The organism is Paenibacillus sp. FSL R10-2796 (assembly GCF_037965315.1).
Taxonomy (GTDB): Bacteria; Bacillota; Bacilli; order Paenibacillales; family Paenibacillaceae; genus Paenibacillus_AQ; species Paenibacillus_AQ odorifer.
This window is the reverse complement of sequence record NZ_CP150178.1, coordinates 1899490-2360862: the sequence shown is the minus strand read 5'-3', so window position 1 is coordinate 2360862 and position 461373 is coordinate 1899490. Positions and strand designations below refer to the sequence as shown.

General features: G+C 45.0%; 368 protein-coding genes, 2 tRNA genes, 3 pseudogenes, 2 riboswitches and 1 other annotated feature (2 of these 376 cut by a window edge). Of the genes and pseudogenes, 92 read left to right on the top strand and 281 right to left on the bottom strand.

Going from position 1 to position 461373, the window contains the following annotated elements; genetic code table 11:
• Both NST58_RS10510 and NST58_RS10505 read right to left on the bottom strand, forming a co-directional pair.
• Positions 1-354 carry the beginning of a transposase gene (locus tag NST58_RS10510; protein ID WP_339244447.1) on the bottom strand. 840 nt of this gene lie to the left of the window's left edge, so only the first 354 of its 1194 coding nucleotides appear in the window; the start codon lies at positions 352-354; the stop codon falls past the left edge of the window.
• A gap of 337 nt (positions 355-691) precedes the next feature.
• Positions 692-1474: a helix-turn-helix transcriptional regulator gene (locus NST58_RS10505; protein WP_339247647.1), complete on the bottom strand. Its 783-nt coding sequence runs from the start codon at positions 1472-1474 to the stop codon at positions 692-694.
• 209 nt (positions 1475-1683) lie between these two features.
• On the opposite strand from NST58_RS10505, the gene NST58_RS10500 reads away from it, so the two are divergent.
• The gene (locus NST58_RS10500) at positions 1684-2049 is read left to right on the top strand and encodes a VOC family protein (RefSeq protein WP_051491055.1); all 366 of its coding nucleotides are present in this window, start codon (positions 1684-1686) and stop codon (positions 2047-2049) included.
• Between the two features lie 101 nt (positions 2050-2150).
• Here NST58_RS10500 and NST58_RS10495 read toward each other — a convergent pair whose 3' ends face one another.
• Positions 2151-3356 (bottom strand): MFS transporter, encoded by a 1206-nt coding sequence (locus NST58_RS10495; RefSeq protein ID WP_339247645.1) that lies wholly within the window; start codon positions 3354-3356, stop codon positions 2151-2153.
• Between the two features lie 192 nt (positions 3357-3548).
• On the opposite strand from NST58_RS10495, the gene NST58_RS10490 reads away from it, so the two are divergent.
• Positions 3549-4121, top strand: coding sequence for a TetR/AcrR family transcriptional regulator (locus tag NST58_RS10490; protein WP_076184291.1), 573 nt, complete (start codon positions 3549-3551; stop codon positions 4119-4121).
• Positions 4122-4399: 278 nt separating this feature from the next.
• Here the strand turns inward: NST58_RS10490 and NST58_RS10485 are convergent, their stop codons facing one another.
• The 5 genes and pseudogenes from NST58_RS10485 to NST58_RS10465 form a co-directional block, all read right to left on the bottom strand.
• On the bottom strand, positions 4400-4681 hold the full coding sequence (locus tag NST58_RS10485) for a hypothetical protein (protein ID WP_256718965.1): 282 nt from the start codon (positions 4679-4681) through the stop codon (positions 4400-4402).
• A gap of 75 nt (positions 4682-4756) precedes the next feature.
• Positions 4757-4996 (bottom strand): annotated as a pseudogene (locus tag NST58_RS10480) (IS1595 family transposase); the annotation flags it as partial.
• 45 nt (positions 4997-5041) lie between these two features.
• Entirely contained in the window at positions 5042-6994 is a 1953-nt protein-coding gene (locus NST58_RS10475; protein ID WP_076276410.1) for an insertion element protein, read from the bottom strand.
• Positions 6981-7238 (bottom strand): hypothetical protein, encoded by a 258-nt coding sequence (locus NST58_RS10470; RefSeq protein WP_076220685.1) that lies wholly within the window; start codon positions 7236-7238, stop codon positions 6981-6983. The genes NST58_RS10475 and NST58_RS10470 overlap by 14 nt, the downstream gene beginning before the upstream one ends.
• Before the next feature lie 619 nt (positions 7239-7857).
• Positions 7858-8736, bottom strand: a complete 879-nt coding sequence (locus NST58_RS10465; RefSeq protein ID WP_076276411.1) for an SDR family NAD(P)-dependent oxidoreductase — start codon at positions 8734-8736, stop codon at positions 7858-7860.
• Between the two features lie 165 nt (positions 8737-8901).
• Here NST58_RS10465 and NST58_RS10460 point away from each other — a divergent pair, with 165 nt between their 5' ends.
• The gene (locus NST58_RS10460) at positions 8902-9360 is read left to right on the top strand and encodes a MarR family transcriptional regulator (RefSeq protein ID WP_076191189.1); all 459 of its coding nucleotides are present in this window, start codon (positions 8902-8904) and stop codon (positions 9358-9360) included.
• A gap of 354 nt (positions 9361-9714) precedes the next feature.
• Here the strand turns inward: NST58_RS10460 and NST58_RS10455 are convergent.
• The 3 genes from NST58_RS10455 to nrdR form a co-directional block, all read right to left on the bottom strand.
• Positions 9715-9787: transfer RNA gene (locus NST58_RS10455), tRNA-Lys, on the bottom strand.
• Positions 9788-9797: 10 nt separating this feature from the next.
• Positions 9798-9873, bottom strand: a tRNA-Ala gene (locus tag NST58_RS10450).
• Positions 9874-10125: 252 nt separating this feature from the next.
• Positions 10126-10602 carry a transcriptional regulator NrdR gene (nrdR, locus tag NST58_RS10445; protein ID WP_036678976.1) on the bottom strand — a complete coding sequence of 159 codons (477 nt, stop codon included), beginning with the start codon at positions 10600-10602 and terminating at the stop codon, positions 10126-10128.
• A 163-nt stretch (positions 10603-10765) separates the two neighbouring features.
• On the opposite strand from nrdR, the gene NST58_RS10440 reads away from it, so the two are divergent.
• Positions 10766-10984 carry an alpha/beta-type small acid-soluble spore protein gene (locus NST58_RS10440; RefSeq protein WP_036678974.1) on the top strand — a complete coding sequence of 73 codons (219 nt, stop codon included), beginning with the start codon at positions 10766-10768 and terminating at the stop codon, positions 10982-10984.
• Between the two features lie 84 nt (positions 10985-11068).
• On the opposite strand, the gene NST58_RS10435 is transcribed toward NST58_RS10440, so the two are convergent.
• The 11 genes from NST58_RS10435 to NST58_RS10385 all read right to left on the bottom strand — a co-directional run bounded on the left by NST58_RS10435 (position 11069) and on the right by NST58_RS10385 (position 23465).
• On the bottom strand, positions 11069-11632 hold the full coding sequence (locus NST58_RS10435) for a lytic transglycosylase domain-containing protein (RefSeq protein WP_076124928.1): 564 nt from the start codon (positions 11630-11632) through the stop codon (positions 11069-11071).
• The gene (gene coaE, locus NST58_RS10430; RefSeq protein ID WP_076124927.1) at positions 11629-12225 is read right to left on the bottom strand and encodes a dephospho-CoA kinase; all 597 of its coding nucleotides are present in this window, start codon (positions 12223-12225) and stop codon (positions 11629-11631) included. The genes NST58_RS10435 and coaE overlap by 4 nt, the downstream gene beginning before the upstream one ends.
• A 9-nt stretch (positions 12226-12234) precedes the next feature.
• Complete coding sequence (locus NST58_RS10425; RefSeq protein ID WP_076124925.1) at positions 12235-12981, bottom strand: manganese efflux pump; 747 nt, start codon at positions 12979-12981, stop codon at positions 12235-12237.
• Between the two features lie 131 nt (positions 12982-13112).
• Complete coding sequence (mutM, locus tag NST58_RS10420; RefSeq protein ID WP_076124923.1) at positions 13113-13949, bottom strand: DNA-formamidopyrimidine glycosylase; 837 nt, start codon at positions 13947-13949, stop codon at positions 13113-13115.
• Positions 13950-14001: 52 nt separating this feature from the next.
• Positions 14002-16671 carry a DNA polymerase I gene (gene polA / locus NST58_RS10415; protein ID WP_339247632.1) on the bottom strand — a complete coding sequence of 890 codons (2670 nt, stop codon included), beginning with the start codon at positions 16669-16671 and terminating at the stop codon, positions 14002-14004.
• Positions 16672-16860: 189 nt separating this feature from the next.
• Positions 16861-17520, bottom strand: coding sequence for a phosphate signaling complex protein PhoU (gene phoU, locus NST58_RS10410; RefSeq protein ID WP_036678957.1), 660 nt, complete (start codon positions 17518-17520; stop codon positions 16861-16863).
• 73 nt (positions 17521-17593) lie between these two features.
• The gene (pstB, locus tag NST58_RS10405; RefSeq protein WP_036678954.1) at positions 17594-18349 is read right to left on the bottom strand and encodes a phosphate ABC transporter ATP-binding protein PstB; all 756 of its coding nucleotides are present in this window, start codon (positions 18347-18349) and stop codon (positions 17594-17596) included.
• A gap of 198 nt (positions 18350-18547) precedes the next feature.
• A complete protein-coding gene (locus tag NST58_RS10400; protein WP_036678951.1) occupies positions 18548-19276 on the bottom strand; it encodes a response regulator transcription factor in 729 nt (242 codons plus the stop codon).
• Positions 19277-19385: 109 nt separating this feature from the next.
• The gene (locus tag NST58_RS10395) at positions 19386-21182 is read right to left on the bottom strand and encodes an ATP-binding protein (RefSeq protein ID WP_076124920.1); all 1797 of its coding nucleotides are present in this window, start codon (positions 21180-21182) and stop codon (positions 19386-19388) included.
• A gap of 178 nt (positions 21183-21360) precedes the next feature.
• Positions 21361-21747 (bottom strand): VOC family protein, encoded by a 387-nt coding sequence (locus NST58_RS10390; protein WP_076124919.1) that lies wholly within the window; start codon positions 21745-21747, stop codon positions 21361-21363.
• Between the two features lie 158 nt (positions 21748-21905).
• Positions 21906-23465: a fumarate hydratase gene (locus tag NST58_RS10385; protein WP_076125145.1), complete on the bottom strand. Its 1560-nt coding sequence runs from the start codon at positions 23463-23465 to the stop codon at positions 21906-21908.
• A 102-nt stretch (positions 23466-23567) separates the two neighbouring features.
• On the opposite strand from NST58_RS10385, the gene yfbR reads away from it, so the two are divergent.
• Complete coding sequence (gene yfbR / locus NST58_RS10380; RefSeq protein ID WP_139330047.1) at positions 23568-24173, top strand: 5'-deoxynucleotidase; 606 nt, start codon at positions 23568-23570, stop codon at positions 24171-24173.
• Positions 24174-24256: 83 nt separating this feature from the next.
• On the opposite strand, the gene thiH is transcribed toward yfbR, so the two are convergent.
• The 6 genes from thiH to NST58_RS10350 form a co-directional block, all read right to left on the bottom strand.
• A complete protein-coding gene (gene thiH / locus NST58_RS10375) occupies positions 24257-25372 on the bottom strand; it encodes a 2-iminoacetate synthase ThiH (RefSeq protein ID WP_339247627.1) in 1116 nt (371 codons plus the stop codon).
• Between the two features lie 33 nt (positions 25373-25405).
• Entirely contained in the window at positions 25406-26173 is a 768-nt protein-coding gene (locus NST58_RS10370) for a thiazole synthase (RefSeq protein ID WP_339247624.1), read from the bottom strand.
• 55 nt (positions 26174-26228) lie between these two features.
• A complete protein-coding gene (thiS, locus tag NST58_RS10365) occupies positions 26229-26432 on the bottom strand; it encodes a sulfur carrier protein ThiS (protein ID WP_339247622.1) in 204 nt (67 codons plus the stop codon).
• Between the two features lie 38 nt (positions 26433-26470).
• Positions 26471-27076, bottom strand: a complete 606-nt coding sequence (locus NST58_RS10360) for a thiamine phosphate synthase (protein ID WP_339247619.1) — start codon at positions 27074-27076, stop codon at positions 26471-26473.
• A 113-nt stretch (positions 27077-27189) separates the two neighbouring features.
• Positions 27190-27291, bottom strand: a riboswitch (TPP riboswitch).
• Positions 27292-27378: 87 nt separating this feature from the next.
• Positions 27379-28251, bottom strand: coding sequence for an SDR family oxidoreductase (locus NST58_RS10355; protein WP_038569678.1), 873 nt, complete (start codon positions 28249-28251; stop codon positions 27379-27381).
• Between the two features lie 237 nt (positions 28252-28488).
• The gene (locus tag NST58_RS10350; protein ID WP_339247617.1) at positions 28489-30600 is read right to left on the bottom strand and encodes a GDSL-type esterase/lipase family protein; all 2112 of its coding nucleotides are present in this window, start codon (positions 30598-30600) and stop codon (positions 28489-28491) included.
• A gap of 194 nt (positions 30601-30794) precedes the next feature.
• Here NST58_RS10350 and NST58_RS10345 point away from each other — a divergent pair, with 194 nt between their 5' ends.
• The gene (locus NST58_RS10345) at positions 30795-31733 is read left to right on the top strand and encodes an AraC family transcriptional regulator (protein ID WP_076191158.1); all 939 of its coding nucleotides are present in this window, start codon (positions 30795-30797) and stop codon (positions 31731-31733) included.
• Between the two features lie 77 nt (positions 31734-31810).
• Here NST58_RS10345 and NST58_RS10340 read toward each other — a convergent pair whose 3' ends face one another.
• From NST58_RS10340 to citZ, 4 genes are all read right to left on the bottom strand, one after another.
• Positions 31811-32239 carry a hypothetical protein gene (locus NST58_RS10340; protein WP_036678923.1) on the bottom strand — a complete coding sequence of 143 codons (429 nt, stop codon included), beginning with the start codon at positions 32237-32239 and terminating at the stop codon, positions 31811-31813.
• A gap of 127 nt (positions 32240-32366) precedes the next feature.
• Entirely contained in the window at positions 32367-33308 is a 942-nt protein-coding gene (gene mdh / locus NST58_RS10335) for a malate dehydrogenase (RefSeq protein ID WP_339247614.1), read from the bottom strand.
• An 80-nt stretch (positions 33309-33388) separates the two neighbouring features.
• Entirely contained in the window at positions 33389-34684 is a 1296-nt protein-coding gene (icd, locus tag NST58_RS10330) for an NADP-dependent isocitrate dehydrogenase (protein ID WP_036678918.1), read from the bottom strand.
• A 147-nt stretch (positions 34685-34831) separates the two neighbouring features.
• On the bottom strand, positions 34832-35944 hold the full coding sequence (gene citZ / locus NST58_RS10325; RefSeq protein ID WP_036678915.1) for a citrate synthase: 1113 nt from the start codon (positions 35942-35944) through the stop codon (positions 34832-34834).
• Positions 35945-36341: 397 nt separating this feature from the next.
• Between citZ and ytvI the strand changes: the two genes are divergently transcribed.
• Complete coding sequence (ytvI, locus tag NST58_RS10320; RefSeq protein ID WP_339172757.1) at positions 36342-37457, top strand: sporulation integral membrane protein YtvI; 1116 nt, start codon at positions 36342-36344, stop codon at positions 37455-37457.
• Between the two features lie 89 nt (positions 37458-37546).
• Here ytvI and NST58_RS10315 read toward each other — a convergent pair whose 3' ends face one another.
• The 3 genes from NST58_RS10315 to NST58_RS10305 are packed head-to-tail and all read right to left on the bottom strand — an operon-like array spanning position 37547 to position 39693.
• A complete protein-coding gene (locus tag NST58_RS10315) occupies positions 37547-37945 on the bottom strand; it encodes an FxsA family protein (RefSeq protein ID WP_076124906.1) in 399 nt (132 codons plus the stop codon).
• Positions 37942-38469: a thioesterase family protein gene (locus NST58_RS10310; protein WP_038569667.1), complete on the bottom strand. Its 528-nt coding sequence runs from the start codon at positions 38467-38469 to the stop codon at positions 37942-37944. The genes NST58_RS10315 and NST58_RS10310 overlap by 4 nt, the downstream gene beginning before the upstream one ends.
• A gap of 39 nt (positions 38470-38508) precedes the next feature.
• A complete protein-coding gene (locus tag NST58_RS10305; protein ID WP_036678905.1) occupies positions 38509-39693 on the bottom strand; it encodes an MFS transporter in 1185 nt (394 codons plus the stop codon).
• Between the two features lie 127 nt (positions 39694-39820).
• Here NST58_RS10305 and NST58_RS10300 point away from each other — a divergent pair, with 127 nt between their 5' ends.
• The gene (locus NST58_RS10300; protein WP_076124905.1) at positions 39821-40522 is read left to right on the top strand and encodes a G1 family glutamic endopeptidase; all 702 of its coding nucleotides are present in this window, start codon (positions 39821-39823) and stop codon (positions 40520-40522) included.
• 186 nt (positions 40523-40708) lie between these two features.
• Here NST58_RS10300 and pyk read toward each other — a convergent pair whose 3' ends face one another.
• From pyk to NST58_RS10270, 6 genes are all read right to left on the bottom strand, one after another.
• A complete protein-coding gene (gene pyk, locus NST58_RS10295) occupies positions 40709-42127 on the bottom strand; it encodes a pyruvate kinase (protein ID WP_038569666.1) in 1419 nt (472 codons plus the stop codon).
• A gap of 330 nt (positions 42128-42457) precedes the next feature.
• Positions 42458-43459 carry an acetyl-CoA carboxylase carboxyltransferase subunit alpha gene (locus NST58_RS10290; protein WP_036678900.1) on the bottom strand — a complete coding sequence of 334 codons (1002 nt, stop codon included), beginning with the start codon at positions 43457-43459 and terminating at the stop codon, positions 42458-42460.
• A gap of 1 nt (position 43460) precedes the next feature.
• Entirely contained in the window at positions 43461-44354 is an 894-nt protein-coding gene (accD, locus tag NST58_RS10285; RefSeq protein ID WP_076124903.1) for an acetyl-CoA carboxylase, carboxyltransferase subunit beta, read from the bottom strand.
• 72 nt (positions 44355-44426) lie between these two features.
• On the bottom strand, positions 44427-44615 hold the full coding sequence (locus NST58_RS10280; RefSeq protein ID WP_036678895.1) for a hypothetical protein: 189 nt from the start codon (positions 44613-44615) through the stop codon (positions 44427-44429).
• A gap of 146 nt (positions 44616-44761) precedes the next feature.
• Positions 44762-45262 (bottom strand): phosphatidylglycerophosphatase A, encoded by a 501-nt coding sequence (locus NST58_RS10275; RefSeq protein ID WP_036678892.1) that lies wholly within the window; start codon positions 45260-45262, stop codon positions 44762-44764.
• Between the two features lie 74 nt (positions 45263-45336).
• On the bottom strand, positions 45337-48978 hold the full coding sequence (locus tag NST58_RS10270) for a DNA polymerase III subunit alpha (RefSeq protein ID WP_339247609.1): 3642 nt from the start codon (positions 48976-48978) through the stop codon (positions 45337-45339).
• A 141-nt stretch (positions 48979-49119) separates the two neighbouring features.
• Between NST58_RS10270 and NST58_RS10265 the strand changes: the two genes are divergently transcribed.
• From NST58_RS10265 to NST58_RS10255, 3 genes are all read left to right on the top strand, one after another.
• Positions 49120-49443, top strand: a complete 324-nt coding sequence (locus NST58_RS10265) for a YtrH family sporulation protein (RefSeq protein ID WP_036678886.1) — start codon at positions 49120-49122, stop codon at positions 49441-49443.
• 5 nt (positions 49444-49448) lie between these two features.
• A complete protein-coding gene (locus NST58_RS10260) occupies positions 49449-49949 on the top strand; it encodes a DUF4044 domain-containing protein (RefSeq protein ID WP_038569663.1) in 501 nt (166 codons plus the stop codon).
• Between the two features lie 83 nt (positions 49950-50032).
• Positions 50033-50347: a YtpI family protein gene (locus tag NST58_RS10255; protein ID WP_076124899.1), complete on the top strand. Its 315-nt coding sequence runs from the start codon at positions 50033-50035 to the stop codon at positions 50345-50347.
• 133 nt (positions 50348-50480) lie between these two features.
• On the opposite strand, the gene NST58_RS10250 is transcribed toward NST58_RS10255, so the two are convergent.
• On the bottom strand, positions 50481-51815 hold the full coding sequence (locus tag NST58_RS10250; protein ID WP_076124897.1) for a DRTGG domain-containing protein: 1335 nt from the start codon (positions 51813-51815) through the stop codon (positions 50481-50483).
• A 442-nt stretch (positions 51816-52257) separates the two neighbouring features.
• On the opposite strand from NST58_RS10250, the gene NST58_RS10245 reads away from it, so the two are divergent.
• Positions 52258-52854 (top strand): hypothetical protein, encoded by a 597-nt coding sequence (locus tag NST58_RS10245; protein ID WP_339247606.1) that lies wholly within the window; start codon positions 52258-52260, stop codon positions 52852-52854.
• A 564-nt stretch (positions 52855-53418) separates the two neighbouring features.
• Here NST58_RS10245 and NST58_RS10240 read toward each other — a convergent pair.
• Positions 53419-53700 (bottom strand): hypothetical protein, encoded by a 282-nt coding sequence (locus tag NST58_RS10240; RefSeq protein ID WP_036683968.1) that lies wholly within the window; start codon positions 53698-53700, stop codon positions 53419-53421.
• A gap of 196 nt (positions 53701-53896) precedes the next feature.
• On the opposite strand from NST58_RS10240, the gene NST58_RS10235 reads away from it, so the two are divergent.
• The gene (locus NST58_RS10235) at positions 53897-54472 is read left to right on the top strand and encodes a hypothetical protein (RefSeq protein ID WP_076124891.1); all 576 of its coding nucleotides are present in this window, start codon (positions 53897-53899) and stop codon (positions 54470-54472) included.
• Positions 54473-54591: 119 nt separating this feature from the next.
• Here NST58_RS10235 and NST58_RS10230 read toward each other — a convergent pair whose 3' ends face one another.
• Positions 54592-54930 carry a YlbF family regulator gene (locus NST58_RS10230; RefSeq protein WP_339247604.1) on the bottom strand — a complete coding sequence of 113 codons (339 nt, stop codon included), beginning with the start codon at positions 54928-54930 and terminating at the stop codon, positions 54592-54594.
• A 305-nt stretch (positions 54931-55235) separates the two neighbouring features.
• Here NST58_RS10230 and NST58_RS10225 point away from each other — a divergent pair, with 305 nt between their 5' ends.
• The 6 genes from NST58_RS10225 to NST58_RS10200 are packed head-to-tail and all read left to right on the top strand — an operon-like array spanning position 55236 to position 61920.
• Positions 55236-56603, top strand: coding sequence for a YheC/YheD family protein (locus NST58_RS10225; protein ID WP_076124889.1), 1368 nt, complete (start codon positions 55236-55238; stop codon positions 56601-56603).
• A gap of 10 nt (positions 56604-56613) precedes the next feature.
• Positions 56614-57780, top strand: a complete 1167-nt coding sequence (locus NST58_RS10220; protein WP_339247601.1) for a YheC/YheD family protein — start codon at positions 56614-56616, stop codon at positions 57778-57780.
• Entirely contained in the window at positions 57781-59154 is a 1374-nt protein-coding gene (locus NST58_RS10215) for a YheC/YheD family protein (RefSeq protein WP_036683976.1), read from the top strand.
• Positions 59151-60263 (top strand): YheC/YheD family protein, encoded by a 1113-nt coding sequence (locus NST58_RS10210; RefSeq protein ID WP_076124884.1) that lies wholly within the window; start codon positions 59151-59153, stop codon positions 60261-60263. Before NST58_RS10215 ends, NST58_RS10210 begins: the two co-directional genes overlap by 4 nt.
• Positions 60264-60289: 26 nt before the next feature.
• A complete protein-coding gene (locus tag NST58_RS10205) occupies positions 60290-60808 on the top strand; it encodes a GNAT family N-acetyltransferase (RefSeq protein ID WP_076124882.1) in 519 nt (172 codons plus the stop codon).
• Positions 60790-61920 carry a YheC/YheD family protein gene (locus tag NST58_RS10200; RefSeq protein WP_076184268.1) on the top strand — a complete coding sequence of 377 codons (1131 nt, stop codon included), beginning with the start codon at positions 60790-60792 and terminating at the stop codon, positions 61918-61920. Before NST58_RS10205 ends, NST58_RS10200 begins: the two co-directional genes overlap by 19 nt.
• A gap of 78 nt (positions 61921-61998) precedes the next feature.
• On the opposite strand, the gene NST58_RS10195 is transcribed toward NST58_RS10200, so the two are convergent.
• The 5 genes from NST58_RS10195 to NST58_RS10175 all read right to left on the bottom strand — a co-directional run bounded on the left by NST58_RS10195 (position 61999) and on the right by NST58_RS10175 (position 68722).
• Complete coding sequence (locus NST58_RS10195; RefSeq protein WP_038569657.1) at positions 61999-63384, bottom strand: sugar ABC transporter substrate-binding protein; 1386 nt, start codon at positions 63382-63384, stop codon at positions 61999-62001.
• 93 nt (positions 63385-63477) lie between these two features.
• Entirely contained in the window at positions 63478-65094 is a 1617-nt protein-coding gene (locus tag NST58_RS10190) for a response regulator (RefSeq protein WP_256720944.1), read from the bottom strand.
• A gap of 7 nt (positions 65095-65101) precedes the next feature.
• Positions 65102-66871, bottom strand: a complete 1770-nt coding sequence (locus NST58_RS10185) for a sensor histidine kinase (RefSeq protein WP_339247597.1) — start codon at positions 66869-66871, stop codon at positions 65102-65104.
• A gap of 45 nt (positions 66872-66916) precedes the next feature.
• On the bottom strand, positions 66917-67738 hold the full coding sequence (locus NST58_RS10180; RefSeq protein WP_254847647.1) for a carbohydrate ABC transporter permease: 822 nt from the start codon (positions 67736-67738) through the stop codon (positions 66917-66919).
• 87 nt (positions 67739-67825) lie between these two features.
• Positions 67826-68722 carry a sugar ABC transporter permease gene (locus NST58_RS10175; protein ID WP_036683990.1) on the bottom strand — a complete coding sequence of 299 codons (897 nt, stop codon included), beginning with the start codon at positions 68720-68722 and terminating at the stop codon, positions 67826-67828.
• 236 nt (positions 68723-68958) lie between these two features.
• Here NST58_RS10175 and NST58_RS10170 point away from each other — a divergent pair, with 236 nt between their 5' ends.
• Entirely contained in the window at positions 68959-71499 is a 2541-nt protein-coding gene (locus tag NST58_RS10170) for a heparinase II/III family protein (protein WP_339247594.1), read from the top strand.
• A gap of 26 nt (positions 71500-71525) precedes the next feature.
• Complete coding sequence (locus NST58_RS10165; protein WP_036683993.1) at positions 71526-71846, top strand: cupin domain-containing protein; 321 nt, start codon at positions 71526-71528, stop codon at positions 71844-71846.
• Between the two features lie 67 nt (positions 71847-71913).
• On the opposite strand, the gene NST58_RS10160 is transcribed toward NST58_RS10165, so the two are convergent.
• From NST58_RS10160 to NST58_RS10150, 3 genes are read right to left on the bottom strand one after another with little or no spacing between them, the layout of a single operon-like run.
• Positions 71914-73041: a glycoside hydrolase family 88 protein gene (locus NST58_RS10160; protein WP_339247591.1), complete on the bottom strand. Its 1128-nt coding sequence runs from the start codon at positions 73039-73041 to the stop codon at positions 71914-71916.
• Positions 73042-73088: 47 nt separating this feature from the next.
• Positions 73089-74153: an alpha/beta hydrolase family protein gene (locus NST58_RS10155; protein ID WP_256716517.1), complete on the bottom strand. Its 1065-nt coding sequence runs from the start codon at positions 74151-74153 to the stop codon at positions 73089-73091.
• A complete protein-coding gene (locus NST58_RS10150) occupies positions 74128-75018 on the bottom strand; it encodes a pectinesterase family protein (protein ID WP_076304374.1) in 891 nt (296 codons plus the stop codon). Before NST58_RS10150 ends, NST58_RS10155 begins: the two co-directional genes overlap by 26 nt.
• A gap of 73 nt (positions 75019-75091) precedes the next feature.
• On the opposite strand from NST58_RS10150, the gene NST58_RS10145 reads away from it, so the two are divergent.
• The gene (locus tag NST58_RS10145) at positions 75092-75973 is read left to right on the top strand and encodes an AraC family transcriptional regulator (protein ID WP_076124866.1); all 882 of its coding nucleotides are present in this window, start codon (positions 75092-75094) and stop codon (positions 75971-75973) included.
• A gap of 7 nt (positions 75974-75980) precedes the next feature.
• Here NST58_RS10145 and NST58_RS10140 read toward each other — a convergent pair whose 3' ends face one another.
• Both NST58_RS10140 and NST58_RS10135 read right to left on the bottom strand, forming a co-directional pair.
• Positions 75981-77435, bottom strand: coding sequence for a glycoside hydrolase family 28 protein (locus tag NST58_RS10140; protein WP_076304372.1), 1455 nt, complete (start codon positions 77433-77435; stop codon positions 75981-75983).
• 19 nt (positions 77436-77454) lie between these two features.
• Positions 77455-79020 carry a glycoside hydrolase family 43 protein gene (locus tag NST58_RS10135; RefSeq protein WP_076304371.1) on the bottom strand — a complete coding sequence of 522 codons (1566 nt, stop codon included), beginning with the start codon at positions 79018-79020 and terminating at the stop codon, positions 77455-77457.
• Between the two features lie 202 nt (positions 79021-79222).
• Between NST58_RS10135 and NST58_RS10130 the strand changes: the two genes are divergently transcribed.
• From NST58_RS10130 to NST58_RS10110, 5 genes and pseudogenes are all read left to right on the top strand, one after another.
• Complete coding sequence (locus tag NST58_RS10130) at positions 79223-81466, top strand: helix-turn-helix domain-containing protein (protein ID WP_248547634.1); 2244 nt, start codon at positions 79223-79225, stop codon at positions 81464-81466.
• 320 nt (positions 81467-81786) lie between these two features.
• On the top strand, positions 81787-82767 hold the full coding sequence (locus NST58_RS10125; RefSeq protein WP_081383729.1) for an ABC transporter permease subunit: 981 nt from the start codon (positions 81787-81789) through the stop codon (positions 82765-82767).
• Positions 82768-82779: 12 nt separating this feature from the next.
• Positions 82780-83664 (top strand): carbohydrate ABC transporter permease, encoded by an 885-nt coding sequence (locus NST58_RS10120; protein WP_339247585.1) that lies wholly within the window; start codon positions 82780-82782, stop codon positions 83662-83664.
• Positions 83665-83805: 141 nt separating this feature from the next.
• Entirely contained in the window at positions 83806-85338 is a 1533-nt protein-coding gene (locus NST58_RS10115; RefSeq protein WP_076184258.1) for a DUF3502 domain-containing protein, read from the top strand.
• 368 nt (positions 85339-85706) lie between these two features.
• Positions 85707-86153 (top strand): annotated as a pseudogene (locus tag NST58_RS10110) (glutathione peroxidase); the annotation flags it as partial.
• Between the two features lie 218 nt (positions 86154-86371).
• Here NST58_RS10110 and NST58_RS10105 read toward each other — a convergent pair.
• Together NST58_RS10105 and NST58_RS10100 are read right to left on the bottom strand one after the other, a co-directional pair.
• Entirely contained in the window at positions 86372-86701 is a 330-nt protein-coding gene (locus NST58_RS10105) for a hypothetical protein (protein ID WP_076191118.1), read from the bottom strand.
• 166 nt (positions 86702-86867) lie between these two features.
• Positions 86868-87572 carry an HAD hydrolase-like protein gene (locus NST58_RS10100; RefSeq protein WP_076191417.1) on the bottom strand — a complete coding sequence of 235 codons (705 nt, stop codon included), beginning with the start codon at positions 87570-87572 and terminating at the stop codon, positions 86868-86870.
• A 214-nt stretch (positions 87573-87786) separates the two neighbouring features.
• Between NST58_RS10100 and NST58_RS10095 the strand changes: the two genes are divergently transcribed.
• Both NST58_RS10095 and NST58_RS10090 read left to right on the top strand, forming a co-directional pair.
• A complete protein-coding gene (locus NST58_RS10095) occupies positions 87787-88950 on the top strand; it encodes an ABC transporter permease (protein ID WP_076191116.1) in 1164 nt (387 codons plus the stop codon).
• Between the two features lie 96 nt (positions 88951-89046).
• The gene (locus NST58_RS10090; protein ID WP_036684013.1) at positions 89047-89556 is read left to right on the top strand and encodes a PadR family transcriptional regulator; all 510 of its coding nucleotides are present in this window, start codon (positions 89047-89049) and stop codon (positions 89554-89556) included.
• 104 nt (positions 89557-89660) lie between these two features.
• On the opposite strand, the gene NST58_RS10085 is transcribed toward NST58_RS10090, so the two are convergent.
• The 6 genes from NST58_RS10085 to NST58_RS10060 form a co-directional block, all read right to left on the bottom strand.
• Positions 89661-89918: an AbrB/MazE/SpoVT family DNA-binding domain-containing protein gene (locus NST58_RS10085; protein ID WP_036684015.1), complete on the bottom strand. Its 258-nt coding sequence runs from the start codon at positions 89916-89918 to the stop codon at positions 89661-89663.
• A 506-nt stretch (positions 89919-90424) separates the two neighbouring features.
• Positions 90425-91063 carry a DUF6033 family protein gene (locus tag NST58_RS10080; protein ID WP_339247583.1) on the bottom strand — a complete coding sequence of 213 codons (639 nt, stop codon included), beginning with the start codon at positions 91061-91063 and terminating at the stop codon, positions 90425-90427.
• 190 nt (positions 91064-91253) lie between these two features.
• Positions 91254-93335 carry a glycoside hydrolase family 36 protein gene (locus tag NST58_RS10075; RefSeq protein WP_076304431.1) on the bottom strand — a complete coding sequence of 694 codons (2082 nt, stop codon included), beginning with the start codon at positions 93333-93335 and terminating at the stop codon, positions 91254-91256.
• A 130-nt stretch (positions 93336-93465) separates the two neighbouring features.
• The gene (locus NST58_RS10070) at positions 93466-94776 is read right to left on the bottom strand and encodes an extracellular solute-binding protein (RefSeq protein ID WP_076304366.1); all 1311 of its coding nucleotides are present in this window, start codon (positions 94774-94776) and stop codon (positions 93466-93468) included.
• Between the two features lie 122 nt (positions 94777-94898).
• Positions 94899-96545 carry a response regulator gene (locus NST58_RS10065; protein WP_076124842.1) on the bottom strand — a complete coding sequence of 549 codons (1647 nt, stop codon included), beginning with the start codon at positions 96543-96545 and terminating at the stop codon, positions 94899-94901.
• Complete coding sequence (locus tag NST58_RS10060) at positions 96538-98400, bottom strand: histidine kinase (RefSeq protein WP_339248760.1); 1863 nt, start codon at positions 98398-98400, stop codon at positions 96538-96540. The genes NST58_RS10065 and NST58_RS10060 overlap by 8 nt, the downstream gene beginning before the upstream one ends.
• A 197-nt stretch (positions 98401-98597) precedes the next feature.
• On the opposite strand from NST58_RS10060, the gene NST58_RS10055 reads away from it, so the two are divergent.
• Positions 98598-99488, top strand: a complete 891-nt coding sequence (locus NST58_RS10055) for a sugar ABC transporter permease (RefSeq protein ID WP_036684044.1) — start codon at positions 98598-98600, stop codon at positions 99486-99488.
• The gene (locus NST58_RS10050; protein ID WP_339247578.1) at positions 99488-100321 is read left to right on the top strand and encodes a carbohydrate ABC transporter permease; all 834 of its coding nucleotides are present in this window, start codon (positions 99488-99490) and stop codon (positions 100319-100321) included. Before NST58_RS10055 ends, NST58_RS10050 begins: the two co-directional genes overlap by 1 nt.
• Before the next feature lie 935 nt (positions 100322-101256).
• On the opposite strand, the gene NST58_RS10045 is transcribed toward NST58_RS10050, so the two are convergent.
• From NST58_RS10045 to NST58_RS10025, 5 genes are all read right to left on the bottom strand, one after another.
• Positions 101257-102309: a CapA family protein gene (locus NST58_RS10045; protein ID WP_339247575.1), complete on the bottom strand. Its 1053-nt coding sequence runs from the start codon at positions 102307-102309 to the stop codon at positions 101257-101259.
• 83 nt (positions 102310-102392) lie between these two features.
• On the bottom strand, positions 102393-103052 hold the full coding sequence (locus NST58_RS10040; protein ID WP_076124835.1) for a class I SAM-dependent methyltransferase: 660 nt from the start codon (positions 103050-103052) through the stop codon (positions 102393-102395).
• Between the two features lie 152 nt (positions 103053-103204).
• The gene (locus NST58_RS10035; protein WP_076191108.1) at positions 103205-104227 is read right to left on the bottom strand and encodes an SDR family oxidoreductase; all 1023 of its coding nucleotides are present in this window, start codon (positions 104225-104227) and stop codon (positions 103205-103207) included.
• Between the two features lie 35 nt (positions 104228-104262).
• Positions 104263-105111, bottom strand: a complete 849-nt coding sequence (locus NST58_RS10030; protein WP_076191106.1) for an NAD(P)-dependent oxidoreductase — start codon at positions 105109-105111, stop codon at positions 104263-104265.
• A gap of 31 nt (positions 105112-105142) precedes the next feature.
• A complete protein-coding gene (locus NST58_RS10025) occupies positions 105143-106075 on the bottom strand; it encodes an aldo/keto reductase family protein (RefSeq protein WP_038569620.1) in 933 nt (310 codons plus the stop codon).
• A 174-nt stretch (positions 106076-106249) separates the two neighbouring features.
• Here NST58_RS10025 and NST58_RS10020 point away from each other — a divergent pair, with 174 nt between their 5' ends.
• Entirely contained in the window at positions 106250-106594 is a 345-nt protein-coding gene (locus tag NST58_RS10020; protein ID WP_036684053.1) for a helix-turn-helix domain-containing protein, read from the top strand.
• Positions 106595-107272: 678 nt separating this feature from the next.
• Here the strand turns inward: NST58_RS10020 and NST58_RS10015 are convergent.
• From NST58_RS10015 to NST58_RS09985, 7 genes are all read right to left on the bottom strand, one after another.
• A complete protein-coding gene (locus NST58_RS10015) occupies positions 107273-108274 on the bottom strand; it encodes an anti sigma factor C-terminal domain-containing protein (RefSeq protein WP_076191104.1) in 1002 nt (333 codons plus the stop codon).
• Positions 108271-108762, bottom strand: coding sequence for an RNA polymerase sigma factor (locus tag NST58_RS10010; RefSeq protein ID WP_036684055.1), 492 nt, complete (start codon positions 108760-108762; stop codon positions 108271-108273). Before NST58_RS10010 ends, NST58_RS10015 begins: the two co-directional genes overlap by 4 nt.
• Before the next feature lie 143 nt (positions 108763-108905).
• On the bottom strand, positions 108906-110120 hold the full coding sequence (locus NST58_RS10005) for an S-layer homology domain-containing protein (RefSeq protein ID WP_339248759.1): 1215 nt from the start codon (positions 110118-110120) through the stop codon (positions 108906-108908).
• 200 nt (positions 110121-110320) lie between these two features.
• Complete coding sequence (locus NST58_RS10000; protein WP_339247569.1) at positions 110321-111457, bottom strand: hypothetical protein; 1137 nt, start codon at positions 111455-111457, stop codon at positions 110321-110323.
• Positions 111458-111462: 5 nt separating this feature from the next.
• Entirely contained in the window at positions 111463-112326 is an 864-nt protein-coding gene (locus NST58_RS09995; protein ID WP_339247566.1) for an ABC transporter ATP-binding protein, read from the bottom strand.
• Positions 112316-113140 carry a hypothetical protein gene (locus tag NST58_RS09990; protein ID WP_076187116.1) on the bottom strand — a complete coding sequence of 275 codons (825 nt, stop codon included), beginning with the start codon at positions 113138-113140 and terminating at the stop codon, positions 112316-112318. The genes NST58_RS09995 and NST58_RS09990 overlap by 11 nt, the downstream gene beginning before the upstream one ends.
• The gene (locus NST58_RS09985; protein ID WP_339247563.1) at positions 113137-113667 is read right to left on the bottom strand and encodes an RNA polymerase sigma factor; all 531 of its coding nucleotides are present in this window, start codon (positions 113665-113667) and stop codon (positions 113137-113139) included. The genes NST58_RS09990 and NST58_RS09985 overlap by 4 nt, the downstream gene beginning before the upstream one ends.
• A 611-nt stretch (positions 113668-114278) precedes the next feature.
• Between NST58_RS09985 and NST58_RS09980 the strand changes: the two genes are divergently transcribed.
• The 3 genes from NST58_RS09980 (at position 114279) to NST58_RS09970 (ending at position 117107) form a co-directional block, all read left to right on the top strand.
• Complete coding sequence (locus NST58_RS09980) at positions 114279-115187, top strand: ROK family protein (RefSeq protein WP_339248758.1); 909 nt, start codon at positions 114279-114281, stop codon at positions 115185-115187.
• Positions 115188-115223: 36 nt separating this feature from the next.
• Complete coding sequence (locus NST58_RS09975) at positions 115224-115841, top strand: sugar O-acetyltransferase (protein WP_076124819.1); 618 nt, start codon at positions 115224-115226, stop codon at positions 115839-115841.
• Positions 115842-115907: 66 nt separating this feature from the next.
• The gene (locus NST58_RS09970; protein ID WP_076125131.1) at positions 115908-117107 is read left to right on the top strand and encodes an MFS transporter; all 1200 of its coding nucleotides are present in this window, start codon (positions 115908-115910) and stop codon (positions 117105-117107) included.
• Positions 117108-117418: 311 nt separating this feature from the next.
• Here the strand turns inward: NST58_RS09970 and NST58_RS09965 are convergent, their stop codons facing one another.
• Positions 117419-118171 carry an HAD-IIB family hydrolase gene (locus tag NST58_RS09965; protein ID WP_339247559.1) on the bottom strand — a complete coding sequence of 251 codons (753 nt, stop codon included), beginning with the start codon at positions 118169-118171 and terminating at the stop codon, positions 117419-117421.
• An 80-nt stretch (positions 118172-118251) separates the two neighbouring features.
• Here NST58_RS09965 and NST58_RS09960 point away from each other — a divergent pair, with 80 nt between their 5' ends.
• Positions 118252-118941, top strand: coding sequence for a Crp/Fnr family transcriptional regulator (locus NST58_RS09960; protein ID WP_339247557.1), 690 nt, complete (start codon positions 118252-118254; stop codon positions 118939-118941).
• Between the two features lie 16 nt (positions 118942-118957).
• Here the strand turns inward: NST58_RS09960 and NST58_RS09955 are convergent, their stop codons facing one another.
• The 9 genes and pseudogenes from NST58_RS09955 to NST58_RS09915 all read right to left on the bottom strand — a co-directional run bounded on the left by NST58_RS09955 (position 118958) and on the right by NST58_RS09915 (position 126116).
• Positions 118958-119296: a hypothetical protein gene (locus NST58_RS09955; RefSeq protein ID WP_076191088.1), complete on the bottom strand. Its 339-nt coding sequence runs from the start codon at positions 119294-119296 to the stop codon at positions 118958-118960.
• Positions 119297-119690: 394 nt separating this feature from the next.
• A complete protein-coding gene (locus tag NST58_RS09950; RefSeq protein ID WP_081388431.1) occupies positions 119691-120044 on the bottom strand; it encodes a hypothetical protein in 354 nt (117 codons plus the stop codon).
• Positions 120044-120423 (bottom strand): annotated as a pseudogene (locus NST58_RS09945) (zincin-like metallopeptidase toxin domain-containing protein). The gene NST58_RS09950 and the pseudogene NST58_RS09945 overlap by 1 nt, the downstream one beginning before the upstream one ends.
• Positions 120424-120471: 48 nt before the next feature.
• Positions 120472-121176, bottom strand: coding sequence for a hypothetical protein (locus NST58_RS09940; protein ID WP_339247553.1), 705 nt, complete (start codon positions 121174-121176; stop codon positions 120472-120474).
• A 332-nt stretch (positions 121177-121508) separates the two neighbouring features.
• Positions 121509-121787 (bottom strand): hypothetical protein, encoded by a 279-nt coding sequence (locus tag NST58_RS09935; protein ID WP_076305698.1) that lies wholly within the window; start codon positions 121785-121787, stop codon positions 121509-121511.
• Between the two features lie 1214 nt (positions 121788-123001).
• Positions 123002-123415, bottom strand: coding sequence for a hypothetical protein (locus tag NST58_RS09930; RefSeq protein WP_076305700.1), 414 nt, complete (start codon positions 123413-123415; stop codon positions 123002-123004).
• A 29-nt stretch (positions 123416-123444) separates the two neighbouring features.
• Positions 123445-123864: an EndoU domain-containing protein gene (locus NST58_RS09925; protein ID WP_076301170.1), complete on the bottom strand. Its 420-nt coding sequence runs from the start codon at positions 123862-123864 to the stop codon at positions 123445-123447.
• Between the two features lie 107 nt (positions 123865-123971).
• Positions 123972-125216: an IS110 family transposase gene (locus NST58_RS09920; protein WP_339247551.1), complete on the bottom strand. Its 1245-nt coding sequence runs from the start codon at positions 125214-125216 to the stop codon at positions 123972-123974.
• 123 nt (positions 125217-125339) lie between these two features.
• A complete protein-coding gene (locus tag NST58_RS09915) occupies positions 125340-126116 on the bottom strand; it encodes a recombinase family protein (protein WP_076305701.1) in 777 nt (258 codons plus the stop codon).
• Positions 126117-126291: 175 nt separating this feature from the next.
• Between NST58_RS09915 and NST58_RS09910 the strand changes: the two genes are divergently transcribed.
• Positions 126292-126498, top strand: a complete 207-nt coding sequence (locus tag NST58_RS09910; RefSeq protein WP_076220189.1) for a helix-turn-helix transcriptional regulator — start codon at positions 126292-126294, stop codon at positions 126496-126498.
• On the opposite strand, the gene NST58_RS09905 is transcribed toward NST58_RS09910, so the two are convergent.
• The 30 genes from NST58_RS09905 to essC all read right to left on the bottom strand — a co-directional run bounded on the left by NST58_RS09905 (position 126461) and on the right by essC (position 159623).
• Positions 126461-127321: a replication initiation factor family protein gene (locus tag NST58_RS09905; RefSeq protein WP_339247548.1), complete on the bottom strand. Its 861-nt coding sequence runs from the start codon at positions 127319-127321 to the stop codon at positions 126461-126463. The two genes, NST58_RS09910 and NST58_RS09905, sit on opposite strands and share 38 nt — an antisense overlap.
• Positions 127322-127888: 567 nt before the next feature.
• Complete coding sequence (locus NST58_RS09900; protein ID WP_179087561.1) at positions 127889-128404, bottom strand: SecY-interacting protein Syd; 516 nt, start codon at positions 128402-128404, stop codon at positions 127889-127891.
• A gap of 30 nt (positions 128405-128434) precedes the next feature.
• A complete protein-coding gene (locus NST58_RS09895) occupies positions 128435-130552 on the bottom strand; it encodes a hypothetical protein (protein ID WP_339247545.1) in 2118 nt (705 codons plus the stop codon).
• A 415-nt stretch (positions 130553-130967) separates the two neighbouring features.
• Positions 130968-131156, bottom strand: coding sequence for an SMI1/KNR4 family protein (locus tag NST58_RS09890; RefSeq protein WP_305953719.1), 189 nt, complete (start codon positions 131154-131156; stop codon positions 130968-130970).
• Between the two features lie 41 nt (positions 131157-131197).
• Entirely contained in the window at positions 131198-131431 is a 234-nt protein-coding gene (locus tag NST58_RS09885) for an SMI1/KNR4 family protein (protein WP_305953720.1), read from the bottom strand.
• Between the two features lie 667 nt (positions 131432-132098).
• Positions 132099-132587 (bottom strand): SitI3 family protein, encoded by a 489-nt coding sequence (locus NST58_RS09880; protein WP_076220186.1) that lies wholly within the window; start codon positions 132585-132587, stop codon positions 132099-132101.
• Positions 132588-132602: 15 nt separating this feature from the next.
• Positions 132603-133613: a hypothetical protein gene (locus tag NST58_RS09875; protein ID WP_339190291.1), complete on the bottom strand. Its 1011-nt coding sequence runs from the start codon at positions 133611-133613 to the stop codon at positions 132603-132605.
• Positions 133614-134233: 620 nt separating this feature from the next.
• Positions 134234-134419 (bottom strand): hypothetical protein, encoded by a 186-nt coding sequence (locus tag NST58_RS09870; protein ID WP_076305736.1) that lies wholly within the window; start codon positions 134417-134419, stop codon positions 134234-134236.
• Between the two features lie 283 nt (positions 134420-134702).
• Entirely contained in the window at positions 134703-135059 is a 357-nt protein-coding gene (locus tag NST58_RS09865) for a hypothetical protein (protein ID WP_076305735.1), read from the bottom strand.
• 264 nt (positions 135060-135323) lie between these two features.
• Positions 135324-135575 (bottom strand): hypothetical protein, encoded by a 252-nt coding sequence (locus NST58_RS09860; RefSeq protein WP_076305734.1) that lies wholly within the window; start codon positions 135573-135575, stop codon positions 135324-135326.
• A gap of 2 nt (positions 135576-135577) precedes the next feature.
• Positions 135578-137635, bottom strand: a complete 2058-nt coding sequence (locus tag NST58_RS09855) for a hypothetical protein (RefSeq protein ID WP_339247537.1) — start codon at positions 137633-137635, stop codon at positions 135578-135580.
• 108 nt (positions 137636-137743) lie between these two features.
• Complete coding sequence (locus NST58_RS09850; protein WP_076104587.1) at positions 137744-138040, bottom strand: WXG100 family type VII secretion target; 297 nt, start codon at positions 138038-138040, stop codon at positions 137744-137746.
• Between the two features lie 196 nt (positions 138041-138236).
• Positions 138237-141257: a DUF5704 domain-containing protein gene (locus tag NST58_RS09845; RefSeq protein ID WP_339247535.1), complete on the bottom strand. Its 3021-nt coding sequence runs from the start codon at positions 141255-141257 to the stop codon at positions 138237-138239.
• Positions 141258-141560: 303 nt separating this feature from the next.
• On the bottom strand, positions 141561-142730 hold the full coding sequence (locus NST58_RS09840) for a copper amine oxidase N-terminal domain-containing protein (RefSeq protein WP_312150954.1): 1170 nt from the start codon (positions 142728-142730) through the stop codon (positions 141561-141563).
• An 81-nt stretch (positions 142731-142811) separates the two neighbouring features.
• Complete coding sequence (locus NST58_RS09835; RefSeq protein ID WP_339247530.1) at positions 142812-143792, bottom strand: hypothetical protein; 981 nt, start codon at positions 143790-143792, stop codon at positions 142812-142814.
• Positions 143779-144330, bottom strand: a complete 552-nt coding sequence (locus tag NST58_RS09830; RefSeq protein ID WP_076279374.1) for a hypothetical protein — start codon at positions 144328-144330, stop codon at positions 143779-143781. Before NST58_RS09830 ends, NST58_RS09835 begins: the two co-directional genes overlap by 14 nt.
• A 14-nt stretch (positions 144331-144344) precedes the next feature.
• On the bottom strand, positions 144345-144707 hold the full coding sequence (locus NST58_RS09825; protein WP_076279375.1) for a hypothetical protein: 363 nt from the start codon (positions 144705-144707) through the stop codon (positions 144345-144347).
• Positions 144704-145246, bottom strand: a complete 543-nt coding sequence (locus NST58_RS09820; protein ID WP_076279376.1) for a hypothetical protein — start codon at positions 145244-145246, stop codon at positions 144704-144706. The genes NST58_RS09825 and NST58_RS09820 overlap by 4 nt, the downstream gene beginning before the upstream one ends.
• Positions 145247-145273: 27 nt before the next feature.
• Positions 145274-145795: a hypothetical protein gene (locus tag NST58_RS09815; protein WP_076279377.1), complete on the bottom strand. Its 522-nt coding sequence runs from the start codon at positions 145793-145795 to the stop codon at positions 145274-145276.
• A 57-nt stretch (positions 145796-145852) separates the two neighbouring features.
• Positions 145853-146356, bottom strand: coding sequence for a hypothetical protein (locus NST58_RS09810; protein WP_339247527.1), 504 nt, complete (start codon positions 146354-146356; stop codon positions 145853-145855).
• A gap of 13 nt (positions 146357-146369) precedes the next feature.
• A complete protein-coding gene (locus NST58_RS09805) occupies positions 146370-148451 on the bottom strand; it encodes a hypothetical protein (RefSeq protein WP_076279378.1) in 2082 nt (693 codons plus the stop codon).
• Positions 148448-150295 (bottom strand): ATPase, T2SS/T4P/T4SS family, encoded by a 1848-nt coding sequence (locus tag NST58_RS09800; protein WP_081387195.1) that lies wholly within the window; start codon positions 150293-150295, stop codon positions 148448-148450. The genes NST58_RS09805 and NST58_RS09800 overlap by 4 nt, the downstream gene beginning before the upstream one ends.
• Positions 150288-151121: a hypothetical protein gene (locus NST58_RS09795; RefSeq protein ID WP_076219077.1), complete on the bottom strand. Its 834-nt coding sequence runs from the start codon at positions 151119-151121 to the stop codon at positions 150288-150290. The genes NST58_RS09800 and NST58_RS09795 overlap by 8 nt, the downstream gene beginning before the upstream one ends.
• Positions 151122-151127: 6 nt before the next feature.
• Positions 151128-151697 carry a hypothetical protein gene (locus tag NST58_RS09790; protein ID WP_339247526.1) on the bottom strand — a complete coding sequence of 190 codons (570 nt, stop codon included), beginning with the start codon at positions 151695-151697 and terminating at the stop codon, positions 151128-151130.
• A gap of 5 nt (positions 151698-151702) precedes the next feature.
• The gene (locus tag NST58_RS09785; RefSeq protein WP_076219075.1) at positions 151703-152752 is read right to left on the bottom strand and encodes an SAF domain-containing protein; all 1050 of its coding nucleotides are present in this window, start codon (positions 152750-152752) and stop codon (positions 151703-151705) included.
• A gap of 21 nt (positions 152753-152773) precedes the next feature.
• On the bottom strand, positions 152774-153127 hold the full coding sequence (locus NST58_RS09780) for a hypothetical protein (RefSeq protein ID WP_076279382.1): 354 nt from the start codon (positions 153125-153127) through the stop codon (positions 152774-152776).
• Between the two features lie 21 nt (positions 153128-153148).
• Entirely contained in the window at positions 153149-154609 is a 1461-nt protein-coding gene (locus NST58_RS09775; protein WP_076279383.1) for a hypothetical protein, read from the bottom strand.
• Positions 154610-154636: 27 nt separating this feature from the next.
• Positions 154637-154888: a hypothetical protein gene (locus NST58_RS09770; protein ID WP_076104573.1), complete on the bottom strand. Its 252-nt coding sequence runs from the start codon at positions 154886-154888 to the stop codon at positions 154637-154639.
• 20 nt (positions 154889-154908) lie between these two features.
• Positions 154909-155616, bottom strand: a complete 708-nt coding sequence (locus NST58_RS09765; RefSeq protein WP_076279384.1) for a hypothetical protein — start codon at positions 155614-155616, stop codon at positions 154909-154911.
• A 20-nt stretch (positions 155617-155636) separates the two neighbouring features.
• Entirely contained in the window at positions 155637-159623 is a 3987-nt protein-coding gene (gene essC / locus NST58_RS09760; RefSeq protein WP_339247519.1) for a type VII secretion protein EssC, read from the bottom strand.
• A 582-nt stretch (positions 159624-160205) separates the two neighbouring features.
• Between essC and NST58_RS09755 the strand changes: the two genes are divergently transcribed.
• The gene (locus NST58_RS09755; protein ID WP_076124810.1) at positions 160206-160541 is read left to right on the top strand and encodes a potassium channel family protein; all 336 of its coding nucleotides are present in this window, start codon (positions 160206-160208) and stop codon (positions 160539-160541) included.
• A 353-nt stretch (positions 160542-160894) separates the two neighbouring features.
• The gene (locus NST58_RS09750) at positions 160895-161524 is read left to right on the top strand and encodes a LysE family transporter (protein WP_339247517.1); all 630 of its coding nucleotides are present in this window, start codon (positions 160895-160897) and stop codon (positions 161522-161524) included.
• A gap of 61 nt (positions 161525-161585) precedes the next feature.
• Here the strand turns inward: NST58_RS09750 and NST58_RS09745 are convergent, their stop codons facing one another.
• The 13 genes from NST58_RS09745 to NST58_RS09685 all read right to left on the bottom strand — a co-directional run bounded on the left by NST58_RS09745 (position 161586) and on the right by NST58_RS09685 (position 173975).
• Positions 161586-162155 carry a manganese catalase family protein gene (locus tag NST58_RS09745; RefSeq protein WP_036684067.1) on the bottom strand — a complete coding sequence of 190 codons (570 nt, stop codon included), beginning with the start codon at positions 162153-162155 and terminating at the stop codon, positions 161586-161588.
• A gap of 50 nt (positions 162156-162205) precedes the next feature.
• A complete protein-coding gene (locus NST58_RS09740; RefSeq protein WP_036684069.1) occupies positions 162206-162472 on the bottom strand; it encodes a spore coat protein CotJB in 267 nt (88 codons plus the stop codon).
• Between the two features lie 3 nt (positions 162473-162475).
• Complete coding sequence (locus NST58_RS09735) at positions 162476-162694, bottom strand: spore coat associated protein CotJA (RefSeq protein ID WP_036684070.1); 219 nt, start codon at positions 162692-162694, stop codon at positions 162476-162478.
• Between the two features lie 208 nt (positions 162695-162902).
• The gene (locus NST58_RS09730; protein WP_076124805.1) at positions 162903-163928 is read right to left on the bottom strand and encodes an AI-2E family transporter; all 1026 of its coding nucleotides are present in this window, start codon (positions 163926-163928) and stop codon (positions 162903-162905) included.
• Between the two features lie 47 nt (positions 163929-163975).
• Positions 163976-164470, bottom strand: a complete 495-nt coding sequence (locus NST58_RS09725; RefSeq protein WP_076100017.1) for a DedA family protein — start codon at positions 164468-164470, stop codon at positions 163976-163978.
• Positions 164471-164477: 7 nt separating this feature from the next.
• Positions 164478-165002 (bottom strand): CDP-diacylglycerol--serine O-phosphatidyltransferase, encoded by a 525-nt coding sequence (gene pssA / locus NST58_RS09720; protein WP_339247515.1) that lies wholly within the window; start codon positions 165000-165002, stop codon positions 164478-164480.
• A 42-nt stretch (positions 165003-165044) separates the two neighbouring features.
• Positions 165045-166799, bottom strand: coding sequence for a HAMP domain-containing sensor histidine kinase (locus tag NST58_RS09715; RefSeq protein ID WP_076124801.1), 1755 nt, complete (start codon positions 166797-166799; stop codon positions 165045-165047).
• Positions 166796-167476 (bottom strand): response regulator transcription factor, encoded by a 681-nt coding sequence (locus tag NST58_RS09710; protein WP_339247513.1) that lies wholly within the window; start codon positions 167474-167476, stop codon positions 166796-166798. The genes NST58_RS09715 and NST58_RS09710 overlap by 4 nt, the downstream gene beginning before the upstream one ends.
• A 164-nt stretch (positions 167477-167640) precedes the next feature.
• Positions 167641-168999: a hemolysin family protein gene (locus NST58_RS09705; RefSeq protein WP_076125129.1), complete on the bottom strand. Its 1359-nt coding sequence runs from the start codon at positions 168997-168999 to the stop codon at positions 167641-167643.
• Positions 169000-169019: 20 nt separating this feature from the next.
• Positions 169020-170156, bottom strand: a complete 1137-nt coding sequence (gene yfkAB / locus NST58_RS09700) for a radical SAM/CxCxxxxC motif protein YfkAB (protein ID WP_036684078.1) — start codon at positions 170154-170156, stop codon at positions 169020-169022.
• 221 nt (positions 170157-170377) lie between these two features.
• Positions 170378-171490: an HD-GYP domain-containing protein gene (locus NST58_RS09695; RefSeq protein ID WP_076187093.1), complete on the bottom strand. Its 1113-nt coding sequence runs from the start codon at positions 171488-171490 to the stop codon at positions 170378-170380.
• 144 nt (positions 171491-171634) lie between these two features.
• Positions 171635-172462, bottom strand: coding sequence for an undecaprenyl-diphosphate phosphatase (locus NST58_RS09690; RefSeq protein ID WP_339247510.1), 828 nt, complete (start codon positions 172460-172462; stop codon positions 171635-171637).
• Between the two features lie 73 nt (positions 172463-172535).
• The gene (locus NST58_RS09685) at positions 172536-173975 is read right to left on the bottom strand and encodes a bifunctional UDP-sugar hydrolase/5'-nucleotidase (RefSeq protein WP_339172671.1); all 1440 of its coding nucleotides are present in this window, start codon (positions 173973-173975) and stop codon (positions 172536-172538) included.
• A gap of 137 nt (positions 173976-174112) precedes the next feature.
• On the opposite strand from NST58_RS09685, the gene NST58_RS09680 reads away from it, so the two are divergent.
• The 3 genes from NST58_RS09680 to NST58_RS09670 all read left to right on the top strand — a co-directional run bounded on the left by NST58_RS09680 (position 174113) and on the right by NST58_RS09670 (position 176940).
• Positions 174113-174826: a molybdenum cofactor biosynthesis protein MoaE gene (locus tag NST58_RS09680; protein WP_076187089.1), complete on the top strand. Its 714-nt coding sequence runs from the start codon at positions 174113-174115 to the stop codon at positions 174824-174826.
• Positions 174827-174903: 77 nt separating this feature from the next.
• Positions 174904-175944 carry an HD-GYP domain-containing protein gene (locus NST58_RS09675; RefSeq protein ID WP_076219643.1) on the top strand — a complete coding sequence of 347 codons (1041 nt, stop codon included), beginning with the start codon at positions 174904-174906 and terminating at the stop codon, positions 175942-175944.
• A gap of 747 nt (positions 175945-176691) precedes the next feature.
• Complete coding sequence (locus NST58_RS09670) at positions 176692-176940, top strand: hypothetical protein (protein WP_076124783.1); 249 nt, start codon at positions 176692-176694, stop codon at positions 176938-176940.
• A gap of 13 nt (positions 176941-176953) precedes the next feature.
• Here the strand turns inward: NST58_RS09670 and NST58_RS09665 are convergent, their stop codons facing one another.
• The 3 genes from NST58_RS09665 to NST58_RS09655 all read right to left on the bottom strand — a co-directional run bounded on the left by NST58_RS09665 (position 176954) and on the right by NST58_RS09655 (position 181022).
• A complete protein-coding gene (locus NST58_RS09665; protein ID WP_339247506.1) occupies positions 176954-177274 on the bottom strand; it encodes a hypothetical protein in 321 nt (106 codons plus the stop codon).
• A 122-nt stretch (positions 177275-177396) separates the two neighbouring features.
• A complete protein-coding gene (locus NST58_RS09660) occupies positions 177397-179235 on the bottom strand; it encodes an ABC transporter ATP-binding protein (protein ID WP_036684176.1) in 1839 nt (612 codons plus the stop codon).
• A gap of 26 nt (positions 179236-179261) precedes the next feature.
• On the bottom strand, positions 179262-181022 hold the full coding sequence (locus NST58_RS09655; protein WP_036684103.1) for an ABC transporter ATP-binding protein: 1761 nt from the start codon (positions 181020-181022) through the stop codon (positions 179262-179264).
• A 452-nt stretch (positions 181023-181474) separates the two neighbouring features.
• Here NST58_RS09655 and NST58_RS09650 point away from each other — a divergent pair, with 452 nt between their 5' ends.
• Together NST58_RS09650 and NST58_RS09645 are read left to right on the top strand one after the other, a co-directional pair.
• Entirely contained in the window at positions 181475-182020 is a 546-nt protein-coding gene (locus NST58_RS09650) for a hypothetical protein (RefSeq protein ID WP_076124778.1), read from the top strand.
• 99 nt (positions 182021-182119) lie between these two features.
• On the top strand, positions 182120-182560 hold the full coding sequence (locus NST58_RS09645; protein ID WP_076124776.1) for a hypothetical protein: 441 nt from the start codon (positions 182120-182122) through the stop codon (positions 182558-182560).
• Between the two features lie 145 nt (positions 182561-182705).
• Here NST58_RS09645 and sufB read toward each other — a convergent pair whose 3' ends face one another.
• From sufB to NST58_RS09610, 7 genes are all read right to left on the bottom strand, one after another.
• Positions 182706-184103, bottom strand: a complete 1398-nt coding sequence (gene sufB, locus NST58_RS09640) for a Fe-S cluster assembly protein SufB (RefSeq protein ID WP_036684335.1) — start codon at positions 184101-184103, stop codon at positions 182706-182708.
• Positions 184104-184127: 24 nt separating this feature from the next.
• Positions 184128-184559, bottom strand: a complete 432-nt coding sequence (sufU, locus tag NST58_RS09635; protein ID WP_036684339.1) for a Fe-S cluster assembly sulfur transfer protein SufU — start codon at positions 184557-184559, stop codon at positions 184128-184130.
• Complete coding sequence (locus NST58_RS09630) at positions 184546-185772, bottom strand: cysteine desulfurase (RefSeq protein WP_076219340.1); 1227 nt, start codon at positions 185770-185772, stop codon at positions 184546-184548. The genes sufU and NST58_RS09630 overlap by 14 nt, the downstream gene beginning before the upstream one ends.
• On the bottom strand, positions 185769-187070 hold the full coding sequence (gene sufD / locus NST58_RS09625) for a Fe-S cluster assembly protein SufD (RefSeq protein ID WP_036684344.1): 1302 nt from the start codon (positions 187068-187070) through the stop codon (positions 185769-185771). Before sufD ends, NST58_RS09630 begins: the two co-directional genes overlap by 4 nt.
• A gap of 26 nt (positions 187071-187096) precedes the next feature.
• The gene (sufC, locus tag NST58_RS09620; protein WP_036684347.1) at positions 187097-187879 is read right to left on the bottom strand and encodes a Fe-S cluster assembly ATPase SufC; all 783 of its coding nucleotides are present in this window, start codon (positions 187877-187879) and stop codon (positions 187097-187099) included.
• A 280-nt stretch (positions 187880-188159) separates the two neighbouring features.
• Positions 188160-188621 carry a Dps family protein gene (locus NST58_RS09615; protein ID WP_036684350.1) on the bottom strand — a complete coding sequence of 154 codons (462 nt, stop codon included), beginning with the start codon at positions 188619-188621 and terminating at the stop codon, positions 188160-188162.
• Between the two features lie 239 nt (positions 188622-188860).
• Positions 188861-189163, bottom strand: a complete 303-nt coding sequence (locus tag NST58_RS09610) for a DUF1805 domain-containing protein (protein ID WP_036684352.1) — start codon at positions 189161-189163, stop codon at positions 188861-188863.
• Between the two features lie 214 nt (positions 189164-189377).
• Here NST58_RS09610 and NST58_RS09605 point away from each other — a divergent pair, with 214 nt between their 5' ends.
• Positions 189378-189905: a hypothetical protein gene (locus NST58_RS09605; RefSeq protein WP_036684355.1), complete on the top strand. Its 528-nt coding sequence runs from the start codon at positions 189378-189380 to the stop codon at positions 189903-189905.
• Positions 189906-189984: 79 nt separating this feature from the next.
• Here the strand turns inward: NST58_RS09605 and NST58_RS09600 are convergent, their stop codons facing one another.
• Positions 189985-190368 carry a DUF423 domain-containing protein gene (locus tag NST58_RS09600; RefSeq protein ID WP_076124773.1) on the bottom strand — a complete coding sequence of 128 codons (384 nt, stop codon included), beginning with the start codon at positions 190366-190368 and terminating at the stop codon, positions 189985-189987.
• A 170-nt stretch (positions 190369-190538) separates the two neighbouring features.
• Between NST58_RS09600 and NST58_RS09595 the strand changes: the two genes are divergently transcribed.
• Positions 190539-191000 carry a hypothetical protein gene (locus NST58_RS09595; RefSeq protein WP_076124771.1) on the top strand — a complete coding sequence of 154 codons (462 nt, stop codon included), beginning with the start codon at positions 190539-190541 and terminating at the stop codon, positions 190998-191000.
• 1267 nt (positions 191001-192267) lie between these two features.
• Here NST58_RS09595 and NST58_RS09590 read toward each other — a convergent pair.
• Positions 192268-192756 carry a hypothetical protein gene (locus NST58_RS09590; RefSeq protein WP_036684361.1) on the bottom strand — a complete coding sequence of 163 codons (489 nt, stop codon included), beginning with the start codon at positions 192754-192756 and terminating at the stop codon, positions 192268-192270.
• 200 nt (positions 192757-192956) lie between these two features.
• On the opposite strand from NST58_RS09590, the gene NST58_RS09585 reads away from it, so the two are divergent.
• The 4 genes from NST58_RS09585 to yhbH all read left to right on the top strand — a co-directional run bounded on the left by NST58_RS09585 (position 192957) and on the right by yhbH (position 203477).
• Positions 192957-193601 carry a methyltransferase domain-containing protein gene (locus tag NST58_RS09585; protein ID WP_339247502.1) on the top strand — a complete coding sequence of 215 codons (645 nt, stop codon included), beginning with the start codon at positions 192957-192959 and terminating at the stop codon, positions 193599-193601.
• Between the two features lie 118 nt (positions 193602-193719).
• Complete coding sequence (locus tag NST58_RS09580) at positions 193720-200457, top strand: hypothetical protein (protein ID WP_339247500.1); 6738 nt, start codon at positions 193720-193722, stop codon at positions 200455-200457.
• Positions 200454-202139 carry a hypothetical protein gene (locus NST58_RS09575; protein ID WP_339247497.1) on the top strand — a complete coding sequence of 562 codons (1686 nt, stop codon included), beginning with the start codon at positions 200454-200456 and terminating at the stop codon, positions 202137-202139. Before NST58_RS09580 ends, NST58_RS09575 begins: the two co-directional genes overlap by 4 nt.
• Positions 202140-202313: 174 nt before the next feature.
• Positions 202314-203477 carry a sporulation protein YhbH gene (gene yhbH, locus NST58_RS09570; protein WP_036684553.1) on the top strand — a complete coding sequence of 388 codons (1164 nt, stop codon included), beginning with the start codon at positions 202314-202316 and terminating at the stop codon, positions 203475-203477.
• Positions 203478-205210: 1733 nt separating this feature from the next.
• Here the strand turns inward: yhbH and NST58_RS09565 are convergent.
• The 6 genes from NST58_RS09565 to NST58_RS09540 form a co-directional block, all read right to left on the bottom strand.
• The gene (locus NST58_RS09565) at positions 205211-206716 is read right to left on the bottom strand and encodes an alpha-glucosidase/alpha-galactosidase (RefSeq protein ID WP_076126474.1); all 1506 of its coding nucleotides are present in this window, start codon (positions 206714-206716) and stop codon (positions 205211-205213) included.
• A gap of 118 nt (positions 206717-206834) precedes the next feature.
• A complete protein-coding gene (locus tag NST58_RS09560; protein WP_076195100.1) occupies positions 206835-207752 on the bottom strand; it encodes an AraC family transcriptional regulator in 918 nt (305 codons plus the stop codon).
• Between the two features lie 167 nt (positions 207753-207919).
• Positions 207920-209974, bottom strand: a complete 2055-nt coding sequence (locus NST58_RS09555) for a methyl-accepting chemotaxis protein (RefSeq protein WP_339247494.1) — start codon at positions 209972-209974, stop codon at positions 207920-207922.
• Between the two features lie 97 nt (positions 209975-210071).
• A complete protein-coding gene (locus NST58_RS09550) occupies positions 210072-210914 on the bottom strand; it encodes a sugar ABC transporter permease (protein ID WP_076126471.1) in 843 nt (280 codons plus the stop codon).
• Positions 210911-212224, bottom strand: a complete 1314-nt coding sequence (locus tag NST58_RS09545; protein WP_036684375.1) for a sugar ABC transporter permease — start codon at positions 212222-212224, stop codon at positions 210911-210913. Before NST58_RS09545 ends, NST58_RS09550 begins: the two co-directional genes overlap by 4 nt.
• Before the next feature lie 107 nt (positions 212225-212331).
• On the bottom strand, positions 212332-213663 hold the full coding sequence (locus tag NST58_RS09540; protein WP_076126469.1) for a maltose ABC transporter substrate-binding protein: 1332 nt from the start codon (positions 213661-213663) through the stop codon (positions 212332-212334).
• Positions 213664-214482: 819 nt separating this feature from the next.
• Between NST58_RS09540 and NST58_RS09535 the strand changes: the two genes are divergently transcribed.
• Positions 214483-216228 (top strand): alpha-glycosidase, encoded by a 1746-nt coding sequence (locus NST58_RS09535; RefSeq protein ID WP_076126468.1) that lies wholly within the window; start codon positions 214483-214485, stop codon positions 216226-216228.
• A 163-nt stretch (positions 216229-216391) separates the two neighbouring features.
• Here the strand turns inward: NST58_RS09535 and NST58_RS09530 are convergent, their stop codons facing one another.
• On the bottom strand, positions 216392-224272 hold the full coding sequence (locus tag NST58_RS09530) for a pullulanase (protein WP_339247491.1): 7881 nt from the start codon (positions 224270-224272) through the stop codon (positions 216392-216394).
• 688 nt (positions 224273-224960) lie between these two features.
• On the opposite strand from NST58_RS09530, the gene NST58_RS09525 reads away from it, so the two are divergent.
• The 6 genes from NST58_RS09525 (at position 224961) to NST58_RS09500 (ending at position 233308) form a co-directional block, all read left to right on the top strand.
• Positions 224961-226007 carry a LacI family DNA-binding transcriptional regulator gene (locus tag NST58_RS09525; protein WP_076195090.1) on the top strand — a complete coding sequence of 349 codons (1047 nt, stop codon included), beginning with the start codon at positions 224961-224963 and terminating at the stop codon, positions 226005-226007.
• Between the two features lie 222 nt (positions 226008-226229).
• Entirely contained in the window at positions 226230-226886 is a 657-nt protein-coding gene (gene pgmB, locus NST58_RS09520) for a beta-phosphoglucomutase (protein WP_076279393.1), read from the top strand.
• 319 nt (positions 226887-227205) lie between these two features.
• Entirely contained in the window at positions 227206-229524 is a 2319-nt protein-coding gene (locus tag NST58_RS09515; RefSeq protein WP_076184663.1) for a glycoside hydrolase family 65 protein, read from the top strand.
• Positions 229525-229612: 88 nt separating this feature from the next.
• Positions 229613-231295: an alpha-glucosidase gene (locus NST58_RS09510; protein ID WP_339247487.1), complete on the top strand. Its 1683-nt coding sequence runs from the start codon at positions 229613-229615 to the stop codon at positions 231293-231295.
• Between the two features lie 145 nt (positions 231296-231440).
• The gene (locus NST58_RS09505) at positions 231441-232304 is read left to right on the top strand and encodes an AraC family transcriptional regulator (protein WP_339247484.1); all 864 of its coding nucleotides are present in this window, start codon (positions 231441-231443) and stop codon (positions 232302-232304) included.
• Between the two features lie 152 nt (positions 232305-232456).
• Positions 232457-233308, top strand: coding sequence for a DegV family protein (locus tag NST58_RS09500; protein ID WP_076126458.1), 852 nt, complete (start codon positions 232457-232459; stop codon positions 233306-233308).
• A 64-nt stretch (positions 233309-233372) separates the two neighbouring features.
• Here NST58_RS09500 and NST58_RS09495 read toward each other — a convergent pair whose 3' ends face one another.
• From NST58_RS09495 to NST58_RS09475, 5 genes are all read right to left on the bottom strand, one after another.
• Positions 233373-235010, bottom strand: a complete 1638-nt coding sequence (locus tag NST58_RS09495) for an ATP-binding protein (protein ID WP_339247481.1) — start codon at positions 235008-235010, stop codon at positions 233373-233375.
• A 208-nt stretch (positions 235011-235218) separates the two neighbouring features.
• Positions 235219-235920 (bottom strand): ABC transporter permease, encoded by a 702-nt coding sequence (locus NST58_RS09490; protein WP_232061220.1) that lies wholly within the window; start codon positions 235918-235920, stop codon positions 235219-235221.
• Positions 235904-236824, bottom strand: coding sequence for an ABC transporter ATP-binding protein (locus tag NST58_RS09485; protein ID WP_076126453.1), 921 nt, complete (start codon positions 236822-236824; stop codon positions 235904-235906). Before NST58_RS09485 ends, NST58_RS09490 begins: the two co-directional genes overlap by 17 nt.
• A 117-nt stretch (positions 236825-236941) precedes the next feature.
• Positions 236942-237877, bottom strand: coding sequence for a sensor histidine kinase (locus tag NST58_RS09480; protein ID WP_076277543.1), 936 nt, complete (start codon positions 237875-237877; stop codon positions 236942-236944).
• Positions 237877-238593 carry a response regulator transcription factor gene (locus tag NST58_RS09475; RefSeq protein ID WP_339247476.1) on the bottom strand — a complete coding sequence of 239 codons (717 nt, stop codon included), beginning with the start codon at positions 238591-238593 and terminating at the stop codon, positions 237877-237879. Before NST58_RS09475 ends, NST58_RS09480 begins: the two co-directional genes overlap by 1 nt.
• 158 nt (positions 238594-238751) lie before the next feature.
• On the opposite strand from NST58_RS09475, the gene NST58_RS09470 reads away from it, so the two are divergent.
• The 3 genes from NST58_RS09470 (at position 238752) to NST58_RS09460 (ending at position 242740) form a co-directional block, all read left to right on the top strand.
• Positions 238752-239723: a phosphodiester glycosidase family protein gene (locus NST58_RS09470; RefSeq protein ID WP_339247473.1), complete on the top strand. Its 972-nt coding sequence runs from the start codon at positions 238752-238754 to the stop codon at positions 239721-239723.
• A complete protein-coding gene (locus tag NST58_RS09465; RefSeq protein ID WP_312151137.1) occupies positions 239720-240733 on the top strand; it encodes a bifunctional glycosyltransferase family 2/GtrA family protein in 1014 nt (337 codons plus the stop codon). The genes NST58_RS09470 and NST58_RS09465 overlap by 4 nt, the downstream gene beginning before the upstream one ends.
• Before the next feature lie 615 nt (positions 240734-241348).
• On the top strand, positions 241349-242740 hold the full coding sequence (locus NST58_RS09460; protein ID WP_076184671.1) for a SpoVR family protein: 1392 nt from the start codon (positions 241349-241351) through the stop codon (positions 242738-242740).
• Between the two features lie 62 nt (positions 242741-242802).
• On the opposite strand, the gene NST58_RS09455 is transcribed toward NST58_RS09460, so the two are convergent.
• The 3 genes from NST58_RS09455 to NST58_RS09445 form a co-directional block, all read right to left on the bottom strand.
• The gene (locus tag NST58_RS09455; protein WP_248547663.1) at positions 242803-243243 is read right to left on the bottom strand and encodes a GNAT family N-acetyltransferase; all 441 of its coding nucleotides are present in this window, start codon (positions 243241-243243) and stop codon (positions 242803-242805) included.
• Positions 243244-243583: 340 nt separating this feature from the next.
• Entirely contained in the window at positions 243584-244510 is a 927-nt protein-coding gene (locus tag NST58_RS09450; RefSeq protein ID WP_254857052.1) for an AraC family transcriptional regulator, read from the bottom strand.
• Between the two features lie 554 nt (positions 244511-245064).
• On the bottom strand, positions 245065-246960 hold the full coding sequence (locus NST58_RS09445) for a PrkA family serine protein kinase (RefSeq protein WP_036684429.1): 1896 nt from the start codon (positions 246958-246960) through the stop codon (positions 245065-245067).
• Positions 246961-247154: 194 nt separating this feature from the next.
• Between NST58_RS09445 and NST58_RS09440 the strand changes: the two genes are divergently transcribed.
• On the top strand, positions 247155-248129 hold the full coding sequence (locus NST58_RS09440) for a DUF2161 family putative PD-(D/E)XK-type phosphodiesterase (protein WP_339247467.1): 975 nt from the start codon (positions 247155-247157) through the stop codon (positions 248127-248129).
• Positions 248130-249077: 948 nt separating this feature from the next.
• Here the strand turns inward: NST58_RS09440 and NST58_RS09435 are convergent.
• Positions 249078-250295: a PLP-dependent aminotransferase family protein gene (locus NST58_RS09435; protein WP_076103987.1), complete on the bottom strand. Its 1218-nt coding sequence runs from the start codon at positions 250293-250295 to the stop codon at positions 249078-249080.
• Positions 250296-250439: 144 nt separating this feature from the next.
• Positions 250440-251096 (bottom strand): response regulator transcription factor, encoded by a 657-nt coding sequence (locus NST58_RS09430; RefSeq protein ID WP_036684433.1) that lies wholly within the window; start codon positions 251094-251096, stop codon positions 250440-250442.
• A gap of 284 nt (positions 251097-251380) precedes the next feature.
• Here NST58_RS09430 and NST58_RS09425 point away from each other — a divergent pair, with 284 nt between their 5' ends.
• Together NST58_RS09425 and NST58_RS09420 are read left to right on the top strand one after the other, a co-directional pair.
• Positions 251381-251788: a hypothetical protein gene (locus NST58_RS09425; protein WP_036684435.1), complete on the top strand. Its 408-nt coding sequence runs from the start codon at positions 251381-251383 to the stop codon at positions 251786-251788.
• Positions 251785-252849 (top strand): phosphodiester glycosidase family protein, encoded by a 1065-nt coding sequence (locus NST58_RS09420; protein ID WP_143766386.1) that lies wholly within the window; start codon positions 251785-251787, stop codon positions 252847-252849. The genes NST58_RS09425 and NST58_RS09420 overlap by 4 nt, the downstream gene beginning before the upstream one ends.
• Positions 252850-253196: 347 nt before the next feature.
• Here the strand turns inward: NST58_RS09420 and NST58_RS09415 are convergent, their stop codons facing one another.
• The 8 genes from NST58_RS09415 to NST58_RS09380 all read right to left on the bottom strand — a co-directional run bounded on the left by NST58_RS09415 (position 253197) and on the right by NST58_RS09380 (position 262356).
• Positions 253197-253451, bottom strand: a complete 255-nt coding sequence (locus NST58_RS09415) for an AbrB/MazE/SpoVT family DNA-binding domain-containing protein (protein ID WP_036684437.1) — start codon at positions 253449-253451, stop codon at positions 253197-253199.
• A 126-nt stretch (positions 253452-253577) separates the two neighbouring features.
• On the bottom strand, positions 253578-254042 hold the full coding sequence (gene trmL, locus NST58_RS09410) for a tRNA (uridine(34)/cytosine(34)/5-carboxymethylaminomethyluridine(34)-2'-O)-methyltransferase TrmL (RefSeq protein ID WP_076218323.1): 465 nt from the start codon (positions 254040-254042) through the stop codon (positions 253578-253580).
• Positions 254043-254166: 124 nt separating this feature from the next.
• The gene (gene serC, locus NST58_RS09405; RefSeq protein ID WP_076141387.1) at positions 254167-255255 is read right to left on the bottom strand and encodes a 3-phosphoserine/phosphohydroxythreonine transaminase; all 1089 of its coding nucleotides are present in this window, start codon (positions 255253-255255) and stop codon (positions 254167-254169) included.
• Between the two features lie 106 nt (positions 255256-255361).
• Positions 255362-256249: a hypothetical protein gene (locus NST58_RS09400; RefSeq protein WP_339247464.1), complete on the bottom strand. Its 888-nt coding sequence runs from the start codon at positions 256247-256249 to the stop codon at positions 255362-255364.
• A gap of 111 nt (positions 256250-256360) precedes the next feature.
• On the bottom strand, positions 256361-259099 hold the full coding sequence (locus tag NST58_RS09395; RefSeq protein ID WP_339247461.1) for a cellobiose phosphorylase: 2739 nt from the start codon (positions 259097-259099) through the stop codon (positions 256361-256363).
• A 29-nt stretch (positions 259100-259128) separates the two neighbouring features.
• Positions 259129-259965, bottom strand: coding sequence for a carbohydrate ABC transporter permease (locus tag NST58_RS09390; protein ID WP_036684447.1), 837 nt, complete (start codon positions 259963-259965; stop codon positions 259129-259131).
• Positions 259965-260858: a sugar ABC transporter permease gene (locus tag NST58_RS09385; protein WP_076126435.1), complete on the bottom strand. Its 894-nt coding sequence runs from the start codon at positions 260856-260858 to the stop codon at positions 259965-259967. The genes NST58_RS09390 and NST58_RS09385 overlap by 1 nt, the downstream gene beginning before the upstream one ends.
• Positions 260859-260985: 127 nt before the next feature.
• A complete protein-coding gene (locus tag NST58_RS09380; RefSeq protein ID WP_076126433.1) occupies positions 260986-262356 on the bottom strand; it encodes an extracellular solute-binding protein in 1371 nt (456 codons plus the stop codon).
• A 376-nt stretch (positions 262357-262732) separates the two neighbouring features.
• On the opposite strand from NST58_RS09380, the gene NST58_RS09375 reads away from it, so the two are divergent.
• The gene (locus NST58_RS09375) at positions 262733-263767 is read left to right on the top strand and encodes a LacI family DNA-binding transcriptional regulator (protein WP_076101584.1); all 1035 of its coding nucleotides are present in this window, start codon (positions 262733-262735) and stop codon (positions 263765-263767) included.
• A 135-nt stretch (positions 263768-263902) separates the two neighbouring features.
• On the opposite strand, the gene glnA is transcribed toward NST58_RS09375, so the two are convergent.
• The 17 genes from glnA to metA all read right to left on the bottom strand — a co-directional run bounded on the left by glnA (position 263903) and on the right by metA (position 284329).
• Positions 263903-265327: a type I glutamate--ammonia ligase gene (gene glnA / locus NST58_RS09370; protein ID WP_036684454.1), complete on the bottom strand. Its 1425-nt coding sequence runs from the start codon at positions 265325-265327 to the stop codon at positions 263903-263905.
• 283 nt (positions 265328-265610) lie between these two features.
• Positions 265611-266657, bottom strand: coding sequence for a 3-deoxy-7-phosphoheptulonate synthase (gene aroF / locus NST58_RS09365; protein ID WP_339247457.1), 1047 nt, complete (start codon positions 266655-266657; stop codon positions 265611-265613).
• A 264-nt stretch (positions 266658-266921) separates the two neighbouring features.
• Entirely contained in the window at positions 266922-267878 is a 957-nt protein-coding gene (locus NST58_RS09360) for a 4-hydroxy-3-methylbut-2-enyl diphosphate reductase (protein WP_076126427.1), read from the bottom strand.
• A gap of 59 nt (positions 267879-267937) precedes the next feature.
• Positions 267938-269404, bottom strand: coding sequence for a HAMP domain-containing sensor histidine kinase (locus NST58_RS09355; protein ID WP_076126425.1), 1467 nt, complete (start codon positions 269402-269404; stop codon positions 267938-267940).
• A gap of 1 nt (position 269405) precedes the next feature.
• Positions 269406-270095, bottom strand: coding sequence for a response regulator transcription factor (locus NST58_RS09350; RefSeq protein ID WP_076126423.1), 690 nt, complete (start codon positions 270093-270095; stop codon positions 269406-269408).
• A gap of 105 nt (positions 270096-270200) precedes the next feature.
• Positions 270201-271874 (bottom strand): trypsin-like peptidase domain-containing protein, encoded by a 1674-nt coding sequence (locus NST58_RS09345; protein WP_339247456.1) that lies wholly within the window; start codon positions 271872-271874, stop codon positions 270201-270203.
• 236 nt (positions 271875-272110) lie between these two features.
• Positions 272111-272764: a response regulator transcription factor gene (locus NST58_RS09340; protein WP_036684464.1), complete on the bottom strand. Its 654-nt coding sequence runs from the start codon at positions 272762-272764 to the stop codon at positions 272111-272113.
• A gap of 3 nt (positions 272765-272767) precedes the next feature.
• Positions 272768-273844 (bottom strand): sensor histidine kinase, encoded by a 1077-nt coding sequence (locus tag NST58_RS09335; RefSeq protein ID WP_076126420.1) that lies wholly within the window; start codon positions 273842-273844, stop codon positions 272768-272770.
• On the bottom strand, positions 273845-274921 hold the full coding sequence (liaF, locus tag NST58_RS09330; protein WP_305953552.1) for a cell wall-active antibiotics response protein LiaF: 1077 nt from the start codon (positions 274919-274921) through the stop codon (positions 273845-273847). It abuts the gene before it with no gap.
• Between the two features lie 236 nt (positions 274922-275157).
• The gene (locus NST58_RS09325) at positions 275158-275301 is read right to left on the bottom strand and encodes a hypothetical protein (RefSeq protein ID WP_156113077.1); all 144 of its coding nucleotides are present in this window, start codon (positions 275299-275301) and stop codon (positions 275158-275160) included.
• A 146-nt stretch (positions 275302-275447) separates the two neighbouring features.
• Positions 275448-276296: a 3D domain-containing protein gene (locus tag NST58_RS09320; protein WP_254857054.1), complete on the bottom strand. Its 849-nt coding sequence runs from the start codon at positions 276294-276296 to the stop codon at positions 275448-275450.
• Between the two features lie 136 nt (positions 276297-276432).
• Positions 276433-278373 carry a threonine--tRNA ligase gene (gene thrS, locus NST58_RS09315; RefSeq protein ID WP_076135889.1) on the bottom strand — a complete coding sequence of 647 codons (1941 nt, stop codon included), beginning with the start codon at positions 278371-278373 and terminating at the stop codon, positions 276433-276435.
• A gap of 506 nt (positions 278374-278879) precedes the next feature.
• A complete protein-coding gene (locus tag NST58_RS09310) occupies positions 278880-279050 on the bottom strand; it encodes a toxin-antitoxin system HicB family antitoxin (RefSeq protein ID WP_036684471.1) in 171 nt (56 codons plus the stop codon).
• Between the two features lie 11 nt (positions 279051-279061).
• On the bottom strand, positions 279062-279904 hold the full coding sequence (locus NST58_RS09305) for an SPFH domain-containing protein (RefSeq protein ID WP_036684473.1): 843 nt from the start codon (positions 279902-279904) through the stop codon (positions 279062-279064).
• Positions 279905-280435: 531 nt separating this feature from the next.
• Positions 280436-281572: a cyclic dehypoxanthinyl futalosine synthase gene (gene mqnC / locus NST58_RS09300; RefSeq protein WP_076184682.1), complete on the bottom strand. Its 1137-nt coding sequence runs from the start codon at positions 281570-281572 to the stop codon at positions 280436-280438.
• A 627-nt stretch (positions 281573-282199) separates the two neighbouring features.
• Positions 282200-283372: a PLP-dependent transferase gene (locus tag NST58_RS09295; RefSeq protein WP_339247454.1), complete on the bottom strand. Its 1173-nt coding sequence runs from the start codon at positions 283370-283372 to the stop codon at positions 282200-282202.
• Between the two features lie 36 nt (positions 283373-283408).
• Complete coding sequence (metA, locus tag NST58_RS09290; protein WP_076126410.1) at positions 283409-284329, bottom strand: homoserine O-succinyltransferase; 921 nt, start codon at positions 284327-284329, stop codon at positions 283409-283411.
• Between the two features lie 115 nt (positions 284330-284444).
• A riboswitch (SAM riboswitch) is annotated at positions 284445-284574 on the bottom strand.
• Positions 284575-284970: 396 nt separating this feature from the next.
• Between metA and corA the strand changes: the two genes are divergently transcribed.
• Positions 284971-285906, top strand: a complete 936-nt coding sequence (gene corA / locus NST58_RS09285; protein WP_036684479.1) for a magnesium/cobalt transporter CorA — start codon at positions 284971-284973, stop codon at positions 285904-285906.
• 86 nt (positions 285907-285992) lie between these two features.
• Here corA and NST58_RS09280 read toward each other — a convergent pair whose 3' ends face one another.
• From NST58_RS09280 to NST58_RS09230, 11 genes are all read right to left on the bottom strand, one after another.
• On the bottom strand, positions 285993-287009 hold the full coding sequence (locus NST58_RS09280) for an HRDC domain-containing protein (protein ID WP_076279404.1): 1017 nt from the start codon (positions 287007-287009) through the stop codon (positions 285993-285995).
• A gap of 209 nt (positions 287010-287218) precedes the next feature.
• Positions 287219-288100, bottom strand: a complete 882-nt coding sequence (locus tag NST58_RS09275) for an ROK family protein (protein ID WP_051491338.1) — start codon at positions 288098-288100, stop codon at positions 287219-287221.
• 163 nt (positions 288101-288263) lie between these two features.
• Positions 288264-289163: a 5'-3' exonuclease H3TH domain-containing protein gene (locus tag NST58_RS09270; protein WP_076126491.1), complete on the bottom strand. Its 900-nt coding sequence runs from the start codon at positions 289161-289163 to the stop codon at positions 288264-288266.
• 60 nt (positions 289164-289223) lie between these two features.
• Positions 289224-289589 (bottom strand): arsenate reductase family protein, encoded by a 366-nt coding sequence (locus NST58_RS09265; protein ID WP_076126405.1) that lies wholly within the window; start codon positions 289587-289589, stop codon positions 289224-289226.
• Between the two features lie 193 nt (positions 289590-289782).
• The gene (locus NST58_RS09260) at positions 289783-290769 is read right to left on the bottom strand and encodes an RluA family pseudouridine synthase (RefSeq protein ID WP_339247451.1); all 987 of its coding nucleotides are present in this window, start codon (positions 290767-290769) and stop codon (positions 289783-289785) included.
• A 1-nt stretch (position 290770) separates the two neighbouring features.
• On the bottom strand, positions 290771-291337 hold the full coding sequence (locus NST58_RS09255; RefSeq protein WP_076126402.1) for a cob(I)yrinic acid a,c-diamide adenosyltransferase: 567 nt from the start codon (positions 291335-291337) through the stop codon (positions 290771-290773).
• 171 nt (positions 291338-291508) lie between these two features.
• Positions 291509-291697, bottom strand: coding sequence for an aspartyl-phosphate phosphatase Spo0E family protein (locus NST58_RS09250; protein ID WP_232061510.1), 189 nt, complete (start codon positions 291695-291697; stop codon positions 291509-291511).
• A 251-nt stretch (positions 291698-291948) separates the two neighbouring features.
• Positions 291949-293169 (bottom strand): aminotransferase class I/II-fold pyridoxal phosphate-dependent enzyme, encoded by a 1221-nt coding sequence (locus NST58_RS09245; protein WP_036683526.1) that lies wholly within the window; start codon positions 293167-293169, stop codon positions 291949-291951.
• A 13-nt stretch (positions 293170-293182) separates the two neighbouring features.
• Positions 293183-293683, bottom strand: coding sequence for an Lrp/AsnC family transcriptional regulator (locus NST58_RS09240; RefSeq protein ID WP_036683529.1), 501 nt, complete (start codon positions 293681-293683; stop codon positions 293183-293185).
• A 259-nt stretch (positions 293684-293942) separates the two neighbouring features.
• Entirely contained in the window at positions 293943-294326 is a 384-nt protein-coding gene (locus NST58_RS09235; RefSeq protein ID WP_076126401.1) for a spore coat protein, read from the bottom strand.
• Positions 294327-294356: 30 nt separating this feature from the next.
• Positions 294357-294590 carry a spore coat protein gene (locus tag NST58_RS09230; protein WP_036683535.1) on the bottom strand — a complete coding sequence of 78 codons (234 nt, stop codon included), beginning with the start codon at positions 294588-294590 and terminating at the stop codon, positions 294357-294359.
• A 176-nt stretch (positions 294591-294766) separates the two neighbouring features.
• On the opposite strand from NST58_RS09230, the gene NST58_RS09225 reads away from it, so the two are divergent.
• Positions 294767-296017 carry an FAD-dependent oxidoreductase gene (locus NST58_RS09225; protein ID WP_339247446.1) on the top strand — a complete coding sequence of 417 codons (1251 nt, stop codon included), beginning with the start codon at positions 294767-294769 and terminating at the stop codon, positions 296015-296017.
• A 433-nt stretch (positions 296018-296450) separates the two neighbouring features.
• Here the strand turns inward: NST58_RS09225 and NST58_RS09220 are convergent, their stop codons facing one another.
• The 3 genes from NST58_RS09220 to NST58_RS09210 form a co-directional block, all read right to left on the bottom strand.
• The gene (locus NST58_RS09220; RefSeq protein ID WP_081387621.1) at positions 296451-296996 is read right to left on the bottom strand and encodes a hypothetical protein; all 546 of its coding nucleotides are present in this window, start codon (positions 296994-296996) and stop codon (positions 296451-296453) included.
• A gap of 212 nt (positions 296997-297208) precedes the next feature.
• Positions 297209-297628 (bottom strand): DUF350 domain-containing protein, encoded by a 420-nt coding sequence (locus NST58_RS09215; RefSeq protein ID WP_036683543.1) that lies wholly within the window; start codon positions 297626-297628, stop codon positions 297209-297211.
• Between the two features lie 31 nt (positions 297629-297659).
• The gene (locus NST58_RS09210; RefSeq protein WP_339247442.1) at positions 297660-300026 is read right to left on the bottom strand and encodes an endonuclease MutS2; all 2367 of its coding nucleotides are present in this window, start codon (positions 300024-300026) and stop codon (positions 297660-297662) included.
• 152 nt (positions 300027-300178) lie between these two features.
• Between NST58_RS09210 and NST58_RS09205 the strand changes: the two genes are divergently transcribed.
• Positions 300179-300526 carry a phage holin family protein gene (locus NST58_RS09205; RefSeq protein WP_036683548.1) on the top strand — a complete coding sequence of 116 codons (348 nt, stop codon included), beginning with the start codon at positions 300179-300181 and terminating at the stop codon, positions 300524-300526.
• Positions 300527-300596: 70 nt separating this feature from the next.
• Here the strand turns inward: NST58_RS09205 and NST58_RS09200 are convergent, their stop codons facing one another.
• Positions 300597-301664 (bottom strand): GGDEF domain-containing protein, encoded by a 1068-nt coding sequence (locus NST58_RS09200; RefSeq protein ID WP_076126393.1) that lies wholly within the window; start codon positions 301662-301664, stop codon positions 300597-300599.
• 240 nt (positions 301665-301904) lie between these two features.
• On the opposite strand from NST58_RS09200, the gene NST58_RS09195 reads away from it, so the two are divergent.
• Positions 301905-302333: a cupredoxin domain-containing protein gene (locus NST58_RS09195; protein WP_339247440.1), complete on the top strand. Its 429-nt coding sequence runs from the start codon at positions 301905-301907 to the stop codon at positions 302331-302333.
• A gap of 137 nt (positions 302334-302470) precedes the next feature.
• On the opposite strand, the gene NST58_RS09190 is transcribed toward NST58_RS09195, so the two are convergent.
• From NST58_RS09190 to pheS, 3 genes are all read right to left on the bottom strand, one after another.
• Entirely contained in the window at positions 302471-304594 is a 2124-nt protein-coding gene (locus NST58_RS09190; RefSeq protein ID WP_339247437.1) for a hypothetical protein, read from the bottom strand.
• A gap of 199 nt (positions 304595-304793) precedes the next feature.
• The gene (pheT, locus tag NST58_RS09185; protein WP_076126389.1) at positions 304794-307238 is read right to left on the bottom strand and encodes a phenylalanine--tRNA ligase subunit beta; all 2445 of its coding nucleotides are present in this window, start codon (positions 307236-307238) and stop codon (positions 304794-304796) included.
• Between the two features lie 118 nt (positions 307239-307356).
• Positions 307357-308391: a phenylalanine--tRNA ligase subunit alpha gene (pheS, locus tag NST58_RS09180; RefSeq protein WP_076126387.1), complete on the bottom strand. Its 1035-nt coding sequence runs from the start codon at positions 308389-308391 to the stop codon at positions 307357-307359.
• Between the two features lie 60 nt (positions 308392-308451).
• Positions 308452-308737, bottom strand: a binding site (T-box leader).
• A gap of 265 nt (positions 308738-309002) precedes the next feature.
• Between pheS and NST58_RS09175 the strand changes: the two genes are divergently transcribed.
• From NST58_RS09175 to NST58_RS09155, 5 genes are all read left to right on the top strand, one after another.
• Complete coding sequence (locus NST58_RS09175) at positions 309003-311564, top strand: hypothetical protein (RefSeq protein ID WP_339247433.1); 2562 nt, start codon at positions 309003-309005, stop codon at positions 311562-311564.
• 24 nt (positions 311565-311588) lie between these two features.
• Entirely contained in the window at positions 311589-313085 is a 1497-nt protein-coding gene (locus NST58_RS09170) for an efflux RND transporter periplasmic adaptor subunit (protein WP_339247432.1), read from the top strand.
• Positions 313082-313780, top strand: a complete 699-nt coding sequence (locus tag NST58_RS09165) for an ABC transporter ATP-binding protein (protein ID WP_076126381.1) — start codon at positions 313082-313084, stop codon at positions 313778-313780. Before NST58_RS09170 ends, NST58_RS09165 begins: the two co-directional genes overlap by 4 nt.
• Positions 313777-314949: an ABC transporter permease gene (locus NST58_RS09160; RefSeq protein WP_339247430.1), complete on the top strand. Its 1173-nt coding sequence runs from the start codon at positions 313777-313779 to the stop codon at positions 314947-314949. The genes NST58_RS09165 and NST58_RS09160 overlap by 4 nt, the downstream gene beginning before the upstream one ends.
• A gap of 413 nt (positions 314950-315362) precedes the next feature.
• A complete protein-coding gene (locus NST58_RS09155; protein WP_339247429.1) occupies positions 315363-316976 on the top strand; it encodes a sensor domain-containing diguanylate cyclase in 1614 nt (537 codons plus the stop codon).
• A 61-nt stretch (positions 316977-317037) separates the two neighbouring features.
• Here NST58_RS09155 and pulA read toward each other — a convergent pair whose 3' ends face one another.
• From pulA to NST58_RS09100, 11 genes are all read right to left on the bottom strand, one after another.
• Positions 317038-319425 (bottom strand): type I pullulanase, encoded by a 2388-nt coding sequence (gene pulA, locus NST58_RS09150; protein WP_339247427.1) that lies wholly within the window; start codon positions 319423-319425, stop codon positions 317038-317040.
• Between the two features lie 380 nt (positions 319426-319805).
• Positions 319806-321518 carry a phosphoenolpyruvate--protein phosphotransferase gene (gene ptsP / locus NST58_RS09145; protein ID WP_076126376.1) on the bottom strand — a complete coding sequence of 571 codons (1713 nt, stop codon included), beginning with the start codon at positions 321516-321518 and terminating at the stop codon, positions 319806-319808.
• On the bottom strand, positions 321511-321786 hold the full coding sequence (locus NST58_RS09140; RefSeq protein ID WP_076126374.1) for an HPr family phosphocarrier protein: 276 nt from the start codon (positions 321784-321786) through the stop codon (positions 321511-321513). The genes ptsP and NST58_RS09140 overlap by 8 nt, the downstream gene beginning before the upstream one ends.
• A gap of 98 nt (positions 321787-321884) precedes the next feature.
• Positions 321885-323951 (bottom strand): glucose-specific PTS transporter subunit IIBC, encoded by a 2067-nt coding sequence (gene ptsG / locus NST58_RS09135; RefSeq protein WP_339247424.1) that lies wholly within the window; start codon positions 323949-323951, stop codon positions 321885-321887.
• A gap of 265 nt (positions 323952-324216) precedes the next feature.
• A complete protein-coding gene (locus NST58_RS09130; protein WP_076126370.1) occupies positions 324217-325095 on the bottom strand; it encodes a PRD domain-containing protein in 879 nt (292 codons plus the stop codon).
• Positions 325096-325506: 411 nt separating this feature from the next.
• A complete protein-coding gene (locus NST58_RS09125; RefSeq protein ID WP_081392480.1) occupies positions 325507-327099 on the bottom strand; it encodes a flotillin family protein in 1593 nt (530 codons plus the stop codon).
• Positions 327099-327635, bottom strand: coding sequence for a protease (locus NST58_RS09120; RefSeq protein ID WP_076184696.1), 537 nt, complete (start codon positions 327633-327635; stop codon positions 327099-327101). The genes NST58_RS09125 and NST58_RS09120 overlap by 1 nt, the downstream gene beginning before the upstream one ends.
• A gap of 1584 nt (positions 327636-329219) precedes the next feature.
• Positions 329220-330383 carry an iron-containing alcohol dehydrogenase gene (locus NST58_RS09115; protein ID WP_076184697.1) on the bottom strand — a complete coding sequence of 388 codons (1164 nt, stop codon included), beginning with the start codon at positions 330381-330383 and terminating at the stop codon, positions 329220-329222.
• A 163-nt stretch (positions 330384-330546) separates the two neighbouring features.
• Positions 330547-332127: a UDP-glucose--hexose-1-phosphate uridylyltransferase gene (locus NST58_RS09110; protein ID WP_076192848.1), complete on the bottom strand. Its 1581-nt coding sequence runs from the start codon at positions 332125-332127 to the stop codon at positions 330547-330549.
• Between the two features lie 54 nt (positions 332128-332181).
• Positions 332182-333168: a UDP-glucose 4-epimerase GalE gene (gene galE, locus NST58_RS09105; protein WP_036680993.1), complete on the bottom strand. Its 987-nt coding sequence runs from the start codon at positions 333166-333168 to the stop codon at positions 332182-332184.
• A gap of 4 nt (positions 333169-333172) precedes the next feature.
• Entirely contained in the window at positions 333173-334348 is a 1176-nt protein-coding gene (locus tag NST58_RS09100; protein ID WP_076126360.1) for a galactokinase, read from the bottom strand.
• A gap of 218 nt (positions 334349-334566) precedes the next feature.
• Here NST58_RS09100 and NST58_RS09095 point away from each other — a divergent pair, with 218 nt between their 5' ends.
• Positions 334567-335433 carry an AraC family transcriptional regulator gene (locus NST58_RS09095; RefSeq protein WP_076126358.1) on the top strand — a complete coding sequence of 289 codons (867 nt, stop codon included), beginning with the start codon at positions 334567-334569 and terminating at the stop codon, positions 335431-335433.
• Between the two features lie 102 nt (positions 335434-335535).
• Here NST58_RS09095 and mgrA read toward each other — a convergent pair whose 3' ends face one another.
• From mgrA to NST58_RS09075, 4 genes are all read right to left on the bottom strand, one after another.
• Positions 335536-336534 (bottom strand): L-glyceraldehyde 3-phosphate reductase, encoded by a 999-nt coding sequence (gene mgrA / locus NST58_RS09090; RefSeq protein ID WP_076126356.1) that lies wholly within the window; start codon positions 336532-336534, stop codon positions 335536-335538.
• Between the two features lie 107 nt (positions 336535-336641).
• Entirely contained in the window at positions 336642-337382 is a 741-nt protein-coding gene (locus NST58_RS09085) for an NAD-dependent protein deacylase (RefSeq protein WP_076192851.1), read from the bottom strand.
• 34 nt (positions 337383-337416) lie between these two features.
• A complete protein-coding gene (locus NST58_RS09080; protein WP_339247417.1) occupies positions 337417-338181 on the bottom strand; it encodes an HAD-IA family hydrolase in 765 nt (254 codons plus the stop codon).
• Positions 338182-338215: 34 nt separating this feature from the next.
• The gene (locus NST58_RS09075; RefSeq protein ID WP_076126350.1) at positions 338216-338959 is read right to left on the bottom strand and encodes an alpha/beta hydrolase; all 744 of its coding nucleotides are present in this window, start codon (positions 338957-338959) and stop codon (positions 338216-338218) included.
• Between the two features lie 193 nt (positions 338960-339152).
• Between NST58_RS09075 and NST58_RS09070 the strand changes: the two genes are divergently transcribed.
• On the top strand, positions 339153-340193 hold the full coding sequence (locus tag NST58_RS09070) for a fucose 4-O-acetylase (RefSeq protein WP_076141373.1): 1041 nt from the start codon (positions 339153-339155) through the stop codon (positions 340191-340193).
• Between the two features lie 89 nt (positions 340194-340282).
• Here NST58_RS09070 and NST58_RS09065 read toward each other — a convergent pair whose 3' ends face one another.
• The 8 genes from NST58_RS09065 to NST58_RS09030 form a co-directional block, all read right to left on the bottom strand.
• Entirely contained in the window at positions 340283-341230 is a 948-nt protein-coding gene (locus NST58_RS09065; RefSeq protein ID WP_076126345.1) for an ArsR family transcriptional regulator, read from the bottom strand.
• Between the two features lie 145 nt (positions 341231-341375).
• On the bottom strand, positions 341376-342770 hold the full coding sequence (locus NST58_RS09060; protein WP_339247413.1) for a family 43 glycosylhydrolase: 1395 nt from the start codon (positions 342768-342770) through the stop codon (positions 341376-341378).
• 42 nt (positions 342771-342812) lie between these two features.
• Positions 342813-344561, bottom strand: coding sequence for a sugar-binding domain-containing protein (locus tag NST58_RS09055; RefSeq protein ID WP_076308700.1), 1749 nt, complete (start codon positions 344559-344561; stop codon positions 342813-342815).
• 27 nt (positions 344562-344588) lie between these two features.
• The gene (locus NST58_RS09050) at positions 344589-346370 is read right to left on the bottom strand and encodes a sugar-binding domain-containing protein (RefSeq protein WP_339247411.1); all 1782 of its coding nucleotides are present in this window, start codon (positions 346368-346370) and stop codon (positions 344589-344591) included.
• 58 nt (positions 346371-346428) lie between these two features.
• Positions 346429-347364: a carbohydrate ABC transporter permease gene (locus NST58_RS09045; RefSeq protein WP_076126337.1), complete on the bottom strand. Its 936-nt coding sequence runs from the start codon at positions 347362-347364 to the stop codon at positions 346429-346431.
• A gap of 15 nt (positions 347365-347379) precedes the next feature.
• Positions 347380-348351, bottom strand: a complete 972-nt coding sequence (locus tag NST58_RS09040; protein ID WP_036680973.1) for an ABC transporter permease subunit — start codon at positions 348349-348351, stop codon at positions 347380-347382.
• 11 nt (positions 348352-348362) lie between these two features.
• Complete coding sequence (locus tag NST58_RS09035; RefSeq protein ID WP_076126335.1) at positions 348363-350108, bottom strand: extracellular solute-binding protein; 1746 nt, start codon at positions 350106-350108, stop codon at positions 348363-348365.
• A gap of 405 nt (positions 350109-350513) precedes the next feature.
• Positions 350514-351467: a glycoside hydrolase family 43 protein gene (locus tag NST58_RS09030; protein WP_339247408.1), complete on the bottom strand. Its 954-nt coding sequence runs from the start codon at positions 351465-351467 to the stop codon at positions 350514-350516.
• 493 nt (positions 351468-351960) lie between these two features.
• Between NST58_RS09030 and ilvD the strand changes: the two genes are divergently transcribed.
• A complete protein-coding gene (gene ilvD / locus NST58_RS09025) occupies positions 351961-353646 on the top strand; it encodes a dihydroxy-acid dehydratase (RefSeq protein ID WP_339247407.1) in 1686 nt (561 codons plus the stop codon).
• 177 nt (positions 353647-353823) lie between these two features.
• Here the strand turns inward: ilvD and NST58_RS09020 are convergent, their stop codons facing one another.
• Positions 353824-355224: a polysaccharide deacetylase family protein gene (locus NST58_RS09020; RefSeq protein WP_076192865.1), complete on the bottom strand. Its 1401-nt coding sequence runs from the start codon at positions 355222-355224 to the stop codon at positions 353824-353826.
• A gap of 208 nt (positions 355225-355432) precedes the next feature.
• Here NST58_RS09020 and NST58_RS09015 point away from each other — a divergent pair, with 208 nt between their 5' ends.
• Positions 355433-356626, top strand: a complete 1194-nt coding sequence (locus NST58_RS09015; RefSeq protein ID WP_339247405.1) for an AI-2E family transporter — start codon at positions 355433-355435, stop codon at positions 356624-356626.
• Here NST58_RS09015 and NST58_RS09010 read toward each other — a convergent pair.
• From NST58_RS09010 to NST58_RS08975, 8 genes are all read right to left on the bottom strand, one after another.
• Positions 356584-358401: a penicillin-binding protein 2 gene (locus NST58_RS09010; protein ID WP_339247403.1), complete on the bottom strand. Its 1818-nt coding sequence runs from the start codon at positions 358399-358401 to the stop codon at positions 356584-356586. The genes NST58_RS09015 and NST58_RS09010 overlap by 43 nt on opposite strands.
• 164 nt (positions 358402-358565) lie before the next feature.
• On the bottom strand, positions 358566-360638 hold the full coding sequence (locus tag NST58_RS09005) for a methyl-accepting chemotaxis protein (RefSeq protein ID WP_339247401.1): 2073 nt from the start codon (positions 360636-360638) through the stop codon (positions 358566-358568).
• 47 nt (positions 360639-360685) lie between these two features.
• Positions 360686-361648, bottom strand: coding sequence for an alpha/beta fold hydrolase (locus NST58_RS09000; RefSeq protein WP_143762377.1), 963 nt, complete (start codon positions 361646-361648; stop codon positions 360686-360688).
• A 1456-nt stretch (positions 361649-363104) separates the two neighbouring features.
• Positions 363105-364136: a glycoside hydrolase family 130 protein gene (locus tag NST58_RS08995; protein ID WP_036675546.1), complete on the bottom strand. Its 1032-nt coding sequence runs from the start codon at positions 364134-364136 to the stop codon at positions 363105-363107.
• 76 nt (positions 364137-364212) lie between these two features.
• On the bottom strand, positions 364213-365046 hold the full coding sequence (locus tag NST58_RS08990) for a carbohydrate ABC transporter permease (RefSeq protein ID WP_076126321.1): 834 nt from the start codon (positions 365044-365046) through the stop codon (positions 364213-364215).
• A gap of 3 nt (positions 365047-365049) precedes the next feature.
• Positions 365050-365931, bottom strand: a complete 882-nt coding sequence (locus tag NST58_RS08985; RefSeq protein WP_036675555.1) for a sugar ABC transporter permease — start codon at positions 365929-365931, stop codon at positions 365050-365052.
• Positions 365932-366067: 136 nt separating this feature from the next.
• Complete coding sequence (locus NST58_RS08980) at positions 366068-367435, bottom strand: extracellular solute-binding protein (protein WP_076134055.1); 1368 nt, start codon at positions 367433-367435, stop codon at positions 366068-366070.
• A 319-nt stretch (positions 367436-367754) separates the two neighbouring features.
• A complete protein-coding gene (locus NST58_RS08975) occupies positions 367755-368534 on the bottom strand; it encodes a response regulator (protein ID WP_076126317.1) in 780 nt (259 codons plus the stop codon).
• Between the two features lie 296 nt (positions 368535-368830).
• Here NST58_RS08975 and NST58_RS08970 point away from each other — a divergent pair, with 296 nt between their 5' ends.
• The 4 genes from NST58_RS08970 (at position 368831) to NST58_RS08955 (ending at position 373597) form a co-directional block, all read left to right on the top strand.
• Positions 368831-369781: a 1,4-beta-xylanase gene (locus NST58_RS08970; RefSeq protein WP_076184711.1), complete on the top strand. Its 951-nt coding sequence runs from the start codon at positions 368831-368833 to the stop codon at positions 369779-369781.
• Between the two features lie 21 nt (positions 369782-369802).
• Positions 369803-371017, top strand: a complete 1215-nt coding sequence (locus NST58_RS08965; protein WP_339247396.1) for an AGE family epimerase/isomerase — start codon at positions 369803-369805, stop codon at positions 371015-371017.
• Positions 371017-372189 carry a glycosidase gene (locus NST58_RS08960; protein ID WP_339247393.1) on the top strand — a complete coding sequence of 391 codons (1173 nt, stop codon included), beginning with the start codon at positions 371017-371019 and terminating at the stop codon, positions 372187-372189. The genes NST58_RS08965 and NST58_RS08960 overlap by 1 nt, the downstream gene beginning before the upstream one ends.
• 505 nt (positions 372190-372694) lie before the next feature.
• Positions 372695-373597: a manganese catalase family protein gene (locus NST58_RS08955; protein WP_036675571.1), complete on the top strand. Its 903-nt coding sequence runs from the start codon at positions 372695-372697 to the stop codon at positions 373595-373597.
• Between the two features lie 62 nt (positions 373598-373659).
• On the opposite strand, the gene NST58_RS08950 is transcribed toward NST58_RS08955, so the two are convergent.
• The 13 genes from NST58_RS08950 to alaS form a co-directional block, all read right to left on the bottom strand.
• Positions 373660-374220, bottom strand: coding sequence for a GNAT family protein (locus NST58_RS08950; protein ID WP_339247391.1), 561 nt, complete (start codon positions 374218-374220; stop codon positions 373660-373662).
• Between the two features lie 71 nt (positions 374221-374291).
• Complete coding sequence (locus NST58_RS08945) at positions 374292-375356, bottom strand: LacI family DNA-binding transcriptional regulator (protein ID WP_076184715.1); 1065 nt, start codon at positions 375354-375356, stop codon at positions 374292-374294.
• 45 nt (positions 375357-375401) lie between these two features.
• Positions 375402-376712: an ABC transporter substrate-binding protein gene (locus NST58_RS08940; protein WP_339247389.1), complete on the bottom strand. Its 1311-nt coding sequence runs from the start codon at positions 376710-376712 to the stop codon at positions 375402-375404.
• 22 nt (positions 376713-376734) lie between these two features.
• Positions 376735-378615, bottom strand: a complete 1881-nt coding sequence (locus tag NST58_RS08935) for a sensor histidine kinase (RefSeq protein ID WP_339247386.1) — start codon at positions 378613-378615, stop codon at positions 376735-376737.
• 169 nt (positions 378616-378784) lie between these two features.
• Positions 378785-380971, bottom strand: a complete 2187-nt coding sequence (locus NST58_RS08930) for a methyl-accepting chemotaxis protein (protein ID WP_248547696.1) — start codon at positions 380969-380971, stop codon at positions 378785-378787.
• 319 nt (positions 380972-381290) lie between these two features.
• Positions 381291-382622, bottom strand: a complete 1332-nt coding sequence (locus NST58_RS08925; protein WP_036675585.1) for a U32 family peptidase — start codon at positions 382620-382622, stop codon at positions 381291-381293.
• Between the two features lie 99 nt (positions 382623-382721).
• A complete protein-coding gene (locus tag NST58_RS08920) occupies positions 382722-383654 on the bottom strand; it encodes a peptidase U32 family protein (protein ID WP_076126299.1) in 933 nt (310 codons plus the stop codon).
• 56 nt (positions 383655-383710) lie between these two features.
• Positions 383711-384760 (bottom strand): endolytic transglycosylase MltG, encoded by a 1050-nt coding sequence (mltG, locus tag NST58_RS08915; RefSeq protein WP_339247381.1) that lies wholly within the window; start codon positions 384758-384760, stop codon positions 383711-383713.
• Between the two features lie 172 nt (positions 384761-384932).
• On the bottom strand, positions 384933-385241 hold the full coding sequence (locus NST58_RS08910) for a DUF1292 domain-containing protein (protein WP_076104918.1): 309 nt from the start codon (positions 385239-385241) through the stop codon (positions 384933-384935).
• The gene (locus tag NST58_RS08905; RefSeq protein ID WP_038569507.1) at positions 385234-385542 is read right to left on the bottom strand and encodes a DUF1292 domain-containing protein; all 309 of its coding nucleotides are present in this window, start codon (positions 385540-385542) and stop codon (positions 385234-385236) included. The genes NST58_RS08910 and NST58_RS08905 overlap by 8 nt, the downstream gene beginning before the upstream one ends.
• A 13-nt stretch (positions 385543-385555) precedes the next feature.
• A complete protein-coding gene (gene ruvX / locus NST58_RS08900; protein WP_036675598.1) occupies positions 385556-385975 on the bottom strand; it encodes a Holliday junction resolvase RuvX in 420 nt (139 codons plus the stop codon).
• Positions 385972-386247, bottom strand: a complete 276-nt coding sequence (locus NST58_RS08895; RefSeq protein ID WP_036675601.1) for an IreB family regulatory phosphoprotein — start codon at positions 386245-386247, stop codon at positions 385972-385974. Before NST58_RS08895 ends, ruvX begins: the two co-directional genes overlap by 4 nt.
• A 314-nt stretch (positions 386248-386561) precedes the next feature.
• Entirely contained in the window at positions 386562-389195 is a 2634-nt protein-coding gene (gene alaS / locus NST58_RS08890; protein ID WP_076126297.1) for an alanine--tRNA ligase, read from the bottom strand.
• 521 nt (positions 389196-389716) lie between these two features.
• Between alaS and NST58_RS08885 the strand changes: the two genes are divergently transcribed.
• Positions 389717-390577 carry a type II CAAX endopeptidase family protein gene (locus NST58_RS08885; RefSeq protein WP_339247379.1) on the top strand — a complete coding sequence of 287 codons (861 nt, stop codon included), beginning with the start codon at positions 389717-389719 and terminating at the stop codon, positions 390575-390577.
• 84 nt (positions 390578-390661) lie between these two features.
• Here the strand turns inward: NST58_RS08885 and NST58_RS08880 are convergent, their stop codons facing one another.
• The 5 genes from NST58_RS08880 to NST58_RS08860 all read right to left on the bottom strand — a co-directional run bounded on the left by NST58_RS08880 (position 390662) and on the right by NST58_RS08860 (position 395595).
• On the bottom strand, positions 390662-391579 hold the full coding sequence (locus NST58_RS08880; protein WP_076126294.1) for a DUF5692 family protein: 918 nt from the start codon (positions 391577-391579) through the stop codon (positions 390662-390664).
• Between the two features lie 294 nt (positions 391580-391873).
• Entirely contained in the window at positions 391874-393136 is a 1263-nt protein-coding gene (locus NST58_RS08875; protein WP_076184718.1) for an FAD-dependent oxidoreductase, read from the bottom strand.
• 3 nt (positions 393137-393139) lie between these two features.
• Positions 393140-394177: a helix-turn-helix domain-containing protein gene (locus NST58_RS08870; RefSeq protein ID WP_339247375.1), complete on the bottom strand. Its 1038-nt coding sequence runs from the start codon at positions 394175-394177 to the stop codon at positions 393140-393142.
• 80 nt (positions 394178-394257) lie between these two features.
• Positions 394258-395004: a metallophosphoesterase family protein gene (locus NST58_RS08865; protein ID WP_305953954.1), complete on the bottom strand. Its 747-nt coding sequence runs from the start codon at positions 395002-395004 to the stop codon at positions 394258-394260.
• A gap of 69 nt (positions 395005-395073) precedes the next feature.
• The gene (locus NST58_RS08860; protein ID WP_076126288.1) at positions 395074-395595 is read right to left on the bottom strand and encodes a MarR family transcriptional regulator; all 522 of its coding nucleotides are present in this window, start codon (positions 395593-395595) and stop codon (positions 395074-395076) included.
• A gap of 219 nt (positions 395596-395814) precedes the next feature.
• Between NST58_RS08860 and NST58_RS08855 the strand changes: the two genes are divergently transcribed.
• Positions 395815-397446, top strand: coding sequence for an MDR family MFS transporter (locus tag NST58_RS08855; protein ID WP_076192880.1), 1632 nt, complete (start codon positions 395815-395817; stop codon positions 397444-397446).
• A 74-nt stretch (positions 397447-397520) separates the two neighbouring features.
• Here NST58_RS08855 and NST58_RS08850 read toward each other — a convergent pair whose 3' ends face one another.
• Complete coding sequence (locus NST58_RS08850) at positions 397521-397988, bottom strand: MarR family transcriptional regulator (RefSeq protein WP_339247370.1); 468 nt, start codon at positions 397986-397988, stop codon at positions 397521-397523.
• A 148-nt stretch (positions 397989-398136) separates the two neighbouring features.
• On the opposite strand from NST58_RS08850, the gene NST58_RS08845 reads away from it, so the two are divergent.
• Positions 398137-399633 carry an amidase gene (locus tag NST58_RS08845; RefSeq protein WP_339247368.1) on the top strand — a complete coding sequence of 499 codons (1497 nt, stop codon included), beginning with the start codon at positions 398137-398139 and terminating at the stop codon, positions 399631-399633.
• Positions 399634-399670: 37 nt separating this feature from the next.
• On the opposite strand, the gene NST58_RS08840 is transcribed toward NST58_RS08845, so the two are convergent.
• Entirely contained in the window at positions 399671-400264 is a 594-nt protein-coding gene (locus tag NST58_RS08840) for a TetR/AcrR family transcriptional regulator (protein ID WP_339247366.1), read from the bottom strand.
• 165 nt (positions 400265-400429) lie between these two features.
• On the opposite strand from NST58_RS08840, the gene NST58_RS08835 reads away from it, so the two are divergent.
• Together NST58_RS08835 and NST58_RS08830 are read left to right on the top strand one after the other, a co-directional pair.
• Positions 400430-401317 carry an ABC transporter ATP-binding protein gene (locus tag NST58_RS08835; protein ID WP_076184722.1) on the top strand — a complete coding sequence of 296 codons (888 nt, stop codon included), beginning with the start codon at positions 400430-400432 and terminating at the stop codon, positions 401315-401317.
• Entirely contained in the window at positions 401314-402126 is an 813-nt protein-coding gene (locus NST58_RS08830; RefSeq protein ID WP_339247364.1) for an ABC transporter permease subunit, read from the top strand. The genes NST58_RS08835 and NST58_RS08830 overlap by 4 nt, the downstream gene beginning before the upstream one ends.
• 334 nt (positions 402127-402460) lie before the next feature.
• Here the strand turns inward: NST58_RS08830 and NST58_RS08825 are convergent, their stop codons facing one another.
• The 4 genes from NST58_RS08825 to NST58_RS08810 all read right to left on the bottom strand — a co-directional run bounded on the left by NST58_RS08825 (position 402461) and on the right by NST58_RS08810 (position 406678).
• Positions 402461-403420 (bottom strand): family 43 glycosylhydrolase, encoded by a 960-nt coding sequence (locus tag NST58_RS08825; protein ID WP_076184723.1) that lies wholly within the window; start codon positions 403418-403420, stop codon positions 402461-402463.
• Between the two features lie 105 nt (positions 403421-403525).
• Positions 403526-404422, bottom strand: coding sequence for a carbohydrate ABC transporter permease (locus tag NST58_RS08820; protein WP_036675639.1), 897 nt, complete (start codon positions 404420-404422; stop codon positions 403526-403528).
• 53 nt (positions 404423-404475) lie between these two features.
• Positions 404476-405354 (bottom strand): sugar ABC transporter permease, encoded by an 879-nt coding sequence (locus tag NST58_RS08815; RefSeq protein WP_076138280.1) that lies wholly within the window; start codon positions 405352-405354, stop codon positions 404476-404478.
• Between the two features lie 79 nt (positions 405355-405433).
• The gene (locus tag NST58_RS08810) at positions 405434-406678 is read right to left on the bottom strand and encodes an extracellular solute-binding protein (protein WP_076101554.1); all 1245 of its coding nucleotides are present in this window, start codon (positions 406676-406678) and stop codon (positions 405434-405436) included.
• A 276-nt stretch (positions 406679-406954) separates the two neighbouring features.
• On the opposite strand from NST58_RS08810, the gene NST58_RS08805 reads away from it, so the two are divergent.
• The 3 genes from NST58_RS08805 (at position 406955) to NST58_RS08795 (ending at position 414319) form a co-directional block, all read left to right on the top strand.
• The gene (locus NST58_RS08805; RefSeq protein ID WP_076126270.1) at positions 406955-407860 is read left to right on the top strand and encodes an ArsR family transcriptional regulator; all 906 of its coding nucleotides are present in this window, start codon (positions 406955-406957) and stop codon (positions 407858-407860) included.
• Between the two features lie 480 nt (positions 407861-408340).
• Positions 408341-413212, top strand: coding sequence for a LamG-like jellyroll fold domain-containing protein (locus tag NST58_RS08800; protein ID WP_339247361.1), 4872 nt, complete (start codon positions 408341-408343; stop codon positions 413210-413212).
• A gap of 192 nt (positions 413213-413404) precedes the next feature.
• A complete protein-coding gene (locus NST58_RS08795; RefSeq protein ID WP_339247358.1) occupies positions 413405-414319 on the top strand; it encodes an ArsR family transcriptional regulator in 915 nt (304 codons plus the stop codon).
• A 49-nt stretch (positions 414320-414368) separates the two neighbouring features.
• Here NST58_RS08795 and NST58_RS08790 read toward each other — a convergent pair whose 3' ends face one another.
• From NST58_RS08790 to NST58_RS08730, 13 genes are all read right to left on the bottom strand, one after another.
• Positions 414369-414650 carry a DUF6171 family protein gene (locus tag NST58_RS08790; RefSeq protein ID WP_076100542.1) on the bottom strand — a complete coding sequence of 94 codons (282 nt, stop codon included), beginning with the start codon at positions 414648-414650 and terminating at the stop codon, positions 414369-414371.
• A 12-nt stretch (positions 414651-414662) separates the two neighbouring features.
• A complete protein-coding gene (locus NST58_RS08785) occupies positions 414663-416159 on the bottom strand; it encodes an alpha-N-arabinofuranosidase (RefSeq protein WP_076104908.1) in 1497 nt (498 codons plus the stop codon).
• Positions 416160-416267: 108 nt separating this feature from the next.
• On the bottom strand, positions 416268-416975 hold the full coding sequence (locus NST58_RS08780; protein WP_076184726.1) for a DUF421 domain-containing protein: 708 nt from the start codon (positions 416973-416975) through the stop codon (positions 416268-416270).
• A 162-nt stretch (positions 416976-417137) separates the two neighbouring features.
• Positions 417138-425105 carry a polysaccharide lyase family 8 super-sandwich domain-containing protein gene (locus NST58_RS08775; RefSeq protein WP_339247355.1) on the bottom strand — a complete coding sequence of 2656 codons (7968 nt, stop codon included), beginning with the start codon at positions 425103-425105 and terminating at the stop codon, positions 417138-417140.
• A gap of 41 nt (positions 425106-425146) precedes the next feature.
• On the bottom strand, positions 425147-426979 hold the full coding sequence (locus NST58_RS08770; protein WP_339247352.1) for a beta-galactosidase family protein: 1833 nt from the start codon (positions 426977-426979) through the stop codon (positions 425147-425149).
• Positions 426980-427004: 25 nt separating this feature from the next.
• On the bottom strand, positions 427005-428279 hold the full coding sequence (locus NST58_RS08765; protein WP_339247350.1) for an alpha-L-fucosidase: 1275 nt from the start codon (positions 428277-428279) through the stop codon (positions 427005-427007).
• Between the two features lie 115 nt (positions 428280-428394).
• Positions 428395-429792, bottom strand: coding sequence for an extracellular solute-binding protein (locus NST58_RS08760; RefSeq protein ID WP_076100552.1), 1398 nt, complete (start codon positions 429790-429792; stop codon positions 428395-428397).
• A 141-nt stretch (positions 429793-429933) separates the two neighbouring features.
• Complete coding sequence (locus NST58_RS08755; protein WP_036675652.1) at positions 429934-430770, bottom strand: carbohydrate ABC transporter permease; 837 nt, start codon at positions 430768-430770, stop codon at positions 429934-429936.
• A gap of 15 nt (positions 430771-430785) precedes the next feature.
• Positions 430786-431715: a sugar ABC transporter permease gene (locus tag NST58_RS08750; protein WP_051490863.1), complete on the bottom strand. Its 930-nt coding sequence runs from the start codon at positions 431713-431715 to the stop codon at positions 430786-430788.
• 169 nt (positions 431716-431884) lie between these two features.
• Complete coding sequence (locus tag NST58_RS08745) at positions 431885-433468, bottom strand: response regulator (protein ID WP_076126255.1); 1584 nt, start codon at positions 433466-433468, stop codon at positions 431885-431887.
• Entirely contained in the window at positions 433468-435189 is a 1722-nt protein-coding gene (locus tag NST58_RS08740; RefSeq protein ID WP_339247347.1) for a histidine kinase, read from the bottom strand. The genes NST58_RS08745 and NST58_RS08740 overlap by 1 nt, the downstream gene beginning before the upstream one ends.
• A gap of 67 nt (positions 435190-435256) precedes the next feature.
• The gene (locus NST58_RS08735) at positions 435257-437416 is read right to left on the bottom strand and encodes an alginate lyase family protein (RefSeq protein ID WP_339247344.1); all 2160 of its coding nucleotides are present in this window, start codon (positions 437414-437416) and stop codon (positions 435257-435259) included.
• Positions 437406-438527 carry a glycoside hydrolase family 88 protein gene (locus NST58_RS08730; protein WP_339247342.1) on the bottom strand — a complete coding sequence of 374 codons (1122 nt, stop codon included), beginning with the start codon at positions 438525-438527 and terminating at the stop codon, positions 437406-437408. The genes NST58_RS08735 and NST58_RS08730 overlap by 11 nt, the downstream gene beginning before the upstream one ends.
• 259 nt (positions 438528-438786) lie before the next feature.
• Between NST58_RS08730 and NST58_RS08725 the strand changes: the two genes are divergently transcribed.
• The gene (locus NST58_RS08725) at positions 438787-440049 is read left to right on the top strand and encodes a TraB/GumN family protein (protein WP_339247339.1); all 1263 of its coding nucleotides are present in this window, start codon (positions 438787-438789) and stop codon (positions 440047-440049) included.
• A 196-nt stretch (positions 440050-440245) separates the two neighbouring features.
• On the opposite strand, the gene NST58_RS08720 is transcribed toward NST58_RS08725, so the two are convergent.
• A complete protein-coding gene (locus NST58_RS08720; RefSeq protein ID WP_076100559.1) occupies positions 440246-441532 on the bottom strand; it encodes a Gfo/Idh/MocA family oxidoreductase in 1287 nt (428 codons plus the stop codon).
• A 147-nt stretch (positions 441533-441679) separates the two neighbouring features.
• Here NST58_RS08720 and NST58_RS08715 point away from each other — a divergent pair, with 147 nt between their 5' ends.
• Positions 441680-442507 carry an AraC family transcriptional regulator gene (locus NST58_RS08715; RefSeq protein WP_339247335.1) on the top strand — a complete coding sequence of 276 codons (828 nt, stop codon included), beginning with the start codon at positions 441680-441682 and terminating at the stop codon, positions 442505-442507.
• Positions 442508-443086: 579 nt separating this feature from the next.
• On the opposite strand, the gene NST58_RS08710 is transcribed toward NST58_RS08715, so the two are convergent.
• From NST58_RS08710 to NST58_RS08670, 9 genes are read right to left on the bottom strand one after another with little or no spacing between them, the layout of a single operon-like run.
• Positions 443087-445306: a glycoside hydrolase family 88 protein gene (locus tag NST58_RS08710; RefSeq protein WP_339247334.1), complete on the bottom strand. Its 2220-nt coding sequence runs from the start codon at positions 445304-445306 to the stop codon at positions 443087-443089.
• Positions 445307-445321: 15 nt separating this feature from the next.
• Positions 445322-446593, bottom strand: a complete 1272-nt coding sequence (locus tag NST58_RS08705) for a hypothetical protein (RefSeq protein ID WP_339247331.1) — start codon at positions 446591-446593, stop codon at positions 445322-445324.
• Positions 446594-446620: 27 nt separating this feature from the next.
• Positions 446621-447430 carry a polysaccharide deacetylase family protein gene (locus NST58_RS08700; protein ID WP_076130715.1) on the bottom strand — a complete coding sequence of 270 codons (810 nt, stop codon included), beginning with the start codon at positions 447428-447430 and terminating at the stop codon, positions 446621-446623.
• A gap of 21 nt (positions 447431-447451) precedes the next feature.
• Positions 447452-448159 (bottom strand): DUF1961 family protein, encoded by a 708-nt coding sequence (locus tag NST58_RS08695; RefSeq protein WP_179086343.1) that lies wholly within the window; start codon positions 448157-448159, stop codon positions 447452-447454.
• A 27-nt stretch (positions 448160-448186) separates the two neighbouring features.
• Positions 448187-450814 (bottom strand): hypothetical protein, encoded by a 2628-nt coding sequence (locus NST58_RS08690; RefSeq protein ID WP_339248757.1) that lies wholly within the window; start codon positions 450812-450814, stop codon positions 448187-448189.
• A 38-nt stretch (positions 450815-450852) separates the two neighbouring features.
• Positions 450853-453267, bottom strand: a complete 2415-nt coding sequence (locus tag NST58_RS08685) for a helix-turn-helix domain-containing protein (RefSeq protein ID WP_339247328.1) — start codon at positions 453265-453267, stop codon at positions 450853-450855.
• 51 nt (positions 453268-453318) lie between these two features.
• Complete coding sequence (locus NST58_RS08680; protein ID WP_076130714.1) at positions 453319-454905, bottom strand: extracellular solute-binding protein; 1587 nt, start codon at positions 454903-454905, stop codon at positions 453319-453321.
• 34 nt (positions 454906-454939) lie between these two features.
• A complete protein-coding gene (locus tag NST58_RS08675) occupies positions 454940-455824 on the bottom strand; it encodes a carbohydrate ABC transporter permease (protein ID WP_076220262.1) in 885 nt (294 codons plus the stop codon).
• Between the two features lie 17 nt (positions 455825-455841).
• Positions 455842-456813, bottom strand: coding sequence for a sugar ABC transporter permease (locus NST58_RS08670; RefSeq protein WP_076142502.1), 972 nt, complete (start codon positions 456811-456813; stop codon positions 455842-455844).
• Positions 456814-457077: 264 nt separating this feature from the next.
• Between NST58_RS08670 and NST58_RS08665 the strand changes: the two genes are divergently transcribed.
• Positions 457078-459069 carry a beta-galactosidase gene (locus NST58_RS08665; protein WP_339247322.1) on the top strand — a complete coding sequence of 664 codons (1992 nt, stop codon included), beginning with the start codon at positions 457078-457080 and terminating at the stop codon, positions 459067-459069.
• A 75-nt stretch (positions 459070-459144) separates the two neighbouring features.
• On the opposite strand, the gene fucU is transcribed toward NST58_RS08665, so the two are convergent.
• The 3 genes in view from fucU to NST58_RS08650 are tightly spaced (at most 20 nt apart) and all read right to left on the bottom strand, a layout consistent with a single transcriptional unit that may run on beyond the window.
• The gene (gene fucU / locus NST58_RS08660) at positions 459145-459573 is read right to left on the bottom strand and encodes an L-fucose mutarotase (RefSeq protein ID WP_076277110.1); all 429 of its coding nucleotides are present in this window, start codon (positions 459571-459573) and stop codon (positions 459145-459147) included.
• An 11-nt stretch (positions 459574-459584) separates the two neighbouring features.
• Entirely contained in the window at positions 459585-460235 is a 651-nt protein-coding gene (locus tag NST58_RS08655; protein ID WP_038569477.1) for a class II aldolase/adducin family protein, read from the bottom strand.
• Between the two features lie 20 nt (positions 460236-460255).
• A protein-coding gene (locus NST58_RS08650; protein WP_076220128.1) for a rhamnulokinase family protein crosses the window boundary here: on the bottom strand, positions 460256-461373 show its 3' portion. The gene runs 328 nt beyond the window's last position; the window shows 1118 of its 1446 coding nt (coding positions 329-1446); the start codon falls outside the window, past its right edge — the gene reads right to left on this strand; it ends in the stop codon at positions 460256-460258.

Here is a 461373-nt window from a genome sequence, read left to right as displayed (position 1 = left end):
AAACAACTGCTGGGCAAGGCTTTTCTGAGTCAACTCGGTAAAAACCCGGCTTAGAGTGGAAATCGAAGGGGCAGGGATGTCTAGCCGAAGTCCACATTGGTAACGGAAACGAAGGTCAAACTCCAGTCTGCGTGCGAGGCCAGTGAACGTATCGATGTTCTCCAAGGGAGCCGCGAGTAAGGCACGAAGAATGCCTTGCCGACAGTGCCCCTCCGCTCCTCGGGGTGAAGGTTTTCTCAATTCTCTCGCATAAGGACGCAGGTCGAGAGCGCTGAAAAAGATGGGAAGACGTTCTTTGGAATCCATTTTTTGAAGCTCTTCAAAGGAAAATAGACTTTCTTGGAGAATATACAAAGGGGGCTTCCTCCTCTTGAGTGTTTTGGTTTCGTCACCAAAAAACTTCTCCAAGTTGGGGTGAAGTCCTTTTTTATATCCAAAATTCCTTTGTGTAGCAAGGACTTAGATTAATGCAAAATGCTCAAATAAATACTCCTCTGTAAAAATTTCGGTTTTCAGCAAAAAATCTAATATCAGGTTTTATATTTTCACAAATATCCAACACAAAATCAAAATACTTGTTGCTGAGCAACAAGTATTTTTGCCGGATCAATATATGACAAACGCCAATCGTTTATTACCCAAATTATATCCATATGAAACAACCGTAAAGAAATTTCCGCAAATTAATCAGCTATTTGAAGATTGAAATAATTCCCTGCACAATGGGTTTCCAAAGATGTGGATATTCTTGCTCAATTAACTTTCTTACCTCCTCCCCCTTGATGTCGTTGAAATTATTATCTTGAGTAATAAAGGTATAAGCACCTTTTACGGTATCCCCTATAGCTATATGCCCGCTTGCATATCCACCCATTGCAATATGGGAAGCGATAGAGAGACCACCCAAGGAGAACATACCTACAGCTAAACCTCCAACAGCAAATATCCCCAATGCTATTCCACCAACGGCCATTGTACCCGCCGCAATGCCCCCAACGGCTAACAAAAGCCCTAGAGCCAGACCTGCAAAACTGATGAGTCCTAAAGCAAGCGCACCTAAACATAATCCGCCCAAAGCAACAATACCAATGGATACCGCACCAATCGCAACATTACCTATGGCAATAACCCCTTTGGCAACGTATAGCCCCCGCCCGATATGGATATGAACCAGAGGAATTCCAAAGCATGTTCTCTTACTTTTGTACTCATAATGAAACAAGGAATTCAGATCTACATATACGGGGCTTGCGACATGCTCTGCTTTGGTATCGCTTGAAGCATCCTTCACCAGATGATCCAAACTTACGTGAAATAATTCACTTAAACTAATCATCTTATCCATTTCGGGATAGGATTGACCTGATTCCCACTTAGACACGGCTTGCCGCGAAACACCAATCACCTCCGCTAAGTTCTCCTGGGACATTCCTCTCTGTTTCCTATAGCTTTGCAATTTATTTGCAAAGTCCATTCGCCATCACCTCATGCTCATCATATTATAACGTTCTGTAATTGACTACCTATCTACCCTTACATACTGTCAACCACTGGTTGCACAGCTGATTTTGCGGGCTTTTATCCTCATTAAACGTTCTTGATTTCCTATTCTCCCTGTTTCCGGGCAAGATGATAGCGTATAATATACGATATAGAATATTCATCAGAGGAGACTATAAAACCATGAAATTGAGTATGAATTGGATTACGCTTCGGGTCCGCGATCTGGAGGCTTCCCTTCATTTTTATAACCGGATACTGGGGCTACCCATTGAGCGTAGATTTGAGAGCAGTGGAAAACAGATCGTCATGTTAGGTCTGGAGGGGCAACCCAAGATCGAGCTTATTCAGGGAAGTGACCCGGCTTTGAAGCCGGAATGTGGCGTTTCTGTGGGTTTCGAAGTGGAGTCACTTGATGAAGCGATGGAGAGTTTAAAAAGCCAAGGTATCCCAGTAGCGCGCGGACCAATCGCACCCAATCCCCACCTGCGGTTCTTTTATATCCTGGACCCGGACGGGTTTGAGGTGCAGTTAGCGGAGCATAACTAACGTTTATCAAGCGTTATTACCTCAAAAAGAAATAGACCGCCCTAACCAAAGGTAGCGGTCTATTCTGCCGTAAGCCTAACCCCCACTCTTAAAGCAAGGCTTTATTCAACAGCTTTAGTTGATCTTTTTTCAGTGAAAAAGTAAACCAAAGCCAATAGCGGCAGGATCACTCCGATGAGTGAGGCGAAGGTCCATCCCCCATAGGCATAAGCCCAACCACCCAAAGATGATCCAACGGCTCCACCCACGAAGAAAATCGCCATAAAGATCCCATTAAGACGTCCCCTCGCTTCACTTCCCAATGAATAAATCACACGCTGTCCGAGTACAAGATTTCCGGATACGGCCATATCCAATGTAATCGCGGAAATAAAGAGCAGGATGAGAGCAAAAGTTGAGTGGCTATGGAAAAGATGAATTAGTAAAAAAGACAAGGTGGCAATGATCATGGCCAGCCCGGTTAACCATTTACTCCAACCTTTATCTGCCAGTCTTCCAGCAATCGGCGCGGCTACAGCCCCACCAACACCTACTAAAGCAAACCATGCGATCCCTTGCTGCGACATTCCAAAATCATCCGCCAACCGCAACGGAACCACCGTCCAAAAGAGACTAAAAGCTCCAAATAAACAAGCTTGATATAAGGCACGTCGGCGCAATATAGGCGTTTGTTTTAAAAGGGTGCCTAAAGAGACAATTAATTTACTATAGCTTACCGAAGGTGCAGGTTTACGTTCAGGAAGAAATCGCGACAGAAGAATGGCTAACAACGTGATAACGACCGCTGAAAAAATAAACACGGCTTGCCATCCCCAGATGCTGGTGATAAAGCTTGCCACGGGCCGGGCAAACATAATACCTAATAAGAGTCCACTCATAACATTACCAACCACACAGCCACGCTGCTCTTCAGACGCTAAATAGGTGGCATAAGGCACCAGGATTTGAGCTACCACAGAACCGGTTCCTATAAACAAAGATGCTGTCAGGAACAAAGGCGCATTAGCTGCGAAAGCTGCAACCAGCAATGCACCCACTGCAACCATTAACGTGATTATCGTGAGACGCCGATTCTCAACAATGTCACTCAGCGGCACGATAAATAACAAACCTACAACATAACCGATTTGAGTTAAAGTGACGATCAAGCCTGCGGCTGTAGAAGAAAGTCCTGTCGAGACACTGATAGGTCCGACAAGGGTTTGAGCATAATAAAGATTGGCCACGATAAGCCCGCATGCCGCTGCTAACATAAACATCATCCAACTTGATATGTGGTTCTCTTTCGCCGCTTGTTCTTTTTGCATGTGAATCCTCCTCAGATGATCATAATAATTTAAATACTATACGTTCAGTTCACTAATTCATGTTTAAATAATATACTGAACGTATCGTTTTGTAAATAGGCGATGGTCATTTGTTTTTCCGGATTTTTTTAGTATACTGAACGTATAGTTTATATTTTGATTGGAGACAGATTAACGAAAGGGTGATTTCAGATGGAGAGTAAACGAGGACGTCCGCGTAATGTTGAGACGGAGAAGTCTATTCTTTCCGCTTCCTATGATTTGTTATTGGAAAATGGTTTTGGAGCAGTTACGGTGGAAAAAATAGCGGATCGTGCCAAGGTCAGCAAAGCTACGATATATAAATGGTGGCCTAACAAGGCTGCCGTGGTGATGGATGGATTCCTATCCTCGGCTGCGGACAGACTGCCCGTACCTGACACAGGTTCAGTATTCGATGATATTCTCATGCATGCAACGAACTTATCCCGGTTCCTGATTAGTCGAGAGGGTAAAATCATTACGGAGATCATTGGCGAAGGACAGATGGATTCAGGCTTGGCGGAAGCTTATCGGACCCGATATTTCCAGCCTCGTCGGCTTGAGGCACGGCTGCTTATGGAACGAGGTGTTCAGCGCGGGGAATTGAAGGATAATCTCGATATTGAAGTTGTTACCGATCTTATTTACGGGCCGATATTCTACCGCTTGCTGGTGACCGGCCAACCCATAGACGATGCTTATGTGCAGCAGTTGGTGAGATACGCTTTTGAAGGAATACGGTAACTAACGGTAACGGTAAAATAGACCGCCCTCTCTCACAAGTAACCCGTTCCGTTTTGAGGTGCAAAAACCGATTTGACAGGTCAAATGACTAATAAAGTGACAGCTTAAATACAATAAAACGTCGTGAAGAGCGGTAACATTCCCCGTTCAAATCGACGTCTTTTTGTATCTTTTGATTAGGCTACGTTAAAGTTTATTGTTGATTTTCGACAAAAAGAAAACCGCCTCCTAATAAAGCGGTTTACCAATTTATCGCACCTAATTATTGGCTATTGTAATTATTGTTTGGAGGATTTTAAAATAGAATTCTGTTTTTCCCAGTCAGAGGAACCAACTTTTTGCCAATAATCACCAGTTTGCTTATCGAAAATGATAAAGTAATCACTTACTATCGTGATGAATTCATATCTGTTTTGTACGTCTTGTGTTGAAGTTTGCTTACTCGGCGTATCAACATATTCAACGTGTTTTGTTTCTAAAGATTGTGATATAAACCATGAGCTTAAAAGAAGACATATACCTAAAAATATTATTGATAAAAATTGAAAATTTTTACTCACAACACACCTCCCTAATAATGCTATACGTAATTCAAGAACAAAAAGATGTTTCCCTAAGTGTGGTATTTGTCTCATTTACAGTAAACAAGCACGAGATAACGAGCATATTATTCTTATTCGACGTTGTGTTTTCATATTCCTTGTTATCTAAATAACGAAACCAAGCCAAGTAATGTTGCATATACTTGGTTGATATACCATTAAAATAGTCAAGCCAACGATTTAAACGTCTATGATAGTTATTAACATTTTGAATGTGTTAACCCCTTTAACACGTTGGTTTCCATCCCGCTTGAAGCGGTAATGGGATAAGCCTCAAATATATCAATTATCAACAATAAGTTTTAACAGAGTTTTTGATTACGAAAAGTAGATAATATCCTTGATTTCATACTTTCGTCCAGCAATACCGAGACGCTGTGCTGGCGTTAAGGGGACTTTGTCCTTCGTTTTGTATGGCATACAAAAATTGTAGAAGGTGCGAAGGATCGTAATTGCCATTTGAGCATATTTGGGATTGAAATTGGCGTAGATATAACTTTTTCCGTCGCCTCTGGTGGTCACCAAAGGACGTTCTAAAATGCTGAGACGCCTGCGCGCCATTTGAATAAAGGCATTCGTGGCATGGTCGCTAACTTGCAGTACCATCTGTACGAGTTGCTCAGGTTCATATGCCGACAAATCGGTCAAAGCATCCACTGTAAACCAGCCTTTATCTCTCGTCGGCAACGGATGTGGAAACGAGCGCTTCGCCCACCTGCGGTAGAGATTCCCTTCGACAACGATTTCTTCATCAAAACGGTGGACTTCAAATTTTTCTTTTAAGTACAGATAGGCCAATTGGCTAATGGTATCTGCTGAGACTCCGCTGCTTAGCGCCCATGCCTGTAAATCCGCCTTCCCCTCTTGAAACTCCCGAAAGGCTTGCGCTCTGGTTTTGGTCCGATCCATCTTGCATAGAAAATGATGTGCTTCGCCGATTCGCACTTCCCTTTGAAAAGCGCGGTATAATGCGGTGGAAATCGAAGAATCTTCATCGGTCACAAAACGCCATTCTTTGGCGTTAATCTTCTGTTTGAGCAGCCAAAACTGCGCAAATGTCGTATAGGTGGAATTGACATGAAGTCCGTCAATGTAGGCTTTCCGACGTTCAAACGTTTTGAATTCGTTCACATACTCTTCGGTGGTTTGTAAATCCAGGGATGTAGGGGGCTGCGGAGCAAAGGAAAATCGCAGGCGTGCATTTTTACGTGAAGATTCATCCAGATGATCATCTTTATACAACAAGGTGTCTCTTTCGATGTCGGTTAACGAAATGTCCCAGTCATAGGCTAAATCCGAAGCAAACACGTAGTGGGAATGTACATCTGCGCTTACGACAATATGAGTTTGCATGAGGTTATCTTCGAGGTTATCGTAGCGATACTTGCCATGTCCTTTTTTTCGAACGTTGTTCAAGTGATACAGAATTTTATCAGTGTTGATCCAGATCCTTTTAAAGGTCTTATCCTGCAATGGCTTCGCTTCATGCTTCTCTAGAAATTCTAGACACCGTTTATAGAGCAGTTCCAACTTTGCGTAGTAGGTACTGGAGCCGATTTCTAAAATCTCGCAGGTGCGCTTTACAGGCGTTCTAGCGGTTAAGTTTTTAGCAAACATATACAGCACTTCGTTTCGCTGCTGGTGGTAGTTAAATGATCTCCGTTGATCGGGAAGAACGTTCGTTAACTTCAGACAGGTCTTGCATTGCCACTTCTGCGAGTTACTACTGCTTGTCCCCCGTTTATAAAAGGACTTTGGTTGTTTGAGTGGGGTTAGCGCTGCATTTAAGCATGCTTCGCGATGAAAAACATACGTCTCGTCGATGTTTTGTACGCTGTTTTGGGTCACCAAACGTTTGATTTCTTCTACGGCTGCCCAGTTTGACAAGGTCACGCTGTTACACCCCCACGTCAAATAGCCCGTACGTGGCAGTGGTTCTTCTGCATTACAAACGATTCGCTGGTCTTTTTCTTTGGGATTTCCTTTTAAACGATAACGATAAATCGGTTTTCTTGTTGATTTTCCAATGATGGTTTGCGGCATGCCAAACCACCGACAAAAAGGGTTGGTGCATGTATTGAGTTGAATGGAAAAGGTCTTTCCCTTCCACACAAAAGAAGTGGGATCGTACAGTCTGCGATACTTTTTAGCAAATTGCATGGGCGCTAACTGAGGGTAGTCGCTTTTTCGCTGTTCCAATTCTTCCACACTAGGTAAAGGAACATCCACCAAGTTGTCCCTAAGCGTAGCCAATCGCTTAATTTTCCCCACTTGCGCTCTCCTTTACGGCTTCTTCTGGAAAGAGCTGCTTTGCAATTCGAGTGTTCCGCCGCTTCTTCTGAATCCATGCGATAAAGTCGGGATCATCCAAAATATTCAGTAAAAAGGTATCGACCACCTCGTCTTCACTGAAGCCTGTATATTCGGCATAAAATTTGACGGTGTGTTTGGTTCGATCGGATACCTCCCAGATGGTTTTATTGACCGTTTTTTCTTTCGGTTTAATAAATTTCATTTGCCTTATCCCTCCAAACACTGATATTATGATTTTAATAATATTAAACCGATAATGAAAATAAAACAATAACAATTGACACAGAAATTGACAGCTTTATTGACTTATGAATTGACACAGAAATTGACGTCATTTTTAAATTGTAATGAATTCATTACAATTAAATATCCCTTACCTATTTATTAGCCAATTTTCGAGAAATATTCACTACAAACGTTGATATAACAACAAAAATGGAGTGCCAAAACTGTTGCCAGTTTGCACTCCATTTGCTATGTCATTTCTATGTTTTTCACCTCAAAATGGAACGGGATACTCTCACAAGGGATCGGTCTATTTCTGATCGTAGTACTATAAAATGTCGGACTGGCGGAATGTTGAGATACAACGGACCGAGGTGCTCTTATTTTCTCATTATGGGGCGTTTTCCCAAGCTATCGGACTCCTACGCACTTATTTAGTCTTTTCAAAACAAAATACTGCTACTGGAGAGGAAATAAGTGCGCTACGGTCCGATCACTCGACTAATTTCACTAAATAAAGAAAATAAGAGCTATACAGTCCGCAGGATCATGAATGGGTGATTCGAACGGACATGAGGTTAGTTTCACTAATTAAATCAGTTTCCAAAGAAACCTTTCTGCTGCAAAATGTCTTGCGTATCGTTCCATAATTTATTTTCCATTACCTTATCTCCTCCCGGTTGTACGGGTACAATGGGATTGCCTGTCCCAACGTTAAAATATCCCCCACTGCTCTCTTGATACTTAGGATCGGTCATTAAACGAATAATGATCTCCGCTCCTTTACGAGGATCGCCAATACGAAAGAAATTCAATAAGTGCTTAAGCATCGAAGAAAACCAAAGTTCACGCCCGAGACCTGTAACGTTAAAGCCCGGATTCAATGCATGAACGCGAATTCCCGTTCCCGCCCAGCGGCGTGCAAGCTCACTGGTAAACATAATGTTTAGCAGTTTGGTTTTCCCATAAATCTCAGAAGATCCTCTGGAAGTAAAAGAAGCTGTATTGAGCAAATCTTCTGGCAACTTTAGTACTCCATGCCGGCGTGAAGCTTCCGAAGCAACATTTATAATTTTTGCATTTCCTGCTGCTCTCAAAGAACGTTCTAAGGTTTGCGTCAATAACCATGGTGCAAAATAGTTCACAGCCATCATTTCTGAGAATCCATCGGCAGTTATCCGCTGTTCAAACCCATGAAGCCCTGCGTTATTTATTAACACGTCTATCTTCGGAAAAACACTAGATATTTCTTGTCCTAACCTAGTGACATCCCTCATTGAAGATAAATCTCCGTAGAAAAAACTAATTTCGGCTGCTGGTACGCTCTCCTTTATCATTTTTTCAGTTACTTCCGAACGGGTTTTACTCCTTGCAGTTAGAACAAGATGGGCACCCTGCTTTGCCATTTCAAGTGCAACGAGTTGTCCCAAACCGCTTGTAGCTCCAGTAATTACAATAATCGGCTTTGTCATCATCTACATTCTCCTTTATATCAGGAATTCATCAGGGGCAATTTCATTTTGACAGCGTATTGTCCAAATCATATAATTGATATATATCAACTATATGTTGATGATTGACATATGTCAACTAAATAGATGTATGACAACTTTAAAATACAAGGGTAGGTGGTTAAAACAATGAATACTGAACGTAAAGACACGTTGAGAGGACAATTAGAACTGAAGCTAGGTGGACAAATTAGTGCTCTCATTAGCGCTTCGCATGCCCTAAATGTCAGAACTGCTGCCGCTTTCGATTCATCTATACAGCCTGCTGCTTTCCATATAGTCCGTTGGCTGTACTCTTATGGACCAACAAGCGCCTCTGTGTTGGCAGAATCAACGGCTATGGATCGTAGTTCAGTCAGCCGTCTCATCAAGCAACTCGAAAATTTGGGTTATGTTAGAAGAGAAGACTCTCCTAATGATCGTCGAGCCATCCTTCTTACACTCACTGAACTTGGACGACAAAAAACCTTTGATGCGCTGCAGGATAAGGAATTCATATTTTATGAGCGCATAGCTCAATGGGATAATCAACAGCTTGAAACCTTTATTCAAATGCTTCAGGAGTTTAATGGATTTAATGATAATTAATAAATGGGAACAAAAAAAGAAACAGCATCTTGCTGTTTCTTTAGATATGGATTGTCTGTAATTGGAGCCAGCAATTGTCATTGATGTTCATGTTCGGCATGTTCATTATTGCACTGCTCAACTACCTCAAAAAGAAATAGACCGCCCTCTCGCAAAGGAATGCGGTCTATTTCCTGACTAAACTTCCGAAGCCGCCGCCCTTAAAAGCGGCTATTGCACTGGGAGTCGTGTTTCCGCACGACTCTCTTTGCATTGTACGTTTTATCTACCCAAACTATACCACGATCAAAACCAAATAAAAAGTCACTCTTCCCCAAACAACAAAGAAACGGCATTTCTGCCGTTTCTTTAGGATGGACTCTCAGGGGCTCGAACCCTGGACAAATAGATTAAGAGTCTACTGCTCTACCAACTGAGCTAAGAGTCCATATGATGTTTGGTGGAGCCAAGGGGGATCGAACCCCTGACCTCATCGCTGCCAGCGATGCGCTCTCCCAGCTGAGCTATGGCCCCAAACTGAAATTTCAGATGTATGTAATCATACATTTTTTAATTTTAGTTTGGTCGTAATTGAGTTGTTCCGATAAACTCAAGCGTCGTAGGCGACTTCTATATAATATAAAAAATCGCCCTCTATGTCAACACTTTTTTTTAAAATTCATTTTTCCACTCAAATTCCCCGCTCAAAACTCAGAGGAAACAAACCAGTACAAGCACTCCTAACAGACTCTAGGATTGGCTGTAACGCCCTAACTGGACAAAAACCTATAATCCCTCTAATTCTCCCGTACTCTTGGATAGCAGCCCCTTGAGTTCCTTCATGAACATATTAATATCCTTGAACTGGCGATATACGGACGCAAAACGAACGTAAGCCACTTCATCTACTGGGTAGAGCTGCTCCATCACGAATTCACCAATCTGTTGGCTTTCCACTTCCGCAACGGCGATGCCGCGCAGAGATTTCTCAACCTCGGACACGATCTTTTCTAGACGTTCCACAGAAACCGGCCGTTTCTCACAAGCACGGATGAGACCACGGAGTATTTTATCACGACTGAATTCCTCACGGCTGCCGTCTTTTTTAATTACAATGAGTGGCGTTTCTTCAATCATTTCAAAAGTAGTGAAACGTTTGCTGCAACGCTCACATTCACGCCTACGACGGATTGACTTATTTTCATTCGCTGGTCGCGAGTCCAGCACTTTAGTATTTGTGTGATCACAGTAAGGGCATTTCATAAGCTTCATCACTTCCTAATACATAATGGTTTGGTCCCGGAACGTTATAAATCCGGCTTTTGAACGGCTTTTTTATTATTTCCAGAAATCACCGTTTTTTTCTTGTAATGATAATGGCAAGTCCGGCACATAATACAGTTACCAACAGAGGAGGTGAACAGCAATGAGCCAAAGCAACAACTCCAATAACCTTGTAGCTCCAAATTCCCGCGGTGCCTTGGAACAACTTAAATACGAAGTTGCCCAAGAACTAGGAATCACGCTTTCCCCAGATGGTTACCAAGGCAATAAAACTTCTTATGAAAATGGTTCGATCGGTGGTTACATCACTAAACGTCTTGTAACCCTGGCAGAACAACAACTGGCAGGTCAATACAAATAACCTGACCAACATAAGCTTTTTGAAGAAGTATTAAACGACCTACAGGTCGTTTAATACTTCTTTTTATACATAACACGGTAGAAATTAAAATTCTTTGTAAATGTCCGTGTACTGATCATAGTAATAATTAACGCGCTGTACATAATGCCTGGTTTCACCAATGGGAATATCTTTAATGGTTGCATCTGTCCCATCCCAGACCCCTTCGTCCAACCAGCGTTGAACTTTTCCGGGCCCAGCATTATAGGCTGCGATAATTGCTGTACGTTTACCTTCGAACTGACGGGATAAAGTTGAAAGATACCATGTACCCAGTTCAATATTAGCCGAAGGCTCATGCTTGAGTTCTTCCATAGATACGTTTGGAAGCTTGGCCTTTTCCAGCGCCCACTTCGCGGTATCCGGCATAAGCTGCATCAGCCCTAGTGCGCCTTTTTTGGATTCTCGTCCAGTTTTGAAGTTCGTTTCTACACGAATAATCGCGGTTACAAGAAACGGGTCTATCTCATAAGTGATGCTGTGCTTGCGAATCTCATCTTTAAAATGGATGGGATAAAACCACGACATCCAGTTAGTGCTCAGAAACAATATTGCCGTAAAACCCACAAATAGCAGAAGCAGTACTCTTTTTTTACGTAGCCATTTCATGATAAACCCAGCCTGTCCCAAAAAACAGCAACCTGTTGCTCAGTGTACGCAAGATCGCCACTGTTGTCGATGATGTAGTCCGCTTTATTACGTTTCTGTTCAATATCCATCTGTGCATTCAATCGCGCTTCTGCTTCTTCTAAAGAGAGCCTATTACGTTCCATTAATCGAGCAATTTGCATATCACGGGGAACGTACACTACTACAATCTCATGGAACAGGGTCTCAAGCCCTGATTCAAAAAGAAGCGGAATATCCACAATAATAAGCCGCTTCGGCTCTTCCTGCTCCATGCTGTACATACGGTCTTTGATTTCCTGCCGGATGGCAGGATGCGTCAAATTGTTCAAGGTTTGCAGGGCCACAGGATCTTGAAAGACGATTTCACCTAATTTGGCCCTATTCAGTGTTCCATCCGTAAAAAGGATCTCTTTTCCGAATTGCTTAGCAGCAGCAGCCAACACTTCATGCCCGGGAAGCATAACTTCTCTGGCGATCACATCGGCATCAACCAGCCTCGCTCCCTTGTTCACAAGCAGTGCAGACACTGTGCTTTTTCCGGATGCGATTCCTCCGGTTAAGCCTATAATCATGTACTCACCTCATAATAGCTTCAGTATTCCCATTGCAATTAATAATAACGCTGGTAATGCGGCAGCATGCTTCATCCAGTAGTTCCCGGCAAATCTAAGTCCAGTCTTCATACCCAGCAATAGAAATGTACCACTAAACAAAGCTATTGTAAGTGATGTCCATATCGGATTGAAGCCAAGCAGCGCTGCGCCAAGTCCAGCCCCAAAAGCATCCAGAGAGAGCGCAATCCCCAGTATCATCGCTTCCATCGAAGAGATGCTTCCTGAGGCATCCATATCCGCAGAAGACGGGGTACGCAAGATCTGTACTACGATCCCCAAACGGCGAAGCTCAAGTGAAAAAACAGCTGATTTCAACGGTTCATCATTCATAACAGGTTCTGTACCCGCTTCAGAATCAGCAGCTACCTCTGCCCAAGCCTGCTCGGAAAATGAGCCCTTATCTACCGTTTCAGCTTTACGTCCGCCATCTGCATCTTTCTCTTTCTGCATCAGCATCTGAACAAGCGACCAGCACCCCATTAGCACAAGTATAACTGCACCAACTATAGAAGCTGCATTCGGAGACACTACCTTGGCAAGCAAAACCCCAACCTGCATCGATACACAGATAACTACCCCCGAACAGAGCGAGATAATCAGAACGGAGAGCAGTGGTATTTTCATTTTACGCAGCCCATATGTAATTCCTACACCAAAACCATCCAAACTCAAGGCAAACGCTAGCAATAGCAGTGAAAATAATGGGCTGAGCACCCGCAATCCCTCCTGTGAAGAACCGGAAAACTGAAATTTTATCGTTTCAGCTTCCGTTCTCTATTAAGCATTCTTCACACAGTATATGGGCGGGACAAGTAGTGGGTGCCAACCTTATTATTTCAACAAATTCAGTGAACAGTCGGACGCTGGCAATTTGGACAATAATGCGTGCCACGACCGCCTACAACCGTCTTCTCAATCATCGTTCCGCAGTTACTACACGGCTGATCCTTACGACCGTAAATCAATAGCTGCTGCTGATACGTACCGCTCTCACCTTGGCCATTAACATATGACTTAACAGATGAACCTCCGGCGTTAACCGCTTCGGCCAGCGTGCTTACAATAGCATGATGCAGCTTGTCCAATTGATTGTCCGTGAGCGCTTTGGCGCTGTCTTCAGGATGGATACCCGCACGGTGCAACGACTCATCTACATAAATATTGCCGATGCCGACGATATATTCCTGATTAAGCAGCAGCGATTTAATTTTGGTGCTTTTACCGGACACGATCTGCTTAAACCTCTCCGGTGTAAAAGAAGGCTCCAGCGGCTCCTGCCCCAGCTTATTTAAAGGCGGCAGCTGAAGATCTTCTCCCATCTGAAAAAGATGCATTGTCCCGAATTGGCGAACATCCGTGTAACGCAGCTCAGTTCCATCCGTAAAATGAAAAATCACATGTGTATGCTTGTCCAGTGGGTCATCATTTGAAAAAAGTCCGTAACGGCCTTCCATCCGTAAATGTGACACAAGCACCAGACCATCCAGCACAATACGCAAAAACTTTCCTCTTCGTTCAACTTTTACAATGCTATGACCTGCCAGCAGGTGGGCAAAAGCCTGAATATCATCCGGACGCTGAATAATCCGCGCCAACCGGACGGTTACATTCTCTATCTGCTTTCCATTAACTAACTCATTAAGTGTTCTCTTGACTGTCTCTACTTCCGGTAATTCCGGCATGATGTCTTCACCTCAACTACATTATAGCTGATATGCACACCTTAAAGGGAGTCTATTTCGCCTCGTACCAGTTACTTCCAAAGCTGACCTCTGCCTTAAGCGGCACAGATAACTTTAGGGCTCCACCCATTACTTCCGGCAAAAGCGTCTTCATAAGCTCCATTTCATCCTCTGGCACCTCGAATACAAGCTCATCGTGTACTTGAAGCAGCATACGGCTCTTAAGCCCACGATCAAATAACGCCTTGTCCATATGCACCATCGCCAGCTTGATTATATCCGCTGCTGTTCCCTGTATAGGTGTATTCATTGCTGTCCGCTCCGCAAAAGAGCGCAGATTAAAGTTCTTCGCATTAATCTCCGGCAGATAACGGCGACGTTCGAGCAATGTGGTCACATAACCATACTTTCGTGCCTCCACTACAATATCGTCCATATAGCGGCGCACACCCTGATAAACCTCAAAATACTGTTCAATAAATTGCGCGGCTTCCTTACGCGGAATATTCAGATTCTGCGAGAGACCGTAATCACTGATCCCGTAGACGATCCCAAAGTTAACGGCTTTTGCGGCACGGCGCATATTACTGTCCACCTGTTCTGCGGTCACACCGAACACATCCATCGCTGTCTTCGTGTGAATATCCATATCATGCAGAAAGGCTTCCTTCATCCGCTCATCACCGGAAATATGTGCCAGCACACGCAGTTCGATCTGCGAATAGTCGGCTGCTAAGATGGACCAGCCCGGTTCGGACGGAACGAATACCTTGCGGATTTTGCGTCCTTCCTCTAGACGAATCGGGATATTTTGCAAGTTCGGGAATTGGCTGCTAAGCCGTCCTGTAGCGGCAATTGTCTGCCGATAGAATGTATGCACCTTCCCTGTGTTCGGGGAAATTTCTTTAAGCAGCCCCTCTACGTAGGTAGATTGCAGCTTTGCAATTGTGCGATATTGCAGAATCAAACGCACCACATCGTGGTATGGCGCCAGTTTCTCAAGCACTTCGGCATCCGTGGAATAACCCGTCTTCGTCTTCTTGACGACAGGCAGACCTAGCTTTACAAACAAGATTTCACCCAGCTGCTTTGGTGAGTTCAAATTAAACTCAGTGCCACAAATCTCGTATATTTCACTGACCAATTTGGAAATTTGCGCCTCGAATTCTTTTCCAAGCTCTTTAAGATCACCAGCATTGACTGCAATCCCCTGTTTCTCCATATCCGCCAAAATCCGTGACAAAGGCATTTCCAGATCCTCGAATAGCCCTGTCATTGCGGTCTCCACCAGCTCCTGCTGTTGCTTCTGTGCGATTCCAAGAACCGTTGCACTCTTTCGTGCAACGTGATTTCCTAAAACTTCAAGCTCAGGGATTTTGTATTTGGCACCTTTACCAAATACCTCTTCATCAGGAGAGAGCCGCGGCAAGCCGTATTTAGCAGTGAGATCATTTAGATTCTGATTAGCCTCCGTAGGATCAAGCAAATAAGCCGCCAGCTGCACATCATGGGCTGCACCTGCAAAAGCAATTCCCTGCCAGTGTAGAGCCAAATCAGCGCGGTGAAGATCATATCCACTTTTCGGAGCCTTTTCATCTCCTAGCCAATCACGCAGCTTCGCAGCGGCCGGTTTATGCAGTAATTCAAACGGCACATAGTAATGCCGCTCCAGAGAGGACAATCCTATTCCGATTACCTCGGCACGATGCGGATTATCTCCATTCGATTCCACATGCAGCGCCGAAATACCAGCCAGGGCTTCACTAAGCTCCTTAAGTTCTTCTTCACTTACGATCGTAATATCAAGTGCCGCAGCTTCTACTTCAGCTGCACTCTCCTCACCCTCGGTAACAGGAGCATAAGCACTAAGCGACAAACGGTCCAACAATGATTTAAATTCCAGCTTAGCAAGCGCTGGTCCGGCTGTATCCGCTGAAATTCCATTGAAGACCATGTCTTCCCACGAATGCTCAAGCGGTACTTCACGATAGATGGTCGCTAATTTTTTACTCATCACCGCATCTTCCGCATGGGTTTCCAGTTTCTCTTTCATTTTACCCTTTAGCTCACCGGTTCCAGCTAAGACACCTTCCACTGATCCAAATTGATGCAGCAGCTTCAAAGCTGTCTTCTCACCTACGCCGGGTACTCCCGGGATGTTATCACTTGCATCGCCCATCAGCCCTTTAAGATCAATGATCTGCTCAGGGGTTAGGTCATATTTCTCCCGGATTTGTTCCGGCCCATAAAGCTCAACTTCGGTGACCCCTTTGCGGATTAAGGCAACGGTCGTATGTTCAGAGGCCAGCTGCAACATATCCTTGTCTCCCGACACGATCATAACCTGCCGTCCCGCTTCATCCGCCTGGCGTGAAATGGTGCCAATAATATCATCAGCCTCATAATTGCCAATTTCAAACTGCGGTACACCTAAATTAGTCAGCAATTCCTTCAACAAAGGGAACTGCTCGGAGAGTTCCGGCGGTGTTTTTTGCCGGCCGCCCTTATAATCTTGATAACCTTCATGCCGAAAAGTAACTTTCCCTGCATCGAAAGCGACAATCATATGTGTCGGTTTATGTTCTTCGATTAAACGAAGCAGCATCGTTGTAAATCCGTACACCGCATTTGTCTGTTGCCCTGCTGTATTCGTCAGCGGGGGCATCGCAAAAAAAGCACGGTAAATAATATTGTTTCCATCTATAAGTATCAACTTGTCCATAGTGCACCTCGCCTTTTTCATGCTTACTCCTTACATCTTACCATATGCCCTGTACAAGTAGAAACGGCTTTACCAACCTAAACAGTGGGATAAGCTGATATGTTAAGGATATACAACAAGTAGCCGCCCTTTTAAAAGGGCGGCTACTTAGTTTAACTAAAGATATAACAAAAGCTGTGTAAGTGCAAATTACTGATTCAAGTCCGGACGGCTGCCTGTGACCAGATAAACAACACTCTCACCTATGTTAGTCGCATGATCGGCAATCCGTTCAATATAACGGCCTACCAGCGTTAATAACATAGCTTGGGATACAGAATCCGGTTTTGCCACCATATAACTATATAGCTCATTGATCATCGAACCATATAATTGATCGACCTGATCATCATCTTGTGCCATTCTATAAGCCAGATCCGTGTTCTCATCCAGATAAGACTGGATAGCCTCATCAATCATGGTCGTCACAATTTCCGCCATACGTGGAATGTCTACAAGCGGCTTGATCAGCTGCTGTCCATGGATGCGCATAGTTGCTTTCGCAACATCAATAGCCAAGTCACCCATACGTTCCAAATCGCTAGATATTTTGAAAGCAACGATAATGCGGCGCAAATCTTTTGCTACAGGCTGCTGTGTAATAATTAGCCGTGAGCCAATTTCCATGATTTTATCTTCCATGGCATTCAGCTGCAAATCTGCTTTAATGATTTCCTGAGCGCGCACAGTATCAAGATTCTGTAAAGCAACAATTGCTCCACCAAGAGCATCTATTACATGTTCACCCATCTGCTGCAGCAGACTGCGCAGCTCTTCCAAATCTTTATCAAATTCTTTTCTGCGAATCATAGTAAGAGCGATCCTCCTCATTAATGTATGGTCAGCTTGCCATTTCCAAGGACGAGCGCCCTTGTAGCCCGTATCAGCCGAAACGTCCAGAAATATAATCTTCGGTGCGGGAATCCTTAGGAGTAGAGAACAACACCTCTGTATCCGCCGCCTCTACAATTACACCATTCAAGAAAAACACGGTTCGACCAGATACACGTGCCGCCTGATGCATGTTATGAGTAACCATAACGATTGTATACTTACTTCTTAATTCCTGTACAAGCTCCTCTATCTTGAGCGTAGACACAGGATCAAGTGCAGACGTTGCCTCATCCATGAGCAGAATATCCGGCTGCACTGCCAAAGCTCGGGCGATACACAGCCGTTGCTGCTGTCCGCCGGACAAGCTAAGGGCAGATTTTTTCAGAAAATCTTTAACTTCCTCCCACAGCGCGGAATGACGCAGACTTTGCTCTACAATCTCATCCAGTTCGCTCTTTGAACGAATGCCGTGCAGGCGAGGACCATAAGCTACATTGTCGTAAATCGACTTTGGAAAAGGATTGGGCTGTTGGAATACCATGCCCACCTGCTTACGCAGGCTTTCTACCTCTACCTCGTCACTATAAATATTTTTGCCGCCGATGTTTACAGTTCCTTCAATACGTGTACCAGGAATCATATCATTCATACGATTCAGCGTGCGCAACAGAGTGGATTTTCCGCAACCGGAAGGTCCAATAAAAGCAGTAACCTGTTTCTCCGGAATTTGCAGATTCACATTCTTCAGTGCGTGAAATGACTCATAGTAGAGATCAAGTTTCTCTATGTCAATGATGGATTTCATTAGTATTTACGTCTCCTTCTCATCATCTTCGTTCTCCATAATAAGCTTTTAATGTAAATACAGTTGGAGAGAAATGTTAACGCAATGTAAAATTGGTGAAGATGAATTAGTCCACGTGATAGTATTCCCTACAATTCGGCGTGTAATCTCACCTGAATCTTGTTTATGAACGGGATAAAGAAGAAAACTCCAGTCATGCTAAATGACCGGAGCTCTCTTTTTGTTAACAACTAATTTATAACCTACACCTCGAATGGAATCGATATGGACGGATTCTGGATCTAGCTCAAGCTTTTTACGAAGTGAACTTACGTGCACATCAACGGTGCGCTGTCCACCAATATAATCAAAGCCCCATACAGCGTTCATAAGATCATCTCTTGTCAGCACTACCCCCGGTTTACGAGCCAAATATAACAATACCTCGAACTCTTTAGGTCGCAGGTTAATGCTATGTCCACCTAGGGAAACTTCATACCGCTCAGGATAGATTTCTAGTTGTCCCAGAATGATCGTAGAAGCAGATATAGGTGTCTCTTGTGGAGCCTCCTCAGCAAGACCGGAAATCCGCCGCAATACAGCGCTCACTCTTGCAAGCAATTCGGATACCCCAAAAGGTTTGGTTATATAATCATCAGCACCGGATTTCAGCCCTCTAACCACATCTTCTTCAGCATTTTTAGCAGTTAATACGATAATAGGTGTGCGGATACCTTGTCCACGCAATTTATCAAGGATGTCAATGCCATTCATTCCTGGCAGCATCAGATCCAATACGATCAAGTCAAAAGGTTCCCTCGTCGCACGATCATATCCTGCCGTTCCATGATCCTCTACCGTCACCTCGTAACCTTCCTGCGTTAAGTTATAGGACAGCAGCCGGGCTAGTGTCGGTTCGTCTTCAATGACAAGCAATCGTTGAGCCATAGGTTCCCCCGTCTTCCATATAGTTTGATTTTTACAAAACAGCAACAAAACCATCATATCACCGTAATGTTAACTTAGTGTAAAATTGAAAAAGTGAATTTACAAAAATCTAATCGGTCTTTTCTTCCTGCAGCAAAGGCAATTCAATCACAAAGGAACTGCCGATTCCCAAATCACTTTCAACTGAAATCACTCCATGGTGCATATCTACCAAATGCTTCACAATAGACAGCCCCAATCCCGTTCCGCCGGAGCTTCTGGATCTTGCCTTATCCACCCGGTAAAAACGTTCAAAAATACGCGGCAGATCTTTTTTAGGAATCCCCATACCTGTATCGCTAACAGTAAATTGAACATTTTCGGAGCCGTCTGGTTTCAGTAGACTCTTAACGTAGACCTTTACGTTTCCGCCTTCATGTGTGTAATTAATCGCATTAGAGAAAAGATTCATAAAGATTTGACGCAGCTTATCCTCATCCGCCTCAATGAATAGCTCCTCAGGAACCTCTACATTAAGACTAATGTTTTTCTTCTCAGCGACTTTACTGATGGTTCCCAGCACGGAATCAAAGAATTCAATGATATGAACCGGTGAGCAATCGAGCTGCACCCGTTTAGATTCGATTTTAGATAATTCCAGAATATCTCCAATCAAGCGATTTAAACGCTCGTTCTCATCATAAATAATTTGCAGGAAGGATCTCGCCGTCTTTTCATCTTTAACTCCGCCACCCAGTAAGGTCTCGGCAAACCCTTTGACCGCTGCAACCGGAGTCTTGAGTTCATGCGATACATTAGCTACAAACTCACTACGCATCCGCTCCAAACGGCGAATTTCCGTAACCTCTTGCAATAGGAAAAGCATACCTCTGTACGTACCATCCTGGATCATCGGAACCGCGTCCATCCGTACAATTCGCTCTCTTGGGTTATAAATACTTCGTTCTTCATGAATCGGCTCCCGGCTTAACACCCCTTCTTCAAGCAGACGGGTTAGCTCATAATGCCGTTTTAACTCTTTGTACGAATGACCCGCCATTTCACCGTTACTGACATCAAGCATTCGCTCTGAAGCCCGATTAAGCAGCGCAATCTCTTCTTCCGCATTGATCATTATGATGCCGCCCGTCATATTATCCAGCACGCTTTGCAGCAGATCCTCATTATCACGAATCGTCTTAAGCTGGTCTTGAAGACTGTCTGCCATCGCATTAATCGCTGTAGCCAGCTGTCCAACTTCATCTTTACGCTTCAAATGAACTCTGGCATCATAATCCAGATCGGTAATCCGCCGGGCGACTCTTGTGATTTGCTCCAGCGGGGAAGTCATGCTTGAAGCTACTTTATAGCTCACAATAGTAGCTGACAAGAACAAGATAATTAGACCTGCAGCCATGATCATCCAAGCATGCTTAAGACCTTGCGTTACAGCATCAAGTCCCATTGAGACCCGAATATAGCCGTCAAATCCCTGATCAGAAGTTACCTTTCCAGCCACATATAACATCTCATGCTTTAGAGTTTCGCTGTAACGGATTGCCCGTCCAGTTCCCTCTTTCGCAGCCCCTATCTCTTCTTCACGATTGGAGTGGTTGTCCATTTCCAAGGGGTTTTTCTCAGAATCGCCAATTACTTTACCCGACTTTGTAATAAACGTTATCCGAGAATCTAAAAGTTTAGAAATATGCTCCGCCTGTTCAGTGTAATACGGGATCGCATTTGAAGAATTCATATCTACAAATTCCAGTGTTCCTGAGAGCAAACTTATTTCCCGGGACATATTCTCTTCCAGAGCAGTTATATGGGAGCTCTTAAACAGATGAGCCATCGTAAATCCAGTACCAATCATGGAAATACCGATTAAGGCCATAAGTATAAACGTAAGACGAGCGCGAAACGGTTTCATCTGAAATTTGCCTCTCCCTTTATCATTGTATCTTTTATCCTAACTTCATTTTCTTCAAAATACCAGTACGACTATGACCGTGACATAAGCCCCCCAGAGTAGATTATATAAAAATAACAGCCCGAGTTGATTAACTCTGGACTGTTACTTTGTATTACTTTTGTAAAAACACATGAGTTTATTCTGTACGGGTGGCAAGAAACCACTGATTACCCTGACGGTCTCTAACCCCTGCTCCTCTTTCTCCATAGGATTTATCCAGTGGTTCTTCAATAATAGAAGCCCCGGCATCCAGGCACTTGCGGTAGGTCTCATCAACATTTCTTACATAAAGATGAATGGCAAGCTGTACCGGTGAATACTTTTCATTCGCTTCGGAAATCTCAATGATGGAATCACCGATTCTGACCTCGGCATGCCTAATCCTTCCCTCATCATTTCGCAGCATATCAATAATTTTGGCATCAAAGCAGTGCACAACAAAATCTATCAATTGGTCTGCATCTTCCGCAATAAAATACGGCGTAACGTTAAGAAACCCATTTCTAATATAATGTGGTGCCATTCATTGTCCTCCTTTAGACAGGTAAAAACGCCTTCGGCGTTCCTTAAGGATCATTTATAGTCTGGACATATAAATCCTTATAATTTGATTAAAACCCATGGAAAAGCCATTCAGAGAATCTGCCCTCCTCATGACTTATCCACCGGTTGTAACCCCATTTATTTAAACACTGGCTCCTTGAATTGAGTCAATTTAGCTGCAGAATCTTTTTCCACATCCGCATGCAGACTGTTGCCGTGAGCATCCATCGTCACAATCGCTGCAAAACCCTCCACATCGAGATGCCACATCGCCTCAGGAATACCAAATTCCATAAAATCAACAGCGTTGACCTTCTTAATGCACTCTGCATAATACTGGGCGGCTCCACCAATCGCATTGAGGTATACCCCGCCGTGCTCCTGTAACGCTTTTAACGTTTTTGGACCCATACCACCTTTTCCGATGACTGCACGGATTCCAAATTTTTTGATAATATCGCCTTGATAAGGCTCTTCACGAATGCTCGTAGTTGGTCCCGCAGCTTTTACATGCCAGCCTTCCTCATCTTTCATCATCACAGGACCACAATGATAAATCACAGCCCCTTCCAGATCTACCGGAGACTCATGATCCATTAAATATTTGTGCAAAGCATCACGGCCTGTATGCATTTCACCGGATAAAATAACCACGTCTCCAACACGCAGACTACGGATATCCTCTTCACTTATCGGCGTTGTAAGACGTACTTCCCGCGATTCAGAGGCTGGGCTGTTAGCTCCCTCAGCAATTACTGCTTCAGATTCATGTGCCCCTTCATCATCTACAGATATCCCTGTACCACTCTCATACAACCAATCCTCTATATTGCCTGTGGATGGATCAACCAGCACCCCTTGGCGGCGGAAGGCCCAACAGTTATAAGCAACGGATACGAAAAAGCTAGCTGGCAGACGATTCATTACGCCAACCTTACAGCCCAGCAGCGATACTTCACCACCAAAGCCCATCGTGCCAATTCCAAGCTTGTTAGCATTCTCCATAATATAGTCTTCCAGCTTACTAAGGTCTTCTATTGGATTAACATCCTCCACTTTGCGGAACAGCTGCTTCTTAGCCAGCTCGTAGCCAGTCGTACGGTCACCGCCGATACCCACGCCAATAAAACCGGCACTGCAGCCTTGTCCCTGCGCCTGATATACCGCGTGTAAAATACATTTACGGATTCCGTCCAGATCCCGACCCGCTTTGCCGAGTCCTTCTAATTCTGCCGGGAGACTGTATTGAATATTTTTATTCTCGCAGCCTCCACCCTTCAGAATAAGTCTAACGTCTATTTTATCCTCTTCCCATTGTTCGAAATGAATGACTGGTGTGCCTGCACCCAAGTTATCTCCGCTATTCTCACCTGTTAATGAATCTACAGAATTGGGACGAAGTTTACCATTCTTGGTCGCTCGTACAATGGCATTATGAATATCTTTTTTCATCTCAATCTGATTGATTCCCACAGGGGTGTGAATGATAAATGTAGGCATTCCCGTATCCTGACAGATCGGAGACACTTGCTGCTCAGCCATTCCGATATTTTGCGCAATCGTGGTTAAAGCAAGACCGGACCGGGTAGCCCTGTCTTCCAGCGCGCGACCTTTTGCAACTGCCCGGCGTACATCTCCCGGCAAATTCGTGGAAGTTTCTACGATAAGGTTATAAATACTGTCTTCAAAATGCTGCATCTTCATTCAAGCTCCTCTCGGCAGTTCCAGGTTATCTAAAGTTTGATACAATTAGTATAATAATATCATACCTAGCACCGCATGAAAGGGGTTACTTTAAAATTGAGCTACCATTTTTCTGCCTATCTATATCGTCTTCAGTATATTCAGCGCTGGAGCTTGATGCGCAGCACCGCACCGGAGAACGTCGCTGAGCATTCTTTTCATGTTGCATTGCTCACACATATGCTCTGTTCCATCGGTAATGTTCATTTTGGACGTTCACTAAACGCGGAACGAGCAGCAACCCTAGCTCTGTTCCATGATGCCAGCGAAGTGTTCACAGGTGACATCGCCACGCCGGTAAAATACAACAATCCTCGCTTGCTCACCAGCTTCCGCGAAATGGAGAAAGTTGCGGCTGATCGCTTAACTGGAATGATTCCATCAGAGCTGAAAAGCATCTACACTCAGCTTATACGACCGGAAGACAGCCCTCCCGATTCGGAGGACATTCTGCTGCACAGCTATGTGAAAGCCGCTGATCGGCTGGATGCTTATTTGAAATGCGTATGGGAAGTTGCTGCAGGAAACCGAGAATTCGCCGCCGCGAAGGAGCAGACAGCAGCAAAACTTCGTGGGCTTGACCTGCAGGAAGTGGATTATTTTCTGACTCATATGGCACCGAGTTTCGAAATGTCTCTCGATGAGCTCTCTGCCGGAAACTAAACACCCTCTATACAATAAAAAATGGACCTCCGCATGAATCTCGCAGGGGTCCATTTAGTGATTAATAATTGATAATACAAGCGTTACGTTGTTGATTCGGTCAGGATATCCCAGTCTTTAAAAATGGGCTGCAAACCCTTCGTATATAGCATTTCCGTAATCTCCTGCACACTACGGCTATCGGATATTTCGAATTGCGGAGTTCCCCCTGCATTAGTGTGACCGCCCACCTCAGTAGTGACCCCGGCTGACATCTTAGTTATTCCTAGATGAATTAAATGATCGCGTAGAGAGGCAGGCTCTCTTGTAGATAAAGTAATGCCCGAACGGGGTAAAAATAACCGGTATGCCAAAATAATCTGCACTAGCGATCGGTCGGTAACATCACACTCCGGGTTAAATTCCCCTAAATAAGGCCGAAACCGTGGAGGTGACAGACTGATCTCGCAATCTGGATACCGATCCTGCAAATAACGGGCATGCATGGCACTTTGGAATGCCTCTTGCCGCCAATCATACATCCCGAGCAACGTACCAATATTCACAGAACGAAAACCTGCCTGACAGCCGCGTTCAGGTGCATCCAGGCGATTCCGGTAGTTTCTTTTAGGCCCTTTAACATGCAGCTTTCTGTAAGTCTCCTGGTGGTACACCTCTTGGTACAGTGTTAATCCATCCACCCCTGCTTGAAGAAGCTCTTTATATTCTGCAGTTGATAGAGGATTTATCTCAATACTGACAGAGGAAAAAAATTCCCTGAGTACATCTACGCAATCCTTAATATATGAGACAGGATTCTCCCGGCGCGATTCACCAGTCAAAATGAGGATATGCCGCAGACCTGTAGCTGCAATCTTCTCAGCCTCCCTGCGAACCTCCTCCAAGGACAGCTTTTTGCGCGGAAAATCATAAATGGAGCTGAAGCTGCAGTAGGTACAATGATTCACACAAAAATCCGCAAGATACATCGGTGTGAACAGCTGCATCGAATAACCAAAATGTGCACGGGTCAGTCGCTGTGCAGCCAACGCCATCTCCTCTAGCAGCGGCGTTGCTGCCGGAGAGAGCAATGCCAGCAAATCATTTTCGTTCAGCTTGTCTTTTCCAAGCGCCCGCTTAACGTCATCCTCCCGGAACTCCTTCCACAGCTGCTCATAAGGATACTGCTCCAAGCGGGCCAGTGTGTCAAAAAAGCTCATGCTAATCTTCCCTCCTTTCGTGACCTATCAAATTCAGTTCAAAAATCCAGTCAACGGTGACGAAGCAAAAGCAACTTCTTCTACAGGACCGAGTCCTGCCAAATAAGCTTTGCGGCCAGCGGATATCGCCTCGCGGAACGCTTCCGCCATGACGAGCGGATTACGTGCCGTTGCAATAGCCGTATTAAGCAGAACAGCAGCGGCCCCCATCTCCATTGCTTCCGCCGCTTCCGAGGGCTTGCCAATTCCGGCGTCTACAATAATCGGCAAATTCACTTCTTGAATAAGAATACGCACAAGCTCCTTGGTGCGCAGGCCGCGATTCGTTCCGATCGGCGCACCAAGCGGCATCACAGCAGCAGCACCGGCATCTCTCAGACGTAAAGCAGCCGAAAGGTCCGGACTCATATAAGGCAGTACTACAAAACCCTCCGCTGCTAAAATCTCTGTAGCTCGTATGGTCTCCAGATTATCTGGAAGCAGGTATTTCTGATCATTGATCACTTCGATCTTGACCCAGTTCCCCAGTCCCGCAGCTCTTGCTAATCTTGCAATACGGACTGCCTCTTCCGCTGAACGCGCTCCTGAGGTATTAGGCAGAAGAGTCATGTGGCCGGGAATGTGGTTCATGATATTTTCTGCTCCACCTTGCGGGTCCACTCGGCGAAGCGCTACAGTAATCACCTGAGAACCAGAGCTTGCGATCACTTCGGGGATCAACGTATTCCGGCTATATTTTCCGGTTCCGATAAATAATCTACTGGTTAATTCGATGCCGCCAATATGTAACGGGTCATGCATGAAATTACCTCCCTTTGGTTCTTATAAATTTCTCAAAATTCTATACCGCTCCATCTCAACCCCCACCAACAAAGTGCACCAGTTCCAAACGATCATCCTCGCTCAGAGCAGTACTTTCATAATTCTCCTTACTGACAAATTCTCCATTCAGCTCAATGATCATCAAACGACCCGACCACTCAGGAAGACTGATCAAATCAGCTATAGTTTGAATACCACCAGAACACTCTGCGGATTTCCCGTTAATCAACAGCTTCATTCTGAATCACCCCCTTCGCCCATGCTGTTACCTCCAGGCTATGAATGAACCGCCTTATGAATAGCTTTGGCGGCCTCATAAGGATCATCCGCTCCGCAAATACCGGACATCACAGCAACTCCTGCCGCACCTTTCCTGATGATCTGCGCCGCATTAGCGGGGCTAATTCCGCCAATCGCAATTACAGGAATAGAGCTGGTCTTCACCGTTTCTGCAAGCAGCTCTAACCCACGTGCGGGCAGCCCTAACTTGCTATCCGAGGGAAATACATGACCAAACAAGCAATAATCAGCTCCCTGCTCTGAGGCATTCGCCGCTTCTTCCGGAGAATGAACCGATCTCCCCAGCCGAAGCTGAGGTGCAATTCGCCGGGCTGTAACCGGACTCAGACTGTGCCAAGCCAACTGAACCCCCGCGGCACCAGCTGCCAAGGCTACATCGATCCGGTCGTTGATTATCAGTTTGGTAGCGGGCATACCGGCAGCCAACAGCTTCTGTGCCGCAGCGAGCAGTTCGCATGCAGGACATTGCTTATCTCTCAGGTGAATATAATCGACCCATGTCTGCACCGTGACAGCTAGTTCAACAAAATGTCTCAGCTGTAGCTTGCCGTCTGATATTAGATGGATCTCAGCTTGCAACATCACGATCTCCTCTCTCACTTCCCTGTAGGTCAGTAAAAAACAAAAAAACTGCCCCCCGTAAGGAAGGCAGTCAGAATCTGTATATAGACGGCACTACAAATAGCCCGACAACAGAAATTCGTTCTCCACTTCCCTACGCTGGTCTTAACCAGATCAGGTTCAAAGGGTCCGGAAATCCATTCCGTCTCAGCCAATCGGCACCCCTAGTGACATAAATATACAATTTTAAAATGCTAACGTGGTTTATAGTAACATATTTTTTTATTGAAATACACCCATTTATTCACATTAGCTGTACTGATCTAACCGTTTACTACCTCGCCACCATTTACATGAATAACCTGTCCAGTCACATAACTGGAATCGTCAGAGGCCAGATATACATAGGCTGGTGCCAGCTCTTCTGGTTGTCCAGGCCGTTTCATAGGCTGTGTACCTCCAAACTCGCTAACCTGTTTTGCATCAAAGGTAGAGGGAATCAGCGGTGTCCAGATTGGACCTGGTGCAACACCGTTTACCCGTATGCCCTTCTCTGCCAGATTCGTGGACAAGGATCGTGTGAAGCTAAGAATAGCTCCTTTAGTTGATGAATAGTCCAGCAGCTGCGGGCTTCCGCGATAAGCGGTAATTGAAGTTGTATTTATAATGGTAGATCCTGCTTTTAAATGAGGCATAGCTGCTTTTGTTAAATAGAACATCGCAAATATATTCGTACGGAAAGTACGCTCAAGCTGCTCGGAAGTAATATCCTCGATCTTAGCTTGCGGATGTTGCTCTGCCGCGTTATTGATGAGAATATCAAGCTTTCCTAAGCCCTCCACCGTCTGTTTAATAAGATCCTTACAGAATTTCTCGTCACCGATATCACCTGGAATTAGGATACATTTGCGGCCTTCCTGCTCGACCTGACGTTTAGTTTCCTCTGCATCTGAGTGTTCATTAAGATATGAAATGACCACATCAGCGCCTTCTTTAGCAAAAAGCACAGCAACTGCACGCCCAATTCCGCTGTCTCCACCGGTAATTAACGCCGCCTTGTCTTGCAGTTTACCTGCTGCTTTATAATTTGCCGGCTCGTATTTGGGCAGCGGCGTCATTTCACTCTCAATCCCTGGCTGATGATGCTGCTCCTGTGGGGGTAAGGTTTTTGTAGCTTGTTTATTGTTGCCTGACATCTTCCCTATCTCCTCTCGTTAAGCAAATTGATAGTTAACTGATCGTCTTAGGATGGCACAACTATGCACGTTTATACGCTGGGTTTGTCATTTTCTTAAATCGCTTTACGAATCTTACTTACCACAATGAAAGTAGATATAAACAACCGTGAGAGATATACTGCTGTAAGTGGAGAGGAATTCACTGCATACAAATAGACACAGCATCGCTGCTGTGCCTTGAATTGTTCACCCTGACTATTTTAGAGAAGAAACATGATTTTCTGCATTCACTTCATGTTCCAGCACCCACATAAAGTACAGAGCTTTGGCCGCTTTCTCCCGGGTCACTATAGCTTTAGGTTCTAGTTCTGTCCCATTGACCATTTCGCCTCTGGCAATCCCCATTTCAGATCTAAAGAGTCCTAATTCATATGCACTTTTTACTTTTGAAATTAAATAAGGAGAAATGTCCGCTGTATCAACAAGCTGCGTCCAGGATACAAGAGGATAGTACATCGCACCTCTAGCTCCTGGCTCCAAATTCGAATCATAGCCAGGATCTCCTGGCACTACTGCTGTGCCGTTATAATCAGTCATGTACTTAGGTTTATTAGCAAACTTTACTTGGTAAACATCATAGAGAATAGCACCCATCGATTCACGTGACAGCTTACCTTTCGGATAATAGGCAACATCAGATCTTTCCACTTTCATTAACTTAGAAATACTGCGTGTGAATTCAGCAACTGTCATCTCCGTATCCGGATTAAAATTCCCTTGACGGTCTTTGCCCATTACTCCCAGCTGGATTAATTTTTCAATTTGATTACGGTAATAAGCAGCTTCCCCAGTCGTCGTATCATTCGTTATTTCCGGAAAAATCTTACCCCAGTTCCCTGTTAGTGCCGCATGCTTAACGTTCCCTTTAAGGTAAGGAGTAATGGAGGCAGCAGTAGAATCGCCAGTAGCACCTTTCTCTACAAGCTCCGTGACAATCATCCGTGAAAATTGTTTGGCGAGCGCTTCTTTAAAATGAGTCCCATCGACTTTCTTTGAAGGATGCCCGTTAGCGTAACTTCCGTCATTTGTTTTGCCTGGCGTTTCTCCGGCTTCAATAGACATGAAGAGGGCTGTTATTGCTTCTACACCGATCTCGTTATAATATTTCAGACTTTCCGAGTTAAGGTCAATAAGTGTAACTCCAGATTCATCTGCGACCCGTTTAAGAATATCTACAAACTTTCTTGATTTAAAAGAATTTTCATAGATATATCCCGGACTTGCATTCCCTTTAATTCTGGACATTGGGGTTACCAGTACTGGTATCATACCCCGGGCTTGAATCGCAGGGAGATAGACTTCTTTAAGGTAATTTTCATACATTGCTTCTGTCGAACCTCTGCCGTAACGTCTGAACTCATCTGCGCTCTCATCATTGTGTCCGAATTGAATAAACACATAATCCCCAATGCTGCCATTCAGTAAAATGCCGTTCAGTCGACCTTCTGTATAGGCATTTTTAAACGAGCGTCCCCCCATGGAATAGTTAGTTACACTCAATTTATGTTGATTAAACATACTGCCAATAATCTGGCCCCAACCACTCATTGGTGCTTCGTCGAAGGTGTAGGACTTGACAGTAGAATCTCCAAGTATAAATAAATTCGGAAGAGCTCCAGCCGCTCTATGCTGAGTCAAAATCGGTTCCAGTATGATCTCCTCAATCCCCACAGCTGTGTTCACTTTGTTCGGTTCGATCTCAATATCTATATGGTCACGGCCGTTTACATACGTATAAGTCCACTCTTTCCCTTTGGCTACAGCCGTATGCTTGACGGGTACAAGCTTTGCAGCGTCCCAATGTCCACTTTTCAACAAGCGGCTGGTCTGCATTCCTGATACTGACACGATCCCATCCTCTGCGTCAGAAGTCGTTTTTACATATACGTTGTAGGTTCCAGGGGGAGCATCCATTCGAAACGCCATTCCGTAGTTGTTATAATTATCTTTCTCAGATTTAGGTTCAGCAAAAAAAATAGGTTCTGTGATGAAAAAACCTGTTCCATCGGATGTAATTGAGTCGGTGTGCACTTCTCTGGCGGGTAAAGCGTTGGTCTCTTGAACAAAACCATAACCTAAAGATGAGTCATACAATTGTGCACCGCGATTAGGATCATACCTAACGGATTGATATCCTGTTTTAACTTGGTTTGTAAAATTAAACTTGTATACGCTTGCAATTTGGGTTGGAGGTTGCCTCTCTGCCCCATCTTTTAATAGGGATGCCTCTGTTTTACCGTGAGTAAGAGTCAATGAAGCCATAAGTAAAGAAGATAAGATTAGTATATTCCTACACAGCTTTCTCACTTCATTACACTTCCTTCCGTTTCTCGAAATACTTCCCTAGGTCCCTTCATTATCCCTGTTCTCTAAAGTGATTCAAATGATGATTTCATTCTTTTTTTTGACCTTTTGTAACGAAAACCATGGAATGATCAACGGCTCACACTGCAAAATGGTCATATGTATAGGTATCCTTGATATAATTAAGAACATCCCTATTGATCCTAAGGAGGAGAACTCCTATCGCTTACAAAGTCAGCTTTCCGAACATTATAAGTACACTGCAGCTGATCGGTGTTCATTATCGTGTAGCAGAACCTGGGTGGACATACCCTGATCATCATCACAAAATCTTCGAACTATTGTATTGCTACGACGGCAACTCCCATCAATATGTAGAAGGAAGTTCCATTGCCTTTGGTAAAGGAGATTGGTTAATTATTCCGCCTGGCTTACGTCATTATGTAGTTAATTCTGGCCTGAGCAACTATATCTACCTCTCCTTTCATTTCGATATTGACGATTTAAAGTTTCGTGAATGGTTTCAGTCTCAGGCTGTACAGAAATGGAATAACCAGCAAATGCAGCATTCGGGATTAAATCACCAACTGGAACATTTGGATGAATTTATTAAGAACAATATTCTCGCCACGACGGCCTCCACTGGATTTCCCGAGGAAATTGAAGAAATGATTCTTGTAAAAGAAAGGCTTCGTTTGCAAGCGATCATCCTGATGATTTTGACTGAACTCATTGATGTACAGCTCTCGAATTCGGAGAATTCCAACACAGCGCGACAAGCAAACTCTTTGTACGAGGTGGAAACTGCTCATCAGATCGAAAAATATATTGCAGCCAATATTCATTTGCCGGAGCTCACGGTTAATTTGATTGCTGAGCAGCTTTGCTTAAGTCGGGTGCAGTGCCATAAGTTGTTTACAAAGATATATAAGATATCTCCTAGGCAGTACATAACTAACCTAAGATTAAAGAAGTCAAAACATTTGCTGCTTCATACCGATTTAAAAATACAGAGGATTTCTGAACAACTCGGGTTTGCTTCCCAGAGCCACTTCAGCCGACAATTCAAACGATGGACGGGTGTTTCTCCGTTAAATTACCGGCCGAAATCTTATACGAATCCTATCAGGGATTAACGTTTTATGAAGATAAATTACCGGAACATACGAAAAACCCGCTCTCCATTACGGAGGCGGGTATAATTCGCTATAGATTAAACTATATCGTTAAACACCATGAAGAATACCATTAGTAGCAATGACACCGTAAGCAGTGCACTAAGTGTGCGCAATTTTCCAGTCTCTGCGCTAACGTCGCGGTTCTCACGAATTCCAGCTGCTGCAAGACGCAAAGGCTTGCTCATAATACCGCCAAGTGCAAACATCGCTAGCAATAACACAACAACAATAATCATCCACGCTACTGAATAATCACCTTTGGTCATCATATAACCGCCTGTAAGGAGTTGGATCACCAATCCATACTGCGCAAAACGATTAAATCCGGTTACTGCACTTAACGTTCCTTCTTTAGCCCCAGACGACAGTTTCTCTGCACGTCCTAGGATGAAGGGTAGCACAAGGTAGAAGCCAAGTGCCAAGGTTCCGATCATATGTAAGAAAAACAACACGTTCCAATCCATAACATATCTCCTCCGTTTTAACTGTGATAATAGTTACATTTAATTATACCCATTATTGCTTGAGAAGAAAAGGAAACCCCCATTTTAAGTGAACAAAATGGGGGTTTCTTCATACCTCTGTCACAATCTATACAGTTAGCACAGCTGTTACGCTACGCACGGATTCAGCAGACTTATCTAAAGCCGCTTTTTCCTCAGCTGTAAGCTCCAGTTCAAAAATCTTCTCGATACCATTGGCACCAAGTAACGCCGGAACACCCATGAACAGGTTATCGTAGCCATATTCTCCTTCGAGCAAAGCGATAACCGGAATGATCCGTTTTTTGTCCTTCAAGATAGCTTCCGCCATCTGAACTAAAGAAGCCGCTGGAGCATAATAAGCACTACCATTTCCTAAGAGGTTAACAATCTCTCCGCCACCTACACGTGTACGTTGCACAATCTCATCAATACGATCCGCAGCTATCAATGTATCAATTGGAATGCCACCGACACTGGAATACCTTACGAGCGGTACCATATCATCGCCGTGTCCGCCTAATACGAAACCACGTACATCTTCAACAGATACCTTCAGCTCTTGTGCAATAAACGTGTTATAACGGGCTGTATCCAGCACTCCGGATTGTCCAATTACGCGACTCTTCGGAAAACCCAGCGCATTAAATGCCGCATAGGTCATAGCGTCAACTGGATTACTCAGAATGATTACGATGGAATCTGGTGCTACACGTTTTATGTTCTCGCATACCGACTTCACAATACCTGCATTGGTGTTCACGAGATCATCGCGACTCATTCCAGGTTTACGGGCAATCCCTGCAGTGATGATTACAATATCTGAATCCGCAGCATCTTCATAGCTTGAGGTTCCTGTAATTTGACTGTCAAATTTCTGTACAGGACCTGCTTCCAGCATATCTAGTGCCTTCCCCTTGGTTGTGTTCTCCATTTGTGGGATATCAAGCAGCACAACGTCACCAAGCTCCTTTTGAGCAAGCATAAGAGCTGTAGTAGCCCCAGTAAAACCGGCACCTACAACTGTAATTTTATAACGTTTGATTGCCAAGGATTCTCCTCCTAGAACGGTGTCGGTATAGCTTGTATTAGCTAAACTTCAATATATTCAGTTGGTTGAGCCAGCCTATCTTAGAGGTGATTAATAATCTCGTCGGCAAATGCAGAGCATTTCAGTTCAGTTGCGCCTTCCATCAGGCGGGCAAAGTCATAAGTCACGGTTTTGTTATTAATAGCTGTTTCCATACCTTTATAAATCAGATCTGCTGCTTCCTGCCAACCCAGATGCTCCAGCAACATTACGCCGGACAGAATCACGGAACCAGGGTTCACAACATCTTTGTCTGCATATTTAGGTGCGGTGCCATGAGTGGCTTCAAAAATCGCATGTCCAGAAATATAGTTAATGTTCGCTCCAGGAGCGATACCGATACCGCCGATTTGCGCAGCAAGCGCGTCAGACAGGTAATCCCCGTTCAGGTTCAAGGTAGCAATAACATCAAAATCAGTCGGACGAGTCAGAACTTGTTGCAATGCGATATCCGCAATGGCATCCTTGATGATAATTTTGCCCGCAGCTTCAGCATCCTTCTGAGCAGCATTGGCAGCAGCTTCACCTTCACGTTCTTTAATCACATCGTATTGATTCCAAGTGAAGACCTTATCTCCGAACTCTTGCTCAGCAACTTCATAACCCCAGTTTTTGAAGGCACCTTCAGTGAACTTCATGATGTTTCCTTTGTGCACAAGCGTTACGCTCTTGCGTCCGTGTTTGATCGCATATTCAATAGCAGCGCGTACCAAACGTTTCGAACCTTCGGAGGATACTGGTTTGATACCAATACCAGAAGTTTCAGGGAAACGGATTTTGTTAACTCCCATCTCTTTTTGCAGGAATTCGATGACTTTCTTCACTTCAGCAGAACCTTCTTGATATTCAATCCCTGCATAAATATCCTCCGTATTCTCACGGAAAATAACCATATCCACCAGCTCAGGACGTTTAACAGGAGAAGGAACCCCTTCGAAATAACGAACTGGACGCAGACATACGTACAAATCCAACTCTTGACGCAAAGCTACGTTCAATGAACGAATACCGCCTCCGATTGGAGTCGTAAGTGGACCTTTAATAGCTACAAAATATTCACGGATTGCCTCCAAAGTATCATTTGGCAGCCATTCGCCATATGTATTGAAGGCTTTTTCGCCAGCAAAAACTTCGTACCAAGCGATTTGCTTTGTGCCGCCATAAGCTTTAGTTACTGCTGCATCAAGTACGCGTTTGGAAGCCTTCCAAATATCACGGCCTGTGCCGTCACCCTCGATAAAAGGAATGATTGGATGATTAGGAACCTGCAGTTTACCATCTTTAATTGTGATTTGTTCGCCTTCTGTTGGCAGATCGAATTTTTCTAGTTTCAACATTTGAGTGTATTCCTCCTAAAGTTTTGTGGGATTTAATTTCTCATGGACAAGCCTCGAACAAAACTCTCTACGTATGAATATGCATTATTGCATATATTCTAGGGTTCATTCTACTAAACTTTAGGAGCAGCCCGCAAGGCTGCCCTTCTATCTTTCGTCTACTGGAACGTATTTCTGTTCAATCATACCTGTGTATTCTGCACGTGGCCGAATAATACGGTTATCTGTATATTGCTCCAGAATATGTGCAGTCCAGCCTGAAGTCCGGCTAATTGCAAAGATAGGAGTGAACAGCTCACGTTCAATACCCAGCTGTGTATAAACTGATGCCGAATAGAAATCAACATTCGGTTTAAGTCCCTTTTGTCCGGTAATCAATTCCTCGATATTTACGGACATATCATACAGCGTAGTATCATTTTTCATTGTGCCAAGTTCAAGTGACATTTTCATCAGGTGTTTAGCACGTGGATCACCATTTTTGTATACTCTATGGCCGAAGCCCATGATCTTCTCGCGGTTATCCAGCTTCTTACGAATATAAGGTTCAACCGCTTCCAAACTTCCGATCTCTTCAAGCATCTTCATAACGGCTTCATTCGCCCCACCGTGAAGTGGACCCTTGAGTGCACCGATAGCGGAGGTTACGCCGGAATAAATATCGGACAAGGTTGCAACCGTAACCCGGCCTGCAAAAGTCGAAGCATTCAGCTCATGGTCCGCATGAAGCACAAGTGCGGTATCAAGCGCTTTAACAGATACACTGTCAGGCTCTTTTCCCCATAACATATACAGGAAGTTCTCGGCAATCGAGACGCCTTCTTTAGGAGCCACAGGTTCCAGACCTTTGCGAATACGCGATAGGGCTGCCACAACCGTCGGGAGCTGTGCCTGTAGTTTTACTGCTTTAATCTCGTTAGCTTCTCTACTCATATCGTCAGCCGCTTCATCATAGAGAGCAAGGCTTGATACAGCAGTCCGCAATGCTGCCATGGTGTTGGTGTCTTTTGGATAGAGCTTCATTTGCTCGATCACTGGCTCAGGAATCCGTGCGAAAGCACTGAAATCCCGTTTGAGCGCTTCCAGCTCTGGTGTTGTTGGTAGACTGCCAAACCACAATAAATAAGCGGTTTCTTCGAAGGTAGCATTTTCTGCGAGATCATCAATATCATAACCACGGTAAGTGAGTACCCCATCCACAATAGAGCTAATGGATGAAGTTGTTGCAACGATACCTTCCAAGCCTTTGGTAGCTGTCATAGCATATCTCTCCTTTGCCAACAAGGTATAAAAAGCATTCTCGGTTTCATGTAAACATTTCCAATTTAAAGCATTGAAAAATCTAAGGAGTGCAGTTCAAGGACATATCCGGCGAGGATGTTGTCTGACTTTCGTAATCGAATCTTTATTCATCATACTGGATTTTGTCGGTTATGTGAACAATGTGGAAGCTTTGCAGCGCATCAAATGATTTTATCACAGAGATAGAAAAAAACTTCTAAACCCTTGATTCACAGTTGAGATTTTAGTTTATAGCATCCGGTTCAGCCCAATATTTATCCCGTTTCCTAGTCTTTAAATAGGTTCTATGAATATATATGAAGACGAGCTTTTATTCCCCTGCATCCGCAGGAATGAAGGAGGTGTAGATCTTCGTATGGACCGATTAGCATTTAAAAGACTGCTGCGCGGCCTGTGGGTCGTTCTGGCTACCTCTATCCTCCTGCTGGCAATCTATTTATTGCTTCCGCTGTTATACCCCCTCCTGCTCGCTTGGTTGCTCGCTTATATCATGCATCCACTAGTGTTGATTCTTAAAGGCCTTAAGCTCCCAGCGTGGCTGGCGGTGTCGCTCTCGCTGCTATTTTACATAGGCGGAACCGCACTAGTACTGACCGCGATGATTACAAGGCTAGTGAAAGAATTGATCGTGCTGCTGCAGACCTTTAATCTTCATACGGACCAATGGAGAGAGCTTCTGCTGTCCTTGAGCCAGAATGCAAGCATACAGAATATCATTAACCAGATAAATCAGTTCTACCGCGACAATCCTGACTATCACGCCACCATTGACAGCAATATCAGCAGAACAACGGAAACCGTTGGTTACGCAGTTACGCAAGTGGTGACCGGATTTTTTAATGTGATCTTAAAGCTGATCTCCGCTCTACCCAGTATGGGTACAATTCTTATCGTGGTCGTTCTCGCTGCCTTTTTTATTAGTACTAGCTGGGAAAGACATAATGCCAAACTCACAGGCTGGCTGCCAGCCCCATTCTTAAAGCCGGTATCGGGTATCTGGCGGGATCTGCGAAAAGCTCTCTTCGGCTATCTCCGGGCTCAGCTAATCCTGATCTCCATTACAGCGGTCATTGTCGTGATCGGGTTGCTGCTCTTGGGTGTAAAATCTGCTTTCGCTATTGGCTTAATGATTGGTTTTGTGGATCTGTTGCCTTATTTAGGGGTTGGAATCGTAATGATTCCTTGGGCGTTATACTCTTACATGACAGACAATCTGGCACTGGGGATCGGACTTACTATCCTATATGCCGTTATCCTTGTAACCCGCCAAGTGCTTGAGCCGAAAGTGCTCGCCAGCAGCATTGGGCTTGATCCCCTTGCTATGCTGGTCGGTATGTTTGCAGGTTTGCAGCTGTTCGGTATGCTTGGGCTGATCATCGGTCCCGTTATTCTAGTTATTCTTGTAGCCTTTAACCGAGCAGGTGTATTTCACGCATTACACAGCTATATTGTCAGCGGAAGACTAAGATAATAAACAATACCCTACAATTCTTGGAATAGCAAAACAGAGCGGGCTCCTATCAATGACAGGGGCCCGCTCTGTTTTTGTTTTGATTATGACTAGCGGCGGTAAAAGGTGAAGGTGCCGTTTTTCATCTTTTTCTCAATCCACTTCAGCAAAAATATACGATACAAAGGCCGAGTTAACGGAAACACCAAGGAGAAACCTACAATATCCGTTATGAAGCCAGGTAAGATCAGCAGTAAGCCACCGAAAAAAATGCATAGGCCATCCAGCATCGTCCGGCCAGGAACGCGTCCCTCCTGCATATGTGTTCTGCTGTCTTGCAGCACTTTATTCCCTTCGAAACGCATCATCAATAGTCCGATAACCGAGGTCGTCAACATAAGCAGCAGCGTTTTGAATGCTCCAAGTTGATCTGCTACAAAGATAAAGCCGAATAATTCCACGGCAGGAATGATAAATAATGCAGCCCACAACCATTTGCTTCTAATCATACAGAACCCCTTTCTTCCCGCAGCGCTCCTTTAATCGCGTGAAACAGCTCCGGAAGGGCTCTATCCAGCCTGGCAGGCTTCCATTCTCGATTCACCCAAACATGATTTGTCGAGCCGGTAACCAGCAGTTCCCCGGGGAGGTCCATCGACCGCAATTGTCCCAAAGTAGCCGCTGAACCCTCTAAATTCCTACCTTCTGCTTCCGAGAGCCTCCGCACCTGATACTCAAATGCGACTCTTAACGCCGAAAAGGTAGTCATTCGCGCATACACGGAGATAAGATCATCATATCGCGCCGGACTTTTAAATTGCAAATCGGCTGAGGTAACAGGCAGCAGCACTCCCTGATTCTCAAGCTCACGATAAGTAAAGCCAAGCTGACGTAACAACTCCGTACGGCCAGACTCAAACCAGTTCAAATAATTCGCATGATACACTACGCCCATCTGATCACTTTCCTGGTATCGAACACGCAGGGTAGACTCATACCACCGGCTTCGCAAGCCGTCTTGCTGTAATTCCATTTATAAATACTCCTTTCGGCATAGGCAGCAGGGAGAGCTTTAGGCCCGGGCCCCGTCTGAAGATAGCTTTGTCGTCGATAGTTTGCTTCGGGAGCTTCTGGCGACATAAAATAGCAGCATCGCTCCTGCAATTGAACTCAACATACAAGACAGGTTCATCACTTCTACGCCGCCTTGATTGAGCAAGAATCCATTTAATAAATTGCCTACAACACCGGCAAAACCCGAGAACACCATATTAAAAACACTTTGCCCAGTCGCCTGCATCTCATTAGAGGTGATCTGAGATACATATTCAACGGCAGCAATATAAAAGAACCCGAATGACAGACCATGCAGTACCTGCACTCCAATCATTACGGATGGATAAGGGAAAGCCACCTGAATACCCCACCGCAAGACATAAATAAGTGCGCCAAGGAGCAGCGTCCGCTCGCGCCCCAGCTTTTTGATTACCTTGGAAGCAAACAGCATGGAGGGCACGTTCGTTACAGATGCGAGGAAAAGCGCAATTCCTGCATAACGAGTTGAACCTCCAACCGACTGAAACGCAATGACGAAGTAGGTTCCAAAAGCAGTCATCGTCTGGTTCACAAGAAAACTGCCACCCAAAAACGCTAGGAACACCCGATTCCCCAGCAGCTTTTTAACCCCCTGAGAAAACGATTGCCGCATCATATGATTCTCTTCTGCCTGCTTCGGCAGCGTCAATGCAATAAGAACCGCAATCAGATTAAACATAAGAAAGGGCAACCATATCGTGGATACAGAGAAGGACGATACATACAATCCGCCTAAATAGGCTCCCACAGCCGCTCCAATGCTCATCATAAGCCTTATACTGCCATAAGTAGCCCCAGCCCTCTTCGCCGCTGAAATCGCGTAAGAATCGGCTATAGGCGCCTGTGTCGAGGAAAAGATTGTAGAGAGGGTATACACCAGCAGTAACACTATAAAATATTCCGAACGGTAAAAGACGGCTAATAAAGCCGGTATCGCCACACTTAGGATTAGTACCAAACGCGTCTGATTATACCGATCCGAGACAATTCCCCATATTGGCTGAATCGTGATCGCAATTAGCGTGCCTGTTGCCATTAGTATACCTATCTGCCCGCTATCAAGTCCATTGTGGACAAGCAGCAGCGTTAGATATGAGCCAAATGAACCGCCGGCCAATCCTAAAAACAGATAAAAGCCACGCAGCTTCGATAATTTTTCCATTTTAAGCTACAAATCCTCTCCAGCTTCTTAATCAAGCATTGCACTCTCTTATATTTTAGCAGAACACCCGTACTTCCTATGTAATCACCGCATTTAATATAGCAGTACTATAAAGGCGGTGGACAAGTTGAATGATAAGCAAAATTCTAATCGGGTCAATCATCCATGTCTAAAAGACAAATCTAATTCGAACAAATTTCAAAGCTCCGGCTTCGGCTGGTCTTCAACAAACTGGAGCGGATATACGATCACTGGAAAAAAGGGGGCTTTTAACCGCATTGCCGGTGAATGGATCGTTCCATATGTAAAACCAACCTCTAAACCTTCCTATTCCTCTGCTTGGATTGGTATTGACGGTTTCAAGAACAGCAGCCTGATCCAAACGGGTACAGGCCATGAATTCGTAAATGGCCGTGCCCGGTATTACGCTTGGTGGGAAATCCTTCCTGATGTCGAAACGGTAATTCCCCTTCCAGTGAGCCCTGGAGACCATATAAAAGCGAACATCACGAAGGTAGGCCGCAACAAATGGACGATTACGCTCCGCAATTTGAGCCGAAATTGGATTTTTCGAACATTACAGCGATATACCGGACCACAAACCTCTGGTGAATGGATTATGGAGGCTCCCGAGGTAGACGGCTCGATCGCAAAGCTGGCGCGTGTCTCCCCTACTTGCTTCTATTGCTGTCGAATTAATGGCAAAAGTCCGAGGCTCACTCTCAATATGGGAGGAATCATGGTGCAAAATAACGCTACTATCGCCGTTCCTTCTTGTCCAAACCATCGTGGGGATTCTTTTACTGTCAAACGAACATACCCCAAATAAAAATACTCGAACCTATCATTCAAGATTTGTTACTAACAGCATAAATGGATTTAACATAATCTTCAATCGAATATGTTGATAAACACGAAAAAAAGGGCTGCCTCGCTTGTAGATTTTCACTACAGTTGAGACAACCCTTTAATTAAGCTTTATGGAACCTGTTAAACAGGTGAAGCCAATCGAGAACTACTCGATTGTGCTTACTTTTACCAAGTTAGTGGAACCAGAACGTCCAAGTGGAATTCCTGCAGTAATCACAACTAGGTCACCAGTTTGAACCAGACCGGAATCCTTACCACCTTTGATTGCTGTTTCCAGCAGCTCATCTGTGGAAGATGCAACTTGTCCGAACACTGGCGTTACGCCCCAAACGAGGGACAATTGACGCATAGTTCTTTCTTGTGTTGTAACGGCAATGATTGGTGCTTTAGGACGGTACTTAGAAACAACGCGTGCAGTATGACCTGTTACAGTCGAAGAAATGATAGCCTTAGCGTTCAGATCCAAAGCAGAAATTGCAACGGATTGGCTGATTGCTTCTGTAACTGTAGTTTCTTGTGCAGTTTGTTGTTTCATGAAGATTTCATGGTGGTTCAGAGCGGATTCCGCTTTCTCAGCAATGCGGGACATTGTAAGTACGGATTCTACTGGATATTTACCAGCAGCAGTTTCTCCGGAAAGCATGATTGCATCTGTACCATCTAAAATAGCGTTTGCTACGTCACTTGCTTCAGCGCGAGTAGGACGTGGGTTGCGTTGCATGGAATCCAACATTTGTGTAGCTGTGATTACTGGTTTACCAGCAACGTTACATTTTTGAATCATCAATTTTTGAGCCAAAGGTACATCTTCAGCTGGGATTTCAACACCAAGGTCACCACGAGCAACCATCAGGCCGTCAGAAGCTTCTAAAATTTCATCAAGGTTGTCAACACCTTGTTGGTTTTCGATTTTGGAAATGATTTGGATGTGAGAAGCGTTGTTTTTCTCAAGCAGCTCACGAATTTCCTGAACGTCGCTAGCTTTGCGAACGAAGGAAGCGGCGATAAAATCGATGTCCTGTTCGATACCAAAAAGAATATCGTTGGTGTCTTTTTCCGTAATACCCGGCAAGGAGATGTTTACTCCTGGTACGTTAACGCCTTTCTTGCTCTTAATCGTACCACCGTTTACAATACGGGTCTTGATTTCTGTACCTTGAATGTCGACAACTGTCAAACCAATCAGACCGTCATCAATAAGGATTGTGGATCCTACTTGAACATCGTTAGGAAGTTCGCTGTACGTGATGGAAATACGATCTTGATTACCAAGGATCTCTTCCGTAGTCAGTGTCAGGTACTCGTCCTGAACAAGTTCAATCGGTTCTACTTCCAGCTTGCCTGTGCGAATCTCCGGTCCTTTAGTATCGAGCAGGATAGCAACTGTTTTGTTCAGTTCCTTAGATGCTTGACGGATCGTATTGATCCGAGCACCGTGCTCTTCGAAATCGCCGTGGGAGAAATTCAGACGGGCCACATTCATACCAGCCAAAATCAATTTTTTGATATTCTCCAACGATTCACTCGCAGGTCCGATCGTACATACAATTTTACTTTTCCGCATTAGGTTTTCCTCCGTTTTTTCGTTCTCTCTGTCTCACTTTTTCCAACTACAAAATCTACTACAAGGCTAACTAATAAAATAGGAACTTTGTCACATGTGCCTTTAAGTACGCCCTTATGAATATTACTGCAAACCAGACACAAAATCAATGTTGTAGGCACTTTTGGGTGTAACTTTAAGTCGAATTTTCTGTAAACATAAAAAAAATTAAAATAATCCCGTTAGTGGATCGAGATTATTTTAATTCCAATAAATTGTATATTTTACACTATATCCAAAAGACCCACTAAGTATAGCTATATGTCTTAAAGTGCAAATGATTTTGCACTTTTACACTTCTGACTTCACTTCTTCTTCAATAAAAATTTGTTCCTGCTGAGCCTCTGCAAACTCACCAATTTTACGGAATTTACGGTATCGATCATCCTTCAATTCCACTGAGTTCATCTGGGTAAGCTCCTGCAGATGCCGCCATAATGCATCCTTAATCGCCGCTGCCGTTGCTTCGTAATCCCGATGAGCGCCGCCTTTAGGCTCTGGTACGATCTCTTCTATAACTTCCATCTCAAGCAGATCAGCAGCCGTTATCTTCATGGCTTCTGCCGCTTGATCAGCCTTCGAAGCATCCTTCCACAGAATAGAGGCCGCTCCGTTAGGAGATATCGCCGAATAAATGGCATGTTCCAGCATGAGCACTCTATTTCCAACCGCCAATGCCAGGGCGCCACCGCTTCCGCCTTCACCGATGACCACACAGATTACAGGGACACCAAACTGAGACATCTCGCGTAAATTGCGGGCAATCGCTTCGGATTGACCTCTTTCCTCGGCTGTGTTGCCTGGGTATGCACCTTTCGTATCCACGAAGGTAATAATGGGACGTTTGAACTTGTCCGCTTGCTGCATCAGACGCAGCGCTTTACGGAAGCCCTCAGGGTGTGCACTGCCGAAGAATCGTAAAATATTCTCTTTGGTGTCTTTACCGCGCTGCTGGCCAATAACTGTAACCGGCAACCCATTTAGTTTACCGATGCCGCCTACAATAGCAAGATCATCCCCAAACATCCGATCACCGTGGAGTTCAATAAAATCAGTGAAGATCTGCCCCATAAGATCAAGGGAAGTCGGACGTCCTTGATGTCTAGCCAAATGCATTTTTTGCGAAGGAGAAATATTAGAATATATCTCTTCCTCCAGCACACGGTATCGTTCTTCCAGCCTAGCTACCTCGTCCGTAAAATCAATACCCTTCTCTTCGCCAAACTGCTTCAGTTCAGCAATCTTCTTGCGCATTTCTACCAGAGGCATTTCAAAAGGCAACTCTCCTGCCAACCTAAAATCCCCCTTTCACGTCATGCAGCTCCAAAATTTTAGTCAATGTAGCGCGCATTTCTTTGCGGTGCACGACCATATCAAGCAACCCATGCTGAAGATTAAATTCAGCGGTCTGGAAATCATCCGGAAGCTTCTGGCGAATGGTCTGCTCAATGACTATACGTCCTGCGAAACCAAATACCGCTCCAGGCTCTGCAATAATTATATCACCAAGGCTGGCAAAACTCGCAGATACTCCACCGGTAGTAGGATCCGTAATTATCGAGATGTAAAGACCTCCAACCTCGTTAAAACGAGCCAGCGCAGCGCTGGTCTTCGCCATTTGCATTAGACTAAGAATACTCTCCTGCATTCTCGCTCCACCTGAAGTAGAGAAAATAAGGAGTGGAAGCTGTTGCTCTGTGGCCTCTTCTATCGCACGGGTGATCTTCTCCCCTACTACAGAGCCCATGCTGCCTGAGAAAAATTCAAAATTCATCACAGCTACGATGACTGGATGGCCACCAATGGAACCCTGACCCGTAATTACGGCTTCAGTTTGTCCAGATTTCAGCTGCTGTTGCTCCACTTTGGAAGCGTAACCCGGAAATTTCAGCGGGTCGATAGAATACATTTCACTGTCAAACTCAATAAAGCCCTCAGGGTCTAATGTCATTGCAATGCGCTCCACAGCATTTAGGCGCAAGTGGTGACCACAATTAGGACATACCTTTAGGTTCTTCTCTAATTCCTTACTATACTGGATCGTTCCGCATTTATTACATTTGCTCATTAATCCTTCAGGGATTTCACGTTTGGGGCGTTCGCCTTCCGCAGGCCCGCCGCTCCGCTCCAGACGTTCTGAAGGAATAGTCGCGTACTTCCGTTTCTTCTGAAATAAATCTTTGAACACACCCGCACCTCTTCAGCCGTTTATTTGCGTTATGCAGCTTGCCGCTGTCATGACTTTTGTCTTGTAAGAAACTCAGGGATGCAGAATAAGATTAAGGACTTCCTGTACTTCCTCCAGCTCACCTGAAGGAACCAATATCTCAAACTGCTGCTTGGACATATTGATTGGACGGCATTCTACCAAAAAACCTTCTTCTGTCAGCTTACTCTTAATCATATCCGCCACTCTGGCGGTCGGCGCGATATATATTACCGTCCACATGCCCTGCAAGGCCTCCCCAATCTTAATTCCCAGCCGTATCCCGTATAATGGAATTATGATAACACAGTTTTCTTTTTTCCCGCAACAGGAGTAGGGCATAGGAAGCAAGACTGAGGAACTTGTTCAAACGAAATAAAGGGGCTCAATTATTCCTTGTCCGTGCCTAAAGGATATACTTTTGCCCCTTCATGCCGATGAGCAATTCTGGCGGAAGCGGCGGCAGCAATACCGGCAACAAGGTCATCCAAGAATACATGAATCCTACCTTTATCATCGTTCAGTTCACCAATGATTCCAAGCTTTATTTTGTCCAAATACCCAAAACCTGTCAGTCCGATCATCCCATATACCCCTGTAATACCAAGTGCCAGAGTCTCGTCCGCTCCGTAGAGGGATTCATCAGCCTCCATTACCGCCTGCAGCGGCTGTGGAAGCAGTTTTTTCTCGGCTAATTCATCAAGAGCAACACCTGTCATTAAAGTATACTGCACTTCTCTTTTGCCCAAAACAGACTTGACGCTGGACAGACATTCATCCTTGGTTAAACCAGGATAATAAACCGATTGTAAAATATATACGATTTCAGCAATGGAGGAAAGTGATACACCTCTGCGTTCCAACAGATCTACTGCCATTTGATAGGACATGCTGCGACTCCCCTTTCCGTACAGGGATGTGCCCTGTGGTTTCCTAATGTATGCGGAAAAGGGGAGAATTGTTCTTATTTTATTCTTACCGTACCTGCACCCAGCATAACCTCGATCGCCGCGAAAAGTTCCTCGGACGGCTTAATTCGATAATTATCGCTAAGAGCTAGGAGCTTCTGATCCTGTTCATAGAACAGAAGCGTCGCAGCAGGACCGGGATGATTCTGCAGCAGCTCTTTCAGGCGCGACAGCAACGCTGCATTCTCTGAGGCCGGCGTGATCTTGATAAAGACACGCTGGCCTGAGGTCGCCGCTGTTGCTGGCGCGGCCTGTGCAGGTGTTGCAGGCGGCGTTGTGCCGCCTGCTGGCCTGGCAGCCGGACCAGTGGCGGCACCGCTGGTCCGGGAAGCAGGAGCTGCGCCGCGTGGCGGCGCTCCTGCCGAGGCCGAGCGTCCCGCGCTGTACGAGCGGGACGCGGCGGCACTGCGGCGCTGCAACAGCCCGCGGAGAGCCTCCGCAGACAGCAGCGCCACTTCCTCGGCCAGCAGCTTGAAGCCTTCGTCTTCCTGCTGAACCTTAGCGCGCAAGGCCAGCAGCGCGCCCTTGGCAATCAAGCTGCGGCTTCGCTTCCACACCTCAGGGAAGAGTACGACCTCGCAGCGCTCGATCTGATCTTCCCATTCGACGAAGGCCATCGATTTTCCTTGCTTCGTCGTAATTTCCTTAACGGATACTACCATTCCGGCCGTAACCGTCTGGCTCTCATCCGCGGCTTCACCAAGATCCATCAGCCGCTGCATGCCGGGCTCCTCAAGCAGTTCCGCGCTATCATCAAGCGGATGGCCCGAAAGATATAACCCCAGCAGCTCACGTTCCATCTCCAGTTGCTGGCCAATGGTGAACTTAGGGATATCCGGATAGCGGATTTCCCAGTTCGGTGTCTCCACCAAATCGTCGAACAGCTGGATTTGCAGTTCATCCCGCTCCTTGCGCCATTTCAGCGCAGCGTCAACCGTCTCGTCCAGCATAGCCAGCAGCTGGGCGCGGTGACCTGGCAGACAGTCAAAAGCTCCCGCCTGCAGCAAAGATTCCACTACCCGCTTATTGCAGACCCGCAGGTCCACACGTCGACAGAAATCTAGCAGACTGTCGAACGGCCGCTCCTTGCGGACTGCCATAATGTTCTCCACTGCCAGCGTGCCGACGTTCTTAATGGCTGCAAGTCCAAAGCGGATATGCCCGGTTCCGGTTCCTTCGCCAGGAACCGGAGTAAACAATACGCCGCTCTCGTTCACATCCGGCGGCAACACGCCGATGCCTGTGCGGCGGCAGTCCAGCACATACTCCGCTACCTTGCGGTGAGTGCCCATTACAGCGGTCAACATAGACGCCATAAACTGCACCGGATAATGTGCCTTGAGATAGGCTGTCTGGAAAGCCAGTACTCCATAAGCCGCGGCATGAGCACGCGGGAAGCCGTAATCAGCAAAGCGCACGATCATGTCATAAACAGCATTTGCATCCGTTTCATTATACCCCTGCTGTAAGCTGCCTTGAACAAAATGGCTCCGTTCCTTATCCAGCGTCTCACGTTTTTTCTTTGAGACCGCTCGACGGAGCAGATCCGCTTCTCCTAACGAGAAGCCCGCCATCAGAGAAGCAATCTGCATGATCTGTTCCTGATACACAATGATCCCATAGGTGTCCGCTAAAATAGCCTTCAAATCAGAATGTGGATACTCTACTTCAATCTCACCGTGTTTGCCTGCTATATATTTCGGGATAAATTCCATCGGACCGGGACGATACAGCGCTAGAACCGATACAATATCTTCAAAGCCGTTAGGCTTCAGATCTTTAAGTACTCGTCTAACGCCCGCCGACTCCAGCTGGAAGACCCCTGTTGTCTCACCAGCCCCAAGCATTTCATACGTAGCTGGATCATGATCTGGGATAACACGGAAATCCGGAACACTTCCGCTCATTTCTTTAATCGAATTCATGCAGCGTTCGATAATCGACAACGTGCGCAAACCCAGAAAATCCATTTTCAACAGCCCGACACTCTCCAAATGCTCCATAGAGTATTGGGTTAACGCCGTACTTTCGTTACCTTCCTGAAGTGGGACTGCATCGGTCAACGGACCTTTCGAGATAACAACCCCAGCAGCATGTGTCGAAGCATGGCGGGGCATGCCCTCCACCTTCATAGCCATATCCAGCAACCCTTTAATCTTTGGATTGCTATCATACAGTGCTTTAAGATCTGGTGTACTCTCCAGCGCTCTGGCAAGGCTGATCCCTAGTTGACCAGGTATAAGCTTGGCAGCTTTGTCTACCTCGTTATAAGGCAAGTTCAGCACCCTGCCTACATCACGAACGGCAGCCCGTGCAGCCATAGTTCCGAAAGTAATAATTTGCGCCACATGTTCTTTGCCGTATTTCTCCACTACATAACCAATAACCTCATCACGCCGTTCATCACTAAAATCGATATCAATATCCGGCATGGTGATCCGTTCTGGATTTAGAAAACGTTCAAAGAGCAAGTTATATTTCAATGGGTCCACGTCAGTTATTCGCAAAGAGTATGCGGTGAGACTACCCGCGGAGGATCCCCGTCCGGGTCCCGTAGCAATTCCCTGACGATGACAATAAGCAATAAAATCCCACACAATTAGAAAATAATCGCTGAAGCCCATACTCTCGATAACACCCAGCTCATAGGTGAGACGCTTCTCAGCCGTCTCTCTTTGCTCAGGTGTAGTCCATTGCGGTGTATCTATATATCGTTCCTCCATCCCCTTCCAGCACAGCTCACGCAAATAAGCAGCGGAATCCATGCCTTCAGGGAGCGGAGAATAGGCAGGCAGAATATGATTGCCGAAGGTAAGCTCCAAATTACATTTTTCTGCGATCAATAAGGTATTGGCGATAGCCTGCGGCACATGCGGAAACAATGCCGCCATTTGCTCGCTGCTTTTTAGAAACAGCTGATCTGTTCCGATCTTGAGACGTTCCTCATCATCCACCGTTTTGCCTGTTCCGATGCAGATCAGCACATCCTGAACCTCAGCATCTTCCTTCGCTAAATAATGGACATCATTCGTCACCACAAGTGGAATTTCACAGTCCTCGGCAAGGGCGATCAGCTTGGGATTGACTCTCTTTTGCTCGGAGATCCCGTGGTCTTGCAGCTCCAGATAGAAATCTTCGCCAAAAATCGCCTTATATCGCAGCGCAGCCTTGCGCGCCTCCTCATCACGTCCATGCAGCAGATGCTGCGGCACTTCTCCGCCCAGACAAGCACTTAGGCAGATAATCCCCTCTGAATGAGCTGCCAGCACTTCCATATCAATTCGTGGTTTATAATGATGGCCTTCCAGATGGCCGATAGAGATCAGCTTCATCAGGTTCTTGTAGCCGGTTTCATTCTTGACGAGCAGAATCAAGTGGTAGATCGGTTGATCTTTTCGACTGCCCCGCTCACGGCGTGAACCCGCGGTTAAATAAGCTTCACAGCCAATAATCGGCTTGATTCCATTCTCTTTACACGCTTTATAAAAGGGGATGGCCCCGTACATCACTCCATGATCCGTAAGCGCCAGCGACTTCATGCCGTATTCGCCGGCCCGGTGCACGAGATCGGTAATGCGCGCCGCCCCATCCAGTAAACTGTATTCGCTGTGCACATGCAAATGCACGAAAGGGCTCATAACCCCACTTCCTCTCTACTGCAAAAATCAAACATAAGATGAAACTATTTTATCATATTAAAGGGGGACCCGCCCATAGAATGGATTAAGAGCATAAGGACAGGCAAAGCTTGTAAATGCCTCGTCCGGGAAGGGGCCTGTATGAGCATTTTTATGAGCAAAGCTATCCTCGACTTCTTTATCGCCTTCGGCATCGTGCTTGGCGGAGCTATGCTCGGCGGAATCGGCGCCGTTGTATCCCTGCAACCGCCGACGCAAACGATGCTGGATGTGGCAGATCGGATTAAAATATGGGCACTAGCAGCCGCTGTAGGAGGTACTATGGACCCCTTACGGGTCATTGAAAGCAACATGATTGGAGGCAACCTCTCCCCCGCCATCAAACAAATCATGTATCTTGCCTTCGCTTTTCTAGGAGCCCATATGGGCAGTGAGCTAGTAAAATGGGTGTGCGGCAGGGGGTAACGCCAGTGAGAGTTCCACCATTCAGTCGTTTTCGCAGATTCACCCAGATCTCCGCTATATTCATGCTAGGGATCGTCGTAGGAGCTGTCATATACAATGCTATTTACCATGTAGGATATAACGTATTATGGCTGCATAATCAAGATCTGCGTGTACAGATCGAGCAATATCAAAAAGATATTCAGACACTCAAAAAATACAATAATACCTCAACCGTGATCAGAGAAATCAAAATTCGATCGGAGGAAAGCAAATCCAAAGAAGATACCCCACTTGACCCCGTAACTGTAAAATTAATCATAAGCCAAATGGGCTCAGATCTGGAACCGATGCGCGGCCGCAGCATGTTCGATATTGATACAGACAGCAAACTGGTTAGACTGCTGTTGGATGGTAAGCTATACATTGTGCGTGACAAGGAATACTCTGTCAAAATCCGAACCATGCTCGTCATGGAAGGCGTCCTGCAAATCTGGGTAGAAATCAGTCCTTTTAAGCGCAGCTGACAGCCATCGTGTGATACAATAATGGACAGACGTGGAAATTACTTCTTGGCTACTGCAAGACACGATAAAGGAGCTGGCTGTCCATGGTTTTATTTATCAAGTATTTATTGTTTATCCTGCTGGTGATCTTTGTAATCGGTGCCGCTGTGTTCAGCATATCCTCCCGCCGTGCCTTAAATCCCCAAGATAAAGGGCTGAAACGCTCCGTCATGAATGTGATGCTCGGTGCTATGCTCGTAACGCTGTCCTTGATATCCATGTTTTTGTTTCGCGGCTCTACCGTTAATATCATTGTTGAAGCTGCCTTTCTGCTGATTGGTGCGTTCAACATCTTCTCGGGGCTACGCAGCTATAGTTTTTACAGCCGTAGTCGCAGCCGTAGCCAGGAACAACACTAGTCGAAAGCTTAGCTGCTGTTCTGACGGAATAGAAAGAATAAAATAGACTCCCCTCTCTTTCAATGATGAGGGCAGTCTATTTAGCATGTATACGATCCTATTTACCGTATGCTATCCAGCTAGCAAACCATTTTTAGCCATGATCAATGGATTGCAGCATCAGAACAGCTTTGGCTACCAGAGTATCCGAGTGGCTGATCTCAATTTCAAGCTTACAGGTACGGCGGCTGATTTCGAGCAGTCTCGGCATTACAATGATCGCATGTTCGATCTGTACCGGTCGGATAAAATAAGTGGACATATTATCTAGTACATAATCATTTCCTGTGATGTCCTTAGCTGCTTTAAATGCCGAGAGCGTCATAAGCGTAGACAATATTCCTTCAGAAATCGTCCCAAGATCCGTGGCCATCTGCGGCGTAATAAAGCCATGGAAGAACAATCGTCCCTCTTCGTCCCGCTCATCCGCAAAACCATTCCAAATGAGATGATCAAAAGTCTCTCCCAGCTGAGGTTGATTCCGGACATCGCGTAAGCTTTGCAGCACTTCTTTACGGGTTAGGGAGCCTACCAGTTTACGGTTACGGTCCACTATGGGCAGAAAATCCACGCCTTCCCACATCATGATCTGGGCCGCGGAGGCTAGTGAGGTTTGCAGTGCAGCCGTAACCGGACTGCGGATCATCGCTTTTTCAATGATCTGGCCTTCCGTCAATTCCTCTACATCGCGGCGACCGATAATGCCGATGACTCGGTTCCATTCATCCGTAACGGGAAAGCGCTGCTCTCCAGTTTCCTCAGAAACCTGTCGTAGCTCGCCGACGGTACTAGAGATTTTTAACGTATTCAGGCGCGGTTTGCTGTCGATAATATCCTCTACCAGCATAATTTTTTTCTTAATCAATCTATCAAAAATAGCACGGTTAATCATTGAAGCGACGGTAAACGTGTCATGTCTCGAAGAAATAATGGGAAGATCCAGCTCGTCTGCCAAGGCCTTCACTTCACGGCTCGTCCCAAAGCCCCCTGTCACCAGAACCCCCGCACCCTGCTCCAGCGCTAGAGAGTGAACATCATCACGGTTACCTACAATCAACAGACTGTCAGCGTCTATATAACGGATCATCGCATCGACCTTCATCGCCCCGATCACGTATTTATGCAGATGTTTATTTAGTCCACTTGCTCCGCCGAGCACATGCCCTTCAACAATATCAACTACATCGCCAAACGTCAGCTGTTCTGAAATGTTCCGAGGTTTCTTTTCTACACGAACTGTACCAATCCGTTCCTTCGTGATGACTATCCCGAGATTCTCAGCTTCCTTCACTGCACGGTAAGCAGTCCCTTCGCTGACTAACATTTCTTTGGCGAGCTTGCGAACAGATATTTTGGTGCCTACCTTAAGACCTTCAATATGCTGCAGCAGTTGCTCGTGTTTAGTAATCGCATCGCCTTGACCTTCCAACTGTTACACCCCCATGCTCCGATCTGTACTATACTGTACCTATTATACACGGATAGAATGGCTCAGTACAACCGATTCATAAGCTTCGAATTCGAATTTCACTCTCCTTACACAATCTACGATTAAGGTAGGTATTGCCACATAGTAAGTTTGAAAACCACCTTAAAATCGAATTTTTTGAAACTGAATATCTCTGATGCGTTTTAAGCTGACCTTAAACATTCGCTGCCTTTTTTATCAACCTTTTCCTCTTTTTTATAGTCTGAGAATTAAAGAATGTGTAAAGGAGCATTGAAGAGATGAACAAGACCGCTTTATTACTACTTACTATTACTTTGCTTTTTATAGGACTGGTCGGCTGTGGAAATACGGGAAACGAAGTAAAACAAGCAGGCCAGATTGAGTTGGATGCAAATAATATAGTTTTGAAAAAAAACAGCCCATGGCCACTATTTCGGATCCATCCTCGTTTGAACGTTTCGTTCAAGCCATAACTACTGCTGAATATGATAGAGGACAACTAGATATTGCTCCCAGCGATTACAGCACCACTGTGAACATGAAGGATGGCATAAGTTATGAGTTCTCTTTTTGGATCGGCGGAAGTAACAGTGGGTTACTCATTAAATCCGGACAAATGGGCCACTATCGTCTGTCAGATACCAGCAAAAAAGATCTATTGGACTTGTTTCAATCAACTTTTAAAGATAAGATTTCATCAGAAGACACTGCTAACCCACAGCCCCCAAGCGTTCAAGTTACTGTTGGCGGTGAGCGGTTCGAGGCTATTCAAGGCTCTTATTGCTGGAACGACAATGGCAAAGGCGTATGTGTGGATATGGCTTCTTACGATGAATTGGTTTCCAAACAAAAGGTACATCCTAAAGCCATCAGCGGTGATCGGGTAGAACTCGAGTTCTCATATGCACCCAAAGAGATAGAGGTTATGGCTTCATTTCCCCGTGAGGAACGACCGGACGAAGCCCTTTCCGTGGACAAAAATAGTTTTCAACTCGCAGCAGGTAGCGGCAGACAATAACATTTAGCCCCCTGCAAGCAATGCAGGGGGCATATTAAAGCCCACTGGCTTAGGCTAGTGGGCTTTTTCGTATGAGTGTGTCTCTCTGCGCGACTTCTGCGCTTTTCGCAGCATTCCGAGGCACTTATGCCTCTCTTTTCGCTACTTCTTCGCTTTTCGCAGCATTCTGAGGCACTTATGCCTCTCTTTTGGCTAGTTGTGCGTTTTGCGCGACATTCTACGGTATTTATACCTTTCTTTTGGCTACTTTGGTGTTTTGCGCGGCATTCTACGGTATTTATACCTTTCTTTTGGCTACTTTGGTGTTTTGCATGGCATTCTACGGTATTTATACCTTTCTTTTGGCTACTTTGGTGTTTTGTGCGGCATTCTACGGTATTTATACTTCTCTTTTCCCCACTTTTGCGCTTTCCGCGGCATTCTGAGGCACTTATGCCTCTCTTTGCGCCACTTCTACGCTTTGCGCAATATTCTAAGGCATTTTTGCCCCTCTTTGCACGACTGCCGCGCTTATTCGAGAAACCTGAAGCTAATCTAGCTTTTTAGTATCCGATGCCAACTCTATTATCTTTGCGAAACTCTAGTTTCTTCATTCCACTTTGTCTGCCATTGCTCCAGCTTTGCTTTTCGCACAGCTTCCAAACGTTTGGTCTTTTCTTCATCAACCCCGATAATAAAATGCAAATGTGCCGCAATGACCATAAACGCAAAAAGTGACCAGACGACTCCAAAACCAAACACCCAGCTCGGTCCATTCGCAAGCGAAAGCTTCGGCAGTGCATACAAAAGCATGGCCAACGCCAGCAACAGATAGACACCGTGTTTGAACTTGTTTCTTTTTCTCATTAATAACAGCTCCTTCGTAGACAGGATATTCGATTGAATCTATATCTCTACTCTATGAACATGAGGCCCGTAATATGAGACAAGTCCATTAAAAAATATATACCTTTTCAAAATTATGTATAAAAGGTTAGCATTTATATAGCAAGAGACGCTTATATATGAGATGATGATTTCATTTGGGGGAGGCGTTTTTGAATTGAATGCAGCTTATAATCATACCGAATACATAATTCGAAAAAAAGTATTTTCGATCATGGGTGCGAAACTTCATATTTTTGATAGCTCTGAGCAGCTTGTGCTCTATTCGCAAATGAAAGCGTTCAAGCTTAAAGAAGACATTGCACTTTATACGGATGAGTCCATGCAGAAGGAGCTTCTGCGCATAAAAGCCCGCAACGTGGTCGATTTTAGTGCTACTTATGATGTACACGATACAGAGTCCGGTGAGCATATTGGTGCTTTTCGACGTAAGGGTCTCAAATCTATTTTGAAGGATGAATGGATTATTCTTGACCGTCATGATCAGGAAATCGGAAAAATCAAGGAAGACAGCACCGCGATGGCTCTACTGCGCCGCTTCATCGCTATTATTCCGCAGAAATATAATATCGAGATGGATGATACTACGATCCCTGCATTCAAGCAAAATTTCAATCCATTTGTCACCAAAATTATGGCTGACTTCTCGGAGGATCGAAAAGGCAAGCTTGATCGCCGCTTAGGTTTGGCAGCTGGTATTCTTCTCTGCGCAGTCGAAGGTAAACAAGATTAGGTTGAGGTTGAGGTTGAGGTTGAACTTAGGCTAGCCCTATAGTCACAGCCACAAGAAAGAGGGTGTTTCCAGAGCCACCGGCTTCGGGAACACCCTCTTTTGATTTTCATTGCTGAAATTTATACACCGTACAATTGGGACAAACTCTCAGTGATAATTTTATTTACATCCTCGATTACAACGCTCAGACGGCGTTCCGCATCAAACAGACGACGAATGCCAAGATTCAAGTTAAGCACCTCGAACAACTTCTCCATCTTTTCCATTTCTTCCTGTGGAGGCATTTCTCCGCTCATCATCCGTTGTTGCAGCTCCATCTGACCTTGGCGGAAATTGTCCAGCATCGCTTTCGCTTCAGGATCTGTTTCTACGACCTTCATGGCATTTCTGATATCCGATACCTCGCTGCTCTCTTTAATGGCTTTCGCCAATTCATGTGCTTTGTCGTGAATGCTCATTATGATTCCTCCTAAAAGTTTTGTTAGCGTACACTCCTCAGATCGTCTTCGTACAAAACTCACTTCGAAAGCTTACGCTTAAGTTTTGTTAGCAGCCGCTTCCTGAATTCACGCTGCTTTAGTTTCCAATATTCGCTCATTCCATACTTGTTTCGCTTCTTGGGCCGAGCTTATGAAATGACTGGGCAAGGTTTTTAGCGGTTAGGTCAATCACCAAGGGTCATCTGTCTCCATATGATGAATGATATGTAACCCTTAGCTACCAAATTGCCGGCATCATGCTGCCTACCGGAAGGAGATCCACGATGTCCCAATTCAAGATCCCGGTCCATACGGTCAACTCGGGCATCCTGCAGGAAAACGCTATAATGCTTGGCGAAAAATCCATGAAAAGACTCAAAATCCCGTCTCACGGAACACTCCAGCTGGCATTCGGCTCTTTCCGGCAGGAGGTTACCATTATCTCGGCTCCCAAATCCGACATCCTGCGTGTAAGCGAAGGACTGGCGCAGCGGACCGGATGGAAACACCGACAAACCCTCAACGTTTCTTACAGCTCTGTAAGCCGCACCTTGCGGCTTGGACCGTTGATCGGCGTGCTCGTCAGTCGTGACCATCCAGATAATCTCGACAGGTTGTTTGGACCCATTACCATGTTCTGCCGGGAATTGACAAATGCCTGCCACACACAAGGCGCCTATGTATATTTCTTTACCCCGGAAGCGCTGGAAACACGCAGTTCTTCCATTCAGGGCTGGGTATACAACGAGGGTTGGAGAAAAATGAGTCTGCCCATTGCCGATGTAATCAACAATCGGTTAACGACGCGAAAGGTGGAGAATAAACCTAGCGTACAGCATTTTTTGGCGGATGTAAAATCACGATATGGAACGCATTTCTTCAACGAAAAATTTCTTGACAAGACAGAGGTATTTGAAGCTTTAGCGCAAGACCCTTCCCTGCAGCGGTATTTACCTGAGTCGCATGCGTTGAACGGCTTTGCCGTAATGAAGAAGATGTGCAGCCATTACCCAAGTGTATTTTTGAAACCTGTACGAGGCAGTCTCGGCAAAGGCATACTTCGTATCTCTAAAGAAGAAGGCGGAGGTTACCGTCTGTTGTCTACTACCTCCATAGGTACACGCAAGCAAAGCTACACCACTCTCGCTAAATTGTACCAGTCCATCGCTCCCAAAATGAAGACTACTCGATACCAGATTCAGCAGGGATTGCCTTTGATGGAGCTAGGAAGGCGGCCTGTAGATTTCCGGGCACTTGTTCAGAAGAATGGCAGCGGAAAATGGGGGGTTACCTCCATTGTCGCCCGCACCGCCGGAAGCAATCACTTCGTGTCTAATTTAGCTAGAGGTGGCAGTCTCAGCACTGTAAAAGAAGCGGTTAGCAAGAGCAGTCTTCCTCCGGGCGCAAAAGAAAACGTTCAGCTTCAGCTGCCCAGAGCAGCACTTGCCATTGCAAGAGGGGTCGAAACCTTTATCCCCGCTCATTTCGGAGAGCTCGGAATCGATCTGGCACTGGATCAATCAGGACGAATATGGCTCTTAGAGGTTAACTCCAAGCCCTCCAAGAACGATAATACACCGTTAAACGATCAAAAAATAAGACCGTCCGTCAAGCAAATGATTTTATATTGCCGCTACTTGGCCGGTTTATAAGGAGGACACGATGACTGAAACAGAAGTGGGGTTCCTCGGCATTATGACAGGCCGCCGCAACGGGAATCCACCGATCGCCGAGCCAGAGTTTTGCAGTCATTTATGCCGGGCAGCTCCTCTATACAGCCTAAAAGTCCTCGTATTTCATCCAGACGGAGTAGCGGCAGACGGTTCCTCCATTACCGGCTATACCTGGAAAGATGGAAGCTGGCAGAATACTACTTCTCCACCGCCAGATATTGTCTATAATCGCTGCTTTTACGAAGGTCCTAAAGAAAGAAAAGAAGCTTCCGCTGCTCTCTCTACTCTTCATCGTTCCCTGCCTTGGTCTCGAGGTTTGCCAGATAAATGGGGTGTACATGAGATATTGAAGCGCGACCGGAGAGCAGCGGCAATACTGCCGGAAACTGTACTCTATACCGGTACCCGCAGGTTAAGTACAATGCTTGCTGAAAGAGAATATGGAGTCTTTCTAAAGCCCAAGGCCGGCACCCATGGCAAACGTACATTACATGCCATACTGCAGAACAGAGGCATGAGAGTACGAGGGCGTGACGGTACAAATACACCTTTTCAATATGTTTTCGACTCACAGGCTGAAGGACTGAACTGGATTCATGAATTTATCGGCTCACGCCGCTATATTATACAGCCTTTCCTGCACCTAACGAATAGTAAGGGGCAACCGTTCGATGTGCGTGTATTGATGCAAAAGAATGGCCTTGGCCGCTGGACTCTTACCGGCATGGCCGTACGGCTGGGTAACCAAGGTTCGCTGACTTCGAACCTGCATGGCGGCGGAACAGCTGTTTCTCCCCTGCCTTTTTTGCTTGCTGAATATGGTCAGGGTGGAAAAGACATCATGCGTGAGCTTGCTGCAGAAGGTGCATACTTGCCTCCCCTACTGGAGGCTGCATGCGGCAGGCTTGGAGAACTCGGCCTTGATTTCGGTATTGATTCGAGCGGTCGGATTCATTTACTAGAAGCAAATTCCAAGCCAGGGCGCACGGTATTCCGGCTGACGGGCGACCGCCGGGCTGCTAAGCTCGCCGCCGAGAATCCACTGTCTTATGCGCGCCATCTACTGCTCACACAACGACGGATACCATCCCTATCTACGGGCAGCTCCGTTACAAACGGGAGAATGATAACAATGGTTCCTAAGGAGGATTCATAAATGAGTCTCACTTTTTGCAATGTGCATTTCACTAAGCAGCCCCAAAGAGTTGTATATGTATCAGGTGCACTGATGAAAAGCTTGAAGTTAACGGGGAAAAAAAATATACGCTTAAGGCTCGGTAAAGATGCCACCCCGACCATGATCAAGCCCATCAAGCGCGCCGGAAATCACCTATATCTCGCCTCAGGCGTAAAAAGCGCTATCAAGGTTCCGAAATCAGGTGGTGTCTATTTACGCAATCTACAGAATGACGAGGTGCAGCTAGGACCTTTAGTTGGCATATTATCCGATGGTCCTGCTTCCTCGTCTCAGCCCTTCGGTTCTCGCACAGGGTTCATCAAGCAATTACTGCGGGAAGGCAGTAACAAATGTTATATATTTGCCTTTATGCCGCGTGACATCAACTGGCAACAGGAACAGGTCTATGGATATTTTTTGACTTCAAGCGGTAAGTTTGAACGAAAAATGGTCCCTCTGCCTGATGTTGTCTATAATCGATTGCCCAGTCGGAGAGCTGAGACCTCACCCTATATCAACCAACTTCGCGAACGATTTATGCGGAAAAGAATTCCATACTTTAACTGGAGCTTTTTCAATAAATCCGATATCTATAAGCTTTTAGAAAATGATGGGGCGGCAAATCGATATGTACCTGAAACCCACAGCAATCCGTCCACGGAAAAAATGAGAGAAATGCTGGATCACCATCATTTTGTATACTATAAACCTTCTGCGGGAAGTCTGGGTCACGGCATTTATCGGCTTACCTATCTCCCGAAAAAGGGGTATTTTGCCCGCTACCGCCGCGGTGGAAAAAACGTTCTTTTACGCTTTACCACCTTTGAAGCCCTTATGCGTATGCTTCGTTCGCGTCACGGTCAAAATCTGCAAAATTATATAGTTCAGCAGGGAATACGTCTCATTGAAATAGATGGCTGCCCGATTGATTTCCGGTTCCATATGCATAAAAACGGCAGTAATCAGTGGATTGTAGTCGGCATAGGCGCTAAAAAAGCCGGCCGTGGCAGTGTCACCACTCACCTTAAAAATGGAGGAGCATTGCTCACACCTCAGCAAGCACTCGGACGTGTATTCGGCGCAAGAGCTGATGAAGTACTGCAGCGTGCAAAGACTACAGCCATCAAGCTGGCAGAATCACTAGAAGTCCAGCATCGTCATTTGCTCGGTGAAATTGGCTTTGATCTCGGAATTGATCAGGATGAAGACATCTGGATGTTCGAGGCCAACGCCAAACCAGGTCGTTCCATCTTCCGTCACCCTTCCCTGCGCGCTGAGGGCAAAGCTTCCATCGAGCACATTCTGGAGCATTGTCTATACCTCAGCAAATTCCGCAGGAGGGATGAGATGTGAGCACCCATAATCCGGAAGATACAAAACCTGTTATTGCCATACTGACAACCAGCGATAAAGTACGGCAATTTAATGGCAACCGCAGCAACTTCCGGGACATTATTCGCACAGGCAAAGAAATGGGATTTCTTGTCTACGTCATCACTGTCCGTGACCTCAAGCTTGAGGAACGGATGGTGAACGGATATGTCCCATCGTCCAGCGGTAAAATCTGGTACAGCATTCCTGTACCTCTTCCACAAATCATTTATAACCGAATTCCCACCCGTGAGGATGAGGAAAAACCTGCTGTGGTACGTAAAATAGCTCAATGCCTGGAACATCCAGGCATTAAGCTATATAATCCATATTTTTTCAATAAATGGAGTCTGTTCGAATGGTTAAGGGGTTCGCACTCCACCTCAAAGCATGTTCCAAAAACGAGACGATTACGCAGTGCAAACACCCTTACTGCCATGCTGAACCAGCATACCAGCCTCTACCTTAAACCAGAGAATGGCAAAGCAGGAAAAGGAATTATGCGCCTAAAATATCGTGCAGATACCGCTTTGCCTTACCGGCTCCAAATTCAAAGCGGCAAAAAAAATGTGACGTACAAAGCAGCTTCCATGGACCGGCTCTGGGCAAGAATCGGAAAAGAAAAAGGAATCTCTCGTTATATTGTGCAGCAGGCTATTGAACTGGCGACTCATCGGGGAAGACCGTTTGATCTGAGGGTGCTTCTGCAAAAAAACAGCAGAGGCGGCTGGGGAGTCACTGGCATAGGTGCACGCCTCGCCGGTGCCCGAAGTATAACGACACATGTACCACGCGGCGGTAGTATTGAAGAGCCTGCCAGCATGCTGGAAAGTACATTTGGAACCGAAAGAGCAGCCATGATCCTGAAGAGTGTGCCTACAACCGCCCTTCTTATCGCTAGACAAATTGAAAGAGCTTCTGATTCTATGCTCGGAGAGATGTCGATGGATCTGGGTGTAGATGAGAATGGGGGACTCTGGTTCTTTGAGGCCAACTCCCGGCCGATGAAATTTGATGAACCCGCGATCCGCAAGCTGTCCCTAGAGCGAATCTTTCACTACGGCCAGCATTTAGCGCGCCAGTTTAAATAGAAATCATTAAAAGGATGTGACACAGCATGCAGATATCCTCCATCTATGACACAAATGCCAAACAGTGGAAATCACGGCTGGCTGGACTGCTTGAGTTTATAAGAGCGCATGGGGAGAAGCGAATCACAAACCAAGCTTGCAAAGTACTGGCCCGATTAACACCGGATCAGTTGTCAGAGCCGGGTATCTCGCTGCTTGTCGCCACCGTACGCGGTCAGAATGGGCGCCAGCTCGCAGGAGTCAGCTTCGTATCCGGATTCGGTGCAGAAGCCTGTCTTGTCGCTGTGCACCCCTTCTACCGGAATAGACATACCGGCACTGCCTTAATGGCTGCCCAGCTGAAACGCCTCGGGCATCTGCAATGCAGTGTTGCCTGCGACAATACTGCTAGCCTAAAGATGTGCTTCAATATCGGCCTTGCTGCCGACACACTTACCACTGGTCCTACCGGCAAGCCAACATTACTGCTCCGGTCACCCCATCATACCGGCAGCACTACTATTTCTCCACAAGAAGGTGAACTCCTGTGCCAGAGCCCGTCTTAGGCATTCTTACTTTATATATTAACGAAGCTAAGCAGCTTGAAGAAAAGGCCGTGTACCGGAGAATGATCGTCGAGGGCAAACGAATTGGCTTGGATGTCTTTGTGTTTACCCCCATGGATGTTCATCCCAGCAAAGAGCAGATCCATGCCCTTGTCTTTGATCCCAAGAGCGGAAAATGGTCACGCAAATGGCGTTCTTTTCCGAATATGATTTATGACCGTTGCCGTATTCAGCGCAGCTCACGCTTTCAGCAACTGCTTCGTTTCCGAGAACGCTACAATCATCTGTTATTTCTGAATCGTCCACTGCGCAACAAATGGACCATTCACCAAACATTTTCACAAAAAAGCCGTTTCCGGCAGCATATGCCAGAAACTTTACTCTATCAGTCCTCTGCCGACCTGCGCCGGATGCTGAAAACCAATTCAGTAGTCTATATCAAGCCGGCAAACGGCACAGGCGGACGTGGCATCCTCAGAATTGAGAGAATGAAGGATGGGCGTGGGGTATATGATATTCAAGGCCGTCGCCAGGATCGCCGAATCATTCCCACCCGTAAAGTCTCTTCTACTCGGCTGGATTCCATCGTACGGCAATGGTGTATCGGCGGACGTTTCCTTATCCAACAGGGGATCCCATTACGTCTGCCGGGCGGACGTTTCCATGATTACCGGATGCTCGTTCAAAAGAATGGGCAAGGTGTCTGGGAACTGACAGGTATGGCAGCACGGGTCGGTGCAGCGCGGAGTGTAACCTCCAATCTTCATGGCGGTGGTCATGCCGTTCGAGCGGAAACGCTGCTGAAGGAATGGCTGGGCAGTCAGGATAAAACCGATAAGGTCATGAAGACTGCCGAGAGGTTGGGCCTTGATGCCGCAGCCTTCTTGGAAGAAAGTTACGGAGCCTTATGTGAGCTTGCATTGGACCTCGCCATTGATCGCGAAGGTAAAATTTACGTGCTGGAGGTTAATCCCAAGCCCGCCCGTGAAGTGTTCGCAAGATCAGGTGACGGAACCACATACCGCAAAGCCCTGATTCGCCCTCTAGAATACGCGCTGTGGCTCTACAATAACAAAGGAACCCCGAGCACAGCTAAAACGACTGAGGAATAAAAATTTATCATAGTAGTCATCAAAAAAAGACGCCACTAGCTCGTATTAATACGGAGCCTAAGAGGCGTCTTTTTCGATTTATTTGGCCAATGATCCCTGCAGGGAACCTGCATCGAAGTCCGGCTGTGCTTCGATATCGGTGTCACCTGCAGCTTTGGCTTTTTCAAGCGCCGCATTATAGCGAGTATTCAAGTCCTGAAGCTCTTTATCTAAATCTCCACCACCAAAAATATATCTATTGAAGACATCAACCTTCTTTAGTCCTTCCAGACGTCCTTCACTGATGACCATCGGAGTCGCTGGATAAATCCCGTCTAACTTCGTAGGCAGAAAATCTTCAATCCCTGCAATGTCTGGTGCCTTGGCAACTGTAGCAACCGATGGAATAACCGAAACCCCATACCCTGCTTCCTGGTAAGCAATCTGCACATCATCACTGTACATCCATTCAATAAACTTCCAAGCTTCTTCCTTATGCTTAGAATCCTTGCTCATAGCCAAATAACTTCCTGCAATAACTTGGCTGACACCCTTCTGCTCCCCGTCAATGGTTGGAGGAATCGCAGCTGCCCAGCGAATTTCAGTTGGGAATTGGGTTTTGTAGACCGTCGGCTCAACGGAATGGTTGAAATACATGCCGATCTTGCCTTGAGCGAATTGCGCACGAAGCGGGTCGATATCAAGCGATTCCGATCCTGGCATCATACTTCCATCCACCTTAATCTGCCGTAGCGCCTCAGCAACCTCTTTATAGACGCTAAAATCAAATTGCCCCGTCTGGAAGTCGAAGCCCTCTGTACCCTTAGTCTTGCTAAGTGTTGTTATTGGATAAGCGATACGCTCAAATCCGCTGGTACTTTTGAAATTACCCGCGAAGCCGTAAGCGCCTATGTCTTTTCCTGCTGCCGTAATTTTCTTGGCATCCTCGACCATCTCTGCGAGTGTGGTAGGCGGCTCTGTAATGCCAGCCTTCTCGAACAAATCTACGTTATAAATGAGGCGCCAGAACTGACCGATATTGGGAAGGCTATATATTTTGCCGTCAACGGTATTTTTCTCGTTGATAAGTACGTTCTCGAACCGGCTCTTCATCTCTGGTGAAATGTAGCTATCAAAAGATTCCAGATACCCTCTTTTGACCCATGTTGGCACGTTATAAGTATCCACCCGGAGAATATCAGGCGCCTGCATGCTGGAGAAGGCAATATCCACCGACTGCGTATAGTTCTCTGCCATAACCTTCATTTCAATCTCGATATTGGGATTAAGACCTTCATACTCACTGATCTTTTGCTCAATAAAATCAGAATCATGACGATCAATGGTCCAGTAGACCAATTTTGTTTTTTCGGAGTTTGTATTGCTGCTGCTTACCTCCGTATTAGATTCGGATGATGAACAGGCGGCCAACGAGCCAGCCAGCATCAGCGAAACCCCAGCTAATATCCATTTATTTCTTTTCATCTAAAATGCCTCCCTTTTCTTTTGAAATCGCATTCATTTCTTAAGAAAATTATAATTCCACTGCCCTTTTATCAGTGAAGGAGAAAACAACTGTCAATGGGAGACGAAATCACTGTTTCCCTCCACTTTGGGCAAGGTATATTTTGCACGAAAGTCAGTCGGCGTCATTCCGGTATATTTTTTGAACTGCTCTGTAAAATAGGGTCGATCCTCATAGCCCAAAGAGATGGCAATATCCTGAACCTGTATGCCTTCCAGCACCAGCTCCTTGGCTTTGTCCATTCGTCTCCCGATAATATATTGGGCGAGTGTCATTCCCGTCTCCTTTTTAAAAAGATTGGAGAAGTAGCTAGGACTAAGATGCACCTCCCGTGCACAGTCCGCGACGGATAGATTTCGATGCAGATTTCCATTGATATGAGTGATGGCCCGATCCACAAGCATACGCGCGTCACTGCATTGGCGTTGTTGCAAATACGTACAGCCCAAACGGCAAAATTCCCGAATCTGGCGGCTAAGATCTTCAAAAGAGACTGCACTGCTCATGTCTGCAAGCTTATTTTCCAGAGTTTTAACTTCCGAATCCGTTGCTTTTTCCGAGAAAATCCGATGGATAGAATGAGCCAGTTCAAGACATAACGTCTTAACGATGGACGGATTAGGCGTTGCCGGTGCAGTAATCCAATCATGCCAAATATGATCCAGCTGCTCCTCTGCTTTGGGTAAATTCGCCGAACGCAGACAATAAAGCAATTCTTTCTCCTTGTCATATGAGTATCTGGGTAGCGCGGCATTCACGACTGCATCTTCAACATAGGTGTACACGCTGTTCCCACCGTTCAGAAAGGTGTTCGCAAGTGCAGACAGCGCCTGCGCATAGGAAGCAGAAAGCTGCCCTACCTCCTCCACCTCTCCACCCAGTCCAATGGATACCGTCTGGTACGTATACCGATGTACATTTTCCCGGCATTTCTCTGCAAGTTGCTCCATATTCGGCTCCGCCAGAGGGTTCATCACAATAACGAACTGATTCACATTTTCCCGGAACACAATACCCCGAGTGTATTCGGATATTGTATTTTCCAAAATATTCTGTACGGCAAAGCGGATTAATTCCACCTCGGAAACCGTAAGTTCTGATGTACGTTCCACAAAAAAATCCACTTCCGCTACCATCACGCAAAAATTATAGTTATTCATCTCGATATTGTAAAAATCCCACTGCTGGCTCAAGTGCTGCTGTCTAGTTCCATAACGGATGAGCAGACGCATATATTCCTGACGCAAATAAGGTAAGCTCTCGCGCAGCTTTTGTTCCATGCCCATCATCTGCTCAGCTTGACTGCGTTCCCGCTCCAACACTTCTTTGGCCTTCAACACAGATTCAAGCACTTGAACCTTGGTATACGGTTTTACAATCAGATCAAAGGCACCCAGCTTAACTGCTTCCTGGGCATAGGTGAAATCAGAATAACCCGTCAAAAAAATCAGTTTGATGCCTGGCTGCTCGGCTTGGATGCTCCGCATCATCTCTAAACCATCCTTAAAAGGCATTCGGATATCCGTCAATACGATGTCAGGACGATGCTTGCGGATCTGCTCCAGACCTTCTTCCCCGTCTGCCGCGGTGGCCGCGATCACAATCCCATGTTCCTCCCAAGGAATCCGCTGCGACAATCCGCGGACCACTGCAGGAATATCATCAACAATACATATTTTAATTGAATGGGCGTTCAGGATTTATTCCCCCTTCCACAGGAATGGATAGAACAGCTTCGGTTTCAACACGCGGACTGCTTCGAAAGACCAATCCGGCTTCTTTGCCGTAGTACAGCTGCAGTCGGCTACATATATTAGACAGAGCATAACCTCCACTGCCGTTCGGCTCCTTCAGCCAGGCATTGAGTTTCTCCGCATTCATGCCGGTTCCGTTATCGGTAACCCGGATGAGCAGTGTGTTTTTGGCTACTTCTACAGAGATCCGGATCGCTCCCCCTCCCCTTAATTCCTTAAGGCCGTGCAGGATTGAGTTCTCCACCAAGGGCTGAATAATAATTTTCAATACAGGAAGCTCCAGCAGTTCCACTCCGACATCAATTGTATAGTCAAACAACCCTTCATAACATTGCTGCTGAAGGTTTAGATACTGGCGGACATGTTCCAGTTCCTTGCCTAAGGTCGTAATTTCCTGCCCGTTGTTCAGTCCCAGCTGAAACAGTGCAGACAGCGAAATGACCATCTGTTTCACATCTTCATATTCATCCATCTCACATTTCCAGAAAATCGTGTTTAATGTGTTATATAAAAAATGAGGCTCGATCTGCGCCTGAAGCGCCTTGATCTCCGCTTTTCTCTTTTCTTTTTCTGTATCCTTGACTTCAGCAATCAACTCACCAATCCGGTCCAACATCTGGTTAAATTTGCGTCCCGCCTCCCCAATCTCATCCTGGAAAGGACTCTGGAAGCGTGCACTGAGATCCTCTTGCTCAACACGAGACATCGTCCGTTGCAGTTTCAGCAGCGGTCCCAGTAGCAAAGCGGACAGATACCTTGCAAGGAAAAGCGCGATGACGATACATGCCGCCATGATCATCAACACCAGCCATTGAATACTCCGAACAGGTTGCAGCAGTTCCTTTTTGGACAGGTAGCTGACCAACACCCAGTCTTTTGCGTACCCTGAACTGGCATAGCTGAGCAGCATTGGCCCATCCCCAGCAGAATATTCAAAATTACCCCGGTCTGCTTCCCTCAGTTTGTCCAAAAACACAGAGTCCCGAGACCATTCCGGACGTCTCCCGTCTCCGAAGACGCTTGTTCCCTCTTTATTGATCAGTAAAAAACGCGCGGAGCCAAGACTCCCGCCTCCACTTACAGTATCTTCAAGAATGTCCTCTTTTACATTAACGATCAAAAATAGATCAGGGACATAATTGTCTGTAAGCGGCTGCAAGACTAGGGAAATAACATGGTGTTTCCCGGCAAATAGCTCGTCCCGATGACTCTCCACCCAATTGGTTTCAGGTTTCTCCTTAATCCGTTGATACAGCGAAGATTCTAGAAATGGGGTCAAGGTTCTGCGCTGATTGCTGGTAGAGTAGAAATCCCCGTCCGGCGTACTGATCAAGATAGATTCAATGGAGTTTTCCGTCAACTCTACCTGCGTGAAGGGCGCTTGCAGCATAGAAAAATTGGCAAAAAAACGTTCCATATTATGAGCTTTAATATCCCGGATGGTCTGCTGATAAGCTTCGCTCAACATCATCGTGGAGGAAGCCACAATGATTTGCTTTAACTTCTGGTCCAGGACATTGATTGACTGAGTCAGCACATTTTGATTTAACTCGACAGAGTTACGCTCCATCGCCCGAGAAGCGATGGAGTAAGCCAATAAACCGGTGACAGAAATACAGAATACCGTCAGTGCGGTAAAAGATAGCCATATTCTTTTCTTCAAAGAGGTACGATAAACCCAGGCCTTCAGCATGTATTCACATCCTTCTTGAATAACTGTCCGAAGCCCGCCCCGAATTTAGCCCTTTACAGAGCCAGCTGTCATCTGCATGAACGATTTATTAGCGAAAATATAGACAACAATCATTGGCAACATGGACAGACATGCACCCGCGAGCATCAATTGAGGTTGCGCCGCATCGCCGATACCATATTTTAGCCCCGCCAATCCTACGGTGAGTGTCTGTAATTTTGGCTGTGTCATGGTAAAAACCAGCGGCAGAATATATTCGTTCCATGCTCCGCGGAAGGTCCAAAGCGCCGTGACTCCAAGGGCGGGTGTCAGAAGCGGTAAGATAACTCGAAAGTATACGCTATAGAAATTACAGCCGTCAATAAAAGCAGCCTCATCCAGATCCTTCGGAATCGCTCGTACAAAACCAATCAACATAAAAAATGCCGTGGCATGCGCACTAATCAGAATAATAATGACACCCCATAACGATTTCTGTAGATTAAGCGCTACCATAAGGTCAAATTGCGGCCGAAGCACCACAGCACCGATCGAGATAAACAGCGTGCAGGACTGAATTACAACATATATACGTTTCCCGTAAAAATCGACTCTCGCTACCGCATATGCGGCCATCGTTCCAATGAATAGAGTGCCTAAGGTGGTAAAGATACTGATAAACACACTGTTCCATGTAAAGCGGGCAAAGTTAGCCGAATTCCAAGCCTGCGCGTAGTTTCCAATCTGCCATGACTTAGGCAGCAAGGTGGTTCCTGTCGTCAACTCCAGATTGGTCTTAAGGGATCCGAAAAAAGCCAGAATAATCGGAAACAACGCAAAAGCCGCCACTATAAGTAGAAAAATCCACAGCAAGGTCCGGGACAGCACCGCTCGGGTCTTGAAGGACCGGACAGGCTGGACCGAAGTGTTCTTCGTCTCCGCATGTAATGTACTCACTGTTCATTCTCCTCTCTTTTAATAGATATCATTTAGCTTTTTAGATACATAAAAGTAGACTAAGGTAATCAGACCTACAATAACTGCTGTGGCAAAACCAACCGCACTACCGTAGCCAAATTGCTGAATGCTTGTACCTCCACTGGATACAGGGAAGAACAGCTTATACAGGTACAGGTACATAACTTCCGTCTTGCCATAAGGACCGCCTTCGGTAAGCACCATAATACTCTCGTAGCCTTTTAGGGAGGCGGTAATAGCGAGCATAATGATCATTTGCAATACAGGTCCGAGCATGGGAACGGTGATGTTCCACATTTTTCTGAAAGGTCCAGCTCCATCTATAGATGCCGCCTCATAGAGATCCTCAGGAATGTTCTGTAAACCAGCGATAAAAAGCAGCATATAGTTACCGATAGCCCCCCATATCGCAATCATAATAGCGGTTAGTAAGGCATATTTCGGCCCTAGCCAATCTATCGGAGCGGAAATAATTCCAGAGCCGACCAATAGCTGGTTAACCATCCCATTGTATGAATTAAAGATAACGTAGAATACGATGGCCATAACCGAAGCACTGATTACGGTCGGCATAAAGTAAATCGCTCTTAGCAGCTGCCGCCCTTTCAAAGCACGATTGAGGACAACCGCCAGTAAAAATGATAATGGCAAGGTGATGAGCAGCTTGCCTCCAGCGTAGATAAAGGTGTTGACCACTGACTTCCAGAATTCCTTATCCCTTAATAAGCGCTCGAAATTCTCCAGCCCGATAAACAGGGGTTCGCCGAAACCCTGGTAATCATAGAACATGTACTTCAGAGCCCAAAAGATCGGATATACTCCAAAAACCAGCGTCAGAATCAAACTGGGAGCAACGAAGGTCCAGGCGTTAATTTGACGTTTTGATAAATTCATTTATTGTTCCTCCTGTCCATTGGACTAAGCTTATGTCCTTAATGATAATTCTATCCGTTCGTAACGGTTAGGGAGAAAGCGACTGCGCTTGGGGGAGAATTTCACTTTTTCAGTTGCTTTGTCCCCTTTCCTTCATTTGTTTATCTATCCCGTCCTTCGTAAAGCCACGTTTATACTAATTAAGAGAAAGCTCACCCACGAACCATGACTACTTTACAAGGAGGTTAGAACTACCGATGATTTCAGCATATGGTGGCGGTACACGCCCCTTCGGATGTTATACCGAAGGAGAGCTGGAGGGCATACGCCTTAGAATCGAACAGCTTCCCAAGGTCCGGCAAGAGTACGAAAGACAACAACAGCTGTCTGAACAATTTGCCAGCCGAGAAGCTGCTGCGCCCCTCCATAAACTCGGGGTGTTCCGGGTAGAACCCTTTGTTTTTAAAACCCCTCCCAGAACGGCCTTCCTCAAGCTTTCTGTACAGATTCGGGGAAAGGGCACGGCGCGCATCGGGGGCTTGCGTCTGACTCATTCGCAGCTTGGCTTGCCGGTTGAACTAGCGAATGGCGGTCTAGAATCTGGGATGCTGGGGTGGAGTCAAGACCGAGAAAACGGAAGCACAGTATATCTAGAGAAATTGGCCAGCTGGCAGCAGGGTCTCCAGCCATCTGGTGTAACCCCATCTGGCGCTAGTCTGGCAGACGATTTGCAATGTATCTGCATCAGTAATGAGGAAGTGAAAGGATTGACAATCCTTCATTATGGAGAGACCATACCTGTATACGAAGGTGATCATTACAGCGTGCAGACGGTGCTCAGTCTGGAAGCTCCTCTAGGCGAAGGAATCTGCATCGGGGTCCATTTTCTAAATGCTGCGGGGCAGCCATTGGGAACTGAGCTGCTCTCCCCGCTTTTTAATCGGCCGACACTTACCAATTGGGCCTTCCTGCTGGAGGCTACGGGAGCGGACGCCAATATGTATATGACCACGGGTGAAAGTAAATTTGCGGTTCGAGCCAAGCAAAAGCTCCAGTACATGCTTGCCGATATGCGGGTAGGCATGGATATTTTCCGTAGAGACGGCTGGCATGACGATGATACTTACGGCGCGGTGCATATCGGGAGGGGGCTCGCTGCTGCTTCGGTAATCTACGATCAGATTGCTGGCAGCAGTGTATTCCTCACTGGAGAAGAAACCGAACTTCTCGCTCATTTCCGCTATATCGCAGACATGATGATGGATACCCACTACTACCGGTTTGATCTGGAGACCTTCCCAGATGAAAAGGGGGGAAAACGCAGTAATTGGAATGCCGACCGGGCAACCGGACTGGGTGTATATGCCCTCCTCTTTCCCAATGAAAAACAAAGTGAGGCATATCTTGATCATGCCCTCTCAGTCATCAACTGGCAGCTGGCAGAAGTGGTGGATTCAGACGGCGCATGGCCAGAAAATATTCGCTACCATGGCGCAGTATTGCATCGCTATTTTCTCTTCTTCCTCCTATTAAAGCGTTTGAAGGGCATTGATTATTTCAAGCATGAGAAGGTAAAGGGCATGTACCATTTCCTAATCGGAACAGTGACTGCACCAGATATTATTCAAGGCGGCTCTTCTGGCTCCCCCGTCCTGCTTACACCAGCGGTCGGCGATGCCAATGTGCAGGAAAAATGGTTTCGCCTGCTTGGATATGCGGCCCCATTCTATATGGACGAAGACCCCCAGCTTGCCGGGGAAATGCTCTGGACGTGGAAGCACGGCGGAGAACCGATTGAGGATAGTGGCGCATTTCCTCTGCCTCTGGTCGCGCTGTTATATCCACAGCCCGACTTAACAGAACAAAGGCCTGCACTCGACTCCGTACATTATCCCGATATCGGTTATGTCATCTTCCGCAACGGAGAACAGAACCTTCAGCATTATGCAATCTACGAGGCGTCTCCGCTGACTTATCACGCTCATCATGATGAAGGGCACTTCTCCATCTGGGCAGATGGTGTTCCAGTAACCCTTGATTCTGGAACGGGAGGTTACTATAACGGAGATCGGCATTGGTATGTGTCCAGCGCAGCTCATAATGTTGTTCAATTTACCGATTCATTCGGAAATTTTGCCAATGGCCCACTGCAAAGCACATGCAAGGAAGTGCGCTTTTCAGAAGAGTTAGATCATGCCAGCAGTCTTATTCCAGAGGCTAACGCCAGGGAATATGAGCGGAATTTCTTGTTTATTAAAGCAGGCTTTAACGTCTACTTGATATGGGATCGAATCGAGGGAGCATCGAACAGCGTCTGGAATCTGCATACACTCAGTACTGATGCAAGTATAATGGAGCAATCCATTGATGCAGCTTGCCTGAACGGCAAGCACCTAAGCGCTTATATCGCCGAACCAGAACTTCCAGTGATTACAATGGGAGAAGGCGCTGTAGCCGGGAATTATCCGCTGGCAGAGCAGCAACATTTTCGTGTTTATGGTGGTACAAGCGATTACGTCATTCTGCTTCATCCCCGGACAGAAGATGCTTCTTCACTACAGCTTGAACAGCTTGATTATGAAGAGGCTGTCGAAGGAGTACGCTTGTACAGGATATCCCGTACGGATGGAAAATGGTTTATCGCCGCCATCAACGGCACCAAGGAAGAACACCTTGTTACTGTTCCGGGTCTCGGACCGCTTAGGCTGCTCGGAGAATCTGAGTCAACATCCGGGCAACCTGAAGCAACCCAATTAAGAATTGAGGCAGGCAGAATTCACATCGCCATGCCCCGATAACTATATACAAGGAGGAAGATTAGAACATGAGCAATCTTGGAGTATGGGAACCAGCAGAACCGGGAGTTAAACGCTGTATCTTGAACGCTGCAGCCAGTCTGATGATGATGGAGGTTCATTTCGAAAAGGGAGCCGAGGGCTATGAGCATAGCCATCCTCACGAGCAGATGAGCTACTGTCTGCGTGGAAGCTTTGAATTTCGTATTGACGGCGAGAAGCATAAGGTAACCGCGGGGCAAAGTATTGCCATACCGCCAGATGCAAAGCACGGTGTAACCGCATTAGAAGCAGACTCTGCGCTGCTCGATGTCTTCACACCTATCCGCGAGGATCTGCTGAAACGCTAATAAATATATATCTGGCAGCAAAAAAAGGCCCAATCATTCCATTTCAGAGGGAATGATTGGGCTTCTGTTATTTTTCAGCTTGGTACCGTTCCACCTCAAGTGATGCTAATAACAATGGAGCGACGCCCATAGGCACATCCGACAATACGTCCTCAGAGATATAGTAATCGTATGAGCCATTACGGTCTTTGCTCAGACCCGCTCCATGACAGATCTGGTGCAGGTGCACACCTTGTTCATCCTCTTCAGTCAAATGCGTCAAAATGCCTTCATACCCTTGCAACATCGCCTCTATAAAAGAGGATTCCAGATAACCTAATCTTAGTCCCTTAGCCATCGCATAAACAAACATGCACGAGCCGGAAGCTTCAAGATAATTGCCTTTTCTCCCCGCTTGATCTAACACCTGGTACCAGAGGCCAGTCTCCTTGTCTTGAACCTCCAGAAGCGCGCCGCACATCCGCTGGAAAATGCCAATGATCGTCCCCCGCTGCGGATGAGTGAGCGGAAAATGCTCCAGGCAATCAGCCACAGCCATCGCATACCAGCCCATCGCCCGGCTCCAAAAATGAGAGGACAATCCGGTAGACGAGTCAGCCCATTCCTGCTCTTTGGATTCATCCCAGCCATGATAGAGCAAACCGGTCCGTGGATCACGGGTCCGCCGCTCAACCAGCAGCAGCTGATGCGCCGCTTCGTCAATCAGTTCAGGTCGTTGAAAAACCTTGCCGTATTCCGCTAGGAATGGCGATGCCATGTACAGCCCGTCCAGCCACATCTGGAAAGGGTATACCTTCTTATGCCAGAATCCCCCTTCGGAGGTGCGGGGATGTCCAATAAGCTGTGCGGCCAGCAAATGGGCTGCTTCAGCATACCGTTCTTCTCCGGTTTTCTGGTATAGCAAGAACAGGTTTTTCCCCTCGTTAATCTGGTCCAGATTGTATTCTTCCAGCCTGTAGGTACGGATGGAACCATCCTCTCCAATAAATGTGTCCATATGCCGCTCCATAAAGGAGACATACTCAGGCTGGTCGAGCTGAACACCCGCCCGGGCCATTGCCATCAGCAGCATGCCCGGAACATAAGCCCATCTTTCCAGCACATATTCATGCTCTCCCTGCTTGTTGCACCCTCCAAGAATCGTACTCGCGATTTTACTGGACAAGCGAACGGTTGTTGCTTCAGTTATAGACATCCTTATTCCTCCTTCGTTTGTCATCCATATGAAGTCTAATCTTATGCTCAGGTGAGCTGCTTGCGCAGCCAGGCAAAGGCTGGTTCACCATGAATCTCATGACCTCCGGTGAAGAAGTCCGCTTCTACCTGTCCGATATGATTCGCCGACCTGTAAATCGTCTGCAACTGGGTTAAAGCTAATTTTGTTCCGCGTGGGCCAAACAGATGATCGGTATCTCCCGATTCGAGGAACAGGCCACGAGGGGCAATGAGGCCCAGTAGGTCAGGCATCTCCGCTTCCAGCAAAATCCCTGGAATATAATTATCAAGGCAATGATTGCGTGTCAGAATACTGTCTGCGAAAGTATTGGCATACCCGCTTACGACCGCACAAGCGATTCGTTCGTCAAGTGCAGCTGTGAAGCCAGCCACCAGTCCCCCGCCGGAAATACCCATAATTCCAATTCGTTCATCCTTAACTTCTTTTCTTGTCTGCAAATAATCCAGTGCCCGCATGGTTTCGTAGATACGGTAGCCGGCCATCGTCTTCCCAACCATCAACAATGCGGATGACAGGCGGAAGCAGGAATTACGTCCAGGCTCCCCGCTTGTTAGGTCTTCTTCCAATCGTCTGTCCCCAAAGCCGAGCAGCTCTGGGGCTGCCACTACAAAGCCCTGTTTTACCAGTGAAACAGCGAAGTCTTTGTGCAGCCCGGGATCTCCCTGCCGATCCGATCCGTCCGGGTTCAAGCCTACGATCTCCCGGCTTCCATAGCCATGTCCATGAATGGCAAGAACGGCAGGAACAGGGGTAGAGAACGGCTGATCCGGGATCAAAAGATACAGCGGCATGCGCAACCCTTCATAGGTAGTTATCTCTATACGTTCACGGGTATACCCGGAGCAGACGGTTCGTTCCAGCAGAACCGGTTGCAGCTCCTCAGCTATTTCTGGAAAGCCACCTAACCGCTTCGTAAATGCTGTGCTAAGCTCATCACGCCATTGCTGAAAGGGTATGTCTTTGCTGAAAGCCGAGTTGCGTTGAGCTGAACCAGCTAGTTCTTTCATGTATTGTTCCAGAGGCTCCATCCGAAGTGCTCCTTCCTTAATATCCTTCAGGATGCCAGCCATCAAGCACGGTCAGCACCCTATACTCCGCAGCTTCCTGTGGAATCAGCTGCCGCGACCATGCAGCTCTGGCTTCGGGATTGGCTCCCGGTCCACTGCTGCCATATTCTTCATAGCGGCTAGTTTCCTCCCTGTCCGGCTGCCCCCAATTATGCCAGCCTTCGCCGATAATCGAACTGTCTATGACCGTGCGGATAAAAGCCACATGTGCATAAGGGCGCCAAGGTCGGCCAAGATACACTTCACTTACACCTTGACCGCCAGTAATTTCACAATCGAGGAATACATAACCAAACGGTGCGTCTTCAGGCGTTGATGCGGCTGTTATATATCCTCTGGAACGCTTGTTATGCAGCCGGCAACGTTCAAACAAAGCCGTAGCCGCGCCAAAAATATAATCCACATCGCCTTCAATGTAACATTCGTTATAATATTGCTTTCCTTGCCCTGTATACAAAGTATCCTGATCACCCAGCAGGCGTACACGCCGGAATACAGCATGACCAGCATCAACAAAAGCAGCCACCGCCTGGCCAGTGCCGGGACCTGATGCATTTCGAATGGTCAGATTTTCAGCGGTGAAATGCTCAGCGAATACATTCAGGGTACCGGATTTGAATGTGCCAATCGGCTCTCCGTCCGGACCTAAAGTGTGCGCGTTGTCTGACCACGTAATGATGGTGGAATTCGTGTCTTCCCCCAGTAGCAGAACCGGAGGCGTTCCCTGTTTCACTGTAATTTTTTCCTCGTAAATGCCGGGTTTGATCCGAATCGTCACTTCTTCCTTGTGTTCCTGTGGAATTGAATCCAATGCTGCCTGTAGACTACTGAATCCTTCGTCGACACTCTTAGAGACTGTAATTAACATCTGCGGCTCCTTTCCTATCAACCTGAGTTTATTCTATAATAACCGTAACGCTTCGTAAGAGAAGAGGAGAATTATGACTACCCTGACTAGCCCCAATCACAAATATCATATTGAAGAAGACCGCTACAGCATCCAGCATATGAAACGTAAAGGCATCACTGCTATGCCACGTCCCCACAGCCATGACTTAGCCGAGCTGTACTATCTGATACAAGGGGAGCGGGTATACTTTGTGGACGACCGAGTCATTACGGTTCATAAGGGTGAGCTTATTCTTATCTCCGGAAGGGAGCTTCATTCCACAGCAAGCTCGGAAGTAGCCGAATTCGAGCGGATTCTGATCAACTATGATCCTGCTCTTCTACCGCCATCCCTGCAGAATGAAGCCATCTGGTTTCATGACCGCGGGTACCGCTTGTTCAAGCTGACCCTGCGCGAGCAGGACGAAGCGGAAATTCTAATGAACCGGATGCTGGAAGAATGCCGGTTGCAGCGCCCGTATTACGAAACCAGCGTAATCGCTTTATTCTCCGAGCTGATGATTCTCCTCCAGCGTTCAGAGAGTATCTCACAAGCTGGAGGGACGAAACATCCGCTCCATCATCTAGTAACGGATGTAGCCACCTATATCCGTGATCACTACCGTGAGGCCCTTACTCTGGAAGAGACTGCGAGTAATTTTTACATTAGTCCTTCATACTTGAGCCGTGTATTTCACCGATTGACGGGTTTTCACTTTCGGGAATACATCGTTCATGTCCGCGTAAGGGAAGCCGAACGGCTGCTTGTCGGATCTACAGGCAAAATCCAGGAGATCGCCTCCGCTGTCGGATTTGAACATCTTTCCCATTTCAATAAAACATTCAAAAAATCAACCGGTCTGACCCCGCTCCAATACCGAAAAGAAGCAAGGTCACACCCACGGAAGTTCAAGACGGATTTCCATCATCCATAGAATTTTTTTATCTCTCTGTGATCGTCAAATCTTCGGAATGAGTGAGCGTGACGTGGCTGCATCTATGCGCTGTTATCTTCGGCATTTGCGAAGTCTGCAACCGGATACGATCCAGCGTGAGCCCCGTAGCATGCCGCAGCACAATTCCCCGGTCACTCACTGCGTGGAATTTTTCAATGGTTAGATCAGCAAGCGGCATCTCCGGCAGTCCGTTCACTAATAGTGCGGTTGCTGCACCATGGCACACGATGTTCTTCAGGGTAATCTTCCGAAATTGCGGAGTTTCCTCTGTAACCGAAAATAACTGCTCGTCATACCCTTCCGATCCTTCAACCCCTGCATAGAACATATGAAAGGATACAGCCTCGTGGATGATGCCAGTCATGTTGATATTCTCCATTACAATATCCTCCACCACACCGCCTCTTCCCCGGGTGCTTTTGAACCGCAGGCCAATGTCCGTGCCGATGAACAGGCAGTCGCTAACTCGAACTGCATGGACACCTCCGGACATCTCGCTGCCGATCACAACGCCTCCATGTCCGTGATATACCGTGCAATTCCGGATGGTAATATACTGACAGGGCATTCCCCACTTACGGCCTTCCTCATCCTTGCCTGACTTGAGACAGATGGCGTCATCACCCACATCAAAGCTGCTGTGCTCAACTAGAGCATGCGTGCAGGATTCCAAATCAAGGCCATCCCCGTTCTGCGAATACCAAGGATTACGTACCTGAACATTTCGTACGGTAATCTGCTCGCAGCCAATGGGATGAAGACACCAAGCAGGTGAATTCTGGAAGCTCGGCCCTTCCAGCAGCACCCGCCGGCAATTGCGCAGGCTAAGCAACGTCGGACGAAGATACGTACGAGCAGGCAGATAAGCCTCCATACTAGTTTCTCCCTTGTCCCACAGCTTCCGGCAGAAGTCCTCACCTTCCATGGCTTCCCGGGAAGGCCACCATACTTCGCCCTGCGGATCAAGCACTCCTCCAGATTCGATCAAACGCTCCCATTGCTTCTCGGTCATCTTAAACCGCTTCACTGGGCGCCAGCCTTCGCCACTGCCGTCGAATATCCCCTCACCGGTTATTGCCACATCGCTTAAAGCTTCTCCATCGAGCGGAGCCTGACAGCGCCAGCCGGCATTCCCCTCATAATGGGAAGAAAGTAACGGATACAAGGTATGATCAGGGTCAAACTGCACCAACGCCCCCTTGTCTACATACAGATTAATTCGACTACGTAAAGTAAGGGGTCCTGTGCGCCAGATGCCAGCGGGAATAACAACCTTTCCGCCTCCCGCCGAAGCGCAGGCATCCAGTGCAGCCTGAATAGCAGAGGTACATAGCGTTAATCCCCCCTCTTCTGCCCCATAATCCGTGATTGCAAAAGTCCGTTCGGGAATCTGGGGAAGCTCGGGAATCGGATACGTGTTAGTTACAAGATTGCTGCTCATTGAATTTCACCTCCTCCTATTACTCAAGTCCTTCATAGCTAAACCAGTCGAAATCGGCATAGCTTTCGCTCTTTGCACCTTGAGAGCTTGTGTACATCCCGAGGTATGCTCCTGTGAATCCTCCGGCCAGATCGGTGCTGAGCACTCTGCCATCCGTCCGTTCACAGAAGGCTGTCCACTTGGCGGCTTCAGAAGCTCTGTAATAGAAGCTATACTCTTGTCCTCTGGCTTCCACCTTAAGCTGTACCTGATCCTGTAGATATGGCACTGACGCCAGCAGCTGCTCGCTGCCACCCATCCGATGAATCAGCTGTAATACACGTTCGCCTGCCTCTAGCCCCAGTTCATAACGGAAGTGGTGATCCGCATTTTGGAGGAGAACAAGACCAGCTACTTCCCCTTCTGCAGCGGGACTAAACGTCATGTCAGTCGCCGCTCTGAAGCTCAAATGCTGCTGGCGTCTACCGATATAAGATGGATTGGCAATCTCCGAGAGCCGTTCTGGCTTCAGGCGAAGCCGCAGAACTCCAGGCTTGTCGGTAAGACTCCAGAATTCACCCCGCGGTGTCCGCAGGAAATTCCAGATCGGTGCCAGCTCATTACCTATAAACTCATCGCGCGCAGGCAATTCCGGCCATTTTGTCTCTGGCAAATCCGGAGCCTCCGTCTCAAATTCCAGCACTCCTTTGCCAGGATTGACCACAGGCCATTCATTCTCCCAGATTACCGGTGTCAGGAAGGTTTCACGTCCCAGATTGCGGTAATAACCACCGCTGGTTCGTGAAGCCAAGCAGAACATCCACCAGTCACCATGCTGAGTCTCCACTAGCTCTCCATGACCCACATTAACAATAGGATACGCTCTGCCAAGATGGCGATGCGTCAGAATCGGATTGGCTTTATGGCCCTCATAAGGACCGGTCACACTCTTGCTTCTGGCAATCGTAATCGCATGAGTATGCCCGGTTCCGCCCTCGGCAATCAGCACGTAATACCAAGCGCCGATCTTATAAATATGCGGTCCCTCTTGCGCATGAGCTACCTTGAGTGCGCCTTGCCAAATACTCTGCTTCGGACCGATTAGCTTCCCTTGGCTGAGATCAATCTCCTGCAGCCAGATATCCATATGCTTCGGATAAGCCTGCCCTTCCGGCGGAACACGGTTGCCGGTATAATACACCTTGCCGTCTTCATCGAAGAACAAAGAGGAGTCAATACCGGGTGCATCCTCCAACCATACAGGGTCAGACCAGTCTCCGGCCGGATCGGTTGTTGTTACATAAAAATTATGCTGGTTCTTGTCATTGTCAATAAAAGTGGTAATCATATAAAAAACTCCCTCATGATAGCGGAGCGTCGGTGCCCAAATACCCATGGAGGGAATCGAGTGATCCAGATTGAGCTGGGACGGGCGGTCCAGTACATGGCCAAGCTGGCGCCAATTGACCAGATCCTTGCTGTGGAAGATAGGAACGCCTGGGAAAAATTCAAAGCTTGAAGTCACAAGATAATAATCTTCACCAACACGGATAGCGGAAGGGTCAGGATAAAATCCCGGCAGCACTGGATTGTGGAATGTTCTCATTAAAAGTAATCCTCCTCAAAACAATTCAAATGTAAGCACCACCAATTATAGTTCGTATAAGTTTAACTTTCTTGTATTTTCTATGTTCTATTTCTTCATTTTTATACTTTCATGCTATATTGCCCATATTTCACTCCTTGTCAGCGAATGGCTTTTCCCTCTAGAATGGGTGTAATAGGATTTACCTGAAGGGGTGAGCAGCTTGGGAAAAAGAAAGAAATTGTACTCCCGCTTTTTTATGAGCCTAACCGCGATTTCAGTTTGCTGTATTCTAGTACTGGCTGTAGTGATCTTTTATTGGTACCGGAATATTACGATAGATAATGTCAACAAGGCGAACCAAAATGTACTGGTGAATACTGAAACCGTTTTTACAAACTATGAAGAGATCGTCCAGAACTACGCTATGGACTTCTATAGGAATCCAAACATCAACGCGCTCATGATGAATGGCGATACCAGCTGGAGCGACCAGTTGTACAGTGCCTTAAGCCAAATCCGCGGAGCATTGGTTGTGAACCAATATATGGAGAACGCCTACATCATGGGAGTGGATGAGCCTGTTGCCATGTTCGAAAACCTTCCGCTAAGCCCTGAATCCAAGCTGGAGCTATTCTCGAGAATGCGGGATAACATCATTGTTGAATCACCGTTTCTGTGGGAGGCAACCTTGAATAACGGTACCCCCATTACCCTGCTCACCGTGTTTTATAATGACCGGGCGTTTGCGGATAGCGAATATAATGGTGCGGTAGCACTGACCGTCAATTTGGGAAAGCTGCAGAATAATCTGTTTACACAAAAAGAAGGCGAAGCCACCCGTTACGCTGTGCTTGACGGAAAAGCATCTGTGCTCATGCACAGTGCATTATCTGACATCCCTCTGGAAGAGGGCATGTTAAAGCAGGTGGTGTCCTCCACCTCAGAAAGAGGCTCTTTTGTCTATAAGGGAGGTGAAGAGCCACAGCTGATTACCTATGTATATTCTGCAGCGGACAAGCTGTGGTTTGTGTCGGAGACTTCCTACAAGGATAGCATCCGTGATATCTCCAATGCCCGTAATCTGATGACTGGCCTGTGCTTGGCCTTGATTGCCGCCGCATCTATAACCGCCAACCTGATCTCGCGGCGGATGTATAAGCCAATCGGCCGGCTCTTCGGCAATATCGCTCATCTATCTGGCAATGAAGAAGCGCTGAAAACCGGTGGCGATTTCGATACCGTAAGCCAGGAGCTCGAACAGATTGGCGTTAAGCTGGAGCAGCTAAAAAAAGAAAGCGATGATAGCGCCTTGATGCGGTGGCTGCTTTCCCCGCAGAGAACACCGGAGAACAGCGGGACACCCCTGATGAGCATAGCCGCTTCTGGGGGAGCATATTGTGTATGCGTGCTGACCGCTCTGGAGCCCGAACAACCTGAAGACTCCGACTTCCGGCATACTTTTGAGGAAAACATACAACAGATTGAACATGCCTTCAGTGAACTTGCAGCCATTCAATCCTTCAGCCCGCATCAGGGCACTGCTGTACTTATTCTGAGCGAGCTTCACAGCGGCAGCTTCGGCGATTACGCTTTGTACCGCGGTAAATGGGAAGAAACCGCCGCTCAGCTACAGCTTTCCGGAGCCTGCTGCGCCTTCGGAATCAGCGGGCTGACGGATGATTTAAACCTACTGAGGGCTAAATACAATGAGGCTGCGGACAGTCTGCAATATATTAAATTTCATGTGCAGCAGAACATCATCTTTGCCGATGATACGATCCACCTGAACAGCAGCCCAATGCCCGACAGTGCCCTTGAACCGGTACTGCAAGCCGTTAAGCAGACGGAACTCTCGAACCATATTCCGCAGGCAGTGGAGAGATTGCTGGCAGTAGCCTGCAGTTACCGCGTCGAGCCTGCCACCATCGCTTTATCGAGACTGGTCTTTGAGCTCAGTCGCACGGCTGAGCTTAATGCAGACGTCCAGCATTCCGGCTTTCTAGATAATTACCAGCATATCTGGCAGATCCAAAGCTATGACAAGCTATGGAATTGGATTGTAGACAGCTGTTATACCGCCCACGAGCGTATTGCCAGCATGAGCGCTGTACAGACCAAGAGCATTGCTGGTGAAGCCATTTGTTATATCAGAGATCATTATGATGACTCCAGGCTCTCCCTTAATGCCCTTGCTGACAAGCTATCGCTAAGTCCCGCTTATCTCAGTAGACTTATTGCCGACGAAGTAAACTGCAGCTTTCCCGATTTCGTTAACCTGCTGCGTCTGGAGCAGGCGCAGATGTTATTAGTCACTGAGCTTGGCTTGGATATCCGGGAAATTGCCGAGAAAGTGGGCTACAACAGCAGCACCTATTTTACAACCCAGTTCAAAAAGCGTTATGGGGTTACACCTTCTAAATGGAGAATGAATCATATTTTGCAGAAACAGAATCTTCCTGATTGACCCGCTAAAAGTAAGGAACAAAGGGGATGTCCCGGCAGCATTTTCATAGCCGGAGACATCCCCTTTTTGACTTTCAATGAATAACCCTCGCGCCGGCCTTACTATGAAATCCCCCTTTAAATCAGGCTTTTGAGCACCCTAAAAACAAAAAAGTTCTGTCTTTTTCGTTTTTTTAAGCTGCCCTTTTCCGCTTTTTTTAACTTTTTTCCGTTTATTATGATAGCGTTTACATTCCGGGTGGATTTATGATTTTCATGTAAAGCGTTCTCCTAAAACAAGGGACGGAAATGACAACGCTAGTATAAAGGAGTGGACTGTTAATGATGCAAGAAGCTACATCGGAGACACAAGGAATGCCAAGTCCGGGAATCAGGACGGCCAAAGCCAAGAGCTTCCGTAAATCCCTAAGGAAGGACAGCTCGCTTTATTTGCTCGCTCTTCCGGGAATCATCATTCTAATTCTTTTTGCTTATCTGCCGATGAGTGGTCTGATTCTCGTCTTTAAAAATTACAACTTCAACGACGGAATCTTCGGCAGCCCGTGGGCCGGCTTCTCTAATTTCGAGTTTTTCTTCTCTAGTATGGAAGATTCTCTTAGGGCTACACGCAACACGGTGATGTTAAATGCGCTGTATATGCTAACCGGCACGTTTTTTTCAGTGGCCATCGCCATTATTCTAAATGAGCTGCGCAGCAAATGGTTTATCAAAATCACGCAGAGCGTCATGTTTTTCCCGTATTTTATTTCCTGGATTATTATCGGAGCCATTCTGTTCTCCCTGCTGGATTACGACAAAGGCATTATGAACCAGTTGCTCCAGACATTCGGCTTCTCCCAGGTTGACTGGTATTCCAGCCCTTGGCTGTTCGTAATCATTCTCGTGCTAGCGAATATCTGGAAAAGCGCTGGTTACGGCGCCATCATCTATTATGCGGTGCTGCAAGGCATCGACACTTCCTATTATGAAGCTGCAAGAATCGATGGTGCCTCCAGATGGCAGATTATCACCAAAATTACGGTGCCAATGCTGATTCCGTCGATCATTCTGATGACGCTGCTGGGCATCGGGGGCATGCTGAAAGGCGACCTCAGTATGATTATGGGGGTAACGTTCCTGAATCCGTTGCTTCTGCCGACTACCGACATTATCGATGTGTATGTATACCGCACAGCCATCCGTTCCGGAGAATTCGGCTTTGCTTCAGCCATCACGCTCTATCAATCCGTCTTTGGTTTCATTCTGGTGCTGGTGGCCAACAAATTAGCCGGCTGGTATGACAAAGACAGCAAACTATTTTAGGAGACTGATAAGATGCAATCTACCGAAAACAAAGGCCTGCTCATTTTCTTTTACATCTGTATTGCCGTATTTTCAGTAATCTGTCTAGCGCCGTTTATTCTGGCAGTATCCGGCTCATTATCTACCGAATCCAGAATCGCCGCGGAAGGCTATTCGTTCTGGCCCAGAGGCTTTACCTTTGAAACCTACGAATTCCTGTTTGGCTCGAAGGCACAGCAGATTCTGCGGGCGTATTCCATGTCGGTGATCGTTACGGTGCTGGGTACCGTATCGGCCGTATTGGTGACCACCGCTTACGCTTATGTCATTTCCGTTAAAAGCTTCCGGCTCAAAAATTTCATCGCCTTCTTCGCCTATTTTACAATGCTGTTCAGCGGAGGAACGCTGCCATGGTATCTGCTTAGCACCAAATACTATCATTTGGGCGATACGCTCATCGGCCTGTTCATCCCTTATGTGCTAAGCGTCTTTCTGATGTTTCTCATGGCTAACTATTTCCGCAGCATCCCGCATGAAATCGTGGAATCTGCGCAAATCGATGGTGCCGGACATCTGCGGATCTTCTTCAGCATTATGATTCCGCTGGGCCGCGTCGGACTGGTCACCATTTCGCTCTTTTACGCACTGCAATTCTGGAATGACTTCTATTTGCCACTAATGCTGGTAACCGATCAGGATCTCTATACGATCCAATATTTGATGTACAACATGATGGCGAACATTCAGTTCCTGGCTTCCGGCAATGCTGCTCAAGTTGGTGGAGCTATCATCGCACCGCCACTGGAGACAGCCAAAATGGCAATGACCTGTCTGACCGTTTTGCCAATCGCCATATTATATCCTTTTCTCCAGCGCTTTTTTGTCAAAGGCATTATCGTAGGTTCAGTCAAAGGCTAATTTCCAGCAAAGATGCCATATTATGTTCGGTTGCACCGGGTTTATGCTCCCCTACTTCTTGATGTACAATGGGACTTAAGGGAGCACGGCCTTTGCAATAGATGCCTCAAACATTATGATTCTATTTCAGGAGGGTTCATCATGAAAAAGAAAAAAGGTTGGTTAAGTTTGCTCCTCGCTGCGGTGTTCTTGGTAAGTGGCTGTGCTCAGGGCAACAATGAAAGCGCTCCCCCTAGTTCTGGAACTGGAAATGAAGGTACCTCTTCCTCTACGGATAGCGGTAGTAAAGACGGCAGCGCCTTGGCTCCTGCCAAATTGAAAATTGTGCTGTACGGGGATGAGTCCAACCGGATGAAGGAACTAGCGAAGACATCGTTCTACGACACTATTAAGAAAGAAATCAATGCTGAGGTTGAATTTCAGTTTCTTCCTTGGACCGAATATGGCGGCGGTAAAACTGATTTAATGCTGTCTACGGGAGAAGACTTCGCAACTTATACAGATGCCAATTACATGGTAAAATCTGTGGCAAAGGGGCTTTATGCCGACCTCACTCCGTATGCCGATGCAGCCGCTGATTTGAGTAAAAATGTGGACGAGGCCTCCTTCAAAGCCTTTCAGCTGGAAGGCAAGCAGTATGCGATCCCCGTCGGCAACAAACCGAATTCTGCGGAATTCTACAGTGCGCTAGTTAGACAGGATTTGCTTGAAGAAGCCGGCATGACACAGGTCACTTCACTGGGAGAACTAGAGCAGTTCTATGATAAGGTCCATGCCATTCATCCCGAACTGATCGGGTACGCCAACACCGATGCGCGCAGACTCCTACAATATGATTACACGGACAAAAACCTCTATTGGCAAAATGATTTTATTGCCCTGGATGAGTCTGTGAAGGATGATCAAATTATTAGCTGGTTTGAAACCGAAGAGTTCAAGAGTTATGCGAACCTTATGCACGGCTGGTATGAAAAAGGAATCATTCCAAAATATGCCGCCACCAATGTCCCACAGCTGCAGTCTGACTGGAACTCCGGAAAAGCGATGTTCTGGGCCGGCACAGCAGCACGCCCATTCGAAGGTGCGGCAACCATCTCACAAGCAGTGCCTGATGCCAAACTGGTCAACTATTTCCTCGGCAGCGGCCGTCCAAAAATCAGCCGCGGCACTTACAGCACCGCCTTTTTTGTCTCCACCGCAGCTAAAGACCCTGAACGTTATATTATGTTCTTCAATCTGCTGCAAAAAAACCAGGAGCTGTACGACTTGTTCGCCTACGGGATAGAAGGAACAGACTATACGCTGGATGAAAACGGGCGTTTGACCAAAATAACCACTGATTCGCTGATCCCTGACTGGCTGCTGATGAACAAAAACTTCATGCGTTTCGACAACACGGTACCGGACGAGTTTATTGCAGAATATAAAGCTTGGGACGATGGAGCCATCATTTCCAAAGGTGCCGGCTTCAACTTTGACAATACACCCGTCAAGAATGAAGAAACGAAGCTGAACGGCGTATTCACTGAATACCTCGCTCCGATCGGCAGCGGCTTCAGTGATTATGACACCGCCTTTCCCAAAGCGCTAGACAGACTAAAAGCAGCGGGAATAGACAAATATATCGCTGAATACCAGAAACAATTTTCCGAATGGTACGCTAAGCAGCAGTAAGCACCGCCGCGGCAATTATCATACCGGTCAAGAAGCGTGTCTCCATTAAGGAGCACGCTTCTTTTGGCCTTCGAACACCGTGATGAAAGCGGTATAATGGCCAACCTTGAATCAATACGACGGCGAGCAGGATAATTCAATCAAAATGATTACGTTTGGGGAATTTTCGTTGCTGATACTCTTAGAATTATTTTCAAAGTAACTTGAAGGATAAGAGGGAAACTGCTCATTGGTTAAAAGCGCAAAAATAAAAATTTAAGCGGCATTTTATAGTGGAGATATACTCGTTATAGGTTAATACTATAAATATTATTTCTATTATATATTAGACCAATAAACGCCTATAGCGCTATTATGTTATTTATAATAATTACTCTCGCCAATTACCTGATCTTCAAAAACTTTACGAAATCCACCATGAGCAAGGGTTTGAAATACTTGGTTTTCCTTGTAACCAATTCAACGAGAAGGAGCCAGAAAGCAACTCAGAAGTACATGAATATTGTGAGAGCAACTTTGGAGTTAAGTTTCCATTATTTGAGAAAGTTGAGGTTAGGGGACCGTCTGCCCATCCTTTATTTCAATATCTAACACAGCAAGCACCATTTCAAGGATTCGATACTGAGACATCAGGCGGTAAATGGATGCAGGATTTTCTGCAGGAAAAGTATCCGGACATATATGCCGGCGATGGGATGAAGTGGAATCTCTCGAAGTTTTTAATCGATAGAAACGGTCATGTATACGGTAGATACGAAACAACGACTGAACCTTTTGACATAGAGCCATTTATTGAGTCACTTCTTTTAAATTAAATGAATCCGATTGGTAATTTAACCAACAGAGAACGATAGTTTAACTTAAAGGGTTTACATATTAGGCATGCAAAACATTTAGAACCCTTTATGTTATTTAAATTTCATTTCTTACTTTGATTAAATAATATAAAGTCAGAATAAATTGTATTAATAAGATAAGATATAAGCCAATAACCAGTAGTACATTAAGAATTGCCTGTCCTCCCCCCCTATGATTAGTTAAGCCAACCTGTAAGGAAAAAAAAGAGCATTGTGGTACCCACACAGATAAGGAGCAATAGCTCCAAATTTTTTTCAAATAGATGTTTTATAAACCATAGATAACTTACAATGCACAACAAAAGAACAGCACTATAAAAAAACAAGGAATCATAATGAGTTACAAATAGGCTCCCTCCACCAATAGAAAAGACTATACCTATAACTAAAAACCACATCCCCACTCCAATAGCAGCACTTAAAGCAATAAAAAAGAAACTCATTATCATATTTATGCTCCCTTGGCCCACTTCTCGCTTCTCGGTTTCTACATTTTTCCTCTCCATTTTTTATCGGATTACTCCCTTTATTTATGTATATCTTTGACATTAGACTGACCGCTCCTGCACCTGCATTTGGAGTATTGAAAATAAAAAGGCACCCTTCTTCAAGGATGCCTTTTTTTGATCAAGCGCTTGCTTGTAAGCTAAGCAAACTCCCCATCGTAAGTTCTTATTCACTAATCGTTGCGTTGTCGTATAAGTCAACCAATTCGTCGAAGGAGGTAATAATGACATCAGAGCCCTTCAGCTCATCCTGACGTCCGAAGCCTGCATAGGCGCAGCCGATTACGGTCTGGCCATTTCCTTTACCTGCCTGAACATCAGAAGAACGATCCCCAACCATCCAGGCACTGCTGATACCATGATTATCCAAAAGAATGCGTAGCAGCTCGGTCTTAGTCGCAGTGCCTTGACCTCCCGCACTATACAAGCCTTCGAACAACGCCTTAAGCTCATGCACCACAACGATGCTGTGAATATAATCCTCCAGCCCGTTGCTAGCCACAAACAGCTTCACTCCGCGCTCTTTAAGCGCTGTCAGTGTCTCAACCACCTGTGGATACAGTAGCGTGCCTCCGGCTTCAAGCCCTTCAATCTCCAGCTGCAGGAGCAATTCATCCGCCCGGCGGTGCACGGCTTCATCTGCTTCAGGCATAACATTCTTCCAAATGTCTGCCAGCAACATCCCTAAGCAGCCTAGAATACGTTCTTCTGGTGGTGTAGGTCCTACGTATAGTCCCTCTTTCCGCAAAATATCGAACATTTTATGATATGCAGGCAATAAAAGACTTTCAGTCTGGAACAATGTTCCATCCATATCAAATACAATCGCTTCTGGCTTGTTCAGTTTCGCATGAACCACGTTTTGTTCCATTCCATGTACTTCGTTACTCATCTGTTGTTCCTCCCCATTCTGTTCAGCTTCAGGTAAGACATTCATCTGTGCGATATTTCCAGTACAAGCCCTATGATATATGAAATCGCTTTGTAATGTCCATGCTCTTAACTTTTTCTGTTGCAGTTTATATTTCGTTATGATATATTTCAATCTGTAATATTACAACTTGAAATATAAAGGAGAAATAACCATGTCAAATCAATTAATCATGCGCTTCCTCAAGCAGCCTGCTACCATCATTGGAATTATAACTGCACTGTTGTTCCAAGTTTTTTTCAGCTTAATTTGGATTACAGGGTACGATCATGTAACGGATCGGGTAGATCAGCTGCCCATTGCTATTGTTAATGAGGATGGTACAAATGCCCAGCCTATAGTCGATGGGATTGCAGGATCACTTCAGTTCGTAACCAGACAGGATCTCCAACTAGAAAATGCAAAAGAAGCACTTGAGCATAGAGAAATCCGCATGATTATCAATATTCCCCAAGGGTTCACTGGACAGATCAGTAATCCATCTGCAAAGACTGAACTCCACTACTTCTTAAATGAATCTAATCCACAGATGGTCAGCAATGTGATGCAGTCGGTAGCACTTAAAGTCACGGCTGCAATGAACACTCAAAACAGTAATTCAGCACTAAGCCACACCTTGGATGCTATGAATCTGCCGCAGGCACAAGCGGAGATCATCAAAAGTGCTGCAAGCAGCCGCATTTCCGCCAACGTCGAAATCATTAACCCTACAACTAATTTTGCACAAACTATGGTTCCCTTAATGATCGTTACCGCCTCATTTACCGGTGCTATGTTACTCGCGATGAATCTCCATAAAGCTTCCTCCAACTTGTCTGGACAATTTAGTAAATGGAATCGCTTTGCAGCCCGATTTGTCATAATGGGTGGAACGGCTGTGCTTATCTCACTAGTGGGAACTATCATGGTTAACTCACTCGGTATCCACTCTAATCGTGGCTTTCTGCTTATGTGGCTGTTCGAGTTCACGGTAATTCTCTCCTGTATGATCCTTGCTCAGTTTAGTCTGCTGCTCCTCGGGGATGCTGGCGGCTGGCTAAATATTGCGCTTCTCTCCATGCAAATGTTAGCGTCCGGAGCAACTATTCCACGCGATGTGCTTTCACCTTTTTATAACTGGATCGGTCCCTTTTCGCCCGCTTACTATGCAGTTAATGGTATGCTCGACCTGGTTATCGGGGGTAACGGGGTATGGAAGGATATGTTCTATTTACTCTGTATTGGGGCAACAATTGCTGTATTAAGCGTACTTGTCACTTTCCTCCGTAAAGAAACTCGGATCTCACGAGAACAAGAGCCTGTGCCAGTAAATGCGTAATTATACAGTTTGCCACTCCGGCTATGCCATTTCAAATTGAGAGCGATATGCAGTTGTGATATGGTAGGAAGTGAAAGAAAGGAGCGGCAATGATTTATGAACATACAAGATGTTATTCTGGGGATTTTAAGCGAAAAACCTCATTCTGGTTACGAGATAAAACGACATTTCGAGGAATACTTCTCATTTTTCTTCGATGCCAGCTATGGCACGATCTATCCTACCCTAAGCAAGATGGAAAAGCTGAATCTGATCACTAAAGAATCTGTGCGACAGGAAGGCAAACCCGACAAAAATGTATTCACCATTACCTCTGCCGGCTTGGATCAGTTCCACGCTTATCTACAATCACCAGCCGAAAAAGATGTTCTGCGTTCTGACTTTTTTATGCACCTGTATTTTGGGGAAAAGACGGACAAAGAGAACATAGATAATCTGCTTCGGCAAGCATTGATAGAAAAGCAGGCAATGTACGACGATCTGGAACAGAAGTTGAACCAGCTAGATTACAAGTTATCTTCCTACCAGAAGTTGTGCATGGAGCTAGGCCTCGTACAATATGATGCTTTTATCAAAAAAATCCAAAGTGTGCTAGAGTCTAAATAAAACCGGCTTTCGAAAGTACACCATAAAAAAAGAACCGGTATTACATGCACATCTTGTGCTTGTAATAGCGGTTCTTTTTTTTGAAATCATATGTGGTATATGGATTATGCTCTATCGAAGCTTGCAATAAGTTCATCAAGAACATCTTTGCTTACCATTTTACCTTTGAAATTGATCAGGTTTTCTGAGCTTCCGGAGAAGATACAAGTTGGCTCATATTTTCTAAGGATAATCTTTTCAGCGTCTACAAAAATCTCGAGCGGGTCTTTTATGTCGATTCCCATTGTTCTACGCAGTTCAATAGGAATTACGATACGTCCCAATTCATCCACTTTTCTTACTATGCCTGTTGCTTTCATCATCGTACATCCTCCCTTGAAGTCACATTTATAATCATTCTTGCTAAAAGCTATGTACGCTTCTATATGATAGTAATGATTACGCTACTACCTAATTCTAAAGTTCTATTCATTTCCTGTCAATTATTTTTCTACATTATATGATATTATTCGACAAAATTTCGACAATGTATGATATCTGTTGAGCACCAAGATTTGAAGCCATGTCAGAACACAAAAAAATAGGGGCTTCTCTGGAATGTCGAAATTCACCCAGAATGTAACCCTACTTGATGACAATTCTACCCTAAAATACCTTCGTTAATCTATTTGTAAATCTTGTCACTCCGCTTATCCGCAATCACAGTAAGTAGGAAATTGTCGAAAACTAGCAAGAACGCTACTCCGTCATTTACCCAGATGTTTAGTAAGTCAAACTTAAATGTGGACTTTTGGTGAAAAAAAACAAAACCGCCTAAGAGGTCACAAACGCATTGACCCAGGCGGTAATTATGATAAAAAGTTCTTAATCATTTAATTAACAGGTTCTTTTTTCGCAGCATTGAATCTAGACTAGCTTGACGGATATTATTTAAATTCATGCTATCTTCTTCGCTGCCACTGGATATTTCTGTGGGTAACCCAAATTGTGATATGGGATCATTACTGCTTACTTTATTTAACGAGTCCAATTGGTCTGCAAGTTTCTTTTTGTCTGCCTCTACTTCTTTTTGAATCTTTTCCCGCTCGGCAGGTGTCAAGTAATCACCAATCACCCAAAATGTAGCTGTTCCATCCGGATGTATAACGACACCACTGACATCACCGGGTTTATCATTCGCACTGGAAGTAAAATGATCCTGTATGATCGCTTCTACTTTGTTTTGCAGTTGTGGATCTGTTGCCGACTGATTCAGTATATTTGGAGCAATGGTTACATTTCCTTTGCCTGCACAATTGGAGTAAACACCCTTTACCGCTTCTTTGCTCTTGGGTATAGCTTGCACGTTGATCTTAATGTCGAATTTTTCTTCCAAATGTGTCAAAACCGCTTCTGCATGGGTTGTCGATAAGACATCTTGAAAAGAAATCTCTGAATTCTGATTTTTTGGGCTTACTTTTGTTGTTTCCACACGATTCAGGCTACTGAGTGAAGCTACATTCAACAACTTAAACCAACTCCCTTATTCTTTTTTCCTGTAGAATGCGGCAAATTGTATTAGTTCGATCTAGGCGGTTAAAGCATCCATTTAATATATCGGATTCCTGAATTTGTATTTACAGTGTTTTCTCCAATTGAAATACAAAGAAGCCTGCTCCCAAGTATTAGATACTAGGGGAGCAGGCCTGCTGCAAGCTTTACGAAGTAATCTCAAACAATCTCGCTGTTTTTCCTGGTGGGAGCGCCACCGTCAAAACCCCTGCCGATTTATCCCAATTCCAGGTTGAGCTATGCTGCTGAGGATAGGCACAGGTGATCGCCGGATCAAGTCCCTTCAGCTCTACCATCGGCAATTGGACATTCGCAGCTTCTCCGGCAATCCGCCATACCGCGACATACCGTCGTTCGCCGCGCCGCAGGCCAAGGCTGACCCATTCGCCCTCACTGTCCGGCAGGCCGAGTGGCCAGAAAGGTGTGGCGTGTGGGATATCACTGCGAATGGTTTTGTAATAATCCAGCGCTTCTTTAACTAGACTTCTGCGGTGGGGTTCAAGCTCCGCCAAATGACCGCTCTGGTGTACACGAAGCAACAACGCATTAACCATATTGAAGATGACTTCCTCATCGTCCCCCTCGCGCAGCGGATAAGACCAAACTGCGGACTGCTCCGGTGTCAGTGCTGCCGGAGAACCTGCGGCAATGGCCGCATACTGTACATAATCCTCCTGGTCGCTAGTAGACTGGATGCTGTGTCGGCTGAGCATCGCATAATCCATGCGCATTCCCCCGCTGGAACAGTTCTCGATAACAAGCTTCGGATAACGAACAAAGATACTGTCCAACCAAGCCAGATAAGCGCGGTTATGCTGTAGCAGCCCATCTCCGAAGCTGTCCGCATTCGTTTCTGTCCCAATGCCTGCATTGATGTTGTAATCCATTTTAATGTATCCTACACCGTACTGCTCAACCAGACGCGCAATAACACCGTTTGCATGATCAATGACTTTCGGGTTGCGGTAATCTAGCTGATAGCGGCTACGGTCCTTAACCCTTTTACCATGCCGCATGAAAAACCAGCTGTCATCAGTCTCCGCAAGCTTCGGGCTGTTGATGCCCATAACCTCCAGCTCAAGCCATAGTCCGGGAATCATCCCTTTGCTGCGGATATAGTCGAGCACATATTTAATTCCTTCCGGAAACCGTTCGCTGGAAGGCTCCCACTGGCCTACACCATCCCACCACTCTCCGGGTGCATACCAGCCAGCATCAATACAGAAATATTCACAACCTACTTCTGCGGCAGCATCAATTAAAGGCAGTAGCTTCTCAGTCGTTGGGCTTCCCCATAGGCAATTCATATAGTCATTAAAAATAATCCGCAACAGCTCATTATCCTCATTAGGTCTGCGGATCATCCGGCGATATGACGTAAGCTGTTCAGCCGCGCCCTGGAATCCCCCCTGCACAGCACCCACGGCTACCGGCACCGAGGTAAACTCTTCACCGGGAGCTAGCTTCAGCCACCAATGGTTGTCATGTTCTGTAGGTCCGCTGACCAGCAGGGTAAGCTGATCGTATTGATCCGTCAGCTCCCAATGCCAGGAGCCGTTATGCTCAATCTGCCAGAACAGGCTTGTCCCGCTCTCCTTATTATGCAAAACCGCCATCGGCAGAAGTTCCGCTGCTGACCAAGAGCCTGTATTGCTTGAGGCAATTCGTTTGGAGCCACGGTCTGCCAAATGATACATTCCGAGCTCAGGCAGGCGGTAGGTCCGCCACTGAAGTTCACTCTGCCATCCGCTGTGAGCAAGGGATACTTCAATCTTATCATTGCGCTCCCCGCCCCCCTCTTTGTCTACACCTGTAAGAGCAAAGGAGGAGATGTATTCCACTGCCACCTCAGCTTCTCCAGCATTCTTTAGCACTGTCCAGCTTCGAACGATTTGCACACCCTTGTAGAACTGGAAATGCTGCACTGCCTGGATTTCCGAAATCGGATCAGCCAAGCTAAACTCCAGTTTACGTCCGAGCGCATTCACTGTATCGCTGTGCCCCGCATATACCATCCGAAGACCCGGATAGGATGCTCGGTGTGTGCGCCCGTGATATTCGGCGCGGTCTTCGCCCGATAATTGCAGCTCCAGCAGCCGGAAGCCTTGCTTGTTCTTATCTGCTATGGCTGCTTCCAAAGGTGCCGCTCCAAAATGCAACAGCCGTACATCCTGATCTTCCGTAACTTCAATCGTAAGATATAGTCCATTTTCAATGATTTCAATCATTTGGCTATTCACAATAATGTACCTCCTGACTTTGTCTCAGTATCTTCTTATGATTATATAACATGTAAAAAAAGGACGGTTCTCCAGTAAGTGAATCTTACCTTGGAGCCCGCCCCTGATCTGAACCTAATTATTCTGCCGATCCGAATTGAATCCAAGCTTTTTGAATTTCATCGATGGCTTGATCCTTAGTTTTGCTGCCGCCGATGTAAGCCTGCATGAGTTCACCAAATTTTTGGTGGAAGGTATCCAGAGAGTAGTTCACGGACAGGTCGCCGGATTTCTCTGTTTTGAGGATTTCTTCCATTTCTTTTGGCATTTGCAGGTCAGGCATAGGAGCATCCTTAATTGGAGGAATAACCTTAGCTACTGTAGAGAACCAGTTCTTACCGTATTCAGAAGTATACAGCCAGTTGAAGAATTCAATAGTCTCAGCAGCTACAGCAGAATCCTTATTGATACGCAGGGCTTGATCCGCACCAGTAATGATCTGGGACTGTTCAGCCTTGTCGCTGACTGGGTAACCCATAATACCCAGGTCGAAGTCCGGTGTAATTTTCTTAATGGCTTCTTCATCCCATGCGCCTTTACCCGTCATGAACGCTGTTTTGCCGGATGCAAAGTCGCTGACTTCAGCATTGCTGTCCCGTTCAAGCGGTTTGTCTGTGCCATGTTTAACAGTGGTATCAACGAAGCTGAAGAAGTTATTGTACAGCACCGGGTGATCCTTGATCGTGGTTTTTCCGGCAATAAAATCGTTTACTAGTGTCTTAGCATCCGTACCCGCATCTTGGGCTGCCACATCTACGAAGTGTTGGAAGATGTGTTTCCATACCCACCACTCTTTATAAGCGTTGGCAAAAGGAGTAATGCCTTTAGCTTCAAGCTTAGTAATCGCATCGTCCATTTGGGCTGTTGTCTTAGGAACTTCTGTAATCCCAGCATCAGCCAACAGTTTCTTGTTGTACATCAGGACGAATAGATTTCCTTTTACCGGAAGACCGAGCACTTTACCGTCCGAAGAACTCATGTTAGAACGCACTGCATCGGTCATCGCCGCAGCCAGTGGCTCATTAGTTAGGTCAGCACTATACTCCGCAAAGGTATCAATATCTCCGCCCGCTGTGGTCTGGAATACGTCAGGTGTACTTCCCGCAGCAATCTTCGATTTGAGCACCGTATTGTAGTCAGCCTGCATAATCTCCAGATTAATCGTCACATTCGGTTTAACTTTCTTGTACTCGGCAATATAAGCGTTAAAAGCATCAGTGTACTCGGGTGATGCGGTGAACATATTAATCGTGACCGGCTTGCCAGAATCTGTGGCAGGAGTATTCCCTGTTCCGCTATTGTTAGCGGCATTGTTGTTTCCGCCGCAGCCCGCCAGTAATCCGCCGACGAGCAGCAGACTCGCAGATAAAGCCATAAATCTTTTTAACATGATGTTGCCCCCTTTTCCTCATGCATCTAGTGGTCTTGAGACAATTCTAAAGAAAAAGAAAAAGGATAAGAATGTACATAAGTGAACTTATTAGGGTAAAAAAGTGTGTTCATGTAACCGCTTCACTCCTCCCCGTTCAATAGCAGAACCCGATATTCAGAAGGTGAACAGTCATAATAATTCCGGAACGCCTTGCTGAAATAATTTTTGTCCTTGTACCCCAACATCTCGGAAATGTCTTGGATTTTCAAGTCGGGGGTGGATAGCAGCTCCTTTGCCTTGTCCATTCTTACCTTTTGTACATACTCATGTATGCCATAACCATATTGCCCTTTAAAAAGTTTCATCAAGTATTCTCTGCTCAGGAAATATTTATCCGTGAACATCGATATTTTAATATTCTCAAAATAGTGATTATCAATGTATGCTTTAATATTTTCCAGTACGCTGGGGCGATTGCCAGCAAGGCTTTTGCTGATTTCATTGCCATAGCAATCTAGAATTCCGCTCAGCACCCGCTCAAATTCGCCAAAGGAAGCAAAATCGCTTCCGATGCCTAGCCCGCGCAATCCTTTATCTTTACCGCCACGGATACGTTCGGGGATCGCATCCAGCTCCGTCGCAATATCGTTCAGCAGAATAATAAATTCCTCTATCTGCCGGTCAGCCTCGCCCAGATTAAAACGTCCGGAAGCCTCCCATTTCTTCGTGAATTCGCTTAAAATACTTTTGGCATGATTGATATTTCCGCTCTCCAGTGCGTTGCGAATCAAGGGCATGCGCCCTGTCAAGGAAGGATTATCTTTCCCCTGGGAAGTATCGTTGCTGCTATTTGTGACAATCGCACCCTTCAGCGTCAGGAGGTCAATCCCGTCGAGAGAGGCTTTGGCAGTCTCATAGGATTGAGCAAGCGCCATAATGTCACCATAGGGCTGTCCGATTCCTCCGGCAACAACAATTCCGAACAGCTCTTTCAGCGTCGAGACTAACTTCTTCATATGATGTAAAGAGCGGAAAGTTGCGTCCTCCTCATAGCCGCCTTTCATCGTGAAGATGGCGATAAACTCGCGTTCTCCCTTATGGCTGGCGAAGCTGAAAGCCTGAAAATGCTCATCGCTATTCTCATTAATCACATTTGTGACGGCAAAATGCAGCAAATCCCGGTCCTCATGGAAGCGATTACGACGCACTTGTTCCAAATTGAGCACCCGCAGTACACCCGCAGCAAAATAATTCCCAGCTGTATCGGCGCCGATCAACGGCAGAAAAGCCTCGTTGGACTGATTTTTGAAGCTCCGCTCAATGATCGACAGATAGATTTTCTCCTTTAGCTTCGGCAGAGACATGTTGAGCGTAATGTTCCTGTTGATGAACTCGCTTTCTTTCTTGCGTTTAGCCTCCAGCACATCGATAGCTTTACGTAAGGCCGCATTCAAATCCCCCCGGTTGACCGGCTTTAATAGATAATCAACTACCTTAGAACGGATAGCCTGGCGGGTATATTCAAAATCATTGTAGCCGCTGATTACAATCGTCAGCAGTTCCGGGAACTCCTTCTCCACGATCTGCAGCAGCTCACTTCCGTTCAGCTCCGGCATCTTCATGTCGACCAATACGAGATCGATCTTTTGCTCCCGCAGCATGGCTAGGCCCATACTTCCATCCGTAGCCTCCAGTACCTGATCGACACCTAGTCCTTTCCAGTCTCCCAGGATGTTGATCGCCTCACGCAACGGTTCCTCATCATCTATAATCAGTACTTTATACATGGTTAATCCCTCCCCGCGGTAACCGCATGTCCATCTTTGTTCCGCCAGCATCACTGGTAATGGCCAAACCCGCAGCCTCACCATACAAAAGCTTCAGCCGCGTGTTCAAATTTTTCAGTCCGATGCTTTCCGTGTCACTTTCAGCAGCGTTCTCTCCGCCTTGATCTTCCCACTGGATTTGAAGAGAACTTCTCACTTGCTCCAGCCGCTCCCCGCTAAACCCCGGCCCATCATCCGTCACTGAAATAACAGTATGGCTAGGCGTCACATGCGCTTCAATGGTAATTGTGATCGTTGTGGATACTTTTTCCAGCGCATGCTTGATGCAATTTTCTACCAAGGTCTGAATGGACAGTTTCGGAATCTCCAGCTCCAGCAAAGGGTCTTCCCACTGGTAGGCCACCTGCATTCTGTTTCCGAAACGGGCCTTCTGCAGCGCTAAATAACGTTCAATATGCTTTAATTCCTCTCTGGCATGGACCACCTCTTTACCGCTAATGCAGTATCTCAGCGTCATAGCAAGATTATCGACCATATCGACAATATCATCATTGTTGTTTTTCAGCGCCTTGGTGGAAATGGCTTGCAGGGCATTATATAAGAAATGCGGATTGATCTCAGCTTCCAGTGCTTTGAGTACAGCATTTTTCTCGACAATTTTCATTTTGTACCGTTCATTGATCAGCTCATTCGTCTTTTCCACCATCTTATTGAAGTGGCGAGACAGATAGGCAATTTCATCCTTTCCTTCAACCTGTGCTTCAGCGTCAAAGCTGCCTGTACTGAACCGTTTCATCTGCAGCGACAGATTCTTTAGCGGGTTTGTTATTTTGTTCGAAATAAAGCTGACCAAGATGACCGAAACGATTAAAAATAACAGTCCTATGAAATAGTTCAATTTGCGTGTTGTCGTGGCCGCTTCATAAATTTCTTTGTAGGGAATCGGCTTAATCAGCTTCCAGCCTTCTTTTTTGCTGATGTCATAAATCACTAGATACTTCTCTTCTTTATCCGACCACGTCACGCGTCCTCCTGAGGCTGGTGTCAGCTCCTTAAGCAGTCCCGCTTGTTCACTCTGTTGATAAAACCCGGGGTCATCCACCACAAAAGGTTCATTATCGGGACTGACGTACATTAGGTGCTGCCCTTTACTGAAGGGAATATCCTTCATAATCTCGTCCGTAACCGAGGAGTTGAAATAAAGGGAGAGCACCGCCTGCGGCTCCCTGGAGACTATGGAGCGCAGCAATCGATGGTAGCCCATGAAACTTTTATCCTTATTTATGGGGTAGTCGGAGCTATTGATCATCGAGGATTGGTTTTTTACAAAAGACTGGTAAGAACGGTTAAACGGGCTGGCCAGCGCTTTTTTATACCAGGAAAGATTCTCAATCGACGGATGCTCGGCGACCCGCACGGTAATATTGTAGTTCTCTTTGGTGACATAATAATACTTGTGCTCCTTGATCACATACAGGTAGATAGCTTCCAGATCATTGCGGGAGAAGTACAGGTTCTTCAAGTAGTCCTCCACATACATCTTCGAGGCATAATCCTCCGATTCATGCAAAATCGCATAGGTGATCTCGTCATACGATATTTGCGGCAGGGATAATTGCTCGATGCCGTCCAAATAACTCTCCAGATTCCGGCCGACAAGCAACAGATTGTTGCTCGTACTGGCGATGCTGTTATCCACCGATTCTTTTCGCAGCATGCCGTATGAAATGAATGTCAGTGAGGTCACCACCAACACAATGATAATTGTAAACAGCAAAATAAGCTTGTTCGCCAACCTGCGTGAGACAAGCTCCAGCACGGGTTCAAACCGCTTTATGATCCACTTTTTAATAATGACCGGCAACCTCCCCCACGATTTACAGGCTTAATTATAAATATTTCAGTTCACCTTTTTACCCCTAACTGTACTCTTAAATCCATTTTTGAGTATAGGGTACTGCTCTATAATACACAATATAGACTAACCGGAATGGTTATGTGTGGCAAGCCTAGTCGATATTACCACCCAACAAATCAAGAAGAGGTGCATCCATGTTAAAATCACTCGGCAAAAGATGGCGCGAGAAAACAGAATTCGGATTATTCACTCTCCCAGTCCTAATCTGTATCGCTGTAGCATTCTACATTCCGTTTGCCATGACTATCCGCTATTCGATGACCAAATGGAACGGAATTTCGAAACACCCTAAGTTTGTCGGACTTGATAATTTCAAACAAATCTTTATGGGCGACACCAACTTCGCCAATTCAGCCTGGTTCACCATAAAGTATGCGATTCTGTACATCGTTCTCGTTAACGTGCTGGCCATTCTGCTCGCACTGGTTCTGGACATGAAGCTGAAGAGCACACCTTGGCTGAGAGCCGCTTTCTTTATTCCTTATATCCTCAGTCTTGTCATTGTCGGTTTTATCTGGAAATTTATCTTTATGCAAGGTTTCAACTCACTGGGAGAAAGTACAGGCTGGTCCATATTTGGTCTAAGCTGGCTAGGGACGCCGGGACTTGCTTTCGTCTCCATACTGGCCGTCTCCATCTGGCAGTCGATTGGTTTTTATCTGGTCATTTATATTGCTGGTCTGCAATCTGTACCTGAGGATCTCAAAGAAGCAGCCACAGTTGATGGCGCTGGGCCCATGAGAAAATTCTTCAGTATTACACTGCCGCTGCTCGCTCCATCCATTACGATTTCTGTGTTCATGGCACTGACCAATTCGATCAAGGTGTTCGATGTCATTCTGTCATTAACCGGGGGCGGACCTGGCGGAACTACCTACAGTATCGCTTACGATATCTACCGGGATACCTTCCAGAACAATCTGTATGGATACGGTACAGCGAAAGCGCTTATCCTGTTCCTAGCCGTCTTGGTGGTAACCATTCTCCAGTTAGCATTCTTCAAACGAAGAGAGGTTGAGGCATAATGAATACAAACCGCAAAGCAGGCCGAATTATTCTAGAGGTTGTTATGGTCATCCTCTCTCTTCTGTTTCTATATCCGCTATTTCTGACGATTATCAACTCGTTAAAAAGCTTTAGCGAAGTCATGACGGATGTCATCGCCCTGCCGAAACATCTGGTCTTCGGCAACTATTCCTACGTGTGGAAGTTTATCAACTATCCGAAGCTGTTCCTGAACAACTTTGTCATTACCGGTGTAGGTCTTCTGGGTATTGTGTTCATTTCATCCATAGCAGCCTACAAGCTGGCACGGACGAAATCCAGACTGAGCGGGGTGATTTATTTCCTCTGCATTATGCCGATGCTGATTCCGTTCCAATCGATCATGCTGACCGTTCTGCAAACCGCTAAAACCTTAAATCTCTCTGAGAGTACTTGGGGACTTGGGTTGTTATATTGGGGTTTCGGTGCTCCACTCGCCGTGTTTATCTACCATGGATTCGTCAAGGGTATTCCGATTGAAATTGATGAGAGTGCCACGATTGATGGAGCATCCGGCTTCCGCCTGTTCTTCAGTGTCATCTTCCCACTGCTGAAATCGGTCACAACAACCATTGTCATTATCGACGTAATGTGGATCTGGAATGACTTCCTGCTCCCGCTGCTCATGGTCAACGGCTCCCCAGATACCAAAACGTTGACACTGGCTGCCTACACCTTCGTGGGCCAATATACCTCAGATTGGCAATATGCGATGACAGCTATGGTCATGGCGGTGCTGCCATCAATCGTAGTATTCATCTTCTTGCAAAAGTATATCGTTAAGGGTGTTGTTGCGGGGGCGGTGAAGGGCTGATTATCTGATTCCAAACTTAGCTTCTGCATAAAAAGGGGGAGATCCATATGGATCTCCCCCTTTTTGCAAGCGTTCCAATACTCTACATACTGCTGCAGTCTGCTTTTGATGCAGACATTCCAATACTCTACATACTGCTGCAGTCTGCTTTTGATGCAGACGTTCCAATACTCTACATATTGCTGCAGTCTGCTTTTGATGCAGACATTCCAATACTAACTAGTAGTTTAACTGTATTTTGTACAACTATAATTCTGCAACTCGCTCGGCTGATGGATATAACTGTATTTCGTGCAACTATTCTGTTGATATATTGCCCTCTAGGTCGATTCTCTAGTTTTTAGTTGTATAGAATACACTTAAAAGCAGAATGGTCCGTTTTACATATAAAATAGGTGTATAGAATACAGTTATTTCACAAACACAACGGTGATACTTTATAGGCACTCCATACGGACTCCATAAATACTCACTGCACACTGCTGCAGTCTGCTTTTGATGCAGACGTTCCAATACTAACTAGTAGTTTAACTGTATTTTGTACAACTATAATTCTGCAACTCGCTCGGCTGATGGATATAACTGTATTTCGTGCAACTATTCTGTTGATATATTGCCCTCTAGGTCGATTCTCTAGTTTTTAGTTGTATAGAATACACTTAAAAGCAGAATGGTCCGTTTTACATATAAAATAGGTGTATAGAATACAGTTATTTCACAAACACAACGGTGATACTTTATAGGCACTCCATAGGTATTCCATACGCCACATCATGCCACCCCATACGGACTCCATAGGTACTCCATACGCCACATCATACGTACATCATACGTACTTCATCCCACCCCATACGGACTCCACAGTTACTCCACACATTTCGTATTCAAACGAGATCGAGCGCGATCCATGAATAGCTAATCAGAGTTTGTATTTATTAAAGCTGCTTTTCCGTGACCCTGCCGTTAGCATCTATATTGGCATTAAAAGATAGGGTGTTCAGGAGCTTAATCGTTTTCCTATTGTAGGAATCATCCATAAAATTGGGCTGTCCGCCAATGATTTTGACAGGGGTAATCTTGCTGGTCATCTTGGAGTCCTTAATCTCAACGTTCAATAGCATAGAATTAAGTGTTTTTTCCCCACCACGTGTGGAGCGATTAAACACAAAATTCCCAAGTGAATAATAAATGGGCTTGTGCTTATAGTATTCGATGCCCATAAGGCAGTGACTGTGAGCGCCAAGGATTAAATCCGCCCCGCTATCAATCATCTGTTTAGCTAGTGTGCGAGCGTACTTTTCAGGGAAATCCTTAAACTCTTCATTCCAGTGAATATATACGATCGTGTAATCATTCTCCTTGGACATCTTCTGAATGGCGCTAAGCATAGGCTGCGAGGTGTAAGCTGAAGCGGCTCCCGGTTTGTTTTTGCCGGCATACCATGAAGGATTTGAAAGCACACGGCTAACACCAAGGATGGCGATCTTTTTCCCTTTTACCGTCTTAGTATAAGGCTTGAACGCTTCGTCTTCATCTTTGCCAGCGCCTGTATGGCCAATCTTGTTTCGATCCAAATGGATCAGCGTGTCGAGCATAGCGTCTTTTCCATAATCCAAAATATGATTATTCGCCAAGGACACTCCATCAATCCCGGCATAGGTTAGGCCGCCTAACGTTGCTGGTTTGGATCTGAAGGCAAAGGTTTTCTCTGCCGCTTTCCCTCGGATAGACACAGGCGTCTCCAGATTGGCGAAGGCGATGTCAGCCTTTTGCAGCGTAGGTGCGACCTTTACAAACGGAAAGTTCACCCCATATTTAGCAATCTGATCGCCAACAAAACCGTCCAAAAGGATATCACCCGCAAAAGCAAGCTTTATAGGATCTGAAGATAGTGAAGCTGCACTGGAAGCAGATGTCACAGGAACTATTAGTGATAACAAAAGTGTAATGAGTGCTATTCTACGTAAAACCTTCGATCCTAATCTCAAAAAATACAGCCTCCTCTCATCTTTTGTTAGCATGATCCTAGCATACTGGAAAGAGGTTACTAAATTAAGAGTAGAAAGACCTGTTATTCCTTTGCTTTTTTCAGAACGGCTCTAAAACAATTTAATCCACCCCATGCATCCGTATGCACAGCATCCGCAGGTAATTCAAAATCTGTCTCCCCCCAATACTGAAATCCAGTTTGTAGCAGCAGGTCATTCATAAGACTCAGATTTACCGTTGGATAATCAAATGTCAATACCAATAATCCTTCTTCGTTCAACGTCCGGTGAAATTCCCGTAAAGTACCCACCGTATCCTCAAAGCTCAAATGCTCCAATACCGATATGCAAAAAACAGTGTCAAAGCTTTCATCCTCATAAGGCAGATCCGTCAGATTAGCTTGAGCGAAATGCAGGTTGTTTGTTCTTCTAGCGATAACCTGCTTCGCCGCTTTTTCCCCAATCTCATTCTCAATACATTCTTGGATAGCTTTTGGGTAAATAACCCTACTGTCCATATCGCAGGCATAGACCTCTGCACAAACCCCTGCTAAATAAAACTTCAAGGGATGAGGAATCCCACAGGCTGCATCCAGCACAACACCATGCGGAGAAATAAAGTTAATACACCACTCATATTCAAAGGGACGGCTCCACCATGATTCCGGCAGATCATAAATTAACTTCTCACGACGTGCATCTGAATTTACGAAAAAACGCGAGACAAAGGGATGGGTTGGCATGGCCAGGACTCCTTTTTCAACGGAATTTTAGGTAGTGAGAGTATATTCATGATTTGCTGATTCATTCCATAACCTTACATTGAACGAGACAAACCCAAAAAAACGGCTGCTCCCTTAGGAACAGACCGTCTTTAAATATAACTGTATAAACCTTATGCGTAGAATGAAAGAGGTTTGGCCTCAATTCCATGTCTCTCGATCAACTTATCAAGTAACGCAGACCATTCCGCATCGACCGTACATTGCTCAGGATGAGCCTCGAACCAAGCAACCGACTGCTTGATCCCTTCGGAGAAAGGCACAGTAGCCTGGAAGTCAGGCACGAAACGTTTGATTTTGCTATTATCAAAAACACTGCTTACCGCTTGATCACCGATCAAGCCATCCGCTGTCCCTGGAGGGGAAAAGGCTGTGATAAAGTCTGTGGAGATATGCACCACTTTAGGTTCCACACCTGCCGCTTGTCCGATGGCAGCATAGATCTGATTCCAATTTAATACCTCGTCGGAAGTTATATGAATGGCCTCGCCTATCGCTTCCGGATGTCCAAGCAATCCAACGAAACCTTTGGCAAAATCCGAATTATGTGTCAGTGTCCACAAAGAGGTTCCATCTCCATGTATGACTAAAGGTAAGCCGCGGCGGATACGATCGATCAGTGACCAAGGATGCTGGCCACTTGTGAGTGCCGCAGGGATGGCTGTATTTCCATAGGTATGGGAAGGACGAACAATCGTAACCGGGAATCCGTTCGCCTTGTAAGCTTCCATCAACAGCTGCTCACACGCAATTTTATTCCTCGAATACTCCCAATAAGGATTCTCCAGCGGTGTCTCTTCTGTGATTACATAATTACGCTGCGGTTTCTGATAAGCAGAGGCTGAGCTGATAAAAATGTACTGCTTCGTTTTACCTGTGAACAGGTCAATGTCTGCCTGCACATGTTCCGGTGTAAAAGCAATCCAGTCTACCACTACATCAAATTCGTAATCTCGTAATACTAATGCGGCTTCTGCCGGATTACGAATGTCTCCTTTAATTACTTTTGCACCTTCTGGAACGAATTCATCCCGCTGTCCTCTGTTGAACAAATACAGCTCGATTCCTTGATCTACAGCCAACGGGGATACAGCCTGACTAATTAATCCCGTACCTCCGATAAATAAGACCTTCATTTTGCACGCTCCTTATAGTGAATCCGGCTCGTTATTTACTGGTTAACATAATCTCGCCATACGTGCTTCGGCTGCCAATTTAGCAGCTTTTTGGCCTTCTCATTACTGAGTAGCGACTCGTGACCCTCCAGCGGCTGGCGGAAATCCGTCACCTCTGGATAACGTGCGGCCATTAGCTCTCTGCTAGGAACAGCCATGCTGGTCTCATCTGCACATATATTAAGAGCAACCGCTTCCAATCCATCCGTTTCGATTGCCAATTGGCAAGCTGTTGCTACATCCCGTGTATCAATATAACTCCATAGAATACGATCGCGCTGCGCTGGATCATGAATGAAGGAAGGGAAACGTTCATACGCCGATGGATCAATAACATTTCCGATTCTTAGGGAAACGACCTGTATACCCTTTCTGCGATAGAACATCTCAGCGGTTTGCTCATTCACAACCTTAGACAGACCGTAGCTGTCTTCAGGTAACTGTGGATGCTCCTCATCCATAGGCACATACTTCGGCCCCAAAGGATTAACCGCAAAACAGATTCCGTAAGAGGATTCACTGGAAGCAATCACTGCTTTCCGAATCCCGAGACCCGCTGCAGCCTCCAAAATGTTATAGGTAGATACTACATTATTTTGAAAGGTAACCTCACTTGTCTTTATATTTGCAGCTGGGATTGCAGCCAAATGTACAACTGCATCAGCGCCTGCGAGCACACCATATACTTCACCCAAATTATTCAAATCAGCAATCATCGTTTGGCACAAAGAATCTGCGGATTTTTGCGTATCTACATTCACAACCTCATACCCTTGCTCTACAAAATGCCGGACCACCCATCTGCCCAACATTCCACTGCCGCCTGTAACAACTACTTTCGCCATGAGTATGTCTCCTTTTTTATGAAGCTAACAACTACTCCAGAATCTCCTCAATCTGCTTCAAAATCTCTTCCGAAAGCTCAATACCTGAAGCCTTAACATTCTCTTCGACCTGCTGCGGACGGCTGGCACCCACCAGCGCACTAGCTACATTAGGTTGACGCAAAATCCAAGCCAAAGCCAAATTCCCAACAGAAATATTCAGTTCCGTGGCGATCCCACTCAATTGGCGGACTTTTTCAATCTTTTCTTCTGTAATCGAATCTTTTAATCGATCCAGCTTAGCAGCACGGCTATCCTCAGGGATGTCCGTGTTATACTTTCCAGTTAACAGCCCTTGAGCCAGTGGAGAAAATACTACCTGTCCAATCCCACGGCGCTCGCCAAGCGGAATAATCTCTTTCTCAATATAACGGTTAAACATATTATAAATCGGCTGATTAACAACAATATGATCTAGCAAATAGCGGTCTGCTACAGCTAACGCATCGGTCATTTGCGCCGCCGTCCACTCACTAACACCGACATAATATACCTTGCCTTGCCGAACCAGATCATCTAGCGCACGTAAGGTCTCTTCAATTGGAGTTTCCGGATCAAAACGGTGACAATACATAATATCCACGTATTCTACTCCGAGACGTTTCAAGCTAGCATGACACTGTTCCGTGATATGTTTGCGGGATAGTCCACGGTCGTTAGGTCCCGAGCCCATTTCCCCGTATACTTTAGTAGCTAATACATAGGACTCACGAGAGTAGTTACGTAAAGTCTCACCTAGTACTTTCTCGGCAGCACCTTTTTCATAAACATTTGCAGTATCAAAAAAATTTACGCCTAAGTCGTAAGCGGTTTCAATGGCATTAACAGCATTATCTCTTTCCACATAGCCTCCGTATGTCAGCCAGCTTCCCAAACTAATCTCACTGACTTTTAAACCGGTTCCACCTAATCTGCGATATTTCATAATAACTGCTCCTCTCCATAGTTCCGTGTTTGATTTTGGCAGGTTGCTTAGCACTCATATTCATTCTAGAATAGTTTGTATATAATAGAAAGAAGTGAAAATTAGTTTATTATATGATCTCTAGTGTAGTTACTATACTAGAGTATAGTAGCTTCACAAACAGGAGGAGATACCTTGAAGACAGCTAAATCTACTAATAATTATATCCCCAAAACCCCTGTTACTATTGAATGTAATGTTGAAAAAACACTTGAAGTATTAGGTGGAAAATGGGCCTTTCTTGTCCTCAGAGAGCTATTCGACGGCACGCAGCGTTTTGGGGCACTGCAACGAAAAATCACTAATGTTTCTCCCCGCGCACTAACCACTACGTTGCGCCATCTGGAGGAGCATGGTGTGCTTGAACGTCACGTATTTCCGACTGTTCCTGTTACGGTAGAATATTCGCTTACTCCCAAAGGTGAGGATTTACATCAAATTTTGAAGGAAATGAAGCTGTGGTCCGCGAAATGGACTTAGCTTGAGCAGATTGTGACTGATGAAAAAAGAAGCTGTCCAAAAAGTAGAGAATTCTACTTATAGGGCAGCTTCTTTTTTATAAATAGGCTATACAATGGATGGATTGTTACTTTAACCCATGGGATATGTGCGGCGTGCGATGTGCGGTGTGCGGTGTGCGATGTGCGATGTGCGGTGTGCGATGTATGATGTACGCTTTAGTGTAATTGGGGAAATACTCCCTAAAAATAGCCGAAATTCGCTAAAAAAGAGCATAATGAGGGGATTTCTCCCTAAAAATCGAGGTGATTCCTTTATTTTTCACCAAATCAGGTAAATTACAGGGAGGTTTTCCCTAATTATAAGTTAGATGACCATATATCTAAGAATTATAGGGAGAAATCCCCTAATTATAGAGTCGGAAGCGTATTTGGACATCTGAAAACAATCGAAGATACCAGCGATTTCTGCGATCACGTCATACACAAATTACCACTTGAGGTCAGCAGGCTTTGCCTTGCCTTCAATCTATTACTGAAGCAGATCGCGGATAATCAAAAACGCAGAGCAGCGAAGATCCAATAGGAGGATGAATCGCTGCTCTTTCCCTTGCATTTTTGAAAATGAAGGAGAGATCGTCTCTTTTCGTAGAAAATCCACATATAGAATAACCCCTCCAGCATTTTTTACTATATTGATCTAATATTTATCCACAATCACGCCGAGAACTGCCGTATTTACATAGGGTTTTCCTTTGAGGCTTTGCAGCTCTTTCGCAGTTCCAGTAACGACAACTCCCAATAGCTGTACATCACTGGCGTCCGGCGCCGCTTTATCCTTTTTCAAGTAATTCGAGATTCGCTCAAACTCTCCGTAATGCTTGCCCTTCATCTGAAGCCCATAGGTTAAGGATTGTAAAAAATCCTCTGGTTTCGGCTTAAATAACCCTTCCCATTCCCCACCGTAGCCATATACTTGTCTAGCAGATTCCGGTAAGGCATATTTATTCGGGCTGCTGTCATTCCTAATAAACTCAAGGTTCTTTTTATTGTCATACGTATCTACCCAATACCAAGTCTGTGACAAACCCGCCGGCAGCATCTTCTCTACCTCTACCTGAGTGTAGCTTTTATCAAAAGAAACAGCCATTTCTACGAGCTTGCCAGGTTCCATTTGTTCGAGTGAAGGCAGGTCATTCAGCACTTTTTCGTTATAATTCACTCCAGGCACATAAAACATCATTTCCCGCTGACCATTTTGACTGTTATATCCTCGGTAGTATTCATAATTTTGCTGTGTCATTACCGGGTCAGGAACATTTATACTAGAGTATCCCCTATTAAGCAGAGAAAACCGGCTGCCCATATCGAAATACAGTTTTTTAGTATCCCATACGATGGGCACACCCTCAACAACTTTGTAAGTGCTCAGTTCAACTTTACCCGATAGAAAACCTAAATCAAGCTCAGTTCTCAACTCCTGAAGGTTAGGACTGCTAATCTTCATCATGATCCTCTCTTCATCCAAACCACGCATCGCCAACCAGCTTGTCAGATGGGCGTTACCCAGCATCCCGCCGAATAATACTAGAACCGTCACCACTAGAGAAATGATTGTGTTTCGAATCATTGTTTTTCGTTTTGCCTTCTTAATTACTTTTGAAAGGTTCTGATCATCCTTTTGTTCCCATGGAGCTGTCATTCCGCTTCACCTCTATACTTTTTTTGAAATTGCTTGCGGGCACGAAACAATGCCGATTTCACTGTATCTGTCGTAATTCCCAGAAGCTCAGCTATCTCCTGATAGGACAGCTCCAGCTCATACTTCATAATAATGAGTTGTTTATGGAGCGGTAGAAGCTCATCCAACACTCTTTCGATGTCTTCCCGTTTCTCTTTTAACAGCACATGATCCTCTGGCAATTCCATATCCGGCACATCTACATAGTCAATAGGAATGACTATCCGCTTGCGGCGGCGGCACAGATCATAGTAGCGATTGATCGCTACTTTATATAACCATGCACTGAATTTGTTCTCATCAATGGAATCAATATACAAAAGAGCCTTATACACCGTATCCTGTACGATATCTTCAGCGTCGGCTGCAGGTGCCCCGAGACGAATCAAGTATTTTTGAATTTCTAACATTTTAGGTTGAAGTATCTGATGTAGCTGCCCGGGCTTCATCCTGCACCTCCCTTCGTATGTATAACGATAAAGTTCTCGGAATGTTAGCTTATGAGGTGAAAAAAATTATAAAACAAAAGACGGCTGCCTCAGAAAGACATGCCGTCACATTTTAAAGAATGAATAAGGTTCCAGTACAATTCCTATATATCCGTAGGATTCATTGCCTGCTGAGCTGTAGAAATGAGTATGGTTTGAACTTTCAGAGATTGTTTGTCAATAATGAAGCCTATATAGAACCCACCCTCCATATTATCCATTTCAAAAGGTGACAATCGGGGCTCATACACTCCACCCTTGTTCTCAAACCAGTAACTCACTATAATCCCGTATTCGTTATCCACTGCAACGTATGTACCGTATGCCTTTAGCACATCTTCCAATGTACTTATCCCAGGTCGAATATTGTTCAATGTACCTATGTGGATTGGATCAATGCGCTCATTATCTTTGTCTATTTTCCAAGCGTTCAGCCGACCTTCGGTATCATAATGTACAGATACTTCTTTATACATTTCATTATTGAATACATCTTGACCTGTTGAATCCCCGTAATGTTCCTCTATTAACATTCTTGAACTCCCAAAATCTATAAAAAGATTACGCCCACTATCCGCTATTCCGAAATCACGATCAGTTACAGGAACCGCTATAAAATCCTTCAAGCCTGTACCCTGTTCCGGTAATGACGGTAATAGACTCCGATCCGATCGTTCTTCTGGACGAGAAATTACAGTATATATTCCCTTAAGCTTGAGCATTCTCATCCATTGTATAGCCTCTGCTCTTGTAAGCGGGAGATTTCCTTTGAAACCTACTAGCGTTGGCTCTCCGGGAAGTGGAAGTAGAGAGTTACCCAGCAAATAAACCACGGAATCCGTGTCGTTGTAATTCATCCCTAGACCAGATACAACTAACCTTGCGGCGGCCATTCTGGTGATTGGAGCCGATCTTGCCACTGGATATTGTAGTCCAGTAACTGGATGATTCCACCACTTAGCCATTCTATACGGTGCTGCTGTCCATTCTTCGCCTATGCTAGTAGCCTTTGGATAGCCGAAAGAAAGATAAAATAATTTCAAAAATTCTGCTTCCGTAATCGGCTGATCCGGTCGAAAGCTCCCATCATCATAACCAACCATCAATTGGTTGCCCAACGCCCAGCGCACCCAAGGCTCGGACCAGTGACCTTGAATGTCAGTGAACAGTGAATATGCCGGATCCTCCTCACCGTCCTCTTCCACTTCTTCATATGTCCCTGTATTCTCGTACGTTGTCGTGTCAGCATGAACTCTATAACTCACGTTGCCGCATGTTACAATTGTCCCTGAGATAAGACCTAGTACCAATAGCTTCATTATCTTCAATTTAATAATCCCTTTCGTTCTTATCGGTAAGGGGTTCCTGCTCTCTTTGTCAGGTTTATCGTGATTAACCCTTTATCTTAACTATCGGGTAAAAAGTCTGATTCGTAAATATACTGCTCTCCTTTTTCACAAGAAAAGCCAAAAAAGATCGCTCCCCTTCATAGTGGGAACGATCTTAACCTACCTACTACTTAGACCTTTAATCGACGTTCGAAAGCTTTGGGGATAAGCATTATAGCAATTATACCTATAATTATCACCGAAAGGATTGACAAGGGTAGATGTAATATAGGGATGCCAAAAATGTTATAGGATACATATTTTTCGATTAAGGATCTGCTAACCATTACACCTGACGGCAAAAAAGAGATTATTTTGCCCAACATTCCAGGCAAAGAGAAAAGGGGAAGAATAACTAAGAATGCTGCCAGTCCAAGACTGCTTAAGCTACTCCGACACAAAGCGGATATCAGCGCTGTCAATAACAAAAGACCACATGCAGCCAGCAAGGTTACAGCATATTTCACGGCAAATCCCTGCAGCTGGGTTAAGGCATATGGAGTCTCATCAAAATAAAAGTAACTATTCAGCGGGGCATTCCAACCCACGAAGCCGAACGGTAAACAGGCCAGCAATGTGCAAATCCCGTAAAAAAGAGTAACCCAGCTAAACGTAACTATAAATCCAGCTAATAGTTTTGCCGCAACAATCTTCAACCTTCCGTATTTACTAGATAGAATAAGTGCATCCATTCTATAGTTTTCCTCGCCGGAGAACAGGGAGGCCAGTGCAAATACTAGAATAAGACCGATCAAAAGATCCCCGACGCCAGGCGAGCTCGAAAAAAATATATGTAATAAGTCCCAGTCCTCAGTTACATAAAACCCCCGTGGTTTTCCCTCCTCCAGCATGGAGAGCTTTTTAGTAACATCTCTTAGCGCATAAGATCCTGGTTCTTGCCTCTCCATTAAAACCTTCTGCTCTCTCAGCTCTGTTAAATTTTTGTTGAATTGATCTATCATATAAGCTGTACCAGCATAGTGTTGCTCCAGAATTCGTTTCATCTTCTCCTCTTTGGGCCAAGCGCTGTCTTCAGCATATTCTTCTTTGAGTCTAGGTGCGTATTTCAAAGCTAAATCTGGTTGAATCGGTCCTAGATGAGCGGCGATAGCTTCAGGCTTTTCCTTGTTTACAACCAATAGACTATCCGTACCGGATGGGTAGAAACTAACAAAACAAAAAATGGCTAATGCAATACTTCCAGCTATAGAAATCCAGACTCTGGGAATCATAATTTTACGTAATTCAAACATCACCAGACGTTTCATGTGTGTCATCCCCTCCGAAAATAATGCATATATACATCTTCTAATGAAGGATTCACCATCAGTGCATTCTCAACTGGCAAAGTCTTGCTGACTACCCGAACCACTAGTCCAGTATCTGTCTGCTGCACATTCACTACAGTTCCATTCTCTTCGATTTGAGCCAGCAACCGCCCGGGGACATGTGCCTCCCAAACCTCTCCTTGCAATTCATTGATCAACTCCTTAATTGTTCCTTGACGAAGTAACTCTCCTCGCCCCATCAGTAGCACCTGTTTAGCTATATGATCAACATCAGAAACGATATGAGTAGACAAAATAACGATGCGCTCATTTGATATTTCAGAAATTAAATTTCGAAATCTTACGCGTTCCGAGGGGTCAAGTCCTGCTGTGGGCTCATCCAGAATGAGGATGCCCGGATTATTAAGCAATGCTTGAGCGATACCGAGTCTACGTTTCATCCCGCCGGAATACTTACCACATTTTTTATCCATTTCTCCGGATAGATTAACCATTTGAGCAAGAACCTCTATACGATCACTCGCCTCCTTCTTGGTCAACCCCTTTAGGGCAGCAACATAATACAAGAAATCGCGAGCTGAAAAATGATTGTACATCCCCAGTTCCTGCGGTAAATAACCTATCTGAGCCCGGTACTGATCCCCCATATCATCCTTGTTTTGTCCATCTAAAAGTACATTTCCACGAGTCGGATACAGAATATCTGCAACAATACGCATCAATGTCGTTTTTCCTGTTCCGTTAGGTCCTAGAAGACCATACACACCAGGTGACATAGAAAGGTTGATCGTATTTAAAATTCGCTTTTTGCCGAAATCATGTACAATATTACATAGTTTAAGCTCCAATCAGAAACCCTCCCCTGCTCAATATTCTGGATTGAAACCTCATGGCTAGGCTAAATACCACTGCCGACAGAACGCCCAGTCCCATTAACCAAAATAACTCGACCGACATCGTCCATCTCACTGCAAATTCTCCGGAAAATAAAATCATCCAAAAGAGAGGCAACATGAAGAGTACGGTCGTTAATTGTCTAAAATTACGTATCAGCGTGGATAATACTAACGCTACCGCCGCATTGTTTAGGATCGGGATGCACCATAGCAGGGTCATACGCAGCATAAACTCCGTTCCCCCTACCGGGGTTACCATAGCAGTTACACTAACGTTAATCAGTAGTGAGATCACCCCTGCCATAAGGAACCGAGCTTGCACATACCGATGCAACGGAATTCTAAAACTACGTGCGAGTTCTCCCATTCCACAGAGCGTATTCCGAGCCGTATGAGAGACGACCACCAGTAAAGGAATACAACCCACGATGGACAGAATGAACATAGGGCTAACAATCTCCATAACACTCAGCACCAAATATCCTACTACAAACAAGATCACACCAAGCACAACCTCTTTCCACCATCCCTGTGAAAAAAGAATCCTCAGCTGTTGCCGTGCAAATAGAGGAACGGGTGGTACTGGCGCAGGTAAAGCCCGCTTGGATTTTCTCCACCTGCTCATGGCTTCTTCTGCAAAACCGTCAAGGCGTGGCGGTTCAGGAATGCACCTGATATAATTCACGATCTCCTCTACAGACTCTGCTGTCATCTCATCCTGTAAATTCAGATTGAGGTAATCTTGATGGTTACGTTTAACCCTCATTTTCCTGCTCCTTTCTTTAGGGGTTGGGATATGTCCTCTTGCTTGGAATAGCTTAGTAAATCACGTAATTTAATCAGCGATCGGCTTACCCTTGACTTCACAGTAGATTCAGGTTCATCAGTTACGGCAGCTATTTCTGTAAACGTAAATTCATATTTATACCTTAACAAGAGCGCATCCCTCTGTTCCTCTGGCAGTGAGTAAATCGCGGCGTATACCTGCTTAACCTCTTCACGAAGTAATATTCCTTCAAGAAAATCTCCTTCGACTGTGATTTCATCAGATAAGCTTTGATTCAACTCTGCTTGCCGAGCACCTTTGCTGCGAAAATAGTCAATGCAGACATTTCGCGCGATCGCCATCAACCAAGCTCGGAAACTCCCCTGTTTATTTTGATAGCTGTCAAGCTTGGCCCATGCTTTTTCATACACTGTCTGTGCAAGATCCCAGGCCAATTCGTCATTATGTATTTTCCATCTGATGAATCGATAAATATCACTATAGGTATGCCGAATTAATAATTCCACCGCTGCCTCATTGCCCTGCTGCGCTTCTGTGACCCATTTGTCCTCCCCGATTTAATTCCCCTCCAATCTACCAATCTACCAATCTACTAAATATAACGAAATCGCCTACGAAGTAGACGCATCACATTAAAAAGACCAACCAGAAGGTTCTGGCTGGCCGAATATAAATTTTCCCTAGATTATGTCCCCGGTTCAAATTGTGAGTGAACATTTTTAGCTTGTATCTTAGTGAATTATATAACATTAATTCTATTAATTTCCATAGTGTACACTCTTTACAAGTGGTCTTTTTGTGAAAATCTTCGTAAATGGTGAACCTCCTCTTGACCTTACCTTTAATTAGACACCGCAGGTTGATTGAAAGCCACATGTTCGTTCAAAAAAATCCATAATAAAAAACTGTCGATTGCTAGACAATTATATAGAGCCAAGTTATAGTATTGATAATACTTTTAATAACCATTTTCAAAAGTCTAGAGGTGAATAAAATAAACCAAATCGCAAACAATTCTATTCGTGTTAAAAAGATAAATCAGGAGCTTATCAAGCAGGCCTTGAAATCGATGAAGGAAGGAACCAAATCCACGATTGCAAGTGCCACCGGATTAAGTATTGCTACCTGCGGAAATATCCTGAATGAACTTCTCGAGACTGGTGAAGTCATTGAGACTGAACTGGAGGCTTCAAATGGAGGCCGACCGGCCAGACGATTTATATATAACGCTGATTTTTCCTATATTGCATGTATCTATGCCAAAATTGAGGATGGCCAGAAATCCATAACCTATGCGGTGACCAATTCAGTTGGTGATCGTGTGGATCATGGATGGATGGAATTAGAGTACATAGATACTGCAGCCATCGACCATCTGCTGGATACGCTTATCCAACAATATAACAACATCAAGGCAGTAGGGATTGGGATTCCCGGCCTTGCTCACCAAGGTGTCATTAATATCTGTGACATTAAAGAGTTAATTAATGCTCCCTTAGAATCACTACTCAGAGAAAAATACGAGCTTGAAGTCACGATTGAAAATGATATGAATCTGACCGTTTACGGGTTCTATAAACAGCAGGATTATGAAGAGGATAAAACCATTGTCGTGGTAACCTTTATCAAAGGAGCTTTTCCAGGCGCCGGGATTATGATCGACGGGCATATCCACAAAGGTAATACCAGATTTGCTGGTGAAGTCTCTTTTTTACCGTTTGGAATCTCGCGTGAACAGCAATTGAGTAGCTTGGACCACACGGATACCTTCATCCCTTTGGCGGCTCACACTATATCGTCCCTGATTGCAATTATTAATCCAGAGACCATAGCTCTCACAGGAGAGCAAGTCAAACAAGAGAATGTACGGCCGATTTATCAACGTTGTCTGGAAGTGATTCCAGAGGAGCATATGCCTCACTTAATTGTGCTGGATCAACCTGATGATCATTACATGAACGGATTAATTGCGATCACACTGGAAAGCTTAACCTATTCGTTGCAGCTGGTTGAGAAGCGCCGGTAAACATAAAACTAACATATACTTCAGGAGGAACTACAAATGGCAACAAACAAAGAAAACATGATTGCAGGAAAGCTATATATGGCAGGCGGTAAAGAATTAGCAAAGGATAACAAAAGATCCAGAATGCTCACTCGTTTATTTAACAATACGACGGAAGAACAAGGTGAATATAGAGTAGAACTACTCAAGCAATTATTTGAGTCTACAGGAGAGTCATTATATGTTGAACCTCCTTTCCGTTGTGATTACGGCAGTAATATTACCGTTGGCAATAACTTCTACGCTAATTTTGACTGCATTATCCTTGATGTAGCTAAAGTAACGATTGGTAACAATGTTCTCTTTGGACCTAGAGTAGGTGTATATACTGCTGGTCACCCCATAGATGCGGACGTGCGTATTAGTATGCTTGAATTCGGTACACCGATTACCATAGGAAACAACGTGTGGGTTGGTGGAAACGCAGTAATTAATCCTGGGGTAAAAATCGGCAACAATGTAATCATCGGTGCAGGTTCAGTCGTGACTAAGGATATCCCTGACAATGTAATTGCGGTGGGTAACCCATGCAAGGTATTAAGAGCAATCACCGACGACGATAAGCAACACTGGGAAAAACTTAAAGAAGAGTATTACAGAGACATTGAGCAATAAAGTAACCCGTTCTGGGAGGATCTCAATTTGAAAAAGCGCTTCGGGGGATTTAACAAGATTTACGCCATGCAGTTGGCAACCATCTTTTTAGGATTTATAGTGTTTGGCATATCGGAAAATATTAAAGGACCTGCCATTCCGCGAATCCAATTCGACTTTAATCTGGACGAGAAACAGCTCGGCACCCTTTTATCCCTAAATGCATTAGGTTATTTGATCGCCTGCTCCTTTACAGCTGTATTGGTTCGGAAGTGGGGGATCAAGGCTGTCAGTATTATTGCTTTTGCATCCATGATATTCTCAGGAGTGTTAATCTATATCTCCCACAGCTATCCCTTCTTCTCAGCTTCTTATTTCCTGATGTACATCGGAAACGGAATGCTCGAGATTGGTCTTGCCATTTTGGGAGCACGCATCTTCGTAAAAAATACCGGGACGATGATGAACTTATCCCATTTTTTCTACGGATTTAGTTCAACCTTAGCTCCACTGCTGGCAACAGGACTCATGTCGGTAAGTATATTTGGCCATCCACTCGACTGGCGCGGAATGTATCTGATTATGCTAAGCTTATCTTTACTGCCTATTCTATCTGCCTTGCGCAGTACATTTCCGGGTGATGATCTTCCGCAAGAGGACCGGATCTCTTTAAAAACGTTGGTCCGCGATCCCGCTTTATGGCTGATGGTGCTTATTCTTTCTTTCGGTGTAGTGTCAGAGCTTGCAGTAGGTGGATGGCTAGTGAATTTTTTGGAAAAAGCATACTTGTGGGATACAGTTACAGCTTCTGGTATGTTGTCCACCTTTTTTCTCTGCTTCTCGCTAGCAAGGCTCCTGCTGGGGCCGGTTACAGATAAGATTGGTTTCAATCTATCGCTTATTATCTTTTCAGCCTTCTCTGCCTTATGTACGTTTGCTGCTATTTTAGGTGGGGAACAGCTCGCGTTTCTATTCGCAGCAGCAGGCATAGGTATCGCTATGATTTATCCGACCGTTATGGCGTTTATCGCAAAAAGGTATCCGCATGGCAGTGACACTGCCATCACCTTTACAGTTACACTAATGGGAGTCGGTAGCGTGATTGGCAACTATGCCATAGGTGCAGTGATCGAAGGTGTAAAGAGGCTTTACGGAGCAGAAACACAAACTGGCTTGCTACGTGGTCTTCAAGCTGGGTATGGTTTTATCGGCTTATGTGCAGCTATATGCGCGATATCCGGTTGTGTTTTATATCGTTATTTAAATCACCGCCAAGAACTTATCTAGAATAGTTATCACACTTATTTCTGCTCATCCATGCAAAAAACCTGCTGATTTTATGGCAGGTTTTTTGTTGCAAATAGCGACCAACCTCCTACCATCGGACTCAAATGACCTTATTGGCTTCGAAATAGACAGAAATGAGGTTATTCGAACCCCCGAGTCGTTATTGAGTTGTTTTTGTGCAAAAACCGCTGTCTTCTGACTAGATAACGCCTCCTGAGTCCGAACACTCCGCCTAATGAAGCTAAATCCTGAAATAGCGACTATACAGTCCACAACAATGACCTCTGAGCTGGTGATCACCATCCCAACAATTATCGCAGACCTCGCACCAGCTCCATTATTTTTCTAACAATCTGCTCTTCACCGCTACTAACCTTTTCCGTTGCAACTTCTCCCAAGGTTATATGATCGCCAACACAAACCGAATGTGCGGAATGTCTAAACATTTCTATATCATTAGCATCGTTACCAAAAGCAATAAATTGCTGCGGTTCTATGCCTAATCTCTTTAGTCCTGTCCATTTGTTCACACCTTGTGGACTTATATCCATAATATCTTCTTGTCCATGCTGGTAGATCACAATCGGCAGATTTTGCAGCTTATGTATAAGTTGTTCCCCGTTCAGACTGCTCAAAATAACTACCTTCACAATCTCATCCAGCTCTGATGGAGTTACATTTTTGGCGCGTTGTTCTGGATCTACATTTCTCCGGATGGGATGGTTCGCAGAACCCGAATATGCATAGTCCCAATGACTATCAATCAAATAAGTTGCATCAAATTCTTCAATCAAATTCAGGATGTTATCCGCAGTCTGTGGGTCAAAATGTATCGTCGAAATAACCTCTCCACCCTTTGCAATAAACGCGCCATTCCCGCCAACCATAGAAAAATGATGCATACGAGCAGGCAACACAGGCAATAAATCACGAATAGGCCGGGCTGACGCAAAAATAACCTCATGTCCTTTTTCAATTAGAGAATCCAAGGCTTGTACAATAAATTCACTCAAAGGTTTGCCGTTAAAACAAATCGTCCCATCTAAATCAAAAATAAATTTCACAGTTAATAACCTCCCCTTTTTCTCTATATTAACGAGTTCAGATATAATGGAAAGGACCGATGTCCAAAAAGGAGTAAACGATGAAATCTATTCACGATCCAAATCTGATATCACATTACATTACACAATTTAATCTAGACCAAGTATTCACAACGTCAACACATGCTTTAATCCAGTTACTTGTCTATGAGCAGGATGAAATCATTTTGCGTGAGGGGGATGAGCTGGACGGAATTTATTTTCAAGTGGAGGGGCGTACCAAGGTTTCTTCTAGTGTGGGGACGGGAAAATCCTTGTTATTACGTTTCTGCTCACCCTTGTCATTATTCGGGGATATTGAATACGTGCAGGAAGTTGTGATCCAATCCCAAGTTGAAGCGGTACAACAAACCAGCCTCTTATTTATCCCGAAACAAAAGGTTGAGTCTGACCTAATGGATAACCACAGGTTTAAAGACTTGTTGCTGAAACATCTCTCCTACAAGCTTCTAACCTGCACATCCGCATCCCGAACGAACTTGCTGGGCTCTGTAGAAGAAAGGTTTGCAAGTTATTTATTGACCATTCAACTCCAACGTGAGTTTGGAAAAGAAATTCAGACACCCTATATCCCAGATATAGCTTCGTTAATTGGGACTACTCCCCGCCATTTAAACCGTGTCATTCAGCGGCTCACCGACATGGAAATTTTAAATAAAGTTAAGCAAGAAATTGTTGTACTCGACTGGGAGCGTCTGGATGAATTATCTAACGGAATAAGATTTGAATAGCCTAAAAACCCCTCATTTAATTGAGGATAAAATGATCGATGTCATCATAACGGATATCGATCTTTTCTCCGTTTCTTTTGACAAGATTTATATACAGAGGAGCTGCATCAACACTTCCCCCACCCACCAGCACATGGTAGTTTTCATTAATTTCATATTTACGGATGTACAAGCCTGAACCGACATCTTCAAAGGGATAACCTTCAAAATCCTTCCACGACAACGCCTCGCCTTGCTGAGCTAGATCTCGTATTTCATCCATGGATAATATCGCAGCTTTTTTATCATTACATGCTGAAAGTATAATCGTCAAAGCAAACAATAACAGCATTATCAATTTACGCTTACTTCTCATTCATAAACCTCCAAACTCTATAATTTGTTATTTATAGGAAAATATAAGGTAATAATAACATAGCTTAGACTAAATGTTAAAAAGGAGTAAAGCCTTTTAGGGGTGCTTTACTCCTTTGAAATCTTTATTTGTGAGGGATATTGGATGGACCCGCAAGCTACGACACCGGAAAATGAATATAAAAAAACAAGCCAATCATGGTGGTATCTGACCATAATCGACCTGTTCTATGTAACGCTTTAGTGTTAATTAGGTTATAAAATCTCAAGCATTATTGTGCGTACACACGAAATAGTAAAAATCTTTATATAGGTAATATATGAGATATATGTGTCATTGTTCGAATGATGGATTGAGTCGGCAAATGATTGATTCCCCTCGAGTTTAGACTCTTTTACTCATCATGATCTTCATCAAAGATAGCTTCAAACTCTTCATTGCTATAATTTCTATCGCTTGGTATATGATAACGTTGAGGTATCCCATTATGATCTAGCACATGATCAACAGCACTGTCTTCATCAGAAACCACGAAAGTAATTTCGTCATCACCTTCATAATCTTTAGGAGTTATATCCGCCAAAACAAGCCACACACAACCCTTAATTCTATAAAACTCATTATAAAATCTAACAGACTTTTCTATATCATCATGTATAACTCCATACAGTTTAAACTTATCCTTATAATCTCGAGCTATCTCCAAAGCTTGGTTAGCTGTTAGATTAGTATTTATTCTTTCTTGCATTATTCATCAAATCCTTTCCAATTCGATAAAGGCCATTGTCCGTTCCTTAGTTTGAATATATATCTTTGTGCTTCATATATTTCTTCAATACTAAATTCACCTTTATTTTTCATAATTTCTCTATAAACATACTCTTCCTTTATCAAAGTCGATAATTTCATATAATTTTCTTTTCCAAGTTCTCCAAAGTGCTTAGCGTGATAAGATTCATGAACTACACATAAGTAAGAAGCCTCAGGTCTTAATACGATCTGTCCAGTATTTGGATTGAAACCTCCCACAGCCTTTTCAGGTAGAAAGTTCCCTTCTTATCCATAATAACTTTTATATTATTTAAATTCATTTCGCTTTTAAACTTCTTTATGTCTCTGATACTCATAATTCTTAATCCATCAGTGGTTAATTTATTTTGTCCACTAACATGAATTTATTCCCATAATTTAAAATCAATAGTCTCTTGCACTAGATCTATTTCTTTTGGAAGCTTTGGCTTTAGCAATCCGCCTTCTGTGGATAATAAAGATTTTTCTGCCGGACCATACAACAACGTTACCATTCCCAGACTATTGAGCCAATGATCCGCTGACCATGCTTCGTCTGGATTAAATGCTCCTTTCGCCATCTCCACTGTCCCCAGTGTTAACCAATCCGCAAACTTCTCCTTTGAATCAAACATATGCTCTGATCGATCTTTGGCTGCTTCATATATCCCGACCGGAATATCTCCTGTTATCCCTAATGTTAACCAGTTGAAAAAGTCATAGGGGGAGTCTGTCGCTTTATCCGCACGAGTTCTTAATGTCCCTACAAAACCCGTTCCAATCTCTTTAAAACTGTCTATCGATTTATAAAAGGCATTTTTAGAATCCTCGGGTTTTGCTTGTTCCTCCGTTTTATTCTTTCTAAACAGATTATAGGAATCCAGTTGGGCGACTGATGAAGTCAATTTCATAACATCTCCCCAAGCCTTTCCACCTTGGTTTGTCATCACATGTACACCCAAACTTACTCCAGTAGCAATCATCTGTTCCATGGTGGTTTGAATGCCTTCCAGTTGGCCTTTTGCCCAGGCTCCCTTCTCCCCTTTTTCCATTGCCGTCCGTAGTAGCAACTTATACGTTTCATTCTGCACTAGTGGTATGCTTCTACTGGTAATCGACGGATCATAATCACATGCCTTAATGGTTCCTAAAATACTTTGCGGACGGTTAAGGCTTGTCTTTCATCCACTTGGATGTACTTCTGACGTTTCTTTGCCTTGTAGCCAAAGGTGGCTCTCCTTCCGGTATAGCCGCCCTGCTCCGCCTTCTTGTACCAGATATGCCGTAACTTAATATCAGCTTGAACGAACTTCTTGTATTGGAAGTTGACTAACCTTAGCGGATAAAATGGCACAGGGGAGAGTTATCGCTTCCTGCCATTTCTCTGACGCTACTTCATTCAGGTCAATAACATCCTGAGTTTTCATTTGTCCCTGAATTTGCTTACGGTAATAAGGGATCGTATTCTGCGGCAGAGATTAACCTTGCTGAATCTCCTGAACAAGTTACCCACCTTCGGGGTGAACTGGGACAAGTTCGTCAGCACAGCACATAGATACTTGCTGTTAAACTTAGGTGGATATTGAACCAATGAAGCAAGCGATTCCTTCCCCTTCGGAGCATATACAATCTCCATCCTCATTTGCTCCCCCTTGATTCCCTGCCGCCCAGTCTCCATCAACTGACGCTTCTTGTCATACACCCGACAATAGCCATCCTCCTGTCGCTGATGCTTGCCGTTATAATATCGGGTTCCTTTGAACAGTGTAGCTTGGGTTTTAGTTGTTCAGTACAAGTCAAATGAGCACACAGGTAAAGTCTGTTGAATTGGGGTGGAAATTGTACGATAGCTTCAAGTGGTCTCTTCTCGTCTGGTACATAAACAATTTCAAACCTCGTTAACTCTCCCTCTATAACCTTTCCATACCGTTGTATCAGTTGACGTTTCTTGTCGTAAACTCGACTGTATCCAGCCACTTGCCTTTGATGCTTCTTGTTAGAGTATCGAGTTCCTTTCCATTGATGTATATTCCTCCCTGTAAGCGATAAAGTAAACAATTCTGATATGGGTAACGGTATGTCAAAGGCTACATCACATCGAACAAACAAGATGGCCGTGGCGCAGTCCTTTAATGGCTTAAGCCAAGAATAGAAATGAATCAGACTATCAGGGTGACACTCGATTCTTAACGTGTTCTTTCTTGACTTTGGAACGAAGGTCAATTGATACGAGATATGCAGGTAATGCTCATCATCTCTTACATGTAAATGATACTTGAATCCCTTCTCCATTAATCGAAGTTTAGCATTCAAATACTCACAAAGACGTAATAGAAAAGGATTAAAGAAATCCCAGTATACATCTGTAAACTCTACTACAATACGGTCAATTGAAACTTGTACTCCTTCCATGTTCAGCCCCCAAACCGAAATTATTTAACGAATTTCGGACTATATTAGAGGGCAAGGTGGCTAGCCTAAAACATATCCTCACCTGCATATGTTGACTGGTCGTCACCAGATTGTATTTACAAGATAGCTATCGTAACGACGATCAGTAAAGTTGCGGTCAACATCCTACTTTTTACTGCCCCCTCACTATCAGTAGTCATTCTATCTATCGTGCTCGTTGCGATCTATGTTTCACCACCCATTAGCAAAGTAATCAGATGTAATTGATTTGGAAAACCGAGAGAAAACGAAGATAACAAAAAACAGGTCAATCATGGTGGTATCTGACCATAATCGACCTGTTCAATGTAACGCAATAGCGTTATTTAGGTTATACTTTTAAAGCATCTGATGTGCGTACAAATAAAGTGGTGAAATCTTTATACGGGTATTACATGGGTTAAATGTGTTATTGATTAAATAATGGATTCTTTCGGCACTGGGTAGCCCCCACCAATAATATCGTCAGCTTTGTATCTTCTCCAGAAAAGCTTCAAATACTTTTTTTGTCGCGTCCCCCGAATTTGGGATTAACTCATAAATCCTCTGTAGAATTGAAGGATTTTTTAATATCCGTTTTTTGCTTTCAGTACTAGTAAAACTTCTTAGTGCATCAATACATATTTCGAATAACTCTTCATCTTCAGTACTTAGCAGTTTTAACAACATATTCAATTCATCCATGCTAGATTCATTATGCAAACAATATGCTAATTTTCTTTGCCACTCTATTGGCTTATTTAACACTCCGTTTGATAATTCTTCCCAATCCCGTGGGGAGAATTTTAACAGCATCGCCTGTGCAATTGAAAAACCTTCATCATACCAATAATCATCTGAGAAATATCCTGAAAGATAGTCATCAAATTCTGTAAACATTAAAAAACTCCTTTGGATCAGATTACAAGTTAAGGTGCTGTAAAACCACTTAGAAGTTGTGTAGCTCCCCCACCTGTTGGATAGCCCGATACAACATTGTCACCTATTTTAATAACTTCAACTTGAACACCATTAACAGTTCCTCTATGAAGAGTTGCACCATCCGAGGCACGAACTCCAATGGATGCTGTATTACCAGTATCTTTTATACCATTAATAATTTGCGAATCACTCCATGAATCCGGGAATAAAGTGCTCGTTTTAATATTAGATAAATTACCATCAGGAAATTGAGTAGTAAACTTAACTTTTCTTGTTCCATCTGCATTAACTGTTATTTCTTGAACTGCATAATTAGGATTTACATTGTTGATTTGCGGAGAATGACCACCGATCAACTCATTCTTCGTAGGAAGTTTTCTTTGCCCATCTAATATTTTCTTTTCCATTTCTGAACTAATTACAGAAGAACGAACATTTCCCGTCCCCTAAGTAGTAATCTTAAACTCTACAAAAGGAAAAGATGATAACTGCTTTACCAATTACCACCATTATATCATCCTGCTTTTAGTTCCGTTAGAGGACTCGCCGCCCTGTATTCGGTTTTGTTCTTCATCATGCTGTATATGATGTTCACAAGCCTTCTCATAACGCATATGAGGGCTTGTTTCTTCGTCTTACCTTCTGCTAGCTTCCGTTGATAGAACTCGTAGAACAAGGGATTACGCTGTCTCTTGTTCTTCCCTTTGGCTACTTGTATTTGCTGTACGGCAAGGTTGTGGAAGATACTGTTCAGAACTCTATTACCTTGACCGCTTGCTTGGTCTTTGCCTTTGCCGCCCGAACTAAAGCGAATTGGAGCGATTCCGGCAAATCGGGCTAGCTTATCAGCATTGGAGAAGCGGTGAATGTCTCCAATCTCAGCGACTAGTTCTGCCGCTGTAACCACATTAATACCATCCATCGACTCTAGCTTGTAGTCGGTTTGAGCTAATACATGACAAAGCTGTTCCTCTGTCTGCTTGATTAGTTCTCTGCTTCTCCGCATGTCATGAACCATGTTAACGACTAGGAAGTCTCTGTATTCTTGAAAATTCCTCTTCGTCTCCCCATCCTGCCTAACCAGTTCAAGTATTTCTTCTGCCTTACGGGTAGAACAAGTATTGTTACTCGCTTTACGTAAATGCTCCGCTAGTTCTTCGACCCCCACCGTTAATGCTTGATGAGGTGCAAGATACTTCTCCCAGAAAGCAAGGGTGGCTTTACCATCTATGTCACAGAAGAACTTCTTATAAGACGGATAGTGATAGCTTAGTTGTAGGTGCATTTGATTCTTTAAGCCACTGGCATGCTTAACGATAGAATTACGTCTTGCAACCATTTGCCCGATTGTCCAATAAATGTCCTGTGGATTTGCATCTGGTAATTCATCTAGCCTTGCAAGCAACACTTTGGCGATGCAGAACGCATCCCAACTATCTCTCTTTTGAGTAGTCGCATTGCTCATTCGTTCATTGTAGGATAAAGCAGAATTGACTTCTTTAACGACTTGCTTGTTTTCGACTAAGTGAACGGCTAAGGATCTACCATTGCCGCCCGTATCTTCTAACCCATACACAGGGGTCAAGCCTTTTGTACATTGCTTCTTAACGAACTTCATCAATTCATCGAAGGCTGTTGGCTTGTTCTCAATCTGGATTTCGCCTAGTTTATCGTTCCAACAATTGACGATAACCGCTGTATGGTGAGCTTTATGTAAATCCAAACCAACATAAATATGTTTCTGCTTGTAATGTGTCAAAAGGATTCACCTCTGTATACGGATTCTGTCGTGACTTGGGTAAAGAATAGGGGCAACCTCAATGTGAGCGTTAACCTTTCGGTTCGCAATGGGACGCAAGCCTCTCTATTCCATGCCTAATTGTCACAATATAGCTTCATGTAAACCAATGGCTTCTATATCTCCATAGCGGTATGTTCCGCTATAAAAATCTCGTTTGTCTAAGATTCGTTTCACTTGTACTTTCGTAAATAAACTGCCTTGTTGAGTTGTAAAGCCTTCTTCATTCAATGATTCTGCTATTCGAGTCAAAGTCCATGTTGGATGCTGTTCTTTTAATTCAAACACTCTACGGACAATTTGTGCTTGCTTCTCATCTATTTGGATGCACTTCTGACCTTTCTTTGCCTTGTAGCCAAATGTTGCTCTTCCACCTGCATAGCCACCCTCTTGGGCTTTCTGGTTACGACCTCTGCCTAGTTTCAACGCAATCTCCAATCGTTGGTACTGGTCAAGCAATTCCATCAGACCATTTATCAGAAAGTCATTCGGGTCTTTCTTGTGGATACTGTATGTCGGTTGTTCAATACTCCGAACATCAACTCCATGCTTCTTAAACTCTCGATGTACCAATACTTTCACGATGTCAGACCGCCATAAACGGCTTGTGTTGAGAACGATAACTGTATCAATAGATTGAGTGGATAGGGCATTCAACATGCTCTGAAAGCCAATTCTATCCACCTCAAGCGCATCTTCATTGACTTTAGCCCCACTGATACCTTCATCGCTATATATGTTCTTCAAGTTCCATCCTTGCTCCTGACAATAAGAGCGGATTTCATCTTGTTGGTACGCTAAACTGTAGCCATCTTTGGCTTGACCTTGTGTAGAAACTCTTACATAACCGATGACATTCATGCTGTTTCCTCCCCCACCGTTACAGAAATCAGGATTATTGTAACGCTAATACGATACAATCACATTATATATCGCATTACCGTTGCAGTAAATAGGGTTACAATGATATATTCAAAGAAATACTTAGAATAACATCGTAACGGTAATGCGATGCATATTGGTGGAGGGAAAATAAATGCCTATTCGAGTACGATTACAAGCCATATTGGATGAACGGGGGATGTCTCAACGGGAATTAGCTCGTTTAATGAACATCCGCCCAAACACGATAAGTCATCTCTGCTCCGATAATGTTAACTCGGCTTACTTCGATACATTGGAACAGATATGCCGAACTCTTAACATCAACCTGCATGACTTACTTGTACTGGAAGATGATTAATCTGACCACATAGAACCGCACATGGAAGTGTTATGGCTTCCTTCCACTGTGCCGCTGCTACCTCATCGAAATTCAATGTAGGTCGCTCTCGCATTTCCTCTACAATCAACCTTCGGTAATAGCCCAACACATCCTTTTGTTGCAGTTCTCCGCTCATTAGCCCACTCACTCTTTCCCGTTGTTTGGGCTTTAAATGTTCTGGATGAGTCAGATGGGTGCACAGATAAAACCTGTTGAACTTGGGCGGAAACTGTATGATAGCTTCAAGTGGTATCTTCTCATCAGGTGCATATACAATTTCGAACCTCGTTAACTCCCCCTCGATGACCTTTCTATGCCGACTCATCAACTGACACTTCTTATCGTAAACTCTGCTATAACCTGCTACTTGTCTTTGATGCTTTTTATTGGAGTAGCGAGTACCTTGCCAAGTGTGCATATTCCGCCCTGTAAGTGATAAAGTGAACAACTCTGATATAGGTAACGGAATGTCAAACGCCACATCACATCGTACAAAAAGGATTTCTCTGGCGTAATCCTTTATTGGCTTTAGCCATGAATAGAAATGAACTAAACTATCGGGATGGCACTCAATTCTTAGCGTATTCTTTCTTGACTTAGGAACAAAGGTAAGTTGATAGGAGATGTGTAGGTAATGCCCACTATCTCTGACATGTAAATGATACTTAAACCCCTTTTCTTTCAAACGAAGGTTAGCATTTAAATACTCTCGAAGACGTAATTGAAAAGGATTAAAGAAATCCCAATATACATCCGTAAACTCTACTACAATACGGTCAATTGAAACTTGTACCCCTTCCATGTTCAGCCCCCAACCGAAATTTTTTAACGAATTTCGGACTATATTAGAGGGCAAGGTGGCTAGCCTTACAACGTTGCCTTACCTGTATATGTTGACTGGTCGTCACCAGATTTCTTTCCTGTACCGTAATCATCGTTGCAAGTGTCAGTTACGTTGCGGACAGCGTCCTATTTTTTTCATAACACCTTTACTATAGTTGTCGTGCTATCCATCTTGAAAGTTGTGATTCATGTCTTTCTCACCCTCACTATCGTTATATGGTAATCTACAGTTGCTAGTAAATTTTGAAAAAACCGCAAGATAACAAAGGTAACAAAAAACAGGTCAATCATGGTGGTATCTGACCATAATCGACCTGTTTTTTGTAACGCTTTAGCGATAATTAGGTTATACTTTTCGAGCATTACTGTGCGTACAAGCGAATTGAAGAAATCTTTATTGTGGTATTACAAGGGTTAAGTATGTTACTGGTTGAATAAAGAATTCATTCGGCACTGGGTAGTCCCCACATGATACATTAGAGGAATGGAAATTCTACGTCATCACAAAGAGTTCTATCCAATGATATTATCTTTTTAGCCGTAAACTAGTAATTAATAGCTCAATACTCTCTGAAATCACTTCGAATGAATTTCTTTCGAAGTCCTCGAGTTTCACAGAACCATCTTCGTTGTCAACCACTACGTTAAGCCCGTTGCCTTCTATCCCTAATGGAATATTCTCAAGTTTGTTGTCGTGGTTATTCTTGTATCCTTTAAGCGTGTTACTATAAGAATCAATATCTGCCTTTTGTAGTACCGATTCTAGTTTTATATAATGGTCTTTAATAAATCCATCTAAATCGGCAAAATAATATGAATTAAAATATTCTATAACAGACGGATGAATCCTGACACCTAAGTCCTCTTCTAGTGAATTGAAATCATAAAAGTCTTTTTCGACAGGTTGCCATGAGATGTACTCATCCTCGTCAACCTCCCCAATGTAAATAAGAGATTCAACATCTTCATCGAATGGTGTTTTAAATAAAAAGTCCAATCCTTCCTCAGCAATTTCTTTCCTTAATGAAAAATATTGATTCATAGCTTCCTTTATAGACAAACATATCACCCTCTACTTGTTTAAGAATTTTTCTAGTAATTCAGCATATTGGCTATCACTACCCCAAATTCCTGCTTCTTTTTCAGCATTGTGTATTCCACCTGACCCAGGATGTAATTTTGATGGTACTGCAACAGCTTGACCACCGCCCCCAATATGATGGTGAATAAGAGTGTCATTATTCAGTTCTTTAATATTAAACTGTGGGAAGTGTTCTCTGAACTGCTTATCATTAATTGGTGAAAAACCTAATTCAATTTTTTGTTTATTGGCTTTACTTATACTTTCAGGATATTTTTCCATTACCTCTTTCCAGTAATAATCTTTATCTCGTAACCATCCTTCTGAATTTGTACCATTCTTTCCCTTACCTACATATGGCATTTCCACTGTCAATTTAGGGTCAGCGGCATATTTAGCCTCGAGTTTACTTAGATCAGCATTCCGATATGTTCTAATTGGATGGTCAACATTACCCATCCCCTCAACCGCCTTCACTTCTACATCCTTTATTGAATGGTTACTGTCACCCTTCCCTTCCATCTTCTCTCTTAAAATCCGGTCCATTTCATTCTTAAAATTGATTTGCATCGGGGTCTGTGGAAGTGCCGGCGTATCTATATCTAGATTATTTATCTTGAATTGAAAACCTTCATTTGTGCTAAATGCCGGCAACGGTTTTTGTACCTCAATACCTTTTACAGAATCTAACCCTTTTGGAGGCTTTAGACCTCCGCCTCCTGTAGGAAGCAAAGATTTTTCTGCCGGACCATACAACAACGTTACCATTCCCAGACTATTGAGCCAATGATCCGCTGACCATGCTTCGTCTGGATTAAATGCTCCTTTCGCCATCTCCACTGTTCCCAGTGTTAACCAATCCGCAAACTTCTCCTTTGAATCAAACATATGCTCTGATCGATCTTTGGCTGCTTCATATATCCCGACCGGAATATCTCCTGTTATCCCTAATGTTAACCAGTTAAAAAAGTCATAGGGGGAGTCTGTCGCCTTATCCGCACGAGTTCTTAATGTCCCTACAAAACCCGTTCCAATCTCTTTAAAACTGTCTATCGATTTATAAAAGGCATTTTTAGAATCCTCGGGTTTTGCTTGTTCCTCCGTTTTATTCTTTCTAAACAGATTATAGGAATCCAGTTGGGCGACTGATGAAGTCAATTTTATAACATCTCCCCAAGCCTTTCCACCTTGGTTTGTCATCACGTGTACACCCAAACTTACTCCAGTAGCAATCATCTGTTCCATGGTGGTTTGAACGCCTTCCAGTTGCCCTTTTGCCCAGGCTCCCTTCTCCCCTTTTTCCATTGCCGTCCGTAGTAGCAACTGATACGTTTCATTCTGCACTAGTGGTATGCTTCTACTGGTAATCGACGGATCATAATCACATGCCTTAACCGCTGGTTTCTTAAAATAAGTGCTTAGATCCTTACCCGCCTGGTACTGGACCTCGTCTATACCCAAGGATTTCAGCTTCTTGCGTGCGTCTTCCGCTAGCTTATGCATTGCGTCCATTTGAGTCTGATTTCCAAACGCCTGATATACCTCATAGGCTGTCTGCGCCTTCGCGATCTGATCCCGCGCCAGGTAGATATCCTTCAGTTTACTTTGCGCGGCTATAGAGTCGATCGTTCCCAATCCTGACTTTTTAACAGTTGCCTCGAGCTTCTGCACCATAGGATCACTATTCAACTCATCCCAACCCATCAGAGTAGCAATTGAGGTGATCAGATTCGTGACCGCTTTCTGAGCCGTCGTCGGAATAGAAGACTGCCCAATTGCACTTCCGCTCCCAAACCTTTCGAACATCCCCCCAAGAACACCGAGCTGCTGAAAAAGTTGATTTGCCTGCCGCTTATTCTCATCCTGTGCGCCTTGAACACCTTTTATCGCGCCTCGAATGATGTCTTCCAATTTTTCCGCTTCTACCGTCAGTTCGTTGATAAGCGTCTGAGCTCGTATCAAATCTGAACCCAGCGGAATCCCACCCCAGTTATTGGTCTGACCTCTCAGCTGCAAGTACAGCCGGTTAGTATCTTGGCTTACCAGTCTTATTTTCGTCTGCAGGCGCTCGACTTCATCTTCTTTAAATACCATTTTGTCCAATGCCATTTATGACCTCCAGTTCTTACACTTAGACCATCCAATGCACTACTTTTTTCGACCCCTCAGGTCTTTATGTACTACTTCATATTTAAAAACTTAAGTATTTGGAGCGCACACCTAACCTATATATCGGCGTAACTTCCCATTATTTTACTTTAAATCCTTTCTTTTTTATTTTTTAATTCTAATCACTGCTGTACGAATAAGTAGACAGCAAAAAAACAGGTTGATTATAGTAGTAGCTCCCTATAATCACCTGTTAACTGAACGCTATAGCGTTATTTACGTTATACTTTTCGAGCATTACTGCACGAACAAACGAAATGCCTAAATCTTTATAGAAGTATTACATGGGTTTTATGTGTTGTTACTGGTTAAATCATAGGTTTATTCGACACTTCTTGATAGCCCTTCATGCTTTCTATTCAGATAACATTGTTAGAAATCCCTCGAAACTGTCTGCCACATGATAGCTGATTGGATCAAGTTCACCAGAATTTTCATGATCCCACACACAAACCTTTGGATTATTTCTAGATTCACAAAAATCTAAACATAGAAAATCACCAGCAAATAGAATCGCTATTGGTAAAATATCAACTCCAATCAAATCCTCATTATCGGTAAGCCTATCTTCAATTTGAGTTAGTGTTACATCAATATCATATGATTATCTCTGGGTGTTTTTAATAAGCATAGAAATCTGTCTATAGCATAGTCATGATTATTACATTTAAAACTACTATTTATTGGTCTACCACCGTTATTCACTTCTAAAAATGAAACAAAATCATTTGGTAACTTAATTCTCCAGAATCCTTCTTTTCTTCTAAACAGATCTTCCGTTGGTAAGGGTAGTATTATTGTGTTTGGATCAACCTTCATTTTATCCCCCCTCAATTTTCACTTTATGATTATGATTGAAATAAAGGTTTTAATTCAATTAAAAGATTCACTTGTCTTTGGGTATCCTCAGCCCGAAACGTCTCCTTACCTGTCTATGTCAACTGGTCGTCACCAGATTTGTTTATTCACGACAACCATCCCGGCAAGTAGTCCATTCGTTGTTCGTTGTGGACAATATGCAGATAAGTCCTGACAACATTAATAGTCGGGCTAACTACTCCAAAAGATGCTTTGCCTTTTCATCCTCTCTATCGGGGCGGCGCATTTTACAGTTGCGTAAATTTTGAAAAACCGCAAGAAAACGAAGACAACAAAAAACAGGCCAATCATGGTGGTATCTGACCATAATCGACCTGTTTTATGTAACGGAATAGCGTTATTTGGGTGATAAAATTAAAGCATTTATGTGCGTACAAACGAAATGGCGAAATCTTTATACGGGTATTATATGGGTTATATGTGTTATTGGTTGAATGATGGGTTCATTCGGCAATGGGTGGGGTCTGTACCAAATAGCCGCCGCGACAGTGCCATGAGCAAAAAACTGCCACAACACGGGCGGCTAGCTCGCATTGTGGCAGTTTACATGGGTTATAAGTGTTATTGGTTGATTGATGAATTCATTCGGTAAGGGGTAGTGCCTTCTTTATTCTAAAAAGCTCCCCTCATAATAACTATATCTATGTCCCTTAAGAATTTCAGTAAAACAACCATTATCCCAGACATGTGATGAATTATCCAAATATACATGTCCTTTGGTAAAGAAAGATAATTCATTATCACCATTCGATAAAAATAAAGCATTTAAATTATTGTTTTTCATCAAATTGAACACTAGAGATAGCACAAACTTAATGGATTCATCATTGTATAAATTGTTTATAAAGCGAATACTTAATGTACTTTCATACACAAACTCACTTCTCAAAAACTGAGTGTCATAAGCGTTATACGGATATTCGCCAGACTCCGTTAAGTAAACAGTCAAACCAAGTGATTTTTCAAATTGACTAATTCTAATTCCTTTTGGAAAGTCTATTGCATCAATATCTGTATAGCCCATTGATACAAGTTCTTGCAATAAACAGGATTCAGATATTTTTTGTTCTGTTTTGAGAGAATACTCAATAGCCACTTGACCACTCCTTTATTATGGTAATAGATGAATAGCATTACCGCTACCATCAATTGCAATTAATTCTTTTAGTCCAGTAATCGGCCAATCTGCTAATTGTTTCTTCAATGCGTTCATATCACCTGTCCAATCAGAGAGATTTAAAACAACTCTATCTGTCTGACCTGCTTCTACCTTAGCTTGTATACTTGAACCTATATTTCTTGGAGAGGTTTTTGGTTTTGGAGAGTAACAGTCAAAAATTTCTCCCTCAATCCTATAGTCTGGATTTTTTATTGTACTCGGTACATTCGGATTTTGCTCTACGTGGTATCCATTTTTAGCCAAAATCTCTGCGGCTTCATTTTCACGTTCCAAAGCTCGTATGTTATCTGGGTCTGGATCGTTGTAATTCACCTTAGTTTTAGTACCAGAGGGACTCGCATTGGGATCAAGAATACCACTAGGATTTGTTCTACCACCCGAACCTCCATTACCCGTCCCCTCAACCGCCTTCACTTCTACATCCTTTATTGAATGATTACTGTCACCCTTCCCTTCCATCTTCTCTCTTAAAATCCGGTCCATTTCATTCTTAAAATTGATTTGCATCGGGGTCTGTGGAAGTGCCGGCGTATCTATATCTAGATTATTTATCTTGAATTGAAAACCTTCATTTGTGCTAAATGCCGGCAACGGTTTTTGTACCTCAATACCTTTTACAGAATCTAACCCTTTTGGAGGCTTTAGACCTCCGCCTCCTGTAGGAAGCAAAGATTTTTCTACCGGACCATACAACAACGTTACCATTCCCAGACTATTGAGCCAATGATCCGCTGACCATGCTTCGTCTGGATTAAATGCTCCTTTCGCCATTTCCACTGTTCCCAGTGTTAACCAATCCGCAAACTTCTCTTTTGAATCAAACATATGCTCTGATCGATCTTTGGCTGCTTCATATATCCCGACCGGAATATCTCCTGTTATCCCTAATGTTAACCAGTTAAAAAAGTCATAGGGGGAGTCTGTCGCCTTATCCGCATCCAAGAACACCGAACTGCTGATTGCTCCTTTCTAATTTCTACTCTCTGCCCCTCTGCTGCTGCTGCAACTGAAATACTTCCTATTTGAGTGATAACGATTAGTTATCACAGGTTATCAGTATTAGCTCTGCTATAGTTTCGATCTCGTAAATCACCAGTTCCCATAAGAACTCTTCATGTTTCGTCATTATGCTATTTTCTCCTGTGGCTTTCGTATTTGTTTGCTCTCGTGGTTCCGTCCTACTGCGGTAAAATCTCTTTGGTTGTATGAACTCATTTGCCGCCTGTTCCGAACTCTCTTTCTTACTTATGGCTTGCTTCTAATGCTTTCGGGTTTAGTTGCGCCATTCGTCTAGCCCTCCATCTTTAAATCCATCTTCGTTTACCGGCTTAATAATTTCCTCTAATGGTTCAATTTCTTTTATAAACTTCCTACTCAACTCTATTCTCCTCCAATTCTGTCAACTTTGTTCGTTATCATTCCAATACTGTTCCGTTTCCCGTATTTTCCCCTTTGCTCGGGTTACCATTAATACAGCTTCTCGTTCTGTTTCTTCCAGTTCCATTTATTGACGAGCTAACACATTTTTCATTTTGCTGGACATTCCCCCATAATCTAGATTCTTAACTTTCCAAGCTAACTATGCGATGAAGAATTTCCAATCTGGGCTGTTCGTCCTTCTGATCTGCTAGATGGTTATAATAATTAGCCTGTTCCAGTAGCTTACTTATTTCTGTTGCTACTTGCGGATCGGAACTGCTAGAGTATCTCAACTCACCTGATGCCGTAACTCTCGTGCTTTCTGGCATTAACCTCTCATTTCCTTTACGATTGCCTGATACACTGCTTGTGCCTGAGTAATAAAACGCAGTTTTGTTTTGTTTCCTACTGCCTGTACTTGTTTTGCCATTTTCTCATTTCTCCTTTGATTTTGATTTTGAGCATGTAAAAAAGCTCATTCCTACTCATAAAACAAGTTGGAAAGAGCTTTGAAAGTTTATCAAGTGTTTGAATCAGTTAGTGTTTGGTTTGTATTGTACGATCTGGTTGTTGGAATTGTAAACTCCAATCTTACAATTCTAAACATATTCCCTAAGCTTTATAAGATTCTGATTTAATAAAATTATCCACTAAAAATTTATCAGACTCACTAAGTCCCTCAAAAAGCTCGTTAAACTTAATCTTTGCATCCTTATGACTTAAAAGGGATAGTGTAGCTATTGCAATATGTCCGAATTGCCATGGTCCAATAAACTTACTATCTGTTAGGAGTTTTCCTAGTTCAGCAAGCCTCTCTACAATTCCTATATCACAGTAATTTCTCTCAATCAATTTAAACGTTGCCATAGCAACAACCCTTAAATTCTTAGCTTCCAAGCATACTATTAAATCTTCATTTTTTATTGTATCAGCCTTAATTTCTTCTGCTAATTCAACTATTGAGGCCATAATATATTCCCTTCATAAAATTTATTCGTCTATAGGACCATATCTATCAATAATATATTGCTGCTCAGCTTCAAAGTTCTTTTGAAGTTTTTCTGCAACATTATCCAGTCCTAACCTTTTAGCCTCTTCAATTTCAATAGTGTATGCTTTAATCTCATCGGCGATTCTCGCTTCCCAATTCTGGTTACTGGTTTAATAAAGAATTCACTCGGCACTGGGTAGCCCCCACAACTTGTAAAACCCTTCACTTGAAGACTAGGATAATCATGATTCAAATGCAGTTCTTTCTGGGAACTCCCCCCCCTCTCTAACCAAGCAAACCACCAGTCTTTGAGCAGCTCTATCAAAATAAAATTTGCTAGGAATACTAGGGTCAGGTATAGACTCTAACTCAGAAAACATCTTAGTTATCTTATTCAATTCAATTTTACCCATAACATCTTCATTTGGTCCAAATCTGTAAACAACTGATTCATCATCTTCTTGTTCTTTTAGAAGCAATACGTACGAAGCCAAATTTACTCCTCCTCAGGTGGATACCACGGACGACCAGAATCAACTGTTTTATCGTGTGCAGTCCTATAGTCTGTTTTAAAAATACCTTCAAATTTAGATTCAAAAAGTTCATGATTCAATAAGTCAATATCTTGTTGTTTAAATCTCCCTTTTTGAAGTCTATCCCATGCTTGTGCAATTTCATAATCTGCTTCAAAGCGTCCAACACCATGTTCTTTAATATGTTCTTTAAAAAATAAATGGTCTTTTATTCTTTGAATTCTATTCTCGGACATACCTGTATTTTTCGCAATACTCTGAACATCTACATTCGATTTCCTAAAGGATTCATACATTGCATCAGAAATATCAAGACGCTTTAGATATTCATCAACTGAAAGTTCTCTCCCACCTGTCTGAGCATTACCCGTCCCCTCAACCGCCTTCACTTCTACATCCTTTATTGAATGATTACTGTCACTTTTCCCTTCCATCTTCTCTCTTAAAATCCGGTCCATTTCATTCTTAAAATTGATTTGCATCGGGGTCTGTGGAAGTGCCGGCGTATCTATATCTAGATTATTTATCTTGAATTGAAAACCTTCATTTGTGCTAAATGCCGGCAACGGTTTTTGTACCTCAATACCTTTTACAGAATCTAACCCTTTTGGAGGCTTTAGACCTCCGCCTCCTGTAGGAAGCAAAGATTTTTCTACCGGACCATACAACAACGTTACCATTCCCAGACTATTGAGCCAATGATCCGCTGACCATGCTTCGTCTGGATCAAATGCTCCTTTCGCCATCTCCACTGTTCCCAGTGTTAACCAATCCGCAAACTTCTCCTTTGAATCAAACATATGCTCTGATCGATCTTTGGCTGCTTCATATATCCCGACCGGAATATCTCCTGTTATGCCTAATGTTAACCAGTTGAAAAAGTCATAGGGGGAGTCTGTCGCCTTATCCGCACGAGTTCTTAATGTCCCTACAAAACCCTTTCCAATTTCTTTAAAACTGTCTATTGATTTATAAAAGGCATTTTTAGAATCCTCGGGTTTTGCTTGTTCCTCCGTTTTATTCTTTCTAAACAGATTATAGGAATCCAGTTGGGCGACTGATGAAGTCAATTTTATAACATCTCCCCAAGCCTTTCCACCTTGGTTTGTCATCACGTGTACACCCAAACTTACTCCAGTAGCAATCATCTGTTCCATGGTGGTTTGAACGCCTTCCAGTTGCCCTTTTGCCCAGGCTCCCTTCTCCCCTTTTTCCATTGCCGTCCGTAGTAGCAACTGATACGTTTCATTCTGCACTAGTGGTATGCTTCTACTGGTAATCGACGGATCATAATCACATGCCTTAACCGCTGGTTTCTTAAAATAAGTGCTTAGATCCTTACCCGCCTGGTACTGGACCTCGTCTATACCCAAGGATTTCAGCTTCTTGCGTGCGTCTTCCGCTAACTTATGCATTGCGTCCATTTGAGTCTGATTTCCAAACGCCTGATATACCTCATAGGCTGTCTGCGCCTTCGCGATCTGATCCCGCGCCAGGTAGATATCCTTCAGTTTACTTTGCGCGGCTATGGAGTCGATCGTTTCCAATCCTGACTTTTTAACAGTTGCCTGGAGCTTCTGCACCATAGGATCACTATTCAACTCATCCCAACCCATCAGAGTAGCAATTGTGGTGATCAGATTCGTGACCGCTTTCTGAGCCGTCGTCGGAATTGAAGACTGCCCAATTGCACTTCCGCTCCCAAACCTTTCGAACATCCCCTCAAGAACACCGAGCTGCTGAAAAAGTTGATTTGCCTGCCGCTTATTCTCATCCTGTGCGCCTTGAACACCTTTTATCGCGCCTCGAATGATGTCTTCCAATTTTTCCGCTTCTACCGTCAGTTCGTTGATGATTATCTGCGCCTGCACCTGGTTTGATCCTAATGGGACGCCACTCCAGTTACTAGCTTGACCTTTGAACTGGAGGTACAGCCGGTTGGTGTCCTGGCTTACCTGTCTTATTTTCGTCTGCAGGCGCTCGACTTCATCTACGTTAAATGTAAGCTTCGTTGACGCCATGTGATTCCCCCTGCTTGCTTCTAATAAAATTAGCTATGCAGCACTCTGCATAGCTAATTGAATTCTTATGTATTAGAGCTCTTGCTGTCTAAATCATATTAAAGATTCCTAGAAACCTTTTTGAGAAGTCTTAATATCTCTAGATAATTGCGAATAACTCTTAGATACATTATTCATATGAGTTCCAATATCCTCAAGCGCTTTACCAAATGCATCGAAAGTTTTCTGCATACTTTTTACCTTTTCAGCAAAGTCTCTAGCTGCTGCATCCTCCCAAATACTATTCAGATTCGTTGCAGTCGTCATAATCTTTTTCATTAATGCATCGTACTCTAGTTTTTGTTTCAAAACTGTACTTGCCTGCCCTGCTAATCCTTCGTAACTCAATGTAACTTTTTCTGCCATTATTAACCTCTCCTTTAAATGATTTTTTATATAAAAATGAACTTAAAAAATACTTTTTAACACCCCAAAAGATCTTTCAAATTCATTATTATAGCTCCGGTTTCCTTTATATAATTATCGGTCTTCAATGATATAAAGTTTATATTTAAATCCATTTAAAGATAAATAAAACATTTAAGTTATTTTTTTCTAAAGTTTATTTTGCCTGCCCCTGATAATCATTTCGTACAGAGTAATCTGATTCAAACAGAATGATATCCCCAGAGGAAAAAGAGAACGTTTGCCCCATTTCATCTGTGCTCCCAGTCATCTGACCTTCAATCGCCCACATGTTAGCAATAGGTGCCTTGTAGCCTAAAATACGAGTGTCGGCATCCCCATTTTTAACCGTATAAATTTCGAAATTTACCAGGATATAGCCGCCAGTGATAAACTCCTGCTCATGCCCATCTAGTGCCCCTCCATAATGATTCGCCAGGGTGACAATGTCTGTTCCTTTAGGCAGGATGTAAGGGGCTATCGGCAGGTTGTATTCTCCGTACCAGTGTTGAACGCTCCGAACCGCCGCTATCGGATTCACTCCATTAGGGATATCGGTCGGACCTACTAAGGTTCTCGATTTATAAGGTAGAAGCTCTAGGTTATAGCCTGTAGCGATTTTAGTTTTGCGCTTTGTATATTGCTGATAGAACTTCAGCCAAGAGGTCTTTTCCCGCTCCGCCTCGGACAGTATGTAATTGTACTCATAGCTTGCTGCCGTCGATAATTCACCACTCGATATATTTCGCAAGCCATCCGCCAAGCGGTAGGTCCGAGAATAACTCAGCTTATCCTTGGAAGAGCCGACTCCGATCATTTTATTATTCGAACCGGAGATATCATAGTACAGATCGACAGGTGTCGCTGTACCTCCGTTTTTCGGAATAAAATAGAAGCTTGGCTCGATCCGGATACCCTCGCCCGGCTGCCACAGGTTCCCGATGGTCCGGAAGTCAAACAAGAAGGAATAGCCGTTATGCGGTACCGTCCGTTGCTCCGTAGGATGAGAACCCTTGCGGATCGGCAGCTGCCACTGTAGTTGTCCGCTTAAAGCGGTCGGTATGCCATTCTCATCATTCCCTCCCGTATAGTACATCGTGTTGCTATGCTCAAGTGTCCCCACGCCAGTTCGAAACACCTTTTCAAACCGAAAATCACCGATGTCCCAAATCCGAAAATCGAACAGTCGACCGACGACCCCAATATTAAAACTCTCCGAAGCGCAGTAATTCGTCAAATTACCGTTCAAGTTCTCCTCACAAAGATCCAATCCATCTGACGGGGCGTTTATAGCCCAAGACTGCGTATAAATGGTATAGTCGCCTTCATTCACCCAGGTTGGCATAGTAAAGGTCATGGACGGTGTTCCAACAGGGATGTAGATCCAGGTATTCTCTGGGTAATACTGGCTGCCTTGAAACACACCAAACGGAAATTGAATCCGCTTGTTTTTCGTGTATTTGGCATAATCCCGGTTGCCGTACCCAGGGATATTGAGATGCTGGCCACTCTCCGTAAAATGTATGGTGAACGGCCGATCCAAGATCAGCACCGCCCTAGTCATATCCAGTGTCATACGTTGATCGAATGGGCGGTTATCGTCTGGAAGTAGCGAGTAGTTGACGACCGGTGTGTGCACGGTAACGGAGTTAATCGGAGAGATCAAAAATTCCTGATCTCCGTTTCCCTCTACGTTCTCCGACAGCATTGTATAATAAATGGTACCCGTGCTGGTTGTATTCTGCCGATTGAGTAAACCGCTATTGATCATCAACTGGCCCTCGTAAAGCACCTCGTCTCCGATGATTTGCGGATCAGGAATCCTCCCTGGGGTAGGCCCGGTCTTGTTAGCAACGGTATCATCCATAATCGTTTCCCCGTTAAATACTAGTCGGTCATTCTGCACCTCAGGATCTTTGGTCTGCATTTCCGCAAGGTCTGTGAGCACGTCTGTATCCTCAACATCTTCAGGACCCGGTTCGTGGTCTCCACCATCTACCACTTCTGGCTTGAATTCTATCCCTCCCGTATCTTGGGGAACAACATGGTCTTCTACTTCTGTACTATTGGTAAGCTCAAGCGTCGGCGAACCATAATTATTAGGATATAGAGTGACTTCTCCTCCAGGCAGCGCATAGTTCTCCATCTGGGCACGATCGATTTGATAAACAGCTAACTGATCTACCTGCCAGTACGCATATTCTTTTGGAGTCAAGTCAAAGGTATAGGTCTTATCAAATTTCCCTGTTTTAGGAAGCGGAGCTTGAGGAATCGATGTTCCATTTGGTCCTGGAAGATTCGGCTGCGCTTCCTCCCACTTCGTCGGATATGTAACTTTAACACTGCAGGAATAACGAATCTGACCTGCCATATTGGCGAAGGTATGTTCAAACAAATAGTTCTTTCCCCACACATTGGAAAATAAATTCTCAGAGGTGGGGATTCCCACCGGTGCATCAAAATGGCGTCCATTTGCTGTATCATCACCTAGAATTGCCCCGTTCGCATCCGGTTCCATAAATGACGTTTGCGGAGCAGCGATCTTGTTTGGAGGATCAATAGTATACTTACATTCGCCTGAGCCTTCTCCCTCGGTGGGAGGGCTACCAACTTTTTTGTAACTGGCCACCATTTTGACTCCACCTACATAAACCTTAAAATTACGCTGAACTAAGCTGGGATCATTCGAAGCTTTGCTTTGAATATATAATTGATCGCTTGGCCTCAGAATCGGAGAAAGCCAAGATTGGTTAATTTGATATTCCTCTCCCTCGTATTGAACGGTCAGGGGAAAAGACTTTACAATGTTATAACCAGCCTTATAATTACCAATTAATTGATCGCTCACCACGATTCCGTTCGAAAGTTTAAGAATCATATTAACCGGATAATTTTCCCCCTGAAAGGGAACTGTGACATCGAAATATTGTCTCAAATCTTCTGGATGAGCCCAACTCTCTGCGTGTTTAATATCATACAACGTATGATAGGGTCCGGAAACTTGGATTGGGTTCGTTCTGGACCCCGTCACTACTCGCATTATGGCGCTAGCGTATAATGGAGTGCCTTCAGAGATGACTTGTTCCGCCTTAGCTTGTCCAATAGCAGCGAGCACTTCTGCTTTAGTCCATTCGAAGTTTGTAGTCACTATCCCATCTACAATAGTTTCTGATTTCACATGCCCTCCGCCATTATCTTGTAATTTAATACGTTGATTAGAAGGCAATGAGGTAGGGTCGCATTGCACTTCACCTCCATAGGCTCCAGAGGATGCACACGTTGGTTGGGTATGAATATACCAACCTACCGTCTGGAATCTTATACTCGAAGAGGCTTCATTGGAAGTTGTTGTATAAAGAAATGCCCCGTCTTCAAACCTGGCCAAAAAAGAAGCGTCTACAACACCTACAAAAGGTGAAAGTAATAAAGAATTTATAAATATGACCATTAGACAATATAGACATTTACACCGCATCTTTCATCACTTCATTTCATGCAAGGTAGCATTTTCAAACAAACTTGAGAGTGAATCTAAATTCTTAGTTTCGCCTGGAGTACCATTATAGTAGTTCGTAGAAACAGATATATCAGCATAACCCTCATACCAGACTCCTTTTTTCAATTCACCAGAACGTCTGAAGTGAGCTATAAAGTACTCATCGAGTAATATGTCTCTATACTCTATAAAATTATTAATTTTGAAACGAAACTTGGATCGAATGCGGTAATCACCAGTGCCCGGATAATAGAGAACAGACGGTTCAGGATCAATCGCCCCTTCAATTTGAATTTTATTTTTCTTCACCCATTCAGCGTATTCTTTAATTTCATTCTCCCGGATGGATACCGATTGATTCTCCAAATTAAAAACTTCTTTTGCATAACTTGCCGGGTCAATCGTTTTGTAATCTACATTCAACCGTAGATCATACCCAATCTTCATACGTTTGATGATTTTGGCCATATCTTCACTAGTTACCTTAGTAATAAACATCTGTGCTCCGGTCTTAGCATCCCCAGCATAGTAGTTTATGGTATGCCTCATTTCGTACATTTCATTCGGGATGTCTTCCAGAATGTATGGATAATCTTTATAGTTCTTAGGTAGGTTTGTCGTACGTATTTTCCTTCCAAAATAATCAAGTTCCCCTAAATCTTTACCCGGCGTGTGAATGTGCACACTTTGAGAAAATTCGTCCACCTCCACTTCTGCGGATAACAGATCAGAGACAACGGTTAATGGAATCATCGTCATTCCATCTTTTTGTACAACCATAGCACCAAGCGCTACTGGTTGCCCGTTCACTTTCGCAAAAGAAGAACCTACTGTCAGTACAATTTTGTTTTCTTTTTGCTGCAGAGTTAACGTTTTGTTTGCTGCATTCCAGTTAGCTTGTGTGCCGAGTTTTCCTGAAATCATGCGGAATGGGATCATTGTCGTCCCATTTTCTGAATAAGGATGTCCCTTTGTCAGTGGATATTTAATGCCGTCCATGATGACGTTCACTGCTTTGGCAGCTGTTCCTGCCGCTCCCGCTGTAGTAATTAACAACACTAAGCTTGCGAACACACAAATGACTATAGTCATGCCTCTTCTTGCCTTCTTTGATCTAATAATTGCTGATAGACTATTAAACTTAAAATTCCTCATGTTCTCACTCCTCCACAATGAAACTTTTTTTTAATCCGATGACCCTATTTCTCCATACCAAATCTTTTACTCCCACATCTATCACCTAACCGCACAATCCTCAATAAAATACCCTTTTCGCGCAGCCTCCTCTGGATCGAACAGACTTTCTATAACAGTAACCCCCGGGGGTACACAGCTTTCTCCATAAGCAATATGTCTCCCTGCTGAATTCCGGGTACCTATCAGAACCTTTCGTCGCATTACTGCCCCACTACCTAAGGAATATGCATCCAGCAGTTCTCCCCCAGGAAGTGGATAACCTTGAATAAAAGCCATAATCCCTACATCCTGTATGGATTGCTCCTGCAAGCCGCGGGGAAGGGTGAACTGAATCGACAAGCCCATTCGTTTCACTAGCTCCAAATGTCTGTTAATGGCTGTTGCCAAGTCTTTTTCAACGAGTGATGTGATCGTACTCTGCCGGATTTCGTGAAATAGTTCTATAGAGGTCAGAGGATTAAGATTGGTCTCAGCCGCTAGGGTTGTATACTCCCCCTCATAGAATTCATTAGAGGTAGTATCAAACACCCGCGCATTATCGTCCAAAGTGAAATAAAGCAAATTGCCGTTCTGAAGCTTGTAATAATATGGACGCTCAGGCCAACTCACAGGCTTAAGTTCATCCTTCCCGCTATTACTAGCCGTGTCGTCCAAAGTAACCAACGTATAGCCGCTATATCCAAACATCACCAGTGCGGGTATATGCATTTTTAAATTGTTCATTTCAGTCTGGTTGTTCTCCAGCCCAAATTTCAAAGCTAAATCACTGTAAAAAACACTTAGCACATCCTGATCCAGTTGCAGTTGGCGTTCCCGCCCATAGTGCACTGCTGTGGTAGTAGGCTGCTGTTCCAGTCGTGACAGATAATCACCAGCATCATCCACTGCGGCTTGAAAATCATCCGAATAGCGTTTATACATGTCCTGATTGAAGACCTGAAGATCTTCTCGAGTGTCGCCCATAAGAACAAGAGGAATGACCAGAATTAGAAAAACAAGCACAACACTAAGGGGCTTCACTTCGGACCATCCCCCCATACTTCAAATTGACCGGAATCATTTCACTATGAAACAAGAGCGATCGCATCCGTGAGGCAAGTGTCGTCCCTTCAGATTCTAACCGGACATTGAACAGATCGCCTACATGCATGGTAAACCTTCTACCTGGATCATCTGCAGCCAGTAAAGTTCCTGAATGCGGATATAAGATTTCCAAAATATCCTTGCTGAAATATCCGTCATATCGGACACTAAAGCTGTTCTGGAATGTAGAATAATCATCAGGATTCGTATATAAGGGCTGTAAATTCTTTTTGTAATACTCCATTTGCACTTTGAAAACACCATATGAAGCATCCAACGAATGAAGAAACAGCTCATAATCGGAAGTATCCAAGTATCCTTTAGCACGAACGGTATCCACGAATTCCACCACAGCCGCATTGGCGGCGAGCTTAGTATTCCTTTCTACAACTTCGGATTGACGGAATGCCGGATAGACTCCGAACACAAATGCCAGCAAAATAATAATAATTACACCTTTCAGCGCGTCTGCCATGCGGCTCCTCCTTTCTAGCGGGTGGCGGAGATTTGCGTAATCATCTCATCGGTTCGCGTGACTCTTAACTGATAAGCAGCATCAGGCACTCCACGCAAATCCACTGCTGTAAGGTCCGTTTCCTCATTAATTGCAATGCCATCGATATATAAAATATATTCCCCCTCCAGTGCTGGAGAGATCATACCAATGACCTGCTCACCGCTAATTTTGTTCAAATCACCTATCCCTTTGTAAGGTGCCGATGCAACTGTCGGCAGCTCATAGTGCCTGTTTGGAACAGAACTCTCCATCTCCAACCGCAAAAACGTAAATCCGCCGACAGCAAACAAGATCCAAGCAAAGAGGGTTAGTAGAAATTGAGTGCTAGTTTTCATTTATGATCCGGATTCTGATTAAATTCAATAATTCGAACCTCATCATTTTTGTCCTTATGTAAGGTAGCTCTAAAAATAGAAAGCGTATTGACATTACAGTTTTTACTGTTATCTTGGTTAGAGCTCTGGTCGAGCATTGCTGATACACTAAAGTTATCAGCACCACTGTTCTTGTCTCCAAGATCAAGCTCTGATGCCGGGTTTCCGCCACTGGCCGCTTTCGCAGGCTCATAATAAGTTTCATATGTGTTTTTCGCATAAAAACCAGTTTTATTTACTCCAGTCTTTATCAGAATGGAAAATTGCGGACGTCCCTTATATCTCATTGCCGCGTTAATAACATCCTGACCAGATACATCCTTGTTATCATAAGAATTGAACTCCGCTTGATTGATCATCTGAGTCTGGGCCAAGGTCTGCTCCTGGGCACGGATGAAATAATTATTAATGACAAGATATATACTGACACCTGCGGCAATAATCAGAATGGTGACAATAATGCCAATCACCCATTTAAGTCCCGTAGAAATATTCTCCATCTATACCCACCCTTTTCTATATCGTTTTTATTTCTGGGTAAAAACTATTAAACGAACCTCCTCATTGCTGTCCTTATAAACAACCGCTTTAAAGACGGAGAGTGTATTTACTAAATAATTATCACTGTTATATGAATCTGAATTTGTCTGATCAAGCATCGTCGAAACACTGACATCACCTTGAAGATTACTAGTAGTAGATAAATCAACTACCGGATTAGTAGTGTCTTTAGGTTCTTCGTAGCTAGCCCCATAAGTATTCTGCGCGTAGAACCCTTCTGTATTTTCCCCTGTTTTAATCTTAATCGCGAACTGCGGACGTCCCTTATACCGCATTGCCGCATTAATCACATCCTGGCCGGATACATCCTTGTTATCATAGCTGTTGAATTCCGCTTGATTAATCATCTGGGTCTGGGCCAGAGTCTGTTCCTGTGCGCGGATGAAGTAGTTGTTGATAACCAGATAAATACTTACACCTGCGGCAATAATCAGAATGGTAACAATAATGCCAATCACCCATTTAAGTCCGGTCGAGATATTCTCCATGATGTTTCCTCCTCACCTTATTTGGAGCTAATTTTTATTTTATTGCTCTTAACGCATCTACTCCGCTACGAAAAAAATAGCTGCAATGCGCTCATTATTATCTTTTATCAGCCTCGCCCTATATTTAGCTTGTGGACTGATATAATATTGTCCTGAAGCATTCGAGATTTCTTCTTCATCTACACCACTTTCGCTTCCCTCCTTGAACTTCGCTCCGGAATAATCAAACGCACGGCAATAACCTTCTCCACTTGGATTCATGCTAAATCTTCTTTCTGCCTCATTCTGACCATTAGCATATGGTTTCTCAACGTATAGGCAGAAGCCTTGCTGCGACTCGTACCTCCGATAAGCTGTGAGAATCTGGGAGCCGCTGACAATCTGATTGTCAAATGCGGAATATTGCTGCTCCGAAAGCTCCCTGGCCTGTGCCGCCGCCTGGCTATTCGCCAATTCGACAACTGGCTGTGTCTTCCCCCACAAGAACAGACCGGATGATATAATGGCCAGTGTGATCAGAATCGATATTGTTGTTTTCAAAAAGCTTGCTATATTCTCCATGCCTGTATCTCCTTCACATTTTGCCAGTTACAACAGTCAGGTCACCCAGCTGCTGGAAGGCCATATAGACGAAGGGAAGCAGTAAATATAAGGTGAACGTTGCCTGCATCGGCAAGAACCCAAACATTTTACCCAGTGTACTTTTCCTGCTGATGACCTTCTCATAGTGCTCCTTGCGTTGATCCATCGCGAATGCCCTCTCCGCATCCATATCATCAAACGCCTTCTTCACCGGGATCAGATCGGCTGCAACCTGCAAGCGGTCTGCGAGCCGTTCGAGGGGAACGAAACGTGCGTCCTCCTTCAGATTCTCAATGGCACTCCAGCCTCCAGCCTCATAATCCAGCATGCAGCGCAGCAGCTGCCGCTCAAAAATATAGCTGTAACGATGCAGCCACTCTATCATTTCGTACACGCTGATATTCGGAAATTGAGACAGCATCATGGAAAGTGTATTGAAGCCATCCACCTCATTCTGCATTTCCCACTTTCGCAGCTGAGTACGAATGATTAAGTAAGCATCCGGAAGATAAAACCCTGCCACCGCCAGCCCAAAAGCCAGCAAAAGTTCATACCATTTGTAGTACTCCTCATGATATTGCTCTACCCTGTTCATTAACTGTGCAGCATAGGCATTCTGGTTCAGATTGTTCTGAAGGAAAGACTTATTCTCCGCTTTCTCCTGAATGTAGGGCAACATCTGATCCGGTGTAATATCCTTCGCTACCAGTTCTCCAATTAAAGTCTGCTCAAAAGCGTAACGTTCCTCGCTCAGCAGCTTCTGAGATTCTGTCTGATTGCCCCCTGTTGTAATCTGCTTATTGGGGTGCAAAATGTTGTGCTTGATATTGGCATGGATGGAAAATTGAAGCGATACGATCAGCATAAAGATAACTACTGCCGCTAATGTTTTCTGCAAAAAGAAGGCCTGTTGCGACAATCCGGAGTTAGCATCCTTCAATTTGCCGGCTACCTTGAAATGAAGAGGCTCATGTTCTGCCGGCGTGATTCGATCCACCAATTTAAAGATCCATTTTTTCTTCAGAATCCGTTTTAACCACTTACCCTCATCTTTGATAGATTGTGTATCTTCATCCACACCCTTGAGAATCCGCAAGGCAATAAACGATATTATGAACGTGATATAAAGTAAGATTAAAGAATATAACCCCCAGGCCGAATTGTAGTAATTAGATACAATAGGAAACATTCCCTCCGCCCAATTGCGGATTGGATCCAGCATGAATACGGGTGAAATGGCTACAAAAACGATACCATATAACAAACGATCGATTCGTTCACGCCGATTAATATCCATATGAATCTCTTCTCTGATATTGCCAAGCATCGATAGATAAATCGAACGCTCCCCTTTATGGATATCCGCATCGCCATATTCACCTATTTTGTAACTCACCCCAGCTAGTTGCTTCATATAACGGTTAGGTGCAATCTCATAATATTTCTGTAGTTCATCTTCCGGGTCCACCGCTGCCAGAATCCCGGCAATCTGCCGGGCATGCACGGCTACCATTGGTTTCGAACGTTCCGCAGAATTCTCCAAGCTGACTTGCACCATATGTGTCTGATGATATTCATGGCGAATATCCAGAATCATGGACGATTGGTCATATAACATCTGCTTTACTAAACGCCCAATGAAGAGATCACTAAGGACACCTCCAAGATAAACTGAGACTAGCATAATAGTCGCACGGCTTACCCACGATGAAGTCCAGAGGAATGAACTCAACGAAATGATCAGAATACAAGCAACAATCATTAGCGTCAGCGCAGCCGCGCGACTTCTGATCATGATTTCATTGCCTGCATGAACCAAGGTCAGACGCGAGCGCATCCGGTGAAGAAGTTTCTTCACTAATGGCAGTTCATCAAGTACCGGATAAGTTTTATGGGCCTGCTCCAACCATCTTTTTTCCTTTGTTCTCGTTGGCAGGAGAGCCTTTAGCCGCCTTTGCTCTTGATATTGTGTTCCCTTCAATTTACGCTGCACTATGTTAAGCAGCACAAGCAGGACAACCAGTAGCACTCCCGAGGTTCCCAAAATAATCAATAATAGGTTTTGCAGATTCATGCGGATTGCCCCCAATACTTCTCAAGAAATGCAGCGAATTCTAGTGCATCCTCTTCATCCATATTTTTGCGCATTTCATCGATTTTACGGCTGCTGATCGGATGTTTGGTCACGTATTCTCCGGCTTCCCACACAATGACATCCTTATAATCATAGGAACGCCGATCTGTCATCCGGCCAAAATATTCGGTCACGGTATCCATAAAAGCATCCAGCTTGTCCGTAATATTCTCAGGATCCTTGTAGTTCTGAGGATATTCGAACTGGGGATCTGCCGGAATAATCTCTGTAATCCGTTCGATATATCTTTTCCCAGCACGTAGTACCAGATGAACGTTGAAACCAAGCGCCTCAACAACCTGAACCTCAGCAATTTTCTCATTACTGAAAGCTCCCGATGCAATAAGACTGTTGCGCAAAGCGCTGACCAAATTGGGCAGTGTTTTGCCGTGGTGTGTAAACAATGTATATTCAGAAGCTACCTGGGCTGCCTGAATCACATAACTGACCACACTATGAGTAGCCGCCTCACCGACGATATTCACAGCGCCATCCGTTTTTTTCTGCACATCCAGCCCATCCTGCCCACTAACGGAGGGGGTTTCTCTAAAGGATAAAATATTTTTACCCGGATACATTTTTCTCGCCCAGATCTCGAAGGAAGTCTCCTGAATCCGGATATTCTTCGCATCAATATATTTGATCAGTGCCTTAAGCAGCGTTGTTTTCCCCGAGCCCTGTCTGCCAGTGATGGCGGTGACCTGATGGCCCAAGATGAGAAAAATAAGCATATCAATCGCAAGCTGTGCCCCTTGATCTTGGATCTGCTGATCCAATTCCACGAGCGAATCGTTAAATTTGCGGACAAAAAAAGCCCAGCTTTCAGCCATTTTGGGCCGCACAACCACGACCCGGCTGCCATCAGCCATATCGTTGATGATATAACCCTTGGATTCATTTAATTGCCCAGGATTACCAAACCCATAGATATTTTGGCAAACCCGCTTAAGCTCCTTCTCAGAACCAAAACTTAAGAATTCCAGGTGAAGCGACTTTCCGCGGTAGAACGTCCATACCGCATCATAGGATTGTGGAATAAAATGCTGCTGCTTCGTATATTCCAGAAAATCTGTAGTCTGCACGACATCAGGAGGCATGCCACTTGTTCCTCCATTAACTCCGTCAATGTTCTGATCTCGAAGCTCATCAATAACGCCGAGCCCCTTATAAATTTGATAAGCTCTCTGAACAATAATTTCAATCTTGTCCTGGATGGACAATCTCGGCTGCTCTGACTGATAGATATGGCGAATCTGTTCTTCGGTGATCTTATACCCCTTAGATCCATCAGGCAGCTTTTGCAATGTGTCCAGGCTATATTTGCTTACTATTACATTAAATGCATTCTGACCATGATCTTTTTTGAAAACATAAAGCAAGATATCGAAGCAATCCTGTGAAGTCAATCGATTCGTATGGCCGAAGCTGATAATCTTATCTACATTTCCTTCATCCAGACCGTAGGTCTGAACTAATAGATCCTTCATATAAAGCTTCACATATTTCTTAGCGGAAAGATCACCGTGCATGCAACTTCGGAGCGCTTTCTGCAATTCCCTTCTCCGCGCCTTCCGACGGTTGTATTCCTCCTCACTTGGGCTACCTTCATAAAGAGACGCCGCTATAATCTCCTCAAAAGCCCTTCTCAGAAACTGCACGATTTCATTCATATCATATTTCAGTTGGACGGAAGGTGGAGCAGCATCCTTACGTCTGCCCAGCCATAAGTACAGGAACACTCCAATAGCTATCAGGACTACAAAGATCAGAATCAGATTAATCATTCGCAGCATCCACTTCCGATACTGGAGAAATCTCCAGCATCCGGAGAATAAGCTGTCCCATATGTCGTACCGCCTCAGTGAAGTTTCCGTCCTCACTAAACTCCAGAAAACGGGATTTAGCTTCTCTTGCCTTCAATAGAAACTGAACAAAACGCCGTTCATTTTGAGCATCCATATAACCAATATGATGTGGGATAACACCTACTGCTTTTTTCTTCAATTCATACAGCTTAATAATTCTCTCTTTATTGAACCTGGAGCTGCGCTCATAAGCCCCAATACAATAGAGGACTGACTTATGACTCGGCACAGGAGCTTTGTTTTTGTTCAAAAAATAGGAATCCAGACTTACCTGATTCTGATTTAGGTTAACCACAATCAAATCTGCCTGTTCCATAACCAGAGATACGACCTCCGGATCATCTTCGGAGGAGAGGTCCACAAATAACAAATCATAAAACCTGCGATAATCCTTGAAGATATGCGGAAGCAAGAGCTTTGTCTCATGTTTCTCAGCACTCATAGATCCACTAAGCAGTTCCAACCGATCTTTAAGAATGGACTCCGCATGATCTCTAATTCCTTCAGGTGTAAGCATTCCACACTGCACTAATCTCTCAATCGCATCCATTCCACCTGTGGTCTTCGCAGATTGAAGCGTTGTTCTTGTCTGTGAGAACAAATGCTCAAGCACACCTTGCTCCAAATGCGTATGTGTCATTAACACGCGGATATGATGATCTAGCGCTATGGTAGCCGCAACAGCTGCCATATTCGAAGTTGTTCTCCCCTGCCCTTGAGCAGGTCCCCAGAAAGCCACTAGCACAATTACCTACCCCCGTTTCCTTGCATACTGCCACAGCTTCTTGATGTCTTGCTTTGGAACATCGCAAATTTCAATCAAAAAGTCATTTACAGCTTCGGCAAAATCCTTATCTACCTTAAGATCCACCCTTCCATCATGGACCCAATTAATTCTTCGCTCCGGACTACTGATGTAACTGATTTTCGAAGTAATCACTGGATAATATTTATCCACATACTTCAGCCCAAGTCCGCATTCTTCTTCTATGACAAGCAGTACAGTAGGCATCCGTTTCTGATCCAGCAACTTATCTACGTTCTCCATAGACTGACGGTCATAGGTAGTCGCGAAGACAATAATCTCCTCCTTAAGACCCTCAGGATACCCATGATGCCAGTCATACAGAACGATATCCGGTTTGTCAGCTACGGTTGAATCTGCAATCTTTATACCAGACACTTCGCCTTCAAAATACTGATAATTCCTGCTGTTATCCGAAATAATCATGACATCGTTGTTGAAATAATTTCTCAACAGAATAGCCGCTGCCAGTATGAAATCATGCTTCTCGCAATCCCCTGCAACAACAATGTGCAAATCGGTCACTCTCCTTCCAGCAGACTGTCATCTGTGGCTGCTTCTTTATTCGTCACACCCGTTGAACTCTGGTCTGCACTTGAATCGATCGGCGCTTGATTGGTCCGATCTATCACTCCGTTCACGGATTGGCTGTCATCAACTTTTGCAGCCTCCTCTGCTGCCGCCGCTCCCTGCACAGCCTTTCTCTGGATCACACCACTGCCGCTTGGTGCCTGTGCTCCCACACGAATTCTATCTTCATCCTCCATAACTTCGAGACGTTTCTCCAGTTCCTTACGAAGATTGGCAGCAAGACTCCACTTGGCCTGATCTATAATGAAAGGATTATCCTTAATTACTCCAAGTACATCCAGATTAGGGACATAATTGACTACAGGTTCAGGCTGAAGCTCCGGTTCTACGTACTGTTTCATATACAGCTCTGCGTTATTTATGTATGCATCCACCAGGGCAGCTTGCAGGAGCTGTGCTTCTTCTTCATTGTCATTAAAAAATGTATATTGATTCGCTAAATCTACGTCCTTCAGCGACTTCTTTCCTACTACTATGTAATCCTCGCCATTTGGAAAAACTATCCGAATATCTACGACATCTTTTTTCGTTAACCGAAGCGGCAGTTTAATATATTCAGTCTCTTCTTTTCGTTCTGAAGGCTCCAATCTCGCTTCATCACGTATCATTTCAGTAGTTACCGCTGTGCCTGATAATGCATCAATCTTCAAGTACTTACCAACAATTGCTTTAGACTCGCTGATCAGATTATCCGGTGAGGAGAATTTGGGTAGCTTCTCTTCCATTACATCCTCAGCAGTAATCACCTCTCCAGCTAGCTTTGGAGATATCAATACATAGGCTGTCTGGGATTGGTCCATATAGCGCTGCAAGACTTCATCTTTATCATTCAGCTGTTCTTCGTAAGCTGCCCGCTCATCGATCAGCTTAGCGTTATAATGGCGATAAGTTGCAAACCATACCCCGGATGTGGCAACGGCAACAAGACAACCTGATAGGATCGTATATCTCAGTATTTTTTTCCGCTTACGTATTGCCACTTCAAGACCTCATTTCCATTCCTATTTAATTTTCCCTGTAGATTTTGCGGCTGCGGCCGCCGCTGCCGCTGCTGCCCGTTCGGAGGCTTGTCTTTCGGCTTCCTTAATCCTGGCTGCCTCTGCTCTCTCTTCCTCCACCTGCAATTTATCTGCATAGTTCATCATATTTGCTTCAATTTGGGCTATGGCAGCTTTAAATTCGTTCATTTTCTTAATCCATTCCTCACAATGCTGCTTAAACTCTTCCCCACCCAAATCTACCCAATAACCAGACACTCCTGTGATTGCCGCTCTCATCTTATCGCTGCACTCCTGGGCAGGGGAGAGAAGTCGATGGCAATCAAAAGCAATGCCCCTAACCATACCTGAATTCATACCCAGCCTCCTGATTTATAATTACCGACTCTCCGGAACGAATGAAAATCCTATGCCTATTAATAACAAGGTCACAAACAAGACCATCCCAACAATTCCCCAGAGCAACGTTTGCTTGCGAAAGAGCTTTTTCTGAACGGTCAGCAGCTTCATTACCCATTCAACAGCCGCTTTATCTGGATACAAAGGATCTTGATGTGCAGGCATCAGAGTCGTTTGAATTTCTGAAAAATCCTTTTTCAACATTTGTAATACTTCCTGATGTCCATTTTCCAGCAGTAACCTGCACCGCTTGCGCTCGTAAGGATTAAGGGTGTTCAGCTTCTCTTTCAGCAGTTCATACTTCCACATAGCCCCGTTGCCTATCAAAATAGGAATTTGCGAGTTCCACCACAGCTCGAGTCCGCTGGTGCCCTTCCGCTCCCGATGGATATCCACCCATAGAATGATATGCGTGAACTCACTGGCCAAAAGCTCCGAAATATCCCACGAATACCCTCTGCGGTAGAAAGTGACTCCTTCATATTCGAACATGGTAGAAACCGAATCTTCTTTCTCCCCCTTAAAAACAATCTGTTCAAGCGAACTGATTTCGGGCCTGTCATCTCCGCATACCAGAGGCTTCCAGCCCAGTTCTGCCAGACCCGCAGCCAGCAGAAATGCCGCCGCACCTACATCTTCTTCCCCTCCGACACCACAAACTCCGATGACAAGTGGTACATTGCTGCCCAGAATTCTCGTACTTGCTGCTGGCATCGACTCTTCTTCTACCGGAATAGATTGTTCCAGACTCTCCAGCGTTTCCTCTTCGGCTAATGACAGGGTCTCCTTTCTGGCCGGAGGCCCCAGTCTAGGCGGGGTTGATCCTGCTGAAGAGCGAGGAGCAACGGAAGGTCTCCTGTTGGCGGAATCTGCTACAGTTCTGGAACCGGCCGCCACTGGCTGTGGACGGGTAAGCGACTCCACCGGTCTCGGAGGAGCAGACGGTGCCTCTTCCACTGCCGCGTCAGAAGCTGCTCTTGATGATGAGCCTTTAAACGATGCAAAAAGGCCTTTCTTTTTACCCAGGATATGATAATAATCCCTTGTAGTTTTTTTCTCTTTGATCCAATTCAGAAGATCATCGCCCTGGAATTCCGTAGTGAACTGAAGATCATGTATGTTCATATTTACAAGGGTCCGTATAAATTCAATATCCGTTTGCAGCACCGGGTCTAACTGAACAATCAGCCGCGTATGTTTAAGATATTTGCGGATCAGTGTCATGAAACTGATAATATCCGCAGCCTTGACCGGTGTGCCCAGACCCGCGCCGCCCTCCATAATTACAATGGATGAAGGATCGACTTCCTTGCTACTGAAACCACTTATAAAACTATGTAATGTAGAATGTTTACCGGAAATTACATAACCCTCATGCTCCAGTGACCTGGATAGCAGCATTATAAGTTCAGGCGAGCAGACTAAGTGTACGCTTTTCATAGGAATCCTCCTTTACGATCTCCCAGCTCAATAGGGTAAAATACGAACTATGGCTCCGTCCCCTTGTATAATCTCTGCGAGAACAGCATGCGGCCCCAACTCCATCCATTCTTCGCCCGTACGGCTGGCTTCACATTTAAATTCCCAGTTATCCGGAAGCCAGTTGGCTTGCTTAAGTAGCTCGATACATTGCCCTGTAGAAATAGAAAGAGAGACTTCCAAATCCAAATACTTCTCTCTTTCACCTTTAAATACAAAAGTAGTCAGTGCAGTTGACATAGTCTGATCCCCCAGATTTGTTAAGCTTCTTGCAGCCAATTACATAACTCATTAACTACTGCAGGCAAGGATTGCGTGGTTTGACTGACGTCTTCTTCCACCCCACGCAGCAGCCACATTTGTTCTTCATGAATCAACAGGTTCAGTTCGCGAATCACCTGTGCCTCCTCAGTAATGCATTGGATTTCTGCCAAGGAAGTTATGAATGCACCTGCTTGAAGAGATTTCCCCATCCACGTTTCAAGATCTACTTCTTTATTTATCGCTTTTTGTAATTTTTCTTTATCGCTCAATTCCCACACTAAAGGGATTCTTTCAATGACCTGATACATCAGCTCATGTAGTGCATAAATCTCCTGAAGCTTATAGGTGTTACTTTCCGGCTGATGCTCAAGTTCAAACCATACTTCATCCTGAACAAAATAGAAGACCTTGCAAGTCTGCTGATTTGTATGCATAAGCTGGCAACAATAAGATTTGCAACTGGATGCAACAGCGATACCTCTATGAAGCACTTCATTCACTTTGGCGAGCCCCACAAAATCAACCTCTAAATATCCCTTTACTTCCAGCGACCTCATCTGTGTATCCATTAGGGAGCGTAAATTGCGCTCCGATTCGCCTTTAAGATCGATTTCCAGACCTGGAAAACTGGTTCCTCCTATTAAAGCAGTTAAATAGATAATTTCTAAAGGATGCAATTCAAATATTTCACGAGCCGGCTTCATCGCTTTCTTCACCTGCTTATCTATAGTTCTGTAATCATTTTGAGGCGTGAAATGGATCCCTCTGTTAACAGCATCGCTTCAGTATTGTCCAACACCTCGTTCAGCTCATGGTATTCCAATCCCTCGAGTAGTGGAGCATAAGACAAATGATCGTTGGGTCTTCCATCGGACAACAATGCATGTCCACTGTTAATCAGTTCACCGGCAAAATCAGTGACCAATTGCATTTGACTCAGTTCAAACGAATCGCTGCCGACCAGCAGCATTACACCAAGTCCACCGCCAAACCTCGCTATCCGCTCCAAATGATCCAGTGAATCATTCTCCATCAGATCAAAAGCAGACTTAAGATGAGGCATTACAATGACAAGAAGCGGGTACTTAGACAGAATATACTCAGCCTCGTCAAATTCTTCACGGTTTTGGACATCTGCAAAAGCTTGCCGGGCATCATTTTTCCTTAGTTGCAGCTGATTCACTAAGGATTGTGTGAGCTGTAAAAACTCCTCAGCTGTACTCATATAGCGGGTAATCGTTGAACTAGCTTTCAGGCTTGGTATACTGACAACACCACTGTCAAACAGATGGAATTCCATGTTTATTTCGCCTGCCGATTTATCAAGAACTTGTATTAAGGCGTTAAATCTAAAGTCCACATACTTTTGAGTGGTGTAAGACACTACAAAATTGCTAACCTGCTTTACATTAATCTCTACCGGAAGTGTAGTATCCCAATCCAGCCCAAGCGGTACCAGATAATTCCCTTGCGGTTGTTCCTTATGCACACGTTCCAAAAGCTCTGCCAGTGAAAGCTTGTCCGGGATCACTGAAATTCCTACAGGATTATTCACACCTGCCACTGCTTTCATCTCCGAACTAATCCGGCGGAGAGAGGCAGCAATCTGATCATCCGAGCTGCCATCCACAGGAAGCGCGGTATGAAATTCCAAAATCCGGTTATCTTTGAGCAGTCCGCGGCCTACGGTATTCGTTGGCTCCATCCCTTCTGTTCTGCCCAGAATACTGGAATAATCCAATCTATCAGACATTTGATATACTAGAGCCTGCTTAATATTCTGGCTGATTCGGTAAGGATAAGAGGTTACAGCATTGGCAGCGAACACGAAGTATATCCCGTAATTACCACCTTCACGCACCAACTTGGAAAGCTCTAAGATAAAGTCATCATATGCTTCTGAGAATCCTGTGTAATTATCGAGCAGAATAACAATGTAAGGAACCTTCTCTCCAGTGGCCGCACTGTAAGAGACCAAATTGCTGATTCCAAGCTGAGAAAACTTACGTTTGCGTTCATCCAGTTGGGACAACAACCAACTGATCAGTTTTCCAAGCTTTTGTTCGTCCTCTGGAAAAATAATATCCCCTACATGTGGAAGCTCGTGGAATACTCCCAAGGTACGTGTACCAAAATCCAATATATAGAAATGAACGTAATCAGGTTCATATTTCAAGGCGAGGGACATGATAATTGTCTTTAACAGTGTTGTCTTACCACTGCTCGGTGCTCCATAAACCAGTAAATGTCCGTCCTGATTAAAATTAATATCCAGATTGTATTGCTCCTGATCTGACGGATTATCAATTCGTCCAACGGTGGCAATAAGATTCTGATCTGGCTGCTTCCATGATTGCCCATCCCAGATCTGATTCTGATCCATAACATCTGCTAAAGTCATGGTCTCCGGAAGTGGAGGCAGCCACAGCTGAAAGGCCTCTCCGATCGATTGCTCAGCAGAAATGGCAGCTATATGATTAACCACAGCCTGCAGCTCACTCAGTTTCGAGACATCATCACTGTTTTTCCCCTTCGGAATCAGGGCTCTGCGTTCACCACTTAGTGAAACGATATCCATCTTGGGACTTCCACCCTGATCTGTCTCCCCAGCTTGATAAGGCGCTCCGCTCCAGGAGGATTGGAACAAAGTGAATACTTCATTATTACCAACTTGCAAATACCCACGGCCTTTTTCTTTGATCTCTGCTGCCTCCGTGCGTTTTAGCATCTCCTGACTATCCGAAGGTGTCTGGACCTTCAGACATAATTTGAATCTGGAGTTACTCCAGATCTGGTCATCGACTACGCCAGAAGGTTTTTGTGTTGCCAATATTAAGTGAATCCCCAAGCTTCTTCCGACCCGTGCCGCACTGACCAGCTCTTTCATAAATTCCGGTTGATCTGATTTAAGTTCTGCGAACTCATCCACCACTATGATCAAATGCGGCAAGGGAAGGTTAACTTCCTTATTGCGGTAAAGAACGATGTAATTATCAATGCTGGTCACTCCGGCTTCACTGAACAGTCGCTGTCTCCGCAAAAGCTCACTTTTGATGGAGGCAAGAGCCCGATTGATCTGATTACCACCAAGATTGGTGATTGTTCCCACCAGATGTGGAAGCCCAAGAAAAGCGTTAGCCATCCCTCCACCCTTATAGTCAATCAGTACAAAAGCAATCTCATGCGGATGATAATTTACCGCCAGACCCAAAAGTAGGGACTGAAGCAGCTCACTTTTCCCCGATCCGGTGGTGCCGGCTACTAGACCATGTGGGCCATAGCTTTTTTCGTGCATATCGAACAAAAGAAATTTACCACCTGCCCCGAGCCCCAGAGGAATGGACATGGTACGGTTAGCCTGGTTTTTTGACCAGCGTTCCATTACGTTTAGAGACTCTACCTGCTCAACCTCAAAGCTCTCTAGAAAAGTAACCATTGGCGGGATATAGCTGTTATTTTGACCTTCTTTAATTCTGAGCGGAGACAAAGAACGGGCAAAAAACTCCGAATTTTTTTTATCCAGAGAATCGGCAGAAAAATAATCAGCTAAATGACTTAACAGCTGATTAGTATCTTTGCGAACCATCCCCTTACCGCCCTTAATTTCCAGAATAGCCTGGCAATTCAGCGGCAGCGCAACATCAATCTTCTCTGATGTAAAAATGCTGGTCACTCCAAGTGAAGCATTGCCCGAGAGCAAATACTTCATCATATCCGTGCTGTCCCACAGTTCAGGAGCAAAAACCAGAAAAACATAATGTGGGGCCTGCATTGGCTGTAGTCCATAACCATTCTTGCTGTTTTCTTCTCTTTTCCTAAGCTCCGGAAGTAATTCATCCGCAATATTAGAGGCATCAAAGGATGTTGTAGCCAAACTTCTCTGGCTTCGATCTTTATTCCATGTATGGGGCAGCCATTTTAACCATTCCCAGTGTTCCAGATCATCAGGCTGCATCACGCATATTACCCTTACATCATCGTAGCCTTGGTGTGTTGTTAAATGAACCAGGACAGCATTGAGGAAATCACGAACCTCCTGCTGTTTGCCGTATATTCCGAGCGTATTAATATTCCTTAACGGTATGTAGACTGGAATGTCTCGTACAAAATACATCTCTTCGCATATTTTACTGGCGATTTCTTCAAGTGGGTTGTCGTCATCAATTGCTTTCGCTTTTGAGCTATATGTTGGCACCAGAGCAATCGGCTGGATTCCAGCACCAACCCGGAGATTCAGAAAATCATCTTCAATTCCTGTTTTTTCCCATAGCTGCTTGCTTCTCCCCCGTACGATTTCAACACAAGATTGAATACTTGGATGGATATATGTATAGGCTTCTCGCTGCGTACTCGCGGCACTTTGTAAATCATTACGAACCTGAAATAAGTAGTTGAGATATTTCTTTTCAAGTTTTTTGTTCTGTTCATGATGTTTTTTCACACTAGATTTATAATTTAAAATTGAAACCATGACCGTCAGAAGAGTCATACCCATGGTTGATATCAGCATGGTAAATGACCTGGTCAATGTTGACATAAATATAGAGATGACTAACATCCCGATGGGGGGGACTATAATCGTCAACCATGAGAAGGTTGGTTTTCCCGATGGCCGGGCAGGATCCTCCAAAACCATTTCACCTTCCGGGTAATTTGGTTTAATTCGAGGGGTTCTTTGTACCTGATTGGTTAGCATTTCTTGAGCACTCATCTTTTTCATCACCACTGGATAGGAATTTTGGATTAACAAGAATCATTAGTGTAAATTTTAAATAAAATATAAATTTTTTTCCATTTTAGGATATACATACTGCATTATCGGTTTGAAGACTAAATAGTTTATATTTTCCATAACATTTTTTGCTAAAATGGTTCAAAGATCCCCAATAAATAACCATTATTTTCATAATAGTAAAATTACTAGTGTATATAGATCCAGTTCTAAGGTCACCTCATCATACTTTTCTTTTAGTTCAATTTAAGACATTTGGCACATTTACTTTTTCAAAGTTATTCATTACTCCTATCCGCTTCCATTGCCAAATAGAAGAATTCAAAGCTTTACTTTGAAATCAACATTCTATAATAGATCCTATGAATCAGAATATTTCTATCAAATTGAAGGAAACTTATGCTCTAAGAAGGAATTTAACTTGGGAGAGAACCAGGAAGTTACTGCTGACTCTAACTATTTCTCAAAACAAATAAGCAACCTCATAAGAGGCTGCTTAGTTTCAATAGTTTGACTACGATTTGTTATGTATGCTCTAATATAAATGAAGGGTGGAGCTGCATGTTATCATTTTTACTAACTTTAAAACGTTTATTCTCGGGCTTATGGAAAGCGCTCAAACGTAAAAATTTCCAAGCATTATTCTTATTAGTTTTGATGACGTTGTTGTCTGGAACCATTTTTTATGTCAAACAGGAAGGTTTGTCTGTCCTGGATGCTATTTATTTCTGCGTTGCAACGCTTAGTACATTAGGTCATCCAACATTTGTTCCCCAGACAGCACTCGGAAAAATATTTACGATCGTTTACATTATTGCAGGCACAGGGTTGTTCTTGGGAATGATCGGGTATATCGCTTATGAACTGATCAAGCAAACCGATAAAGATAACAATTAAATAATGAAATCCAAACTCATGACAGTATTAAGAGCCTTGTTAGCTGAAGCTAATGAGGCTCTTTTTTTTCAAATAATCGCTTAAATACTAACTTTCACCTAACTAAATCACATTTTTCATCTCATGTCACCCTTTAATTTTCGAGCAATAATTCATCGGTAAAGAAAATCGAGACCATTAATATTCATCTCTGGCGATCCTCAAATAAATAAAAAAGACCGTCTCTATTAGAGCGGTCGAAAATTTTAGAGCAAATTTGTAATAGATAAATTCACTCAAAAGAATTGCCCCCTATTAATTCATGGTGTAAAATATACTTTCGTTTAATTTGATAAAGGGGGCTTTTAATTTTAATGGCTTTATTTCTTACATACGTTTTGCTCGGCTTTTCCATCGCTCTCCCCGTAGGTACCATTACCATTGAAATGACCAAACAAGGCTTGAAAAATGGCTTTATGCATGGTTGGATTGTTGGCCTCGGGGGAATGACTATCGACCTCTTCCTAATTCTAGGCTTATACTTGGGTCTAGCTTCTATTCTTTCCATGCCTATCATACAAGTAATCATGTGGTTAGTTGGGGCTCTCTTCCTATGCTACGTTGGATATGACAGCATCAAGAATGCAGATCATGATATTTCCCTTGGAGGAGAGAAGACGTCCAAATCGCTGTTCTCTTCTTACAAAAATGGTTTGCTAGTGGCGATCTCACCAGGAAACCTGGTATTTTGGGTTAGTATCTTTGGTACCGTATTGTCCGACTCCTTTGACCGTACTAATACGGGCAGCTTTTTGCTCGTAGGATTAGGTATCCTGATTGGTATCCTGCTCCATGATATTGGCCTGATGACGATTGTATCCACCACACGAAAAGCAATGAACCGGACGGCTATTAAATGGGTGACTATCAGCGCAGGTGTTGTATTAATCGGCTTTGGCGGGTATTTCTTCTATCAATTCCTGCGGAGCCTCCATATTTTTTAACGTAAAAAAGCCGTTCTCTTTTAAAAGAGAACGGCTTTAAATGTCTTTTTCACAGAAATCCTTAGAACACCCGCTTCTGATTCCGATCATCAATAATAATCTGCACCGCTTCCTTAAACCGTAATGCATGCACAATCTCCCGCTCCCGCAGGAACTTAAGGCTATCCTGCAGATCCACGTCATCCGTCATGTCAATCAGCCACTGATATGTAGCCCGGGCTTTTTCCTCAGCCGCAATGTCTTCATAAAGGTCTGCCAGCGGGTCTCCCTTAGCTTGAATATAGGCTGCGGTGAATGGAACTCCGCTAGCATCCGTGTAGAACAGGGCATGATCATGCGCTACAAAATGTGGCCCTAATCCCGCTTCCTCTAATTCACATACCGAAGCATCCTTCGTCAGCTTGTAGATCATCGTGGCAATCATCTCAAGGTGAGCGAACTCTTCTGTAGAAATATCGTTCAACACGCCAATAACTTTATCTGGAATCGTGTATCTTTGATTCATATAGCGTAGTGCAGCGGCGAGCTCGCCATCTGCGCCTCCGTATTGCTCACTCAAATAACGCGCCATCCGGACATCACATTTACCCACCCGTACCGGATATTGCAGTTTTTTTTCGTATATCCACATTCGGGAACTTCCCTCCTCTAGAAAAATAGTTCCTTACGGTTATACTCCTCTTACACCTGCCAAGGCCAAGGGGGTTGATTCCATTCCCATGGACATTTAGAATATGCGCGGCCAAAATTCTGCAGCGGACCATATAACTCCTGAAAATGATTCGCTAGCTTAGTTCGTTCCAGCGTAAGCTGATTAAATTGTTCAATACTTCTCAGATCGTCAGGATGCGTATTTAGGTATAAGTTCAACTCCACTAAGGCAAAATCAAGGGTCTGCAACTGTTCAAGCAATTCATAATAACGTTGGTCGCAAGGATTTGCCTCCATAGTCTATTTCCCTCCTCCTTTGCACTTGGATTCATACGGACTAAATAGTGCTGGCCAGAGCGTTCCATACTTCAGAGCCTCCTGCAAACTAAACTGTGGTAAATCGGGTGGCTGAAAGGTGATAAATTGATTGGGTGGAACTACATACGTCTTGAACGGCACCGGTGGGCAAGGATCAAACGGGCCCCTAAAGGGGGTATACCTCCGCAGCTGTGATTCCATCTTTTTTGTACCTCCTTTGTTCCTGTTCCTTCTTTAAAGACTCTGAACATTACTCCCTTAGCTAACTTATGACAGCAGGACACAATATAAAACGTTATTCACAAAAAAAGCCCATTAGCAATTTTTTTTGTGCAATGTGCATGACAAATAAGCTGTCTCCGGAAAAGTACCGAAAACAGCTTATAACTTGGGTTTTTTAGTATTCAGCTTAGGGCTTCGCTCTTTTGAACGAATCTTCGTGGGTAATCTCAAGGATATCCAACATAAATACAAAGATAGGAATACCAAGAATAAGTCCCCAGACACCCATATAATGCTCAGAGAACAACAACACGCTAAAGGTGAAAAACATCGGCAAATTCATTTTTGTGGACATCAACTTAGGATTCAAGAAATAGCCTTCGATAAAATGCAACACCGCAATAATCGCCAGCACATATGTAACTGTTATCAGACCGCCGATGTTGTAACCAATAATTAAAAGCGGAATGAGCGAAATCAAAAAACCAACTACCGGAATGAGACTGAGCAGAAAAATCAAAATCGCTAGGGCAAATAAATACGGGAAGTTAAGCAACCACAAGCCAATAACAGTAAGACAGGTATTGAACATGGCAATGAGAATTTGCGCTTCAATTACTTTCCCAAAGGAAACGATGAATTTTCGGCTGAAATACTCCAGATCTATATAAAACCAGGCAATCCTGCTCTCTCTCATCCTAGAAGTGAAACTGACGACCCGGTTCTTCTCCAGAATAAACACAAAGCTTAAAATGGTTGATAGAACGAAAGTTGCACCCCAGTTGCTAACCTGCAGCACATAATCGATGCCTCTTTTGATATAGGACTGATAGTTAAGGTCCCTGAGCATATCATACAAATATAATGTAATCTTGTTCTGCGGAAGGTCCTCTGATTTGAGATTGGTGAGGAAGATGGCTAATTGCTTAATCTGCTCCAATACTTTAGGAAGATATCTTGCAAGGGCCAGTACAATCAATGCGATTAAAGCAAGGTATAAAATGACAATAATCACCTTACTGTTGACCTTCATGAATTTACCAATTCGTTTACTGAGCACAATCTGAAAGCTGTTCATGACAAAAGCAATCAGAAACGTCAGCAGTACCAGATTAAGCATCCCTCGAACCATGTACAGCAGCAACCCGATAAGTGCGAGAATAAAAAAGCGTCTGGTAGTACTATTCGCGTAGAATCGCTTGAATACATTCATTGATCTTGCTCCATTCAATTGCGATTAATAATGTTAAGCTTCAATGGCTATAAAAAGGAAAACTTAGCCCCCACAAAAAAGCCGATGGAAACAAAAAGGAGTGACCAGGTTAGCGCTCCTGCAGTCGTTATGAGTATATACTTTTTGAAAGACATAGCACTGATTCCAGAGATATAGCTCGATACATGCCTCAGACCTGGAATAAAATAAGCAATGAAAATCGCCCAGTTTCCGAACCGCAAAAACCATCTTTTCATACTGGCAAAACGCTTGGGTGTAAGGCCAACCCACTTGCCGAATTTAGCTACCACAGGTTGTCCTAGCCTTAAACCAATGGTATAGCTGATAAGCATTCCTGTGATGGATCCCATAAAACAAACCAATACGGAAAGTGAAAAATCCAAAACCATAACGGAGGATAAATAGCCTACAAACAGCATTAACACCTCATCAGGCACAGGAAGTCCGATAATCCCAAGTGCCATAAGGCCAAATATGGCTAAATATCCGTATTGTGAAATGAACTCTATAATCCAAGGCATGGGTGTATCACTTCCTGTTGAAGGATTTTTTAAGGGACGGAAATGGGATACGGCTGATCATCATTACGGACAGCAATGCCATTAATCCGATGACCAGTCCTGGTTTCATCCGTTCATCTAGTAAAGAAATCATCGACAGAATGACTCCAGCAGCAGTAATGGGCATCCCCACGAACCCTTTGGAAGGCGCCGACAGATTAAATCTGGCCAAACGAAGTGCGCCACAGATCAAAAAGAAAACTGTAGCTGCAGGTCCAATCCAGTGGGCATCTTCTAACCTATACAACAAGATAAGGAAGGTAGGCGCTAAACCAAATGATATAATATCCGCCAATGAGTCCAATTGTTTACCGAATTCACTAGTACATTGCAATATTCTTGCCAGTAATCCATCCAGTACATCACATATTGCCGCGAGCAATATCATTAATAAAGCTAGGCTATATCGTTCTTGAATCGTAAAATACAAGGATAGTGATCCTAGTCCCAAGTTTCCGAGTGTGCACGTTGAAGGCAACCAGTTCAATTTCATACAATTTCACCCCTTTCATAGCAGTATTTCTGTTGATTCGGTTTAACCTTCAAAGGTCACAGTAAAGCTGACACCGTTCTCCGTATTTTTCACTGTATAAAGACAAGCGTGCATATCTAGTATTCGCTTTGCAATGGAAAGCCCCAGACCCGTACCGCCTGTCATTCGACTGCGGGATGGCTCCGACCGATAGAACCGTTCCCAGATCTGCTCCAGCTGATCTTCAGGGATTGATTCTCCTATATTTTGAATTGTGAATACAATAGTCTGGGCATGACTCTCAATATTGACAGTGATAGAACTTCTTTCTTCCGCATGCCTGATAGCATTGGTCATAAAATTTAGCATAACTTGTTCGATCCAGTTCACATCCGCATAGACCGGTAATTCATTCGCAGGAATAATGATGACCTCCAAATGTTTTTCACTCAGCAAGTGGACCAGCTTGTCTGTCACCTTTTCCGTCAGTTCACTTAACATAAAGGAAGATTTCCGTAGTTTAATCGTGCCCGACTCCAACCGCGCTAGATCTAGCATATTTTTAACAAGAAACTCCATTTTATCGGCTTCCTCAATAATCACCTTAATGTAGTGATCCTGCTTGCCGGCACTAACGCCGTCTTCCAAACCTTCAGCAAACCCTTTGATAATACTGAGGGGTGTCTTCAATTCATGGGAGGCGTTGGCAAAAAAGTCCTGCTGCATGATCTCCATTCTTTGCTTCTGCTCCATATCCTCAACTAGCTGCTGATTGGCCTCTCTTAACTCCCCTAAAGCAGAGTCCAGACTTAGTGATAAGGTGAACATGCTGTTAGAAAGGCTGCCTAGCTCATCCTTCTGCCGAATCGATGTGTCCCCTGTAAAGTCCAGAGAAACCATCCGTTTTGCTATCTTGTTTAACTTAATTAGCGGACGCGTTACCATTTTCGAGAAAAAGAGAGAAAGCACCAGAATCAGGACAAAGCCACCCATTCCCAGATATAAAAAGAACCAACGTAAGGCATCGTTCGAATCCTTAACTTCCTGTAATGAAGTGACTGTGAATAGTAATTCAATTTCTCCGTTACTTTGCTTCAGGGGCAGAATAACCACAGAATTGCGACTCCCACTCCAGGGAGCAACCCAGTCTTGCTTCTGTATTTTCAAATTTTTAAAGTCTTCTATCTGCGCTGGTGTCAAAGGAAACCATTCCTCAAGAGCCTCAAACAATATTCCCTGGCGGGGATTCCATATTTTTAAATCAGGCAGTACAACTTCTGCAACAGTACCAGATGCATGAATCGTCCCAGTCTCTCCCGTCTCCCCTATGGTTCCGCCCCCTTTTTTTGTAATGCTTATGGGGTAGAGTATAACGGGTGAAGCACTGTCTTCATCCAGAAGTTCGCCTTCCACGCTCAACTGATCATCTACTTTAATGTTAGCTGCTCTCAGTGAATCTCCGTACTGATTCATGAATAGGGATAAAGAAACAACCATACTCTTCCCGTCATCATCGATTAGCTTTATATGAAATGGATCTTCTGAATTCATCCTTCCATCCAGCTTCAAAATAACCATTTGTGTTTTATTCCGCAGCATAAACCGGACAAGCTCCTGAGAGGTTCTAGTGCTTCCCCATGGTTCGCTAATATATCTTGCCGCAAAACTCTTAAGGTGTTTCTCCACACGGTGCTCTTTTTGCTTCTGATAGAAATTGTCAAACAACAGCAATTGGCTTAGAATCACCATGCCATAGAAGCAAAGGAAAAAGATAACGGTCATCACAAACAGTTTAAAAGTAATTCCCCGTCTTCTCATGCCTCTTCCTCGAACATGTATCCTGTGCCAATTACCGTACGAATAAAACGTGATTCATAACCCAATTTACTTCGCAGCTTTTTGATATGACTGTCCACAACTCTGGAATCTCCTTCAAATTCAATTCCCCAGATCCGACTGAGGATCGTATCCCTTGAAATAACAATCCCTTTATTTCGTATTAAAAGCCATAAAAGATCATATTCCTTAGGGGTAAGCTCCACTTCCGCATCTTCTACCTCCAACCGATGAGCCAAGGGATTGAACATCGCGGAACCAAATTTTATTATGCTAGACTCAGGCTGATGGGTGCCTTCAACCCGTTTCATAAGTGCATTTGCCCGGGCTACTAGCACCTTTGGACTAAATGGTTTTGTAACATAATCATCGGCTCCTAATTCAAAACCGTAGATTTTGTCGTCATCTGTAGACTTGGCCGTTAACAAAATGATGGGTACCGCTGATTTCTCACGAACTTCACGGCACACTTCGAAGCCATTCATAGCAGGCATCATGATATCCATAATCAGCAGATCCGGCAGCAGTGAATCAAACCAAACCAATGCATCTTTTCCATTATCCGCTTCAAGTACCTCCCAATCATTCTGTAAGAAATAATCAGATACCAGTTCACGAATACGAATTTCATCCTCAACGAGAAGAAGTTTCTTTTTCAATCTAGACCCCGCTTTCAAACAATTAATAAACATTAGCATAGACGAGCGTTATGTCCTTTATGTGTCCACAAAAAACTCCCCCTGTCATGAGCCATACAGCTCTTGCAGGAGGAGTTCATTATATCCCTGATCAACCGGAACAATACGTTATAATTTTCAATAGGTTATTCTTTATCCTCATTCAGTTCTGCTGAGGTTTCTTCGTCCTCGACTCGTGGTTCCCGGTGGATATTAATTCTAGTGATACGCAATCTTGTTGATTCCTCGACTTCAAAAATAACATCTTCTACTTTGACACGTTTTCCTTTGGTTGGATTACCCTCCAGCTCCTTAAACAACCAGCCGCCGATGGAATCCACCTCATCGTCTTCAATCACAACACCCGTAAGATCGTTGACATCCTCAATCAGCATCCGGCCCTCAACAGAGATGTACTCCCCGTTATGTTCCACACTTGGACGCTCATCTTCGAACTCGTCATGCAGATCGCCTACGATTTCTTCCAGAATCTCTTCTGCTGTCAGCAAACCTGCTGTGCCGCCATATTCATCGACAACTAACGTCAGCTGAGCCTTATTCTTCTGCATAAAACGAAGAGTGTGGCTGATTTCCATCGATTCCGGAACGTTAAGGATAGGCCGAACCAGAGTTGTAAGATCATTCTGCTGCTCCGGGGGTGCAAACAACAGGTCGGTAATATGAATAAAACCGATAATACGGTCCTTATCTTCCAGAGCAACCGGATAACGCGAATGTCTCGTTTCGGTAATAATCTTCATATTTTCTTCTAACGAAAGATTGCTGTAAAGCACATCCATATCTGTACGAGGCAGCATGACTTCACGTGCAAGCAGATCTGAGAATTCAAAGATATTATCCATTAGTTTCATTTCATCTTTGTCAATGACACCACTCTTGGCGCTCTGATTCATCAGAATACGTATTTCCTCTTCCGAGTGTGCTGCTTCACTTTCATTTGCAGGCTCCACACCGACCAACCGAAGCAACGCGTTGGCTGAAGCGTTCAGCACCCAGATAAAAGGCATGAACACATTATAGAAGAACATCAGGGGTGCAGATAACAACAGTGCCGAACCTTCTGTTCTTTGAATCGCGAGCGATTTAGGAGCAAGCTCCCCAAGTACAATATGTAAAAATGTAATGATCGAAAATCCAATAATCACAGATACGGTAGAAATCAGGGTATGATCGGTGATCCCCATCTGGTACATTAAAGGTTCGACCAACAGCTCAGAAATCGCGGGCTCTCCAACCCAACCTAAGCCCAGCGACGCAAGTGTTATCCCAAACTGAGTGGCGGATAAATAGGAATCCAGTCTCTTATTTACTTTCAGAGCATATCCAGCCATTTTATTACCTTCACTGACAAGTTGGGTCAGGCGGGACTGCCTGACCTTAACTAATGAAAATTCCGCTGCTACAAAAATACCGTTCAATAATACGAGCACCAGAACCAGCAAAAGATTAAGCAATAATCTCCCTACTTCAAATTCCGTATGCACCACTTAACAACGCCTCATTTCTACAGATTGATCGCTTTTCTAGTTTTGAAGTCAACTTCCGGATAATACATATCAGCCACTAACAGATTAGGTCCGCAGCAGCCTGCTGCATCGCAGTGGCAGTTCACCTTTTGGTTCAGCGGGTGTTTAGTCTGCCAATCGATAAATATATCATCCAGCTTTTGGTTCTCGATGTTGCCAAAGGCTGCGATATCAGCGAAATCTGTAACAAAAACATCGCCAGTAAACATGTTTACGTTCACTCGATTCCGGCCATCCGGATCATTGCGAAGGGTAACATTCTTCTCGGCGCGCATTCTGCTTATCAGCTTCTGATCTTCTTCCAGGAAGCTGCAAGCAAAAAACGGAAGGGTCCCAAACAGCATCCAAATCTCCGGATCACGGGTATCCAGTAGTTTATGGATTGCCGTCCGCATTTCATTCAAGGACAACACTGGCAAAGCCGAAGCAAAACTGGAGTTGTACATAGGATGTACCTCATGCCGTTTGGCGCCCATATCGAGAATCAACTTATGAATTTCAGGCAGCTTAGTATGTGTACGGTAATTAATCATAGTTTCCGCAGAAATTAGCATACCATCCTCACTTAGCCGTCGAGAATTCTCAATCATTGCATTATATAACCGATATGCACTTTCTTTTGAAACTGCATGCCCGCTGTTGGCAAAACCAACTTCATGAAAATCGTCTCCGTTCACATAATTAAAAGAAATATGCATAACGTCCAAATACGGAAGCAGCTTTTCATATCGAGCATACGGCATCGTCAGATTAGAATTAATTTGCGATCTAATCCCCCGCTCTTTGGCATACTTTAAGAGCGGCACTATGATATTATCCACCGTTCCAGCCAAGAACATAGGCTCTCCGCCGGTAATACTAATCGTCTCCAGATGCTCTACTTCATCTAAACGGTCCAACATATTTTTAAGCGGCAGCATATCCCCTTCTCTAGAGGTTAAACTATCACCTACCGCACAGTGTTCACACCGCATATTACATAAATTGGTTACTGTGAATTCCACACTCGTTAGCACATGGCGTCCATGCTTACGTAAAGAAGTAATGGGATCCCACGGATCGTAGCTTGGCGACAGCTCCTTCGGTGAAGATGTTAATGGTCTTAAAACATTCATTTGTACTAGCTCCTTTAAATCTTATTCCTATTATTAACCCATAATCATGAAGATTGAACGGTGTCTTATCCTATATCATACCACGTTAGTCAGAAAAACTGCACTTCGGATGTCTTTCAGACTGTCCTTACAAGCTTTTTCACTGTAAAAAATAATAGCAGCGAGACGAAAAATAGGCTTCCGCGAGTTATGCGGACAAGCCTAATCTTCTCTCTTCGCTGCTATGATAAATATTTTGGCGTTCCCACAGAATCGCCTTGATCTGCGACGTCAACGATAACAACGGAGAGGGCTTTTCCTAGATCCCTTTCGAACGGTACGACTTTCTCTCCTTCAGGCCCTGTAAGCACACGTACAATCGGTCTGTGAGGCGTACTTGGGTCTATTTTGACAACAACTCCACTTTCACCCGTACTGAGCTTCACCGTAAGACCAAGAGGATAGATAGCCACACGATCTCTAAATAACTCTAGCTGCTTCTGCTCATACAATGTACCAGAACCTACATAAAGCGCCTCAACGGCTTGATGTGGCAGCATAGCCTTTTTGTAGACCCGGTTGGAGGTCATGGCATCGTAGGAATCAGCCACGCCCAACCATTTGGCATATTCATGAATTTGAGGCCCTTTTAATCCCCGCGGATATCCGGATCCGTCAATGCGTTCATGATGCTGAAGCGCACAATGAGCCGCGAGCAGCGGGATATTCGGTTCTTCCTTGAGAATCTGATACCCGATCTCGGTGTGTGCCTGCATATGGCGAAATTCATCTTCACTGAGCTTACCGGGTTTTTGAATGATTTTTATCGGGACTTGGGTCTTGCCAATATCATGCAGCAGCGCACCCAGACCAATCACTCGAAGCTCCTCTTTGCTGTACCCATGCGCAATGCCAAGCACCAAAGTGTACAAGCAGACATTCAGGGAATGGACGTACAAGTAGTTATCAGCGGTGTGCATATCAAGCAGCATGATCATCGGATCTTCTTGTAAAGACAAATCATCCAGGATGCTATCCATGATCTTTGAGAATTTTTTATCCAGATGGTAGAATCCCTTGCTTATTCCTGAAGCGCCTGTCATTTGCTGAAACTGATTACGAATCACCTTCAGTGCCTGATTACGTGTCTCATCTTGAAGCATACCTATAATCTCAACATCGTCCGTGACAGAGTCCTCTATGTAAATATAACCGATGTCAATTCTTGAAAGCCTCTTGATCAATGCATCAGTAAGCTCCACCCCATCCGCGAGGAGAGTTAGACCTTCATCATTATATATTTTTTTACCTAATTTCATGCCTGCTTGAAGCTGATTCACGGATACTAAACGCACTTAGCTCACTCCTGCCTTTAACGGTAAAATGCTATTCTGTTTTGAAATCCTTGGGTCACACGCTTTGTCTATACCGTTTATGTAGAGATCAGACAGGTGCACCATGAAGAACATCGGGTGTGTCTAGGTCTTTGCCTATGGGCATTAACGCATAATAAACAACCAGAATATAGCAGCAAGAATAAATCTGTAGATCGCGAAATGCGTCAATCTAATCTTTTGAATCAATTTCATAAACAAAATAACCACTACATAAGCCACTACAAAAGAAATCAGAAATCCAATTACAAAATAGCCAATCGTCTCACTAGTGAAGTTCTTATAAGAATCCAACATTTCATATCCGGAAGCCGCACACATAATAGGAATGGCTATAAGGAAGGAGAAATCCGCAGACGCTTTATAACTAACCCCACTTAACATCCCTCCGGAGATCGTAGATCCCGAACGGGAAAATCCTGGCCACAGCACTGAAATAATCTGATACATCCCGATAGCCAGCGCCTGTCCGTAAGAAAGATCGTCCAGCTCATGCGCTGTAATTCTAATTTTGCGTCTGTTTACCCATTCTGCGATAATCATTAGAATCCCGCCGGCGACAAGCGCCCAAAGAACAGTCGTGGCTCCAAAGAGACTTTTTATAAAATCGCGGGCAAAAAATGCCACAGCTAGTGCTGGGGCAATCCCAAGTATTACATGGATTAAGTTCAAACGAGACGCCGGCATCACACCGCCTCTTCCTGAGTTCTTACGCCCAATGCCCAGCAAATTAAGCACACGCTCGCGGTAAACAAGCGCAATCGCCAATATTGCCCCTAGCTGAATAACGATTTCATAAGTCTTCATAATCGAATCCTGCTCCTCAAAGCCCAGAAGCTTCGAGGTCAAGATCATGTGTCCTGTAGAAGAAACAGGAATAAATTCAGTGATCCCTTCGACAATTGCTAAAATAATAGCTGTAATCGTGTCCATAATCTCCTCCTATTTTTCGGGAATCTAGCACTGTTTAAATGGAATCAAAAAGTATATCTTGTGAGCTGCAGGTTTACTCAGACTTGATCTCCCACCGAGTGAGCATACATTCATCAAGACTGTCCGGACGCTGCAATTCCATCCCAAGCAGGTCGCGTAAAAAATGAGGCAGCAAAAATACAGGATCCTTCCCATTGGCGATCGTCTCATAGCCTGCACGGAAAGTAAACATGTCCAGCGTACCAACATTATACTCTTTATCATCCTCCAGCGGGTTTCCTTCGACAAAAACTGCAATATTGTTATCATACGGTATCTTCTGCGGATCGTACAAGATTTTTATCCCATCTACTGCTAAGCTGCCCAGATAATTCCCGCGAAAGCCATACCCAAAAATCACCTTATTATAAAATTCTTCAGTAAGACTCTGCTCCAAAGCTATGCGAATATCTAGGCCTTTCAGCTTGATTACGCAGGTGTTAATGGGAGAAGGACATAGGGCGTGCAGCATTCCCGCTGTAACCTCCCCTTCAGGCAAAGGTCCTAGAAGCTGACCTGTGTTAACTATCGACAAACTAGTGCCTGTAAATCTACGTACAGCTTGGGCTAAAAGATTGCCAAAAGGGGATTCTCCCTGCAAATTCAAAGGAAGCTCACGATCTGTGATCGCAACGGTCTGCTGAAGAGCCTCACGACCACGCTCCAAATGAATAGTAGCGGCAGGACCTACAATCTCTTCCTTCAGTCCTGGGTCAATCGGAATACATTCACCCGCCACCAGGCTAAATCCAGGTTGTCCCTCTCTCCGCTCAAATTGAAGCCGCCCGAGGTAACGCCCGAATTTCCCGGCTCCACATACAGCTGTTCCGTTAATCATGAGCGGTTCTTCCAGCATATGATGTGTATGTCCACCTAGAATAGCATGCACACCTTCCAGCCGCTCTGCCAGAATTCGATCTGCGGGAAGCCCCAAATGAGAAAGGATGATTAGAATGTCCACCTGAGGAGCTAGAAGAAGGCATTGTTCCCGAAGGGTTGTCTCGGGATCCAGAGCATCCCAGCCCAGCAAGGAATAAAACGAAGTAAATGCCGCTGTCGCTCCAGTCACTCCTATTCTGATTCCGTCCTTCTCCAAGATGGCATGACGCTTCATCCAGTGGGGAGGTTCCCCTGTTGCAGTCTCCACAAAATTACAGCATACCACTGGACACTGTAACCCGGAGAAAATAGAGGATAACATCTCCTGTGAGAATGTTAACCCCTCATTATTACCGATGGTTACAGCATCATATCCTGTTAAGTTAAGTACATCGATGTTAGCCTGACCCATAGTTCCTTCTGTCTCGACGGCTGCACGATCCATATGATCGCCAATATCCAGCAGCAGCACAGGCTCTTCTCCCGCTGCAGCTCTTTGTCTCTCGATTTCTGCTGCCAATGGACTCACCATTTCGAAATGGCTATGTATATCATTGGTATGAAGTATGGTCAGTCTTTGCGGCACATGCCCCATTAGCAACATTCCTCCTACCTGTTGAGCCGCTCTTTAATGAAGCAGCCGATGCATGATCTTATAGAGCCTAGCATAACATTTTCAGGCTCATTATGGTATATTGTAGACATTACAACATATTTCAGAGGTGAATAAGTATGCATATCACAATCCGCCTGTTCGCGGGTTTGGCTGAGATTATCGGTTCATCTTCTCTGACCTTTCATGCGACGGAGAATCCCTTAACCGCTGGGAAGTTAAAAGAACTCCTTTCAACCTCTTATCCGGATGCAGCATCCCTAATTGGAACTTCTTTGGTCGCTATTGACCGGGAATATGCACCTGATGAAGCCCTCATCACCGAGTCTGCCGAAGTTGCATTAATCCCTCCCGTTTCCGGGGGAGAGAATGGTTCTTTATATGAGAGCACTCCTGACGGCCTCTATAGCATAACGGATCTGCCATTAAATGCTGAGAAGCTTCTGGATGCCGTCCTCGATGCCAATCATGGAGCATCCCTATTATTTGTAGGAACTACACGCGAAATGACCGGAGAACAACGCACAACAGCATTAGACTATGAAGCCTATATTCCTATGGCCTTAAATAAGCTGAAAGAAATTGGTGATGAGGTACAGAATCGCTGGAATGCACGCTGCGCGATTTCCCACCGCATTGGGCTTGTTGGTCTTAAGGAAGCAAGCGTTATCATTGCTGTCTCCACCCCTCATCGCGATACCTGTTACGAGGCTAGTCGTCGGGCCATTGAACTGCTGAAACAGACCGTCCCTATCTGGAAAAAAGACATCAATGAATCAGGCCAGCACTGGGTAGGCTCTGAACAAAAGGCTGCCGATTCCCTCCACAATTAATCTTCACTCCTTTTTCATTGAAAAATCTGCACTTTGTTGATATTCTGGATAAAATCGGATAAAAGGTGGCATAGGCATTGAGAGTACACGTCTCGGATCTAAAACCTGGTAATCACCTCAACTCAGACGCTTATAGTTCAAGAGGTCTGCATGTATTACCAAAGGGATCGCTGCTCCAGATAGATGATATCGCCAAGCTGATGCAGCATGGAGTTGATTATGTTGATATCCAGACGTTAGTGGAAGAACCTGCCCCATTAAGCAGACCTTCAATTATTCAGACGGTGACCACTAGTTTTGATACCATGATTGACGGCTTTGAGAATCTTTATATGGAAGCACTATTAAAAGGAAGCTTTAACCAATCCGTGGTTAACGACATTCTTCAGCCTTCACTTCAATCGTTGGACAAGCAAAAGGATGTAGTCTCCCTGCTGCTTCTGCTCGATCGCGAAGATAATTATACCTACAACCACTCTTTGCAGGTAGGTATGCTCTCTTATTATATTGCAATCTGGCTTGGGTATTCCAAACAAGAATGCTATGAGATTGGACGAGCTGGATATTTAATTGATATTGGAAAATGTAGAATCTCACCTGCTCTATTAAATAAACCTGGGAAATTAACCGCGGAAGAATTCGAAGAAGTTAAACTACATACTAAGTACGGCTACGAAATTATCCGCAATTCGATGGATGACTCACATACAGCTTTGGCAGCCCTACAGCATCATGAACGTGAGGACGGCTCTGGCTATCCTAATAAGCTAACCAAATCCGAGATTCATCCTTATGCGCAAATTGCTGCTGTAGCTGACATCTATAGTGCGATGACTTCTAAACGCGTCTATCAGTCCAAGCAAGAGCTTATTTCTGTCCTACGTGAACTAAATGACCTCAGCTTTGGTAAGCTGAACGGCAGAACGGTTCAAGCCTTTATACAACATTTAATGCCCAACTTTATCGGCAAGCGTGTGTTACTGAACACGGGGGATACAGGTGTGATTATCATGAACAATCCAGTTGATATTTTCCGTCCGCTGGTAAAGATCGATGGATTATTTGTCGATCTAGCCCGCGAACGTAACGTTACGATTGTGGAAATCTACATGGACTAGGGCGTTTCTTGAGGTCCTGCGTTGCTTAGCAGAAGGTTAAGAGCTGCCGATCCCCCGGTTTAACTATGGGGGATTTTTTAGTTGTACTTTGTGCAACAGAACCCACGTCTACCAGGCTGAATTGTGATTTAGTTGTACTTTGTGCAACAGTATCCACGTCTTGCGAGCTGAATTGTGATTTAGTTGTACTTTGTGCAACTAATCCACGTCTTGCGAGCTGAATTGTGATTTAGTTGTACTTTGTGCAACTAAATCCACGTCTTGCGAGCTGAATTGTGATTTAGTTGTACTTTGTGCAACTAAATCCACGTCTAGCGAGCTGAATTGTGATTTAGTTGTACTTTGTGCAACTAAATCCACGTCTAGCGAGCTGAATTGTGATTTAGTTGTACTTTGTGCAACTAGAATTAAGGAAAATGCTCTTTATAAGCACATTTCTCGAAAATAGCTGCACAAAGTGCAATTAACAGTATTTTTATAACGAGAATGATGGTTTCTATTGTACAAACTGCAACTAAAGATTGGTTTCCAGATTACTCCTAAACATTCCTCGATTTTCACCTCTCTCACCTCTCTCACCTCTCTCACCTCTCTCACCTCTATTGTTTCCTTCTGACTTCGAAGATAGTTCCTTCTACCCTCAACATAGTAAGGCCCCTCAATTTCATTATCTGACGTAACGTTTGAATTTCTCTTCTCATGGCGAGACTAATATGTGGTTTTAAAATGCTGTAGGAGGAAAAAAGCATGCTTCCTGTCCATGAACGCCTTGCCGAGTTGTTCACCCTAAGCCGTAGACGGCAGCTTACTGCTGCTGAGGAAACGGAGCAACAGCAGTGCCTGCAAATTAACGCTACCTACTGCTATGAGATGGCCCGATTACAAAATGAAATCCTATTAGCGGAACAGACAGCTGATCTACAATGGCATCAAGATATTTGTGCACAAATGTTTGAGCTGCGTGTGACGGGCAGGGTATCCAAACGCCCTAAGTAACTGAATAGAAATCTTACCCTGCTATATTATTTTCTGCCGTCCTGCTGTTCTGCCGTTCTTCCGTTCTTCCGTTCTTCCATTCTGCCATTCTGCTGTTCTGCTGTTCTTCCGTTCTGACATTCTGCCGTTCTGCTGTTCTGCTGTTCTTCCGTTCTGACATTCTGCCGTTCTGCTGTTCTGCCGTTCTGCTGTTCTGCCGTTCTTCCGTTCTTCCGTTCTTTCGTTCTTCCGTTCTTCCGTTCTTCCGTTCTTCCGTTCTTCCGTTCTTCCGTTCTTCCGTTCTTCCGTTCTTCCGTTCTTCCGTTCTTCCGTTCTTCTCTGATCTACCAACCATTATTTTCTACATCCTATATCCCTATAAAAACAGCTCACCCCCATTTGCCTAAGCAAAGGGAATGAGCTGTTGTTGTGTTCTGTCGTGTTCTCTTCTGTTCTGTTCTGTTCTGTTCTGTCGGTCTATAGGAAGCGGAATTGCGCTTCGATCAGACCGTTGTATACCCCATCACGGGATGTCAACTCATGATGGTTTCCTTCTTCTTTAATCTCTCCGTGATCGAGGACGACTATTTTATCCGCATGACGGATGGTAGAGAGTCTGTGCGCTACGATAAAGGAGGTTCGGCCTTGAAGCAGGATTTTGAGTGCCTCCTGGATCTTCAGCTCCGTCTCCGTATCAATGCTGGCAGTTGCCTCATCCAGGATTAGTATCCGCGGATTTGCCAAAAGCGCCCGGGCGAAGGAGAGCAGCTGACGTTGTCCCATCGACAACGCGCTGCCGCGCTCTTCCACCTCAGTCTCATACCCTCCGGGCAGCTTCATGATAAAGTCATGGGCATCCACGGCTTTTGCGGCATTTTCCACTTCTTCATCTGTAGCCTCCAGACGGCCAAAACGGATATTATCCCGAATCGTTCCCGAGAAAATAAAGGTATCTTGCAGCACGATTCCGATCTGCCTTCGCAGGCTGTCTAACGTAACCCCGCGGATATCTTCACCGTCTATCGTGATTCGGCCGCTCTTAATATCATAGAACCGGCCAATCAGGTTAATGATCGTACTTTTACCAGAACCTGTATGACCTACGAGCGCGATCGACTGTCCTGCTTTTACATCCAGATCAATACCTTTTAGTGCAGCCCGGCCTTTTTCATATTCAAAAATGACCTTTTCAAAGTTAATATCCCCACGAATCGTTCCCATTGGCTTAGCACCAGGATTATCTTGCACCGCCGGTTGCTCATCCAAATATTCAAAGATCCGTTCCGAGGAAGCCATTGCCACAAGCAGCTGATTGTACATCTGCCCAAGGCGATTAATCGGGTCCCAGAAGTTGCTGACATAAGAACTGAATGCTACCAGCATACCTACTGTGAGTTCTCCAGATTGGATCAGATAAGCCCCCAGCCAAAAGAGGATCATTGTTCCAAAACCACCTGTGACCTCAATAATCGGACCGAACGCCTGGTTCATCGCAGAGGCTTTGTTCCAGGATTTTTTGCTGTCGGTATTCATAACATCGAAATAATTCATATTTTCTTGTTCTTGGGTGTAGGCTTGTGTGACTCTGATTCCCTGAATCGATTCATTTAAATGAGAATTAATTCTGGAGTTCTTCATCCGCACATCCTGCCAAGCGATCCGAATCTTTTGGCGCAGCTTAGTTGAAACAAAGAACATAATCGGAACCGTAACCATTACTGCAAGACCTAGCTTCCAGTTAATCACTAGCAGAATAATGGTAATCCCCATAAGCTGCACGCAGTCAATCATCAGATTGACAACCCCGTTTGTGAACAGATCCTGCAGAGAGTTGATATCATTGGTTACCCGTACTAATACCGAGCCTGCCGGACGTTTATCAAAGAAGTTAAAGGAGAGCTTCTGAATATGCTTGAACAAATCTGAGCGCAAATCATAAATCACTCTTTGGCCTATGATGTTCGTATATTTAATCCGGTACACTCCCGCAATCCATTGAATCAGATATAAGACGATTACCCCTGCTGTAAGCGAATAAAGCAGTGATAAGCTGGGATTCCCCACCTTTGGCGCAATCGCACGGTCAATCGCTAAACTTGTTAGGAACGGGACGGTCAACTTCGTGATGGTTCCCAGAATCATCATGATGGACACCAATGGAAGCATCTGCTTTGCATAAGGCTTCATGTACCCGAACAGTCTGGTGAATTGCTTCCAGTCAAAAGCCTTATCGATGACATCATCATCTTTGTATACAAAACGTTCATCCAGCTCTTGCTGCTCGGCTGCTTTATTTTTTGCTCCCGTAGCGGTCATTGGTTTGGCTTCAAGTTTCATATGCCTCACTCCTCCCCTCTTCCGGTCGCTCTGGCCAGATAATCAGCATACTGTATCCGGTATACATCCTGATAAGGACCCGGCACTTCAATTAGCTCTTTATGGGTACCACGCTGCTGTACATGACCTTCGTTCATGACGATAATTTGATCCGCATGGCGCAAGGAGGAGATCCGATGGGCAATAATAAGTGTAGTGCGCCCCTTCATGACCTCTTGGAATCCGGCTTGAATCTCGTGCTCCGTCTCCATATCGACAGCGCTGGTCGCATCATCGAGGATAAGAATCCGCGGATTCTTAAGCAGGGCTCTAGCGATGGCAATCCGTTGCTTTTGTCCACCGGAAAGACCCATTCCGCGCTCACCCACCACAGTGTCATAACCGTCTTCCATCTCCATGATGAAATCATGGGCTTTGGCAAGTTGTGCAGCTCGGATAATTTCTTCCATGCTTACATTCTTCAACCCATAGGAGATGTTGTTGCGAATTGAGGAGGAGAACAGGAAGGTCTCCTGAAAGACCGTCGCGATCTGTGAACGCAAGCTGCGAACATTGTATTCTCTGATGTCCATCCCATCCAGTGTGATGCTGCCTTCATTAACGTCATAAGCACGCATCATCAGCTGTGTAATGGTCGATTTACCAGAGCCCGTACCTCCAAGGAACCCTATAACCGCACCAGATTTGGCCTCAAAATCAATGTCTGTAACCGCAGGCATTTTGTTCCCATAAGCAAATGTGACGTGATTAAACGCTACATCTCCTTTAACCTCAGAAGGTACCAGTTCACGGGCGTTCTCTTTATCCTTCACATCAATATTCTGATTAAGTACTTCCAATACACGTTCTCCCGATGCTTTGGACTGTGTATAGTTATTAATATGGAATCCAAGACCCCAAATCGGTCCAATGATGTACCAAATTAAGCTGAAAAAAGCAACCAGTTCGCCTAGTGACATTTTCCCCTTAATAACTAACGTTCCGCCTACTCCAAGCAGAATAGCTGCACTGATCGATGCTAAAAACTCCATCGCCGGAAAAAACTTACTCCAGAGCTCAGCGGCAAAAATCTGGTTATTCTTATAACGTTCGTTGCGGTGTGAGAATTTCTCTACTTCATGAGCCTCTCTCGCAAATGATTTGACGGTGCGCACACCCGTGATATTCTCCTGTACAGCCGTTGTCAGAGAACTGAGTGCAAGACGCATCTCTTGAAAGGCCGGGTGAATCTTAGACTCGAATTTTAGCGCAATAAACGCCAGGATGGGCATCGTAATCAAAGTTACTAGAGTAAGCTGCCAATTGAGTGAGAACATCATAATCGAACCAAAAATGACCATAAAAAAGACATTCAGCAGCTGAGCAAAACCGAAACCGATAAAGTTACGAATCGCTTCCAAATCTCCGGTTAGCCGGGACATCAAATCTCCCGTTTTCGCGGTATCATAATAACGGAAAGATAGGAATTGCAGCTTCTCATAACAAGCATTACGCAGCCGGTATGCAAGAAAGTTACCTAGCCGTCCTCCAAAAAATCCATGTGCAAACTGCAGGCATGCTTTTACTATTACTACAGCTAACACGCTCAATGCGAGCACTGGCACCTCTGTAAACTTAAGTGGCACAATAACATCATCGATCAGCTTTCTTAACAAATTGGGGGTAATCAGCCCCACTGCAGTTGCAGCGGCCAAACATATAATCGAAAGAATCAGAAAATGCAGCTTCTCCCGATAATAACCGCGCAGTTGCCTGAGAACATCCATATCTCTCCTCCTTAAGGCTTACTTAGTAAGCATTTTTTTGTATAAAGCAAATGTTACATCGTAAGCTAGCTTTTTTTAGCGCTTACAATTTAGTGACTTTAAGCAGTGTATCATCCATAATTTAATGCGGCAAAGGGGAGAATTGCGCGTTTTTGCGGTTATTTCGGAAAAAAGCAGCATCTACATGATATAAAGGACCCTCGTTATCTTAAAATGCTCGTGTTTCCTCCTTAATCCTGATGAATTAAGAATCTACATGATTATTGTAATCATCGTGTAATATTAGGAGGACCTTTATTCGGTTTTTTGCATAATTATTGGAATTTATTCCGGGTTACGAAGAGTTCACTTTTTCGCCGTCTTAAATTTGCTTCAGATGTAAAACTTTTACCACAATTTACCGTAATATAGTAATACAACACTTTTTACTTATATTATGGAGGGGAACTATATTGAAAAAGCAGCTTGTTTTATCTTGTATTATCGCCATTATCCTTCTTTCAGGGTGTAGCAATACAAATAACATTAACCCTACGGACGCAAACACTGCGATCAACGAATCTAAAAACTTGTTTAATTTCGGAGAAATCTCCTCAAAAACTGATACAGCACCCTCACCTGAAAAAATGCTAAGAGAAATAAGCAATTTTGTTATTGCTGACATTTGGAATGTGGGGTTTGTAGATGTTATCTCATACACTAGAAGTGGTACAAGCAGTACAGGAGCGAGCATGGACATTGACTTTACGATCGAACAGCTTGGCAAAGCCATAGAAGAGAAAAAAGAATACGATACATATATGAATGAGTTAGATACAAAGTATGATTCTATAAAAAAAATATGGGCCAAGCTTTCCCCAGAAATTGATCTTTTATATAAACAGATCCAGGAGACACCTCCAAAAGCAAACGATAACAGCTTAAAACTTGATGCAGGTAAATTCAATCAATATTCAGAGGCTTTTAGTAAAGAAGTGAATGATCTGGTAAAACAGTAGCCTTTACTATATATATAAAAAAACCGCCAATGATTTGGCGCCATTCTATTCTTTCTCTCATAAAATGTAAAATCAACAATGAGAGGTTAGGTGAATTGGATGAGTATACAGTTTCTTGATATGCGGATCTCACAGGACAGTACTATGGATTCACAAAGTCTTAATTTAGTTCGTTCAAGTGCAATTTTCGGTGACATTGGACTTCAGACAGTAAATGTTACCCCTGCCAATGCAGGTTTAGTGAGAGTCACATTGAATGCTTTTGCCAGACTTAGTGTTGATGTCAGCATTATAGTTCAGAATGATGTTACTTTTAGTATTTACCGCAATAATATATTAATTTTTAGTACAACCTACCCCGGAAACATTAATAATACAACGACCCAATATGAAATGGTTGGAATAACCGCTGTCGACTATCCGCCTTCGACCGATGTGCTTACCGGCCAGATCCAATACACCATTGTAGCATCAGCAATTAGAACGGCATCTCTGGGAGCCAGATCCTTCAGTGGAATTGCCGTTGCCGGAAATGGATAATTAAAAATATTAAAGGTGTGTCCCCGGAGCATTCGGGGATTTTTTCAATTGTGCCAATAAAAAAGCATCCGTAGAAAAATATCTACGGATGCTTTGAAGAAATATAAGCGTTGGGAGGACAAGCCTCCATTCATAAGCGCTCTTATTAGCCGATAGAACCTTCCATCTCGAACTTGATCAGACGGTTCATTTCGACCGCATATTCCATCGGCAGTTCTTTTGTGAACGGCTCGATGAAGCCCATGATGATCATTTGAGTCGCTTCTGCTTCTGTGAGGCCACGGCTCATCAGGTAGAACAGTTGCTCCTCAGAAACTTTAGACACGGTTGCTTCATGCTCAAGAACGATGTTATCGTTCATGATTTCATTGTAAGGAATAGTATCCGAAGTGGACTCATTATCCAAAATCAGCGTATCACATTTAATGTTCGATTTCGCACCTTCTGCTTGACGGCCGAAGGAAGCTAGACCACGGTAAGTTACTTTACCGCCATGTTTACTGATGGATTTCGATACAATGGTGGATGTTGTATCTGGAGCCAAATGGATCATCTTGGCACCCGCATCCTGATGCTGGTCTTTACCTGCTACCGCGATGGATAGTACTGAACCTTTAGCACCACGGCCTTTAAGAACAACCGCAGGGTATTTCATGGTCAGCTTGGAACCGATGTTACCATCGACCCATTCCATAGTAGCATTCTCTTCTGCAACCGCACGTTTCGTAACGAGGTTGTAGATGTTTGGAGCCCAGTTCTGGATTGTGGTATAACGAACGCGGGCGTTCTTCATACACAAGATTTCAACAACCGCACTGTGCAGAGAGTTCGTGCTATAGATTGGAGCAGTACATCCTTCTACGTAGTGCACAAAGCTGTCTTCATCAGCAAGGATCAAAGTACGTTCGAATTGTCCCATGTTCTCAGAGTTAATACGGAAGTAAGCCTGCAAAGGAACTTCACATTTCACACCTTTAGGAACATAGATGAAGCTGCCGCCTGACCAAACTGCACTGTTAAGTGCGGCAAACTTATTATCGGTTGGAGGGATGATCGTCCCGAAATATTTTTTCAGAAGCTCTGGGTGCTCACGCAATGCAGTGTCGGTATCTGTAAAAATAACCCCTTGATCTTCAAGGCTCTTCTGCATGCTGTGATAGACTACCTCAGATTCATATTGTGCCGAAACGCCGGCGAGGAACTTCTGTTCCGCTTCCGGAATCCCCAGCTTATCAAAGGTTTCTTTGATTTCGGAAGGAACTTCTTCCCAAGTCTTCCCTTGCTTCTCTGAAGGTCTTACATAGTATTGAATATCCTCGAAGTCCAAATCATCCATATTGCCGCCCCATGTTGGCATTGGCATTTTACGGAACTGCTCCAAAGATTTCAAGCGGAAGTCAAGCATCCACTGTGGTTCATTTTTGATTGCTGAAATTTCTTTAACAATTTCGGCCGTCAAACCTTTACCAGACTGGAATATCGATTTATGCTCATCACGGAACCCGTACTGGTATTCTTCCATATCAGGCGCTTTCTTAGCCATGGTGTCAGCCTCCTTGTTCTACTGTTATTTATGTTGCTCTTCTTCGTCAATTCCTTTACGAAGTGCGTTCCAAGCCAGTGTTGCGCATTTGATCCGCGCAGGGAATTTATTCACACCCGAAAGGGCTTCAATGTCTTCGTAATCTCCAAAATCCACGTCTTCACCCTTCATCAGTAAGGAGAAGTTATCAGCCAGTTCAAGCGCACGTTCAACCGTTTGTCCTTTGATCGCCTCAGTCATCATCGAAGCCGATGACATACTGATCGAACAGCCTTCACCATTATAACGGGCATCCTTTACGATTCCATCCTCTACCTTAAGCTGAAGAGTAATCCGGTCACCACAGGTTGGGTTATTCAGTTCAATTTTTAGAGCATCATCTTCAAATGAACCGCGATTTCGAGGACTTTTATAATGATCCATAATTACGCGTCTGTATAAGTCATCCAAGTTCATAGCTGAAGTACTCCTTTGTCTTGATTAAAGCGTCCACCAGTCGATCTACATCCTGCTCGTTATTATAAAGATAAAAGCTTGCACGTGCTGTAGAGCTGGCTTCCAGCCAGCGCATCAGCGGCTGACAGCAGTGATGCCCGGCGCGGATGGCAATGCCTTCCGCATCTAGCACTGTAGCGACATCATGCGGGTGAACGTCACCCAGATTAAAGGTGACAACGCCGACTTCACGATTTCGAGGACCATAAATGTTCAGACCCTCGATCTCTGACAGACGTTGCTCTGCATACGCTGCAAGAGCTTTCTCATGGCGGTGTATCTCATCCAAACCGATTTCTTGTAAGAAATCAATGGCTGCACCTAGACCAACAGCACCAGCTATGATCGGCGTACCGCCTTCAAACTTCCAAGGCAGTTCTTTCCATGTGGATTCATAAAGACCCACATCATCGATCATCTCGCCACCGAATTCGACGGGCTCCATGGCTTCGAGAAGTGCTCTCTTGCCATACAAAGCGCCAATTCCGGTGGGTGCGAGCATTTTATGACCAGATAGTGCATAGAAATCACAATCCAGATCCTGCACATCGACCTTCATATGTGGTGTGCTTTGTGCACCATCTACGACAATTACTGCACCATGACGATGAGCAATAGCCGCAAGCTCTTTAATAGGATGAGTTACTCCCATAACGTTGGATACATAAGCGATAGCAACGATTTTGGTTTTATCCGTAATCGTCTGCTCGGCAGCTTCCAACGTAACCGTTCCATCAGGTTGCAACGGTATATATTTTAATGTAGCACCTGTCTTCTTAGCGAGCTGCTGCCATGGAATCAGATTACTATGATGCTCCATTAAGGTGATGACGATTTCGTCGCCTTCACCCACAGCAGAGGGTCCGTAAGAAGAGGCCACAAGATTTAAGGCTGTAGTTGTTCCGCGTGTAAAGATAATTTCTTTAGTGCTGCGGGCGTTAATAAACTTAGCTAGCTTCTCCCGGGCTCCCTCGTAGGCATCGGTTGCTCGGCTGCCTAAAGTATGGACGCCACGGTGTACGTTGGCGTTATCCCACTCATAATACGACTTGACCGCCTCAATTACTTTCCGAGGCTTCTGTGAAGTAGCAGCACTGTCCAGATAGACCAGTGGATGTCCGTTCACATTTTGGTTCAGTATGGGAAATTGCTCCCGGATGGCGTTGCTAATCATTGCACTAACTTCCTTTCCACAAGAGATTGGAGCTGATTGCGCAGTCCCTCCAGTGGAATTTGTGACACAACAGGAGCCAAGAAGCCGTAGATGATCAGAGTCTCTGCATCATGCCGTGTAATTCCGCGGGACATTAGGTAAAAGACTTGCTCGTGATTGACCTGACCTACGGAAGCGGCATGGCCGGCTGTAACATCATCTTCATCAATAAGCAGGATCGGATTGGCGTCACCACGGGCTTTTGGACTCAGCATCAATACTTTTTCCGTTTGCTGGCCGTCCGCTCTAGTAGCACCTTTCTCAATCTTGGTGATTCCGTTGATGATAGAAGTAGCAGAATCACGCATAACTGCACGAGTGATCATGTCACTTGGTGTGCTTTTGCCAAAATGCTGAGCTTGAGTGGTGTAATTCAGTTTCTGTGATCCCGTACCTACTGCAATTACTTTAGCATCGGAGCTAGAACCGTTGCCTTTAAGCACAGACTTGGTATCACTCGCAGTATCTCCGTAGTTCATCTCACCAACGATCCATTCGATGACTCCGTCATTCTCAACAACAGCCCGGCGATAAGTTACATCTGTAGTATCTACACCAAGCTGATGCACTGTAGCATAACGAACTTTAGCGCCAGCGCCCACGAATACCTCTACCGCACCATTGTGTAGTCCAGCTTCTTCTTTATCCGATACGTAGTTATCTACATAGGTTACGGAACTGTTAGTATCAGCTACGACCAGAATGTGTGGAACAAAAGTAGCTTCCGCATCATCCGTTAACAGCACTGCTTGAAGCGGAGTTTCAATAACAACATTCTTAGGAACATAGAGGAATACTCCACCATTCCACAATGCAGCATGAAGCGCTGCGATAGAATGTTCGTCTGGCTGAATGGCTTTATGCAAGTAACGTTGAACCAAATCTCCGTGTTCTTTAACAGCTGTCTGTAGATCTGTAAAAATAACACCCTGTTCTGCAAGCTCAGGAGCGATACGTGTATATACTGCACCAGAGTTGCGTTGAATAATCAGGCTGCCTTCCTCCTGATCCTTGATCAAGGAAGAAATAGATGCAGGTGCATCACTTAGCGAAGCAAAAGGTTCACTTGCTTTATAGCTACCATAATTATTGACATTCCAACGATCAATCCGTGTCTTCTCTAATTTAGGCAGTGTCAGAGTAGCTGCCAATTCTAGTGCCTTCAAGCGGCTTTCTTTCAGCCAACCCGGTTCGCCGCTGCTGTGCGATAATTCGCTCAAGCGTTCGGCATCCACCGGAAGAATGGTCTGTGTCGTCATAGTGGTCTCCTCCTTCCTGGCGTTTCTTACGCTTCTTGCCCTACAGTTTCATCTTCAATTCCAAGTTCTTCTTTAATCCATTCATAACCCTCTGCTTCCAGACGCTGTGCAAGCTCTGGACCACCGGATTTCACGATTCTACCTTGCATCATAACGTGAACATAATCAGGTTTGATGTAGTTCAAAAGACGTTGATAGTGGGTAATAACTAAGAAGCCGCGTTCTTCGCTCCGCATGGAGTTTACGCCTTCAGCTACAATTTTCAAAGCATCAATATCAAGACCGGAGTCAATTTCGTCCAAGATCACGATTTTTGGATCCAGCATCATCATTTGTAGAATTTCATTACGTTTCTTCTCACCACCGGAGAAGCCTTCGTTCAAGTAACGGTGTAAAAACTCAGGGTTCATATCTAGTTCTTTCATCTTTGCTTCCATTTGGCGAATAAAACGAATCAACGAGATTTCGCTTCCCTCTTCACGACGGGAATTGATGGCAGAACGCAAGAAGTCGGAGTTAGTTACTCCAGAGATTTCGCTTGGATATTGCATTGCCAGGAAAAGACCTGCACGTGCGCGTTCATCAACAGCCATCTCCAGAAGATCTTCACCATCAAGAGTCGCAGTTCCATCAGTTACTTCGTATTTAGGATGACCCATTAGCGCCGAAGCCAAAGTACTTTTACCTGTACCGTTTGGTCCCATGATGGCGTGAATTTCGCCACCTTTCATTTGAAGGTTAATCCCCTTCAAAATTTCTTTTCCCTCAATCGTCGCTTTAAGACCCTCAATGACAAATTCTGCTGCCATAATATTATTCCCTCCATTGATCGATTTGCGAAATCAAAAGTTGTATTGAAACAGGATAATCCTGATTCCCAGCACAATTAGATTTTCTATCACATTATAATTATTATAAATTGAATCACAATGATTATCAATGATTCTCACTAATTTTATATCAAACCTTGTTTTTTTACAAATTTCTCTTTAGCTAATCACTTGTGACTCAGAGAAGATTTTCATTAAGTATAAGACTAACGCAAAAATAAGACTTCCCGCAGGAAGCCTTATTCAAACTGCTTAATGATTAGCTAAGAAATGAACGTAGCATCCATTGGTGTTTCTCCAGATCACTACGGATTTTAATGAACATATCTGAGGTTGGCTGATCCTTGGTTTCTTCGGCAAGCTCGATGCCTTCTGTCAGCTCTTCAGAGATGGTGGCGAAGTCTTCAATCAGAGACTGAACCATTCCCCGTGTATCTTCCTTACCTGTAGCTTCTTGAATTGTAGCTAATTCCAAATATTCTTTCAATGTTGCTGCCGGACTGCCTTTGATGGTTAGCAAGCGTTCTGCTACTTCATCCATATGAAGGGTTACTTCATTATATAATTCCTCAAATTTCACATGAAGGGAGAAAAACTGTTCTCCTTTGACGTACCAATGAAAGTTATGAATTTTTACGTACAGGACATTTAAGTTAGCAACCTGACGATTCATGATCTGTTCCAGTGAAGTTGTATTTACTTTATTCGATGCTTTAGCCATGAGATGATCCCTACCTTATCCATTATATTTACCGGTTACTATTTCCTTCGTCCGGTAGTAACTTGTCTATTCTTAATTTACCCTTTTACCTGTAATACGAAACAAGGAGAAGCCTTCCATAACACCTTTATTTGTACTAGCATGAGCAAAGACACACCCGATTATGCTTAAATGTGAATACTTGCACACAAACAAAAAGGGCCTAAGCCCCGTTTGTTTGGAATTGTTAAATTTTCCGGTCAGACCATAAGAAGTAACGCTTCCGCACCCGTCATACCTGGTACGATGCCAAGACTCTCTGCTTCTATCGTTACAGACTCCAACGGGGCAGCTAAAAGCTGGGCAAGCGTCCGTACACCCACCGCACGAGCTGCGATGATATGCCGATCACTAAGTGTTTCATTGAGGAGACCGACATCCAGTGCACCGCACATAATATAACCTCGGTTCGTGCTGATGGAGAGCAGTGTAGTTTTGGGAAGCTTAACCTCTACCCCGATCAGCGTATGTTCACCTACTGTAATAGGCTCCATAGTAACCAATAGCAGCACCTCCTTTTTTTCACTATCCACGTTGTATATGTATGCTAATTTTCCTGTGGGTGTGCTGACGGTAGTCCTATGCCTAGTATAAAATGCAGTATAATAGTCCCTATTCCAGTAGTCCTGGGTATATGAATATTGCATGTTTAATGTTATAGTTAATTACATTCCTGTAACCATTCAGAGATGTTCTAAACGAAAAGCTGGGGGATTTATGGACGAGAAACTACAACGCACAGACGGCAATTATTTATTTAACGTCGACATCCTGATTAATGCCCGTACCAACCCGCTTGCACTGCAATTTCTGCTCGAAATGTTGAACAATAATGACCATATCACAGATTTCAACATTAACTCCGGTCTTGAATTAGGGAGAACCATTGACAGCTTGCTACGCTCCGCTAAACTAGCTTTGAATCAAAACTCTGCTCCTCCCATTTCATTAAAGCTGCCTCCAAAATCTACGAAGAAGCAGCTGGATACACCGATAAAAAAACAGGCAGAAACGCCTGCACAGCAAACGGCCATTGAGACGCCAGCTGATGCATACGGGAAGATTCGTCAGTATATTCAGAATAATCAATTGGTACGTTTACGAGCGAACCGGTACGGGAAACAAGTGTCCATGCCCTGTCGTATTTTAAACTTTGATGAAGCAGCCAACTCTATAAGTGTCTACCATGTGGATGAGAAGCAGGTGTACAGCTTTAATCTAAATGAAATCGACGAGTTTCTGTAAGCGCATGCGTTACAAGCAAATAAGCACCCTCCCTCATTGGGGAACAGGTGCTTATTGGTCTTTCTTTTTTTTTTAACAACTAAGACGACGTTTTACGTGAAAATCCCTCTATCGCAAGGCATAACCAGCCAATTATAAAGCATACCCCACCGATAGGTGTAATCGCTCCTAGCACCTTAATTCCGGAGATACTCAGAACATACAAACTGCCAGAGAACAAAATGGTACCTGCAATTAACAATCGGCCCGCCCAACGTAATCGGACACTTTCGCCCCATTGGCCCACAGCCAGTGCGATGAGAATTACCCCCAGTGCATGTACCAAGTGATACTGCACACCAGTCTCATATACCTTCATATAGTCTTCACTGATCACTGGTTTTAGTAGATGGGCACCGAAAGCACCAATTCCTACTGCCAGCATTGCTAGCACAGCCCCCCAGGCCATAAATTTCCGTTGCAAATGATTACACCCCCTTAATTTTAGACTCATTCTATCATAACGTAATGCCAGTTCCTATTTCCAGCAGTCATTTTTAAATTTGCCTCATTCAGGGGTTGCTTTTTTAGCATCAATATGAAAAAGTGGATATTAACAACATTTTCATTCTAATCTCTCAAGGAGTGCAAACCATGGACTTAAATTCTCTGTCAAAATCAGACGTACCTGCGGCAGAGGTGGGAAATCCCAACCCTCATCCGGATTACCCAAGCGCTGATTTATCATCTACGCATCAAAAAGTAGAACATGATCTTCAACATTCTGGACCTGGTATTGCTTCGTTCATTATCTGTCTCGTGTCGATCATCGGCTATGCAGCCATCTTTATCTCTATTATAATGAAGTCTTCTTCATTGGTTAATGAGAATTCCGAACTATTAAGCCAGTCCTCGCAATTCATAATGCTTCTAGGATTAACGGTTATTATTCTGGCTGCTCTTAATGTAATCGGTGTAGTCATCGGCATCATTGGGCTTTCCATTCGGAAACGCCGCAAGGTGTTTGGCATTATTGGCACGATAGTCAATGGTGTTATTATCTTACTCTTTATGCTGCTTATTACAACCTTCCTAGTCAATGCTGGAACGCTTTAAGCTTCTTTTAAAAATGCTAACTTCATTAAAAAGGGTATCCCAACAACTTTGAGCGAGTTGTGGGGATACCTTTATTTATGTATGAATCTAAAATCTGCATTGGGGAGTCCTCATCTTCATCTGCGGCTCACGGACTCAAATGACGTTATTTACGTTTTTTTCGCCTTTGGAGCACAGTTTCGGACCCCAGTGTCGCTATTGCATCGAAAAAGGATTATATTGGGCTCTTTTTATGGCAATAGCTGCGATGGGGTCCGATAGCGAATCAAATGTGGGGAAAAGCTGCGTTTAAGAGCTGATGGGTCCGATAATACTGATTCCGATGATGATAATTCCGATAATGCTGGATCCTATCCCTCATCCGCGGCTTGCGGACTCAGATGACGTTATTTACGTTTTTTTCGCCTTTGGAGCACAGTTTCGGACCCCAGTGACGCTATTGCATCGAAAAAGGATCCTATTGGGCGGTTTTTATGGCAATAGCTGCTATGGGGTCCGATAGCTAATCAAAAGTGGGGAAAAGCTGCGTTTAAGGGCTGCTGGGTCCGATAATGCTGAGTTTTCCCCGTCATCCGCGGCTCACGGACTCAGATGACGTTATTTACGTTTTTTTCGCCTTTGGAGCACAGTTTCGGACCCCAGTGACGCTATTGCATTAAAAAAGGATCATATTGAGCGATTTTCATAGAAATAACTGCTATGGGGTCCGATAGCGAATTAAATGTAGGGAAAAGCTGCGTTTAAGGGCTGCTGGGTCCGATAATGCTGAGTCCAATATAGAGGTTACTAGATCCGTTAGTGGGGCTGCTAGATCCATAGTGGGGCTACTAGTTCCGTTAGTGTGCTGCTAGATCCAATAGTGGGGCTACTAGATCCATAGTGGTGCTGCTAGATCCATAGTGGGGCTACTAGTTCCGTTAGTGTGCTGCTAGATCCATAGTGGGGCTACTAGATCCATAGTGGGGCTGCTAGATCCAATAGTGGGGCTGCTAGATCCATAGTGGTGCTGCTAGTTCCGTTAGTGGGGCTGCTAGATCCATAGTGGTGCTACTAGTTCCGTTAGTGGGGTTGCTATATCCATAGTGGTGCTACTAGTTCCGTTAGTGGGGCTGCTAGATCCATAATGATGCAGCTAGGTATGCGGACTGTGATTGATCAAACAAAGTCTAGTGTTTTGAGCAAGAACTATGCTTAAAAAATACGAGGTGTCCCAGCAACCACTATATGATTGCTGAGACACCCTCTACTTGCAAATCAATACATTCAATTATTTTGCTAGAGCCAGCTTTGTCAGCACACGTTGCTTGACGGACGGATCGCCCTCCACTGCTTTTTCCACGTATTCAATAACTACGGAATCATCTGAATTCAAAGTATCAAGTATACTCTCCATTCCAGCTGAAATCTCAAAAGCGGTTGGACCTTCTTTTGTCGCAATCTCAACGGAATGACTATCTATTTGTCCGATATAAACGGCCGTCATTTTTATTGTTTTACCTTCAGCTTTTGGAGTAGAACTAGGTTTAGCTGTGCTCGGATTTTCGGTTGGTGTGGCTGTACTTGGGTTCTCAGTGGGTACGGGAGTGCTTGGAGCTTCTGTAGGCTCAGCTGTGCTTGCGCTCTCGGTTGGAGTTGGAGAAGGTGTTGCAGTCGGTTCTCCTGAAGTCTGTGCCGAATTATTCCCACCGCAAGCGGTTAAGGCAAATGTTAAGGCAGCAATCGCTGCTATGGCGGGTAATGAACGTTGTTTTTTCATGTTGAGTGCCTCCTCTATGTGGCGATTATTTTCAAAGTCATCTTCATAAGTATACTCTTATAACGTTAACCACTCTATGAAAGTTTCATATGAAGTAATTTTAGATAACTTCCAGCCTCTATTAGGCATCCGTCGGATGCAGGCTACAGCGGTATTAATACAATAGTGTGAGCCTGATTTATCCCAAAGGAGTGAGCCCCTTGAAAATCGATATCGGCTGTGGATCTAATAAGGAAGCAGGTTATCTCGGGATCGATCGGATCGCGGGTCCTGTTGTAGATATTGTCTGTGATATTTGCCAAGAGATTCCTCTCCCTGACAATAGCGCTGAGTTTGTTATGGCTAGCCGTGTACTGCCTTATGTGGACAATTTATTCGCAGCCATGGCGGAAATTCACAGAATTAGCATCCATAAAGCAGTTATTTGCATTCTAGCACCCTATGCCCACAGCTTTGCCCATATGTCCAACCCTTCCTTTAAGCAGAAGTTTGACGAATATACCCCCCGGCATTTTACAGGATCCTTCTTCCAACCCCCATCCGGTCCAGTATGCCCAGCTATTCCAGACTACCCTGTACCCGCACCACCCTTCGATTATCGGTTGCTGCGGATGGAGTTATTCTATCAACACCCTTATGAAGATCCGCTTTACGAAACTGAAGAACTAGAAATACTAAAGACCCTTCAAGCAAATGTAGTGCATGAAATCATGTACCATTTTGTCGTAGTCAAGCACAATATCACTGATCAGGAGCTGGAGCTGATGAGCAGAAGTCATTATCCTGAACCTCATGTTCTTGTCGAACGAAGACTTAAATCACAAAACAGACATTTTTTTCTATAATTTTAAGATGGGACATACACTAATACCCATTTTGTATCATAGGCTAACATACAGGTATTAACTGTGCCGTCCTAACTATAGGACGGTTCACTTTTGGCCAAAATCAACCTCGAAGGAGGTGAGAATCATTCCACTAGTCGTACGGGCAACGATCAATGCGACCGGTGCTATCACATTTACCGGCAACACGCTTGGACTTAGCCGCTCCGATACGATCGGAGTGCCAGGGACACTAGACAGCATCGGTGGCTTTACGACTGTTAATACTTCATCGACATTTGGTTCCTATCCTAGCGGAACTACTAGTCTTTATACAAGCAACAGTTCAGCAGCCATACTGGTCCTACCATCTGGCAGCACAGTGCTGTATGCAGAACTGATATGGGGCGGTACCTATATTAACGGAACCGTTAACCTCAGTTCGGCCATTAACAATCCTGTCTCCCTAATAACTCCTGCTGGCACTACATTCAGCGTTACTCCCGATTCAGCAACGAGCAACGTAGTCGATTTGGGAGGTGGTGCATCAGCATATGTTCGTTCCGCCAACGTGACCAGCATTATCCAACAAGGCGGCGCCGGCACCTACACCACTGGCGGTGTAGTGGGTACGATTGTTATCCCTAGTGATTCCACGGCCAACCATGCTGGCTGGACATTAGGCGTAATCTACCAAAATACAGCCTTACCTTTTCGCAATATGTCCCTACGGGCAGGTGCAATACTTGTACAGGCAACCTCAGCCCCAGTTTCAACTACGATCACAGGCTTCGCAACACCAATTACAGGTGCGCTTGGCGGCAGAGCGTTATTCAGCGCACAGGAGGGGGATGCCAACCGTTCGGGGGATCAAGCGTTATTTGGTCCAACCTCGGCTACACTTGTTGCTTTATCGGGACCAAACAACTTTGCCAACAACTTTTTTGCGTCACAGATTAACAATGATGCAGGTAATCTAAACACAACAGGTACCTTTGGAAACCGCAATCAAACCAACGGAAACCCAGGGACCAACATTATCGGCGGCCGTCAAGGCTGGGACATTACCAATGTTGACGTCTCCGCCCGGCTGATAAACAATCAATCTTCAGCCGTATTACAATTAACCACCTCAGGCGATGCTTATGTACTCAACGGTAATGCCATACAGGTTGATATCAATGCTCCTAAAATAAACCTCACTAAAAGCGCTAATGTAGCCGGCCCCATAGTCGGTGATACGGTAACTTATACGGTGACTGTCAGTAATACAGGAACAGCGGGAGCAGCAAGTGTCGTTTTATCAGATGCGTTGCCGGCAGGATCCACTTTTGTAACTGGAAGCGTAGTCGTTGCTGGCGTCGTAAGGCCTACTTTTGATATTACAGCAGGAATCCCATTAGGCTCATTAGCTTTAAGCAGTTCAATAACGGTTACATATCAAGCCAAAGTCACTTCATTGCCGCCAAGTCCACAAAATATCGCAAATACTGCCAACGCTGCCTTTACGTTTCAAAGTGTAGCCGGAGGCCCTATCATGACGGGGGTCATTCCATCTAATACAGTAACCTTACCTGTATATTCACCCGTCCTTAACATTGTGAAATCAGCCAGTACCACCAATGCTACGGTTGGAGATCAGATCACCTATACTCTTCAAATCACGAACACAGGAAATATCGGCGCGTTAACAACACTTACAGATAATATTCCTTCAGGCAGCTCTTATGTCGCAGGCAGCTTCACCGTCAATGGAAATCCTGTCGCTGGTAACCCTGCCACAGGGATTGCTATCGGTACGGTTGCTGCCGGTGGCAGTTCTACTGTTCAATTTCGGGTCATTGTAAATAGTCTTCCCTCTCCGCCACAACTGGTCGATCAAGCAAGCGCCGCTTATACGTTTCAGGTTCCAGATGGGCGAACTATTGCTGGATCAGCCTCATCCAATACACTATCTATTCCAGTTAGAACACCCAATGTTACCGTAGTCAAAAGCGCAGGATTTGCTGACGTTGTTGTCGGTGATACACTACTCTACACTTCCGTAATCAGTAACAACGGCATAGCGGCAATTACCAACGTCTCACTCTCAGATACCATACCTGCGGGGACATCGCTGGTCCCCGGAAGTGTTACCGTCGCCGGTGTATCACAACCCTCAGCTAATCCTGGAACAGGGATTGCTGTCGGTACCATCGCTCCAGGAAGCTCCGTCGCCGTCACTTTTCAAGTCAACGTTATCTCATTACCAAGTCCTGCTCAGCTATTGAATAAATCTAGTGCCTCTTTTAGCTCGGGTGCTTTTACTGGCATTTCAGTCTCAAACACGACTACAACTCCCGTGTATCAGCCTGTAATCCAAATTGCAAAAAGCTCGAACGTTTCCAGTGCAACTGTAGGCGGCAATATTCTTTATACGTTAAATGTTCAGAATTCAGGGAATATCGGGGCGGCTGTAACCCTGAGCGACAATATTCCTTCAGGAAGCGCCTTTGTCTCGGGAAGTGTAACTGTTAACGGTGTTGCTAGACCTGCTGACTCTCCAATTACAGGAATTAACTTAGGCACTTTAGCTTCAGGGGCAGCTGTTCCTGTGACCTTTCTTGTCTCGGTACAATCTCTGCCTGCTCCACCTGTTCTGAATAATCAAGGCAATAGCAATTACACCTACCAACTGCCAAGTGGAAGATCATTCTCCGGGACCAGTCTATCCAATACCCTAACCATTCCGGTCTCCGCTCCAAACATTACACTAACCAAAACTGCAAATCTAACTAATGTAGCGGTTGGAGAAAATCTTACTTATTCAATCATAGTGTCCAACCCAAGCAGCGTCACTGTCACTAACGTTGTTGTCTCTGACCCTATTCCTACGGGGGGAGCTTTTGTAGCAGGCAGTGTGACTGTCAACGGTTCGACGGTTGCAGCGGCTAACCCAAGTACAGGTATAGCAATCGGAAGTATCGCCGCGGGCAGCTCTGTCACGGTGTCTTTTAGAGTGAATGTTGCTTCCTTGCCAAGTCCAGCACAGTTTACAAACAGAGCCAGCGCCTCCTTCACCTCTGGGGCGTTCACCGGTTCTTCGCTCTCAAACACGATAGTAACACCTGTATTTCAGCCCATCCTTAGTATGGTCAAAAGCGCCAATGCAGCACAGGCATCTGTAGGGGGATCTCTCTCATACTCCATCCTGATCAGCAACACCGGGAATATTGCAGCTACTCTATTAGTAACTGATATCCTGCCACCCCAAGCCGTGTTTGACACGAATAGTGTCATTATTGGAGGAACACCTTTGCCCGGATATAATCCGGCAACTGGCATTCCAGTTGGACCGCTCGCTCCTGGTGATAGTGTCACCGTAAGTTTTCTGGTCACAATCACAGCCCTACCTCCATCACAAGTATTGCTGAACTCTGCTTCAGCGACATATAATTTCACCCTTCCAGACGGGCGTCAGCTCGGTGGAAATGTAGTGTCCAATACGCTCTCTGTCCCAGTGTCCGCCCCTAACGTCAGTGTTGTAAAAAGCGTAAACGCTGCTACTGCTGTTACTGGTGATATCCTTACCTTTACCTCTGTATTGACCAACAACAGTATTGCAACAGTAAGCAATATCATTCTCAGCGATCCTCTGCCTGAGAATGTCGCTTTTATTCCCGGAACCGTAATTGTAAGTGGCACTACCCTGCCGCTAGCAGTTCCGTCCGCCGGCATTCCAATCGGTAGTTTGAGCCCTGGCGCCACAGCTACCGTAACATTCGAGGTGAGGATAACGATGCCGATACCATCACAGATTAACAATCAGTCGTCTGTCAGTTTTACATCCGGTGTATTCTCCGGTTCTTCTTCATCTAATATCACAACTACACCAGTTATTCAGCCCCAAATCTCCTTAGTAAAAAGTGCCGCTGATGGAGACGGCGATTTCGATGCTCTAGTCGTCGGTGATTCTATCATCTACACAGTGATTGTTAGCAACACAGGTAATCTGGCTACAAATTTAACACTAACTGATAACATTCCAGCAGGTACAGTTTTTGTTCCTAATAGTGTCATTGTAGGTGGCATGCCTCAACCCGGATCAGCCCCAGATACAGGGATAGCTGTAGGAAATGTCGCTCCTGGTGCCAGTATTGCAGTCAGCTTCACCGTTGATATCATCTCCCTGCCAACACCTCAGCAGATTAGTAATCAGGCTTCTGCAAGCTTTACCTTTACTCCGCCTGACGGTAGACCGTTATCTGGGACTGCTGTGTCTAACACTGTAACTTTACAAGTCTCTGCTCCTAACATTGTCGTTACCAAGAGCACTACTTCAACATCAGTTGCTGTTGGTGAAACGGTCACATACAACGTCAATATAACTAATAATGGTATAGAATCTGTTACTAGCGTCTTACTCAATGATCCTACACCGGTAGGGAGTACTTTTGTAACAGGCAGCGTGTCTGTCAACGGAGTTCCATTCCCGAACTTGAATCCTGCTTCGGGGATATCTATCGGCACTCTAGCAGCTGGTGCATCAGCGCTGGTTACCTACAGTGTTACTGTTACCTCCGTCCCTCCTACAGCTTCACTCATCAATCAGGCATCTGTTACCTTCACTTCAGGCGTTATTTCAAGCTCCACTTTTTCTAATACCGTTACAGTCCCTGTGTTCCAGCCGAACATTGCCGTAGTCAAGAGTGCTAGTACAGCCAATGCCACGGTTGGCGATTCCGTTAGCTACACACTGACAGTGAGTAACACAGGAAACTATGCTGCTAATTTAACATTGACGGATAATATTCCCGCAGGTACGGCTTTTGTTCCGAATAGCGTGCTCATCAATGGACTCCCTTTAGCGCAAGCGGATCCTTCCACCGGAATTGCAGCTGGAATAATACAGCCTGGAGGAACGACCGTAGTCATTTTCACGGTTGACATCACTTCATTGCCTAGTCCTCAGCAACTGGTCAATCAAGGAACCGCAGCATACAGCTTCACCTTACCCGACGGACGTACACTTAATGGGTCTGCACTCTCTAACACCGTCACTATTCCGGTCTCCTCACCTAATATTGCTGTAGTTAAAACTACAACCACAACATCAACTACAGTCGGTGACACTATTACTTATTCCATAGCTTTAACTAATAACGGGATTGCCACTGTAAATAATGTGGTCTTCACAGACGCCCTTCCTGCCGGCACCACCTTTGTGACAGGCAGCGTGCTTGTGGACGGTGTGCCTCGCACAGGAGTTAGCCCAGCTACTGGAGTGACCCTAGGCAGCATAGCACCCGGTGTAACCGTAACTGTTGCTTTTACCGTAAATGTAGTTTCACTGCCGCCTACTGGATTGTTAAATAATCAGTCAACAGTCAGCTTCACCTCAGGTGTTGTCTCAAATGTAGCCTTCTCAAATATCGTCACGACGCCTGTCTATCTGCCTATCCTTGCAGCAGCAAAAAGCTCCAATTCAGTCAATGCTACCGTTGGGGATACGATTACTTATACTATAAATGTGACCAACACAGGTAACTACGGAGCTTTAGCAACCCTGAGTGACACCATTCCAGCGGGTACAACGTTTATTCCAAACAGTGTACTCATTCAAGGCGCTCCTGCTCCAGGAGCAGACCCAGCTGCCGGGATCTCACTGGGGGTAATCTCCGCGAATGGAAGCCTGTCTGTAATGTTCTCAGTGCTTATCACAACATTGCCGGCAAGCCAACAGCTGCTCAATCAAGCTTCCGTCGCGTTTGCATACACACTTCCAGATGGACGGACATTTAACAATTCGATCAATTCCAATACAACAACAATCTCAGTATCCTCACCGAACGTTATCGTCACTAAATCTTCGACAGCTACCGATGCCGTTGTTGGGGATACCATCACTTATAACTTCACTGTTACCAACAGCGGAATAGCAAATATCAGTAACGTTAACCTCAGTGATCCAATACCTGCAGGCTCTAGCTTTGTCGCTGGCAGTGTGACCGTAGATGGCACTCCACGCCCTAGCGCCAACCCAGCGAACGGGATCTCGCTCGGTACTCTTGCACCGGGAGCATCTTTCCAAGTCTCGTTCAACACGATTGTCAATGTGCTGCCTAATCCTGCAACACTTAGTAATCAAGCTTCCGTCAGTTTCACCTCCGGCGCATTCTCAGGATCTTCATTCTCAAATACACTTGTTATTCCGGTATATCAACCTATCATTGTAGTTGTCAAAGGGGCGGACAGAACCGCCGCAACTGTCGGAGATACGATTACTTACTCCTTAAATGTGACAAATACTGGTAACCTCATAGCAAATGTAGTTATTACCGATACCATTCCGAACGGAGCTGTCTTTGTTCCAAACAGCGTGCTCGTGAATGGGGTACCACAACCAGGATCAGATCCGGCTACTGGCTTAAGTATTGGGTCGGTAGCTCCGGGAAGTACAGTAACAGTAACCATTACGTTGCAGGTTACTATTGCTTCCCTCCCTTCGCCACAACAGTTAGTCAATCAAGCTACAGCAAATTTCACATTCACACCACCAGATGGACGTTCACTCACGGGATCCTCTGTCTCAAACGTCCTAATTATCCCTGTATCTTCACCAGACGTAAGTGTGGTTAAGAGCACTACTTCTATTGATGCGGTTGTGGGCGATATCATCACCTATACGATTGTTGTCACCAACTTAGGGATTTCACCAGTTAATAATGTCATCATGGTTGACCCTATTCCAGCTGGCAGCCAGTTCGTAACGGGAAGCATTACCGTAGATGGAGCCCCACGTCCTAGTGGCAGTCCAGCTTCGGGAATCGCAATTGGTACAATTGCTGCTGGTGCTTCTTCAACCATTACCTTCCAGGTTCAGGTAGTAGCGTTATGATTCCCGGCTCACGTACCCAACCTGTCGTAACCAATCAGTCCATGGTACTCTTCAACTCGGCAGCGGGTGTTGACGGAATTGTCTATTCCAATACCGTTAACACCCCGGTCGTGGGCCCCGTGCTTTCATTGCTGAAGAGTACAGATAAACTCCACGCCTCTTTAGGCGACACTTTGGTGTATACCTTTAAAGCCAGTAATAATGGAAATACAGATGCTTTTTTGACGGTGTTTGACATTCTTCCAGAAGGTGTATCCTTTATTTCCAACAGTGTGCTCAGAGACGGTGTGCCTCTTCCGGGGGCTACACCGTCTTCAGGCATCCCCCTTGGTTCTATTGCACCGCAGAGTCAAGTGAGCATCGCCTTTCAAGTCGTCATCATTTCCCTGCCGTCTTCCCTAGTGCTGCAAAATAAAGCGCTGGGCCGTTTTTCTTTTTCCACACCGGAGGGAAGAATCGTTAAAGGTGAGCTTACGTCTAACGTTGTGCTGGTTTCTTTACGCTCCTACCAGCTCTCGACCTCCTTGTCTGCAAGTACTCCGACTTCTTTTATAGGGGATGTAGTCACTTACACCTTGCGGCTTACAAATGAAGGAAACAGCCTCTTAACTCAAATCAGTGCAACAATTTCTATTCCAGACGGGGCGGTGTTTATACCGGGGAGTGTCATCGCAGGTGGGATTTATTACCCAGAATCAGACCCGGCACAGGGGATATTACTCGGTTCCCTGGACACAGACCTAAGCGTTGATATTACTTTTCGTGTCCGAGTAACAGAGTTTTCTCCCTCGTTGGCCTTAACCAACAGCGCGGTTGTCACCTATTCAGTCGATGAGCATACAATTACGACCGAAAGTAACACTGCGGTTGTCTCACTTGTCCAAGCGGGGGTCACCATTAGCAAAAAAGTAGATCATGTTACAGCAGCTCCGGGCGATAATTTGAGATATGAGCTTACGGTAACGAACAACGGGAATCTGGCTGTAAATGCAGTCCTAACAGATGCCATACCTTCAGGTACTCTTTTCGTATGGGATAGTGTTCTCTTAAATGGAGTGTTGCAAAAAGGTGCACGACCAGCGGAAGGCATCCAGTTAGGTACTTTAAGAGGCGGAACTACAGCAGTTGTAGTTTTTCAAGTGAGTATACCTGCAGCCATTAACATTCATGAAATCGCAGCCGTACAAAACCATGGTAGTGTTCAGTATACCTTTGTGCTTCCAGACGGACGGACCGTACGGCAAACCTCTCGTTCCAATACAGTTACCACCCTAGTAGTCACACCTATCATTTCACTCGTAGTCCATGCAAAACCAACTATCGTAGAAGCAGGAGAGCGAGTCCAATGCTGGATCTCACTAACCAATAGTGGAAATTGGCCTGCGGAAATATCTCTGAATCGGCTAACCCCGGAAAAATGTTTTCTTGATCCCAACAGCATTGTGATTGATGGAGTTCCGAATCCACAATCTTCATTTGCCGGCACCTTGCCGCTGGGGGTAGTTAATGCTGCATCTATGGTTAACATTCATTATTTTGTCCAGGTGAGTGAACAGGTAATGGGTCGTTTCCTTAAGGGCTCCGTAAATGCTCAATACTCTTTCAATATGGATGGACGTAACTACTCTGGCGAAAGCCAATCTAACAGCTATGTGCTGACCGTAGATGAGATCAGTGAATAAGAAATCACATATCCCTCATCCCCATGAATATACTTTAGTTACAACCCCAAAACATCCCCACAAAGTGAGGCTTTGCTTTCTATGCGTACTCAGGTGCTTTGCGGGGGATCCAAATATATACTTTGCAAAAAATTGCCTCAATCAACATTTCATATTCCATGGGAGGTGGTCATCCTGTCGCAATCATCCGGTCCCTTTTCCTTCGTAGTCTCAAAAGAAGACTGGTCCCTTCATCGTAAAGGTCATCAGGATCAGGAACGCCATCAGCAAAAGGTCAGAGAAGCCATCAAGGATAATTTGCCTGACCTCGTTACCGAAGAAAATATTATTTTGTCAGGCGGTAAGCAGATTGTGAAGGTTCCGATTCGCAGTCTGGATGAATACCGGATTATTTATAACTTCCGTAAACAGAAGCATGTAGGACAGGGGGACGGGGAAAGTCAGGTCGGCGATGTGCTTGGGCGCGATTCACAATCGGCACAGCCCGGTAAAGGAGAAAAAGCAGGCGATCAGCCGGGCCAAGATACCGTGGAAGCAGAGGTCAATCTGGAAGATCTGGAGGACATTCTGTTTCAGGATATGGAATTGCCTCATCTGAAGCCTAAGAATAAGGAAGAGATCGAGGTCAAATCCATTATTTTTAACGATATTCGTAAAAAAGGGATGATGTCCAACATCGATAAAAAACGTACGCTGCTGGAGAATCTCCGACGCAATGCAAGCAGCGGAAATCCCGGCATTCACAGTATCAGCCCAGATGATCTGCGCTACAAAACATGGGATGATATTAGAACACCTCATTCCAATGCGGTCATTATTGCGATGATGGATACGTCAGGTTCGATGGGTTCATTTGAAAAATACTGCGCCCGCAGCTTCTTCTTCTGGATGACCCGTTTTCTGCGCCGCCAATATGAGAAGGTAGAGATTGTTTTTCTCGCCCACCATACGGAGGCTAAGGAAGTCAGTGAGCATGATTTCTTCACCCGTGGCGAAAGCGGGGGAACGATTTGTTCCTCGGCATATCAGCGAGCGATTGAAATTATCGATAGCCGCTACCCACCTGCGCAGTACAATATTTATCCATTTCACTTCTCCGATGGTGATAATCTCACCTCCGACAACGAACGTTGCGTGAAGCTGATCGGAGAACTGCTGAAACGAAGCAATATGTTCGGCTACGGTGAGGTGAACCAATACAATCGAAGCAGTACCTTGATGTCAGCTTATCGCCATCTGAAACATGAACAATTCATGCATTACGTCATTAAAGACAAAAAAGAAGTGTATCAGGCGCTGAAGACCTTCTTTAGTCCAAAGGGTACGGTTAATTCTTAATCCCCCACTCCAAAACGCGGGTATCCCAAAAGCCAAAAATGGCTGATGGGACATCCGCGTTTTTGGCGTTGCTCCTTCTTGAACAAAACAACAAACTTCGTAAATTGCGTCATCTAAGTTCGCAAGTATCAGGGGATGGGCGAATAGCGACATCTGGGTCCGTAAGATCAGGGGATGGACAAAGTGCGTCATCTGGGTCAGTAAGATCAAGGGATGAGCGAATAGCGTCATCTAGGTACGTAAGATAAAGGGATGGACGAGTAGCGTCATCTGGGTCCGCAAGTATCGGGGGATGGGCAAATAGCGTCACCTGGGTCCGTAAGTATCGGGGATGCGTCAGAATAGTATGTAGGGCAACTGTGGGATTCTGGGGTTAGGCGCTTTCGGACACAGATGACCTTATACGTAGCTTTATCGCATATTTGGCTTGCTATCGGACCCCATAGCCGCTATAGGCATGAAAAACACCAAAAACGACCCTCATTCTGAGCAATAGCTGCACTGGAGTCCGATAATATGCTCCAAAGGCGATAAATTTGCAAATAGGGTCATCTGGGTCCGCAAGTATCGGGGGATGGGCGAATAGCGACATCTAGGACCGCAAGTATCGGGGAATAGACGAATAGCGTCACCTAGGTCCGTAAGTATCAGGGAATGCGCTGGAAATCCAATTAGGGCAACTGGGGATTTTGGGGGATCGGCGCTTTCGGACACAGATGACCTTATAAGTAGCTTTAGCGCACATTTGGATTGCTATCGGACCCCATAGCTACTATTAGCACGAAAAACACCAAAAAAGAGCCTCTTTCTGAGCAATAGCTGCACTGGAGTCCGATAATACGCTCCAAAGGCGATAAATTGCTAAATAGAGTCATCTAGGTCCGTAGGTATCGGGGATGGACGAATTGCGTCATCTAGGTCCGCAAGTATCGGAGGATGGGCAAATAGCGTCATCTGGGTCCGTAAGATCGAGGGATGAGCGAATAGCGTCATCTAGGTACGTAAGAACAGGGGATGCGTTCAGTATAGTATGTAGGGCAACTGGGGATTCTGGGAGATCGGCGCTTTCGGACACAGATGACCTTATACGTAGCTTTATCGCATATTTGACTTGCTATCGGACCCCATAGCCGCTATAGGCATGAAAAACACCAAAAAAGAGCCTCTTTCTGAGCAATAGCTGCACTGGAGTCCGATAATACGCTCCAAAGGCGATAAATTGCTAAATAGCGTCATCTAGGTCCGTAGGTATCGTGGATGGACAAATAGCGTCATCTGGGTCCGTAAGATCGAGGGATGGACGAATAGCGTCATCTGGGTCCGAAAGTACCGGGGGATGGGCGAATAGCGTCATATGGGACCACAAGTATCGGGGAGGGGCAAATTGCTCATCTGAGTCCGTAAGTATCGAGGAATGCGTCAGTATAGTATGTAGGGCAACTGTGTGGGATTACTGTAGCGCTCGGCGCTACGGTATAGATTAAAAAATAAGCCAGTGAAATTAAACTAACTTTCTTTTTTCAGTTACATAATAACTCCTACTATAAACCTAATTTCACAATTTGGATCGGTACCGATAAACTTGTACTCCCCACCCATGTCAGCTTATTTTCGTAAGCTATGACTGCTGTTTTGTTTTTCCCCCTCTTAGATTTCCATCCTAAAAAAACCTCCAATCCCAAACTATGGAATGTGGAGGTTATTTATAGTTAAAAAGCTTTCAATGCTACACCTTATTGAACCTTCTCTCTATCCTTGCCTTTATCAGACTCACCAGCATTTTTGTTCGCTGCTTCCCGGTCCTGCATCATCTCATCCACCGTCTTCACCTTCAGGCGAGCAGCGCCCTCGTTGTTAGCGTTCGTTGGGATAAGCTCTCCTGAAGCCAAACGTTCCTTGGCTTTAGCAATAGCTTCGCTGTATTGAGGCAGCCACTGTTCCCCTGCGACGAGCATCTCATCGACCATCTGCCAGATTTCTTTTGGATTACATACAGCACCAACGAGTGGATCCATCATAAATGCCTGACGTAACAGCTTATCATCGCCGTGTACAGCTGCTTCAACCGCCAGACGTTGCACTGAAATGCTCACGTTACATACGGCGGCAGGACCCAGCGGCAATTCACCTACCAATGGCATGGAGATCCCGTTCCGGTCTACATATCCCGGTGCTTCGATGATGGCATCATCTGGCAGATTAGAGATTACACCATTGTTCACTGTATTAAAGTGCCCCCGGTACACTCGTCCCGTTTCCAATCCTTCTATAATATAAGAGCCGTGCTCTTCCCCGCGATTCTCCTTCGTATACTCCAATGCCGGGTCTTTCATCCAGTTTGGAAAATCGGTCTCGAACCAATTCCGACCTTCCGTGCAGACACGCAGATAACCGCCTGTTTCTCCGTTAATCCAGCTCCCAAGATCGATCCAATCCATAATTTCATCACTGCGTTTACGGTACCATGGCACGTACTCACTTAAGTGTCCATTGGATTCTGTACTATAGTAGCCAAAGCGACGAAGCATATCGATGCGCACTTTTTCCGTACGGCTGAATTCCGGATGTTTCTCAAAAGCCTCTAAAAGACCTTCGGTCAGATCCTTCCCCTCATGACTTGCTGAAATATACCAGGTCTGGTGATTGATGCCCGCACAGATAATATCAACTTCGGATTTCTTAAGACCATACACATCCGCAATTTGTTGGTGCCCATGCTGTACACCATGACATAGACCGATGGTCCGAACACCACCATATTTATTGCAGGCCCAGGTCAGCATAGCCATCGGATTCGAATAGTTAAGCAAAAGCACATCCGGTGCTGCCATCTCCCTAATATCACGGCAAATATTCAGCATCTCCGCAATTCCGCGTTGCCCGTACATGATGCCACCCGCACACAGAGTATCTCCCACACACTGATCAACTCCGTATTTTAAGGGAATGTCCACATCCGTAGCAAAGGCTTCAAGCCCACCCATCCGAATAGTACAAAATACGTACTTGGCATCCTTCAGTGCTTCTCTGCGATCCGTTGTCGCCTGAATTTGTATATTTAAACCATTCTCCTTAATATCACGCTGGCATAGCTCCGTGACCATCTCCAGATTGTGGCTGTTAATATCCATAAATGAGACTTCGATATTTTTAAATTCCGGTACAGTTAGTAAGTCCCGCAACAATCCACGGGTAAATCCAATGCTGCCTGCCCCTATAAAAGACACTTTAAATGACATGGTTATCATCCTCCGGTAATGAATTGGTTGTTCCTGTCCATTGTAGCAAGGGACCTAAGGAAAGCGTAACCAATATCATGACCTCTTTTGAAAGAAGGTGTCAAAAATCCTAACCTATCTACTGAAAATCATACTCTTCATAACTCCAGGCGTGACGCTCAATGGAATTGCGGAATTCTACAGGCGTGCAATCGGCGTATTTTTTAAAAAGAAGGTGAAAATATTGCCTGCTGCTAATTCCTACGTAATCTGCAATTTCAGCAATCGGGATGTCGCTCTGCCCAAGCAGCATCTTCGCTTTCTCCATTCGCAGCATATTCAAGTAATCGCTGAGCGTCCGACCTGTATGGCTCTTAAAAATTCGATGCAAATATCCGGGATGCAGATTAACTGCGGCAGCGATGTCCTTAACCTGAATGTTCTGGTCATAGTTCTGATGCAGGAATTCAATGCTCCGCCGCACATAAAGCTGCGAGGGCTGTTGGCTGGTATGAAGCTGCTCTTGCCGAAGTCTGGATAACCGCAACAGAAGCTCACAAAATAATAAATCAACCATACTTCCACCCTTTCCGCCGCTCTGATCAAGCTCTAACACAAGTCCCTTTAGAACATGATAGATTTCCTCCGGATCAGGCATTACTAAACTGGAAAAAGGAAGCTGCAGCATTTCTGCGAGCGCCGTTTCTTCACGGGCTAGCTTGCCAACAGAGGGTGCAACCCCTCTATATTCCATGAACCCAAATTCCACATTTAGCATCCGACAAGGTGCCCCCTCTTCAACAATCAGCCTATGCGGAACATTCGCGTCTAAAATGATCAATTCTCCCCGCTTCAGCCGAACTCTCTCTTCTCCTCCTGAGCTTGGACGGACATCCACGATACAACTTCCTGAGATCAAATACATGATTTCCGTTGAATTATGCTGATGGTAAGACATATTGTAGTTATTCCACTGTTTATAATAGTAAGCAAAAAAATGAGGACTATAATCTCCCTCGATTAAAACCTGCTGAAAAAGACTCCCGCTGGGGCTCAGATTTAAGTTCGTCAATGGATCACTACTTTCTTCATTTATTACTTAATACAAGTGTATCTCTTTAGCCACTTCGAAGACAAGATAACGTCCGATAGCAATCAAATCAACAAAAACGAGCAACTCTCCATTATATTGGAAAATTGCCCGTCTCTATTAGAATAATATTGTCATACTTGAAAAGAAACCAAAGAGTGCTTAAGATCGGCTGCCAAGCCCTCCAGCTTTTCCGATAGGGCAACCAATTCCTCACTAACCGTGAATTGCTGAGATGACATAGAAGCTACCTCCTCCGTCGAAGCAGTGGTTTGCTGGACGATGGAGCTTACGCTGGCCATGGATTCACCGAGTTGACGCTGGAACTCAATCAGTTCGAGGACAGAAGCAGAAGATTCACTAATATGTTTCATGAAATGTTCCATTTCCTCTTTGACACTCGCGAATATCGTTGACGACTCTCTTACAGAAGAGATTTGTTCACGGAACTTAGGAGCGGCTTCATTGATATCCTTAACGGTGTTCTCGATATGTAGACCAATCTCTTCCGTGATCTTGGAGACCGATTGAATCGATTCATTCGACTGGTTAGCGAGCTGCCTGATTTCATCAGCAATCACTATGAACCCTCTACCTGCCGCACCTGCTCTAACTGCTTCTATGGTAGCATTTAGTGCCAAAATATTGGTCTGCTTATTCACAGCAATCATAGGGCTGAGTATACTGCGAATTAAATGAGTGCTTTCTCTGAGCTTAGTAGAATTATCTTGAATTCGATTGATCATCTCTACCGTAGACTCACTCTGCTCTACCAGCAGTTTCATCAGCTCTGTACCTTGATTGCTAACCTCAATGACCCGTTCTGCTGAATGGTCCATCACTGTATTTATTTCCGTCACTTCACTCATTTTGTTGCCGATAATCTCAACATTGTGATAACTGCGTTCGGCTTCAACAGCGAGGCTGGCTGACCCCGCTGCAATCTCACCGGTAGCGGTCGCAACCTCTCTGGCATGGAGGGAGATTGTACTTGATGCTTGTACTAATTGTTCCGAAGTAAGGAGGACCTCATCTGCCGAATTCCCGCTCTGCCTTGCAAGTAAGGAGATCTGCTCCATCATTTTGTTGAAGCTTTGACCCAAGCGGCCAATCTCATCTTTGCCCTTGAAATTGGTTCGTACCTGCAGGTTCCCACGCTCTCCTTCCTCCATCAAGATTGCCAGCTTACCCAGCGGGCGCCCTACCAATCGAACAAGAATATAACCAATTAGTAGTGCTATTAAGGCTGCCGCCAGCACCACAGAAAATGTGATATATAAAAGCTTGTCCGCAGACTTAGTAAAATCACTGACAGGAGCATACCCCATAAGCATCCACTTGGCAGTCGCCAGGGGCTGGTATACAACAAGCTGAGAACTTCCGTTCTCATCCTCCGCTGTAAATGAATGATTTTGCTCTTTCCCTTGTTCTTCTGAAACTTTTATGTAAGAGGGTTGACCCAGCTTGGCATGATCCGCACCATACACAATGCTGCCATCCGCACTCAAGATACGAATTTCACCGGTCATCCCAATCTGAAGGTTAGACAGCATTTCAGTCATGGCCTTCCCTTTCACTTCGATTAGCATGTAATACTCCGCTTCGGGATGTAAAAGATTACGTAGCAATCTCCCCATAGTTAAGGAGGGCTCAGTATAAGCATCAAAAAAGCCTTTCTCACGAACGGGAAACCAGACTGGCTCTCCTTTAGCTGCGGCAATTTGCTCTAATCTTGCGGAAATGCCTTCATCACTACGAATCCCACTTATACCAGCAGACTTATAAGATTCTGAGTCTACCAAGCTCTTGGATACCAGCCTGACGCCATACATCCGCTCATCAGACCCTTTTACCAAGTCTAGCTTTCTGCGAATCCGATCTTCAGCACCGGCTTTGGCCACAGTTGTAAGCTCGCCACTATTTATTTTTTCTAAATCACCCTTTAACACAGAGTCGAGTGCAAACTGCCTTGATAGTGCCTCATACTCTGCCAGCACAAAATCCAGCTTGTCCGCTGCCTGAACTACAGATTGTGTGGAGGCTGCAGCAACCTCATTCGTAATGATATTTTTAGCGGCAAAATAGGAAGTCAATCCTAGCACGGAGGATAAGAGAACTATAGAACTAAATAAAATAACGAACAGTTTAACTCCAACAGATTTAAAATATAGAGTCCAGGACTTTTTCATTAAGTTCACTCCCCATGACGAAATAAGGGTACAGCCCTCCATTTCTGTATAAAGGCTGTACCCTGATCATTTATTAGCATGAAGCGAGCGAATGGGTTTACCCCTTACTAGCTCCTGCTGTCAAGCCATCTACTAGCAGACGTTGCAAGAATACAAACAAAATCATAATTGGAATGGAGATCAAAACCGCACCCGCAGAGAACAAGGTAAAGTTAGTGTTTTGATTGGTGTTAACCATATCCCACATCCCCACTGCAACTGTCCAGTTCTCCTTAGTCCGCAGAATGAGTCTCGCAAAAATGAAGTCCACCCATGGTCCAACAAACTGAGTCAGCGCCATATATGTGATCATAGGACGTGACAAAGGTAAGATGATTCGCATAAATATTCCGAAATTGCTCGCCCCGTCAATACGAGCGGCCTCATCCAAGGAACGAGGAATCGTATCGAGGAAACCTTTGGCGATAAAGGTCCCTCCCAGCGGCGCCCCGGCCGCATAAACGATAATTAACGCAATATGTGTATCCAGCAAATTAAACTCTTTAAGCAGCATATAAATAGCGATCATACTCATAAAACCAGGGAACATACCAAGAATCAATACGGTGGATAACGCTGTTTTACGCGCTTTAAACCGGAATCTGGATACGGCATAACTGGTTAACAAAGTAAGAACTACCCCGATAAGCATCGAGAACACAGCTATTTTCAAGGTATTGGCATACCAAGTCCCAAACATATAGCTGGGTGATGTGAACAATTCTCTGTAATGTGATAAAGTGAATTGCTCGGGAATAAACGTTTTGCTGTACAATGATTTACCAGGTCGGAAAGAAGCTAAAAGAATCCAAAGGGCAGGATAGAGTGCAGCTATCGACAAAGCAATCAAGATAATATAACTACCTGCTAAGCGAATAAAGTTCGCGACTTTTCTGCTCATTGGATCATATCCTCCTCTTTAAATGACTTCGTCCGGCGGTAATTGTACAGGGAGAATGAAGCGACAATGATAAAGATAATAATCCCTATTGCCGAAGCCATGTTGTTTTTATTCTGATCTAGCGTTAATTTGTATAACCAGGTTACTAGCAAGTCCGTAGAACCGGCATATTGATAGTCACCATTTACCGGACTACCACCAGTTAATAGGAAGATCGCGTTAAAGTTGTTGATGTTACCTGCAAACTGCGTAATCAAGGTCGGTGCTGTAGAGAACAATACCATCGGCAACGTTACGATACGGAACTTCTGATAACCCGATGCTCCATCCACCTCAGCAGCTTCATACATATCCCGTGGGATAGTAGTCAGAACGCCCATGATAAGCAGCATAGAAACAGGAATACCTACCCACATATTAACGATAATTACGGTAACCTTAGCCCAGAATGGGTCAGTCAGCCACGGTAAACCATCCAATCCAAAATACCCCATGTATTGATTGATAGGCCCGAATTGACCGTTAAATAAGTTGCGCATGAGCAGAAGCGAGATTAACTGTGGCACCGCGTAAGGCACAATCAGAATTACTCTCCACATTCCTTTGAAGCGAATGCCCTTCTGACTCACCAGCAAAGCGACCAACAGTCCTCCGAAGTATGTAGTAATGGTTGAAAGAACTGCCCATATAATTGTCCATGTTAATACACCATAAAAAGTGTGGCTCCATGTCTTAAGGACCAATAAATTACGAAAGGTCTGAAATCCAACCCAGTCCACCAATTTGGCGGGTGGAAGATGATCAGGTGCGGAATAGTTCGTAAAGGCCAACAGGATCATGAAGATAATTGGCATAATCGTAAAGAATAGAACACCAATGCCCGGCAAGACTAGAAACGCTTGAGCAAACTTGTAATCCAGGATATAACGAACACTTTGTTTAAAAGTGTTTGCCTGAAGACCGTTATCACGTTTTTCTCCAATCTTGTAAGCATCTCTGATATTCAAATACCACGCGATAATCAATAGAATAAGAATAAGGATGGTGATCAAGCTTTGGATCATGATATAAATCGAGTGATCACCGGTAACCATCTTGGCGATCCCCTTCACTTTAACCAGACGACTCGGATTCTCTCCTAGTGTTACGATGCCCCATAAAGAGTTGGCAAGGTTCTCAATAAAATAAAAAACGGCTACAGCTTCTACGGCTAAATATAATATTCCTTTAACGAATTGGCGGTTATATATTTGTCCCAATCCCATAAAAATCGTCGACAGTATTGCGGCCCTCGTGCGATGTCGTTGCATTTCGCTTCCGTTCTCCTCTCCGAGTGAAAATAAGAAGCTGCCAGCCGCTAAACATGCGGCGGGCAGCTTGATTCACTGTATGCTGTTAAGACAGTGAATTATGATCCTTATTGGGATGCACTGTTATTCAAATCTTTGATTTGTTGTACAGCTTTGTCCATTGCTGCTTTTGGATCCCCATTTTTATCCCAAATTTCTGGAAGGGCAGCATTCACTGGGCTCCATACGTTACCCATTTCAGGAATAGAAGGCATCGGTTGGGAGTTCTTAGCTTGTTCTGCAAAAACAGAGACATATGGATCGCTAGAGATCTGTGGATCAAGAAGCGCCTCGTTGTTTGTAGGAACCGAACCAATCGTTTTGTTCAGTAACAGCTGAGCGTCTTTGCTTGAAGCAAAATTCGCATACAATTTAGCAGCATTCGGATATTGAGTAAACGAGTTAACTGCGAAAATTTTAATACCAGAGAATGTAATTGCTGTTTTGCCATTCACTGTAGGGATTGGAGCAATACCAAGGTTGTCACCAAGAGCTTCTTTGTATCCTCCAAGCTCCCATGGACCTGTGATATCCATAGCTACATCACCAGAGTTGAACAAGCTGCGTTTGATATCACTGTTGATATCACCACTCTTAATTGGCAATGCTTCCTTCAGTTTCACAAATTCTTTAAGTCCTGCAATTGCGCCATCGTTAGCAAGACCGATATCATCTTTATCCGTACCATCCTTACCGAAGAGGTATCCGCCATCGGAAGCGATAAACATGTAGTTGAAGTACAAGTTTCCTACTTCCCACATAATCCCATATCTATTTTTCGATTTATCCGTGAATGTTTTGCTGAATGCAAGAACATCATCAAATGATTTAGGTGCTTCTTTAACAAGCGATTTATTGTAGAACAATGCATAAGTTTCTGCTGCTCTTGGGTAACCATACAATTCGCCTTCGTACGAAGATCCGATAATCGAAGCTTCAGTATTGTTAGCTTTTGTTTCTTCACCGAAGACATCGTTAGGAAGAACCAAGCTCGCGCTTGCCGCTTTACCTAAGTTATCGTGAGGGATAAGAATAACGTCTGCCGCTAATCCTGAAGGACCATCTTGAGTAAGTTTAGTTACTTGATCTGGTGGTGCCAATTCTTCAACCTTGACTGGAACGTTATATTTTGCTGTGAACTGTTTAGCAATCTCATCTGCAAAAGGTCTTTCTTCTTTACTTTCCCATACCACTAGAGTTGCGCCATCTTCAGGTACAATTTCATCTGTTGCTGCTGCATCTGTGCTCTCTGGCGCTGCAGTCTCTGTAGTAGCATTATTAGTAGCTTTTGCTGCGTTGTTGCCCCCGTTATTCGTACTGTTGTTGTTGGAACCGCATGCTGTAACGGACAGAGCCATTGAGAAAGCTGCGGTGATAACCATCATTTTTTTCAATTTCATTACTTTAACCCCTCCCAATTTTTAAAAACGTAAGATGGAAAATAGTAGTGCTGTAATCTGCGCAAACGATTTCAGAAAGGCTAAAAAAAAAGTTCTTCTTTTAGCTTGCTCCTTCTGTATCTGCATTTCACAGGTAAGAAAGCGCTTCATTCATGAGTACATCATACAACAGTAACGATTGTTTTTAAAAACGTTTGCATATACTGTATTGGGTCATTTTCCATTATTTGATATACATTATAGGCATATATCTCCATTTTTCACATGATATCTTTTAATTAGTCGATAATTCATGTGTTTATTATTGGAATATCTATTTTATTTGCCCCTAATATGCCACATTTTCTCTATTTCAAGAGATTTCTCATAAATTGCCCTTCACAATGCTCGTTTACTTTAGTGAAATTTAGTGCAATGGTTTGAACAAGAGTATTGAAAGCCCTTTTATTCCATGCTATAATCCAAAACGTTAAGAGGCTGTCCAGCATGAAGCACAACATCCCTTGTCTGCCTCCTGTTCTATATAATTAAAAGGCAATGTTACTTATCAAAGGTACAACCTCGGGCAAGCTACTTCGCGGTGGTTGTGCCTCTTTGTTATGTGCTACTCGGCTACTGATTTAGTGCATGTTGCATAAAAAACTGTGCAACCAATAACAATAGCGACATTCTACATTCCACGCGCTCTGTGGAGTATCGTCCGGGAATAGTTTATGCTTTCGAGAAAGTAGCGCTAACAAAACTTAGCGTATGCTTTCGATGCGGTTTTGCCGAAGTCTCCGAGGAAGTAACGCTAACAAAACTTTAGGAGGATTTATCATGTTACTGGAAGCAGTGTATCATCGTCCGCGGTTAAATTGGTCTTATGCCTATAATGAAAGTACGATTCACCTGCGTCTACGCGCTAAAAAAGGGGATTTAACCGAAGTGTTCGCCTTTGCTGGAGATAAATATGCTTGGGATACCACAAAAGAGCTAATTCCCATGACCCTCTTCACCTCCGATGCTATGTTTGACTATTGGGAATGTGCTTCAGTACCTCTCTACCGCCGCTTGAAATACGGTTTCTTACTTCAAAAAGATAACGAACGAATTTGGATGACCGAAAGTGACTTTCAAACGGTGCGGCCGGAAAACCCAAACAAGCTGTTCGAATTCCCTTTCATTAACCGCGTTGACGTATTCGCTCCGCCTGCCTGGGTAAAGGACGCTGTTTTTTATCAGATCTTCCCAGAACGCTTTGCAAATGGTGACCCGAGCCTTGATCCGGAAAATGTTCAGCCATGGGGCTCCGAACCAACACCAACCAATTTTTTTGGCGGCGACCTGCAAGGGGTTATTGATCATTTAGATCATCTTAACGAGCTTGGGATCACTGCTATTTATTTCACACCTATCTTTGATGCAACTACTAATCATAAATACGATACAGAAGACTATATGAAAGTCGATCCGCATTTTGGAGATATTGAGACTTTAAAAAAGCTCGTCGATAGCTGCCATAAACGTGGGATTCGTGTCCTGCTAGATGCCGTATTCAATCATTCTGGCAAAACCTTTGCTCCTTTTGTAGATGTTCAAGAAAAAGGAGAGGCTTCCGCCTTTAAAGATTGGTTCCATATTCGCAAGTTTCCGCTTCAGATTGAAAACGGTGTCCCTACTTATGACACCTTTGCTTTTGAACCGCTAATGCCAAAGCTAAACACAGAACACCCTGAAGTTAAACAATACTTACTGAAAGTCGCAGAATACTGGATCAAAGAAGTCGGGATCGATGGCTGGCGTCTGGACGTTGCCAATGAAGTGGATCATGATTTCTGGCGGGAATTCCGCAAGGTGGTTAAACGTGCTAATCCTGAGGCCTACATATTGGGGGAAATCTGGCATGAATCTGCACCTTGGCTGGAAGGCGATAAATTTGATGCCGTTATGAACTATCCTTTCACTGACGCCGTCCTTGACTTCTTTGTGCATGGCACTCTTGATGCTGAAGGATTCGCCAATTCCATTGGTAAACAGTTATCACGCTACCCGCTGCAGGCTAGTGAAGTTGCTTTTAATCTGCTGGATAGCCACGATACTCCACGACTGCTTACGCTGGCTGCTGGAGACAAAAACAAGATGCGATTAGCGGCACTGTTCCAATTCACCTTTATGGGCACTCCCTGCATCTATTACGGTGACGAGATCGGCATGGACGGTGAAGGTGACCCTGGTTGCCGCAAATGCATGGAGTGGAACCCTGAAAAGCAGGATCGAGAGCTCTTCGAGTTCTATCGTCAGCTTATTAAAATACGCAATGACCACCCTGCTCTCCGCACAGGTACATTTACCTTCCTTGAGGCAGGACAACAAGGCAGCAAGCTAGCCTATGAGCGCCGGCTGGATCTGCAGACGATTGTGGTACTAATCAACAGTGAAGAGACCGCTCAGACCTTCCGTATTGACGTAGACGAGCGGGATTGGGAGAACTTGTTTACAGGCGAAACAATGCGCACAGAACGCAGCAAGCTGATCGTGAAAATGCCAGCCTATGGATTCGCTATCCTAAAGGCAATCATCTAAAAGATTTCTTTTCTTCCCACTGCCCAGCCATACAGCATAACAAAACAGGGTATCTCGCAAGCGATAATCGCTTCGGGATACCCTGTTTTCTTTTGGAGCATACTAAAATGCTAACCGCTGCTCAAACTAAGGGGTGCCAGAATTCAGCACACCTTAGTTTAGCCTACTTGCTCAGCAGCGTATAAATAACCTGTGCGCTTTCTGCGCGGGTCATCCATGCTTTTGGAGCGAATCGATTGTTCTCTCGGCCTTGCAGGAGTCCTAAGTCTGCTGCAGTCTTCACATAGGCTTCCGCCCACTTGCTAATACTTGAAGCGTCAGTAAATGCCGTAGAGGCTGCTACAGGTTCAAGCTTCTTACCAGACTTCACTTCAAGTGCGCGGATCGCCATAACAGCCATTTCCTCACGGGTAATTGATGCATTCGGCGCAAAACTATTATTACTCCGTCCACTAACAATACCCAGCTTAGTAGCTGTGGCTACATATGAGGCATACCATGCATCTGACCTGATGTCAGTAAACAGGACCTGCCCTTCCGCTTTTAAGCCAAGTGCACGTACTAGTAGTGCTGTAAATTCCGCACGGCTAACATTACTTTTTGGATCAAACTCAGAGGTAGTGACCCCTGACACAATTTGTTTGGCGGCAAGTGATTGAATCGCCTTAAATGCCCAATAGGTTGCAGGAACATCTTTGAACGACTTATCGATTTCAAGCACAGCATACTTACTGAAATGTGTGACTTGTGCCGTGATCACCTCTCCATTCAGCTGTCCTCCCACGTACTCTAACCCGCCATTATCACTTAAATAATAGATTCCGATTAAGTCCTTGTTGAATTGCCCTTTAATCTTGAATGAGATCGTAATCGGCTCATCGAACTGCTTAATTACAATCCGAGTACCGTCTTTCATCAGCACGCTAAGTCTGAATTCAAATACATCGGAAAGAGAGCTAACATGAGCACTGTCTTTATTTAAACCGTCTACTATGGCTTTCGCAGCAGACTGCGCCAGTGGGTTCAGTTCAAGCAAGATTTGGGCACCTACCCCATCAATACCTGAAGCTAAACTTGGCATTGTACTTAAAAGCTGGCTAGGGATAGTAACTAACAGATCCCCCATTTTAAATACAAGATCATTAGTTCCTAGTATTTGTGCAGCTTGTAAAGGTAAGCGTACCTCTGTCTTACCGGCAGCAACATCAATTTGCACCTTGCCGTCTTTACCATTCTTCAAGCTATCCTCATTCACAACCTGAGTATCCGCTGGCGGCGTAGGGCTAGGGTTAACAACAACTCCAGAGGTTGGTGCCGCTGTGGCTTCTGGCGTTGGTGTTGGTGTCACCTCAGGCGACGGTGTTACTTCTGGTGTCGGCGTTGGCGTCGATGTTGGTGTCGGCGTCGGCGTCGATGTTGGTGTTGGCGTCGACGTTGGTGTCGGCGTTGGCGTCGATGTTGGTGTCGGCGTCGGCGTCGGCGTCGGCGTCGATGTTGGTGTTGGTGTTGGCGTCGACGTTGGTGTCGGCGTTGGCGTCGACGATGGTGTCGGCGTCGGCGTTGGCGTCGGCGTTGGCGTCGGCGTTGGTGTCGGCGTCGGCGTTGGTGTCGGCGTTGGTGTCGGCGTCGGCGTTGGTGTCGGCGTCGGCGTTGGTGTCGGTATAACATCCGATACCTCCGCCAAAATAACCGTGCCTCCATCATCTCTGCCTGGCAGATCAATATTTACCTTTTGATCTTCGGAAACCATGTATGTTTTACCGCTGTATTCATCGGTTACCGATGAATTGGCAGCAAACGGTACTGGAATCGTTACAGAATTCCCACTAGTTTTAGTATTGATTACCGTCACTACGTTCTCATCTTCATAAGATTTGTTGAAAGCTAAATAACCTGAATCATCTGAACCTGCGAGCTTCGTGCGCGCACCTTTGGAATACACTTTGGAGTACTTCGCACGGATATTCAACAGCTTTTGATAATGGTCATGTAGTGGCTTCTCTGCCGTCAATTGATCCCAAGGCATATCCTTACGGTTCTCACTGAATTGACCTTCAGACATATTTCCAGCATTGCTGCCGGAATTCCCCAGTTCTTCTCCGTAGTATATTACCGGCTGTCCTTTGGCGGTAATTTGCAGAGCTGCAGCAATCTTCAGCTTGCCTTTATCGCCTCCCACATAATCAGACAAGAAACCATTCTCATCGTGACTGCTCAGGAATTGAGCCATCATCTTCGTATTATCGATCTTTAATTCACGTTCCTGCAGATAAGCATCCACACTGTTTACCTTACCATTTGCAAAATCTCTGGCTGCATCTTTAAATCCAAAATCAAGCAGACCATCCATCTGGCTAGTTTCGAGCATTCCACCATTGTTATCAATGGTTCCACCGAAGTATTCGCCGGTCATTTTGAAGTTTGGATCAATCGCTGTCAGTGCATTTTTAAAGGCTTTCCAAGTCGTATCGTCCACGTGCTTGACTGTATCCACACGGAAATAATCAATCGTGTCTCCACGTTCCGTACGTGCGTTGTCTAACCAGCCTGTTTGCCAAGCGATAATTTTTTCACGAACGGCTGGATCTTCCGTCTTGAAATCTGGCAGGAAAGCAAGCTCACCCTTAATTGGATCTGTATCTGCGGATACACCATCCGTGCGCAGCATCCCTTCGAAACGTGCTTTATCCTCAGCTGTAATTGTCGGATAGGTATCCTCAGCTTTCAGACCGTAACCCGTATGATTGAGTACAACGTCAACCATGATCTTGATCCCTTTGTCATGCGCCTTTTCGATTAGCTCCTTGAAGGTTGCCATATCGCCAAGATGCTCGTCGAGCTTGGTAAAATCTTTTGCCCAATACCCATGGTATCCATATTGTTCGCTGCCAAAGTCAACACCTTTGTTAAAATCAATATTATCTACGATTGGCGTGATCCATAACGTGTTAATTCCTAGCTCTTGCAAATAATCGAGATTGTCGATCATCCCCCGGAAATCTCCACCATGATAAGCTTCCAGATGATCTTTATTTACATTCTCATTATTCGTTGGGTCACCGTCTTTAAACCGGTCTGTAAGCGCGAAATAAATCCGGGCCTCATCCCAATCAAAATCCAGCTTATCCCCTGTATAGGTTCTTGCTTTTACCTCAAGTGTAGCCTTTTCCTTATGTGCATTGCCGTATTGGTCTACGAGCGTAATCGGAATTTCCTTGATGCCCGCTGACACCGTGTCTTTCACAGCAACCGTTTGTTTCAAGAGTTCCGTATCCAGCTTAACTTTGCTAGGTCCTCCAAGATTGGTTAAATCCATATATGCTTCAGAGTAAGTTACTTCTTCCGAAGAGGAAGCGTTGATGCTTACAACAGCATTCTGATTGGATGTGACTGCCTCTGGACTTACGGATGCCGTAATCGTAACGACAGGTTGATGATAATCAATAACAGATTCATCATTCACCGTATTCTTTGGATCTGTAATTTCGGTAGTGACGCCGTCTTTAGTAATCAAGAAAGTATATTTATACATACCTTCTTTTAAATCAGCCAGTGTATAAGTGAACCACTCGTTAGCCGGATCATAGATCATTGGATACGAAGTGCCGTTCACTTTTACTTTAGCAGCTGTTATTGCGTCCATATTTCCAGTACGGAACAAAGCGTCGTCGCGATATCTGAAAGTAATCGTTCCATCTTTTAAAATGGGGCCGCTAATACTTGGTTTGATATCAAGCTCTTTAACCATACTGGTTACATACACCTTAGTGAACGGTTCACCAGGGGTCAACGGTATGACACGATCGTCCGGGTAGTCTTGTTTTCCCGTGTTCCAATCCGTACCTTTGCGCAGGACAAATCCAACGCTTGTTGCATTCTCCGCAACCTCAATCAGAACGCTCGCTGTGCCATTCTTAAAGGTTGTGAAATCAATCTGGTCATTTTTAGCTCCAGTGTTCCAAACCCAGATATTCCAATCCTTATAGTCCTTATCGCTACGGGTATAAGTGAATTGAACATATCGTTTGTCAGTAACTTTAACGGTGACGGTTGTGGAAACACCCTCATAAGAGATAGTAAGGGTTGCCGTACCTAGCCCAACCGCTTTGACTAGACCTTTATCAGTTACTGTAGCCACTTCAGGTTTATTGGAAAGGTAAGTAGCCTTCTTAGTAACATTACTTCTGCTATTGTCATCATATTTCGCAAAAACAGCGGTTTGATGCGTATTTCCTGCTGCCAGCGTGTAGCTTGCACTATCTGTTTCCAAAGAGGTCAGCGTAACTGGTGCAGCTTCCTTTTGAATAATCACAGCCGTCAAAGGCTCTAATGTAATTGAATTTGCTGTCAAAATAAAACCTGTCTGCTGCGCAGCCGGTATCGCTGTAACACCAGCTTCATCGTTGTCCACAAGCACTTGACCACCCGTCAAATCCTCAGATAAGGTCAGCTTTCTAGTTGTGCTGTCACCATTCATGAAGACATAATAGATGCCAGTACCATCTGTTGCTTTGTTGGAATAACCGATGACAAGATCGTTATCCTTCATTTCTGGAGCAGGGATCAGGTTAATGTTAGAGTCAATCAAATCCTTATCGCCCAATCGGAAGGCATCCGTTGATTTTCTTAGCTCCATCAGACCCGACGTATATTTTCTTGTCGTGTTCTGTACTGGGAACTTAGATTCATCCGTTGCTTTGGTCCAATCAAACATGTTAACTGCATCCGATGAATCGTAAGAATCATGAATGAAATAGCCAAACGATTGGTTGTTATTGTCGAACATCTCTGTGAATTTATCCTCAGGATCCGTTGTGCCCTTCCACTGCTTAGTCCGCCCATATTCCTGACCGGCATGGATGAAGGCTGTACCTTGAGAAGTTAATACGAGCATATTTCCTAATCTGATCCGCTGCTGAATTTCAAGCTCATTCTCAGCAATATCCGGATCCTTCTTGATCGATTGTGCTATTACATCATGAAGTGTCAGATTATCATGAGCTTCGATGTATGGGACGATATCACCCGGATCATCTGCTGGTGTATTCGAAGGTTGAGCTTTAATATTGTCCAGGATTGTAGCGATCGGACGTGCTCCACCGGTAATAAATCTAGGCTGACCTTCGGAACCATAACCAGACTTCAATTCATTACGGAATTCATCGGAGAAAACACCGACACTATCCGTTTTGTCCATCCAATCCTGATCTGCACCTTGCCCAGCGAGAGAAGGATCAGCCGCAGCGCCGCCGAATGTTCTCCAGCCTTCACCAATAAAGAGTGCCTTCGGATTCACTGCTGCCGCGGCATCATAAGCATGCTGAACAGCATCAGCTGTCGCATCGCCCATCATATCCCAGCGCATTCCATCAATCTTATACTCTTCAAACCAGTATTTTACCGAATCAACCATCAGCTTCTCAGCCATTTTATGGTTGGTGGCTAAATTGTTGCCGAACCCCCCGATAAAGTTGCCGTTTGCATCTTGGAAGGCATAGTAATTAGGTACGATGTCGTTTAAAAATTCTTTTTTAGCCATGTGAGTATACACTACGTCCAGAACGACACCCATTCCAGCTTCATGCACGGCATCAATCAAACCTTTTAGTTCTTTAATCCGCTCTTCTGGATCGGCAGGATTCTGTGAATAAGCCCCGTCCGGAGAGAAATAGCTATGAGGATCATACCCCCAGTTGTATTCATTGTTTTTTGCGGAATAATCTGGCTCTCTAGTCCCCATCTTCGTCTCATCCCCGTAATACCAAGCCATCACAGGAAGCAACTGAACATGCGTTACACCAAGAGATTTAATATAATCAAGTTTCTTTTCAAAAGCGCTATAAGAACCCCATCTTTCCCCACTCAGACTATCCTCGATCGATACATCCGATGTAAAATCTCTCACGTGGACTTCGTAGATGATGGCGTCCTCACGTTTTTCGTAGCCTTTTATATCAGCATACCCAAAGGTATCAGGGTTCGTCTGGCTTAAATCAACGATAGCCGCTTTGCCCACTGTATCCCCGCCGGCACCAGCAGCACCTGTGGTATCCACAGTGAATACCGCCATTGATTTAGCATAAGGATCAAGGACCTTATGGGTTACACCGTCATTCGTTACTTCGTATTGATAAAAGAAGCCCCTTACATCTGTTGCCGTTGTGCCTGTCAAATCAGCTGGCTTCAGCTGGACTGACCAAACCCCTTGCTCGCCGAGTGTTAAAGCAACACTACCCACTTGCACGTTAGAGTCATTCTTATCGTAAAGATTTACAACGACTCCGCTTGCTTTAGGTGCCCATAATTTCAATGTGGCTGTTTTGTCAGCATTATACGTAGCTCCAAGATCGTCTCCTGTATAATTGTACATTTCATCAAGCATTCTCCAGCCACTTGCGGCGGAGACTGTTTTACCTGAATAGGTAACGCTAAGCGGAACTTTTTCCAAATCAAAAGCTTCTGTATCCACTTCGATTGAAGTTTTGCTTGTAAGGGTTACAGCAGTAATCGGGACTGCAGCACCCTCTTTATCCTTAACTGTAATTGCTGACTTTAAGGCTGCTGGATCCAAACCATCAGTCAGTGTGAAGCCGAGAAGGATTTTGCTCGTCGACAACACCTCTGCGGATACTAAGCCAATTGGTGTCTCTCCAAACGGAGAAACATAAACATTGTTGTCTCCTTCTTTAACCCATAGCTGATTGTATCGATCCAGCAGGCTAAAGGTTTTATTGTCACCGTCCTTATCACCGTTCGAAGGTTTCATCACAATAAAGCCGATTTTCTTCGCGTTCTCAATAAGTGGAACATCAACATATGCACCATAACGATCTGTTTGATCTGCCACAAAAGGAGTAGCTCCAGACGGCCAATTTTCGGATTGGGCTACGACGTCATCCCACAGCCACAGTCCGTATTGATCATGATTTGTATCAGCTCTGGTATAGTGAATTCGCACTGTATTAGGAGCAAGTGCAACTGGTTCATACGGTGTTACATCATTTGACCCTTGCTTGATCCAAATTTCATTCGTCTCAGGCGTGTTAATGGCAAAGAGTTTATCGCCTTCATCCTTAGCCTGAGTGACTCGGTTTACCACAAGGAACGAAATTTTCTTGGCCCCATCCTTCACTGGCACGTCAACATAAGCACCATATGAATCGATTTGCCCTTCAGGAAATGGAGTTGCCCCTGTTGGCCAATTTGCGGAAGGGGATTGAACATCATCCCATGTCCATAATCCCTGATTTTCATAGTCACCAGCTGTCCGATTGTAGTGAATACGGATGTGTCCAGCCGGAACAGGGGTAACCTCAACAGGTTCAGAAGGAATTTTATATTCAGCTGTCACACTGCCATCCAGTGGATTAAATTTAAAGGTAACCGGCAGATCGGAAGGAAGACTCAGATTATTAGCAGTTTCGGGATACAATTGATCCCCGGCTTCACCGTCTCCTGGAACAGAAACTTGGTAGGTGTAATCTCCCTTAGGAAGGGTAGCCACCGTACTATAAACATCATCAAAATCAGGATCAGATAATGTGGTAAGTGCTTCTGCCGGCAGGTTTCCTGTCAATCTTGGTAGTTTAGCGGAAGCAATCGGTGTGTAATACGTGGAATCGGCTATTTTATGAGTTAAGTCATTATAATAAAAGGTCACGGCAGTCTCTGTTTCCAGCTTGATATGAATATTCTCCCCATCATTGCTCCCCTGAGGATTGGTGTAACTTGTGAATCCATAGTTCTCATCCCATAAATCATTTAGAGTAACCTTGTAGTTATATTCTCCTGCCGGCAATGTGCCTGTAAAAGAATATAGGCCATTATCTGAATAGGTCATTTGGGTAACTACCGATGTCTCATCCCAATCCTTACCCGGCGTTTCCGCATCTGTCGATGTAAATTTAGACTGCAGATCCCCGACCAACACAACCTTCGTCGTTGCTGCTGTAACATTAACAGGATGTAGTCCAAGACCAGAGAACACGAGAGCAATGATCATAAAGATCGCAAATGCCCTCTTCCCCCATAAACTTATTTTCATTTTTGAAAAACCTCCCATAATTATGAATTCCCTTTTTGCAAGCGGATACATGATTTCACAAACCCCACCAATTTATGAGATTATAAATCATGCGAATTCCTTCTGAAGGTGAAGAAGGTCTATATGTAGGGCTCGTCAAGCCAATTCAACGCTGTCACCATCCTTCTATCAAAGTAAAAGCTTGATACATCATGTCGAAATTAGTGCAATCGTTTGCAAAAAGCTATGCACAAACACTAGTCCATAAAACCCGATCGTTAGTGCAACTGATTACAACCTAAAAATACCCAATGAAAACGCTTGCTGTATTTTGATTTACATACTAATGCCGAATTTACGGTATTGTCAACCAGTATTTTCTAAAATAAAAGCTCAATTTAAAGCCGCAATAAAAACGAGACTTGTTCTTCCCTTCCTTTCAGCTAAGTTCTTGCATCCTTTAAGCCATACGTTTGCATTCAGCGAATGCTCTTTTCACAAAATTCAGACCGCATTTATACATATTAAGATCAAAATTCCCGAATCATTCATACTTTTTTGGTGAAAAGCAACAATATTACATTGAAATTTCTTGTGTTCCTTCCAAAAGTAGCAATTTCCTCCTTTTGAATGACTTTATCTATTTACAATTTAGAACTCTTAGATTAATATTACTGTGTAAAGCAAACGGTTCCATAAGGAGGTTTCAATGACAGTTACCATTAAGGATGTGGCCAAGAAAGCGGGAGTATCTCCCTCCACGGTATCCCGGGTATTGTCCAACCATCCCAGAATCAGCCTGGAAACTTCCCGCAAAGTTAAAGCTATTATGGAGGATATGGGCTATACCCCTAACATGATGGCTAAGAGCTTGGTGTCGAAAACTACTAACAGCATCTGCTTCAGTCTTCCTAAACCTGCTGAAGAGCTGTTCTCTAATCTATTTTTTATGGAATTAATTCGCGGGATCGTTACACAAGCCAGCCGTTCCGGTTATGATGTGCTGATAAGCTCCGGAGCGAACGAGAAAGAAGAACTGGAAGCCGTTTCACGACTTCTGAAGGGTCGCCGTGTTGACGGCGTTATTCTGCTTTACTCTCGTACGGATGATGCCGTTATTGATTTTCTAGAGAGCAACGATTATCCATTCGTGCTTGTTGGCCGGAGTGATAAATATGAGAATATTTTATCAGTCGATAATGATAATGTGATGGCAGCATACGATGCTACGAACCACCTCATTTCCATGGGGCATAAACGTATTGGCTTCGTAAGTGGACCACCTAATCTAATCGTTTCTCGTGACCGTCTCGCCGGATATCGTAAAGCATTGCAGAATAGCGGTTTAGAAATGCGGGATGAATGGATTGTAGAGGGTGAATTTCTACAGGATAGCGGCTATAGAGCGATGTCCTTTTTCATGAATTTGCCGAATCGACCCACTGCGCTGGTAGCGGTGGATGACATGGTATCGTTCGGAATTTTGCGCGGGTTGAATGAACTGAAATACAAGGTTCCAGACGATCTCGCCATTGTAAGCTTTAACAATATTCCATTATCTGAATTATCTAGTCCTCCGATCAGCAGTATTGATATAGGAATTTATCATCTTGGCTACACCGCATCACAAGTACTTATCCAAAATATCAAGAGTCCGGATAACGGTTCAGGTCATACCAACCGATTTGTCATTCCCCATCGTCTGATCGTGAGAGAGTCATCCATGCACTCTCAGGCAAAGCATAAAACCGAATGAATAAGTGAAGCGTTTAATCGCTTCATTTATTTTTTGAAAATCTGTACAAACGTTTGCGCTAAATCATACAATACTTAATGATCCAGTTCTTTATGGGTGATTTCTAGGATCTTAGGTTAGGATAAACTTACACATCTTAATCAAAGTTTAAACGGTTTAATAAGATTCTAATACGGCATCCGCTGGATCACGACGCTGTCAAAACTTTTAGGAGGTACTACAATGTCGGAAATTAAAGCCTGCTTGTTCGACTTGGACGGAGTAATCGTCGATACAGCCAAATACCATTATATCGCTTGGAAAGAGCTTGCAGATGGACTGGGGTTTCTTTTCACAGAACAAGATAACGAACGCCTTAAGGGAGTCAGCAGAACGGCTTCACTAAATATTTTGCTGGAAATCGGTGGACTAACGATTGCTGAAGAAGAGAAAGCTAAGCTTGCGGAACAGAAAAATAATCGTTATGTCGAATATATTGCAAAAATGGACAGTTCTGAGATTCTGCCAGGTGCGCTTGATTTCCTAAAAGAGTGCCGTACGAATGGCATCAAAGTCGCTCTCGGTTCTGCCAGTAAAAACGCTATGACGATCTTGAATAATACCGGATTAACCCCTTACTTTGATGCAATCATCGATGGAACTCATACTAGTGCTGCTAAACCAGATCCGGAAGTGTTCCTGTTAGGAGCCAAAGCACTGGATGCCGCACCTGAACATTGTGTAGTCTTCGAAGATGCAGAAGCGGGAATTGAGGCCGCTACCCGGGCCGGTATGTTCAGTGTTGGCATTGGTTCGCCGGAAACCCTCAGTGCCGCGAATATTGTGGTTCCATCGCTCGCTCATATGAGTGTGTCCATGCTCAAAGAATCTTTTGCATAAATATAGTGAACATAATGAACTCAAATAGTACTGATTTGAGTTGTTATGGACATTCCTACCAGAGATTAAATGAACTAATAATTAATCGTTAACTTTCTGGTGATGAAGTGACGGAGAGGAATTTTGGAACTGTAGAAGCATAGCGTTCGCCTTTATAATCAGATTTCATCCGCAAAATGTGGTTTAAATATAGAAATCTGATTATAACAGCGATCGAAAGTCCAAAGATTCATCGCAGTCACTTTTATATCACCGGAAGTTTAACAAAAGATTTGTTCATTTTATATATCCCCCTAACATATTTAAAGGAGCGGTTATCGTGAAACAATATTTAACAATTGATGAATGGTCCATTATTGAGGAATCCTTTGATCCACAGACGCAAGAAATTTCTGAAAGCGTATTTAGTCTTGGTAACGGATTTATGGGTGGCCGGGCTAATTTCGAAGAGCAATATAGCGGCAACAGCCTGCAAGGCAGCTACATGGCGGGCGTCTACTACCCTGACAAAACACGTGTCGGCTGGTGGAAAAACGGCTATCCTGAATATTTTGCCAAAGTACTTAACAGCACGAACTGGATCGGTATTAACATTGATATCGAGGGTACACCCCTTGATCTGGCAAAGTGCACCGTTTCCGAATTCCGCCGTGTACTTAATATGAAAGAAGGAACGCTCTCCCGTAGCTTCACTGCCACTCTCGAAGATGGTAAGGAAGTTAAAGTAGAAAGTATCCGGTTCGTAAGCATGACTCGTCAAGAAATCGGCGCGATTCGCTATTCCATCATTCCTGTTAATTTCTCAGGCAAGATTACGATTACTCCTTATCTTGATGGTGATGTGAAGAACAAGGATTCCAACTATGACGAGAAATTCTGGAATGAAGTTGAGAAACAAGCGGGACCTGATCATGGACATCTCACCCTAAAGACTAAGAAACTCGACTTCCATGTCACCTCTGCTATGGCTTTTGATATCCTTGTCAATGGTGAGAAAGTAACTGCCGAAGCAGAAGTCATCGAACAAGAGAAATATGTAGCCAGCAAACTGGACGTAACCGCACAAGCGGGCAATCAAATCGTCATTTATAAATATGTAGCCAATGTTACTTCTCGGAATCACGGTTTGGGACAATTGGTCGACGCCGCCCAAACTGCTCTGCAAGCTGCTAAGGAAGCCGGGTTTGTAACTCTTTTGACCGAACAAATTGAAGCTTGGAGAGAAAAATGGAAAGAAAGCGACATCATCATTGAAGGTGACGTTTCGGCTCAGCAAGCGATTCGCTTTAATATTTTCCAACTCAATCAAACCTATAATGGTGAAGATGACCGCCTGAACATTGGCCCGAAAGGCTTTACCGGTGAAAAATACGGCGGCAGCACTTACTGGGATACAGAGGCGTATTGCGTTCCCTTCTATCTCAGTACGGCGGACTCCTCCATTGCCCGCAATTTGTTGATCTACCGTTACAAGCACTTAGAGAAAGCTAAAGAAAATGCCCGTAAGCTTGGATTCAAAAAAGGTGCGCTATACCCAATGGTTACGATGAACGGTGAAGAATGCCACAACGAGTGGGAAATTACATTTGAAGAAATTCACCGGAATGGTGCCATTGCCTACGCTATTTACAACTATGTGAACTACACCGGAGACAAAGCCTATCTGGGACAATATGGCCTTGAGGTTCTAGTGGAAATCTCCCGCTTCTGGGAAGAACGTGTTCACTATGCATCACGCAAAGACAAATACGTAATGCTCGGCGTAACGGGCCCGAATGAATATGAGAATAACGTTAATAATAACTGGTATACGAACCGTATGGCTTCGTGGACTATGGAATATACCATGGAAGCACTGGCATACTTGCAAGAAAATGAGCCTACTCGTTATGCTGAGCTAGTTGACAAACTAGGGCTGCAAGAGAGCGAAACTACAAAATGGAAAGACATCATTGCTAAGATGTATTATCCTGCGGATGAAGAGCTGGGTATCTTCTTACAACAAGATGGCTTCCTGGACAAAGAGATCATTCAAGTCAAAGATCTGGAACGTGAGCATCTGCCACTCAACCAAAAATGGTCATGGGACCGTATCCTGCGTTCTTGCTTCATTAAACAAGCAGACGTTCTGCAGGGATTATATTTCCTGGGTGACCGTTACGATCTCGATACCAAAAAACGTAACTTCGACTTTTATGAACCGATCACTGTTCATGAGTCCTCCCTTTCCCCTTGTATCCACTCCATTCTAGCCAGTGAGCTGGGATATAAGGATAAGGCCTATGAAATGTACTTGCGTACTTCAAGACTGGATCTTGATAACTATAACAATGATACAGAAGACGGCTTGCACAGCACTAGCATGGCTGGTACTTGGATGTCAATCGTACATGGTTTCGGCGGACTCCGCGTGCATGACGGCAGACTGACACTGAGCCCATCTAACCCAGGTCACTGGACCGCTTACTCTTTTAAAATCATGTTCCGCGGCTCCCGTCTGAAAGTAAGCGTTACGGATGCACAAGTTACTGTTACGAATGAAACTGATATCCCTGCTTCTATTACTATCTACGACAAAGAATATACCGTAAACGGACTAAGCAGCATCACTGCTGATAGCAATTCCGTCACAGTATAAAACTTACACCCAAGAGACCCTTGAAGCTTAATGCTTTTGGGGTCTCTTTATTTTTTAGGAAGATAACTTATATAAGGAGTGATTTTGAATGAACAGAACCTTTTGGAAAGAAGCCGTTGTCTACCAAATCTATCCCCGCAGCTTTCAAGATAGCAATGGTGACGGGATTGGAGATCTGCAAGGAATCATTTCACGTCTGGATTATTTGCAAAAGCTAGGTGTCGACGTAGTTTGGCTGTCACCTGTATATAAATCACCAAATGACGATAACGGTTATGACATCAGCGATTATCAAGATATTATGGATGAGTTCGGCACATTACAGGATTGGGAAGAATTACTGACTGGATTGCACGCCCATGGCATAAAACTGATGATGGACCTTGTAATCAATCATTCCTCAGATGAGCATCCCTGGTTCGTAGAATCCCGTTCTTCAAAAGATAATCCATATCGCGATTACTACATTTGGCGTCCGGGTGGACCAGATGGTGAGCGTCCCAACAATTGGAGTTCTGTATTCAGCGGCCCGGCTTGGGAACTGGATGAAACCACTGGTGAATACTATCTGCATCTGTTTTCGCGCAAGCAACCGGATCTCAACTGGGAGAATCCGCAGCTGCGTGAGGAGTTATACAAGATGATCACCTTCTGGCTCGACAAGGGTGTGGATGGTCTACGAATGGATGTAATCAATATGATTTCTAAAGTGGAAGGTCTCCCATCCTCTCATAGAGACGGCCTTGCTCCCGGGGAACTTGCTTGGGGCGGCGAATATTATATGAATGGACCACGTGTTCATGAGTTTTTACATGAAATGAATGACAAAGTGTTATCCAACTATAACATTATGACTGTCGGCGAAACTCCTGGCGCTACAGTTGAAGATGCCATCCTTTACACGGACGAGGAACGCAAAGAGCTGCAAATGGTATTCCAGTTCGAGCATATGGATGTGGACTCGGGTCCTGACGGCAAATGGGACGTAGCCCCGTGGACGTTGTCGAAGCTGCGCGATATTCTTCATAAATGGCAAGTGGGTCTGGCGGATAAGGGTTGGAATAGTCTTTATCTTAACAATCATGACCAGCCACGTATGGTCTCAAGATTCGGGGATGACGGTAAGTATCGTGTGATCTCTGCCAAAATGCTCGCTACCTTACTGCACACGCTGAAAGGGACACCCTATATTTATCAAGGCGAAGAAATCGGGATGACTAATGTAAAGTTCACAGCCATTGAACATTATAAAGACATTGAAATCCTCAATATGTATCGCGAAAAGGTTACCGAAGGCGGCGCTGATCCTAACAGCGTGCTAAACGCTATTCATATCAAAGGCCGTGATAATGCGCGCACTCCGATGCAATGGGATGATTCTGCGAATGCCGGCTTTACTGAAGGGGAGCCGTGGCTCAAAGTTAATCCGAACTACAAGGAAATTAACGTGGAGCAGGCCCTGGCGGATTCGGATTCCATCTTCTATTATTACCAAAGGCTGCTTGCTTTGCGCAAAAAAAATCCGATCATGGCTTATGGCGAATACAAGCTACTTTTGCCAGAGCATGAGGATATTTATGCCTATACGCGTACTCTGGATGACGAGAAGTGGCTGGTGCTGCTCAATTTCAATGAGGTTCCACAGACTGTTGATCTTTCCGCAGAGCTAAGTAAGGCTACGGAACTTATTATTGGAAATTACCCTGATGATGCACCCACACGGGAATTATTACGACCTTATGAAGCAAGAGTGTATCGATTGAAAGACTAACTTTGTCTATCTTCCTGAGTTATACTATTTAGGATGATTTTTTATGAGATTATCCTTCTGCCTGCTACCTGTCATTAGAGAGCACGGAATAACAGGATTTTGCAAATGCAGCCTGATAGTATGAACTTAAAGGGAGATGACGGACTTGGAATGGCTTATCCGCATGAAAGAAGCTTTAGATTATATGGAGAGCAAGATGGAGGAATCTGTGACCATTGAAGAAATCGCCAAGGTTGCTTACTCCTCCCCCTTTCATTTCCAGCGCATGTTCAATATGCTTACCGGAGTATCTATCAAAGACTATATCCGTAAGCGCAGATTAACTCTGGCTGCACAGGAGCTTGCTATTTCTAAAGTTAAAGTGCTGGATGTTGCACTGAAATACGGATATGACTCGCCCGAGTCGTTTGCCAAAGCATTCCGCAAGGCACATGGAATTACTCCTTCTGCTGCGCGGGAGTCAGGGGTACAGCTCAAGGCTTTCCCTAGACTCTCCTTCCATCTATCACTGAAGGGAGATAAAGAAATGGACTACAGAATTGAGAAAAGAGACGCTTTTAATGTTATCGGACTAGTAGAGGAAATGACAACGAAGGATGGGGAGAATCTGCGCCGCATCCCTCAGTTGTGGATAGAAGCTAATGAAAATGGTACGTCGGATAAGCTGATTGAGCTCGGTGAAGATAAGGATTTATTAGGCATCTGCTCTGACATGAACCATGATAAAGAAACCTTCTCCTATTGGATCGCTGTCGAAGCTACTCCAGAGACTGATGCACAGGGCTTTGCTTCTACAACAATTCCAGCTGCAAGTTGGGCTGTGTTCACCTCAGTAGGGCCGATGCCTGATGCGATCCAGCAGGTATGGGCACGCATTTTCCAGGAGTGGTTCCCTTCCACAGGCTACGAGCACACAGGCGGACCTGAGTTTGAGCTATATCTTCCAGGGAGACCAGACGCAGAGGACTATCGCTGTGAGATATGGATCCCTGTTACGAAAAAAGATTAGAACTAAAAAGACTATCGAAATCCCGATAGTCTTTTTTTCTTGTGATTGCCTACTATTTCATTTTGAGAATTGGCATAGTCTTGGTATAATAAATAGATTATGTAGTTCTATAATGATTATTGTCATCCGAATTATCGGTGAAGGAGAATTTCATGTCTACTGTAAAAATATTTTCAGACAGCACTTCCGATTTACCTCAAAACTGGAAGGATACTTATGACATCGGCATCGTTCCTCTTTATGTTGTATTTGAAGAAGGTACCTACAAAGATGGTGAAGATATTACACCCGAGGAAGTGTATCGCCGTGTAGCCGCTAGTGGAGTATTGCCGAAAACGGCAGCACCTTCGCCAGCAGATTTCATTGCTGCATTTCAACCCGTGATTAGCAGCGGACAAGATATTGTATATATCAGTCTCTCCTCCTCACTATCCTCTACATATCAGAATGCACTTTTGGCTGCCGGGGAATTTCCTGAGGGACGCGTACAGGTTATAGATTCACAAACCTTGTGCGGAGGCATTGCCCTCCTTGTTATGAAGGCTGTCAGAGCTGCTGAAAAGGGCCACTCTGCCGTAGAGATTGCAGCCATGCTGGAGCACAGCCGCAGCCTTGTGGAAACTGAATTCGTTGTGGATACGCTAGATTACTTATATATGGGTGGACGCTGTTCAGGCATGCAGAACTTCATCGGTAGTCTGCTCAAAATCCGTCCTGTTCTTAGACTGGTAGATGGAAGCATCATACCTACCAGCAAAATCCGTGGCAAAAAAGAAAAAGCTGTTGAACAAATGCTCCAGAACGCTTTGGTTCATGTCGATCGAATGGATAATGAGTTGCTCATCGTGGTCCATACCTTGGCGGAAGAAGATGCGCTCTATCTGGAGGCAGCACTACGAGAGAAAACTCAAGTTAATGAAATAGCAATCCTCCATGCGGGTTGTGTAATTGGCAGCCATTGTGGGCCGCATACTGTAGGTCTCATGTATATGCTTCAGGACTAATAACACACAAATCTCCGGCCATTGCCTCTTAAGCAAATGGACCGGAGATTTGTGTGTAACCCCCCTAGTTTGAAGTTACTTCCAGCTCTATATCTTCTGCTCTGCAAGGCAACATAAAACGAAACGTAGAACCTTGATTCTCTTCACTTTCTACAAAGATCGTCCCACCCATCAGCTCCACAAGCTGCTTGCAAATAGCCAGTCCCAATCCTGTACCTCCATATTTACGGTTTATGGACGGATGCAGCTGTGAGAAAGATTGAAACAATAGATTGAGTTTGTTACCGGCAATTCCTACACCTGTATCCCGCACTGAAAATTCCAACAAAAATTCTTGTTCATCAGATAGTGGAATGTTCTTCACCGATAGGGTCACGCTCCCACGTTCCGTGAATTTCAGCGCATTGCCTACCAGATTCACGACAATCTGCCGCAAGCGGATCGGATCAGCAATGATTATGGTTGGAACGCTAGTATCCATCCACCAACGTAATGCCAGCTTCTTCTCTTCCGCTTTCGGTGCAAATAAATCAATGACGTCTGAGATCATCTCGCGGAGATCAAACTTCTCGGATTGCAGTGACATTTTACCTGCTTCCATTTTGCTGAAATCAAGAATATCATTCAAGATCTGTAATAACGTATAACTACTGCTGCGTAAAATCTCGGCATAACCTCGCTGCTCTTCTCCAAGTTCAGTATCCAACAATAGATCAGCCATTCCGATCATCCCGTTCATCGGCGTCCGAATTTCATGGCTCATCATCATTAAGAAATCAGATTTGGCTTGCGCTGCCTGCTCTGCTGATTCTTTCGCACGAATGATTTCTCGCTCATTCGTAATATCACTGAAGGCAATAACCGCACCTGCGATCAGCCCTTCATCAATAAGAGGTGCTACCCGATAATTAACAAAAAAACTGGTGCCATCCTTACGCCAGAAGATCTCATCATCTTTCTTGCGGATGACTCCATCCTCTATCGTAAGACTAATCTGGCAATCAGGTGTCGAATAACGCGAACCATCACCTTGGATATGATGGATATAATCCATAAGCTTCAGACCCATCAATTCTGTTGGTTGGTAGCCTAACATATCCGCTGCCTCACGGTTAATAAATAGAGCACGCCCCGTTGTATCTAGCACAAAGATTCCCGCGGAGACGGAATTCAGAATGAGACTCGATTGTTGATCCTTCACAGCTACTATTGAGCTATCTTTGGAGCTGATCTCCACTTCGCCCGTGATAGGTAATTCAGTATCTAAGGTGTCCGCTAATTCATCTAGCCAGTCTTGTAACAATTTTGCATGTAAAAGAGCGCTTCCGTTAGCCACTTGAGTAATCGCGAATACCCCGGCGATCCCTTCTTCCGTTCTGATCGGTAATAGTTTAACGCCTACGCAATCTGAGCCTTTTTTGGGATTCTCTAAATCTTGTAGCTCAAAGCTTGAGGAGTTCCCCTGCAGAGCAGCCTCAAAACTAGCAATATTGCCAAGTTTTTTTCTCTTTGCTGATATCGGACTTGTATTTTGCAACTTCGCTTCTGCGCTCAAGCCTAGATGAAAAGTTCGATTGGTTCCTACGCAGCGACCTTGTCTATCCAGAACGAATATCAAATCAGGATGATGGTCATATAACGATTTATAAGCGCTCTCTTCCGAAAGCAACCGTCTCAGAATGGACGTCCAGTCTTTATCCACAGTTCACATCCCCTCAGGCTCTCTCATCCATTATCATTACCCCTAAACGAGTAATGTTCATCTAAAATTTAAAATATATTTCATATCTATTATATCAAAATTACGGAAATCAGTCGTAGATAAACGTCAAATCCCCCCTTTATAACCCAATCACGATGCTTTTTCATCGTTACAAAAGGGTTATAAAAGGGGGTGAATTCCGAATCTATTAGGCTATATCTTTATGTTCAATGTTGCGAATAGCCATATAGGCAATACCTGCTCCTAGCAAACCAAGTGAGATCGACACCGCCGCTAAATTACCTAAGCGAGCTTGATCAAATCCCCCAGAAATTAGGGAGGTAACTAACACAGCTGAGACGATGGTGGCAGGGACCGATTTTTTCTTCATTCCAAAGTACAATGGGATTAGAGCAATACCCGCTGCGTAAAAAGCGTTTGCGCCTAACTTAATCAGCTCTGAAGTGATTACATGAAGGGTCAGTTCACCCGGAATAAGCCCTGCAAAGGAATTGAATCCTATTAGGATAGCGCCGACTACAATGTCTGCCACGATTATGGCAACAAATGTGAAGGCGAACACTATCAATATTTTCGCAGTCATCAGCTTTTTACGTGAGATAGGATACATGAAGAGAAGAGTAATGGTGTTGTTCTTATACTCATCAATCACCAGCTTGCTAATAATAACCGAAGCGAAAATAATATAAGCAGCCTTTACAAAAACGAACACGCCCTCAAACAACTCTGCATAAGAAGCAAATGACGGTTCGCTCTCATTTTGATCAACGAATAAAACCATAATCATAAACGCAAGAATCGCAAGATTGACGATTGCTGCACCTGTAAGAAGCGTTTTTAGCTTATTCTTCCGAATCTCCAAAGATATTAATTTAAGCAATGCCTTCACCCCCAATCAATTGCAGAAAATGATCTTCCAGCGTATGTTGTTTTTTGCTGATACTTTCAATTTCCACATCTGCTAGCACTAACGCCTTATTCAGATCACGTTGTGAGATTCCACCGTCATATATTCTAACTGTAATATGGTCCAGCACTTTGAAATTATTAAGCCCAAGCTTATGCTCCAACACATACACTGCTTTATTAATCTCATTCGTAACCACTTCGATATATTCAGTATTTTGGCCACGAATGGAATCCATCGCCACTTCTTCTACCAGAGCACCCTGCCGGATCACACCGATCGTATCAGCAATCTGCTCTATTTCCCCCAGAATATGACTAGATACAAGTAACGTCATTCCATATTCACGGCTAAGCATCCGGAACACTTCACGCATCTCCTTGATTCCCACAGGATCTAGCCCATTAATCGGCTCATCCAAAATGAGCAGCTCAGGTTTCGTCATGAAGGCTCTGGCAATACCCAGACGTTGCTTCATCCCAAGTGAAAATTGCTTCACCGGCTTTTTATCGACACCTGTGAGCTTTACCAGCTCCAGCGCTTCACCAATCGCTTGCGGATCATAATAGCCCATGTACTCTCCGTGCAAAATCAGATTTTCTTTGGCTGTCAATTTATCATAAAACACTGGATATTCAATGATGCAGCCCATCCGCTTCAGCATTTCGTAAGAATGCTCAGTCATTTTTTCATTAAAAAATTCAATTTCTCCACTCGTAGGTTTAACGAGGTTCGTGACCATTTTCATCACGGTAGTTTTGCCAGCACCATTGGGTCCAAGAAACCCGTAAATTTCACCTTGCTTAATATTCATATTCACATTGCTGACGACTTCTTTACCTTGATAGGTTTTCGTTAAATTTCTTGTCCGAAGTATTGTAGTCAATTCCGCGCTCCCCTTTGTTTTCGTCTCGTCTTCCTTAGTTCTTATTGTACACAGCAGAATTTTCTTTTTTATTACTCGTTTCTTACGAAAATCTTAAGCTGCGCACAATTCTATTCCTTAGAAGCGTAATCTGCGAAAAGTAAGGGTAAACACCGTTCTCACATACGGCTGACTAACCAGTGTAATCGTTCCATTCATTTGCTCCGTTAATCTTTTGGTGATCGTCAGACCTAGACCGCTGCCTTGATAAGCCCGATTTCTTGAATCTTCCAGCGTATACAGACGCTCAAATACTTTATCCTGGTGTACTTCACTGATGCCTTTTCCCCGGTCCCACACCTCTATGTATACTTTGTTCTCATCACTATAGAGCCTTAATCCTAATACGCTCCCAGCGTCGCCATAAGAAATTGCGTTCGACAACAGATTGGACAATATTCGATCAAGAGCCTCTTCATTTCCCATGAAGTAAACAGCCTCATCCGGAATCTCAATCTCCACCTCACTGCCCTTAGCGCTGAGGATATCATAGAAAGAAAGGATGTTGCGTCTGCATACTTCACCTGCCTCAACTCGTGAAAGCGCAATTTCCCGATCCCCTGATTCCAGCTTGGACAAATCAAAAAACTTGTTCATCAGCTGGATCACTTCATTGGCTTTTTGATGAATCATCTTCATCATTCGTTCCCGTTCCCCGGCCGGCAAATGCTCATCCTGTTGAATGGTCTCAATATAACCAAGCACAACCGTTAGCGGAGTCTTAAGATCATGAGAAATATTAGACAGCATATTACGCATGGATTTCTCCAGCCTTACGCGCTCAATGCTTCCTTTATGATTGATATCCAGCAGCCGGTTCAGGTCAATCAGCACGCTTTGCAGCTCCAAATTACCGCTGAACAGCAGCAATCTTTCATGTGAGCCTTCCTCCATAATGCTGCTTAACTTGTCATGCATATATCGCAAATCATTAGAAGCTTTACGCGAATTCTGATATTGCCACACAATGACGGCGAGTAAGAGCACAATGACAACACCTAGCACCGCAATCATTATAGCTGTTCTCCCAGCTTATACCCGATGCCCCATAACGTCTTAATGTATTCGGGATGGGAGGGATCGTCTTCTATTTTTTCACGCAATCTTCTCATATGTACATTAATGACGTTCTCATCCCCGAAATAATCATCCTCCCATACGCTCGCATAAATCTGCGCTTTGGTAAATACTCGGCCCGGATGCGTCACAAACAGCTTAAGAATATGAAATTCCTTCGACGTTAGCTTTACTTCTTCCCCGTTCTTCAACGCAGAGAAGTTATCTAAATCTACAGTCAATCGGCCAATGGAGATCATTTGCTTCACCGGAGCTTGATCTTCCACTTGGATACTGGGAGATGCATAACCTGCACGACGGATCGCTGCCTTCACCCTAGCCGCTAGCTCAATCATAGAAAAGGGCTTCGTAATATAATCATCCGCCCCAAAGCCTAACCCAAGCGCTTTATCTACATCACTGTCTTTAGCGGACATGATCAACACTGGAACCAGACTCCCCGCACGAATAGTCTGAAGAATGTCAGTCCCGCTACGCTTCGGCAGCATAAGGTCTAACAGTACAAGATCAAATGGACCACCGGTCAGAAATGTTCTCTCCGCTACTTCACCGTCAAATACAGCTTCAATCTCATAACCTTCTTTTACCAAATAAGACCTGACCATTTCACTGATTGCTTCGTCGTCCTCAATCAGCAGCACACGCTGTGGCATGTCCAAACCTCCCCGTAGTCGAAAACCTCTTCGTTAAATTATACCAATTTCCCGGAGCTCTTACTATTTCGGTTTTTATTTCAGCTTTTATTTCAGTTTCATTAAAGGTAGCCCAGGTATTATGGCCATAACAACTTACAAAATGAGGTGATGCTTCAATGTTGAACAAGAGAAGTAAGCAAGCCTGGAGCTTCAAACGAAAGCTGCTGATCGTGATGATCATTGTCCTCCTGCTTCTCGGCACAGTGATATATAGTCTGGCAGATCGTTACTTAATCGAACATGTCGAAGTCGTAGTTGCGGATGATGCAGCTACAACTAGCAGCTCAGGAGCTACAGCCGTTACAGCTGCCGAAGTTAACGCAACCTCTGACGACTGGAATTACTCCAGCGATGATATTCAGATCCAGATCGACCAAGTGCAGACCGGTTCCGGATCAGACCAGATCACTTATTTTGTCGCTGATATCGTCCTCAAGGAAGCGAGCAGCCTGCGCACTGCTTTTGCCGACAACAGCTTTGGAACAAACATCACTGAGGATACCTCGGACATTGCTTCCGCGAACCATGCGATTTTTGCCATCAACGGTGATTACTATGGCTTCCGCAATGACGGAGTGATAATCCGTAACGGCACGGTGTATCGTGATGATCCTGTGCGGGATGCAATGGCGCTGTTCGATGATGGGACAATGCAAACCTATAACGAGGAAGAGATTTCTTCCTCTGAACTGCTGGCGCAAGGGGCCACCGATACCCTTTCCTTTGGTCCGATTCTGATTCAGGACGGGGAGATTGCCAGTGATTTCAGCAATGTCAAAATCGATACTAACTTCGGCAACCATTCCATCCAGAATGCGAATCCCCGCACCGCAGTTGGTATGATCGCACCAAACCATTATGTGTTTGTCGTAGTTGACGGGCGCAATGAAGGGTACAGCCGTGGGATGACCCTTACTGAGCTAGCTGATGTAATGTCCGACCTTGGCGCCACAGAAGCCTACAATCTGGACGGCGGTGGTTCATCCACTATGTACTTCATGGGACGGGTCGTAAATAATCCGCAGGGCAAAAACAAGGAACGGGGCGTCAGCGACATTCTTTATATCAAGGAGGGTGCAACATCATGACTATACTGATCCCAGCCTATGAGCCCGATGAACGACTGCTCGATTTGATTTTACAGCTGCATAATTTCCAGCTTGAACCTATTGTTCTTGTGGATGACGGCAGCGGCCCGCACTACCGTGGAATCTTCGATATGGCCGAAGCATTCGGCTGCACTGTCCTAACCCATGAAGTCAACCTCGGAAAAGGACGTGCTCTGAAGACAGGGTTCCAGTATATTCAGGAGGCCGGTCTGCCGGATTATGTAGTCTGCGCGGATAGCGACGGCCAACATCTGCCTTATGATATTAACCGGATCGTTGAATCTCTGCGGAACCAGACTACTCCGGGAATCGTACTCGGCAGCCGCCGGTTCACCGGAACCATTCCTCTGCGCAGCCGCTTCGGCAACTCTGTAACCCGGACGGTCTTTTCCTTAACTACAGGTACTAAGATTTATGATACACAGACTGGGCTGCGCGGCTACCCCCTATCAATGCTTGATTGGCTATGCCAGATTCCCGGCGAACGGTTTGAATATGAAATGAACATGCTGCTGACTGCCCATAAAGAGGGATACACCATTACGGAAGAGTACATCGATACCGTCTATCTGGACGATAATAAATCATCCCATTTCCGGCCTCTGATGGACTCCTTCCGGATTTATCTGCCGATACTGATGTTCAGCACTTCTTCGCTGCTGTCAGCCCTGCTCGACTTCACACTCTTATTCCTGTTTCAGAGGCTCAGCCATAACCTATTCCTGTCCGTCGCGGCCGCGAGATTGTGCAGCTCTGTCTTCAACTATTCTATGAACCGAAAATATGTCTTCACGGGCGGCAAACGCTCCAAGATTCAGACATCGCTTCCCAAATATTTTGCGCTGGTGATCCTCGTGTTGCTATTCAACTATGGACTACTCTATTTCTATAATGAAAAGCTGATTATTCCGCTTGTCGCCGCCAAGCTACTGACCGAGGCTTCAATCTTCCTATTCAGCTATTGGGCGCAACGGAGGTTTGTGTACTGAGGGTTTGGGAACTATGGGGAAGGTTACGTTCTCTCGACTGCTTATGCTCGTGTGGTGAGCAATTGGGAATTTGTGAAGCACTAATTGGACACTTGTGGAGCACTTTTCGAACACTTATGGAGTACTAATCGGATACTTGTGGAGCTTCTATCGGGCACCTATGGAACTGCTCCTCGAACACATATGGAGCATCTATTGGGCACCTATCGGACACAGATGACACTAATCGCAGTATTATTCCACTTTTGGTATGCTAACGGACCCCATAGCCGCTATTGGCAAGAAAGACACCACATATGAGCCTCTTTTTGTGGGATAGCGTCTGTGGGGTCCGAAACCCTGCTCAAAAGGCTGGAAATTTGCAAATAACGTCATCTGAGTCCGAATTCACCGAGAAGGATACCGTTGATAGAATTCGCATACAAAAAAGCTAGTGCTTCCTTCCAATAATGTATACAAAATCACATTATCTTCACTCAGAAATTCAGAACGTCATACACTCATCTTCTCTCCCATATACTTAAATGGAACAGTCCCGGACATTGTCGCGGAACCTTTGCAGCCTTGTCAGAATAGGTTGCAGCATAAGCCCAAGCTGGAGGGAGAGAAAGATTCATGCCAAGCGAAGAAATTAATGCGCTAGAGCGGGCCATTGCCGAGATTACGGAAATAGCCACTGGCTTCGGTTTAGATTTTTATCCCATGCGTTATGAAATATGCCCCGCAGATATTATTTATACATTCGGCGCTTATGGAATGCCTACACGATTTGGACACTGGAGTTTTGGAAAAACCTTTCATAAAATGAAATCCCAATACGATTTCGGACTGAGCAAAATATACGAGCTCGTTATTAACTCCAACCCTTGTTATGCCTTCCTGCTGGATGGAAATTCACTGATTCAGAATAAGCTGATCGTTGCCCATGTGCTAGCGCACTGTGATTTTTTCAAAAATAATATGCGTTTCTCCATGTCCAACCGAGATATGGTCGAGAGTATGTCAGCTACAGCAGATCGGATTGCCGGTTATTCTGTAACCTACGGTACTGATGCTGTGGAGAGCTTCATCGATTCAGTGCTGGCTATCCAGGAGCATATAGACCCCAGTCTGATCCAGCCACGCAAGCTGGGCAAAACTCACCTACTGGAAGCTAAGATGAAGGAGCTTAAAGATGCCCCTCCAGGCGGCACGAAATCATCCAATCCTTATGACGAATTATGGAATTTAGATAAAAGCAATACTGGGCCACAGGAAGCACCCTCTGGAAACCGTGCTTTCCCCCCTGAGCCAGAAAAAGATATGGTCTGGTTTATCCAGCAATATTCTACTGTTTTGGAGGATTGGCAACGCGATATCATGACGATGCTCCATGACGAAATGCTCTACTTCTGGCCGCAGATGGAGACGAAGATCATGAACGAAGGCTGGGCTTCCTACTGGCATCAGCGCATCGTTCGCGAACTAGATCTGACCGAAGAGGAAACAGTGGAATACGCAAAACTAAATTCATCCGTCGTGCAGCCCTCACGGCAAAGCCTGAATCCTTACTATCTGGGGCTGAAAATCTTTGAAGACATCGAACGCCGCTGGGACCGTGAGAAAATCTTTGAAGTACGTGAGTTGGAATCCGATACCTCCTTTATCCGCAGCTATCTGTCGAAGGAATTGGTGAACGACCTCGATCTTTATGTTTTTGAGAAAAAAGGCCCCGAATGGAAAATCACCGATAAAGCATGGGAAAATGTACGAGATCAACTGGTGCTCGCCCGGGTCAATGGCGGGTCTCCTTACTTGGTAATTGAGGACGCAGACTTCGAGAAGAATGGTGAATTATTTATAACTCATCGCTATGAAAGCATCGAGCTGGATCTGAAGTATCTGGAGCGCACACTCCCTCACATCTACTCTTTATGGGGGCGGACGGTTCATCTACAGACGGTTGTGGAAGACAAAAAGGCGCGTTTTTCATACGATGGCAAAAAGGTGCAGCGGAAGTTTATTTAAACTAAAAAAAGCGGCAGACCTAAACGGGTATTAACACCCTGGTCTGCCGCTTTTTGCTATGACTAAAATGAGGATTCAGATTCTTTTAACGACTTCGAGAAATATTTTGGAGCCTCAACAAATCCTTGCCGAGCATAAAATCTATGCGCATCAGTTCTTCTGGAATGACAATGAACCTGAATTTTATCACAGTTTCTTTTTCTAGCTAAATCAGCGCAATACGCCTCAAGCTTTCGTCCAATTCCTTTGCTCCTAATGGCATTGCTCACCACAAGATAACTTATAATTGCAGTATCTCCTACCAGACCTAATTGGGGTATGTAATGCATGGAAATACAAGCCACCACTTGATCATCTTCCTCAAAAACCAATAATTCCTCGTCCGGATGTAGGATTAGCTTTTCTATTTTTTCTTGCATGAACACTTCTGTATCCGGATATCCCAACTGTTCTAATAATTCCGCTATGTCTTTCCAGTCATCAGCTCTCGCTTCTCTAATCATCTGCTTCACTCCCTGTTATTTTCGAATTACCTTACTTATTGACTCTATTACACTACGGAAGATCATACACATCAAACATATTAATTTCGATATATAACTCCCCCAAGGCATCTTCGGTTCCCATATGGGAGTTCCTAAAAAAGAAGACCCACAGCGGTAACACGCTGCGGACCTTCATCGACACCCTCATATCGACTTAATATCTTCACATGGCAAATGCTCAGGGTGAACGTAAGGAAGTTTGAAAATATAGGCGCGTAGCGTTCGCCTTTGTCAGCGACCTAAAGTCCAAACATTTCTGAAATTACGGTTATCACCGAGCAGCCTTTGCCCTTATCGACTATTCAGTCAACTTTTTCACAGGAACGTAAATCTCCATCACTGTATCTGGCCGCGAATGGCAGCGTTCATCGTAAAACTCAAAATCCAGCTTAGTCTCGTCATAAACGTAACCACTGTCCTTAAACCATTCTTCGAAGATGTACTTCCAGCTGCTTTTTATGACTTGGGCAAACTCTATTTGCTCTGTATCCGTTGAAGTATCCACTGGGGGTGTTGTAAACACGGCATATTCGGCTTCTGGCACATCCATCGTCAACATATCAGCTTCTACCTTGGAGTAGTCCTCAACAATAACACCCAAAAGATAGGTGGCATTACCGTTATCTGAAGACGGAATACATAAACCAACTTCTCCGTGTTTAGGCGGGTTTAGTATTTTATACATTTTGGACTCCAGGTTTTCACCCTCATAATGGCTCCAAAAAGAAGCAATATCCTTAGTGTACATACTACCCGCAACATTAGTTTGGATACCATAACCTGCCACCTTAAAAGCAGGTTTACGAACAAAAACAGGATTCATAATATAACCTCCGATATCAAATATTGAATTTCCTTTACTAAACCCATCCATCCGCGCTGCATATTGTGTCGGACTATAACCAAAGGTTTTGCGAAAAGCTTTAGTAAAGCCACTTTGTGTTTCAAAACCATAGTCCAGCGCAATATCAATGATCTTTTTTCCAGCAAATAATTCAATTGAGGCTAAGGATAATTTTCGGCTCCGCACATACTCCATCACAGACATTTCTTTGCACAAGCTAAACACTCGGCAAAAATGATACACCGAATATCCGACCTCCGTCGCTATTTCTTCCACCGTTATATTTTCTTTGATATGAGCTTCTATATATTCAATACATTTTTCTATATCTTTACTGTAATTCAAGTGCAGCACCAGCCTTTCCCCGTACGGTGATTTCATTATATCAACTGCACTGCAGATGGACTGTTCCTGTTTTGCTGAGCTGCATTATTGCCTGTATAGAAAAACAGAGCAATGATCCTCCATTTACAAAAAGATCACAACTCTGCGTATTCTTAGTCACCATCATTTTGGGTAAGCCTCGAAGTAGACAACGCTGGATCCACGTAACTACTTACTCTTCAGTTCTGTTGCTCCCAACGACTGACTAAAGGACCCAGATGACGTTAATTGCAAAAAAATCGCCTTTTGAGCGGAGTTTCGGACTCCAGTGCAGCTATTAGTCAAAAACGGCTCATATTTAGGGTTTTTCCTGCTAATAGCGACCATGGGGTCCGATAGCCTGCGAAATATGCTCAAAATCTACGTTTAGGGTCACCTGTGTCCTTTAGCAACTTCTTACGCACAACAGCCAAATTAGTCAGACGGGTTGCGGCGTTTAGATTAACATTAGGAGGGTAAAAGGAGGAAGATACAACATGGAAGGGCAAAAAAAGAGTGCTCCACAGCCATTTTCATGGCTTTTGGAACACCCCGCATAAATGAATTCTTTTTTAACGGTTAAGCAGACTTCCCACGTATTTCAACAGCTCGTTGGCGCAAATTGGGCAGTAGTGATGTCCATCAATAAGTCTGGCGCATACCTCGTTAATTCGTTTGAGCTGACTTTCATCAGGTGTTTTGGACGAGGTGGTGATTTTGACAATATCTTTGAGATCTGTGAACAGCTTTTTCTCAATCGCTTCCCGCAGGCGGTCGTGGTTGTTGTACTCGAATTTCTTCCCTTTGCGTGAATACGCGGAAATCCGGATCAGGATCTCTTCACGGAACGCTTTTTTTGCATTCTCAGAGATTCCAATTTGCTCTTCAATCGAACGCATTAACCGCTCATCCGGCTCCATTTCCTCATCCGTCAGCGGATCACGAATTTTCGACCAATTGCAGAAAGCTTCGATATTATCTAGATAATTCTCAAAAAGTGTCTTCGCAGATTCCTCAAAGGAGTAGACAAATGCCTTTTGTACTTCGCTTTTCGCTAAAATATCATATTCCTTGCGGGCAATGGAGATGAAGTTCAAATAACGCTCCCGCTCCTCTTTTGTAATCGATGGATGCTGATCCAGGCCATCCTTTATCGCCCGCAGGACATCCAGTGCGTTCATGCACTGCAGATCTCCTTTGATCAGAGCGCTGGAAATGCGGTTGATAACATAACGCGGATCAATTCCGGACATGCCCTCATCTAAATACTCCGTTTGCATCTCTTTAAGATCGGCCTCTTTATAGCCTTCGACCTCTTCGCCATCGTACATCCGCAGCTTTTTGATCAGATCCATACCTTGTTTTTTGCTTTCTTTAAGACGGGTTAGGATAGAAAAAATAGCGGCGGCACGCAGCGCATGTGGTGCAATATGCACATGACTCATATCACTCTGGGCGATCAGCTTCGCGTAGATTTTTTCCTCTTCCGAAACTCTGAGGTTATACGGAACAGGCATAACAATCATACGGGATTGGAGCGCTTCATTCTTTTTATTAGAAATAAACGACTTATACTCGGTTTCATTTGTATGAGCAATTATCATTTCGTCCGCACTTATCAACGCGAAGCGGCCAGCCTTGAAATTGCCTTCTTGCGTCAGTGACAGCAGGTTCCATAAAAACTTTTCGTCGCATTTGAGCATTTCCTGAAATTCCATCAGCCCACGGTTAGCTTTGTTCAACTCACCATCAAAACGGTAGGCACGCGGATCAGATTCCGAACCAAATTCAGTAATGGTCGAAAAATCAATACTTCCTGTCAAATCGGCGATATCCTGAGACTTCGGATCAGATGGACTAAAAGTACCAATCCCTACCCGCTCTTCTTCTGACAAAATAACACGCGTCACCTTAACCTGCTCAATGTCACCAGCATAATCATTTCTTAGACGCATCTGGCAGGATGGGCACAAGTTGCCCTCAATACGTACACCAAGTTCCTTCTCAATCTCCGGACGGAGCTCCAGCGGGATCAAATGCAGCGGGTCCTCATGCATCGGGCAGCCTTCTATTGCGTATACCGCACCCGCATCTGTCCGCGAGTACTGTTCCAAACCACGTTTAAGCAGCGTGACCAGGGTCGATTTCCCCCCACTGACAGGTCCCATCAATAACAAAATCCGTTTGCGAACATCAAGCCGACGTGCTGCAGAGTGAAAATATTCCTCGACCAACTTTTCGACTGCACGATCAAGTCCAAAAATCTCCTGTTCAAAAAACTTATACCGTTTGCGTCCGTTTATGTCCTCTACGCCGTGCGACTTAATCATGTCATAAACGCGGGAGTGAGCGGTTTTTGCGGGAGAGGGGTCTTTTCTCAACAGTTCTATATACTGCTTGAAGGTGCCGCTCCACGCCAACCGGTCGTTCTCAGCCCGATACGAAGCTATACGCTCAAAAATGTCCATTGCTCGCTGCCTCCTCTTGCGCTCCTACTTGCTCTTCTACTTGCTCTCCTATAGCGTTAAAAAGTGTATTACATACCTATGCGGCAAGCGCGGAATAGTTGACCTCTTTTTTACTGTGCTATAATAGAGAATCAGAAAATGGCTGTAAAACCTTATTGGGAAACCCGAAAATAAAGGCCTACGGGAGTGACAAGATGGCGGTACGACATGAAACGGAGCTGTATGCTCCTTTGAAGATTTTTTTTGAAAAGCAGGGTTACAGCATCAAAGGTGAGGTTCGGACCTGCGATTTGGTGGGGATTCGGGAGGACATTGAGCATCCTCTGATTGTGGAGATGAAAAAATCATTCAATCTCGCCTTGCTGCTGCAAGGGGTAGAACGGTTGAAGCTCAGTCCTACCGTCTATCTCGCAGTGGAACGTGTCCGTGATAAAAAAGGAGCGGTGAACCAGCGCTGGGGCGAGCTTAGCGGATTATGCCGCCGGCTCGGTCTTGGGCTGATCACTGTTATCTTTTATAAGACCAAAGCACCGCTGGTCGAGGTGCTCGTAGAGCCAGACGAGAAGCCGCCTGCGCAGCGCAGCAACAAGCGGCGGCGCGAACGCCTGCTCTATGAGTTCCGCGAGCGCAGCGGAGACTACAACACCGGCGGCAGCACGCGCGTCAAGCTCGTGACGGCCTACCGCGAGAAAGCGCTGCGTGTCGCGCTTTCTCTGCAAGCAGCGGAGGCGGACGCCGCCGCCGCTGCAGAGAAGGCAGCTGCGAAGGCTTCGCTTGCAGCAGCCAAACGTTCAGCGGCGGGCACCGCTGAACAGGTTCCGGCGCTGAGCTCAGCGCCGGAGAGCCGTGCTGCCGGGGACGCGGCAGCACGGGAGGCAGCGGCGGCAGGCACGCGAAGCGGTGCCCCTAGCGCTGCCTCAAGCACGCTTCCAGCGGCCGTATTGGCCGCAGGAAGCGCTCCCCGCTCGGCCGGCATCACTCCGGCCGAGCTGCGGAAGCGTAGCGGCGTACCCACTGCCGCCGCTATGCTTCAGAACAACTACTACGGCTGGTTTCACCGGGTAAGCCGAGGGCGTTACACCCTAACCCCAGCCGGTCATGCGGCGCTGGTGGAATATGCCGCGATAACAAGCGGCGTACCCAATAACAGCAATCATCCCATTAATTAGCTAACCTAGCCTGGACAGTCCTTCTATCGATTATTTCTTTTTAGTCGGGTCTTACTCTTTTAGCTCGGTTCTAATCATTTACTCAAACTTTAAACTTATTATTCTGATGCACACATAACATGTGTAAATAACGCCAAAAAGCATCCCAACTACGGGATGCTTTTTCGTATGTCTAATCTTATTTAAATCCTATCTCTGTGCATTCCATGTTCTTAACTTACACTTAGCATATTAGTATCTGGAGCGTACCACGCTCTATCTCATACATACCACATTCGTATTACACGTGCGTAACTCGCTCTTCCCACGTTCGCAAATCATTCTCATCACATTAGTAACTCATTCTCATCACATTAGTAACTCATTCGTACCACGTTTGCATCTCACTCTTACCACGTTCATATCTCATGCGTACCTCATCCGGCTCTACTTAACTGTACTTAACTAACTTATTTACAATCTTCGAACACGAGCGCTATTTACTAATTACCATTTTCTCTACTTTTACTTTAACAAGCTACTCTTGCTGAATCATTCACATTAGAACCCTATACTACATTCAACATCCACTAATACTGAATCATTCAAAGCAAAATAAGCTTTAAAAACACCATTCCGAAAAAGGCACACTAAGTTATTAGGGAAATCCTCCCCAATATTCTTCGATTCACACGCTAAAAACTGCATTTTAGGGAATTCCTCCCTGATTTTCGCCAGATTTACCCCTAAAACGGGGAATTCCTTGATTTTTTAGGGAGAAATTCCCTAAACAGTCCATTTTAGAGTTCAAATCGACCAGTTTTAGGGAGGATTTCCCTAATTAATCTCACATCACGAACTTCGTCTTGCCCGACTTGTAATTCTGTCCTTGTTTTAGCTCTAAAAGTGTCTTGTGTTTTCATCATGTCATTCATTTCAATTTTTCATTCACAACTTTCATTCCACTACCTAACTCCGTGCTGTGAACTCCTTAACCGCTTCGCTCATCAGATTCATGCCAAGCAGCAGCTCATCCCGGCCGGGATGGCTAAAGTTAAGGCGAAGGTGATTGCTGACTCCATCTACACTACATAACGGACCTGGCAAAAAAGCCACTCCCTTACCTAGCGCACATTTGAGCAACGCCATAACATCCATTCCCTCTGGTGGTGCGACCCACAGGAACATGCCTCCTGATGGAAGGTCATAGGAGCTGCCCTTCCAAGCAGGCCGCTTGAGCAGTTCAACCATAAGCTTCAGACGGGTGTTATACTCTCGATTCAGCTGCGCGATATGCTCACGCAGATCAAACGCAGACACATCCAATAAATGATGCAGCAGCCGCTGATTTAATGCGCTCGACTGCCAATCGGCCATCTGCTTAGCCGCAGACATCATTCTGATCAAGACTCGGCTGCCTGCCGCCCAGCCCGTCCGCAGCGCGGGCGCAACGGTCTTGCTGAACGAACCGATATAAAGCACGTGTCCGCCATCGCTGATATTTTCCAGTGCATACAAAGACGGATATCTTTTAGCCTTTTGTTCACCCTGCTTCTGGAAGTGCAAATCCCCATAAGAATCATCTTCCACAATCAAGATGTTATATGCGATACATAAATCCAATACTGCGCGGCGTCTCTCCAGACTCCATAAAATGCCGCTTGGATTAGTAAAGCTAGGGGTTGCGAACAGCATTTTCGGCTTATGCAGCTCAATCTGGCTCCGCAAATGCTCCGGATCAAGCCCGTCCAAATCACCCTGTACAGGAATAATAACGGCCCCCTGCATCCGAAGAGTCTGCAAAAATCCTGGAGAGGTCGGATTTTCTACTAATACACGATCTCCTGGATCAATATACACCCGCGACAACAAATCAATGGCTTGCTGGCTACCCGTTGTTAGCAGAACTCCACCCTCAACAACATTTACCCCTTTTTCTTTAAGCCAATCCCCTGCGAGCCACTCCCGAAGCGGTCCGTACCCTGCAGGATCACCATATTGCAGTGCTCCCGCATCTGCTGAAATCACCGTAGATGCTGCTTCAGCAAGCAGTGACAATGGGAATAGTTCTTCCGCTGGTAATTCTTCAGCTAGCGATATCATGGAGCTTCTCCGTGTTTGGGTGCGGATACTAAGAAGCGATGACGACAACAATGTGTGTGCGCGAGCAGAAAATTCGTAAATCATGCGAAATCCCCCTTCCCTGTTACCAAGTAGAAACGGTTTCGTCATCCTCATCCAAGGATGGGATGGTTACCCATTCAACATGATATTCTTACTTCTACTCCAAGAATATTCCACCCCATACGTCATTATGTCGTAAAGCGTGGGTTAGGCGTAGATTTGCCTGTTTTGTCTTGAGAAGAGCGCGAATTTCTCAATCGCTTGTGCCCGGGTCGAAACATCTAGCTTTACATAGATTTTGCGCAAATAATTATCAATGGACCGACGGCTTACCGCAATTTCAAGCGCAATTTTATCGTAGGTAATCCCTTGAACGATTCGCTCCATGATAAACATCTCTGTCTCCGTCAGTTGCAGAACATCATCTAATCCTTTAAATGTCGAAATCGGCCAAGCTCCTTTTTCAATCCATTCCAACGGCATTGAAAGAAAACCCTCCCGTAAACCCAGGATCAGCTGTAAAAGCTGACGGGGAGAAGCTCCCTTCGAGAATATCCCGCTGGCTCCTAGTTCTACGAGGGGCTGAAGCAGTTCTCGCCCGTCTTCGTCTGTCATCACGACAAAATGTGAGTTTGGTGAGCTTTTTTTCATATTTAACAGCACACTCTCAATATTCCCCTCAGGCATATGATAATCTACTAGCACTAGCTCGGGATTTTTTTCCCTTACGATGGTAGCGCCTTCGTCCCAAGTGGAATACATTCCCAGAACCTTAAGCCCCTCTTCCTCTTCCAAAATCAATTTTGTCCCCAGCATACTTGTAGGATGACACCCCACAATGACCACCTGCCAAACCTTCATCATTAATGCCCTGACCCCCTGCTCTATATATAATCATCTAGAAAGGAAAGCGCCGCAGCGTTTCCGGTTAAAACGCAAGCAAGGCTGTATGATGACTTGTCTGTATAATCTCTAGCTGGTTACCTTGTGTACGTCTATCAGAATTCCAATCTATAGAAATTGTATCGCAGTAGTTTAATAGGATGCAATTACTTTTTCTAGTTTTCATACTCTCTTACATTTTTGCGAATCTTGTCAAAGTCTGATAGAATGGGGACTTGAAAAAAAGACCAACCCGAGGTGATAAAATGCAACCGCTAGCGGAAACGTCCCCGGTACGCTCGCGCTCTACTACTGCGAGAAACGGCCCTTCCGTAAAATGGTTTTTACTGTTCTGGATTATGATGATCGGACTCGGCGTATATGCTGTATACAGCTACACGAACCATCTGAAGCAACAGGTGCTTACCGAACTTAGTACTCAGAGCCAGCAGCAGCTTACCGTTTTGAAGACCGACTATGAAGCAAAAATTGCCGTTCTCTCTGAAGAAGTGAAGGAATTGCAGAATACAGTGCAAAGCTTTAACGAACTATTAACCTTCACTAAAGATAATGCTAGTGCCAAGACAGATAACAGCAACAAGCTATATACGCAATTGAGTGAGGTAAGCAAACAGTTAGAAGCATTGAAGAAAGAAATGGATCTGATCAAATGATGACGCCAGTCAAAAGAGTAAACCGCTTCTTCATGCTTCTAACTGCACCGTTCATAGGCTTGTTTATTTGTATGTCGTGGTATCGACCACCGCTACAGCTAGACCTTGATGTAGGACAATTCACACCAAGCGCTGGGCCAGTGAATGAAACAGCTTCCTTAAAAAAAGAGCTGACGCTGGCAGAGGCCTCCGCAGCTTACACCATTGATGCTGTCAGCGCTAGTGCCAAGCTATATAAAGAGACTACCACTACGATGAATAAGCTGGTCGAAACAGCACAGACTCAAGCGAACCGGCCTGAACTGATCTATAACCGCAGGATTTCAGCCAAGCTTGGTATACCTTCAGAGATCGTTACTAGCGACCGTATAAGAGTTGAGTTATATCGATTGAATCCAGGAAACTACAAAGCTTATGCGTTGAAAATCAAATTGAAGGACCCGACCGCTATGAAGATGAGCTTGGCGGAGACAGCCTCCGGTGCGGAAACTACTATGCATGCCGTACAGCGTAATGGTGCCATTGCTGGTATTAATGCGGGCGGCTTTGCAGATCAATCCGGAAAACGTTATCCCTTAAGCACAACTGTAGTGGATGGAAAGTATTTATACGGTTTTGAGCCCACGTACAAGGACCTAAGTTTTGTTGGGCTGAACAAATCCGGGCAATTAATCGGAGGGAAATTCTACAGTCGCGCACAATTAGATCAGCTAGATCCGGTATTCGGCGCCACCTTTGTGCCTGTCCTCCTTAAAAACAACATCAAAACACCCATACCCGAAAAGTGGAAAACATCCCCTAATCGGGCACCACGTACCGTGATCGGCAAATATAAAGATGATCAGATCCTGCTTTTTGTAGCGGATGGATATAATGAGTATGGCAGCTCTGGTGCACAGCTGGAGGAGATTCAGAACAAATTATCGAATATGGGTCTCGTAGATGCTTATAATTTAGATGGTGGTGGCTCTTCCTCATTGATCTTTAACGGAAGAGTTATCAATAAACCATCCGATGGAAATCTAAGAGCTGTGCCAACGAATTTTCTGTTTTTTAAATAATATAGTAAATTGTCTATGTAACATATCACATTTGCGTTTATTTTTATTAAATTGCAGGTTATAATCTTGATAACGAATACATTCGCTATTGGAGGTGCCAGTATGTCGTTCTCATTAACCTTTTGGATCGTAATGTTCGTATTTGTGTTATTTACGGTCGGCATCCTTACCTCATCTTACAACGACGACAAAACAAAAGGCCTATAAAGCCGATATGTCCCTGCAGCCACTTGGTGCGGGGGCATTTTTTGTATACATAAAAAAACTGCCCCCCAAGTAGAAGAGTTCTACGAAGAGGACAGTTTTTTTATAAGCTCTTGGCTGTCAAAATTCAAAATATGTACTTCTTAGGCATGTCTTGGCAATTGAGTCATTTCCGAAAGGCATGCAGAACAAATATAACGATCTTTATATTCGCTTACACCATCCATCGATCCACAGAAAACACATTTTGGACGGTAACGCTCCAAGATGATATGGTCACCCTGTACCAAAATTTCAACCGGGTCGCCTTCATTCATCTGATACCTTTTACGCAGGGACTTAGGCAGAACAATTCTACCCAACTGATCCACTTTGCGAACTACACCAGCAGGTTTCATAACTAACGTACACCTCTCCTGTTCAAGAAAAATTATTTAGTAGCTACTACTTATTTCGGCTCTTTCAATATATTTCGTTACCTAATTGTCGAATCCTGCTGAAAAAAATAAAAAATTTGTCTTTTTTTAAATAAGATTAGGGAAATCCAATTGTCGAAGCGCCTCGTACACAATAATTGCTGCCGAATTGGATAAATTCAGAGATCTCACAGCATCACTCATTGGCATGCGCATTTTTGTTTCTTTACCTGCTTCTAGAATCTCTGCAGAAAGCCCCTTCGTTTCCTTGCCAAAAACAAAAAAATCGCCATCTTGGAACTTAAAGTCGCTGTATCTTTTCTCTGCTTTCGTCGTTGCGTAAAAGAAACGCCCCTCGCTATATTTCTCCAAAACCTCAGCAAAGGAGTCGTGATATTCAATAGTAACAGCATGCCAATAGTCTAATCCTGCTCTTTTTAATGTAGCATCGTCTGTACGGAATCCGAGTGGACGAACCAAGTGAAGATGAGTGCCGGTAGCGGCGCAAGTACGCGCAATGTTGCCAGTATTGGCCGGAATTTCCGGCTCGACTAATACGATATGGAGTGCCATTATATGGTTCCTTCCTCTCTAAAGGCTTAATAGCCAGATGTTTTACTCTAGTGCCTAACCATAGCTTCTCCAAACAAACTGAAAACCTTCCACCAAGAAGGCGGAAGGTTATAGATAGAATTCATTAACCTTGAGTTTGCCGGAAATGGTTCATGAAATCGGATAGTGCTTTTACACTTTCGTAAGGAACTGCATTGTAGATGGAAGCACGCAAGCCCCCAACACTGCGGTGACCCTTTAAGCCGACAAAACCTTCCAGTTCAGCAGCTTTGACAAACTGCTTTTCGAGTTCTTCTGATTGCATCCGGAAAGTAACGTTCATAATAGAGCGGCTGCCTTGTTCTGCAACACCACGGTAGAAACCGTCACTTCCATCGATGTGATCATATAACAGACCCGATTTTTCAAGGTTCTTGGAATGGATGCCAGCTAAGCCGCCTTGCTCCTCAATCCATTTTAATACTTCGTTCACCATATATACAGAGAAAGATGGAGGTGTATTGTAAAGAGAGTTATTCTTATAATGAGTGCTGTAACGCATGATAGTAGGAATGTTAGAAGGTGATTCTGCAAGCAATTCTTCTTTCGCGATAACTACAGTCACGCCTGAAGGTCCAAGGTTCTTTTGTGCTCCGGCATAGATCATTCCGAATTGGTTCACATCGATTGGACGGCAAAGTATATCACTAGACATATCCGCGATTAACGGAATCGAGCCTGCATCCGGAAATTCTGCATATTGCGTTCCTTCAATGGTCTCGTTGGAAGTAACATGAAGGTAAGCAGCATTCTCCGCAGCTTTGATCGAACTTAATTCAGGTATAGCCAAGAATTTCTTATCTTCGGAAGAAGCAGCAACATGAGCGCCTCCTACCAATTTGGCTTCTTTATAAGCTTTATCTGCCCAGCTACCTGTCATTACATAGCTACCTACTTGGCCTTCGGAAATCAAGTTCATAGGGATCATTGCAAACTGCGTGCTTGCTCCGCCTTGTAAGAACAATACCTTATAGCCCTTCGGATTGCCGAGGAGTGAAAGCAGACGTTCCTGCGCTTCATTATGCACGGATTCGTAAATTGCACCACGGTGCGACATCTCCATGATAGACATTCCACTTTCCCGGAAATCAACAAACTCCGCTTGTGCGCGTTCCAGTACCGTAAGCGGCAATGCTGCCGGTCCGGCATTAAAATTGTATGCTCTCTTATTCAAAACTGCTCCCCACCCTTTCTCTCCTATCAATATGGATATGGTTATGATAGCAATATTCTCCCGCACCAGCAAGTATAATTATTCACATAAAAGGTTAAGACGGTACTCATTTCGCAGTGAAAAACCGGTAAGATCGGCGCCAGCTCTTGCTTTGACGCGGTAAAAGACTAATGTTCACAAATACTTCAGGAGAGACTACATGACCTTCTCCCCACAGGGCCATACGTTCTACTGGAAAGTCCCCACTCTCTCGCACGCCTGTTCCACTAGGCTTATGAACCAACTCCCAGGTGAACTCATTTTCCTGACCTTCCCAACCGCTCAACTTGCAATAAAAGGGTTTATCCGGTTCCTTTGACCAAGTAAGGGTATTCCCGGATACCTCTAGCAATTCTTTCGTATAGGAGGATTCTGGTTCTACTACCTTGAGTTCCCTCGGAAGACGCAGTTCGAAATCCTGCCCAATATTCAACCCGTCGATTCCGATGAAGTTGTGAATATATTCCTCCGTATGGAAAGGCTTTTGCCCTTTGTTATGCAGTTCATATGCAATTATTAATTGATCCCTCTGTAAAGAAATCGTTTTGGTTAGCTGCACAGCATATCCGTTGCTTTCCATCGGGTGGATCGTATAGGTGACCGCATCATTCCCTGCTTCGATATCCTTACTAAAAGAGGTTAAGGGGAACTCCTCATTGAAACTGTATAATGGGGAATTTCCTTTTTGTAACAATCCGACTCCGATTTTTGGAAACCAGCCTCCGATTGGTGCTTCATCATATCCAATTGCCCGGGAAATGCCAAACTCATTACAAAGCCCCTTGCCCCCAGTTCCTTCGCCTGGCTTCAAGCTTTCCGGCACACAAAACGTATGTTTCCCCTCTTCTAATGTCACCTGTGTAATAAATCCTGTCCAGTCAAAACGTGTGCCCTTATACTCTCCGATATCAGCGATATCGACAGTTAATATGCCATTTGACAGTCTGTAACCCATACCTAACGCGCCCTTTCGTTCATTGTTACAATGAATAAATATTCATTATTGAAAAAAACGTCTGCAGCCGCTATGAATAACGGTGCAGACGTCTTAAAATATCGTATAAAGCTACGCCAATGTCACTTCAATCAAGTGGCATTTCTCTGTCTGCAGAGAGAGCAACTCTTCACGCGGAATAATCGCACTTCCTGAGCCGCGCTGCAGCGTCACCTCGCTGCCATTCAGGGTAACAGCGTGTATTTGGTACTCCCCGTAGTTTAAGCTTCCTGTGGCTTTATAGACCACTTCAAACTCGCGATCCGCGAAGATTGTCTTAATAGAGGCTTTTCCCTCAGAATTAAACTGCGCTTTAACAAGCTTCGGTTCCAACAAAAGATCGCCTAGCTTACCTTTTACACCAAATACTTCAGTAACCATAGTTAACAGCAGCCAGCTTGCTGATCCTGTTAAATACGTATACATCCCTCTGCCTTGCTCGTTAATATACTCAGGAATTCCTGGGTATATGCGGGCTTTTGCAAAGTCAGTACTTAAGCTATACAGAGATTCTAATACTTTATGTCCTTCTTTCACATATCCGCGTTTATACAACGCATTGCCATACATGATGGTCATGTGACTGAACATAGCACCGTTCTCTTTATGTCCAAAGGCAAAGCCAAAGGCGCGACCCAGATTCTGCTGGATGCCTCCGAAACGGGAATTAAGTCTGTACCCAATTTTGTCATCCAGTAGATTACGATCCACGGCGGCAATGATATGCGGAATTTGCTCTGGCGCAGCTGCATGACCCATCAGCGGGAATACTTGACCTGTAAGCGTCATTCGAACGCCTTCTGAGAATTCCCCTTCCACTTGTTCTCCATCATTATTATAATAACCGTTAAACCAGCCTCCACCTTGTTCACTTTCCACCCACTCATTGCGGCGCAAGTGATTAAAGATCCACTCTGCTTTTTGTTCCAGATCGTCCGCTACTGTCTCTATGTCGAGTGCTGCACGAATACCGCTAACTTTGTTCGGAGCGGCAGCATAATATTGATTAAGTCTTTCATGCTTGCCTGATACAGATTCATAATCCACTTGCTCACCAAGCGAATCTAGCAATAGTTTCATTTCTTCTGCCAATTCAACTGTCTCTTGCCCTTTAGAAGTCTTTAGCGTACGCAGCACACGAGAAATATCCAATAAGTTACTTGCGTAGAATGCTGTGAAAGCTACACTCTCACCCCGGTCTGCGCCCATATCAAGACCATCATTCCAGTCTGCACCCTCCAGCAGGATATTATTGTGCTCTCCAACATTAAAGAACGGAACCAGATTTTGCAGCAGGATATGTTCCAGAATCGTACCTTTATAAACCTCACCAGAAGTTGTTCTGAGATCACTTCCTAGCGAGGTATCCCATGAAGTATCACGTTCCTTACAGCGACTCATAAAGGTATCGCGGAAATACGTCTGTTCCTGCAATAAGAAATCAAGATCACCACTCTGATCCAGATATAACATAGTAGTTAAGAACGGCCAAGCCCCATGATCCATCCACACCCGCGGGATGTTGTTACGGTCGGCAATAAATTCACCAGGCTGTTGACCGATAATAGTGGCATTACTACCATCTATTCTTACCCCAGCGTAGTTGTTCAGCAGTAAGCTCCGTACTTCAGCCGGTTCCATAATAAGGAGTGCTAGACAATCCTGCCAAAGATCCCGCCAGCCACGTCCGCCTCTTCCATAATCATGATAAGGCAAGAAGGAGTTACCATAAAGTCTTCTCAGCACGGGTTGAATCGTAACCCATTTCATCCATTGGTCAGCATCTGAATCACCGGTATGAAATTCTACCATATTCACTTTATCTGCCCAGAAGGCTTTAGTTTCCTCAAGCAAATGATCAAAAGCTTCAGATGTACCATATTTGTTCATCAAAGCATCCACGTCAATTCTCTCATTATGGATCGCCATAACTACTATATAAGAATGGCTGTCACCAGGAGACAGAGTAAGCGTCTCGTAACGAAGACCCCCGATAGCCTCATATCCCTCTCTTTGTACGCCTCCGCCCTTGCCAATCTGCGGCGTGTTGTTCAGGATAACAGCTTCTGGCCAATCCAGGCTTCCACCTTCTCCAATGAACTCCTCCTGCACCGGAAAGAACCCCGCAGGTTGACTGCCGTCACCCTCTGCACCAAATACTCCATAAGAAGTGTGATTGATGCGGTGTCCCCGCTCATCAAAGGAGAGGGCAGGCTGAACCTCAACACCATAGGGTGAAGTATAAATCCGGTTAAGCAAAGAGGTTACATGTCTATGATCGCGCAGATCATCCGCCGAACGCGCGTAAATCGGAACTACCGCTGTCGGTGTCAGCGTAGTAGCCTCTGCTGCTGTATTGGTCAACTTAACCTTCATTAATTCGATTTTATCATTACCACTTGGCACAAAGCTGGTGATTTCTGCTTTAACACCCATCTCTGCGTTACAACGCGTTACGCGTTGCCACAAGAAACCAGCCTCTAGTACCGCTTCATCAGTAGACGATGTATAAAAATCGGCATTTTGCTTAGCGGAGTTCCCCACTGCCGACCAAGCTCCCTTGCCGTCTACGTATACCCAGAAGTTGCGGGAAGCCCGCGAATTATGCAAATCTTCAACCGATAATGGCGGTGTTAAAAATGTATTATGACCTGTGGTAACCTGACCATGAAGTTTTGGAGTTACTGTCGACATCATTCCCCCTTCATTCACTAGAGGGAAATATAGAAAACTGCTGCGATCCGGTTGCTGAAGCCTGAATTCCCCATCATTTCCGGTGAATTCGAAGCCATGAATTTTATTACGATCCATTCTCTCCATCCTCTCATTTACACAACTACTTAAGCTTTAACCGCACCTGCCAATGCACCGTCAACGATATACTTTTGAATGAAGGTGTATAGGATGATAAGCGGTGCAGATACGATCATGATCCCGCACGCCAACATAGGCCAGTTGTTTCCGTATTGACCGCGGAATTCTTTAAGCCCGAAGGTGATTGGATAGTTTTCTGGACTCGGTAAATACATGACCGGCCCCACGAAGTCATTCCAGATACTAATTGCTGTTAGAATAACACCTGTAGCAATTACTGGTTTCATAAGTGGCATGATGATCTGGAACAAATAACGCATATATCCAGCGCCATCCATACCTGCTGCTTCATCCATCTCCCGGCTAATTCCTTTGATGTAACCTACAAACATCATGAACACGATACCCGTTCCGCCTGTTTTAAGGAGAATGTAACCCAGCTTCGTGTCATACCCTACAAATCCTAGCTCCTGTTTCATGGTAAGCATCAGCTTGAACTGTGCGACCATTGGATTCGGCAGGAACTGAGACATCAAGAAGAACAAATAAATAAATCCGCTCCACTTCACATAATTTCTCGCCACCGGGAAGGCCCCGAATAACGAAACAATTAGGGTCAGCACTGTTGCTACGGCTGTATACAGCAGACTGTTTAAGAAATAATTAGAGAAATTCCCCTGTAGCCAAGCTTCTTTATAATTATCCCATTGAATACTTTTTACGAGACCGATAGGATCTAACAGATATTCCGTAAAGGACTTGAATGAAATATTGATTACAAATAACAACGGCATGATATACAAAACAAGCAACACTGCAATCAGAATATAAGAGAGAGTTTTGGCGGTTTTGGAATCCTTCATTAATATTCCACCTCTCTCTTACGCATTTGTTTCACTGCAAATACTACAAACACCAGAATCATAAGGAACTGAACCACGGAAAGCGCGGAAGGAAGTCCCATCTGTAGAGAACCACGGAACGTCTCTTTATAAACGTCATATGCCATCGTTCTTGTGTTAAAGCGACCGTCCGTAGTTGCGAGAATAATATCAAAGGTGGACATCGCACCGATAATAGACAAAATAATGTTAATCGTAAAGGATGGAGCGATAAGTGGGAATGTGATATTTTTAAAAGATTGCCACTTCGTAGTTCCGTCTATATATCCAGCCTCATACAAATCTTTCGGTACGGATTGTAGTCCCGCAAGGAAAATCAACATCGAATATCCCATATACATCCAAATTTGCGTAAATATAATATAACCGAACGCATGAGTGAAGCTTCCAAAGAACATATCTTTATAACCGAACAAAGAATCATACAGTTGGTTAACCGGACCACTCAGCGGATCGAACATCATGCCCCATACCAGTGCAACTACCGCCACACCAAGCACAACCGGTAAAAAGAATACCGCGCGATAGAAATAATCGCCTTTCAGCTTCTGATTGATAACTACGGCCATAAGCAGACCGACACCGTTCTGTACAATGGTTACAATGACCATGAAATAAATAGTACGTATAATGGAATCCCAACGCTCGCCTGAATTTCCCGAGTAAAATACATCATAATAATTGTCAAGGCCTACGAAACTCATCTTGCTTCCAGGAACGTTAGTGATATCTGTAAATGAATAGATGACCGTCATCATAGATGGGCCAAAATAGAAAATTACATACAATGATAATGGAATCATTAGCAGCAGAAGCGGTATATATCGTTTAAAACCTTTCCCGAACGGATACATTTCTCTCACCTACCCAATCCTAATTCAATAAAATGATCGGGGCCTGCACAAAACAGACCCCGAAGCTGTAAAACATGTTTGGTGTACAGTATGTTGTAGATTCTTTTTTATTTATCGGGATAGCTACTTATTTAGGTGCTGCTGCTTCCCATTCTTTTTGTTGTACATCTGCAAGCTCTTTAGCGGTTTTAAACTCGCCGCCTGGTGCCAAATACTCAGTGTGAACGCCTTCAGCTGCAATGTGTTCACCAACGTTGTCACGGTTAATCATCATAATTTCATAAGCAAGCTCGAAATCTCCAGTCATGTATGGAGCAAGTTCTTTGTCAATAAAATCACTTTCAGTGGCAATATTGTCTTGTGTAGGCAAGAATCCTGCTGCTTTAACATATTCTGTGTAATTTTCTGGTTCAGAGAAGAATTCCAGCCATTTCAAAGCACCTTCTTTGTTCGGGCCTTTTTCTGCTGCATACCAAGTTACATCGTATTTACCGACAAGAGAATTATTCTTAGCAGCATCTTCTGTAGCTGGGATTGGGAAGTAACCAAATTTCACATCTGGATTTGCTGCCGCGATCGTAGGAGCATCCCAAGTTCCGTCAGCAATCATAGCTGCTTTTCCTGTTGCGAAAAACGAAGGTGCTGTTGCATAGTCGATACCCAAGAAACCGTCGATGATGTAGTTATCTTGAAGCGTCTTCATTTTCTCCAATACTTCTACAGCCTCAGCATCGTTAAATGCCGAAGTTCCCTTCCAAACGCCCTCAATCCATTGTTGTTGGTTGCCGCCACCCAGAATCTTAGCTTGCAAACCGAACACTGGCAGTTTCAATGGCCATACGTCTTTACCAGCCACTACGATTGGAACAATACTCTTAGCTTTCAATGTATCTAGAACACTAATGAACTCTGTCCAAGTTGTAGGTACAGTCAGACCGTTTTGTTCAAAAATTTCTTTATTATAGAAGAATCCTGACATTGCTACTTTACCGGTTGGGATTGCATACACTTTATCTTTATAAGTGCCGGCTTTAGCAATATCATTCGCATTGTAGTTTTTAACGAAAGCTTCGTTGCTCAGATCAGCAATCAGTCCGGAATCAATCCATTGTTGCCAGTCTGGCACTTTCGCACCTGGTGTCCAATCTTTCGGGGACAATCTCATACCGGATAGATCGGCAAGAACATCTACGTCACCAGCTGTAATTCTTGCTCTTTGTGCTTGTTTGAATTCATCATCCGGACCCGTGGTTGTGTACTCCACTTTGTATTCCGGATATTTTTCTTCAAACTTTTTATTAATTTCTGTAATGACCTTGTTAATATTCTCTTGTTTCCAGTGTAAGATCTTAATCACTTTCTTATCACCAGATGCAGGCTTGTTTGTTCCGCTGCCCGGAGTAGCCTCACCATTCGCGTTGTTATTGCTGTTTCCACATGCTGCTAATGAGAGCACTAGCGCTGAGCTCAACAATACCGCAGAAAGCTTCTTTACCATTTTGTTACCCCCCAGATAATTTGTTATGACCCTTTTAACGAAACCACATGTTAATTTCTGAAAATCACGAAACAGTAAGGACGATATCACAGAAAGCGGTTTCGGTTTTTTTATTATTACATCGTTATTTGTCTTTGTAAAGTCTTTTTTCTTTGTTCGTTTTTGAACGTTATTTGAACCGATTATTCAAAAAAACCTTTAAAACCAAGCATAATCCTAGTTTAAGAGTAAACATTCCATTGACTATAATCTTATTGAACTATAAAATAAGTAACGAAACTATTTCGTAAATCATAAATTCAAGTCATAAAAAATAGCCTTGAGTAGATTTTAAACATATATTACGGAACATTTTTCACTATAAGGGGGACTTAATTTGGCCTACAGCATCAAAGATATAGCGAAAATTGCTGGAGTTTCTGTTTCGACAGTATCCAAAATCATTAATAACTACAGTGATATTTCGGAAGATACCAAGACAAGGGTTCAACAAATTATAAAAGAAACTGGATATACCCCCTCCAATTCAGCTAAAACATTGGCTACGAAATCATCCAATCTAATCGGAGTGATTTTTGCCGGAATGCTGAATGTCGACTTTACCCACCCTTTTTTCATTGAGGTGCTAAATTCATTCAAAAAACAAATGGGACTACTAGGTTACGACCTTATCTTTTTTTCCAATGAAAAATTCCAAAGTGGCGATACTAACGATTATCTTGCCCGTTGCCAGCATTTTAATGTAGATGGGTGTGTGCTTCTATCCGGACAGGAGCTAGAAACCTCTATCAGCGAATTAGACAACAGTGCAATTCCGTGTATCGGCGTAGATTTAAAGCTGACCGGTGACAACTCTGGTTTTATCATGTCGGATAATTTCAAAATGTCCTCCAAAGTGGTGGAACACTTTTACTTACTGGGCTATCGAGAGCTTGGCTACATCGGCAGTTCCTCAGATTCAGACATCTCCAATATGCGCGAAAGTGGTTATCGCAAAGCTCTTGAAGATTTAGGACTGCCTATTAACGAGAATTGGTTCTTAAACGGAAGTAACTTCTTTGAGGCCAGCGGGTATGAGACGATGCGTAGAATGATTGAGAATGGAAATTTACCTAGAGCGATCTTCGCGGCGTCGGATCAGCTTGCTATAGGGGCGATGCGTGCCCTTAAAGAGGCTTCTATCGCCGTTCCTGAAACTGTCGCAATTATTGGCTGTGATGATATCGAGGCCTGCAATTATACAACCCCCCTACTGACTACCATCCGCCAAAATAAAGATAAGATCGGTCGCCTAGCAGCTCTAATGCTATATGATCTAATAAACAACCAATCAGGCACGAGTTCTTTCAGCGTGGAGCCAGAGCTTATCATTAGAGAGTCCTGCGGCGCTCCTGAACGGGGGCTAGTATAGTCTTTCTTAGCATATAGTCATAGGGCACAGTAAAACCCATTACTTTTCCTGATTCATAAAAAAGAAGCTGCCCCAAGTAGAATTCACTACTTTTGAGACAGCTTCTTTTATTATAAAGATTATAATAGAGGAATCTTATAGATCGAAGTACAGGGCATATTCATGTGGATGAACACGAATTGCAACCTCTTGTGCTTCAGAACGTTTCAGAGCAATATAGTTATCGATGAAGTCCTTAGTAAATACGTCGCCTTCTGTTAGGAACTCGTAATCAGCTTCCAAAGAATCAAGCGCTTCGCTCAGGCTGCCTGGAACACTGCGGATTTTTTCTTTATCTGCATCAGACAATTCATAGATGTTCTTATCCAGAGGACCATAACCCAATTCTTGCGGGTTAATCTTGTTCTTGATTCCGTCCAGACCTGCCATCAGCATTGCGGAGAATGCCAAGTAAGGGTTAGCTGTGGAATCCGGTGTGCGGAATTCGATACGACAGCCTTTTGGTGTCACAGCTGCTACCGGGATACGAACTGCTGCAGAACGATTTCCTTTGGAGTAAACCAAGTTAACCGGTGCTTCGTAGCCAGGAACCAGACGTTTAAAGGAGTTGGTGCTTGGGTTAGTCAAAGCGATCAATGCTGGTGCATGATACAAAATACCACCGATATAATGAAGAGCCATTTCGCTCAGGTTAGCATAAGCGCCTTTTTCGTAGAACAAAGGAGTGTCTCCGTCAAAGATGGATTGATGCACGTGCATTCCGCTACCGTTATCACCGAACAGCGGTTTTGGCATGAAGGTTGCTACCTTGCCATACTGACGTGCAGTGTTTTGTACAATATATTTATAAGTCATGAGATTATCAGCAGTTTTCTTCAAGGTATCAAAACGGAAGTTAATTTCCGCTTGACCTGCAGTGGCTACTTCATGGTGATGACGTTCAATGCGTAGTCCAACTTCAGCAAGCAGACGGCACATTTCACTGCGGATATCCTGTTGGGAGTCAACTGGTGCTACAGGAACATATCCACCTTTAACGCCAACTTTAAATGCCAAGTTGCCGCCCTCTTCTTTACGACCCGTATTCCAAGCCGCTTCTTCAGAATCTACGAAGAATGAGGATCTGTTCATGCCACTTTCGTAACGAACATCGTCAAAGATAAAGAATTCTGATTCAGGCGCGAAGAATGCAGATGTACCTACTCCGCTTTTTTGCAGGAATTCTTCTGCTTTCACAGCAATACCGCGAGGATCGCGCTCATAACGTTCGCCATCAGGAGTGAAAATGTCGCACATCACGTTCAGCGTTGGATGAGCTGTAAACGGATCTATGAATACACTATTCGGATCAGGCATCATAACCATGTCTGATTCTTCAATACCACGGAAACCTTTGATGGAAGAACCGTCGAATGCTACCCCATTTACAAAAGTTTCATCTTCCACTTCAGAAGCTGGCAGAGAGATGTGGTGGGCACGACCACCTAAATCTACGAATCGAAAATCTACCCACTCGATATTGTTCTCTTTAATTGTTTGCAACACTTTTTCAACCGACATGAATTTTTCCTCCCCCAAGTTCCGAACATTAGGCCGCTCACAGTATGCAAATGTTCTTGTTTTAATTTTTTTTGCTGTCGTAATTATAAATCTCATACCTAACATCGTCAATGCTTATGTCAGGTATTTCTTTCAGCAATGTAAGATATTCTAACGCTTTCGTGAAATCTGTTATTTTCGCATATTTTCATGTCACATTTATTTTATCCAACTCCAAAAAAACCCTCTTTTCCCACTAGGTCGCGGGTTAAGAGGGCTTCCGAGGAAGCTATTAGATTAAATTTTATAGGACCGAAACCGCTTCTGGCGAAGTTGAAAACTTACGTCCAACAATTGGAGCCAGCTTTTCCAGATCCTTAAGCAGGTTATCAAACTGATCAGGGAATAACGATTGAACACCATCACCTGTCATGGAATTGTCCGGATCTGTGTGCATTTCAATAATTAGACCATTTGCGCCAGCAGCAACAGAAGCTTTGGCCATAGGCTCAACTAACTCACGACGACCGGTTCCGTGACTTGGATCAGAGATTACTGGAAGATGGCTTAAGCTTTGTAGCACAGGAATAGCCGATAGATCCAGCGTATTACGAGTGTAGGTCTCAAATGTGCGAATCCCGCGCTCACAGAGCATCACATCCTTATTACCGCCTGCCAAAATGTACTCCGCTGCATTGAGCAATTCATCGTAGGTCGCACTGAAGCCACGTTTTAGAAGAACAGGTCTGCCACAGGTCCCCAGCTTGCGCAGCAAATCAAAGTTTTGCATATTCCGTGTACCCACCTGCAGAATATCCGCATGCTCCGCACAGATATCAACATACTCTGGTGTCATAACCTCTGTAATGGTCAACAGCCCATGACGCTTTCCTGCTTCAGCCATCATAGTCAAACCTTCCACACCTACGCCTTGGAAGCTGTACGGTCCTGTACGGGGCTTAAACGCGCCTCCACGAAGTACCTGAGCACCAGACGCTTTAACAAGCCGGGCGATCTCATCAATCTGCTCTGGAGACTCAACGGCGCAAGGTCCGCCCATGATCACCAGGTTTTCTCCACCAATCTTCACACCCTTGATATCAATAATCGTATCCTCAGGATGGAAATCCCGGCTGGCCAGCTTGTAGGATTTGGAGATCTTCACGACGTTCTCTACACCCTTCATTTGCCGCAAATGCTCGGCGAGCTTAGGAGTGACGACTCCCACTAAACCTATCACCGTGTGATCTGCTCCTCTGGAGAGATGCACCTGCAAACCTTCTTTTTCGATTACGGCAATTATATCTTTAACCTGCTCTTCCGGTGTTTGATTTGATGTAATGACGATCATATTTATAACTCCCTCTCTACACTTAAAATTTATAATAATTCCGCTAAATACTATCGCGCTACGACGCGTGTTCGCTTTTAAGCTTTTATGCTTTTAATCACTAAAGCAATTTTACCTCAAAAAACGATTATAGTCAATCTATATTCTAGATTCCTATGCCGGAAGCGTTCTTTCGATAAAAAAGAGCACTTAACCTCGACTGACGAAGTTAAGCCCTCTTGTTGCAGCGTTCATAATATATAAGTTCGAGCCTAGCCCATTACATTAAGTAGTACTTGCACTCTTATTCTTAACCGGTGGCAGCAGCTTCGCCATATTCACTGTACGTTTGATCTCCCACGTCTCCGGATTAGCCGAATCATACTGATCTAAGTAGTTAATCACTTCTTTGGTGATAGGTGTAGGTGTGGACGCGCCAGAAGTGACCCCGACGATATTTACACCCTCTAGCCATTCTGTTTGGAGTTCAGACACATCAGAAATACGATGGGCAGGAACCCCAGCGATTTCTTCCGACACCTGTGCCAGACGATTGGAGTTGTTGCTTCGCGGATCACCGACAACAATCACCAGATCACATTGCCCCGCTTGTTCCGCCACAGCCTCTTGACGTACTTGGGTAGCCATACATATCTCATTATGCACTTCAGCACCTGGGAAGGTCTCTAGAAGCTTTTTCATGATGTGTTTAATATCCCACTGGCTCATAGTAGTCTGATTCGTAATGACAATACGTGAAGAAGAGATGGATAACGTAGCAATCTCATCTTCTTTTTCAATCAGATGCACATGCTCAGGGGCAATACCCACAGCACCCTCCGGTTCCGGATGGCCTTTTTTGCCGATATAAATGACCTCATAACCATCATCTACTTTTTCCTGAATAAGATCATGGGTCTTCGTGACATCAGGACAGGTGGCGTCGACCGTAGTCAGACCCTTGTCCCTAGCCATCTTGCGCACCTCAGGAGAAACCCCGTGTGCAGTGAATATGACGGTCCCACTATCCACTTTATCCAGAATATCCAGACGATTATGTCCGTCCAAAGTAATAATGCCATCATCTTCGAACGAATTCGTGACATGACTGTTATGAACAATCATACCCAGTATATAAATCGGCCGGGGAAGATCGAGATTTTGCGCAGCCTGCCGTGCCATAACCATTGCATCGACAACTCCGTAACAATATCCCCGGGGAGAGATTTTAATGACTTCCATGAGTTCACCAGCTTTCTGCTTTCATTGACCTCTGTAATAGGACACTTCTAAATTATACCCTATTCCAGCGGCGGAGCAAAGAGAAGCGGCAACCAGATGACAAAAGTGGTCCCCTCACCTTGGCGTGTAACAACCTCCACAGACCCACCATGCTCGTCAATAATCCACTTAGCAATGGATAAGCCAAGCCCAATCCCTTCCGTAATTCCACGCGATTCATCTGCACGATAGAAACGGTCAAAGATATATGGAACCTCATCTTTATCCATACCAATCCCTGTATCTGTGATCCGAATGCCAATCTGATTCTGATAGAAGAGGGTATCCAAACTCACGATGCCTGAAGGCGTGTACTTAAAGGCATTATCAATAAAAATAAAGAGCATTTGCTGTAGATAATCTTTATTCCCAACTATATATTTGCCATTTAAGACTGACATATCACCTGTAACCCACTCGGCTTGACGGGGCAGGAAAGAGGCGCGGCGCGCAATCTCATTCATCATCGGTTCCAGTGCCACGGGCTCTATATCAAAAGTACGTCCAGTATCCGCACGCGCGAGCGAGAGCATATCCGCTACCAAGCGGCTCATACGCTTAGACTCGTCTGCGATATCCTGCACCGATTCAAGCGATAGCTGGCGAATCTCAGCTTCACTCATCTTCCCTTCTCCGGGTTCCATCTCCCAAACCTTTTGCAGCAGATCAATATTTCCGCGGATCGTAGTGAGCGGTGTCCGAAGCTCGTGTGAAGCATCTGAAACGAAACGGCGCTGAGCCGCATACGAATCCTCCAGCTCTGTGTAGAACCCTTCCATACGCCCAAGCATACTGTTAACGGTCTCAATAAGTCTTCCTATCTCGTCTGGCGGCCCATCGTATTCAATCCGCGAGCTTAAATCATTCCCCGTCTGAATCCCATTCGCAGCTTCAATTACTTTGCCGATTGGACTCATGGATTTGCGCGCAAGGAACAAGCCGAAGGTAAATGCCGCGATCAGAGTAGCAAAAGAACCTACGAGTAGTATATTTTTTAAACGCTCCAAGAGCTTGTCTTCCGAATTTGACGGTGTTGCCACCTGCAGAAGGGCCACAGGACTCTTATTCAAGTCATATATCGGTATCTGATAAACCATCAAATGATATCCGCCAAGCGTAGTCTGTTTGAACCCGTGAGCTTTATCAATATCCTCCAGTTTCGGAACATCGAATTGGATATCTAGATAATGCAAGTTCTCTGACTTTTGCAGGTTCTCATTATTATAGATATAGGTTTGCACCAGAATATTAGCTTCCTCCAGTTTGTTGCCGAAGAAGGGGTTTATGCTCACACTTTGCAATGAACCGTCATACGCCCAGTTAGGATTGAGATTGGTTACAAGCTGCTCACCCTGTTTTTGTATACGATCCTTCAAGTCCCCATAAGTATTAAAATAAACAAAACCGTAAATTGCGGCTGATAAGGCCAGCAGCATAACGGCCAAAATCCCTGAATACCAAGCAGTCAGCCGCAATCTTATAGACATGTTAGTTGTCACCTCTTAGAATGTAACCGGCACCCCGGATCGTTTGAATGAGGCGTTTACCGCCATGCTCCTCCGTCTTTTGACGTAGCATAGCTATGTATACCTCAAGCACATTAGATTCACCGCTATAATCATAACCCCATATTTTATCCATGATCAGATCCCGTGAAAGCACACGTTTCGGATTTTGCATAAAAAGATGAAGCAGCTCAAATTCCTTCGCTGTTAGCTCCAGTCTTTTACCGGCGCGGGTAACCTCACGTGAATCCACATCCAGCGTAATATCTTCATAAGAAACCGCTTGCTCTCCACCTTCGTTTTGCTCACTCTTACGCCGAAGCAGCGCACGTACACGTGCAAGCAGTTCTTCCAGCGCGAAAGGTTTAACCAGATAATCGTCCGCACCCAGATCAAGCCCTTTTACACGGTGCTCAATTTCATCCTTCGCGGTAAGCATGAGAACAGGAACATTACTGCCCCCTTCCCGCAAGCGGCGACATACTTCAAAACCATCCACCTGAGGCATCATTACATCCAAAATTACCACATCCGGATCACTGCTCAAGATTGCCCGTAATCCATCCGCTCCATTCACCGCTGTTTTCACATCGTAACCTTCAAAAGCTAAACCTCTACGCAGCATAGAAATAATCTTTTCGTCATCATCAATAATTAGAATATTCGGTCGCATCAAGCAGCCCCCATTGTTCAGTTCTTTTTATATATTGTAGCAGTTTACATCACAATTAGACAAAAACGGAAGGGTCGCCCCTTCCGTGTGACTTACCGTCCGGTATTATTGCTGCTGACTTTGTTGTGTAGTCGTTGTATCAAAATCATTTTTGTTACCGATGGTAACTGAGAGATCCATTGTTTTACCGTCGCGCACAACATTTAATGTTACTTTATCACCAACTTTTAACGTTTGAATGAAAGTAATCAGATCTTGGTTGGTTGCATACTTCGTTCCATTCGCACCGGTAATGATATCGTAAGGGCGCAGGTCAGCGGTATACGCTGGGGATTTATAGATGATATCTGCAACCACAGAACCTTCTTTAATATCCGTACCCATTTGCTTAGCAACCTCATCTGTAATCGTCATAAGAGTTGCACCAATGAAAGGTACCGGCTCTTTCGGAATGGCTTGGTTGGCTTCCAGTTTATCTACGACTTCTTTAATCGTATTCACAGCGATTGCGAAACCAATACCTTGAGAATCCGTGCTGACGGCTACGTTCATCCCAATTACCTGCCCATTCATGTTGAGCAACGGCCCACCTGAGTTACCCGGGTTGATAGAAGCGTCGGTTTGCAGCAGGTTTTTGTAATTACGTGTTCCACTGCCATCTTCTTCGTTAATATCAATACTGCGTCCTTTTGCACTAAGAACACCGGAAGTTACAGTATGGTCGAAGCCTTGCGGGTTACCGATAGCAACCACTTCTGAACCTACCTTTATGCTATCCGAATCTCCCAGTGCTACTGTAGGGAAATCACTATCTCCTTCAATTTTAAGCACAGCCAAATCCAGATCTTTGCTAGAACCTAGCAGCTTCGCTTCATAAGGCTTGGTTACTCCATCCACGGTGACTTGGATTACATCGGCATTGTCAATTACGTGCTGGTTGGTCAAAATATAGCCGGATTTCTCATAAATGAAGCCTGTTCCAATTCCATAAGGGATAAGCTGTGATGAAGAATCCGAGCCTGATTTGGAATCCTGTTCATTTTGGGAAGAACCATTTCCACTGTATTGATCCCCGAAGAAAAATTGTGAGAAGGGATCACTCAGATTCGGGCTGGATGAGCTTCCATTACGCGAATTAGATTTAACTAGTGTCTCAATCTTAACAACTGCTGGTCCCACCGCATCAACAACACCTGTCACATCACGAGATCCAGTCACCAAGGATGTAGTAGAAGTAGAAGGCGCAACACCTGCACTTTCGCCCGTTGTCTTCGCCGTTCCATTCGTTCCGGAGCTAGCAACCGTTGTAGCTGTATCTCCCGTAAACCAGTTACCTCTGTCTGCCATATACATTGAGCCCGAGAGAACGACCATACCGGCTAGGAATGATATCAGCACTGTTTTTAACGAGCTTTTTGGTTTTTTAATATATTGCCAGCCGCCGCCACCTTCAGAACCGCCACCGCCATTTCCTCCGCGGCCACCACCATTGCCATCATAGCCAGTGGTGCGAAGCGATGTGTTATAAGGTAATGGCTTTACAGGCTGTGGAGGTGTAACCTCGACACGTTCTGGCTCCATCCGATTGTAGTGCTGTGCGCCGCCGTCAGCGTTATTCTCATCTTTGTTCAAAGATTTAAAAGGTCCGTAAGAATAGTAGTATGATGATGATCCTGCTTCAGATGAATTATTATTATTGCTGCTATTGTTATTATTGTCCCATTCCCGATCTGGTGCTGGTCCATTGTCGCGATTGAAGTTGTTTTTGTTATCGTCCATGTTTATCTTTCCTCCTGCTTCCTGTCGCCGTGACAAGGATTAATTTGTTTTCATGTTCTTATTTTGTACTTTAAACCTTAAGGTCACATTAAAAACAATTTAAGCGCAGATAAAAGATATAGGCAAATGGGAGGAGATTAGGCAGGAAAGTAAAAAAAGAAGCTCGGGCGCGAAAAACATCGCGGCCCGAGCTTCTAAAACCATTTCAAATAGTAATGCACCTTAGTCTACAAGTCCTACCCCTGAGCCCAGCCCTTCCGATGAGCGTAAATAGCCAACTGGGTACGGTCATCAAGCTCGCATTTCATCAAAAGATTGCTGACATGCGTCTTCACTGTCTTGATGCTGATATGCAGCTCCTCACCGATATCCTTATTGGTCTTGCCCTCAGCTATAAGCAGCAGGACTTCCTTCTCACGCTCTGTTAAACCGGAGGAATCACCTTGCACGGTGCGCTGGCGAATACCACGGGTCAGCGCCTGTGACACATCACCCGTCATGACTGGCATGCCGCGGTAAGCCCCTTGCAATGCGTAGATTAACTCTTCTGCCGACACTGTTTTGAGCACGTAGCTGACTGCACCAGCCTCTATAGCATCTACAACAAGATCATCCTCCAGGAAGCTGGTGAGGATCACGATTTTGAGGCCAGGAAATTCAGCCAGCACTGCTCTTGTGGTCTCGGCACCATTCATCACTGGCATCATCAAATCCATCAGCACGAGGTCAGGCAGACCTTCATGTCCACCAGCACGCAGCATCTCCAGCGCCTCTTGTCCATTCGCCGCCTCACCGATGACCTCGAATGTAGGCTCCAGCATTAGATAAGTTTTGAGGCCCATCCGTACCATATCATGATCATCTACGAGCAACACTTTTATGACACTCATGCTCTACTCCTCCTCGTCCTGTGTATCTGTTCCTAACGATCTATTCTGCTCTAATTCTGGGTTCCCTTGAACAAACTTAGGAATATGTACACGGATCGTCGTTCCCGCACCCTTGCGGCTAATAATCTCCACTTGCCCACCCAGTTTCTCCGCGCGTTCGCGCATGGTGGTGAGACCGTAGGAGCCTTGTTTTTGCTGCACATGTTCAAAACCTTGACCGTCATCACTAATACTCAGCACAACTTGTCTTGATCCTTCACGCAGCGATAGACTCACCAGTCTAGCCCCGGCATGCTTCACGATATTCGCCATCGCCTCTTGAATAATTAGGAACAGCTGATGTTCGATTGCTTCCGATAACTCGCCCTGAAGTTCGAGCTCCTTCATTCCTTTCAAGCCATTCTGGCGGCAATAATCGGGAAACCATTTTTCCAGCGCCTCGAACAGATTTCGACCTTCCAGCTCCACCGGACGCAGTTGTGCAATTAATGCTCTCATTTGTTTTTGTGCCATCTGAGACATTGTAATCAACTGGTCCATGACCATTTGACCTTGAGCTTCATTGACCTTCAGCACTTTAGGCAGCGAAGAAGCCGACATATGGATGGCAAAAAGCTGTTGGCTCACCGTATCATGCAGATCCCGGGCCATACGCCTTCTTTCCTCCAACACCGCACTCTCCGCTGCCTGTTCCTTCTCAATAACCTCTTGTTCACCCAATCGCTGTAGAAGCTGCATCTTATTCTCGACCGTATCCATCATGACATTAAACTCGTGATACACTCGGGCAAAAGACTGATCGTCACTTTCTGGCATCCGTACGGACAGATTTCCTTTGGCGACCTGCAGCATATTCAGATCCAGATGATCAATCCGGCGCTGAATCCGCTGGCCTGCCATATAGCCGATAACTACAGTGAACAACACAATCCCGAGACATAAGTACAGCCACATCCGATAATCCTTCACTTCGATATAACCAAGGCAAGTGCCTGCATACATCAATCCTGCGCTTACCGCTCCAGTGAGCAAAAAGTAAAACAACAGCAACCATTTGGTATTACTGAAGATTGTCCCCATCTAACCCACCGTTTTAACTTTAATGTCACCTATAAATGCACTTACATTTATACGGACTTTTTTGCCTGCTTCTTTATAATAAGGAGTCTTGCACTGTACACTGCTCATAAAACCACTGCGAGACTGATCCAGAACTTCCATATCCCCGATAAAAGAACTGCTGTTCACCGAGATGCCAAGATCCATATCATTCGGAATGTACACTTTAATGTCGCCTATAAAAGCGGAAATATTAATCCTCGTTTCGCCATAAGCAATCTGTGCATTCGTCAGATCCAGTACGGTATCGCCGATAAACTGCGAGATATTCGTGTTCTTCAGTTGGAAATGCTCGCGCCCCATGTGGACATCTCCGATAAAAGCAGAGCGATTGGTCGATTCCTTTTGATTATTTGATTCATGGAATTCCTCATGCCATTTACCATGTCTATGAGCATGACGCTCATGACGTTCCTGACGTCTGCGCTCGTGTCGTTCCTGCTTCTCTTGCCAACGTGCTTCAGCGCTGGACTTATAAGATCCTGTTTCGTCCTCATCGTCTTCTTCATCTTTTTGAAGATAGTCCTTCCAGTCGCGTTGACCAGAAGCCTTGCCAAATTTTTGCTCAAATTGTTCATCAAGTGTGGAATCCAGTGGTTTGGGCGGCTCCACATCTAGTGAGCTTTTTCCTGAAGGAAAGTGATCTGGTGGTGACGGTGGAGCTGGTGGCACAGGTGGTACTGAACCGCGTGGTTTAAAAATCACATAAAGTCCGCCGCCGATCAACATAACTGGAATGAACATTTTGAAAAAATCCCCGGCCGAAATATCGAACCAATCTAAATTCCGTCCAAGGAAAAACACTCCGATCGCCAGAAAGAAAAAGCCGCCGATAGGTGAAGAACCTTTGGATTGTCCATCCCCTGTACCTAAAAGCCGGTTCATTCCCATTAGGATCAAAATTACCGGCCAATAATTCGAAATCAGGTAACCTAAGCTGAAATCAGTGTAACCTAATTGTCTCAGTAGAAACATAGCTCCAATCCCTATCAGGATCAGGCCGCCTAAAACCTGGCTGGTGAACCTTCTTTTCATCATTCATTTCCCCTTTAAAGTAGTGGAACGCTCTCTTCTTCAATCTTATAGCCTTAGTCTACAGGAATGAAGTACTGAGAAACAGCGGCGAGAGAAGGAACTTCCCCTCAGTCTCTAGACTGAGATGAATGGGATAAAATTCTATTTACTTCATTATATATGAAAAAAGACTGTCCCTCAGTAATTAACTGAATTGGACAGTCTCTTTTTTTCAGCAGTCTTCTGCTTCAGTCAGCGCATTATTGTTGCGGTTTCTGAGCTGGTTTAGAAGTATTTCCACTTTGCTTAGTAGCGCCGTCATTCTCAACAGCAAACTCAGCATTGTATTTTTCATTTGGTGTTTTGTAATTTTCTTGTACTTTAGATTTCTTGTTATTGGCCACGGAATTCACCTCCTTTTCTCTTATGCAGCATAGAATATGCTTACTAAGAGAACATCTCGGAAGAGGCAATTGCTTTGCCCCAGTCCGTATTATGGCAAGGTGATGTCACTATTATGCATGACCAAGTGAAAATAAGTTCAATCCCTTTAAATGGATTCTTCGAGCATGGATTGCGGTACTGCTTTGTAAGTCTCAATCGCTTGGCTCAGCTTCTTCAGCATGACTTCCGTACAAGTCCCGTTACCACGCTTAATGAGTTGAACTACAACTGATTTTTTGCCCCATTCCTTATACACCTGTTTCGTAGTAGCAAAATACAGATCAATCTTCCGCCCTTTAATAGCCGAGCCTGTATCAGCAACTATGGCATATCCATAGCCCGGTATATAAAGAATACTCCCCAGCGGCAAAACCTTAGGGTCCGCAGCAATGGTTGAGACTGTATTTTTGTCTCTGCGCACTTTTACCCCTGAATAGGTAATTCCATATTCGGGATGTTTAGATGTTTTACCTGTAGATTCATAACCCGCAGTATATCCAGTCGCCATCACTTTCATTGAAGTAATGATCTGGTCTTCCGCAGGTGCGGCTACAGGAATAGAATTTGGTAACTGTTTGGAAGATCCGCTGCCACCGTTTGCTTTAGTGGTTGGAGCTTTGGTGCTCTGCGGTGCCTTCGTCGCTGCTGGTTTATTTTTTGTTGTTGCAGGTAATACAGGTGCGACGGAATGCGCCTCGTTTGACATAAGTGTGGCACGGCCAGTCGTAAGAATGACCTTATCATCTGTAGTTCTCATAAACACAGAATTAGCCTTGGTATATTGCAACTCGTTCGATAGCGTTTTGTTAATACCCGTGTGTTGTAAAGTGTCTCCTGTCCCAATGGCCCCTACTGCCTGTTGCTTAGATTCTGGAATGATTCCAGCAGCGGTCAATAGCAAAACGATGGTGACAAAAAGACACCAAAACCTCTGAAATATGCCCATTTTGTTCATGTGAAAAACCTCCCCCTTATTAGCGAAGGTTTCCCGATTCACAAAATTTTATACATGAAGATCAGAAGTTGATCCTCATTGGCATATAACAGAGGTCTTATTTAGACGTAATTTTGGTGTTGTTAATTACAAGAAACTAGGAGATCACACGATCAGCAATTTCCTGAGACAAGAGCTCAATCACTTCTTGAAGCGGCTTAGCTCCAATGTCGCCTTCCCCGCGTTTACGGATGGAAACCGTCTGAGCGTTCATCTCATTCTCGCCAACTACGAACATGTATGGCAGTTTCTCAAGCTGAGCTTCGCGAATCTTATAACCCAGCTTCTCATTGCGGAGATCTGCTTCAGCAGAGATACCACGGCGACGCAGCTTGTCTGTAACTTCCTTGGCATAATCGTCGAACGCTGTCGATACAGGAATTACTTTAACCTGCTGTGGAGATAACCAAAGCGGCAGCGAGCCCGCAAAGTTCTCTAACAGGAAGGCAACGAAACGTTCCATTGTACCCAAGATTCCGCGGTGCAGAACGACTGGACGGTGTTTTTGACCATCATCGCCGATATATTCCAGTTCAAAACGTTCAGGCAGCAAGAAGTCGATTTGTACAGTAGACAGAGTCTCTTCTTTACCTAATACAGTCTTAATTTGCACATCAAGTTTAGGACCATAGAATGCAGCTTCGCCTTCTGCTTCGTAGAACGGCAGTCCAGCTTCCTCTACAACCTCACGCAACATCCGCTGTGCAGTTTCCCACATTTCGTCATTTGCATAATATTTCTCAGTATCCTTAGGATCACGATAGGACAACCGGAAACGGTAGTCATTAATACCAAAGTCACTGTATACCTGTTTAATCAATTCGATTACACGAATGAACTCGCCTTTAATTTGGTCCAGACGGCAGAAAATATGGGAGTCATTAAGAGTCATCGAGCGTACACGGTGTAAGCCAGTCAATGCGCCTGACATTTCATAACGGTGCTGGATACCAAGCTCAGCAATACGGATCGGCAGATCACGGTAGCTGTGCATTGAGCTCTTATAAATCATCATGTGATGCGGGCAGTTCATTGGACGAAGAACAAATTCTTCATTGTCGATAGTCATCTTAGGGAACATGTCCTCTTGATAGTGCTCCCAGTGTCCTGAAGTTTTGTACAGCTCAACATTACCCAGAACTGGTGTGTATACATGCTGATAGCCAAGACTTGCTTCCAGATCTACGATATAACGCTCCAGAATACTGCGCAATTTGGCACCCTTAGGCAACCAGATTGGCAAGCCTTGTCCTACCAATTGATTAAATGTAAAGATTTCAAGCTCTTTACCGAGCTTCCGGTGATCGCGTTTCTTCGCTTCTTCAAGCAGACGAAGATGCTCATCAAGCTGAGCTTTTTTAATCCAAGCTGTGCCGTATACGCGTTGAAGCATCTTATTCTTGCTGTCGCCGCGCCAGTAAGCACCGGCTACATTCATCAATTTAAAGACTTTGATCTTAGCAGTCGACGGCACATGGGGTCCACGGCATAGGTCGAAGAATTCTCCTTGTTCATAGATAGAAATTACGCTATCTTCAGGCAATGCCTCGATCAATTCCAGCTTGTAAGGATCACCTAGCTCACCGAAAATTTCAAGTGCTTCCTTGCGGCTAACTTCTTTGCGCACGATCGGCAGGTTCTCCGAAATTATGCGGTCCATTTCCTTTTCGATTTTGAGCAAATCTTCAGGATTTAGAGGATGTTCCAGATCCATATCGTAGTAGAAGCCATCTTCAATGACCGGACCTACACCAAGCTTAACTTCTTTTGTTCCGAACAAACGTCTAACCGCTTGAGCCATCAAGTGAGCTGTACTGTGGCGCATAACCTCCAGACCTTCAGGTGAATCCAAAGTTACGATCTCTACCAGTGCGCCCTCTTCAAGGGGAGTAGATAAATCTACAACGATACCGTTCAATTTCCCCGCTGCTGCATTTTTGCGCAGGCCACTGCTAATAGAAGCTGCTACATCATCAATACTGCTACCCTCTGCGTATTCACGGACAGAACCGTCCGGAAGCTTAATACTTACTGACATTGCTAATTCCTCCTTCATATAATTAAGCCTAAGGGCCCTTTAACCTTTGCGGAACAATAATATCCACGCACACAAAAAAACGCCCGTCCCGCAAAGGGACGAGCGATTACACCCGTGGTTCCACCCAAATTCGATTCTCTCTAGCCTCCCTTGAATCCTCAAGCGGAGTGAAGATAGAATCCTTCGTAAGCATGGAGTAACGACCATGAACCGGCAGCTCTTACTATCCCATTGCAGGGAATTCAAAACCGCAGCTACAAAGGGGTAAATCGAAAGCAGGATGCCGGAGGAAATTTCAGCCTAAGTTTCCTCTCTCTGAACGGTCCAGAACAATCAACTCATATCTTCGTCAATGCTGTTAACGTGAATTATGGAGTAATTATAAATCTGTCCTCTCTGACAGTCAAGTCAGAAAAGGGTCCAAAATGATAGAAACACAGTCAGAAGACACACATAAGGACTGTTCTTGCAGCCAATACATGGATGCTGAAACAGCCCTTCTATGGTTATTCCTCTCGCCGTTTTTTTTCAGGTAAGCGGCCTGCACGCTTCAAAGACTCACGCAACAAGTATTCGATATGTCCGTTTACGCTGCGAAATTCCTCTCCCGCCCATCGTTCCAGCGCCTCATGTAAATCCGGATCAATCCGCAGTGGAAAGCTTTTCTTGGCCGCCATGATGCACCGCCTTAGTACAACGAGCCGGCGTTAATGACCGGACTCGCTCCGCGCTCCGACACGATCGCAACCATCAGATTATTAATCATCGCCGCTTTGCGTTCCTCATCAAGCTCAACCACGCCACTCTCTTTAAGCTGTTTAATCGCCATATCGACCATGCCCACGGCGCCTTCAACAATGATTTGACGAGCGGACAGAATTGCAGATGCTTGCTGACGTTGCAACATTGTACTGGCAATCTCTGTGGAATAAGCCAAGTGTGTGAGCCGCGCTTCAATGACCTCTACACCAGATATCGACAAACGTTCTTGCAGCTCGGTTGCCAATTCTTTAGCAATCTCATCTGCATTGGCCCGCAGGGACATGCCCGATTCATTGAAGTTATCATACGGGTATTTACTGGCCACATGACGCAGCGCTGTTTCACTTTGAATTTCCACAAACGCCATATATTTATCTACATCAAAAAGCGCTTTTGCAGAGTTAATTACCTTAAATACGATAACTGCAGCAATTTCAATCGGATTACCTTCCACATCATTAACCTTCAGCTTGACACTGTTAAAGTTACGTACGCGGAGGGAAACCGTCTTGCGCAAACTGAACGGAATGACTGCAAACAAGCCACTTGTCACGATAGTCCCTACATATTGCCCGAAAAAGGTAACTACAACCGACTTATTGGGCTGCACAACCGTAACACTTGTACATAATACCCCAGCTACAACGAACAGAATGACTGGCACTGCGACATACTCTTGAACCGCACCATAAATTCCCCCAGCTAAACAAACTGCAATTAAGGCGAGAACCCAAAATCCACTGACAGGACGAAGCGTTTTCTCTTTCATAAAAGCACCCCCACTAGATATTCTTTTGATATGATTATGATATCACTTTTGGATAATAATGTGAATGGGTAAAAAGAAATAAAAAAATATTTTTATGTTCACATTTATATAAAGCTTCGTTAAAAGGCGTACTCCACACCAACCCTCGTTTGTGTAGTTAACATTAGTTCATATTGTTCGTATACATCAGCTCTATCGGACACTGATGCTCTTATACGCCACATTTTCCGATTTTCCCTATGCTATCGGACCCCACAGTCGCTATTGCACTAAAAACCAGCCTATATGGGGCTCTTTTCAAGGAATAGCGTCGCTGGGGTCCGAACCCCGACTCAAGAAGCGCTGAATTTGCAATTAAGGTCCACTGGGTCCGTACGCCTAGCGGATGATATAACAAGCGAAGATTCAGATGTGTTCTGCAATAAGGCTTGCTAATGATCGTAATCCTAACCTTACAAAAAAAACGCTTGATGCTCAGTAATCCACTTAAGGATTAACAAGCATCAAGCGTTGATTAATAATTAATATATATTAGTTCTGCATTACAAAATCATTATCAATCTTCGCATTAGGATCATCGAACACCCGCAGAATATCATAACGTGTATTCCGCTGTGCTGGAACTTTGCCTGCTTCGCGAATCAGCTGAGTAATCGACTCGATGTTTACCTTGTAAGTCGCACCCGCAGAAGATACTACGTTCTCTTCAATCATTGTGCTGCCGAAATCGTTGCAGCCATATTGCAAGGAGAGCTTGCCGACCTCTGGCCCCATAGTGACCCAAGAAGATTGGAAGTTCTTAATATTATCCAACACAAGGCGGCTGATCGCTACCGTCTTCAGATATTCCTCAGGCGTTTGTCTGTCCAGCTTCAGGTTGGTATTGTCCGGCTGGAATGTCCATGAGATAAAGGCCAAGAAACCTTCAGAATCATATTTGTTGGCAATACACTCATCCTGAGCCTCACGTACACGTAGTAAGTGCAAAGCTCGTTCTTCCATACTTTCTCCAAGCCCAATCACCATTGTTGCTGTTGTATTCATACCCACTTTATGTGCTGTCTGCATTACATCCATCCACTCGCGCCACGAGCCTTTTAGCCGGCTGATTTTGCGGCGTGTACGGTCATCAAGAATTTCTGCGCCTCCGCCTGGCAAGGAATCCAGACCCGCAGCATGAATTTCACGAACCACTTGTTCCAACGGTAATCCTGATACTTCTTTCATCTTCATAATCTCCGCAGGAGAGAAGGAGTGCATTGTAATCTCAGGGAAACGTTGCTTAATTCCGCGCAGTATATCTGTATAGTAGCTAAATGGAAGGTTAGGATTAGTTCCACCTTGCATAAGAATTTCTGTACCATTAACAGCAATCGTTTCAGCAATTTTTTGATAAATCGTTTCATCTGGCAGCACATAGCCTTCATCCGAGCCTGGTCTGCGGTAAAAAGCACAAAAACGGCAGTACACATCACATACATTCGTATAGTTAATATTACGGCCAATTACAAATGTGGCTAACGGGTCCGGATGCCAGCGTTCCATAATAGTGTTTGCAGCAGCACCCATTTTCTCAATTTCGTTGCTCTCGAATAGTCGGATGGTATCTTCCAATTGGAGACGGTCACCCCGCAGGGCTTTATCCAAAATAAGATCTATCGTACTCATCGTTCGCATCCTCCTTTTAAACCCTTAGGGATATGGTAGATTCACAAAATCACAAGAAAAATAACGTTGTCGTCCTTTAGAGATAACAACCGTTTCTCGTAGTAACATAAGGATAAAGTATAGTATGTAACTTATACCTTATATTTTAATAAATGAACAGTTCATTTCCTCATCGTATCACAATCTGAACAGCTTGAAAAACTTTTTACTTTCTTAGCAAGATACCATCCAGCAGAAAGAGTCCTTACATTGCTGCCTGCACCCGGTGAATCAAAATTCCTTGAGGCTGCCGGACACAGATGACGTTATTAGTTAGTATTTAGCCTTTGGAGCATAGTTATGGACTCCAGCCACGCTATTCCTTGACAAGAGACTCATGAAGGCTGGTTTTTAGCGCAATAGCTGCTGTGGAGTCCGTTAACATTCCAAATGTGTAATAATGCTGTGTCTAAGGTCAGCTGTGTCCAATAGCAAAAAGTCCAAAAAGAAGAGCTATCCCAGCAGCCAATTCCCGGCTTATGAGACAGCTCTATTTCGTCCTGCGTCCAACACCAGCTCTAAATCAACGTTGAGATAGATCCTCGATATTTTCCAGCAATTCGGTGCCGATCTGGGTTGCCGTTACTTTTACTTCGTTTCGATTTCCGCCCGCGCAGCCTCCAAAGCATGACCAAGATCAGCAATTAGATCCTCCGCATGTTCAATGCCAACCGAGAAGCGCAGCAATCGATCATCTACACCCACCGCATTCCGAATTTCCACAGGAATATCGGCATGCGTCTGTACTGCAGGATAGGTCATTAGCGATTCAACCCCGCCGAGGCTCTCCGCGAAGGCAATAAGCCGGATATGACGAAGCAGAGGTTCTACGTATCTGGCATCTTTTAATTTGAAAGAAAAAATTCCGGTATTGCCCGAGGACTGGCGATTCTGGATTTCATATCCCGGATGATCCGGCAGGCCTGGATGGAACACTTCCGCAATCGCCGGATGCTCTTGTAGATAGCGGGCAATTGCTAGCGCATTGCTCTCGTGCCGTTCCATACGCAGGGCCAGTGTCTTCATGCCTCTCATCAGCTGATAACTGTCTGTTGGCCCAAGCACAGCGCCAATAGAGTTATGTAGAATCGCTATTTCAGAGGATAATTCAGCTCCTTTAGATACAATAAGACCAGCAAGTACATCATTGTGTCCGCCCAAATATTTGGTAGCACTATGGACTACAATGTCCGCACCTAATTCCAGAGGACGCTGGAAAAATGGAGTCAGCAGTGTATTGTCTACAATTGTGAGCAGCCCATGATGACGGGCCCAAGTAGCAACGGCTGCAATATCCGTAACCATCATCAAAGGATTCGTTGGCGTTTCAATAAATATCGCCTTCGTATTTGGAAGGCGTGAAGCCTCAAGCGCATCCAAATCATTCGTATCTACATAGGAAGCAGTGATTCCAAACTTGGACATAATTCGTTCCAACAAACGATAGGTCCCGCCGTAAAGATCCAGCGAAACGATCAAGTGATCGCCTTGCCCAAACAGGGTAAATATGGTTTGAATAGCTGCCATCCCAGAACTACAGGCAAAACCTGCATCACCAGACTCCAATTCCGCAGCCGCATTCTCCAGTACGGAACGGGTTGGACTTTTGGTACGGCTATAATCGAAACCTGTGCTCTGCCCAAGCTTCGGGTGACGGAATGCCGTAGCATTATAGATAGGAAAATTAATGGCTCCGGTAGCCGGATCTTCTTGTGAACCTATTTGTGCCAGTCTGCTTTCAATCCTAAGTTTGTCGTCCATGATAAATGCCTCCTAAATTGTAATGTAGCGCTGATCTTAATAAACAATCGGGTCGATATCGTAAGGTGTCTCTTGATATACATAGTAATTGAGCCAATTAGAGAATAATAAGTTGGCATGTGCACGCCACACTGCAGGAGGTGTTCGTTCTGGATCATCTTTAGGGAAATAGTGTTTCGGCAAGGCCATCTCCATGCCCCTCTCCAAATCACGATCATATTCCCATTTCAAGGATAATGGATCGTATTCGGAATGTCCGGTCACAAATATTTGTTTGCCGTCGGTCGTAGCTACTAGATACATACCAGCTTCTTCGGATTCCGCCAGAATCTGCAGATCTGGATTGCTCTCAATATCTTCGCGGGAGACATCGGTATGACGGGAATGCGGTACATGGAATACCTCGTCAAAGCCGCGCAGCAATTTAATGTTATTTTGGTTAATCGTATGGGAGAATACTCCAAAACATTTTTCAGGCAAAGCCACTTTACGAACACCAAAATGATGATACAACCCTGCCTGCGCCGCCCAACAGATATGCATGGTCGAGGTCACATTATCCTTGCTCCATTCAAAAATCTCTTTTAGCTCTTCCCAATAGGATACTTCCTCAAACTCCATTTGCTCTACGGGTGCTCCTGTAACAATAAGACCATCCAAACGGCGGTGGCTGATCTCGTCAAAAGTTTTGTAAAAGCTTCTCAAATGCTCAGCAGAAGTATTCTTAGAAGTATGTGAGCGTGGATGCAGCAAGGTAACGTCAACCTGTAGCGGTGAATTTCCTATTAAACGCAGCAATTGAGTCTCCGTCGTTTCTTTAGTCGGCATGAGATTCAGAATAGCAATCCTTAGTGGACGGATATCCTGATGGAAAGCCAAACTATCATCCATCACAAAAATATTTTCACCGGATAGTATTTCTTTTGCTGGTAAACTGTCGGGAATTTTAATTGGCATTGTCTTTCCACTCCTTAACTGTATTTAGGTTATGTTGTCACATCGCGGCTTTCTGAACAATAAAAAGACCTTTCTCGGAAAACGAGAAAGGTCATATCTACAGTCATATGCGCCTCTCTCATCTGCCAGAAACTTTTGGACGAGGGTTAGTCGTCAGCAAAGTTCCGCAAGAATTAGCACCGTGCGTTCACACGCCGGTTGCCGGGTTTCATAGGGCTAGTCCCTCCACCTGCTCTTGATAAGATTTAGCTGTATTCAATTAAATTTCTTTAAAATTTACTTTAAATCATGAACCTCCTTTTCGTCAAGTCCATACAATGCTGAAGTAGCCTCAAAGTAACAATAAATTTGCTTGAAAGAGGCATACTCCGTTGTTATACTAGACAAGTATTTCATACCTGAACGAAAAGAAGAGGTGAGAAGAAGAATGGAAGGCGACCCGAGCTCGCAATTAAGTGTACAGAATGAGCAACCACACAGGATAATCATCAGCTTGCCGGCGGCGGGAGCAGTTCTTCTTCATGCCCTCGAATCGTCATTCGGCCTCTTGTATTGATTGTAACGCCGGCCAAGCTGATTTTTTCTCTGTGCTTAATTAGCAGTCCCTGGTGAAGACCCGGGGATAGAAGGAGTGGAATCAGATGAAAATCCGGCTGGTGAATGCAGGGGTTTTTACACCTATTGATGAAATTGATGAAACATTGACACCCCCAACAGAAGGGTTCTATTGGATTGATGCAGATGTGGAGGATTTGGAGCTGCTTCAGCCCCTGTTCAACCTGCATGATCTCGCTGTTGAGGATTGCCTTAGTGAAGAGGATCAACGTCCAAAGATCGAAATATACGAAAGTCATTACTTTATTGTTGTAAACAGCATCCGCTTTGATGATGAGGAAATCTTCCTGCGGGCGCTCAATATATTCTTGGGCAGACATTATATTATTACTGTAACGAAACAAAAGATTCACGAGCTACGCGTCCTGAAGCCCATGTTATGGGAACAAGAGGTTAGCGAACCCGACCAATTCCTTTACCTGCTTATCGACCTTGTCGTAGATAATTATTTCTCCGTAGGTGACCGAATTGAAGCCCGGATTGAGAAGCTTGAAGAGGATATTCTAATGCATACCAAGAAATCTCATTTGAGTGAGATTATCGGTCTGCGAAGTGAGATCTTATGGTTAAAGAAGATGCTGGGACCACAGAAAGAGGTTATCAATACCCTGAATAAAAAAGACCTCCGTCTGATTGATGATCAGCTGCAGAAATACTTTAGCGACATTTATGAAAATGCAGTTAAAATATCCGAAACCTTTGAGACGTACCGCGATCTCATGGGCAACTTACGTGAGGCCTACCAATCCAGTATCGCCAACCGCGCCAATGAAATTATGAGAGTATTTACCGCGATTACAACGATATTCATGCCTTTGACCGTAATTACCGGAATCTATGGGATGAACTTTGATCATATGCCGGAATTGCATACGAAATACGGTTATTTTGCCGTTATAGGTCTAATGTTGACGTTAGGCTGTGGGATGCTGTATGTATTCCGCAAGAAAGAATGGCTATGAAAATAAACGGACGAATAGGCAAGACGAAGGCCCTTTAACCCTATGGTGTAAGGAAGCCTTCGTCTTTTTGATATGATAAAAAGCTACTAGAAACTGGTCGCCATGCCCACTTTAGTGGCTTGCTCCCGCCGGAAACGAATGCGGATCAGCCGCAGACGTTCATAATAGCTATCCAGCCCTTCTGCTGCTGAAAAATCCTCCCCATACACCTTATGCAGCACTGGCTTTAGAAAAAGATCTCCTACCTCTGCATAGGCATTCCATATCGCCTCCTGCTCATTCTGCGGCACATTTTTCAGTTCTACCTCGATCAGTTTCTCCACGCAATAACCTTCTCTTTCCAGCTCCTCTACCGCTTCAATCAGTTCGCGACGGTTCACTCCACTGTTCACCTTAAGCTGTTCTAACCCTAACCCATTCTCGATCCCTTGCAGCAGAATTCGCCGTAATCGCAGTCTTTCTAGCTGTTTCTTATATTTGACCTCTTTCTGTTTATAGAGCCAGGATACAAAAGAATCCTCCTCAATTTCTTGGTGTACCCAATTCAAAGGAAAGGAATGTTCCCTTGCAGCCGTAGAGGTTATAGCCAACCAATCCGTGCCATATTGGGCTACCTTTCCTTCCCCTACACCAGGGATCTGCAGCAGCTCCTCTGGTGTATGCGGCAAGAAAGTGCTTATCAAACGTAACAAACGATTGCTGGCAAGAATGTAAGGGGCTTTCCGTTCACTAGAAGCTCGGCTGCGGCGCCAAGCACATAACTCCTCATATATAGCTTCGTTCCCATTATATTCACTGTAATATTGCAGCCTTAGCTGCTCCTGATTACGCCCGGTAAGGCCGTCTTCTTCATGAAATACGCCATCAATCAACGGCCGATAGCCATCCCCCATCTTCACCGCCAGCTCATGCCTGTAAACACAAAGCATTTCATTCCATGAACCACCCGCGTACCACAAATGCTCCTGTGTTTCCTCACCGCCTGAAAAATCACGCCAGCCCAGGCTCCACACTCCTTCTTCCTCTCCAATCCATAGCTGAGCGAACACCTCTTGATCCACCCCAGATATTCTGGATAAGCGATTCATAAATACAATTTGCATATTCATCCCTGCCTTTCTAGTCTTCAGCAAGCACTATACCTACCGGTCTGAGCTACTTATTCGCTGATGTGAATCCCACACTGTCAGACTCGGAAAACGCAAAAAAGCACCACTCTCACGATAAACGTGAAAGAGGTGCTCCCTCATTAAATGCTATACTGTTAGATCCACAATACCATATATTTCCTAACAGTCAATATCTTTTTATACTAGTTCCTTGCCAAAGCTAAAGTTGCCAGTCCAATCGCACCTGCAAGTCCTGCATTATCTCCAAGCTGCGGTGGCACAACATAATTATCGATGTCGGTATTGAGCGCTGGATGCTGAACATAACCCTTCAGCAGCTCCTGCAGCTTGGTACGAATTAGCGGGAACAAGTGGCTTTGCTTCATGACACCACCGCCCATTACGATTTTTTCGGGAGACAGAATCAACACGTAATTCATAAGTGCATGTGCAAGATAATGAGCTTCCATATCCCAAGCTGGATGGTCAACAGGCAGCTCGCCTGCTGGTTGTCCCCAGCGTTTGCCAATCCCCGGACCTGCGGCTAACCCTTCAAGGCAATCGCCATGATAAGGGCAGTAGCCCTCAAACGTGTCCTCTGGATGTCTGCGAACAAGAATATGCCCCATCTCAGGATGAGACAATCCATGCACCATCTGACCTCCAACTACTGCTCCCGCTCCAATGCCTGTCCCAACCGTAATATAAAGGCAGCTGTCCAGACCTTTAGCCGCTCCCCATTTACTTTCCGCAAGCGCTGCACCATTCACATCCGTATCAAAACCGATCGGCACGTTAAATTGCTCAGCCATTGTACCTACCAAATTATATTGTCCCCAGTGAGGTTTTGGTGTCGTTGTTATGTAACCATAAGTAGGGCTGTCCAGCACGGGATCAATCGGTCCAAACGATCCAATACCAAAAGCTTCTACATTCTTCCCATTAAAATAGTCGATTACGAGTCCCATCGTTTCTTCCGGTGTTGTTGTCGGAAAGCTAACTCGGTCCAGAATGGTACCGTCCTCATAACCAATTCCGCATACAAACTTCGTTCCGCCTGCTTCAATCGCTCCCAATAACTTCATAGCAACTATCTCCCTTCTCCATTAAGCAATAATCCGCCATCCAGTTTGAAAATAAAAATTAATATAAAATAAAACAATCAACAGCCCTTATTATACGTTGGATGAAGCGCTATCACAATAATAAAACTCCCTTCATGCTTTTTTGCATGAAGGGAGACTATTCTTAACCCAGATCACCTAACTCAATCTGTACAATTCCCCGTTCGTCCTGCACCTCAGCGATCAAATGCATCAGGCTGCCAAATTCCAGTTCTTGAAATTTACGCGCGGCTGTTTCCCGTTGTAATTGCCATAAAGCTTCCGCCAGCTCACAGACCACAGGCACATCACAACGGATTTCAGCCAGCTCTCTTGATAGATGCAGCATATCAAGGTCGGCTTCAATTTTGGACCGTACACCTTTAGGGAGTAAGTGAAGATTCTCAATTACACCTTCAACTGTACCGTATTCCGTTAACAGCTTCAGCGCGGTTTTCTCACCAATCCCTTTTACACCAGGGTAATTATCACTTGTATCGCCCATAAAGCCCTTCAGGTCAATAACCTGTCTAGGGGTTAGACCTTTATCCTCAAGCAATTCTGCAAGGTCATAAACTTTATAGTTGGAGCGTCCTTTTTTCATAATGACGACCTTAACATTCTCATCAATAAGCTGCAGCATATCATGGTCACCCGTCAGAATGTAAACCTCAGAATTATCGCTGTAACAGGATGCTAGCGTACCAATGCAATCATCTGCTTCATAGCCGGCAAGACCGATGTTTGGCACACCTAGCTCAGCCACTACTTCTTTGACTAGATCAAATTGCGGAATTAATTCCAGCGGAGCTTCGATCCGGTTGGATTTGTATCCATCATATTTCTCGGTACGGAACGTTCCTTTACCCATATCCCAGCAGCATACGACATGAGAAGGCTCAAACGTACTTACTGCATCAAAAAAATACTGCAAAAATCCATATACCGCATTCGTCGGTAAACCTTCCTTTGTCTTGCGAATATATCCTCCATAAGAGGTCGCATAAAAGGCCCGGAACAGCAGAGCCATTCCATCTACAAGCATTACCCGGCCCGTTGTATCTGTTCTCACTTATAAACCTCTCCCTTGATCGTTGTATTGATATTAAACATTAGCCCAAGTATCGGCATATTGGTCTTCTTTGAATCCCACCGTAACTTTAACTCCATCCGTGACAATCGGACGTTTGATCAGCATCCCGTGGCTTGAGAGCAGCTCTAACTTCTCCTGTTCCGTAAGCTGGGGCAGCTTGTCCTTCAGACCTAATGATTTATATACTTCACCGCTTGTATTAAAAAACTTCTTCAGCTCAAGGCCGCTGTTCGCGAGCAGCTCACGCAGCTCGTCCACCGTAGGTGGCTGCTCTGCGATGTGCTGAAGCTCCAGCTCATGACCTTGTCCCTGCAACCATTTTACTGCGCTGCGGCAGGTGCTGCATTTGGGATATTGATATACTTTTAATTTGCTCATGCTGTGCTCCTTTAATAATCGGCTAATAATATCGTAACTATGGGGAATGTTTGGACTTTCGGCCGCTGTTGTCTACAGATTTCTTCAATTTTACCGTTAAACACGTTTGAAATCCGCAGACAAAGGCGGTCGCTATCGCTCCTACAGTTCCAATCCTCCCCTTCGCCACTCCATCGCCTGAATCATAATTTTATCACAAATTCACTGTCGGACCTTGCTCCAATATTTTCTCCAAGGCTGCCATGTCAGGTGGCAACGGGGCTTCGAAAATCATTTCTTGCAGAAGCACAGGGTGCTTGAACGTCAGACGGACTGCGTGCAGCGCCTGACGCGGTATGGAAGCATCGAGTGCTGCAACGGTCTCCAATTGCTCGCTTTGAGTTGAAGTCAATTCTGGTAGATTGTACAGCTCATGACGGTACATGCTGTCCCCAATCAGCGGACAGCCGATTGAGGTCATATGGACCCGAATCTGATGCGTACGCCCACTCTCCAGCTTTAGTTCAACTCTAGAGCCAGCTGAATACACCTGCTTAACCTCATATCGGGTTAGGGAAGGATATCCATCCGGTGTCACGATACGCCGATGTGGCTCCTCAGGATCACGATCGATAGGGCCGTCGATATCGCCGGATAACTCCGCAGGAACCCCGTGAACAAATGCAGCGTAACGCTTATCCACAGTACCGGCGATCATCTGCTCGGAAATATGCTGATGGCTGTAAGGATTTTTGGCGATCACTAACACACCGGAGGTCTCCTGATCCAGACGATGAACAGGCCGGAAACGAAAGCGTTCATTCTTCTGTGCCCAATAATAAACCACGCCATTGGCAAGCGTGTCGGTGTAATGTCCATGGGTGGGATGAACTATAATTCCCGCTGCCTTGTTAACCACTAGCAGATGTTCATCTTCAAATAAAATCTCAAATGGAATCGGCTGCGGCAAAATATCATCCGAAGTCTCCGTTTCCATGCGAATCTGCACGGTATCTCCTGCCTTTACATGCACACTAATGTATACACGTTCACCGTTTAATGTAATGCCTTGCTCCGTCTGCTTCAGGCGAGAGAGCAGCTTGCGTGAGACATCCATCCGTTTGTGCAGGATGGTCTTCAGCAGGAAGTCATCCTCTTCAGGCGGTATGATATAAGTAATGGGTGAATAATAGCTTGTCATATTAGTCTCGGAACACCTTTTTACTGCGGATGTATTCTACATCAGTAATCCCTGACCGTGTATTAGCCGTTCTAGCCAAAGCGAAAAAATAATCCGACAACCGATTGAGATAAATCACCGCTTCTGGGTTAATGTCCGCAGTTCGCCCTAAGGTAACCGCCCGGCGTTCTGCACGACGGCAAACCGTGCGGCATACATGTAGAACCGAAGCCAGCTGACTACCTCCTGGCAGGATAAATTTCTCAAGTGGCGGATTCTCCTCTTGTAGAGTATCTATCCAGCCTTCCAGCCGCTGAGCCATCTCACTTGTCACCATATATTGACCACCATCAGCAAGTCTAACAAATGCTAAATCCGTGCCGCAATCAAACAGCTCATGCTGTATTTCGAGCAATTGCTCGCGGACATCGTCGAAATTATCACTTTCCATCAGGCTTCGTGCTTGCCCTACAAAACAATTCAGCTCATCGATCGTTCCGTAGGCCTCGACGCGGACATCATCCTTGCCGACCCGGCCGCCAATCACTGAGGTCTGACCTGCATCACCCGTACGTGTATAAATCGCCATGGTTTAAGCCTCCTATCCATTCTTAAAAAACATATACTGATAGTTTAAGCTTTCTGCTATAAGGAAGGCAATAAAGATAGCAAATTAAGAGTATACACAAAAACACCATCATTAGTAAGAGTGCACAACAAAAAGAGGACCCTAGGGTCCTCTCAAGAGCATTCAGCAGCACTATTTTCCAGCTGGACGCCCCTTCATGTACTCATTTATTTTGAGGTCCAATAAACTGCTAATTTCAATCACATTATCCGAAGTGAATGATTTTTCCTGCAGGAAAAGCTGCTCCATCTTGCTGCGGAGTATTCTAATTTCATCTTCCAGAGAGAGTATGCGAGCAGAAGCATCACCCTTGGGGGGTATTTTCCCATTTCCAGAGAAACATTTCCCACCATAGGAAGGTAAGTAATAATCGGCGCTAAGCACAATCATCCCTCCCAAAAGTATTATTGAGCGCGTGCTGCAAAAGAGCATAAAAGTTAAATAAAGCAACTTCAAAGCAACGCCTTAGTTCCAGAGTAAATGAATCCTTTTAAGTTCTATTATAGGGGCTAATTACTCTCAAAGTAAAATAATACCATAGGATTGTATGATCGGCTATAGTTCAATTTTCACTAATCCGTTCTCTCACGTGTAAGCTTTGTGACAAAAGCACCAATGCGTTCTACTGCTTCGTTCAGTTGGGATACTGATGTGGCGTAGGAACAGCGTAAGTAACCTTCTCCACCTAATCCAAAGACACTTCCTGGCACAGCTGCAACCTTGTATTCAAGCAAAAGCCGCTGAGCAAATTGATCAGAAGTCAGCCCTGTCTTGCGCACGCTTGGAAAAGCGTAGAAGGCGCCCTGCGGCTCATGGCACTCCAGCCCCGCATCGCGTAGGCCCTTGACGATCAACCTCCGCCGTTGGTTATAGGAATCCACCATCCGGTCCTTCTCTTCCATCCCATTGGTCAGCGCTTCAAGTGCAGCCACCTGTCCCATAGAAGGAGCACACATCACAGTATACTGATGAATCTTAAGCATTGCAGCGATAAGATCCGGGTGACCACAAGCATACCCCATCCGCCATCCGGTCATTGCAAAAGCTTTGGAGAAGCCGCTAACCAGAATCGTACGGTCTATCATGCCTGGTAAAGAGGCAAAGCTGACGTGATTAATGCCATAAGACAACTCTGCATAAATCTCATCTGAAATCACTATAAGATCATGTTTCTCTACTACCTTAGCAATCGGCTCCCAATCTTCTCGGGTCATTACACTTCCCGTAGGGTTACTTGGGTAACATAAAATCAGAACCTTGGAGCGCGGAGTGATTTTGGCTTCCAAGCTTTCTGCAGTAAGTTTAAAGTTATTCTCACCAACCGTTTCAATACCTACAGGTATCCCTCCACCAATCGCGGTAATCGGCGAATAAGAGATGTAACAAGGCTCCGGAATCAGAATTTCATCCCCCGGTGAAATCAGCGCACGTAGTGCCAAATCGATGGCCTCGCTTCCGCCAACGGTTGCTATAATTTGATTGGCAGGATCATATTCCACAGCAAAACGGCTGTGCAAGTAATTCGCGATCCCTTCCCGCAGTTCAGGCATCCCTGCATTGGATGTATACCCTGTAAACCCTCTTTCCAGCGAATAGACGCAAGCCTCTCTGACATGCCAGGGGGTCTTGAAGTCAGGCTCTCCAACTCCCAAAGAGATGATATCCTTACTGCCTGCAGCCAGATCAAAAAACTTGCGGATACCCGAAGGTTGAATTTGCTGTACCAACGGGGCCAAATAAGAATCCATTGATTTGCTGTCTTCTCCAGTTAGCTGCGATTTATTCGTGATCATATGATTACTTCCTTTATGGAGAGATCATCAGACGGTTGTCTTCCTCATGCTCTTCGAAGATGATCCCGTCCTGTTTGTATTTTTTAAGGGTAAAATTCGTTTTGGTTGAAAGTACTGAATCAATTGGAGACAGCTTCTCAGATACAAAATTGGCCACTTCACGTAAATTCCGGCCTTCCACTTCCACCAGAAGATCATAAGCACCAGACATCAGATAAACTGATTTGACCTGTGGATACAGGTAGATTCGCTCGGCAATCCCTTCAAAACCACGCCCTCGTTCAGGCGTAATCTGCACCTCAATCAGTGCGGTTACCTTCTCATCGTCCACTTTATCCCAGTTTACAACGGCGGCATATTTTACAATGACATGATCTTTCTCCAACTGCTCAATCGCAGTCTTCACATCTTCTTCTTCCGCGCCAAGCAGCGTTGCTAAGAGTGCAGTAGATCTTCTCGCGTCTTCCTTAAGCAGTTCCAGCACTTTCCTCTTAAGCTCGTTCATTTCCTTCATGCCTTCCCTCCGGATAGTTCGCCAATGACGGTACGCTATTAATGCGTCGCCCCGCGAAAAGAGTTTAATACTAATATGACATGAAATGTGCATCTCTGCAAACAAAATAACCCCATAGGAGCTTCCATGAAAGGCAGAGTTTACATAGAACATACACAAAAAAATAGAAAAAACGCCCGTTCTACCGGATTTAACCAGTAAAAACGGGCGTTATCTCCACACACATGAAGCGATTTGCTTCATTCGCCAACCATCATGGTTACATTAAATGAGAAGGCTGATGTTGTCCGTTAGCCGGGATATGAGCATTCTGAGCGTATGCGCCAAATTGCCCGGTTTTTTGTTGAACAAATTGCCCGGTTTGCTGTTGCATTTGCTGTGCGGTTTGAAGCTGCTTGTCCACATCTTGGCGCAATGCTTTTGCAGGTGCAGGATACATATTCAGTTGAGACATATGCGTGTATAAATCACCTTGGAGTTGCAAAGTGTCCATGGTCATAGTGTTAAAAACCCTACGAACGGCTGGACATGCTGATTCTGTAGCAGCTGTAGCATATTCGCGTACGGTCCGCTTCAAATCACACAAAATGGTGTTTAGTAAATCCTCATCCGGCATAAATGCCCCAGTATTTTGCGCGTTCATTAAATAACCTCCTTAGAATTAATATTGCAATTATTGTGGGCTTGTTGGCGCGTATTGTTGATGTTGTTGGATTAACTGAGTGAGCTCAGTCATGTGTTTGGTGTGATTTTGCATATGCTGCATACAAATTTGGCGAACTTGTTGATTCTGTGTTGTCGCAGCCGTTGCTGCACATTGCTTGAGAAGCAAGTCCTCATTAGAGATGGAGTCAGCGATATATTCCAATTCCTTACCACTTAGCGCTTGCATTTGCGTTGATTGCATTTGTTGTAGTCCCTCCTTGTAGTTGATTCATACAGGCTTTAGTATGCCGCCTATGCCCACGATTTATTTGCCGAAAGGTACTAGAGAGTTATGACAGAAATAAGAACATACCGCGAATGAGACGATAAAATGCCGCCAATACTAAATCACGGCACGAATGAAGGAGCGAACAATTCATGAATTTAAATAGTGGAAATACACCTTGGTCAAGCACTTTACAGAACCCTCCAACTTACCCCTCTCTAGAAGGTACTATTCATTGTGATTGCCTGGTTGTAGGCGCCGGAATGGGTGGGGCAATGGCCGCCTATCGCTTGTCCTTAAGTGGAGCGGATGCTGTTCTGATCGAAAAAAGACGGGTCGGCAGCGGCAGCTCGCATGCTAACACTGGACTTTTGCAGATTTCCAACGATAAATCATTAACCTCATGTATGAACACCTTTGGGCAAAAGAACGGTTTGCTCTTTTATCAGTTATGCCAGGCTGGGGTAAGGAACATTCTGGACCTGCCGGACAAGCTCGATATCGATCCGCAGATCATTCCTCGCAGCAGTCTTTTGTATGCCAGCACTCCTGCGGATGTACCTGCATTGCGGGAAGAATATGAGAATCTCGTGGCTAATGGCTTCGATTCTGAATTTTGGGAAGAGGATAAGATTGCAGCTCTGTACTCTTTTTCAAAACCAGCAGGACTTTATTCACGCGGGGATGCCGAAGCGAATCCTTATCGAACGGTGCACAGCCTAATCGCCAAGGCAGCGTCGAATGGCGTCCGCGTCTTTGAACAGAGCGAAGCGAAACATTATGAGTTTACTGAGGATGGCGTGATTTGCCACACAGAAAATGGCCGGATTATTGCCAAGGATGTTATTTTTGCAATGGGTTATGAAACACAGGAATTCAAAAAAGACCGGGGCGCTGAGCTGATCAACACGTATGCAGTGATGACCAAACCTCTAAAGGAGTTTCCAAAGTGGCATGACCGTAGCCTGCTGTGGGAGACAGCCCGCCCTTATTTATATTTTCGGACAACCCCTGAAGGCAGGATTATTGCGGGAGGTAAGGATGAGCAGCTGACAGACCCCGAACGTCGTGAGGTCCGAGTGATTTCTCAAGGTCAAAAATTGCTCGAAGAGCTTGAAGCCTTATTTCCAGAAATTAAAGGCATTGAGCTGGAGTACTCTTGGGGTGCTGTGTTCGGTTCTACTCGTGATGGGCTTCCATATATCGGCCCACATCCAAAGTTCCCTCACTGTTACTTCATCGAGGGCTACGGAGGCAATGGGACGGTGTACAGTATGATCGCTGCGGAGTTGTTAACGGATACGATTGCCGGCAAACATCGGCCTGAGTTAGATTTATTCTCACTCACCCGGTCAGCCAAACCCTCTCCTTCTAAGAGTTTGGACGTGATGAAACAAAGCTGATTTTTGTAGAAAATAAAAACGGGGCTGGCCCTCCCAGCCGCTTCACTGCTTTTTGGACAACCCCGCTTTTTATTTTCCCTGCTTCAATCATAAATCCATCAGCCCATGGAGCTTACGGACTCAGTTGACGTTATTTACATGTTTTTAGCCTTTAAAGCAAGGTTTCGGACTCCAGTGATGCTATCCTTGGAAAGAGGCCCATATATAGGCGTTTTTCAGGCCAATAGCTGCACTAGAGTCCGATAGCATTCCAAATATCGGATAATGGTGCGATTAAGGTCGGTTGTGTCCGTTAGCGGGTTAATAAGCGCATCCGACAGTGATTTCATATACACACGCTTTCGACAACGGTCAAGTAAGGTCCAAAAAAAGAAGGGGCACGCCCCAGCAGCTATTAGCTTATGGGACCGCCCCTTTTTTTATATACTTATTCTTACGCCTGAGCGTTGCTCAAATTGCGTACGAGCTGAATCCGATCTTCCTGTGCCAGACTGTGCTGAACATGGAAGCAGGAAGGACATACGTAAACATTGAGTGAGAATGGAGCGGTTAATACCGACTTACCTAGTGTAGCTGGAGCAGACGGCTCAAAGCCGCTCACAGGCTGCTTACCCGCAAGGATCGTAAGCTCATGGCATTGAGTACATTCCGGAGCTTCCTCCTGAATGGCTAGAATAGCTGAGACACTCTCTTCGTACTTGTTCAAGTCATAATCATCGCCGAATTGATTAAGCGTATTATAGATTGGAACTACGCTGTCTTTATCAGGCGCTCCCCAAAGATCATCGTCATTAACAACCTCTTGTTTGGGTTCCTCTACGACTTCCTCTACTTCTTCTTCTTCGATGCCGTCAATCCCAACAGTGACCGTACGGTATCCGCTAAGCTCATTGTTACAGTGAGGACAATTCTCCTCAGGTCCAAATTCCTCGTCCCATACAATTTCAGTATGACACCAAGGGCATACAGTTGTTTCCATCTTTATAATCTCCTTCATACTTTCACTTTTAAATTTAATTCATCATTAAATAAATAATACCGGCTGCTATAAAAGCAATCGCTGACAGAAACAGAACTCGGGTGAGAATCTTCATGATTTCCTCCTAAGATACCCCACAAAGAGTGGGACTGCTCAATTCAAAGCTTGTCCAGATCCATAATCCTTTGCAGGGTGTCCTTATAAGGACGGATTTAAAAAATAGCCGCACCTATTACATAAGACAACGATACCGAGATCAGCATGGCAATAAGTCCAACAGCACGGTTATCCGCAGCGATCTCCTCGTCAATAGAGAATACAGGGGTCAGAAATTCAAATAAAAAATAGGCAAGCAGCAGCAGCAAAAAACCGACGACGGACCACTTCATTGTCTCGTAAATTGAAACACCAGCTTCAATACTGAAACGCAGTACGTTGCAAATTCCGAAGATTTTACCGCCTGTCGCCATTGCCACTGCCAGGTTTCCCTTACGTATTTCTTCCCAGCAATTATATTTCGTTACCATTTCAAAAAAAGACAGAAATACAACCAGCCCAAGAATCGCCACTGCAAAGTAGCCAAGCAAGGCACCTAGCGGATGACCCAGCAAAAGATCAATATCTTCTTGCACGCTTTCCCCTTCTTTCTGCCGGGAAATCCCGCTATTGCAGCTCAGCCACAGTTACGCCCGCGCCGCCTTCGTTATAATTCCCGAGCCGATAACTCTTCACATGCTTGTGCTTACGCAAATATTCCTGAATTCCTGTACGCAGCACACCCGTTCCTTTACCATGAATGATGGCGATCTGACCCAGATTACCTAAAAAGGCTTCATCGATAAAACGATCTGTCTCCATGATAGCTTCCTCCAGGTTAGTCCCGCGCAAATCCAGTTCACTGCGAATGTTCTCATCACGGGAACGTTTGACGGTTGTCGCATGGCGAAGGGCCGTTGGCGCAGCTGTTGCCTTCGAGGAGAGCAATTCCAAATCATCCAGCCTTACCTTCATCTTCATAATGCCAAACTGCACCAGCGCCTCTTTAGTACCGCTTAGCTCCACCACAAAGCCCTTTTGGTTCAAGCTGTCGACTTTCACTTCATCTCCAGGACCAATTGTACGTGGAGCCTTGGTAGTCTTGCGGGTAACAGCCTTCTTGCGCGGTGATGGCTCAGCTTCATCCAGACGTCGCCGCGCTTCAATCAGCTTATGCTCTTTAACTGAAGCTCCTTCTTCCATAGCCAAGCGGCGCAAATCACTGATAATTCCCTCAGCTTCCTTACGTGCTTTGTCCAGGATCGCGCTGGCGTCCTTCTCAGCCTTCTCGAGGCGTTTCTCACGCTGGCTTTCCAGCTTCTCAAGCTCTTGCTGTTGTCTGCTGCGCAGCTCCTCCACTTCGCGGCGGATGCCCTCTGCACGTTCATACTCCTGTTCCGCTCCCAGCCGATTCTCTTCGAGAGAAGCAATCATATGCTCCACGCGCAGATCTTCTTCCTTCACTTCGCCGCGGGCATGCTCCAGAATCGCATGAGGCAGGCCTAGACGCTCGGCAATCGCAAAGGCGTTGCTTCGTCCGGGTACGCCGATCAACAAGCGATAGGTTGGGCTAAGGGTCTGGACATCAAATTCCATACTGGCATTGATGACTCCCTTACGCTCATAAGCGTATGCTTTCAGTTCGCTATAATGTGTTGTTGCGACCATACGGCATTCGATCCGGTGAATATGCTCCAGAATGGCAATTGCCAGCGCAGAGCCTTCTGCCGGGTCGGTTCCAGCCCCCACCTCATCAAGCAGAATAAGGCTCTTAGGAGTCATTCTACGCAGAATGGAGATAATATTAGTCATATGACTAGAGAAGGTACTCAGACTTTGCTCAATGCTCTGTTCATCGCCAATATCAGCATAAATGGCATCAAACACACACATCTGGCTGCCTTCCTCTGCTGGAATAAACAAGCCGGACATCGACATTAAGCTCAACAAGCCGATGGTTTTGAGGGTAACGGTCTTACCACCGGTATTCGGTCCGGTTACGATAATTGAGCTGTATTGATTGCCCAGCTCCACGTCCAAAGGAACCACATGCTCCGCTGGAATAAGCGGATGCCGCCCTTTGCGCAGCTTAAGATAACCGCGGTCATTCATACGCGGCTGAGTAGCCTTCATATCACGAGCAAGACGCGCTTTGGAGAAGATGAAGTCCAGTTCTCCCAGAATATCAATATCGTAGGTCATTTCTTCCGCAATGTCAGCTACAAGTGCCGTCAGCCTGTGTAAAATGATCTCGATTTCTCGTTCCTCACGCAGCCGTGTTTCACGAAGTTTATTATTCATCGCCACAATAGACTCTGGCTCGATAAATAAAGTCGCTCCTGATCCAGACTGATCATGTACGATACCACCGAAATGGGCACGGTACTCCGCTTTTACAGGAATAACAAACCGATCACCACGAATGGTTACCAGCTGATCCTGCAGCATTTTCGCTACAGAAGACGAACGAATCATCGAATCCAGCTTCTCACGAATTCTGGTCTCTCCTCCGCGCAATTCACGGCGAATGTTAGCCAGCTCAGAACTAGCTGTATCAAGTACATCAGCATTCTCGTCTATACATAAACGGATGGCATCTTCCACATGTTTTTGCTCCGATAAAACGTCGCTCAGTGAGAACAGGAGCTCAATCTTTTCTTCCTCATGCATAGCTGCCAGGAAACGTTTGACTCTGCGTGCGCCGCCAATGGTATTTCCAACGGCCAGCAGCTCAGTTGTTCCCAGCATTCCGCCTATAGACGCACGTTTGAGTGCAGCTCGAATATCGCTTACCCCGCCGAACGAAGGAATGCCCTTCAGGCGATCCACATTAGCCGCTTCATCCGTGGCTTGAAGCAGCTTCTTCACACCTTCGAAATCGCCGGAGGGCCTTAGCTGCTCCGCAGCCAATCTTCCCATGGGGGTTTGCGTATATTGCATTAATTTATTTAAAATCTTGCGATATTCAAGCGTATGCAAAATTTTGTCGTCCAATTACAGTCACAGCTCCCTTCATAGATGTTTCCATTATACAGAATTCAGGTCAATTTCGCTATTTGGGTCTTATTTTCAAGCATAGAATCACGTAATAAGGTCACAATAAGAACTGCACATATCCTTAGCATGGGCCAAAGGAGGTTAGTACAGTGAATTTCTTAAGTCATGTTGGTCGTTTTGTGGTCGCAGCGCTTGTTCTGATGGTTGTGGGCTGGATTGTTCCACAGTTCACGGTTGGTGGGTTCTGGAGCGCTCTAATCCTTGCACTGGTGATTGCGCTACTCGGCTGGGTAGTCGAAGGAATCTTCGGCAAAAAAGCAACGCCTTTCGGTCGTGGTATCGTCGGCTTTATTGTCAGTGCGGTAGTAATCTGGGTCGCTCAATTCGTAGTCAGCGGAGTCAGCGTATCCATTCTGGGTGCCATCTTAGCAGCTCTTGTCATTGGGATTATCGACCTGTTTCTGCCGGTATCCACTCCATTTGAGGCCGCTAAGTAACAAAAGCTCTTCACAACACAGAACCCCCTATTCCGGTTCTTCTCCGGCAATAAGGGGTTCTGTGTTGTTTTTATGCAAAAGACACAATCTCCTCTTTATGACTCTCCGCACAGTTGACCACTCTGTTCTTGCCTTGCTTTTTAGCGGTATAGAGCGCTTTGTCTGTTTTACGAAAGAGAAGCTCTTTCCCATCCCCAAGCTGATAATCACAAATTCCAATGCTCACGGTGATCGGCTTGTTACCAGCCTGCAAATGTTCAATTTGAGCAATATTTTTCCGTAATTTCTCTACTGCTTCATAGGACTCCGAGAAACTTTTATCTGTAAAAATCACAGCGAACTCTTCCCCGCCATACCTAGCCGCAAAATCATTTAACTCAATCATGCCGCCTACCTTGTCCGCTATCACCTTAAGTACAAGGTCTCCAACCCTGTGTCCGTAGGTATCATTCACTTGCTTGAAGTTATCAATATCGAAAAGAGCCAGCTGTAGCTGAAGGTTGTTGCTTTCACATTGCTCCAATAATGAATCCAAATATTCATGAAAGGTTTTATGATTATAGAGTCCAGTGAGTGCGTCTATCTTCAGCAGCTTATCCGAAATAGCCCTCTCCACCATTAGATCTTGGCCCGCCTTGGTTAATCTTTCTAAATTAATACGCGCTTCACGAGCACGAATAATTACTGCAATAGCCATCAGCACAAATACCAAAAATACACACTCTACCATCAAGAATTCAAGCAGCGGTTTATGTAGGAATGGCCGTTCCAACCCAAAATATACCCCGGCATAAAACACAATACTAAATAACCCCATTATGTACAGGAGCTTACGATCAAAATAAATAAGAGCAACCATAATCGGCATCATAAGTGTCATCTGAGCACCGTCAACAAAAGGCTCTAATACAAAATACATAAGATAGGACACTAAAAACCCGCAGCTAACCACCCCATATTTAGGGGACTGTTTACTATAACGCAGCCACAGCTCCGCAGTAATCATAAGGAACACAATTAGTAAATTACAGGCTATAAATAAATGCCATAGATTCGTATCCATGGTTGTTTTTATTTGGAGTCGGTCAATATTCGACAAAAACAGCAACTGTGAGATTAATAAAAGAATGACTACCATCCAATAGCCTTGTAAGATTCTACGGTGCCAAACCTCCGTACTTAGCGCATCATTAATACTTGTAATATGTATCCCCTACTTTTATACGTTAATGTAATAGCTTTCATTATAATAAATTTTAGTTATATTTTCATCATTTTTTTGCAATTTACGACAAAGTTTGAACAGTCTGCCTGTTCACATATTTTTCACATTTCATCAAAGCGCTTACTTAAATTTTAAGTTATGATGTCTACATAATTGTCACATTTTCACTATGCTTGGACTTCTTTGGAGGGGATTAAGATTATTAAAAAATTTGCAATTCTACTTTCAATGGTGTTCGTTATAGCACTTACAGCCTGTGGGAACAACAATGATAGTGCTGCTGGCAATGCTAACACAGCGGAGCCGGAAATCGAGGCAGAAACAGAACTCATAATTACAGCTACAAATTACAGCTTTGATAAGGAAGAATATCATCTAAAAAAGGGTGTTCCCGTCAAAATCATTTTTAAAAATGATGACGGCAATCACGGTATCCTTATTCCAGAGTTCGAGCTGCAGCTTAATGAAAAAAAATCCTCAAAGGTGATCGTACCCGAGGAAGCTGGAACTTTCGAAATGACCTGCTCCATTATGTGTGGCTCCGGACATAGCGGAATGAGAGCTACAATCATCGTGGAATAGATTACACATAAACAGCCGATTATTAGGGATTCCCCTGAGATCGGCTGTTTTTTTAATTTGAGCTCATTAATAAAGAGAGCTGACCCGAAATAGATCTCTCTACTCATCAGGTCAGCTCTTTTACTTGCATCCGGCACTCAACTGTCTTGCTCGATCAGTTGAATCCATTCATTATATTCATTTTGTAGCTTGGCATATTCTTCTTTAAGGTTACGATGCTCATCTGTCAGCTTGTCAAGCTCTTCCTGACGCATTTCAAACTGGAGCTGCAACAAACGAAGCTGTCCTTGAACCATTTCATAGCTTTCACCAACTTCACCTAGCTGCTGAAGCACTTCGCTACGTTCACGATCAATAACTTCCTGCTTCATTTCAGCCTCACCGGCTTCCTGCTGCCAAATGTCGATCTCCTCACGCAGCTTTGCTTCGAGATCCGTCCACTGCAGCTGCTGATCGGATAGTTCCTCGTACTTATGCTTCCAGGAAGCTCCGTACGCCTCTGCTTCCTTCAGCACTTCCTGTTGCTCAGCAACAGTAGCAGCAGCTTCACGACTAGCTTCAGATAACTCTTCTAAGCGTCGTGTTGCCTCTTCGCCTTCTTCCTGCAACAGTTGATATCTTTCCTGCAGGCGTTCTCCTTCTTGCAGTACATCGTCGTATTGAGCAATCAATTCCTCATAACGAACACGAAGCGCAGACAATTCCTTCTGAGCCTGCACACCTTGCTCCCGAAGTACCGCTGTTTCGCGTTCTGCATCTGTACGAAGCTGAACCTCCTGATCCAGCTGCTGTACTAATCCATCGGCTTGCCCACGTAGCGTGTCGATCTCTTTCTGGAGCAACACGGATTTCTCCTCAGACTCCAGCAGATTCATTTCCAGTTCACCAATATCTTCCATGCGTTTATCCGAAAGCTCCTGCCAGTTAGCCGCCTCTGCTGCTGATCCCGCAAGCTCTTCCTGAACACGGTGCAGATTTTCACTCGTCTCCTGTAGTGACGCTCTTAGCTCTGTAGCTTCATTCTGTGACTGTTGATAACGCTGGCGTAACTCTTCCAGCTCCTCATTCAACAGTGTGCCCAGCTCAGTAGCCGTGTGAAGCTCTTCACTGAGCTGTTCTTCACGTTTAACAATCGCTTCATATTGTCCAAGAAGCGTCTGTCTTGCATCTCGCTCACTCTTAAGACTGGCTTCAGCCGCACGTAATCTGGACTGAAGTTGCCCTGTCCCACCACGAAGCTCAGCCAGCTGTTTCTCCAGCTCTTGAATATTTTGCTTATGTCTATGCTCTTGAGTGCCTTGTGACTGCCGCAGTTCCTTATTCTTGGTTTGTTCCCGCTGCAGTGCTTCACGTTCTTCCGCCAGCTCTTTGCCCAACTTCGCTTTGGTACTCTCAAGCTCTTTACCTAAGGTCAACTTGGTATCTTCAAGCTCCTTACCTAACTTCAACTTGGTATCCTCAAGCTCCTTACCCAGCGTCAATCTGGTATCTTCGAGTTCTTTACCTAATGTAGACTTGGTAACCTCAAGCTCTTCCTCCAGTGTTGACTTGGTCTCGGTCAGCTCAAGCTGCAGAGCAGACAGCGTGTCTGTCTTCTCCTTGGTCAGCGTCACCCGGATGTTCTCCAGCTCTTGCAGATGAGCAGCCTTCTGCTCCTCTAGCTGCTGCAAGCGGATGGCTTCCGCCTTCGCCAGTTCCTGCCGCTGGTGTTCACGACTAGCTGCCTGCTCTTCTTCGTAGCTTGTCCGCAGTGCTTGCAGCTCTATCTCGCGCTCAAGCAATTCTTCTTCCAGCTTCTTGCGTGCAGCTTCCACAGCTTGCACTGCCTCCTGAAGCTGTTCCTCATGTACCTTGCGTTCATTCTCCTGAATCTCCAAATGCCGCTTACGTTCTTCCTCCGCAGCAGCAATCAGTCGCCCAGCCTCTTCTTTGGCCGCAGCTTCTAGTCGCTCGAATTCTTCTTGCCGCTCCCGCTGTACCTCCAGCAGGCGAGATACTTCCAATCGCAGTTCACTGCGTTCACCTGTCATCATGTTTAGTTCATTTTTGAAGTCCTGAACCTGAATAGCCTGCTCCGCCATATGTACAGCTGCAAGCACCGCTATACGCGGTGTGTCCAGTCTGGTGTGAGATTTAGAAATCGTGCGCATATGTTCATCAACATAACGGGCCACTTGTTTCATATATTCAGTACTGCTTCCGACGAGTTTATAGGAAGTTCCGTATATCTCCACGGCGACACGTGTCCGGTCCATAGCCACAGTTGTGCCCTCCTTTGTATGTGTGCGGATTCTAAGCTAGTTTCACTTCTTCTATTGTAGCTTTTTTGGTAAGCATTTGGCAAAATCCCTAATATTCAATAGATTATGGCTGATATTCTCCGCTTTGCACTCTACCTAGAAAAAGCCGCAGCGAATCTCAGTTTCTAAATGGATTCGCTGCGGCTTTACACAATTCCTGCTACTTTCTTAATTCTGCACCAAAAGTTTGTTGAAGAGATGCTAATACCTTCTCATGCACCTCTCCTACTTCCTCATCAGTCAGTGTATGTTCACTATGACGATACAGCAGTGAGATCGCGATGCTCTTCTTTCCATTCTCCAGCTTACCACCAGTATAAACGTCAAATACCTGTACGGACTGGAGCAAAGAACCTCCGTTATCGCGGATGGAAGCTAGCAGATCGCCCGCTGGTACAGCGGAATCCACGACCACAGCAATATCCCGCTCCATTCCTGGGAAACGCGGAAGCTCATTATATTGCAAACGGCTTTGCGCACTTTCATATAACGGCTGCAATAAAATTTCTGCCGCATAAGTATCCACCAGATCCAGCTGTCTTTGCAGATCCGGATGAATCTGTCCCATCGTTCCGATCTTCACACGACCCTCGTTTCCGAGTAAATATACCGACGCGGAACGCCCAGGATGATATCCTTCTGGACTATCTCCTACATAGACGATTTTATCGGTCAGCCCTAAATGAGCAAATACCGTTTCCAGCGCACCCTTCAAATCAAAGAAGTCCACAGGCTGTGCCGAAACATTCCATTGCTTCACTGTTAAGCTTCCGCTAAGCAGCAGCCCCAGCACCGGCAGTTCGCGTGGCTGACGAGTCAACTGTTCTTCATCCGTGAAGAAGACGTTGCCGATTTCAAACAATGCCAAGTCGCTTTGACGACGATTGGTATTGTAGCTGGCAATATCCAAGAGTTGTGGTAGAAGGCTGGTACGCAGTACGCTGCGTTCTTCACTCATCGGCATAGCCAGCTTCACCGCTACTGCTCCTTCTGATAACTCAGGGAACATTGTGCTTTGTTGCGGCTGGATGAAGGAGTAACCCATCACCTCTTGGTAACCGCCATGTGACAATAGGCGACGCAGTTCACGACGGAGCGCTTGCTTGTGAGTTAGTGCTCCTGGCGTTGTAATTCCTTCAATTAGAGTCGTTGGAATATTGTCATACCCGTACAGGCGGGCAATTTCTTCAATAAGATCAACATCATAGCTGATATCGCCACGTCTGGTTGGGACTTGAACTTCAATCAGCCCTTGTGCGGTATCTCCACATTTGAAATGTAGACGGCCAAACAATGTCTTCACTTCCAACAAGGACAAATCCGTTCCCAGATAACGATTCAGTTTCTCTAAGGACAAGGTGAGAACCTTCTCTTGAACAGCGTCAGTTCCTGCTTGCACGATGCCTTCATGGACCGATCCGCCAGCATAACGTGCAATCAGTACGGCTGCACGGTTCAATGCAGGAATAACTGCACTTGGATCCACTTCCTTCTCGAAACGAAGGGAGGCTTCAGAGCGAAGTCCCAATTGACGCGAGGTTTTACGGATCGTTCCTCCATCAAACTTAGCAGATTCCAGAACAAGGTTTACCGTCTCAGCAGTAACCTCTGTATCCCGTCCACCCATTACTCCGGCCAGACCTACAGCTTTTACTCCATCAGCGATAACGAGCATTTGCGGCTCTAGCTTACGCTCTTGACCGTCAAGTGTAACCAAAACTTCACCTTCATGGGCAAGACGAACGCCGAGTTCTCCACCTTGTACTTTATCTGCATCAAAAGCATGCAGCGGCTGTCCATATTCCAGCATCACATAATTGGTAATGTCCACAATATTATTAATTGGACGAACCCCAGCAGCCATCAGACGATTCTGAATCCACAGCGGTGATGGTGCAGGTTTAACACCTGCAATATAACGAACTGCATAATGGCTGCAGTATTCTTCATCTTCAATCTTGACGGAAATGGAATCCGCAGCAGGACCACTGATCTCAATCATTTCGCTTTTTGGATCAGGTAATTTAACTTCACGCCCAAGAATTGCACTTACTTCATAAGCAGCTCCAATCATGCTGAGGCAATCTGAACGGTTCGGAGTCAGATCGAATTCCAGAATCTCGTCATCTAAGCCGAGGACCTTGGAAATATCCTGACCAATCTCTGTCCCTTCAGGCAGCACAAGAATACCTTCTTGTTGCTCTTTTGGAAGCAATTTATCATTCAGTCCCAATTCTTTGGCCGAACAGATCATTCCTTGCGACAGGACACCGCGCAGCTTGGCTTTTTTGATATCCAGTCCTGGCAGCTTTGCGCCAACCATTGCTACAGGTACAGTTTGACCTGCAGCTACATTTTTTGCGCCGCAAACGATTTGTAGCTCCTCATCTTGGCCCACATCCACGATACATACGTTCAGCTTGTCTGCATCAGGATGTTTTTCCTTTGATTTCACATAGCCGGTTACGATGCCGGAAATACCTTTATTGCGGCGCTCTACGCCGTCAATCTCAATGCCGGCAGCGGTAATCTTCTCCGCTAGCTGTTCGGCGGTTACTCCTTCAATCGATGTATAATCAGCCAACCATCCGGTTGATACTTTCATATCCGCTCACTTCCTTTATGTTTCAGATGTATTTATTTCACTGTCGTTCGCGCTGCTTCCTGTGGGAGAACGGTCCAAAGCCATTCTCCGCCACTATCAGCCAGCGCGCCCACAAAAACTAAACGCCCTTGAATTGCTTCACAAAACTCATGTCATTACTATAGAAATGTCGGATGTCATCGATGCCGTATTTAAGCATTGCAATCCGCTCTACACCCATTCCGAAAGCGAAGCCGCTGTACTCAGCAGGATCATAGCCACCCATTTTCAGTACATTTGGATGCACCATACCTGCGCCAAGGATTTCTAACCATCCGCTTTGCTTGCATAGTCTGCAGCCATCGCCGCCACATTTGAAGCAGCTTACATCTACTTCAACACTTGGCTCAGTGAATGGGAAAAAGCTCGGACGAAGACGAATGCCTGTATTCGGTCCAAACATCTCCTGCACAAATTGTTGCAGGGTGCCCTTCAGATCACTCATTCGAATGTTACTTCCAATGACCAAACCTTCGATTTGGTGGAACTGGAAGGAATGCGTTGCATCATCATCATCACGGCGGAATACTTTACCCGGGCAGATGATTTTTACCGGAGCTTCACCGTTCATAGCCTGCATAGTACGAATCTGTACCGGCGAGGTTTGTGTGCGCATTAACAGGTCATCCGTTAAATAGAAAGAATCCTGCATATCACGTGCCGGGTGATTCTTAGGCAAATTTAGAGCTTCAAAGTTATAATAATCGGTCTCTACTTCCGGACCTTCAGCTACACGGTAGCCCATGCCGATAAAAATATCCTCAATCTCCTGTACGACTCTGCTAAGCGGGTGAATGCCCCCTTGCTGCATACGGCGACCCGGTAAGGTTACGTCTACTTTTTCAGCCTGCAGACGTTGCTGGGTTTCCTGCTCTTGAAAAGCCTCCTGCTTCGCGCCGATAATCTCCTCAATAGCACTGCGAACCTGATTCGCTACTTGCCCGATTACCGGACGTTCCTCAGCACTAAGTCCTCCCATACCGCGCAGAACCTCTGTAAGCTCACCTTTTTTACCGAGATACTTCACTCTTAGATCATTTAGTACCTGCGGATCCATAACCTCCTGCAGCTTAGCCAGCGCTTCAACCTTCAATGCTTCCAACTTCTCTTTCATGGCCGTGTACAGCCCCCTTCAATCATTGTCTAGTTCAACAAAAAAAGGCCTTTCCTCCCGGTAAGGGACGAAAAGACCGTGGTACCACCCTTGTTAGACAAGCTGATCTGTTCCCCTTAAGAGCTTCATTCCCTCTTTTGGCTGGACAGATACCTATCTCACTTTATACAGAAATAACGGTCTGTGACCGGTATCCCCTACCCTTCCCTATTAGACAGCTTAAGGAATTCAGGGAACTGCTCCGGAGTGAACTTCGACAGCTCTGCTTCTTAGAAACGCTCTCAATCCGCGGCGTCTCCTCCCTGTAAGTCAGGCACTGTGTACTCTTCTCCATCACTGCATTTCACAATTCATGCTAATTGTCAGGTATCTCTTTACTACAAGAGATATGTCTCTTTATTATATGCAAAATCTGTCGTTTTGACAAGCTGGACAAAATTAGGCTAATTTTTATCTTCTTTTAAGCTGGCTTTAAGCTTCAGAGCCATTTTTCCAACTTTTTTTCAGCTAACATTCAGCGGGGCTTGATAATTTCCATTACTAGGAAGGCTTGCTTATCCACTCGGGTGCACCTTCGCAGACTATTAACTATCCTATTGGGAGGAAATCAAATGCATGTACGGAGAATAAAAGTAGCCGCGGTGCTGCTAAGCACAGCTGTACTTAGCCAGTCTGCAGCGTATGGAGCTCATACCGCTTGGGCCGGGACTACATCCACCAAAATAGCAACAACAGCTTCCGTATCCGCTCTGGATAAACTAGGCTCCATAGCCTTGAAGACTAACATCAGCGCAAAGCTGACGGATGTCAGCTTATTAACTCAGGATGGCGGAAATATTCTTACATACACACTCAGCTACTCTAATGGAAGCAACGCTAGCCTCAATCTGGTGGACTTTTTCTCCAAAGTAACTACTAGCGGCGGTACAGTTATTCAAGGAAGCCCTATTACCAGCAGTGCAACCATCAAATCCATTGCCGCGAAAAGCAGTCAATCTATCACCTACTATGTAAACATCGGCAAATCCACCTCTTTAAACGGGGTCAAAATTTCATTGTACGGATGGGACTTCAACACCACCGATTATCAAAAAAAACTAGGGAACTTCACCGTACCAACAGGATATTCACAAGCTGTCGCCAGAGGGCAGAGTAAAAAGATCACCCTAAACAATCTCCCTGTAACCACCAAGGCAGAGAGCCTGCAAATTTATAAATATAACGGTAAGGTCTATGCCAAGGTTGGCGTTAGCTTCACTAATCAAGGAACCAAGGTACTCAGTGATACTGGACTTAAAGGATACCTCGCTTCCGCTGGAGGATCTGTATTTGAACTCGCACTTGAAGACACCAGCACCAGCTATAAAGTACAGCCTCAGGAAAAGAAGACGATCTACTATTTGACGGAAATCCCTTCTTATATGAAGACAGACAACATGGCGCTGCAATTTGCCGGAGAAGATGCCTCATTAAAAATAGCTTTGCCGGTTGTCGCCTACAATCTCCCCGCTGCAACAACACCGGATCTTGTCGTAGCCAGCAATGTCACGAAGAAGCTTACAATCAGCAATAATACAGTCGAAACACAGCTGAAAACGGCTAACGTCTATGCTGACAATGGCAACGCAAAGTGGACACTACAGTTCCGCATCAAAAATAGCGGCAACAAAGCGGTGAATGTGCCTGCCTATGAACTTGCTATTAAAGCCGCTGAAGGGTATAGCTTTCCGGTAGATACGAAGGATTTTACCAGCCTAACATTGAAACCGCTTGAAGAAAAGATTATTGAACTCAGCGCAGATGTACCACTCACACTCAATCAAGGAACATTGCAGCTGCAAATGACTGAGCCGGCTGCTGAAGGCAAGATCATTTTTCCTACCGCCTATTATCAGATCCCTTACACGCTGCAAACTAACAATTGGCAGGACACGGAATACCCCATTGAGAACAGTCACGGTACATTTGTTGTCAAAATTGCAAACATTCAAAGACTCCCTTGGTCCGACAAAGACCAGATCGTAGCTAAAATCAACATCCGCAACACTAAATCAACCTCTGTTCAGCTTCCTGCGCTTACAAGTGTCGTCAAAGCTGGAGAAAGTGACATCAGCAGCACTTCCCAGGTTGTCTCAGAAAGTACGCAAACCATCCTCGGTCCAAATGAATCGGCTGCTGTGTATGTCGTAGCCAATGTTCCTTATAGCTATACTTTCAATCAATTAAAAATCACCCTGCAAGAAACTTCAGGTGAAAGTAAGCTTAACTTCCTTTCTCTAAGTACTACCCAACTGGACAGCCGGGTACAGAGTGTTGCAGCTGAAAATTCTTTCCATCTTGAGCTTGAAGGTAAAAAAGCGGAATTACTTGTACGCCGGACCCTCGTGTACCCAGGTACAGATTCAAATCTCTTGTACACAGAACTAGAAATGAACAGTGAGGAATCGCGTAAATCCGAACAGGCTCAGCTCGTAGCCTATTACAAAACACAAGACAATCAATATTATGAAGCCGAAGTCACCCAGTCCAAAACCTCCACCAGTCCTAACGGAAAAAGTCTGGTCACCCTCTGGAGTAAGCTCCCTCTCGGTATAGATCCAGCGAACCTTGTCCTTTACATCGGGGAGGGTGTTTCTGAAGGCAAGCTTACCGCTCCTGGCGGTCAATCGTCGGGTTACATCAATACGGTATCGCTTGGACTGAACCAGTTGGGGGTGGAGCCCAAAGGCAATCTTTTGAACGTGGAAATGTTTCCTTATACTCTATCCGTTACAAATGCAGTCGCCACCGTCACCGCTGGTAAAGATACGCTCAGCACTGCACTAACCTACAACATGTCAGCCAGCACGCTTTATGAATCAGGCACCTATGAGCACAAACTGGTGTTGGAGCTGATTGACCCCTTAGGACAAAGCATGGAAAAAACATTAACGCTTGGCACAGATCTACAATTAGGTAACTTCAAGTCGTACACCACAACCTTCACAAGCAGCCTGTACAAAACACTGGGTGGCGGCGCAATCCGGTTGAATCTATACGACGAATTCCAAGGCCATCGAAATCTGCTGGGAACACAAACCTATGTTGTCACTTATCAGGCGGCAGCAACGACTTCGAACAGCAACTCTACTTCTGGTACAGATCCAGACACCAGCAATACATCCGGCAATTAATATGATGAGCTAGGGAGGATAGAAATGAAGAAGAAAAAAATAGTGTTCTGGACTCTTGGAGTAGTAGTTGTAGCCACAGCAGGAATGCTGGTTTATACATTGTTACCTGATAAGAACAGTCAAGCCGCTGAAGCGCCTGTTAATACAGCTACCGTTACAAAGGGCGATATCGTAGTTAGTGTATCCGGAGCCGGCTCCGTGATTGCTACAGAAACTGGTAAAGTAAAAACGAAGGACAGCGGGACCGTAGCTGAGGTTCTTGTCAAAGAGGGCGATCTCGTGAAAAAAGGCCAGACTTTGATTACCTTTGAAGGCAATGATCTGAGTGACAATCTCAAGCAGGAGCAAACTTCACTTGCCTCGCTTGAGACCGATCTTGAGGACAAGCAGGAGCAATATAAGAAGCTGGCCGTATCAGGTGCAGCAGAAGATGAGCTGGCAAATGCCAAACGTTCGATTGAAAAGGCCAAAACCGACATTTCGGCGCAACAGGAAAAAATAGCTTCTGTCCAAGAAGATATGCTTCCTCCTGATCCGTTAACGGCTCCTATTGACGGAACTGTAACGACAGTTAATATTGCAAGCGGCGAAAAAGCCATGGACGGCTCTGAACTCATCGACATTACCGATTATGCTAATTTAAGTGTAGTTGTGCAGGTGGATGAGCTTGATATTCCTACTGTAAAGCTAGGGATGCCTGCCACTATTTCATTGGATGCTCTGCCTGATACGGAATTCAAGGGCACGGTTACGAAAATAGCTAATGAGGGCACCGCCTCAAACGGTGTTTCCCTCTTCGATGTTACCATAGGTCTAACAAGCTCCGAAGGTGCTCTTGTCGGAATGTCTGCGGAAGTTTCAGTAACCACTGCTGAGAAAAAGGATGTATTAACAGTACCTATTGAGGCTGTACAAGAAAGAAACGGAAAATACACAGTTTCTATTCCTCTAGCAGCGGGTTCAGCCGCAACTTCCAAAACTACTGGCGAGGGCCAAGCACCAATGCCCAGCGGGGCTCCTGACGCTCGCAGCGGCGCTATGCCCAGCGGGGCTCCTGACGCTCGCAGCGGCGCTATGCCCAGCGGGGCTCCTGACGCTCGCAGCGGCGCTATGCCCAGCGGGGCTCCTGACGCTCGCAGCGGCGCTATGCCCAGCGGGGCTCCTGACGCTCGCAGCGGCGCTATGCCCAGCGGGGCTCCTGACGCTCGCAGCGGCGCTGCCGGTGGAAGAAATCGCGGCAATAGCTCAGGACAGATGGTCACTGTCGAAGTGGGTCTCCATGATGAGAGCAGCATTGAAATTGTCAGCGGACTCCATGAAGGGGACCAGGTGATCATTCCTACCGTAATCTCTACGAAAACCGGAACAACCAGCACGGAAACGGAAACTAGAGGTGGTATGGGCGGTATGGGTGGCGCTGGCTTCGGCGGCAGTGGCTTTAGTGGGGGTGGCGGCTTCAGCGGAGGTGGCGCTGGTGGTATGGGCAGCGCACCAGGTGGTGGCGGAGGTGGCGGCAGATGAGTGCTTCAGCACCTCTGATCGAAGTTCACGACATGTCCCACGGCTACACAATGGCCGGAGAAACCATGACGGTCTTAAATAGCCTTTCCTTTACAATTGATCTGGGGGAGTTCGTAGCTATTATTGGTCCCTCCGGTTCTGGTAAATCAACACTCATGAATATGCTTGGTTGCCTCGATATCTCCGATGAAGGAAGTTATCTTCTAGATGGACAAGAGGTTCGCAAGTTATCCGACAATAAGCTCGCAACGATCCGCAATGAGAAGATCGGCTTTATCTTTCAAAATTTCAACCTGCTCCCCAAGCTGTCAGCCATTGAAAATGTGGAGCTGCCATTGATTTATCGTGGCCTCTCCCATCGGGAAAGAAGACAACTAGCACAGGAAGCACTCATTAAAGTAGGGCTGGAGGATCGGATGCATCACCGCCCTTCTGAGCTTTCGGGAGGACAGCAACAGCGGGTAGCGATTGCCCGGGCTATGGCGGGATCTCCCCCTATTCTACTTGCCGATGAACCAACCGGGGCACTGGATACACGGACGGGGCAGGAAGTCATGCAAATGATACGTGAGTTAAATAAGCAAGGGCATACCATCATCCTTATCACACATGATCTGGAAATAGCTAAACAAGCGGAGCGGATTATTCGTATTCAGGATGGCAACCTCGTGGAAGATCGGAGGAATGCGGGGTGAAATTGTACCAAAGCATGCGAATGGCCCTGAAGAGCATCAACAGCAGTAAGGTTAGAGCGTTTTTAACGATGCTTGGGATTATTATTGGAGTCTCTTCGGTCATCATTCTTGTTTCTGTTGGGCAAGGAACTACTTCACAGATCACAGAGCAGCTAAACGGACTAGGCACAAACCAACTCACTGTAAACATTACTGGCCGTGGGGCGACTACCTCTCTCACCTATGAGGAAGCCCTTGCTCTAGGGGATATAGAGGGTATAGCAAATGTAGCTCCTGTGATCAGCGGCAATGCTACAGCCAAGAATAAAACAGACAACGTTAGTGTAACTGTAGAAGGAATCACCCCCTCTTATGAGGAGGTAAAGGATTTTCATGTACAGGCAGGCCGCTTCTTGCTTGATATTGATAACGAATACCGGCAAAAGGTAGCGTTGATCGGTTCAGGTACGGCCGAAGATTTATTCGGTACAGACAATCCTGTAGGGCAGAAGGTCCAGTTAAACGGAATTAGCTATAAAATCGTTGGGCTTTTAGAAACAAAAGGCTCCAGTCTAAGTGGTTCCAACGACGATATCATACTCATTCCTATAAGCGCGGCAGAACGCCAATTAAAAAGTAAAGGCGTCCGTTCCATCACCATTAAGACAACTTCAGCAGATACTGTAGCAGCTGCAAAAGAAAAACTGGAAAGTACGCTTGATGCTAAATTCAATTATGCGGATAATGCTTTTAGTGTGTTTGATTCTCAGGAAATGCTGGAAACTGTCAATTCCACAACAGATACACTTTCCATGGCGCTTGCAGGCATAGCAGGCATCTCACTTTTTGTCGGCGGCATCGGAATCATGAACATCATGATCGTATCTGTCAATGAAAGAACACGTGAGATTGGTATCCGTAAAGCAATTGGTGCCAAAAAATTCGATATCCTCGCTCAATTCATGATTGAATCCATCGTGCTCAGCGGTTTGGGTGGGGTGCTTGGGGTCGGCATTGGTATCGCGGGCAGTTGGCTGCTGGGTAAATACTCTGCACTTACAGTTTCCATTGCTTGGGATATGGTACTGATTTCTTTTATTTTCTCCTTACTCATCGGCGTGATTTTTGGAATGATGCCTGCGAACAAAGCCGCACGACTTCGCCCCATTCACGCACTGCGTAACGAATAATGAATGTTTAGCTGTCCTATAGTCATTAAGATGACTAAGGGCAGTTTTTTTCAGCAGCTGTAAAAGGTATCATTTATGCTCGAGTTGGGTAATAGGAACCATCGGTTTGAATATAGATAATTCAATAGGCCCATACACTAAACTTTAAATTTTGTCATTTTGATTATTATCTGAGTAAAGATTGCTCTATAAGCAGCACGTCCTATATACTTGATATACTAGAAACTACCATTTACTCACACGTACACTTTCCTATGTTTTCCCACTATGTATACAACACCTCTTTTATCCCAAAAGCACCTTCAAACATCAGTGAATGAATTAAATTACGCCTGACCATAGATTGCGTTCTGCAGGTTCTACTTAAGCAGCAATAGATTTTCTTAATCATCTTATACAGGGAGAAGATGACTGTGGCAGGATTCTTTGAGTTCAAGGTAACACGCAAACTATTCTATGTCTTCGCTGCAATCTCCGTCCTTCTGGTTGGGATCAGCGTCGCCTCGCTACTCTATTTAAATTACACGATTAATAGATTGTCAGATTCTCTTTATGATGATATATATCAGAACTCTAAGCTCATACTGAGCGCGGATCGTGATCTGCATCAAGCCGCTGTAGCCTTGCAAATCGCAATGGGTCCAAACCTAACAGCCGCAGAAGGTGAACAGTTCACTAAGGAGTTTATAGATAATAATCTTCAAGCGGAGGAACGAATAAGTGTAGCAAGATCAAATATCAACGCTATAAAAAACCCTTACAGTGATATGAAACAAAGTGGAATTATCCTTTCCGAATTAAAAAACGAGCTCAGCTCCTTCGAAACTACCATTATCAAATGGAAAAATTCAGGGTATACGCTAATAACAGAACGGACGAAGAGCAGCTGGAACTCAGATTCATATTCTGCGCTCACCCTAAACTCGCAATTCAATGAAGCTAGGGCACATCTCGACCAAGCAGAGGACTTGATTGGCAACTACGCCTTGCAAGTAACGGATGGATTTGGAGATAAAAAAAGCGCTTTGTTCTCTCTTTATTCACTCCTCTTATTTGTGTTTCTCCTAGTTATTATTTACCTTGGACGCAAAATCATCTGGCTCCAGAATGAAATGCTGGAAGAACAAACACTTTATCAGCTTATCGGTGAAACCATGTCTGATTTCATTATTTTGACGGATCCCAACGGGTTGATTCTATATGCTTCTCCCTCACACTCCAGTATTCTAGGTTATGTGCCTAAAAAAGGAGATCCGTTATCCAACTACATACGTGAACCGGAAATTGCCTGGGCTAAATTAAAAAGTGTTGTTCAGGGAACTCCGCGTATTTCTGAACTGCGCATGCGCGGAGCAGAAGGCCAATGGGTATGGCTTGAAACTAAGGTGTCACCTGTTCTCGGCAGCCGTAAATTCCCAGCACAATTTATGCTGTTATCTCGGGAAATTACCCAGCGAAAACAATACGAAGAACGACTACATAAGCTAGCCTTCTATGACCATTTAACTGCGATTCCCAACAGGGCTCATTTCAAAATGTATATGGAGAACCTTATCACCCAACCCGAAGGACGGAGGCAAAATATTGCGCTTGCCCTGCTGGACTGTGATAGATTCAAGCAGCTAAATGATACCTTAGGCCATCTGGCTGGAGACGAATTTCTTCAGCTGCTCTCCCGTGAACTTCAGCATACGGTTAAAGGAATAGGTCAGGCCTTCCGGATCGGCGGAGATGAGTTCGCAGTTGTACTGCATCGATTCACTTCTCCAGAGATGCTTGATGAAACACTGCAGCGGTTACTTAAACTGTTCAACAAGTCTTGGTCTGTTGATAACGGGTCGAGCTTCCATACCTCCGCGAGTATCGGAGTCGCTTTATTTCCTGAACACGGAAGCAGTATTAATGAACTGCTGCGTGCCGCCGATTTGGCGATGTATCGCTCCAAAGACCATGGTGGCAATAAAGCCAATCTCTACTACGAGCTTGTGGACGAAGGGTTAGCTAACCAGACCATTGTAAAACCATAAGAGCAAATAAAAAGCTGTCTCAGGAAAAATCAACCCTGAAACAGCTTTTTTTGTATGGCCTCTAACTGCTTAACCGAAGATGATCTTCTGAAATTTCGTCAATCTCCTGATCACGATCCCGAACTAAGACCTTGGTTAACTCTCCATTCGTAGAACAATCAATGAAACGGTCTCCGTCCCCATCTTTTTCTTCCCAATCATTAAGCCGCAAAATATATCCGATAGTTTGGGTATCTGGCAGCACTTCGATGCGGGCTACTGCACGCCCGTTCTCCATATAACGGAAATCGCATTGTCCATCCTGGATTCCTGTATCCCAAACCCAAAGATTCCAGCCTTGGTAATTCTGATCTGGGCGTTCATAGTGTATTTCGATGATTTTAGAGCGTGGGGCTGTCTCACCACATTTATCATAAAGGACCATCATCGACAACCCTTCCACTTCTACCTCATTGCCTTCGATTCTGCGGATGGCTTCTATCCCGGCACGGGTATGGTCTACTACTACGTTCCAACTATCAGCAACCTCAGGAAGTGATACCGACATCCGGTCATTATTAGCATTGAAGACAACGGTAATATTGTTCCAGAGATCACCTCCTGCATGGCTTCTAAGCAGATACGATACTATTCCGCCATCACAACGCAGAAATTCTAAGGAGCGTTCAATTTCCTGGCGGCCATGCAGACGAAATGCCGGATGTGTACGCCGCAGCTCGATCAGGCCTTTATAATATTGAAATACGGGCTTAAATGCACTTTTCATATTCCAGCGGATCGAGTTGACCGCATCACCGCTGCGGTAGCTGTTATGATCTCCAAATTTACTGCGCAGGAGCTCATCTCCAGCATGCAGGAAAGGAATCCCCTGCGAGGTCAGAATAATTCCGTTAGCAAGCAAGGATCGACGTACAGTTTCATTACCGAGAATATTCTCCTGATCTACATTCACGTATGGATTGGCAAGGGCCACTGCCTCTTCCAGATCTTCGTCATCCATGTTAGCGATTACCGGAAAATCAGCTTCCTGACTCCCTCCTTGAACGATAAGCATCTTATCCCATAAATTCAAATTATCATGGGCAGTTACATAGTTCACCGATTCCACAGGCGAGTCCGTAAACTCATGAATTGCTCCTTTAATTCCGGCTGCAATAGCACCTTCTTTGCCGTATTCGCCTGTCACGAACCCTCTTCCGAAGCCATCACTATCCCCTTTGATCGCTGAACGGAAGTTATCGTTGAAGACAGCATAGCCCTTGCCCCGTTGTACACCTTTTAGCGTTTTAGTGGCCAGCGGAGAATCTCCACCCGTCCAAGGTTCACCGTAAAGCAACAGATTCGGATTCACTTCTAGCCGAAGCTCTTCGGTAATCTCCCGCATGGTAACACTGTCCATCAGTCCCATTAGATCAAACCGGAAACCATCAATATGATATTCCGAAGCCCAATAAGATAAGGAGTCCTTAATAAATTTACGGACCATCGGACGTTCTGTAGCCAGCTCATTGCCAACCCCGGAGCCATTCGACAAACGTCCCGTAAAATCGCGGCGATAGAAATAATCTGGGACAAGCGGCTCAAAGGGGCCATTCTCCACAGCATACGTATGGTTGTAAACGACATCCATAATTACCGCGATCCCGCGGCTGTGTAAGGCCTGCACCATCTCTTTAAATTCACGAATCCGCAAGCCAGGATTGGCAGGATCGGTGCTGTAAGATCCCTCAGGTACATTATAATGCTGGGGATCATACCCCCAATTGTAGTCCACATTAGTTATGGAGGAACCCCGATTGACCACCTTCAGCTCATCCACGGTCTGAAAATCAAATACCGGCATCAGATGTACATGGGTAATCCCTAATTCAGCCAGATGATCAATCCCCACTGTATTTCCTGCCGAATCCTTTAATCCAAATTCGGTAAATGCTTTGAATTTACCCTTATAATGCATACCTGAGCTCTCATGTGAGGAGAAGTCACGAACATGCAGTTCATAAATCACTGCGTCGGCAGGATGCTGTAACGGAGGCGCTACATCCTGATCCCAATGTTCTGGATTCGTATCCTGCAAATTAACGATTGCTGATCTTAAACCATTTGCAGATACCGCTGTTGCATAAGGATCTACTGCTTCCGTCACATTGCCATCTGCAAAAACAGCACGGTACATATAATATTTCCCTTTTAGATCACCTGATAACTTGGTCTGCCAGACTCCACCATTACTACGCTGCATATATACAATACGTCCATTGTCCATAACACTCTTAGGTGACTCAGTATTCAGTTGATGCCCACCTGTTTCGTACAGTACAAGGGACACAGCAAGTGCCGTAGGTGCCCAGACTTTAAATACACTGTACTCCGTTGAATACGTCAAGCCTAAATCCTTGCCCTCGTAGACTTCCATCATCAATTCTGCATTTATATAATTTTTACTCATGAATTAACACCATCCTATGGCTCCCCACCTAACCTGTGGGGTTGCTTATAAGTCCATATATTACCAATTCATTTCATATTAATACTTGCACAGCGCTGCAAGTCGGCAAATGGAGTATAAACTTTCTATGGATCCTTACTATTATATGTACGACATATTTATAGGTTTGGGTTCCTTATCGACTTTATGCTCATTACTAATACTATCGGTATAGACATCTGCGCAATAAAGAAAATAAACAGTGAACAGTAAATGAGGTCGAATTACAGAAAATTATAGGTTAAAAAACATAAAAAAGCCGACCTCCAGCCATCGGAAGTCGGCAATAGTAGTTGGAAAAACAGTAGAACGCTAAAACGGATTAATGCATGCGTAAAAAGTTACTTAGCGATACTTTGAACAAGCGCAGCGACTTCTTCAGCCGTGCCAAGCTGCAACGCTTTTGCAGCCAAATCCTTCATGTCGGCAGCCGACAATTTAGATATTTGACTACGCGCTGGCAAAATGGAAGTTGCACTCATGCTGAATTCGTCGAGACCAAGACCCAGTAGCAGCGGAATAGCTGTTGCGTCACCAGCCATTTCACCACACATCCCCGTCCATTTACCTTCTGCATGGGCTGCATCAATTACATTTTTGACCAAACGCAGGATGGCTGGATTGTAAGGCTGATACAGGTAAGATACCTGTTCATTCATACGGTCCGCAGCCATTGTATATTGAATAAGATCATTCGTACCGATACTGAAGAAATCAACTTCCTTAGCAAACTGGTCAGCCAGTACAGCAGTTGATGGAATCTCAACCATTATGCCAAGCTGAATGTTGTCTGATACTTCCTTACCTTCTTCCCGAAGCTTAGCTTTCTCTTCGAGCAAAAGATCACGTGCAGCACGGAATTCACCAAGCGTAGCTATCATAGGGAACATAATGCGAAGATCCCCGTGAACACTCGCTCTTAGTAACGCGCGTAATTGAGTACGGAAAATATCCTGACGATCCAGGCAAAGACGGATCGCACGGAAACCAAGGAAAGGATTCATTTCCTTCGGAAGGTCAAGATAAGGCAGCTCTTTATCGCCACCGATATCCAGGGTACGTACGACTACCGGCTTACCCTTCATGTTCTCAAGTACAGTACGGTAGGCGTTATATTGAATTTCCTCAGAAGGCAGCTTATCGCGACCCATGTAAAGGAACTCAGTGCGGTACAGACCTACACCTTCGCCACCATTCTCAATGACACCATTCACATCATTTGGTGTACCAATATTGGCAGCTAGCTCAACATGTTTACCGTCTGCTGATACTGTAGGTTCGTCGCGAAGTTTCTTCCATTCTGCGATTTGCAAGTCGTAAGCTTCCTGCTTGCGAGTGTACTCTGCCACTTCAGCTTCGCTAGGATTGATCAGAACGTCTCCGTTCAGACCATCGACAATCACCAAATCGCCAGAATTCACTTCTGACAGAACCGTTTTAGTTCCCACAACCGCTGGAATTTCCAAAGAACGTGCCATAATTGCAGAGTGAGAAGTCCGTCCACCGATGTTCGTTGTGAAGCCTTTAACGAACTTACGATTAAGCTGTGCTGTATCCGATGGTGTTAGATCTTGAGCAATCACGATTACTTCTTCACTGATTTCTGCAGGACTTACATAATGAATGCCCAGCAGGTGGTTCAGCAAGCGCTTGGTAACATCACGCATATCAGCTGCACGTTCCTGCAGATAGGCACTCTTCATATTTTCGAACATCTCAATGAATTGCGTAGCCACTTCGTTTAGCGCATAGTCCGCGTTAACCGATTCCTCACGGATTTTATCAATTACAGGATTGATCAGCTCTGGGTCATCAAGAATAAGCAGATGTGATTCGAAAATCTCAGCCTTTTTCTCCCCCAGCTCTGCCAAAGTACGCTCTTTAATCGTTTGCAGCTCCACTCTTGATTTGGCGAGTGCATCATTCAACTTAGCGACTTCTGCTTCAGTATCACTGATACTTGTCTTCGTAATCGTATAATCCGGATGTTTCAGGATAAAAGCACGGGCTACTGCAATCCCTGCTGAAGCCGCGATTCCTGAAATCTTATTCATGGATTTCCCCTAGCCCTTCTTTAATCATTACTTCTTGAAGAGCGTTCAAAGCTTCTGCTTCTTCGCTTCCTTCAGTAATCAAAGACAAAGTATCTCCAGCTTCAAGACCCAATGACAATACGCCAAGAATGGATTTCAAAGTTACTTTTTTACCTTTAGCTTCTGCATATGCTTCTGTACCTTTGAATTTTGTTGCTGTATTTACCAAGGCAGTTGCTGGACGTGCGTGAATTCCATCTTCATCGACAATTCTGAATGTTTTTTGCATAATATTATCCAACTCGCTTTCTGTTATTAAAGTATTTTAAATTTATAGTGAAAGCTTCGCTTCCTTGTATGAACAAGGAAGCATCGGCCCTTGCACTTTTACTGAATCGTAATGATGTCTTGGTCTCCTATAGAAACCTTACCCGGCTTCTTCAATGTTACAGAAGAGCCTTCTGGTAAATTAGAGAAAATAACAGGTGAGATTACAGAAGGTGCATGTGCTTTTACATACTCTAAATCCACTTCCATAATCGGTTGTCCAGCCGCTACAAGATCGCCCTCTTCAACTAATACCGTGAAGCCTTGACCTTTAAGCTTAACCGTATTAACCCCAATATGAACGAGCACTTCCTTGCCTCCGTCAGACATAATACCGATGGCATGTTTGCTCGGGAACACGTTAAATACCTTACCGTAAACCGGTGAAGCAATCTTCCCATCTTCGGATAGGAACGCGAAGCCGTCGCCCGTCATTTTTTGGGAGAATACTGGATCTGGCACCTCTGTGATATCCAACAACTCACCGTTTACTGGAGATACGATATCTTCCTTGATAATCGCTTCACCAGCTTCACCTGCCTGTTGTTCTTCTTCTGGCTCTGGAGCAACCACTACTGGAGCTTCTGAAGCCGCAGGTGTCTTTCCGTTAATCACATCTTGAATCTGCGATTTAATCGTATCTGAACGTGTGCCAAAAATCGCTTGAACGTTATTACCCACTTCCAGCACACCTGATGCACCAAGTTTCTTAAGACGGTTCTTGTCTACACCTGCCTTATCTTTAACTTCAACACGAAGGCGGGTAATACAAGCATCTAGATGAGTGATGTTTTCTTTACCACCTAGAGCGGACAAAATGTTCCGCGGTAGATCATCACCGGCTCTGGAGACAGACTCCGTATTCACTTCTTCTTCATTGGTATCTTCTTCACGACCCGGTGTCATAAGATTGAATTTCCGAATTACAAACCGGAAGCCGAAGTAATAAATTAAGGCAAGGACCAGACCTACCGGAATGACCAGCCACCAAGCTGTACGGTTCGGGATAATACCGAAGAGCACAAAATCGATAAAGCCACCCGAGAATGTCATGCCGATTTTAACATCCAGAATATGCATAGTCATAAAGGACAGACCTGCAAACACAGCATGTACAGCGAACAGCAACGGAGCCACGAATAGGAACGAGAATTCGAGCGGCTCAGTAATCCCTGTCAAGAACGATGTCAATGCCGCGGAAATCATCAAACTTCCGACGATCTTTTTATTCTGAGGTTTAGCTTCATGATAGATAGCCAAAGCCGCTGCTGGAAGACCAAACATCATGAATGGATATTTACCTGTAGTAAATGTCCCTGCTGTGAAGTCTACTCCATCGCGAAGCTGCTGCATGAAGATCCGTTGGTCACCACGTACCAATTCTCCAGCTTTATCAACGTAGGTACCAAATTCATACCAGAATGGAGAGTAGAAAATGTGATGCAGTCCAAAAGGAATGAGCGAACGTTCGATCGTTCCGAAGATAAACGCTGCAAGCGTTTTGTTCGTATCAATCATACTTTGTGACACATAGTTCAGACCATGTTGAATAGGTGGCCATACTATTGTCAGTAACAAACCCAAGATTAGAGCTGTTACCGCCGTCATGATCGGTACGAAACGTTTACCTGCGAAGAAACCTAGGTAAGAAGGAAGCTCAATTTTGAAGAATCGCTTGTACATGGCCGAAGCCAATATCCCGACGAGTATACCTCCAAACACCCCTGTTTGCAGTGTTGGAATCCCTAATACGCTGGCATACGAGAAGTCGCCTTGGCTCAGGACGTAATCATTAACACCAATAACTGTACCCATCGTAATGTTCATTACGAGGAAACCGATAATGGCAGCTAGACCCGCAACACCTTCACCGCCGGCTAAACCTATCGCAACCCCCACCGCGAAGAGTAAGGCTAGATTATCAAATACAATTTGTCCTGAGTTCATCAATACGTTGGCAACAGCCTGAACAACATGGTTCTCCAGTGCTGGAACATATTGCAGGAAGTCTGGGTTTACCAGCATGTTTCCTATTCCAAGAAGCAAACCTGCCGCAGGCAGAATAGCTACTGGAAGCATCAGAGCTTTACCAACTCTTTGTAAAACACCAAACAACTTTTTAAACATTTAGGTTACTCCTTTCATTAATTTCACTAAAACAGATGCCAAAAAAGGCATGAGCAACACAGTATAGAAGTTGTAATCTAACGCTATCGTTAGATTGCCCCAAGAAGGGGGTTAACAACCAAAATACTGTAATTCACTCATGCCTGATCGAATCAGTTACACGCTCGATATTCTGTTTTGTTGATGACAGTGAACATTGTAGCATCGTTTTTTTTAAGTGGCAAGCGTTTTTTTTGAAACCATGATTTGTTACAACTTTTGCACTTTAAGGAGCTTCACCATTCTTGTCCATATCTTGTTCGTCCACTTTTTTCTGGGCAATACGCTGCAGGTGAATCGTCAAATAACTCACCTCAGCTTGATACACGGGAATTCGCACACGCTGTTCGATAATTTTTGTTAATTTCCAAGCCAACGAATACATCTCAGGATACTCCCGTTTCATGAGTCCATCCAGGGTTGAGGTCTCTTGTACCGCCTCTCCACGGCGTAATCTTTCTAGAACGAATCGCAGATGGGTTACCAGTCTTGAGTAATCAAGTGAATCACGTGGGATTCGATAGTCCAGATAATTCTCGACTAACCCAACCAGCTCTCCAATCAAGAGAGAATGTTGTCTAACCTCGGAAATTTGCCTATTACTAAGTGCGCTGACAATATGAAGAGCCACAAAACCTATCTCATCCACCGGCAATTCCACGCCCATAGCCTCATTGATCCGTCCAATCGCATATTCTGCCATCTTATATTCCTCAGGATAAATCTCCTTAGTTTCATACAAAAATGGATTATGAATTGGGATATCTTGTTCAAAACGACGGATAGCAAAGGAAATATGGTCGGTAAGTGCAATGTGAATATGCTCATTAAGCGGCTGACGGCTACAATGCATAATATGTAATACTATTTCTTGAACGACCTCAATCAACTTCTCATCCACTTGGGGAAGAAGCTGTTTATATTGTTCCTGCTCCTCCTGGCTGCGAAGAATAAACATCTTCTCCACGGAGGATAGATTAATCTGATCACGCAGCTTGCGGTTAAACCCTATCCCTTTACCGATAACTACAACCTCGGAATATTGAGGATGCTGGGCAATGATAACGTTGTTATTCAACACCTTCGCCACTGTTATGCTACTCATTTTTGACACCTCTTTTATTTCTAAACACCTAACTTCCAGCAGCATACGCAATAAGAAATCGTACGATGAATACAAGCTTTGCTACCATCATAACACCAAGAATTGCATATTAGAAGAACACTCTGTGTCCTTACTAAGCTAGTAGATCAGAGTGAACAGCCTTAAAGGCTTTTATTTTACCTGAAAAAATCTTTAAACACCAGTGAAAGCGTCGATGTCTATATATACAATAATTCCCACGGGATGCCGATAAGCTATAAAGCTTCATCAAAAATCACCTGTAAACGCATGAGCTTTTTATCATGTTGTCTAATTTAGATCAAAACAGATCAAAACATAAAGATTAAGGTATGACCAGCAGCTTTGCCAGTCATACCTTAAGTAAATTAAAACCATATAAATTGCATTAAACTATTTTTCCTTTTGTTCAGGCACAGAAGTTAAAGTCTCGCTGGCTGTACTAGATGTTGCTGATGGCTGAATATAAGTTGCAGGTGTAGCTGGTGCAACAGGTGCGACTGGTGTAACTGATGCTCCTTTGCTTCCGGAAGCTTTAGAGGTCAACCCCTTGATCAGTGCCTCTACATCAATCCCTGAGACGCTCTTCAACATCTCTGGAGCGGTGGACATTAGCTGAGTCACATAATTGCTGACCCGGGCTGCACCTTCTCCGTTACCTGTATCTACAACGGTAAGTTTATCAATAGATGCCAGCGGCTTCGCAATTTGGCCAGCCAAATCAGGCAGCATTTTGACGATGATATCGAGCACCGCTGCTTCGCCGAATTTCTGGAAAGCTTCCGCCAGTTTCTCTTTGGCTTCTGCTTCCGCTAGACCACGCAACCGGATAACCTCAGCATCCGCTGTACCTTTAGCCAGCTCTGCATCCGCCATCGCTTGACCTTCAAGACGCTTCTGCTCAGATGTCGCTTTAGCTTGCGTTTCAATACTATATTGCAAGGCATCTGCCTCACGCATTCTCTTCGCCTTATCGGCTTCCGCCGCTTGCTCTACTGCATAACGATCCGCTTCTGCTTTTTTCTTCACTTCAGCATCATACTGCTTCTCGCGAACTTGAATTTCTTTGGCTTGCAAATCGATTTCACGTTCCTTACGTACCAGCTCAACCTTCATCTGTTCTTCAACAACGGTCTGCTTTGCACGTGCCTCTTGAATATGATAAGCCTGATCGGCTTCCGCTTTCGCTGTATCCTGATCCCGTTTAAACGCAGCCACCTTAAGCTGGTTTTCCTTGGAGGCTTCGGCAATATTCGTATCCCGCAGCAGCTCAGCTTTTTGCCCTTGCTCTTCTGCGTTTGCCTTTTGAATTCTCGCATCCCGCACTGCTTCTGCTTCAGCGATCTCTGCATCCCGCTTCACAGCAGCTATCCGCGGTTTACCCAGTGCCTCTAGATATCCATGTTTGTCTCGCACATCCTTGATGGTAAAGGAAACAATTTGCAGACCCATTTTCTTAAGATCACGTGCCGCCACGCCTTGAACCTCTTGCGCAAAGCGGTCACGGTTACGATATACTTCCTCAACGGTCATCGAACCGAGAATGGCCCGCAGATGACCTTCAAGAACCTCTTGTGCTTCGCTCTTCAGTGCTTCAATCGGTTTGCCCATAAATTGCTCAGCAGCTGTCGCCACATCTTCCGTTGAGCTACCCACTTTAATGATCGCTACGCCGTCGGCAATAACCGGAACCCCTTGTTCGGTGTATACTTCCGGGGTCGTCACATCGAGTTTATGAGAAAGAAGCGACATAAATTCAGCCTTCTGAAAGACTGGGAGTATAAAGGCCCCGCCCCCGCGTACAATCTTTATTTTACGACCAGAACCATCGTCTGAAATATGATTTTTCCCTAAGAACGACCCCGTTACGATCATCCCTTCATCGGGTCCAACCGTTTTGTAACGTGCCCAGAATGCGATACCTAGCACAAACAAAACAGCAACGACAACAGCAGGGACTAACAAATACTCAGGAATACCGAACATTAAAGATCCACTCCTCTTCTCTTTTCGAATTCTGACACCAATGCAACGCCTTCTCTAACCTCCACTACAACAACTTTAATCCCTGCCGGAAGCAGCTCATGATCAAAGCTTGCTGCCGTATGCAGGCTATTGCCGGCGCCAAACTTTACCATAATCTCACCATAACCAGTGGCGGGAACAGGAATTGTGATTTCCCCGATCTTGCCAGGCAGATCACTCATTGAGAAACCATTGGACATTTCGCTTTTTTCCATGGGCTTAACCACCCCTAGATACATAAGTACTCCCAAAAAAGCGGCGGCTAACAAAGACAAAGCAATGATCGCCCCAGCTTCCAGAGCGCTGTACCGGGTTAGAAGAATGCCCGCTCCGCCGAACACGGTTATTCCTCCTGCCAGTACGGTGGGATTCAGAAAATCTACGGATACGAAATCAAAGACCCCATGCAAGGCATCTCCGATCAGATCTCCCACCAGGACGCTGACTATGGCAAATATGACGCCTAGCGCCAAGCAGCCTAAATACAGCGTTTGCATTTTTGTTTCCTCCTGTCTTCAATCAGGACTGTCATATTACATTAAACGTACAAAGTAGGTCCTTGGTTTCACAATCTTTGGATATTCACCCAAATAAGTTCCATTCAGAGGATAAGCATGCTCACATTGGCACTATTTTATTACATATGCTGGGTTGTCCTAAAGGCCGTTCAATAGTTGGTGGAGCACGGATTTTTGTTGGTAACACTCTCGCGCGTATGAAGAGGCTATGTTGCTTTCGCGCCTCGGCACCTCGGCCTATCGGACTCAGCAGACCCTATTCGACGATTTATCCGACATTGGGTATGCTATCGGACCGCATAGCCTCTGTTGGCATAAAAACCAGCAAATATAAGACCATTTCGAAGTAATAGTGTCTCTGGTGTCCGAAAACTTGCTCAAAAGGCTGAAAATTCGCATATAGCGTCAGCTGGGTCCGTAGGGTACGCGTGTATTGGTAGAGGAATCAGTCGTGAGGGGATCTTACAAACCCTAGTTGGTTAGGTATCACTCTCGCGCGTATGAAGAGGCTATGCTGCTTTCGCCTCGGCCTATCGGAATCAGTAGACCCTATTCGCCGATTTATCCGACATTTGGTATGCTATCGGACCGCATAGCCCCTATTGGCATAAAAACCAGCAAATATAAGACCATTTCGAAGCAATAGTGTCTCTGGTGTCCGAAAACTTGCCCAAAAGGCTGAAAATTCACAGATAACGTCAGCTGGGTCCGTAAGGGTAGGCCGTATATTGGTAGAGGAATCAGTCGTGTGGGGATCATACAAACCCTAGTTGGTTGGGTAACACTCTCGCGCGTTTGAAGAGGCTATGCTGCTTACGCACCTCGGCCCATCGGACTCAGCAGACCCTATTCGCCGATTTATCCGACATTTGGTATGCTATCGGACCGCATAGTCCCTATTGGCATAAAAACCAGCAAATATAAGACCCTTTCGGAGCAATAGTGTCTCTGGTGTCCGAAAGTTTGCTCAAAAGGCTGAAAATTCGCATATAACGTCAGCTGGGTCCGTAGGGTAGGCGTATATTGGTAGAGGAATCAGTCGTGAGGGGATCTTACAAACCCTAGTTGGTTGGGTAACACTCTCGCGCGTATGAAGAGGCTATGCTGCTTACGCACCTCGGCCCATCGGACTCAGCAGACCCTATTCGCCGATTTATCCGACATTTGGTATGCTATCGGACCGCATAGTCCCTATTGGCATAAAAACCAGCAAATATAAGACCATTTCGAAGCAATAGTGTCTTTGGTGTCCGAAAACTTGCTCAAAAGGCTGAAAATTCGCATATAGCGTCAGCTAGGTCCGTAAGACTCCCGAGGACGGTCGACGGATTAGATTACGGGTGCGAACAGTGATAGATGAGGTACGCCAGCGGCAGCGGAGGTTCGGTCAGCGGCAGCGAAACCTTGGGATGAAAGCGACCGAAAAGTATAGCAAGAGGAGCAAGTCACACTAGACCATAAACACAAAGAAGCGAATCCTCCATAACGGAGGATTCGCTTCTTTGACATTCTATTGTGGCTTCTAGAATAAAGAGAAATGGTCTCTTTTCGTAGAAGAGTTACTTACAAAGCCATTTTATAAATCTCAACTACATCTTCACGCTCAAGCTTGCGGAAATTACCAAATGCTCCGAAACGAACAGCCTTGTCAGCCATACTGCCGATCTCGCTGTCATCAATATCATAATCTCCGAGCGTCTTCGGCGCACCGATGGAATCCCAGAAATTACGCAGAGCCTCAATACCCTCCAGCCCGATTTCTTCATCAGTTTTGCCAGCAGGTTCAACTCCGAACACATTTACTGCAAGCTGACGGAAACGCGCAGGGTTTGTGCTGAGATTATATTTCATCCATTGCGGGAACAGAATCGCCAAACCTCCGCCATGCGGAATATCGTATACAGCCGACACTGCATGCTCGATATTATGAGTCGCCCAATCCCCGGCAAAACCCATGCTGACCATTCCGTTAAGCGCCATCGTACCGCAGTACATAATGGTCTCACGCAGCTCGTAGTTGTTCAGATCTTCGATAAGCTTCGGCGCGGTTTCAATTACAGTGCGCAGCAACGTTTCACAGAACCCGTCTTGTACCGGTGTATTGCCGTCTGTATGGAAATAGTGCTCCAGTACATGTGACATGATGTCCACCATGCCATAAACGGTCTGATCACGTGGCAGAGAAAAAGTGTTCTCTGGATCAAGAATCGAGAATGCCGGGTAGGCATGCACGCTGCCCCAGCCCATTTTTTCCTTAGTAACCTCGTTTGTGATTACGGAGCCGTTATTCATTTCAGATCCCGTAGCAGCCATTGTCAGCACTGTGCCCAGTGGAAGCGCGTCTTGGGCCGCTGCTTTACGCTCTACAAAGTCCCACATATCACCATCATATTTCGCTCCAACAGCAACAGCTTTTGCGCAGTCCAATACGCTTCCGCCCCCTACTGCGAGAACAAGGTCAATATTATGCTCCCGGCACAGCTCTACGCCTTTATGTACTGTGGAAAGACGTGGATTGGGTTCTACTCCAGAGAGTTCAGTCACTGTAGCGCCTATTGAACTCAGCTCAGCAACTACTTTATCGTACAAACCGCTGCGCTTGATACTGCCGCCACCGTACATCAAAAGCACATTTTTACCGTACTTAGGAACCTCCGTCTTCAAGGCTTCAAGGGTACCCTGTCCAAAAATCAGCTTGGTAGGATTATAAAATTCAAATTTACGCATATGTGTAAACCTCCAGTAGTTAATTCATAATGTCTTACTCCTTCGTATTATAAACCTCTGGTTACCCGCATTCAAATTAGGTGGCTGGGTTTCGTCATTCCGAATAAAAAAAGATGCCCCAAGCCCATAGGCTTGAGGTCATCCTTAAATCCAAATTCACTTACTACAGAGCGCCGAAGCTTGTTACGAAACGGCGGAAAGCCGCTTGACCTTCTGGAGTCCGTTTGTAAACGCCAGCGTGTTCAAGAATATGCGTAAACTTGATGCCAACTTCGTTCTGCACAATCTTGAGCGCTTCCTCGTGTTGCAGTGCAGTTCCGAATCGCTCCACCAGCTCCTGAATCCAAGCCGCATGCTGCGCAAGAGAATGACTAGGGTCATTCTTCACCGCTTCTAACAGCGCTTGATCTCCTGCAAGAATACCTGCGATGGAATCGAGTTCTTCCTTCAAACGGCCTGGCAGAATCGCCAGTCCCATAACTTCAATCAAGCCGATGTTTTCTTTCTTGATATGATGCATTTCCCGGTGTGGATGAAAAATCCCTTCAGGATATTGCTCATTAGTCCGGTTATTCCGCAGCACAAGATCCATCTCGAAGCTGCCGTCCTCGGCCCGGCGTACGATAGGAGTAACGGTATTATGAGGTTGTACTTCACCGTCAACCTCACTAAAGGCTAGCACTTCCGCCTCTGGATCGCTGTAGGCTTTCCAAGCTTCGTAAAGCGCATTTCCGCATTCCAATAGAACCGCAGGATCTTCTCCATTTAAGCGCAATACGGACATCGGCCATTTTACGATATTAATGCTGACACCCGGATAAGAAGCATGTGTAAATGTATCTTCCTTAGGCGCTTTTTGAATCGGGAATGTGTGGCGTCCGCCCTGAAAATGGTCATGCGTCAGAATAGAGCCGCCAACAATCGGTAAGTCTGCATTGGAGCCAATAAAATAATGCGGGAATGATTCCACGAAGCTAAGCAGCCGCTTCAAGGTATCCTTGGTAAGCTTCATTGGCACATGATCATGATGGAATACTATACAGTGCTCATTGTAGTAAACATATGGCGAGTATTGGAAGAACCATTTTTCATTATTCAGGTTAAGCGGAATGATACGCAGGTTCTGGCGCGGCGGATGATTGATCCGTCCGGCATAACCTACATTCTCACGGCACAGCAGACATTTCGGATAGACTGGCGGCGGGAGCAGCCGAGCCATTGCGATTTCCTTCGGATTTTTCTCAGGCTTGGACAAATTGATCGTCATTTCAATGTCTCCGTACGGCGAATCCTGCAGCCAGTAGACATTCTTCGAGATCCGATCCATCCGAATATAGTTCGAATCAATGCTCAATTTATAAAAACGATCTGTAGCCGCGGAGATGCCTTTTTCAGCGGTCAGACTATAGAACTCAGCATTTACATCCGAAGGACGGGCCATGAGAAGTCCCATAATCTTGGCATCCAGCAAGTCACGGTAAGTATCACTATTCTCTGGGATCAATCCGATTTCAAAACCATAATCAATCAGTGCATCGAGTGGAGCCTGCGGCCCTTCCAATGGACTTTGATCGATATCACCTACATGCGGCTCACTGAAACCAAACTGTTCGAGCAGCACATTACGGCTATAATCTTCATCGGATGGAGCTATAAGCTGCTGGCGCAGTGCGAACAGAACAAGCTGCTCAATCGCATGTAATGCTTTCTGGCCAGCAGGTGTAATCTTATTCTCGTTGTGCATTTTAATTCTCCTTAAGTAGGGTCTCAAGTTCAAGATAAGCTAACCTAAAGTCCCTTATTCTCCGTATCCTTGCGGATTGGCAGAGTGCCAGTTCCATGCACTTTGAATGATATCTTCCAAATCTGCATGCTGCGGGTTCCATCCAAGGACGCTACGCGCTTTGTCGGAGGAAGCTACCAGCACAGCCGGATCGCCGGCACGGCGTTCTTGAATGACTACAGGAATTTCAAGTCCAGTAACCTTCTTCGCCGTTTCAATCACCTGTTTTACCGAGAATCCAAGTCCATTGCCCAGGTTGAAAATATTGCTGCTGCTTCCGCTGCGCAGATAAGTTACCGCACGGACATGGGCGTCAGCCAGATCGCTGACATGGATGTAGTCGCGCACACAAGTACCGTCTTCTGTAGGATAGTCATCTCCGAAAACTGCGATACTGTCACGTTGCTTCAAGGCCGTTTGCAATACCAGCGGCACCAAATGACTTTCTGGACGATGGTCTTCACCGATTTTGCCACTGGCATGTGCGCCAGCTGCATTGAAGTAACGCAATGCTACGTATTTGATGCCCAGTACTTTGTCAAACCAAGCCATCATCCGTTCCATGGTCAGCTTAGTTTCTCCATACACATTGGCTGGTTCAGTGCGGTCTGTTTCTTCAATCGGCACCTTTTCCGGTTCGCCGTAGGTTGCGGCAGTGGACGAGAATACGATCTTGTTCACGCCAGCTTTTTGCATAGCTTCTAGAAGACATTGTGTACCATATACGTTGTTGTCGTAATATTTTACAGGGTCCTTCATGCTTTCTCCGACCAAAGAGCTTGCAGCAAAATGGATAACCGCTTCAATCTCATTTTCAGCGAACAGCTTACCCAGCAGTTCTTTATCACGCAGATCACCTTCGTACAGCTTGCCACCCAGCAGTGCCTCACGATGCCCTGTTAGCAGATTGTCGATGACCACCACTTCTTCGCCACGATCCAGCAGCTCCGCTACAGTATGAGACCCAATATACCCTGCTCCACCTGTTACTAAAATCGCCATCTGATTACACTCCCTTCAATTCTTGGACACCATTACCGATGCCGCAAACGTAGAACTCGCCAACCAAACCAGATCTTGTGGTATAGGCTTCACCAACTTCACGAATAAAACGTTCTATATCATCTTCATGTACCAAAGATACTGTACAACCTCCGAAACCCGCGCCAGTCATACGGGAACCGAGTGTACCTGGGATGCGCCCAGCTTCTTCAACCATAATATCAAGCTCTGCACAGCTAACTTCATACAAATCGCGCAAGGACGCATGCGAATCATTCATAAACTGTCCAAACTGCTTCAGATCATTGTTTTTTAATACCTCAACGGAATCTAGCACGCGTTGATTCTCTTCTACAACATGGCGAGCGCGGCGTCTTACAATTTCGTCTGTGATTTTATCTTGATGTGCTTCGAACTGTTCACGATTAAGCTGTGCCAGATAAGCTAGTGAAGGCACTTCTTTTTGCAAAATAGCCAATGCCTCATCACACTGCTGACGGCGTTCATTGTACTTGGAATCTACAAGCCCTCTGCGTTTGTTCGTGTTGCCGATAACCAATTTGTATGAACCTGTGATGAACGGTACCAAATTGTACTCAAGTGTGTCGCACATCAGCAGGATCGCATGATCGCGTTTGCCGTTAGCAACTGCGAACTGATCCATAATTCCGGAGTTTACACCTACGTACTGGTTCTCAGCACGCTGGGACAAAAGTGCAATCTCAACAGTGTCTGTATCGCCACCTTCGAGAGTCAGGAACGCATAAGCAGTAACGACTTCAAGAGAGGCCGAGGAGGACAAGCCTGCTCCATTCGGAATATCGCCATGGAACAGCAGATCGTACCCTTTGGATACTGGTGTGCTTTTCTTATCCAGCTCAACCATTACCCCAATCGGATAGTCAATCCATTCACCCGTTTTGGCCTTGCCAATTTCGCTATAATCAATAGAAGCTTCGTAAGGAAAATTAGTTGATGCAAAATTCACTTTGCTGTCACTACGTGGACGCACAATCAGCGTTGTACCGAATTCCAAAGCTGCGGGAAGTACATACCCGCCGTTATAATCCAAGTGCTCTCCGATGAGATTGACACGACCTGGTGCATAAAACACCTTAGCCTCTTCCCCGCTCACCCCATATTTTTCAATAAATTTGTTATTAAGTTCCTGTATGCTCATTAATGCCACTCCATCCTTTCGCTGCTTCAGCCAGTGGGAATTAGTAAAGCGTTCTTTATGTACTCATTATAATAGATTCATTCATCCTCTGATAATGCAATCATGTGTGTAATGTATGGATAAATGTGACTTCCCATAATATAATAATTACATATATTACTGTTACTCTCTAAACTATAAGCCATTAAATGACATTAACACAAGAAAGGCTGTCCCAAATGGAGCATACTTATTCCGTAGGATCCAATCCAGTGTATTACGATAAACAGAACCTTCATGTACTGTTTGCCGGCCAGAGTCAGACCCTGCCCATGCATCAAGCTGGACCCAAGATCTATGATTATTATTTGCTGCATTTCATAGAATCTGGCTCGGGCGTTTTCCGTACAGAACATCATAAATATGAGTTGGGTAAAGGGGACTGCTTCTTGATCCATCCGGGACAATTAGTCAGTTACGTCTCGGATAAAGACCAGCCCTGGTGCTATCGCTGGGCAGCTTTTACTGGCAGCGAAGCTGACGATCTGGTGCTGCAGACAGGGTTCACACCACAACAGCCTGTGGTGACTACAACAGGTGAAAGCCTCATTCCAGGTGCCCTATCCAGCATCATGCAAGCCTTCAACGCCAACAAAGAGAGTGCCCATCTGACTTCGCTTGGCTATCTCTATCTCATTGTCGGCGAAGCAGCTGATTTGCTCTCTTCCTTCTCTCGTCTTCCCGGCGCAGAATCACAGGTTAAGCGTACTGTGAAGCAAATGATCCACTACATGGCTTCTCAATATGCGCACCCGGTCTCTATTGAACAAATGTGTGATACGCTGGGTTATAATCGAGCCTACCTGTCCCGTGTATTTAAGCAAGAGACCGGATTATCTCCGGTGACCTACTTGCTGAAGCTGCGGATTGAAAAGTCCAGACAACTGCTGCGTGAACGACCGGAGCTGTCCGTGGAACAGGTAGCAGCATCTGTGGGGCTCACCGATGCTTTATACTTCTCTCGCCAATTCAAACGGTTTTGTGCCCAGTCACCGACGGCTTACCGGATGACTACAACGAGACAAGCAGAGAAACCTGAACGTTAGTTTGCCCTTTAATCCGTAAATCCATAAATCCATAAATCCACTATACAACAACAGCCCGCCTTCCTTAACGTAAGGAACCGGGCTGTTACTGTGTTCAATATGCTATAGTTCTGTCTTTAGAATCGTTTCAATCCGCTCTAACTCCTCCGGACTGAAATCAGGATTAGCTAAAGCAGCTATATTCTCTTCAATCTGATCCACTCTGCTTGCTCCAATTAAGGCAGAAGTAACCTTGCCACCCCGGAGTGTCCAAGCCAGTGCAAACTGAGCCAGACTCTGTCCTCGCGAAACCGCAAGCTGATTAAGTGCGCGAATCCTCCGCTGCACCTCCGGTGTAATCCGGCTCTCATTCAAGGCGGCAGACGGCTTGGCAGCTCTTGACCCTTCTGGAATACCATTCAAATATTTGTTGGTTAACAAGCCTTCAGCCAAGGGTGTAAAAGCGATGCTTCCTACACCACTATGTTCCAGTACATCCTGTAAGCCACCCTCAATCCAACGATCGAGCATAGAATAACTAGGCTGATGGATTAAGAGCGGTGTGCCCAGGCTTTTTAGAATACTGAGGGCTTCAGCCGTCTGCTCCGCATTATAGTTGGATAGTCCTATATATAAAGCTTTGCCAGAACGTACCGCATAATCCAGCGCCTGCATGGTTTCTTCAAGCGGTGTTTCCGGGTCTGGACGATGAGAGTAATAAATATCAACATAATCTAGGCCTAGCCGCTTCAGGCTCTGATCCAGACTAGCCAGCATATATTTACGTGAACCCCATTCCCCATAAGGGCCGGGCCACATGTTATACCCTGCTTTTGTAGAAATCACTATTTCATCACGATAAGGATACATATCATTGGCAAGAACTTTACCGAACAGCTCTTCTGCTGAACCAGCTGGTGGACCATAGTTGTTGGCCAGATCAAAATGGGTAATTCCAAGATCAAAAGCACGAGTGATCATTTCTCTGCCGTTTTCGTAATTATCGATCCCACCAAAATTCTGCCATAATCCTAATGAGATTGCTGGGAGCTTGAGACCTGAGTTCCCGCAACGATTATAACGCATGTTGTCATACCGTTTATCGTCTGCTACATATACCATTGCTTATCCCTGCCTCTCATTACACGCTGTTGTGAGCCTACCTTATCTTTAAACTTCTGAGCGTAATAATAATCTGGCAAGAGAAACCAAAGGACAGCTTTTTCCTTCTAGCTTAATAGATCCTTGACACTGCCCATTACTTTTCCAATTCGATCTGTAATCAGCAGATCCGCCTGATCATCATAAGGTGTGGGATCTCCGTTCAGCAGCACCGTACGTTTGCCCCGGAAATAAGTCACCAGACTGGCCGCAGGTTGAACCGTTAGCGAGGTTCCACCAATAATAAGCATATCTGCAGAGGCAATCGCTGCTACAGAGCCCATAAGCACGGAGTGATCCAATTCTTCTTCATATAAAACCACATCCGGCTTGATAATTCCGCCACATTCCGGGCAGTGAGGAACGATCTCAGTCATTTCCAGCAGTTGATCCAGCCCGTAATACCGTGAGCAGTCCATACAATAGTTGCGATGGATCGAACCATGCAGCTCAAGGACACTACGGCTACCCGCCTGCTGGTGCAGGCCGTCAATATTTTGCGTAATCACCGCTTTCAGCTTCCCCTGCTGTTCCAACTCCGCTAGTAGCTGATGCGCACCATTCGGACGGGCCTCTGGATGAATCATTTTACTGCGGTAAAAATCAAAAAAAATGTCCGGTGAGGACATAAAAAAAGTGCGGCTCAGCATCACTTCAGGTGGATAAGGTGAATTGTGCTGAGTTTGATATAATCCAGCTGCGGAGCGGAAATCAGGAATTCCACTCTCTGTAGACGTACCCGCCCCTCCGAAAAAAACGATATTGTCACTTTCTTTGATCCAAGAAGCAAGTGTCTGCAATTGATCCATGCTAAGTAGCACATCCTTTCCTTTTATTAGCTGATCAGTAAGTGATCCGAAGCTCATTGAAACCGGAAATGATTACATCTGCATCTATAAGGTGCTCCCCATCACCACTGGCGGAAATCCCAATTGCGAGGCGAAGTCCTGCACCTTTACCTAATTGCATATCGGCATTACTGTCCCCAATAATAATCGTCTCTTCAGGCGAAAGCCCTAACTCCCGGCAGGCCAATTCAGCCATTTCAGGAGCTGGTTTTCCGTTTTTTACTCTGTCCCTAGTAACTACCGAATCAAAATAGCCTGCCACATTAAGCCATTCCAAATGCTCTCCGGTGGTCTTTGCCCCGTCGGAGGTAACCACGCCAAGCTTAAGCGATGCCGCAGAGCATTGCTCCAAAAAAGAATGAAGTCCCGCTAAAGGCTGTGCCATACGGCGTCGGCGTAATTCATACATCGCGTTTTTAGTTATGCTTTTCACACGGGTCAGCGCTTCATTCCAAGGAACTCCTGCTGCATATAGCTGCCATGCGAGTACACCGTAACTTTCTTCTTCTGTAGCCATGGTAAGCGGCCCCGCCGGGTCGTACCCTATTAACTTCCCTTGCGGATCATGTTGCGTACCCAGCACCTTGCTGCGCTCTACAATAAATCCCGCTCCCATGATCGCGAGTTGATCTTCCAGTCCACGCAGCACAAGCTCCGCCCAATTCCCCCAGTTGGCTAATAGATCGAGTAACGTCCCGTCTTTATCAAACAATATTCCGGAGCAGGGAACGCATTCATCGTTAATGTGTAATATGGGCATGAATTGTTTCCTCCCTCTGTTGAATGACCCGTAACTACCTCAGATTTCCCAGCCAATCCAACAGGGCACTTACTGTGCGACTCTGCTGCTCTTCCTCGGATATTGTGGCTTCGCCGTCCCCCTTCTGAGGCCCGTAGCTGCCAAATTGCGCATGATTCCCACCTATAATTGAACTATAAACTGTATTATCTGGCAGATAGGAGCGCCCTTTGTTGTAGCTATCTCTGTCAATCACTTGATCCTCAGTACCCACAACCGACAACACTGACAAAGTAGTCTCTCGTAGACTGCCCTTTTCATCTGGATAAGAGGCTAAGAAAAATACACCTTCCAGTTGGTCCGTATGCTCAATTGCGTAACGTGAGGCCATGACACCCCCAAGTGAATGTCCACCCAGCACAAAAGATTGCTTCGGATGCACACGAATAATCTCTTCTGCAGCATCCCCCTTCGTTACGGCTAAATTAAACGGCATTTTGGCGATGTAGAAGGGATGCCCTGCAGCAGCGACGCTCTTCGCAAGAGGGGAATAGGCTTCCGGTTTAACCAAAGCCCCGGGATAAAAAATAATCGAGGCGCCTTTAGTAATGGAAGGTTCGAACGAGATCCAATTATCATTCTGTTCGACGGTAACTCCGCCACTTGAAATCAGTGCAGTTTCGGCTTCTTGAGCCGGTGCATATGGCGTTAAATACTTCCATATCAGCAACCCGGCTACCACTAAAATAATCAATACAAAAATAGCGACGCGACGCTTAGTTATTCTTCTCTTCAACATGTTCCACTCCCAGATGTTAATGCATATAAAAATTATAGTGGAATCCCTCTATTCTAACAACCTTCAACACATCGCCACATTTCGCACACATGATAACGCTTTCTATTGTGACTTAATTCACAATTAAATCAAAGAAAATCTAGTATTTTAAAATTAAATTAATTTGCATACAGCATAATTTGGAGGCTAAATCATGGTAGGGGAAAACTCGCTGGAAACGCGCGGAGAAACCTTTTTTCTCAACCTGCGTTTTATGCTTATTATCACTGTTTTTGCCGGTAATGCAATTGAACCTCTGATTAACAAAATGAGCGGAATACACGGATTATATATGTGGATTTTCAGCTTTCACATGCCGCTGTTCGTACTGGTGACCGGCTATTTCGCCAGAAAAAGCCTTGCCGGAACTACCGGCCGCAAAATGCTGCTGCAAATTGGATTGCAATACCTCATTTTTCAAAGCTTATATTCCGCACTCGACGTTTCCCTCTTTCATGTAAGCAACATCCAGCATTCCATTTTCGCACCCTATCTGCTCCTATGGTTTCTGGCCAGTCATGCCTGCTGGCGCCTCCTGATGCTCGGTATGAGCAGATGGTCCATAACCGCTAAGCTCCTCTTCGCTGTAACAGCGGGGGTGGCTGTCGGATATCTCCAGCTGGACGGTGTATGGTTTAGCATCAGCCGTACCTTTGTATATTTGCCTTTTTTCATTATCGGCTATCATTTCTCCTTCGAAACCTTCGTCAAGCTCTATCAGAAATATATCAAAATCTTTGCAGCAGCCGCCTCCATTCTACTCCTTGCCATCATGGCCGCATGGGGGGTAGGATTTCCCTTTGGCTGGTTATATGGCAGCATGACCTATATGCAGCTTGATGCCAATGTATGGTATGCAGGCGTATACCGTCTGGGACTGTACGGACTACAAATTGTCGCTTCACTCGCTTTCCTCGGCCTCGTACCTTACGGAGCGAGCCGCATGACCGACTGGGGGCGCCGCACGTTGTATGTTTTCCTGCTTCATGGTTTTATCGTTCGTCTGGCTGCCGTTTCCGGGATTTACACCTATATTGGCAATGCTGCTGGGGCAGTAGTCCTGCTGCTCACCGCCGTATTATTCACCGTATTGCTGGCTCAGCCGTCCGTTAAACGGCTCTTTCACCCGCTGGTTGAGCCGTCCGTTGACTGGATGATCACCCTTCAGCGTGCCGCCCTACGGCGCACACTCTAGCTTTACATCCAGAACAAACAAAGCAAGGCGGTTCCTTGGATACGAAGATTCGTTTCCGAGGAACCGCCTTGCTTTGTTCATCTCCTAAGCTAAAGTTCTACTTCATCCTGATCCATGGTATATTTTACCTTCATCATAATATGTTGTTCATAATCGCCAAACTGGCGCCCGAACAGGTTAAGTCCGCCTTGATGAACTGCATCAGGGTTGATTCCAATGCGCAGCCGCAATTTAGGGCTCCGGTTAATCAGAAGATCATTTAAGGAAACATTCGACACCTTCTCCATATCAAGTGTCGTCTTTTCATGGTCAACACGCCAGGTCTTGAGAAACCCGTATTGTGTAGATCCATCCCACCACCAGTTCGGATTCAGCTTGCCCCGCCGGTCACCGAAATCACCGGGACTGGTCCACATGCCGATCTCCGATCCATTCACCCATACAGAGATGTTCGAAGGCCAGTTCTGGTCATAATTCGGAGCTTCCGAACAGATCTCCATGGATAATTCCAGCGATTCAATTTGTGCTCCGGAGGGGATATCCATAGGCAGCAAATATTCCAGAAATCCTTTGCGGAGCCAGATCAGCTGGGCGTTGACATGTTTAGGGTGATAAAAGCTCGACGGTTCATCTTCTTTGATAATAAGACCCTCGCTATTAGCCATTCCGCAAGTAGGAGATACCTCACAGTCGCTATAATGGCCGATCGGCATCTCTACTTCATAGACATGAGTTAATCCCTTTGACATCGGTTCTTTCAAATTCAAGGCAATATGAAGATCATCATAATTCCGGCTGCAAACTTTCATTGCCCCGCGTGAAGCCGGAAGCAATTCTGTATGAATTAACTCTGCTGCTTCTAATACTTTAATATTGCTTGCTACCGTCGACACTGGAAGCTTCAGCCTCTCAGCGATTTCAATAATATTTAAGTTTTTGGAGTTTAAGAGCCGAAGAATATCAACCCTAGAACGAGTTGATAAAGCATGCGTTACTGTGACTAATTTTTCCGGGTCGTTTAAGCTAAGTTCCAGCACAAATCAGCTCTCCTTGTATCCTAATAATTATCCTAATCTTACTTCTTAATGAGATGAAAAACAATTACACCTACAAGCCCTTTCACCTAGAAATGACCTCCGGAAAACCGGAAGCCATTTCATATGTCTCTTAGGATTGTTCGATTCACAATGGCTTAATATCAATGAAATCAATTTCTCCGTAACCTTCGCCTTTGGTAAAACGAAGCTTGTTCATGCCTGCCTTCAGTTGAACCCGGGCTGTGGACAGCCCCCAATTCTCCCACCCTTTATTGGTGATATAGAATGGGCTGGAAGGTCCTGCATTGACACTAAGCTGAAAATTCGACCAATTCCCGCCAGCCGTTCCATTCGCCGTTCGAGCCAAAAGAATATACTCGCCTGCGGCTGCCGCATCAACCGAAAATTCCACGTAACTGTCCGGCGTATCAATATGACCCGCCTTAAGCCCACCCGAGCCCTTGGGACTCGAAGAGGCATAGGCATCGCCGCCAAATGTCCCTTTTTCCGCTTCGTAGCGGGTATGCATGGTTTCACCTGAAGGCAAAGTTATCGGAAGATTAGGGTCAACGGGAATACCCAGATTAGGTGTATGATCAGCATTCCAGCTGAATTTCTGCATCCGCACCTCGCGGTTCCAGCCAGCGTTATTGTATTTGGCGACATGGTACATGATCCAATCCTCTTGGCCGTCAGGAGACTTTGTAAACGAATGGTGTCCAGGTCCATAAAGTCCATTGCCTGAGGAAAAGATAGGCTGATTGCGTTTATTCCATGATGCCGGATTCAACAGATCACTGGAGATGTCTGCGGTGATCAGTCCCAGACAATAATCATTAGTCCAGCTTCCGCTTGCCGAGTAGACCAAACTAATGACTTCTCCATTTATAATCACCTGTGGTCCTTCATTCACATTTGGGGAATGATTCGTTTCCCAGCTATACGTTGGTCTTGAAATCTCTACGCGTTCGGAATCAATGGTCCAGGGATTACTCATATGCGCGATATAGAGATTCTGCCGCACATTAACATTCCCCTCCCAGCCGGACCAGATAAAATACAGCTCGCCGTTCACTTGCAGCACAGTACCGTCTATAGCCCACTTATTGCTTGAATCTGTGATCTGGCCTTTGTACTGCCAAGTTCCCTGCATCGGGTCTGCCGCTGTGTTCTCCATTACATGCATGCGGTGGTTTACGTTATCTCCGTCGTCCATCGCATAGTAGATATACCAAGCTCCGTTTATATAATGTAGCTCAGGCGCCCAGATGCCGCTACCGCCCGTGTTGACAACTTTAGTAGGCGCTGCATCAATAGTGGTCAACTGGGCTGACTTCCAGAGGGTAACATTGCCACCTGTTGTTTTGGTGAAATAATAGAAGCCATCTGTATGTTTATACACCCATGGGTCCGCCCCGTCCTGCATAACCACATTGTAAAAGTCATTATGATCAGAGACAGCTAGGGTCACCTTCCCCATTGGAAGAATAAGAAGAACACTTAAGGCGACCAGACATTTTTGCCGGAAATTCACTTTCATAATCTATCACATTCCTTTCGAATGAATAGTTACGTAGCGCCTCTAATCTTCAATTGCAGCCTTACGCGCATTGATGCCGCGGATTCGCTCGGGGTCGAACTTCGGCTGTCTGTCATAAGTGTACAGTCCATTGACTTCCTGCTCCACATCGTACAGCTGGGTATAGCAGAATCCAAACATCAGCGGATGATCCAATAGAACATTCGTCAACCCCTCGTAGCGTTCGATAAACATTTGCTCTGAGGTCGGTCTGTCCCCATACCCCCATGATTTTTCATCTTTCTGCTGCGGGTTCCACCAAATTCCGCCATACTCGCTGATGAAGTAAGGTTGACCTTCATATGTTTGGCGATCCGGGAAGGTATTGAATACTTCTCCGCCACTTTTCATCGGTTCATATCTGTCCCGGAACGTCTGCGGATTCTGGTCATAGTCATGAAGATCGAAGATATCTGTAGCCACATGGAAGTTGCCGCTTGTATCAATTACTGGACGTGTTGGATCCATACGTTTTGTTACGTCGTAAACAATCTGGAGCACGGGGTTATGCTGTTTCGCACCGTCCCGGTCCCAGGTCTCATTAAAAGGGCACCAGCCGATCAGCGCGGGATGATTGAAATCACGCTGCATACCTTCGAGCCATTCCGGTAGGAAGTGAGTCAGGCTATCCGCTCCAGTAATATTCAGCCCCCAATTGGCATGCTCTCCCCAGACAAGATAACCTAATTGGTCAGCCCAATAAAGATAACGCGGTTCAAAGATCTTCTCGTGAAGCCTCGCGCCATTGAAGCCAAGCCCTATTGAGATTTCGATGTCTCTGCGCAGATCTTCATCAGTAGGAGCGGTATAGATTCCCTCCGGATAAAAACCTTGATCCAGAACTAACCGCTGAAATACGGATTTCCCATTGATCCGGAATGCCATCCCATCCAGTCGTACCGTGCGGAGTCCAAAATAAGAATGGACCACGTCACTCTCCCGTCCCTGACTATGCAAGGACAACTTCAGGTCATACAATCTGGCGTTTCCAACTTCCCACAAGTGAATCTCTGATAGTGGAATCGTAAGTTTTATAGAGGGTCCGGAAACGATCACACTGCTGTCCCCAACGGGTTTGCCGCCATAAAGAGCAGTGGCCCTAAGCGTGTCCCCCGCTGCGTTCCCTTGTACCTTCATTTCGAGGTGCACACAGCCATTGTCGGGATCAGCGACAACTTTCAGATTAGACAGATAGGTTTCAGGGACTTGCTCAAGCCATACCGTCTGCCAGATTCCTGTAGTGCGTGTATAATCACAGCCGTGCGAATGGAACTGTTCACTCTGCTTGCCCCGTGGCTGTCGTCCCGATCGAACGTCGTCTTCAGCATAGACAGTAATCACATTACTGCCCGCTAAAAGATTAGAAGTAATATCAAAGCTAAACGGAGTATATCCTCCGCGGTGCGTACCTACGGATACGCCGTTCACCCAGACCTCCGCCATATAATCAACGGCGCCAAAATGAAGGATAACTCTGCCATTTGTCCAGCTCTCCGGCACGGTAAACTCCCTTTTATACCATACAGCAGCCATAAAATCTTTATATTCTACACCGGACAGCTTGCTTTCCGGACAGAAGGGCACAGTAATTGTCCCTGAGAGATTATGTTCGTTAACAGGGTATCCGCGTTCCTTCCCACTTTTGCCATGATCAATTTCGAATTGCCACTGGCCGTTCAGATTGATCCACTCTGGTCGAATAAAGTCAGGGCGGGGATATTCAGGACGCGGAAGCGTTGCTTGTTGTGTCATGGTGTAACTCCTTTTAGTAAATGTTATTTATTGGATATGCATCATAATGTTGCGGATCGCTTCAAGCGGAGCTTTGGGCTGTCTATCATAGGTGAGCAGTCCGTTGATTTCCTGCTCGACATCCGTCAGCTGGGTATAGCAATACCCTTGGATCACCGGGGAAGTGAACATCGGGTCAACCACAGCCTTGAGCTTCATCAGGAAATCCTCTTCATTCTCTGCCCCAGAATAACCCCAGCCCTCCCACTCACTTTTCTTGAAGGCAATTCCACCAAACTCGGATACGAGAATCGGCTGGCCTTGATACGAAGCTCCACCGACAAATATTTTGCGGTTGGCCGGCATCGCATTTACAGAAGATTCTGCCGTGGCATATCTCTCCTCCAGCACTGCCTGATGGCTCTCATAGTCATGAATAGTCACCAAATCTGTAGTCATATGCTCCCACCCATCGTTATACACAACAGGTCTCATCTCATCCAAGGATTTCGTTAAATGATACATAGCCAATCCGTGCTGCTGCTGACGTGTATCAATCTGGACATTGGGAACACCCCAGCTCTCATTAAGCGGAACCCAGGTCACAATACAAGGATGGTTATAGTCGCGCTCGATGATCTCCTGCCATTCCTTCGTGAAGCGGCGGACATACTCCTCGGAATATTCGTAAGCATTGGCTGCCTCACTCCATACCAGCAGGCCGAGCTTATCACACCAATACAGGAACCGGGGATCTTCTGTCTTCTGATGTTTTCTCACCCCGTTAAAGCCCATTTCTTTCGTCAGCTGGGCATCCCGTTTCAGCTCTTCGTCTGTAGGTGCGGTTAGTATCCCGTCAGGGAAGTATCCCTGATCCAGCACCAGTCTCTGGAAATATGGGCGGTTATTCAAGCATAGCTTGCCATTTTCAATCGACACCTTACGCATGCCGAAATAACTCACTGCTTCATCAATTACTTCCTCATTCCGAAGCAATTGGAATTGAATATCATACAAATTCGGATGCTCAGGGCTCCATAAACGTCCAAGACCATGATCCGCAAAATCACCCAAGCCGATAGTGCGCAGCTGCTCACCATTCATGACCATATATTGATCTTCCGCAATTACTTCACTGTCATACGATACCGTTATGCGCAGCTTGAGCGGATCAGCAGACTTAAATCCTTGCAGAAAGGTTCGAAGCCGGATTTCATTGCGGTCAATATCAGGTGTCATCATGGATTTACTCAGATGCACTGCAGACAGCGGTTCAAGCCAGACACTCTGCCAGATTCCGGTTGTGCGGGTATAAAAGATAGCAGCAGACTGCTCCAGCCAATATTGCTTGCCCCGCGGCAAGGTGACATCGCGGCTGAAATCCTCTGCGCGCAGTATGATGGTATTCCTTCCTTTGAGCAGCGAAGGAGTGATATCGACCTGAAATGGTGTATGTCCGCCTTCATGCACGGCCACCAGTTGACCATTCACCCAGACTTTTGCCAAATAATCAACGGCGCCGAAATGGAGGACAATCCGCTTCCCATTCCAATCCTCAGGAACTTCAAAAGTTCTTCTATACCACACAACATCATGAAATGAAGGATCTTCAATCCCGCTCAGCTTGCTCTGAAACGCGAAGGGCACTTGAATAACCCGTGAAAATAAACCCTTTGTGTCCGTCCGATACCATTGTTCTTCCTCACCGACATCTTCATCATCAAACGTAAAATCCCACTCTCCATTTAGGCTAAGCCAATCCTTACGGGCAAATTGGGGTCTTGGATATTCTGGACGTGGAACGGATGTGCTGCTTGCTTCTGTCAACATGGTGTACTTCACTCCTATTAAATAATTTCTATATAAGATGAACTTGTTTTTTTGCCCGCTATCCTTTAATCGAACCTACGTAAACACCTTTAACAAAATATTTTTGCAAGAAAGGATATACCATTAATATAGGAAGCGTAGAAACGACGATCGCACAATACTTAACCAGCTCGCGGAAAGCCGTCTGGCTCTGGGCACTATCGATGACTACCCCGCCTGCACTGCCGATCGAGGTTGCGGTTGCATCATTAGCTACTAATATTTCCTTCATTAATAGCTGCAGTGGGAACAGCTGTCTGTCCTTCAACAACACCATCGCATTAAACCATGAGTTCCAGTTCCCCACTAAATAGTATAAAAAGATTACGGCCAGCGTAGCTTTGGACAGCGGAAGAATCACATTCGTTAAAATATGGGCCTGACTTGCCCCGTCTATGGTAGCCGCTTCTTCCAATTCCTGCGGAATGGCTTGAAAGCTAGTTCGTAGGATAATAATGTTCCATGTGCTTAAAGCACTTGGCAAAATCATGGCCCACAAATTATTGTACAGACCAATATCCTTCATTAATAAGAACCAGGGAATCAACCCGCCGCCAAAAAACATGGTGATTGTAATCAGGATCATGATGAAGTTTTTGAAATACAATCCTCGTCTGGATAATACATAAGCTCCCAGAATGGTCATGATCATGTTGACTAATGTGCCTAATCCTACATATATAATCGTGTTTTTATAGCCGTTGATCAGACTGTTATCTTTAAATACCAGCTTATAGCCATCCAAAGTGAATCCCAGCGGTTTCAGCAAAATCCCTTTATGAGCAATCAACATGCCGGGGTCGCTGACGGAGGCAAACAGGATGTGCAGGATCGGATAAAAACACACCAAGGTTAATGCGGTCAGCAGAGTATAAAGTGTGCCGTCAAACACTCTGTCGCCGATGGATTTATGTTTTCGTCTTTTTTTCGCTTTACGCTGCAAATTATCTTTCATAGCTGTCCCTCTTTCTTACCATAAGCTGACCTCGGACCTGCGTTTGGCTATTGTATTGGTCATCCAGAGCAGCCCGAAGTTAACGATTGAGCTGACCAAGCCCACAGCCGTGGAATAACTAAGACTGGCTTCTCTTAAACCGCGACGATACACGTAAGAGGCAATAACATCCGCCGTATCATAGATCAGAGGATTGTACAGCAGGATAATCTTCTCGTACCCGGACGACATCAACCCGCCGATGGCAAAAATAAACAGAATGATGATAACTGGGCTGATCTGCGGCAGCGTAATATGCCACATTTTTTTAATCCGTCCCACTCCGTCAATTTCAGCAGCTTCATATAATGAAGTATCGATGGAACTCATCGCCGCAAGGTAGATGATGCTATCCCAGCCGATGCTCTGCCAAATGCCGGAGAAGGTATAAATCGGCCGGAAGAACGAAGAGTAGCCGAGCAGTGAAGAGTACTCTTTTCCGGTAATAAATTGCAGGATTTGCGTGATAATCCCTTCATCTGCGGCAAAGATATGAATGATCCCGCATACCACCACCAGGGAAATAAAGTGCGGCATATAGGTGATCGTTTGGACCACTTTTTTAAACTTAACCCCACGGATTTCGTTCAGCATCAAGGACAGAATAATCGGGGCTGTAAATCCAAAGGCAATCCCCCAAACATTGAGGAGAAGGGTGTTTTTAACGACCCGCCAGAAATAAGGCCCTTGGAAAAAATCAATAAAGTGCTTAAACCCTACCCACTCGCTCTGGCCAAACCCCAGCAGGGGTTTAAAATCCTTGAAGGCGATCATAACCCCCCACATCGGCCCGTAGCAGAAAATCAGGAACCACGCTACAACAGGGACAGCCAACAGATAGACAAACCAGTTCTTTTTCAAATCCTTCTTAATCACTAACTTGGTATTTTTAGGTTTGGCATCCTGAGGAATGGGCTTTATCGCTCTGTTTTTTCGTAATATTTCCATAAAACAACCACCTATCGTTTGTTATATCGATCTAAGGCTGCCTGATGGATACTCAAAAACTCTTCCAGTCCCATACTCTGAGCTTCTTTCAAAAATTTATCATAGGCATCTACCGGCAGGTCTCCCATTATGATTTTTGCAAAATACTCTCCACGCAGTGTCGACAGCTGGTTTCCAAGCTCGGCTTCCCGCGAAGCTTCATCTTTGGTAAAGGAAATAGGTGGCATAGCCATACTGGTGTCCATATTTTCTGTCCAATTCTTGCGAATGTCTCCCGAGTAACTTCCTTTGGCAGCGATCAGCGGGTTGGAATGATGCTCATCCCGGATATCCGGCCAGTTGTGCATCCGGTATTTCCATAAGGTTGTCGATACGGGCTGACCTTCAGGGTCTTTAAAGATATAACTGTTCTCTGGATAATAAGGCATTCCCGTCTCATCAATCAGGTGGACCGTGCCATATTCACCAAAGTTAATCAATTCCCAGCCCTTTTTACTGTAATTAAAATCAAGCCAAGCCATTGCCGCTTCTACATTTTTGCTTTGCGTGGTGATTGCAGCTTCGATCCCCGCTCTTTTGAAATTTTTGTACGTGGTTGCGGACTTATCTCCTTTGTTCAGAACCGGGTTCAGTGCGCCCACAAAGTCGATACCGCTCTGCTCTTTCCAATAACTCCACATCGTATCCGGAGAGTCCATCATCATCGCGGTATCTCCCGAAATGGCGCTCGCCATTCTCTGGTTAAAGTCTGCCGTTGCCCAGTCCGGGTTCAGTAATCCTTCTTTGTTCCATTGCTGCATGGTGGTCAAATATTCCTTAGCTTTCGGCTGTGCTGGCCCCCAGGCCACTTTTCCATTCTCATCAAGGAACGTCCAATCCCATACTCCATATGCGCCATTTATGATGCCGGTAAAAATCTGGCCGTAAGTAGAGCCGTAATTAAGTGGTGCTTTGTATCCGACTTCCTTTGCTTTTGTCAGGAAGGTATGCCATTCATCAATCGTATTTGGAACTTCAAGCCCTGTTTTGTCCAGCGCTTCCTGCTTAATCAATGTTCCAAACCAAGTCCACTCTGAATATGGGGCGATGCCATAGAAGCCGAGCAGCTTGCCGTCATCCGTGACCGTGGTTTTTCTTCTTGATTCATCCGAATTGCGCCACTTCGTATAGTTCGGAGCATTTTTCTCCATCAGATCTGTCAGATCGATATAAGCACCGTCATTTACGCCCGCTTCAAAACCTCCCGGATAACGTCCCGGCTCAATGATAATGTCAGGCAGTTCACCGGAGGAGATCATCAGCGTGAAGGCATCCGCTTCCTGGCCGATTGGCGGCGTGATGAAGTTTACTTTGATTCCCGTTAATTGCTCCACCTGCTTCTGGACAGCATGATTGTTCATATCCGGAATATTGGAATTCGCAGGCATCCATACATCCAGAACCACATCACCTTTAACAGGATAAGCTGAGTAATCATTTGGAATGACTTCATCGAAGACGTCGCCGAGGTATGTATCATTCAAGGAATGATTAACTTCGTCGATTTGCTCTTGCGTTGGGGCTGTATTGCCGCGTATGTCTGCGCTGATATCTGTAAACTCAACCGGGTCTTTGGCTGTGCTCTCGTTCTCTTTGTTGTTGGAGACACCCTTATCAGCCCCATTGTTTGCACTGTTGCCACTACATGCTGTTACAGTCGAAATGATCAGTATTAACACAAATAAAAGACTAAAATAACGCTTTGCATTGTTCTTCATACTTAACCTCCCACTATAAAATATTTGCCATAACGCCTTAAGCAAATCCAAAGCTTGGAACCACGCTCCTTTTTGCCCTGTAGATAACTCCCCTTGATTAATACAGTTTTTCTGTATCTCAGATCGAATTATAAGCATCCAAAATTAATATGTCAACGCTTTCATACAATAATTTTGTAATCTTATGAACTTTTCTCAAACAAATATATGGCTATACCAACTACAAACCTATTAAAAAAGCGTACTAACCATCCTGTATTTTGGCGAAAAACCCCTTATAAAACAGGCATTTTTCGTCAATTATTATCGACAGCGAATAAAAATATCTGCATTACATGAAAAGGCCATTTATTACAGTTATTCTGTAATAAATGGCCTTTTCAGTCTTGATTTCCTGTTTTATTCTTATTCTCCCGACGGTACGGTCTGAGCAAGCGTATCCCTACAAGGAACCCCAAAATCTGGTGTCCCATCCACCTTCCACCCAAATTTCTGGATACGGGTCGCGCGCAAAGAGACATCCGCTCCAGCGGAAGGAAGCGCATGATAGACTATCCAATCTTCCTTGCCATCAGGAGAATGTGTGAAGCTATTGTGCCCCGTGGCAAAAATCCCGTTCTCTACACTTTTGCAAAATACAGGCGACATTGATTTTTCCCATGACAGCGGTTGCAAAGGATCTGCCGCTTCGCTCATGGTGAGCATCCCTAGTGCATAATCCTCAGACCAAGTCGTACTTGCCGAATAAACCATGAAAATACGATTGTTTCGCTGCAAAATTACCGGACCTTCGTTAATCGCCATGCCACCTTGCTTCTCCCATGACAGAGTTGGAGCGGTAAGCAGGTGATGCTCCCCTTCCAAGGTCCAAGGATTACTCATTCGCATAATGTAAATAGCCGACCCATAATCAGGAAAATGACCATATCCCGCATACAGAAAATACAGCTGATCCCGCAAAGACATTACTGTTCCATCCAACCCTGGGACAGGTGTCTGCAAAGCCCCTCTCCATACCCACTGTCCTTCCAGCGGGTTCGCTGCTTCATTCTCCAGCACGCAAATCCGCCGTGAATCGTCGCCTCCTCCGTCATTCGCAGTGTAGTAAATGTACCATCTGTTGTCCAAATGATGAATTTCCGGCGCCCACAGATTGTAACTGCAGCTGCCCCCCGGTTCGGGAGACCAGATCACTTTCTTGTCGCCCTCCGCAAGGCCGGTCAAGGTTCTAGATCTCGTCAGCTCCAGACATTTAGCTTTTGTGGCCATAAAGTAATAATAGCCATCGGTATGTTTGAATACCCATGGGTCTCCTGAGCTTGCTACAATTGGATTTAAAAAAGTTGTACGCTGTGACATTCCCTTTCCCTCCTTAGCTTTTCATCCCCGTAAAACGATCCACCGCGGCGATAATAATAGACAAATCCCGATTTTCCAGCACCTCCCATAAAATAATAACTCCCATCATACTCAGCTCTCCTAAAGTTGTCTAGAGTGGTAAATAGATACATCCGAACCCTGTTCCATTTTCCAAATAAAGCACTTTCCTTTCGAAAATGAGCTTTTCCTCCACTTCCCACGCTTTGCGTCAATCGACAAACTTCACATTGTCCGGTAGAAAAAACGTGCTCTTTGTGATAGACTCACTAATAACAATGACTTCTCCGTTCATTTTAGGCGGTAACTGTTTATACCAAAACAGCGGCTTTTTTTATAGAAACGGCATCGCTTTTCTTATTGAGGAAGCAGGTCCCCGTTCTTTCTATAAACCGTATATACGCAGGTCTTTGGAGTTCATTGCGTTAATGCGACACTATATTTGATTGAAATTCATTTAGGGGGGAATGTCATTATGGCAGCCAAGAAAATGCGTTCAGACATGATTAAAAAAGGCTTTGACCGTGCTCCACACCGTAGTCTCCTGAGAGCAGCCGGAGTAAAAGAAGAAGATTTCGGAAAGCCGTTTATTGCGGTCTGCAATTCCTATATTGATATTGTTCCAGGGCATGTGCATTTGCAAGAGTTCGGTAAAATCGTTAAGGAAGCGATTCGCGAAGCTGGTGGCGTTCCTTTTGAATTCAATACGATCGGCGTAGATGACGGGATTGCTATGGGACATATCGGCATGCGTTATTCACTGCCAAGCCGCGAGATCATCGCTGACGCCTTGGAAACTGTAGTTTCCGCGCATTGGTTCGATGGCATGGTCTGCATCCCTAACTGTGATAAAATTACACCGGGCATGATGATGGGCGCACTGCGTGTTAACATCCCAACCATGTTCGTAAGCGGCGGCCCAATGAAAGCCGGCGTAGATAGTAAAGGTAAAAAGCTCTCTCTGACCTCGGTATTTGAAGGCGTTGGTGCTCACCAAGTCGGCAAAATCAACGATGCAGAGCTGCTTGAATTAGAACAATTTGGTTGTCCTACCTGTGGATCTTGTTCCGGAATGTTCACTGCCAACTCCATGAACTGCCTTGCAGAAGCACTTGGACTGGCATTGCCAGGTAACGGTACGATTCTGGCTGTTGCTGATGAGCGTAGAGAATTTGTTCGCAGATCCGCAACACAACTGATGGAATTGATTAAGCTGGATCTTAAACCAAGAGATATCGTAACTAAAGAATCCCTTGATAACGCATTTGCACTGGATATGGCAATGGGTGGTTCTACTAACACAGTGCTGCACACCCTTGCATTAGCTCAAGAAGCAGGTATCGATTATCCGCTTGAACGCATTAACGAAGTTGCAAACCGTGTTCCCTATCTGGCTAAGCTGGCTCCAGCTTCTGATATCTTTATCGAAGATGTGGACCGTGCGGGCGGCGTTAGTGCTGTATTGAATGAACTGCTGAAGAAACCAGGTGCTCTGTTCGGGGAATGTATGACCGTTACCGGCAAAACATTAGCTGAGAACGTAATCGGACACGAGATCCAAGATACTTCCGTAATTCATACTATCGACAACCCTTACTCCGAAAGAGGCGGTCTGGCCGTACTTTACGGAAACTTGGCTCCAGAGGGTTCTATCATCAAGGTTGGTGCAGTTGATGCTTCAGTAGGTGGATATCATAAAGGTCCTGCGATCTGCTTTGATTCCCAAGAAGCTGCACTGGAAGGTATCGCGAACGGTAAAGTTAAAGAAGGCCATGTAGTCGTTATCCGCTATGAAGGTCCTAAGGGCGGACCAGGAATGCCGGAAATGCTGGCGCCTACTTCACAAATCGTGGGTATGGGGCTAGGTGCTAAGGTCGGTCTGATTACAGACGGTCGTTTCTCGGGGGCTTCCCGCGGAATCAGTATCGGTCATATCTCTCCAGAAGCAGCTGAAGGCGGTCCGATCGCTTTTGTTGAGGATGGAGACATCATTGAGCTGGATCTCAACAACCGGAAGATTGAATTGCTGGTTGAAGAAGAAGTATTAGCAGTTCGTCGTACGGGTTGGAAAGAATTCGAACCTAAAGTTAAAACTGGTTACCTGGCTCGTTACTCCAAAATGGTAACCAATGCAAGTAACGGCGCAGTGCTGAAGATCTAATCCCTTTAGCAAAAAAGAATATTAAAACAAGCAAGAGCAGTCCCACCTTAGTATTTCTACTGGCGGGCTGCTCTTTTTTTAATTATCCCAATAAAAAAATGTTCCACAACCCATCGCTGGATTGTAGAACATCTCTTTACATGTCCACTGTAAAATATTTATCAATAAGATCATGAATCAATTGGTTACTGTCGCACCTGGCATTTCTACATCTGCAACCGAATCATTAAGTGACAACGATTCTTCCTGTTGCGATTTGCGTTTTTTTGCAGTTTTCGGATGATGAGGCAGCTGTTGATTCATCTTTTTGAGCAGCTCTGAGACAGGCATCAGGATAAGCTTCGGCACAAGGACCTCGCTCCGTTCTTTAAGCCTTGCCCCACCTGCTGGATGAATCACACTTAACAGGATCCTTAAGTAAAATTTGGAGGAACGTGCGAATAAGCCATCCGGCAAATCACGTACGGTAAAGCCGAACTTCTCCGGTCCCCGGTTAATCATACTGACTCCATAAAGCGCTTTGGCTTCCGCAAGATCCACATCTTTGGCAATGATCTCAGCAAGAATGGGCAGATCCTTTTCCATTCTGCGGATCATTCGAATCGCAAGTTGAGCGGAAGAACGTGAATGAATCCCTAATTCGAACAACTGTTTATTATCGATGTGCAGCTCAATGACTTTGTCACCTTTACGCAGCAGTTCTCCGCCCTCGAGTTCAACCGGTTCACCCTGATATTTCCGCATCCGATAATGCAGGAAAGGATCTGACGGAGTAATCGTTTGGAGATGAAAAAGAGCTTGAAATACCTGTTCCCAAGCTAACCAAAGTCCTACAAGCACCCGTTTACCAAAAGATAAGCGCCGGATAGGTGACGTCTCAGCCATCTTAATCATCTCATCAATCCGAATGCTGCGTAGTCCCCGTTTACGGGCTTCCTCCAGAGTCTGCTCAAGAGCCACAAGCATATTCCCTGGAGCATCCGCATCTGCACCCAGCGTTGTGCCACTATCATGCAACAACATCACTTCCCCGGGATTTAGACGGGCCAGCATCTTCTCAGTGAGTTTTTCGGCGCCGAGCTTCTCACGCCAATCGCCAAACATTGCCGACCAAAGCACAATTTCAACTTGGCGTCGTTTGGAAATATCAAATAAATTGACAATACCCCAAGGTGGACGGTAATACGTACTGCGTTCGCCAATAATATTATAGATAATATCATTCGTACGTTGAATCTGCCGGCGGACGGTTGCTGGCCGCATGAGCCAGTTCGTCTTGTGAACATAATTATGAATTCCGATGAGATGTCCCTCATCATGGATACGCTGAATAAGATCAGGATAACGTTCAGCATTAGAGCCGACTACAAAAAAGGTTGCTTTTGCATCATACCTCTTCAGTAATTCCAGCAGTAATGGTGTAAATCGAGGATCAGGTCCATCATCGAAGGTCAGTGCGAATTCATTTCGCCCAGTTCCTTTACGAAAGACACGGTAACCAAAAATCCGGCTGATCATACCAGGGATAAAAGCATAAAATGATGAGATGTAAAATAACCAGAGCAGCAAAGTCTGCATATTAATTCCCCGCTTTTCCAGAGTTGACTTTGGCTCGCCTAATGTCTGCAAGCAGAACCCGTGAAACGGCCAAGTGAAGTAGAATAAAAAAACGTTACCCCCTATTTTAACACATGTATCAAAGAAATAGACGCTTTTAAAGTAAAATCATGTACAATGTAATCAACCTGGCGTATCCACTTATAAAAAAAGGGAGTTGTTTATATCTATGCTGCCGTTATACAAAAAATATTGGCGCACATTTTTTGACATCGGATTAATTGTCCTCACGGTTTATCTAATTATGTTCTCCTTTAGTAAGCTGTATCAGTTAGCTGCACCTGTATTCCTGTCTTTTTTTGTATTTTTGCTTATCGAACCCTTGGCCCGCTTCTTGAACCGCCGTGGTCTTGGTAAACCTTTTGCCTCCGCCATTTCAGTGTTGCTCTTTCTGATTGTGCTGTTAGGTACATTATTTGGTGCCGGTCTACTGATTACGATCCAGGCCCTTCACTTCCAAGAGAACCTCCCTAAATATACATATGTGGTGCAGCAGCATTTTGTGGAGACCACGACCTACCTGCAGCAAAAAATAGATAACTTGCCACCCGATATTACGAACAAGGTCAACGGGTACTTTAAAGATGCCACGGATGTTCTAACAGGATGGCTGATTACTTTTCTAAAATACATGGCCGGTATTCTAGGCTCCTTCTCCACCTTCATGGCCAATTTCGGGATAGCCATTATTTTGGCATTTTTTCTTAGCATGGAAATCAAAGATTGGCGTAAAATCGCGCATGACAAAATGCCAAAAACCTTTAAGAACGCCTTCGCCTTTTTGCAAGGCAATGTATTCAAAGCCATCGGTTCCTATTTAAAAGCACAACTTATTCTGATCAGCATTACTTTTGCCATAGTTCTAGTCGGCTTATTTATTCTGCGAACCGGCAACGAAATCACAATGGCATTAGTCTGCGCGGTATTTGATGTTTTGCCGCTTCTTGGCGTGACGACAATTTTAGTCCCTTGGATCATCTATTTGTTCATCGTGGGCAATACATCACTGGCTATTGGATTAATTATCCTCCTTGCCATTGTACTAATTGTTAGGCAGCTGCTTGAGCCGAAGATTACCGGGAATTCAATTGGCGTATCCTCAGCCTTCCTTATGCTGTCGTTCGTCATTCTGTCCACATCTGCTTTCGGTATGGCTGGTCTGATTCTGTCGCCGATTCTGCTTATTCTGATAAAAGAACTGATTCAACAAGGGTATCTTCAGAGCTGGATCTATCTCCCGCAAGAGGAATTTATCGTTTCACCCTTTGCAGCTAACGGTCCAGCTTCCAATCAGACCGGCTCTGCGCCACCACCTGAACCTCAAGCTCCAGAGGGAACCGATGATAATAAATCCAATATCTGACCGAACAGCTTAACGGCTAGATGTGAGCTGTCCGGAGCGACGTTCTCCACCGCTACCGACACAGCATATCTGGGATGATCCAGCGGCCCATAGCCGATAAACCATTGATTGTTACGCGGCATACCCTTAACAAGGGTTTGTGCCGTACCTGATTTCCCGGCAACCGGCCATTTCGTGCTCTGCAGACTTGTGCCGGTTCCATCCGTAACTACTTTACGCATCCAGGACAGCAGCTGGCGGGCTGTAGATTCTGAGATCCTCCCGGCAGTTGAAGGGGAAAGATGACCCGGCAGATCCTCTAGCTTTTGCCCATTTGCAAAGGTTACACGCTGGAGAATTCTTGGCGCTCTCACTTCCCCGCCATGCAGTAACGTCACCACCAGGTTCGCTGCCTGAAGTGGGGTCACTTGCACATCTCGCTGCCCAATGGCCGTCTGCACTCTGGCGCCTGGATCATCCGGCAGCAAAGAAGTAAAGATCGTCCCCTTCTGCTCACCGGACAGTGGCTTAAGAACTGGAAAACCAAGCGTATTCTCCGCTTGCCAGCTAATATCTCTTCCGAGCCCCAGCGCGAGTGCTGTCGCTTGAAGCTGCGCCCCACTCAAACGTTCTGCCAGCGCAGCAAATACAGTATTACAGGACACGGCGAACCCTTGCGCCAGCGTGAGGGGACCGTGTCCTTTTCCTTTTAGACAAGACAATCCATATTTCTCATATTGCCCTGAACAATAGAAGAGCTCATCCGCTGAGGTGACCCCGGCTTCTAGTGCTGCTGCTGCTGTGACGATTTTGAAAATTGATCCAGGTACGGCAGCCTGCAACGCCCGGTTATTCCACTCTCCCCCTTCAGGGGATATCTTCTCTGGGTCGTAAAAAGGTAAAGATACCATGGCTTCAATATCTCCCGTTCCGGTGTCTAACACCACCACGGCTCCTTCCTTCATTCCAGCTTTGACAGCTAACTCCTCTATTTGTTCCTGAAGCTTTTTATCAATCGTTGTATATAAAGACAGCGGATAATACGGATTGCCCGGGGCTCTTACTTGAATGGGACTGCCCGGGACACGTTGCCCGCGCGCATCAACCTGAGCGTATGCCTCAGTATGCCCTACACCTCGAAGCAACGGCTCCAGGGTCTTTTCTAATCCGTCCGTTCCTGTCATCGGAATTCTCAGCCCCGATGGCGAAGCCTTCCCACCAGGGTTTGGGGCCGCTTCCGATAAATATCCAAGCCACTGCCGTCCAGTTGCGTTCCCATCATATCTGCGAGCAAAAGGAAGCACGCCTACGCCGTCGATCCCCAATGCACTCACTTCTTCCGCTTGTACGGATGTAAGTGCGAGCGGTCCTTTTCCCACTGAGGATGGCCAAAGCAATGGTTCTTTAAGAGAAGAGCGCTTGTTTAGCAATTGCTCATAACTCACTCCAAGGATAGCTGCCAACCGGTGCATGGACTCAGCTTCTTCGTATACGACCTGCGTCACGGTATTCCTAGTCTTCGCCTCTTGAGGAAAAAACGCAGCCGTCCAAATGGTTTCCCCGGCAAGGGGTTCACTCTTTCGGTCATACAGACGCCCCCGCCCAGTGTCCAATACCGTCTCCCGTTCGCTTTGAATTTCTGCCATCTTTGCAAGTGTATATTTCGTTCCAGGGACCGTCTGTTCCTTCATAAACAGTTGAATCCACGCCAGCCTAAGGACCAACACGGCTACAACTGAACATAAAATAATCAGTCCGCCGAGTATACGTCTGTGGACATTATTGTGCAATCCCATTCCTCCTGACTGACGTTCATAGCCTTTATTATGTCCCACCCGCTGGATTATTTACACTCATGCTTAGTTAGCTAATTTATAGCCTTTTGAATAGCACAAAGACCAGTCCCAAATAATTGGAGACTGGTCTTTGTGTTAAAAATATTTACTTAGGTTATGCAAAGTTACAAATTAAACTTGGACAGTTTTTCTTGCAACTGCCGGGACGCATGCTCAAGCTGCTCAGACAGCTCCACTAAATGATCACTCACACTTTGTTGCTCCCCGCTAAGCGAAGCCACTTCTTGAGAAGCTGCTGATGATTCTTCTGCAATGGAGCTGATATTGCCCATCGAATTTGACAGCACCTTCTGGGATTGGCTCAAGCTATCCATCGATAAAGCAACAGATTCCAAGCGTGTAATAAAATGACGCATCTGATCCTGTACAGATACGAAGATATCGCTAGTGCTCTCCACTGAAGTAACCTGCTGATTAAAAAGAGGGGCTACTTCCGAGAGAACACCTACGGTCTCGTTCATATCCTTCATAATTGTGTCTGTTATATTAGCCACCACAGCAATGGATTCTTTGGACTGATCTGCAAGCTGGCGTATTTCATCGGCCACTACCATAAATCCCCGGCCGGACTCCCCTGCCCTTGCCGCTTCTATCGTTGCATTTAGAGACAAAATATTCGTCTGCTGTGTAATATTCTGCATAACATCAAGCACCTTCATCACTGATGATGTGGTGTCTTGCAGCTCATTCACTTTCATCACAAGCTTATTCGTCATATCGCCCGTCTTATTGGTCTTGCCAAGCAGCTCTTTTAACTCATTAAAACCTTCTTCACTAAGCATGCCGATACTATGTGCGGTATGATCCATCTCATGCGTAGCTGAGTTCACTTTGTTCATTTGCACCGAAATTTGCCCCGTAAGCTCGTTACCCTGGTCCGCCTCCAAAGCTAGGCTGCCTGAACCTCCGGCAATTTCTTCTGTTGCTGCGGCAATCTCTTTGGCTGCCATCGCTGTCTTACGCGATACTCTACTAAGTTCATCGGCAGTTTCCATTACCTTCCTCGCGGTTTCATTAGTATGGATTACCAGTTCTGTGATCCGTTCCATCATCCTATTAAAGGAACCCGATAACTGACCAATTTCATCTCGTGAGGTAATATCCGTACGTACTCCAAGATTTCCATCTGCCCCTTGAGACATTAGATCCTTAAGTCGGGTCAAGGGCTTAGATACCATTCTGTACATCCAGTAACCAATTAGAATGGCGACAATAGCAGCCACCGCAACAATAATATATGTAGTTTTTAGAATACGAAGTGCGTCTTTCGTAAGATTCTCAGCCGGAACAACACCAAGCAATCTCCAGCTGGAGCTTTCCATCGTCCCGTACACAGCCAGAATGGATTTTCCTTTCTCATCCTTCGTTGGCAATGACCCAGCCTCATGCTCCAAACCATGAAGAAGAGTCCCTCCCAGACTGAGATAAGTATCTGTTCCCACTTGCTGGGACGATGCGATCAATTCATCCTTATCCGTCAGCAATTGCATGTAAGAGCTGGGTCCGAGATCAACTTTACGAAGCTGATTTTCTAATTCACTAATTCTAATATCACAGATAATTATGTATCCCGGGCTTTGTGTATCCCCAGCTATCGATTGTGCCAAATGAAACATACCCGAAGTATTTCCGGCTTGCCCCTGTTCTGTTCGGGGAATCCACAATGTTTGTGGTTGCTCCTCAAGCTGCTTGAACCATGAGGACTCTCTGAATTCTTTGATAAAAGCGCTGTCTTTTGATCCCGCTGACGAAGTAGGGACTTCCTGATTCATCGGGATGAGGTATACAGCTTCTACCCCCTTTGATGCGGTCAGCCAGGCATTTAGCTCGGCGCTAATCTGGTTGGACTGCAAATTAAGTTCCTCATTACTTGTAGTGGGATTATTCCCTTGTTTGAGTGCATCCTGAATCTCATTGTTGTAAAGAATTCTTCCTAGGCCATCCTCATAACGCAATAATTCAACATCAAACTTCTCTGCAGCTTGGACGACTGTCTGTTGATTGGCTGACAGCGCGTTATTCTCGATCGTTTGCTCAGCTACGGAATAGGAAATGTAGCCAAGTGAGAGAACGAGCACCATTGTTGAGATGAAGAAGATGAGAAAAAGCCGCACCCCAATCGATTTGGCAGGGTGCAGCTGGAAATGCGCCTTTTCTTTTTTTACTTGCGACTTCATCAATTGTTCACCACCGTTGTCTTCAGTTATGCCTGCTGGCTTATCTCTTACAAGGTCATGAACAATTCCAACGCCCGATCGGCAAGATATGGTAAATACTCATGACCGTACTCATAATAAACCATAAGCTCTTTGGACGCTAGTATTTTATTGTATGCGGCAAATTGAGTTGAAGGTGGACAAATCGTATCGGATAACCCGGTAACCCACAGTACTTTAGCCTGTATTCTTTCGGCAAGATTCTGAATATCGATATAACCGAGCCTATTAAAAATCTCATCCTCACGCAAATGATGGGGATCAAAAAAACGGAAATAATAGTTGATCTCCTCATAAGCTGAGGTGGTAATATCCAGCTCCCAAGCACGTTTATAATCTGAAAGGAAGGGATATACAGGCAGGGCTATTTTTATGCGAGGCTCTAATGCTGCACAAGCCACAGTCAGCGCTCCACCTTGAGATAGTCCAAAGGCACCTACACGTTCAGGATCAACTTCATCCATAGACATCAGAACTCGGGCAGTCTGTGCCGTATCCAAAAACACATTGCGATAATAAAGGTTATCAGGATTAGGATCATCCATCCCTCGAATGATATGTCCGCGTATCGTAGTCCCTTTTACGGTAAGGTTATCTTCGGAGAGGCCACCCTGGCCGCGACAATCCATCGCCAGGACGCTAATCCCGTGAGCAGCATATGCCACCTTCTCCATCCAATCCCCGCTGTCACAGGAGTATCCATGGAACATCACTACACCGGGACCTTTTTTATGTACGCTGTTCTTCGGTCTTACATATTTGCAATGGATTCTTGCACCGCCAACTCCGGTAAAATACAAATGAAAACATTCCGCAAGTTCACTGACAAACTCCGCTGGTTCCAGTTCATAATCCAGCGCCTGTGCATCCAGATCACGCAATGCCCGCTCCCAAAATTGCTCGAAATCATCCGGTTTTGGACTACTTCCGTTATATTCCTTTAACTGTGACAAATTCATGTCGCTTCCCAAAATATTGTTCCTCCTTAAGTTATGTAACGATATTGTTCGCTTGCTGTTCGTAACCGCGAAGCAACGTTAGAGTTACTATGCTAGATAGAAACGGAAAACCCAATATGGGTTTTCCGTTGATGTATGGATAGTTGCGATGGGATAGTGGGATGGGATAGTTGGGATGGAAAAGTTGCGATGGAGTGGGATGCAATAGTTGCGTTTTCTGCGACTGGATAGTTTAGTCGCAGCTCCGAGGCTGGATAGTTGCACTTTGTGCAGCTATATTTCAGCTGAATATGTGTGTTTTCCTCTTAGTTGCACTTTGTACAACTAAAAAACAGTAAAAGGAGCTTTTGGTGGTTACTTGGCTGATATAGTTGCACGAAGTGCAATTATATCGCCTAGTAACCAAAGAAATGTTAGTTTAAGTGCACAGAGTGCAACTATTTACGTCAGAGCCATAGAGTAACTTAGCAACAGACTGACTGAGGTCGCCAACTGAGCCACATTCACCACTCACTCGCTGCTTGCCTATTACCTCCACAACTAATCATATTCCACGTACCTACTACCTTCTTATTACCTCTACAACCACTCACATTCCACTTATCCGCTATCTTCTTATTGCCTTCACAACTAATCACACTCCACGTACCTACTACCTTCTTATTACCTCTACAACCACTCACATTCCACTTATCCGCTACCTTCCTATTGCCTTCACAACACCCACATTTCCATCTCGCCTATTAACTTCTTTATAATCGGCACAGTAACAGCTTCTGGCTGGATAGTTGTACTTTGTGCAGCTATATTTCAGCTGAATATGTGTGTTTTCCTCTTAGTTGCACTTTGTACAACTAAAAAACAGCAAAAGGAGCTTTTGGTGGTTACTTGGCTGATATAGTTGCACGAAGTGCAATTATATCGCTTAGCACCTTAGGTATAGTTAGTTTAAGTGCACATAGTGCAACTATTTACGTCAGAGCCATAGAGTTGTACTTTGTGCAGCTTTATTTCAGCTGAATATGTGTGTTTTCCTCTTAGTTGCACTTTGTACAACTAAAAAACGGCAAAAGGAGCTTTTGGTGGTTACTTCGCTGATATAGTTGCACGAAGTGCAACTATATCGCCTAGTGACCAAAGAAATGTTAGTTTAAATGCACAAAGTGCAACTATTTACGTCAGAGCCATGGAGTATCTAAGCCACAGAGTAACTAAACAACAGAGTGATCAGAATCGCCAACAGAGTTGAATTTCCTCCTAGCCTGCTACTTATCTATTACAGGCGATAATGTGTCGTTTTGTTGTACATTCTGCAACAGAACACGGAGGTCGCACAAGGCAACCTCCGCACTGAGCACACCCAACAACATTCAACACACCAAACCCAACACACTTCTTTCGAACTCTACGCTACGCAATTCTCCGGAACTCTAGCAAACTCACTGAAAATATAGGTTATTAAGTCCAATTAGATTTTGCCTAAACCTGCATCATCGCCAACCTCTTCATGGGTTTCGATGACATAGTTGACGATTTCATTAACCGTTGTATAAGCAACGCCTACATAAGTATCAGCAGCGCCATAATAGATGGCGATACGGCCGGTTTCTGCATCATGCAGAGTAGCACATGGGAACAGGACGTTATTCACAAAACCTCTTTCCTCGTACCATTCTTCTGGTGTTAATACAAAGTTCTTCGAGCGATATTTTACTTTCGAGGGCTCATTGATGTCCAAAATAACCGCTCCCATACTATACACAAGACCATTGCACGTTCCAGTCACGCCATGGTAGAACATCAACCAGCCTTCAGTAGTTTCAATCGGCGCTGGTCCGCCACCAATTTTGACACTTTGCCACCAGCCTTGACCACCCTTGGTCATTACATGGCGGTGTTTTCCCCAATATACGAAGTCAGGGCTCTCACTAAGGAATACATCACCAAATGGCGTATGGCCACTGTCACTTGGACGGGACAACATCACGAAGTTGTTGTTGATTTTTCTAGGGAACAGTACACCGTTCCGGTTGAATGGCAGGAACGGGTTTTCCAAGCTGATAAATGTTTTGAAATCTTGTGTTTTTGCTACCCCAATAGCTGCTCCGTAGAAATCTGTACACCAGATAATATAAAATGTATCTTCAACCTTCACCAGACGCGGATCGTAAGCATAACGCGGCTGATAAGGATTACCTTCTTCATCTATAAATCGGATCGGCTCATCATCGATTTTCCAATCCAAACCATCCACACTATGTCCCATACGCAGATGCGGACGAGTAGTGTTATCTTCTACACGAAATACACCAATAAAACTGCCTTCATACGCAGCAACCGCACTATTGAAAATACGGGCTACACCTTTTGCAGGATTTCTTTTGATAACCGGGTTATCATTATGTCTCCAAATCGGATTCTCGTAGCCAGCAGGCTTTTCTTGCCAAGGCATGTTCGGGATGTTAATTGCACTTGCTCCAACCAATTTTACTTCACTCATTAGTTTTCCCTCCAAATGTATGCAACTTTTCAGTATGCTATTTTATCTAGTACTGTTATTAAATTTACTGTTGAGCTCACTTTACAGAACCTTGTGAAAAACCATTATAGATATATTTTTGCAAGGCGGTAAACACAACCAATGTCGGTATAATTGCGATCATAATCGCCGCACATATTACTTCCCACTGCGATCCATATGGACCTTTAAACTTGAAGAGTGCTGTGGAGATCGTTTGCAGATCTGTTTTCGGCATATAAAGGAAAGGGGTGTAAAAATCGTTATAAATATTAACACCCTTCACGATCACTACAGTTACAATCGCCGGCTTCAACAGTGGCAAAATAATTCTCCAATAAATTGTCCAATACGAAGCTCCGTCCAGCATCGCGGATTCATCCAGTGACTCGGAGATCGAGTCCAAAAACTGCATGAAGATATAAACAGCGATAATATCCGTGCCCAAGTACATAACAATTGGTGCCCATCTGGTATTAAATAATCCCAAGTGATTGATGATTTGGAAAGTAGCTACTTGTGTAGTTACGCCTGGAATCAGGGTAGCAATCAGGAACATACTAATTAGGATCTTACTGCCTTTAAATTTGAAGCGCGATAAAATATAAGCCATCATCGAACCCGTCAACGTAGCACCCGCAATAGAAATCACAACGATAATGACAGTATTTTTAAAACCGAGCAGCATTTTTCCGTCTACAAAAGCCTTAGTGTAGTTGGAGAAATTCAACCAATTCTCTGGCAGCGTTAACGGTCCGGTAGAAGCATATTCGGCTCCGGTTTTTAATGAAGCGAAAAACACGACCACGATAGGTATCAAAGCTACAAGTGCTCCCAAAATCAAGGTGAGATATTTGAATATACTAGCAGTGGTATATTTTACAGAATGCATAGTTTATTTCTCCTCCTTGATCAGAACGCGCTGCAAAATAGTAACTATGATAACAATACCCAGCAATACCACGGCCATCGCCGATGCCAAACCAACCTTGCTGTATTTGAAAGCTACATCGACCGTCTGAATTACGAATGTACTACTTCCGTTAGATCCGCCTGTCATGACGTACGGAATTTCGAATACCCCAATGGCGCCACTAACCGCAAGAATCAAGTTCAATTGCAGAATACGTTTAATGCTTGGCAAAATAATATGCATAAACTGATGCCATCTGTTTGCACCGTCAATTTCAGCGGCCTCATAGATATCCTTACCAATAGAAGAAATAGCTCCGAGGAAAATCAGGAAGTTCATTCCCATGTATCTCCACAGTGACGCACCTGCGAGCGAGAAGTTGATCAAGTTAGGATTCAGAAGCCATTTCTGCTGCAGACTGCCAAGCCCAATCAGATTAAGAATCGTATCTAACGTTCCATCTGGTTTGAAAAAGAACAGGAAGATAAAACCGATTGCTACACCGTTTAGCAAGGTTGGGAAGAACAAAATCCCTTTAAACAAGTTTTTCATGCGAACACTAAAGCTCAAGATGGTTGCAAAATACAAGGCAAGTGCCATCTGAATAAAGGTGGTAAAGAAATAATACAAGCTGACCTTAAACACAGAAAAATACTCAGGTTTCGTAAAAATGGTCTTGTAGTTTTCTAAACCGACATATTCCATATTTTTGCTCAATCCATTCCAACTGGTGAAGCTGTACCGAAACATACTGATGACTGGATAATAAGCGAATGTGAGCAGCAACAATATCGGCACTAATGAGAATAAGATGATGATAGCGATTCTTTGATTTTTATAGCTCAAATTTGAAAACTTAAACACCCGATACACCTCCAGAAAAAGCATCCTCAATTATTTATGACTCGTTTAAATGTGAAGGGGGAAATGCTTGTTAGCATATCCCCTCCCACATTCACTACCGCCTAACCACCTATAGCATCTAAGAAGCTTATAGTTGTTACTGTGCTGTGACTTTAGCGCGAGCGGCTTTCCACTTGTCGTTCAGGTCTTTCATGATGTCATCATAGGATTCTTTTCTGTTGCCAATCGCTGCTTCAATAATCCGTTTCTTGAAGTCTGGCTGCCAAGCACCGATTTCAGCTTGTTTGTCGATTTCATCAGACCAGCCTTCTTCGCCAGCTTTAGCAGGAGCAAGAGTATCAAAGGTTACATCTGTACCTTCATATTGTTTCAGGATTTCTGGAAGCTCTGCACCGATAGCCGGGCTCATACCGCCGCCTTCAGTTGTAGGGTAGTTAGATTCGTTGATGAACCAATCCACCCAAGCTCTAGCAGCTTCTTTGTTTTTACTGTGCACGCTGACACCCAGATTGTAGTCCCCAGCAAGCGGCACAAGGATTTTATCCGCATTGGTTGGGAAAGGCATAAATCCAACATCGTCTGGATTTGTAGCCAGGCCTTTGATTTGGCCAATTGCCCAAGATCCAAGCACCATAGTCCCAATTTTTCCGTTGGCCAGATCAGCTTTGGAAGATTCCCAGTCTGTTGTAGTTGGATCTTCTTCAATCAAACCTTTTTGTGCTGCATCGTACAAAATTTTGTACAATTCATAGTGTGGTTGACCCGCTACATAGTTGTCGTCGCTAGCCACTTGAGCAATGTTCACATAATCACGGTCACCAGCTACTGTAGCCAGATCCGCTTCCCATTGTGTCAATGTCCAGCCTGCTGCGTAATTTGTGTAAAGAGGAACAGCTTGTGTTTTGTCTTTAATAGTCTGCAGGGCAGTCAAGAATTGTTCAGGGGTTTTGGGAACCTCTGTAATTCCGGCATCTTTGAAGACTTGTTTGTTATAGATAATCCCGTTAAAGTTGATAGTCATCGGAATACCATAGGCAACTCCGTCTACTGCACGTTCTTCCAGCCCTGTGTATTGTTTGCTCATTTCTTCAAGCTTGCCAAGGGGTTCGAAGAAATCAGGAATATCTTTTACAGCTATGCTAGTAGGTAACAAAAGAACGTCGCCATAATCACTAGTGCTCATACGAATTTTAATTTGATCTTCGTAAGTAGCGAGCGCTTCAAAGTTCACCTTTACATCAGGATATTTCTCATTAAATTTAGCCGCATACTCTTTGAATACGGTATCAACAATATCTGTTCTTTGCGTTATGACTGTGATATCCCCTTTGATATCCTTAGCTGCTGTACCATCAGCTGGAGCAGTTGCCTCTGCTGAAGAACCATTGTTTCCTGTGTTTTTAGCAGCTTCATTGTTAGTGTTGTTGTTTGAGGAACAACCGCTAAACAATCCCGCCACAAGTGTTAGTGCCATCAAGCCCATCATTGTTTTGCCTTTTTTCATGCTGTTACGACCCCTCTCTTCAATTCAACTCTAGTTTTAGGTAAATAACAAAAATAATAACTTTTATCATCACTCATAACTTGAAAGAGTAGCCATTAATACCGGATTATCTGAATTACTCTTAAAAACAAGTGATGATATCGCTTACAAACCCATTATAAATCTATTTTCGACGCAAAACGATGGTTTCAATTGCTTTTTCTGGTCTTGTATTTGTTATTTTTGTTTTACTTATAATAATTTTGTTATCTAATTTATAAAAACATCCACAAAAAAAGAGAGCTTTTCGCCCTCCTAATAAATAACTTCCTATATATGCCTAAAACTCACGTTCAATTTTCGGGAATTTACAGCCGCTTTTATAATCCTTAGGTGTCATACCACACATTTTCTTGAACAATTTATTAAAATATACCGGATCGCTATAACCCACCTTCTCGGCAATTTCATAATTTTTCAGGTCAGGATGCTCCATTAGCAGTTCCTTTGCTTTAGAAATTCTAATCCGAATCAGATAGTCTGTGATCGTCTGCCCCGTCTTTAATTTGAACAAACGGCTGAGATAACTCGCATTCATGCCCACCATCTCCGCTAGACGTTCAAGCTCGAAGTTCTGATCATACTCTCTCTCCAGAATACTTTTTGTCTGCTCAACTACATAATGTTCTCCACCATCCGCAGCTTGTGAGAAAATCTCCTCATGCTCCGTCACGGTCTTTTTCTTTACATCCTCTACTCTCTTAAGCAGTTCATATAGCTGAGTCTTATCAATCGGTTTAAGCAAATAATCCATCACCCCATGACGGATCGCTCGACGGGCATATTCAAATTCACTAAAACCGCTAAGGACAGCAATAGGGATATCCTCCATATGGTCTCTAGCCTGTTCAATCAGCTTAAAACCATCCATTCTAGGCATTTTGATATCTGTAATAAGCAGATCTATATCCTCCCGGGATAACTTTTCTAAATGTTCCCAGGCTTCCAACCCGTTGCCGTAAGATCCAATTACATGTACGTCTATTTCCATTCTGGATGTGATTTTTTCGAGCCCCCTGCGAATGACTTCCTCGTCGTCCGCAATCATAACATTTATCATTTGAGTAATTCCCTCCAGTTGTATCCGCCAGTTATTATGATTGCGCTATCATCACAAATAGTATCTCCCCATGTATTACGTCAATGTACGATTGCGCCCTTTTATAGTCTTATATTTACTATAACTAAAGTTATTCAAATTTCCCAGCTTCAACTACAAATTGTCCTTGAAATCATCTGCGAAAAAGTATATAACTAAATTAAGTTGTTATTATAAACTAACAAAACGATAATAACTATCTAACAAAATGAAGATTGCTAATTTTTCTATTTTTGTGTGTAAAGTGAGGATTCTCGATGATGTTAAACAACGAATACATTGCAGGCGTAACCTGGGGTTTCTCGGGTAGACGTGGTTCATGGACAACAAAAGAAGCTGAGTGTTCGCTGGAATTAATGTCCTCTGTCACCGGAGCGAACTGGACGGCCATTGCGCTCAGCGCGCTTCAAGCTACCGCTCATTCTACGGAAATCCCTTACTGGGAGGCTCCAACCGTTAGCGACGAAGAAGTTAAATGGGCTATCAGCAAAGCGAAGTCACTGCAGCTAAAAGTATGCCTGAAGCCGATTGTTAATTGTGCTGACGGAACTTGGCGTGCCCATATTAACTTTTTTGATAAGGATGTCCCTTGCGAGCCTAAATGGTCTGAGTGGTTCAGCTCTTATACTAAATTTATTCTGCACTATGCCGCTATCGCTGAGGAAACAGGCTGTGAAATGTTCTGTATTGGCTGTGAGCTTGTACAGACGGATAGACGCGAAGCCGAATGGCGTTCGCTTATTGCCGAGGTGCGGAAGGTCTACTCAGGTATTCTTACTTATAATTGCGATAAGTATCAGGAGGATAACGTAACCTGGTGGGATGCGCTCGATGTGATTTCTTCAAGTGGGTATTATCCAGCTAGTGATTGGGAGGCTCAGCTCGACCGGATTGAGCAAGTGGTGCGCTCACAGAATAAGCCGTTCTTTTTCATGGAAGCAGGTTGCCCAAGCCGGAGCGGGAGCGCTGCGATTCCCAATGATTGGACTTTAAAGGGCGAACCAAGTCAAGAAGAACAAAGTAAATTCTATCAGGCAATGTTTCAAGGCTGTGAGCACAGAGATTGGGTTCAGGGCTTTATGCTCTGGGATTGGCCTACTCATCTTTATCCAATTGAAGAAGCAGCACAGAATGATGATTACTGTATGTACGGTAAGCAAGCCGCTGGGATCATCAACGAATATTTCACCTCAAAAATCACCAAATAATGTGAGGAGTGACTGATTACAATGATTAATTCACCAGAATTATGGTTGACCCAACTTGAGGATGAGCTGAAGGATAATATTCTTAGTTTTTGGATGAAACAGACGAAGGATGAAGTAAACGGCGGTTTTGTAGGTGAAATCGACAATCAGCTGAACATTACTCCTAACGCAGAGAAAAGCCTTGTGCTTAATGCCCGGATCCTTTGGTCCTTTGCGAGCGCTTACCGGATCTACGGTAAACCGGAATATCTGGCGATGGCAGAACGTGCTTATACCTACCTGCTGGAACACTTCATTGATAAAGAGTATGGCGGATTATACTGGATGGTGGATGCTGAGGGCAGACCTTCTCAAGAGAAAAAGCAGATCTATGGCCAATCCTTTGCTATCTACGCACTGGCTGAATTCTACCATGCGACCGGACGTCCAGAAGTCTTAGAGGATGCGATTCAATTATTCCAGCTAGTTGAAAAATACGGCTATGATTCTATTTATAAAGGTTATGTCGAAGCTTTATCACGGGAATGGCAAATCACTGATAACCTCAGTCTCAGCAGCAAGGATATGAATGAAAAAAAATCTATGAATACCCATCTGCATGTTCTGGAAGCGTATAACGGTCTCTATCGAGTATGGAAGTCGGAGGAACTAAAGAGCACGCTAACTGAGCTAATCGAAACGATGCTGGATCATATCATTGATCAGGAAGGCCAGCATTTTCATCTTTTCTTAGATGAAGCATGGAATGTGAAATCAGATATTATCTCCTACGGACATGACATCGAAGGAAGCTGGCTGCTGGTGGAAGCTGCTGAAACCCTTGGAGAAGAGCAGCTGCTGCAGCGTGTGCGAACAGTCGCTGTCTCCATGGCAGAAGCCGTTCTTGCGGAAGGTATTGATAGCGATGGAGGGATATGGAATGAAGCTGACCCAAGCGGGCTGCTGAGCAAAGATAAAGATTGGTGGCCGCAAGCTGAGGCGGTTGTTGGATTCTATAATGCTTATCAGCTGACTGGTAACAGCAAATTTAATGAGGCTGCCCAAGCCTCCTGGACTTTTATCGATAAATACATGGTGGATCACAAGCTGGGTGAATGGTACTGGGGCGTGGACGAGAACCTTCAGCCCCTGCCTCACGGATCAAAGGTTAGCGCCTGGAAATGTCCTTATCATAACAGCAGAGCCTGCTTCGAAATGATCACACGACTGAAATCAACTATAAAGGAGACTGTCTAATGTCATCATTATTCCAAGAACGCAAACAACAATTAACAGAACGTTATGAAGCCCTGATCGCTCGCAAGAACGAAAAGCTTCCTTATGGAAACGGTATTTATGACCGATATGCTCATCCACTGCTAACTGCTGAGCATGCGCCCTTAATCTGGCGTTATGATTTTAACCCAGATACCAACCCTTATTTTGCCGAAAGAATTGGCGTCAACGGCGTCTTCAACCCGGGTGCTATTGCACTGAATGGCAAATTCTATCTTGTTGCTCGCGTGGAAGGCAATGACCGCAAATCTTTTTTCGCTGTAGCAGAAAGCGACAATGGCGTGGACGGCTTCCGCTTCTGGGATCATCCAGTTGTGCTGCCGGAGACAGAAGTTCCTGATATCAACGTCTACGACATGCGCCTCGTTAGCCATGAAGATGGCTGGATCTACGGCCTCTTCTGTACAGAACGCAAAGATCCAGAAGCCCCACAGGGTGACCTTTCTAGCGCAGTAGCACAGTGTGGTATTGTTCGCACCAAAGATCTGAAGACCTGGGAACGTCTGGCGGATCTCAAAACAGGCTCTGCTCAGCAGCGTAATGTCGTGCTCCACCCTGAATTTGTAGATGGAAAATACGCTTTCTACACTCGCCCACAAGATGGCTTTATCGATGCAGGTTCCGGTGGCGGTATTGGCTGGGGACTCTCGGATACAATTGAAGATGCCGTAATTACCAGCGAGACTATCATGGACGAACGCTACTACCATACCATCAAGGAAGTTAAAAATGGCCAAGGTCCAGCTCCAATCAAAACTGCAAAAGGCTGGCTGCATATTGCTCATGGTGTACGCAACACAGCTGCTGGACTCCGATACGTGCTATATGCTTTCTTGTCTGACCTGGATGAGCCAAACAAAGTTACTCATTCACCTGGTGGTCATTTCATCGCACCAGACGGTGAAGAACGTGTCGGCGATGTCTCCAATGTCGTGTTCTGTAATGGCGTGATTGCACATGATAACGGTGAAATCTATATTTACTACGCCTCCTCCGACACTCGTATCCATGTGGCTACAACTACCGTTGACCAAATGTTAGATTATGTGCTGAACACTCCAGAGGATCCCCTTCGCTCTTATGCTTGTGTACAGCAACGTATTGCTCTTATTGATCGTAATTTAGCATTGTAAAAAAAGTTCATAAACCCTAAAAATCAACAGAGCAGCGATTCTCCTATATTAGGAGGATCGCTGCTCTGCGTTTTGATCATTCACTGTTTGCTTCAAGCGAATATCAATCATCTAGAGTAACTTAAGGACTCAGATGACGCTATTCACATGTATTTAGCCTTCAAAGTAAGTTTTCGGACTCCAGGGGCGCTATTCCCTGAAAAGAGTCCCATTTGGGGCGTTTTCTAGGCCGATAGCTGCGCTGGAGTCCGTTAGCATTGTAAATATCGGATAATACTGCATATAGGGTCTGCTGTGTCCGTTAGCAGGTTAATATGCGTATTTGATTGCGTATTTGATTGTGGTTTTAATTGCGTATTTGATAGTATTTGCCGTTTGCCTTTTCGACACAAAAAGCCTTTTACATGACGCACATCCATACTTTTCAGCCCATTCATGAGTAATTCCTATAGATTAAGCTCAAAATAGGTCAGTAACCCCTAACTCCAAGGAGGCTGAGATATTAATGTTCAAACGTATGGATGAAATCATGATTGAGATTCCTGAAGTTGAGAAGCCCGATCCCAATGCTGCTGCCGCTGTTCAGGAATTACTTGGCGGAAAGTTCGGAGAAATGTCGACCCTTAACAATTACCTCTTTCAATCCTTTAATTTCCGTTCAAAAGACAAGCTGAAGCCTTTTTATGATTTGGTGATGAGCATAACAGCGGAAGAGCTTGGCCATGTCGAGCTGGTTTCGCATGCCATCAACAAATGTCTTCGAGGGTCAACAAGTTATAAAGAGCCCGATTCCACCCCTCTAGGGTCCGCAAAAGATGCGCGTCTATCCTATCACTTTCTGGCTGGTGCACAAGGGGCTATGCCTTTTGATTCAACGGGGAACCCGTGGACCGGAGCAAACGTCTTTAATAGCGGCAACCTAGTGGAAGATCTGCTACATAACTTCTTCCTCGAATGCGGAGCCAGAACACATAAAATGAAGGTCTACGAAATGACAGACCATCCAGCTGCACGCGCTGTAGTCGGATTCCTTTTAGTCCGTGGTGGTGTCCACGTGGTCGCTTATGCCAAAGCCATCGAAGTGGCAACAGGTGTTAATGTAACTAAGCTCGTACCGATTCCTTCGTTAAATAATAAATCATTCAGTGAAGCAAAAAAATATGAAGAAAAAGGCGTGCATACCAAGCTATACACCTGGAGTGAAAGTGACTTCGGCGCCATCGATCAGATTTGGAAGGGAACCCACCCAGAGGATAATCTTCCGCTTGAAGTTATTCAAGGAGCCCCTAAAGGCTTTCCGATCCCCGTTGCTCCGGCAGTCGAAGAGGAATTCGCTCCCGGAATCTCCCCCGAAGACTTTAAAGAAATTGCCAAACGCCTCAAAATGGCTGGAAATATTACAGACTAATATTCATAGTGAATCTGGTGAGGAAGTTACCTACAATCTTCCTTACCCTAGATTCACTTTTTTTAATTGTACAAACTGCGGAACTCCTCTTCAAGCATGGACATCAGAATCATGTTATGAAACTCTCCGTCTACATAAAGAGCATCCCGCTCCACACCGTCGCGTTGAAAACCAAGCTTCTCATAGACATGAACGGCTCTGGGGTTAAAAGTATATACGCCGAGATGGATGCGATGCAGCTTCAAAGTTTCAAAGCCATATCGCAGCATTTGAGTCATAGCTTCAGTACCGTAACCCTTACCCCGATGTTCTTGTCCACAAATGCCGATCCGGATATTTGCACTACGATTGTCCGGATCTATTTCATTTAGTACCACTTCTCCAATGAGCTCACCCGTGTCCTTTACTATAATCATAAGATCTACACGATCCTCGGCTGGAACACTAATCTTACGAATCCAAGCTGCCGTTTGCTCACGAGAGAAATCTCCTTGCGATCCTGTTAATTGCCCCATCTCAACATCAAGCAAAAAATTATAATAAGCCTCCAGATCGGATGCTTGCACACCACGTAGTTGAATCTGTTCACCATCAATCTTTGGGATGGCAACTGGTTCTGTCATAACTAAATTCCCCCTTACTCAAGCAAAACTAGATTCCATGGCTTTTATATACTTTTTAGATCAACAAAGTTCTAGTCTCGCGGCTTATCCACGGAATCACGATGAACAATGTCCGCTGCGATAAGGATTTTCTCAAGCGGTGCAGAAGGATTATGAATACGGCTCAGAAGTTTCTCCACTGCGGCTCGGCCCATCGCTTCTTTAGGAACATGAACAGTTGTAAGCGGTGGAACGCCTCTTAAGGCATCCTCAATATTATCAAAGCCAGTAACCGAGATATCCTCCGGAATATTAAACCCTTCTTCCTTGAGGATGTCACTGACCGAAAGGGCTGTGGAGTCGTTAGCGCAAACCAAGGCTGTCGGGAGTGTTTTGGCTTTTTTACGCTTATTCACCCAGCTTTTAAAATCCTCCTGAAACAAGTCTTCCTCCACCCCTTCCAGAAAAAGATTCGCATCATCTTCCAAAGGCAGTCTTATTCCGCTCTCCTCCAGCGCACTCCGGAAGCCAATCCACCGGTCGCGGAAACTGCGTGAGAATCCAATATTGCCGATAAAATGCATTTGGGTATGGCCTGTGCCCATCAAATGATTCGTAAGTCGAGCCATAGAATCCACATTATTCGCAAACACGGTATCACTTGGAATTAGCGGATCTTCATGGTCAATCAACACCATCGGCAAACCAATACGGTGTACCTCAAGCAGCAAGGAAGTAGAGATTTGGCCCACACCTATCAAACCAAGGATTCCATTGGGATTCAAAATATTAACGAAATTATCCGCACGGTTCTCGGAGATAATGACCATCCCAAGCCCTTCCTGATCCAGCGCAATAGCAATACCATCCACAATTTTTCCCCAATACAAGGAATCCTGCGTCTGAGAACGAATATTCGGCATTAACACCAGCACGGATTGCTTATTCCGATCCCCGCCACCTACCGGAGGCGTGCGTTTTATACCTTGGACAAAAGCATTTTTTTGAGTAAAATAACCCAGCTGCGATGCCGCTTGAATCACTCGTTCTCTTGTCGTCTCATTAACGCCGCCTTTACCCGAAAGTGACTTGGAGACAACGAATTTGGATACGCCGAGATGATCAGCGATTTTTTGCATGGTAACCTTTTTAGCCATATATAACCCTCCAGAGAATGTCATCAAATTTATGTAGTACTAACTTTAAGGCTGAGAAGTTTGTGACGCTCCTGCCCGCGCTTCCTTCCATTTTGCATTTAATTCGTCAAAAGCCTTTTGTAAATCAGGCGCAGCCAGTAACTCCTGAATATAATCCCCGGACCAAAAGGACAGCTTGGCTCTATTCGCCAGCTCGATGAACGCATCACTTTGTACAGTAGCATCGAGTAGCTTAGGCTTATAAGATAAAAACTCACGGTACTGCGACATAGAGGGATTCAAGCTTCCATCTGCCGGAAGGAATCCCCAATCATCTCGATAGGAAGTCTCCTTCACAAAAAAATTCAACCACGCCATAGCAAGCTCTTTGTTCTTGGTATATTTACTAACCCCCATGAACCAATCTGGATTGATCGGCGCATAATGAGCACTGCTATTATCATACGGAAACGGGAAGAATCCAATATCATCCGGGGCAGCCCCCACATCAAGGACTTGTCCAATCGTCCAATTTCCCAGTAAATACATCCCTGCTTGACCTTTAGCTAGCTTAGTCTTCGATATCTCCCAATTGTTCGAGAATAGTTCATCTTCAACATAGCCTTTACCAATTAAGGTTCGAGCAATGGAAATTGATTTCCCCCACTCATTATCAAGCTGCCACGGGTTATCCTCATTTACCATATTATTTAGATACTCTGGATTACCTGTCATATAGTTAACCAAACTGTTTCCCCATTCACGTAAAGGCCAGACGGCTCCATAATTCATATATAGGGGGATAATACCCGCTTGTTTTAATTTCGCACAAGCTTCGTAGAATTCATCCAGCGTCTTAGGAACAGTAGCTATTCCTGCTTTTTCGAATGCCTTTTTATTATAGACAATCCCAACCGTAGTAGTCCCCGTGGACAGCCCATAACGTTTCCCGTTATACGTAGCAAAAGAGGTGAAACGCTCACTAGCGGCGGTTTCTTCATCCAGCGGTTCGAAAAAATAATCCAGCTCCTTTGACGGAAGATTCACCGGAAGCAACAGTACATCACCGGCATCTTTCGTGGACAGCCGTACCAGAATATCCGTTGCATAATTGGACAAACCTTCAAATTCCACATTGGCTTCGGGGTATCTCTGTTTAAATTGGTCCGCGTATCCTTGAAAAGTTCCGTTCTCAATCAGATCTATTCGATTGGTCATCATGACTATGGTGCCGGACAAGTCAGACTTCACCTCGTCTCCAACTGGAGGCGGGGTGGATTCCGTCTGCTTATTGTTATTGGCACAGCTACTACTCAATAACACTAAGAGAAGTAACAGTATGGTCCGCATAGTCCATTCTAATTTCAACCCCTTCAACGGACAGCCCCCTCTTATTTCGTTACTCAGGTAAGCCAATTAATTCCTGCTCCAGTAATGGCAGCGACAAAATAACATCGGTCCCTCGTCCAAGCTCACTATATACCTGGATCCCAAATGCCGCTCCATAATGAAGACGCACTCGCTGCTGTACATTTTTCATGCCTATCCCCCCGTTAATGCTTTTTTTAGGAGGACTTTCGTTCTGCAGCCCATCATTCAATTTCTCCAAAGTCTTCTCATCCATTCCGATCCCGTCGTCTTTAATATGAAACAACAGCATTTGCTCTGTAATCTCGCAGCGGATGCTTAAATGCATTTGCGGCTTATTATCATCTAAGCCATGGTAAGCTGCATTCTCAATGATAGGCTGGAAGACCAGCTTGATAATAGAGTAATTATCTAACGACTTCGGCACATCGATATCCAGTAAAAAACGGTTAGGATAACGATAGTTCAGCAGCTCGACGTAATTACGCACATACCCAAGCTCTTGCTTCAATGTCGTATTGCCACTCAGATCACTTGTACTGTACCGTAGCAGTTTGCCCAGAATAGAGATCATATCCGCAGCTTCGACATCATCATTCAGCTCGGCGGTCATTCGGATGGACTCCAGTGTGTTATAGATAAAATGAGGATTGATTTGACTCTGCAGCGCATGAAGCTCTGCTTCCTTTTTCTGTTCTTCTATGCGGTAAATATCCTGAATTAGCTGCCTGATTCGGGCTAACATACGATTAAATTGATGCCCCAGCAGACCAATTTCGTCACGCCGTTTAACTCTGAACATCACATCCAGATCGCCGCCCTGAACTTTTTTCATCAATTGAATCATTTGAGTCAGCGATTTAGTAAGGGCAACGGAAAGAATAATCGAAATAATTAACGCTAGTACTATGATACTTAATGTAGCAGCAAGTGTTGTATTACGGGTCAGCTTCACATCACGCATCAGTACATCAACAGGAATAGAGATAATTACCTTCCAATTGGTTTTGGTAGAGCCAGAGTAAATATTCAACCGCTCTTTTCCGTTGACTGTATCATAAAAGCTTCCAGAAATGCCTCCAACTCTTTTGAACAAGTCTGAATCAGAAATATCTGTGGCCAGCAGCTTCTTGTCGCTGTCGTAGATGACCATTCCCTTCTCATCCACAATCAACGACTTCCCATGGGTGACTTTATCCAGCCCCGTAACTTGATTCTCCAAATTGCTAATATTCGCTTCAACCGCAATCAGCCCGATTGGATTTAACAAGCCATCCACGATTTTGCGAACAACGGTAAAAGCATATCGGGTGCTCTGCAGATTACTTGTATACGCTTGAGTACCGAACAATAATGCTTCTCCGCTGGAATCCTTAGTCTGCTGGCTCCAGTATTTATAGCTTTGCTCGAGATCGAGTCGTACGCCACCATCCTTCGCAGAATAATAACCATTTCCGTAAGCGTCAAAAATATAAACCGAGTTCGCACCTCGCTTAATATTGTTAATAAACGAAATATTGCCCTCTATCCCCCGTTGAATGGACAACAGAAGATCAAAATCACCGGGCGACAAAGCAGCACTCCCAGTTGCGCCTCCCATAATCTTTTTCTGCTCATGGTAGTTGTTCGAACGTATTAAATTCTGTTTGATATCATTCACATAGGCGGGCATAGATGAAATACGCTTCATATCTTCGATATAATCGTCTACTCCATCCATCATTTGATCGATTAATTTCTCAGAATAAGCAATGGTGTTCCCCTGAATAGATTCTGAGTAGCTCTTGAAGGTAAATACACTGATGAAGGATAGCGGGAGGGTAATGATAATTAAAAAGACGAGGAGCAGCTTGCGTTCCATGCTCATGTCCCCGATAACGGACCACCAGCCAGAGATGCGTCTACCTTTCATTTGGTCCTTCTCCTTAATACTTTTTACCTAACTTGTTATTAAATTATAACAAATACCTAACAAAGTTATTATACGGTGTAGTTCTTCATTACACAACAACAAACCGCCTCTTCATGTTGAAGAAGCGGTTTTGTTAGGTAAACAATTTAGAAATTAGTGATGAATCCACTCATTTTATAGTGAATAATGACAGCTTGTCCTTCAATTGACCTGAAGCACTTTCCAGCTTGCCAGATAATGAAACGAGTTGATCACTTACATTTTGCTGTTCATTACTGAGTGAAGCTACTTCTTGGGAAGTTGCTGAAGATTGCTCAGCTACGGCGCTAACGTTCCCCATAGCCTCTGACAACACACCTTGCGAATGATTCAGACTGCTAATCGCTGTCGTCACCGATTCCAGGCTTGTTATGAATTCATCCATCTGTCCTTTTACGGACAGGAAGATATCACTTGTACTCTTCACGGAGCTTACTTGTTCTTTAAACAGTGGTGCTACTTCGGATAATACAGCTTCCGTTTCGTTCATTTCCGCCATGATCTTATCCGTAATTCCAGCAACAAGGGCAATAGATTGTTTCGATTGGTCAGCAAGCTGCCGCACTTCACCCGCAACTACCATGAAGCCCTTACCAGCTTCTCCTGCACGAGCGGCTTCTATTGTCGCATTTAATGATAAAATATTCGTCTGTTGCGTGATACTCTTCATCACATCCAACACCTTAATTACGGAGAATACTGTCTCCTTCAGGTGGTTGACACGTTCGACAAGTGCACTTGTTTTTTCTCCAGTGCGGCTAGTCTGATCCAGCAGGTCAGTTAATTGCTTAGCACCTTGAGCACTAGCTTCACCAACCCCACGTGCTGCTTCATCCATCTCAGTGTTGGCGTATATTACAGTCTGCATTTGCGTAGCAATCACATCTGTAAGCTCATTACCTCGTTCAGCTTCAAGCGCCAGACTGCCTGCCCCACCGGCAATTTCTTCCGTAGCGGCTGCGATTTCCTTCGCAGAAATAGCTGTCTTCCGTGAGGCTTCACCAAGCTCACCAGCGGTCTCCAGCACATCCCGAGCGGTTTCTGTCGTTTGCGATACAAGCTCAGTAATACGCTCCATCATCACGTTAAAGGAAGCTGATAGCTGGCCAATTTCATCTTTAGAGACATATTCTGTACGTACACTTAGATCACCACCTGCACCTTGTACCATAAGATCCTTCAAGCGTGCTAGAGGGCGAGCAATCATACGCACCATCCAGATCCCGATTACTATGGCTAGCAGAGCCGCACCAGCAGCCGCAATAAAAGTAGTCAACAGAATCGGACGTGCTTCTTTTACTAGCTCATCTGTTGGGACTACCCCTGCCAACTTCCAATCCGCCCGGATCATTGGATTAAAGACAGCAAGGATCTCTTTCCCGTTTGTATCCTTCTCATCCAAACTTTTGTTATCCTTTTTACTTGCCTGAATAAAAGCGAACTCTGAAGGTTTACCATCGTCTTTTGAATCCGAAGAAGCTACTACGGTTCCATCAGGAGTGACAAGTTGAATTCGAGAGCCATCTCCCAGCTGTACACTTGCGAATGATTCCTCCAGCAATGTATTCTTCAACACAAGGATGACTATGTATCCTGTACCTGAGCCCAGGGTTTTGAGAGATCTTGCCATAGCAATATTTTTGTCTCCATCACCTTGAACAGCTGTCGAGAACCATATGTTCTTGGCTGCATCACCATCACCTTTAGAATAGTAGGATTCATAAGATGCAGTGTTGTCGACAATCTTCTTATACCATTCTTGTTCTCTTATGTTATCTAACTTAATGCCGCCACTGCCACTTGTAACAATGTCTTGATCAGGCGACTCCGGGATCAAAGAAACACTAAGAATATTAGAATCCGTTGTAATCTGACTGGACAACTTTTTACTTACTGCGCTTGTAGCTTCAAATTTCTCATAGGAAGATTGTGCAGTCACTAAAGACTTCAAATCTTCTTGCATCTGCGCATCAAAATAAAGCTGTAAAGCCAAGTTCTCGTACTGCTTCAAAGTAATATCTAACTTCTCTGAGGTCTGAATAATAGTCTGACGGTAGGCTTCCGATACGTTGTTCTTAATTGTCTTCTTGGCTTTTGAATAAGATAGCAGTCCAAGTGCCATTACCACAATTACAATTGCACACAAAAATATCAGGAATATCTTCACGCCAACAGATTCCATAGGATTAACTCTTTTGATCTGTCCCCGCAAATCTATCCCATTCTTCAAATTAAACTTAGGTGTCTTAACTGCCCCTTCAATCTTGCTTGTTTCCTTGTTTCCTGTGATCGCCGATTTCTTATTCTTTTTATTCATGCTAAACCTTCTCTCATTATGCTTTTCACTAATACTATCTTGATCAGGATCCCCCATCTTGATCACCTACCCGCTAATATTAGAATACGCATGAAAGCGTTAACCAATATATATATCGGCGTATTAGGTCTTTTTCCTTAGCTTTACGAGACTTTTTTTACAACTTTTAACCTATGTATGTTTAAACATAATAAATAGCTTGCTGCACCTCCTCTCTTGGAGATATTTGTTAATCCCTAATATATATAACTTATTGTTTGCTTTGTCAAAAAGAAAAACAGGGAGGCTCTTGGATGACCAAAGGCTTCCCTGTTTTTTATTAAAACTTCTTCTTACGCATCATATCAAAGTATGCAACCGGTTGATCTACCTTCATACGAATAGGTTGCAGTGGATGACGGGCAGCATCAAGCGAATTGCCTTTCTCATCCCATATTTCGCCAACCGTTTGCTTGAAGAACGTATCGTTAGGTCCAAAGAATTCTACTTCCTGACCTGGCTTAAAGTGATTGCGCTGTTGAACTAGTGCCGTACCACTTTCAGCATCGTACTCAATTACAAGTCCAGCAAAATCATACGGAGCTGCTTTTTCTTCAGGCTCATAGATATGATCTTCATGATCCGGAGTATCATAGAAGAATCCTGTGTTTAGCGGACGGTTAGCGGCTTTATTAAGCTCATCCAGCCATTCCTGCTTCAATTCATACCCTTCCGGATCTGCCATATAAGCATCAATGGCTTTACGATATGCATTAACGACAGTAGCCACATAGTGGATTGACTTCATTCGTCCTTCGATCTTGAAGCTGTCGATGCCCACTTCAATCAGTTCAGGTATACTTTCCAGCATACACAAATCCTTAGAGCCCATGGAGAAGGGATTATCTCCTTGCTGATGCAGTGGAATCTGAGTTACCCCGGGAAGCAAAGGAGCTGGAGATTTCGCTTCAGCCTGCTCTTCCTCAGACACCCAAGTCCCTTCCGGACGTGCATCCTCAAACAAATCATATTTCCAGCGGCAAGACTGGCAACAGCCCCCGCGATTGGAATCACGGTCGGTGAAATGGTTGGACAATACACAACGACCCGAATACGAGGAACACATTGCACCATGGATGAAGCTTTCGATTTCAATGTCGACATGTTTTTTAATCTCAGCGATCTCTTCCAGGCTTGTCTCACGGCCCAAAACAACACGCGGAAGCCCCTCTTCCTTCCAGAAGGACACCGCTTGCCAGTTCAACGTAGACTGCTGTGTACTCAAATGCACTTCAAGACCAGGCACTAACCGGCGTGCTGTATCTACAATGATTGGATCAGCTACGATAATAGCAGCAATGCCAGCTTCATATAAGTTACGCAGGTATTCTTCAATTCCCGCGACATCTTCATTGTGAGCATAAATGTTTGTTGCAACAAATACCTTAGCGCCATATTTCTTGGCGAATTCAACACCTTCGCGCATTTCCTCGAAGCTGAAATTATCTGCGCCGGAACGCAAGCCGTATTGTTGTCCTCCGATATAAACAGCATCCGCACCATAGTGTACTGCGAACTTCAATTTTTCCAAATTACCAGCCGGAGCGAGGAGCTCCGGTTTGTCCAGACGGTAACGTTTGCCCTTATATTGCGGCTTTGTCATGGTTCCCATTCCTGTTCTCCCCTCCATCGCCCACAAAGCTAAGTCACATGCTATAAATGCTGTACCTAATCTTCGTGGGGACCTATAACCTCTTTAATTTTGTCAAACTTAATATACTTGCTCTTTATAGAAAAATCCGAAGCTTAACTCCCGTTCAGGGTCCTGCACCGTTCTGATTACATCCATCCATTCCTCATTGAAGGCATAACCTTCCGGATCAGCCGCATAAAGATCTATAGCTTTACGATAAGTCTTCACAACCGTTACATTATACGCTATCGATTTCAAGAGTCCCTCAATCTTAAGGCTGTGTATACCTGCAGCCATCAGAATATGCAGATCCTCCAAAATACAAATATCATCCGAGCTCATAATATGAGTGCCGTTCTCGTCTTCATAAATCGGGAATTTCTGGTCATCTCGTTCTTCCTCAATCAGAAATAGTCCGCGTTCCTTCCCGAGACTTCCTCCATCACTAGGACGGCCTTGATGTGACATATAGCTTTCAACAAGCTTCCGCTTGGAATGGTATATATTGGTCATTCCATGAACCTGCACCTGTGCCTCAATCTCCAAAAGCGGAACCATTTCCGTCATTTCATCCATATTCAGCTCACGGGCCAGCACAACGCGAGAAGCCCCCTTGCGTCCCCAATAATTCGCTGTCGCATAGTTGGTGGAAGTCATTTCCGCATTCCAGTGCAGCTTCATTGCTGGCGCTTCTTTCTTCACAGTGGTTAACACTGCTGGATCCCCGAATTCAACACCATCAATGCCAAGCTCACCTAAAGCCTTCACATAGGCAGGAAGCTCATCCAGCAGACGGTTGGACATCAGCCCACCCAAGCTTGCATACACTTTGCAGCCTCGCGAATGTGCCATTTCTACGACAGTCGCTGTATCCTCCAGAGAGAAATGTCCAGCAAGCCGCATCCCGAAACGGTCATCCCCAATGAGCAACGCATCTGCTCCAGCATCCAGCAGAGCAGCAGCTTCCTCCAAGGACGCTGCCGTCACCAGCAATTCCGGTTTGTTAGTCATGTTGTACCTCCTACTTGTACAGTTATTTCAACCGCACCACTCTTCATTTTAATAGTTTATTTCGATTCTTGCTTACTTTTTTCGATATTGGCTAAATGTTCCTTGTAGGTCTTAGCAAATAAATGGCCCTGTGTACCATCTTTTTTGGTCACATAGAAGTAATATTCAGAAGCTTCTGGTTCGAGTGCCGCTTGAATGGACTCCAGCCCCGGATTACTAATAGGTCCCGGAGGAAGTCCAATATTCTTATACGTATTATATGGACTATCAACTTCCAAATCTTTATACAAAAGTCTTTCCTTCTGCTTATTGAGTAAATATTGAACGGTAGCGTCGATCTCCAGCTTCTGCTCTTTCTTTAGGCGGTTATAAATAACACCAGCCACAAGCGGACGTTCACTATCCACCACAACTTCCCGCTCAACCAGCGAGGCTACGGTCAACAGTTCATGCAGAGACAATCCACGCGTTTCTAGCTTTTGCTGCCAGTTAGGAATCGTATCGAGCTTCTTCTGGAACTGATCCAAAAGCGCTTCTACAACTTCCTGGGGCGTGCTATCTTTGACCAGCTCATAGGTTTCGGGGAATAAATATCCTTCAAGACGGTGGCGTAGATTCTTATCCTGCGGGATACCAAGAATATCAATCCCCTTCAAACCTGCACCAGTATCCATAATTTCAAGAAAAGTAGCCGCATCCTGATTCCAGGCTTCAGCGAGCTTCTTAGCGATCTGCTCAGCAGTATATCCTTCGGGGATAGTAAAGACCACAGTTTCTTCCTTAACTACATCACCTGCATTTAATCTTGCAATGAGTTCATCATAGCTATCACCGGGCTTAGCGATATAAGTACCTGCTTTGAAGCTAGAGCCTTCTTTAGTCCATTTCAAATATCCCTTAAAAAAAAGACTCTTACGGATAATGCCATTCTGCTCAAGCAGATCAGCAATCTCCGCACTTCCCATGCCCTTCTCTATCGTAAATGTTACAGCAGGACCTGCAGGCTCTACCGGCTGCATCCCGTTCCAAATGTACCATGCGCCCCCACCTCCTGCTGCTACCAGCAAAAGAATAATGATTAACACAGTACGGATTGCGGATTTCAAGTCTGGTTCCTCACTTTCCGACTATAAAGTATAAAAGTGTATTGCCTAAAATTCAATATATATTTCCTTAGATTGATGTATATAGGATATTGCTCGCATTTCAAGCAAAAAGAGCGCGGAATTCTCCGCCCTCTTCCGTGCCCATCATAAATGTAACGTACATGTTTAAGTTTTATTCAGCGCCATCTGCTGGAAAAGTCATCTCATCGTATAGCTCAGAGATGTCTTCCCACTCTTCATCGTCCATAATGCTCTCCAATTCCGGAAGTCCGTCAGAAGAGACAACGATACGCAGGATTTCATACTCCACGTCTTTGCCAGAGCCTTTCAGCACTGCATATCCGCGATCACCGACTTCAAATTCGGCGATAATATCGTAAATGGAAGATTTGCCTTGCTCATCTTCCAGTTCTACAGTTTCTCCGTATGCTTCTTTAAGCCGTGAAGTCCATACCGCTTGATCAGCGGATATCTCAGTCATTCTCCGATCCTCCGTCCAACTCGTCGACCAGTGTGTTGAAAGTCTCTTCGACAATCGCCCACTCCTCGTCATTATCGATCATGAACAATTGAAGATCGTCGCCTTCTTCCACATAACGGAACGCGTATACCTCATCGGTTTCCTCGTCCTCGGAGTCTAGCGGAACCACCATCATATACTTAGCGTCCGAGCCATCAACCTCAAACTTCATAATGACCTCGAATTCCTCTTCATTACCTTCCTCATCGGGAATATAGATAATTTCCGGTTCTTCCTCTTGGCCAATCTGTTCGTTTGTCATATCCTCGCACCCCTCACCTTTTACTGTTAGCATCCAAAAAATTTTGCAAAATCAGGGCTGCAGCCATTTTATCCACAATCCCCTTGCGTTTCTTCCGGCTGACGTCCCCTTCAATCAGCACCCGCTCTGCGGATACCGTCGTCAGACGCTCATCCCAAAGGTGTACGGGCATTTCTAACTCTTCCCGTAGCTTATCAGCGAACTCTATACAGATTTCGCCCCGGGGTCCTACTGAGCCGTTCATATTCTTCGGTAGACCAACTACAATCTCTCCAATTTCGTGCTCTGCAACAAGTTCACGAATGCGTTCGAACTCATTACCCGTACCTCGGCGCTCAATCGTTTCAAGAGCTTGTGCCGTCCAGCCAAAAACATCACTTGTGGCTACACCGATTCTACGGTCGCCGTAATCTAAACCTAACTTCTTCTTCATTTCGGATTGTCCACCCTGTGATTGACGAGATAGAATCTAACCAGCTCTTCAATCAGCTCATCACGTTCTTTTCTCCGGACCAAACTTCTCGCATTGTTATGGCGCGGAATGTAAGCCGGATCTCCGGAAAGAAGATACCCTACGATCTGATTGATCGGATGATACTCTTTCTCCACCAGTGCATCGTATACTGCTAGCAATATTTCCTGGGGAGAAGCTTCCTTTTCGTCGCCCTTCACATTGAATTTGACCGTTTTGTCCATGGAGTCCATTTGTGACACCTTCCTTCTGCAAAATCGCCTTTTGGGACGGCTTCGCAAAGTTGCTACTGTGCAGCTCGCTTGCTTCCTTTATCATAACATATTCATGCCCCAACGAGGAAATCCTGCCCGTTATTAACGCTTTTTTTGGCATTTTCTCTACAAAAATTATGATATTTTTGGCTTTTAAGCTATTGTCAAGCACAATTATTCATGAATATCTAACATCCTGCTAATAAAGAGTAGCGGTACTGATATCAAACTCTCAGTACCGCTATGTTTTCTCGTAATACGTTTAGTTAGAGAAATGGTTTCGTAATTTTAACTTAGGCTAAGGAAGCTACCAATTCTTCAGCCTTTGCCAATGCTTCGTTTAGCTTAGAAGCATCTTTACCGCCGGCTTGCGCCATATCTGGACGTCCACCGCCACCACCGCCGCAAACCGCTGCAATTTCTTTAACGAGTTTACCAGCATGGAAACCTTTCTTCACAAGGTCTTGCGGTACAGATACTACAAAGTTTACCTTATCATCCATCGCCGCACCTAATACAAGCACTGCATCCGGAAGCTTGGATTTCAATTCATCCGCTGTGGAACGCAAAGCATCCATATTGCCTGCTTGAACAGCAACAGCCAGGAGCTGCGTACCTGCGCCAACTGTCTTCACACTGCTTGTAAGTTCAGCAGCAAAAGTAGCACTCAGCTTGGATTGCAAGGACTCATTCTCACGCGAAAGCTCACGCACCTGGTTATGCAGCGCTTCGATCCGTTTCGGAACGTCATTCAGAGAAGACTTAAGAAGGCCTGCTGATTGTTTGAGCAAATCTAGCTGACTTTCAGTGAACTGGTAAGCGTAACGTCCGGTAACCGCTTCGATGCGGCGCACTCCGGAACCAATGCCACTTTCGCTAAGCAGCTTGAAAATTCCGATTTGCGACGTGTTGGATACATGACAACCACCGCAAAGCTCAAGGCTATAATCGCCCACTTGAACGACACGGACGATATTACCGTATTTTTCACCAAAGAGTGCCATTGCTCCCATTGCTTTAGCTTCATCAATCGGCTTGTTCTCAATCACTACATCTAGACCGCGCCAGATTTGTGCATTTACGCGATGTTCGATATCGCTCAATTCTTCTGGAGTAATCGCTCCAAAATGGGAGAAGTCAAACCGCAAACGAGCACCTTCCACTAAAGATCCCGCTTGATTAACATGCCCGCCAAGAACTTCTTTAAGCGCTTTGTGCAATAAATGGGTAGCTGTGTGGTTCTTCACGATATCTTCACGCTCCGCACGATCCACTTCCGCGCGAACGGATTCGCCCACTTTCAATTCTCCCGCTTCCACAGTTACCAAATGTACGTGTTGGCCGTGTGGAGCTTTAAAGAGTCCTTTTACCTTAGCTGTAACTGAACCCCCAGTAAGCACACCCGTGTCACTTACTTGTCCGCCGCTCTCAGCATAGAACGGTGTTGTATCAAGAATAACTTGGCATTCTGCGCCTTCACCGGCGACATCTACCAATTCATCACCCACAACAATAGCCAGGATTTTCGACTCTGTTACCGAGTCATTATATCCAACAAATTCACTTTTAACCGTCAGGTCTGCTAGTGCGCCTCCCTGGATCTTCATGCTGCCGCCATCATGACGTGCAGCTCTCGCGCGGTCACGTTGCTCCTGCATAGCCGCATCAAAACCTTCTCGGTCTACAGTTAAACCTTGCTCCGCTGCGAAATCTTCGGTCAGGTCAAATGGGAACCCATAAGTATCATATAACTTAAATGCATCGGCTCCAGCAATATTGCTGAGACCCTCTGCTTTTGCTTTAGCACTGATCTCACCCAAAATAGCCAATCCGTCAGACAATGTTTCGTGGAAACGTTCTTCTTCTGTACGAATAATCTTTGCGATATATTCGCGGTTGTCCACAACGGATGGATAGTAGACACCCATAATTTCGCCAACGGTTTCAGTCAGCTCATACAGGAATGGACGATCCAGACCCAAGGTCTTTCCGTACCGAACAGCACGGCGAAGCAAACGGCGGATAATATAACCGCGTCCTTCATTAGAAGGAAGTACTCCATCCCCTACCGCAAAAGTAACGGTACGCACATGGTCAGCGATTACTTTAAGCGCGATATCCTGCTCAACGTTATCTTTATAAGTTACACCCGCGAGCTGTGCTGTCTTTTGAATAATAGGTTGGAACAAATCAGTGTCGAAGTTGGAATCTACATCCTGTAGAATGGATGCAAAACGCTCCAAGCCAGCCCCTGTATCAATGTTTTTATTCGGAAGCGGCGTATAGCTGCCATCCTTGTTATGGTTGAATTGTGAGAACACCAGGTTCCATACTTCTAACCAGCGTTCATTTTCTCCACCTGGATACATTTCCGGATCGCTCATATCACTGCCGTAAGCTTCACCACGGTCATAAAAGATTTCCGAGCAAGGACCGCATGGGCCTTCGCCAATATCCCAGAAATTATCGTCGCCCAGCTTAATGATGCGTTCAGCAGGCAGGCCAACCTTTTCATTCCACAGCTTAAATGCCTCTTCATCCTCTGCGTACACCGTTACGGAAATACGTTCCGGGTCAAAGCCGATCCACTCTTTGCCGGTTAGGAACTCCCAAGCCCATGTGATAGCTTCTTCTTTGAAATAATCGCCGATGGAGAAGTTACCCAGCATCTCGAAAAATGTATGGTGACGGCGTGTCTTACCCACATTCTCGATATCATTGGTACGAATACATTTTTGTGAGTTAGTCAGGCGCGGATTTTCTGGAACCTCCCGGCCATCAAAGTACACTTTCAAAGGTGCCATACCCGCATTGATCCACAGAAGCGAAGGATCGTTGTGAGGAACGAGGGACGCACTTGGTTCAATCTTGTGACCTTTACTTTCAAAAAATTTAAGCCATTTGGAACGAATTTCACTTGCTTTCATCATTTACAGCTCCCGTCTCATCTTTTTACTTCGGCATTTACACCGGAAATTACAAAATACCTAAAAAATAAAAACAAAAAAACGCCCCTGAATAATTCAGGGACGATTAATATCGCGGTACCACCCTGGTTATCGCCTTGACCCCACTAATGGGACAATTGCAGACGATCGCCTTGTCGCGGCTGATAACGGGCGCCCCCCGGTGAGCATTGATCTCACACTCCGAAATTAGCTTTCCACCGGCCTATCTTCAAGGTTCTCACAGCCATTACGAAACGTTTCGTAAAGGAACCTTTTCTCTGATCAAGCCATCCTCCGGTGTACTTCATTTTCATCAACGATTTGTCCGATTTGCATTTTAACATTTCAAGTATAGCCAGTGCCCTTGCTTCTGTCAATCTGGGGATGGGCGAATGTGAAGAATAACACATGATTTTTGTAACAGTAAACTTGGCCTCAAAAAGGATATAGTGAAATCTAAGGTTAATTTGGAATATTTTGTATCAGGAGGACTGCCGTCGATGCTTCACGCCAAGGAGTTCAATCCATCATCGATTTTTGAAGCAAAGCCTACACACTACCTTTTTATAGCGAGCCTCATTTTTATTCATATTATCTTTACTCTTGCGGTTAATCTCATCCTTTTTGAGCATGGATATTTAAGTTTTATTGCCAAAAGCACAAACCACTGGATCAATGAAACGTTAGCCGCCAATCTAGTTGGGCTTCTCTTAGAAGTAATTATTTTTTTGATTCTGATAGCTAAAGTTTCGCCCCGGGATTTTGGGTTAAAAATAGAAAAATTAAGAGCCGGACTGCTGGGTACCTTTCTGTTTTGGCTCGCTATAAATATAGTAGATTTGTGTATGGTACACCTGAATCACTCAGAGCTAACACTTAACAATGCTATCTTCAGCCATTCAAATTTAGTTTTCGGTGAAATTCTAGGTCAAGTCTTGGGAAATGCTTTATTGGAAGAAATCTTATTTCGCGGCTTCCTGCTCGTTCAAATCTATCTATACTTAAAAAAAATCAACAACAAAACTACACGGATGATCTCTGCAATGCTGATTTCACAATCGATCTTTGCCGCCATACATATCCCAAACCGGATTTACTCAGGATTAGTTGGAATGGAGTTTGTTTATGATTTTATCATGCTTCTAATTCTAGGAATTATATTCGCTCTACTCTATATCTTAACCCGAAATTTATTTTTCGTGATCGGCGTTCACTCATTAATGAATATTCAGATAGCGTTTTGGAACAGCAATTTCACATATACAGCAACTTTATTATGTGTCTTATTACTGACTTGTCTTTTGCTTTGTATAAAAAGGAAAACATTTCGTGCGCAGCAACGGGCGGATATGGGGCTCTGATAATTAGAACTTTAATTATTCACAAAAAGAAGTTCCCCCCTTTAAGCAGGAGGAACTTCTATCACTATTACTATAATGTCTCTATTAATTCGCACCCTCTGCAATAGCTTTATAAGCAGCTAAATCCGTATAAACTTCATCTTTAAGCGGATTGCGTTTATGCTTGATGATTTTATAGAAATGATAACCAAACACTGCAATATTAGCAGCTAAAGATAATGCACTTACTATCCACAGAGCGGTTTCACTATGAGAGGATTGTACAGAGAACTTTGACTCGCCAACAAACGCCGGGAACGACATCGTAAACATCATCCAAATCGCCAAAGTCTGTGCACGATGCTGCAGCCATGCCCCTTTTTTAAAGAAGAACGCCGGGATGGTACAAGAGATCAACAATGCTGCACCTGCATAGAAGGAATGGTCAGAAACTGCATTATATACATAGGCAAAGTTCCAAATGTCATAAGCAATGATCCAGAACCAAAGCTGGTCAGGCCACAACATATCTTTACTCTTATCTTTACTGATCACAATACCCATCCAACCAGAAATCGTAATAATGTTCAGAATACCTGCGATCCCGTTCATAATGTTCCAAGGACCACCTACCATCATTACGCCATCCACCATACCTTGCAAGCTGTACACTTGGAAATCACGAATAACTGCTTCAAGAATGTTAACTGCAAGGATAATAGCCGGGAACATTAATATATATTTATTTTTGTCCCATCCTTTAACATAACGGATAGCCATAAACCCTATACATCCTGCCAAAGCAGAATATACTTTTACCCAGTGAAACCATGTTCCAGTACTGGAACCTTCTCCTGCCGTATTTGGCCAAACCGCTATGGTAAGAACAATAGGGACAACTATAAAAAGAATGATTGAGAACCACTTGCTCTTCCGTGCGATTTCATTTACAAACATTAATCCTGCTAGTACTACTAACCACATTAGCGCAGAGTACCAGGGAATCGATTCGAATAAAAACATGTTTTACTCCTCCTTGTAGGTTGGTGTATGTAATCTGTGTCTCAGGTCCAATATAGCCCATCCCTCTTTAAACGATCAAATCGCTTAAAACGTTGATTTATCAGTGTTTTTTTAGTTTCATTTCAAGTTGAGTTTACACAACCCTAGCACTAGAATTCGCCAAACTTTCTACCTTTCTTCTGAGAAATCTATTAGAATACATGTCTATAGAACTATATACTGCAAACCTAACTTGAATGTAAAAAAACCTTGTCGACAAATTTCTTTGTGGACAAGGTTCCTCTTTAATGTTATTCAAAAGAATCGTTCAACCAAGTGTTTCGCGTATATAATACAATTCTCAAGTGTAGGGAAGTTCATGATTTCTCCAGCTAAATAGATATTGTTTTTCCCCTGCATCTGATCAACCCGTTCATAAAATCCCTCATGTAGCGCATTAGAATCCACATGTGGGAAATGCCTCCAACGCTTCATCATATATAGTCGAATGCTCTCTCCGCCCAGCTCGCGAAGTTTATTTTCTACCGTCTCTCGCATTTCCAGATCAGTCATAGCTTCATTCTCTGCTACATAAACCGTAACTAGATCCGTAGTTCCCATATCTGCCCACCGATAGTACCATGCCATCATATGCCCTTTACGTTCAGGGTACATATTCCGGGGGATATAGCCAGAAAGCTCCGGCAACCCCTTCACTCTATACGCATATACCCTAAACCATTCATAGGTTATATTCGCTAATAAAGTTTTGTCCTCACTTGACAGGCTAACTGTATCGCCCATTTGCTCTAAAGCTGCTGTATAAATGACCTTGTCAAAATAAAAGATGTCCTGACTCGTCTCTACTCGAACCTGCCCATCTTGTTCTTGCTCCATAAAAAGCACTTCACAAGTCAGGCGTAGATCGTTCACTTGGTCGGCCATTCGTCTAATCAGCTCAGTAACACCCTTAGGCCAGGTTATCATATGAGTAATTTCAATAAACGACAACAGATTATCATAGCTTAGAAATTTCAGCACATATGCAGCGGGCACATTATGGATACCACCGAATCCAAAAGTATTAAAATAATGCATGTAGACCTGCTCAAGGACAGACAGCTTATTCTCTACACACCACTGCGAAAATGGCTGACATAAATCTGGCGGTAAGTGGAGAAAACCCGGTTCTTGGAGAGACTCATAGCGTTTTAGAATATCCGGCAATCGTTTGAATTCTTGTGTAAACGCCTCTATCTGCTCCATGGGAATCTGTGAAGTTTTTCTCCCATTATTATCAAAAAATCCACGTTCTAACAATGGTCCCCTATCCATAAGATCAAAATCTCTCATAAAATCCATCGTATGTTTATAGGTAGGCAGGCCGATTAGCGTCCCCATTTCATAACTTTTTCCTTTGTACTCAATAGAATGACACTTTCCTCCTACTCTATCCGACTTCTCCATGAGGGTAATGTTGGTATATCCTTTTTTCGCTAATTCATAAGCAGCCGTAACCCCAGAAATCCCTGCACCGATGATTCCAATTCGGTCTTTATTCTTCGTGTTTGTCATCATCCGTTATCTCCTTGTAAATAACCATAATGGCAAAGTTTCTCGTTGTCCCGTATAGGCAAGTGCGACATCCGATGGTATTTTACCTTGATTAGGTCCGTCTGTAATTTGCCTGCTGAAGTTGTAGGTTCTCAAGTATTCATGTAAGCGCTTTTCTAAAATCTCAAAAGAATCTATCGTATCATCTACCCAAGCCTGCTGGTAGAATTCTTTGGTCAACACCGCCGCAAATTGCTGCAAGGGCTGAAATATCTCTGTTTGGTCTACCGTTATAGCTACTTGATTAATATTGTTCTTATGTAAAAATTCACTATATTTATGTTTTCCTCTGTCCCAGTTCGTAATGAATTCACGGCTTTTGTTCGTAACCAGATTATCGATATGAAAATCTAATGTCTTCATCAATGGGAGAACTTTCAGATGCATAAAATCTATAAAATGAATGGTAGATTTCCGATTGTATAGCTTAACTAGACCTAGTCTGGAGTAGGCATCATAAATTACATATTGATATACCTTTCCGACCCTCGGGAAAACTCCCAAATAGCTAATACTCTGCTGACACATATACCCGGGATGAGCATTTATCGGATTCTTCATCTTATAATCTAGTATTTTCCGTTTCTCTTTAAATCCTTTAGTGTGAGTGGATTGTGCGCCATTCCTCTTCTTTGCTTTGATTTGATTGGCGTAAGCTTCACGTTCTATTCGTTTATTTAGTCCGTTTCGACGTAGTACATTATAAATACCGGATTCCCCTATTTGCATACCTTCATCTTGCAGTTCATAAAAGATGCGTTTAGGCCCATCCTCAGGAAATCTGGCGACGTACTCCAAGATCAATCTTTCCGTTCTCTTATCTACTTTATTAGGCATTACCGGCTTTCTTTTCTTCTCCCCAAGTCCATCCATTCCATGTTGTTGATAAGCTTTAGACCACTTATAATAGATCGTCCGGGAAATGCCAAACTCCTTACAGGTTTCGCTCACATTCTTGCTGATGGCCCCTTGCATGAGGATATGATATTTGTTGTTCGCATTCACCTATTTGCACCCCTCCTATCTTTATTTTATACATAGTTAACGTTTAATTCATTACTATTCTAAAAAAAATGGGAGAACGCTCAAAGCGTCTCACCATTCCGAACAAAATGCGTTATGTATTTCCCTGCGGAAATCTCCAAGCAATTTAGTCGTTGGCCATATGCACAGCCGCCATCTATGCCAATTTTATCTCCCAGTGGACTAAACCAGATTTCTTCTGAATCATGCAGATCCATCGTCGAAGTATGACCGAAAACAACCGTTTTGTTAGTGCTAACTACCGGATTCTTATAAAAGGGTTCTCTAATCCAGATAAAATCATAAGGGTCTTGCTGCTTCCAATCCTCTATTAATGGATTAATGCCTGCATGAACAAAAATATGTTCTTCCGTCTCATGATAAAGCGGCAATGTGCTCAGAAAGTCTATATGATGTCTATAGTCCCGCCTAATTTTTTCTTTTAGCTGCATATAATCCTTCCAGCCAAAATCCTTCTGCAAACCTTCGTAGCCCGCCTCGCAATAACTCATCAGTGTATGAAATCCGCCGTTAGTTAGCCAATGGGTATCCAATTTATCATCTTCGCTGGTGAGCGCATCGCAAGCCATTTTATCGTGATTTCCTTTGAGAACTATCGCTCCACATTCTTGCTGCAGAGTCATCACTTGCTCCACAATTCCTTTACTGTCCAGACCTCTATCCACATAATCTCCCATTAAAATAAGCTTATCCTCCGCCGGGCGATAATTCACTTTTGATAATAGGGCATTGAATTCTACATAACTTCCGTGAATGTCACTAATTGCTAATATTCTGATGATAATCACTCCTTGCTCTAAGATGCAAAAAAAGATGTTCCCGCAGGTCTGCAGGAATATCTTTTGATGTTGGGCTTTCTATACTGAATCTATAACTAATGGCTCCTCATCCGACTGTGGAAAAAAATGACGGCTTCTGACCTCATGCACCGCTTCTTGAAAACGATCGCACAAAAAGATCAGCTGGTCGATCTCTTCCTTACCGACCTTTTGCGTGATTTCACTCAAAATGCCGGAATAGGATGCCATCTGCCTGCTATAAATCTGCTCTCCAAGCTCACTCAGACAGATATATACGACCCGACGATCTGTATCGGATGTTGTACGCACTACGTAACCTTTTTCCTCCAAAGTATTTGCCATTTGCGTGGCAGTAGGTCTACTTATCTGGAGCAGGTCACTTAATTTAGAAATCATAACTCCCCGGTGCTGTTTGTCACCTTCAGTGGCTTTCTTTTGCTTCATTACAGTGTGAATGACGTACATCATAACAAACTCTCTATACGATACTACATCAATCGAGTAGGGGCGAGCAGTCAGACGCTTTATATTTTCAAGGGCTATGATCAGCTTCTGCTCTTGATTGTCATGGGTATCCATAGGGCACCTCCAATATACCTCAATCTAATTAGATTACTTACCTATTCCCAAAAAATCAAGTCAAATTCAAATTCTCTTTAAATTAAAATTTAATATAATTAACCTGTTGTGCTAATTGATGAATTTGTGTATTATACATAAATGATAGTTTGGCTACCTAATTATTACGACATGAATTCCCAAACTACAATATATAGAAGTTAAAGGAGAGGAACTGCTCTGGAGCATCTCACTCAGAAAAAGAAAGTTACAATTATGATTGCTTTAATGGCGGCTATGTTTTTCGCAGCAATCAACCAGACGATTGTGGGCACAGCAATGCCCCGAATTATTGCGATGCTTGGAGGTATTGAACATTATACCTGGGTAATTACCATCTATATGCTCACCTCAACCATTGCTACCGTACTTGTCGGTAAGTTATCCGATATTTACGGAAGAAAGCCCTTCCTGTTATCAGGGATTGTCATTTTTATTATAGGTGCTTTCCTATCCGGATTGTCGACCAACATTTTTCAAATGATCACTTATCGCGGGATACAAGGTCTAGGCGGCGGGATTCTAATGTCGGCTACCGTAACCGCTGTAGGTGATTTGTTCGCTCCAAGAGAGAGAGCCAAGTGGACTGGAATTATGATGGCGATATTTGGTTTCTCCAGCGTAATTGGTCCTACCCTTGGCGGATTCATGGTAGATCACATGGCTTGGAAATGGATCTTCTGGATCTTCTTACCTTTCGGGATCGTGGCCTTCTTTATGATTTTGAAAATGTTCCCTAAAACAACGCGTTCTACATCTGAGTCCATCGACTACTTAGGCTCCATTTTCCTTTCCCTGACCATCGTTGCGCTCCTGCTGGGCTTTTCATGGGCGGGAACAAAATATGACTGGGGTTCTCCGGAGATTCTAGGCTTGTTTGGGGCTTCCATTCTGGGTCTGATTATCCTGATTCTGATTGAACGTAAAGCTAAAAGCCCAGTATTGCCATTATCCTTATTTAAAAATTCCATCGTATCCATCTCAATGATTGTCGGCTTCCTGATGAATGCCGGTATGATGGGCGCAATGATCTACCTGCCTTTCTTCGTGCAAGGGGTAGAGGGCGTCTCCCCAACTAAATCTGGTTTTATCAATATGCCAATGTCACTTACTATGATTGTACTAAGTACTTTAGTGGGAAGATGGATCTCCAAAACAGGAAAATATAAACGTTATGCTCTAATGGGGATGCCATTCATGGTTGTAGCCATGATATTAATGGCCTTTATGAGTAACATTGCTACGGCTGTAGTCAGCATGATTATCTTCGGGGTTGGGTTAGGACTATCGATGCCTGTATTTACACTAACCGTACAAAATGCTGTAGCGCCTTCAATGCTAGGTGTTGCTACTGCTACAAATACTTTATTCCGTAATTTAGGTGGAACCATAGGTATTGCCATCATGGGTACCATTATGAACTCCTCATTAACGAAAAAATTAGAGGCAGCGGTGTCCTCTGGCAAAGGTCCGGATTTATCCAAACTTGATCCTGAATCCGCTAAACAGCTTTCTGCCTTTATGAATCCTCAAATGCTGCTAGATCAGCCTAAGCTTAAAGAATTGCATGCAACACTGCCAGAGCAAATCCAGCCGCTCTTCAATCAATTGATTGAGATGCTGCGGAACGCACTAAGCGATTCCCTGACAGTTGTGTTCTTAAGTGGTACGGCGCTGTTAGTTATCGCAGCACTGCTCGTTCTGTTCCTTAAAGAGATTCCATTACGTAGTGGAGAGAAAAAAATGGAGACACACGCAGAGGATAAAAACGGGAGTAAAAAACTCGAAAAATCTGTGCCTGCTGCACATTAATCACAAATAACCTTACATTAGAGATGTCCGTAAACAGCTTAGGCTGTGCGGCATCTCTTTTTTTATAAGAAGGGCTAGGATTCATTTGGTTGATCGTTCAATTCTTCGAAGTAAACATAGACTCCGTTTAACAGCTCCATTAACGTATCCGTCTGTTCTTTGCCCATGTAATCAATCATACCTTTAAAGGTATTCCGGGATTTCGTTACAGCCATCTCAGCCAGATGCTCCCCTTTTTCCGTAAGCGTGATCTCGCTAACTCGGCGATCCTGTGCATCAGAAGTACGCGCCACATATCCTTGTGCAATCAGACTATTGAGCATTTGGGTAACCGTAGGAGAGGTGACTTTCAGAAACTTGCTAATCTCCGAAACTGTCTGTCCCTTCTTCCCTTCCCGTTCTTTACCAAGCTTTAAAGAAACCAACATCCGGACCTCACTTGGCTTCAAGCCCCAAATCGTGGTTTTACGCCAATTCATTCTAGCGAATTGTTGGAAAGCCTCCATTAATCCATCCACATTCTGATATTTCTCTTCGTTCATCAGTACACCCCATAAAATCATTTAACACTAAGTATAGCCTAATATGACGTAAAAAAGAATTGATAGATGTCAGATTACCCATTCTCAAAAAATAACTAATGGGATGTATAATATAATAATCATCCTAAATTGAAAGTGGGTATCTAATTTGTCCTTTTCTTACTCTACCTATGACGCTCTAGGACTTGCTTCACTTGTCAAAGCACGTGAAATTTCACCTCGTGAGCTGGTCGAAGCCGCCTTCGCTCGGTTAGATGAGATCAATCCGGTCATAAATGCGGTGGTGCGCACCCGTCGTGAAGCTGCTCTTAGAGAAGCCGACGAGATGCCTGTTCAAGATATCACTCGGCCGTTTGCTGGCGTTCCGTTTCTATTAAAAGATATTTCCCAATCTATCGCTGGCGAGCCCATCACTTGTGGGGCTATGCTGATGAAGAACAATGTCGCACGGTGGGATTCAAATTATGTTGCACGAATTAGGAAAGCCGGCTTTATTCCACTTGGACATACAAATACACCCGAGTTCGGCTTAAAAAACATTACAGAGAATGTCCTCCATGGCCCTGCTCGTAATCCTTGGAATCTCGAATATTCTCCTGGAGGTTCAAGTGGCGGAGCCGCGGCGGCTGTAGCTTCTGGTATTGTTCCAGTAGCGGGAGCCAGTGATGGTGGTGGGTCCATCCGTATTCCCGCCTCATTCACAGGCCTATTCGGACTTAAACCCACGCGCGGGCGCACACCAGTAGGACCCGGAGTCGGCCGTCAATGGCAAGGGGCTTCTATTGATTTTGCCTTAACCCGGTCCGTTCGCGATAGCGCTGCTATGTTAGATCTGCTGCAGGTTGTGCAGCCGGAAGCCGCCTTCCAGACCCCGTTATACCCGGGCGTATATCTGGATGATCTGTTTAAGCCTACGCAACGTAAACTACGAATTGGATTTACGACTGCTTCCCCAGTAGGTACGCCTGTCTCTGAAGAGGCCGTAAATGCTGTTCTCAAAACCGTGAAATGGCTCGAAGCTGAAGGACATGCGGTTGAAGAAATAGAAAGTCCTGTGAATGGCACAAGACTGATGGAGAACTACTATACGATGAATGCCGGAGAGGTAGCAGCGATGTTCGTCTCCCTGGAGAGAAATATGGGACGTTCCATAACTGCTTACGATGTCGATATCATTACGTGGGTCCTTGGTGAGACCGGAAAAAATGTTTCAGCGGCCGAATTCGTACATAGTCTGGATGAATGGGACGTTGCAGCCGCCCAAATGGCGGAACTGTTTAATCATTACGACTTATATATAACACCTACGAATGCAAACTCTGCTCCCAAAATTGGTGAATTAACGCATAAACCTGCAGAGATAGCAAAGCTGCTGCACGTAAACGAATTGCCAAAAGAAGAACAGAGCCGCTTAATTTACGAGATGTTTGAGTCAAGCCTAACCTATACACCGTTCACACAGCTCGCAAATCTGACAGGCCAGCCTGCAATGAGCGTGCCCGTCCATAAGTCAGCAAATGGCCTTCCGCTAGGCGTTCAAGTCATGGCGAACAAAGGCCGTGAAGATTTATTGCTTCAGCTTGCTGCCCAGCTTGAACAATCCGCTCTTTGGGTCGGCATGACTGGAAATCCGCTGTTCACCTGATCAATTAAGGGTGATGCTCTCGCAGCTCAAGCTCCCCTTACTCTTTCCCGCAAATGCCATAGAAGAAAATATGGATGGCTTCCTCGATGAAGGCATCCATATCTACCTGTTTGCTAGCTTCGTCTAGAAGTTCACCCGCATTACGCATATACATCCCCATTAGTGAAAGTATCCCTTTGGTGGATACTTTATTTGAGATTTCTCCCCGCGCTTTCCCATCCTCGACCATCTTCACCAGCACCGGCAAAATGTCATTCGCATATCGTTCCTCAATATAATGGAACATTTCTTGATCCTCAACCATAAGCTCCTTCACAGTTGCGGGAGATAAACCGCTGTAAGTTTCCCTCTCCATGGTTAGAATGTAACCAATAATCTCCTTTAGAGAATGCTCTTGATAAATGTAATCTTCAAATTCCTGAATTTCCTTCTGAACAAAGTCCTTAAAAGACTCACTAAGCAGCGCTTCCTTACTGCCAAAATAATTATAAATCGTCACCTGAGAGACCCCTGCTTCTTTCGCAATATCAGCGATCCGTAGACGTTTCGGTTCCCAGTTCTTGAGCATCTCCATGGTAGTTTTCATAATTTTGAGTTTAATCTGTGCTGCTCTCTTCTCAAATCCATTCATAGCTTCCACCCTAACTTCGTTATTAAGTATGCATATTCAAATTTAATGAAATATTCCATTTCAATTATTTCATAATTATATTGACTTCATTAACCACTAGGAATAATATAACATATGAAATATCTGATTCATAATAGTTCATTATTTTGCGGCGGGGGTGGCAGCATGCTGGTAGTAGAAGGCTTAACTAAACGATTTTCGAATGGCAAAGGAATCGAAGATGTAACATTTACCGTAAATAAAGGCGAGGTTTTTGGATTTCTGGGTCCTAACGGTGCGGGTAAATCGACGACCATACGGCATATCATGGGTTTTATGAAACCAGATCAAGGGCATGCGAGTATCCATGGGCTTGATGTATGGAAGGCACAAGGGACAGTCCAGAAGCATATCGGCTACTTACCCGGTGAAATCAACTTTTTTGATGGGATGACGGGTCTTTCTTTCCTTAAATTTATCTCAGCCATGCAGGGAATCAAAAATACTACCAAACGCGAGCAGCTGATTGAACGTTTGCAATTTGATGCCACCACTCCGATCCGAAAAATGTCAAAGGGAATGAAGCAAAAGGTCGGAATCGTCGCTGCTTTTATGCACAGTCCTGACGTTATTATTCTGGATGAACCTACCTCGGGTCTCGACCCGCTCATGCAAAAGGTATTTATTGATCTGGTACTGGAGGAAAAATCAGCCGGAACTACCTTTCTCATGTCCTCACACAGCTTTCAAGAAATTGAACGCACCTGTGACCGCGCCGCAATTATCAAAGACGGACGGATTATCACCGTAAAAAATATTCATGAACTGCAATCGATGCAACGGAAGCTGTTTGAGGTCATTTTTGCGAATAGTGAAGATGCAGTGAATTTTGCCGCCTCCGGCCTACAAGTGGAAGCTCACGAGGGAAATAGGGTCCGCATAGCTGTGCAGGGCAATTATGACCGATTCATCCGGGAAACTGGAAAATACAATGTCCGCAGCATCGACGTATTCACGCAGAATCTGGAGGACATCTTCATGGACTATTATGACCGCGAGGGGGCAGTGCAATGAATCTTCCGCTCTATAAGGAAATGATGCGAGTGAACCTGAAAGGAATATTGAATTACGCCTTTGGTTCTGCCTTCTATATTCTGTTTATGATCTGGCTTTATCCTGGGATTGCGGGGAGCACACAAGCAATTGATGACCTTATTAAGGCGATGCCAGAGGGTGTGGGTAAAGCCTTTGGATTAAATAGCGGATTTACCAGTGCTGAAGCTTTTATCTCCGGAGAATATTATGGACTTATACTAGTTCTGATTCTTTCCATAGTTTGTGTGCAAATGTCAACGCAGCTTATGGCTCGACTCGTGGATCGCGGCGCCATGGCTTATCTGCTCATAGCCCCAACTACACGGAGAAAAGTCGCTACCACGCAGGCACTTGTTCTCACTACAGCATTACTCTTAATTATGGGTGTAACCACCCTCGCCGGATTATTAGGTAAAGCATGGTTCCTTGGCAGTGAATATGACTTTAACAGTGGTCGCTTCGCTCAGCTGAATACCGTGGCGTTTTTATTATTTTTTGCGGTAGGCGGCCTTACCTTTCTCGTGTCCTCTGTATGTAATGACGAGAAAAAAGCGCTCGGAATTTCCGGCGCCATCGCCTTCGGATTTTTCACTCTGGATCTACTCGGTAAAATAAGCGACAAACTGGAAGGACTGCGTTTCCTAACCTTATTCTCCTTCTATCAACCCGGGGAAATCGTTCAGGGCAACGTGGAGATTATTCAGGTCTCCAGTTGGCTGCTGTTGATCGGAGTGTTCACCTTTTCCTTGGGAGTAGAGCTGTTCAGAAGACGGGATCTTCTATTATAAGAGTACCTCATTTGATCATCTTGCTTTTACGCGTTCCCGAAGCAACTATCGGACACCGTTGACCTTAAATGCAACTTTATCACAAATTTGTGTACCTAACGGACCCTAAAGTCGTTATTGGCTTGAAGAACAGCAAAAATGAACCTTTTCTAAAGGAATAGCTGCACTGGGGTCCGCAACCTTGCTCAAATGTCCAAAAATTTGCAAATAGCGTCAGCTGAGTCCTTAAGCCTCAGGAGGGTTATAACTATGACTCTTATAAAAAACAACAGAGCAGTGTTTCTCCACCTCTGGGAGAATCATTGCTCTGTTGTTTTATGCGACAAATCCCTTTTTATTTCGTATCCGGTCTAGGTACACCAAAGTTTGGCGTTCCGTCTTCATTCCACTGGATTACTTGCACACGTGCGTGACGATTCGGATCGTAAAGCGGATCACCGACAATTTCCTTATAGCTTCTAGCATGGAAAACAAGGATATCCTGTGTGCCATCCTCAGAGACAGTGAAGCTATTATGTCCCGGACCATATTGGCCGTTTTCCTCAGAAGTCGTAAACACAGGTTCAGGTGTCTTGACCCATGATTTTGGATCCATCAAATCACTATTCTCATCAGCAGTCAACAATCCCATACAATAGTTGTGATCTGTTGCACTAGCTGAGAAAGTCATGAAAATGCGTCCATTACGCTTAAGGATTGCCGCGCCTTCATTCACCAAAAATCCGATTTTTTCCCAATCGTATTCAGGAGTGGTGATGCACACCTGCTCGCCTTTTAGTGTCCAAGGGTTCTCCATTTCGGAAATATAAATATTTGAATTGCCAGGGATAGCAGGATCTTTTTGTGCCCAAACGTAATATCTAACTCCTTTATGCTCAAAAGTTGTTGCATCCAAGGCAAAAGATTCCCATTTTGTTTTTATTTGACCCTTTTCCACCCATTCACCCTCTAAAGGATTTGCGGATGAGTTTTCTAGTGCAAACATGCGATGATCAAATAAACCATCTTTCGTATCAGAGGTATGTGCAGCTGCATAATACACGTACCATTTTCCATCAATATAATGAATCTCTGGCGCCCAGATATTAGCACTCATCAAGCCCGTTTCATGCTTAACCCAAATGGTCTTCCCTTCAGCCTCAGCTAATCCTTGAATGGATTCAGAACGGCGAAGCTCAATTCTATCGAACTCTGGAACTGAAGCTATGAAATAGTAGTACCCGTCAGTATGTTTATAGATCCAAGGATCTGCTCGTTGCTCAACTAGTGGATTTTTCACATTAAATTCTCTCACAATGACAACTCCTATATTTATCTCTTTTTTTTATATTTGCAGGTCACCAAAACACACCCTTCCTTATAAGAAGTCAAGGTGTATTTAAGTTTAAATTCATTCGATCTAACCTTTGATACCCGAATTCAGGTTGATGGATTGAACAAAGTATTTTTGTGCAAAAACGAATAGCAGCAATGTTGGAATAATCGCCATGATTGCCGAGCCCATTAATTGTCCGATCATACGGTAGTTTCCGTATATGTCTTGCAATAAGAGCAAACCAGCAGTAATTGGCATTTTGTCTACGTCTGTGTACACGATAACCGGCCAGAGGAAGTCATTCCAAGATCCAGTAAAGGAGAACAATCCGCAAACAATCAATATTGGTTTAACTAACGGCAATATAATTTGCGCGAAAATTCTAAAGTCACTAGCACCATCAACTTTAGCCGATTCATCTAATTCTTTTGGGATACCGTTCATAAACTGTCTGACCAAGAAGATATTACCCATACCCGCAAGACCAGGGATAATCATAGCCCAGGAAGTATTCACCCAACCAAAGGAGTCAATGATTTTATAAGAAGGAATCAAGTTAACAACACCCGGGAAGAAGGAGATCCCCAGCAAAGTAAAGAACAATGTGTCTCTTCCTTTAAACTTAATACGGGTATATCCAAAACCTGTAATCGAAATAACAATAACAACCAGAATGGTGTGAGATGTAGCAATAAACAATGAGTTACCTAACCAACGTAGAATTGGAGCTGTAGAGGTATTGTTTAGGATTGTAACGTAGTTCTCAAAGACCCACTCTTTAGGAAATAGTCTAAAGCCCGAGGATACTACTTCCGTTTGTGATCTAAATGAGGTGGAAATCCCGAATATAACAGGAATGATCCAAATCACACATAGGATACCTAGAAATATATAGGAAATATATTTTGAAATACTTACACTGGAGGAGCCTTTTATTTTGCCTGTTGTATTTACAACTGGATTTACTGCCTGGTTTGACATTTTAGTACACCTACCTTTTCCATTTCCTTGTTAGTCAATTAGTTTCTGCGAACCTATGAAGCATTTCGGTTCATTACAAAATATTGCAGCGCTGAGATCACCAAAATAACTAATCCCAATAAAACTGCCATAGCTGATGCCATCCCGGCGATGGACTCACCGTTACCGAAAGCTAATTGACGAATATACATCATTAGAACGTGTGTACTTTGTCGAGGTCCGCCATCGGTCATCATTAACGGTTGGCCGAATACATTAAAGGCACCCGCAGTTGTCATAACAAAGGTATAAATTAATGGAAAACGAATAGATGGCAAGGTAATACTAGTGAATTTTTTAATAGAACCCGCACCATCGAGCTCAGCCGATTCATATAACTCTTGAGAAACGCCACTTAAGGAAGCACGATAGATAATCATGTTGCCCCCAATACCACCCCATAAAGTAATTACAATGATAATAATCCACGCATAGGGTTGATTTGCAGGCCAAGCAATTTGTGATCCAAATAGATTACCAGTGATCCCAAGTTGCTTATTAAAGATCAACAGCCAAATCAGTGCGGCCGCAGAAATTGAAATCAAGCCAGGAATATAAAGAATAGATTGAATTAAGCTCTTCATTTTAACTTTTTTATGTTCCAACGCCACCGCGACCATTAATGGAATAATAATCAGCAACGGAACAGACATAGCAACGAAAATCAATGTATTTTTTAGACCTCTGAAAAATTGAGTATGAAAGGTTGAACTGTTGTCAAAAAGAATAGCCTTATAGTTATCAAAGCCTACCCATACCGGATCACTCATTAAATTCCATTTTGTAAATGAAGCATAAATCCCATAAATCGTTGGCAATAAAATGAAGACAGCAAACAAAATGACATGCGGACCTACAAAGAAAGCAGGTGCCCAATTGATTTTCTTTTTCATAGGAATTCATTTCTCCTTTTGCACAAAGTAATGCACCATAACATGGCACATTACTTCGTACAATCTATTCTATTTTGCTTTATTTTGCTGCACTGCTGCTTTCCGCAATTTTATCTTCAACAAATTTTTGCATCGTTGCCAAAGTCTCATCAATATCAACGTTGCCACGCACGATATCCGCACAGTAAGTATCTACAGCTTCCGCAATGTATGGGTAGTATTCATAGGTGTAAATGTATAGGGATTCGATTTCTTTTTCATCAGATGTAAAGAAGGATTGCATAAAGTCTTTGTACTCAGGGCTTTGGTTAACTACGTTACTTGCTACGTTTTGTCCAGCTTTTGCCCATTCCATCGAATTCGTACGAACATATTCCAAGAAGTTAGCAATACCCACTTCTTTTTCGTCTGTTCTCTTATCATTTTTCAACATAGCGAACAAGTGAGAAGAAGATCTGTTGGTGAATTTATCAGGAGTAGGAGAATAAACATTGGTCACGCCAAAGTTCAAGCCTTCAACCCCAGCATGTGCTGTAGAACTCCAAGTTCCGTCTGTCGAGAAAAGTACATTTTGAGATTGGAACATCAAGTAACCGTCTTCACCAAATGGAGTCATCAGGCCAGCATCGGCGATTTTCTTAACATTTTCAAACGCTTGTTTAAATACAGGGGTATTAACAGCCGGTTTTCCATCGACTTGGATATCCCCGCCCAAATCTTGAATTTGAGCCAAGATAACCCAGCCCAGCAAGGCATCATTAACTACGTAATCGCCTTCATCCAATTTACCTTGTAAGGAAAGCATTTCATCAATAGTAACAACGTTATCATCCAAGAAGGATTCAGCGTTATATTTTTTCAGCAAATCTTTATTGTAATACATTACGTTACTATGAATATCAAGAGGAACTGTGTATTGAGTTCCATCGATATTACCAGTGTTCCAAGCTTGTGGTAAGTAGTTTTCAGCTTTCAGTTCAGGTTGTGCTGGCAATACGGTATCTTGCATGGATTCCAGTACACCTTGTTTAACAAACCCAGGAACACGGTCAGCGTGGATAATTGCTAAATCAGGAACACCTTTGCTAGATGCCAAAACTGTAGAAATTTTTGTGTACATATCAGCCGTAATAACATGTTTTACTTTAATTTCGGGATTCGTTGCATTGTAGTTTTTAACAATTTGATCCATATAAGCACCGTCATCACCGGTCAGCGGTGTCCAGAACGTAATCGTCTTACTATCATCTTTACCACCGCATCCTGCCAAAACTGTCGATAATGTTAGAACCGTTGCTAATAAAACTCCAAATTTCTTTTTCATTACTCTCTCCCCCTGCAGCTGTAATGTTAAGATAACCATTCATGTTCACTTTCTTTGAAAACGATTAACTTGAGATTAGTATACATTCATTGTGAAAGCGTAGTCAATAACATTTAAATAAACTTAACAGAATTTTTTTTCGTTTAATTAACCTTTTGATTCATCTCTCGGAGATGAAAGCGATATTATATTTACTTCGGTTACCTTTCATGTTACTTTATATATAGATTAATAAACTTTACAGTATATGAAATAACTTTGAAAGAAGTGGGTAAAATGCAGTTGGAAATCGACAAATCCTCTCTTGTTGTTTACGAAGCTTTAGCGAGTGAAGTACGCATCAAAATTATTCAGTTGCTCTCCAAAAATAAGATGAACATCAAAGATTTGGCAGAAGAACTTAAAATAAGCAGTCCTATCGTTACCAAACACATTAAAAAACTAGAAGATGCAGGGCTCATAAAAACTGAAAAGGTGCCTGGTAAATCAGGAATGCAAAAAATCTCAATCCTTAGGGTGGATCATATTGAGATTAACTTCCCGAAAAAAATCTTTCACTCCTTTGCCTCCTACGAGACATCAGTGCCGATTGGTCATTATACCGATTATGATCTGAAACCTACTTGCGGACTTGCTACGGATAAGGAGTTTATCGGCAGAGTAGACGAACCTAAATATTTCATGGATTCTAAAAGAGTGGACGCAGAGATACTCTGGTTCACGCAAGGTTATGTGCAATATAATATCGCTAATTTCCTAAAAAAAGAGGAAACCTTACAGCAATTTGAAATTAGCTTAGAGCTTTCTTCCGAATTCCCCTTTGCTAATGACGTATGGCCTTCAGACATCACCTTTTCTTTGAATGGCTTGGAATTAGGGACTTGGACGAGCCCCGGAGACTTCGCTGATGCTAGAGGTAAATTCACACCGGAATGGTGGCCACACAATATCAATCAATACGGATTGCTAAAAACGATTAGAATTACAAACCACAATGGAACTTATATTGACGGTGACCCGCTGTCTCAGGTTTCGATTGAGGATTTAGATACGAATTGTGATCGTTGGACCTTTCGGATCGAAGTGAAGGAAGATGCAAAACACGTAGGAGGAGCAACGATTTTCGGAAAAAAATTCGGAAACCATGATCAAGATATCATTTTCAAGTTGTACTATCTGTAAATTTTTCATTTATGATCTAAGCAAAACTGGTTTTTTTGCGGGGGTGAACAACTAATTAGCTATTCTTCTTTAGCTCCCCCCCACCTGTTATGCCCTATCCCCTCTCTTTATCTTGCTGATATATCCCGCCTAGTCATCCATTCACTGTATTTCACTCTTATCCACTTCAGCAGTAATCACCAGTAGTTAAATCATTTGCCTCTATTTTGAATTTATAATTTATAAAAATATAAAAAGATTCATAAATCATTAAATTTCTGTTTGACTATTTGCTGATATCATGCTTAAAATGAGAGCATTATAAAACGTTTTCCGTATTATGGTTTAGTAATACATAAATTAAAACCATTTTCATATTCGAAAGCGTTTTTTTAGTAGCTAATTATGTAAGCGTTTTACATTTTTTTCAGTAAAGAAGGGAGGAATTGGAAAAATACGCGTGTACAAGCTCTACATCACTAGAATCGGAGGATCATACATTTGAGAAAAACTACTGGTAAACTAACCGCTTCCCTGCTTGCCCTCACTCTATTAGTGCCTGCTCCATTAATTTCTGCTGCTTCTGCAAGCGATTCCAAAGCAGTCGCATTATCCACTCAGCAACAAACTGCCGATTATTCCGGCCACTGGGCACAAAAAGATTTTCAAACCTGGGTAGATAAGGGCTTGATTCTGGGTTACGGAAACGGAATATATAAGCCAAATCAAGAAATCAACCGTGCAGAGTGGGTTACTCTGGTTAATCGGGTCTTTAATTTGCAGGAAAAAGCCGATATAGGCTTCACGGATGTTTCCACGACAGGTGCTTATTACGGAGATATCCAAAAAGCAACCGCTGCAGGATATGTAACAGGATACAGCGATGGCACCTTCCGACCCGCACAGCAAGTAAGTCGGCAAGAAGCTGCAGTAATGTTATTTAGACTGTTCCAACTCAACTCATCTGTTGGCACTTCTGCACCAAAGGATGCTGCTGATTTGCCAGAATGGAGCCAAGAAGCAGTATTGTCTTTACTTGGTGAAGGTTATCTGCAAGGCTACACTGACGGCAGCTTTAAAGGAACTCAGGCTGTAACAAGAGCGGAAGCACTGCGCATGATTGAGAAGCTTAGCGGAGAAATCACGCCTAAGAGCGGAAGCTATTCGGGGATTAACACTCGGAATATGGTTATCAGCAGCCCAGGCGTAGAGTTGAAAAACTCCACAATCTCAGGGAATCTCTACCTTACCGAAGGTATTGCTGAGGGCGATGTCACACTGAATAATGTCACTGTTAAGGGAAAAGTATTCGTTTCTGGTGGCGGTGAAAACAGTGTCGTACTAAGCGACTCCAATGCTGCTGAAATGGTAGTAGATAAGCATAACGGCAAGCTGCGAGTCGTTACTAGAGGCACAAGTGCCGTACCAAACGTACGCGTACATTCCAGTGCAATACTAGAGGAAGATGCATTAACGGGGGCAGGTTTCAGCCGGGTTATTGTTGAGAATACGCTGCCTAAGGATTCCATCCTCAAGCTGAAAGGAAGCTTTGATTCCGTTGAGCTTCAAGCGTTGGGAGAGCCTACACTCCATCTGACAGCAGGCAGTATTGCTGAAGTTACACTGAAGCAAAAAGCCAAGCTGCGTGTAGAGGCAGGTACAGAAATCAAGAATCTAATCCTTGGTTTCAACGATATCCTAACCATCCAAGGCACGGGTAAGGTTATCTTTGATAGCAAGTACAGTCAGTTAATCCATTTTGAAACACCAACTCCAACGGCTACGGCAACCACTGGTACCGGTGGATCTAATGGCGGTTCTGTTGCTACTTCGGCTCCGGAAGTTACAGCTACTCCGGCCCCAACGGCTACACCAGATCCAACGGCTACACCAAATCCGACGGCTACACCAGATCCGACGGCTACACCAGATCCGACGGCTACACCAGATCCGACGGCTACACCAAATCCGACGGCTACACCAAATCCGACGGCTACTCCGGCACCAACGGCTACACCTAGTCCGGGAGCAACTGCACCAGCACTCACCAATGTCTCGGTACATGATCCATCGGTGGTAGTGGATAATGGAACTTATTATGTATTTGGCTCTCATATCGATGCGGCCAAATCAGATGATCTGATGAACTGGACACAGTTCACTAATGGTTATACAACACCGGGCAACGTGATTTTTGGTGATCTGTCCAAGAATCTGGCAGAATCCTTTAAGTGGGCTGGCGAGAACGATTCGGACAGTAAAGGCGGATTCTCCATCTGGGCACCGGACGTATTCTGGAATAACGATTATAAGAACGCTGATGGAACAACTGGCGCTTATATGATGTATTACAGCGCTTCTTCTACTTATATCCGTTCGGCGATTGGCTACGCCACTTCGCAAAATATCGAAGGGCCTTATACTTATGGAAATACCGTAATTTATTCCGGTTTCACCAAGGAAGAGGCTTATGACAGTGACAGTAAAGTAAATAAGAAATGGGACAATACAAATATCAAGGACCTTATCGACAATGGAACGTTGGAAGGTGTCAATCCAGATTGGTTTAATGCAGGTGGTTTGTATCAAAACAAAACCTATACAAATGCAATTGACCCAACTATTTTCTACGACAAAGACAACAAGCTTTGGATGACTTATGGTTCATGGTCAGGTGGTATATTCATTCTGGAGATTGATCCAGCTACCGGAGAACCTAAATATCCAGGCAAAGATGGAAAGACCGCTGATGGACGTCTTATCGACCGCTATTTCGGAACCCATATTTCTGGCGGAATGACCAAATCGGGTGAAGGTCCGTACATCGTTTATGATAAGGATACTGGTTACTACTTCTTGTATGTAACTTACGGTGGACTGGACTCCAAAGGCGGTTACAGCATGCGGCAGTTCCGTTCAACAAATCCGGACGGCCCTTATACGGATGCAGCAGGACAGAATGCTGTTCTAACTACCGATGGTGACAACACACCATATGGTAATAAGCTGTTAGGAAACTTCATGTTTACAAATCAAAATGCAGACCCGAATTTCCAAACGTATGGTTATGTGTCCTCAGGACATAACTCGGTACAATATGATGATGAAACGGGTAAAATATTTAACTTCTTCCACACTCGTTTCCCACTCCGTGGTGAAACACATGAACTTCGTGTGCATCAAATGTTCACTAACGAAGATGGCTGGCCAGTAACTGCCGTACATCGTTACACGGGTGAAACTATTGGGGCTGTAGCACGGGATAATGTTGTCGGCTCTTATCAGTTCGTTAACCACGGCAAGGATGTTTCAGGCGTTATCAAACCTACAGTAGATATCGAGCTAAAAAGTGACGGAACGATCGCTGGATCGTTAACCGGAACTTGGGAATTGAAGGATGAGTACTTCGCTCATTTGCTCATTAACGAAACGGAAAATGGAAACACCGTACAACATCTCTACAAAGGTGTATTTGTGAAGCAATGGGATTCCTCACGACAACAGCATGTTATGACGTTCACCGCAATGTCAGATCAAGGAATCACTATCTGGGGCAGCCAGATGCAATCGATGAGCGTTGAGCAGATTTTGAACAATATTGCTGCAGGCTTGAGTATTGGTGACACAAGAAAAATATACGATGACATCACCCTCCCTACGGAAGGCTTGCGCGGAGCAGAAATTTCATGGTCCTCTTCCAATGAGGCCGTAATTGCTAACAATGGTAAGGTTACTCGTCCTGAACTTGGACTTGGAAACGCTACAGTTGAACTGACTGCTACAATTAAGCTAGGCGAAGTCGCAGTAACTAAGACCTTCACCGCCGTTGTTATGGAAAAAAAGAGCACGCAATTGGAAGACGGCTTAGTAGCTGCCTTTGACTTTGATGGCGACCTTGCAGAAAATGGGGATCGCACAGCTGACGGCATAGTCACCGGAAATCTGATCAACAACACTGAGGATGGAGACATCACTTTTGAGGCTGGTAAAGACGGTCAGGCAGCCAAGTTTGATGGTAAATCCGGTGTTCGTCTACCTGACGGATTAATTCAAAGTAGCGCATATTCGGTAGGGATGTGGCTGAACCCATCCGAATTAAAAGCTTTTACTCCTGTATTCTTCGGTGCTAAAACCGAAACGAACTGGTTCAGTCTCCTGCCATATGGAAACGGTGGAGCAACCACCAGACTCTGGTTCGGTAGCGATACTTGGCTAGATGCTGATACAGGCTTACAAATTCCAGTTAACCAGTGGACGCATGTTGCCTTCACTTACAATGCTGGAACAGTCAATATGTACGTAAATGGTATATTGAAATCCTCCGGAAAAGGATTCACAGATATTTTCGATACAGAAAAAGGTGTATTTGCTCTTGGTGTGAACTACTGGGATGCACCATACAAAGGTTTGGTTGATAAATTCCGCGTGTATGATAGAGCATTGTCTGCGGAAGCTGTGGGCTGGCTTGTAAACGGTGAGCCTGATACGAACATTAAAGTAAGTAATATCTCATTCAGTGAAGCTGTTAAATCAGTAGCTGTAGGAAATACTTTCACCCCTCAAGTTAGTGTGCTTCCAACCAATGCCGGAAATAAGGCGCTAACTTGGAGCTCTAGCGATTCCAGCGTAGTGGCTGTTGACGCAGCGAGCGGAATAGTAACAGCACTAACTGTCGGTGGCCAAGCTGTAATTACTGCAACAGCGACTGATGGAAGCGAAGTTTCAGCCAGCTACACAGTAAATGTAACTGATGGAAAAGTAGCTCATTATGCTTTTGATGGCGACCTGGACGACTCCTTCCAATTGAACGGAAAAGGCGAAGTTACAGGAGCAAAAGTAGATAGCCCAACTGTAGGCAATATCACATACGGTAACGGTGTCCTCGGTCAAGCTGCAATATTCAACGGTACCTCCGGTATCCGTTTGCCTGATGGATTAATTGACAGCAATACCTATACCGTATCTATGTGGCTAAACCCTGAACAACTTACAGATGCAACAACTACTTTCTTCGGCGCTGCCACTAAAAATAGCTGGATTAGCTTCGTTCCTCAGAACGGCGGCGGTAAAACGTTATTATGGTCCGGAGAAGCTTGGTATGATGCTATTTCTGCCATGAAGATTCCAGTAAACGCATGGACACATGTTGCGTTTACGGTCAGCAATGGTACCGTAAAAGTTTACCTTAACGGAGTAGAGCAGTTCTCTGGTGAGGGCTTCCCGAATGTCTTTAAGAACAAAAACGGCGTTTTCGCTCTAGGCGTCAACTATTGGGATGCACCATTTAAGGGCATGATTGATGAACTGAAGATTTACAGCAGAGCGCTCAAGTCAGATGAAGTACAGGCAGAGTATAGCTCGAACGTAGATTAAGCAAGATTTGATTTGGAAAGAGAGCGGAGCCACAGGCTCCGTTCTTTTTTTAAAGTCCCATATTGTAAAAAAAGTATTTAACTAATATAATCATTAACTATACGTCCGAAATAAACGTCGATTATTATATTGTTATTAATAAATTTCTTAATCATCGGCGATTAGCCCATAAATTTTAATTGGAGGCCACTTATGAAACTTGACCTGTCGGAAGAATCCCTTCCCGTCTATGAAGCTTTAGCCAGCTCAGTACGCCTGCACTTGTTGCGTTTGCTTGCCGAAAATCCTATGAATGTTAAGGAATTGGCCGCAGCAGTAAATTTGAGCAGCGCCATTATGACTATGCATGTGCGTAAGCTGGAAGCTGCCGGACTGATCCAGACGCATATGGCACCTGGTCGAAGTGGTCTGCAAAAGATCTGTACTCTAGCTGCTGAAGGAGCAGAAATCACCTTCCCAGGCAGACAGATCAATGAGCGCAAAAGTTATCGCAAGGAAATTCCGGTTGGACATTACTCCGACTTCCTGATCGAGCCAACCTGTGGTCTTGCAACTACTGAGAAAGTGATCGGCAGTTTTGATGATCCCCGCTATTTCTGGGATCTTGAGCGTATGAATGCGGGGATTCTTTGGTTCGGCAAAGGATTTATCGAATATAAAACCCCTAATTTCCTACTCTCCAGCCAGCATCCTGAGGAACTGATTATAACCATGGAAATTGCTTCCGAAGCACCTTCCATTAATAATAATTGGCCTTCGGATATCACATTCACTCTGAACGGAGTGAAGCTTGGATTCTGGACAAGTCCCGGGGACTACGGGGATAGCCGTGGTAAATATACACCGGCCTGGTGGCCAGCACTCACGAACCAATACGGCTTGCTCAAGCAGCTGCGTATTACAGCGAAAGGTACATTTATGGATGGTTTAAAGCTCTCAGAAGTTACCCTTGATCAAGTGAATATCCGTGACAAACAGTGGTCTTTCAAGCTTTCCGTAGATGAAGATGCCGAGCATATTGGCGGGATTACTCTTTTTGGCAAAGGTTTTGGAAATTATAATGAAGATCTAATCGTTGAGTTGTTCTATACGGATAACCAAGAATAAAGCCGCATTCACCTCCCATTGGAGAGTCGAATGCGGCTCTTATTTTAGCTTAATTCTTTTCGATAAAGGGACCCCACAAGCCACCCCCCGGCAATGGACAACTACGTTCCTTAAGCTTGGCTACTACGGGGATGATGCAGCCGCAAGCGACGCAAGTTACCCCTTCGTGCAGCTTAGGGCAAGTCCCACAAAGGGCAACCCGTTCAGCGTAAACTTCATCTGGAACACAAAACTCTGGCTTAAACATGGAAGAAGACAAGATACGATTAATCTGCGTTGGCGTAACTTTATAATCCTCTCTGCATCCCTTGCATGTTGATGTTGTTGACATGGTAACACCACCTTAAGCCTTCGGCGTAATCTCCAGCACAGTTACTGACATTGGAGGCAGTTCAACATTAAGAAGATCACCCTCCAGAGTGAAGGCAGTGAAGGCTTGCGGCACTACCGCCTCCGGTTGGCTGAAGGTATTGTGAGCATCAATTTTATCACCGGCAAGTGTTGTGCCTGTCACTTCAACCTTCTTCCCGGAAAGACCACGAAGCTCAAGTGGAACAGCAGCAGAAGCAGCATGGTTCAAGTTGCAAAGACTGACATGGATGATTCCAGAAGCAGTTACGGAAGCCGAAGCAGATACTTCAGGAATCTCACGGCCTTCAAAGCTGTAAGTGCCACTTTCCAGTGCTAAATCCAGCAACTCCGCATCCTGATGGACTTTAAACATATTGAATACATGATACGTTGGGGTCAGCACCATCTTTTCCCCTTCGGTCAATATAACTGCCTGAAGTACGTTAATCGTCTGCGCAATATTTGCCATCCGTACCCGGTCACTATGTTTATGGAAAATATTCAAGGTCACGCCTGCTACAAGAGCATCCCGAATTGAATTTTGTTGATACAGGAATCCTGGATTCGTCCCCGGCTCTACATCATACCAAGTTCCCCACTCATCTACGATAAGACCTACTCTTTTATCCGGATCATATTTATCCATAATAACGCCATGTCTGGTGATCAGCTCATCCATGCGAAGGGCTTTCTCTAATGTACTAAACCATTCACTCGTTTCAAAGCCTGTAGCTGCACCTTTATTCTCCCATGCTGGACCAGGAATTGTATAATAATGCAGGGTAATCGAGTCCATAAAGCGTGTTGCCTCACGCATCAGAACCTCCATCCAGTGATAATCATCCACGTTAGGACCACAAGCAATCCGGTGAATACGATTGTCCCCGTAATTTCGTACATACGTCTGATATTGGCGATAAAGATCTGCATAATATTCTGGACGCATATTCCCGCCGCAGCCCCAGTTCTCATTCCCCACGCCAAAATAAGTCACAGCCCAAGGCTCTTGATGACCATTCTGCTGGCGAAGCTCGGACATTGGAGATACGCCTCCAAAGGTTAAATACTCCACCCATTCGGACATCTCTTGAACGGTACCACTGCCCACATTACCGTTAATGTAAGGCTCACATTCCAGCATCTCACATAATTCCATGAATTCATGCGTACCAAAATGGTTGTTCTCAACCGTTCCGCCCCAGTGAGTGTTAATCATACGTTTACGACCTTCACGGGCTCCGATACCATCTTTCCAGTGATATTCATCCGCGAAACAGCCACCTGGCCAGCGTAGTACAGGAATTTTAATTTCCTTAAGCGCTTTCACGACATCATTACGAATACCGTTGGTGTTAGGAATAGTTGAATCTTCTCCAACCCAAATCCCTTCATAAATGCAACGGCCAAGATGCTCAGAAAAATGTCCGTAAATATTTCTGTTAATCGTCCCTTTGCGAATGTCAGTATTAAGGATCGCACGTTCTGCCATGGTTAAATACCGCCTCTCAACGTTTATATTTTTATTAACTAATTAATAATTATATAAACATTATAAGACGCTGCTTAGGTATCCGTCAATCTCCAATATGAACAAAAGCTATTCTTTATCAATAGGTTTCTTTATCCCGTCTTCATAATAGTCAAAAATCAGCTGCTGCTGCGTTCCTCTTACCCCGTAAAACACATCAGAAATTTGTTTTCCCTTACGCCTTAACTCGTTCTCCAGCCACTCTTGGGTCAGGCCATTATCCTTAAGATTATCTGCAAGCACTATTCCATCCATAATCAATTCAACGGGAAAGCTCTGAGGAACGGACAACAGCTTTAGATCTTTTCGGGTAACATATTGGTACTCTTGTTTCTTTAATACAGACACCATTCCGTTATCTTCCAGCACAGCGTATTCTACTACCTCTAGATTAAAAATTTCCTTTTCTCTCAAGGCCTGATCCAAAGAATCCAACGAATACCTTACCTTTTTCATATTTTGCTCAAGAATTTTCCCATCCTCAATAAGTACAGTGGGTGAACCTGAAATCCAGCTTCTCATTTTACGACTTTTTAAAGCGATGATAGATAGTAAAAAAGATGTAACGGTAACGACTATAAGCGCCAGGATCATGTAGGAAGAATGCAGCTGTTTATTAAACGCCAAGTTCGCGGCTATTGAGCCCAATATAATACCCGTCACGAAATCGTGGAAGGTCAAGTTAGATAACGTTTGTTTTCCCAATATTTTGGCGATCAGCAAAAGCATGATCATAGCAACAAAGGCCCTAAGCACAATGTCCATATACACCTGCATCTCTAATGCTCCCTTCCTATTCAATCCTCCATTATTCACAAACCGAGTAGAAATGAAACCTCAACGAAAGCTCTGCCCATCCAAATCTGCCGATTTCTCTAAACGCCAAAAGGGCTCTGGAATGGTTCTACTGAACCTACCCAAAGCCCTGGCTTCAAATTCTTACTTTTCAGTCTTAATTGCTAAAAGATTGTATAGAACCATTGCGCTCTCAGCTCGAGTTGCTGAGCCTCCCGGAGCGAATTGCTGGTCACTTCGACCCTGGATAAGTCCAAGGGCTTGGGCAGCAATGATCGATTCACGGGCCCATGAGGCAGCCGCACGCAAGTCACCGAATTGGATTACAGGCTTCGGTTCCACCTTTTTCCCGCTGACATATTCGTAGGCTCGCATCACCATGACCGCCATCTCTTGGCGGGAAATAGAGGCTTCTGGAGCGAAGCGAGTCTCACTCACCCCATGGACTATCCCCGCCTCTACAGCCTGCGCCACTTCCTCCGCATACCACTCATCCGCAGATACATCCGCAAATGCTGTAGATGATTTCCCTTCAAGTCCCAGCAAGCGGATCAGCATAGCTGTAAATTCTGCACGAGTCACAGAGCGGTTCGGCTCGAAATTCCGAAGTCCGACTCCTTGAATCAGATGTTTGGCCGTTAGCTCTTGTACAACCGCCGCCGCCCAATGTCCAGAAGGAACATCGTCATACGATTTGTTGTATTCCAGCACGGCATATGTGCCTAAGTGTTCGGTGCGCAGAGCCACCTTGCCCTTCAGCCAGGAACCTCCCGCATACTCTATATTTCCGGAATCCGGAAAATAATAGCCGCCAAGCAAATTCCTTTTGGCCTCAGGGTAGGCGTTAAGCTCTAATGTAACGGGCTCAACAAATTTGGAAAGTATGCTTCTTGTACCGTCACCAGCAACAATATACAGGTTAAAGAGAAGGAACTCTCCTGCCTGGTTTAGCACTGCACCAGATTTCTTCTCTGCGCTAGCTAGTATTCTCTGCGCCGCTTCCCCATTCACCTCAGAAGCCTCCAGAAAGATCTGGCTGCCGGCCAATTGCTCCGCAGGAATCAAACCCCGCAATTGTTGAAGCACCGCTGCCGGAAGGGTCAGATTAAAGTTAGAAGCCTCTACCCGAAGCGGCTTCTGTTTGAGCATGTCTGCTGCCATCCCCGGCAATACTAGCATTCTCAATTTACCCTCGTAGACAATGGCTTCCGAAAGATCGTTCAACGAAGCTGCGTTTAGTTGCAGCCGCCCCGCCGTTACCTCCGGTACGGAAGGCACTTGTGGTTGCGGACTCGGAACAGTTGAAGTAGTCTCTTCCGCTTGTAGAATCTGAAGCCTCAGACTGCTCTGCCGTCCTCCGTAACTTGCAGTAATCACAGTCATGCCCGGATCAAGTGCTTGCAGCTGCCCCGTTGCCGTTACTGTGGCTACCTTCCTGTTACTGCTCTCGTAGATCACACCCTCGGTTACCGTAAGGTGGCTATCATCACTATATACCGCCGTTGTGACCACCTTACCGCTCTGCCCTATTTCCAAGGATGTCGGACCGCTTAACGAAATAGAGACGAGCTCCGGCAGTTGTCCATACACCTTTAATAAATAGGAAGCGGTCATGTTGTCATATACGGATGAAATAACCGAAACACCCGGTCCTTTAGCTTCAATATGGCCATCTTTGCCTATACTTGCGACGTTAGGATCGCTGCTCTCATAGACTATACCTTCGGTTACTATATAACGGCTGCCATCGCTGTACACTACCGAAGTAACCGCCGTTCCGGTCTCCCCGACAGCCAGGCTTTCCGGGCCGCTAATTGCCGTTGAGACTCTTTCTGTAGGCTCCATGACTGTCACCTGAAGCTGTCGGAAAGGCTCTACATTTCCAGCCTTATCCACCGAACGATAATCGATCCCGAAGGTTCCGGGGTTCTCGATATATACGCTCTGAGTAACCGTACTCCATGAACCACCATTGAGCCGGTATTCTGTCCGCTTGACTCCCCAGCCGACAGCTCCCCCATTGGATTGGTCGGTGACATCAAAAGTGATATTGACTTTGCCCTTATATGCGCCCCCTTCTCCTGTTTCTCCAAGTATGGTAGCCTTCGTGACTGGAGGTGTTGTATCTTTCGGCAAAATTTCCAGATACGCGGCATATTTGCCATTCTCATTCTTACGGCTTCTTATGTCTGTGGCGAGATTATAGCCTACCTGCCTAAGAGCCAGACTTATCACCGGATCGGAAGGGAACTCCGTGCCAACCCATGAGGTAATATCGAACTGCCGCCACTGCTCCGGTCCGGAAAAAGTCTGCAGCGCAGCTTGAGTACCGATTTTTGGAGCATTATTGTAATTTAGCGTTGCCTCCGTCCAATCATCATCTTGGACTCCAAATACACCGATATCGGACAAAGTGCCTGCCCCGTCATTTGTCTTTCCGAACACATTCAGCTTCACAGAACCAACTTCACCGAGAAATGGACTCAGATCGAATTTTAGATAAACCCTTCTGTCTGTGTCCCCGCTGCCATTTCTGATCTGCAAGTAATTGACCGAACTATAATTGACTGCAGCTTTCGATCCTCCATTGACATACGCATCTTCAGAAACATACAGCTTCGTTATTGCCGCTTCGTCTGGTTCCGAATCGGAAGGCTCAGAAGGCTCGGCATTCGGATCAATTCTGAACTTGACAACATGGCTTTTTCCTTTGGACCCGCTGGTATGAATTGCGAGTTCAACCCTCGGCGAGGTCTGCAGTACCGTTACGGTTGGATCTTTCATCAGCTCTTCCAGCGCGGTTCTGCCGACATCCACATTCACCACAGATTGAGACTGTGTCGGATCCGAAATGGCTATCGTCAGTTCATCTCCAGACTCCTTGATAATAATGGAGGCTGGATGATTGGCGCGCACGGATTCGATCATTCCCGGTACCCAGAAGTTCATAGCCGTAAGTCCCAGCTTCTGTTCCTTGACGGCTTGCACACTATCCGTGTTGGCTATAATTTCGATGTCAGGACTACTGCTGTAGCGCGCTGTCGCCGTTTCATCCTGATTCGGCAGAAGCACATACGAATACGATTGATTCACCGGATTCGTTCCTTGAGCAATCGACAGGCTGGCATAATTTCTCGTAATCGGCTCCGTTGATCCCCCTTGATTAATATCCTTCCATGCGCCAGTCCGAGACTCACGCAGACCGTCTATCGTTGGGGCATCAGGGAAATAATAACCGATTCCCGAGCCGGGAACATTGCCTTCCAGATGTGCCCAATGCACCTGATTCATTGACTCAGACCAACCCAGCGCGGATGGCTTGGCCTCTCCGTTGACCGTAAGTACATTGTCTCCGCTCGCCTTGAGCTTACGGTTATCTACGATGGTCTCCACCTTGCGGTTATCCGTGCTTGTAATGCCTGCCCCAAGTGCTACGATTTCATCATCGAACATGAACCAGGACTTTTTACCGGACAATGTGCTGTTATCCGGATCCAGATCCATGCCGGCCGCTCCATAAAGGCCGTCTATGGATGATCCTCCCACCCATGTTTTAGATGTAGTCTTGGCTGCACCGCGACTTGCCCCATCCGATGTAACCCCAGGCAGACGATAAGCGTTCACGGTCGGCCAGAATGCATCTGCATATTGATCCAGATCCTGATTATACAGATAGGTCATGCCTTCGCCTGTATACCAGCCCTTCAGATTCTCTGTGCCCGCTTCATAGTTGGCAATTCGGGCCGAAGACATGCTGATCCCAAAGGCATATCCAGGCCGATGGTGGACAATCCGGTCCATAGCCGAAAACTGCTTATGCACAGTAAGGTCTCCTGATGGCTGCACCTCTGGATCGTCCATAAGCGTCTGGAGCAGAACAATATCGGCTACTCTTAGACCGTCGTAATAACTTTCTACTACCGTATCGGCTTCGAACCAATACTTCACCATCGATTTAAATCGGGCCGCTTGCTCCGGTGGCGCGGAAGAAGCCAGCCGCAAAATATGCGACCAAGGCACGAGCTGCCGGTTTCCCCGGGCTATCGATCTACCGAACACCATATCCATCATTAATTTTCTGTAGACGAGAGGTTCATAAGAATCCGTTACCCAGTTGTATACATTCTTCATATTGGTATCAGTCAGCGGCCAAGAGGACCCTGTCAGCAAAGTCATCATTTTCATCATATCGCCAAGCAATACAGCCCCATAACTGCCGGTATAAGCAATATTATTATGCTGGATAAAGGAGCCGTCCTCATAAAATCCGTCTCCGCGGGTCACATAGGGTAATACTTGGCTAACTGCATCCCGCCCTTGTTTGATCTTCGCGCTGTCACGATTATAAATGCCCCTCAAGACCACTGCCAGTGCTTTATCCAGCCGATTCGCGCCGGTTTCCATCAACGAGGGTTGATTGGTCCGTTTGGTTGGGTCCGGGCAGAATTTATCAATGGCTTTGGTATATTTGGTAATCTGATCGGCTGACAAATACTCGAACATTAAGGTCATCGTATCTCCCAATGCAAGCGGAATGCCGATCTCCCATTCGAACCAATTGCCTTTCTCCAGTTTAGTTTCGTTATACCAATTCGCGTATAAGAAATCTAAACCATCCAGAATATCTGATTTCAACTGCATATTCTCGTACAATGGTGAGCCGGATGTCGAAAAGGCAATAGCCATATCCTTCAACCGGTTATAAGAGGCTGCCGTATCAAAAGCATCCGCTGTGCTGCCCGGCTTATCGCTCCATAAATAAGTACGGTTCATTTGCTTGTTCATCGTATCCCAGAATCCAGTTCGCTCCTGATTACTGATCTTATCGGATAAAGTCTTTATAGACTTGGCAATGTCCGGGTTATTCGGGTCGAAGGATTGCCCTCCGGTCAAATACTCCACCCATCTTCCACGAAGCTCGTCATATTCGTCTTTTGGAGTCTCTCCTTCAGTAATATTAAATTTCAATACATGCGTTGCCCCTATAGAATTCTTCACATCCACCGTTATAACTGTATTTCCCGAAGCTTGCACTACATCCGTCTTGCTATCTTTGCTGAGCAGTGTCAACCCCGGTATATCCAGTTCCAGGGACAATAGGTTTTGCGACTGAGTAGGATCAGACACCGAAACGACAAGCTCCTGATCGATCTGCCGAATCATCACGGAAGCTGGATTGAGTGCCTTGATGGAATCTACCGTTCCTGGATTCCAGAAATTAGCGGCGGTTATGCCCAGCTTCTTCTCTCTGACCGCATGCACATCCTCTGTATTGCGCAGCACTTCGATATCCGGGTTGCCACTGTAATCCTCAGTACCTGAAATGTCACGATTAGGCAACAGAACATAGGAGTATGAGCCATTCGTAGGCGTATCTCCATGCTCAACTGCCAGGCTTAAATAGTTGCGCGTAATGGGAACATCGGATTGAGTGGCATTAATCTCTTTCCAACTGCCGGTTCTGGCTTCACGTTGCGCCAGTATACTTGGAGCTTCAGGGAAATAGTAGCCCACGTCGGCACCTGACACATTACCCTCCAGATGGGCCCATTGAACGTTCTTTAACGTCGCTGACCATCCGGACTGTGACGGTTCTACAGCTCCGTTGATTAGAAGTTTGTTGTTTCCCACTTCGTTAAGCATCCGGTTATCGATAATCGTCTCAACAGACTGCGGGCCGGCAGTTGATTTGGAAATTCCCGAACCAAGCGCCACAATCTCATCATCGAACATAAACCAGGATTTCTTGCCTTGCAAATCGCTACCGGTCACTTGGGAGAGTGAGAAATCCATACCTGCTGCACCGTATAGGCCTTCCAGCGACGATCCACCCACCCAGGTTTTCGGATTCATGTAACTTTTCCATTCCACAGGCACCATTCCCTGCCCCGATCCATCCGTTGTCGTGCCAGACAAGCGGTAGGAATTGACGGTAGGCCAGAAGTCATTGCGGTATTGGGTCAGATCCTGATTGTATAAATAGGTCATCCCAATCCCCGTATACCATCCTTTCAGGTTCTCGTTGTTCCCTTTCTCAAACGCCGAGATGCGATTCGAGAACAGACTCAAGCTGAAGCCGTAACCTTCGCGTAGATGAACCACCCGGTCCATGCCGGCGAATACCTGATTCTTAATGAGAGCTCTTCTTGGATTGATCTTCCCGTCATTCATCAGCTTTTTCACAATCGTTATATCGGCAAGCGACAACCCTTCATAATAATTGCCGGATGTCATATTCGCTGAAATCCATTCTTTCGCCGCTTGCTTAATAGATACTGCAATATTCTCCGGAGCAGTTTCAGCCATCCGCAGCAAGGTGACAATTAACCCTCTTGCGCTGCCGCTTCCTTTTCTAGATATACCTCTGCCATTTACCGAATCCATAAAATGACCGTTGTAGATCACCGGCTCGTAAGTCTGAGCCACCCATTCGTAAATGTTCAGAACATTCGGGTCCGTTATTGGCCATGGAGAATCGGTCAGCAGATAAGACATGTCCGCCGTCCCTTTGAGCCAGACCGAACCATATCCTCCCGTATAGGCAATATTATTATGCTGAACGAGGGAACCATCCTTATACACACCGTCACCATGAGTCGTGTACACATACTCGGAGCCAATGGAATCACGGCCCTGAATGATCTTTGCACTGTTGTTGCCAATCACGCCTCTTACCGTGACCACAAGCGCTTTATCTAGTAGATTTGCTCCCGTCATCTTCGTGCCCTTAACGCCAAGAACCGACCCTACTTTGGGGTCTGGACAGAAGGCATCAATAGCCGCAAGATACTGATTGATTTGCTGCGGTGTTAGATAGTCATACATGAGCACCATAAGATCATTCACAATCTGCGGCGTGCCAATCTCCCAGTCCCACCAGTTCCCATAAGCGCTTTTGCTCGGATTATAGCGGTTTGTATACATCCAATTGATTGCGCTTACAATATCATTCGCCAAAACGCTGTTGCCGTAAAGCTCCGATCCCTCCACAGAATAGGCCAATGCCATAGTCTTCAAGCGATTGTAAGCGCTTGTAATAAACTGCGAATCTGTAGTGCTCGCGGTATCACTCCACAAGGAGGTGCGGCCGGAGGATTTATCCATACTCTCCCAAAGTACAGCAGCCGATGCAGCCTGAGCGCTAATACTAGCAGCTATATCAGGATCACTCCCATCGTATTGACCACCACTTAATCGGTCGTACCATTTCAGCCTCAGTTTATTGTAGGCCTGTATCGTGTCGGGAGCTTCGACAGTAACCAGACATTCGGCTGCAAGGCTACCATCCGGTGTGGCGATCTTGATGGTCGAAGAGCCGATCCCCGTACCCATTACATTACCAAGTGCGTCCACAGTCGCAGCTTCTGGATTGCTCGAAGTCCACACTACCGTTTTATCCACCGCCGTTATAGGGGATAAAGTCGGCAGAAGTGCAACCGTGTCCCCTTTGACCATAGAAAAGGCCGTACGGTCTAGCGCAATTCCTGTAAGACCCGCATATTCCTCCAATGCGATATCATCTATCCATAGCTTTCCTTTTCCGGTCTCCAAAAAAGGCTCGATGACTAGCTTCGTCGCGTTAGCCGGCATAGTTAGAAGTACTTGCTGCATACTCCAGTCCTGTGTGCCTGTTATTTTGGGAGAGGAAGGTCCATCTCCCACTTTGGCAGTATTGTAATACTGTGTTCTAAAGTAGGCTCCCTGTCCAGTGACGTTGTCCGTCTTTAGCCAGACTTTAAGTCTGTAGGATTTACCGGGGATAACCGAAGTTACCCCCTGATTGATGGAAATCCTGCTTGTGGCAAAGGCATCGAACAGCATGGACCGGGTTCCTTCATGCGCAGTGCCAGCGTCTATCTTGATATTCGCTGTTTTATTCGTGCCTTTCCCGCTACCTGTAGGGACCCATAAGCTCCAGCCCACCGGAGCAGCGTCTGTAACCCCTGTCCAGGTTGAGTCAAGGGCTGTCGTTGTATTCTCAAAGCTTCCGTTAAGCATAAGATTTGATGCAGCCGCAGATGCCCTGCTATACGAGGGATAAAGAACTCCCCCACAGGAAGAAAAAAGATCAACAATGAGAACTAATACTAAAAATAGACTTGGTTTACGCATTTGTTCACCCCAATCTTAGAATTGGTTAAAGCTAAAGGCATCTACAAGTTATCATCCTGCACAAAATTCAACACGGCGTCATCGACGGCCGAAGTTCTTCCCAGATCAGGTAGGTCCACAAGCTCAATCTCGCAAGTCTCCGCACGGCCGTGCAGCTCCAAAAGAACCAGCTCATTGCACCCCTTGCGCAAGAGTGGACCAGGGATATATAGCGCCCGCTGCGGTCCAACGTTCCAGTAACGGCCCAGATTAAATCCGTTAATCCAGGCGACCCCTTTATTCCATCCATCGAATCGTAGAAAGGTATCGCCAATCTCCTCCGCCTCGAAGCTCCCCCGGTAGAATCCGGGCAGACCCGAAAGGGGCGCAGCTTGCTGCTTCTCCACCGGATGCTTCTTGTACGCTAGTGAAGCCAGCTGTTCCTGTTCCAACGGCAAAGTACGAATCGTCCAGTTATATTGCAGCTGGTTATCAATCCGAACCCCGTCCAGAATCCCTTTCGGATCGCGAATGAGCGGCCCGTAATTGATTCGTCCCATGTTCTCGACGAGGATATCCAGCTGCGCTCCCCCAGCGGGGATGGAAAGTTCCAGTGGCAGCGGATTCCAGCGCTCAATCACCCCAAGCACCTGTCCATCCAGGAAGACCTGCGCCCGATCGCGCACGCCCTCGATGTAAAGCTTCTGTCTGGACCGCGGTCCCTGCACAAAAGTGCTGTACAATATAAAACCATAGGATTGTCCGAGCTTCTCCATCGGCTGTACACACACGCTGTTCACCGTCTCTGATAACTTCTCCAGATTGGAAGCCGTGAATAGTTCCGCTCTTTCCGTCAAAGCGACTTTCCCGTAAGAAATCTTCGGAATCGGCTCAGGGAGTGGACAAGTCGGGGCAAATCCATGGTTGCTGAGTACCGACCGGACAGCTTCAAATTTCGCCGTCGTATCTCCCCATTCCGTGAGCGGGGCATCATAGTCATAGCTTGTAGTCGTTGGCTCGTAGGTGACGATATGATTCGCACCATTATAGAAACCAAAATTGGTTCCACCATGGAACATGTACATATTAAATGAGGAGCCCTGGGTCAGAATCTCATCCAGAACACCTGCTACATCCCCGGCATCGCGTACATGATGATCCTCCATCCAGTGATCAAACCAGCCGTTCCAGTATTCCATCACCATAAGCGGCTCTTCAGAGCGGTATTCCCGATATTTGCGGAAGGATTCCTCTGTACTGGAGCCGAAATTGACTGTCGCATGCACATCCTCCAGTGTTCCGCCGAGCAACATCTCATCGGTTGGCCCGTCGGAAGTAAAGAGCAGCACATCGATCCCTCTGCTGACCAGTCCATCACGCATATAGCCCAGGTAGCCACTGTCATTACCATAGCTGCCATATTCATTTTCTACCTGAACGGCCAGAATTGGTCCGCCATGTGTGGAGAGCAGCGGAACCAGCAGAGGAATTAGCTCATCGTAATAACGGTCTACCTTGCTTAAATAAAGAGGGTCACAGCAGCGAAGCTGGAGTTCCCCGTAAGCTAGCAACCAGCCCGGTAGGCCTCCGAACTCCCACTCCGCACAGATGAATGGACTCGGTCTGACAATAACATGAAGCCCAAGCTCCCCAGCCAGCTCGATAAAAGATACCACATCGGCCATGCCATCAAATACGAACTCCCCTTCTTTAGGTTCATGTATATTCCAGGCGATGTAGGTCTCCACGGTATTGAATCCGCAGGCTTTCAATTTCAGCAGCCGGTCTTTCCAATATTCAGGCACAACCCGAAAATAATGAATGGCTCCCGATACGATACGATAAGGCTGTCCGTCCAGCAAATAGTGTCCGTCGTTCCAGGTGAGCAGGCTCATTATCGACAACCTCCTTTATTAATATTTATTCTAACGATTCCCCGCAGTGGTAGACGGCAAGCCGTCTGATCTTGGGGCTTGCGGCAGCTTCTGACACCCGTAAGCGGATTTTCTCTGCGACAACCGGAGGGAAGGCGTCGATTTTCTTATGGCCAATCGAACTGCCACGCTTCAACTCCAGCCACGCTCCGTTGCTGTACGCTTCCAGCATATATCCTTCTACTCTTTCGCCGTAAGCGATATCCTCCATAATCTCGGCATGATCAATCACAGTAGCTGCTGGCAATTCCAGTTCAACAATATCTCCAGTACCTGCTGTTACCGCCAGAGCCTTGTCAAATCTGCGTCTTATCTCCTTGCCGAATTCCAGCAGCCGCTGCACATCAGCCTCCGGAAACAGCCCGCGGTTGTCAGGGGCTACATTGAGCAGCAAAGTTGCCCCATGTCCAACCGAACGATAATAAATATCCATTAGCTGCTCCGGAGACAGCAGCAGATGCTCCTCCTCAGGATGCCAGAACCAGCGGTCTTTACGGATGGGCACATCGCATTCCGCAGGCACCCAGCTCGGCGTTCCGGGAAGCCAGTTCAATGAAGCTTCACTGAACATGCTACCCCGCGCAGAATTCGCAGTGTTCCAGCATGGATAAGGAGCAACGCCATCCTCATTGCCAACCCAGCGGATCGTTGGTGCCCCCATATTAAACACCATGGCGCCTGGCTGATGGCGCTTGATCAGATCCATAATCCGCTGCCAATCGTAATTGCGGCCCTCCGACCCTGCGCCGTCGAACCAAATTTCCGTAAGCGGACCATAGCCCGTAAGCAATTCCTGCAATTGCAGGGCATAGAAATCATCGTACGCTTGCGGATCTGCATAACAGGGCTCATGTCTGTCCCACGGAGACAAATAAATGCCGAAGCCAACTCCAAGTTCACGGCAAGCCTCCGCGCATTCCTTGACGACATCGCCGCGCCCTTCTTTCCATGGGCTAGAAGCCACAGAATAAGTACTTGTCGCAGTCGGCCACAAGCAGAAGCCATCATGATGTTTAGCTGTCAGTATAAAATAACGGAATCCAGCTTCTTTGGCTGTACTAACCCATTGGTGGGCATCCAAATGAAGCGGATTGAAGACCGCAGGTGAATCATTGCCTTCTCCCCACTCCTGATCGCAAAACGTATTGATGCCAAAATGGCAAAACATCCCCAGCTCCAGGTCCTGCCACTCCAGCTGTTCCCTAGAAGGCAGCGCCAATTTCTCTTCCGGCTTGTTCTGTGAAAATCTGCTTTCCATCATTTCTACACTCTCCCATATGTTTGTGTAGACCCAATATATAAATAAGGCTTTGGAAAGCCAGTTGATGACCTTCCAAAGCCTCGTCCACAACTTGTGATACTTGCTTATTCCCTGTTTATTTGATGACACCTTTTTCGTTGATAATTTTTGTTGCTTCATCAACCATCCATTGCTGCACCTTATCAATCGATTCATTTCCAAGCATAAATCTGCTGAAGCCGTCATCGATTATTTTGGTCAATTCGGACGTTGCCGTCGTCATCACCTGCGCACCATCAAGGAACTGGATTGCACTGTCAAAGAGTGTATATTTGAGTGAATCCATATCATACATATCCTCTTTGCCAGCTACCAGTTTGGTCAGCAAGGCTTCATTATCCGCTTTTTTATAACCGGAGAATTCCAGTCTGTTATCACTAACAGCCGTTGACATAAATCTCATCAGTTGGAAAGACGCCTCTTTGTTCTTCGAAGTAGCGCCCATCGCCAGCATATTGCCGCTGGTGAAGTATTTGCCCTCGTATTCTTTCGGTTCCGATCCTGCCGGAGGCACCGGTACCGGAGCAAAAGCTGTCTTGAAATCATGCGGATACTGCTCTGTATTGCCCGGATCAGCAATCGTCCAGTTACCAGCCAGAATCATAGCGGCTTCTTCATTAAAGAATTCCGTGCGGTAATTGAGCTTAGCCGCTAAAGCGTCTGCATAAGTTTTCGCAGATTTATCAGCAGACTCCATATCTTTGCGCAGCTGGAAGAAGTATTTATAGGTTGGATCCGCGAAAATGGTCGTCCCGTCATCATACACGAATGGATCTTTCATCATCGTTTGGGCCGGTGCGTTCATATACAACTCCCAGGTGTGGAAGTATGTGCCGTAACGTTTGTCTACGCCTTCACCTTTGGTCAGTTTTTTTGCATAGTCGCGGTAGTCATCCCATGTCCAGCCAAAAGTAGGTACAGGCAGACCCGCTTCATCCAGTGCATCTTTGTTCAGCATTACATAGTTGCTGCTCTTGGTATATTGCATCCCATAATAGTTGTTGTCTACCTTAGCATTCACATAATATTCATCCTCAGGAACGAGGTTATCCTTCTCATAGAATTCGTTCAGCGGGGCAAGCGCTCCCCGGGTCGCCCGTTCAAGTACGCCTCCAAGGCTTGGTACCTGAACAACGTCAATCGCTTCGCCGGATGAAATCAGGAAGTCGAGTTTCTTCAGCATCTCCACAGAATCACCGGGAACGAGTGTCACATGCTCTACCTTGATATTTGGGTTCTGATCCATAAATTCCTGCAGCATGGCATCCGTGCCTGCTGATTGGGCTTCATTGTCCCAGTTGTAATATTTGATGGCGACTTGCTTGTCCACCTTGGTGTTCCCGGCATTCGTACTGGCTTCAGCACCGCCATTCTTCTCTGAATTTCCGGAATTTCCACAGGCGCTTAACGTTAAGGAAACCGCCAGCATGGAGCCTAGTACAACGGATAATCTTTTTTTGCCCTTTGTTTTCATTTTACTTCCCCCCGCACTGAAATTTAAGTATAGTGCCTTGTTCATTTCTTATTATAGGCACCCGCTGTACAAGCCAAGTGCACAATTTTGCTGTAGTAGGATCACATTTTTGACTTTTACCCTCTTTTGCATACTCGCAAGTCAGCCCTTTACGCCCCCCAAGGAGATTCCGTTAATGACTTGCTTTTGCAGGGCAATGAACACGATGACCAATGGGATGATCGCCGAAACGGCTGCCGTCATCATAATCGCATAGTTGTTCGAATAATCATCTCGGAACAGTGTCATACCGAGTGGGATAGTGTACAGATTCTTGTTTAGCAAGAAGATCAGCGGATTCTGGTAGTCATTCCAGGTCCAGATAAATTTAATGATCGCCACGGTAGCGAGCACCGGCTTGCAGAGCGGAACAATGATAGACCAGAATATCCGCAAATGGCCTGCACCATCAATTCGCGCCGCTTCAATATATTCGTCGCTGATACCAATCATAAATTGCCGCAGCAAGAACGTGAAGTAGATGGAGAACATACTCATTAATACGATAGCAGCATGAGTATCATAGAGGCCGAACCAACGAATCAGCAGAAAACGCGGAATCAGCGTGGCCTGGTCAGGAATAATCATGAATGACAGCAGCGCCAGAAAGACCATATTCCGTCCTTTAAACTTGATTTTGGTCAAGGCATACGCCGACATAGATGAAATGATCAGTGTGATGCAGGTTGTAATAATCGCAACTTTAAAGGAGTTTAAATAGAAATGGGAGAAAGGTACCCGTCCCATCCAAACCATCTTGAAATTATACGCTACATTGATCTTCTCGGGAATCCATTGGATCGGGAAGCGCATTACATCTTTTTCATATTTGAAGGCTGCGGAAATCATCCAGATCAGCGGGATAAGAAATACAATGGACAAAGCCCCCATGATGCAGGTAGTGATCACTCTGGACATATTTTTTCTAATCAGTTGCATGTTAATCTCCCCCCTTTATTCTTCATTTCTCATTTTCCAAGTGGCTGCGGTAATCAAGCCGATGACAGCGAATAGCAGCCAGGAAATTGCAGAAGCGTAGCCCATGTTGTAGTATTTGAACCCTTCCTCATAGATCCTGAACACAAGCACGGTAGAAGAATTATTCGGGCCACCTTCGGTCAAAAAGGCGATGATGTCGAACACCTTAAACGAGCCAATCAGCATGGTAATAAGCAGGAAAAATGTGGTCGGACGCAGCATCGGAACTGTGATGGCAAAGAATTTTTTCAACGCGCTGGCGCCATCTATTTCGGCGGCTTCGTAGATTTCATCGGAAATATTCGTCAAGCCAGCCATATAGATAATTATGGTGTAGCCAAGACTCGCCCAAGAACTGATAATAGCAATGGATAACAGTGAGGTCTTTGGATCAACTAGCCATTTCGGAGGGCTGGAAATTCCAAACTCCATCAGCAACTGATTGATCGGTCCAAGAGACGGATGGAACAATGCACTCCATACGGCAGCTATCGCAATAATCGAAGAAATATAAGGAATAAAGAAAGCCACTTTAAAATAATTTTTGAGGAACACACTGTTTTGAATCAATGCCGCGAGCACCAGCGCAATCGCAATCGGTATCGGCACGGTCATAATCATATAAAAAGCATTGTTCTTCAAAGCTTGAATGATACTCGGATCATGGAACATTTTGATATAGTTATCCAATCCGATGAACTCGATTCCTTTGACTCCCGACAATAGATCCCATTTCGAGAAGCTCAAATAAAGTGAGAATCCAAGCGCAAATACATTAAGAAATAGCATCCCGACAATTTCGGGTGCCAAAAACAGCCACCCGGTTAAAGCCTCTTTCCGTTGCGGAGTCCAGAATTTCCGCTTCTCTTGCAGAATTTTTGGCACAGGTTGTTTTGCAGCCTCCACGTTGTATCACCTCGACAATTTGATTTGTCATTATAGTAATACATCCGCCTTCCGCAAGAAGGAGTGATTATGACCCGGAATGTGCAAGATTTTGACCTTTGTCCGCCGACAACAAAAAACCGCCCTAGAGGGGCGGCGCGTCTGTTCATATCATTAACAATTGTGCTTCTCAGCGTACCGAATGTTTGGATTTATATTCGCTTGGCGTTGTTCCTACATATTTTTTGAACACTTTTGAAAAATAGGTTCTGTCCGAATATCCCAGGCCGACGGCCAGCGACTCCAGGTTCTGGCTGGAGATTTTCAGCATTTTGGTAGCGACCTTCATCTTGTGCTGATGCACATAGTCCGTAAAGGTCAGGCCAGTCATGCGCTTGAAATAACGCGAAAAATAGCTTGGATCCAGAAACAGATAACGTGCCATATCAATTGAAGTGATATTATCGCCTAGATGCTGGTCGATATACTGCTGGATAAGCTGCAGCTTGGGCTCCTGCGGAGAAGCTCCTGCCACCTGCTGCTTGCTGCCTGTAATCTGTACAAGCTTTCTCTCCACCAGTTCCATCGTATCTTCAAGTGTGCGGGTCTGCACGAGATAGACGAACAGATCCTCATCGAACATCAGGCTCGTAAACATTAACTCGATGCCGCGGAGCATAAAGGATAAATCCCGGGCGAAATCGCCAGGATGAATAGACATAACTTTTGCAGTCCTAGCGATTTCCTGTAGAGTGCCACGGATGGCTTCAAGGTCTTTTTTAATCACGGCCCGTTCCATCTGCGGGATATAGCTGTCCAGAAATCCTTGGGGAGCAGGCTGGAAACGTGGAGAAGCGATTTGCAAAGTATCCAGAACCGTGTAATCCGCACTTGCATAGAACTCGCATTTGTCCTGAACAATCTGCCGATGGATCTGGCCAATCGCCTGTAGCTCCATTTTCTCTGTGACGGCAATAATGCCCGGTTGAATCTTAAGAAGATGGGAGCATTCAGAACACAGCCGCTGTAAATAATCGTGAAAATGAAGACTGGCATTCTGCGCCAGATTCACACGGTAATTATATAAAATCACAATATTCTTTTGCTCCAAGAAAGGCGTAACCCCTTCACACGTTTCGGACAATTCCAAGGCTATATTGTAAATAGCATATAGAATAAGTGGATACTCACTCTGCTTGTATCGCTTGTCGAAACTGGAAAAATGAATACTGACCGTGCCCAGCATAAACCACGGATACGTCCAGGATATGCCGATTTGCGCCGCATAGGCCAGTGTGGTTTCAGGCGGAGCACCGCCAATCACCCTTTGCAGCAGGTTCTGCCGGAAGAGCTGGCTGTTGTAGCCTGTCTCCCCATGGCTGATCAACCCGATCTTCGACTTAAGCAAGTGTACGGACTTGGCAAGGCTTTTCTCCAGTTGCTCTTCTGTAAGCTGGTCCTTGATTAAATAATCATCCACTTTCAGCTTTACCGCTTGCTGAGCATAATGGAAATCCTCATGACAGGTCAGGAAAATAATTCTGACCTCCGGCTTCATGCGGGTAAAGCAATCGGCTAGCTCAATCCCGTTCTTTTGCGGCAAACCAATATCCGTGATCACAATGTCAGGCTGCACTTCCTCAAACATTAATAACGCCTTGGCACTGGAATAGGTGCTGCCGACAATCTGCAAGCTATGTGCCTCCCAGTCAATCATCTGCTGAAGCACTTTGAGCATAGGAACATCATCGTCTATGAGCATCACTTTATACATCAATATCCCTCTCTCTCTGACAGATTAACCTGATGATTGCCTTGCGGCAAATACAGAGAAACGGAAACCCCACCCTGCGGCAGATTATGCAGCGACAAGCGGGTATCCTGACCATAGGTCAGCCTCAGCCTTTGAACCACGTTAATTAAACCGACCCTTTGATAAGCTTCATCCTGTTCATCGTCCTTATACAGTAACCTGCGGTTCAGGCCCGCCAGAACTTCAGCCCCTGCACCGCAGCCATTATCTTCAACTTCAATCATGATCCCATCAGGGACCGTTCGCGAGCGAACGACAATACGCGGTGCCGGGTGGTCAACCAATCCGTGGACGATTGCATTTTCTACAAGGGGCTGCAAAATTAGCTTAGGGACGATGAGCTTCTCTGTATCCTTTTCCAGATCGACCTCCAGTTCAAGAGGGATTTCGTTACGGATCTTCATAATATCGATATAATGGCCAAGCAGTTTGCATTCTTCCCGCAAGGTAGCCGGTTCATTGACCTTCAAATAGGCCCGGAGCAGACTCATTAATGAATCGATGATCCCGCTATGCAGCTTATCTTTGGCCAAAATAAGGCTACATTTAATCGAATTCAACGTATTGATCAAAAAGTGGGGGCGAATCTGCATAAACAGCGCCTCCAGCTCCATCACCCGCTTCTGTTCCTGCTCCAGCTCGATGTCGTGAATCAGTCCTTGCAGCTGGTCCAGCATAGTATTCAACGTCTGCCCTAGCTCAGCGATTTCATCCTTGCCCTTGACCTCCAGCCTGACATCAAGATTCCCCATCCCGAACTGGCGCACAACGCGCTGCAGCTTCATGATCGGACTATGCAATCTTTTGGCAATCAGCATGGAGGTAGCCGAAAAGACAATAAATAAGAGGAGTACCAAGCCAATGCCACTATAAAACGTCCGCGAGATCTGGCCCGACCATTCTTTCTCCGAAGCTTCATAGATCAGCTGCCAATTGGATTTGTTGATAGCTCTGGCTGTACGAACGCTTCCTCTCGCTTCCTTGCCTTCTGGAGCCAATTCTGAGTTCCCAGCGATCAAGCCTCCTCCAGAATCAAATAACGCAACCTTGCCAAATTCGACGGGTCCGAGCAATTTATTGAAATAGGATTCAGGAATTGAGATAAGCAGCACGGACACCTGCCGTTTCTCCCGGCTGTCATAGATTACTCTGGCAATATAATAGCTGCTGCTTTTACCGGAACCGCTGTCAGCCATCCCAAGCCATTGCAAGGTCTCCGGTTCGTGGATATTGACACGGCTCATCAGCTTGTCCAGGTTAGCATTGATTACAGATAAATTCTCCGTCCCAGAGGAGATCACAAAGTGTTTCCGGTTGACCAAATACATGCGAATATTATTATTCAACGGCTTAGAGTTGATGAGCGAAAACACATCTTGAATTTGCGTAAAATGTACGTAATCCTGATAGCTATTTAGCCGCTCAGTATCCGCAAATGACTTCAGATTAGCGCGGAAATTGGTGTCGTTTACAATAAAATGGGAAGCGAACGTCACATCATCAATAGTTTTGTTTAGTTCGTCAATCATAACGTTCAGGAAGTTATCGTTGCTGAGCTGCAGCTTCTCTACCATCGTATCCCGGATGAGCACGAAGGAGATGATCGATACTGCAATCAGCGGGATAAAAATCAGCAAAAGAAATGAAACCTGGATACGTCTATAGTAAGTGAATTTGAACATGTTTTCTCCGCGCCTCTCTCATGCTCTTTTCTTTTATTCTATCAGCCCGTTGTCCAGTATTCATACATTATCTGATTACCGTGACTTTCTTTTGACCGTCTGTAGAAACAATAAGCACTACTACTCCAAAAATTTGTACGCCTTCCACTACATAGGAATCTAAATGACTGGATGGAATCTCGTGGCTGATCACGATAATATGCTCCTCATTCCTTTCGGGGAGGATGATGCGACAGGCCTCCGCCTGTGCAGCAGCCACCGGTTCACCCGTATGGCGGTAAATCGGCACCTGTTCGACCAGCGGACAGAACAACTCACCCGCAGGCTGCGGGTACAGCACCTGCATGATCGAGACCGTTCCTTTCCCCTTTCGGGAGTACACAGCATACTGATTGGGTTCCAGCAGATTATATTCGCGGGAGATTACCCCAGCATCAACCCTGCCCTGAAGACCATCAACATGAACAGGAAGGATACAAAGATTGGCTTCCCGCTCATTTTTGGTACGGCATATTAGCGTTCCATCTTCCATCTGAACCGTTCCGGGTGCAAAATGAAAATGCTGGGAAAATGTATGCTCCTGCCGGGAACTGAAGCTGTCCACCAGAAGCCAGTAAAAAGGCTTAATAAATAGGATCCTCCTTAACGGGTAGACCGGATCATCCAAATGACGGTAGCCGTCGTGGCTGCCCTCTACATAATCAAAGTCCGGATGGCTGCTCCATTGGCAGCCCGTTGGCTTCGCAATCTTAGAGAAGGACCATGTATCCGTGACTTCGGTAAATCCAATTCCGTCGACAGTGGTCGTATTATGGGCAGCGCTTTCTTTTAGCGCTTTTCTAAGTGGTGTATGATCACTATAGTTGTATCTGCCAAGATCGGTAAGCAGATCCCGCCCATAGGCATACAGATCGAAATGTAGCAGATCCGCGTGCCCATGTCCACCCCCAAGTGGTCCGCAGTGAAAATATAGGTACAAACCCTGCTCGTCCCAGCCCGTTCGCATCACATAATGGCCGGAATGTGCATAGGCGTGTGACAAGTTTGGCGGTAGCTCCGCAATCAGCCGCTCGTAGCCCTCAACTCCATTTATCCCAAACAACCAGGCATTGTCATAATCCATTTGATCGTATCCGCCAAAGCGGAGTACAGCATCCTGAAATAACCAGCCCGCATAAGTCAAAAGCGAACGGATATCGCTGTCATCACTATCGCCAAGCATCGGCTGCTGGTGATTCGGCTTGGCCCAATACAATGAAGCGACAGCCATTTGCTGAACCTTTTGCTGAAATTCTTCCTGAAGCTCCAGTCCGTTCAATCGGGCTAAGCGGATGCAGTCGAGAAAACATACCAAAACCTCATGGTGATAGGTGGGCGATTGCTCCCAGTGGATGCCGTCCGCCATAATCTGAATTCGCGCCGTCTCTCCCAATCTCTCCTCACTGAGCTGTCGCCAGTTATTGGCGCTAGTGAACTCAGGGAAGTAGAGCGCAGTTTGGAACAAACCACAAGTCTCCAACACCCCCCAGTTGCTGATCTTCTTCCAGCCCGTAAACGATAAAGCTAAATATTGGCCGTGTTCATGGAGAGATATCATCACTTTGGCCAGCAGCGTCGGTGTGAACAGCGGACTATCCTGTATATAAGACAGTGCTTTAATCCAGTTAGCACAACGAAGACCCGCTTCAATTGTACGCCATGTCAGCGTATCATTCGCAGGCTTGTCTGGAACGGGGTTACGGTCTATCCAATCTTCAAGCTGGCAGCAAAATACCCTCGCATAATCCTCTTTACCTGTTATCGCATACGCTTGTCCTAATGCCACCCAGTAGCGGTGGCGATTCAGCATATAAGCCCATTCTACATCCTTGTCCGGAACATGACGCCAGTCAATTTCTTCCTCAAAGATAACCGGAATGCGGCTGCGCTCCATATCCCAGGGAAAACGAAAGAGAAACGTCTGCTCCACAACTTCATCCGCTGTCTTCATTACAGCTTCCAGCTCGTCTGCACAATAAAGCCGTACATAGTCAATAAGCTGCTTCCGGTTATCCTCTTTCCGCCAGCCCGGCGTGCTCCGTCGGGTCAAATACCGATGTAATTCAGTCAGCGCATCGTCCTGCCGCGCTTGGCTGAGCGCATTCTTCACTAGAGCTAAAGCGGGCAACTCAAGGTTGAGCAGCGCAAAGACGGCATAGGGGGAAATTTGTCTGACATCAGTGTTCATACCAGTACCCCTTATTGCCTTTTTGCAGCCGCATCAATGCTTCAAGATAGAAATAATCTCCCCAGATCATGAAGTCATCTGGAGACAGATCGCCGCGCACATGGTAAGAACCATGCTTCAGCAGCCCCTCCGCCTCTTCACCGAGCGTGGAATAGTTCTGCACAAGCGAAGTCATCGACTGCACTAATCCCTGCTGAAAATAAGCCCGCTCCGAATCCTCCCCATCCATTAGCTCCAGCAGTTCCTGTAGTCCGGCTGCTACTATTGCTGAGGCCGAGCTATCCCGGTAAGTATCCGGAGATACCGGAGCATTAAAATCCCAGTAAGCGACATGATCCTGCGGCAAATGCTCCAGAAAATAGCGGGCCATCCGCTTGGACGTTTCCAAATACAACGGATCTTTGGTATAGCGGTAGGATAACGCAAAACCGTAAACACCCCAAGCCTGCCCGCGCGTCCAGGTCGATCCGTTAGTAAAACCCTGGTGTGTGGCGCCGCCAATCGGCTCTCCGGTCTTCGGGTCGAAGAAAAACGTATGGTAAGAGCTGTCATCTCCCCGTACCAGATACCGTCTCGTTTTCTCCGCCTGCATGACCGCCACTTCCCTGTATACGGAATCACCGGTCTGTTCTTCTGCCCAATACAAAAGGGGAAGATTTAACAGACAATCAATAATGATCCGCCCGCCTTCCTGAGTATCCCCCTCCGGTCCCCAAGCCTGAATATAACCGCCAGCTGTACGCCAGCGCTTCAGCAGCAGGTCTGCCGCCTGCAATGTCAGTTGACGCGCTGATTCGTCTTTATCTATAATCCACTGGGCTTTAGAGGATAACGAATACAGGAAGCCAATGTCGTGATGATCAAGCACGGTCTTTGCCGCGAAACGGCGGTGGAAATCTTCTACGGTATGGGATGCCGCAATACGGAAGCTGTCATCCCGCGTATATTCATAACACAACCACAACATGCCGCTCCAAAATCCGTTAGTCCAGTCGTCGTTGTTATTGAGCTGATAAGTTCCATTCCTGCTGACATGAGGGAAACTACCCCCGAACCGGTCTATGTTCTTACGTACCTTCTCTATCGCATCTTCAATCGCACTGCTCCACATAAGTTCCTTGCTCCCTTCAGGCTCTTCGTTTCTTACGTTTCATGATAAGGAGAGTGAACAGGATCTAATAGGGGCGATTTTTGCTTTGATGTGCATTATTTTGACTTTTGAATGACGTGAAGTACTGTAAGTTTACTTTCCAATCATAGGCATCAAATCAATATAGTAACAAAAGGTATAACTGTTTATGGGAAAATACGTTAAAATCAGAGAGTGACTTACATCTTTCATTCTTTTTTAGAAACGGAGTGTCCTATTAATGAAAAAGCTAGGTGCATTATTTTTATCCATTTTCATGGTTATGTCTGTCTTTACCACTGCGCATGCTGCTGAAAAGCCTGTCGGTGTATGGATTGATGGAACCGAAATAAAGTTAGGCAATTCTAACCCTGTTGTAGAAAAAGGAACGACCCTAGTTCCTATGCGTCCCCTGCTAGAAAAGCTTAATGTAAATATTAATTGGAATAAAAAAACCCAAACCGTAACAGGGACCAAAAATGGACTGGCCCTCTCACTGACCATCGGTAGCACAACCGCAACGGTAAACGGGGAGAAGAAAAAACTAGAGGTGGCTCCTAAAACCATCAACAATGTCACCTATGTTCCTGTCCGCTTTATAGGAGAAACGATCGGCTATAAGGTGGAGTGGAGTCCAGCGCTGCGCACCATCACTTTTGTGGCCGATACTCAAGCTGCCGGAAGCACCGGATTCTTATGGAAAGTGGAGAACAACGGCAACACCGTCTATCTGCTTGGTTCTATCCATGTGGCTAACGACAAAATGTACCCGCTGCGTCCGGAGATTGAAGCTGCTTTTGAAGCCTCGCAATATTTAGGTGTCGAAGTAGATATCTCTAAGATTGATCAAGCTGAGATCCAAAAGTTTATTTTGGAAAAAGGCTCCTATACAGATGGAACCAAGCTCAAGGATCATGTATCCGCAGATACCTATAACAAAGTAACTCAGCTGCTAAAAGCAAATGGTCTGGCGGAAAATGCATTCGATTCCTTCAAACCGTGGGTCGTTACCCAAGGTGTCTCAAGTCTACAGATGCAAGTTACAAGTTATACGGCGGATACCGGCATTGATTTATATTTTTTACAAAAAGCAGGCAAGCTGAACAAACCTATTATTGAACTGGAAAACACACAATTGCAGCTGAATATGTTCGACCAGTTCTCAGATGGATTGCAAGAAAAGCTTCTTGTCGACACACTCGGCAGCCTCAATCAAACGGACAATACTTCCGCAGCAGCTTCGCTGGATGCACTATCCCAAATGTGGATGCAAGGTGATGAGCAGTCGCTCGTAGCGATGACAAAAGCGGTCGCGCAAGAGCCAGAGTATTATAAAGGCCTGGTTTCGGATCGTAACGTCAACATGGTGAAGCATGTAAAAGAATATTTGAAAAGTGATAAAAAAGCGACTTACCTTGTCGTCGTTGGCGCGCTGCATATGCTCGGTGACGATGGTATCGTGACTCAATTGCAAAAAGATGGCTTTAACGTCGTCAAACAATAATTGAGTTTTAGCTAAAATAAACAAGGCTGTCTCTTAGTCATCTACGATGATTTTGGAGACAGCCTTTTATTTTCACTTTTTTTAGCTCAATCTAAAAGTAGAAGTTGGCTTAACGTGCGGACAGAGCGGAGGGCCCTCCGGGATTCTGGAGAAACGCTCCCTACGAACCCAAAGCCGCTTGTTCATAAACGGGCTACTACAATTTTATTAACTGATCTACCTTAACTGGAAGTCCAGTAGCTATTGAACGATTTGCCGCAATCCCGGTCATAATAGACAACGCTCCGTCCACATGGGATGCCGCACGATTAAAGCGATCCTCCAGCGGACGTTCAAAAATATCACGCAGCATCACAGGATCTCCGCCTCCGTGCCCCCCAACTCCTTCTTCAATCTCCACTTCATAAGGTGCTGCGAAATGAGGGAAGACCGTGATCCGCTTGTCTTTTAACGCCCCTTCATCTTCCTTATTTCCTCCGGCATTTACATAAGACTGTTCGACGACCTTTACTTCCATCCGCCCCTTGGTCCCATTAAATACCACAATGAAACCCTCCCAAGGCAGATAAGCATTAAGTGAATAATTCATAATCGTCTTATTTTTGTATTTGACCATAACCGCCATCGTATCCTCAATGCTGATATTATCACCGAACACACTTTGGTCACGCAGGTAGCCATCCTCATGCTCCGTATCCAGATACATCTGCTTTAACTGCTCATTATCTTTAAGATGCAGGGCAAACGGATCGTTTTCCGCCGCACTGCTACCATGAGCACGCTGATAAAACTCAGTCACCCCGCGCTTCTCCGCGTTTTCTCTGCCATAAAATCTTAGATCACCCATCGCATAAACCGTATCTGGGCGCGAACCCAGCCAGAAATTCATCAAATCGAAATGATGTGTGGATTTATGAACCAACAGACCTCCGCTGTTCCGTTTATCACGATGCCATCTGCGGAAGTAATCCGCCCCATGCTGCGTATTTAGCAGCCACTCGAAGTTGACGGAAAGTACTTCTCCAATCGCGCCGTCCATAATGAGTTCACGGATTTTGGTGTTGTGTGGGGCATAGCGGTAATTGAAGGTCACACGCAGCTTTTTCCCAGTCCGCTCAATCGCTTCAAGAATTTCCTGACATTTCTCTTCATCCACTGTCATCGGTTTCTCCGAAATAACATCGCAGCCAAGCTCCATCGCCCGGATAATGTAACGATGATGCGTGCGGTCAATACTCGTGACAATAACCGTGTCAGGTTTGGTTTCCTCAATCATACGGTCAAACTCATGAGCTTTATAGGTAGGAACCGCTTGATATTTATATTTTTCCTCCAGCAAACGGTTCGCATAATCCATTCTTGCTCCATTCACATCACAAAAGCCTACAATCTCAGAGGTTTCACGATAATTCGTAGTGATCTCACCATAAAAAAACTCCGCTCGGCCGCCGGTTCCTACGAAAGCATATTTCTTGTTGGACATCAGGATCACTCCATCACTTATTAATTTAAAAGCGTTTTCTTCTTATAGTGTATAGTATAAAATATATCTTAATCTAAGCGATTCTTAGCAGAAAGAACAAAAACTTTGCATATATTATCTTCATTATCAGAAAGGAGCAGATTTAGCATGGAACAGGAGCCTCAGCCTCCTTTTATAATTGAGCAAATAAAAAGAGCCGGTCCATTCAGCATGGATTCCGACCATTATCACGATACTTATGAAATCTATTATTTACTCGCCGGGGAACGCAGTTATTACATTAATAACCTGATCTACACCTTGCGTAAAGGTGATCTGATTTTTATTAACAAGAACGAGCTCCATCGTACCACGTCTAAAGGCTCTGCAAGCCATGAACGGATCTTAATTAACTTTGAGGAAAGCTTTCTGCAAAAGACATTGGCACATTTCGAGCTGCATTTTCCATTTATGGCTACACAAAGCTTGCTTTTGCGGCCCGGAGTACATGAGCAGGGGGTCATTGAATATCTTCTTTTCAGCATGCTAAAAGAACAAACAGAACCACGGACACAGCAAATCCCCTATCTGCAGACGCTGCTCATCCAACTATTTATTGAAATGAACAGAATACAGGAAATAAGCCGCGAGCCCATTGCCCCTGAGAGCAGTGAGAAGCAGCTAAAAGTCTACGAAATTATTGATTTTTTACAAACACATTATGCTGAAAAGCTTACATTGGAGCGGCTATCTGAGACTTTTTTCATCAGCAGCACCTATCTCTGCCGAGTGTTCAAGCAGACAACTGGCTTCACCATCGTAGAATATCTAAACTACATTCGGATCAAGGAAGCCCAACGTCTCTTGCAGAGCACCAACGCTAAAGTTACGAACATCGCCGAGGATACCGGCTTTGACAGCATCGCCCACTTCGGGCGTGTGTTTAAACAAATCGTTAAACGTTCGCCTTTGCAATATCGCAAGCAAAACCGCTGATCCACAGCTAGAAATCACAACCAGTTCTCTTTGTAGCCGCTCCGTCGCCCGGAAGGATACATGTGAAATGTTGTCGGCATATGGGGGCATCGGGGACGGGAGCATCGGGAGCATCGGGAGCATCTGGCATCGGGCATCTGGCATCTGGAGCATCTGGGGCATCTGAGCAACAACAATATCTCGTCACTAGATTACCTTTTCGCGCGAACAAAGTTCATGAGGCTATCGGACCCAGTGGACCTTATTCGCAGCATAATCGCTATTTTGGGATTTTATCGGACCCCATAGTCGCTATTGGCATAAAAAGTTACCTATATTAGCCGTTTTCGAAGCAATAACGTCACTGGAGTCCGAAAATGGCCCCAAAAGGCGATAAATCTGCAAATAACGTCATCTGAGTCCGCATAACTTTGTCTAGCAGGAGTAATCGGCAGTTTCGGGGGCCGGGGGCCGGGGGGTTTCGGGGGTTTAGGTAGCAATGTAACGCACAACAAAGAGCAGCGATCCCCACTAATGGAGTATCGCTGCTCCGCTGTAATTTTGTGATTAATACGGTCGTCTCATTCCTCATCATGCCATTCATTTTGCTTCGTCATGTGATTTCATTTCCAAATCTCGTACGAGCCTGTGAACCTCAATTCCGGCCAGCAGCACGATGCCAATCCCATGTGTATCGTTTAATTGCCAGGTCAATTCATCTTTATAATACAGTTTGTTAAACGAATAACCCGAACCGCGGCAGACACCGTAAACATTGCCTTGTTTGTCAATACAATAACGGGTTAAGCCACTCCAGCCGTTGATTGCAGAGGTTACGTATGACTCTGGCTCCAGCAGCCAGCCGCAGCGTACGCCTCTAGCAAAAGCGTAAATAAACATAGAGGTACAAGAAGCCTCCGCGTAGGACTCAGGATCCGTCAACACTTGATGCCATAGGCCCCGCTCATCTTGCAGCTTAAGATAGCCTTTACTAAGCTCGCGGAAATAATCAAGCAAATCAGCTCGCAACGGATGTTGCTCAGGCATAACTTCAAGCAGCTCAGTCAGCGAAAAAATCACCCAACCATTACCTCTGCCCCAAGGCACGCCATTGGGTTTATTAAACTTATAATCATACACATGATGCATAATGCCAAGCTCCGGCTGGAACAGCCGCTCCTTGTAAAGTAAAAACTGCGCCGCCGCATCATCAAGATAAGCCGCATTTCCGGTCAATTCATAATATTTACTTAGAAATGGCGTGCTCATATACAGATCATCACACCACATCGTCTGCTGCATAAAATCAACTGTGCCACTGGTCCGATACAGAGCTCCGTCAGGCAGCCTGCTCTGCACTTTAGTAATGTAATTGGCAATTTCAGCAGCAGCTTCCGGTGCGCCCTGTAGTGGACGAAGCTTATGTGCTTCCAGCATCGTTGCCCCGAAGGATCCGCAGTCGTCCAGCGAATCCATCAGCGCCAGCTGATGATTGATGCCCGGAGCGCCATAACGTCCAAGGTCCCATAAGGCATATTTATGCAGCCCTGTACATTGCTCAATATGGTGTTGTGCATATTCGGCATAATGGGGGGCCTTAAGCTCTACTCCTGTTCTCAGCAATCCGTACAGGGTTACGCCTAGAGGGTAATTCCAGCGCCCAAACATAACACTCTCCAAATAAGGCCTAACCCAGCTATTCGGCTGGTCTACACGCCAAAAGGTTACTTCATCCGCTTCCCCAAATAAAGTATCCATAGAGGTCAGTTCTAAGACTTTCGGCGCTGCCTCCTTGGTGAACAATCCAAGGTACAACCATGGATCAGTTAATCCTTCAACGGGATATGGTTGCACGAGACTACTCTGAACACCACCAGACCGTACGTCCAGTTCAAATCCCCAATTCCCCTCTCCACAGATGGACTCCACGACCAGATCATGTAGTCCATAACCAAGCTCCAGTTGGATATCAAGCATACCTTTCACGTTCTGATGCTCAGCTACAAGTTTCCCATTCACATAGATAGAGATTTCAGCCATTCCACGATAGCTACCTTGCAGACGAATGTCGTCTTCCTGTAGGCTGTTAACTTCCAGCTTACACCAAGCATACGCCTTGGCTCCCAGCATTTCCCCAAATATGCGTGAACAGTTGCCAGTTGCCTGTTCCTGTGGCGACCATTGCTGTGTCGGAAACCAAACGCAGCGAGCTGTCATTTGCTCTTCAGTGAATTCAGCTTCCAGCCAAGCTGCCCAAGATGTCTGCTGGGGTCCACTATAAATCCAACCTTCACAACCGCTTAACTGCGCCGTCGGAGTAAGAAAGTGTACTGGTGCACCTTTGACACTGCCCGTTCCAAAAACCCCTCCGCAACCTGTACCTGTTGCAACATACTCCAGTACCAGATGGTTCCAGCCTTTATCCATGCTCGCCCGAAAAAACGTCCTTCTGTCCGGAAACACATCATCATTTAGATTGGAGCTAAACACCAGCCGTCCATTTATGTAAACCTTAACTGGACTGTAGCAACTAACTGAGAAAGGGGCATCTACCTCATTGTCACTCCACAGCTTTCCCCACACATATACGAATTGTCCTGCCGCTAGCTCCGGCAGTCGTTCTTCCAGATTCATATCGTAACGGCAGTCGCGGAGCCGGTTGAAACCACTCTGCGAATGTACCCGGTACACCGGAGGCTGCGGGGGATAGGCACCGATAAAACGGCTGGCCACTGCGGCCAGTACATTTTCGATTTTGCCCCCATTATATTTGGCAATACAATCAGGATCAGGAAAGTATTCTGGAATATAAGTACTCACTAAGCGTATCCTCCTTCACACCGTTATTTCTCCACCGGGATACAGCGTCGAGTTGTACAATCTTTTAGGGTGAGGTAACGATTTCTCAGAGGCACAGGTACTAATATCTATCCACTCGCTTGAATATACCGTTGCGGACTCATCATTATAAATTACAACCTGTTCCCTGCCACATCCCAGAAGATCGCCGTGAACGGCATAACCTTCCTCCTTGAATTCAGCTACAACCCGCATATGTCCATCGTACAAAGCAGGATATACTCCGCCTCCCCGGCGGTACGCGAGAATATAATCCGGAGAACCAAATTGCCAGTTACTCACGGCTTCAACTATAGTCAGCCAACCGTCGCTTGTACGTTCTTCTTTCCACAGTTCCTTGCCATTACAGTCTAGAAGAAACAACGCATCCTTGCCCTTCAGCCCTTTGCCGTCATCTTCGCGGATCATTCGGTCCAGCCCGGCAACCTGAAGACCAGGCAGTTCAGGCCGGAATCGGCCTAACGCCAGATGCTGTGACTCGATGGAGCCGTCATAACGCCAAAGCTCTTGTCCGTCCCGGTCATACATCACCGTTACGCTTCCGCCGACAACCAGTTCAGGATAGCCATCTCTATTCACATCGCCAACCCAAATACAGTCCGCATGGTCGTCAAGATCATGGCAGCTCCATAATAAATCACCTTTAGAATCAAGCAGATCATAACCTGCCATCACTTGATCCTGTCCATTTCCATGAAGATCGTGAACCCACGGATAATGTCCTACATTGCCTTTATGCGTCCATAATAAATTGAAATCCTGATCCATGGCCCACAGTTGATGATAACGGTCCTTCAGAATGATGTCGGAAGCGTGTTCTTGCCCTGTTAGATTGGCGATGATAATACAATCATGTGCATGTTCAGCAGGTAAGTCGTATATCGACTTAACCGTTCCTGTTGAACCTTCAAGAATATGAAACCGTCCATCCATTACACATAATACTTCCAGCGCCCCATCACCATCTAAATCATAAATTTGCGCTGGATAGTCCGAGCCTTGGCTGCCAGCGTCAGGATCGGGTGTGCCCACCTGCCACAGCAGCTTGCCATCCATATCAAAAGCAGTCAGGCATTGCACCTGATGGGGAATATAACGTACATCCTGGCGATTATCCGGCTGAACCAGCAGCATTTCCGCACGTCCATCCCCATTCAGATCGCCAATAAGCATTTTGCAGCGTGGACCGGCAGCGGAAATATCTACTTTTGCCAGCTGATAGACTAATTGTGTGTCCTTCGTTTTCATTAGAATCCTCCTGTCTTCTCTCTTCGATTAGATCTCTGGGAAACGGACGGTTTGTCCGCCTGCTACTTCTATAATCACACCGTCGATTTCCAGCCAGACAGATACCGCTCCCGGATTATATACAAAATCCCGAGCAGCGGAGAAAATAAGGGCTTCACAAGCCTTCATATAATGAACGAGTTCAATATTTGTCGCGTACCAGATTTCCTCTAGTCCTCCCACTGCTTCACAGAAGCTTTCCATCAGCTCCCAGTTATTATCGTTATCAAATTCATAACTATGGCCCCACACATACATCAGATATAAATACTGCCGTTTATGCAGCTTCACGAACTGCTCCGCATGCTCCAGCAAATGATCATTATGATGGCAAGTCCCCCGCCATTCCAGCCAATCCTCCGGCAGCCCAAAGCCGCCGCCAGTGGTCTGTACCACACGGGCATATTCCATGCCTAAATGAGGCAAAAGCTTCTTTATCTCCTTGTTAAAGGAACCGTTAGGATAAGACATTCCCCGTATCGGCACCTGGAGCAGCGTCTCAAAACACTTTCGATCCTCCATAATCTCATGGATGATTTGCTCCTGCGGACAACGGGCTATCGTCGGATGGTGTTGCGTATGAACAGATACCTCATGTCCCTGGTACAGCTCAGTTATTTCATCTGCCGCAATACGATTACCTTCACCCAGCAGGCCAGAATTGAGATGAAATGTTCCTCTAATCCCATGGCGGTTAAATAGTCTTACCAATCTTTCGTCAGCCCGTCTGCCGTCATCATAGCTCATTGTAAGCGCCTTATGTCTGCCTTCAGGGTAACAATAATAAATAATAGACATCCATCTGAAGCCTCCTTCGCATTACTGTCCAAAAACCGTCAGATTTGAGTATTCAGCCATCAGGGGTGCCATCTGTCGAAACCCAATTTTCCCGCCTGTCAGTAGCGGCCCATAGGTTTCACCATCATCTATCCATGTAAAAACCGGCAGTTCATTGATTGCAAAAAACAGCATAGGACCACGCTTTACCACTAACATCCGGTAGGGCTCAGTCATGTCGCTGACGTCCGGAAGCGGATCGGCTGCCTGCGTAACCAGATGAAAACCATAGCTTTTACGCAAATTACAGGTATGAAATTCACGTTCTTCCACCCAACGCCTGCGAAAATACGAGATATGATACGTGTCTATCTGCCCGTGATGGTATTGATCATATTCACCCGTACGGCGAGCAAGCGCGGAATCAAATAAATCCTTCCCACCCTCTCCTTTGGCCGCGATAAACAAAATCGCCAACCCCGGCTCACGCAATGGGCGGAAATTCCAAGATACGGCGAGGTCTGCCGGGAACTCTTCTGGACACCAGAGAACGACATTTGCTTGTTGTCCGGCCTCGGCATGGATAGTACTCTCCAGTCTCATTCGCTGCAAAGGGAAGGAAACTGCTCCCGCTCCCTCCATCTGGAATCCAGCGATATCACTAGTTGAAGCGAGGGGATTATGGTAGATTGGTTTCCATGCTTCAGGGATCAAACCACCTATACCCGTGTCCTGCATCGGCCTAGCCATAAATCATTCCTCCCCACAATGAAGCCTTTAATTCGCGCGTTCCGGTAAAGCACTACCGATTAATTCCAAGGCAATGATCGTATTTAAAGACCACTGCGAGGCTTCATTTGTATTCATCCAATCGATCTCATTTAACTCAGTCATATAAGTGACCCGATCAGCTTCCTCCTGTAGATTCACACAACCAAACGGATTCTCCAGCAAAATCGACCAGCACCGCTCTGCCGTCGCTGGATCCTTGCGGTAATATGCTCCATATGCAGCAATGGCTACGCTGAGTACAGGATGCTCAAAACGGAGTTTTCCTGAAATCAACCCTCCTGTAAATGTGTCCTTCTCTTCTTGTGGCAAATTATAAAATACGCCGAACTCAGCCAGCATATCTTCCCAGTCCGGGTCCTCCAGCATTGCCGCCAGCTCGAACCACACCTGCGGACCTCCCATGCTAATGGCTAAATGACGCCCCCAGTTATCGTCGCCCATTCCCGACAATAGGCCAGTTGCCGGATCATAACCATATGTGGGACCAGATAATAGCCGTAAATTTGCCCTTTTGATGCAATCCATACCTGTTATAATCTTGTCACGATAAGCGGTATCCTCGAACCGCTCCCAGCGGGTCATCCAATTAGAGCTAAAGGCCGCCCAGTCCGGACCCACCCTAACATGAGTCGGGAATTCATCCTTCGGAAAATACGCCCGCATCGGGTCCAGAGTAACTGTTGAATAATCAGCATCCTTTACACTGTCCATAATATCGCCGACCCGCTCGTCTCCGGTCAGATAATAATAGTAGCGATGCAGACCCGCCATGGCGATACGAGCCTCTTTGCAGCCGCAGCCCCAGTGGATGACATTATGCCGCGAGCCTAGTCCGGCGTATTCGCCAAAATGATATACATCTACCTCACTCGTATGCCTGGTCATAGCTTCGGCCATACGGAACACATCCGCTCTCCCGGACCGGAGAAACGTTACCCACAACCACATATTTGGCACCAGCTCGGAATTCTGCCAGGCGCAGCCGCCAAGATCATAGTTCCATACATGTCTGACCGGATCGTAGCTGTGCATGAAATCTCCATAGTCCCAGAATCCATACCATTTGCGCTGCTCGATCTCTTCCTGGTAAAAGGAGATGATCCCGTCCAGCCGCTCTTCCAGATATGCCTTGGCTGGCGTGCTCCGATCAGGCAAACTCCAGAAACCAAAAGCACCCGCTTCATGATAATAAGTTGGTTCGCAAACCAGCAATGAAGGTTCTTCAGCTTCTGCCTGCATCCGCTGCAACAATTCAGGCCCGGGAGTCTGCGCCGTACACCAGAATGTTAGCTCGCTAGTATTAGCGATACCAAATGGAGTGGCCCGTAATTCTTCTGCACCTTCATACGAGGATTCCACATGTGTTTTCGTATCATAATGCCGCAAGTCCATAGCTGCCGCATCAGGTGACCAGAACCAGACAGTAAGCGCTGCCGCGTCAGTGGCAGTGGAACCAATCTCCATTCCTGCCGGATGCTTACGCCAGAAATTCTTCATCCCGATTGCTAGCCCTCCGCCCTCTGCCCCAACATAACCAAGCCCACCTGCCCGGCGGCCTTCTGCTGCCTTGATCCAAGCGCAGCCATCCTCTGTCCGCTTCCAGATCCCATAATGCTCGGAAGAATCTTGAACCAGCCGAAAGCTGCCCCAAGTGGCGGAGTCATCCAATAAATTAAGGAAATAGGCATCCTCTTCTGGATTAAATTTCACAGCACATCCTGCTACCTGATCGAGGAATAAATCACGGTACTTACCTTTGGTTCGCCGTGTATGCAACGTCTTAGGAGACTCGCTAAACAAGCCGCTATCTCCGGCAAAACGAACATGGCGGTTGTAAAGAGGTCCACGCATCGGCACTGTGAATTCTATTCCCAATCCTTTAATAAAATCCTGCTGTGGATTACCGTCATAATGAAACGTATGAACTAATCGAATAGACTCCAGCCCAGCATAAAAATATAAACGTAACGTATAGGGAAGCCACTCACGAGCACTGTGCGAAGCTTGGTGAAGTCCATCTAGCTTCACCACTGCGCGAACAGGTCCGCCCTGTTCAAGGATGGCACTTAACGTTCGTCCTGCGAATCGCTCCTCACGTATGCTCAGGGTGCCAGCACCCTCATCTCTCTGTTCACGTATACATACAAGCTCGCCATTACTGCATACTTCGGTTCCTTCCGTGTCCGCCGGATTTCTGCGCACAATACTGCGGATAAGACCCTTCCCCTGCTTGTTAACCGTGCAAATAATAACACCTGTATCTATAATGAAAGCTTCCTCTGTTTCCTGCACAGTGAGTCGCTCAGTCACTTCCGTAGCTGGAGTCGCTTGATTTATTGTCATTGTCGCTAATGAATCCTGCTGAACATCCGAATTTTTGTTTACTACCGAGTGCGTGGACCATTTGATGCTCCCGTCTGGCCAAAAAGCTGCTGGCCAGCTTTGCAGCGGCACATGCTTTTCGTTCTTCGGCATACTTAAGCAGAGATTCTTTAACGATTCCCTGCCGAGCGCTCCTTTTTTCCAAGGAACCCCCCAGGTAACACCCACATCAATAGCGGGCTTTTTTAGCCAATGCAGGCCAATCGGCAGAGCCGTAGGCACAACAACCATCTCCTTCATACGTTCTTCGCCGCACGTCCTCTTTACTTTTAAAGAGCTTCATTATTATGGCTTAGTTCTCTATAGCGGCTTGGAGTTATTCCCTCTTGTTTCTTAAAAATCCGGTTAAAATAGCTATGCTGATAACCCACCTGTTCAGCTACATCGTTAATTCGCAGCGAGGTATCACGCAGCAGCTCCTTGGCTTTATCAAGCCGTAATTCGGTCAGATAATCGATGAAATTTTTCCCGGTGACCCGTTTGAATGATTTACTCAGTAAAAATGGGCTGATTCCTGTATAATCCGCACATCCATCCAGCGAAATATTATCCATATAATGCTCATTGATATACATCATGGCATGCTCAATCGTCCGTTTGATTCCGGCATCAGAACGTTCACTCAGCTCCGTCAGATACGGTGCGACTACCTTTTCCTGAAACCAGGCAAGGATAAGCTTCGGCTCATGAATTTGCGACAGTGCCGCGTACAGATTAGCCCCTTTGAACAGTTGGTTTGGATGAATGCCTGAGACCATAATGGCGTGCTGAATACTGCCTAACAAATGAAGCATACCCTGCTGTACATCAATCACTTTTGCCCCATTGGCACACAGTGCCTCCAGAAATTCCTCCAACAGCCGGTAAGCCTCTTCCGCTTCTCCTGTGCGCAGGGCCTGAATCATTCCGCGCTCCAAAGTGAACGAATATTGCGGTTCTGGCGTACTTTGTCCCTCACGATCCAGTAGCTCCATATTAATAATCTGGTTCTCACCACCAAACTGGCGATAACTAGCGGCTTGCTTCGCAGCCTCGAACGCTAGCGGAATACCGGATATCCTTCCAACCGGTGCACTAAACGCCACTGTTACCCTCATTTTTAACATGCGATTAATCGTTCCTGTCAGTTCTTCGCTAAAGGCTTGCACCGCTTCCAGCGATGGATTCGCAACGGGTTCGATAAGAAGTAATCCTGCCGTGAGATCATGGAAATTGATAATATCAGCCTGGTTGAAGTGCTCGGCAGACAGTTCTCCGATAATATTGACGGCGGCGAATGATACAAGACTTTCATCACCGTTGCGGAATTTCCCCTCCTGGCTGGAGATGCCTGTAAGCTGAATATAAAGAATAATATAATGACAATCCTCTACTTCCCACTTAAAGCGCCGCATCCGGCTTTGCAGATCCTGCTCAGAATAGGAATATAAATACCCCTGAAACAGCTGATGCAGAAAGCTTTCTTTCACATGTGGAAGCTGCTCGGAAAGAGTGTACTTCAGGGCATGGCTCTCCCCGTGCAAGTTCTGCCAATGCCGTTCAATCAGAATGAACTCATCCTCCCTAATCGCAGCCGCCGCTTGGTCAGGCAACAAAGTCTGCAGCAACCGTCCTATCGGTGAATAGATTTTACGGGAAGCAAACCAAGACAGAACCGCCGCCAGCAGCAAAGCACTAAAGCTAACTAAAAATATCAGTCTTGAAATGAAGACGACAGGTGAAGTTATGCTGGTTATCGGTGAAGCGGACACATAGAGCCAGTCTGCGGAGAGTCGGGAAAACTCACCATAAGTCACTGCATATGTAGCCTTACCCCAGTCGAAGAGAAAAGAGGACTCAAGATTTGACTCATGGTTCGCGCCCCGTTCCACAATCTCATTATGCAATGCGGTAAGTAAGGGAGAATCCTCGGCACTGTCTCCAGCAGATACGTACAAATCCCCCGTCGTCTGCAGCAAAAATGTCTCGCCGCTATTATAAGGTGTCATAGTTCGTAGCATCGCAGCTACTTTCTCCGTATCCATGCGGAGCAAAAGAGCCCCGAAGGGCTTCAAGCTTCCGCCCGGAATATGATGGACAAGCGTTAATTCTTTGACATTTGGTTTATTGGGATCGAATGCCCACTGCGTCCAATAGGTGCTTTGTTCAGTATCAATCAATTTGTCATATTGACCAGAAACCATGCTGGAGTCAATCGTGCCATATTCGGGATTAAATAGTAATGGATGATCTCCTGATAGATAGAGTTCAACGTTACTCGTCATCGTGTTCGAGCCCTGCATCACTACGAGTGTCTTCGTAATATCCCAAGCCCGCTCATGATCCTGAATAAAATCAAGGCCATTCAAGCTGTAATCAAACTTGGGATCAAAAGCCCAATGTGCCAGCATCAGCTCCAGATTGGACAGCTGATCATCAATATTAGCCGCCCGCTGTTCAATCTGCCTGTTATGCATCTGCAGCAGCTCGCTCTCCAGACGTCCCCCTGCCATCCAGTAGACAAGCGCACCAATAATAAACCCCGGAATGGATGACACCACCAGCATAATGATCAGGTTTTTCCGATAATACCGGCCTTTACAGCCTGACCAGCCTTTTGTATAACGCTTCCATTTCGCCACATTTCTCATCACTATGCTCTCACCAGCCGAATCAGATAAATTTGAAGTGCAATCGAACCACATTCGTTTTGCTCCTCAGATCCTTTCCAGCCGGATAAAAACACCAGGAAGGATCTAGTGGTCAGCCTTAGCGTATAATTCGTTCATTTCCTTTACTAAATCATCTCCACCTGTTTTTCTCCATACGTCAAATGCGGATTTCAATTCAGCTTCATCAATTTGTCCTACAATATACTTTATGCGTGCATCATTAATTACATTGTCGAGTTGAGCACCCTTTTGCGAATATACTGTGGAAATAAAGGCCTCTGCCGGATTAACCACGATCGAAGCTTCATTTGCCTTTTGAACTTCAGTTTGTTTAAGACGCAGCGGCGTTTGTGCTACAGTCTTGGACTTATCCTCAGGAATATAGGCCAATATTTGGTTTAGACCTTCCACTTCTGACTCCACAAGTACAGTGTCTTTGGAGCGTTCAATAAAACCATCCACCATAGTGTAGTGAGTACCTTCCAAACCAAAACCCAACATCGTTTGTAATTCCGGATTATTGATTTGATCTAGAAAAGCCAGTACCCGTTTCAGTTCTTCTTCGCTCTTCACAGATGATTTTGGAATAGCCAGCATGCCCGAGAAACCAGAGGTCGGCAATGTGTGTAGCTTGCCATCCGTACCTGTTACGCCCCCGCTTACATCTACATAATGTTTATCCGGTTCGTCTTTGCCTTCTTTTTCTAGCGCAGCGTGAATTTTATCATCCACCCGGGCGCCTGTATCGACCACATCGACGATTACTCCTGCCTTATTGTTCACGATCGGATCTGTCCATTTGGCACTGTCCATTACAGCAAAGTCGGAGTTGATCAATTTCTCATCATACAGCTTCTTCATGAACTTAAGCGCTTCCAAATATTCTGGATATTCATGCTCAGGCACCAGCTTGCCATCTTGCACGCCCCATTTATTCGGTGTTCCAAACCATAACTTAATGGTATCAAAACCGCTGGCCCACTGGCCGCTCCATTTGACAAGCACCATGCCATACGTATCCTCTTTACCATTGCCGTCTGGATCTTTTTCCTTGAACGCTTTCAGCATATTGTAGAAATCATCTACCGTCTGCGGTGTTTGCAGCCCCACCTTCTCTAACCAATCCTTGCGGAAAACCATACCGTTACGGCCGAGTACACGCCCCCGATAGATCCCGTAATTCTTCCCATCAATGGCCGAGTTTTTCAGAATAACCGGGTTCGCTTGGCTTAAATTCGGATAATCCTTAAGGTAAGGCCCTACTTCCCAGAATGCACCCGATTTGGCAGCGTTCACAAAACTAGAAGCCTTAACATCCCCCACGTAGATAATGGTCGGCAGCTTCCCAGAAGCTAGCGTAATATTAAATTTATCTGCATAAGATGCATTCGGGACCCACTCAAAGTGGATTTTTGTATTGGTCTGCTTCTCAAGTTCAGCAGCAACCGGACTGCCATCCTTCGGATAATTTGTTTTGAATATCGGCAGCATGAGGGTCAGATCCAGCGGGGACTCGCTTTTCTCTTCTCCAGTATTACTACTCCCCTCACTTTTGCTGTTAGAACCTGCAGATTCATTACCTGAGCAACCTGCAACAACAGTTGTAACCATCATAGCCACAAGTAAAAGTAACAACCAGCGCTTCTTTTTTACCGAACGATTAGCTTCCATTATTATACCTCCAAATTGGAATAAGTTAAGTTTGTTATCCTTTAACAGAACCCAGCATCACCCCTTTAGCGAAATGTTTTTGCAGAAATGGGTACACACATAAAATTGGTAGAGTACCTACTACAATAACCGCCATTTTAATCGACTGCTCCGGTGGCTGCACAAAGCTTGGATCCATAGAACTCATATCGCCAGCCGCAGATTGGGATAACATTACGATCTGTCGCAGCATCACCTGCAAAGGCCATTTTGTCGGATCCGTAATATAGAGCAGTGCCGAGAAGAAATTGTTCCAATGTCCCACAGCATAGAACAACGTAAATGTAGCGAGAACCGGTTTGGATAAAGGAAGGACTATCTTCCACAACAAGCCCAGCTCAGAACAACCATCAATACGCGCCGCTTCTTCCATTTCTATAGGCAGCTCCTGAAAAAAGTTTTTGACAATAATCAGGTTAAAGGCGCTAATTGCTCCCGGTAAAATAAGAGAATTGAGCGTATCCAGCAAATGCAGCTCCCGAATGACGAGATAGGTTGGAATCATTCCTCCACCGAACAGCATCGTAAAAATAACAAGGTTGAGTACCAAATTACGGCCCATCAGATATCGTTTTGCCATCGGATAAGCCATAGTTACCGTGAAGAATAAATTAACGACAGTTCCGATTACCGTAACATAAATAGAAACCCCTATACTGCGCATAATCGTATCTGTTGAAAAGATAAATCGGTAGGCGTCAAATGAAATCGTGGTCGGGATCAGGAATACGGCACGTTTAGTAATTTCCGCATCCGTAGCGAAGGAGCCCGAAACCACAAAGAGGAAAGGGAGAATCGCTACGATTCCGATAATCCCTAAAAATATATAATTGAATATATCAAATGCAGTTCCAACCGTACTCTTGTATTGTTTGGCCACAGCAAGCTTCTCCCTTCTCAATAAAGTCCAGATTCACCAAATTTTTTGGCGATCCAATTCGTCCCGAGCACAAGCGTCACACCGATTATTGATTTAAATAATCCAACAGCCGTGCTGTAACTAAAAGCTCCCTGGGTAATTCCCAGCGCGTATACATAGGTATCGAACACCTCACCTACTTCACGATTAAGAGCATTCATCATTAAATAAATTTGTTCAAAACCGTTATCCAAAATCGTTCCCATCCGAAGAATAAGTAAAATAACGATTGTACTGCGGATAGCAGGCAACGTAATATGCCAAATCTGCCGCCACCGGTTCGCACCATCTACTACCGCAGCCTCATATTGCTCCACATCTACACCGGCCAGCGCTGCCAGGAATATAATCGTCCCCCAGCCGCACTCCTTCCAGATCGTCTGGAGAATAATCAATGGACGGAACCAGTCAGGATTAGCTAGAAAGTCTATTTTCCTGCCTGTAAACGTATACAAAAACTCATTTACAGTCCCGCCTTCCGTAGTTAGAAATACATAGCTCATACTGGCCACAATGACCATGGATATAAAGTGCGGAACATAAATCATCGTTTGTATCGTCTTTTTATAGAAGGAAAGCCGTATTTCGTTTAGAAGCAGTGCCAGAATAATCGGCGCCGGAAAAAAGAAAATCAAATTATAAAACGATAACAATAACGTATTGCGCAGCAGCATAAAGAAATCAGGATTCTGGAAAAAAACACGAAAATGCTCAAAACCTACCCATTCACTTTTCTGAAAACCAAGAAACGGCTGGTAATTCTTAAAAGCCAGCAGCACGCCCCACATCGGAACATATTTGAAAACAAGAAAATAAAGGACTCCAGGGAGCAGCAGAATATATAACCATTTATCACGTTTAAAACGTTTCCATCTTCTTACCCGGATATTTCGATAGGTCTGCGGCTTTGGCTGTTGTTCTGAAGTTCCCGGAACTGTTACGTGCTTCATCCTGTTCACCTCCATTTGTCATGTACAGCTCGCGATTACTGTAGCCATGGATTACTGCAATCACCCTTACTGCGACTCCTATTATGCTGCTAGTGATTTTTTCCAGCAATCGGACTTTTTTGAACGCTCTATATAAGCTAAAAATCCCATTTTATCTAAAAAGTCCAAACCGCGCAAAAGTTTACTATTGTCCGTAAGACATTAAGCACCTATGATTCCAAGTGATGATTTCCAGCAAATGTTTGCCTTAAAGGAGGAACTGAATTGAAGAACAAGCTATACTACGGTGCTGCTTGGTATCCCGAGCTATGGAGTGAAGAGGTGCTTGAGCAGGACATCCTTCTAATGAAAGAAACGGGGATTAATATCGTACGAATCGGAGAATTCATTTGGTCTGCTTTGGAGCCAGAAGAAGATAAGATTGATATCGGTCCCGTCGTGAAATATATCGAAAGGTTACATAGAAACGGAATTGACACAGTAATGTGTACGCCGACACCTACACCCCCCATCTGGCTTACTCATGGACATCCTGAGCGCTGTTATGTGGATGAAAGCGGAACGGTAATGGGACATGGAGCACGGCAGCATATCTGTACGAACAATCCTTATTTTCGTGAGCGGGCAGCCATTATTACGGAGCATATTGCCAAGGAGACCGGAGCACTGCCGGGGTTAACCGCCTGGCAGCTCGATAACGAATTCAAAGCGCATGTGGCGGAGTGTATGTGTGAGACCTGTAAAGGCTTATGGCATATCTGGTTGCAGCAGCGCTACAGCTCCATTGAAAGGTTGAATGAGGCATGGGGAACAGCCGTCTGGAGCCAAACTTATCAACGTTTTGATCAGGTGCCACAGCCAGGACCCGCACCTTTCCTCCACAATTCATCCCTGCGGACGATGTATCGCTTATTTTCAATGGAAAAGATCGCTGAATTCGCCGATGAGCAGGCTGATATTATCCGCCGCCACTCCACTGCGCCAATTACCCACAACAGCAGTGTCGCTTTTCATCTAGATAATGAGCGGCTATTTCAAAATCTCGACTTTGCTGCCTACGACACCTATGCCTCACAGGAAAATATGCATGCTTATCTGCTTAACTGTGATCTGTGGCGAAATTTCAAGCCGGGAAAAGATTTCTGGATAATGGAGACCGGACCCTCGTTTGCCGCATCTCTAGTCAGTTTTGGTGTGCCCCATCCGAATGGATATCTGAAAGCAGAAGCAGTTGCCGCCTATGCGCTGGGTGCAGGTGCATTTTGCTATTGGCTCTGGCGCCAGCATACTTCCGGAAGTGAACAAACACATAGCTCGATCCTTAGTGCCTGGGGAGAACCAGCTCTAGGGTACGTTAATGTGCTGGAGGCCAATCAAGCACGGCGGGAAATTGAACAAATTATGCTCTCCACCCGGCCCCTTCGGGCAGATGTTGCGATCACCTATTCGGACAGAACCAAAGCTTATCTCGCAACTGAACCTCATCGGAAGCTAAATTATCGTAGTCTGCTGGGCGATTTCTACAAAAGAATTCTTCATATGGGCATTCACAGGGATCTGCTGCCCGAAGGCGGAGACTTAACCGGATACAAGCTGTTATTCACTCCATTCGTACATTATTTGTCCCCCGAGTATGTGCAAAGTGCCCTGGCCTTCACAGCAGCTGGCGGGATTTGGATTGTCGGTCCTCTTACCGGAGGACGAACGAAGGAGCATACCCTTCATACGAATGCCGGACTTGGGGAATTGGAGCGGTTAGCAGGCGTCAAAACTAAGTTTACCTATCCGCTGGAATCAACAGGCACGATTGGACACGCTTTTGGGGTATCTGCTCCCTTGTCCTTGTGGAGTTCTGTTTTTGAACCCGTTTCAGAGTCCGTTTCCAGTATCGGAATGGTTACGGAGGGGGTGACGCCGGGGTTGTCCTTCCTGACGGAGCAGCCTTACGGACAAGGCACTATTGTTATGCTGGGTTCAATGCCTGCCGGTGAAGAAGGCGACCTAATGTTATATAAACTCATTGATCATTATGCAGAACGTGCTGGTGTTACCCTACGCAGTGATGTCACTAAGGGAACCCTTGTCTGCCCTAGAAGCGATGACCAGGCTGCCGAAGTCTGGACCCTTGTAAATATGGATGGACACGGGGGAAGTCTCACACTCCCGCGGGACGGACATGATGTTCTCTCAGGCAAATCCGTGGCCTGCGGCCCCCTCTCCCTTGGTGCATATGAGTACCGAGTAATCCGGTTATAAATACTTATCCTTGCAGCATAAAAAGCCGCTAACTCCTTGGTCACCCAAGCGGTTAGCGGCTTCGTTTCCGTTATTTTAACTTTTAATAACGCCTTTTTTAAGAATAACGTTCCCATACAACGCTTCTTCACCAGTAACTATAACTGCATAACTTTGCTTAGAACGGTTATAGAAATCAAAACGTTCCTCATGTTTAATCGTGGCTTCAGCATCATGTTTGGCGATGATTGTCTCGTATGTGGTCCAAATGACCGGCACAGTTGGATCTCCTGCAACCACTGCCATAAAAGCCACCTGTTGCTCTGCGTAATGATCCAGAGGTAACAACTCTAAGATGGCATCCAGCAGTTCAGGAATACCGATGCCATCATATCTCAGTACCCTCGGATTCAACGAATGTCCGGGATAATTCGCATCAGCCAATACAAGCTCATCCCCATGACCCATCTCCATCAGAATGCGTACCAGCTCCGGAGACAGCAGCTTAGGAATTCCTTTTAACATAAGGCACCTCTTTACTTCCCATAAAATGATCGCAACGCTACCAGCTCATCAATCCGATGCTGTGGCAATTCTCTCTCCCCGCCAATCATCCGGGTAATGAAGGTGAGCTTGGCGGTATACTCAAGCCGCTCCATATTCAGATATGCTTCCATAACATCTTCTCCCCAAGTAAGGGCTCCGTGATTCTCTAGCAGAACCGCAGTTTTTTTGCCCAGGAAAGGCATCAGTGAATCTGGAATTTCTTCCGTCGATGGTGTTCCATATTCCGCCAACGGAATATCTCCGATCATAATCACCGACTCTGGCATCATCATCTTGTCGAGCGCCTCACCTTTTATGGCAAATGCAGTAGCATACGGGGGATGTGCATGGACCACACCCTTCATCTCTGGCAGCTCATTATAAATTCTTAGATGCATTTTTGCTTCCGTTGAGGGTCTGTAGCCTTCAGCTGCTTCAAGGACTTCACCTTGCAGATTCACTTTTACAAGCATATGAGGCTCTAAATATCCCTTACTCACCGCTCTGGGGGTAGTCAGAATTACATTCTCTGATAAGCGAGCAGAAATATTCCCATCATTAGCCGCGATAAAATCTTTATTAAACAGGTTTCTCCCGATATCACAAATCTGCAAACGTAATTTTTGTTCTAAGGTATCCATAGGGTTTCTCTCCTCGTATCCTATTTTTCACAAACCTTCACCAAAGAAGGCTGATATGTCTTAAAGGCAAAAGATCTTTCCACTACCTGCTTGCCCCCGGAGATTTCCAGTTCCCCTAGGGCAGCCAGTTGAATAATTATATTGCCAATTGCACCGGCTTCCACAGGCCCTGCTACAACTTTTCTCCCCGTAATATTAGCGGTAAGCTGACAGAGCAGTTCATTCTGAATCCCACCACCGACCATATGAATGATATTGATTTTTTTGCCGGTGATCTCTTCCATTTCGTCAATCGTATGGCGATAGGACTCTGCTAAGCTCTCAAGTATGACGCGTATAATCTCAGCTTTCGTATAAGGGGCTTGCTGGCCTGTTCGTTCGCAATATTCTCTAATCCGTTGGGTCATCACACCGGGTATACTGAACAGCTCGTCATTCGGATCAATAATTGCTGGGGCATGATTTATGGTTTCGGCTAGCTCAACCATTTGGCCTTGGCTGACGTATTTTCCCGCTTCTGCCCAATTCCTTTGCAGCTCCTGCAAAATCCATAGTCCCGTTATATTTTTGAGCAAACGATTAGATTGGCCGTAACACTGCTCATTTGTGAATCCGTATTCATAGCTTTTCTCTGTAATGACAGCTTTAGGCGTCTCCATGCCCACTAACGACCATGTACCACAGCTAATAAATGCTGCATCTTCCTTTAGAGAATAAGGAATAGAAGCTACTGCTGAAGCCGTATCATGAGAAGCACCCGCAATTACCTCCATTGAACCTACGCTAAGCTCCTCTTGAATTACCGGAAGGATAGAACCAATAACCGTTCCCGCTTGAACCCGTTGTGGCACTATACCAACCGGGATATTAAGCCTGCTGAATACTTCAGTGGAGACTTCACCAGATACAGCGTCCATTAAGCCACTTGTACTCCAAATCGTGCTTTCTGCTGCCGCGATACCAGAGAATAAATAGTGGAACAGGTCTGGCATCATTAAAATAGTATCTGCAACCTCTAGCAGAGAATCGTTATCCTGAAAATCAGCAAACAGCTGATAAACCGTATTAATCAAGCTCGGTTGAATACCTGTAATGCTAAATTGCTCCCTTGGTGGAAGCAGCGCCTCCAACCCTAGAC

Bases quoted from the DNA above. Each gene is read 5' to 3' on its own strand.
- NST58_RS10505 (WP_339247647.1), bottom strand. From the start codon at position 1,474: ATGGACTTTGCAAATAAATTGCAAAGCTATAGGAAACAGAGAGGAATG.
- NST58_RS10500 (WP_051491055.1), top strand. From the start codon at position 1,684: ATGAAATTGAGTATGAATTGGATTACGCTTCGGGTCCGCGATCTGGAG.
- NST58_RS10495 (WP_339247645.1), bottom strand. From the start codon at position 3,356: ATGCAAAAAGAACAAGCGGCGAAAGAGAACCACATATCAAGTTGGATG.
- NST58_RS10490 (WP_076184291.1), top strand. From the start codon at position 3,549: ATGGAGAGTAAACGAGGACGTCCGCGTAATGTTGAGACGGAGAAGTCT.
- NST58_RS10470 (WP_076220685.1), bottom strand. From the start codon at position 7,238: ATGAAATTTATTAAACCGAAAGAAAAAACGGTCAATAAAACCATCTGG.
- NST58_RS10465 (WP_076276411.1), bottom strand. From the start codon at position 8,736: ATGATGACAAAGCCGATTATTGTAATTACTGGAGCTACAAGCGGTTTG.
- NST58_RS10460 (WP_076191189.1), top strand. From the start codon at position 8,902: ATGAATACTGAACGTAAAGACACGTTGAGAGGACAATTAGAACTGAAG.
- nrdR (WP_036678976.1), bottom strand. From the start codon at position 10,602: ATGAAATGCCCTTACTGTGATCACACAAATACTAAAGTGCTGGACTCG.
- NST58_RS10440 (WP_036678974.1), top strand. From the start codon at position 10,766: ATGAGCCAAAGCAACAACTCCAATAACCTTGTAGCTCCAAATTCCCGC.
- NST58_RS10435 (WP_076124928.1), bottom strand. From the start codon at position 11,632: ATGAAATGGCTACGTAAAAAAAGAGTACTGCTTCTGCTATTTGTGGGT.
- coaE (WP_076124927.1), bottom strand. From the start codon at position 12,225: ATGATTATAGGCTTAACCGGAGGAATCGCATCCGGAAAAAGCACAGTG.
- mutM (WP_076124923.1), bottom strand. From the start codon at position 13,949: ATGCCGGAATTACCGGAAGTAGAGACAGTCAAGAGAACACTTAATGAG.
- polA (WP_339247632.1), bottom strand. From the start codon at position 16,671: ATGGACAAGTTGATACTTATAGATGGAAACAATATTATTTACCGTGCT.
- phoU (WP_036678957.1), bottom strand. From the start codon at position 17,520: ATGATTCGCAGAAAAGAATTTGATAAAGATTTGGAAGAGCTGCGCAGT.
- pstB (WP_036678954.1), bottom strand. From the start codon at position 18,349: ATGAAATCCATCATTGACATAGAGAAACTTGATCTCTACTATGAGTCA.
- NST58_RS10400 (WP_036678951.1), bottom strand. From the start codon at position 19,276: ATGGCTCAACGATTGCTTGTCATTGAAGACGAACCGACACTAGCCCGG.
- NST58_RS10395 (WP_076124920.1), bottom strand. From the start codon at position 21,182: ATGAAACCGTTTCGCGCTCGTCTTACGTTTATACTTATGGCCTTAATC.
- NST58_RS10390 (WP_076124919.1), bottom strand. From the start codon at position 21,747: ATGGCACCACATTATATTAGAAATGGGTTTCTTAACGTTACGCCGTAT.
- NST58_RS10385 (WP_076125145.1), bottom strand. From the start codon at position 23,465: ATGCAGCATTTTGAAGACAGTATTTATAACCTTATCGTAGAAACTTCC.
- thiH (WP_339247627.1), bottom strand. From the start codon at position 25,372: ATGAGCTTTTTTGACACACTGGCCCGCTTGGAGCAGTATCCTTATGAG.
- NST58_RS10370 (WP_339247624.1), bottom strand. From the start codon at position 26,173: ATGCATGACCCGTTACATATTGGCGGCATCGAATTAACCAGTAGATTA.
- thiS (WP_339247622.1), bottom strand. From the start codon at position 26,432: ATGAAGCTGTTGATTAACGGGAAATCCGCAGAGTGTTCTGGTGGTATT.
- NST58_RS10360 (WP_339247619.1), bottom strand. From the start codon at position 27,076: ATGTTGCAAGCTGAGATCCATCTAATATCAGACGGCAAGCTACAGCTG.
- NST58_RS10355 (WP_038569678.1), bottom strand. From the start codon at position 28,251: ATGTCAGGCAACAATAAACAAGCTACAAAAACCTTACCCCCACAGGAG.
- NST58_RS10340 (WP_036678923.1), bottom strand. From the start codon at position 32,239: ATGGATTGGAACGTGTTGTTTTTCTTACATATGATCGGAACCTTGGCA.
- icd (WP_036678918.1), bottom strand. From the start codon at position 34,684: ATGTTGAAACTAGAAAAATTCGATCTGCCAACAGAAGGCGAACAAATC.
- citZ (WP_036678915.1), bottom strand. From the start codon at position 35,944: ATGACAGCTACCAAAGGCTTGGAAGGTATCGTTGCAACAACTTCATCC.
- ytvI (WP_339172757.1), top strand. From the start codon at position 36,342: ATGGACCGATTAGCATTTAAAAGACTGCTGCGCGGCCTGTGGGTCGTT.
- NST58_RS10315 (WP_076124906.1), bottom strand. From the start codon at position 37,945: ATGATTAGAAGCAAATGGTTGTGGGCTGCATTATTTATCATTCCTGCC.
- NST58_RS10310 (WP_038569667.1), bottom strand. From the start codon at position 38,469: ATGGAATTACAGCAAGACGGCTTGCGAAGCCGGTGGTATGAGTCTACC.
- NST58_RS10305 (WP_036678905.1), bottom strand. From the start codon at position 39,693: ATGGAAAAATTATCGAAGCTGCGTGGCTTTTATCTGTTTTTAGGATTG.
- pyk (WP_038569666.1), bottom strand. From the start codon at position 42,127: ATGCGGAAAAGTAAAATTGTATGTACGATCGGACCTGCGAGTGAATCG.
- NST58_RS10280 (WP_036678895.1), bottom strand. From the start codon at position 44,615: ATGTGGACGGTAATATATATCGCGCCGACCGCCAGAGTGGCGGATATG.
- NST58_RS10275 (WP_036678892.1), bottom strand. From the start codon at position 45,262: ATGTCCTATCAAATGGCAGTAGATCTGTTGGAACGCAGAGGTGTATCA.
- NST58_RS10270 (WP_339247609.1), bottom strand. From the start codon at position 48,978: ATGAGCCCTTTCGTGCATTTGCATGTGCACAGCGAATACAGTTTACTG.
- NST58_RS10265 (WP_036678886.1), top strand. From the start codon at position 49,120: ATGAGCATTTTTATGAGCAAAGCTATCCTCGACTTCTTTATCGCCTTC.
- NST58_RS10255 (WP_076124899.1), top strand. From the start codon at position 50,033: ATGGTTTTATTTATCAAGTATTTATTGTTTATCCTGCTGGTGATCTTT.
- NST58_RS10245 (WP_339247606.1), top strand. From the start codon at position 52,258: ATGGCCACTATTTCGGATCCATCCTCGTTTGAACGTTTCGTTCAAGCC.
- NST58_RS10240 (WP_036683968.1), bottom strand. From the start codon at position 53,700: ATGAGAAAAAGAAACAAGTTCAAACACGGTGTCTATCTGTTGCTGGCG.
- NST58_RS10230 (WP_339247604.1), bottom strand. From the start codon at position 54,930: ATGAGCATTCACGACAAAGCACATGAATTGGCGAAAGCCATTAAAGAG.
- NST58_RS10225 (WP_076124889.1), top strand. From the start codon at position 55,236: ATGTCCCAATTCAAGATCCCGGTCCATACGGTCAACTCGGGCATCCTG.
- NST58_RS10220 (WP_339247601.1), top strand. From the start codon at position 56,614: ATGACTGAAACAGAAGTGGGGTTCCTCGGCATTATGACAGGCCGCCGC.
- NST58_RS10215 (WP_036683976.1), top strand. From the start codon at position 57,781: ATGAGTCTCACTTTTTGCAATGTGCATTTCACTAAGCAGCCCCAAAGA.
- NST58_RS10205 (WP_076124882.1), top strand. From the start codon at position 60,290: ATGCAGATATCCTCCATCTATGACACAAATGCCAAACAGTGGAAATCA.
- NST58_RS10195 (WP_038569657.1), bottom strand. From the start codon at position 63,384: ATGAAAAGAAATAAATGGATATTAGCTGGGGTTTCGCTGATGCTGGCT.
- NST58_RS10185 (WP_339247597.1), bottom strand. From the start codon at position 66,871: ATGCTGAAGGCCTGGGTTTATCGTACCTCTTTGAAGAAAAGAATATGG.
- NST58_RS10175 (WP_036683990.1), bottom strand. From the start codon at position 68,722: ATGAATTTATCAAAACGTCAAATTAACGCCTGGACCTTCGTTGCTCCC.
- NST58_RS10170 (WP_339247594.1), top strand. From the start codon at position 68,959: ATGATTTCAGCATATGGTGGCGGTACACGCCCCTTCGGATGTTATACC.
- NST58_RS10165 (WP_036683993.1), top strand. From the start codon at position 71,526: ATGAGCAATCTTGGAGTATGGGAACCAGCAGAACCGGGAGTTAAACGC.
- NST58_RS10160 (WP_339247591.1), bottom strand. From the start codon at position 73,041: ATGTCTATAACTGAAGCAACAACCGTTCGCTTGTCCAGTAAAATCGCG.
- NST58_RS10155 (WP_256716517.1), bottom strand. From the start codon at position 74,153: ATGGCTGGCATCCTGAAGGATATTAAGGAAGGAGCACTTCGGATGGAG.
- NST58_RS10150 (WP_076304374.1), bottom strand. From the start codon at position 75,018: ATGTTAATTACAGTCTCTAAGAGTGTCGACGAAGGATTCAGTAGTCTA.
- NST58_RS10145 (WP_076124866.1), top strand. From the start codon at position 75,092: ATGACTACCCTGACTAGCCCCAATCACAAATATCATATTGAAGAAGAC.
- NST58_RS10140 (WP_076304372.1), bottom strand. From the start codon at position 77,435: ATGAGCAGCAATCTTGTAACTAACACGTATCCGATTCCCGAGCTTCCC.
- NST58_RS10135 (WP_076304371.1), bottom strand. From the start codon at position 79,020: ATGAGAACATTCCACAATCCAGTGCTGCCGGGATTTTATCCTGACCCT.
- NST58_RS10125 (WP_081383729.1), top strand. From the start codon at position 81,787: ATGATGCAAGAAGCTACATCGGAGACACAAGGAATGCCAAGTCCGGGA.
- NST58_RS10120 (WP_339247585.1), top strand. From the start codon at position 82,780: ATGCAATCTACCGAAAACAAAGGCCTGCTCATTTTCTTTTACATCTGT.
- NST58_RS10115 (WP_076184258.1), top strand. From the start codon at position 83,806: ATGAAAAAGAAAAAAGGTTGGTTAAGTTTGCTCCTCGCTGCGGTGTTC.
- NST58_RS10105 (WP_076191118.1), bottom strand. From the start codon at position 86,701: ATGGAGAGGAAAAATGTAGAAACCGAGAAGCGAGAAGTGGGCCAAGGG.
- NST58_RS10100 (WP_076191417.1), bottom strand. From the start codon at position 87,572: ATGGAACAAAACGTGGTTCATGCGAAACTGAACAAGCCAGAAGCGATT.
- NST58_RS10095 (WP_076191116.1), top strand. From the start codon at position 87,787: ATGTCAAATCAATTAATCATGCGCTTCCTCAAGCAGCCTGCTACCATC.
- NST58_RS10090 (WP_036684013.1), top strand. From the start codon at position 89,047: ATGAACATACAAGATGTTATTCTGGGGATTTTAAGCGAAAAACCTCAT.
- NST58_RS10085 (WP_036684015.1), bottom strand. From the start codon at position 89,918: ATGATGAAAGCAACAGGCATAGTAAGAAAAGTGGATGAATTGGGACGT.
- NST58_RS10075 (WP_076304431.1), bottom strand. From the start codon at position 93,335: ATGATTGAAATCATTGAAAATGGACTATATCTTACGATTGAAGTTACG.
- NST58_RS10070 (WP_076304366.1), bottom strand. From the start codon at position 94,776: ATGTTAAAAAGATTTATGGCTTTATCTGCGAGTCTGCTGCTCGTCGGC.
- NST58_RS10065 (WP_076124842.1), bottom strand. From the start codon at position 96,545: ATGTATAAAGTACTGATTATAGATGATGAGGAACCGTTGCGTGAGGCG.
- NST58_RS10055 (WP_036684044.1), top strand. From the start codon at position 98,598: ATGTTAAAATCACTCGGCAAAAGATGGCGCGAGAAAACAGAATTCGGA.
- NST58_RS10050 (WP_339247578.1), top strand. From the start codon at position 99,488: ATGAATACAAACCGCAAAGCAGGCCGAATTATTCTAGAGGTTGTTATG.
- NST58_RS10040 (WP_076124835.1), bottom strand. From the start codon at position 103,052: ATGCCAACCCATCCCTTTGTCTCGCGTTTTTTCGTAAATTCAGATGCA.
- NST58_RS10035 (WP_076191108.1), bottom strand. From the start codon at position 104,227: ATGAAGGTCTTATTTATCGGAGGTACGGGATTAATTAGTCAGGCTGTA.
- NST58_RS10030 (WP_076191106.1), bottom strand. From the start codon at position 105,111: ATGGCGAAAGTAGTTGTTACAGGCGGCAGTGGAATGTTGGGCAGATGG.
- NST58_RS10025 (WP_038569620.1), bottom strand. From the start codon at position 106,075: ATGAAATATCGCAGATTAGGTGGAACCGGTTTAAAAGTCAGTGAGATT.
- NST58_RS10015 (WP_076191104.1), bottom strand. From the start codon at position 108,274: ATGACAGCTCCATGGGAACAAAAGGATGATCAGAACCTTTCAAAAGTA.
- NST58_RS10010 (WP_036684055.1), bottom strand. From the start codon at position 108,762: ATGAAGCCCGGGCAGCTACATCAGATACTTCAACCTAAAATGTTAGAA.
- NST58_RS10005 (WP_339248759.1), bottom strand. From the start codon at position 110,120: ATGAAGCTATTGGTACTAGGTCTTATCTCAGGGACAATTGTAACATGC.
- NST58_RS10000 (WP_339247569.1), bottom strand. From the start codon at position 111,457: ATGAAACGTCTGGTGATGTTTGAATTACGTAAAATTATGATTCCCAGA.
- NST58_RS09990 (WP_076187116.1), bottom strand. From the start codon at position 113,140: ATGAGGGTTAAACGTAACCATCAAGATTACCTCAATCTGAATTTACAG.
- NST58_RS09975 (WP_076124819.1), top strand. From the start codon at position 115,224: ATGGCAACAAACAAAGAAAACATGATTGCAGGAAAGCTATATATGGCA.
- NST58_RS09970 (WP_076125131.1), top strand. From the start codon at position 115,908: ATGCAGTTGGCAACCATCTTTTTAGGATTTATAGTGTTTGGCATATCG.
- NST58_RS09960 (WP_339247557.1), top strand. From the start codon at position 118,252: ATGAAATCTATTCACGATCCAAATCTGATATCACATTACATTACACAA.
- NST58_RS09955 (WP_076191088.1), bottom strand. From the start codon at position 119,296: ATGAGAAGTAAGCGTAAATTGATAATGCTGTTATTGTTTGCTTTGACG.
- NST58_RS09950 (WP_081388431.1), bottom strand. From the start codon at position 120,044: ATGCAAGAAAGAATAAATACTAATCTAACAGCTAACCAAGCTTTGGAG.
- NST58_RS09930 (WP_076305700.1), bottom strand. From the start codon at position 123,415: ATGTTTACAGAATTTGATGACTATCTTTCAGGATATTTCTCAGATGAT.
- NST58_RS09925 (WP_076301170.1), bottom strand. From the start codon at position 123,864: ATGGAAAAGAAAATATTAGATGGGCAAAGAAAACTTCCTACGAAGAAT.
- NST58_RS09915 (WP_076305701.1), bottom strand. From the start codon at position 126,116: ATGAATGTCATCGGTTATGTAAGAGTTTCTACACAAGGTCAAGCCAAA.
- NST58_RS09910 (WP_076220189.1), top strand. From the start codon at position 126,292: ATGCCTATTCGAGTACGATTACAAGCCATATTGGATGAACGGGGGATG.
- NST58_RS09905 (WP_339247548.1), bottom strand. From the start codon at position 127,321: ATGGAAGGGGTACAAGTTTCAATTGACCGTATTGTAGTAGAGTTTACG.
- NST58_RS09900 (WP_179087561.1), bottom strand. From the start codon at position 128,404: ATGAATCAATATTTTTCATTAAGGAAAGAAATTGCTGAGGAAGGATTG.
- NST58_RS09895 (WP_339247545.1), bottom strand. From the start codon at position 130,552: ATGGCATTGGACAAAATGGTATTTAAAGAAGATGAAGTCGAGCGCCTG.
- NST58_RS09885 (WP_305953720.1), bottom strand. From the start codon at position 131,431: ATGAAGGTTGATCCAAACACAATAATACTACCCTTACCAACGGAAGAT.
- NST58_RS09870 (WP_076305736.1), bottom strand. From the start codon at position 134,419: ATGCCAGAAAGCACGAGAGTTACGGCATCAGGTGAGTTGAGATACTCT.
- NST58_RS09865 (WP_076305735.1), bottom strand. From the start codon at position 135,059: ATGGCCTCAATAGTTGAATTAGCAGAAGAAATTAAGGCTGATACAATA.
- NST58_RS09855 (WP_339247537.1), bottom strand. From the start codon at position 137,635: ATGGCGTCAACGAAGCTTACATTTAACGTAGATGAAGTCGAGCGCCTG.
- NST58_RS09850 (WP_076104587.1), bottom strand. From the start codon at position 138,040: ATGGCAGAAAAAGTTACATTGAGTTACGAAGGATTAGCAGGGCAGGCA.
- NST58_RS09840 (WP_312150954.1), bottom strand. From the start codon at position 142,730: ATGAGGAATTTTAAGTTTAATAGTCTATCAGCAATTATTAGATCAAAG.
- NST58_RS09830 (WP_076279374.1), bottom strand. From the start codon at position 144,330: ATGGCAGACGCGCTGAAAGGTGTAATTATTATTATTTTGCTGGCATTT.
- NST58_RS09825 (WP_076279375.1), bottom strand. From the start codon at position 144,707: ATGAAAACTAGCACTCAATTTCTACTAACCCTCTTTGCTTGGATCTTG.
- NST58_RS09820 (WP_076279376.1), bottom strand. From the start codon at position 145,246: ATGGAGAATATTTCTACGGGACTTAAATGGGTGATTGGCATTATTGTC.
- NST58_RS09815 (WP_076279377.1), bottom strand. From the start codon at position 145,795: ATGGAGAATATCTCGACCGGACTTAAATGGGTGATTGGCATTATTGTT.
- NST58_RS09810 (WP_339247527.1), bottom strand. From the start codon at position 146,356: ATGGAGAATATAGCAAGCTTTTTGAAAACAACAATATCGATTCTGATC.
- NST58_RS09805 (WP_076279378.1), bottom strand. From the start codon at position 148,451: ATGAATCTGCAAAACCTATTATTGATTATTTTGGGAACCTCGGGAGTG.
- NST58_RS09800 (WP_081387195.1), bottom strand. From the start codon at position 150,295: ATGATTAATCTGATTCTGATCTTTGTAGTCCTGATAGCTATTGGAGTG.
- NST58_RS09780 (WP_076279382.1), bottom strand. From the start codon at position 153,127: ATGAATTCAGGTATGGTTAGGGGCATTGCTTTTGATTGCCATCGACTT.
- NST58_RS09775 (WP_076279383.1), bottom strand. From the start codon at position 154,609: ATGAAAAGCGTACACTTAGTCTGCTCGCCTGAACTTATAATGCTGCTA.
- NST58_RS09770 (WP_076104573.1), bottom strand. From the start codon at position 154,888: ATGTCAACTGCACTGACTACTTTTGTATTTAAAGGTGAAAGAGAGAAG.
- NST58_RS09765 (WP_076279384.1), bottom strand. From the start codon at position 155,616: ATGAAGCCGGCTCGTGAAATATTTGAATTGCATCCTTTAGAAATTATC.
- essC (WP_339247519.1), bottom strand. From the start codon at position 159,623: ATGAGTGCTCAAGAAATGCTAACCAATCAGGTACAAAGAACCCCTCGA.
- NST58_RS09755 (WP_076124810.1), top strand. From the start codon at position 160,206: ATGTTATCATTTTTACTAACTTTAAAACGTTTATTCTCGGGCTTATGG.
- NST58_RS09750 (WP_339247517.1), top strand. From the start codon at position 160,895: ATGGCTTTATTTCTTACATACGTTTTGCTCGGCTTTTCCATCGCTCTC.
- NST58_RS09745 (WP_036684067.1), bottom strand. From the start codon at position 162,155: ATGTGGATATACGAAAAAAAACTGCAATATCCGGTACGGGTGGGTAAA.
- NST58_RS09740 (WP_036684069.1), bottom strand. From the start codon at position 162,472: ATGGAGGCAAATCCTTGCGACCAACGTTATTATGAATTGCTTGAACAG.
- NST58_RS09735 (WP_036684070.1), bottom strand. From the start codon at position 162,694: ATGGAATCACAGCTGCGGAGGTATACCCCCTTTAGGGGCCCGTTTGAT.
- NST58_RS09730 (WP_076124805.1), bottom strand. From the start codon at position 163,928: ATGAATGTATTCAAGCGATTCTACGCGAATAGTACTACCAGACGCTTT.
- NST58_RS09725 (WP_076100017.1), bottom strand. From the start codon at position 164,470: ATGCCTTGGATTATAGAGTTCATTTCACAATACGGATATTTAGCCATA.
- pssA (WP_339247515.1), bottom strand. From the start codon at position 165,002: ATGAAATTGAACTGGTTGCCTTCAACGTGCACACTCGGAAACTTGGGA.
- NST58_RS09715 (WP_076124801.1), bottom strand. From the start codon at position 166,799: ATGAGAAGACGGGGAATTACTTTTAAACTGTTTGTGATGACCGTTATC.
- yfkAB (WP_036684078.1), bottom strand. From the start codon at position 170,156: ATGAATGTTTTAAGACCATTAACATCTTCACCGAAGGAGCTGTCGCCA.
- NST58_RS09690 (WP_339247510.1), bottom strand. From the start codon at position 172,462: ATGGACACGATTACAGCTATTATTTTAGCAATTGTCGAAGGGATCACT.
- NST58_RS09685 (WP_339172671.1), bottom strand. From the start codon at position 173,975: ATGGGGCATGTGCCGCAAAGACTGACCATACTTCATACCAATGATATA.
- NST58_RS09680 (WP_076187089.1), top strand. From the start codon at position 174,113: ATGCATATCACAATCCGCCTGTTCGCGGGTTTGGCTGAGATTATCGGT.
- NST58_RS09670 (WP_076124783.1), top strand. From the start codon at position 176,692: ATGCTTCCTGTCCATGAACGCCTTGCCGAGTTGTTCACCCTAAGCCGT.
- NST58_RS09665 (WP_339247506.1), bottom strand. From the start codon at position 177,274: ATGGTTGGTAGATCAGAGAAGAACGGAAGAACGGAAGAACGGAAGAAC.
- NST58_RS09660 (WP_036684176.1), bottom strand. From the start codon at position 179,235: ATGACCGCTACGGGAGCAAAAAATAAAGCAGCCGAGCAGCAAGAGCTG.
- NST58_RS09655 (WP_036684103.1), bottom strand. From the start codon at position 181,022: ATGGATGTTCTCAGGCAACTGCGCGGTTATTATCGGGAGAAGCTGCAT.
- NST58_RS09645 (WP_076124776.1), top strand. From the start codon at position 182,120: ATGAGTATACAGTTTCTTGATATGCGGATCTCACAGGACAGTACTATG.
- sufB (WP_036684335.1), bottom strand. From the start codon at position 184,103: ATGGCTAAGAAAGCGCCTGATATGGAAGAATACCAGTACGGGTTCCGT.
- sufU (WP_036684339.1), bottom strand. From the start codon at position 184,559: ATGAACTTGGATGACTTATACAGACGCGTAATTATGGATCATTATAAA.
- NST58_RS09630 (WP_076219340.1), bottom strand. From the start codon at position 185,772: ATGATTAGCAACGCCATCCGGGAGCAATTTCCCATACTGAACCAAAAT.
- sufD (WP_036684344.1), bottom strand. From the start codon at position 187,070: ATGACGACACAGACCATTCTTCCGGTGGATGCCGAACGCTTGAGCGAA.
- sufC (WP_036684347.1), bottom strand. From the start codon at position 187,879: ATGGCAGCAGAATTTGTCATTGAGGGTCTTAAAGCGACGATTGAGGGA.
- NST58_RS09615 (WP_036684350.1), bottom strand. From the start codon at position 188,621: ATGGCTAAAGCATCGAATAAAGTAAATACAACTTCACTGGAACAGATC.
- NST58_RS09605 (WP_036684355.1), top strand. From the start codon at position 189,378: ATGGACGAGAAACTACAACGCACAGACGGCAATTATTTATTTAACGTC.
- NST58_RS09595 (WP_076124771.1), top strand. From the start codon at position 190,539: ATGGACTTAAATTCTCTGTCAAAATCAGACGTACCTGCGGCAGAGGTG.
- NST58_RS09590 (WP_036684361.1), bottom strand. From the start codon at position 192,756: ATGAAAAAACAACGTTCATTACCCGCCATAGCAGCGATTGCTGCCTTA.
- NST58_RS09575 (WP_339247497.1), top strand. From the start codon at position 200,454: ATGATTCCCGGCTCACGTACCCAACCTGTCGTAACCAATCAGTCCATG.
- NST58_RS09565 (WP_076126474.1), bottom strand. From the start codon at position 206,716: ATGTCATTTAAAGTGTCTTTTATAGGGGCAGGCAGCATTGGATTTACC.
- NST58_RS09555 (WP_339247494.1), bottom strand. From the start codon at position 209,974: ATGAAAAAGTCCTGGACTCTATATTTTAAATCTGTTGGAGTTAAACTG.
- NST58_RS09550 (WP_076126471.1), bottom strand. From the start codon at position 210,914: ATGAGCAGAAAAGTCGCGAACTTTATTCGCTTAGCAGGTAGTTATATT.
- NST58_RS09545 (WP_036684375.1), bottom strand. From the start codon at position 212,224: ATGCAACGACATCGCACGAGGGCCGCAATACTGTCGACGATTTTTATG.
- NST58_RS09540 (WP_076126469.1), bottom strand. From the start codon at position 213,663: ATGAAATTGAAAAAAATGATGGTTATCACCGCAGCTTTCTCAATGGCT.
- NST58_RS09535 (WP_076126468.1), top strand. From the start codon at position 214,483: ATGTTACTGGAAGCAGTGTATCATCGTCCGCGGTTAAATTGGTCTTAT.
- NST58_RS09530 (WP_339247491.1), bottom strand. From the start codon at position 224,272: ATGAAAATAAGTTTATGGGGGAAGAGGGCATTTGCGATCTTTATGATC.
- NST58_RS09525 (WP_076195090.1), top strand. From the start codon at position 224,961: ATGACAGTTACCATTAAGGATGTGGCCAAGAAAGCGGGAGTATCTCCC.
- pgmB (WP_076279393.1), top strand. From the start codon at position 226,230: ATGTCGGAAATTAAAGCCTGCTTGTTCGACTTGGACGGAGTAATCGTC.
- NST58_RS09510 (WP_339247487.1), top strand. From the start codon at position 229,613: ATGAACAGAACCTTTTGGAAAGAAGCCGTTGTCTACCAAATCTATCCC.
- NST58_RS09500 (WP_076126458.1), top strand. From the start codon at position 232,457: ATGTCTACTGTAAAAATATTTTCAGACAGCACTTCCGATTTACCTCAA.
- NST58_RS09480 (WP_076277543.1), bottom strand. From the start codon at position 237,877: ATGATTGCGGTGCTAGGTGTTGTCATTGTGCTCTTACTCGCCGTCATT.
- NST58_RS09475 (WP_339247476.1), bottom strand. From the start codon at position 238,593: ATGCCACAGCGTGTGCTGCTGATTGAGGACGACGAAGCAATCAGTGAA.
- NST58_RS09470 (WP_339247473.1), top strand. From the start codon at position 238,752: ATGTTGAACAAGAGAAGTAAGCAAGCCTGGAGCTTCAAACGAAAGCTG.
- NST58_RS09465 (WP_312151137.1), top strand. From the start codon at position 239,720: ATGACTATACTGATCCCAGCCTATGAGCCCGATGAACGACTGCTCGAT.
- NST58_RS09460 (WP_076184671.1), top strand. From the start codon at position 241,349: ATGCCAAGCGAAGAAATTAATGCGCTAGAGCGGGCCATTGCCGAGATT.
- NST58_RS09455 (WP_248547663.1), bottom strand. From the start codon at position 243,243: ATGATTAGAGAAGCGAGAGCTGATGACTGGAAAGACATAGCGGAATTA.
- NST58_RS09450 (WP_254857052.1), bottom strand. From the start codon at position 244,510: ATGAAATCACCGTACGGGGAAAGGCTGGTGCTGCACTTGAATTACAGT.
- NST58_RS09445 (WP_036684429.1), bottom strand. From the start codon at position 246,960: ATGGACATTTTTGAGCGTATAGCTTCGTATCGGGCTGAGAACGACCGG.
- NST58_RS09440 (WP_339247467.1), top strand. From the start codon at position 247,155: ATGGCGGTACGACATGAAACGGAGCTGTATGCTCCTTTGAAGATTTTT.
- NST58_RS09435 (WP_076103987.1), bottom strand. From the start codon at position 250,295: ATGATTTACGAATTTTCTGCTCGCGCACACACATTGTTGTCGTCATCG.
- NST58_RS09430 (WP_036684433.1), bottom strand. From the start codon at position 251,096: ATGATGAAGGTTTGGCAGGTGGTCATTGTGGGGTGTCATCCTACAAGT.
- NST58_RS09425 (WP_036684435.1), top strand. From the start codon at position 251,381: ATGCAACCGCTAGCGGAAACGTCCCCGGTACGCTCGCGCTCTACTACT.
- NST58_RS09420 (WP_143766386.1), top strand. From the start codon at position 251,785: ATGATGACGCCAGTCAAAAGAGTAAACCGCTTCTTCATGCTTCTAACT.
- NST58_RS09415 (WP_036684437.1), bottom strand. From the start codon at position 253,451: ATGAAACCTGCTGGTGTAGTTCGCAAAGTGGATCAGTTGGGTAGAATT.
- trmL (WP_076218323.1), bottom strand. From the start codon at position 254,042: ATGGCACTCCATATCGTATTAGTCGAGCCGGAAATTCCGGCCAATACT.
- NST58_RS09400 (WP_339247464.1), bottom strand. From the start codon at position 256,249: ATGGGTTACAGACTGTCAAATGGCATATTAACTGTCGATATCGCTGAT.
- NST58_RS09395 (WP_339247461.1), bottom strand. From the start codon at position 259,099: ATGGATCGTAATAAAATTCATGGCTTCGAATTCACCGGAAATGATGGG.
- NST58_RS09390 (WP_036684447.1), bottom strand. From the start codon at position 259,965: ATGAAGGATTCCAAAACCGCCAAAACTCTCTCTTATATTCTGATTGCA.
- NST58_RS09385 (WP_076126435.1), bottom strand. From the start codon at position 260,858: ATGTATCCGTTCGGGAAAGGTTTTAAACGATATATACCGCTTCTGCTG.
- NST58_RS09380 (WP_076126433.1), bottom strand. From the start codon at position 262,356: ATGGTAAAGAAGCTTTCTGCGGTATTGTTGAGCTCAGCGCTAGTGCTC.
- glnA (WP_036684454.1), bottom strand. From the start codon at position 265,327: ATGTCGGTTGAAAAAGTGTTGCAAACAATTAAAGAGAACAATATCGAG.
- aroF (WP_339247457.1), bottom strand. From the start codon at position 266,657: ATGATCGTCATTACATCAAATCAAACACCGGAAGAGCAGGTTAAAGAT.
- NST58_RS09360 (WP_076126427.1), bottom strand. From the start codon at position 267,878: ATGGAAGTCATTAAAATCTCTCCCCGGGGATATTGTTACGGAGTTGTC.
- NST58_RS09355 (WP_076126425.1), bottom strand. From the start codon at position 269,404: ATGTCTATAAGATTGCGGCTGACTGCTTGGTATTCAGGGATTTTGGCC.
- NST58_RS09350 (WP_076126423.1), bottom strand. From the start codon at position 270,095: ATGCGACCGAATATTCTAATTATTGATGATGACGAAAAGATTATTTCT.
- NST58_RS09345 (WP_339247456.1), bottom strand. From the start codon at position 271,874: ATGGACGATAACAAAAACAACTTCAATCGCGACAATGGACCAGCACCA.
- NST58_RS09340 (WP_036684464.1), bottom strand. From the start codon at position 272,764: ATGAGTGTCATAAAAGTGTTGCTCGTAGATGATCATGATATGGTACGG.
- NST58_RS09335 (WP_076126420.1), bottom strand. From the start codon at position 273,844: ATGGGGACAATCTTCAGTAATACCAAATGGTTGCTGTTGTTTTACTTT.
- liaF (WP_305953552.1), bottom strand. From the start codon at position 274,921: ATGATGAAAAGAAGGTTCACCAGCCAGGTTTTAGGCGGCCTGATCCTG.
- NST58_RS09320 (WP_254857054.1), bottom strand. From the start codon at position 276,296: ATGAACAAAATGGGCATATTTCAGAGGTTTTGGTGTCTTTTTGTCACC.
- thrS (WP_076135889.1), bottom strand. From the start codon at position 278,373: ATGTCAGTAAGTATTAAGCTTCCGGACGGTTCTGTCCGTGAATACGCA.
- NST58_RS09310 (WP_036684471.1), bottom strand. From the start codon at position 279,050: ATGGCGGCCAAGAAAAGCTTTCCACTGCGGATTGATCCGGATTTACAT.
- NST58_RS09305 (WP_036684473.1), bottom strand. From the start codon at position 279,904: ATGAAAGAGAAAACGCTTCGTCCTGTCAGTGGATTTTGGGTTCTCGCC.
- mqnC (WP_076184682.1), bottom strand. From the start codon at position 281,572: ATGAGTACGATAGATCTTATTTTGGATAAAGCCCTGCGGGGTGACCGT.
- NST58_RS09295 (WP_339247454.1), bottom strand. From the start codon at position 283,372: ATGGACGACAAACTTAGGATTGAAAGCAGACTGGCACAAATAGGTTCA.
- metA (WP_076126410.1), bottom strand. From the start codon at position 284,329: ATGCCAATTAAAATTCCCGACAGTTTACCAGCAAAAGAAATACTATCC.
- corA (WP_036684479.1), top strand. From the start codon at position 284,971: ATGAAAATCCGGCTGGTGAATGCAGGGGTTTTTACACCTATTGATGAA.
- NST58_RS09280 (WP_076279404.1), bottom strand. From the start codon at position 287,009: ATGCAAATTGTATTTATGAATCGCTTATCCAGAATATCTGGGGTGGAT.
- NST58_RS09275 (WP_051491338.1), bottom strand. From the start codon at position 288,100: ATGAAGTTATTGGGAGCGATTGAAGCAGGCGGAACGAAGTTTGTATGC.
- NST58_RS09270 (WP_076126491.1), bottom strand. From the start codon at position 289,163: ATGCTTGTAGATGGAATGGCTCTGCTGTTCCGGGCCTTTTATGCGACC.
- NST58_RS09265 (WP_076126405.1), bottom strand. From the start codon at position 289,589: ATGAGCAAATTAAAAGTATATCAATATCCCAAATGCAGCACCTGCCGC.
- NST58_RS09260 (WP_339247451.1), bottom strand. From the start codon at position 290,769: ATGACAAGCTATTATTCACCCATTACTTATATCATACCGCCTGAAGAG.
- NST58_RS09255 (WP_076126402.1), bottom strand. From the start codon at position 291,337: ATGGCGATTTATACACGTACGGGTGATGCAGGTCAGACCTCAGTGATT.
- NST58_RS09245 (WP_036683526.1), bottom strand. From the start codon at position 293,169: ATGATCACGAATAAATCGCAGCTAACTGGAGAAGACAGCAAATCAATG.
- NST58_RS09240 (WP_036683529.1), bottom strand. From the start codon at position 293,683: ATGAAGGAAATGAACGAGCTTAAGAGGAAAGTGCTGGAACTGCTTAAG.
- NST58_RS09235 (WP_076126401.1), bottom strand. From the start codon at position 294,326: ATGAACGCGCAAAATACTGGGGCATTTATGCCGGATGAGGATTTACTA.
- NST58_RS09230 (WP_036683535.1), bottom strand. From the start codon at position 294,590: ATGCAATCAACGCAAATGCAAGCGCTAAGTGGTAAGGAATTGGAATAT.
- NST58_RS09225 (WP_339247446.1), top strand. From the start codon at position 294,767: ATGAATTTAAATAGTGGAAATACACCTTGGTCAAGCACTTTACAGAAC.
- NST58_RS09220 (WP_081387621.1), bottom strand. From the start codon at position 296,996: ATGGAAACAACTGTATGCCCTTGGTGTCATACTGAAATTGTATGGGAC.
- NST58_RS09200 (WP_076126393.1), bottom strand. From the start codon at position 301,664: ATGGTAGTCATTCTTTTATTAATCTCACAGTTGCTGTTTTTGTCGAAT.
- pheT (WP_076126389.1), bottom strand. From the start codon at position 307,238: ATGAAAGTATCAACCGGATGGTTGGCTGATTATACATCGATTGAAGGA.
- pheS (WP_076126387.1), bottom strand. From the start codon at position 308,391: ATGAAAGAGAAGTTGGAAGCATTGAAGGTTGAAGCGCTGGCTAAGCTG.
- NST58_RS09175 (WP_339247433.1), top strand. From the start codon at position 309,003: ATGCATGTACGGAGAATAAAAGTAGCCGCGGTGCTGCTAAGCACAGCT.
- NST58_RS09170 (WP_339247432.1), top strand. From the start codon at position 311,589: ATGAAGAAGAAAAAAATAGTGTTCTGGACTCTTGGAGTAGTAGTTGTA.
- NST58_RS09165 (WP_076126381.1), top strand. From the start codon at position 313,082: ATGAGTGCTTCAGCACCTCTGATCGAAGTTCACGACATGTCCCACGGC.
- pulA (WP_339247427.1), bottom strand. From the start codon at position 319,425: ATGAGTAAAAATTATATAAATGCAGAATTGATGATGGAAGTCTACGAG.
- ptsP (WP_076126376.1), bottom strand. From the start codon at position 321,518: ATGAATAAGATTTCAGGAATCGCGGCTTCAGCAGGGATTGCAGTAGCC.
- NST58_RS09140 (WP_076126374.1), bottom strand. From the start codon at position 321,786: ATGCAAAAAACATTCAGAATTGTCGATGAAGATGGAATTCACGCACGT.
- ptsG (WP_339247424.1), bottom strand. From the start codon at position 323,951: ATGTTTAAAAAGTTGTTTGGTGTTTTACAAAGAGTTGGTAAAGCTCTG.
- NST58_RS09130 (WP_076126370.1), bottom strand. From the start codon at position 325,095: ATGAGTAGCATAACAGTGGCGAAGGTGTTGAATAACAACGTTATCATT.
- NST58_RS09125 (WP_081392480.1), bottom strand. From the start codon at position 327,099: ATGTTCGGTATTCCTGAGTATTTGTTAGTCCCTGCTGTTGTCGTTGCT.
- NST58_RS09120 (WP_076184696.1), bottom strand. From the start codon at position 327,635: ATGCAAACGCTGTATTTAGGCTGCTTGGCGCTAGGCGTCATATTTGCC.
- NST58_RS09115 (WP_076184697.1), bottom strand. From the start codon at position 330,383: ATGCGTAAATTTGAATTTTATAATCCTACCAAGCTGATTTTTGGACAG.
- NST58_RS09110 (WP_076192848.1), bottom strand. From the start codon at position 332,127: ATGCACAACGAGAATAAGATTACACCTGCTGGCCAGAAAGCATTACAT.
- galE (WP_036680993.1), bottom strand. From the start codon at position 333,168: ATGGCGATTTTAGTAACAGGTGGAGCAGGGTATATTGGGTCTCATACT.
- NST58_RS09100 (WP_076126360.1), bottom strand. From the start codon at position 334,348: ATGAGCATACAGGAACTTAATAACAAATTTATTGAAAAATATGGGGTG.
- NST58_RS09095 (WP_076126358.1), top strand. From the start codon at position 334,567: ATGGAGCATACTTATTCCGTAGGATCCAATCCAGTGTATTACGATAAA.
- mgrA (WP_076126356.1), bottom strand. From the start codon at position 336,534: ATGGTATATGTAGCAGACGATAAACGGTATGACAACATGCGTTATAAT.
- NST58_RS09085 (WP_076192851.1), bottom strand. From the start codon at position 337,382: ATGGATCAATTGCAGACACTTGCTTCTTGGATCAAAGAAAGTGACAAT.
- NST58_RS09080 (WP_339247417.1), bottom strand. From the start codon at position 338,181: ATGCCCATATTACACATTAACGATGAATGCGTTCCCTGCTCCGGAATA.
- NST58_RS09075 (WP_076126350.1), bottom strand. From the start codon at position 338,959: ATGTTGAAGAGAAGAATAACTAAGCGTCGCGTCGCTATTTTTGTATTG.
- NST58_RS09070 (WP_076141373.1), top strand. From the start codon at position 339,153: ATGGTAGGGGAAAACTCGCTGGAAACGCGCGGAGAAACCTTTTTTCTC.
- NST58_RS09060 (WP_339247413.1), bottom strand. From the start codon at position 342,770: ATGAAAGTGAATTTCCGGCAAAAATGTCTGGTCGCCTTAAGTGTTCTT.
- NST58_RS09055 (WP_076308700.1), bottom strand. From the start codon at position 344,561: ATGACACAACAAGCAACGCTTCCGCGTCCTGAATATCCCCGCCCTGAC.
- NST58_RS09050 (WP_339247411.1), bottom strand. From the start codon at position 346,370: ATGTTGACAGAAGCAAGCAGCACATCCGTTCCACGTCCAGAATATCCA.
- NST58_RS09045 (WP_076126337.1), bottom strand. From the start codon at position 347,364: ATGAAAGATAATTTGCAGCGTAAAGCGAAAAAAAGACGAAAACATAAA.
- NST58_RS09040 (WP_036680973.1), bottom strand. From the start codon at position 348,351: ATGGAAATATTACGAAAAAACAGAGCGATAAAGCCCATTCCTCAGGAT.
- NST58_RS09035 (WP_076126335.1), bottom strand. From the start codon at position 350,108: ATGAAGAACAATGCAAAGCGTTATTTTAGTCTTTTATTTGTGTTAATA.
- NST58_RS09030 (WP_339247408.1), bottom strand. From the start codon at position 351,467: ATGTCACAGCGTACAACTTTTTTAAATCCAATTGTAGCAAGCTCAGGA.
- ilvD (WP_339247407.1), top strand. From the start codon at position 351,961: ATGGCAGCCAAGAAAATGCGTTCAGACATGATTAAAAAAGGCTTTGAC.
- NST58_RS09020 (WP_076192865.1), bottom strand. From the start codon at position 355,224: ATGCAGACTTTGCTGCTCTGGTTATTTTACATCTCATCATTTTATGCT.
- NST58_RS09015 (WP_339247405.1), top strand. From the start codon at position 355,433: ATGCTGCCGTTATACAAAAAATATTGGCGCACATTTTTTGACATCGGA.
- NST58_RS09010 (WP_339247403.1), bottom strand. From the start codon at position 358,401: ATGGGATTGCACAATAATGTCCACAGACGTATACTCGGCGGACTGATT.
- NST58_RS09005 (WP_339247401.1), bottom strand. From the start codon at position 360,638: ATGAAGTCGCAAGTAAAAAAAGAAAAGGCGCATTTCCAGCTGCACCCT.
- NST58_RS08995 (WP_036675546.1), bottom strand. From the start codon at position 364,136: ATGAGTGAAGTAAAATTGGTTGGAGCAAGTGCAATTAACATCCCGAAC.
- NST58_RS08990 (WP_076126321.1), bottom strand. From the start codon at position 365,046: ATGCATTCTGTAAAATATACCACTGCTAGTATATTCAAATATCTCACC.
- NST58_RS08980 (WP_076134055.1), bottom strand. From the start codon at position 367,435: ATGAAAAAAGGCAAAACAATGATGGGCTTGATGGCACTAACACTTGTG.
- NST58_RS08975 (WP_076126317.1), bottom strand. From the start codon at position 368,534: ATGATAAATGTTATGATTGCGGACGACGAGGAAGTCATTCGCAGGGGG.
- NST58_RS08970 (WP_076184711.1), top strand. From the start codon at position 368,831: ATGATGTTAAACAACGAATACATTGCAGGCGTAACCTGGGGTTTCTCG.
- NST58_RS08965 (WP_339247396.1), top strand. From the start codon at position 369,803: ATGATTAATTCACCAGAATTATGGTTGACCCAACTTGAGGATGAGCTG.
- NST58_RS08960 (WP_339247393.1), top strand. From the start codon at position 371,017: ATGTCATCATTATTCCAAGAACGCAAACAACAATTAACAGAACGTTAT.
- NST58_RS08955 (WP_036675571.1), top strand. From the start codon at position 372,695: ATGTTCAAACGTATGGATGAAATCATGATTGAGATTCCTGAAGTTGAG.
- NST58_RS08950 (WP_339247391.1), bottom strand. From the start codon at position 374,220: ATGACAGAACCAGTTGCCATCCCAAAGATTGATGGTGAACAGATTCAA.
- NST58_RS08945 (WP_076184715.1), bottom strand. From the start codon at position 375,356: ATGGCTAAAAAGGTTACCATGCAAAAAATCGCTGATCATCTCGGCGTA.
- NST58_RS08935 (WP_339247386.1), bottom strand. From the start codon at position 378,615: ATGAAAGGTAGACGCATCTCTGGCTGGTGGTCCGTTATCGGGGACATG.
- NST58_RS08930 (WP_248547696.1), bottom strand. From the start codon at position 380,971: ATGAATAAAAAGAATAAGAAATCGGCGATCACAGGAAACAAGGAAACA.
- NST58_RS08925 (WP_036675585.1), bottom strand. From the start codon at position 382,622: ATGGGAACCATGACAAAGCCGCAATATAAGGGCAAACGTTACCGTCTG.
- NST58_RS08920 (WP_076126299.1), bottom strand. From the start codon at position 383,654: ATGACTAACAAACCGGAATTGCTGGTGACGGCAGCGTCCTTGGAGGAA.
- NST58_RS08910 (WP_076104918.1), bottom strand. From the start codon at position 385,241: ATGACTGAGATATCCGCTGATCAAGCGGTATGGACTTCACGGCTTAAA.
- NST58_RS08905 (WP_038569507.1), bottom strand. From the start codon at position 385,542: ATGACAAACGAACAGATTGGCCAAGAGGAAGAACCGGAAATTATCTAT.
- ruvX (WP_036675598.1), bottom strand. From the start codon at position 385,975: ATGAAGAAGAAGTTAGGTTTAGATTACGGCGACCGTAGAATCGGTGTA.
- NST58_RS08895 (WP_036675601.1), bottom strand. From the start codon at position 386,247: ATGGACTCCATGGACAAAACGGTCAAATTCAATGTGAAGGGCGACGAA.
- alaS (WP_076126297.1), bottom strand. From the start codon at position 389,195: ATGAAAGCAAGTGAAATTCGTTCCAAATGGCTTAAATTTTTTGAAAGT.
- NST58_RS08885 (WP_339247379.1), top strand. From the start codon at position 389,717: ATGCTTCACGCCAAGGAGTTCAATCCATCATCGATTTTTGAAGCAAAG.
- NST58_RS08880 (WP_076126294.1), bottom strand. From the start codon at position 391,579: ATGTTTTTATTCGAATCGATTCCCTGGTACTCTGCGCTAATGTGGTTA.
- NST58_RS08875 (WP_076184718.1), bottom strand. From the start codon at position 393,136: ATGATGACAAACACGAAGAATAAAGACCGAATTGGAATCATCGGTGCA.
- NST58_RS08860 (WP_076126288.1), bottom strand. From the start codon at position 395,595: ATGGATACCCATGACAATCAAGAGCAGAAGCTGATCATAGCCCTTGAA.
- NST58_RS08850 (WP_339247370.1), bottom strand. From the start codon at position 397,988: ATGAACGAAGAGAAATATCAGAATGTGGATGGATTAATGGAGGCTTTC.
- NST58_RS08840 (WP_339247366.1), bottom strand. From the start codon at position 400,264: ATGAATGGATTTGAGAAGAGAGCAGCACAGATTAAACTCAAAATTATG.
- NST58_RS08835 (WP_076184722.1), top strand. From the start codon at position 400,430: ATGCTGGTAGTAGAAGGCTTAACTAAACGATTTTCGAATGGCAAAGGA.
- NST58_RS08830 (WP_339247364.1), top strand. From the start codon at position 401,314: ATGAATCTTCCGCTCTATAAGGAAATGATGCGAGTGAACCTGAAAGGA.
- NST58_RS08820 (WP_036675639.1), bottom strand. From the start codon at position 404,422: ATGTCAAACCAGGCAGTAAATCCAGTTGTAAATACAACAGGCAAAATA.
- NST58_RS08815 (WP_076138280.1), bottom strand. From the start codon at position 405,354: ATGAAAAAGAAAATCAATTGGGCACCTGCTTTCTTTGTAGGTCCGCAT.
- NST58_RS08810 (WP_076101554.1), bottom strand. From the start codon at position 406,678: ATGAAAAAGAAATTTGGAGTTTTATTAGCAACGGTTCTAACATTATCG.
- NST58_RS08805 (WP_076126270.1), top strand. From the start codon at position 406,955: ATGCAGTTGGAAATCGACAAATCCTCTCTTGTTGTTTACGAAGCTTTA.
- NST58_RS08795 (WP_339247358.1), top strand. From the start codon at position 413,405: ATGAAACTTGACCTGTCGGAAGAATCCCTTCCCGTCTATGAAGCTTTA.
- NST58_RS08790 (WP_076100542.1), bottom strand. From the start codon at position 414,650: ATGTCAACAACATCAACATGCAAGGGATGCAGAGAGGATTATAAAGTT.
- NST58_RS08785 (WP_076104908.1), bottom strand. From the start codon at position 416,159: ATGGCAGAACGTGCGATCCTTAATACTGACATTCGCAAAGGGACGATT.
- NST58_RS08780 (WP_076184726.1), bottom strand. From the start codon at position 416,975: ATGCAGGTGTATATGGACATTGTGCTTAGGGCCTTTGTTGCTATGATC.
- NST58_RS08775 (WP_339247355.1), bottom strand. From the start codon at position 425,105: ATGCGTAAACCAAGTCTATTTTTAGTATTAGTTCTCATTGTTGATCTT.
- NST58_RS08770 (WP_339247352.1), bottom strand. From the start codon at position 426,979: ATGAGCCTGCTCACCTGGAACGACGGACACTATTTGCTGGACGGACAG.
- NST58_RS08765 (WP_339247350.1), bottom strand. From the start codon at position 428,279: ATGATGGAAAGCAGATTTTCACAGAACAAGCCGGAAGAGAAATTGGCG.
- NST58_RS08760 (WP_076100552.1), bottom strand. From the start codon at position 429,792: ATGAAAACAAAGGGCAAAAAAAGATTATCCGTTGTACTAGGCTCCATG.
- NST58_RS08755 (WP_036675652.1), bottom strand. From the start codon at position 430,770: ATGCAACTGATTAGAAAAAATATGTCCAGAGTGATCACTACCTGCATC.
- NST58_RS08745 (WP_076126255.1), bottom strand. From the start codon at position 433,468: ATGTATAAAGTGATGCTCATAGACGATGATGTTCCTATGCTCAAAGTG.
- NST58_RS08740 (WP_339247347.1), bottom strand. From the start codon at position 435,189: ATGTTCAAATTCACTTACTATAGACGTATCCAGGTTTCATTTCTTTTG.
- NST58_RS08735 (WP_339247344.1), bottom strand. From the start codon at position 437,416: ATGAACACTGATGTCAGACAAATTTCCCCCTATGCCGTCTTTGCGCTG.
- NST58_RS08730 (WP_339247342.1), bottom strand. From the start codon at position 438,527: ATGTGGAGCAGTGCGATTGAAGATGCGATAGAGAAGGTACGTAAGAAC.
- NST58_RS08725 (WP_339247339.1), top strand. From the start codon at position 438,787: ATGAAAAAGCTAGGTGCATTATTTTTATCCATTTTCATGGTTATGTCT.
- NST58_RS08720 (WP_076100559.1), bottom strand. From the start codon at position 441,532: ATGTCCAACAAGAAATATGCTTTCGTAGGAACCGGCGGCCGAGCGGAG.
- NST58_RS08715 (WP_339247335.1), top strand. From the start codon at position 441,680: ATGGAACAGGAGCCTCAGCCTCCTTTTATAATTGAGCAAATAAAAAGA.
- NST58_RS08705 (WP_339247331.1), bottom strand. From the start codon at position 446,593: ATGAAAACGAAGGACACACAATTAGTCTATCAGCTGGCAAAAGTAGAT.
- NST58_RS08700 (WP_076130715.1), bottom strand. From the start codon at position 447,430: ATGTCTATTATTTATTATTGTTACCCTGAAGGCAGACATAAGGCGCTT.
- NST58_RS08695 (WP_179086343.1), bottom strand. From the start codon at position 448,159: ATGGCTAGGCCGATGCAGGACACGGGTATAGGTGGTTTGATCCCTGAA.
- NST58_RS08690 (WP_339248757.1), bottom strand. From the start codon at position 450,814: ATGGTTGTTGTGCCTACGGCTCTGCCGATTGGCCTGCATTGGCTAAAA.
- NST58_RS08685 (WP_339247328.1), bottom strand. From the start codon at position 453,267: ATGTGGTTCGATTGCACTTCAAATTTATCTGATTCGGCTGGTGAGAGC.
- NST58_RS08680 (WP_076130714.1), bottom strand. From the start codon at position 454,905: ATGGAAGCTAATCGTTCGGTAAAAAAGAAGCGCTGGTTGTTACTTTTA.
- NST58_RS08670 (WP_076142502.1), bottom strand. From the start codon at position 456,813: ATGAAGCACGTAACAGTTCCGGGAACTTCAGAACAACAGCCAAAGCCG.
- fucU (WP_076277110.1), bottom strand. From the start codon at position 459,573: ATGTTAAAAGGAATTCCTAAGCTGCTGTCTCCGGAGCTGGTACGCATT.
- NST58_RS08655 (WP_038569477.1), bottom strand. From the start codon at position 460,235: ATGGATACCTTAGAACAAAAATTACGTTTGCAGATTTGTGATATCGGG.